Raw genomic sequence first — 461373 nt, forward strand, 5'->3', positions numbered from 1 at the left:
TAAGGGATTGGAAGTGTTGTTGATTAAACGTTCAAATCCAAATCGGCCATACCATGGAGTCTGGGCACTACCGGGCGGATTTGTCTTTGATAAAGACTTAACCAGTGAAGGCGGACGCCCGGCCGATGAAAACTTTGAGGCGGCGCGTCGCCGAATTTGCCGCGAGAAAATCCATACTTACCCTCGTCACTTTAGTGAAGCTTTTATCGACGGCGATCCCAAGCGTGATCCAGAAGACTGGAGCTTAAACATTACGCACTACGCCTTGGTCGATCGTAACAATGTAGAGCAAATCAACAATGCTGGTGTACCAGAGTGCCAACTAAAATGGTTTTCGCTACAAGCTATACTCAATGGAGAAGAGACCCTCGCGTTTGATCATCAAAAAACCATTGAAAAAGCGTGGCAGAAGCTTCGTGCATCCATTGAATACACATCGGTTCTTTTGTTTGCATTAGACAAGGAGTTTTTGGTTGCCGACATCATTTCTGCTTATCAAGAGTTTGGTATTGATATTAGCCGAATGACGATTAAGCGCCGCTTGATAGATTCAGGCGTACTAAAACCCACCAATAAAGTCGCTTCTACCAACAAAGGCAAAGGTGGAAAACCCGCAATGGTATATACGCTGACTAGCGACGAAGTAACCTTTTTTCAAAACTGTTTGCGTGGATAAACGCAGGCAATCAGACAGACAAGGAGTCTGCCATGACTGTTCGAGTAAACTATCAAACCACGGCGGTGATCGACGTTGATCCAGAGAAAGGCTTTAGCGAGTTATGTCCAAATGAACTGCCCGTTGCAGGTGCGTTGGAAATCGTACCGGAGCTTCTGAGTAATCATGCCAAAGGCCGATTAAAACTGGTCAGTCGTGACTTACACCCACCAAAAGCAAAATGGGATGCAGAAACACCAGCTAACATGCTTGAACCCGTCGATCTACCCAATGTGGATATAAAATGGAACCGCCATTGTGTGCTTGGCACAACAGGTTCTGAACTGCTAGACGGTTTACCACCCGTGTTGGACTACGATTTTCAAGTTAATAAAGGTATGGATCCTGACGCGCACCCTTACGGTATTTTTTTCCATGATATTGCCGATACTAAAACGACAGGCGCACATGAATTTCTAAAATTCAACGGGATTGATACTCTAGTGATCGGTGGTCTCGCGCTAGATTTTTGTGTGAAGAAATCCGTCATGCAAGCACTGGATCTTGGCTACAATGTGGTTGTCAACCTTGCTTCAACTCGCGCAGTGCTGCCTGATAATATTGAAAATGTGCTGACAGAGCTCAAGGATCAAGGCGCATTATTTGTCGAAAAAGCGGATGACATCATCGTAGAAAAATTCGCCTAGAGGCATGAAACAAATGGATAGGGATTTCACCATGCATCAACATGAAAAATTGAATTACGTTGAATTTGGTTCCACCAATATTAACGCTACAAAACAATTTTTTGAGCGTACCTTTGACTGGACCTTTATCGATTATGGTCCTGAATACTCTGCATTTTCAGGACAAGGGTTAGATGGCGGATTCTTCAAATCTGAGTTTGTAAACCAAACCACAAATGGTGGCGCACTTTTAGTGTTTTATAGCTCAGATATTCAGGCCACGCAGGCAAAAGTAGAACAATGTGGTGGAAAAATTATCCGCCCTATTTTCGAATTTCCCGGCGGCTGCCGATTCCACTTCACCGAACCAAGTGGAAATGAATTCGCAGTATGGTCGGAGAGCCATTAGTACTTATCCCAACACCACTTCCACACCTAGCTTTTTGATTTGCTCAAGGTCGCTTTTCGGAGCGGCTTTGTCGGTTAACAACACCGATATTTCGTTGGTATTGCCAATTGAAGAAGGATAAATCTGTCCAAATTTACTGGAGTCCGTCAGTACGATGTTACGTCTATTCTTTGCCAGAATGGCCTCTGCGATGTCGGCACGCATCATGTCTCGGCTAGTAAAACCAGTGTCTTGGTGAAATCCGTCGATACCCAAGAAAGCCGTGCTGAAGTGAATGTTCTCAATACACAACTTGGTTAATGGTCCAACTAAGCTCTCGCCTTGATGCTGATACACACCACCAAGCAAGATGATGTTAGCTGAGGTGTTACGGATGAGATGGGCGATGTACGCCGATGGGGTAATGATGGTCACATCGCCGCGTTCAGCTAAAGTGCGAGCCAGTAATGCGTTTGCACTCCCACCTTCAATCAGCACTGTCTCACTTGGCGCGACCAAGTCTGCCGCTTTATTTGCAAGTGATTGTTTAATATCGAAACGGACTTCTAATCGGGTATCAATATCATCACTTTGCAATGCGGTAGCTGCGCCGTGTACGCGCTTTAGATAGCCCTGTTGCTCCAGAAAATTCAAATCCTGCCTGATGGTCACGCCCGACACGCCGATAATGTCAGAAAGCTCCGTGACTTGAACGCGTTTACGATCATTCACTAATTGCAGGATTTCATTTTGTCTTGGGTTCACAGGCTCACTCCTTATTAATGAGCTTGCAGTATACGCCCGAATACTTTCATATGAAAGCAGCCTGTGAACGATAGAAATAAGCGAAGCTGCGTTACACCGTAAGCTCTAGACGGTTGCCATCCGGATCTAATACGCAGCTTTCGTAGTAACCATCACCCGTTTGTCTCGGACCGTCGATCCATTGGTAACCATCATCTACTAAGGTTTTGGTTAATTGATCCACCGCCTGCTCTGATCCTAAAGCGAAGGCAAAGTGTGCTAATCCTGTTATCTGCATCGCATGAGATTTTTCACAAGCGGTCACACCTTCCATCGACATCAACTCCAATCGTGCACCACTTTCAAACGAAAGAAAGTAAGATGAAAACTGCTTAGTTGGGTTGTGGTATTTATCGTTAGACACCGCGTTAAAATATTTCTCATAGAAGGCTTTTAACTCTTCCAAACGTTCTGTCCAAATCGCGATATGTTCAATTTTCATTGGGATTCCCCTTAGCTCTTAACTGCGCTCAATCTAACGAGGAAAAGCAGCACAAAAAAGAGAGCAAATCACCACCGAGTTGTTCCTGTTTTATGTCCGAACTGCTCATCGATGAGTCATTAAATCTATGGTTGGAGTTGTGTTTGAGCGAAAGTGATGTCCATAATGGCGCAAAGTTTTACAGGATAAAATGATGGAAGAGATTTACTTCGCAGGCGGCTGCCTTTGGGGCGTGCAAGAATTTATGCGCCACCTTCCGGGCGTAATTGGCACCGAAGCAGGACGAGCAAATGGCACGACGGATAACACTCAATCCGAATACGATGGTTACGCAGAATGCGTGAAAACCCAATTCGACCCTGAACAAGTTTCGGTTGAAACTTTAATGGGGTATCTGTTTGAGATCATCGACCCGCACAGTGTTAACAAGCAAGGTGAAGACGTAGGTGCAAAGTACCGTACCGGTGTTTATAGCCAAAACGAGCAACACCTAACGATTGCTAAAGCGTTTATCGCAGCAAGACCGGATGCCGATAAAATCGCCGTAGAAGTGCTGCCACTCACAAACTACGTGCCAAGTGATGATGAGCACCAAGACCGACTCACGCGCTTTCCAAACGACTACTGCCATATCCCGTTAGATTTGCTGCATAAATATAAAAATTAATGGCCAGCTTTTATCACTGTTTCTATTATCTCAAAACTAAGAGGCGCAACGCCTCTTTTTGCATCCTAACCAGGACTATTGATCCTCCTCCAGTTCATTTTCATGTCCAGTTTATTTATTTCAAAATAACTGGAATATAAATCACATAATAAATTTTATAATATTCCGCATTATTAATGACGGCTATCACACTTAAGATTGAGTGATACAAAAGTATAGTTATTGGTTTTTTTTTACTATTTCCGAAAACCACTTCATTAATTAAATTTGACTCATTACTTCAGTACCAATGAGTCACAAAATGATTACAGAACTAACAAACGTCAATTTAATTAACGGCAACCTTCAAGCAAATAATAAAAAAGAAGTCTTTGAAGAGCTAGCACAGATGCTATTCGAAAATAATCGAATCAGTAGCAAAGAGGCTTTTTTAACCGACATCGAAGCACGTGAAGCATTAAGCGTGACTTCAATGGACGGCATCGCCTACCCACACGCAAAAAGCAAAGCGGTTACAGAGCCTGCAATCGCCGTTGGCGTAAAGCACGAAGGCATCGAGTATGGCGACGAAGAGGGAGTCAAACCAACCGTATTCTTCATGATTGCTTCACCTGATAACGGTGCCGACCACCATATTTATGTTCTTCAAGAATTATTCGGAAAATTTAGCGAAGAGTTTATTGAAGATATTCATAACGCAAAAGACGAAAACCAAATACTAAATATTTTAATTAATTCATAAGGCGTGAAATTATGAGTACAATCACAGCTCAAGCTAGCAATAATAGCGATTTCAAAAAACTCCTAAGTACCATGAAAGGTCACCTTTTATTCGGTACTTCTCACATGCTTCCATTTATCGTTGCGGGTGGTGTACTACTGGCTCTGGCGGTAATGGCATCCGGTAAAGGTGCGGTTCCTGCAGACGGGTTATTGGCTGATATTTCTAATATCGGTATTAAAGGTCTGGTGTTGTTCCCAATTATTCTTGGTGGCTTCATCGGTTACTCAATTGCAGACAAACCAGCACTAGCGCCAGCGATGATCTCTTCTGGCATCATGGCTGACATGGGCGGCGGCTTCCTAGGTTGTATCGTCGCTGGTTTTATCGCTGGTGGTGTAGTTCTACAACTTAAGAAGATCCCTCTTTCTGCTAACATGACTGCGTTGGGCGCTTACTTCATCTACCCACTTGTTGGTACGCTTATCTCTGCAGGTATCGTTCTATGGGGTATCGGTGAGCCAATCAAGATCTTCATGGCTTCTATGAACGAATTCCTAGCTTCTATGGCTGGCGCTTCTAAAGTGGTTCTAGGTACGATTCTTGGTGGTATGACTGCATTCGATATGGGCGGTCCAATCAACAAAGTAGCAACGCTATTCGCTCAAACTCAAGTTGATACTCAACCATGGCTAATGGGTGGTGTTGGTATCGCAATCTGTACGCCTCCTCTAGGTATGGCACTAGCAACATTCCTATTCAAGAAGAAGTTCACTAAGCAAGAGCAAGAAGCAGGTAAAGCAGCAGCAATCATGGGTTCTATCGGTATCTCTGAAGGTGCTATCCCATTCGCAGCAAACGACCCTGTACGCGTTCTTCCTTCAATCGTTGCTGGTGGTATCGTTGGCTGTGTGTTCGGCTTCCTAACAGACGTACTACTACACGCACCATGGGGCGGTCTAATCACAGCACCTGTATCAAGCAACATCCCAATGTACGTTGTGGGTATCGCACTAGGCTCACTAACAACAGCAGTTATCGTTGGCTTCTGGAAACCAGTCGCTGAAGAAGAAGCAGAAGACGAAATCGCAGAAGCAGCACCAGCACAAGCTCAAGCGGCTCCAGCAGCAGGCGAAGGCGAGTACGACATCGTAGCAGTAACATGTTGCCCATCTGGCGTAGCACACACATTCATGGCAGCGAAAGCACTAGAGAAAGCAGGTGCGGCAGCGGGTCTGAAAATCAAAGTAGAAACTCAAGGTCAAAACGGTATCCAGAACCGCATCACTGACCTAGATGTAGCAAACGCGAAGCTGGTTATTCTAGCTCACGATATCCAAGTAAAAGACGCTCACCGCTTTGCAAAAGCAAACGTTGTTGAGTGTTCAACGAAAGAAGCGATGCGTAACGCAGCGACTCTTGTGAAAGCTTAAACCTTAAGCTCCTCCCCTAAGAGCCCTTTCCCCCAAAGGGCTCTATTTCAAGTTTTTAAGTTTTAGTAATACCCCTGATTTTTTTAATTATATAACCCCACAATTTACAAGGCTTTAAAAATGAAATTCAAACCTTCCCTACTCGCTTGCGCAGTTCTCAGTGGTCTAGTCGGTCTGACTGGCTGTAACGACGACACAACCAACATTTATGAAGGCGGTGACACCAACCCTGCACTGCCGGATATTCCTGACGGCGGCAAGCCAGTATGTCCTCCAGTTGGCGATGGCGACTGTGATGACAAGCCAAACCCAGAAACACCTGAAATCGACATGGGCGTTCACATCCCGGTAGACTTCGCCGATATGGACGTAACACGCTACGTCAACCCATTCATCGGCACAGGTAACCTAGGCAACACCTACCCTGGTGCAACCACACCACACGGCATGGTGCAGCTTTCTCCAAACAACGGTTCTAACGGCTGGGAATACATTTCAGGCTACTACTACCACGACGCACGTACTTCCGGTTTCTCTCATACCCACCTTTCCGGAGCAGGTGCTGGCGACTTGAACGACATTCTCGTCATGCCAATCAACTCGCGTTCGGATTACATGATTGATGAAGGTTCGGCAACGCTAAACCTAGAAGCGTCTCGCTTCCAACATCGTGACGAGCAAGCGACAGCAGGTTACTACAAAGTCGATCTATTGGATTACGACATCAAAGCTGAGTTGACGGCGTCTGATCGCGTTGGTGTACACCGCTACACCTTCCCTCGTGATGAGAAATCAGAAATCATCGTGAACACCGGCTTCAAAATTAACTGGGACTACACCTCAGATTCTTACTTGAAATGGGACAAAGACAATAACCGCCTTGAAGGTCACCGTTTCTCAGATGGTTGGGCACCAAGCCAAAAAGAATTCTTCGTGATGGAATTCGACCAACCAATCAAAAACGTTCGTTTTGCTTACTACGATAAAGAGCAAGGTCGTTACATGGACGTGCCAGAAGGCATTACAGAAATCGGTAACGAAACACGTGGCAAGTATCAATACGCACGCGCTTACGTAGAGTTCGACACATCCAAAGACGGCTTAACGGTTGAAGCGAAATTAGCGCTATCAAACGTTGAGATCGGCGAGAACGGCAAGTCTGGTGCTTCTCTTAACATGACTGAAGTTGCGGGCATGAACTTCGACCAAGTACGCGAAGCGGCAACGAAGAAATGGGAAGACGAACTCGGCAAGATCCAAGTCTCTGGCGACGAAGATTACAAACAAACCTTCTACACCGCGATGTACCACTCGTACCTAGGTCAAACCATTCACTCTGACTTAGATGGTCGCTACCGCCAAGTTCACCAAGGTCGTAACGCTTACCCAGATGGCAACACACCTTGGGGCGATAAGATTGATACGCTGAAAGAGTCAATCCGCACTGCCGATGCCAACAAAGATGGCAAAGCAGACTTCACGCGCTACGACACTTTCTCGTTGTGGGATACCTACCGCGCAGTTCAACCGCTGTCTTCGATTCTTGAGCCAGACCGCCTAGCCGACGTGGTGCTGTCTATGTTGTCTTACGCTGAAGAAGAATGGGTGGATGACAAAGGCAACGTGCGCAAAGGTCGTCTGCCTGAGTGGACATTCAAAGGCAACGAAACCGGCATGATGATGGGCATGCACTCAACGCCTGTGATTCATGATGTATTGTCGAAAGGCTCACTAGAAAAACGCATGATCGATCTTGGCTTCACAGAAGCAGAACGCAAAGACGTGAAAGAGCGCTTAGTTGAAGCAATGATCACTGACGCGCGCGCCGCAACGAGCCAAGGCGTAGCATGGATCAAAGAATACGAAGAACAAGGTTACGTGCCAGCGCAACTGCACGACACTCCACCAGATTCTTACGGCGGTCACTCACCATTTAAAGATTCTTGGACAGCATCTTACTCGCTTGAATACTCAATGAACGACTGGGCAATCGCGCAATCGATCAAAGAAGTCTTCGGTGAAGAAGATCCACGCTACACCGAGTTCGCTAACCGTTCTAAAAACTGGCAAGCGCAATTCGACTTCGGCGGTAAGCAATACCAAGGTTGGTTCAAAGCCCGTGACTACGATGGCGAGTTTATCGATGCAGGTTGGGTAGACCCAATCACTGGTCGCGCGGTGGGTAAAGACTGGCGTCCAGACATGTTTAACTGGGCATTCTCTGAATCGAACGGCTGGCAATACTCGTTCAGTGTTCAGCACGACATTCATGGCTTGATTGACCTGATGACACGCTTCGACAAGACACAAAACCCTGAAGCAGAACGCGGTGACTTGTTCGCAGCTCGCTTGGATGAGTACTGGTCAACCTACCCAGACCGCAACGCAGGCGACAACCAATTCCCAGTGTTCAACACAGGTAACGTTGGTCAGCACGTTCAAGGTAACGAACCAGATATCCACGTGCCTTACTTGTACAACTACATAGGTCAACCTTGGAAAGGTCAGGCAGCCATCGCCGCAGCAACCAACATTTGCTACAAGAACACCGCTGACGGCATTTGTGGTAACGACGACTTCGGTACGCTCTCCGCGTGGTTCGTGTTCCGTGCACTTGGCTTCTACCCAGTGAACGCTTCTTCTGGCATCTACGAAATCGGTACTCCGCTGTTCGAAAGCGCGTCTATCGATGTCGGCAACAACCAGAAGTTCACGGTTACCGCGAAGAACGTTAGCCGCGAAAACATCTTCATTCAATCGGCTCGCTACAACGGCAAAGACTTCAACCGCACTTACCTGACTCATGACGAAATCATGTACGGCGGTGAGTTGGAGTTCGTGATGGGCGACAAACCAAATCAACGTTGGGGCTCTCTAGAGCAAGATCTTCCACCAGCACAAGGCATCGGTGAGTTCTTGCATGAAGACGAGATGCCAGCAGGTTCTCGTTAATCCCAATAGTGACAACTCAGCCGGGAGCGCATCTCCCGGCTATCCCTACAAGCAAATTTTATAAGCAGTCCTTTAGAAACAGTCTCTTATAAACTCTTTTATATACGAATAACGACAAAACGGTATGCACATGTTTAAACGTAATCTTATCTCTTTGGCTATCCTGGTTGGTCTGACGGGTGGCTTGGCTGGCTGTAACAGCGACAACGATTCTTCCTCTTCACTGCCGGGCGATCCAATTGTTGATCTCGCGGTGTTGAAATACGTCGATCCTATGATCGGCACAGCAGCTTCTGGTCATACATTCCCGGGCGCGACGGTACCGGCAGGTATGGTTCAACTGTCTCCAGATACTTTCATCGGTTCTAACACTGATCACGAATCAGGACTTAACCCATGGCACTCAGCTTCTGGCTACTGGGATTCATCCAACTACGAAACTGGCGAAGTGGTTAACACTGACGTTCCGCTGTACGGCTTCTCCCATACTCACCTTTCAGGTACAGGCGCAACGGACTTAGGCGACATCTTGGTTCTGCCATACACAGACATGGCGAACACACAACTGAACTCTTTCGACAAAGCCAATGAAGAAGCAAGCGCAGGCTACTACAAAACCAAACTAAACCAAGGTCAAATCGAAGTGGAACTGAGCGCAACCAAACGTGTTGGTTTGCACAAATACACCTTTGCTGATGGTGCTGACCGTAACGTGAAGTTCGATTTGGGTCATACCCTAATGAACAACAACGGCAAGTCTTTGAAGAACAAAGTGGAAGTGGTGGACGAATACACCATTCGCGGTCGTAAAACCTCAACTGGCTGGTTCCAAGGGCAAGATCACCAAGGTCAAGACATCTTCTTCTACGCGAAATTCAGCCAGCCAATCGCCAAAGCACTGCTGGGTGAACAAGACCAAGAACCAACGCGCGAAATGCGCAATGGCGCGGTTTACTCAGGCGATGATCTGACCGCTTACCTAAACTTCGGCACAGGCGAAGAGCCAATTGAGATCCGCGTCGGTATCTCTCCTGTTAACTGGCAAGGCGCACAGAAAAACTTAGAAGCGGAAGCACCAAGTTTCGACCTAGCACAAGTAAAAGAAGACGCGGAATACGCGTGGGCTGAGAAGCTAGCAAAAATCAAAGTAGAAGGCGGCACAGACGCAGAGAAAACCAACTTCTACACTGGCATGTACCACATGATGATCGCACCAATCGAGTTCTACGATGTGGATGGTCAATACGTGGATATGCTTGGCACAGTGCGCACACTGAAAGATGGCGACACACCAAACTACTCGATTTACTCAACGTGGGATACGTTCCGCGCGGTTCACCCAATGTGGACCATCATCGACCCAGACCAAGCAACGCTATACGTGAAAGACTTGATTCGTAAATCCAACGACGAGTTTGGTCTATTGCCGAAATGGGAAGGTCACGGCTCAGAAACTGGCACCATGATCGGCTACCCATCGGCAGCAATTCTAGGCGATGCGGTAACCAAAGGCTTGATTGATGCAGAGCAGGCTTACACCGCGTCAGTAAAATCAGCACGTTACACGCCGCATGAATACCCACAGATTCATGACGACATCCTAAGCTCACTTATGGCAGGTCAGTTGAACTACCACGAGAAAGAACAGTGTGTTCGTTACCCGAACTGGAACTCAGTGTCGTACTCGTTGGAATTCTCCTTCTACGATTGGACGATCGCAGAAATGGCAAAAGCTGCTGGCGATATGGACGCGTATGAAGAGTTCAAAGCTCGTTCTTACAACTCTTTGAAACACTGGGATGCAAAAGCAGGTAACGCAGACGGCACGGGCTTCTTTGTACCGACAGAACTGAAAGAAGGTGACCCATGTGCACTGAAATACGCTTCAACTGACTTCGACCCTTACAAATCTGACGCGTTCTACTACACAGAAGGTAACGCGTGGCAATGGCAATGGGCGTTCATGCAAGACTTAGACAAGCTGACTGAAATCATGGGTGGCACGCAAGGTCTGAACGACAAGCTGAACAATCTATTTACTGCCGATCCAAATGGCGGCGAAGCGCACCAAGACATGACAGGCTACATCGGTCAGTACATTCACGGTAATGAGCCTTCGCATCACGTTATCTACTTGTACAACCGTACTGAAGAATCTTACAAGGCGCAGGAATACCTAGACCAAGTTTATGACCAGTTCTACAAACCAACGCCAGACGGCATCATCGGCAACGAAGACGTAGGTCAAATGTCAGCGTGGTACTTGATGTCAGCACTAGGCTTCTACCAAATCTCGCCAACCGATCCAACCTACAGCATCGGTCGTCCAATCTTCGACAAAGCGACAGTAGACATTGGCTCTGGCACCTTCACGGTAACGGCTGAAAACAACGGTCCAGACAACATGTACATCAAAGAAGTGACCATCAACGGTAAGCCTCTGGATGTGTACAACACCTTCCAGCACAGCGAATTCAAAGCAGGCGGCGAACTGCACTTCGTGATGACGGCTGACAAGTCTGAAGCAATGCAAGCCAACCTAGGCGAATAATGATTTTGAGGGGGCCTTGTGTCCCCTTTTTTCGTGGAATAAAAACAATGAAACTAAAAAGAACCCTACTCTCTACTGCAGTGTTAACCGCCATGCTTAGTCTTGCTGGTTGTGGCAGCGACTCTGATCCAGAAACTCCGGTTATCTCTACCCCTACTTTGGAATTCGTTGATACCTTGATCGGCACTAAAGGTCTTGGCAACGTCAACCCATCTCCAGTCATGCCAGAAGGTATGATTCAACCGTCCCCAGATAACTTCGATCCAAACGGTTGGAATGGCAAAGGCTCACCTGTTGAATACGATCCTGTGCACAGCCTGCTTTCTGGCTTCTCAATGACCCACATTTCTGGCGCAGGTAAAGGTGACCTAAACGACTTCGCCTTCTTGCCATACACAGGTTTCAATACTGATGCCGTGACCATGGATAAAAGCTCGGAAGTGGCAGAGGTTGGTTACTACTCGGTTGACCTTGTAGAAACCGGTGTAAAAGCTGAGCTGTCGGCAACCGACCGCGTGGCGTTCCAACGTTACACTTTCAAACCGGGCCAAGACCGCAAAGTACGTATCGACCTCCAACACGAACTGTTGGAGCAATACGGCAACCACTCTCGCAGCATCTACTACAAACGCGTTAACGACACTACCGTCGTAGGCGCGCGTACCTCAAACGAATGGGGTCAATGGCAAACCGTGTTCTTCGCGGCAGAATTCTCTGATCCAATCATTGAAGAGAATCTGTACACCAAGCTGGCTTCTGAAAGCAAATTGACTCCAACTGACGCTACTGAAGTCGGCTTGGAAGATTACCGTGGTTACGCAGAACACAAACCAATGCCGGGCGAGCCAGAACCTGACCCAGAACGTTTGGCAAAACGCGCAAACGATGTCCTGACGCATTTGAACTTTGGTAAGAGCGATGAGCCATTGGTGGTCAAGGTAGCGATTTCTGGCACTGGCGTTGACGGCGCACTGAAAAACCTAGAAGCAGACACCAACGGTTGGGACTTCGACAACGTCGTACAACAAAACCGCGTGGCTTGGGAAAATATCCTTGGCGAGTTTGAACTGGAAGGTGGCAACAAAGCCGACAAAACCATGTTCTACACCTCGCTCTACCGTACGTTTGTTGCTCCATTCCTATACCAAGACGTGGATGGCAAATACCGTGGCATGGACGGCAAAGTCCACCAAGCAGAAGATGGCTTAGTCAACTACTCAGTGTACTCAATGTGGGATACCTTCCGCGCCGCACACCCACTGAAAACCATCATCGATAAAGACCGCGCAATTGAACACGCACGCGATCTATTGAACAAATACCAAACGGGCGGCGTGCTGCCAAAATGGGAACTGCACTCGGATTACACCGGTGAAATGGTCGGTCATCCTGCGGTCTCGGTTATTGCCGATATCATGGTCAAACACCCTGAAGCCTTTACCGCAGCTGAGTTTGATTTGGCGTTGAAAGCCGCTGACGAAACGGTCAACTTCAACCTTGATAAAACTGAAAGCTGGGTGCCTTACCAAGACGCTTGGAACGGTGACAAACGCTTCACGGTCATGACACGTCATAACGACTACCAAGAAGACGTCGGCTTTATTCCAGCTAACACCAAATGGGCGCCGGACTCTGGCGACAAACCGGGTTACGTGGAAGGTTTGAAAGTCGATAAATACGACGAGCTCGTGAACGAGTCGGTGTCTTACGGTCTTGAGAACGCATACTACGACTGGTGTATCGCTCAGATCGCTAAACTTGCAGGCAACGACCAGCAGTACGACCGCTACATGGCGCGCTCTGAATCGTTCAAGAACTACTTCGATTACAACCCAGAGCAATACGGCAAACTGCAAGACACCAAAGGCAACGCATTGGGTGCAACGGGCTTTATGCGTCCGGCTTACATGAACAGCGGCAGCAAGGTTTGGGCAAACAACCTGAAAGCCGAATGTTTAGACGAGAACATGGCGCTGTCTATCCCAGACGGTATGGACTACAACGCCTGTAAAGACCGCAAAGCACTAAACGAAAATGACGTGTTCTGGCCTTACCGCGCCGAACACCGAGGCGAAGACTTCACCGAAGGCAATACATGGCAATGGACATGGTTTGCACCGCACAACTTGAACGGTCTGGCTAACGTGATGGGAGGCGAGCACATCGACCGTACTGACTTCTCTCTTCCTGAAGACGTAACCGAACAAGGCAAAGCGGCATTCTTAGCCAACTTGAATGCGCTGTTTAATGCGGACTCCAACGCTGATACGAGCCAATCACACGACATGTCTGGCTACATCGGTCAGTTCGTGATGGGTAACGAGCCTGATCACCACGTGCCTTACCTATACAACTGGACGGCAGAACCTTGGAAGACACAAGAAATCGTCGACCAAGCGATGAACGAGTTCTACCACCCAACGCATGAAGGTCTGATTGGTAACGAAGATGTCGGTCAGATGTCGGCGTGGTATGTGATGTCTGCATTGGGCTTCTACCAAGTCACACCGGGCGAAGCAAGCTACACCATCGGTCGTCCTCTGTTCGACAAAGCCGTGATTCCAGTCGCGGACGGTAAATTCACCATCACCTCAGAAAATAACAGCCAAGAGAGCATCTACGTGAAGTCGGTGACCATCAACGGCAAACAATTGAGTGACAACTTCAGCTTCGCGCACAGCGATTTGAAAGACGGTGGTGAACTGCATTTCGTTATGACTTCAGACAAATCTGAAGCGATGAAAGCGCAGTAACCGATAACCATCCAAATAACGAAAGGGAGCATCTAGCCCCCTAAAAAACTTCACTTCAGTGGAACCATAAAAATGAAACTAAAAAGAACCCTTATCTCTACCGCTATACTCGCTGCCATGTTTGGTCTTGCTGGTTGTAACAGTGATGACGACAACAGCAAATCTGGAACACCATCCCTCGACACCACACTAACTCAATACGTCAATCCATTGATTGGTACAGGTGCAGATGGTCACACCTTCCCGGGGGCGATTGTGCCTTACGGTTTGGTACAACTTTCTCCTGATACTGAAATGGAAGGCTGGGGCTCTGCCGCAGGTTACTTCGACCACGGCAAACTGACTGAAATCCCAGTGTATGGTTTCTCCCACACTCACCTTTCTGGCACAGGCATTACCGACCTTGGTGATATCTTAGTTCTGCCTTTTACCAAAAAAGAAAACGCCGTTTTCAACACGTTCGATAAAGACAACGAAACCGCCGAAGCGGGTTACTACGCGGTTGAACTGAACAAAGGCGAAATCAAAGCTGAGCTAACTACCACGCAACGTGTTGGCTTCCACCGCTACACCTTCAGAGAAGGCACCACGCCACACATCAAGTTCGATTTAGACCACACTCTCAACAAAGGTCACTTCAACAACCGCCCCATGAAGGGTGATTTAGAGTTCATCGACGCTTACACCATTCGCGGTTTACGTAGCTCGAACGGTTGGGCGAACAACCAACACGTCTACTTCTACGCCACCTTCAACCAACCTATCGTCAAAGCCATTGCTCTAGTTGACGGCGCAGAAACGGAAATCGATGTAAACAACGACAACATCGACGCAGTGAAAACCATCGCTTACCTAGAATTCGCACCATCATCAACACCGCTAGAAATCCAAGTAGGCTTGTCACCAACAGGCACAGAAGGTGCAGAGAAGAACCTAGAAGCAGAAGCGAAAGACGTGTCATTTGATACTGCGCGCGCTCAAGCCAACGACGCATGGCACCAAGAGCTTAGCCGCATGATGGTATCTGGCGGCACAGAAGATCAAAAAGAAATCTTCTACACCGCGCTCTACCACGCTTCTATCGCGCCAATGATTTTCCAAGATGTCGACGGTCAATACCCTGCGATGCGTACTCGCATTCAAAAAGACGCGGGCGACACACCAAACTACTCCGTGTACTCCATGTGGGATACCTTCCGCGCTGCGCATCCACTGAAAACCATCATCGACCCAGAACGTGCCGAAGAGTTTGCCAACGACCTGATTCGTAAATACGAAGACGGTGGCATCTTGCCGAAATGGGAACTGCACAGCCACTACACGGGCACGATGATCGGCTTCCCTGCGGTTTCTATCATTGCTGACGCGATGGCAAAAGGCTTAGACATCGACCCACAACTTGCCAAAGAAGCGGCTGAATTTACGGTGCGCTACCACGAGGCATCTGAATTCCCAGATTGGACGGAAGACAACAACATCGGCGCAGCAAACGTTGTGCAAGTGAAGGTGTACGAAGAAAACGGCTTTGTTCATCACGGCTATTGGAACAGTGCGTCTTACACGCTTGAGTTTGCTTATGGCGACTGGGCAATGGCAGAAATCGCGCGCATGGCTGGCGATGTAAAACTGCAAGAAGAGTTTATGACTCGTGCCGACAACTGGCTTAACCATTGGGATGCAGAAACTGGCTTCTTACGTCCAAAGAACCATCCGATGAGTTCATCACCAAACAAACCGCCTTTGGAGTTCAACCAACCGATTGATGAAGAGCGTTTGGATGAGTGTGAAATGGTTGAGTGGCCAGAAGGCTCAGGCGTGATGAAAGAGAAATGCCCACTGCTACCATTTGACCCTTACTACGTGGACGAGTTTGCCTACACCGAAGGGAACGCGTGGCAATGGAAGTTCCAACCAATGCACGATTTCAACCGTCTGAAACAAGAAATCTACCAAGCAGACTTGGCGCAAGGCAAAGACACCACGCCAGAGAAAGCTTTCCGTGAAGATTTGGACGAGCTATTTAATGCACGTTCTTCAAACACAGGCGAAGAGCTACCAGACCTAACGGGTTACATCGGTCAGTACATGCACGGTAACGAGCCATCGCACCACATTCCTTACCTATACGCGCTAACGGATGAGCCATGGAAAGCGCAAGAGTACCTAGACCGCATCATGTCAGAGATGTACACCAGCGAGCCAACCGGCTTGATTGGTAACGAAGACGTGGGTCAGATGAGCTCTTGGTACTTGATGTCGGCAATGGGCTTCTACCAAGTGACGCCTGCGGATCCGGTCTACACCATCGGTCGTCCTATGTTTGATGAAATCACCATTCCAGTGGAAGGCGGCGAGTTCACAGTCATCGCAGACAACAACAGCCCACACAACAAGTACGTGAAGTCTGTAACCATCAACGGCAAACCGCTGGATGCCAACTTCACCTTCAAACACAGCGAAATCAAAGCGGGCGGCGAGCTTCACTTCGTCATGACGGGTGACAAGCAAGAAGCGCTTCAAGCTCAGTAACGTTTTATGTAATTCGTGTTTAAAGAATAAGCAGATAGATTAACTCAGTGGCAGGAAGTGACGCGCTTCCTGCCTAAGGAATCAAGATTATGAACTTTACGAAAACCGCTATCGCCACCGCAGTGATTGCAAGTGTTATTGGTTTGGCTGGCTGCAACGATGACGACGATAACACCTCACCAAGCGTCGATACTTCCAACTTAAAATACGTCGACCCATTCATTGGGACAGGCTTTAACGGACACACCTTCCCAGGTCCTGTTGTGCCAGAAGGCATGGTGCAACTGTCTCCAGATACCGAGCTGATCGGCTGGCACTCTTCATCAGGTTACCACTTCGATAAAAAGACCCTGTTTGGCTTCTCCCACACTCACCTATCCGGCACGGGTATGGGCGGCTTAGGTGACATTCTGTTCCTACCGTTTACCGAAGATAAAGCTAAATACATCGAAGACAGCGACGACTACCGCGAAGCGATTTCAGTCAAGATGGACAAAACCTCAGAAGTGGCAGAAGCGGGTTACTACTCGGTGAAAATTGCAGAGAACGGTATCAAAGCCGAGCTTACGGCGTCTGAACGTGTCGGCTTCCACCGCTACACCTACCCACAAGGTCAACCACAACGTCTGAAGATAGACCTCAACTCCATCCTTAACAGTGATTGGGGTTCGACCTCTCTGCGCAACAAACTGACGGTGAGCGAAGACGGTCATACCATCACGGGCGAGCGCGACGCAGCGCACTTCTCTGGTTGGGCGAAAAACCAAAAAATCTTCTTCTATGCGACTTTTGATAAGAAGATCAAAGACGTCTACATCCTTGCCAATGGCGAACCTGTTGACGGCCTAACGGCAGAACACGTTTCTGAATTGATATACGATGACCAAGGTAATCCAGTTAAGCGTGTCAAAGCGGACGTCACTGCCTACATCGAATTTGAAGATGAAGGCTCACAAGAGTTGAATGCGCAAGTGGCGTTATCTGCGGTTGACCCACAAGGCGCAGAAAACAACTACGATGCCGAAGCGAATGTCTCTTTCGATACTGCGCGCAACAACGCACGTGAGAAATGGGCAAAAGCACTCAACTTCTCTATCGAAGGGGGCACGGAAGATCAGAAAGAGATCTTCTACACTGCGCTTTACCACACCAAGTTTGCGCCTATGGTGCATCAAGACGTGGATGGTCGATTCCGTGGCATGGGCAAAGGCTCGATTCGTGAAGGCGAAGGGGAATACTCCATCGCTTACGGTCAAGCAACGGAAGAGCAGCCAAACTTCTCGGTTTACTCTCTATGGGATACCCAACGTGCGTTGCACCCACTAAAAACCATCACTGAGCCAACCCGCGCGGTACAATACGCGAAGAACCTAGTTCAGAAGTACACTGAAAGCGGCTTACTACCGAAATGGGAGCACTTAGGTGACGAGACAGGTACCATGGTTGGCTACCCAGCGGTAGCAGTGATTGCGGATGCGATCACTAAGTTCCCAGAAGAGTTTACTCAGCAAGAGAAAGAGCTGGCGCTGAAAGCCGCGATCGACTCTTCGACTTACGAGAACTACCCTGCATTGCAAGCCGATTGGGATCAAGGCGTATTGGATCGCACTTTAACCAAGCACATCGACTACATTGAGAAAAACGGCTTCACGCCTGCTATTCAGCGTGTCGATGGTGAACCTGTATTTGAAGACTACACGGTTGAGTCTGTTTCTTACGGTCTGGAAAATGCGTTCTACGATTGGGCTATCGCACAAATTGCCAAAGCAGCCGGTGATACTCAAGCGGAAGAGCAATACCTTGAACGCTCAAAAGACTACAAGAAGTACTTCGATTACAACCCAACGGAATACGCAGAACATGGCGTGACGGGCTTCATGCGCCCAGTGATGATTGATGAAACCTTCATGACGCCATTCGACCCATACGGCACAGAACACGAGACAGGCAACTACACCGAAGGTAACGCGTGGCAGTGGACTTGGTTTGTACCGCATGACATCGCGGGCTTAAAAACCATCATGGGTGGCGATGCTGAGTTCCAGAAAAACCTAGAAGCAACCTTCACCGCAGAAAGCCAAGGCACAGAAACACCGGATATGTCTGGTTTGATTGGTCAAGTTGCGTTTGGTAACGAACCTTCGCACCACATTCCTTACCTATTCAACTGGACCGCAGAGCCATGGAAGACGCAACAAGTCGTCGACCACATTCTGGATGACATGTATTTCGCTGCCCCAGAAGGCGTAGTTGGTAACGAAGACGTGGGCGCCATGTCCGCTTGGTATGTGATGTCTGCATTAGGCTTCTACCAAGTGAACGCAGCAGAACCTATTTACACTGTGGGTCGTCCACTATTCGACAAAGCAGTGATTCCGGTGAAAGGCGGCACGTTCACCATCACCACAGAGAACAACGCCGATGACAACATGTACATCAAGTCTGTCACCATCAATGGCAAAGCTTTAGATAACGGCTTTTTTTTCGACCATTCCGAGTTCAAACCAGGTGGTGAGTTGCACTTCGTGATGACGGGCGACCAATCTGAAGCGATGAAAGCGCCTCAATAACCTTCACTTGAAATGTGTTCCTCAGGCCAAATTAGTCTGAGGAACATAAGCTCAAATCAATCCCTTCCACTAATGACAGTGTCATTTCTGCTGCCGAAACTTCTTTGCAACCCGACGAATTTTGTCCGCACCACAACGGCGTAAATTCATCTCGGTTTTGCTTCTCCATAAGCGCTCTTAACTGAGTCATTTCAATGGACGCATATGGGAATTTCGGCGCAGACTCACAGATGTAGCCTAGCTCCGACATCGCGCGATTCACAATGCCTCGTGCTGGCCTGCCCGAGAAAACATTAGTCACCGCCGTATGCTGCGCGCGCTCACTGGCAATCGCATATCGATGTAAAGACGAGGTTTTTGCCTCATCACACAACAAATAGGCGCTGCCAACCTGCACGGCACTTGCTCCTAACTTCAGCGCGGCTTGTACACCGTTTCTATCGGCAATTCCTCCTGCTGCAATAACAGGCAAATTCACGCGCTTGACGATTTGCGGTAACAACGCCATCAAGCCTAATTGAGTAGATAAATCATCCGATAAAAACATGCCTCGGTGTCCACCAGCCTCCAAGCCTTGGGCGATAATGCCGTCAACGCCTTTTGCTTCCAGCCATAGTGCTTCATCCACCGTGGTCGCTGTCGAAAGGATCTTCCCTCCCCAACCTCTAATTCGCGCTAACAAGTCATCGGCAGGCAAACCAAAGTGGAAACTGATTACTGGCGGTGCAAATGGTTCAATCGCGTCAGCAATATCATGATTGAAAGGCATCCTTGTCGGAGCGTTTGGCTGAGCCTGTACGGTTGCACCAACTTCAGAAAAATACGGTTGCAGCGTTTTTTGCCACTCTTCGTGCTTGTTGGCGTCGTATTCCGGCATTTCATGGCAAAAGAAGTTGAGGTTGAACGGTCGATTGGTCGCCTGTTGAATAAGTTGAAGTTCTTTAACGATGGCGTCTTTATTCAGCATTCCACAAGGTAACGAGCCAAGCCCGCCAACATTACTGACAGCTATGGTCATTTGGCTGTCTTGCACGCCGGCCATTGGCGCTTGAATAATCGGTAACTCTGTTCCCAAAAGTGTATTAAATACCTTGTTTATCATGATCTTTCCTTGAAAACTTAACCTTTACCTGTGATGGCTCTGCGCCATAGTTATCCAGACTAGACTTTCACATGATTAACCACTTATAAAGTTAAAGTGATGCATTTGTGCGCTATGCACTTTTGATAGAAATGACAAAGGGAGCACATGGCTCCCTTGATGTAGTGGCGAACAATAATTGAAATGGCTATCGTGCTACATCTGATTCAAGCTCTAATTCTGCAACCGACAGCATGGCAAACTCTTCTTCGGCAGTTGCTGCCACCAATTTGTTGCGGCTGTATAAACCATAATAAACACCACCGATAAGAAACAATCCCATTGTCATGAAAAAGGCAGAGGGATCAAAAGCATAAACACCTGTCATTGCGATCAAAGAAAGCACCAGAGAAATACTCGAAGTGATTACCCCGCCAGGCGTTTTATATGGGCGAGCTAACTCCGGCTGTTTAATTCGCAATAAAATATGGCTCAAGGACATTAATGCGTACGATACCGTCGCACCGACAACTGCCATCGCCAAGATTAAGTCCCCCTCTCCCGTAAGGGAAACCAAGAACCCAAAAACGCCCGGAACCAAAAGCGCACGAGAAGGCACTTTTTTGTCACTGGTTAGTGACAAAGTTTGCGGCAAATAACCCGCGCGGGAAAGCGCAAACACCAAGCGACTGTAACCATAAATGATAGAGAAGAAAGAAGCGATAAGACCAGCCAATCCAAGTAAGTTCACGGCCATTGCTATCGTTGAATTGCCTGTAAGCTTCAGCGCGTCAACTAATGGCACCGCGCTATCGCCTATGACCTTTGAACCAACCGCACCAGCCAAAAGAACGACTACCAGAGTTGCGGTTAGTAATAAAAACAACATCGCACCAATGATGCCTTTTGGAACATCTTTTGCCGGATTTTTTGCCTCCTCTGCCGCTAAAGGTACACCTTCAACCGCAAGAAACAACCACATTGCAAATGGCAACGCCGCCCATACGCCATACCACCCAAACGGCAAGATTTCTGTTGCCTGAGCCGTCGCCGGAGCAATATCGAATAAGTTATTAACATCAAAGTGACCAATAAGCACAGCAGCAGTGATTAGAATAGCTAGCACAGCCAAACCGCTGATGACCATCATTACTTTGAGAGCTTCGCCAACACCTGCCATGTGAATAGCGATAAAGACGGCGTAGAAAAGTGCGTAAACAACAGGACCATCGATACCAACCAATTCATTCACTGCTGAGCCAATAAAAATTACTATCGCAGCAGGTGCGAGCGCATATTCAATCAAAACTGATAAGCCAGTGAAAAAGCCACCTGTCGGCCCCATCGCCTGTCTTGCGAAGCTGTAACCACCACCCGCAGCAGGAATAGCCGCAGACATTTCAGCTAAAGACAATACTAGCGTGAAATACATTACTGCCATCGCGATAGCAGCAATAAGAAAGCCTCCCCATCCTGCTTGAGCGATGCCAAAGTTCCAACCGGCGAAGTCACCAGATATAACATACGAGACACCTAAGCCAGCAAGTAAAATCCAACCTGCGGTGCCTCTTTTTAGCTGCCTTTTGGCCAAGTACTCCTGATGTTTAGACATAGTAAATCCTTCTACTTTGATGAAATTAAAAAGTTGTCACTGTGTTTATCTTCAACGCTTGCGCCACCTGGCTCATTGATGTCGGAGCGATCTTTCAGGTTCACTCCTGACAGTTGTAATTTTCGAGCCTCCTTGAGCAAGTAAAATGCGCGTTCACAGGCATCGTCATAATTGAGCCCCTGAGGGCGCACATTGGAAATGCAGTTTCTTTGGGAATCTTTAGAGCCTCGTTTAGCCCCCCAAGTGAGATACATACCCATGCTATCCGGAGAAGTTAGACCTGGCCTCTCTCCAATTAAAACCAGCACGGCCTTAGCGTTAAAACATTCACCAACATCATCCCCTACCGCTACTCTTCCTTGCTTTACGATTGTGATAGGTGCGAATTTCCATTGATGTTCATCATCAGCGCTTAAAAGAGAAATCAATCGAGTAACAACAGGCACGGCATGGTTTTGAATTGCGACGGAAGAAAGTCCATCAGCAATAACAATCGCAAGATCAATGTCAGTGTTATGTTCCTTTGCTATCGAGTTGAGCGTTTGCCAAGAAGATTCATCGAGCTGCCGTCCTAAATCGGGCCTTTGCAAGTACATAAGCCGATCACTCACTTGGCTGCTCACTACCACTGGAGGCTCTAAGGTATTTTCAAGAATCGAGTAAGAGTCCGACAAACCAGCAACGAGAGACTCAATATTCAAACTGCAATGCACTGCATCCATAGCTTGGGCATGATCCAGCTGAAATGAGAGTAACTCGTTGGTTGGTACACTGTTTCCGCTGCGACCCAGAGCGATCCGAGCAGAGGTGAAGTTGCGTAACTTGCCCCAAGGGTTGTGTGTGACAACTTCAGACTCGTCTTGTGTGGACTGAGAAATGGTGATCACTTTACCCATGAGAATACCCCTTATTCAGTTGATTAATTGCTCCCGAAAACGAGCGAGAGATTTGCTCACTTAACCGAACGTCTTGCACGCTCTCGAAAATCTGCATCTCCATTAACCATTGTTCAAACTCTGGAGCTGGCTTCAGACCGAGTACTTTTCTTGCGTAAAGGGCATCGTGAAATGAGGTAGTTTGATAGTTGAGCATGATGTCATCAGACCCTGGAATACCCATGATGAAAGAGCACTCGGCCACGCCTAACAGTGTCAGCAAATTATCCATGTCATTCTGATCGGCATAGGCATGATTGGTGTAACAGATGTCGCAACCCATGGGTAAACCAAGCAGCTTCCCACAAAAATGATCTTCAAGCCCAGCACGAATGATCTGTTTGCCATCAAACAGATACTCAGGGCCAATGAACCCAACGACTGTATTAACCAACAAAGGATCGAACTGTTTCGCGACAGCATAAGCACGGGCTTCACAAGTCTGTTGATCGACCCCATGAAATGCATTCGCAGACAGCGCGGTACCTTGTCCGGTTTCAAAATACATCACATTGTTTCCTACGCTACCTCGATTCAAAGACAACGCGGCTTCATGGGCCTCTTTCAAAATCGACAAGTCGATTCCGAAGGTATCATTCGTCCCTTGCGTGCCACCTATCGACTGAAAAACGAGATCGACTGGTGCACCCATTTCAATGGCTTCGATCGTGTTCGTGACATGAGTTAACACACAAGACTGAGTCGGTATTTGATAGTGTTGAATCACCTCATCCATTAAGTTCATTAACTTAATAGCTTGAGGCACATTATCTGTTGCCGGATTGATACCGATAACCGCATCGCCATTTCCGTACATCAGACCATCAAAAATGGTCGCTGCGATACCGTTGAGAGAATCAGTGGGGTGATTCGGCTGTAAGCGAGTAGACAGGCGACTAGGCAAACCAATCGTATTCCGAAAAGCCGTGACAACTTGGCATTTTTTAGCAACGAGAATCAAATCCTGGTTGCGCATAATCTTACTGACTGCGGCCACCATTTCTGGTGTTAAACCTTGACGAATTTTAGCCAACGTTTCACCATCGGCTTCTTCACTCAGCAGCCAATTTCGAAAATCTCCGACCGTCAAGTGCTCAATCGGTTTAAAGGCTTCAAGGTCATGCGTATCGATAATTAGGCGAGTGATATCGTCGCTTTCGTATGGAATAACCGCCTCGTTAAGAAACGTTTTAAGTGGTAACTCAGACAGCGCCATTTGTGCGACTACACGTTCTGCCGCTGACTGAGCACAAACCCCAGCTAACGCATCGCCTGATCGCTCCGGTGTCGCTTTCGCCATCAAGTCAGCTAATGACTTAAAGGTATAGACTTTACTTCCTTGTTGCCGACGATAAGTTGCCGTCATTGCTCTTCCTCTTCACTATTTGGTTCGCTTTTTGCTGAACTATCAATAAGCTTTAAGAAAGTATTGCCAAATGTGTTCCGTAGCGTTATCAAAAACTGGCAACATTTATAAAACACTAATAAACAATGAGTTACATAAAAACTGCTCCAACATGACTCACAAAAAAGGAATGAGCATCACAAGGATGAGTGACCAAACACCCCAAACCGCACCAATGCTGTGCATCCATCACACAAAGGATGCAAACCAACAAGCTGCAAGCCTAATAAACTGGCAACAGGAATACGATCAACTCAGCGATGGCCGATTTTTAGGTCAAATTCGAGAACGACGATTTCCCAATTTCCATGTATTTCGTGAAGACAGTAACCGCTCACTAAGACAGCAATGCAGGGTTGAAGAGGGAGGAATTTGGTTGGGCTTGAGTGCGGAAAATAAGCCGCTACACCTAAATCACAGTCAGTTTAATGCAAGCCAGCTTTTGCTTAGACAAGGCGGTGCAGATTTTGAGTTAATGACACCGGAGCAGTTTTCTATCTATGGGATAGTACTCGACAGAAAACTGGTTCAAATCATAGAAAAACAGCTCGAGTTAGACGGTATCGGCTGCAACACACCGCACTTAGCGGGACCAACAGAAAAGCACATTCAACAACTTAAATTCTACTTGGGTACTTTGCTCGGTCCCACTGAGTCGCGATGGTCTGACAGCACACATCAGGTGGTTTTAAAAGACATCGTACTCGAACTGTTCTCAATCAGTTCACCAAGCGCAAGCCACCCGATATCAATCTCTCATCGTCAGCATGTGATGCGCCGCATAAAGCAACAGCTACACGACTTAGATTACAGAACTCCGATCACCGTCAGTGAACTGTGTGACGCTGTGCACGTCAGTCGCCGAACACTGCAGTACACTTTTGAACATTGCTGTAATACTTCGCCAAAGCAATTCATACACCGAATGCGGCTGAATCAAGTACGTAGAGTGCTACAAAGCCCTGAAGATAATCGAACAATTGCAGAAATCGCTTTTGACTTTGGTTTTTTTCATCTCGGGCAGTTCAGTCAAAGCTACAAGCGGCTATTTGGTGAGACGCCAACTGAAACGAGAAAATGGGAGTCCAGCAAATAAAATGACAGGCAGTATATTCTTTCAAATTCTGCGTTGGGGCCATTTTATGTAGTCGCAATGATTTGCTGAAACTTAGCATGAAGATCTGTAAGCGCGGCTTCAACATCTGGTTCTGCTCGGCTTAAATGTGCTATTAGCGTCATGAAGTAGCAGTCAAAAATCAACGGCATTTTGTCTTCAAGAACAGAACTTACGCTCGCAGATTGAAACAACTCTTGGTTAAACGACTGGTAATAATCCAAATCCCAAATCACCTCTTTCAACAAGGCTCGGCTCAGCTCGACGTTCGCAAAATAGTAGCGATAGTATTTCTCCGTCAACGCCAAACCAATGTCGATAGCTGTCTTACCTTCCACACTGACTAGCGTCTCTTGGCTGATCTGTTGCAGTTGTGTCAGCATCCCTTCGCGCAAAATCGACAGTTTGGTCGGGAAGTGGCTGAACACCGTACCATCGGCGACTCCTGCTTCTCTCGCAATCTGCCTTGTGGTCGTCATGTCATAGCCATTCTGAGCAAAAGATGCCCACGCGGCTTTTAGGATTTTGTCTCTGGTTTGTTGTCGCTTCGTCATTGATGTATCTGCTTAATGAGCCTGAAAGGATCATACCTTGAGCGGCTGACATTGACAAATTGAGCGCGCTCAATTATAAAAATGAGCACGCTCAATTTTATATAAAAACAAAAGGAATCGCTCATGTACGTATTAAACAAACTAGGCCAAGGATTGATTTTCTTGCCGACCATATTCTGCTTTTCTTATATTTTAAGACCAATATTGATGGTGATTCTCATCCCAGGTGGGATCGCACTTTTGGCGTTAATCGGTGGGGCAGAAGTCAGAGCCATGCTGCTTGAGGAACTTTTTGGGGTCAGTCCATCGCACACCACCTCGAAAAAGGCGTGAGTGCGCGAGAAACGTTGGCAAGGTTAAGCAAAAAACAAAACGCGCAGGTATCGAGATATCAATACCTGCGCGATATAGATGTTCTGAAAAGAGGACTGGCGTTAGTCAGTATTCATGTTCTGACCGATTCGCCATAAAACGCCACTAGGGTCAAACAAACAACATTCGCGCATGCCCCAAGGTTGCTCGACCAGCTCAGTCAAACGCGAGCCAAATTCCTCATGGCCCACTTTGGATAAGTGCTGATGCCAGCTTTCTGCGTCTTCTACGAGCAAGTGCATCATGAAGTTGTTGCCGTGTTCTGGCTCATAAAAATTCTGTAAAAGGAACGCGCAGCTGCCTTGAGAGAAGTACGCCACATCACCGAAGTCTGACGCCATATCAAAGCCTATCGCCTCATAAAAACGTTTTGAGAGCGCGTAATCTTTCGCTGGAACAAATGATTTGATTTCAACAATATTGAGGTTTTCCATTTCCAATTTCCTAAGCCCTTTTCCATCAAACTGACTGACGTAATCACGCTCTACGCCTTCTATTCGCCTTGCGTATTTTGCTGCGATGGTAGTGGTACACACTCTACCATTTGCGTTTGTAACCACGTGATGAATTTATGTTCGAGTTCTGTACGCTTTTTATCTTGGCTCAATAAAACATAATTGCAACCTAATAGCACAAAACCAAATGGCGCGACCAAATTACCGCGCTTAATATCGTCCATAACAAAAGGATACGATCCCATCGCCGCGCCTAAGCCATCCACCGCGGCTTGTATGCAAAAATAAAAATGCGCAAATGATTGCTAAGTGCTGCCGTTGAAGGTTTCACAACGTGTTGATTGCTGCCAATCCGCCCAAGCATGTGGTGCGGGATTGGTCATTTTCGGCGCGATGCTGGGCTTAAAGACTTAATGCGCTTGCGATCAGATTTCGACCATAAAAAATGCGGCTACTAGAGCCGCATTACAATCCACAAACCTTCGGTCTGATAAGTGAAACGTTTATTGAGTGATAACGGTTAGCGTATCCCAATCAATCGTGAAGCGAATTTGTGCCTCAGTGTAGTGGCTCGTTGTGCCTTGATCGTACCAGTTGCACGCATTGCGAGAGAAACCTTCTTCAACTTCTTTCATGCCAGCTCGTGCGATCATCTCCGTTTTTGGCTCTTCTCCGCGCTCAAATTCTGGTGTGAACACGTACTGAAATTTCGGTTTGAAACCGTAGATCAAACGCGGCAAGTTCTCTTCTGGTAATAGGTTTTCGTTTGAACAACCAGTGTAGTGGTAAACGCCCGCCCATTTACCGTAGTACTGGTAGTCGTTGGTGTAAATTTGGCTAAGAGAGGTGGTCCACTTAACGCCCATACCGCGTTCCATGGAAGCCTTTGGTTTGGCTGCGGTGACGTAATCCTTACTTGAGTAGCGAGACGTATAAGCCACACCGAGATCGGTCGTCAACGAGCCAGAAAAACTTGGTGCTGAGCCCGGTGTTGCAGTCGCGGTTAAGCCGATAGACGGAGCAACCGTGGTTGTCGATACGGAAACATCATTGGCTTCGTTTTGCGGTGAGTAATCCTCACTAAATACCGGCGTGCCACCAGCTTGATAGATACTGTAGTCGAACGCGACTGGATAGTTTTGAGTAAAACGGTCCACAATCGCAGCATCGTAAGTGTGTTTTACACCCGGATTACCTGGTACATAACCATTCCCTAGAGTGATCACGCGAGCCGCTTTTTTGTCGTTCTTTGAATTATGGAATAACTCAACCAGTAACTTCATTTGCACACGGCTACCACGAAACGCGTACGGGAAAAGCTCAGGCTCGCTTTGCATCACGACCTCATAGCTTTTCTTCACGTAACCTTCTAGCGCGATGTCATCAATCAAGACACTTTCTACAACCTTGTTATCAGAAGCAGCGGCAGTAGCGGAAATCCCTAACATTAAGGGAAGCAGTATTTTCTTATTCATTATTTTATTACCTTACTTGGGAACAGTCCCAATTTAAGCTAACACATTGAACAAGTAGCGACAATCAAACGAAAACGATTCACATTATCAATAATTTGACCTACACCCAGAAATGAAAAAAAACAGCCAACTTACGCTGGCTGTTTCGATGCAGTTAATGAATGACCCGTGCGTCCCCTTTAAATAACTGAGACAAATCGATAGTGAATATTGTCACTGTCGGACGTTTAGGCAGAGCATTTTCGATCGAAAACTCTGGCCCAGCTGGAACGAGGGGGAAGTGAATAGCCGTCGGCCACGTTGACGAAGCTTCATTACCGCTCGGCTCAGATATTGAGAAAGAAAACGCGGGTAAACGGGTCATAACACTTACCTCAAATGACTGATTCGCGGGCTCAAGCGAGCCCGCTTAGGTTTTGCAATGTTATTGTTGTTTTAACGCCTACTTAATCACTAACGATTGATAACGTTAGATATCAAGTTCTTTGTCTTCAACGTGGTTGGTGATCATCGCTTCAGTCGTGATCATCAAGCCAGCAACAGACGCCGCGAATTGAAGCGCTGAACGTGTTACTTTCGCAGGGTCCAAGATACCCATTTCGATCATGCTGCCGTATTCACCTGTTGCAGCGTTGTAACCGTAATCGGCATCACCCGCTTTGACAGCATTCGCTACGACTGAAGCTTCGTCACCTGCGTTAGTTGCGATTTGACGAAGAGGCTCTTCCATCGCACGTAGCGCAACTCGGATACCCACGTTTTGGTCATCGTTGTCACCTTTTAGATCCGCCAATTCTTTCGCGATCTTAGTTAGGGCAACACCACCACCAGCAACAATACCTTCTTCAACCGCTGCGCGAGTAGCGTGTAGCGCATCGTCCACGCGGTCTTTCTTCTCTTTCATCTCAACTTCAGTTGCAGCGCCGATCTTGATCACCGCTACGCCGCCAGAAAGCTTCGCAACACGTTGTTGAAGCTTGTCTTTGTCGTATTGAGAAGTGGTTGTTTCGATTTGTTTTTCAATCGAAGCCACACGATCAGCAATCGCGCTTGCTTCTGCTGCGCCACCCACAATAGTTGTTGTGTCTTTGGTGATGGTCACTTTCTTCGCGCTACCTAGTTGCTCTAGCGTTGCTTTTTCGAGTTCTAGGCCGATTTCTTCAGAGATGACCGTACCTGCGGTTAGTACCGCAATGTCTTCCATCATCGCTTTACGGTTGTCACCAAAACCAGGTGCTTTCACCGCCGTCGCACGCACGATGCCGCGCATGTTGTTCACAACCAATGTCGCTAGCGCTTCACCTTCGATGTCTTCAGCAATAATCAATAGCGAGCGAGAAGATTTCGCCACTTCTTCTAACACTGGCAATAGCTCGCGGATGCTGCTGACTTTTTTGTCCACCAATAGGATGTAAGGGTTGTCTAGCTCTACGCTGCCATTTTCTTGGTTAGTGATGAAGTATGGCGACAAGTAACCGCGGTCGAATTGCATACCTTCAACCACAGACAATTCGTTGTCTAGACCTTGGCCTTCTTCTACCGTAATCACGCCATTGCGACCCACTTTTTCCATCGCTTCTGCAATGATTTCACCGATCGCGCGATCGCTGTTTGCAGAAATGCTACCCACTTGGGTGATGGATTCTTTGTCGCTGCATGGCTTAGACATTTCACGTAGTTTCTCAACCGCCGCTTCAGTAGCTTTGTCGATACCACGTTTTAGGTCCATTGGGTTCATGCCAGAAGCTACCGCTTTAAGACCTTCATTGATGAAAGATTGCGCCAGTACAGTAGCGGTCGTTGTACCGTCACCCGCTTCATCATTCGCTTTGGACGCCACTTGTTTCACCATTTGTGCGCCCATGTTTTCGAACTTGTCTTTCAGTTCGATTTCTTTCGCTACAGACACGCCATCTTTAGTGATCGTTGGCGCGCCGTAAGATTTATCAAGCACAACGTTGCGGCCTTTAGGGCCTAGTGTCACTTTTACTGCGTCCGCCAGTAAGTTCACACCTTTCAGCATTTTTTGACGTGCGTCATTAGCAAATAATACGTCTTTTGCAGCCATAATTATCTCCTCAAAAAACTACTACAAAAATAATTACTCAACGATTGCTAACACATCAGATTCGGACAGAATCAAGTATTCTGCGCCGTCAATTTTCTCGGTTTTCACGCCGTAACCGTCATTGAAAATGATTTGGTCGCCCACTTTGACTTCCATCGCAGCGCGTTCGCCATTTTCAAGGCGTTTACCTAAACCAACAGCAATGACTTTCCCGCGGTTTGATTTTTTCACCGACTGAGAAGTTAAAACGATTCCCCCTTCAGATTTATTTTCCACCTCTTGTCTTTCAACAATTAGCTTGTCATTTAAAGGACGAATTTTCATTTTTAAGTGCCTCCTACTTGGAACCAAAAATAAAAGACAGAATAAACATCAAGATGGATTTGCGAGTCGACCGCTCGCTTTCGATGAGAATAATAAGGTCGAAAAATTGGAGTTCAAGAGGTGGATTTCATAAAAATTTTTTATTGAATTGAATAAAATCTTCTATCGAAACTTTTGACATTTACGACCACTTAAAACCATCTTTATTATGGAAAATGTGTTCAATCAAATCTAGAGTGGTTACATACTCTTAAAAAGGATAATCAAACAATGAAAAAGGTCGTATCTCTGTTTCTTGCAACATTGTGCGTTGGCTTGCTTTCTCCCAACGTGGCGGCTTCTGAGCGTGCTGAACAAGGGTGGCAACTGATTGAGAAAGGCGCAATGATTGTCGATGTACGCACGCCGCAAGAGTTCTCTGAGGGGCATTTAGACAATGCGGTCAATTTCCCTTTATCTGAGCTTGATAAACATTTCCAAGACGTCGATAAAGATCAAGCGATCGTATTGTACTGCCGCAGTGGTAACCGCTCTGGTAAAGCGTATCAACATTTGCAATCACAAGGGTTCACGAATCTGCACAATGCAGGTGGCTTAGAAGAGCTGCAAGACGCCAAATAATCATCTCTGTTCTAATTTCAAAAATAAAAGCGCAGAGGGCGTTGCAGACTTATTGCAACGCCCTCTGTTACTAAATAATTCTCTTCCGCTACTACTCTATTTGGGCCCGGCCTCAAACTGAGTCAGGTTATCCGATATCTCAAGCCACGGCGCTTTGGACGCGACAAAAATATGGAAATTTGGCTTGTGGGATGGAGCATCATCCAAGACACCTAGGCGAATATTGACAATCCCATTGTTCTTTTTCGAATACAGGCTCGACCCGCAATGGCGACAAAAACATAACATGGTATTTTCGCTTTTCTGATAAGTTTGAATATCCTCTTTTCCTTGGATAATAAGCAACTTATCTAGAGCAATACCGCCCGCAGATGAATAGTCAGAGCCAGTAAATTTTCGACATTCCGAGCAATGGCAATTTCCCATGTACTTGAATTCATCTGCCACTTCCAATTTCACCTTACCACACAGACATGAGCCTTTGAGTACTTCCATTTGAGTCCCTTTTTGTTATGAATCTAATTGAATTAGACGAATACACCGACACCATGCCACTGCAATGCGAAAAATTAAAGGCAGGTAATACAGGTTTTCAAAAATGAAACGAAAATGTAAAACACTCTACTCAGAGGAAAGATAGGTGTGTTCAGCACGTGAGAGCCCAAGCTATTGTCGATACAAAAACACCAAGCAAGACGCTTGGTGTTTTCTTAATATTTTGCCTAACACAGTCATCGCTCATAATGAGAGACGCCGTGTTGAGAAAGTGTAGTGCTTAGAAAATGCAGTGCTTAGTAAAGCTGGTAGCTTCGTTTGCACTCCAGTCACCTTTTGGCTTATCTTTCAAGTTCTCACACCATTGCTCGCTGCCCACACCATCTTGAAGAACACAGTGCTTCGCAAAGTCTACTGCGTTGTCTGCTGTCCATTCTGTTTTTGGCTTATCGCGCATGTCGTTACACCAGCCTTCAGTGCCCACTTCATCACTACAAGCGGTTAAAGCAGAAGCCGCCAACATCAGCATGACTAGTTTTTTCATAAATTTAAGGTTCCAGTTGCAAACAATATTAAAATAAAACTCAATCGCTTCAACAAATGCCCATTCAACTGTCTGAACTAAGCAGTCACTTGTTGAAGTGACTTTTGTATCAACTATAACGAAATTATCAGTCTACGTGTTAAGACACCGAAAAATTATTGAGCCAAGCTGCGTAAATGACACCATAAACACCTATAGGCAGCGCGCTTGCGTTAATGCGCTGATCTTAGAAGACCCCGTACCAAAACATGATAAACGTAACTCTAACGCCATTTGCTCAAAGTGCTCGACCACCGCTTGAGTGCTTATGGTAGCCGCTTTCAAGACTGCGCCCGCTTGCCCAACGAGATTGGCGCCCAAATGTATGGCTTTCGCCGCTTCAAGTCCGTTATGCACACCACCTGAGGCGATCAAAGGTAATGTAGGATGCTGTGCTCGTATTTGAGTCAAACATTTTGCCGTTGGGATGCCCCAATCGCGGAAAAGTTCGGCTGCACGCTGCATTTTCGGGTTATCTTGGCAATAGCCTTCAACCGCGCTCCAACTTGTGCCACCCGCGCCCGCTACGTCAATGGCATCCACACCGGCGTCAACCAATCGCTGCGCAACGTGACCACTAATACCAAAACCGACTTCTTTAATAATGATCGGAACATTCACGCGAGATTTAAGCTGCTCGATAGCGTGTAAGACCCCAATCCAATTATGGTCGCCATTTTTCTGAAACGCTTCCTGCATTGGGTTTACGTGTACAAACAACGCATCCGCTTGAATGGATTCAACCGCACGCTGCGCATTATCAAGTTTACCTTTGTCGCGCAATTGAGCGGCTCCAAGGTTGGAATAAAGCGGCACATCTTTGGCTAAATCACGAATGGTTTTGCCTAGACCTGCGTGTTGGCGCTCTTCTAAGCTAATACGCTGCGAACCCACGCCCATCGCAATGCCTAATTCACTGGCAGCTTCAGCCAAACGACAATTGATCACTTCTGCGTCTTTTGCTCCACCTGTCATTGAGCTAATCAAAAACGGCAGCGCCAATCGGTGGCCAAGAAACTCTGTCGACAGGTCGATCGCCTGAAAGTCACATTCTGGCAGCGCGCAGTGTTCAAACTCGACAGACTCAAAGCCCGCCGTTTTATGCTTCATGCTCATGTCATGATGTAAAACAGCGTCTAGATGTAAATCTTTTCGGTTAGTTTGCGGAGCCATAATGTCACCCTAAAGTAAAACAGTCGCGCAGTATTGCGATCCTTATCAGTAACGTCAATGCGAATTTTCTGAATTCACGAGATTACTTTTCCGAAACCAGTAATGAATCACGACTTACTCTGACATTATAGAAAGAGAAACTCGCCTTCTGTTTTAAACAAGCAGGCGAGTGTTTCTCCAAGTTGAAGTAATCAGCGTGCGAGACACCACGATAAAAATGGGCCGCATACTTCTCTAATTTACTTTGCGCTTTCTGACAGAATCAGAGACACAACGGTGCTTGTGGTGGTTGGAGCAAACTGCTCAGGATCATCACAGAATTGAATTTTCCCTTTTTCTTCAACGTGGAACAACGGCACTACCGAGTTCCCTTTGTGATGCGCTAAATAGTCTTGATACGTAAAGTTGTCGCTCAATTTCGTGTGTTTTATCTCTGCACCGCGGCTCAACAAACTGGCCAGCTGGGTATAGCTTACGTTACCGCCCATCAGCAATTTACCGTGGTACTCCTGAGCCACGGAGTGCTTCTCGCTACCATTGCCGTTGGTTTTCACTTTTTGCAAGCAGTGAACTCTATCTTCACCAAACTCGTCGACAAATTGCATGCAAGCCATAATGTTGAAATGCTGGTCAGGTGTTAATGCAACGACTTGTCCCACCCCTATCAGGTTCAAATTGTCATCTGCGTGACTAGAAATCGGATTTCCGTAGTAGTAATCCAGCCCCAACATACGAACTTGACTGATGTACTCCCAGTTAGAATCGGTCATCAATATGCGGCGGTCATAACGTGCCAACGCTTGACCAATTTCTCTGGCTACTCGGTTAGCACCAATCAACAAGAAGCCGCGTGGCGCTGGCTCCGCGACGCCCAACATCAATGCGACAGGACGTGCCGTTGCACTTTGTAAAACAACCGTTCCGATGATCACCATGAAGGTCATAGGAACCAGTAAAATCGCTTCATCAATACCGTATTCGGTCAATTTGATCGCAAAAAGAGACGAAATAGAAGCAGCGACAATACCGCGCGGTGCAACCCAAGACAGAAACAGTTTATCTTTAAGTCTCAAGTTACTGCGGATGGTTGAGAGGAAAATCGACAACGGGCGCGACACCAACTGCATAAATACAAACAGCAATAACGCGCCACTACCCAGCGCAGCAAAATCATCCAAGCTGATGCGTGCAGCAAGGAAAATAAATAGGCCGGTGATCAGCAATATGGTCAAGTGCTCTTTAAAGTGCAGAATTTGTTGAATATTGATTCCCTTTGCGTTGGCAAGCCACATACCCATTACAGTAACCGTGAGTAATCCGGCTTCAGACTCAATATGGTTGGAGACGGAAAATACGCCGAGCACGATCATCAAAACTGCAAATGGCTGCAAGTATTCCGGTAGCCACGCACGGCGCATAATCGTTGCGACTGCTGCGCCAGAGGCCGCACCAAGAATGACGCCCACGGCAATGAGCGTCCCGAACACTTCGACGCTATTTATCGCGCTGTGCGATACGATGAACTCATAAACCATCACAACAAAAAGCGCACCGAGTGGATCAATCAAGATCCCCTCCCAACGCAAAATATTAGCAAGCGTACTGTTAGGCCTTACCGTCCGAAGAAGTGGCACGATCACCGTCGGACCTGTTACCACGGTTAAGCTGCCGAACAACATGGCGAGCTCCCAAGTAAAACCGAGGAAATAGTGCGTCGCAATACTGGTTGCTGCCCACGAAATGATGGCCCCGATGGAAACGATACTCCAGACTGAGCCACTCACCCCGCGAATTTCTTTAAAGTTTAGGGTCAAGCTGCCTTCGAAAAGAATCACCGCAACCGCCAATGAAACCAACGGAAAGAGCAAATTCCCTAAAATCTCATCTGGATTTAACCACTGCATAAATGGCCCGACAATCAACCCAGCTAGCAGCAAAAATAAAATCGCTGGTAAGCGCAATCGCCATGCCAACCACTGACAACCTAAACCAATGACCCCAACCGCTGATAGAACCAGCGCTTCATTACCCACTTGCATTAATAATTTACCTGTTTTGTCTTTTTTCGCGTGAATGCGCTATACCCAAATAACCTCGGGCGTGCGGTTCAATAAGCATGACTTAGCATGCAGACTAAACGGCTTACCTTCGACTCTTCGACAGCATGCCTCTGAAATGCACATTTTTGAGGTCACTTGGGTATCGCATCAGAATTATGAATATAGTTGACCCCCAATGACTTAACGACTCATTTCTGTTCATCAGGTCTTAAAGTGACATACAAGTATGTCGCTTCGTCGAATTCATCATTACGCATTGAGTTTCATTATGTAGAATGATTCTTAAAGAAAGCGCGGAACCTAGCACTATATGAAGCTAAGGCAAAGCGCTTGGACTAAGCTTTAGCGTACGTGCTCAAAGTTAAGAATCGTGTGTCACGCGACGTACGCAAGGAGAAATGGATTGTACGTAATACTAGCACTATTCATGGCATTGCTCGCCATCCTCATCGGAGTGAAAGCCGCCAACCGAGCAGCACTTTTAGAAAAAGAGCTAACCAAACTTCGTGAAGAGGTAACATCACTGCGAGTCAGTCTAAATAAGGACTCGAACCAACCAACGTGCCAACAATCCAGTGTTGAAGAGGTAACAAAAGAGGCAAACTCCTCATCCTCTAAGGAGCATGACCCGATTACCGACCGAGCATCTTATCCAAACGCAACACATCAAGCTCAATACCAGACAAGCGAAGTTCAACTGGACGTTTTTAGTCAAGAACAAGAGTCTATATTGCCAAGTAGAGTGCAGAGTCTGTTTAGCAACATTCAAGAAAACTGGTTGGTTTGGGTGGGCGCGCTGGCAATGCTAATTGGTGGGGGGTATCTCGTACAGGTTATTGGTAGTCACATTGAGTTTTCGCCACTTATGCGTGTGTCCTTTGCGTTTGTACTCTCGTTACTTATGGTGCTTGTTGGCGAATGGTTCCACCGCAAAGAACAACAAAATCCTCAACGAGCAACACGAGCCCAAGGCTTTACTTATGTGCCTGCCGCCGTTACCGGAACCGGGCTAACTGGCATTTACTGCACGGTTATCTTTGCGTTTGTTGTTTATCAAATGCTGACACCTAGTGTCTCGCTTATCATCTTAGCCGCTGCCGCATTTTGCAGCTTGGCTCTATCTTTACAGCAAGGGCCGTTGATGGCGGTGCTTGGTCTGATTGGTGGATACACCGCACCGTTATGGATTGGTGGAAGCGAGCCTAATTACTTCTTACTGGCTGGGTATATCAGCGCGATCTCGGTCGCGGCAACATTGCTAATGCAAAAAGTACGTAGTGCATGGATTTCTCCAAGCATCGCGCTTCCACATGTTGTTTGGATGCTGTTGCTCATTGAAAGCATGCCGCTTGAGACACTTTTTTCTTGGCTGGCTATTTATCTCTCCATTACTCTTTATCTTATTTTCGCAGTTCCAAGACTGGGTTGGACACTCAATCCTCGTTATCATCACTGCCAGAATAAGTGGACAAATCCGCCGACCGCTACCTCTCTCGCGATTGCGTTATTGACCTTTTCGGCTGTCACCAGAATGCCAGAATTGGACACACTGCAAATGGTGTACTGTTATGCGCTGCTCGTTGCGACAGTATGGCTCCCAGCGGTTCGCACAGGTTGGTCATTGCGCGTATTTTTGCCTTCCATATTGGTCTCTGCGACCGCACTTGTTGTCCTCACTGTCGCGTTTGACGCTTTGTATATGCCAGAACATGGTGCCAGTATCTTACTCGCATTGGCCACCAGTATTGCACTGATCTGCTGTCGAACTTATTGCCAGTCACTCAGTGACCGATCGCAACTTAGCGGCGTACTTCTGTTAGTACTGGCTCCTGCAATGAGTTTGATTACGCTGTTTTATGTCGACGAATTTATGCAAGGCTACCTGTGGCACTGGACTGCATTCTGCGCATTGGTGACCGTTTATTACGTTGTACTTGGTCAGCGCTTACATTCGCTAGCATTGGAATGTTCTGCCGTCATGCACGCTTTAATCGTAGGCGTCGCCTTTGTTTGGTTAAGCGATACCTGGTTGACGACAGCAATCTCGATACAAGTTGCGGTAATGGCGCTACAGACGCAATCAGGGTTATTTCGCCCCGCAAGTTGGGCGATTAAAGTGGCGATGGGGATACTGGTCATCCGCCTCACACTTTTACCCTTCATCCCTGAATGGCAACCCGTAGAAGCAGGACATTGGGCTTGGGTTATTGTGAGTTACCTACCGTCTCTCATCATCCTGCTCTATGCTCGAGCCACGCTAAAGCAAGCGGACCTCGAACTGACCAACTGGTTTGAAGGCGCATTTTTGCATGTATTCTTAATGGCGCTATTCACCCAAACCAACTACTGGTTAACTGGGCAGTACGGCTATTTGGGACACCTTGATTTCACAAGCGCCATCGTTTTTGCTAACCAAGCGTTGGTTATGGGTTTGGTGTACAGCTACCGTAGCCAATTTGCACAACGCTTAAGCCGCATCTATGAAGCCTACAGCTACCTGCTTTGGTGTGCCTTCGCATTGCTGATAATTTTGCTTAATACGGCAGAGTCGCCATTGGTGACTGACAACGTCTCAGCCCAAGCTCTTCCCGTCATTAATATGCTAAGCGTCGGCTGGTTGCTGCCAGCTTGCATCCTACTTATCGCAACCTTTAGAGGCTGGAATACGTTACAGGTTCATCGATTTGCGGTTGCTAGCCTAGGCTTTGCACATGCTGCTATTTGGTTAGGTATGTCTATCCGTCAATTCTGGCAAACCACATCCATGATGTTGTACCAACCGACCAGCATGGCAGAACTGTTCAGTTATTCAGTAGCAGGTTTGCTCGTGGGTGGATTGCTTACTTGGCGCGGTGTGACACACAGAGGGTTGATGATGCAGCGCGTGGGTCTAGTGGTTTTAGCTTTTGTCGCACTCAAAGTATTCTTATGGGATGTTAGTTCTCTGGATGGGTTCTGGAGAGCAATCAGCTTCTTAGGTTTAGGAGCATCTTTAATCGCGCTTGGGTGGTTATTCCAGAAATTGAATCGCTCGGTGGCAAAAGCACTCGAACCATAAACGAATTAAAGAGAGATTCCCGACAATGCACCGTTCTCGTTATTGGGGGGCGATAGCGATGCAAAGCCAGGAATCATTGGAGTGTTCGTTATTTTAGCAACGCAACAACCGTATGACGACGCACGTTTGCTTGTGCATTCAACGCTTGAAAAGTCGAGGTAAACTCACCAGACTTCTGCACAAAACCATCCAGTTTTGCATTCACATCATCCACAGAAAGCTGCGCGGTTTTATTTTGAATTGAGCGCATTTGAGTATTCAACTCTCCATGAAATGCTTTCGCTTCCTGCAAGCTCGTTTGCACTTGTCTTAGGTGCTGGTTCACTTTGGCAATCGTCTGTTTCATACCATCGCGTGACGCCAAATCAAACCCAAGTTCTGCAATACCATCTGGCTCTGACTTTAGATTTAGAACGTTCGGCTGGCCCGCAGGAAAACGGTGCCCTTCGCCCGTGACCATCACTTTCTGCTGCATTTGCTGATAAGCGTTGTCTCTGGCTTCAAATAAAATGCTGCCATCGTCAGCTAATGAGGCACGCATCCCTAAAGCAATCAAGCTTCGGTCAAGCATTTTGACAGTTCGAGCACCATCGGCTTGTCCATCGAACTGAATCATTACCGCTTGACCCTGAGGGAAATCCAAACGAATTTGCTCAGCCTTGTCACTTAAGCGATGCACGTTCAAGCCAGGAATAGAAAAGCGACGAATGTCTGCTTTATCTAGCTTTAAATGCAGTTCGTTGTTGAGCACTTTCTGGCCGTCGAAACGAGCATGCTCCACAACGTTCTGAATGGTGGCTTTAGAACGAACCAATGTATCCTGCAAGCCAGGCACATTTTGCACGCCTTGATTCACCGCTTGCGTCAAACCACGTTTAATTTGAGTCAGCTCTTTGCCAATCACCTGCAACGATTTCGATGCGATCTGCACTGCCGTCGCTTGCTGCTGACCCTGGGTCAGTTGAATCCCAGAGACAGAGTAGGCTGACGCAGTGTCAGCCTGAACTTGCGCCGGGCGCGGTTTAATTGCAGTACTTGAGTCTGCAGAACGGGTCGGCATGATAGAGGCTTGTTCTTGCCCACCCAAGCGTATGCTATGGGGTCTGACCTCTACTGTACTCATTACCATAAAAGAACTTCCTAACCTTATAGACGGTCAAACAACGATAGATCATTGATCTTTACATAGCTCGCTTGCGTTGCTTGCAAAGCCGCCATGTAATTGCTCAAGCGTACCGATGCTTCACCGTAATCCAGAGCTGAGAGGTCACCTGATACTTTATCGACGAACAGTTTATTCTCACCATGGGCACCGCCAACCAAATCTAGGTTATTGTGTCGGCCACCAATCTCCGTCATCGTGCCAAGTACGCTTGCCAACGTATCATCAATGGCACTCAGGCTTGCGTCCACTTCAGCTTGGAAATTCGGACTCGGGTTCTCAAATTCTGTAATTAGATTATTAATTTGATCCAGTACGTTTTTGCCGCCACCAAGGTCCAAAATGTCCTTTGCCGTCATGTTGGAATCCATCGTTACGCCTTTCGCAATCGTCACGACACGTTTATCGCTGTTGCCCTCGATGACATAACTACCGCTTGCACTGTTTATAGCAGGGGTGTCAGTTTTGGTGCCTGAAAATAGGTAATGTCCTTCTTCATCCTGAGCATTGAAAGACGACTCAATTGAATCACGATAGCTCTTTAGCTCCGTGATCATACCGGTACGGTCTTGATCAGTCAGTGAGCCATTCGCGCCCCATAATGCAATATCACGCATGCTCATTAGGCTCTCTTTCACTGAGTCTAAATGTGTTTCTTGACTCGAAAGCGTGGTTTTGACGTTTGCGATATTGTTTTGATATTGGGCGATGGCGCTGTTTTCACGATCCAAATTAAGCAGCTTAATCGATGCCATTGGATCGTCAGATAGTTTAGTTAGACGCTCACCTGTCGTCATTTGTTGTAGCACGTGCCCCAGACCTGCATTGTTACCTTGCAGGCTTTGCAGCATCATTTGGCTAAATTGATTGTCACTGATTCGCATCTGGGTTTCCTTTAGAATAACTGCAATACAGAATCGAACAGCTGATTCGCTGTGCTGATCACTTTCATGTTGGCATTGTGTGCATTAGCAAACGTCATTAAGTTAGCCGCTTCTTCATCACTGTTAACGGCACTCACATTGTCACGAGCCGCATGTGCTTGCTTGTTCATGGCTAACTTAGCTTGGTAATCAGCGTCTGCTTGGCGTGCTTTAATCGCGGTTTGACCCACCATAGAACTGAATGCGTCATTCAAGCTCACAAAGCCATAGCCAGTCACAGAAACAGGCTTGTTGCTTAAATTAATCAACGACTGCAATACATCCGCATTACCTGGCGTACCATCACTTGAAAAAGCAAGCTCACCTGGAGTTAACTCAGTGATATCCAAACTTGCCGCTGGGTTGGCAGGGTCGTAACTGAACAATGGTTTACCTGGGTTACCATTTAAATCTTGTCCAGTAGCGAGCACAGCGTTGTATTCATCCGCTAACGCTTTCGCCATGTCATTCAAAGCCAATTGGTTTGGTTTTAATACATCGGTTTGATAATCGTTAATCGCACCTAATTTGCCACCAAGAGAGTCACCAATCGCAAAACTTTGGCTTGAGAATGTTACGTGTAAGTCTGCTACGTAAGGGTCACTAGGGTCTGGAACGGCTGCGAGTTTGCCATGGTCCGTGCCCATCACAAGTGGCTGACCAGAGGTCAACGTTACCTGAACACTGCCGTCAGGCTGTTCTGTTGTTCTGATTTCGATGGTTTGAGATAACTCGCCGATCAATTTATCTCGTTCATCCATAAGTTGCGATGGGTTGCCGCCTGTTCCTTGCATTTCAACCAGCTGCTTGTTTACCTTCGCGATGTTTTCCATGAGGCTATTCGCGTGGTTGAGTGCCGCATTACGCTGATCGCTCATATCTTTATGTTGGTTGTGCAAAGACTCGGTCAACGTATTAAAGCGGCGCGCCAACGCTTCAGATTCGTTGATGATTTGTTGACGGTAAGGGATCGACTCAGGCTTAACCGTAGCATCGTTAAGCGCAGCGTTTAGAGAGTCCAAACCAGCAGAAATACTGAAGCCATCGGCCCCTAGCGTATTTTCCAATTGGCTCATGTTGCTGGTGTAGCCAGAAGCGTACGCCGCCATACTGTTAGTGGACCACGTTTGCTTAATCAGAAATTGGTCTGTAACGCGGCGAATGCTGGTGACCTCTACCCCTAAACCAGGGCTTAAGCGGTTGGCTTTTCCGTCATCAACTGATGCCATCAACGCTTGTTGACGGCTGTAGCCCACAGTATTCACGTTCGCCACGTTTTGTGCCGTTACGTCTAAGGCCACGCGGTTCGCGCCTAAACCTGAAAGGGCAATATTAACTAGGTTCATTTACAGCTCCATTTTCCTGATCAACGGCTGAGAAAACGCGGTAGTCATACCGGCCTCACCGAGCACCTGTTTTACAGAGGCGACGGCTTGAGAGGCGGTATTAAATAAGCTTGAGTTCCCCTCAATCTCGTTAGCATCAAGCTGTGAGATAGATTCAGAATTCGCACCTTTACCATCGTTTGCAGATGAGATGTTACGCGCAGCGTCAAAGGCGACTTCGCGCATAGAGGGGCTAAGTTGCTGGATGAGCATATTGGCAATGCCTGAGCTCTGCTTTTTTGCCAGTTCCATTGCCAGTTGCCCATCGTACATATCGCGGAAAACACCTTGCTGCTGGCTTGCAAACGGGCTGTCTTTATCCGCTAGAACATCGCTGCTGCTGCGCATTTGACGCAGCACCATTTGTAAAAACATCGCCTCAAATTGACCCGCCACGACTTCAAGCGCGCCTTCCTGATCTCGACTCTGCTTGATGTTGGCAAGTGCGCTGTTGTCGTGATACAGCATCGAATTCAGTTGAGTTTGTTCATTGGTACTGTCTAGTTTCATCCTTAACTCCTTAAATCACGACCAATTCAGCGTTCAATGCACCCGCTTCGCTCAGTGCTTGTAGGATAGACATTAAGTCAGTAGGTGTGGCACCTAAGCTGTTTACCGCAGTCACAATAGTGTTGAGCTCCGTGCCTGGAGGCCAAATCACCATTTGAGCTAAATCTTCGTTCACATCAAGATCCGTTTGGTTAACGACTTTCGTATCGCCATTTGCAAACGCATTTGGCTGACTGACTTGTTGTGATTCAGAAATTCGCACGGTTAAGTTGCCGTGGCTCACTGCCGCCTCACTCACTTTGACACTCTTACCGATCACGACCGTTCCCGTACGAGAGTTAAAGACAATTCGAGCCGGCTTGCGGCCTTCCACGACGCTCATTTCTTCAAGCATCGACATCATCACTACGCGCTGTTGGGTATCTTTTGGTGCACGCATATCAATGCGCGCTTTATTGATCGCAACAGCAACGTTAGGCCCAAAAGTATTGTTAATTTCACGCGCGATATTTTTTGCCGTCGTGAAGCTTGGTTTACGCAGGTTTAAGGTGACTTCATCACGCTGGTTGAAATCAGTTTTGATTTCTCTCTCTAACGTCGCACCATTCGGGACGCGACCTGCCGTTGGCGTATTAACTTCGACTTTGGAGCCACTTCGCCCTTCTGCTGATAAACCGCCCACCACGACGTTTCCTTGTGCAATGGCATACACTTCACCATCAATACCGCGTAAAGGCGTCAACAATAGCGTACCGCCACGGAGGCTTTTCGCGTCACCAATTGAAGACACGACCACGTCCAAAGTTTGTCCAGGGCCCGCCATTGGATCAACGGTTGCTGTCACGCTCACAGAAGCCACATTTCGTAGCTTAGGGTTCATACTGTCATCAATTTGAACCCCAAACTGACGTAACATGTTGGTGATAGATTGAGAAGTAAATTTCACTTGGTTTCGGTCACCCTGGCCAGCTAAGCCAACCACCAAACCATAACCGACCAATTGGTTTTCTCGAATGCCGCGCACATCGACCAAGTCCATGATCGGAATTTCCACTTCAGCATGTGAAGTGGTTGGTAATCCCAAGGTCAACACCAATAGGAAAGACGTTAAGAAAGATTGCATTGTCTTCATTAGAAAGGTACCCATGGGCTGTTGAAGAATTGAGTTAGCCATCCGGCTGCGTTGCTGTCAGCCAGAGCTCCGCGACCTGCGTAGGTAATTCGTGCATCAGCAATTCGTTGAGAAGAAACTTGGTTGCTGCGATTAATATCATCCACACGAACAATGCCAGTGAGACGAATAAACTCATCTCCCTGGTTAAGGCGCAGCCATTTTTCGCCACTGATACGCAACACACCATTAGGTAACACCTCGTGTACCGTTACGGTGATAGCACCTTGCAGCTTGTTGCCCTGTGAGCTTGAAGCGCTGCCATCAAAGTTCCGGCTGCCATCGACACTAACCCCTAGCTCATCGAACGTTTTCGTTCCTATGGTCGGCGCCGCGAAATTAACCGCTGAGCTTTTGCCAAACTTAGTACCCGCTTTTTTGCTCGATGAGGTTTCTTCTGATAGTTGAACCGTTAACACATCGCCAACTCGGTAAGCACGACGATCCTGAAACAGGGTCATCGTGTATTGGTGACGATAAAGGCTACCAGACTGAGTTTCCGGCAACGTGTAATCGAGCGTTGGTGGTGCGTATTCCTCGGCATTTGGCTCAGGCGGAATAAATTCCTGACGGCCGGCACATCCCACCAGCAACACGGCGGCTACTGCCCAACTCTTAGAAAGCCATTTCATTGCTTTTTCCTTCATCATCACCAATTTCATACTTACATTGATTGCGAAACAAACTTCAGCATGTCATCTGCAGCAGAGACCACTTTCGCATTCATCTCATACGCACGTTGAGTCGTGATCATGTCGACCATCTCTTCCACTACTTGTACGTTTGAACCTTCCAATGCACCTTGCTTGATGAGGCCTGCGCCATCTTCACCAGCAATCAGTTCATCTGCCGGGCCGCTGGCTTCCGTTTCACGGAACAAGTTACCACCCACGGCCTCTAAGCCTGCTGGGTTAATGAATTTTGCAAGTGTGATTTGACCAAGCTGCTGTGGCGTTGGATCGTCCGCCGTCGTTGTTGTTACCGTGCCATCAACACCAACAGAGAATGAAGAGGCATTATCTGGGATCTGAATTTGTGGCTCTAACGGCAAGCCTTGGCTATTAACCATCAAGCCTTCAGAGTTGACATGGAACTGACCATTACGTGTGTACATGATCTGTCCATCCGAGTTTTCGATTTGAAAGAAACCCTGTCCCATAACGGCAAGGTCCAACTCTTGTGTTGTATTTTGAGTGTTACCTTGCGTAAACACTTTTTGCGTGCCGACTACGCGAACACCGCTACCTAGCTGAATACCACTTGGCACTTCGTTAACTTGATCTACTTGAGCACCAGGTTGACGCTGAATGCTGTAGAAAAGGTCTTCGAATACAACTCGGTCACGCTTAAAGCCAACTGTATTTACGTTCGCTAGGTTGTTAGAAATGGCAGTCATCTTCGTGTCCTGCGCTGCCATGCCTGTTTTACTTACCCATAATGCTGAATGCATTTTTTATTACTCCTTGCGGGGCGAGACTTATCTCGCCGCCATTAATTTATTACCAGCTTGTGCCAACGTCTCGGCCGTTTTCATCATGCGAACTTGCATCTCGAAGTTACGCGTTAACGACATCACGCTAATCAACTCATCAATGGCAGATACGTTACTGCCCTCAATGTGCTCAGGAGAAAGTTGCACCGTTTCATCGGCAGCGAATGGCACGCCATCTACACTGTGCAGTAGGCTGTCACTCTCTTTTTGAAGTTGGTTCATTTCTGGTTTAACCAACTTCAACGTTCCCGCGACGATTTCTGCGCCACCACCTGGCGGAATCACGGATACTTGACCACGCTCGCTGATTTCAATCTTTTGATAATCAGGCACAACCAAAGGCCCATTTTCACCAAGAACAGGAAAACCGTTGATGGTCATGGCACCAAAAGTGTCGACTTGGATATTGCCCGCTCGCGTGTACGCTTCGTTACCCGCAGGAGTTTCAACAGCAAGATAACCCTCACCCATGATGGCGACATCCAACGGGCGTCCCGTTTTCATAATGTCGCCAGAATCAAAACGCGTTGAGGCAGAGTTGGTCACAACCATAGTGCGACCATCAAAACCTGGGCCTTGCATTTCTACACTGCGCACGCGCTCCATATCCGCTCGAAAGCCAGCAGTATCAGCGTTTGATAAGTTGTTTGAACGCACGTGCTGAGCCTTAAGAACTCGACTCGCACCTGACGTTGCAGTAAATAACAAGCTATCCATGCAAAACTCCCATTACACCGCGTTAAACAAAGCTTGAGTTAGCTTGTCGCTGGTAGAGATGGTTTTCGCGTTTGCTTGGTAGTTACGCTGTGCGGTCATTAGCGCCACAAGCTCACTGGTTAGGTCAACGTTAGAACCTTCTAACGCACCTGGGGTTAAATCACCCAACGTACCTGAACCAGGGACACCCGTGATTGGCGCACCAGAGCTAAAGCTTTGAGTCCATGCCGTACCACTCACTTTTGCTAAACCTTGTGTGTTGGCGAAGTCTGCAAGTACAACTTGACCTTGCAGCTGTGATTGGCCGTTAGTGTAGGTCGCGTAAACCATGCCATTACCTTCAACGCGTACACCTGCAAGCTCACCGGATGTGTAACCGTTCGGGCTGTTAGTACTTACGCCGAATTTAGCACCAAACTGCGTGCTGCCTTTCAAGTTAATGTCGACACTCATCGCGTTTGCGCCTGCCGCAGGGAATGAAACATTAAACGGAGCCGTCGGTGAAGAAAGCGAACCGTCTTTGTCAAACGTTACTGGTACCGTTGTCACTGGTGTTGCGCCACCATCCACTTGAACATTCACTTCCCAAGAGTTAGAAGCGGTCTTAGTGAAGTACTGGGTTACCGTGTGCGAGTTACCCAGCGAGTCATAGACTTTTGTGGTGTAAGACGAATTGAATGAGTTTGGATCGTCCGGATTAAACGGCGTTACCGTTTTATCAATGGCAGACGCACTTGCATCAAAGTTTGCAACAAAATCAAGACCGTCTGTCGCTTTTGCATTCAGTGATGACGTAGATACTTGGATATTGCCCACAGAGCCTGTCATCAGGTTGTTGTTGCTATCCACACTGTAACCTTGCAGTTTTGCGCCACTGTTAGCGGTAACAAAGTTATCTTTATCTGTCGCGAATACACCTGAACGCGTGTATAGCGTTTGACCCATATTGTCTTTAGTGACAAAGAATCCGCCACCGTTGATCGCCAAGTCCATCGCACGGCCAGTTCCTGAGATACTGCCGTCTTTGTCGAAGTTCTGTGAAATTGACGCGACTTCTACACCACCAGGTTGCATGCCGTTATATACTGCGGAGAATTCTGTGCGGCCACCTTTAAAACCATACGTTGATGCGTTGGCAATGTTGTGACTGATTGTGTTTAGCTCTGTGTTGGTCGCGTCCAGACCACTTAGTGCGATGTTAAAACTCATAAATAGACCTCTGATTTCCGTATTTGGTTAAGCACCAAACTGAGTGATTTGATAGAAAGGAACGTTGCCAACGCCATGGACATTGACTAATGCTGCGCCACCGGTATTAGGAATGCGCACTTGCTCAACAGTGCCTGCCATCAGCACATTTGGACTTGCTTGCCCTTCTTGCACTTCTACTGCCACTGAGTATTTGCCTGGTTTAAGACCAAGTTCTTCAGGATTAATTGAAAAGTCGACGTCACCTTTGCCGTGAGCACCTAATGGCACTTTAGTGGATTGACCAAACTCATCTTTCACAACTAACGTCACTTGGTTTGAGCTATGAGCGAGTTCGATTTTTCCGTTCTGTACGCCTTCACCAAGCTCAAATTCTTTGGAGTTGACGTAAACGGTTTGTCCGACGAGCCCCGCTGTCGATAGCACTTGCATGTTGTCGAGGAGAATCATGCTCTGTTGCATTGTCCTGGACATATTCTCGGTACTTTGAACTTGAGAGAATTGAGCCAACTGACCAACGTATTCCGTGCCATCAAGTGGGTTAAGTGGATCTTGGTTTTGGATCTGCGCCACCATCAAAGAAATGAATTCGTTCTCTAATGAAGAAGCACTGTTCATATCTTTAGGATTTGGTGCAATGCCATTGTTCTCTTTTGCTTTAGTGCTCACAGGAGCATCAGACGATAAAGGTGTATATTGTGCGAGACTCATTAACTGCCCTGCCCTAATCTAAGCAGACCTTGCTGCATACTTTTCACATTTGATAACACTTCAACATTGGTTTCGAAGCTACGTGTCGCTGACATCATGTCTGCCATTTCAGCCACGACATCGATATCTGGGTAATACACATAACCTTCACCATTGGCCAACGGGTTGTTTGGCTCAAAGCGTTTCTCGGCTTCTCCCGCATTTTTCACAACGTCAACAATGCGAACTTCAGCATTGGGATAAACCCCGTTTTCCGTTGTCAGCTGCGCTTTTTGGTACACAGTCGCGAATACGGGCTTCAGCGCTTTATAAGCGTCATCTGGATTTGCAGACACCGCGTCCGCGTTAGCTAAGTTACTGGCGACCGTGTTAAGACGCACAGTTTGTGCCGTCATCGCGGATCCAGTGATCGAGTAAATATCAGTGAATGACATAATTAACGTCCCTCAATCGCTTTCGTTAAGCCATTAAATTTCATGTTGAGAAACGTCAGGCTAGTTTGAAAGTCCATGTTGTTTTGCGTGAATTTCGCTTGTTCAACACCCAGTTCTACAGTGTTGCCATCTTTGCTGTTCTGGTAAGGCACCGAGTATTGGGCCTGAACCTGAAACTTAGGCACTGGTTTGTTCACACCGCCTGCAGCCACCTGGTTCATTACGGTGGTGAAACTTAGGTCTTTCGCCAAATACCCAGGGGTGTCAACATTTGCTAGGTTACTGGCAAGGACTTTGGTACGCTGAACGCGAAAATTAAGTGCCTCTGGATGTACACCTAAAGCATTTTCAAATGTGATCGCCATGCATCTTCCTTACAGTTGGCTCGAATACGCCAACATACAAACAAGATGCGTGCCATAAAAAATAGCTATATATATCAATGATTTACAAACAAGGATGGAAGCCAAACTTCCGGCTCACGGAAAGCATTAAAAGCAAGGGGAAAGTGCTTACTTCCTCAACATTAATGCTAACTCTGCTTGCTCTAATACCAGGACAAACTTTCGCCAACACCTCTGGCAGAACCCTAAGCGTTGAGGAGATAAAATCTGTTGTAGCAGAGCATTTCAAACAAGAAGTGGCCCAAAATGCTCACTCTAACCAGTGGGGAGAATACCAACTGGATTTCGACATGTGGGTACCAGGCTCGGCGAATCACCTACCTGAGTGTGAATCGCCTCTGGTCATCACTGGTCGCGACAATCAAGCGTTGCCAGTTGGAAACCTTAAGCGCTCAGTAAGTTGCGATGACATCGCTTCACCCTGGCGAATTAATGTCACGATAAAATCTTCTCTGACACTGCCTGTCTTGGTTGCCACAACCACGGTCGGTCGAAATGAAGTTGTGACTGCCAAGCACGTTAAACTGGAAACGCGCACCATCTCGCGACAAGACGATTTTTATACTCGCCCAGGACAAGCAATAGGCTTAGAAACCTCTCGCCGTTTACGTGCAGGGCAAGTGGTCAACCCATCCAATTTATCTGCTCCACCTTTAATCGAAAAAGGCAATGAAGTCATAGTGATTGCGAGCAAAAATGGATTTAGCGCCAGCACGAAAGGAGTCGCCTTAGAAGATGGTGCGAAAGGGCAACAAATTGAAGTAGAAAACCTAAGTTCTGGCAAGGTCATTAGAGCTGTCGTAACCGGGTTAAACCAGGTTCATACTCAATTTTGATTTTGGACTCAGAGTAACATTTTTTAATTTTGGCTCTCGTCAGTAACGCTGAGTTTCGAGTACAAAAAAAATATTTAATGTTTATCACATCCTAACCGCCTACTTAATTTAGAACATGATGATGAGGACCACAGCATGAAAATCGACAAAGTCGCGGGCGGTCATGTCCCACAAACAAAATTACAGCAAGCAAGCAAACAGCCTGTCGACGTCGTCGAACAGAGCAAAGTACACGAGCCTGCATTTCAAGCGAATACCGTAGCGATAGATCGCGCTCAAGCTGAAATGGCATCACTACCTGATGTTGATATGGAAAAAGTAGAACAAGTACGTAACGCATTAGCGCGTGGCGAACTTAGCCTAGATACAAAAGCACTATCAAAGGCGATCATGCAATTCCATACAGGTCACGAGTAATAACACACTAGGAAGAGATCATGGCAAGCGCAGTATCGCAGCGAATTCAACAATTTATTCGCTCAATACCTGAGGATATCAAGCTCTATCAACAACTTATCCCTTTGCTTCAACAGCAAAAAACGTTGTACTTAAAGTTTGATGGTGAGGCACTGAGCAATAATGTTCAGAAACAAATGCCAATACTCAATAAACTTAGCCGCTCAGCCAGTGATAGAAGCCAGTGTATGCGAGAGCTGGGGTTAGCGTGTAATGACGCCAGCGTAAAACGAATTTTCAATGCTTTGCCTGCCCAAATAGGTATGCAAGCTAGAAAACAATGGGCGCTATTGGAAACGTTGGTAAGTCAGTGCCAACAATACAATCAGAGCAATGGCCACAGCTCTGCGGCGTTCCATGAGTTGGTCAGTCAACTCAAACAACCTGTGCAACACACTTATGAAGATAAATCGTTCTAAACGATGTTCGTCTTGCCTACAGATTCAGTCGCCATCTCGGCTGAGTACTGTAGGCCTTTTTATTTTTATCGCCTTACTATCCTGCCTTTCAATCACCTGCCAGGCGAAACCAAGCTCAGCTGATATTCAAACGCAATATCAAGTTTTAGCGCCATACAAGCCACAAATTGCCAAGCGTCTCGATTCATCCAGCCCGGTGATTCATCACATTTTCAAACAACTGCAAAGCCACTCTTTACCAAAGACTCTAGCCTTAGTGCCAATGTTGGAATCCTCTTACAACCCCAAAGCCGTTTCTCATGCCAACGCCGCCGGACTTTGGCAACTGATACCAGCAACAGCTCAACGATTCGGGTTGACTGTAGATACAAAACAAGACGATCGCTTTGATACAGAAGCAAGCACAGTTGCAGCACTCAAGTATCTGACGTTTTTATACAACAAATTCGATCAAAACATGGCGCTGACATTAGCGGCCTACAATGCAGGCGAAGGGCGTGTCGCACGCGCTATTCAGCGAGCAGGCAGTAACGACTTCCAGAAGCTCACACTACCTAAAGAGACTCGCCAATACGTTAGTCGATTCTTCGCGCTGGAAAAGTTGATAGATATCGGTCAGTTACAATCCTCATCATTTCAACCTTTACTCTTATTTGCTTCAGATGCTCCGATGGTTTCGCAACCGCTGATCGACTTTAGTCCACTACCTCCGTTGGTCAATTTGTGATAAAAATCACGACAAAATCCAATGTCAGAAAAACGTAAAATTACAAGATCGTGTTCGGCCAATTTGAAAACTCGTGATCTCTATGCAAACGTGTGCAAAAAAGTTGAGGTAAGGTATCTCAAAGATAAGAAAGAGTAGTGGTTTATTAAAAGGTACCCAAATTGCGCTTGCCAATTGGGTAGATATGCGTCACATTGCGTTTGCAAAAAACATGAAAACCAATGGTTGGACCTAATAATTATTTACACACTAAATGTAAAACAGCTATTGTTTTCATAGTTCGAAACAAATTTAAAATATCAAGATGACGCTTCGCTTGCGCGTCTGGAATAAGTCCGGGTTCCGGGGGGGAGTCCGGACTTTTTTTATCGATTTAAAAGCTGACCTATCAACAGAACAATGAGTGGGTAAGTCACTATGAGGCAAGCTAAGTTATTTATAGTAATTCTTTAGAAATCAACTGAAGCAAAAACGTTTCGCGCTCGATGCTCATGCCTTTTTTCGGGCTTTCTGCCATGGTCTTTTCATTGTGCGCTATCGCTTCGTGAATGTTCATCCATACTGGACGCATTCCATTTTTAACTTCATAGTCTTCATAAGCCGTTTCGCCTAACTCACGATCGATTTTACATGTATAGCAATACGACACCATGTGCATTACGTCAGCGTCGTCTTTGTACCAAGGACGAAATTCCTCAAAGATCCCGAAAGGCTTAATACCATGGATATTCTGCGCGCCGGTTTCTTCTTCTAGTTCACGAACTAGTCCAGCAATCACATCTTCACCATCATCAATACCACCACCTGGCAAAGTGTAGTCATGGTAACGCTCTGTATAGAGCAACAACACATCTTCACCATCTAGTACGATGGCGCGTGCCGCATTGCGCTGGAAAATAATTTTGTCGTCCAAGTGCTCAATGTCCGGATGAACGGTCGATTTTAAGTGTCTCATCGAAAATACCACTGTCATGTTTTGCGCGCATATTACCGAACTTCACGCTTTAAATCATCGTTGTCGGTCCAAATGCGTTCAATACATTGGTTTGAACGCAACGGTTCTAACCTTCGTAACAATCCGCAACAAATAGAAGTGTGACGTGATAACCAGTAAAAGATGAGAATATCTAAATTCTTATACGTCCCTCTTACTTTTAACATCGATAAGACAATAATCTCTGAAAGTTGCCTATAATCAATACAATACTCGCCCACCCCATGCGGAGATAAAGAATGAAAAAGACAAATTTAATGATGGCTATGGCTGCAACGTTGGTACTGGCTGGTTGTTCAACTTACGAAGGTGCCACTCGCTCGACTGAGTATACCTCCGTCGCAAATCCTGCAGCCGTTTACTGTGTTCAGCAAGGTGGTGAGTTGGATACCGTTTCGGAAAATGGCGAACGTGTGACTTACTGCGTGCTGTCTGACGATAATCGTGTCGAGCAATGGGAATACTATCGCGACAATCATAAAGAAAGTGAGAGTGGCGACTACTAAATTTTTTTGTCGACACGTCAGATTCCCTCTATCACTTAGGAGCCTTTAGGCTCCTTTTTTATTTGATTTATCAAAACTTTCTCACTTCATTTTTACATACCTCTGACTTTACCGCACATCGATACTATATCGAACAGTGTTCTATTCTTGACATTCCTCTGACATAACTTTCCACTTGGACAATAAAATCCCAAACACAGATCACACTAATTCACATTTCTTCCACATTTTCTGGAACAGGTGAGCAAGATGAAAACACAAATAGTAAAAGAAGCCGAGTCAGCCCCAAGCAACGTTGTTACTGAAGAGTCAAAGCGCATCATTTATAAATCGAGTTTAAGCGCATTGATGATTGTCGCTATCAGTATTCTCGTTAACCTCAGTCTTCGCCTTGATTATGTCGTGTTGGGTTCAAGCCTTGGTGAGCTTTCCATAACAGAAACACTCCAGCTTGTGATGCTCGCGATTGCGTCATGGTCATTTTTTAGCCTATCTAAACAACAGCCTCAGCTAAAGCATGCGGCCATTTTGATTGCCGGCTTTTTCGCGGTGCTCATTATTCGTGAAACAGACTATTGGACAGACATGATTCGTCATGGTTCTTGGGTTTTTCCTGCGCTAGCTGTAACCGCACTGGCTTGCGCCAAAGCTTACCACGGTGGTAAAGGTACCATGAACGAAATGGCGACTATCTTAACGGTGCCCCACATGAAACTGTTAATTGGTGCCGTGATGCTATTGTTGGTCTTCTCTCGCTTGTATGGCATGGGCAGTTTTTGGCAACAAGTGATGGACGAGAACTACATCCGTGATGTTAAAAATATTTCGGAAGAAGGCATGGAACTCCTGTGCTACTGTTTGATCGCATTGAGCGCAGTCCGCACAAAACGCGAACTTAATGAATAGACTCAGGATCCAAGCGGCGGTTCAATGCAGTTAATATCGGATGAACGATCCTTAACGCTTGTTCCGCAGCTCCTACAGATTCATCCAAGGCCGTCATTTCGATGGCCTTTTTCATGTCTTCAATCTGTTGCAAACTATCTTTATCGAGTGGTAAAGCGAGCAATTGCTGAATGGCATGTCTCGCGATCATAAGCGGCTTCTTTCGGACAACCGATAAGTCTCGTAAAAATGCTCCCTGCTTGACCCCTTCTAAATAAACTCGGTAAGTCGTGAGTTTATCCAGTAATAAAAATGCCGCCGCCACAGGCCCTTTATGTGGGTATGGTACGCTGATATGTTTGTTGATATCCAGGGGTAAGTTGAGAGTAACGCCCATGGAGGCGCACTCAGATTTTAGTACTCGTAATAATCCCTGCTCATCCATCAAGGTTTGGATTTCTATGATTCGCTCAAGGTGGTAGTCATTCGACAACAAGGTGACCTCAACCGGGCGCGCTGACCATAACTGGAACAAACCACTATCACACAAAATGCGAGAAGCGTAACGCATGTTCTGAAACGTATTCAAAGAACGATTTTCTAAAAGTACTTGATGTTCAGGAAACGGATGCACAGCGGCCGCATTTAGAGATTTAAAATAACTGTACATTGCATCTGCTTCAGAAATGCGTTGACCTTGCGTTAATCCACCACAAAAAATAATCGCCGTTCGCTCTGTCGGCAATGACGCAATCACATTAGATAACGCTTCGACTCTTGTTACCCCCTCAACGGTCAATCTGCTATTGACGAGGCGTTTACCTAAAACAATGACCACATTGTCTAACTTCATTTCAAAATCTCGCGCTTAGTTGGCAGTGTTACAAAAATCTTCTTTCACTCCCGGCCTACAGGCTTTAACATCTAGTTAACAACACTGTTCTAGAGACCTTTATAAAGGTTCACTGCTAAAGGAAGTCAATTATGCTGTCGATTTTCGATATATTTAAGATTGGTGTCGGGCCTTCTAGCTCCCACACTAATGGTCCTATGCTTGCCGGATTCCATTTCAATCAACTAGTTAGCGACTCTATGGCGAAAGTGCATCGGGTGCAAGTGGACCTTTATGGCTCATTATCGCTCACTGGTAGAGGGCACCACACAGACCGAGCCACTGTCCTTGGTTTGATGGGAAATAAACCCGATACCATCAAAATGAGTAGCGCTAAAAGTGCGCTACAAAATACTATAGACAACAACACGCTGCTGCTCGCTGGTACGCACCAGATTGAGTTTAGCTACGACCATGACATCGTCTTTCATAGTGACAACCTTCCCCTGCATGAAAACGGAATGACGATTACCGCACTAGACGCTGCAGGAGACCAAGTGGCGTTTGAAATTTATTATTCCATCGGAGGTGGGTTCATCGCCACCGCTGACGAACTAGAAAACGGCACACAACAAGATGAAGTCGCGGTACCATTTCCTTTCATATCAGCGGATGAGATGCTGGAAAAAGCCGAGACTAACGGTTTTAGTTTGGGAGGTATGATTCTACAAAACGAACTGGCATTCCGCTCAGATGAAGAAATTAGCCAAAGAGCAGAACAAATTTGGAAAGTGATGTCGCTCTGCATGCAACGTGGTTTCGATACGGAAGGGATTTTAGAAGGTGGTCTCAATGTCACTCGTCGTGCACCAAACCTTTTGAAAAAGCTCGAAGCCAACGCTGCAGTTGAGAATGATCCAATGGAGATCATGGATTGGATTAACCTCTTTGCCTTTGCGGTTAGCGAAGAAAATGCAGCTGGCGGACAAGTCGTTACTTCTCCAACTAATGGCGCTGCAGGGGTGATTCCGGCGGTATTGATGTACTACCATCGCTTCATCAAAGAGCTTGATATTAAACAGCTGAAAGATTTTCTCGCAGTCGCTGGCGCTATCGGCATCTTATATAAAACTAACGCGTCAATTTCCGGCGCCGAAGTGGGTTGTCAGGGAGAGGTCGGGGTTTCTTCATCCATGGCAGCCGCTGGTTTAACGGCGCTCAGAGGCGGCAGTAACGAGCAGATTTGTATAGCCGCGGAAATTGCGATGGAGCATTCATTAGGAATGACTTGTGACCCGATCGGCGGCTTGGTTCAAGTGCCTTGCATTGAAAGAAATGCCATGGGCGCAATGAAAGCCATTAATGCCTCACGTATGGCATTAAAGCGCACGAGCAAATGCCTTATTTCATTAGATAAAGTTATCGAAACCATGTATCAAACTGGTAAAGATATGAACAAAAAATACCGTGAAACTTCCTTAGGTGGCTTGGCCGTCATTCATATGGCACCGCCATGCGAATAGTCAAATAAGCCCGCTATATCATTGCTGGCGATGCACTTCGTCAGCAATTTCCTTTCTCGCAAGACCTCTTTTTATTTGCCGTAATCCTATAAAACCCCATTAGCTCCAATCAGTAACAAATACAACAAAATTAAACAAAAATAGAATTAAGCACTGCTTTATTCAAATTGATCTAGAACAACACATTAGCATTTAGCCATATAAGCATTAGAAAATATAGTGCAGCATTTCCACGTTATGCGACAATTATTTCAATACTCAATCTTTCGTTTCATTACTATTTAATAGAAATAACAATACCTACCTTTCTCCGCTAATGTGAGTACAAAATTATGTGGAATAAACTCAATAAATCCATGATGTTCTGCCAAATGATGTTTGGCTTATCATTTTACGGTGTATTAGTAAGTCTAACTCGATTTTTTCTAGAGGATCTAAATTACAACGAAGCCGATACGATGATGATCGTTGGTGCTTTTTCGGCGATCGGGCCACTTTTCGCGATTGCGGGCGGCTTTATTGCAGATAAGTTTTTAGGCGCTTATCGCTCACTTTCTATCGCATATTTCGCTTTTGCATCCGGTTACGTATTACTCGTGTTGGGGGCTTCTGCTTCTAACGTTCCACTTTCAATGTGTGGTATTGCGCTCGCCAGTTATGGCCGCGGCCTGATGTCACCCTCTTACCCTAGCCTCTATAAACGAACGTTCAAATCACAAGAAGATTTTGAAAAAGGATACCCAATCAATTATTCAGTGAATAATGTTGGCGCCTTTTTAGGTCAATATTTGTTCCCAATGATTGTCCTTGTGATCGGCTTTAATGGCGGTTTTACCATCTCTGCTGTTATGGCAGCAGCGGCATTGATCATGCTATTGGTCTTCCGCAAAGATCTTGTTGGCGTAGCCTCTGAGCTTGATCAAAAAACCGTAAGTTTAAAAAACTGGGTACTTTTTGCATTGATTTCATTGGCAATGATCGCGTTGGTATTTTTCATGTTTTCAAACATGGATATTGGCCAAAATATCGTATACGCCATCGGAGGGGCGGCGATCGCATACTTCATATCTCTGATGCTTAAAGCAAGCAAAGCTGAGTCTTTGAAGATGGGGACCATCTTAATTGTGACCTTGCTGACAACCTGTTTCTTTGTTTACTACGGACAAATGATGACCTCGATGAACATGGTTGCTATCAACACATTAAAAGGCTCTCTATTTGGTTTTATTCCGCTCGAACCAGAAGCAGCAATGGCAATGAACCCGCTTTGGTGTATGGTTGGTGGTCCTATCGTAGCTGGCTTTTTTGGGTTGCTGGAAAAGCGCGATATCTACCTCTCTACCGCGACAAAAATCGCCTTGGCATTTGTACTGACCGCGATAGCGTTTGGTATCTTGACGTTTGCCGTGACTACCGTGGGTGAAGATGTCGTGATCATGCCAGAAATCTTTCTCGCTATTCACTTCTTCCAGGCGATTGCAGAAGTCATCGTGGGTTCGATGGTCGTAGCGTTTATTCTTTCCGTCGCGCCGAAGCACATCGAAAACTTCTCTGTGAGCCTATTTTCTGTGGCAATCGCATTAAGCGGTATTATTGGTGCTGCATTCTCAACCTCTATCGCGTTAGAGAAAGGACAGACCATCACACAAGACATTGTACAAAACGTATATGGTGATTATTTCCAATTACTCACTGTCCTTGCTGTCGTGATGGTCGCTATCGCAATGGCAGCGTCACTCATTATTCGCAAGATGCTTGATGCGGCGAAAGAAAGCGATACTCAAGCGCAACCAGTCGAGATCGAAGCTGGGGTTGAAGTTCAAAGCTGAGTTTGATGATTTACCTATCTCAAAATATAAAAAATGCCGCGATATTCGCGGCATTTTCTTAACAACAACATGTTCGATTAATCACGTCGACCACGAAGTTCAATTTTTTGTGTAGCAGCATCCGTTTGGATGATTACCCCGCCATAGGCAGTTTCATTTCGACCTTTCAGCGTCAGTTGAGAATCTGCGCGCTCGACGTCGACCTGATTTTTCGTAGCCATCGTCATATCAATCGTGCCCGTGTATGACCCATCGCCAGCTAATGCTATGTTTGTTGAGCAAACCATCAAACCAAGTGCGATTAATTTTTTCATACGTCACCTCTGTTTTTGTTCTTACTTTCTTTCGATGAAAAAACTGTAACAACAGAAACATGTTCATACGAGGAAAGTCATCATTTACCAAATGGAAATCCAAACCACTAAATTGATATGGCCAAGCATATTTGCTGTCCACCGTCGCCTTCAATAAACCATAAGATACGACAGCATGCCTAAATTGACCGAACGTTGTCTTTTATTCAGAAATTCAGAGATATGATTTCTCGGCAGAAGATAAATGAGACGATGTATGAGCATTAATCTGGACATTCAAAACATATTGGTACTAAAACGGATGTATGAGTTACATAGCGTCCGATTGGTGGCAGATTCACTCGGAAAGACATCAGGATCAATCAGCAAAAACCTGACAAAAATGAAAGCGCAGCTCGATGACCCTTTGTTCATTCAGACTAAAAATGGCTTTGAACCGACCGCTTTTGTCGAGGCGAACATGCCACATTTTGAACAAATCCTCACCAGTATTGATTCCATCAAACCACAGAGTTTTTCACCCGCTAATTTTGACGGCTCGATCACTATTTATGCGAACACATTGTTTTGGGATTACTTTGGTGACAAGTTTTACTTAGAATTACTAAAACACGCCCCAAAAGCAAAGTTCGCTTGTTTACGTTGGGGGAGCGACGCGAAAAAGCGATTAACTGAGGGTGAAAACGCTATTGCGATTCATTATTTTGATGAGGATCTTCCGCAGTCAATTATTCAAAACGAACTAGGTCGAGGAAAAGCAGTATTTTTTGTTCGAGATGAGCATCCCGCTCAACATTTCCAAGAGCTAGAAAACTACCCCTTTTTACTTTTCAAAACGCCGGGATGGAACGACTACCGATACCCGTTGTTGGAAAGGCTCAATCATATGGGGTTCAGAACCACACCTAAGGTAGAAATTGAACATCCTGCGATGATTCAAAAAGTGCTCCTACAAACGGATCATTTTGGTATAACCATGAGTGGACATGTGCCTAAGGGCTGCCGAAGTATCGCGCTTCCTGGCGGGTTAGAGCTTGATGTTCGCTACGTGATGAGCTGTCGTCGATCACAACAGCAAGCCCCGATAAACCAGTGGTTATTCAATGTCATTAAAGATATCACCCAGCCCTAACCTAAAAGTCCTAGGGTGATGACTTGTCTATGTTTTCTTAGGTACTCGATATCGTTGAGGTAAGCGGTATGATGGCAATCTTCTAGGTTCGCTTGAAACCTATCATCACCTTGAGCTGCGACCCCTCTCATATAATCAACTAATGCGGAGAGTCGATGTGTCATCACCTCCACCAGCTCTTCCCGTTCCAATCTCGAACACCCATAAGTGTCACAGAAGAGTTTTGCACGCTGAATTTGTTGCTCCAAACAGCCCATTTTATCGTGCTCATCGGTTTTAAATGGTGCCCAACCATAGACCGAAAAAGCGACATCCCAAACTCTTGGTGCCGGATGCGCCGTATCAAAATCAAACACACCAACGACAAACTCTCCATGGAGTGCCACGTTATATGGCATGAAATCACCATGACAAATCACCTCTTGTGGTGTTCGTGGTGGCAGCATCCAGTGCAGCGTTTCATTTTGATATTGCTTAAGGAAACCCTCAGATGCATCGTGCATATCGCGTAACATTTTTGCCGCAGATTGGAGCGCGGAAACAGAAGCAATGTTGCCAATCAATGGATAGTTGTCAGTCTCTCCTTCGACATAGCTAACCCACTCTTTTCCTTTCTCAATACCAACCGCTTTAGGGCATGCCGTAAAGCCTCGTGAATGAAGATAGGTAAGTAGCTGATGGATAGTCATCGTCCAATAACTGGCAGGACGAGATATCAAATTCCCTTTTCGATAGATGGCATTTTCTCTACCGCCTTGCATTGTTTCCATAACAGTATCCTGTGTGGATTAAGTGCGCATCAGATAACGTAAAGCTAGATCATCATACACTCAAAGCTTTTAGAGAAGGTTGACTGACCCTATAAGAAACCACGCATTTTGTTAGGTAAATCGCAAGAATAAGTACCGTTGTAAAAATAGACCGTAAACATCAAAGGCTTTGTATTAACCATTGGGCAAAGGTGTTTACGTGTGACTTTTCTGATGCTCTAACCATCATATAGTGTGCGCCGGAGCTGGGCATACCCCAATCTCCGATTTGCACTAATATCCCTTGTTGCAACTCATCCTCAACAAGAAAGTCTCTCACCAGCAAGACACCAAGTTGATTGGTTGCAGCTTGAATAGCAAGCAATGAATGTTCAAATTCTGCTATCACTTTGCTCACCTTGCCTTGATAACCTTGGTACGCAAACCATACCTGCCAAGATTCATGATAACCGCCGGTGCAGATTTTAGGTGTTTGAGACAGCTTCGTGAGGTCATCAATCGGATTTAACTGAATAAAGCCGGGGCTTGCTACAACGATCCAGTTTTCTTGGGTAAGCTGAATAGCTTGTTGTTCTTGCCAATCGCCATCTCCGTTAATAATTTCTATATCTGCAATCGCACTGGCGTTTGGAACCGTATTCGCGGTTGTCGAGATCTTAAAGGAAACATCTGGAAATTGACGCTGAAAATCGGCCAGCCTTGGCATTAGCCATTGCGAGCAAAAACTGTGGGCGACATGTAAGGTAATTTGCTTGTTCTGTGGGCGAGTAAATAAATGATGGGTCGAGGTTGATAAGGTTTGAAGCACATGATTAACCACCGGCCAGTATTCTTTTGCTGAGCTGGTCAGCGTAAGGTGCGTACCCTTGCGCTCGAATAATGTTGCATTTAACTGCAGTTCTAGCGATTTCACCTGCTGACTGACGGCCGCACGGGTCACATTTAGCTCCTCTGCGGCTTTAGTGAAGCTCTGTAATCGCGCCGTGGCTTCAAACGCTCGGAGCAAATTAAGCGGCGGTAAACTTTGCATAACACTCTCCCAAATACTCAGTAGCCATGGTATGAACTGGTGATGACAAATTGATGAAAGTGCTGAGTTTGTTAAGCGGGATCAAAAAAGCCAGCGTGATACACGCTGGCTTTTGGAACTGTCTCTTAAGCAGGAATTATTCTGCTTTCTCAGTGGTTTGGTATTCAAACGCAGGGACAACTACTTCAACACGACGGTTCATTTGACGACCTTGACGTGTTTCGTTGCTTGCTACTGGGTTAGCTTCACCCATGCCTTTCACTGTCATACGCTCAGCCGCAATACCTTTTGCTTGGAACTCGTCAGCAACGGCTTTCGCGCGTTTTTCTGTAAGTTGCTGGTTGTACGCAGCAGAACCCGTCGTATCACTGTAACCCGTGATCTCAACTTGAGCTTGTGGGTAAGTGTTCATCAGATCAACGGTACCAGAAAGGGTCGATGCATCTTTCACTTCTGCACTTTCTAGGTCGAATTGTACTGTCGCTGTTGTTTGAGCAGGGTAAACATGCTCAACAATACGTGTTGCAGGGCGTGTTTCTACTACTTCCTCAACCACTTCTTCTTGAACTACTGGCTCAGAGCCGAACTTGTAGTTAAAACCAATACCGAAGAAATCTGAATCCATATCTTCAATCACGTCATCAGACATATCTTGGTAACGTTGGTATTCAGCACGTAGGCTCCAGTTGTAGTTGATTTTGTACTCAGCACCTAGAGAGCCTGTTGGTACGAAATCTTTTTCGTCACCCGCCATCATGTATGCAGCACCAACTTTCGCGAATAGATTCCAAGAATCCGTTAGCGGTAGGTTGAATTTAGGAGCAAGAGTCAACGCCCAAAGATCACCGTCAACGGTGTTTAGGCCCGGCTTTTTGAAGTTTGCAGTGAAGTCACCAAGGTAATCAACACCGTACTCTGCTGCAACGTACTCGTTGAAGCTGTAGCCCAGGTGCATAGATGCTGCAAAACTGTCGTCGTCACAAGGTTCGTTTAGGTAACACGCATCATTTAGAGAGTTGTAACCTACTTTACCGCCCATGTAAGTGTCAGCAAGTGCAACGTTTGAGATCACACCACCAGCAAGTACAGTAGCCACTGCTATAGCGATTTTTTTCATTATTCTTTTCCTTTTTCTTGTACACAAAGCAACACATCGAGGCAGCATACTGCCGTAAAATATGAAGCCGTAACTTTCTCTTTTCTTCGAACAGAAATAGCTAAATAGCGTAGGAAAGAATCAAAAAATGATATTCAAACGCCAATGACGTAAAACGGAGAAAGATAACCTCAAGACCATCTATTCATGAGCTTCATCCGCATACCCAACCGAGAAATAAAGTCTCGTTGCGTTGGTTTAGCCATAGTCAATTCGTTGCGGAGAATATCACAAAATAGCCAGTTTTCTGTGACGCAAATCACCATAAAAACCCATTTTCTCAAATTTAAGAATCGACATTTAAGCCTGTGAATGGCAACAAATTTTTACAGGAGAGAATGGATATCGAAGGCATAAAAAAACAGCTCATTTAAAATGAGCTGTTTTCGAAATAATGAACAGACGTGAACTTATCGAACTAGATTTTATCCGCCACGGTAAGCGTTGCAGCTAAGACATCTTGCCCAAATAATACACTGCGTTCTGGTGACCAACCATAAAGCGGATCTGGGTGATTGTTGTTGTCTTTAAATGGCATCTCGATCGTGTACGACAGGCATTTGAACTGCTCCGCGACCCAGTTTGAGCCTACCGTCAAATTCGCTTTACCCGGCTCATCTTTATCATAACCAATCTCATCTTGGAACTCAGGTGTAATAGTCAGTAACGCTTGCTTAAATGATGCCTCTAAAGTGGCAAGATTTTCATCGTAAGAAGGAATACCTTCTGAGCCAGCGACGAAGTTGTAAGGAATTGCTTCATCACCATGGATATCTAAAAACATGTCAACACCCGTTTCCAGCATACGTTGACGCACAAGGTAGACTTCTGGACTTTTCTCCATAGACGGAGTTTGCCATTCACGGTTCAAGTTCACGCCTACCGCGTTCGTACGCAAGTGACCGCGAATACCACCGTCTGGGTTCATGTTTGGTACCACGTAAAGCACTGCTTTTTCCAGTAATGCACGCGCAACCGTGTCATTTTCGTCCAGTAGACGTTGGATCATGCCTTCCATGAACCATTCAGCCATGGTTTCACCCGGATGTTGGCGTGCAATCATCCAGATTTTCTTTTTGCCTTCTTCTGGCTCACCAAACGTTAGCAAGCTCATGTCATTGCCGTCTAATGTGTGGCCTAATGTTTCTAGTTGGCAGTGGTGCACGCTTTGTGCCATGTGTAACAAGTCTAAATGACGATCGTATGTGTAAGGCGCAAAGTACGCGAAGTAAATTGAGCTACGCTCAGGGATAACAGTGAAAGTCAGCGTGTCGCCATCGAACTCTGCTGGTACACGGAACCATTCTTCACGGTCGTAAGACGCCACGACATCGTAACCTTGCCAACCTTCTGGATAAGCCGACTTAGCCAAATCAAGCAGTTTGATCGTGTGCGACTGCTCGGCTTCGGTTTCTAGACGGAAATGGAACCACTGGTAGAATTCCGACATATTGTCATTAGGGATTTTAAGTTGGATGTCATTTTTGTCGTCCGCTTTCACTACGTGAATGCTGCCGCTATCGAAGTTGCTGAATACTTTCATTATATTACTCACCTTTTAAATCTGAGCTTGAAAAACAGAGGCTAACACAAGGGTACATTGCCCCCCAATGACTTTCACTGCAAACTGTCTCGTTTGTGGCTAAAGTCTTCAGTTTAGTCGAGCTTATCCGCTTTGCCTGCTGGTCCTGCGAGTTTCGCTAGCCATTTATCCCAAACAAACGGATGTTTCTCATTGTCTTCCGCTTCCTCTTTTCGGCGAACAGCATTTCGTACCATCATTGCTCCCAGCCAACGTATTGGTTCTGGTGGAAAATACCCAAGCGGTCCTTGCGCTAAACCACTTCGCGTCCATTCGTTATCTAGCCCTAACACCAACGACGATAAAATTTTTCCACCCATTCGAGTTTGGGCAACGCCATTACCTGAATAACCAAACCCGTAAAAGACATTACTTTGCTCATCCAATTGGCCAAAAAAAGGAAAACCAGTTGCGGAACGATCCGAACCGCCAGTCCAAGAGTACTCAAATTCAGCCCCTTTTAAGCGAGGAAAAAGGTTGTCGAATGATTTTTTTAGTAGCGTTTGATAACGCGTCGGCTTGTTAAACATCGCGTCAACTTGGTTGTTGAAAGAGAACTGATTACCGCCTTTACCTAGCATCAAACGGCCATCTGGCGTATCTCGGTAATAATGTACGAAGATGCGTGAGTCCAACACACTCGAACCTGCTTGCCAACCAGATTGAGGCAACGTATCACCAAGCGGTTTGGTAATAACCATATCCGAAGACACCACAACAATACTGTTTTTGAACTGCTTAAATTGCTCCACCATCCATGCGTTCAATGCCAACACCACCTGCTGCGCTTGAATGTTTCCTTTAGGTGTACAGACGGTGGCAGGTTTTCCATAATCTAGACGCGTCATTGGCGTGTTCTCATAGATTTCCACACCCAACTCAATAGCGATACGGCGTAACCCTCGCGCGAGTAAGGCGGGTTGTACGTTAGCAGCAACCGGAGAGTGATAGCCTTCAATATGGCGAGGTGAACCCGCATTGGCACGCAGTTCCTCCAACGAGCAACGACGCCAACTGTTCACCTCTAATCGTTGTAACTCATCAACAACTGGCTGCATTCCTCCAGCTTGCGCTCGGTTTGTCGCCGTATAATAAACACCGTTGAGTGATAGCTGTGCATCAATCCCATGTTGCTTGCAAAATGCGTCGATTTCTAACACCGCTTGTTCCGACTCTTTTACCAACCAAACAGCATGTTCTTCACCGAATAACCGTTTCAACGTCGGGAACTTGGTAGACCATGTCAGCATACAGCCGCCATTCGCGCCAGATGCCCCACTGCCACACAAGCCCTTTTCGATAACAACCACCTGTTTTTCAGGAGATTGCTGCTTAATCATAATCGCTGTCCAAAGTCCGGTGTAGCCACCACCGACAATAGCAATATCGGTATCAATATTTTGATGTAATGGTTGCGGCGTTTCTGGCTGTTCAGCTTCAATGGCCTGTTTGAACCAGTATGAACTGTGTGTCATCGGATATCCTTGTTAGTGCGTTGCATCGTTTCTGTAAACACTTTACAAACGATGAGCACAATCAACGAGCAAGAATATCTAACGCTGAGCGATAGCAAATATTGCGCTGAGAGAGTGGAAGTTTCCGCTATCAATGAATACAAAAAAGGGGAGCAGCGCTCCCCAAAACAAACAGCAAGGATATAAATTATCGGAAAATCGAGACCGTCTTACTGGTTAGTATTTACCGGTTTCACGCATGCGGTACTCGTATTGAACATTGAGAATAGGCTGGTATACAACTTGCCCGTCACTTTGCAAGAACTCATTCACCATGACTTTTGAGTCGGTGATAGAAAACGACTGGCGATCAACATACTCTGTAAGGCTTGTAAACTCGTCACGAAGCTGACCTGGTGATTTGCTTTGATAGTTCTGAATCATGTCACGACCCATTTCATAAGCCGCTTGTTTGCTATCCATAACATCACCATGGATCGTTTCGGTATCGTTTGTCCACTGATAGCCACCAGCAAAAACAACAGAAGGTGCAGCAGTCAGAGCAATCATACTTGCTAAAGTCATTAAGCGTTTCATAAACCTCTCCTTACTTACCTTTATATCGGGCCTAAATTGGCTCGATATTTATAAGGTACGTATAAAGACCAGAAACACGTCAAAATAATTTCAAATAACGTTCAATTCTTGTTCAACTCATTTCACTTTAACTTAGCAACACGGCATCATACTCTGCCAACACGAGCATTTTTCTGCCTCCTAATCACAACGTTCAAAGTGGCTTCCAAACTGACATTTCCTTACCAACCCATACAATACCTAAGGTCAATTTTCTCTTAGAATCCCAACAAAAGAACAGTGTTCAAAACCTTATATAAACGTCGGGCACAGCAAAACCTCCCCTTTTAGTAGTGCTTTGCATTTCCCCCTTTTTCGGGTTCTTCGCTGCTCGTCCGTCGGTTCTTAATTGTGGCTGCTGAGCACACGTTAATCTGGAGTGAAAATGACCGCGAACAAATCCATTTTTTACCATAGCAAATCAATTTACTCAGATGATTATGCTGATGTCTATAAGCCAATTTGGACCTATAGAGCTAAGTTCATCTTGCGCGCACTTTACTACAAACGAGCGTTTAAGCACCTGTCAGATAATATTGAATCGTCATTGCTAAAGATGCTTTGTGCACGTACGCACCGATTTTTAGAAAAACCGTTTCGTCCCTACATCATCAAAAATAACTCAGCGTTCGATCGTTCAAACCTAGTGGTTGATCACTACAAAACCATTTCAGAGCTGTTTTCTAAACAGACCATTGAAGAGATCTATACCGATTCGACAGGCTTAACATTAACATCATTTGAAATCGACGAGACATTGTACTCTGTGCGATTGGTGTACGAAGCGCGTTACCAAAAAGAAGGCGACATGAGCCTAGTGCTACACAGCGCGGAGGATGGCAACTTCTATACGCTCTCATTTACTCTCGGCCACATAGAATCTGGACGCAGCATTATGATTGGCGGCTTGCAAGGGCCACGCAGCAGTGAAGAGAACAACGCGAAAATTAAAAAGTTAACTCGTAAGCTTTACGGGCAAAGACCAAAAAGCTTGATGGTGAGTTTGCTCACTTTACTCGCGCAAATTTGGGAAGTGAATACGATTCTAGCGGTAAAAACACAATCCCATACTTATGCTGCACGACGCTACAGTAAAGGACGAATCAAAACGGATTACGATGCACTCTGGCAAGAGTTGGGCGGCACCGAATACAACCGTCATTTCTACTCACTCGATGTGAATGCCCCGCGTCGTGATATCGAAGGCATGTCGCGTTCTAAGCGTTCTATGTATCGACGTCGTTACGAATGGTTAGACAATACCAAAACGGAGTTCATGACAAGGCTACGTTAACCCAACGCACCACATGACGTTTTGTTTTTTCATTTTATGATTCGGAGTTTTTATGTCTTACAAGTACGCCGTTGCATGCTTACTGTACGCACTTTCCTTAACGGCTCATGCACAACCAACCCAACATGTTGTTGGAGCAAATTTAGGCTACGGTAATGTTAGTTACGATGTGAACAATAGCCATGATGAAGGTGACATGTTCCTTGGTGATGTATATTACCGTTACATGTTCGATCACAACTTTGGTATTGAAGCCGGCTATAAGGGCGCATTTAACGGCATTGGCTCCGTACTTATCAGTCCCTTAACAGAAATCACCGATGTCAGTTATGGCGGGCCTCGACTCAGCGGTTACGCAAGTTACCCTCTGGGAGCTGGCTTTGAGCTTTACGGGAAAGGCGGTATCACTTACTACACGTTAAGTTACACGCTTAAAAACAATGGTCAGAATAAAGAATATGACGAGTCTAGTCTTGGCGGAGAAGCCGCTGCTGGTGTCGCTTGGGCCTATAAACACTTTGGTTTGAACTTAGAGTACAACTACGCCAAGAATAGCGATTTTGATTCTGGCGGTGTGATGTTTGGTGCACAATTGCGATTTTAAAAATTTAGCTGTGCCAAGGCACCGAATCGACATCGGTGCCTTATACCTCAAGCAGAGCTCAATGACATAATGATTCCGCTCAGGATCAACAGCACCCCGACGCCTCGCGTGAAATACCATTTTTCAGCCAACAACCACACGCCCATTAATAAACCAAATACAATGCTGATTTGTCGCAAAGCCACAACAAGGCTGACGTTATCAGTCATAGTCATCGCAAACAGCACCAAGCCGTAGGTGGATGCCATCATGATGCCAGCCATGCTCGCACTTTTGCGAATCATCCAAGCTGTTTGTAGTTCTTGCTGACTCCCCGAAACAATACACCACAATAAAACCGGTACTCCCATAACCCAAAACTGCACGCCTAGATAAAAAATCGCGCTATAGTGGTCGTTAAGAATGGTCGATGTTTGTTGAGTTAGCAGTTTCAGTGCTTGCTTGTCCACAACGGAGTAACCCGTCGTGCCAAACGCTGCAATCAAGGCCCAAAACACACCAACATTCAGGTACTCCCCAAGAGTAATTTGACGAAAGCTGGTCACTGGAACTAGGACACAACCTAAAGTAATAAGCAAGAAACCCAACCACTGCTGAGCATTCAACTCATAACCTAAGGCGACGGTGAGTGCGCCCACCATCATTACAGGAAGTGCTCTCGCAATCGGATAAATAACTCCCACATCGGCGTGCTTGTAGGCCACGATCAAACCAACCAAATAGACGATTTGAGATAAACCACTGATAAACAGCATTCCCCAAAACACGCTGGGCAACGTCGCCCAGCCAATGTTAAAGAGATACCAAATAAGATAAGGCGTGAGCAGAAGACAAGCAGATAAACTTGCCGCCATCGTAAACGCGAGCCCTGAACCAGCGTTGCTTTTACCAAGGATATTCCAGCCCGCATGCATAACCGCAGACAATACAACGAGTGCGATTGCCAAGAGATCCATTCCGCTTTCCTGTTTATGATATTTAGATACCCTCAAAGTGCTTGGGTACAACAAAGGCCCCAATATGGAGCCTTTGAATTTGAGATATAAATTGCTCGCCGCCAACTAGACAGATGACCAGCAAACAGAGATTAATTCAGCTCTGCGACAGACTCGATGCTGATAGCATCATGACGCCAGTATTCGATGTCACAGTCAATCAACTCACCATGTTGGTTGTAGTTGATACGTTCAACCACCATTGCTGGCGTGCCTGCTGTCGCGCGCAATGCCTGAGCCATTTCACCCAACAAAGTGCTGGTTGAAATGCGGTAGCGAATCTTTTGATACGTCACGCCATAATGATCGCGGTAAATATCTGTCAGTGAATTTGATAAATCATAGTCCAGCAGGTTCGGAAACAGCTCTGGGCGAATGTAATTTGTTACGAATACCACCGGACGCTCTTCTAGGTATCGCACACGGTCGACTCGATACACGTCCGAGAAAGGTTGCAAGTCCAGCAAGCGCGCGGCTTGTTTGTTTGCCAACGTCCCTTTTGCTGCGACCAACTCCGTTTTTGGCACGCGATTTTGCGCTTTCGCCATGTTCGGGAAGTTTAGCGTTTGGGTAGGGTCGTAACGCAATGGCTCAGGTGAGATAAACCAACCTCGGCGATCTTCGCGATAGATTCGACCTTCCGCTTCTAGTAGTGATAAAGCTTCACGCAGAGTGACGCGTGTAGTATCGAACGACTCCGCCAACTTACGCTCTGCTGGCAGTTTTTGACGCGGCGATAGCATGCCCGCTTCAATCTGTTCAACAATCGAATCTTTAATTTTTACGTATTGCACGAAGTGTCCTTATCTTTTGCGCCAAGCTTGTGTGCGATTCTCTAACAATTTACCCAAAGTCATCTGAACAATCTTCGCAATTGCGGCAGCAATCATGATCATCACAGCCATTGCCGATGCAGCGCCAGTTTGACCTGCATCGTCCATATTCAGAATCGAGACCGAAGCCGGAATCGTATCGGTTGAGTAAAGGAATACTACCGCAGAAGTGGTGGTCAATGCATTAACAAACAAGTAAGTCGCAATGTCCAAAATCGCAGGTAAACACACAGGTAATGTCACTTTAAAGAACAACTTGTATTGAGGAAGCTTCACCGATGCCGCCGTGGCTTCAATTTCCGATGGCAACTGCTTTAGCGCTGTCAGGGCAGTCATGTGACCCACCGTGTAGTAATGCACTACCGTGTTAATTACCAAGAATGCCATGGTGCCATAAAGCACATTCAGAGGATTGTTCGCATCATTGAAGTAAAAGATGTAACCCAAGCCAAGCACCATACCAGGAACTGCCATTGGCACCACACTAAGCATTTGCATCACTTGGCGAATTGGACCAAACGCACGCCCTTTCTCAATGCAGTAAGCACCGACAAAGATGATGGCTGTACCAATAACCGCTGTCCAACCTGCCAGCGTTAGCGAGTTGAAGAATGGGCTCCAACCGTAGGTGCTCATTTCGGCAAAGTTGTAGTTGTTTAGCGTCAGCGCTTTGTTCCAAGGCCAGAATGTGACAAACGAGCCATACACCGCCATGCCAAGCACTGCCAACACTGCAATAGAAATGATACTGCAGTAAACCAAACAAATACTGTCGCGCGCTTTGTTAGGTTCTGGCTGATAAGGCACCGAGCGTGTATCGAATAAGCTCTTTTGCTTTTTCTGTACCCAGCGGTCTGCGCCGAACGCCATTACCGCAGGAAATAGCAACATAATGCTGGTCACCGCCCCCATGGCAAAGTTTTGTTGTCCCACAACTTGCTTAAATATGTCAGTCGCCAGAACGTTGTAGCTGCCACCAATCACTTTCGGCACACCAAAGTCCGTGATAACCAGCGTAAAGACGACAATAAGCGTACTGATCAAACCGTATTTCGCCGCAGGTAACGTCACCATAAAGAAGGTTTTGATGGGTGAGGTTTTCAGTGCGCGGGCAGCTTCATACAAACGGGCATCAGAAGTGCGCAGTGAAGTGGTCAAAATCATCAATGCATGAGGGAAGGTCCAGAAAATCAAACCCATCGAGATACCAATCACGCCGTAAACCGAGTTTCCTAACAACATCTCTTTGGCAATGCCTTGATTACCGAAAAGGAAGATCAAACTGATCGCTGGCAACAACGAAGGCGCAAGGATTGGCGCGGTACCTAGGATTTGAAACAAACCTTTAAATGGCATGCATGAACGCGTCAGCGCGTAGGCATAGCCAAACGCAAGCACACCCACTACTGAGGTCACTATCACGCCCAAAGTGAAGGTGTTGCCCACCGAGACCCATAAGCTTGAAGAGGAAAAGTACGTCGCAAAGTTTGCCAACCCGACAAATTCGCCATTGGCATTTTGCACACTCTTGGTCAACATAGCCCAAAGCGGCATTAAGATGAACAGCACCATCATGGTCGACAAACCAGCGAGCAAACCGAACAACACAAGGTTGTCGCGGCTAACACGTCCGAGTAAGGATTTTGCTTTGTCTTGTGTGGTCAGGCTATTCATCGTCATTGTCTTCGCATCCATGTTTACACCTACGCCGCTAGCGCTTTATCAACCGAGGGCACGGCGTAACCATGCAGCCCTTCTTCAGCAAACTGGATGTAACGTACATCGCCCGCCTTGATATTGAGTTTTTGAACCGTTTCCACAGGCACATCCACGACGATGGTTTTCGTTGAGCTGTCGTTTTGCAATACGCAATCAATGCGGAAAAACGCCCCTAGAAACTCGGTTGCGGTAACTCGCACAGGTAAAGAGTTGGTGTAGTTTTCAACGAACTTGATGCTTTCAGGACGCACCGCAAGGTCGAAGCGGTCACCACGTTGGATCTTACGATTGGTCAAGCTTGGCGCTGGCATCAGGGTTTCTGCAATGCGTACTTGGGAGTCCGTCGCGACGGAGGTTTCAATAAAGTTCATGCTGCCGACAAACTCAGCGACAAAGCGCGTTGCTGGTTGTTGGTAGATTTCTTGAGGTGTGCCAACTTGCTCAATCACGCCATGGTTCATTACCACGATACGATCCGCCATCGACAGCGCTTCGTCCTGATCGTGCGTAACCATGATGGTGGTGATGCCAAGCTTGCGTTGCAGCTTACAAATCTCGTCACGTAAGTGAACACGCACTTTTGCATCCAGCGCCGATAATGGCTCATCCAATAACAGTAGACCCGGAGACAACGCCAATGCACGAGCCAAAGCAACACGCTGCTGTTGACCACCAGAAAGCTGGTTAGGGAATTTCTCGCCAGAGGTTGGAAGACCAATGGTTTCTAGCCAGTAATCCACCTTCTCTAATGCTTCTTTGGTCGACATGCCTTGGTTCTTCAAACCCACCGCAATGTTCTCTTGCACAGTTAGGTTCGGAAACAAAGCATAAGATTGGAATACGATGCCGAAATCGCGCTTCTCTGGTGGTAGGAATGTGGTCTCTTGACCGTTTTGAAAAATCGCACCAGATGTTGGTAGGTCTAAACCTGCAATAGCACGTAGCAGAGTGGTTTTACCGCAGCCAGAAGGACCAAGAAAACAAACGAACTCGCCCTTTTCAATCGCTAGCGAGATTTTCTTTAATGCAGTGAACTGTCCGAATTGCTTCACTACATTTTCGATATTTAGGTAATGTTGGTTAGTTGACATAATACACGCTCCAAATGGTATATACCAACTTTAGTTTTGGAGTGTTACGTTCCAATGACAAATTTATAGCCAGAAGATGACAAATAGATGAAGGGAGATAAGGTTTGTTCAAGTGGTAATTAGAGATTCCCGACTCACTCCTTCGTCGCTCTCGAGAATGACGTTGTGAGTGCGGATAGAAGCTCCCAACTTTCTTAAGTCCGTCATTCCAGCGAACCTAGGTGAGACTAGGAATCTACTTTCAACAAACTCTGAAATCGAAAGAGAAAACAAAAAATCCACCTCAACCGAGGTGGATTTCAGCATTCAACTCAAAGCAAATTCAATTAAGACTTTGGCTCTGATTTCGCGTCAAATTTCTCAGACCATGCCGCTAGAATCTCTGCACGCTTGCTGCCCATTTGCGCGAAGTCCATCTTCGCCATGTTCTCTTGAACGTTCGGGAAGTTAGAAACGGTCGCTTTCACTTCTTTATGTGCAACCACTGGGTACATTTCTACGTAAAGCTCGTTTGCTGCTTTAGAGATTGACCAGTCGACAACACGCTTCGATGCATCAGACTCTTTTACTAGACCAACGGCTTCTGATTCCCAGCCGATGCCTTTTGGCGTGATAACCGCTAGTGGTGCACCTTGTGTTTTCAGCTTCGCGCCGCGGCTCGCCATCGAAATACCGATAGCCACTTCGCCCATACCCGCTTGAACACATGGCTTAGAGCCCGAGTGCGTGTAGTGTGCAATGTTCTTGTCTAAGTCACGCATGTAGTTCCATGCCTGATCTTCACCCATGTTTTGTAGCCAAGCAGAAACCTGCATGTAGCCAGTGCCTGAAGAAGCTGGGTTAGGCATTGCAATGTGACCTTTGTAAACCGGCTTCGTTAGGTCTTCCCAAGACGTTGGTTTCGGTAGGTTAAGTTGTTTCGCTACCGCTTCGTTGAAACAAACTGCGTTAAAGAACGCATCGTTACCAAACCAAGCTTGGTTTGATTGAGGGTCGTTTAGGTTCGCGTGCAGCTCTTCCAAACCTTTTGGTGTGTAAGGCTTCAGAAGACCTTCATCTTTAAGCAGTGCCATTGACGAGCCAGCAAGACCCCAAACCACTTCCGCTTGAGGGTTGTTCTTTTCTGCCAGCAATTTCGCCGTCATGATACCGGTGGAATCGCGAACCCACTTAATCTTGATATCTGGGTTATCTTTCTCAAACGCAGACTTGTATTTCGCAAGAATGTCAGTTTCGAAAGCGGTGTAAACCGTGACTTCCTGTGCTGCCATTGCATTCGTAGCTAGCAGAGAGACAAGTGCAGCCAGCGATCCTTTCATCAAACGGTTTTTCATCATTTTCTCCAGTTAATTTGGCTAAGTTTTAATTTGGTCTGTACCAGTTGACGATAACCACCCTACTGAGCCTTTGTGACGAAATCATGACCATTAAATGGCAGTTTTACGAAAATTTGCGATGAATAATCGTTCAATTGATCCGCCATTTTCTGGATATTAAAGTTTTATGAAATTGGAGATTCACCTATTTACTGCCCTTTTCTTCCTCGCTAGAGTGAACTCGAAATTTGGTGTAGACCAACTAGCCTATTCTGATGGAAATCGAGATGAAAAACGAATACCTACTACTGACTCCAGGTCCTCTATCTACTTCTGAAACGGTACGTGAAGCCATGCTAAAAGACTGGTGTACTTGGGATGATGAATACAACAAAGACATTGTAGAAGTGATCCGCACTAAGCTTGTAAAACTGGCGACGGATCAAGACGGCTACACCAGCGTACTAATGCAAGGTAGCGGCACCGCATCAGTAGAAGCGACGATTGGCAGCGCCATTGGCAAAGATGGAAAATTGTTGGTTGTCGACAACGGTGCTTACGGTGCGCGTATCGCTCAGATCGCTGATTATCTAAATATTCCATGCCATGTAGTTTCCCCAGGAGAAACATCACAGCCACACTTGAACGAGGTGGAAACTGCATTGGCATCGGATCCTACAATCACACACGTGGCGATTGTTCACTGTGAGACAACCACTGGCATGCTTAACCCAATTGAGGCATTTGCTTCTGCGGCCAAAGCGCACGGCAAAGTGGTGATTCTCGATGCCATGTCGAGCTTTGGTGGCATTCCTATCGATATCGCAGAATTAGGTATCGATTTTATGATCAGCTCTGCAAACAAATGTATTCAAGGCGTACCGGGTTTTGGCTTTGTGATTGCGAAACAAACTGAGCTAGAAAAGTGCCAAGGTCAGGCACGTTCTTTGAGCCTTGATCTGTACGACCAATGGCAGTGCATGGAAGTGAACCACGGCAAATGGCGTTTCACGTCTCCAACGCACACGGTTCGCGCTTTCTACCAAGCCTTGTTAGAACTGGAACAAGAGGGCGGCATTGAAGCGCGTCATCACCGTTACCAAACTAACCAGAAAACACTGGTTGCAGGAATGCGTTCTCTGGGTTTCGAACCACTACTGAGTGATGACCTTCATTCGCCAATCATCACTTCTTTCTACTCTCCGACGCACAGTGATTACCAGTTCAAAGCGTTCTACACACGTTTGAAAGAGCAGGGCTTCGTGATCTATCCGGGTAAGGTATCGAACGCAGATTGCTTCCGTATCGGCAACATTGGTGAAGTTTACCCAGCAGATATCGAGCGCTTAATCGGTGCGATTGAAAAAGCAATGTATTGGCAAGTTGCGTAAAGCAACCTTCTGATTGAGAGAGCGTTATGACTCAGAATATCAAACCGACCCATTTCCGCAGCGAAGGCGATGTCAACACGACACCGGCGCGCCAAGCTTGGAATGCATCGATGGATGACGAACGCACGCAAGCATTACTGAAGCGTGATTCGGAGGTCTTTCTTCATCAAGCCATGTCAACGCCTTGCTTAGATACCTTGGAAGCAGCAGAAGGCATCTACATCCAAGATGCTACCGGCAAAAAGTACATGGATTTCCATGGCAATAACGTCCATCAACTGGGCTACGGTCATCCGCATGTGATTAAACGCGTGCAAGAGCAAATTGCCAAACTTCCGTTTTCACCACGCCGTTTTACCAACGAGACCGCGATTGAATGTGCCGAAAAACTCACCCAAATCTGTGGCGGCGAGTTGAATCGCGTGTTGTTTGCTCCGGGTGGCACATCTGCGGTTGGCATGGCGCTTAAACTAGCCCGCCACATCACGAGCAACTACAAGGTGGTGTCGTTGTGGGACTCCTTCCACGGTGCATCGTTGGATGCCATCTCAGTTGGCGGCGAAGCGTGTTTCCGCCAAGGCATGGGACCATTAATGGCAGGTGTTGAACGCATCCCACCAGCGGTGTCTTACCGAGGTGCTTTCCCTGTCGCGGACGGCAGCGACGTGCATTACGCCGACTACCTTGAATACGTGATTGAGAAAGAAGGCGGCGTGGGCGCGTTTATCGCAGAAGCAGTTCGTAATACCGACGTTCAAGTGCCAAGTAAAGCCTATTGGAAACGCATCCGTGAAATCTGTGACAAACACAATGTCATGCTGATCATCGACGACATCCCTAACGGCATGGGTCGCAGCGGTGAATGGTTTACCTACCAAGCCTACGATATCGAGCCAGATATGCTCTGCATCGGTAAAGGTTTGGGTGGTGGCTTAGTGCCTATCGCAGCCATGGTAACCAAAGACAAATACAACACCGCCGAGCAAATCTCCATGGGTCATTACACTCATGAGAAAAGCCCTGTCGGTTGTGCTGCGGCACTGGCAACCATGGAAGCTATTGAGCAAGACGGCTTGCTAGATAAAGCCAAAGCCGACAGCCAGTTCATGCGTGAAAAGCTGCTAGAGATGAAAGCCAAATACCCAGTGATTGGCGATGTGCGCGGCATCGGCATGTTATGGGGCATTGAACTGGTCACTGACCACGAAAGCAAAACACGCGCGTATGACGAAGCGGAAGCTGTGCTGTACCAATGCCTAAATAACGGTATGAGCTTCAAGGTATCGCAAGGCAATGTGATTCAACTCAGCCCACCGCTGATCATCACCCGCGAACAACTAACAGAAGCGTTGGCGATCTTCGAAGAAGCCATCGCCAAAATGTGTAAAGACTTTAACTACATTTAGGTTTTGTTGACCTTTTGAGCTGATTTTTGCAGCAGTTTGTGGGTTCTTTATGCAAGGCAGAGGCTTTGAGTTGTAGCTGTTCTACCTGATAAGCCGATAACGCAGAAGAAAGGAACCACAAACGCTGCCCGAAGGGTTCGGCTAAAAGCGTTTTACTCTTTGTTGTGAGGTGTTGTGCTTAGAATGACTAGGCTACAAACCTCTCGCCGCGATTAAAACGCTTTTATCTCGAACAAAATTTAACCGCAAAAGGTCAACAAAACCTAGAGTCAATAGACCTCAACAAAAACCAATTTATCCTGAGCGCGGTTCCAACGAGTGGGCAAGCGCTCTGGCAAGCAAGAAAAAGGATTGAACATGAGCAACTCACCAATTCAAGCAGTGATCTTTGACTGGGCTGGCACTATCGTCGATTTCGGCTCTTTCGCGCCAACCAGCATCTTTGTGGAAGCGTTCAAGCAAGGCTTTGATTTCGATATCGACCTTGAAGAGGCGCGTGAACCAATGGGGCTTGGTAAGTGGGACCACATTCAAGCTGTGGGTCGCATTCCTGCGGTTGATAAGCGTTGGAACGAGAAGTTTGGGCGCTCAATGACCAGCGAAGACATCGACGCTATCTATGCGGCATTTATGCCTCTGCAAAAAGCAAAAGTGGCTGACCACGCAGAACCAATCCTCAATGCGATTGAAGTTGTGAACGGTCTGAAAGACAAAGGCATCAAGATCGGTTCTTGTTCTGGTTACCCGCGTGAGGTGATGGACGTATTGATTCCAGTTGCAGCGGACTACGGCTACCAACCAGATTACGTTGTCGCGACAGACGATCTGCCCCAAGGTGGTCGCCCAGCACCATTTATGGCACTGAAAAACGTGATTGAGCTTGGTGTAACCGACGTTAAAGCATGCGTCAAAGTGGACGATTCAGCACCAGGCATCTTTGAAGGTCACAATGCGGGCATGTGGACGGTGGGTCTGCTGCTTTCTGGTAACGAAGCGGGTCTGACATTTGAAGAATACCAAGCCGCAGACGAAGCAACCTTAGAGAAAGCTCGTGAAAAAGCACGCGCGAAGTTTATCAAGAGTGCACCTCACTACTTAATCGATACCATCTCCGATCTGCCAGAGGTGATCGTAGATATCGAACAACGCCTAGCCGCGGGCGAACGTCCGTAGTTTTCGCTCATGAATTCAGAATGTAAAAAGCCTCTCCATCTTGAGAGGCTTTTTGTGTTTATGGAAAGCGGAGGTGTCAATTAATCGCGGTACTTGCTCGACGCTTTAGCTTAAAGCCCATACTGGTTGGCCTTTCTTCTGGCTCACCTTTGATGGCATGCAACAGTTTTTCTGCCGCCTTGGTGCCCATGCGCTCATAATCAAATTCTGCAGATGTCAAACTTGGGTAAGCGTGCTCCCCCATAGAAGAGCCTTCAAGGCAAATAATGGCAATGTCGGTCGGGACTTTGAGCACGCGGCGATGGCACTCAAAGAGCGCACCAATTGCTATCTCCTCATGGCTACACACCAAAGCATTCAAGCTTGAATCGCGCAGCAATAACTTCGCCAATCCTTCCGCACCCAATTGTGAAGATGGCGCTTCATGAGTCGTCAGAAAATGATCTGGGGTGAGATAGTTTTCAATCATCGCACTTTGCCAACCGTGTAACTGGCGTTGCAACGTTGAGTGATTCCCGCGCGCCCCAATAAAACCAACGTTCTTAAAACCTTGTTCAATCAGGTGTCTGGTACAGGCCTTACCCACTTCGAAGTGATCCACGCCAATGTTGAGATAACTGGCCTTTGAGCTCAGTTCGGCAATCTCTAACACTGGCGTATTTGACGCCTCTAACAGTTGATGCGTTCGCTGACTATGCTCACTTCCAAACAGTACAACGCCCGCAGGACGGCTCTCTAAAAAAGTCGAAAGCAACTTTTCTTCTTGCTCAATCGAGTAGTCGCTGTAACCCAGTAATAATTGATAACCCGCTTTGTTTAACGCCTGTTGGAAGCTTGGTAAGAAATGCGCGCATGCTTTTTCAAACAGTGACGGAATGATAAGAGCGATGGAATAACTTTCTGCAGATGCGAGTGCCCCTGCGGCTTTGTTCGGGATATAGCCGAGCTCATCAACCACTTGTTGAATTTTCTCTCTCAGCTTATCGGATACCAGCTCTGGCGTTCGTAATGCTCGCGACACCGTCATCGTGCCTACGCCTGCTTGTTTGGCGACATCAGCCAAAGTGACGTTGCCGGTACTTCTTCGTTTGCGAGGTTCGCTCATTGTTTTTATTTAATGTTCTCTAATTTCAGCTGCAACATCTTATCACAGCGCTTTAATGGTTTTGATATTAGCGCATTAGAACTCGAACACCAGCACATGAAACTTCGATGCCTGATAAAAATGATAGCGCTATCACAATTAATGGTAGCGCTATCAGATAGCGCTACCATTTGTGATCACTCTCAGGTTTTTCTGGCAAATTGATCGATAAAGTACGCAGCAACAAAACAACAAATCGGAAACATTCCAATGCTACGTGAACTGATTACCTCTGATGTCATTCGCATCCATTCTGACGCAACCGACTGGAAAGATGCGATCAGCAAATCTTGTGAAGCTTTGATTGAAAATGGCGCGATAGAACCAAGTTACGCTGAAGCAATTTACCGCTCGCACGAAGAGCTTGGCCCTTACTACGTGGTAGGTCCGGGCATGGCGATGCCACACGCTCGCCCTGAAGATGGCGTTAACCGTTTGTCACTGGCGATCACGGTGATCCAAAACGGCGTCAATTTTAACTCTGAAGAAAATGACCCAGTAAAAATGCTGGTCACGCTAGCGGCAACGGACAGTAATAGCCACGTTGATGCGATTTCGAAACTGGCGGAATTGTTTATGAATGAAGAGCACGTAGAGGCCATCTGCAACGCTCAAAGCAAAGAAGATGTTCTTGCGATCATCGACAAATATTAAGTTTTACTCCTGACATACCCCATTCACAAATGGGTATACCCCCTATAAAAAAGAAAAGGTCTGAATTATGAAAATTATGGTTGTTTGCGGTCACGGTCTTGGTACTAGCCTAATGATGGAAATGAGCATCAAAGGCATCGTGAAAGAATTGAATGTAAACGCAGAAGTGGATCATATCGATCTAGGTTCTGCAAAAGGTACGGATTGTGACATCTTCATCGGTACTAACGACATCGTTGAACAGTTGAACGCACTTGGCGTTGAACCTCGCATCGTTGCGCTTGATAACATGGTCGACAAAGTGGCAATGAAAGAGCGTCTATCTGTGGCACTTCAAGAGCTTGGCGCTCTATAAGGTGGCGTTATGGAATTCTTCAGTTTCTTAATGAACGATGTCCTATCAGAGCCAGCGGTTCTGGTCGGTCTCATCGCTCTAATCGGCTTAATTGCCCAGAAAAAACCGGTCACCGAGTGCATTAAAGGTACAGTAAAAACCATTCTTGGTTTCATCGTGCTTGGCGCGGGTGCGGGTCTGGTTGTGACTTCTCTGGGTGACTTTGCGACGATTTTCCAACACGCGTTCGGCATCACAGGCGTGGTTCCAAACAACGAAGCTATCGTCTCTATCGCGCAAGAAGCGTTTGGTAAAGAGATGGCGATGATCATGTTCTTCGGTATGTTAGTGAACATCTTGATCGCTCGCTTCACGCCATGGAAATTCATCTTCCTAACAGGTCACCACACGCTATTTATGTCGATGATGGTAGCGGCGATCCTTGCTTCTAGCGGCATGAAAGGCGTTCCACTGATCGCACTTGGCTCTCTGGTTGTGGGCTCTGTGATGGTGTTCTTCCCTGCGATTGCTCACAAGTACATGAAGCAAGTTACAGGTTCTGATGACGTTGCGATTGGTCACTTCTCTACCCTTTCTTACGTGCTAGCTGGCTTTATTGGCAGCAAGTTCGGTAACAAAGAACACTCTACTGAAGAGATGAATGTCCCTAAAAGCTTGTTGTTCCTACGTGATACACCAGTGGCGATCTCGTTCACCATGGGCATCATCTTTGTGGTGACGTGTTTGTTCGCTGGCGGTGATTTTGTCCGTGAAGTCAGTGGCGGTAAACATTGGTCTATGTTTGCGCTAATGCAATCCATCACATTTGCAGGTGGTGTGTACGTTATCCTGCAAGGTGTACGTATGGTTATCGCAGAAATCGTTCCTGCATTTAAAGGCATCTCAGACAAACTAGTACCAAACGCAAAACCTGCGCTTGATTGTCCGGTTGTATTCCCATACGCACCAAACGCAGTATTAGTGGGCTTCCTATCAAGCTTCGCGGCGGGTCTTGTGGGTATGTTCCTACTTTACGTGATGGGTCTTACTGTGATTATCCCTGGTGTCGTTCCACACTTCTTCGTGGGTGCTGCTGCAGGTGTATTTGGTAACGCTACAGGTGGTCGTCGCGGCGCAATCTTGGGTGCTTTTGCACAAGGTCTACTGATTACTTTCCTACCTGTCTTCCTAATGCCAGTACTGGGTGATCTTGGCTTTGCAAACACAACATTCAGTGACGCTGACTTCGGCATTGTAGGTATCCTACTTGGCCTGATTGTGCGCTAAGCTTTTATTCTTATGAATGCAGAATTAGGCTCGTCGGCATTCATCTCTCAAAGGCTCTAGCAGGAAAAGCACTCAAACAAAACGCCCCTCACGTGAGGGGCGTTTTTCATATTGAGGCTATCTTATTGAGACAACAACTTTCTCGTTGGTTCTTGCTCGGTGTATTCAACGGATTCGTTACCAGATAGCTTATCGACGTCAGCTTGTTCGCCGCTCACCACCAGTACCTGTTGCTTCACCAACGCATCAACCACTTTAAGGTTATGTTGACGAAGAAGCGCTCTCACTTCGCTCTCTTTCCCTTTGTGATACTTAACAAAGTAACGCGTAGGTTGTTGCTCAGCTTGTTCAGAACGTTCATCCACGAGCGGAAATCCTTGATTGTTCGCCAAGCTGGCCGAGCTTAGTCCGATTGCCAATAGTGCGGTAGCACTCACCGCAGACAAAGAAAGTAAGGTCAACTTCTTCATAGCCACTCCTTATTGAAAAGTCAGAGTCCAACTGTTGATTGTGCCTGTGTCTCTTCTGGCACTGTCTACCGCTTTTAGTTCCCAAGAACCTTGTGATTCAAAACCAGAGAAATCCGCTTGGAAAGTGGCTTTGATATCGTTAGCGCTGCCGCCAGTATTATCGTGAAGCACGACTTCTCCACCAGTAGGTGAAGTTAGCGTCACTCGTAGGTCACCGATGTAAGTGTGGCTAATATCAACGTCAATACTTACTGTACCTGAATCACCAGAGCGATCGACATCTACTGCGCTGATTGCGCCAGAAGATTTGTTGTCAGGAATCGCAACAGGGCTGGTGTTTGAGAAGCTAGAGTCCGAAGAGCTACCGCCACCGTCAGGACCGTTACAGCCCGCATCCAAGAATAGTTTCGCCGCTTCCGCATTCACTAGGCCGTGACCTGTGCGGTTGTCTCGTCCAGCGACATCAATGTCTGTTGCCGTTTGAACTAGGGCATTACGTACTTGCGCTGCTGTACACGTTGGGTGGTAACTCCACACCAAGCCTGCTACGCCAGTTACATGAGGTGTTGCCATCGATGTACCATTGTAGTACTCGTAATCTTCACCAGAGGTGGTTGAAACCGTAATTTCTTGACCAACATACCCCAACAGCTCTTGACCAAATGCACGGTCAACCGTCACCGAAACCATACGATAAGCGTTGTTTGTGTCTACCAAGAATGGGTTTTGTAAACCAGGTAGTTCAGAGTTGCTGTATACGATTGCCGCTCGTGCACCTGCATTGTAACAAGCTTGAACCGCATCCACTTCTGGGTAGTTACCTGAAGACTGGTTGCCAATACGTTCAGTCAAACAAATTTTGCCCGACATATCACCACAGTTAAAGTTACCGCCAGATACATCACAGCTATCTAGCATTGCTGTTACTGAACCAGCGATTGGATCTGGCACATACGAAGAACCGTTATTGATCAAACGATTGTGAGGGACAATACCGCGATCAAATTGGCTTACGCCATTCAAGGTAATATCAGAAAGTTTACCTTCGCCTACCGTAACCGTTGATAAGATCGCCACACCTGGGCCAGAGATCTCAACTTGATCAGTAGATTGCGAGAACGCCGCATGATCATTTTGGTTATCGACAGCAGCAACAGACATAACTGAATCGTAAGAAGCTGGGTAGCTGTGTGCGGTGTTACCGTCATTACCAGCTGCGGCGATTAGCAGAACGCCTTGATCGTAAATGTTTTGCAGTGCATTTTGCTCAGTTCGGCTTGATTGACTACCACCAAGACTCATGTTCACAACGTTGGCACCATTATCTGCACACGTTTGGATCGCTTTAACAAGCCCAGATGAGTAACCCCAACCTGATTCGTTAAATACTTTCACGATGTGCAAATTCACATTCTGGTTTGGCATCACTCCCTTTACACCTTCGGTGTTGGCAATCGCTGCGATAGTACCTGCTACGTGAGTACCGTGGGCGTTATTGTTACCCGGATCGCTCCATGATCCTGTACCACTATCGTTGGTACCTGCAACACGGTTACCGCTTAGGTCGTTGTGCGAGATGTCGTACCCTGAATCGATAATACATACAGTGCGATTACCAGCATTGAAGTCGTCTAACTGTTGAGCATTAACCGCTTCATAACCCCACGGGGTGGTTTCGCTGAGCAAATAGCGAGGCGGATCGACTTCGACATATTCCACATCACTGCGATTACGAAGTGGTTCTAAGTCATCACCATCCAACTCAACGCTGTAAATGGCGCGATTACCTAGTTTTTCCACCTTACGTGCCTTCACCTGTTCTAAAACAGACTCCTGCGCGATTCGTGGTCCCCAAAAAGAGTTACCACCCATTGAAGATCGGCTGACTGCATCTTCTTTGAATTTGACGATGTACTTCGTCGGTAACTTAGATTCATCAAATCCCATTGGTGGAGCCGCAAACGCTGACATAGAAGTGGTCAGTGCTATCGCTACGGCAGACAACGAAAATAAGCCTTGTTTTTTGCTTGTTGTGTAGTGCATTTGCCCTATTCCTTATTTGAGCTAATTTTTATTCACTATATTCTCATGAAAAGTCATCACCATGATGTTCGCATGAGAGCTTCAGCTATAGTTTATAGGCCCAAAATGCCAAACAATTTGTTTCATGAATATACAACTTTGTACAAAAGATCATTCAATAAACATTTTTAGTTAACATCAAAAAGCATAAACAAAACCTTATAAAGCAATCACTTAATTAACAAAAAGTGCATGTTAAATTAATGTTAGTGAGTAATTATTCTAAATAATACACATTTAATCGATTGCTATGCTGAATGGATTTTTTGACCGTGGTGCCAAAACTGAAATATTGAATATTTAGTTGTTGACTGTCTTGAGTATTTACTCAGAATTAGAAGGTTTAGTGAGAAAAATTCTCATCTAAATACTGTTATAGCCGAGCGTATTCACGTATTCGGAACCATAACCATTACAAGAAGAGTGAATGATGAAAAAAACAATCACACTATTAACTGCATTACTTCCGCTTGCCTCTGCCGTTGCAGAGGAGCCAACATTATCACCAGAAATGGTTTCTGCGTCTGAAGTGGTCAGCACGCAAGAAAATCAAACCTATACTTACGTTCGCTGCTGGTATCGTACGAGCCACTCTAAGGATGATGCGGCTACCGACTGGAAATGGGCGAAAAACCAAGATGGTAGTGACTTCACTATCGACGGTTATTGGTGGAGCTCTGTTTCATTTAAAAACATGTTCTACACCAACACTTCACAAAACGTGATTCGCCAGCGCTGTGAAGAAACACTAGATCTGGCGAACGAGAACGCAGACATTACGTTTTTTGCTGCTGACAATCGCTATTCTTATAACCACACGATCTGGAGCAATGATGCTGCAATGCAACCAGATCAAATCAACAAAGTAGTGGCTTTGGGCGACAGCTTATCTGATACAGGCAACATCTTTAACGCTTCCCAATGGCGCTTCCCTAACCCAAACAGCTGGTTCTTAGGTCACTTCTCGAACGGTTTTGTTTGGACGGAATACGTTGCTAAAGCCAAAAACTTACCGCTTTATAACTGGGCAGTTGGCGGCGCAGCAGGTGAGAACCAATACATTGCGCTAACAGGTGTCGGCGAACAAGTTTCTTCTTACTTGACCTACACAAAACTGGCGAAAAACTACAACCCAGCAAACACATTGTTTACGTTGGAGTTTGGTTTAAATGATTTCATGAACTACAACCGTAGCGTGCCGGAAGTAAAAGCGGATTACGCTGAAGCTCTGATTCGTCTAACAGACGCGGGCGCGAAGAACTTCATGTTGATGACACTGCCAGACGCAACCAAAGCACCACAGTTCAAATACTCAACGCAGGAAGAAATTGAAACGATTCGCGCGAAAGTATTGAAAATGAACGAGTTCATCAAAGCACAAGCGATGTACTATAAAGCTCAAGGTTACAACATTTCATTGTTTGATACGCACGCGCTGTTTGAGACGTTAACCTCGGCACCAGAAGAACACGGGTTCGTGAATGCAAGTGATCCTTGTCTGGACATCAACCGCTCATCTTCTGTGGATTACATGTACACCCATTCATTACGCTCAGAGTGCGCGGCATCTGGCGCAGATAAGTTTGTGTTCTGGGATGTGACTCACCCAACCACAGCCACGCATCGTTATGTTGCTGAAAAAATGTTGGAAAGCAGCAATAACTTAGAAGAGTTTCGCTTTTAATAAGACTTTCTTATAGGTTAAACTCTTAATCATCATAAATACGTTGATGATTAAAAATGGCCACGAAATATCGTGGCCATTTTGTTTTCATATACATGAGTCTACTTTTATATTTAAATATAGATGAACAATAATTAAAATACAAAATTTCAAGTTATAAGTATTATAAACAAAACTTTTAAATACCAGTAAAATCTAAACTTATTCAACATGCAATCCATTTAAATTTCATCATGGTCATTTTTGATTATTGAATTTAAAGAAGAGTTAAGTGACAAGTTAAATAAAAAATACCCACATAACACGGGTAAGACCGAGATGAGTGTGTCATGTGGGTTTAAACGATAGTTCTCTTGCTGATTCGAACTACCAACGTTGGGATGCAATGGAAATACAAATGACTCAGAGTTTCCATCACGGACACTTTATCGCTGGATTTCCCTCTATTTGTTAGGGAACAGTCAGCACAATAAAAATAGAGAAGTAATACCGAAAAAATAAAAATAGAGGTTCAGGATTTAATTTACACGTAAAATAACTACTATATTCACGCCATGAAGCATTAATAAATTCACCAATAAATATTTATTAAGTTAAATTTGCTTATTGTCAGAACACTGTTAGTTTTACTCCTAAATACACTGGTCAGATTTGTTTATTTTACTGATTTTCGTTGCAATACAACCTCTAATTAATTCATGATAAAAAACATGCAGCGACAATTAACTCTTTCACCGATTTATTTATTAATCGGGATGGCCTCCTCGACGGCGTATGCCGGTGGTTTTCAAATTAACGAACATTCGGCGACGGGTCTTGGTCGTGCTTTTGCTGGTGATGCCGTCATTGGTGATAATGCGTCTGTAGTCAGCCGCAACGCCGCAGCGATGACGCTGTTTAAACAAAATGCCTTTTCGTTCGGTGTCACTTACGTCAAACCTGACGTGACCGTTAAAAATGCGCAATATCATCGAGCTAATATTAATGCAGATGTCAATGTTGGTATGGGCAGTTTTCCTCCGTCCCCTCAAGTTGACATTACCCCCTCCTTCTCTCAAACCGTGACCGACATTGATGACGTCGATGGCGTTGGTCAACCAGCCGTTGTACCCAACTTTTACTTTATTCACCCTATCAACGACGACTGGTATCTAGGCTTATCGGCATACTCCAACTTCGGAACCGACATGGAGTTTAAACCAAACTATGGCGCACCTGTTTTTGGCGGTGTCACCAGCGTAGCGAGTGTCAACCTTGGCGGAAGCTTGGCATACAAGGTGAACGATCGTTTTAGTATCGGTGGTGGTATTGATGTGATTTACGGCTCTGGTGAGCTGTACCGCGATATGGACGTGGGTGTTTGCGTTGGTGGGAACATACTTGGAAACGAACTAGAACAACGCTGTGGATCCGTAAAGGGCAACGCACTTGATGTGGAAGCTGGCGGCATTGGGCTTGGTGCGAATATTGGCATGATGTACGAGTTTAACGAACGTCATCGCTTAGGTTTAAGCTACAAACACAGCCCTAACATTAATGCCAAGGGTGACATCCACTTTGCTGGCGAATCGTACGACTCGCTTGCCATGCCGCTACCGGATATTGCGGAGTTTTCCGGTTATCACCGCGTCTTACCTAAATTTGCCCTGCACTATTCTGTGCAGTGGATTGGTTGGTCAGCATTTGACAGCTTGAAAGCTGATGATCAGTTGCTAAAAGATTTTCAGTGGCAAGACTCCGCGCACTACTCCATCGGTGCGACTTGGTACGCCAATGAACGTTGGACACTTCGCACGGGTTACATGTTCGACAAAACACCTGTCGATGAGCTGACTTCACTTTCTATCCCAGATTCGAACCGTCACTGGTTATCCGCGGGGGCCTCTTACCAATGGTCATCAGATACCACGGTTGACATCGGCATGACGTACTTGATTGGTGAAGATGTCAACGTAGAAGAGTACGCGTATGAAGGTGTTCCTGCACCGATGGTGACGGGCGTGACCCATTCAAATGCGTTCCTAATTGGTGCCCAACTCAGCCACCGTTTCTAATTTGTCAGGCAGTGATCAAACCTCTAGGTCATTGCCTTGTAACAACGCTTATCAAAGCGACCGAACAGAGACATTATTATGAACAAAACACTACTTGCTTTTTCACTCTCACTTCTCACTCTAAGCGCTGCTCAGGCTTCGGAATGGGGCTATGGCAATGACAAACACGGGCCAGAGCACTGGGGAGAAATCGCCAAAGACTGTGCTACCACAAAAAACCAAAGCCCAATCAACATCGACAACCCTGCCGATGCAAAACTGGAAGCATTGAACCTTTCGTACACCGGTCAGGTCATTGGTTTAACCAACAATGGTCATACGCTGCAAGCGCAAGTGAACGGACGTAACAGCTTCACCATCGATAGCGAGACGTTCGAGCTGCAACAGTTCCATTTCCACACACCTTCAGAAAACCAAATCAAAGGCCGCCAATATCCACTTGAAGCGCACTTTGTACACGCCAACGCAGACGGCGAGTTGGCGGTAATTTCGGTGATGTTTGATGCAGGCGATCAAAACGCAGCGCTGTCTAAACTGATCAACGCAATCCCACAAGAGAATCAAACCACGTTCTTTAAAGATACGTTTGAGATTAACGACTTACTGCCAAAAACTGCAAACTACTATCGATTTAACGGCTCTTTAACCACACCACCATGTTCAGAAGGTGTGCGCTGGTTTGTGCTTAAAGACACTCAAACCTTATCCAAAGATCAAGCCGCGAAACTGATGGAAGTCATGGGACAAAACAATCGTCCGCTGCAACCGCTAAATGCGCGCGTTGTACTTTCTAACTAATCGCCAAATCCGATAAGGGGCATCGTATTTGCCCCTTATTTTGATTCGCTCTAACCTCACTTCGTTACAGGAATCCCAATGAAAACTCCATCTGTTCTGTCACTCTTACTCGCACTCGCCCCGACACTCGCCTTCTCTCATAACCTTTCTGTCGGTCAAACCACCCCTTCCGTCAGCATTGATACCTATGGCGAAATGACGCTGCAAGGAAACGATGTGGCTTATCAACCTTGGGCAACTCAGCAGATGTTAGGCAAAGTCCGTGTGATACAAGCCATTGCAGGTCGTAGTAAAGCCAAAGAGATGAACGCGCCGCTGATGTCAGCAATCACTGCCGCTCACTTTCCTGAAGATCAGTATCAGACCACAACCGTAATCAACCAAGAAGACGCCATATGGGGAACCGGTACATTTGTTAAATCGTCGGCAGAGGACAGCAAAAAGACATTCTCTTGGTCTTCCATGGTGTTAGACAAAAATGGCGTATTAGCAACAACTTGGGATCTACAGCAAGAAAGTTCTGCGATTATCGTACAAAATAAACAAGGCGAAGTTTTATTCGTGAAAGAAGGGGCTTTAACTCAAGACGAAGTCACACACGTCATCGAACTGATTAAACAGAATATCTAAACCTAAGGTAAGGAAAAGCTATGAAACTGTTCAACACCATCGCACTCTGTCTTTTAGCGGCTGTAGCCTCTTTCCAATCGGTTGCTGGAGACAACGATTGGGACAAGATTGCAGATAAAACCGTCAGTTTTAAATCGGAAACCGACACAGTCAATCCACTGTCCCCATTTGCTAACGCTCGTTTCAGCCACATCAAAATCAAATGTACGCAAGGTACGGTCGATCTGAAAAGCGTTAAAGTAATCATGAAAGATGGTCAGGAAAAGACGTTCGACAGTTTAGGTGTTCTGACTAAAGGCATGTCATCAAGAAGCTTAAGCCTACCAACGAAAGATAACGCGAAATTAGACAAGATCGAGTTGAACTATGAATCGGTTGGCAGCACAGCGCTGCAAGTCGCGGGGGTGACCAAGAAAGCGAAAGTAGAAATTTTAGGTAAGAAAATCGACGAGTAAGCGATGGCTCAACGAGCTCTCCCAAACTAAAAACAGCGGCACTAGGCCGCTGTTTTCATTAAAAATTATCATTAAATGAATTTCTTCAGCTTCGCCAAACCATAAGCCGCGATAGTGACACAATCTTTGATCGTGCCGTCGATCATCATTTGTTCGAACTCCTCAACAGAAAAAGCGCGCGTGATCAAATCCTCTTCTTCACTGTCGAGTTGATTGCCCACGTCCGTTAAATCACTGGCGAAGTAGACGTGACATGTCTGATTCAAAAAGCCGTATGCGATAAACTGCGCGCCGACATACGCCATGGCGCTCGCCTGCATGCCCGTTTCTTCACGTAGCTCACCTTTGGCAAGCTCAAGATGATCCGCATCTGGGTTTGATTCCCACGCCCCTTGTGGGATCTCCCAGCAACGTTGACCTACGGTGTAACGGTACTGCTGAACCAAGTGAATCATCCCATTATCGATAGCCAGAATCGCAGCACAATCAGGTTTGTCGACCACACCATAGATGCCCTCTGCGCCGCTCGGACGTAAAATTTTGTCCTCACGCACCGTCATCCACTTATTCTGGTAAACGACTTTGCTGTCTAGCTGTTTGATGTCTGGCATGGTTATTCCTTGATTTTTCTGAGGGTTACTGCGGAATAATACCCGATTCGGTTACGCCACCAAAATGTTCTTTAGTTCACTCAAAGACTCAACAGTGTAATTTGGTGCGATACGCTCAGCGACGCTTGCGCCTGTGGTATTTAACCAGCAAGTTTCAATACCAAAATTATTACCACCCAGAATATCGGAATGCAGGTTGTCACCCACCATCAGTACGCGCGTTTTGCATGGGTTGCCCATTTGCTGCATCGCGTATTCAAAAATGCCTAAGTCCGGTTTTGCGACGCCCACTTGTTCAGAGATCACCACTTTATCGAAGTACTCAGTCATCCCTGTGCGCTCAAGGCGAATTGCTTGCAACTCTGTAAAACCGTTGGTGATAATGCCCATTTTAGCTTTGCCTTGCAGCGCTTCCATCAGCTCTTTTGCACCTGGCAACAAACTGCAAATATCGGCCATTGCTTCTAAAAATGCGCTATTGAGATCTGCTGTTGTGGTATTCAACTTCTCAGCCCACTCGGTAAAGCGGTTATGTTTTAGCTCATCTGCCGTTACTTTGCCGTCTTGGTAATCCACCCAAAGCGGTTTGTTTACGGTTTGGTAATGAGCAAAATCTTGTTCAGTAAAATCTACGCCTTTGCGAGAAAACATAAGCTGCAAACCTTTGAAAGCATCAAAGTGGAATAAGGTTTCGTCAGCGTCAAACAGGATCCAATCGTACTTCATTTTCTTCTTCCCAAAATCAAGGTCGTAATACTGATGCATAGTCTAGATTGTTTTCTTCTTGAAGATAATCTCTATAATTGGAAATTAATTGTATCCTTGTGCTCAACAATAAATGCTTCACGATGATAGGAGATTGATGTGAACGCGATTGCCTCCCTGCCCGTTTTTGTTGCTGTTGTCGAATGCGGCAGCTTTTCCCTTGCGGCCAAACAGCTGAATCTGACGAAATCGGCGATCAGCAAACGCATCAACCAACTAGAAGACGATTTGGGCATTCGTCTCCTTAACCGAACCACGCGTAAGCTGAGCCTGACCGAAGCGGGAGAACGTTATTTTGAGTACGCCTCTCAAGCGCTCAACCTAGCCCAGCAAGGCGTGGACGCGGTATCGGAGCTGCAAGGCTCTCCACAAGGTCGGCTCAAAATTACCGTGCCGATGTCTTTCGGTGTGCTGCATATCGCGCCTTTGATCAGCGAGTTTCTCGCTCGTTACCCGAAAATTGAAGTGGATTTAAACCTCGAAGACAAAATGGTCGATTTAGTTAAAGACGGTTTTGATTTGGGGATCCGTATTGGTGAACTCACCTCTTCCAATCTAATCGCAAAACGTCTCGCCCCTTGTAAAAGTGTGCTTTGTGCCTCACCAGATTACTTAGCGGAGTTTGGAACACCACAAAAACCAAGTGATTTAGTCAGTCACAACTGCCTGCGCTATTCCTATTTCCGTGGCGGCGTCGAATGGATGTTCATCAACAACGGCAGCGAATACAAGGTGCTTCCAAAAGGAAACTTTATCGTCAATAACAGTGAAGCCATTCGCCAGTTGCTGTTAAGAGGTTCGGGAATTGCGCAACTGCCAACGTTTATTGCAGGAAGAGACTTTGCCGCAGGAAATCTAAAACCGGTGATGGAAGAGTATTCTCTACCAGAACACGCCATTTATGCGGTGTTCCCTGAACGCAAGCACATGCCGTTGAAAGTAAGAGCCTTTATCGATTTTATCAGCGAAAAACTCGGCACAGATTTACCTTACTGGGATCGTTACAACCGCCCAGAAAAATAACCATATTGATGATAAGTGAGTGAGATTTCACTACTGACATGTTCTGACATTCCATCCGCGTAACCTTATTTGGAACTCAACAGGCAATCCGCCAAAACCAATAAGGAATCACAATATGGAAACCGTTATCGAAACTGTGCAATTTCGTCTAACCGCAGGCACAACAGAGCAAGACGTGATCGCCGCCGCCAAGCAGTCACAAACGTTTGTGAAGAATCTGCCGGGCTTTTTGTATCGCTCACTCAGTCACGAAGCGAAGGACGATGTGTGGACAGACATCATTTACTGGCGTTCAATGGACGATGCAAAACAGGCGGGAAAACAGATTAAGCAAGCCGCTGAATTTCAGCCTCTGTTATCGATGATTGACTGCGAAAGCTTCGAGCTTAAACATCACAACTTAAAAATGTGCAGTGAGCTAGAGAAGTAATCAGCCGCACTACCACTAACAACCAGTAGGTCTAGATAAGGAACATCATGAGCAAATCAGAACGACTGTTTGAGCTACTGACGCTTTTGCGCGCAAAGCGTTACGCCGTGACAGCGAAAGAGCTCGCAGAAAGAATGGAAGTCAGCGAACGTACGATTTATCGCGATATTCAGTCGTTGCTTAGTTCTGGTGTTCCTATTCAAGGTGAAGCAGGTGTCGGCTACCTGTTGCAAGCGGGCTCTCATCTGCCGCCTTTGATGTTCTCAGAAAAAGAGATGATGGCGCTTGAACTGGGTATGCGGATGGTTCGAGCCTGGTCGGATGCCGAACTCGCCGAAGCGTCTCATTCTGCGTCCGCCAAAATACTTTCGGTATTGCCCGATAAGCTCAAACAACAAGTGGAAGATTGTCCGCTGATTGTGCCCGATTATCACACCCAATCCGAAACGGCCAAACGAGGGCAGCTTCTGCGCCACGCGATTGATCATCAGTTTAAGGTCAGTTTGGATTACCAAGATGAAAGCGGACAGGTGACCGAGAGAAAAATCCAACCGTTAGGCCAGTTCTTTTGGGGCAAAGTCTGGACGCTGGTCGCCTGGTGCGAATTGCGCGATGACTACCGCCAGTTCCGCCTCGACCGTATCCAAGCACTGCGTATGCACGATGAAGAGTTTCAGAGTGCGGAAACCAAATCTCTCAAACATTATATTGCGCAGTATGAATCGAAAGATTGAGTGTTTTTCATCCTTCCATCACAAGGATTCTAAATTGCTCTGCTCAATGCGCGATATTTGGAAAGGCACATTTGGTTAAACTAATGTTTCATTTTTAACAGATGCGCAACCAACCTAAGATCGTTAACTTAAGTAGCACGTCAACCACACCGGAGCGTGAAGCTATGAAAGTACTGATTCAATACACCCAAGCAGGGAAATATCGAGATCAAGCGTGGGAGTCTTTAACTCTTCGATCTAAAGGTGATATGCAGGCCGTTACCCCTTCTTATGCTGCCCAACTTATCGAACAAAGCAAAGCGACACTTGTGATGACAGAAGACGGACAGATCATCTTTCACTCCTAAATTCCATCAGTCCTATGACGAAAAAGGCCTGCATTGCTGCAGGCCTTTGTATGAGTGAATTAAGAGTTATTTACTGGAAACTCACTGCAGTTGGTAGGCGATCAAGCATCTTGTAGTAATCACCAGCCACAGCGCCGATATCACCACGCAAATACGCTTGAATCATATTGAGATCTTTCAGCCAAAGTTCTTTGTCAGCATCTGAAGACGCCATGTACCCTGCGTACACATTGTCGACCGCGAACATCATGTCTTCAGCGTGATCGTTGTAAATCAAAAGCATCGCATCAGTGTAAGCTTCGAACGCTTTCAGCTCATCGTGCGCTTTACCACCTTTGTAGCTCAATGTGCCCGAAGTTGCATCGATGACCAAATCACCCGAAGTCACATTCACTGTCGTAAAGTTGATGAAAGACTGGCTAAACGACAGCACACCTGCCGCGATATCCGCATCAATGGTTCGCTTCATTGCGTTGACCATTGGCGCATCCAGCAGCAATACAGGATCGTGGAACGCTGGGACAATCGCTGTTCGGAATGGCCCCCAAGCACTATCGATGCTCTCTGCAACCTTGTTTAGTGTTGCAGGCTCATAGCTATCTAGGTACGTTTTTAGATCGTAACCTTTGGACGTCACCAGTTGATTTGCGTAGTCGTAAGCCAGCTTGTTTGCTTTTGTTGCCACAAACTTCTCGCCGTCGATAACAAACTCAACCTTGTCACCCGCGATGATACCGTAACGGTCTTGCTGCTTCGTAAACGTATCAAACTGAGATTGACCACGAGTCTTCACTGTATAATCGTAAGACTTCATTTGGTTCACACCCATTCTCAAGATGACATCGCCAACACGTCCGCGACCTTCTGCACCAATATCAAGGAATCTTGCAATACCACGAGGCATTGGTGGTAGGGACTCCATTTGCTCAGTGATGTGTAGGTTCACGGTAACACCTTTTAGATTGGTGTATTCCTTACCGTCTTTACCCACCAATTTAACTGGCGTATTTAACGCGTCATTTGCCACGATGTTGCCCATGATGTCTTCGTATTCAGCTTGCACCCCAGGGATATCAAGCAGCGATGCAAAGCTCACCTCATCGGTAAAACGGTTCGAGAATCGACGTGCTAAGAAGTGGCTCGCCAACGCTTTATCGGGCCAGTTACCCAACACAGACACCGCATTTGACCAAGGGTAATCCGGGTCAAAGCTACCAATTGAGTTTAGGAAGCGTCCATTCGCAGTTTCCGCAACAGCTATATAGCCCTCATCTGAATCTTCGATAAAGCGTGCTACCAAATCATCAAAACAGCTGGCTGTTGAAAGATCGTAATCTGCCGGAATCTGGTGTGAGTTGTTGTCTAACAGTTGACCAAAAGAAATCACTTTTTGGTTGCCTGCCGCATTTTCTATCACACATTGATGCTCTGGTGTGCGCAAGATATCAAGGAAGAACGCCGCGGATTTTTTCGCCCCATTCGCGTAATCACAGAACCATGAGTTATCGGCTTTACCTTCGCTACAGTATTGAGGGTTTGAAGCAAGGCGCAATAAGAAGTCACCCGGCTTATCCGTTGACGAAGTGTAACCCAAATTGGTGTACAGGTTATCGATGCGCTCAAGATCTTCCATCTTGTCACGGATAGCGCTCATTTCCATGTAACGGCGCACTAAGTAACCAGGATAATCAGACGAGAACAATCCCGTCGTCCCATATAGCTCCAAGTTGCGTCGATCATAGCTATCGAGATAGTTCTGCCACTCGTAAGAAACAATTTCTTCTAGGTTTGTACCTTCGTCAAAACGGTTACAGTCGCTGTTTAGAGAAACGTTCCCATCGGTACAGAAATCGTAAGACTTACGCTCAATTTCATTCACTTTATCTAGGTAGTAAAGTGCGCCATAACGAGTTTTCGCATTCAGTTCTGGATCATCAGACAACGCGGCGGTATCGAATCGGCTGAAGTCACAGTTGTAGAGTGATTTGCCTTTCTCGTTCCCCGTTAATGCCTTCACTTCAGAACACACCATCAGCGATGTGTTGTCTGGATTGTTGCCAAACTTGTATGCAAAGCTTTGTTGGTAGGCTTGCTGATCAGCGAGGTACCGGGCGTATGCCGCTTTGTCTTCATCGCTTGCACTGTCTGCCGGCTTCGCAACAGGTGCAGGAGCCGAGCCTGAAGAATCTTGAATCGTCTCGACTTTACGACCATAACCAAACTTAAAGGCCGCAATGTCGTACAGACCCCAAGTTGGCGTTTCATCCAACATGCTTGGCGCGTAGTCCATCGTCGAACTGTAAGCAGGAATGTTGTTCAAACCAAGTTGATGCGCTTGCTCTAGCGTGTAGTAGTTCGCTTTGTCATTTGAGCCTTTAAAGTTATGGCGCAGACCCATGTTGTGGCCAAGCTCGTGAACGAGCGTATTGCTGTAAGTCGCAACCGTAATCGCATCTGCGGCTTTCACTTGCAACTCTTTTGGCAGGTATTTCCAGCGCTTAAGCTGACGTGATACTTCGTTACCTGCGTCATCGAGTTTGATCTCAAAGTAACGCTCGTCGTCCAACTTCAAGTTGTCCAACATGGCCTTGTTAGTTGAAGAAACCCACGACGCTTCAATTGGATAAACGTTGTTCTCTGCCCAGAAAGACAAACGGTTCTCTTCAGCTTCAACCACCTTTTCAAACTCCATATCATCATTGAAGTTTTTCATTAGCTGAGTTGGGCTCTTTGTCGCCGCCTTGCCAGAAACGATGTCTTCTTTTGATACGAAAGGCGCATAAATGTTTTCATCCGATTTCAGGCTCGCCATTGCTGCCATTGTCGAGAGGGCTTCAACTCTATCCTCGACCTCTGTTTTCACCGTTTCACTATTAGTCGGCAGTGGATCCAATCCATCTAAGTCCAGCTGATTACGATTGTAGAATCGCGCCAAGTTATCCCAATAGAAAGGTACACCCGTTCTTGCAACGCCTGCGTATTGGTTCACGTGGCCTTTGATGATTTCCCCCGTCATCGGGTTAGAAACCGACGGGCCGTAGCCAAGCAGACCGTTCGCTAGAGGCTCGTCAATCAGATTAATCACGTTGTAACGCAGATCTCCTGGGTGAATACCAGCCGCTTTGGTTTTGTTCACAATCTCGATTTCAGGCTTGCCTGCATCCGCCCCAAATACATTCAGCGCTTGGTTCATCTTGTCGATCGATTGCAGCGTTGCATCCAAGAACAACTTGTTCTTCTCTTCAAAAAAGTTATCGCTCAAGTAGTATTTGATAGAACCTTGATTCGGGTTGAAACGATTGAGGTAAACCACATCACGGTCGTATTTATTCGTGACTGGGTTAAGCTTTTTCGTCGACGTGGTGAAGAAACCAATGTCGTTCTCATCACCCACAGGGTACAAGATCGGTTGGTAACCTTCGGTTGCCACTTCACTTTCGTGCACTAACGAGTAGTAGAACCGAGATTTAAACGCGCCATCTACAAGCGCTTCATCCAAACTCGCTTTCGTTGCAAAGTTGATGTAGTCAGAAATATTATCTAAATCGATACGGAACGTGCGCTCTAGTTCGAAATTGAGAAGACCGTTTTTAGGGTCAAAATCCCACGAGATCAATCGTGGTGCGCCAATTTCATCAATGCCCTCGGTAATGCCATACAGATCTTCCATATTGAATTCTGCAATTTCGAGATCTTCAGGACGAGGAGTGAAGTGGGTTTTCTTCTTGTAGTTTAGGCTTGCGTCTTCATTGGTTTCTTCTTTGTTGGTGCAATCACCATGCGCGTCTTCTTGACAGCGATACGCCGCAAAGTCACCCGGAATCGTCAGCACTTGCGCGAAGTTAACGCCGTCGTCGTCTGCGACAAATTTCTCTTCACCGCAGTAATTATTGGCATCTTTGCTTAGATGCGCGTCTGGGTAGTTTTTATCGTAACTGCGAACTTCCAGACCTTCTTTGGTAAAACAAAGCTCAACGTAACGAGGTGAACCTTGCAAGAATGGGAATTGGTTCAGAGCAAAGCGTGGCGCGGCACCAGTCGTCGGAACGTAAAACCAACGACCGTCTTTAAGATCTTTTACTGCGACTTCTTTTGCATCTCTTTCGACATAGTCATACGCCTGATCATCTGCGCCACAGCCTGCAAGTGCGGCCGTTATTGCTGACACCAGAGTCAATTTTTTAAACATTATTTGGATATCCTTAATTGTTGTTATTTTCCTAGAAGGAGTAAGTCACTGTCGCGATGTAAGACGCTTTCTCTTGGTCCAACAAATCGATGTTGCCCAAGGTGCCTCGCTCTGCATCTTGATAGAAACCCGTTGATGACGCCGCGAGTAGCAATGACCAACTTTCATCAAACTCGTATGTGCCGTACAACGCCCCCTCATACTGCCAACTGCTTCTGCGCGTACCTTGATAACTGATGCTGTTACCACCTAACGCCGTGATCCCCACTGCGAACGATTCCCACGACTTTTCCGCAACAGTAAACAACGAATAAGTCCACTCAGTCAGCGAGCGTCCCCCCATGGTTTTGTATTCGTGGAAATTTTTTCTCAGTCTTGGCGAAACCGAAAAATCGACGCTCCAAGCTGAAAAAGAGATCGGCACATCTAATCGAACCGCGGTGTGCAGTTCATCTTTACGAGATGTTTCTGAAGTTGGAATGGTGAGCTGACCCGCAACGCCGATTTTCCCTGTATCTCCAAAGCGATATAGGTTCGTGTATTGCAAGCCCAACACCGAATCTGTCGCGTAGGTGCCGACTTCATCTTCTAGGGCACGATAGCCACCCGTAGAAAAATAGGCTTTTGTGTCGCTCGAAAAGGAATAAACGAGATCGCCTCCCCACGAGAAATTGCGGACAGAACGGTAGTCGTCTTTATCGTAAATGTTTGTATCGTAAGATAGGTAAACGGCCCCACTAAACTTACAAACAATACAGGACGCATCTCCTTCATTTTGTGTAGATTCAGGCGTGCTAGTGCTATCAATTACACTTGTTTCCACCGCGAATGATGGCGCTGAAAACAGCGTACCCAACAACATTGCAAGCGGCGTCATCATCCACTTTGTTGTGTGCTGCATGTTTTGAAACTTCCATGAGAATTAAGTTTATTAGAATAAACTTAAAGACAAACAGATTATTGGGATGAGATTCCATAAAAATTCAGATAATCAACCCCAATAAACCTATCAACCATAAAATTACTCTTATGGTTAAATCCTTATTTAATTTTTTAATACTATTTATTTGAGTATTGTCGCGTTCTACTTTGCTTAAAAACGTACTTTAAAATGACTTTTTATAAATAAAACCACTCACCACAACATTAAAGAAGCAGCAAAGCAACGCCATTAAAATAAAAGTTAAAAGACAATTATTATCAACAACTTAAAATCAACAAAAACAGTTAAAATGAATGAGTGAAAATGTAAAAGTTAAAATAAAAAAATATAAGAACATCATTCCGTTTAATTTTAGTCGTTATTGTATTGAGAAAGTTTAATTTTCAATTTCTAAAATTGGTGGGATACACATAAGAGAAATCATCAAAACCATCCGTTGTTAATAATGAATTTCGCATTTAAAACAAAAGATAGAAACAAGATCAAATTCATGTTTTCTAATATATCTATTCAACCCTTCACAAGTTTGAATAGAAAATCAAACTTTCAGTCAATCTAAAACCAACAAAGCATTCACCAAGTGAATATTCAAAGGATAAGTCAAAACTAAATAGCACATACGGTCAGCATATTTGTGAATTACTATTCATTAAATGTTTTTTTATAAATTAAACATTAATGTGACCAATTTCACAAAACTGCACTATATATAACATAAAGCAAACGAAATTTAAGTGTTTACGGACCCAAAACGTGTCGATAGAACAGAGGTTAAACATCGAGCTGAAACACGCATTTCCCACCAAATTTATTATACATAGCAGTGATTTACCTGTATCCAAGCGGTTAAAATGCGTACTGATGTGACTCATTTTTGAGAAAGGAACATAAGAAGAGCAAAAGCACTAAAAGAGGATAATGCGATTTGAATAACCAGTGCTTCAAACCGCACTTATGAACTTATGCAGAGAAAGAAAGACTATCAGTTACTGTTGAATGGTTTTATGACCACAGTTTTCGCAGATCAAGTGACGTTCAAATTCATCCATAGAAGCAAGGAAGGCGCCGAACACTACACTTTTGAGAAATCCAGCGATGAACTCTTTCTTGTTGCGATTTTTATCGCCTTCAAAGCCACTTTTCTTTCTGACTAACACCACTACATGATGCGTTTCTACCCCACATGTCGGGCACATGAGGACTTCTGTCTTGTTCGACATCTTAGACTCCTTGGCGAATTATCCCTTTCTGATGGCATGATTCTCTTATGCCTGTAAAGCGAGTCATCATACCATCACTATCGATTCTTACTCTTCTTCGTTGAGACGACGAATCAACTTAGCAGGTGTGCCTCCGTATAGACAATCTGGCGGCACATCATGGTTGACGACCGAGTTCGCCGCAATCACCGAGCGAGCACCAATCGTTACACCTTGGTTAATGACGGAGTTACCACCAATCCACACATCATCTTCAATCGTGATAGGTTTACAAAACGTCTCCCAACGTCGGCGACTTCGGTAATCAACAGAATGAGAAGCCGTATACAATTGCACGCTTGGACCGATTAGCACGTGGTTCCCGATGGTAATTTTAGCGCCATCAAGCATGACCACATTCATGTTGATAAAGGTTTCTTCGCCGATTTCGATGGTTTTACCGAACTCGCAATGGAAAGGTGCTTGAACAATGCAAAGACCCGCTTTGCCAAACAGCTGTTTTTGTAATTCGTCGCGCTGACTTTCGTCGGTATTGTTATTGAGCGCTCTAAGTGCTTGAAGAGCATGACTTCTAATTGCGTCAATTTCTTTGTCCATGCCATCAAAGATTTGACCAGACATCATTTTTTCGAGTTCTGTCACTGGGAGACTCCTAAAACCTGCAATTACTACTTTCAGATTAATCACACGGTACGTGAATTGCGGAATAAAAAAAGAGAAAAGCCTGCACTTTTCTCTTTCCTGTTTTTATATTTTGTGGAGTCTGTCGACTTACACGATTTCCCAGCTGTGGGTCATCTCAACACCTTCACCTAGCATTAAGCAAACCGAGCAGTATTTTTCTAGCGAGTCAGCCGCCACTTTTGCTACGACTTCTGGGTCAAGCTCGTCACCTGAAACTTCAAAGTGGATATTCACTTGCGTAAAGATACGTGGTGCGGTTTCACGACGCTCTGTAGTTAGCTTGGCATTAACAGACAAGACCTTTTGTCCTGCCGTTTTCAAACCGTCGACAACATCGACAGAGCTACAGCCCCCAGCGGCCATTAGTACCATTTCCATTGGGCTTGGTGCCGTTGCACCGCCATTGCCATCCATCACTACGGAGTGACCCGACTGAGATTGCCCAAGGAATTTAAAATCTTCTACCCATTTAACTTCTGCTTGCATGATTTACCTCATTTAGCATCGCTCGTTGAAGACATCGTTGCCCTATCAAGCGGTGTATTTCGTGTCGATACTTTAGCTTTCTCGCATAAAAGGGCAACGGAATTTTCAACATTGCTGTAATTTTTTCGCTCGGTTGCCTTTCTCTATACGTAACACTTTTTATTTCAGTCACACTTTCTACGGAAAACAACGTTGAGGTAGCTATGAAGAATATATCTAAGTTATTGGTCGGATTCTCTTTCGCACTTCCTGTCTTGTTTCTACTTTTGAGTAAAGCAGGCACCGCCGATACGATGGATAAGATGAAGACTTCAGAGAATGCAGAAATCGCCATACTGGCTGGCGGCTGTTTCTGGTGTACAGAATCTGATTTGGAACAGTTAACTGGCGTAGTCGATGTCGTATCAGGCTATTCTGGTGGTCATGTTGAAAACCCAACTTATCGCCAAGTTTCATCAGGTAAATCAGGTCACATAGAAGTGATCGAAGTTAAGTACGATCCTAAAGTGGTTAGTTACGAGCAAGTGTTGGACTACTTTTTCCGTCATATCGATCCTACTGACGATAAAGGCTCTTTTGTCGACCGTGGCCCACAGTATCGCCCTGCTATTTTCTATCATAACGCTGAACAAAAGCAGATCGCAGAACAGTTTATAATGGAAATCGACAAGGCGATGATCTATCCAAAACCGTTGAAAACAGAATTGATCGAGTTTGAAAAGTTTTATCCCGCAGAAGAGTATCACCAAGACTATTACAAAAAGAGCAGCTTAAAGTATAAGTATTATCGCTATGCGTCTGGTCGAGATAAATACTTGGATGAAGTATTTGGTGATGATCGTAAAGAGCCCCCAAAAACGCTTCGTCAGTTGATCGAAGAAAAAAAGTTGCTATCAAAAGTGAAAGAGTACAGTAAGCCTGCTAAGTCCGAGATCAAATCAAACTTAACGGAGTTGCAATACTACGTAACACAAGAAGAAGGCACCGAGCGTCCGTTCGACAACGAATATTGGGACAACAAAGAAGCGGGGATTTACGTTGATATCGTAACTGGTGAGCCGTTGTTTTCTTCTACCGATAAATACAAATCGGGGACGGGTTGGCCAAGTTTCACTAAGCCAATCAACCCAGGTTACATCGTTGAAAAAACCGATTACAAACTGATTTATCCAAGAACGGAAGTTCGCAGTAAGTTTGGCGATTCTCACCTTGGTCATGTTTTTAAAGACGGTCCGAAGCCAACAGGATTACGCTACTGCATGAACTCTGCGGCAATGAAATTTGTACCTGTAAGTGAAATGAAAACGCAGGGGTATGAAGAGTATCTGTATCTCTTTGATAAATAGTTCGTATTCATTCAACTTCAAGGGCATACGATGGCGAATGGGGAGGACCAGATGAAAGGTTTTAAAACACAATTACCAACCAAAATCTGCTCTGTTTGCCATCGCCCATTTTCTTGGAGAAAGAAATGGGCAAGAAATTGGGACGAAGTCGTTTACTGTTCTGAGCGCTGCCGAAGAAACAAATCAGTCAAAAGTTAGAACCACAAAAACTTTATGCCGCACTGCTAGCCTTATTTTCCAAGGTTACTTTGCCCAGACCAAGCTGCGCTTCACCAAGGTAACAAGGCACCATCATAAGCCCAAAATGCCCCACTATCCTGCGGGGTTGCTTTGTCAATCAATCCCCATAAGTCTCGCGCGACACGCTCTGGCCTAAACAGCTTTCCTTCAGGTACATTCGCTTGAAAAGGTGCCGACAAAGCCGTATCTGTTGTGCCTGGGTGAAGAGCGAGTACAGTCCCGTGTTTGACCATTCTCCGCCATTCAATCGACATGGTTTTGAGGAACATATTTAACGCGGCTTTCGATGCACGATAGCTGTACCAACCGCCTAAGTGATTATCACTAATACTGCCAACTTTGGCCGAAATGGTCGCAAACTTGGGGTTGGTACTGCGTTTTAACTTGGGCGTGAAGTATTTCGCCAACAGTAAACTCGGCAAAGTATTAACCATGATGGTTTGCTGAAAAAAGTCTGCGTCGAGCGAGCTAAGATTCTTCTCAGGACCTTTATCTTGGGTATGCAACATACCAACGCAGTTCACCAACCAATCAACATGTTCAATTTGCTCACTGAGTGCTTTCACCTGCTCGTCCTGCGATACATCCACTTGATGCCAAAATACATTTGGGTGTTGCCAATCTGGTTGGTGATTACGATAAGTGGCATGCACGCGAGCTTGGGGAAAGCGAACTAGCGCTTGTTGAACGATCGCCAATCCAATGCCGCCATTTCCACCAACGATCAGTATGTCCATTACAAGCTCTCCAAGTTTTCCATATAGTGCTCAGCGGTATCTAATATCGCTTGGCGTTGCTGCTCTTCCATGTTGTCCCAAGAACGGAAAATCATCCCGATTCGTGGGTTGGTTGCGAGGCGCTTGTCGTGCTTGTTCATAAAGCGCCAATACAAGCTGTTAAACGGACACGATCCTTCCCCGCTCCTCGCCTTATTGTCGTAGTGGCAACCCTTACAGTAGTCACTCATTTTGTTGATGTAAGAGCCACTCGCCGCATACGGTTTGGTGCCAACAATCCCACCATCTGCAAACAGTGCCATACCGCGCGTATTGGGCATTTCTACCCATTCAATCGCATCAACGTAGATACCGAGATACCATTCATCCACTTGGTCTGGGTCGATCTCGGTTAATAAACAAAAGTTACCGGTTACCATCAAGCGCTGAATGTGGTGCGCGTAAGCGTAATCAAGAGACTGGCCAATCGCGTTGCGCATACAGGCCATTTTGGTTTCGCCGTTCCAGAAGAAGTCTGGCAGCTTTCTACTCGCTTCCAGTTCATTCTTATTCGGGTAATGAGGCATGTTCGCCCAATAAACGCCTCGGATGTACTCTCGCCACCCCAAGATCTGACGAATAAAACCTTCTACCTGAGAAATATCGATGTCGGCATTGGCATGAAATGCCTTAAGTGAAGCGTCAATCACCTCTCGTGGATTCAGCAACTTGCTGTTCAGCGAGAACGAAATCCGGCTGTGGTACAAGCTCCATTTAGCCTCGTGCTGACCTGTCATGGCGTCTTGAAAACGACCAAACAGTGGCAAACAGACCTGACAAAAATGCGCGAGTAAAGACAAGCTTTGAGAGCGATTTACTGGCCAAAGTAAATCACCATTTAATTTACCTATGGTTTGAATGTTGTGCCGACCTAAGCGCTCGACAATATCACTGACGTCATGACTAAACATTAATGGCTTTGGCAGCTGTTCAATGTCTTTTGCTTTAAGTTTATTTCGGTTATTGGCGTCGTAGTTCCACTTTCCACCAATAGGCTTACCGTCTTGCATCAAAATGTTGAAACGCTTACGCATACGGCGATAAAAGTGCTCCATCATGATGTGTTTACCTTGAGGAAACTGCGATTCTATTTCCTCAAACGGTAACAAAAAGTGTTCCGAATCGACGCTGCGCATCACGACCCCATCAAGCTTTAGTTTGGCTAACTGCTCTAGTAAACGGTATTCGTCGGGGCGTTGATATTCAAACTTACTTGCACCAACTTCACTCACGTAGTGTTGTAAGACTTGCGCAAGATCCTCGAAAGATTGTGTGTCATCCAACGTAAGGTGCAAAACTTGATGCCCTTCTTCCTGCAGCTCGTTGGCAAAATTCGCCATCGCAGAGAAAAAAGCACACACCTTTTGAATGTGATGCGTAACGTAAGTATTTTCTTGTTTCAACTCAGCGACAAGGTAAAGCACCGAGTCGTCTACACGTTGAAACCACGAATGCTCGCTATTAAGTTGGTCACCAAGAATGAGCCGAACCGTCTCGTAATGCATTGGTTATCTCCCGCTCTCTTTTTTTGACGCAATCGGCCAATCCACCATATCGACACTATCAAGATGTACGCCTACGCATCTCCCCTGCCATTTGTCGATAAATGAAAAATCTGGATCATAAGTTTGTGTCTGCTTTTCTAGATTAAACTGACGTGAGCCACGTGGGTCAGCGCCAACACCAGCTAAATACTGCCAGTTTCCCCAATTAGAGCCGACATCGTAATCAATCAACTGAGTTTCAAAATAAGCAGCACCGTAGCGCCAGTCGAGTCCGAGTTCATGAACCAGACAACTCGCGACCAGTTGGCGCCCTCGGTTAGACATATAACCCGTTTTATTAAGCTGATGCATACATGCGTTAACGATTGGAAAAGGTGTCTCGCCTTTCTTCCACTGCTTAAAGCGTTGCGCATAAAAGCTGGTCAGTGGTGGCTGGTTGGCGATACCGCCAAATCGAAACAACTTCTGTTGATACTTTCTCGCGTACCAATAAAAGTATTCCCGCCACAACAACTCGAAATAGATCCAATAGGTTGAATCATTTGCTCCGTTCTTCTGCTCATATTGTTTGAGCATGGCATAAATGATTGTAGGAGAGACGCAACCATGAGCTAACCAAGGTGAAAATTTGGTTGAATACTCCATCCCATCGAGCTCATTGCGAGTCTGTTTATATTCGCTCGCTAAACTTGAAGCAAAATAGCGTCGACAATGTTCAAGACCGCTCAGTTCTCCGCCATCAAATACTGGTTTGGTGTCAAAGTAATATGTCGTGGCGGTAGGAAAATTCATACCTGAAGGTACTGGCGGTAAAGCATGAACGCTCTCGTAAGGTTGAGAGAGGTCTAAACCTTCGACCTGCTTTCTAAATTTCGTGAAGGTCGCAGGCAGTTGCCTTAATTCAAATGGCAACTGTTCTTCGCGCAACAAAGTGCGGATCGCTTGCTGTTTGATGTTCACATGGGGAGTGCCTTTAATTGCACGCTCTAGTGCCTGTTGCTCATCCGAACCAGCAAACGCATCAGCATAAATATGAGTGATGCCGAAATGACTGATGGCATATTTGATCGCTTGATAGGGCGTCAGTTCAACCGTCCATAATCGTTGCCCCAATTTAGCTAAAGATTGATTAAGTTCATTAAGCGATGCCTCGAGAAACTGCAATTTCGCACGCCCTAAAGAGGTCTCCTGCGCAAAGTGCTGCAAGTAAGGTGTCACCGAGGGGCGACAATACAAACAAATTAACTCATCCATTTCTGCACAAGCGTCTATCAACAGCGGGTTGTCATGCAAACGCAGGTCATTAGTGAACCAATACAGTCCTATTTTCTTATCCAAGTCGCACCCTCTTTTTGTAAACTCGTTTTTTGTAAACTCGTTTTTTGTAAACTCGGAGTCCCGCGTTCTTGTTGCAAATAGCCTAAGCGCTAAGTCTTTTATTCCACTCGTTGTTGTACGGGCAATAGAGCTTTACGATCATTAGGTTACTGACAATCTCACTAAACCAATTGGCTGGTCATCTTAGAGCCCTTAACACCAAAACATCGTTTGCACATGTTTCATACTAAGATTTTATAAAATTAAAATTTGGCGATATTGATAACGGTCTTAATCACTCATTTTTTATATAAACCATGCAAAAATGATAAAAATTAAAGCGATATTGGTTAATATCCGTTAATCTAAGTCCAATTCCATTTTGCTAGTACCATCGCAGAAATGACCGACGAGTTTAAAAAATCGACCGCTAATTTGAAAAAAGCGGTCCCACTAATGATCAAAAATCATGTTGCTGCCACGCCAGCCAACTATGCGCTTTGGTATACCTACGTTGACAAGACCATTCCTGAACTCAACTTTGAGTTGGATACGGTGTTAGAAAACTACGGTATCTGCCCGCCTGCAACCAATAAACAGCTTTATAACAACTATGTTGCCAGTAAAGCAGAAACTAGCCTTGAAGATCTTAGAACCAATGTAGAAGTTCTGCTGCATGAAGTGTCCAGCTCGATGAGCGATACACTTTCAGATACTTCTTCCTTTTCTGAAATGGTAGACAAAAGTTTTAATAAGCTAGAAAAAGTTGAAGACAACAGCTTAAGTATTGAAGAAGTGATGGTGGTGATTCGTCAACTTGTCGCAGAGTCACACGAAATTCGTCACTCGACAAAGTTTTTGAATAGCCAATTAACTAATGCGAGTGAAGAAATTTCTCGCCTCAAAAATCAGCTGGCTGAAGTACAGCAAGACGCATTGTTTGATGGTCTATCCAACCTTTACAACCGTCGAGCTTTTGATAAAGATCTGTCTTCGCTTATCGCATCAAATCAAGCAATGACCTTGATCATGCTTGATATCGACCATTTCAAGTCATTTAACGACAATTATGGCCACCTTTTCGGCGATACGGTACTAAAAGCCATTGCCCGTCGACTACAACAAAGCTGTCGAGATGGAATATGCGCGTATCGTTTTGGTGGTGAAGAGTTCGCTTTAATTGTGCCCAATAAATCTCTGCGAATTGCTCGCCAATATGCAGACACACTACGCCGCATGATAGAAAAACTGCGCATCAGAGATAAGCGTTCTGGTACACAAGTTCACAGCATTACTGCTTCTTTTGGGGTAGCAGAATATGAGGTGGGTGATACACCTGAAGCTCTGGTCAATAAAGCCGATAAGCAACTTTATGAGGCAAAACAACTCGGTCGTAACCGCGTGATGCCCATTTAAATCAATTTGTTATGTAAGCTTGGTTAATAGGACCGACTTTTTCGAAATAGAATAAAAAACCCGCACTATTGAGTGCGGGGTCTATTTATCTGGCGCTTCACATCTTAATCGACACTGTAGCAGTAGCTTAGAATATAGTCGTCACCGTTTTTCGCAGTGTATTCTTTATCTTCACTGCATGCCATCGGCTTACCTTTTTTGTCGCCTTTGATTAAGCTGATCCAGTGGCGCATCGCCGTCGGCGCATTACCCGTTAGTTCAGGATTAAACGTAGTGCGTGTTTCCAGTTGAATGTCATCAATATCCATCAACTCCACACAACCGGTGCCTTTATGACAGCCAAATAGCACTTCTACGTGGTTACCTGAATCGTCTTTAAACAAGATCGATTTTGGATCTTCTTTCTCACCCGTATACGCCACAAAGTGTTTTGGGCTTTTCAGGCCGCTGTGTGTGCCGTCTTTGAAGTAAGCCAATACATGGCGGTAATCAATTACGTAACTTGATACATCTTGGTGCGACCCGTTCTCCAATGGGAACATGCGGTCTAGTAGTTGCTTCGCTTTTACTTGCTTCTCGCTCTGCTGCTCAGCACTTACCGCTTCGACGGCAAATACAGCTTCAGCGATAAATGGGCGTTGTTGTTGTTGCATCTCTTTTTTATCGAAGTTCAGCATATTCATCGTCATATCCTCGCACTTAAAAAAACTCGTCCTAGAGTAAAAACTTAATTCCTTCGTTTAAGTTTCAGGCAATTCTGTGAAGTTGATGGTTAATTTCCTTGCCTGCTTATTATGTAGACTAGCGAAATATTGACTACAATTTCACAACAAAAATTTTACAATGTGAATTTTACAAAATGTCTGTGTCAAAAAGCCTTATTCGTCAGTCCCATTTTCTAGGTACGAAAATTCGCAACCTAAGGAAAAACAATCATTTAACTATGGAGGATTTATCTGCACGCTGTGTAAGGATCAATCCTGAGTACGCACCGTCGGTATCTTACCTTTCGATGATAGAGCGCGGAAAACGCGTTCCGAGTATTGATATGCTCGAAGTAATCGCGGAAGTTTTTCAAAAAGATCCTGCGTGGTTTTTAGATGATGAACCGGAATTAGAGGCCATTACCCCCAACAAAGGGAATCGTGGCGGTATCAACGGTATGGCATTGGAGCCGAGCTTTTTGTTCTCCAATGATATTCTCCAAATCGCAATTCCAGAGATGTTGTCTCAAACGGGTATTACTGGACGTCAATTCGCCCACTTGCTGATCCGTGCGCACCAAGAGAACCATCAAAACCATTTTCCTGATTTAGAACGCGCAGCCGAAGAGGTCGGCTTGAAACGCCTGAATCTATCGGTAGAAGATCTGATAGATATTGCGAAAAGCATGGGATTGGATATTCGCTGGGTAGACCGAGCACCACAGGATGTGATTGATGAACTGGGCGTCAGCGCCAAACAGTTGATTACGTCTTTCATGGAGCCACCTGGGACTATTTATCTCAATAAACGAATGCGAGACTACCCAACCCGATTGAAATATGACTTGGCGGTATACATCGGCCATCGCGTGCTCCATAGCAGTGATGCAATGAATAACGTTTTGTCTATTGGGCATCAAAACAACTGGGAGCAAATGGACAGCCCAGTTTCCAACTCTGAGCTCAACTCGCAAGATATCCTACAAGCTTGGCGCGATTTTGAGTCCAGCTTTTTTGCTGGTGCCTTGCTTTGCCCCAAAGTACCATTTCGTCAGTTGCTTGACCGTTCCGGTTACGAAATTGATGTTCACAAAAAGGCCGGCGTTTCTCCTTCCGTTGCGATGCGTCGTATGACCGTGGTTTCTCCGTACCCTCATTGGCACTACTTTGATGCCTATGGTCCGGGCAAGTTGAAAGCGGTATATCGTGGAAATGGCATCCCGCTTCCTTGGGGCAATATGCGCAAAGTGAACGATCCTTGCCAACACTGGGCCGTATTTAGACGTCTAGCCCAACCTTTGGATACCAGTTCAGCGCAAATTTCGATTTTGAATGTGGGCGACGAGCCACGTATTTACTGTTGTGAATCAGTCAACGTATTTGACCCTGCGGGGAACAACCGAGTGTTGTGCGCGGGGATAGATTTAAACCCTGCGATTTCTGCACAAGGTGGTGATGCGGTTTCTATTGCGGAAGAGCTGAAGTCACTTTGTGTCGCTTCCGGCGGAAGTAGTGTCATTCCTCCCCACATCAAAAAAGACTTAACAACCATCGCTAAGATATTAAACATCAATTGGATAGAACGAGGTATTCAAACCCAAGCTAGGCTAATCTGCTCAAGAGGGGCCGTTTGTCCAAGGCAGCCTAGTTGTTACAGTAAGTGCGGAGAAGCCGATGATACAGGTGACAACGTGAATATTATTGGTCTCTAGAAAGAAAAAACGCCAATCACAATAATCGTGATTGGCGGTATATACTTGTGAACAATGTGTATTCACTAACAACGTCAGTTGGCTAGGTGACCCTCGGCTTAATAAGGGTCACTCTAGATAAAGCACGATGCGTGCCAACTTTAAAAAGGCCGTTTTTTAATAGATCCAGATGCATATCGTTGCTTTATTAACCATAAATTTCGCAAACTGCATTTGCAAAATGCAACAACATGCAAATATGCCACTTCATGCACTGCTAATAATGACTCTCTCAGCAAAGAGTCTATTAACATGTAAAGTCATATATTCTTATACCCAAATGATGGTGAGATTTCGGATTCTTAACCTTACCACTGCTCCAAAGCCCTGATTGAAACTGGGCTCAGGTTCATCCGCCATGTTTTTGTTGATACATTCTCTCATCGGCTATTTTCATCATTTGCTCTGGAGATGACATGTCCGGATCAAATATCGCGTACCCAATGCTGGTTCTCAGGTAGATGAGCGCTTCATCGTAAATCACGGGCGTCGAACATAAAGCTAACCTGAGCTTTTGTAGCAGAGACTGAACATTTTCTTCCGTCCCAGGGTTATGAACGACAACTAAAAACTCATCCCCTCCCATTCGGGCCACAATATCTGATTTACGCAGAGAGCTTTTCACTCTTTCAGCCGTAGCGACTAAGACCTTGTCGCCTGCGTCATGACCATAGGTATCGTTAATATGTTTAAACCTATCCAGATCTATATTGATTAAGGCGAAGCTGTAACGCTTTTTGTAACGTTTCGCTATTTCAAACTGCTGCTTGTAAAACTTCATAAAATAGCGACGGTTTGGTAAGTGCGTCAGTTCATCATGCAGTGCTCTATCATCCGCAATGGTGTACAAGCGATAAATCGCAATAAGCGCGAGGCTCAGTGCAAAAACAATGGGATAACCGATAAGCCTTGCTAAATAAAGCTGATGCCAAGGAATTTGACGGTCGAGTTTGTCTCCGGAGAAAACCACCATACTCCATCCACCATAAGGAAAATGAACCATTTCTTTCGCGTATGGCTTTTTGGTTTCACTCAGTGCGCCAAAGAAAACGTCACCAAAAGCACCGCCACTGTCGTAACCACGAATCATCAAAGGATAGCGATAAGAGAAATCGATCACGCCAGTTTCTCGCATCAGAGCATCAAAATTAATCACCGCACTGATCACACCCCAATAATCTTGGTTCAACGGTGGATCAAGAAAAACCGGAACCCGCACGATCAAGCCTTTGCCGCCTTGAATCAAGTTGACAGGCCCTGCTATAAATATTTCTTGTATATCCTTAGCTTTTTGTACCTGCACCCACTGCTGTGGCACCGTTCGGTAATCGAGGCCGATTAAACGCTCATTACCTTGGCGGGGAAATATATGACTGATAACATCATTCTTCGCAATGCCAATGATCGTAATATGTTTGCTTTTGCTCAGAATGCGGTGAGCCGCAATGTTCAATTCGTCTTCTTGGTTTTTAGGCAGTAAAGTAATAAGTGTCGCCAAGGTACTGGCTTTATAGATATCCGCCATAAGTACCGCTTCCAAATTGGAACGGAGGGTGGAAAGTTGCTCTTTGGCCTCAACTTGAACTCGCTCTTGGTGAAGCTCTTGCTGATTTCGATGCAACAGCTCAATAACCCCAACGCATAAAGCGAAAAAACAGAGGAAGAACAATGCAAAATAGCATCGCTTTCTGGGTAAATAACGCATTTTCTCCCCACAACTCGTATATCGTTACGAGATTTTTATTTATTGTTAAAATTCTTATTATCACAAGAATAACCAATCCCAATCGGAAAGGTAACAGTGATTAAAATTTTTTATGTTTTAGGTATGAGATGATGCATCAACAAGGCGATTTATTTGGCGGTACTCAGTGGCAAGAAGTAGAAAGAGGTAAACTCTATTACGATCCTTACTTTCTTAGCAATCTAGAAGCGGATCACTACTTTGACCAACTTCTGGAAACACTGCCATGGCATCAAGAGCGCATTACCATGTTCGGCAAGTCAGTACTTCAACCTCGTTTACAAGCGTGGCACGGTGATGCAGCATATACTTACTCAGGCTTAACCATGCAGCCTCACCCTTGGACTCCTGAGTTAACTCAGCTCAAAGTGCGCTGCGAGTCGATTGCGGATGTAGCCTTCAACTCTGTACTTGCCAACCTATACCGACACGGCCAAGATTCGATGGGCTGGCACCAAGACAATGAACCAGAGCTAGGTAGAAATCCGGTTATCGCCTCTTTGAATTTAGGTGAAACACGTCGATTTTTGCTCAGAAATTTACATTGTAAAACTGAGATTGAATATGAGCTTTCTCACGGCTCCTTACTGGTTATGGCTGGCGAGCTCCAACATCACTGGAAACACTGTGTACCAAAAACCGCGAAAACCAAAGGTGAACGTATCAATCTGACTTTTCGACAGATTTTTAACTATTGACTCAGCTTTTACATTCTTAATTAATATTGATGGTAGGTTTAGATTCAGGACTTCATAGGGAATGGATTTATGCGCATCAAACCTCTTAGCTTAGCGGTCTTACTCTCTTGCTCACTTACCTTTGCTGTTCAGGCATCACAGGAAGAGATACCGCTCCTAGATAATGCTCAATCAGCACAGTTGATTCGTAATACCTACGAGCAGGAACTGTTCACTTTACCTGCGTTTAAAGAGGGGCACTTTGGCTTACGCATGTACCGCCAGACATTAGATGAGAAATATCACGCTGCCGTTTGGACCGACATGGCACAAGTAGCTAGCCGATTAAACCGATTTGCTAATGAAGTCGTTGAACCTGAAGATATTATTCTTTATTCATCACAAAGATTGACCGCGTATCAAGAGAAAGAAAGTGAGCGAGGGCAACGACGCTATACCGTCACTAAACACCATCCTGAATATCTTTATCTTGGCGTGGATTTGCTTGGCGCAATGGCAAGAGCAAACGAATATGGTCTGAAACATAAGCAAGACAAGACGCTAAGAAAGATCCTGAGGCGCTACGATTTCTCGCGTTACGTTACGGACAAAGAAATGATAGAGGCGTGGGCAGCTCAGCTCGCAAACCAAGTCTACTGGCTTCGCCAGCTAGGCGAGCAAGATGTGGTCGACGAATTCACTCAAACCTTCCGTAACACCTACCCTGACGATAAAGATAAGATGCTTTCAGCTCAGCAGTATTGGAACAAACTCTATGGTATGACGCACATCATCTTTGCCGACTCACAGTACTATCAAGAACGAGTAAGCGAAAAGAAACACCAATGGATTTATGATTACTTTCGCAACAACATCGACACTATCCTACTGCGCGCCAAAGAAGACGTAATTGCAGAAGTCGGCATTTCGTTTTTGTTAGCAGGCTTGGATCACGATCCGGTCGTCGAGAAAACCCGCCAAGCCATTCGTCACGCAATCAACGCTGAAAAAGGGATGATTCCATCGGTCGATGGGAGTTTTGATCTCAAGTACGGCGAGCACCGTAACGTGCTAGCCATCATGCTGCTCGATTGGAAAGGGGTACATAAAGCGCCAACTTATCAAGAGCACCCTGACGCTTTTAAATCAATACCCTACGGCTTAATACCTAAGCCTTAGAAATAATAAAACCCGCCATTTAGGCGGGTTTTTAGTGTGCATCTTCAATCTAAATTAGAGCGAGATGAAAATACCCGCTAAACACGCACTCATCAGGTTAGCGAGTGTGCCAGCAGCAACCGCTTTTAGGCCTAGACTTGCTACATCTTTGCGGCGCTCAGGTGCCATCACGCCGATAGAACCCAGCTGAATCGCAATTGAACCAATGTTTGCAAAGCCACACAACGCAAAAGTGATGATGACTTGAGTATGCTCAGACAGCGTCGCTTTGTGCTGTACAAAATCGATGAACGCAACAAACTCGTTCATCACAACTTTCTGACCAATGTATGAACCCGCAGCAAGGATTTCGTGGCTTGGCACACCGATCAACCACGCTAGAGGTGCAAACAAGTAACCAAAAATCGCTTGGAGCGTCACACCAGAGAAACCAAGTATGTCACCTAAGTTTTCTAGTCCCGTGTTCACCATCGCGATAACACTAACAAAAGCGATAAGCATGGTACCAACAGCAACGGCCACTTTCATACCGCCCATGGCACCGCTTGCTAGCGCATCAATAACGTTGCTTTCTTCTGATTTATCTAGCTCAATATCGTTGTAATCGCTTGGCGTTTGGCGTTCAGGAACGATAATTTTTGCCATCATCAAACTACCTGGAGCTGCCATAAAGCTTGCCGCAATCAAGTATTTTAGGTCGACACCTAAACCGGCATAACCACCAAGCACACTACCCGCCACAGAAGCCATACCACCAGCCATCACAGCAAACAGTTCCGAGCGAGTCATGTTCGAAAGAAATGGACGAATAAGAAGTGGGGACTCGCCTTGAGATAAGAAAATGTTACCTGTTGCAACCAGAGACTCTGCTTTACTCGTACCCAAGAACTTCTGGATAGCGCCGCCAATAAATTGAATCACTTTTTGCATGATGCCCAAGTAGTAAAGGGCGGAGATAAGAGCACTGAAGAAGATGATGATAGGAAGGACACGAATAGCGAAGATAAAGCCAGAAGAAGCGAGGTCACCAAAGAGGAATTTAATCCCCTCATCAGCAAAGCTGAGTAGCCCCGCGACACCATTACTTAAACTCGCCAGCGCCGCCTGACCTAACGGGAAATAAAGCACTAAGGCAGCAAATCCCATTTGTAGCATCAAGGCGCGAGATACGGTTTTCCAATTAATGGAAGAACGGCCCTCAGAAAGTAGGAAAGCACAACCTAGCAGTGCAACAATACCAAATAGACTAAATAGAACACTCATGAGCTGGACCTACTGAACGTTGAAAAAGAAAAAAGAGCCAAAGGAATTGGCAGAAGAAAGGGACAACGCAGCGAGTGATAACTCGCCTTCAGATCCAGAATGTAGACAGAACGAATAGTTCGACATCTTATTTTTACCTTATACAAGCAATTGAACGTAGCTGGTCCGGTCCGTGGGGTCATTCACTGCTGGCGAGCGTATTGCTTGGCCTGCTCCATGTGACGGCTTGTATGGGTAAGGGTCCTGAACAACTAAACCCTAATTCCCGCTTAAACGGGACGCAAGTATAGCCAACAAAAAGAGATATTCATCACATTTATTTACGCAAACGTTCAAGCGTTCAAAATTTAGGCAAAAACGTTCTTTTGTCGCCATACTGTTAATAAAAGTAAGGGTATAAGGACAGACTTTGATGGTAAAAAACGCAAAAGTGACCAATAAATACGCAATCAAACTCGAAAGATCCAAAATTCGTCATTTTGCTCTCGCCAACAGATGGATTTTGGTTATACAATTCGCGGTGCTTCTTTTCGAGGCCTCTGAGTATTCAGAGCATCATGATGCCGAGATGGTGAAATTGGTAGACACGCTAGCATGAGGTGCTAGTGCCTTTGGTGTGAGGGTTCGAGTCCCTCTCTCGGCACCATTATCCTTCTTCCCTAATTTTGTTCGAGTGTAATGCAAAGTTCTAAGCAGGCAAGACAGTCTACAGATGCTAACCAACTTCTGAGTGAGCTTGCGGTTCACGCTTTATTGCACCTGCACTTTAAAATTCACGCGTCCTCACATGGTCTCTCCCTTAAAGAGCGTAATGACTTACTTCAGAAATGGCTGAAGCCAAAACTGAAGAGTAATCGCTATAAGCTGATTAAAAAGCCGTTAAAGTCTTTGACTCAACAGGCAAAAGGCGAGAACGGAAATCTGGAAGCGTTACTCGAACGTTGCGTAGGTGCAGATAAACCAAGTAACCCTCAACCTGATCTAGATAGCTACTTGCTGTTGATTAACGAGATTGAGAAGAAGTTGGGGACTACCGTATTATTATCTCGACCGGAAGACGTCGACTTATCTCACGACCAACACGGCTGTTTGCTGTGTGTGCTTTCTGAGAACTTAAATCAGCACTTCGATGATAATAACGCCCTAATCGCTCCTATTTCGATGCTGTTCCGTGGACCCATGAGTCAACGCTCACTTTTCCTTGGCAGCATTTACGCCAGTGGTACATTCAATTATGAAGTGCAGTACCAGGACGATCAGTTCGTTCGCATTACATTAGAGTTGGCGTAACTGTAACGCTAAGAAACAAATCGAAAAAGGCCGCGAAACTCGCGGCCTTTTGCTTTTCTATATTCAAACCTTAATTAATCGATTTCTTTAAACCGAGCAGTAAAGTGGCGCAGCACTGGTGGTTCATACTCAAAAGTGAGCCCTTTTAACTCATGTGCACGATTTTTCAGTTCGATAATCGCATCCGCAATGTAATCCATATGGTCGTTTGTGTAGACACGGCGTGGAATGGTCAAACGCATTAATTCTAACTCTGACGCTTTTTGTTTACCTGTTTCAGGGTCACGACCAAGCAGCAGCGATCCTATCTCTACTGCTCGAATGCCCGCTTCCAAGTACAAGGCATTACACAATACCTGCGCAGGGAACTGATCCGTTGGAATATGTGGCAAAATCTTAGCTGCATCCACAAACACCGCGTGACCACCCGTTGGGTATTGAATTGGAATACCGCCCTCACGTAAGCGCTCACCTAAGTATTGAACTTGGCTAATTCGATAGTGAAGAAAATCTTCATCCGCTGCTTCATACAAACCGCGAGCGAGCGCTTCCATATCACGCCCAGCCATACCACCGTATGTCACAAATCCTTCCATGGGTACACAACGCGTCTGCACCGCCTGGAACAACTCCTTATGATCACGAATACAACACATGCCACCAATGTTTACCATCGGGTCTTTCTTAGCTGACATGGTGAGCATATCACCGTACTGGTACATCTCACGGATGATTTCCAGAATCGATTTATTCTCGTAACCCGCTTCACGCTGCTTGATAAAGTAGGCGTTCTCACAGTAACGAGCCGAGTCAATCACCACTGGAATATCGTACTTGGTTGCAATCTCGTACACACTGCGCATGTTTTCCATCGACACAGGCTGACCACCGGAGCTATTACAAGTAATCGTGGTGATAATTGCACAAATATTATGCGAACCGTGCGCTTCAATTGTTGCCACCAGCTTATCGATATCAAAATTGCCCTTCCAATCATAAGGCGTAGTGGTGTCGAATGCTTCTTCCGTTACCACGTTAATCGCTTTACCGCCATTGAGTTCAATGTGACCCGCTGTGGTATCAAAATGGTAGTTCGAGATAAATACTGGCGTTTCGCCACCACGCACCTGACGCATACGCTCAATCAAAGCTGGGAACAAAATTTGCTCGGCACCACGCCCTTGGTGTGCAGGCACGGTGAGCTTATAACCGAAGAAGTGCTCCACTGCATCACACAGGTTGTAGTAATTTCGACTCCCCGCATAGGATTCATCCCCCATCATGATGCCAGCCCACTGATTATCACTCATGGCACCAGTGCCAGAGTCAGTCAGCAAATCGATATAAACATCATCACTACGAAGAAGAAATGGATTATAGCCCGCTTCTTTTAACGCGACTTCACGGTCTGCCAAAGTCGTCATTTTGATTGGCTCAACCATTTTGATACGGAAAGGTTCTGGAATACGTTTCATTGTTAATTTCCTTATACGCATTGCCCTACGCAGTTTCACGTAAGACTAAAAAACAAATAGATAGAATGCTTTTCAATGCGATTGCATTGAGGAAATCAACGAGAAGAGATTTTACTAAGAAGAGACAAGCAGTAGTCTAGGTTATACCAGAACGACAGCACCAAACGGCTATCGAGAATATCCTTTATTCTCATCGTCTTCGTCCTCCTGATAAAAATAAAAAGTCAGAAACCCCATGTCTCTGACCTTTTCAATATAGTGCAGTTTTCAATCAATTTTCAGTGAGGTCACCCTCATTTTAAGAAGGTCTCGCCCTTTTCATTCTGCGTTTGATATTACTTTCTTTGACTAGATAATCGAAAAGTGGCGCGAATAAGTTGGCAAATAGAATCGCTAACATGATGCCTTCTGGATAAGCCGGGTTCAGTACTCGGATAAAAATCGTCATCACGCCGATTAATAGTCCGTATGCCCATTTCCCGTTATTGGTAAAAGCTGCCGAGACAGGGTCTGTCGCCATAAAGAAGGTACCAAACGCAACCCCACCAATCACGAAGTGCCAGTAGAACGGCATGGAGAACATAGGGTTAGAGTCTGAACCGATCGCATTCAATAGTAATGAAGCTCCGATTAAACCGACCAACACGCCCGCAACAATTCTCCACGATGCAATCTTCATAAAGATGAGAACCAAGCCTGTTAGTGCGATCAACAACGTGGAGACTTCACCCATCGAGCCTGGCAAGTTACCAACAAAAGCATCTCCCCATGAAATTGGCTGCCCCGTCATATTATTTATCAAGGCACTTTGCCCACCTTCATACCATTGGCTCAGCGGTGTAGCGCCAGAGTAACCATCTGCCGCAACCCACACGGCACCACCGGACATGTTAGCGGGATAAGCGAAGTACAAGAAGGCTCGCCCTGCTAGTGCCGGGTTTAAGAAGTTTCGCCCCGTACCACCGAAAATCTCCTTCGCCACAACAATACCGAAAGTGATACCTAAAGCCGCTTGCCACAGTGGAATTGTCGGTGGAAGGATCAGCGCAAAGAGTATAGAGCTGACAAAAAAGCCTTCATTTACCTCATGCTTTCGCACAATAGCAAACAGAACTTCCCAGAAACCACCAACGATAAACACCGTCGCATAAACGGGTAGAAAATAAGTAGCACCAAGCCACATTTTACTTGCCCACCCCGCTTGTGAAACCGCATCTAACGAGCCCCATACCCAACTCAGTTGCCACGAAGAAGCCAGCGCTTGCTGAGCTGAGGCTTGCTCCATTCCATACAACAAAGCATCGCTGGACTGCTGACCTATGTTGTACATACCCCAGAACATGGCAGGGAAGACCGCCAGCCACACCATGATCATAATACGTTTTAAATCGATGCTATCTCGAACGTGAGTCATGCCCTGATTAACCTTACCAGGCGTGTAAAAAATGGTTTCGACAGCTTCGAACAATGGATAGAACTTGTGATACTTCCCACCTGGGCCAAACTTAGGTGTCGCTTTCTCAAAGTAGTGTTTAAGGCTCATAACAACTCCTCCTTTACCTAAAAGATGGTACGCACTGCCGTAAAAAGCGATCGTTTTTTAATCTCTTAGCCTTCCTTCTTCGTATTCCATTTTGTTCGTCGCTCTTCCCTCATCTCTTCTAATTCGGCGAACTGTTAATTCGAAACTAAAAAGGGAATGCCCATGGACACACTCGCCATCGATTTAGCCAGATTCCAATTTGCCTTTACTGTCTCTTTCCACATCATTTTTCCAGCGTTTACGATTGGTTTGGCAAGTTACCTCGCCGTGTTAGAGGGCTTGTACTTAAAAACGGGCAACAAACAGTACATGCAGATCTATAAATACTGGCTCAAAATCTTTGCCATCAGTTTTGGTATGGGTGTGGTAAGTGGCATCGTGTTGAGCTATCAATTCGGGACCAACTGGAGCGTGTTTGCCGACAAAACAGGCCCAATCCTAGGCCCGCTAATGGGTTATGAAGTTTTCACTGCATTTTTCCTCGAAGCGGGGTTTTTAGGCGTGATGCTTTTCGGTATGGATAAGGTAGGTAAGAAGCTTCACTTCGCCGCGACTTGTATTGTTGCATTCGGGACGTTTTTGTCTGCGTTTTGGATACTTTCGGTTAATAGCTGGATGCAAACACCAGCGGGCTATAGTATCAACGAAGCCGGACAGTTTATCCCTGAAGATTGGTGGGCGATTGTCTTCAACCCTTCCTTCCCTTATCGGCTCGTCCATATGTTGCTCGCCGCTTACCTTACTACTGCTTTTGTTGTAGCCGGCGTTGCCGCTTATCACTTGCTAAAAGCAAACCATAACCCTCTAGCCAGAATTATGTTCTCGATGGCAATGTGGATGGCTGCCATCGTGACACCAATTCAAATCGTTGCTGGAGACATGCATGGATTAAACACCCTTGAACATCAACCCGCCAAAGTCGCCGCGATGGAAGGGCACTATGAGTCTCACCAAGGCGCGCCATTGATCCTCTTCGGTATCCCTAACGATGAAGAAAAACGTATGGAATACGCACTGGAAATCCCCAAACTCGGTAGTTTGATTTTAACTCATGACCTCAACGGTGAAGTGAAGGGATTAGATGCTTTTCCAGAGGAGGAACACCCTCCTGTGTCCATCGTTTTCTGGTCTTTCCGAATAATGGTCGCGCTTGGTTTTGGCATGCTTGTTATTGGTTTGTGGAGCCTATGGCTCAGAAAGCGTCGCAAACTTTTTGATTCTAGGGCACTTCAACGTATCTGCGTACTGTTTGCCCCAGCGGGATTCATTGCGGTTCTAGCAGGTTGGACAACCACTGAAGTCGGTCGCCAGCCTTACACCGTGTACGGTCTTTTAACCACAACCAATTCGGCATCGCCTATTGATGCCGCCGCGGTGAGCGTCTCCCTGACGGCGTTCATCGTGGTTTACTTTGTGGTTTTTGGAGCAGGCTTCTTCTATCTCCTACGTTTGATGCGCAAATCTCCAACTCGTTATGAAGAAGGCTTAGACAGCCGACTTCCTGATGGCACGAAAACCGATGCTATCACACACTCTAACCATCTAACCTAGGAGGCTAGCTCATGGATTACGCATTAATTTGGTACGCTTTGATCGGGCTCGCCGTTCTGATTTATGTCGTGTTAGATGGCTTTGATCTCGGTATTGGTATCCTCTTCCTCAGCGCGAATGACGATGAAGAGCGCGACATGATGATGAACAGTATCGCTCCTGTTTGGGATGGGAATGAAACTTGGCTAGTTCTTGGCGGTGGTGGGCTTTTTGCCGTGTTCCCCCTCGCCTACGCGGTCATTATGCCAGCACTCTATGCTCCCCTGATTTTAATGCTGCTCGGGCTAATTCTGCGCGGGGTTTCTTTTGAGTATCGCTTCCGAATACAACGCGGAAAGTTTTTATGGGATAGCGCTTTTTTCATTGGTTCACTCACCGCGGCATTGATGCAAGGCATTATGCTTGGAACCCTGCTCCAGGGTATAGAAGTTAGTGAACGAGCATACGCAGGTGGATGGTTTGATTGGCTTTCGCCATTTAGCGTATTTTGTGGCTTGGCGCTTGTTTGTGCTTATATTCTGCTTGGTTCATGCTGGTTATTAATCAAGCTTCCAGAAGAGCTGATGGGGCGCTATTACGTGGTCGCGCGACGATGGGGACTAGCGATGGTAGCCTGTATATTCATCGCTAGTTTGTGGTTGCCATTGAGCCAAAATATCGTCTTTGAACGTTGGTTCTCATTACCAAACTCGCTGCTGTTTTTCATCTTACCAATTATTGCAGCGACACTCATTTGGCAGCTATTCAAAGCCTTACTCGACCACAAAGCTGTTCGTGCCTATGTACTTGCCATCGGCCTGTTTCTTGTTTCCGCGATGGGTTTCGGTATAAGTACATTTCCTTACTTGGTTCCATTCGCACTCACTTATCAAGACGTCGCCGCGCCAGATAAAAGTTTGGCATTTTTACTTGCCGGTGCGGTGGTATTACTTCCTCTGATCATAGCCTACACGGCTTATTCGTATTGGGTTTTCCGCGGTAAGATGAAACGTGGAGAGGGATATCACTAATGAAACTAAAACCCATTTTGTGGTTCATTGGTATTTGGCTGGCAAGCGTGGTCGCCTTGTTTATCATCAGTTCGTTGATACGAGCTGCGATATTGTAGGCCAAGAGTCTACTGCACCACATCTGAAGTCATTGAGGTCTATACTCAAGCAAGAGTAAAACAACGGAGTGTTTTTATGACCTTAAAGCAGATTCTGGCAACTTTGATTCCTTTGACGGTTCCACTGTTTTCACCAAATGCATTGGCCGTAGACAAGCAGATGTCATCCGCCATGAAAAGTAAAATGCGGTCTATTTGCTCCGCAACAAACGAGCAGGGTCATTGGCAACTTGCTGAGGCAACTCCTGACGCCAGACGCTCACTCAACATGGTGCTTTATCAAATGAATGCCGATGATAAATTGAAAGCAATTCATGAGGTGAGAACGAAAATGGTCGGCGGCACCCATTATGCGTTTGAGTTCGAGTTGCAAGATGGCCAAGTCTGGAATGCGATTGTGTTGCACAGTGCCCGAGGCGATTACATGATCGAAAGACACGCTAAGAAAGGCGAACTCTGCCCTAAAGAAGGCGAGTCATAAAACCTCGCTTCAAATATAGCAAAGGCGACAGTTACGTCGCCTTTGTTTTATACCGTTTTAGCCTCTATCTTCTCATTCACTTTATCGCAAATGTATTCCCCAATCGGCATTGCAGATGTCGCTGCGGGAGAGGGGGCGTTGCAAACATGCAAGCTTCTTGCGCTCTCGGCAAACAAGAAGTCATGAACCAAAGTGCCGTCGGATAACACCGCTTGTGCGCGAATACCCGCAGGATATGGTTTGAGATCTTCCACCTTGATGCTTGGGCAGTATTTGTTGACCAACTTGAGATAGCCCGGCTTCCACCACGAGTTCTTAAACTCATCCAATCCGGTTTTTAGATGCTTTTGTGTCACCTTCCAGAAACCGGAGAAGCTGAGCATCTGCATGGTATCTTGCAGGCTAAAGTTGACCTTATCGTACCCTTCCCGTTTCCAGCCTTGCACCGCATTTGGACCAACGGTCACACTGCCATCAATCATGCGAGTTAGGTGGACACCTAAGAATGGCAAATCAGGGTCGGGAATTGGGTAAATAAGATGATTCACCACTTGGTCGTGTTTGCTATCTAAGCGGTAGTATTCACCACGATAAGGGATGATTTGGAAGTCGGTCGGAATACCCATCATCTTAGTCATGCGATCCGCCATCAAGCCGCTGCAAGTAACCAAGAACTTGGTATTAAGCTGCATCGTTTGACCGTCTGAAATGCAGGTCAGTTGGACTTCTTCGTCCTTCTCTTCGGCAGCCACCACTTTAGTCCTCAGGCTGATTTGACCGCCGAGCTTTTGGAACTCTTCCGCCATCTGCTCAGTGACCAAACGATAATCGACAATACTGGTGGTTTTGACATAAATCGCGCCTAAGCCAGTGATGTTTGGCTCAGCCAGCTTGAGTTGAACTTCATCGAGCAGCTTTACGTCGATGCCGTTGACATGACAGCGCTCATAGAGGGCATTCATGCGTTCGACTTCTTGCTCATTGGTCGCAACCAGTAACTTGCCACAGTTCTCCACCGGAATATCGTGCTGAGCACAGAACGAAATGGTTCGCTCTACCCCACGCTTACAAAAATCGGCTTTTAAGCTGCCCGGTGCGTAGTACACCCCAGCATGAATCACGCCGCTATTGTGTCCGGTTTGGTGCTTGGCAAAACCGGACTCTTTCTCAACCAATAAAATGGATTTGTCTGGGTGACGTTGCTGCAGTTGCCATGCTGTCGACACACCAACGATACCGCCACCAACAATGATGTAGTCATAGACTGATTTCATACGACCTCTTATAAAACCGATAGTTGAGATTGTTGCAAATTGAACTTGCGACCACTGTAAATGAACACCGCGACAAATACCGCGCAGCTTGCCACACGAACCAACATTGGGATGTCGTGCCAAACCAGTAATGTACCTACTACTACCAACAAGAGACGCGTCAGAATGTTTAGAGGACCTTCCAAGTAGCCTTCAATCGCACCAATCAATGCATAGGTACCGATGATGGCAAAGAAGCCTACGGTAATCACTGACGTCACATCCCAACTGACTAAGCCTGTGTAGGCAATAAGTAGCGGCACAAGATACAAACCTTTGGCGATTTTCCACGCCATCAGACCAGTACGCATTGGCGGTGTTTTCGCGATGGTTGCCGCAGCAAATGCGGTCAAACACACTGGAGGCGTTACGTTGCTGTCTTGCGATAGCCAGAAGATGATGAGGTGAGCAGCCAGCAATGCCAAGCCTACCGCTTCCATACCCAAACTTTGTTCTAGTAGGGTTTCCATAAAGTCCGCAGGTACTAGCGCCACCATTTCTTTCGCCGTTTCCAACGCCATTGGTGCATTAAGCAGTTCCAGCTTTTCTGGCGCTGCCAACATAAAGATCGCTTTTGCTTGCTCTGGCAATTGACCTGACACCATCAATTCAAGCAATTGGTTTTCCGCAATCAACTTGTAAAGCGCAGGGGCAGACAATGTGCCCAATACAATATACGCCGCTGTCACGGGTAAGCCCATACCCAAAACAAGAGAAGCGAGTGCAATCAGAACGATCATGATGAACAAGTCACCATTCGCCCAACCATCGATCATCAATGAGAACGTGTTGCCGATGCCCGTTGTACTGATCACGTTGATCACCAAACCAATACCCACCAGCAATACAGCGGTTGTCGCCATGTTTTTCGCGCCTTGCGAAAGTGCTTCGATGATCGCTTTTGGTCCCATCTTATGATCTTTCGAAAACCAAGAAGCCACCACCACTGAAATGATCGACAAGCCCGCAGCGTAAGTTGGCGTAAAACCTTGAACCAACAAAGTGACCAATACCGCCAGTGGGATAAGGTTGTGCCAACCGCTGATCAACACTTTCAGTAGAGATTCATCGCTGGTCGTGATTTTTTGAACGCCGCTGCGTTTGGCTTCGATACGCACAAAGAACGCCACAGACAAGAAATAGATAAGAGCAGGAATGAAAGAAACGGCAATAATATCAACATAAGGAATTTGCGTGTAAGACGCCATGATGAAAGCGCCCGCTCCCATCACTGGTGGCATCAACTGACCACCTGTCGACGCCGCAGCTTCAACGCCCGCCGCGAAGCGCGAAGGAAAACCTGCTTTTTGCATCAAAGGAATACTGATAACACCGGTTGAAACCGTATTTGCCACGCTTGAGCCAGACACTGAGCCCATCAAACCGGAGCCAATAACTGCGATAAAACCCGGACCACCAATGATTTTGCCAGCCGCAGCACGTGCCACATTGATAATGTAATCACCGACACCAGAGCGAACAAGAAACGCCCCAAACAGAATGAACATGAATACGAAAGTCCAACTGATGCGCGAAATAGAGCCAAACATGCCCTCAGAAGAATAGAAGCTACGGTAGAGCAAGGTTTCCATGCTCAAACCCGGGAAGTGGAAAATGCCTGTTGCCCACTTACCCCAAAGCACAACGTAACTCAAACACACCACAATCAGCACTGGAATAAACCAGCCCATGGTGCGTCTAATCAATTCAATAACAATCAAAATTGCCATGATGGCAAAGACCCAATCGCTGGTCACGAACTTCACGCCACGTTCATACAGCGCATCTTCGGCATACGGAATGTAGAGCAAACACGCGACCGCACCCATAGCAATTAACACATCGATGCCGAGCGCAACCTTACTCTGCTTGAGAGAGATATGAGCCGGATACCAAAGCGCACAAATCACCGCAAAACCAGCAAAGTGGGTCGCGGAAATCCATAACTCCGGTAACGTCGATAAGGTATTAAACCAAATGTGCAAAGCAGACAACACCACGCCAAACACTGTGATTGTGGTGGTTACCCACGGAAAATCTGTGCGCGTGGGCAGCTCAAATTTCTGCAATTCCTTTTCTATTGAGTCGCTCATCTCATACTCCAAGCTCTGGCGGCTTTTTCCATCTTAGGTATCGGTAGGGATAAAATGCCCCGAGCCGAAACTCAGGGCGAAGTTGGCGTTATTTCGCCATTAGGTCTGATGGGATTTCGATGCCCATTTCTTTGTAGTAACGCGCCGCACCTGGGTGAAGAGGCACTGGCAAGCCAGCAATCGCTTTCTCAATCGCCATTGCTTTTGTTGCTTTGTGGATGCCTTGTAGGAAAGGCAGGTTCTCGTAGATCGCTTTGGTTAGTTGGTAAACGTCTTCTTCCGAGATATCTTCACGAACAGCCAAGAAGTTTGGCTGTGCAATAGTAGTGATCGGCTTATCTAGGCCTGGGTACGTGTTCGCTGGGATCTCGTACTTCGTCCATAGGTTGTAGTTGCCGTTCGCCTCTTTGATTTGCTCGTCAGTAAACGAAAGAATCGAAATGTTTTTACCCAGCGCAGCAAAAGCTTGAGTAACCGCACCAACAGGTACACCCGCAGGCGTGTTCATGCCGTCAATGGTGCCGTTTTGAAGTGCGCTCGCACTGCCGCCGTAGCCCATGTAAGCAAGATTGAATTTATCAGGATCTACTTTCAGACCTTTCATGATTTGGCGACCAGAGTTTTCAGTACCAGAGTTCTTCTTACCGATAGAGAACTTCTTGCCATCTAGGTTGTTCAGGTCAGTAACAGTGCCCGTTTTTGCTAGATCAGAGCGAACAATAAAGTGCTCAACGTTTTGCCACAGCATAGAGACTGAACGAAGTTGTTCTTGGCGACCGCTCTTCTCATAAGGACCTTCACCAGACCAAGCCCATGCACCGTAAAGACCTTGCAGAATCGCGAACTGTGCTTCGTTTTCGTTCAGCAGTTTAACGTTTTCACCAGAGCCCGCAGAGCTGATTGCAGAAAGGGAGAAGTGGTGCTTTGGTGCCAATTTCACTTTGCTTAACGTCGCCAACGCTACGCCCACAGGGTAGTAAGTACCACCTGTCGATGCCGTTGCAAGAATGTAGCTACGATCTTCTGCTGCAGCGTTAGCAGCAATACCAAAAGAAGTCACAGCGACAGCCAAAGCTTTTACCAGCTTATTCATTTTCATTATTACTCTCCGTGTAGTCGTTTCACGATTGGGGATTTACATCATGTTAAATCTTTATTAACAACACATTCCCTAGAGCAATTGAAATGCCAACTTTTAAGCCTTTGTATTTATTGAACTAAGCGCTGGAAGACATCAAAAATGAGCAAAATCATGCTGATTTGATAGCAAAGTAATGAGCAAGATCTTGCTCATTGAAGAGAAGAAGGTTGCACGCCTAGATCGCAAAAGGTTAATAAAATGTGATCAAGACAAAATAAATGCACGATTCACTAATAAGCAATATTTTGCCGATGCAATTTTGGATTGAACTGCAACTAATGAGCGTCTTAACAATAAGAAGAAAAAGCGCATCATTCTAAACTGCTCACTTTATCAGCGGAGGTTTATAGCCTAAACGACTACAAATAGCACAAAAATACAGCAAAACAAGCCATGTTACAGAAATGAAAAGTCATTTATTCTGATTTTGAATTTAAAAAGCAGTTCGATCCACCAGTTCAGAAACAAACATTGACCGTATCAACTTATTTTCTACTTCGGGGTTGTGCCAATAGCCCTATGTTCGTTAGGGTAACAACACGCCAAGGCAAACGTATTACTTGGTATTTTTTCGTCATTAAGGATCACCCATGTCAGCAACTGCGCAATTACAATTCGCTTTAAAACGCCCATCTGGCGTTGCTGCTGCGATCCTCCTGCTCTCTCTGAAACTGATTCAGAGCTGACAGGCTATATCTAAACTTTCTGTCAGCTTGAGAAGAAGCTGACGGGAACACCACATACTCCTCCCATTCCTTTCAGTTTCTTCCAAGCGAAACATAAGAGGAATAACAATGTTAAGCGCACGCAATATCGCCGCTTTGGGCTTCATGACTTTCGCCATGTACTTAGGCGCAGGTAACCTGATCTTCCCTCCATTTTTGGGTTACCAAGCAGGTGAAAACTTTCTGAGCGGGATGTCTGGCTTCCTCTTGACGGGTGTAGGTCTGCCTGCGATGGCACTGGTGATGGTGGCTATCGTAAACGGTTCAGACAAATTAACCGCTGCCCTACCTAAACCTTTGGCGACCAGTTTTTGGGTGATGGTGTTTATCGTGATTGGCCCTGCGTTCGTGATTCCGCGCGCAATTACCGTGGCTTACCAGTTCAGCTTTGCGCCAATGTTTGGTGATGCCGCTTTGGTGCCTTTCACTATTGCCTTCTGTGCTATCACCATTCTATTTGCCCTATATCCGGGTAAGTTGGTCGACAACCTAGGTAAGATCTTAACGCCTGCATTGATGGCGATCTTGATCATCATGTCTGTGACTGCTTTGGTTTCTCCTGCAGGCGAGCTAACTGCCGCAACGGGACCATACGTATCTGGTGCATTTGCTGAAGGCTTAACGCAAGGCTACATGACCATGGATGCGCTAGGTTCTATCGGTTTTGGTTGGATTATCTTCCGTGCGATTCGCAGCATGGGTGTGGATTGTCCGAAAGCCACTGCAAAATACACACTAATTGCTGCTTTGATGTACGCGGTTGCCATGGCATTTGTTTACATCTCATTGGCTTACATTGGCTCGACGAGCTCATACTTGGGTTCTGAATTCAGTAACGGTGGCGACATTTTAACGGCATTCACCTTCAGCCACTTCGGCGCATTTGGTTCACTATTACTTGGTGCCGTGATGGTATTGGCGTGTTTGACTACTGCTATCGGCGTAACCACCGCAGGCAGTGAGTTCTACGACAACACTTTCAGCAAAGTGAACTACAAAGGCTGCGTTGTCACGACTATGGTATTGGCAGGTTTAATCGCTAACGTAGGTCTAGAGCAACTATTGGCTATCACATTGCCAGCGGTTGTGGCGCTTCACCCAGTAGCGATTGCATTGATGATCATGGCACCAGTGCGTAACAAAATGTCGCAAATCATGGTGGTCGCGACGGCGTTCACTGCTCTAACGTTTGGTTGTGTTGATGCGCTGCACATCCTAGGCTACATGCCAGATTCCACCGATGAGTGGATGGGTAATTACATGCCTCTGTACAATGACTTTGCTAGCTGGATTATGCCTAGCGTATTGATGATGATTGTTGGTCTGCTGTTTACGACGAAAACCAACCAAACCGAACAATTCGAGCTGGTAAATGAATAGCCGTTTAACATAAGACATCACTCAATAAGTAAGTTAATATGTAGTTCGCTTATTGATATCAGGCAAAGGAGTTGCCTGAACTATGGATTGATGTGGAGCGCTTATGGACAATCAGTATTTAGACATCAGAACGCTCAACTTTATCGTTATTCTGTTCTCTTGCATTTACTCAATCAGTCTACTTTGTTACCAATACACACAAAAAAAGATCAAAGGTTTAAAGACTTTCTCTCTCTCGCTGTTATTTATTGGCTTTGGGCCTTTTTTACTAGGATTTAGAGGCTCTGCACCAGATTGGCTTACCATCGTCATAGCGAATACGCTCATATTAATCGGCTTCTTGCTTACGCTTTACAGTGTGAGCATTTTTCGTCAATTCCCTCTAAAACTGGCCCACTCACTCGCTTTTTTAACGCCCATTTTCAGCGGTTCGTTCTATTATTTCACCTTCCATGACCATTCAATTAAAAGCCGTATCATTTACTTAAGTGTTTATATCTGCATCGTTACGTTTTTTAGTGGGATCGCCATGCTGAAAGGCACCAAGCAAGACCAAAAACTCCCAACCATAGTGATGGCGTGCTCCTTCTTTTGCTTCAGTATTTTTATGGGCTTCAGAGCACTTTGGAGCGCTTTCGCCAATGAAGTGCCAAATTTTATGACCGCAGGTTTTATCCACCAGATGACGTTTTTACTTAGCATCTGTCTGATTGTCGCTATGAGCTTTAGCATGTTGTGGCTAATTAATGGCCGCTTGATACAGTCAATCAATGATCTCTCACATTTAGACGCCCTCACAGGGCTTCATAATCGTCGCGCGATGGAAGAAATTGTTCCAAACCTTGTTAATCAAGCGCACAAACGGAAGCAATCAATAAGCATCATCATGACCGACATGGACGAGTTCAAAGCGATTAATGATCATTATGGCCATACGGTAGGCGATTCCGTCATGGCTACGATTGCCGCTATCTTTAAGAAACACCTCCCGGAGTCAGCTTGCACAGTACGATTTGGTGGTGATGAGTTCATGATTGTTTTACTTGAAAAAGCACAACGCGCCAAAATTGTTGCCGAGCAAATTCGCCTGGCGGTGGAAACTGAAGCCTCATTGCAGTCATTCGAAAATGAGATCACCATGAGTTTTGGAATCAGTGAGTTATCAGAGGGACAATCGCTTCACGAGGTCGTTGCTGAAGCAGACGAAGCGCTGTATAGCTCTAAACATACGGGCAGAAACCAAGTCACCTTGTTTGGAGAAGGGAAAGGCCTAACTTATAAGTTTGTCCCAACTCCCTCAAAGAGCGCTTAATCATATTTGTGACGCCCATAGCGGTAAATCAGCTTAAAAATGGCGTTAAGTATAATCAGAGCGATTTAAACCAAACTTTTGCATCTTTTGATTCAAAGTTCGACGAGGTAAATCCAACTCCTGCATCACCTCGTTAATGCGTCCGTGATGCCTGACCAATGAATCATGCAGCACCTTGCGCTCAAAATTGTGTAATTGAATAACCAGTGGAACACCCACTTGCGTCTCCTCCGTGGTTGACGAAGGACGGCTAGAGAGAATTTCCATCACAGATACCGTTTCATCCAAAGCAAAACGCATAGCCACGTTTCGCAGCTCTCGAACATTTCCAGGCCAAGCGTAGGAAAGCACAGCGTTTCTGTCGGCATCACTCAATGGTCGGGTTTCAGGGTTAGTTTGCAAGGTGAAGTGCTCAAACAAAATCAGTGAATCTTCTTCTCTCTCCCTGAGTGGCGGCAAATAAATTTGCGCCACATTGAGTCGATAATACAAATCTTGACGAAACTCTTCATGATCATTGAGATCTTCTTTCGCCGCCGCGATCACTCGTAAATCAACGCCGATCTGCTGATTCCCCCCCACTCTTTCAACGGTATGCTCTTGAAGCGCCCGCAGCACTTTCACCTGCATCGACAACGGCATGCTTTCTATCTCGTCAAAAAACAACGTGCCTTTATCGGCGTATTCCAACTTGCCGATGCGTCGTTTGTTTGCACCAGTGAACGCTCCAGCTTCGTGACCAAACAACTCACTCTCGAAAAGGTGTTCTGGAATCGCACCACAGTTTATCGGCACAAAGTGATGAGGTTTTCTTTGGCTTTCATTATGTAAACTGGTCGCCACCAGCTCTTTACCACAACCTGTTTCGCCGTAAATGATCACGTTAGTATCGATTTTCGCCAGTTTCGCAACTTGCTCGCGTAATTGCTGCATCACTCGACTTTGACCAATGAGCACCTCTTCTAAACCACTCACGCTAGCTAGATACTCTTGGCGGTGAAGCGTCGATGTTTGCGCGCGATGGCTCTCGACCGCATCTGTGACGCGTTGAGACAAACGCTCCGGCTGGAAAGGTTTTTCAATAAAATCAAACGCGCCGTTTTGTAGCGCATTCACCGCCATATCCACATCACCATGACCAGTAATTAGTATCATTGGTGTTGGAATGTGATTCGCAATAAGGCTCTCTAAAATCGAAATTCCATCAGTATCTGGCAAACGAACATCACTAACTATCGCATCAAACTCTTGGTTCAGAATGGCGGTTTTGCCTTCCTCCCCCGAGCTAAAAGCTATGACGTCAAACCCCGCCAATTGCAGCCATTGGCTTGTTGCTTGACGAACGATGTCATCATCTTCAATTAGGGCGATACGCGGAATGTCGTCAAAAGTCATGAGTTACTGCCTGATCGGTGATAGAAGTCTTTGCTAAAGTTAGCAAAAACCATGCTATAGAAAAGGAGCTAGATCCCACTTCTTAATCACAATTCTTTAACATCCAATCAGTTAAGCGCACTCTTTCACTACCAACTACGATAACTATGTTCAGCCAAACGGAGCTCGTATGCAGCGCACTAAGAATGGGAAAATGTGGCTAACCGCCGTATTGATCAGTGCGCTGGTGATCTTTTTCTACGGTGCTAGCCGAGAGGTGGCCCATCAATGGCTGAGCGTCCAAACTCAACAAGAAGCACAACAGAAACTCCTCGACTACATTGGTGAAGTCCGCCGAGCATTAAAACGTTTCTATCACCTTCCCTATCTCGTCACGAATAACCCAGAAACAATTGCGTTTGTGAAAGGCAATTTAAACTACTATGAGCCACTTCAAGCACAACTGACACAGCTCGATAAAGCCGCGAATACAGAGGGTTGGTTGATTCTTTCAACCTCGGGAGAAGTGTTGGTATCGAGTCTGATCGATGAACGGTTCAGCCGCTCTGACCGCCGTGCGATTGTCGAACAAATACAACGTCAGGGAGAAGGCGTCTCACTGGTGAATAAAACAAAAGGTTCTAGTCCGCTTTACTACCTCTCGGCACCAATTTTTGATGGTTTGGAGATAGCGGGCATCGTTGTTGTTCAAATCAACCTGAGTTTGCTAACGGAGCAGACCATCACCAGCCAAGACATCATCACGCTACAAAATCGCCATCAACGCTTCTTCCTCTCCAGCAGTACAAACTATAACGCCGACTGGTTTAATGAACCGAATAACCAAGTCAAAGTCGAAACTCAAACGCTGTATGACAATACGGTGATTCATTTCTGGACTCTCAATCAGCAGCGCTACTTTGCACACACAGTAAAGCTGGACGACTTAAACTGGTTTGTCAGTTACCTTATTCCGACCAAACCTGTTCAGCAAACGATTAGTGTCATTGGATGGAGCATCGCAGCGCTCCTCCTGCTCCTTATCCTGTTGGTCATCATTGGTTTACAGCGTCGACAAAAACATCTCAATCAGCAGCGTATTCAAGCCTTACTAGAAGAATCGCAACGCCGACTTAAACAGATGATCAATAAAACACATGTTGGTTTGTTGTTGATTGATGAACAAGGTCTATTGTTCGACCTCAACCCAATGGCAAAACGCCTTTTTTGTCTTCCTGAAAGTGTGAATCGTCATACCTTCGCCTGGGAGTTATTTGATGCGGGTAATTCAAATTCGACCACACTCACTTTGCTTAGAGATCTGCCAAAGCATAAGGAACTAGCAGAGATTAGCGCTGTAGAAACCATGGCGCGACGCAGTGATGGCAGCGTATTTCCTGTACTCTTTTCACTCACTAGCTTCCCATGGCACGGTGAGCAGTATTTCCTTGCTACCATAATCGACATTAGCAAACGTAAAAAAGCGGAACAATCGCTGCAGCTAATTAACCAAGAGCTCGCTCAAAGGGTGGAAGAGCGAACTCAAGCTTTAAAACAAGCCCAAGAGCAATTGATTGAATCAAGCAAAATGGCAGCATTGGGCAGAATGTCGAGCGCGATTACCCACGAGTTAAACCAACCATTGACTGGCCTGCGTACCCTTTTAACCACCAACGAGTTGCTAGCAGAACGTGGACAAACAGACATGATGAAAGCCAATAACAAGTTGATTCAAAAGTTGATTGACCGCATGGCGAGCATGACCAGTCAGCTAAAAACGTTTGCCTACAATAAACCAGAAACACTGCACGAGATATCGCTGACAAACGCTTTAGAAGAGACGCTACGCGTCTATCAATCTCAACTCGCAAAGGTAGACGTTCGGGTACGCATTCCCAACGACTTACCCAATATCATTGGCGAAGAGCAACGCCTACAACAAGTGCTCGGCAACCTAATTTCTAACGCATTAGATGCGATGAAAGAGACCCAAGCTCCACAGTTAATGATTGCCGTTACACCCACTACCGATAATGTTGAGGTCGTGGTAAGTGATAATGGGTGTGGGGTACCTTCAGACCAACTCGATACCATGTTCGAACCTTTCCAAACCAGTAAAAAAATTGGTGAAGGACTGGGGTTAGGACTTTCCATCACCGCCAACAATATGCGAGATATGCAAGGGAAAGTCAGTGCGCAGCTCAACGCTGATAAAGGCATGTCCTTCACCTTAATGTTTAAGCTCGCTCCTCATCGTAGCTAACCCAATACCATCCACCTCTTCAGCTTTTCTCCACACAATTAAAGAGCAATAAATCTTGATCAACTTTATAAAGCGAGTTGCCTAACCTACGCTTAACTTGATGAATCGCCACATGCTATTCATCAGCACAATTTTTGGTGGTTGACACCAAGTTTTAGCTCCCACCATCTAATTTATTGATAAGTAATTATTTAAAGTAAGAATGGATGCGTTATGAGAAAACTAACTTTAGCAGCAACAGGGGCGCTTTTTATTTTATCACCTCACGCTTTTGCAGCACCTTACGCAGCAGACGCTCGAAGTCACGGAATGGGAAATACAGGCGTCGTTTCCGCTGACTATTTAACCGCTCCTCTACACAACCCAGCCCTAGGTGCTCTCTATCGAGAAAATGACGATATCGGCCTACTCATTCCTGCTCTCGGCGTCAATATTCACGATGAGGATGAAGCTTTATCAGCCGTTGATGATGTTCAAGACCTTTACGATAGTATTCAGGGCATTCCCACACCTGCGAACGAAGCCGAACTTAATCGACTACTCGATCAATTAGATAAGAGTGCTCCAGTCGTCATTAACGGAGGTCTGAGCCTCGCGATTGCGATTCCGACACGCTACATGTCGGTAAACCTTTTTAGCGCTGGTTATGTGGAGATACTTGCGGCACCCGATATCTCAGATTCAACAAACACCGCAGATCGATACCTCAATTCTGCCGTCGACCTAGCGGCTTTCGGTAGTGCGGAATATGGCGTTGCCTTGGCTCGCGCTTACACGATAGGTGGGCAGCAATTCGCATTTGGTATTACGCCCAAATACCAACAGCTTAAAACCTATACGCAGCGTACAACACTAGATGACTTTGATATCGAGGATTACGACAAAAGTGAAGTATCAAAGAACACGTTCAATATGGATCTTGGGGTCGCTTGGTATCACAACGCATTTAGAGCTGGTCTCTCGTTAAAAGACGTCTTCGAACAAGATATAGAAACAAAACTAGGCAACTATACCTACGAACTCACGCCACAAGCGACCCTTGGTATCGGCTATGTCGGGGACTATGTCGCTCTTAGCCTAGACGCCGATCTCACCAAACAAAAGCGCTTTAAAGAGCTCGACGATGACACCCAGTTTATTCGCGTTGGTATCGAGGGGAATGCTTGGGGATGGGCGCAACTCCGTGCTGGTTATGAAGTTGACCTAGAAAATAACCTCGATAACTCGGTGACAGGTGGCATTGGCATCAGTCCTTTTGATGTGATCAGTGTAGACCTAGCAGGGTCTTACGCTGGCGATAACCAGTTTGGCGCAGCGGCGAATTTAGCATTTACGTTTTGAATACGAATGCCAACCTAAATTCACTTAGGTTGGCATTGTTAACAACCATCCTATATCTCAATGTTTATCATTACTGACGTTTGGTGATGAACTGATAAAAACACGATCTCGCTACAAGTATCGAGATGTCTCCTACACTATTCTCAAGCAATAAATCCACAAACATTTCCTAAATATAAAGAGTGAGAAACATGATTAAGTTTCCAGATAATTTCCTTTGGGGTGGTGCCATTGCGGCAAACCAGGTAGAGGGGGCATACAACTTTGGGGGGAAAGGTTTATCAACATCAGATATGTTGCCAAACGGCATTCTAAGCCCGCATCAAACGCGTGAAGAACGAACGCCTGGTATCAAAGATCTTGCGATCGATTTCTACAATCGCTATCCAGAAGATATTGCCCTGTTTAAAGAGATGGGATTCACCTGCCTGCGCTTGTCCATCGCTTGGAGTCGTATTTTTCCTAATGGTGATGAACTGGAGCCAAACGAAGAAGGACTGGCGTTTTACGACAAAATTTTTGATGAGCTAGCCAAACACAATATGCAACCATTTGTGACGCTTTCTCATTACGAGATGCCTTACGCCTTGGTTGAGAATTATGGTGGTTGGGGCGATCGTCGAGTGATCGAGTTTTTCGAGCGTTACGCTAAAACCGTGTTAGAACGCTACAAAGACAAAGTGAAGCTGTGGCTTACCTTTAACGAAATCAACATGTCACTTCATGCGCCATTTACGGGAGTGGGCTTGCAAGAAGACGCCAGTGAACAAGACATTTATCAAGCGATTCACCACCAGCTTGTAGCAAACGCGAAAGCGGTAAAACTGTGTCAGCAAATCGTACCAAACGGCAAGATTGGTAACATGCTGCTTGGCGCAATCAACTACCCATACACCTGCAACCCTGATGATGTGCTTGCTGCTATGCATGAAAACAATAAGTGGTTGTTCTTCGGTGATGTGCAGACTCGTGGTCAGTACCCAGGCTACATGAAACGTTACTTCCGTGAAAACGGCATTGAAATACAAATGGAAGCTGGCGACTTAGAAGAAATTGCATCGGCCAGTGTCGATTTTATTTCCTTCAGCTACTACGCAAGTGGCTGTGCGAGTGCCGATCCGAAACAGAAAGAAGTGGGTAACATCGTCGATAGCGTACCAAACCCATACCTTGAAAAGAGCCAATGGGGCTGGTTGATCGATCCAAAAGGCCTGCGCGTTTTGCTTAACTTCCTTCACGATCGTTACCAAAAGCCGCTATTTATCGTCGAGAATGGCTTAGGCGCTCGCGATGAATTCGATGAAAACGGGGAAATCCAAGACGATTATCGAATCTCATACCTTAATGATCATTTGGTTCAAGCACACGAAGCGATTCTTGATGGCGTTGAGTTGATGGGCTTCACCAGCTGGGGGCCAATCGACTTGGTGGCTAACTCAACAGCCGAAATGAGCAAGCGTTACGGTTATATTTATGTCGATCGTCATGATGATGGGCAAGGAACGCTAGAACGTAAACGCAAGAAGAGCTTCTACTGGTATCAAGACGTGATTCGTACTTCAGGCGGTTCATTGAAAAGCTAAGCCTGTTGTCTGGATATAAAGTGCGACTGGGCATTCGCCTAAACCATCAAGCCCTGCATTTGCAGGGCTTGAATTTTAAGGTGTTAATGCATTTAGAGATTAAACTGCAATCTCTCCACCGTCTTCACGTCGAATGACAACCGTCGCCGCTCGTGGGCGCACAGAAACACCAGCAGGCGTTTCTTCGGCGGCATCTTCACTGTATGGCCAGTTGCCTGGGTGCTGAATATTCACAAACAATGATTTGTAATCAGGGCTGATAGTAAAGCCTGTCACTTCACAACCATTTGGTCCAACAAAGAAGCGTTTAAGCTCCGCTTGGTTATCCGCACCAATCACTGCTTGGTCACCATTCTCATCTGTCAGCTTAGATGGCACAACAGCCAACATCTGATCATTAGTGTAAGACGTAACTTCATCTGCACCGTTATCGGTCTGAATCCACAAAATACCACGGCCATCAAACGCTAATCCGTCAGGGCTAGCAAACTGGTTTAGCTCATTCAGGCCAGAACGGTTGGTATCTGCATCACCATTTGCTGGCGAACCAAAGACAAAAATATCCCAAGTAAAGTCTGTAGCTGAAGCCCCTTCATCCCAACGAATAACGTGACCAAACTTATTGTTCAAACGTGGGTTCGCAGGATTGGTTTCATCAGTACGGCGCGTATTATTCGTCAATGTTAAGTAAACCGAGCCTGTAAATGGATCAACCGTACACCACTCTGGGCGATCCATTGGGGTTGCCCCAACGAGGTCAGCCGCGCCTGCCGTATTAATGATAATTTCAGCCAATGAGTTGAAGTGATCCGCTAACGTACCACCAGATTTTGTTACGCTATCAAGCGTCAACGGCAACCAAGTACCTGTGCTGTCTTCATTGAAGCGCGCAACATACAGTGTGCCTTTGTCCATGTACTTGTCACCCATCGCCAAACGGTTATCAGGGTTAGCATCTGCTGGATCCCACGCTGCCGCAGATTCAAATTTGTATAGGTACTCAAAGCGAGAGTCGTGACCAGAGTAGAATACCACTGGTTTGCCTTCTTCAAGCTTACCAAAAGTACAGCCTTCGTGACGGAAACGACCTAGTGCAGTACGCTTCTTCGCACGCGAGTTTTGCGTGTAAGGGTCAATTTCGACGATGTAACCGTGACCATTGGCTTCATTACGGTAATCATCCATTGCACTTGCTCCTGTTGGAGCCACGTTAAAGCGAGAAAACTCATCGAGACGCTCTTCTGCATTTCCTGCAAGTGTTTCCCACAAGTAGCGTGTGCTTTGGTCATCAACACCAATGCGATCTTGTTCTTCTGTACGAGTCCCGGCGTTAACAAAGTAACCTGGCCAGTTCTCTTCACAAGTTAAGTAAGTGCCCCATGGCGTGTAGCCGTTGCCACAGTTGTTTAACGTACCACGTGCTTGGCTGCCATCTGGCGAGAAACGAGTGACGGTTAGTGACGTGTGCGCCACTGGGCCAGATAAGTCCATTGCTGTCGCACCAGTGTAACGGCGGTTTAGTGGATCAGTATCGACTAGCTTCCACATGTTATTTTCAAGCTGAATACGAACCACTGACACACCGTGCGCGTTAATCTCTTTACGCACTTCATCTACAATGGTACGTACGCCATTTTCAACCGTCGGACCGTTTGGATGCAGTGCTGATGTATCAATGTACTCGTGGTTAATACATAGCAAGCCATCTGTGGTGCTATCGTTCAATGGGAAAAAATGCATGCCGTCATGGTGCATGCCTAGCGCATTTAACTGATCGGTACTGGTGTTGGTACCATCATTTTGCCATGCGCTGCCTTGTGCATTAAGTGGTGTTCCCCAAGGTACCAATACTTGTGCGGTGTAGCCTTGTGGAATTGAAACGGCGTCAGTGAGTGAGCCAGGGATAGATTCAAAGTTAAGAACGGCTTTAGATACGCCCGAGCCACTGCTTACTGTACTTCCTGAGTCCGATGAATTACAACCAGCCAATCCGAAAGCACCAAATGCGGTCATCGCACTGATACCTAAACCACCTTTCAGAATGCTGCGTCGAGATAGGCTCGCTTCTAATACTTCTTCAAATGGTTTGTTTTCACTTTGGTTATAACGCGTCGCGTCAAAGGTTTCCTTGCTCATTTTTACTTTCCCGATCTTATAGTTTAATTAATAAATAAGTGATTAGTTGAACGGCAAGAAGTTTGGAGAAGAAAAATGACAAAAGTGCTTAAAACATATGAAACTTGTGTTTAATTAGTGCAGCAAACTCAGCAGCGTTACCAATTGAGCAATTAAGTTTTGGTCACATAATCACCAACTGTATCGCTTCATTCTGATTTTACTTGGGCTAAAGTGTGATAGAAGGTATAAGGTGTACGAATTCAAATCATCTACGAGAGATAATCATGAAATTAGACAAGATCGATAACAAGAGCCGTCGTATCCGTAAAAAGCTGTTCTTAGGTGAGTTCGCAATCCTAGGTTTCGAGATCAGCTGTGAAACAGACATCAACGACTTCGACCGTTACGATGCATTCGTTGATGACTTTATCGACTACATTGATGGGCTTGGCCTTTGCTTCGGCGGCGGTGGTTTAGAACTGTTTGAAGGCTTCCTATGCTCTACTGACCGTTACGGCAGTGCTACTGAAGAGCAAAAAGCACAAGTTATTGCATGGTTAGAAGCACGTCCAGAAGTGAAAAGCGCAAAAGCTGGCGACTTGGTTGACGCAAACTACCTGTAAGTAACAGAGTCATACTGACAATAATAAAAAGCTGGTCTCCGGACTGGCTTTTTTACTTTTGGAAGTGTGTGATAGTAAAAGTAGAGTGCTGGGAGGTTGTGCGGAGTGAATGTGATTGTGGCGTTTTTGAGCTGGCAATCAGCGGGAAACGGCGTTCCACTGCCAGCTCGTGCCTTTAGGTATCATTAACTATGATTTTTTAGCTGGTGCGTCTTTCGCGTCTTTCCAGTATTGAATGCGCACACGATGTAGCTGAGCTCTTCTAGTCTTTTTCATAGTAAAATCCCTCATCTTATATAAGTAACGCTCCTTATGGAGCTTATTGTCTAAGGTCGAATCCCCTTCAATCTATAAGGGAACCAATTATTTAACCGTGACCAATTTCACAACATAATGATAATTACCGATTTCTTGCAGTCATCTTTGGCTAGTAAACGGCGTATTATCTCTCTGACACGGTTAACTTACTCACCAGATATGACAGAAAAATGGCAATCAAGTTCCCTATATTATCTGTCACTGAATCTTAATAATGATTCCTGAAAAATTTTGCAAGTAAGATATCAATTGCCCATCACTTTCAGCCGAGTAACTCTTTTCGCGTTCGTGATCGCAGTTGTGTGCGACCCAATTAAGGCTGGATTCGCTGCTGATATTGCTGACGGTACTCGCGTGGCGTAAGCCCTTTATACGTTTTGAAGTGACGATTAAACAGGGCTTGGTTTCGATACCCTACTCTCTCAAACACAATTCCAATCGGCAAAGGCGTTGATTGCAGCAAATCTGCGGCATGATTGATCCGCAATTTCATTAGGCGTTGGCTAAACGGCTCTTTAAAGTGCTTTTGAAACAATCTTGTGACCGCACTGTCACTCAGTGATAAATGGTTCGCCAAGTTCGCGAGCGTCACTTTGCTAGCAAAGTGCTGTTCGAGATACGCGTTGACACTTGCCACTCGTTCTCTTTCCTGTAATTCGTGTTCACTCATCGATAAGTAAGAGTGAGTCATCAGTGTTTTCGCCCCTTCATCGTGAGCAATCAGAGACAAAACATGGAGAAATCTAGAGAGTTGCTCCATTGCAGGAAACGTCATGAGCTCATGTAGAAGATCCACAACGTGCTGAGCTGTCCGCTCAGAAAACACCACACCTTTGTTGGCCGCCTTTAAAAGCGGATCAAGCTTTCGAAGCTCTGCGCAATAGAACATCAAATTGGCAATCCACTCACGCTTAAACCAGATCACATGAGTCTCGCACTTGCTCTCGACCAATGTGGAATGAATAGAGTGAGGCACACCTGGCGCGATCAATAGCATTTGGTTGTGAGTAACTTCTAATTCGTGATGACCAATATGCAAACTGCCAGTGAAGTGGCGATGGATGACTAATTCAAACACATCATCGTGAAAATGGAGATCGTACTCTTTTTCTGGCTCATCAATGCGACGATAGCGCCAAGAAAAACCTGGTCTTTGCGGTACTTTTTCGATGTGTGCCATTGGCTACTCCACAAAATAGTATTGTTTCACGCTCAAATAATATCAGTATTGCCAGCTTAATCTTCATCACGCCGAAATAGTATTGATATTAAGCGGCATACTATCAACTTTGTGTCGTCACGCTCCTTATTGTTGCCTTGAAAGACAAGATAACTAAGGAGGCTTTCATGAGTCACTTCACTGTCAAGCTACGCCAAGCCCTGCACAAAACACGTGATGAATGGGCAACATTCGCCATCAAAGAAATGGAAATTCCACCTGACACTATCGCCAAATTTTATGGCTACAAATCGAGTTGTGATCTTGAGCAAATTCTTAAACAGGATGAAAACGACGCCAATTCGGACATTTGCTCGACACCTTGTGCGAGATCTCTTACAAGCAATGTAAGCAAAACGACCATCATTGACTAAGACAAAATCGAAAAACCAACATAAGCCATTGAAAATTATCAGTTATATCATTTCAAGCAATATTCGCTGCCAAAGTTTTTTTACCTAGCTAATTGAGAGTAATCAGCAAAACATCAATACTGATTGTGTCGACAGGATGTTGGCGGGAACAGGAAAAAAACCTAATGGACTAGGTATCTTCAGGATGAAGATTTGGTAGCTTAGGATGAGTTATCAGCAAGGATGTAGTTAAGCTCTAGGATAGAGTTCGCCCGTCAGGATGATAGGCAAGAATGGACACCGCTAGGAAGGCGATGAACAAGGAACTCGGTTAAAGGACTTAACCACAATCAAGGATAGATGCAGGGAGCACCTATAGTAGCCGGATTGCTGCGAAAAAGAATAAGCCCCGTCTGGGAAACCAGGCGGGGTTTTATTTTGTCTGGTATTTATTATTCACAAGGCACCCGATTCTCTTGCGTCGATTTATTTCGTGCCGTGCTATCATTTTCTCTACGTCTTTCAGCAAGCTCACAGCAAATCTCACATTATGCTTAATCCTGTTTGGTTACATACATTTAAGACATTGATTGAAGTCGGTCATTTCACACAAACGGCAGAGAAACTTTTTATGACCCAACCTGGTGTCAGCCAACATATCAAAAAGTTAGAGCAAAGTTGTCAGCATGCGCTGATCAAACGTGAAAACAAAAGCTTCGAATTAACAGAGCAAGGTCGGATTGTTTACGCCTACGCGCTGGAGTTAGAAGAAAGAGAGAAAGCGTTGCTCGAAGAACTCAGTTTTGATGATGCATTTTCAGGTCACTGTAAACTGGCCTGTTCTGGCGCAATGGCATTGATGCTGTATGGCCCTCTTTTAGAAAAGCAAAAACAGCACCCAGGCTTATCGCTGCATTTAGAAGCCGCACCCAATCACTCGATTCTCAATGCAATAACGGAAGGAAGCATTGATATTGGAATCGTAACTGATGTTCCTCACAAAGGTTTATTTCACAGTGAAAGAATTGGTAAGGAGCAGTTGTGCTTAGTCCTACCTAATCAATACCGCGAAAAGCAGATAACACCACAACTCTTGCACGACTGTGGTGTCATTGCCCATCCTGATGCCAAGCACTACATGACGCTGTTTTTTGACCAATGCGCGGAACAAGAGCTCCAAGAAATTAAGATGAGCGATTTACCATTGTCCGGCTACGTGAATCAATTAAGCCAAATTTTACTACCTGTGAGTAAAGGACTCGGCTTCACCGTGCTGCCTCAAAGTGCTGTCGACAACTTCCCACAAAAAGATACCTTGCACATCGCACAACTGAAAAACACCGTGTGTGAAGAGTTATTTTTAGTTCGCAAACGCAGTCGTGTTCTGTCACTGCGCTATCAAACAATTAAAGATGTGTTATTGGACGTCATCACAAACTCAAAACAAACTACAGAATAGCCTAGCGTTTTAAACTCGTCGTAATCCGTTTGCTTAAAAAAGTCCACAGACAACTTCCGGCTTACAACGCTGAGAATGTCCGATGATTCAACAAATTATTTTTGTCGTAACGACGAGTTTTTTTCGTTTTCTTCTCGCGAGAAAAAAACCTAAGGTGCGCACCTCTAACGAAGTGGTTGTCCAACCACACATCTAAATCGTTGAAGTCAGTAGGTAATATCACCTAAATATCACATACCTGCTGCATTCTATACTCTATACTTATATTTTTAATTTGGTACTGACTTACTAAGGAATTGCCATGCGTATTGCTATTCTCTCTCGTAATGAGAATTTATATTCAACCATGCGCCTAAAACAGGCAGGTGAAGAGCGTGGACATCAAGTAGACGTCATCGATACTCTGCACTGTTATATGGACATTACGAGCAACAACCCTAAGATCCGCTATAAGGGTGAAGAATTGCCACAATACGACGCTGTGATTCCTCGCATCGGTGCATCCATCACATTCTACGGTACCGCGGTTGTACGTCAGTTTGAAATGATGGGCACATTTTGTGTCAACGAATCGGTCGCGATCAGCCGCTCTCGTGACAAATTACGCTCGTTGCAACTGTTATCGCGTAAAGGCATCGGCTTGCCGCGCACTGGCTTTGCTCACCACCCTGATAACATTCAGGACGTGATCAAAAATGTTGGTGGCGCACCTCTAGTGATTAAATTACTAGAAGGCACTCAAGGCATCGGTGTTGTGCTTGCTGAAACCAACAAAGCAGCAGAAAGCGTGATCGAAGCATTCATGGGGTTGAAAGCAAACATCATGGTGCAAGAGTTCATCGAAGAAGCTAAAGGCGCAGACATACGTTGCTTTGTTGTCGGTAATAAAGTGATTGCAGCGATGAAGCGCCAAGCGAAAGAAGGCGAGTTCCGCTCTAACTTACATCGCGGCGGCTCTGCACAGTTAGTGCGACTAAGCAAAGAAGAACGCGCTACTGCGATTAACGCGGCAAAAGTCATGGGGTTAAACCTATGCGGTGTAGATATCCTTCAATCTAAAAACGGCCCAGTGGTAATGGAAGTGAATTCTTCACCAGGTCTTGAAGGTATCGAGCTCGCTACAGAAAAAGACGTTGCTGGTATGATTTTCGACTTTATCGAGAAAAACGCAAAACCACACGCAAACCGTACTCGTGGTAAAGGTTGATAATTGTTTGAGTGAGAGCCTGCTTAGTAGGCTCTCGTATTACTCATCGCTAGGATGACACTATGAATCAGAAAATGATCATTGGGAACGCCGAAGCTATTTGCTTACCTGAGTTAGGGATTACTCACCTTGAAGCGCGCATTGATACGGGCGCACAAACCTCTTCATTGCATGTAGATAACATTGATTGCTTTGAAAAAGATGGTCAGTCTTACGTTGCATTCGATCTACACCCGGATGTTTATCATTTAGAACAAGTGGTTCGCTGCACAGCGAAGCTAAAGGCAAACCGTAAAGTTAAATCTTCAAACGGTACCTTTGAGCATCGCTGCGTTATCACCACCATGCTGCGCATGGGTGACAAACAATGGCCAATCGACATTACATTGACCAACCGTGAAAAAATGACTTACATGATGCTGTTAGGTCGTCAGGGCATGGCAGACAAAGTGCTGGTAGACCCTAGCCAATCTCATTTATTGGCATCTTAACCCCGTAGCTTCAGATGAGTGATCGAGCATCTTTGTTGAGCATCACTCGTCTGGCTTTATCTTCGTCTACTTCCTGCTAAATAGCGCAAACAACAAGCCCTTCGCTTTGACCTTTGTAACACGCCAATGGGTCATCGGCTTAGTCGGCGCAGTATGCAGAATGTGCTGATACGCTTTCTCATCAAAAGTCACCTCTCCCCCATGCGCCAAAAGCAAACATTGCGGATTCATCTCAAACACACGCTTTAATGATTGGCGATATTGGTTTGGATGAAATATGGGAAACGGCGCAATCAGGTGTTTCTTAACCTGCACCATCAAATCCGCCACATACAATACATCTTGTTCAGAATGATAAACCGACAAATCTCTATCGGTATGTCCCTGCGTTTCTAGTACCTGCCAATCATCAAACCCCGGAATACACTCACCATCGATGAGTTCGATATCGGGCTTTAACTTGCGCGAATACCACAGGTTTTGCTTTGGTTTACGCATCCGGTTCGCCATCCAGCGCGCTAACATCAAATCGGTCAAATACATTAGCCAACCATCTACACCGCTATACCATTGGCTCTCTCGCTTTGCGGCTAATAGCTTACATCCAGTTAAATCACGCAGTTTGTGCGCGCCACCAGCGTGGTCTGGATGCATGTGAGTTACAACGACCAACTTTAGGTCAGAAAAAGGACGATGGAGTTGATGTTCAATAAAATCTTTAAGGTGAGGAATATCTGCTCGACTTGCACCATCAAGCAACATTAATTTATCGGGATATTCGGCGAGATACATGGTCTGAATGTATCCCTGAATTCTGTGCAGCTGCAAAATATGTCCTTATTTGAGTGAGATTTTTCATGACCGCTTCCATGCTGGTCAGACCAACTATAACAGCTGAATGGACGCACTGGTAAACAAATGTTCACATCAGCGCACGACAAGAAATCATAATCGAGATGATAGATTTTAATCATTAGACTCAGCGGCACTTTTATCCGTTAATGCGCGCACACGGAGTTCGTGTCAGGGTATGAGGTTAATGCCTCATGATTTGCTTTTTTGTACTTTTCCTTCTAATTAATTAAGGACTTAAGTACATTTTTGTGAGAATCGAGTTGGAAAAAGCAACTAAATTAGACCGCATCCGCGCGGACTACAACGTTCACTACTGGAGCCAAGGTTTCTACGGTATTGATGACCAAGGCGAGGTTTACGTATCACCTCGTAGTGATCGTGCACATCAAATCCCTTTCAGTGCCATTGTAAACGAGCTAGAAGCGAAGCAGTTAAATCTGCCTGTATTAGTGCGCTTCCCGCAAATCGTGCACCAACGTGTGCATGGAATTTGCCACGCTTTCAACCAAGCAATTGAAGAATACCAATATCCAAACAAATACCTGTTGGTGTACCCAATTAAAGTAAACCAACAACGTGAAGTGGTGGATGAAATTCTAGCGAGCCAAGCTCAACTAGAAACCAAACAGCTTGGTCTTGAAGCGGGTAGCAAGCCAGAATTGTTGGCAGTACTTGCATTGGCTCAACAAGGCAGCTCCGTGATCGTGTGTAACGGCTACAAAGACCGTGAGTATGTGCGTCTTGCACTGATCGGTGAAAAGCTGGGCCACAAAGTATTCATCGTACTAGAGAAGCTTTCTGAGCTGGATCTGGTGCTAGAAGAAGCGAAAAGCTTGGGCGTAAAACCGCGCCTTGGTTTGCGCATTCGCCTCGCCTCTCAAGGTGCAGGGAAATGGCAAGCAAGTGGCGGTGAAAAATCGAAGTTCGGTTTGTCTGCATCGCAAGTGCTTAGCGTTATTGAACGTCTGAAACGCGAAGGCAGCCTAGATGCGATGCAACTGGTTCACTTCCACCTGGGTTCACAGATGGCAAACATCCGTGACGTACGTAATGGTGTGAATGAGTCTGCACGTTTCTACTGCGAACTGCGCGCACTGGGTGCAAACATCGAATACTTCGATGTGGGCGGCGGTTTGGCAGTCGACTACGACGGCACACGCAGCCAATCATCGAATTCGATGAACTACGGCCTTGCAGAGTACGCACGTAATATCGTCAACACAGTGGGCGACGTGTGTCAGCAATACGAACAACCGATGCCAGTGATCATTTCAGAATCCGGTCGTTCACTGACAGCGCACCACGCTGTATTGATTTCTAACGTAATTGGTACAGAAACGTACCAACCGGAAGAAGTGTATGAACTTGGCGCAGATGCTCCACTTTTGCTACAAAACATGTGGCGAAACTGGGAAAACTTACAAGATGGTACAGACGCTCGTGCGTTAATTGAGATCTACAATGATACCCAAAGTGATTTGGCAGAGGTACACTCTCAATTCGCAACTGGTGTGCTTAACTTGGAGCAACGTGCGTGGGCAGAGCAACTGTCACTGCGCATTTACTTCGAACTAAGCCGCAAGATGAGCACTAAAAATCGCTTCCACCGTCCGATTCTGGACGAGTTGAGTGAACGTCTTGCAGATAAGTTCTTCGTGAACTTTTCTCTCTTCCAATCTCTACCAGATGCTTGGGGTATTGATCAGGTGTTCCCTGTTCTGCCACTTTCTGGTCTTGGCGATGCGGAAGAGCGTCGTGCTGTGATGTTGGACATCACCTGTGACTCTGATGGCGCGATCGATCACTACGTTGATGGTCAAGGCATCGAGAGCACGCTACCTGTACCAGCTTGGAGCAAAGACAAACCGTACCTAATGGGCTTTTTCCTAGTAGGCGCATACCAAGAAATCCTTGGTGACATGCACAACCTATTTGGTGACACCCACAGTGCAGTAGTCAATGTTGATGAACACGGTCAATTTGAGATCAGTTATATCAATGAAGGTGATAGTGTAGAAGACATGATGCGCTACGTTCATATCGACGTGGATGCGATTCGTGACAATTACAAACAATTGGTTTCCCAACGAGTTGAAGCCAATGAACAAGCACAAATCCTAGCAGAACTAGAACAAGGTCTAGCGGGATACACCTATTTAGAGGACTTCTGATATGAATGATTTGTTTACTAAAAACGATTATTCGCTTTACTCCAACTCTATGTCGTTTTTACGTCTACCGTACATTCGTAATCCGGTATCGGCAGACGCAGACGTTGTGGTGCTAGGGGTTCCTCTGGACATGGCTACATCTGGTCGTCCAGGCGCGCGCATGGGTCCAGATGCGATTCGCCGTGCCTCAGTCAACTTGGCATGGGAAGGTAAGAAGTTCCCTTGGGACTTCAACGTATTGGATAAGCTGAAAGTGATCGACGCGGGCGATCTCGTGTTTGACTGTGGTGATGCGGAAGATTTCACTTACCGTCTAGAGGCGGCAACCAGTGAAATTCTAAAAAGCGGTAAAACCATGTTGGGATTGGGCGGTGACCACTTCATCACACTGCCTATCCTGCGTGCCTACGCGAAGCATCATGGTCAAATGGCTCTGATTCACTTTGACGCTCATACGGATACCTACGCAAATGGCAGTTCATACGACCACGGTACAATGTTCTACCATGCGCCGAAAGAAGGTTTGATCTCTGCGAAGAACTCAGTACAAATCGGTATTCGTACTGAATACAAACAGCAAGATCACGGCTTCAATGTGATTAATGCGATGCAAGCGAATGACATGTCGGTGAACGAGATCTTAGAAGAGATTCGTCGCACCGTCGCAGACAAGCCAGTGTATGTTACTTTTGACATCGACTGCTTGGATCCAGCCTTCGCACCAGGAACAGGTACACCCGTTTGTGGTGGCTTGAACTCAGACAAAGCACTGAAGATCATTCGTGGCTTAGCCGGTATGAATATTGTGGGTATGGATGTTGTAGAAGTATCGCCTCCGTACGACCACAGTGATGTTACCGCATTAGCGGGAGCAACCATCGCGCTAGAAATGCTTTACGCATACGCATCTGGCCGCGAATAAACATAATCATTTCTAAGGGAGCTTCGGCTCCCTTTTTGTTCATGGTGCCTTCTACAGTCTTTTCTTCGTTCGAACCATGTCTTGCTCTGGCTAACCAAAACAATTCTTCTCCCCTCGATTTTAACCATAAAAACCAATGACCTATAAGTAGGTTTACATTCACAACAAATAAGAGATTTAACGTAATTCAACAAAGAAAAGCAGCCTATTTCCGAATGCAAATTAAGATTAGTTTTTCTAATGCATATTATAGATTTTTATCTTGCTCAACTTCACACTTTTCGATTGCTAATTGTACACGCAAAGACTAATATCTCGCGCAAATAGCCCCGTAACACCAAAAGTCTGTTGGCACTCTGCATTAGAGCGCTAAGGGTTTTTACGTCTTAAATTTTTTGGAGAGATACGCAAATGTCTGCTTCGTTTCCATTAGCGAAACTTACCTTTTTAATCGCAATATTGACTGCCGTGGGTCAAATGACCCAAACAATGTACGTGCCTTCAATCGGTCATATGGCGGGTGAGTTTTTGGTGTCTGCGTCATCACTTCAAGCTGTGATGGCTTGTTACCTGATTCCATATGGCTTATCGCAATTCGTGTACGGTACGTTATCGGACCGCTTAGGTCGCAAGCCAATCATCATAGCAGGCCTACTTATCTACATCGTAGGTACATTGGTGGCGCTCTTTGCACACCAATTTGAATGGTTCTTGATTGGTAGTTTCATCCAAGGTTTAGGTATTGGCTGCGGTGGTGCGATGTCACGTACTCTGACTCGCGACTGCTTTGAAGGTTCTGAGCTACACAGAGCAAATAGCTTAATCAGCATGTGTGTGATTTTCTCACCATTGTTGGCTCCCGTGCTTGGCGGCTACTTAACCGAAGCGTTTGGCTGGCGCTCTAGCTACCTATTCTTAGCGCTGTTTGGCATTGCAGTGGTGATTACCATGATGACCAGCATGATGGAGACGCTACCAAAAGAGAAACGCAAGTTCGAACCAGTAGCCAAAAGCTACAAACACGTTTTATCAGATCGCCGCTTCCAAGGCTTTTTGATTTGCCTGGTTGCAACATTCGCTGGTGTGGGTGTATTCGAAGCAGCGGCTGGGGTGTTGTTAGGTGGGGTATTAGAATTACCTGCAACAACGGTAAGTTTGTTGTTTATATTGCCGATCCCAGGTTACTTGGTGGGCGCAGGCTTATCTAGCTACATCGCAAGACGTCGCTCTGAGCGTCGTGCTTTAAATGTGGGCTTGGTATCGATTTTTGTTGGCTCTGCTATTGTGCTCATCCCTGGCTTGTTTGGTTTAACCACGGCGTTAACGCTGGTTGGTGGCGCAACCGTGTACTTTTTGGGTGCGGGTATCCTATTCCCAGCCGCAACAACCGGAGCAATTGCTCCGTTCCCTTACCACGCGGGGACAGCTGGTGCGACTCTGGGTGGCATGCAGAACTTGGGCGCCGGTATTGCAACCTTGCTTGCATCGCTATTCCCAGCGCATAACCAAATGCCGCTTGGTGTTTTGATGATGGCAATGTCGGTAATTGCAATGCTTGGGCTCATGTGGGTAAATCGAGCGCACAACCACTCAAACGAAGTGCCGCAAGTCATCTGATCATTATCGACTAACGTTCAAAATCCAAAAGGGACACACTCAACAAGTGTGTCCCTTTTTTCATATCACACTATATCGATTTCCCGATGAGAATGATTTAACTTTCGAATTGATATTTGTTAAAAATAACAGCTGCTTACACAATGTGTTTTCAGCTCCCTTCAAATTGAGTAGCCAACTCGGAAATATTGAGGATTCTCACTTTTTGGCATACCTCATAACAAAGAATGGACAACTGAAAACCACTAACGAAATGAAAGCCCAGCCCTCAGGATGAGGCCACTTGGGTGTATAATAAGGACAAAAACAGATGCGTTTCACTTTAACTACGTTGGCCGTCTCGGTCGCGCTTGTCGCCGGATGCAGCAATCAAGGAACTCCCAGCATGACTCAATACTCCCAATCACAGATCGTTGCTCAACAAACTCAAGCTCCGGTTGCGAAAAAAGTCCCTCACGCGATGACTATTCATGGTGATACTCGCGTTGATAACTACTACTGGATGCGTGACGACGAACGTAAAGATCCGGAAATTTTGCAGCACCTAGAGCAAGAAAATCAGTATGCGGAAACCGTTCTCAAGCACACTGAAGCTCTTCAAAATGAGCTATTTGAAGAAATTAAAGGTCGCATAGCAAAAGACGACAACTCCGTTCCTGTGCGTAAAGGCAACTACTTCTACTCAAGTGAAGTGACCGGAGATAACGAATACGAAGTTCACCTTCGAGCTAAAGACTTTGCAGGCAAAGACAAGCAAGTCATTTTAGATGTCAATGAACTTGCAAAAGAACATGAGTTCTTCAGTATTGGCGGCTTGTACGTTAGTCCGAATGAAAACTTACTAGCGTATGGCGAAGATACATTAAGCCGCCGCGTTTACACTCTTAAGATCAAAGACCTGAAAACAGGCAATTACCTACAAGATGAAATCGAAGGCGCCTCAAGCGCGATTGCATGGCAGAACGATAACAACGCCTTTTACTACATCAAAAAAGATCCACAGACCTTGCTGGGCTACCAAGTGTATCGTCATGTTTTAGGCACGCCACAAAGCAGTGATGAGTTGATTTTTGAAGAAACCGACAGCGCCTATTACACCTCACTAAGCAAAAGCAAAGATGGCGAAGATATTTATATCTGGCATTCCAGTACAGAAACCAGCGGCGTCTCCATCATCGATGCGAACAACCCTAAAGCAAAGGCGAAGCCTTTTTATCCTCGTGAAAATGGCATTGAATACAGCATTTCTAAGCTAGGCGATTGGTATTACATTTATACCAACTATCAAGCCGTGAACTTCCGTTTGATGAAAGTTAAGCAAGAAGAGATGCACGATCGCTCTAAGTGGCAAGACGTGATTGCCGCAGACGACAACACTCAACTTGTCGACTTCGAGCTATTCGATGATCACCTCGTCTATGAGCAGCGCTCTAACGGCCTAGCAAGCGTCACTGTACGTCAGCTCTCTACAGGAAAAGAATTCCCCCTCACATTTAATGACGATGCGTTTGCAGCCTATTTGACAGGTAACCTAGAGCTGGATAACGAGAAAGTTCGTATTTATTACAGCAGTTTAACCACTCCAGGAACCTACTACGATTTCGATCTAAAAACGGGCGAGTCAGAAATCATGAAGCAAACACCTGTACTTGGTGATTTTAATCCTGACAATTACCAATCAGAACGCATTATGATTACAGCCCGTGACGGTAAAGAAGTACCCGTTTCTTTGGTGTATCGTAAAGACTTATTTAAGAAGGATGGTACGAATCCACTCTACCAATATGGTTATGGATCTTATGGTGCAACCATTGAGCCAACTTTCCGCTCGACACGTTTGAGTCTATTAGACCGCGGCTTTGTTTACGCCATCGCTCACATTCGCGGTTCTGAAATGCTTGGCCGTCCTTGGTATGAGGATGGTAAAAAACTCACCAAGCAAAACACATTCAACGACTTTATTGATGTAACTAAAGGTTTGGTTGAACAAGGCTACGGCGCGAAAGATAAAGTCTTCGCTGTTGGTGGCTCTGCAGGTGGTCTCTTAATGGGGGCTGTCATCAACCAAGCACCAGAACTGTACCGCGGTATCGGTTCACACGTTCCGTTTGTGGACGTGGTAACCACCATGCTCGATGAATCGATTCCACTAACCACCAATGAGTATGATGAATGGGGTAACCCAAATAACAAAACATACTATGACTATATGTTGAGTTACTCGCCTTACGACAACATCAAGGCGCAAAACTACCCAAACATGTTGGTAACGACTGGCTTGCACGACTCTCAAGTACAGTACTTTGAACCAATGAAGTGGGTCGCCAAACTTCGTGAAATGAAGACAGACGATAACGTCTTGTTGTTCAAAACCGATATGGAAGCCGGACACGGCGGCGCATCTGGTCGATTTAAACGCTTAAAAGAAGATGCGCTAGAGTATGCGTTCTTCCTCGATTTACTCGATAAAAAATAATCGTTTCAATTAAACTGCATCTCTAACAACAAAAATGCCCGCAACTTGCGGGCATTTTTTTATAGACGCGCTCTCTAAACAGAGAGTTGGGGTACCTAAGCACATCATTACCAGTGTCTCTTATAGCCAACGGAAAGCAGAAAGAAAAACGCCTACTCACAACGAGTAGGCGTTAACACAATAAATGTGTTTAGGCAGTAGAAACTGGCCTATTTATTAGAAGTAGTAACGAGCACCTAGAGTCCAGTAGTCGTTCTCTTCGCTAGTGTAATCGTTACCTAGGTCAAACTGGTAAGCAGCAAACGTTACGAAAGCAGGAGTTACAGCGTACTCTGCTTGTAGCGCAGTTTCGCTTGAAACTGTCTTGTTGTCTTCTTCGTCTTCTACGCCTTCGTAGTTAACGCTGAATGTCCAATCGTTCACGCCGTATGCCAAAAGAGCTTCAATTTGAGAAGTCTCTTTACGCATCTCGTAGAAGTAATCGTTCATACCGTATACTACTGCTGCGTATAGACCTGAACCGTACTGACCGTAGTTTACAGAGAATAGGTGTGATTCAGCGTTCTTAGTACCTAGAGTCGCATTTTTAACATCACCGCCGCTGTATACGTAGCCTAGGCCAAAGCCAGCTACAGAACCGCTCAGTGCAACTTGACCACGTTGCTCGTATGTTGTTGCATCTGAAGTTTGCTCACCTTGCCAACCTAGACCTAGGTTGAAAGCAAAGCCTTCACCAAATTCAAAACCTTTACGGTAGCTAAGCATTTTATCAGCACGAGCTGAGCCTAGGTTGCCGTGGTTGTCGTACAAAAAGTCGTTCGCAAACGCGATTGGTAGATCCGCAACACCAGCGACATCGTAGTAAGGTGACCATTGAGTACCTGCAACAAGGCGACCGTACTGCTCGTGAGTTGCACCGATGTAACCTAGACGAGTTTTGAATGACTGTTCACCACCATTTAAGTAGTTAAGCGCCCATTCGCCTTTAGCGTCGATAGTGATACCGTTGCCAATGTCTTTCTTACCCGCGACGTTAATACGTGGAGACACTTGATGAACTTTCACATCTTCCTCGTAGTACTCACCCACGCCAACTGAAACGTGACCGCCGATCGATAAAGATGTACCATCGCTGTTATAAACTTCTGCTGCGAAGGCCTGTGAACCACATGCTAGTGCCGCCACTGCAACGGCTAGAGTTTTCATTTTCATTGTTAACATCCGTATAGTTGTTTGTACCGGTTCGCTTAGAGACAGATTAAATCCGAATCAATCGCAACGAACACATAACAAAGTAGTAATGAAATAGAAATGAAACAAACACTTTCTTATGCAACCAGTGGTATTAATGCTCACGTTTTGAACTAAGTCACAAAAAAATAGGGAACTTTTCATTCCCCATCATAAAATCTGTGGCTTTTTACGTGTCACATCTCCCAACGTGCGAGTGGCTTCTCAGTTTTGATACCCTTACTGCCCCAGCGGTCAATAACATCAATTTGCAGTATACGACTCGGTTTAATAAGCGATGTCAAGGTTTTCGACGGTCGTTTATCCGTAACTAACCATAGCGTTTTATCTTGTTCAAACTGAGCTTTTAAAGATAATTTGTCTTCTTCTGTCCACTCGAGTTCTGGCTTAAATTCGCGCCCAACCACAAACAATTGGTTGCCAGAGACAAAGTCCTCTAGTGACTCACTCATCAGTACCACTGAATCGATGCCTTTATCGAAGATCTCTGCCTGTTGTTGGTTGAGCAGTTCACGCACATTGAGCATAAAAGCCTGTTGATTCGTTTGAATCGCCTTTTGGTGCTCAGGATATACACGTTGTAGATCCTCTCCAACAATGCCCGCCATTCGGATTAAGTTTGTAGGGTTCAGCCACGCGTACTTCGATGTTGACCCGTTTTCCAATGTCAGTACTGCAACTCCTTGAGCTCTAGGAGAAATGGCCTGCGATGCATCGATTTCAATCAAGTGAATGTTGCCCTGTCGAGCGTAAACATAAGTCGGGTCTTGTTTCCAAATCGCACCAAGAGTAATAGCAACCGTCGCGGCTTGACCCGCTTGCTTAACTTGCTCTGTACCTTTATTTGCGAACCAGTTCTCAAGACGCTCAACGCCGTAACGCTTTGGAGGCAGATACTGAGTCTCTATCCCTGTACCTTTCATGAGTTGCTCAGACAACATGTACGTGACGGGAGTGCTGGTTAAAATATCTTTGGCCATCGCCAATGATGACAATGTACTCATCGCCATCAATCCTAAACCTAAAGTAAGAGTTTTCATTTTCATGTCGAGATACTTAAGTTGGGTAGGTAAAAGCGTTATCACGCCTTACGAATAATTCGATAAACCGTTGCAGTTAAGAAGAAAGCAACGGAAACAATGATGATCGACGCGCCCGATGGCACCGGTAAGTCGAGCTCCATTGGCAATATGGTGCCAACCAAGCAAGCAACCGTCGCAAGCAGAGAAGAAAGCAATACAAAGCTTCCCATTCGCTTGGTGAGCAACCTAGCTGTCGCACCAGGGATCAATAGCAGGGCACCTACTAACACGGCACCAATGATCTTCACTGCGGCGATCGTCACTAAAGTGATCATCATGACGAATAGGTAATCGTAAAAGCTGGTATTGAAGCCACGCACGCGAGCAATATCTGGGCTGATACACGTGAGCAAAATGCGATTAAATGTTGGAATCAGCAGCAGCAGGATGATCAAGCAGCTCACTGCAAGCAACGTGATGTCTCTATCGGTCACCGTCAAAATCGAACCGAACAGTACGTTTTCTAGCATGTGTATGTTGATCTTACGTGCGACGTACATCAGCAACGCCGCCCCGACCGCCAGAGCTAACGCCAGAAATACACCGACCAACGTGTCATAAGGTACATTGGTGCGATTTCTCACGAAGTGCAGCAGCAACGCAAAGATCATGCAGAAGCTAAACAACCCTATGATTGGGTTTTCTGGCGGTTCACCAAGTAAAACACCAATAGCGATACCCGTCAGTGCTGCGTGGCCAACTGCTTCGGAGAAAAACGCCAGTCGCTTGGCGATGACTAATGTACCAAGACCACCAAGTAATGGTCCTAATATCAACGCAGCCACAATTGCGTTCACCATGAAGGCATAAGAAAAGCTATCGCTTAACCATCCAGCTTCAACGCCGCTAACCGCTAACTCTCGTAACCAATCCATTATGCAGCCTCCACTTTTGCTGTGTAGTGCTTGAATAATGTTTCTATACGATCAGGACTTAACACATCTGAGTGGTGCCCTGACGCCACAATTTGACGATTTACGACATGGACCTGCGCGTCTAAACGGCGCACTGCGGTCACGTCATGGTGTACTGCCAGTACCGTTTTGCCTTCTCCAACGACTTCATGAATCAAACCTTCAAGGTACCGAACACCTTGCTCGTCCATCCCAGTTGTAGGTTCGTCTAAAACCAATAAATTGGGCTCATCCAGTAAAGCTTGCGCAAACAAAACACGCTGTTGTTCACCGCCAGAGAGTTGCCCCATACGACGGTCGCTACGCGTTGCCATACCCACGCGATCCAGCTGGGCCAGGGCATGTTGAGTTTGTTTCGTTTTACGTCGCCAAAATAGAGGGATACGAGTTTGGTTAAGCAGTACAAAATCCATCACGGTTAACGGGAGGCTTGCTTCAAACATCGCTTTTTGTGGCACATACCCTATCTTCCCCGATGCTGCTGATGGTTCTGGCCAATTGAGTGCAATGTTTCCCGAAAATGGTGTTAGCCCAAGTATCGAACGAAGCAAAGAGGTTTTCCCACCACCATTCGGCCCCATGATAACGTGGCATTTCGCGCTCTCGAATTCAGCGCTGATGTTCTGCAAAATAATATTGTCGGCGTATTTCAGGCCCACGTTATTTAAGGAAACGAAAGGACCTGTCATTACGCCTTTTCCCCTGCTCGCTTGCTCGCAACAAACTTCATTGCTTCAATGAGCGTTTCCACGTTATCTCGCATCTCAACCTCGACTTTATCAGCCTCATACTCACCGTGAGTCATGTGAGAAAAGCGATAAAGCTGCACCCCTGTCGCCTCTTCGATGGTATCAACAAAACGGTTCGGCATATTGAGCTCATAAAACAGCACATCAATGCCCGATTCACGAATTTTCTCAATCGTTTCCTGCAACTGACTGGCACTTGGTTCAACACCATGAGCAGGCTCAATGACAGCTGCGACGTCAACACCAAATTCCTGAAGGATATAACCGTAAGCATTATGGGTTGTCGCCACCTTCATACCAGCCGTGTCCAACTCTCCAAGAGACAACATTGCATCACGCTTCATCAGGCGGAAAGTTTTCGCGTATTTACGAGCATTTTGGCGATAAAAAGTAGCGTTGTCTGGGTCCAGTTTACTTAGCTCACTCGCGATGGTGTAAACCTTTTGAATAGTGGTCGATAGACCAACAAAGGTGTGAGGGTTCACTGCACCTTGACCAACTGACTGCCCCATCGCCGGTAACAGAGGCACTTCTTTGTTTGCTTCGATAACCACGAGATCATCACGCTGAGAGGCTTTGATCACTTTCAGTGCAAAATCGTCATGACCAATACCATTGATCACTATCGCATCCATTTCATTCAAACGCTTAAGATCATTGGGTTGCGGTAAATAGTTATGAGGGTTAAAACCAGCATCGACCAGAGGAATGATGTTCGCCTTGTCATCAACAACAGCTTTGACATAGCTGTAATAAGGTTGAAGCGTAATACCAATACTGAGTTTATCGGCAGCAAAGCCAGTAGAAGACACCGTCAATAACACGGTGGCTGTAAGAATACGACGTAAAAGAGAGCGTTTGATCATAGTAGTTATCAATTATGTTGTCTTAATGGGCGTGAGAATGGGAAGAAGAGGAATCTGACAGAACGATTTGTTGCCAGCCATGCTGGCGGCGTTTTGCTAGATCGCTTAGTACCTCCGCATTTAACGATCGGCTAGAATCACTAAACCAAATATCAGCTTGAGAGCCACGGCTATCCAGAAGCATAGAGGCAGAACCTTGGGCATTTTTCTTCATGCCAATGTAGACTCCGTCATCGATTCGTTTCCACTGATGAGACCCTTTGCGCTTCCAATTTTGGTCTTTTACGAATGGAGCAATCCAAAGCGCCTCCATGTCAGAGACCTCAGGCCAAGTTCCAGTTTCTAGCTGCAAATCACGAATCTCTTCATGAGCAAGCTTAAGTTCAGCGATCAAACCCAACTCGTTTTGATGTAAGTCCGTGATTAAAACTTGATGAGCCTGTATGTCTGACTTTTCAGTCGCGACCTGATGGTAGGGCATAAGTATGGCTGCAAAACCGAGAATCGCTGCGATAGTCAGTGCGACCCACTTTCCTTCTCGGTTACCATCATCAGGGCGAACTTTCTGTACACTCATTTCTCTTTCAGCTCAACGATATCCACTTCCACCGGGCTTTCATGTCCGGCATCAAATACCAAATAGAAATCTGTTTCAGGGTGAGTAAATTCTGCGATGGAACGCTTATCTGTTTTTTCTTTGGCGATCAGATTGTCGTCGTAATCGTACATTTCGACATCGTAGTCGACCGCTGTCGATCCATCCGAGTAGCCCGCTTCACAAATCACTTTATCTTGCGCCAAGTGACAACTCATCAGAGGGAAATGTGCAGCAGCGTGAAAAGAAGTAAATCCAGAAAAAATCAAAGCAGCTTTGAGAAGAAAAGTGTTATTCATGATGATTCCAAAATGGCCCAGCGATTGCTGAGCCTAATTCGATTAGTTAAGTTGAGTTTCAAACGTAAGGTGAACATTGGCACTCGCTTTATCCGCCAATGGATTATCTTTTAATTCACCTTTGTAGTTCGCTTTCATTAAGTAGCGCCCTGCGACCTCTGGCGTGAAGATCACTTTGCCATCTTTATCACTCACCACATCGATTTGTTCTTGATGGTTTCGGTACATGGTGCCTTCACGTGTGATCTCCGCTGTGACGCCCTCTTGTGGCTCACCATTGAAGAAAAACTGGAAAGTGACTGGTTCACCTTCAATGATGTCCGATGGATGCGTGACTGGCTTCATCTCCAGCATTTTGCCTTCAATCTCCAACGCTTTGTCCGTTGGCATACCAACCGTAATGTAGCTTTCTGCTCGGGTGTAGCTTAGTTGAGTAACCACATCACGTGCTTGCTCGGGAAGCACATCACCACGCTCAGCTTTGTTTGCTCGAGCCCACTTCACCGTATCACGACGACCCGCTTTGTATTGGGTGTAGTAGCTCGGCTGATTATTGATCGCGACTTTGTGCGTGCCTTCTTCCGTAAAAAAGAAATCAAACATAGAACGACGTTTGCCACGAACAACAAAGTTAGGACGCTCAGAACGGCCATCCGGCATCACCACGAACGCTTGGTCACTACCCGCAGGCTTATCAAAAACAAACGTCCCGTGAGAAGCAGTAACATCAAATGTCAGCCAGTCACCGCCTTCTTTTGAAACCGTAAAGTGAGAAGGCAGAACCCAACGTGGATGCGCTTGTGCGGTGGTTGTTGCAGCCAATCCCATTGCCATTACACTCGCCAATGCCACTGCTTTGATTTTGGTTTTCATTGTTGTGTCCTTTAATCACTTAACTTGATAATTGACGGTGATGACACCCGTCTCTTGAGTTGGTTTAAGCTCATAGCGCACTTCACTGTCCGCTAGCGTTATTTTTTGACGTAAGTAGTTACGCCCACCGTGTTCACGAACGACTTCGACGTACAATGTGTAATTTCCCTGCTCCAAACGCTTTCCTGCATCATTGGTTCCGTCCCAAACAAAACGGTACTGTCCAGCAGGGCGCGTTGCAGACGTCACCGCATCAACAAGTTCACGATCATAACGACCCGCTTTTCTCCACCAGCTGCGCAGGTCTTTTAGCCATTCGTCTTTTCCTACCCATAGCTGAATGGTTTTAACCGGTTTACGCTGGTCGTTTTCAACCCAAACCGCCACATAAGGGCGTGCGTACATTGAAGTGTCTATCTTTGGAAGTTCGAATTCGAAATCGATCTTCGCGTTATCTGGTAGAGGAGCCGCAGAAAGAGAGAAAGGAGCAAAAGCCGCGATCAAAGCGGCTTTACAAAAGTGATTACGGCGGAAAAATCTTCCTGTGTTCAACATAAGTGTTCTCTAAAAAAGCTGTTATGGAACAGCAAAAAAATAAATCACGAGCGACAGTAACGTACCAAAGCTCATCCATTGCATTGACGTTCTAAGCGTCTTCTTCTTAGGCAGTAATAAGCACACACCTGTTAGAACAAAAAACACCATCAAAAGCGCAGTGACGTCGATAAACCACTTCCAAATACCACCACTGTTGCGTCCTTTATGTAGATCGTTCAGCAGCGCAACAATACCGTAGTGCGTCGTTTCAACCTCTGCCGCACCGGTGGTCATATCAATAAAGACCGTAGCGTTATAACCTGGGCCTTTAAAATCCATAGACAGCTCTCCGAGTAACAACTCACCTTGCTCAACTTCGGTATACACATCTAATGCGGAGGGAGTACCGCGAAGCTCGGTTTCCTTAGTCAAAAAAGCCACCAGTTCTTCACGATTAGGTTGAAAGGTATCTGAATGTGAGAATAGAACTGAGTGCGGAACCGTCAGAGTATGTTGTTGAATGATAGGTTCACTGCGTTCAAACAATTCGGGGCGATTGAGGGTAATACCAGTTACTGCAAAAAACAGCGTAACTAAGAGAAGAGCCATCGAAATATAGATATGTAGGCGGCGAGCCCAAGTTTGAACACCTTTGCTTTTAAGCAGCATAGAAACAATCATCACCAATAAATGTGGGGCATAATTTAGGTGATAATCATTCGTATTGGCATTTAATTTACATTGTTTACTTTTTCAATTCAGCTTGGCTGGCGCATGTTGTAACTATTTGCGCCAATATGAGTGACCAATTGCCTACCCTCTAGATAATAACCCTATTGATTTTAATGACTCAAAATTTAATGATATTTCCAATACTAAAAAGTGGGATAGACTCCACCAAAATGCGCCTTTATGTATATTTAATGAAAAGCTTAAAAGCTATCGATAAGCTAGATTAAAAAGGTAAGCTAAGAAGTTAGTGTAGGGTTAGATAGAGAAGATTTTCTGATGCTAGCCAAACGCTATGGTGCAGTTCAGAAGGAAAAATATGAACAAGAATGTTGTAATAATTCTCTTATCACTTTTCTCAAGTGTCACTTTCGCAAGTGAAAAGTTTGAAGCCAGTTTGTTTAACAACGTAAGCCAATCTATCGATAATTATGGTGCGAAAATAAAGCAGTGCGAATCTATGGCAGACCAGAATACACCTGACAAACAAACTCTAGAGTATTCAAAGAAGCACATAGAAGCATTTACTCCTGTTCTGCCGTTTTTAAGCGAGAAAGCTTTTGAGGCTTGTGTATTAAAAGAGAAGCAAGAACTAGCGTATTATCTATTAATAGCAAAAAATAACGCTTCAAGAACTTCAACATTAAAGCTTGTAGAATCGACTGAAAGCCTTACTTTTCATATCGAACCTACATCGAGAGAAAAGTTTGAAACACTGAGCAAAGTGCATCAAGAATATATAGAGAAAAGCCCTTTTTTCTCCCGACCATTTGATGCGTTAGCCTTTTATGAAAAGCTCATACAGTAAATAGCCTTTATGACTTTAGACAAAAAAATACCCGAGACTGAGCTCGGGTATTTAATAAAAGTGTTCGCTATGAGTTCTGCGTCGATTCTACTTTGCGTAGCTGTGATAGATACTTAACCCAACTTTTTGCCTGATTCGACGGTTTAATCTCATTCGCTCTTTTGGCATTAGCGAGCGCATCGTCAAACCGCTTAAGTTTGTAGTAAGCGCGAGTTTTGATAAGTGCGACATCCGCCTTACGACCACTGACCTTATCGAGCGCGGCAAGGGCATCTTTATAGTGGCCTTCTTGCACCAATAATTGAGAATAGTTCCAGTAATACTGTCGGTCTAACTGAGCAGCAACACGCCAACTATCGATAGACTCTTCCCACTCTTTTGCCATTTGCCAATACGTCGCTTGCTGAGCTTTCAGTTTACTATTCGAGTTTACATCCTCTAGCTCGTTCATCACCAACGCAGCTCTCTCAGGAATACCTCGTTTCGCGTACAATTGTGCCAGCAGCTTTAAGTCATCTTGGCTAAGTTGTAATCCTTTCAGTTTTGCCAACGCCAAAGAGTCCAGAGCACGTTTGTTGTCATCAACACGCAGGTAAAGAGCAACAAGCTGACGCCACCATTCAATTCGCTCAGGTTCAATCGCGATCAATCGTTTGATGGTCGAGATTGCGGGCTTCCACTTTTTCAGTTCTAGCTCAGCAGAAAGCTTTATCGACAATGCGCTAAGCTTGTCTGGCTGACCAAACTTCTCATAACGAGCCATTGCTGAAAGCACTTTCTGCCACTGACTCAGTTGATAATGAGATTGGGAAATACGCAGCCATAGCTCATGCGCTTTTTGACCTTTAGGAATGTTTTTGCTCAAGGCATAGTAATGAGGTAACGCCTTAGAAAAGCGTTGCTCGTTCAGCAGTATATCTGCCAACATCTTTCGGGTTTGCCATGCTTGCTCATCTTGTAGCAAACCACTATTGACTGCCAACTCAAGTTGCTTAATTGCTGCTTGAGTTTGTTCATTCTGCCAGTAAAAAATACCCAACATTCGAGCGACATAAGCTTGGTCATATCCACGAGAAAGCTCCATAGCTTCAAGAGATGAAATCGCTTCTTTTAGTTTCTCCTCTTGAGCCAAGTTGTGTGCTCGTTGAACTCTCGCGGCAGTGTATTGGCTTAACTCACTGGCAATGGTTGAAAGTGCACTCAGGCTTAATACCGTACCGATTAAGAATTTTTTCATCATTTGGCTAACTTGAACTCCACTTTAGCGGTTTGTCCATACTGCTCAATTGACACACCATCCTCAACTTTTGGCTGATACTTCCATTTTTTAAGCGCACGGATTGCTTCCCTTTCGAACATACGCTGTGGCTCAGCCTCGATCACTTCAATATCTTTTGGTCGTCCTGTTGCATCGATCGTGAAACGCATAATGACATAGCCTTCAACTCTACGTTTCAGCGCCTTACTTGGATAACGAGGATCAACACGATACAACGGCAGTGCTTGTTGGTTGCCCATTGTTCCCTTCAAGTTTGGCGCGCTGATCGCGATACCTTCAAGAGCAGTGTTCAAACCTAAAGCACTGACTGGCGTCATCTGGCTCATTGGCTCCATTTGAGTGTCAGCTTGAGACAGATCCATTGGCTCCGGCGCTTGGGGTGGTTCTGGTTGCTCCGGCACTGAACGTTGACGACGCTGCACGTCTGCTTCATTCTCTACCATCACCATATCAAAACGAACCGCTTCCGAAGCTTCTGGCGCTCGCTGGTTGCCTTTATCAACCATCCACGCCATAAAGCTAAACAGGCTCACAGAAATTAACAATGATGCTGGTAGTGCAAGTAACAGCCTGCCCATTAAGGTTTCTCCGCCGCCAATGCGATGTTTTTCACGCCCGCCGCTTTTGCAGCGTCCATCACTTTCACGACAGTGCCATTGTAAGCATGCTCGTCAGCTTGGATAACTAACGAGGCATCAGGCTGATCAAGTAACAGGTGCTCAATAGAGGCCTCAACACGCTCAATATCAACCACTCGTTTGTCGATGTACACGTCATTTGCTGCCGTTACCGCGATAAAAATGCCCGCATCTTTTTGGCTTACCACATTAGAAGCCTGAGGGCGATTCACTTCTACACCGGACTCACGTACAAACGAACTGGTCACAATGAAGAAGATCAACATGATGAAGACGATATCAAGCATCGACGTTAAATCGACTTGAGCTTCATCTTGTTGGTTAGGTCTGCGTCCGAGTCTCACTTTTGACTCCTTAAAGATTGTTCTAACTGGATAGCTTTTCGTTCACACACTTTGCTAAGGCGAGCATGAATAAACATGCCCGCCAGCGCTGCTACCATACCCGCCATGGTTGGCAGCGTAGCAAGTGAGATACCTGAAGCCATCAATTTCGGATTGCTGCTGCCTTGCGATGCCATTACGTCAAACACCGTAATCATGCCCGTCACCGTCCCTAACAACCCTAGCATTGGGCAAACCGCCACAAGCAGCTTAATAGTCGATAGGTTTTGGCGCAGTTCGATTTGCGCTTTTGCAATCCATCCTTCACGGATTTGATGCGCGTACCAAGAGTGGTGCTCTGATCTTGCTTGCCACTGCTCACAAAGCTGTTTCTTTACCCCAGGGAAAACCGTTGTGAGATAAATAACTCGCTCCATAACCAACAGCCAGCACACCGCCACGACGGCAGCCAGCCACCATAGGATTTGACCACCTTGCTGCATAAAGCTCATCAAGGTTGTGGCCCAATCCTCACTGATCAAACCCAATGTGTTGAGTAGGATCTGCTCCATTACGCTGCGTTCTCCGCTAAGGTGTTAGAGTGATTTTTGTGACTCGGCATATCACGCTCAGCTTGTTCTGCAACTAAACCGATGCCTTGTTTTTCTAAGATACTGCGAATATTTTCCGCTTGAGAGCTCAATACGTTGTGCGCTAATAGCAAAGGCATGGCTGAGACAAGGCCAAGTACGGTAGTCACAAGTGCCATCGAAATACCACCCGCCATTACTTTCGGATCACCATTACCAAATTGAGTGATGACTTGGAAGGTTTCGATCATACCCGTTACCGTTCCAAGTAGGCCAAGCATAGGAGCTAGAGCAGCAAGAAGCTTAAGCATCGACAACCCTTTTTCTAGGTGGGTTTGCTCATCAACAACGGCTTCCAAAAGACGTAGCTCTAACGCTTCTACGCTGCGATGCTTATCTTTCTGATACACCGCAAGCACACGACCCAAAGGGTTGTCTCCTGGCTGTGCTGGAGTTTTCAGTTGCTTCATGATTTTCTGGCGCGAAATCATCAGAGATGCACCACGTACGAGAGCAATCAATAGGCCGATAGCTAATAAACCAAGGATGATTTTACCGACAACGCCGCCTGCATTTAGGCGATCAGCCAAAGTCGGTGAGTTTGCGAGCTGCTCAAGAAGAATGCCGCGTGACGGGTCAATGACAAGCGCATCAATGTCACCAGAGGAAATAGTATTCGCTGTTGGACCGCTTTCAGGCTGACGAAGATAGTTTACCGCATCTCCGCGTTGACCATTCCACTTAACGTAGCCAGTGTCATCCAGCAGCGCCATAGAACCAAGACGAACACCATTAACCGTTTGTTCACGACCTTCGCCATTTAGCAGTGTGAAAGAGACGTTTGCCATCTCACCACTTGCTTTGATTTGTTCTTCCATGCTGCGCCACATCGCCTGAAGTTGGGTCAACGTTGGCAGTGATTTAGCTGCAACAATAGCATCGATATCTTTCTGATATAAGTTTGCATCAACACCCGTTACTGAGCTCTTGAGCTCTGACTCTAGCTCTTTTGCGTTCTGGCGAACGACGCCAAATAGCTCACCTAAGCTCCCGGTTTCTAGACGTAGCTTTTCTTCTAGCTGCGCCAGTTCCGCTTCGTTTTCACCGAAAGTAACACTTAATGAGTCCGCTTCTGCTTGAAGAGCCGCTCGCTCTGCGGCCAATTTATTCTTTATAGCCTGTAGCTCTTGCTCTGTTTTCTTAAAACCTGATTCACGCGCGACATTGTGCGATTGCTGTTGACGATTTTCTTGCTGCGCCTTTTGTAACAACGCATCACTAGCAAAAGTTGTATGAGGCATTAATGCGGCTGTCGAGATTAATGCAAGCGATAACCATTTTTTCATCATTTATTTGCCCTCCGCAGCGGTTAACGACACTGGCAGAGTTAACATACTCGGCGCGATCTGTTTATTCGCCATAGCGAACGCTTTATCTAGCTCTGATTTTTGCTCAGAACCCACTTGTTGCCATGCTTGTTGTTGCTGTGACCAGCTCCAGAATATGTCACCAGATAAGCTACGTGCTACCAAAGACAAACGCCCTAAATAGAGAATGTCCGCCTCCAAAGCTTCATTGTCACCCAGGTTAATCTTGCCTTGGTAAACGCCAAGCTTGGTGCCGTAATCCATTTCAATTTGGTACGCTTCTAAAATACGACGAAACTTCTCTGCATCCGCAACGTCTGCACGCGTCATCATGGAATCCAGCTTTGCTATTCGCTCCTCACGTTGCGCTTTGCGTATAGGCTTGTCGTTAGCGACGAGCACTTTTAAGCCCTCAAGCATGTGATACATCAAAGGCACGACACCTTGACGAGTTTGAGCAATCTGCTCAATTTGCTCGTTCAAGCTATCAACTTCTTGATTTTGGCTCTCAACAAGGCTTGCAAGATGATCGCGATAAATCTTCAAGTTACCGACTTCCTCTTGCAGCTGCTCAATTTCAGCTTCTAGAGTAAGTGATTTTTCTGCGCTTGCATCAATACGTTTTTGGCTTACCGCCGACGACTGGTTTGTTTTACTCTGCACAGCTTGTGCATCGTTTAAGTTCGCCGCGTGAGCGGGAATCAAAACCGATGATATCAACAGAGCGATACTTGATTTCATTAGATTCATACGAGTTATATTTCTGTGTTCCAAAAACGACCAAAGGGGAAGACTACCCTTCCCCTTTAATAATCAAATTGTTATCAGTACTTGAACTGGATTGTTGCCATGTAGTTGCGGTCTTCTCCAACCACAACCCCACTCGCACCTTTTTGCTCGCTATTCGTGCTACCGCCACCTGCGAAGTAGTCGGTATCGAATAAGTTCTCGACATTGAATCGAGCAATGATATCCAAGTTTTCATCGTACTTATGTTTGTATGACACGCCCATATCAACGCGAGCGTAGCCATCTTTCTTGAAGGTGTTCTTTGCATCACCGTAGCGATCACCTTCATAAATCAAACCGAGGTTTAAGTTAGTGTTGTCTTGAACCTTGTAGCTAGACCATAGACTTGCCGAGAACTCTGGCACGTCTACAGGGCGGTTACCCTCGAATTTTTTATCCGCTTTCGTCAACTCTGCATCCAAATACATTGCAGAAGCCGTTAGCGACAACTCTGGGGTCACAAAACCTTGAGCCATTAACTCAGCACCTTTGTGAACTTGCTCACCACCTTGCGTTTTCTTGTGTAGGAGGTTACCGCCCGCGTCTTTGCCGCTTTCAACATCCAGCGAGATGTTCTCTAATGTGATATCAAACACTGCACCGGATACAAATAAGCGCTGATCAAACAGTTCCCACTTAGTTCCGATCTCGTAAGAGATACCACGCTCTGCGTCTAGCTTCTCGCCATCGTTCACGTAAGTTTTGCCACGACCACTGCTGACTTCACCTTGCGGCATAAAGCTTTCAGAGTACTGAACGTAAACCGAGCCATTTGTCGCTGGGTGGAAAATTACACCAAATTTTGGAGAAACTTGATTCTCTGTCAGGTCATCATCACGCTTTTCATCATAACGAACCCCTGCAAGTACTTGCCAAGACTCGTTAATAGTCATCATGTTTTGCGCGTAGATACCCCAAGTATCGTACTCAGTTGTTGGTGATTTCTTCGAACTACGATAGCCAGGCTTAGGCACCGTTTCTCCTGGCGCAATACTCGCCTCATTATGAAATGCCATAAAGCGATCATAACTGTAATCTAAGTAGTTAGCGCCCACTAACAACGTGTTTTCCGTACCGAACAAAGTAAAGTCCGTCGTCACATCTATATATGCAGTATCAAATACCCAATTATCGGAGCGATCATTCCCTTTGTGTCGAATCACACCGTCTTTGTCATAATTGTCAAACTTAGGGTAAGACTCCACATCAAAACGCTTAAAGTCTTGGCGGTTGTAACCCGCTTTTACGTTTACATTGTCAGTCACTTGAGCATTAATATCGATACCGTAGTTTTCTACTTCGTTGTCAATCTTTGACCACTGGGCATCCCAGATGTGCTTGTCACCGCGAACCGCTTTACCATCCACAATGTAAGCACCAGAATCCACGCTACCATCGTCTTTCGTGCGATCGTAATGCGCTGACACCATAAAGTTGTCGGTGATGTCGTACTCAACCACTAGGCCCGCAACCGTACGATCCGTTTCTGGCTCGGTACCATCGCCGTAGCTGCGCCAAGAGCCGTAGCTTTCTTTGGCAAAAATTGCGCGCGCGCGCAGTGTCTCTGCATCATTTAGCGCGCCACTCACATCAAGCACAGTACGTGAGTGATCATTCGAACCTAGATCTTGACTCAAACTAGCTTGTGTTTGAGTTGTTGGTTTTTTCGAAACCATGTTTACTAAGCCACCCGGCTCAGATTTACCGTATAGCAGGCCTGATGGACCTTTAAGCACTTCAACACGCTCTAAAAGCTCAATTGGCTGACGGTAGTGTGACCAGTGTTGACGGCCATCACGAAGAAAACCGTCTGAACTGCTAAGCTCAAAACCACGTAGAGAGAAACGTTCGCGGTTACGGCTTGTACCACCCGCGCTAACACTTGCATCGTTACGTAGCACTTCACCAAGTGTACTTGCACGCTGCTCATCAATTACCGTTTCATCGATAACCGCTACTTGTCCTGGCGTTTCCAGCTGCGTCATTTCCATGCGCATTGCTGTACTGTTTGTATCCGCCTTGTAGCCGAACTCTCGACCTTCTACAACTACATGTTCGTCTGTTTGAACGTCCGCCACTGCAGGTGTTGCTAACACCGCACCGATCACTAGCGCCAAATGGCTCTTAGTAAACATATCCTTTCACTCCGATTATTATTTTTCGGGTCACATGCTTGTTGAATGCGATTCCCTCTTAATTATTTCGCGGGTGAATATAAGTGATAAGTATTACCATTTGCATTAAATTTACATTCTTTGCATTTGCAAACTTTTGTAAAGTACTCTCTGATGACGAGCCACAATAACGTGATCAACATCACGGTTAATAAGACTTAACCATACTTACTGCTTGAACACCAAAGTAACACTCAGACCTCCTTGTTCACGATTTTTCGCCGTAACGGATCCACCCATAATGCGCATGGATTCTTTGACAATCGCGAGACCTAAGCCGTAGCCGCCAAGCTTCTTATCTCTTGATGCATCTAAGCGAGTAAATGGGTCAAAAATATCGACCAACTTGTTCTCTGGAATACCAGGCCCATCGTCGGATACAGACATGGAAATCAATTGCTGCCCATCTTTGACATGATTAGCCAGAGAAACTTCTATCTGAGATGCTTGCCCTGAATATTTGATGGCATTTCCAACAAGGTTATTCAAACAACGAATGATGAGCGTTTCTTCGCAAAAAGCTTTGGCGCATGTTGCTTCTGAACGGAATGACAATGTTTGTTCTGGTTTTAAATCGATTTTGCACCGCTCTACTTGCGGTGCGAGCAATACCTCTAAATCACGGCGCTTCGCACCTTTGTCGAAACGCGCATTTTCCAAGCGACTGAACTCCAAGATATCGCTTATCAAATGGTTTAGCTCTTTAGCTTCGTCTTCTAGCCTGGTCACCAAGCTTTGCTCGTTCTCCCCAACTCGCTTCCGCAAAAGGTGTAGAACTAAATTCTGTCTTGCTAACGGCGTTCGGAGCTCGTGGGAGACATCTCTTATAAGCAATCGCTGCTTTTCGGCAAGAGAATGAATTTGCTGTGTCATGTGGTCGAAGTCTTGCGCCAGCTCGTTAAACTCGCGCGTATTCGATTTTAACTCTTTCACCACACTGACATTAAAGTCTCCGTTAGATAGCTTTTTGCTTGCTTCTCTTAAGCGATCAAGCGGCTGTTGTAAGTTGCGTGCCATTAGCAATGAGAACAACGCCAAAATAACTACCGCAATCACCACTTTGAGAATAGAGAAATATAAAATGAAGTCATGTGCGGGATGCAGTCGATGTGGCAGTTGAATCACCAAGCTATTATCTCTAACCAAAGGGATATTGATAATCGGGCGATTTACCTTTCCCTCAAGTTGATCATCAATACTTCTTTTAAATTGAAGTTTGAACTCGAAGTGTGGATGCATTAAACGGTGAGTGACGGGTTGCTGGTGCTCATTCAGCACAAACAGATAAAAGTTTTGCGCGTTCGCCCAATCCGCAAGTTCATCCATGTCTCCGTGCTCAATCAGCACATTGGCTTGATGTGCAAGATCGAGCATTTCTTCTCGCACACTGTCCGGCACTTTTAGCATGGCTTTCACGAGAGCTTGCTCCGCCATTGCTTGTACGACCAAAATACTTATCACAATTGCAGTCATATAACTAAACAACTTAAACGCTAAGCTATCTTTACGTTTCGCGATAAAAGGTGGGCACGTGAGCTTCATTAATTGTTTACAGCCTCTAGGTAGCTGTAACCTTTGCCACGGAAGGTTTTGATATGTTGCTTAGAGAGCCCTGCTTCTACTAGCTTGCGACGTATATTACTGATGTGCATATCAAGGTTGCGGTCAAAAGGGCTTAGCTCTTTCTTTAATACTTCGGTTTGGAGTTCCGCTTTTGAAATCACCACACCTTGGTTTTTGACTAAATAGCTCAGTAATTCGGCTTCCGTGCTTGTGAGTGGTAAGCTATTGAGCTGATCACTGATCGTTTGAACGGTACTGCACATCGTCTGACGTTGGCGCTCTAAACCAACACGACGAAGAATCGCTTTGATGCGCATCAGAAGCTCAGCAACATTAAAAGGCTTTCCTATGTACTGATCGGCTCCCGCTTGGTAGCCATCAAGCATCGAGTTTTCATCATTAAGAGCAGTAAGCATTAGAATAGGTGTCGCGAAGCGTTGACAGATTCTACGGGCAACTTGCATGCCGTTAAGGTTTGGTAACATGACATCAAGCAGTACAAGATCTACCGGCGTTTTTTCCATATATTGCAAAGCACTTTCACCGCAATGTACAGAAGAGACAATATAACCCTCCTCTTGCAAAACTGCCTCTAATAGCTCACACAAAGGAACGTCATCATCCACTATCAAAACTCGAGACATTACCACTCACCATTCAAATAAAAATGGTTCGCATTCTATTACTCATTTACAAATTAAACAACTACACATCCTAGGGCTTTAGTACAAATAGCTCTATGGCAGTAGACCGGAGTGCTAAGCTAACTAGCACCTGATAATGAGGGTAGATCAGGGCGTTAGATTCGTCTGCTTAGCGACATTTTCCACGATGTGTTTTAAATGGGTGCTGATCGTTTTTAATGTGACAAGCTCCTCTTCAGTGAAGGGATGCATCAGAACTGAATTTGCTCCGTTTTTTCCAATAACCGTAGGTAGGCTGAGAACAACATCATGCAAACCATATTGCCCCGACATCATCGTACCGACGGGCAACACCGATCGTTCGTTAATCGTCACAGCTTGAATGATTCGAAAGACACTGGCGGCAATGCCATGAACGGTGTTCTGCTTACGCCGAAAGATTTCGTATCCCGCCTGTTTCACCGCCTCAAGAAGTGCGTGCGGATCAATTCTCTCAATGTTATGGGTATCGCAGTAATAGTCGGCCGGTTGCCCAGCGATAGAAATTAAGCTCTTAGGAGTAAAGCAATGGCTACCATGCTCTCCTAATACATAACCAAACACGTTCTTCGGGTCTAGGTCTACACGGCCAGCAACAATACTCATTAAACGAGCGGTATCAACTACACAGCCACTGCTAATAACTTTACTCGGCTCAAAACCGGTGTTGGTGACAATAAAGTGCGCCACGATATCGCATGGGTTTGACACAACAATCAACACCGCATTTGGCGCTACACGTTCTATTTGACGCGCAATATCAACTCCAATTTGAGCATTAACCTCAGCAATATCCAAACGAGTTTGTCCTTGTTTAATCTGCGTACCAGCGGTGATAACAACAAGAGAGGCTTCGAGTAAATCTAAGTAATCATCCGACGGCATAATGCGTGTGTTTTTTGAAAAAGTCAGTGCCATCGTGTGACGAAAATCAAACACTTCACCCTCGGCACGTTCTAAATTTTTATCAAGTAGAACAAGCTCGCTAAAACCACCCAGAGTGAGTAAGTAATTACATACTCCCACACCAACAGCACCTGCACCAATAACACCGATCTTCATATTTCTCTCTCCCGATAACCATGATGCACTCGCAACTACCTTGCTCTTTAAAAATGAGCGGCAGGAGAATAAAAGTCCAACTTTGGTTCATGATTCGACAGGAGTGCTTCCAACGACCTACCTTGACGAATGGGCGATTTGGCTTTTATTAAGACGATCTGACAACATGCACCTTGAGGTATATCTTCAAAGCAAAAAACGAGTACAATCTGCTCAACACAAAGCAGAAGATGAAGAACATGGAAACATTAGTAATTGGTCATCGTGGTGTTGCTGGCTCATACCCAGAAAATACAAAAGTGAGCGTTCAGGCCGCCATTGACCTCGGATTAAATTGGGTTGAAGTTGATGTACAACCGACCAAAGATAATGTTTTAGTGGTTTGCCATGATCACACCATAAATCGATGCAGTAATGGACAAGGGCGTGTCGATGAACTGACTCTGGAAGAGTTAAAGGCGTTGGATTTTGGTAGCTGGTTCAGCGCAGATTTTTCAGGTGAGAAAATCATGACATTAGATGAGCTGCTCACTTTAGCTACTGAGCATAAGCTTAACTTGAATATTGAAGTTAAGGTAGATCGCCACCCAGCAGAAGAAGTGGCACAAGCTCTCGCCAACGTACTAGCAAAAAGTCCCATGCAGCAAGAGAAGGTACTACTCTCCAGTTTTAGTCATGATGTCATTAGAGCGCTGCATAAATACTGCAATGAGTATCGATTAGGTGTATTGAGTGAATTCTTAACGAGAAAAGATAAACGCCTTTTGGAAGAAGTTAACGCCTATAGCTGCAACCTAAACATTAACTGGGTTCGCTCGCGCCAAATAAACAAACTCCAGCAGGCGGGTTACAAAGTGATGTGTTATACAGTGAACAATCCAAACAAACTGAAGTACCTACCTCAGTTAGACGGTATATTCAGTGATCATCCACAACGCTTTATGCCATAGCACATACCACCTTGAGCTTCAGAGGCACCATTTCGTTACCACTCAATCTGAATTGGTGTCCCCATCTCTACAAGCTGGATAAATTCATCCATCTCTTCATTGGTAATCGCAATACATCCATTGGTCCAATCAAAGCTTTGGATATAAATCGGCAACTGACTCTCACCGTTTTTTAAACCATGAATTTTGATGTTCCCTCCTGGGGACACACCTCGGCGCTTCGCTTCCAACGTATCAATCGCATCAGGGTAGCTAATATGCACAGAACGATAAAAAGCAGAGTCTTCTATAACGTAATCTAAGGTGTATTCGCCCTCAGGTGTACGATTGTCTCCCTCTTCTTGTTTATGCCCTTTAGGGCTCGCCCCTAAAGCAATGCGGTATTCTTTTAGTATTGTGCCTTGTTCCATTAAATACATTCGACGCTTTGACTTGTCGACTTTAACAAGATCTACAGCTGCATGGACGCCAGAAGCCAACACGCAACACAAGAACATAGAGCACCATTTCACTGACATTGCCGGAACGCCTAACCTAACTAAAGTGAACAAGAAAAGAGCGATTATGCTAGTCAGTTAGCGCCCGTAAAGCAAACAGTATCTAGGGTAGAACCTGTATTATCCCAGGAGCTAATGTGATGAACGCACAAGTGCAGAGTCGTAAGATAATACTCATTGAAAGACGTGATCGTTATCGTTGTTTGATATGGCAAAAGTTAAAGAGAAGATTTCTCTATTCATTCCGCCTAAGTTGCATTACTTTATAAGTATATTTATTTATAAAGTCCGCACTTTTTGAGAGGGAACCATGATTAATATTGCTTTTTTTAGTGCAAAATCCTACGACGAGGCCTCTTTTAATAAAATTAAAAATAACCGAGATTTTGAATTCCACTATCACGACTTCCGGCTAACCGAAAAAACCGCCAAAATGGCACATGGTTGCGATGTCGTGTGTGCTTTCGTCAATGATGACCTTTCAGCTCCCGTTCTTAAACAGCTTTCTCTAGGCGGAACTAAGCTTATTGCCATGCGCTGCGCGGGTTTTGATAAAGTTGATCAACAAGCTGCCAAAGAACTTGGCTTACAAGTAGTTCGAGTTCCAGCTTACTCACCAGAGGCGGTGGCAGAGCACACAGTCGGTTTGATGATGTGCCTAAATCGTCGCCTTCACAAAGCCTACCAACGCACACGTGACGCCAACTTCTCGCTAGAGGGCCTAGTTGGCTTTAACTTTTACGGGAAAACCGTTGGTGTCATTGGTACAGGTAAGATTGGTATCGCGACGATGCGTATCTTCAAAGGGCTTGGCATGGAGCTGCTTTGCTATGACCCTTACGAAAATCCATTAGCACTAGAAATGGGAGCGCGTTACTGTTCGCTTGAAGAAATCTACGCTAATGCGGATATTATCTCTCTCCATTGTCCAATGAGTGAAGAAAACTATCACCTATTGAACGAAAAAGCCTTCGCGCAAATGAAAGATGGTGTGATGATCATTAACACCAGTCGAGGCGAGTTGCTGGATTCACTAGCAGCGATAGAGGCATTGAAACAAGGTAAGATTGGCGCGCTTGGTCTAGACGTGTATGACAATGAAAAAGACTTGTTCTTCCAAGATAAATCTAACGATGTCATTGTAGACGATGTTTTCCGTCGCTTATCGGCTTGTCATAACGTGCTCTTTACTGGCCACCAAGCATTCTTGACTCACGAAGCACTTAATAACATTGCCTCTGTGACGCTTGATAACGTCGAAGCCTTCTTCTCTGGCAACGTATCGGGCAATGAGCTGATTAACTAAAGCCAGACAATTGAGAAGTATAGTAGAGCGTGTGATCTCAGCTATGCTATACTTCTCGACTATTTAAAATTTGAGCCAAATTACCATGAGCATAAAAACTGATATTCAAAAGCTGCACAACCGTTTAGATACATGCCAACGTAAACTTGATGCGGCACGTTCTCGTGGTGATCACGAAATGATTACAAAGTTCACGGATGAAGTAGAACAGCTAACCAAAAAGCTTAACCAGTTAAAGCATAAGCAAAACTATGAGCTGAACAAAGAACGTAAAAGCTTACTGGATATGCCATTCTCTCGTGAAATCACCAAAGCAGAACAAGCGGACATCGGCAAACTGAAAAAACGCGTACGCGGCTTAGTAATCGTTCACCCACTAACAAAAGTTGGTAAAGAGCTTCGCCTCGATGTCATGACAGGCTTTGCGCCAAAAGAGTTTTAAACTCATATTAATACTCGTTGAGCCTAAGCATTTGCTTGGGCTTTTTATTTTGTACTGCTTCATTAAATTTCATCGAAATATCAACCCATAAGCTCCTAAAAAGGCCAGCGACAAAAGCCACGGACCTATTTTCAACCAATACCGTCTGCATTACATCTCAACGCTACGACAGTTGCTGCAACTTGTGCTCCACAACGGGGTCATTCGGAACTAACTGCTGAGCCACTTCCAAAAGTTGTACTGCATCTTGCGGATTGTCATGCTCATGCTTCATCGCAATATCAACAAGTGGCTGAATATCGATTTGCGCTTGATGCTCCTTCACATGTTCTTTCTTTTCTTCAATTAGCACATTATGAGCGGTACTCAGTAGGCTCAAACGATGTTGTGAACTCGCATTCGCCTTGTTAAGACACTGATAGTAATCTTCTTTTAATCGCAGCGTTTTAGTCTGATGACGAAACTGCGCTATATCTATCTTCTGATAACGTATAAAGTCTACAGCCACTTGCTTATAAAAACCGAATTTATTCAAATACGTCGCGTGTGTACCATGTCCCATACCGAAGACTCTCAAGTGAGTGAGCTCTGGGTAGCGTTTGGCGTGAAGACGGTCGATTTCATTGGTTGGATCATAAATGATGTAACCTTTTGCATCTCCAAGGTCGAGGTCGTGGTACTTTCCTTCCCAATCAAAGTGTTGGGCAAGTTCAGTACTTGGCCTGTCATCCCATGGCACTAGCACTTTGTTTTTTGTACTGACCGGGTGAAACATCAATACTTGATCCAACTTTAATAGATTGGAAAAAGCGCCAATAGCAAAACCACCGCGGCTAAGGCCATAACCTAAACGGCATTCAAAAGGCTCAAGTAATGTCGATAACTGCTCTAGAAAGAAAATCAAATTACGGCTGCGAAACCAGTTACTTTTCCCAAGGTGCTGAAAAGAAATAATATTTACTTTTTGTTTCTGGGCTAATCGATAGCCCCAAGGCGCAAAGTCTGAGTGTAAGTCCTGTACTTGTAGATTCGTACCAGCAGGGGAAAAGGTGAACAACAGCGGTTTATTTCGGTCGACAAACTCATACTTAACAAACACATCATCAAGTAAGTCCTCCCCGGACATCGGTAGCCTGGTTTGCTGTTCTTCACGAGAAAGAGCCAGCCATTCATCCAACCAGTACAGTAACTTCATTAATCCTCCATCTAAATTGCGCCTAGCAATTGTGTTAAAAATCTAGTTTTTAGTGTGTGATCATCTCCCCCTGGTTACAGGGGACTCTGATATCAGTCCTCTTTTAAAACAAAGCGTGAATTTGCTTATTAAATTGGTCAATATCTATGGTTTGATGACGAACAAACTCCTTCGCCACCAGATTAAAAAATTCTAATTTATCTAATTGTGTGGATTGAGTGCCGTGCCCCATACCGACGACTTTTAAATGAGTTAGCTCTGGGTAACGTTCAGCATGAAGACGATCAATACGATTGGATGGGTCATAAATAATATAACCTTTGGCATTGCCCAAATCTCGATCATGGTAGCCGCTTTCCCAAGCAAACTGCTGAGCAAGCTCAGTGCTGGGCCGATCATCCCAAGGCACTAACGCTTTATTTTTTGTGCTCACAGGATAAAACAACAAAAGATGTTCTAATTTCAGCAAGTTAGCGAACGCGCCAATTGCAAAGCCACCTCGACTTTGCCCATAACCCAAACGACATTGGAAGGGATGAAGCAACTCAGACAGCTGCTCCAGAAAGAAAATCAAATTCCGACTACGGAACCAATTACTTTGTCCTAAATGTTGAAAGGCAATAATGTTTACTTTTTGTTGTATTCCGAGCTCGTAGCCCCAAGGAGAAAAATTCGGAGTTAAATCTTGTACCTGCACATCAGTGCCGGAAGGAGAAAATGTGAACAACAATGGCTTGTTAAGATCGACGAGTTCATACTTCACAAATACATCATCAAGTAAATCGTAGCCAGAGATAGGTAAAGCCATCTCTTGTTCTTGTTGAGTAAGCGCTTGCCATTCATCTAACCAGTAAAGTAGCTTCATTTTTTCTCCAAGTGCATCCGCAGTATTTAGACTGAAACTCTATCAAAATGCTTTTAAGCATCCCACGTTGAGACTTAACAAAGCTCTACTTAAAGCCTAAATGACCTATGAAAATGTCTTCGATTGCAGATATTACTGCGTAAACTAAACCCAAAGTGAGTACGCTAAAGAACTTAGAGAAAGGGCCGGAGAAAAGCCAATTAGAAGTTTTCGATAACAGCTGTTAAAAAACAGCAGATACAAAAAAACCGCTGTAAGAACAGCGGTTTTTTAAAGGTGGCGGAGAGATAGGGATTTGAACCCTAGATACGCTATTAACGTATGCCGGTTTTCAAGACCGGTGCTTTCAACCACTCAGCCATCTCTCCACAAATTGTTACTAAAACTTAGTCTTATACTAATGATGCTAATTTTTAGTTTTGGCTTTCTTCTTTCTAAAAGATGAAGGCCTAAATTAAAGCCTGGCGATGTCCTACTCTCACATGGGGAAGCCCCACACTACCATCGGCGCTATTTCGTTTCACTTCTGAGTTCGGCATGGAAGTCAGGTGGGTCCAAAACGCTATGGTCGCCAAGCAAATTCTTTAATTCGGAAAGCTGTTTCTTAATTCTCGTTCTTACACATTCAACGTTCTTTCATTGAGTCCATCAAAACCCCTTGGGTGTTGTATGGTTAAGCCTCACGGGCAATTAGTACAGGTTAGCTCAACGCCTCACAACGCTTACACACCCTGCCTATCAACGTCGTAGTCTACGACAACCCTTTAGGATACTTAAAGTATCAGGGAGAACTCATCTCAAGGCTCGCTTCCCGCTTAGATGCTTTCAGCGGTTATCGATCCCGAACTTAGCTACCGGGCAATGCGTCTGGCGACACAACCCGAACACCAGAGGTTCGTCCACTCCGGTCCTCTCGTACTAGGAGCAGCCCCTTTCAATTCTCCAACGCCCACGGCAGATAGGGACCGAACTGTCTCACGACGTTCTAAACCCAGCTCGCGTACCACTTTAAATGGCGAACAGCCATACCCTTGGGACCGACTTCAGCCCCAGGATGTGATGAGCCGACATCGAGGTGCCAAACACCGCCGTCGATATGAACTCTTGGGCGGTATCAGCCTGTTATCCCCGGAGTACCTTTTATCCGTTGAGCGATGGCCCTTCCATTCAGAACCACCGGATCACTATGACCTGCTTTCGCACCTGCTCGAATTGTCATTCTCGCAGTCAAGCGGGCTTATGCCATTGCACTAACCTCACGATGTCCAACCGTGATTAGCCCACCTTCGTGCTCCTCCGTTACGCTTTGGGAGGAGACCGCCCCAGTCAAACTACCCACCAGGCACTGTCCGCAACCCCGATAAGGGGTCGACGTTAGAACATCAACACTACAAGGGTGGTATTTCAAGGACGGCTCCACGCAATCTAGCGACTGCGCTTCAAAGCCTCCCACCTATCCTACACATGTAGGGTCAATGTTCAGTGCCAAGCTGTAGTAAAGGTTCACGGGGTCTTTCCGTCTAGCCGCGGGTACACTGCATCTTCACAGCGATTTCAATTTCACTGAGTCTCGGGTGGAGACAGCGTGGCCATCATTACGCCATTCGTGCAGGTCGGAACTTACCCGACAAGGAATTTCGCTACCTTAGGACCGTTATAGTTACGGCCGCCGTTTACCGGGGCTTCGATCAAGAGCTTCGACCGAAGTCTAACCCCATCAATTAACCTTCCGGCACCGGGCAGGCGTCACACCGTATACGTCATCTTGCGATTTTGCACAGTGCTGTGTTTTTAATAAACAGTTGCAGCCACCTGGTATCTGCGACTCTCAATAGCTCCATCCGCAAGGGACTTCACCGTCGAGAGCGTACCTTCTCCCGAAGTTACGGTACCATTTTGCCTAGTTCCTTCACCCGAGTTCTCTCAAGCGCCTTGGTATTCTCTACCCGACCACCTGTGTCGGTTTGGGGTACGATTCCTTACAATCTGAAGCTTAGAGGCTTTTCCTGGAAGCATGGCATCAATGACTTCACATCCGTAGATGCTCGACGTCGTGTCTCAGCCTTAAAGAGAGCCGGATTTACCTAACTCTCAAGCCTACGCACTTGAACCTGGACAACCGTCGCCAGGCCCACCTAGCCTTCTCCGTCCCCCCATCGCAATTGTAAGAAGTACGGGAATATTAACCCGTTTCCCATCGACTACGCCTTTCGGCCTCGCCTTAGGGGTCGACTTACCCTGCCCCGATTAACGTTGGACAGGAACCCTTGGTCTTCCGGCGAGGAGGTTTTTCACCCCCTTTATCGTTACTCATGTCAGCATTCGCACTTCTGATACGTCCAGCATGCGTTACCACACACCTTCAACCGCTTACAGAACGCTCCCCTACCCAATACTCAAAGAGTATTGCCGCAGCTTCGGTTTACTACTTAGCCCCGTTACATCTTCCGCGCAGGCCGACTCGACCAGTGAGCTATTACGCTTTCTTTAAATGATGGCTGCTTCTAAGCCAACATCCTGGCTGTCTGAGCCTTCCCACATCGTTTCCCACTTAGTAGTAATTTGGGACCTTAGCTGGCGGTCTGGGTTGTTTCCCTCTCCACGACGGACGTTAGCACCCGCCGTGTGTCTCCCGGATAGTACTTACTGGTATTCGGAGTTTGCAAAGGGTTGGTAAGTCGGGATGACCCCCTAGCCTTAACAGTGCTCTACCCCCAGTAGTATTCGTCCGAGGCGCTACCTAAATAGCTTTCGGGGAGAACCAGCTATCTCCAGGTTTGATTGGCCTTTCACCCCTAGCCACAAGTCATCCGCTAATTTTTCAACATTAGTCGGTTCGGTCCTCCAGTTGATGTTACTCAACCTTCAACCTGCCCATGGCTAGATCACCTGGTTTCGGGTCTATATCCAGAGACTGAACGCCCAGTTAAGACTCGGTTTCCCTACGGCTCCCCTAGATGGTTAACCTTGCCACTGAATATAAGTCGCTGACCCATTATACAAAAGGTACGCAGTCACAGGACAAAGCCTGCTCCTACTGCTTGTACGTACACGGTTTCAGGTTCTATTTCACTCCCCTCACAGGGGTTCTTTTCGCCTTTCCCTCACGGTACTGGTTCACTATCGGTCAGTCAGTAGTATTTAGCCTTGGAGGATGGTCCCCCCATATTCAGACAGGATATCACGTGTCCCGCCCTACTCGATTTCACTGAATATGCGTCGTCAGTTACGGGGCTATCACCCTGTATCGCCAAGCTTTCCAGCTTGTTCACCTAACGCGTATAAAGCTTAAGGGCTAGTCCAATTTCGCTCGCCGCTACTTTCGGAATCTCGGTTGATTTCTTTTCCTCGGGGTACTTAGATGTTTCAGTTCCCCCGGTTCGCCTCGTTATGCTATGTATTCACATAACGATACTTACTTATGTAAGTGGGTTTCCCCATTCGGAAATCCCAGACTCAAGTGGTTTTTACTACCTAATCTGGGCTTATCGCAAGTTAATACGTCCTTCATCGCCTCTGACTGCCAAGGCATCCACCGTGTACGCTTAGTCACTTAACCATACAACCCGAAGGAGTTTCGAGTTGATGTTCAAATCACCAAAGTTGTCTCTCATTATTTGAATGAGCGAGAGACATTCGATTTTGCCGGACTCAAATTCCAAGAACACTTGAATGTGTTATTAGTTGTATTCATTAAGAATACTTTGAGAACTTTACAATCAAACTTAAAGTTTGATTTGTCAGCTTTCCAAATTGTTAAAGAGCTAGATTTCACTTTCTATTTAAAGAAAGAAACCATTTTTAAAAGCACTATTGCTAATGCGCTTAAAGATGGTGGGCGATACCGGGCTCGAACCAGTGACCCCCTGCTTGTAAGGCAGGTGCTCTCCCAACTGAGCTAATCGCCCACATAAGTTTTGATTCTTCGTGGAGAAGAATGGTGGGTCGTGCAGGATTCGAACCTGCGACCAATTGATTAAAAGTCAACTGCTCTACCAACTGAGCTAACGACCCAATGGTATCCCGTAGGGGAGTCGAACCCCTGTTACCGCCGTGAAAGGGCGGTGTCCTAGGCCTCTAGACGAACGGGACACTAAGTTGAACATCTTGGGGGATGTTCTCTCTCTTAAACTTCATAAACCGTATCAATCTGTGTGGACACTCATCGTGAGTAATCATCGTATAAGGAGGTGATCCAGCGCCAGGTTCCCCTAGCGCTACCTTGTTACGACTTCACCCCAGTCATGAACCACAAAGTGGTAAGCGTCCCCCCGAAGGTTAAACTACCTACTTCTTTTGCAGCCCACTCCCATGGTGTGACGGGCGGTGTGTACAAGGCCCGGGAACGTATTCACCGTGGCATTCTGATCCACGATTACTAGCGATTCCGACTTCATGGAGTCGAGTTGCAGACTCCAATCCGGACTACGACGCACTTTTTGGGATTCGCTCACTTTCGCAAGTTGGCTGCCCTCTGTATGCGCCATTGTAGCACGTGTGTAGCCCTACTCGTAAGGGCCATGATGACTTGACGTCGTCCCCACCTTCCTCCGGTTTATCACCGGCAGTCTCCCTGGAGTTCCCGACATTACTCGCTGGCAAACAAGGATAAGGGTTGCGCTCGTTGCGGGACTTAACCCAACATTTCACAACACGAGCTGACGACAGCCATGCAGCACCTGTCTCAGAGTTCCCGAAGGCACCAATCCATCTCTGGAAAGTTCTCTGGATGTCAAGAGTAGGTAAGGTTCTTCGCGTTGCATCGAATTAAACCACATGCTCCACCGCTTGTGCGGGCCCCCGTCAATTCATTTGAGTTTTAATCTTGCGACCGTACTCCCCAGGCGGTCTACTTAACGCGTTAGCTCCGAAAGCCACGGCTCAAGGCCACAACCTCCAAGTAGACATCGTTTACGGCGTGGACTACCAGGGTATCTAATCCTGTTTGCTCCCCACGCTTTCGCATCTGAGTGTCAGTATCTGTCCAGGGGGCCGCCTTCGCCACCGGTATTCCTTCAGATCTCTACGCATTTCACCGCTACACCTGAAATTCTACCCCCCTCTACAGTACTCTAGTCTGCCAGTTTCAAATGCAATTCCGAGGTTGAGCCCCGGGCTTTCACATCTGACTTAACAAACCACCTGCATGCGCTTTACGCCCAGTAATTCCGATTAACGCTCGCACCCTCCGTATTACCGCGGCTGCTGGCACGGAGTTAGCCGGTGCTTCTTCTGCAGCTAACGTCAAACGAGCACGCTATTAACGTACCCGCCTTCCTCACTGCTGAAAGTACTTTACAACCCGAAGGCCTTCTTCATACACGCGGCATGGCTGCATCAGGCTTGCGCCCATTGTGCAATATTCCCCACTGCTGCCTCCCGTAGGAGTCTGGACCGTGTCTCAGTTCCAGTGTGGCTGATCATCCTCTCAGACCAGCTAGGGATCGTCGCCTTGGTGAGCCCTTACCTCACCAACTAGCTAATCCCACCTAGGCATATCCTGACGCGAGAGGCCCGAAGGTCCCCCTCTTTGGCCCGTAGGCATCATGCGGTATTAGCCATCGTTTCCAATGGTTATCCCCCACATCAGGGCAATTTCCTAGGCATTACTCACCCGTCCGCCGCTCGACGCCGCTATCGTTCCCCGAAGGTTCAGATAACTCGTTTCCGCTCGACTTGCATGTGTTAGGCCTGCCGCCAGCGTTCAATCTGAGCCATGATCAAACTCTTCAATTTAAGATTTTGTTCGGCTCAATGAATACTGAACATTACATAAAGTAATGTTTGAATTGACTGTGCTGAATCCGAAGATTCAATGGTCACTTCGTTTCATTGAAACCTAATTTGAAGCCGAAGCTTCTAATTGGATTATCATCAACGAGTGCCCACACAGATTGATAGGTCTATATTGTTAAAGAGCTTGCTTCGTAAGCTTTGCTATCGAAGCGGAGGCGTATTCTAAGGAATTAACTTTCAGTGTCAAACACTTTTTTAAATTAATTTTTAGAAGCTTTTCTTTCGCCTTGTTGCCAACCGCTTTTGCGTTTCCGCTTTGCCCTGACAACGGAGGCGCATTATAGGGAGATGATTTTTCTTGGCAACCCCTTTTTAGAAAAAAAACTAAAAAAAAGCGTCGAGTGATTAAATCTCACTCAAACGCTTATTTTTAGCACTCAGTTGTTAACTTCAAGTAGCAAATAGGCAATCAGTATGTGTCTACCCAGCTCTCTTTAAAGCTGGTGATATCAAGATCCAGTGATTGCTCCGCTTCGATTTGCTCAATTGCCTCTAATTCTTTATTTACACTACTCATCGTCAATGTGTTGTTGTCTAACTCAAACACTTGTTGTTGCGTTGTGTAATAGAACTTAAGCGTAGTGAGCGCTTTTACATCGTCATTGCTCGCGGCTGCTTTAATGCTTTTTAGTTTACGAAATATTTTGTTGTGCAGTTGCTTGAGCTTCCAAACGTACAACACCTCTTCCATGTATGGCCGAGTTTTAATTTGATTCAATAAAGAGAGGGAAGTTGCGACTGCGAGAAGGACACCAATCAAATTCCAATGAAAGTTTCCCGTTGATTGTTCAGGTGCGACTTCAGTGTTGCCAAACAAAACAATAAGCAAGGTACTAAAGGCAAGAGATGAGATAGCGAGCAACGCAACAAAACCGCCAATCACCAGGTTTACTTTCTTTTTATAAATGTCTTTATTTATCTTTTTGATTTCCATATACCGCTCCTAACAGGGTTGCCTCCTATTCTAACCAGCACACTCCGCACGACAATCGAAGCTTTGTAAGTAAGTTCACATTTACTATTAAACTCGCATCCCTTCCCTGCTTGGGTATATACTTCCGCGCATTCACTCTTCCTATATAGAGGCTAAATTCATGCGCTCTTTTGTTTTACGAGCTCGCGCGGCGCCAACGACCAGCAAAGCACTATTAGAAGGTGTTGGTAACGAGGCGCATACCGAGATCCTTGCTCATACCATGATGAACACCATGTTCGTGGCACAATCTCACCGTGAAGATGTGGTTGTCCACTTGGTATTAGAGAGCACGAAGGATTACTCGCGCACGATTACCATTCGTTCAAACGACATTACCAATATTGGTGGTTTTCACGAGTCAACGTTGATCGCTGCCGTTGCCCGTGCGTTGGACGCATCTGTTGGTATGGGTAAAGAGCAGCTTCGTGAAGTTGAGCCGGGTATTACGGTTCGTACAGTGAGCTTCGAACGCTTGGTTCAAGAACTGGCAGAAGACCACCAACTTTATATGTTGGACAAGAAAGGCGAATTTGTTCGTGATGCAGAAATTGGTGAAAACCCATGTTTCTTGCTAACCGACCACATTCCGATGCCGAAGAAGTCGTTCAACAGCTTGAAGCGCCTAGGTACTGAGAAAATCAGCCTTGGACCTAAGATGCTGTTTGCTTCTCAGTGTGTGGTATTGATCCACAACGAACTGGATATCCGCGAATTCTAGTTATTCGCGTATACGTTGCTAGATGATGAAAGAGGACTCGATTGAGTCCTCTTTTTTGTTTCTGACTTTCTATGCCGCGCTTATTTACCGCCAATACTCAATCGAGCAAAACGCACATCTGGCGCGAAGAAAGTGCGGCTATCATTAATAAGCTGCGTATCACCCACAGCTTCTACTTCTTGCAGCATCTTATAGAAGTTACCTGCAACTGTAATTCCGCGCACAGGTTGAACACGTTGACCATCACGGCACAAGAAACCACTCGCACCAAATGAGAAATCACCACTGACAGCATCTGCACCAGAGTGAACCCCTTGCAGTTCCACTAATTCTAGGTATTCACCTGCTTTGACTTCTGGCGCACTGCTGTTGCCTGTCGCAATCACTTTGTGATTCGCTGACACGTCTAAGCTCGATTTTGCACCGCGAGCAGCACTTGCCGTCGACACTGCACCCAAATAACTCGCTGTTTGGCTATTGTGCAATAGCGTATTCAGTTGGCCATTAGCGATCAACACATTGTCTTGGGTGGCAAAACCTTCACTATCAAACCCTGCGATAGCCATACCATTCGGCATGTATGCCGCATCGGTAAAGGTAATCAAGTCACTCGCAACACGTTGACCAAGCTTATCACCCAGTGGCGTAATGCCTTTCATCGCGCTTACACCAGAGAAAGCACTGCCGAAAGCACCGAATAAACTTGCCAGCGCATTGATGTGGAAAATAGCGGGGTAGTTACCCGTCGCAACCGGTACACCTTCAAGAAGATCACGAGCAAGGTTATAACCGCCTTCTATACAATAAGCTGGATCCAACTCATCAAAACGGCGACCTAGTGACATTCTTCCCGCCATCGACTGTTTGCCGTCTTTTTCAAACAGGGTATACGCGTAACAAGTGAACGATCGCTCGAAATGTTGACATAACGTACCTTGAGTATTCGCGATGATGAGCTGAGTTTCACCGTCACTGTAACCATTGTATGGTGAGCTTGAAGCGTGAGGCAGAGCCACAACACCTTGCTCAAGCGCAAGGGACAGTTCAATTTTCTCATCGACCGATGTGGTATCGTCTTGCGCAATTTCTGCAATATCAGTGGTGATTTGGCTGTTCACGCAACTAATGCTCTGATGTTCATCTTGCTTGGAAAAGCGAGCACTTTGCAGCGCGTTTGTGAGCATCAAATCTAAACTTGGTTGCTCGAGTGATTCAGAATAACTTGTCGCGACACGAGCATCTTTAATAACTCGAACACCCAGCACTTGACTTGAGCTTACTTTGTACTCATCCAGCTTGCCTTGGTTTGCTTTCAGCGAAAAGCTGCTGTTGCAGTTTACAATGACGTCCGCTTCTGCGCCTTGACGCTTTGCTTCTGATAGTACGTAATCAACCGCATTAAGAAGTTGTTTTTCTTGGCTCATTAGTTACCGCCTCCTACCAGAATATTATCTACTTTCAGTGTTGGCTGACCGACTGTTGTTGGTACTGAACCACTTACTGAACCACACATGCCCGGCGCAAGCGCCATGTCTTTACCGACCATGCTGATTTCTTTCAACACTTTTGGACCCGTACTGATCAGCGTTGCTGTTTTCAGAGGTTTGGTGATTTTGCCATTTTCAATGAGGTAAGCTTCACGAACAGCAAAGTTAAACTCGCCCGTTCCCGGTTGAACCGAGCCGCCGCCCATCTTCTTCGCATAGATACCACGTTCGATACCTGCCAGCATGTCGTCAAGTGAATGCTCACCTTCTTCGATAAAGGTGTTACGCATCCGCGAGGTTGGTGCGAACTTGTAGTTCTGACGACGACCAGAACCCGTAGGCTCATAACCTGTCTTCATGCCACCCATTTTATCGACCATAAAGCTGGTTAGCTTACCGTCTTTGATCAATTGAGTTCGCTGAGTCTTCATGCCTTCGTCATCAACATGAATCGAACCCCATTCGTTGGTCATGGTGCCATCATCGACAGCATTCACTGCAGTGTGAGCAACCATTTCGCCCATTTTGTCGTGGAATACGGACGCTTTCTTCGCAACCGAAGTGGTTTCTAGTAAGTGACCACACGCTTCATGGAAGATAACGCCGCCAAAGCCGTTACCAATTACCACTGGCATTTCACCTGATGGACAAGCATCAGCGCCAAGTTTCACTAACGCTTGCTGCGCGATAGTTTGACCCAGATATTTCGCATCAAGCTGTTCGCTGAACTCCCAACCAGCAAGAGCGCCAGGACCTTCCATACCAGAAGACTGCTCATTACCTTTTTGAGCAACGGTGTTACCCGCCACACGAATGTAGTGACGCGTATCGTCTACATGCAAACCTTCTGAGTTGAAGATAGACACTTGCTGCTCGCGCTGAAGCACACTACCAATGAACTGGCTGATGTACTCACTTTCTGCACGCGCAGCTTGGTCAACTTTCAATAGAAACGCGATTTTTGAATCTAAGTTGGCATCCTGACTTAACGGCATGCGGCAACCGTGTTGGATTGGGTAGCGGTTCAAATTTAAAGAACCTGCTGACACGATTTGCTCACGCTTGTCTTTTGCCGCAAGCAATGAGGTTACGCGTTTTAGCTCGGCTTCGTCCGTGCTATTGGTGTATCCATAAAGCACTTTGTGACCGAAGAAGAGGCGAATACCGATACCAAAATCAATCCCCGAATTGATCTTGTCCACCTCACCAGATGCGATCTGGACGGTGTTAGTTTGATGATGTTCAACGAATAGTTCAGCGAAATCAGCCCCTAAAAAGAGAGCATGATCGATCACTGACTTCGCTGTTGCAGAATTAAGCATGAAGTCTCCTTGCTCGATGATCGTCTTAGCCTTCCTAATTAACTGTCGAAAAGTTCAACAAAGTTAAATTGGCAACGCGTTAAATTTTAACAGTTTTTTAACCTTGTTTTGTGCTAATCCTTGCTTAGCGAGACCACGATTATTTATTAAATATTCCAGGTTCAGCTCTTTCACCAGAGCGTTGCACTAGTAAATTCCACACGACGAACCATTTAGATGCTTACTCTATCACTCACCTCGCATAATTGAATACTCAATAATAATTACTCTCAAAAAACGTATCCCTTCTACAAGGGTCCTGCTATCATCCGAGCGAAATAGTCGGGGGGCCACGCGATAAGCGTTGGCTGAGATCGAGATTCGAGACCCGTTGAACCTGATTCAGTTAGCACTGACGTAGGGAACTATGCGCACTTTGCCTTTCGCCGCTCCTCTTTGGCGAGCGAAACGATCGAACAATCGATCTATCCACAACGGTCAAAGTCAGTTCCTATACGTCTTGTAGTAGGAGCGACCATGACGCAGCAATCACAGCCATCTTTACACCAGGCACAATCACCTATAACCACCCCTGTTGTCTTAACCATCGCAGGCTCCGACAGCGGCGGCGGCGCAGGCATCCAAGCCGATATCAAAGCGATGTCCGCCACTGGCAGCTTCGCCTGCTCAGTGATTACCGCCATCACCTCACAAAACACGCAAGGCGTTTCTGCGATTTTCCCGATCCCACTTGATCACGTTGAAAGCCAACTCGATGCGGTGTTTACCGATCTCAATATTGTGGCGGTAAAAATCGGCATGCTGGCGGATTCGAACATCATCAAAGCGGTGGCAAGCAAAATAAGACAGTACCAACCCAAGCATCTTGTGATTGATCCCGTCATGGTCGCCACCAGCGGTGATTTGCTACTTGAGCAATCAGCAATCAGCACATTAAGAGAAGAGTTAATTCCACTGGCAGACATCATCACCCCTAACCTGCCAGAGGGTGCAGCACTGACGGGTAAGCCAGTGCCTCAATCAGAATCTGAAATGAACGATATGATTACCGACCTTCGTGCACTTGGTGCCAAAGCTATTCTGCTCAAAGGCGGTCATCTTGAAGAAAATGAAAACAGCAACGATCTGCTGATCATGCAAAACAGTGCGGAGTTAATCAGCGCCAAGCGTTTTCCGACCAAAAACACCCACGGTACGGGCTGTACACTGTCTTCCGCCATTGCGTCTTACCTTAGTCAAGGCAACAACCTTCACAAAGCGGTGCACCTTGGTAAGCAGTACATCAGCCAAGCTATCGCACACGCTGATGAATTGGAAGTGGGGAAAGGTCACGGCCCTGTGAATCACTTTTTTTCGGGTCATACTTATGTTCGCTAACGCGATTGGCATTCAGCTTTCCGACGCCAGTTTGCAATACAAAGACAGCCAAACACCGACTTTAGCGGGAGTGAACATGACCATTCCTGTCGGTCAATGGACGGTATTACTCGGACGAAGTGGCTGCGGGAAAACCACAATATTGCGTTACTTAGCTGGCCTACTGGATGACCAAGTTGACTGGCATGGCGAACTCATCACAACCGATGGCGCTGCACTGCATGACCGTATCGCTTACATGGCTCAGCAGGATTTATTGCTACCGTGGCTTAACGTGCTGGATAACGTCTGCCTCAGCTCGCGCTTTTCTCACGCCAATTCAAATCCAGCGGATGAGAAACAACGCGCTCTCAACTTGTTAGAGCACGTTGGGTTGGCAGATTACGCTTACGCCAAACCCGCTCAACTCTCCGGAGGTATGCGACAGCGCATAGCCCTTGCTCGCACTCTGATGCAAGACAAACCTTTGGTTTTGATGGATGAACCTTTCTCGGCATTGGACGCCGTGACTCGCCACAAATTGCAAACTCTCTCTGCCGAGCTACTAAAAGACAAAACCGTTGTCTTGATTACACACGATCCGCAAGAAGCGGTGCGATTGGCACACCAACTCTATGTGTTACAAGGCACGCCTGCTCAAGCGCAGCACTTGGTTGTTCCGGACGCCAAGCCACCAAGATCTCTCGATGGAGAATGCGCAACTCTACAACAAGCGATTTTGAATCAATTGGAGAAAGACTATGAGTGATATGACTCAGTACAACTCCGTTTCGGCGCGTATCAGTAAAAAGGAACGCGTGACTCATCCGGCATTGCGTCTGCTAATCAGCGCAGCCGTGATCTTAGGTTTGTGGCAACTCATTGTAGTGGTGTTTGACATGCCAAGCTTCATCTTGCCTTCGCCGATTGAAGTATTGGATAGATTAGTCACTCGATACGACGTGCTACTCAAACACACTTGGGTAACGGCACAAGAGATCCTACTTGGCCTCGCACTCGGCTTATCAATGGGTTTGCTATTCGCTCTGCAAATGCTGATGTTCGAGCCGCTCAAACGCTGGCTATTGCCGATTCTTATCGCTAGCCAAGCAATTCCAGTATTTGCTATCGCGCCAGTGCTCATGCTTTGGCTGGGTTACGGCATTGCATCGAAAGTAGTAATGGCGGCGATCATCATCTTTTTCCCCGTCACGACATGCTGCTACGACGGTTTACGCAATACACCAACTGGTTACCTCGATCTTGCCAAAACCATGGGCGCATCGAAATGGCAATTACTGCGCCATATTCAACTACCTGCCGCCCTGCCAACGTTAGCGTCTGGTATTCGTGTTGCCGTGGTTATTGCGCCGATTGGTGCCGTGGTAGGTGAATGGGTTGGTTCAAGTGAGGGCCTTGGCTATCTGATGCTGCAAGCCAACGCACGCATGATCATCGATGAGATGTTCGCGGCGCTGTTTATTCTCGCCGCGCTGTCTATCGCACTCTATTTCACCACTGACAAATTACTGAAAAAAGCCATTCCCTGGGAAAACAAATAGGGAAAGAAAAAGGAAGAACCCCGTGAATAAAAACAAACTCATGAGCGCTGCTGCTCTGCTCGCTTCAATCGTTTCAACTAACGTACTTGCTGCCGAAAAGGAGCTTACTTTAATGCTGGATTGGTTCGTTAACCCGAACCATGGCCCTATCGTGATCGCACAAGAGCGCGGCTACTTTAAACAGCAAGGTTTGAAGGTCAATATCCAAGAACCCGCCGACCCAAGCACACCACCCAAACTAGTTGCGGCTGGCAAAGTCGATATGGCGATTTCATACCAGCCGAGCTTAACCATCGACGTAGCGGCTGGCTTGCCATTAATTCGCTCTGCGACCTTGATTGCTACTCCCCTCAACACATTGATGGTGTTGGATAACGGCAAGAACGACAACCTTGGCGACCTTAAAGGCAAGAAGATCGGTATTGCTATCGCAGGTAACGAAGAGGCGACAATCGGCACCATGCTTGCGCAGGAGAACGTGAAGTTTTCTGACGTGCAAATCATCAACGTCGGTTGGGCACTCTCTTCCTCTCTCGCATCCGGTAAAGTAGACGCTATTTGGGGCGGCTTGCGCAACTTCGAAACCAACCAACTTGCGCTAGAAGGCTACAAAGCCAAAGCCTTCTTCCCAGAAGAACACGGCGTACCAGCGTATGACGAACTGGTGTTTGTGGCGAATGCAAAAACCTACGACAAAGCGGCTATTAAAGCGTTCAACAAAGCGCTGGAGCAAGCGACCACTTACATCGTCAACCACCCTAAAGAGTCTTGGAAAGAGTTTGTCGCTTACTCACCAGACACGCTAAACAACGAGCTCAACCAACGCGCTTGGAATGACACGTTAACTCGTTTCGCGCTTCGCCCATCGGCAGTTGACCTAAAACGCTACGACGATTACGCCGAGTTCATGTATTCACAAAAAATCATCGAAACGCTACCAAAAGCGAAAGATTACGTACCGAGCTTTGACTAATTACGAGGCTGCCCCATTATGAAATACCAAGATTTGATCGACGCTTGCCGCCAAGATTGGCAAGAATACACTGAGCATGCCTTCGTGCAGCAATTGGCCAAAGGCACGCTGGCTCAACCTTGTTTTCTGCATTACTTGAAACAAGATTTCTTATTCCTAAAACAGTACGCGCGAGCTTATGCGCTGGCAATCTACAAAGCACGTACGTTAGACGACATGCGCCGCGCACTACCAAGTGTACATGCGCTTTTAGATTCAGAGATTGCCCACCATGTTACCTACTGCGGTCAATGGGGATTAACGGAATCTGATCTCGAAAACGAGCCGGAAGATTTTGGCACGGTGGCTTACACGCGCTACGTATTGGATGCGGGAATGACGGGCGACTTAGTTGACTTGTATGCCGCGCTCGCCCCTTGCTCCATCGGCTACGCCGTCATCGGTAAAATGCTGATTGAAGATGAAAACACGGTATTCGAAGGCAATCCTTACGCAAGTTGGATTAACTTGTACGGCGGTGAAGAGTTCCAATCAGGCGTGGCAAGTGGGGCCGAACACTTTAACCAGTTGCTGGCTGAAATCGACATCCACAGCCAGCGCGGTCAAAACCTGATTCAGGTCTTCAAAACCGCAACGCGCATGGAAGTGGCGTTTTGGCAACAAGGTCTAAACGCACAATAAGGTTAATTGGAGAATCTCATGTTAATAGAACAAATCACTCAAACATTAACCGCAGTGCGTCAGCAAAAGCCTTTAGTCGTGAACATTACCAACTACGTGGTGATGAACAACACGGCGAACGCTTTGTTGGCTATCGGTGCTTCGCCAATCATGGCGCATTCAAAGCAAGAAATGGCAGAAATGATGTCGTTTGCTGGCGCTTTGGTGATCAACATCGGCACCCTAGACAGCGTTTGGACACCGCGCATGAGCTATGCCGTCGAGCAAGCCAACTCGAACGGTAAAATCGTTGTGCTCGACCCTGTCGGTTGCGGCGCAAGTTCACTGCGCACCGAAACCTCGCGCGAAATCGCCCGCCTTGCAAACAAGTTAATCATTCGTGGTAATGCGTCCGAAATCATTGCTCTCGCTGGTGAGCAAGCGCAAAGCAAAGGTGTAGATGCACTCGACCGTAGTGATGCAGCCCTTGGGGCGGCTCACTTCTTAATTGAAGAATATGGAGCGAGCGTGGTGATCTCCGGCGAAACTGACTACATAGTGACAAAAGAGCAAACCGTCCAGTTGAATAATGGTCACGAGATGATGCCATACGTAACGGGCATGGGCTGCACACTGACGGCACTGACTGGCGCTTTCGCAGCAATCGGCGACGAAACAGGCCTTGCTGCGGCAGCGGTGCTTGGCGTTGTGGGTGAAATTGCGGCTGAGCAAGCGCGAGGGCCAGGTAGCTTGCAAATGCATCTTTTAGATGAGCTTTACCAACTGGATGAAGAAACACTGGCAACACGTCTTAAATTACAAGTGAGATAAATCGCTTCTCAATGCTTTAAACGCCTCTCACTCCAACGAAAGTGGGAGGCGAAAGGAAACACAATGAACGCCTATCGTTTGTATTTGGTCACCGACGACCAACAAGATTTACCCACTCTCAAACACGTTGTAAGAAAGGCGGTAGAAGGTGGGGTTACCATGGTACAGGTGCGCGAAAAACATGGTGACGTTCGTGCATTTATTGAACGAGCTCAAGCCGTGAAGACGATCCTTGAAGGCACTGGCGTCCCGTTAATCATCAATGATCGTGTTGATGTTGCCCTTGCCGTCGATGCCGATGGTGTTCACCTCGGGCAGTCAGACATGCCAGCAGAGATCGCTCGTCAATTGATTGGCCCAAACAAGATCCTCGGCTTATCGATTGAGACTGAAGATCAACTGGCAGAGGCGGATTCTCTTCCGATTGATTACATCGGTTTGAGTGCCATCTTCGCTACACCAACCAAAACCAACACCAAAAAACACTGGGGTATTGAAGGTTTGAAGATGGCGCTGAACACCACGTCCTTACCAATCGTCGCTATTGGTGGCATCAACGAAACCAACATTCCTGCCCTGAGTGCGACAGGTGTACATGGTTTGGCTTTGGTTTCTGCCATTTGTCATGCAGAAAACCCAACCAAAGCAGCAGAGTACTTACTTTCTCTGATGGATTAAGACCCCAACGCTTAAGGATGAGCGCCTTTACCCTCCGGATAAATGCCATCAATTCATCACTCAACCTTCATTCTCTCGTCAAATTGACAAAGCGTTGATAAGTTTTTCACGCCAGGTAACGTAAGATAAGCCCCTTATTTTCACGTGGTTGAATAACCCTCAATAAAAACAAAACGCTCTCAATGAAAACCAAAAAATATGGATTGATGATGCTCGCCTTGTTTGTTCTTGGCATCATCCCAATGTCGCTGTTTGGCTCTTATCACGATCTCACCTCACAGGTGCCAGAAAGTCTGGGTATTACTTTTACTTTGCTCACAGATTCTGCTGGTAGCAAAGGCTTTTTAATTACGTTAACACTGCTACTGCTTTCTTTATTTCGCTTTAAACCAAGTCGCATTGAGTGGATGCAAAAACTCTCAATGTTAGGGCTGTTACTTGTGATTGGCTTTGCCAGCAAAACGGGACTAAAACTGATGACAGAAAGCCCGCGCCCGTACACGGAATTGCTCGCAGCAGAACAATTAATTGAAACACCAGAAGCGTTTTATCAGTTGGATACAAAGCAACAAGCCAACGTAATTAACCAGATTTCTGAACACGTCAGTGATTGGCGGACGCGGCATTGGCAAGGCGAGAAAGACTATTCTTTCCCATCCGGTCATACGATTTTCGTTTCGATTTGTCTGGCTTTCTTTGGTGGGTTGTTCTTGCAGAACAAGTACTATATCTCTGCACTGTCATTATGGATGTGGGGAATGAGTGTCGCATATAGCCGCTTATGGCTGGGCATGCATCGCCCTGAAGATTTAATAGGCTCGGTCTTGTTTGTCGCGATTGTATTTACTTTACTCCCGACATTTCAGATTAAGAAACAGATGCCGTTTGTTTCTCTCGCTTCGCGCTAATGTGAACGATGACTAGATAAAAAGAAGCCAGCGATTCGCTGGCTTCTTGCTTTCAAGCGCTACTTTTTTCTAGCCATTTTTTGGTGGTTCAAACGCCGTTAGTTCTAATTCTGGGCCAGTGTATTTTTCAATACGAACCAGTGCCGAGTTCGCCGCACAGCCGTTTGCAAGTCGAGAGGTCGGAATATCCAACGTTAACACGTTACAACCGCCGTTCTTACAAATGCCGGTTTTCGGATCCAAGTCCGGCCAACCACCTTCATGAATACATACTGAACCTTGCTTGATTCGGTCAGTCACTTCTGCACCAACCAATACTTGGCCACGGTTGTTAAACGCACGAACTAGATCGCCCGTTTTAATACCACGCGCTTTCGCATCTTCAGGGTGAATCCAAATAGGTTCACGGTTTGCAATTGCGTACTCTTCGCGAATCTTCGCGTAGTTAAACTGGCTGTGTAGACGATGTGCTGCGTGCGCGGTCATTAGCTGCAACTCGCCATCTTTTGCATTGCCGGTGTACTCGGTTGGTGCCATCCACGTAGGGTGTGGAGGACAGTCTTCCAACTGGTAACCTTCAATCGTTTTCGAGAAGATTTCAATCTTACCACTTGGCGTACCTAGCGGGTTCATGACCGGGTCTTCACGGAAATCCGCGTAACGAACAAACTGGGCGTTCTTCTCGTTCCACTTCATCTCGATCAGTTGGTTATCTTCCCAGAACTTGCTGAAGTTCGGCATTGCTACGCGAGAGCCACGGCCACCTTGTTGCGCCGCCTTGTAGAAGCCGTACAGCCATTCCATTTCGGTTTTGCCTTCGGTGTACACATCACGGCCACCCGGTGCTAGCATCTCCGCCATGTCCGCGAATACGTCGAAGTCATTACGCGCTTCACCTTGCGGCTCAACTACTTGTTTCATTGGCACCAAGTGTTGGTTACTGTAGTCGCCTGTCATCGTTAAGTCATTACGCTCGAACGATGTGGTGATTGGCAGAACGACATCCGCATGCTTCGCCGCTGCTGTCCAATAAGGTTCTGAAATCACGATCAGCTCAGGCTTTTGCCACGCTTTAATCAAGCGGTTGGTGTCTTGGTGGTGAGTAAAGTTCGCACCACCTGCCCACCAAATCATCTTGATATCTGGGAACGTCAGTTCATGACCGTTGTGATGGTAGGATTGACCTGGGTTTTCCAACGCCTCGACAATACGCGCCACAGGGAAGCTTTGCACCGCGCCAGATACCGCCCAGTCGTTACCCGCAGAAGAGCCGCCACCCAGTGATGCTGAAATCGCAGGAAGCACGCCAGCGTCACGAGCAGGGTTACCACCGTTTGAGTAGTGGTAAGAGAAACCAAAACCACCGCCCGGTAAGCCGATTTGACCCAACATCGTTGCCAGTGTAACCAGCATCCAGTGACGCTGTTCACCGTATTGTTGGCGCTGCATGCCCCAACCCGCCATCAGCATGGTGCGGTTTTTACTGAAGATGTCAGCCAATAGCTCAAGTTGCTTCGCAGGTACGCCACAGATTTGTGATGCCCATTCTGCTGACTTTTCTACGCCATCTTCTTCTCCCATCAGGTACGCTTCAAACTTGTCGTAACCTGCGGTGTATTTATCGAGGAAGGCTTTATCGTGCTTACCTTGTTTCACCAAGGTATGTGCGATACCCATCATCATCGCTACGTCGGTCATTGGGTGAGGAGCAATCCACTCCGCATTCTCGCCAAAGAACTCGATGGTTTCAGAACGAATAGGGTCAATCGCAATAACCGTCTTGCCTGATTTTTTTAATTGATGGAAGAACTCAAGACCAGCACAGTCTGTTGAGCTCCACGCGATTTTTAGGGTGTTGATCGGGTTTAAGCCCCAAAGTACAACCACGTCGCTGTGCTCTAGTACCACTGGGTACGTGGTTTGTTGCTCGTACACTTCGATAGAGCCCACAACGTGCGGCATGATGATCTGCGCAGCACCCGTTGAGTAGTCACCCAAGTGGCCTGAATAGCCACCCGCCATGCTCATGTAACGTTGCAGCAAGGTTTGTGCTTTGTGCAGCACGCCACTTGAACGCCAGCCGTAAGAACCAGCAAACACAGAAGCTGGGCCATATTCTTTGCGAATTCGCATGTGCTGCTCGTGGATCAGCTTGTAAGCCTCATCCCAAGACACACGCACAAACTCATCACTACCGCGCACACCTTCTGGCGACGATGGGTTTGCCAAGTAGCCTTTACGTACCATTGGGTACTTCACTCGCGCCTTGGTATGCACTTGGTCAGGCCCAGTAGTTTGTAGACTATTTGGTACAGTTTGTGGCAGAGCATTAGTGGTCGATACTAGCTTGCCATCTTTCACTTCACATAACATTGGGCCCATGCGGCCCGCTGTCAAAATGCCCTTACCACGCTGGTTTGAAGACGCAACAGACATAGGCGCAAAAGAAGTAAATGCCATGGCGCCAGCCGCCAGACCTGTGCCTTTTAGAAATCCACGACGGGTTAAATTAGTCATAATCTTATCCTTCTATTTATCGTTAGTGACCAACCACATCTTTCGCGTGGTGCTGGAAGAACTTAGTAAGAATTTCTAGGTTTTCGGCAGTGATGTCTGTTCGATCACCCATACTCTTCGCCACTGGTCCCCATGCGTTCACTGTGAAGTGATTTGAAGGAATTTTCGCGTGACAAGTTGCACAATAAACGTTGTCTAGCTCTTCTGCGTATGACCAAACTGGGTCAAGTGTATCCACAACAGGAGAATCGATCGTGCCTGTTAGTGACACTGCGCGCCATTCGTTGCCGTAAACGTCGGCCTTAAACTCACCGCCCTCAAGAGCTTGCTGACCTTGCTCGGTTAGCGTTGCTACGATGGCACGTTGACCTTCACCCATGTACAGCACTTGCTCTGCGCCTTTCATTTGGAATGCGTCCAACTTAACAGTACGCTCATCACCTTCAGAGCTGATTACTTCTAATTTCGTCGTTGGGTTAATTTTACCCATCTCACCCATTGCGATTTCAGTCACAGGGTAAACGACTTTGGCACCAGGTGATGTTTTTGTGGTGAAGCTCATCAACGTTTCAAATGCCTTGCTGTCTAGCTCTGCTTCTGGTGCAAAGTGAGCAACGCCTTTGTGACAATCGATACACGTTTGATCGTTCGCTTTTGCGTACTCGTGCATTTTCGCTGCATCGCGAGATTGCTCAAATTCTTCCATCGCGTCAAAGTCGTGGCAAGAACGGCACGTTGCAGAGTCGTTTTCACGGAACTGCTCCCACACCATCTCCGCAAGCTCTTTGCGGTGCGCTTCGTATTTTTCTGGCGTGTCGATCTTGCCAGTCACGAACTCATGGTAGATGTCTTTCGATGCACGAATCTTCGTGATCAGGTAGTCCATCGGTTCTTGTGGGATGTGGCAATCAGAACACTCGGCACGAATGCCTTTCGCATTACTGAAGTGCACTGAGCCTTGATACTCTTTGTAAGGGATTTCCATAGAGTGGCACGAGAGACAAAACTCAGTATCAGAGGTGTAATGCATTACCGCTGCAGTACCACCTAATGTTAACCAGCCCACACCAATGCCGGCAGCAACCAGCAGTGCAACATATCGTTTTTTTATTGACATAATTAGCAACACTTCCAAATAAAATGTAATTATAGATCGCAAAATACTACTTTATGGGTAGCTCTCTCTTGATCCACATCATTTCCGTGTTGCTCTATGTGTCTCAAGTATGAAATTTCGTTATTTTCATCCCACAAATGAATATTCAGTAAGAATTCATTACCCAACCAGGCATTCACCACACAAATCACTTTTGTAAGTGCAACCGTTTGATTAAAGAGATAAGAGGATGAGAAACTGGCTCTCTACATAAATGCTGTAAGGACACGCATGTCAGTTTATATTGAGGCTCACCGAAGCCGATTAAGACCTATCGAAGCCAGCGATTGGGAACTATTTCAGCGATTACATTCCGAACCAGAGATCATTGAGCTCTGTTTTGATCGCCCGAGCGAAAAACAAATAAAAGAAAAATTTGCTTCGCGATTATTACCATGGACACCAGACAGTCCGCACTGGCTTTGCCTCGTCATACTCGATAAGCAATCTGAACAACCGATTGGCGTCACTGGCCTTGCCATTGAAGCAGGTAACGCAGAGGTGGGTTACTTACTTTTGCCTGAATTTCATGGCCGACAGTTTGGAACAGAAACCCTTCAAGCGCTTCTAAATTGGGCGAGAGCAACACATGACATCGACCGCTTTTCCGCTACGGTCACTGAAGGGAATATTGCTTCAGAGCGTGTTCTCATGAAGTGCGGATTCGAGCTATCTGAAGTCATTCTTGACGCATACCAAATTGGCGACAAGCGTTACGCCGACAAAATCTACTCGCTACAAAAATAAGGATGTATTTTGAATAAAGTAGTCATCGTTACAGGCGCAAGCCGAGGCATTGGAGCCGCAACGGCGAAAAAACTGGCCGAGCAAGGCTATGCCGTGTGTGTTAATTACCGTGCGCAAAGTGAAGCAGCTCACCAAGTGGTCAGAGACATACAAGCAAATGGCGGAAAAGCGATCGCCGTTCAAGCAGATGTATCTGACGAGCAACAAGTGCTCAACCTTTTCGATGCAACAGAAAACGCACTAGGCTCAGTCACCCATTTGGTCAACAACGTTGGCATTCTATTTACTCAGTCACCGTTGGCGGAAATCAGCTTAGAACGCTTTCAGAAAGTAATGAACACTAATGTGAATAGCTGCTTTCTCTGTTGTAGAGAAGCGGCGAAGCGATTCAGTACTGGTGGCGCAATTGTGAACGTTTCTTCCGGGGCATCACGCTCAGGCGCGCCATTTGAATATGTCGATTACGCCACATCAAAAGGCGCAATGGATACCTTAACCAAAGGGCTATCGCTTGAATTGGCAGACCGAAATATTCGCGTCAATGGCGTTCGACCTGGTTTCATTTACACCGATATGCACGCCGATGGTGGAGAACCAAACCGAGTGGATAGGCTCAGCCCTCAAATTCCACTAAAACGGGGCGGTACGGTAGAAGAAGTGGCGAATGCGATCGCTTGGCTACTCAGTGATGAAGCTTCTTATGTTACAGGCTCTTTTATCGATCTTTCGGGCGGTAAGTAAAATGGAAGTCAACATTCGACAAGCAACTCCTGACGATTTGGATGCAATTTTTGAATTAAACCTACAAATTAACGCACTGCATTTTGCCAACGCGCCTGAAGCTTTTGTAGCGCCTTCGGAAGACGACCGAGCGTTCCTCATTCAGGCTCTCGAGAATGATGAACGCTTGTTTTTAGTCGCAGAACATGAAAAGGAGGTAGTCGGCTTTTTAACCGCGATGATCACTCAGAATGAAACCGTCAGCTTTCTGATCAAAGATCCAATTTGTCGAGTAGGAACGATTGTCGTCAATGAAGAACAAAAGCAGCAGGGCATCGGTCGCCAACTGCTTGAGGCTTGTGAGCAATGGGCTCGCGATGCCAATGCTACACAAGTTCGATTAGAAGTGATGGAATTCAATCAATCAGCACAGCGGTTTTACGACAAGCAAGGTTTTAAAACTAACTCACGCATTATGCTGAAACATTTGTAACGATAACGACAATTAAGCGCTTTTCACGACTAAAGCCACCTAAATCGCATTTATCGATGCAATTTATCCCCTGATTTTAGAAAAGACGATATGATGTGCGGATAAAGGAGATTCGAACATGATTTATCTTTTCGATTGGGGGAACACCTTAATGGTGGATTTCCCTCACGCACAAGGAAAAATGTGCGATTGGGAACACGTAGAAACGATTCCTCTGGCCAAAGAAACACTGGCAACACTTTCCCAAAATCATGCTATTTACATTGCGACCAGTGCGTCTGATTCCAACATGGAAGAGATTCAGCGTGCATTCGTCCGCGTCGACTTAGACCAGTACTTAAATGGCTACTTTTGTTTTGCCAATCTCGGCATCGCTAAAAACCAACCTGAGTTTTATCTTACTATCGCAAAACAGCTAGGGGTTAACGTGAGTGAGTTAACCATGGTTGGCGACTTGCCTCATAAAGACATTTACCCTGCAATGCAAGCTGGCGTAAATACGATTTGGTTTAATCCAACAGGAGCCAATGCGCCGGCCGATCCCATTCCGAACCAAATTCGCTGTTTATCTGAACTCGTACCTTAACCATCACTAACCTGCACTAATCAAGGAAGATGAATGCAAATCAGACCCATCCAGGTAAGCGATATCGAGCGCTTTACCGAACTGTGGAACCGAGTCTATGCCGAAGGTAAATACCTGCGCAGTCCGGCTCCAGATAAAGACACCCTGACCAATATTTTACGTCGCGTAGAACTTGAATCGATTCCTCAATTTGTTGCTTTGGACAATCACGCTCTGATTGGTAGTGTAGAGGTTTTTCCTGCCGAACTGTGCGGTTATGAAGGCGGTCAACTCACTAGCACAGGCATTTTAGGTATTCATATCGATAGAGCGTTCAGAGGAAAAGGGCTAGGTAAGCAGCTATTGTCTGTCGCACTTAAAAGTGCCTGGGAATATGGTTACGACACCATTGTACTTAATGTTTATAAGGAAAACCTTGCCGCGATAGCGTTGTACGAACGATTTGGATTTGAGCACCATGGTGAACTAGGAGAAGTCTCTCTCCCCAATGGCGAAGTGTTGATGAGTCAGAAGATGATGTTAAGCGCGCCTAACAACCCTCAGTAACGTGCCCTCGGACGATAGACTCTGTGGATGCTTGATTTACATAATAGAAATAGCATGCCTCTTCTGCCAAGGTATACCCTTGCGGCCAAATGTACACCACCCGATCCAGACCTGACTGGTCGACAAATTGATAATCGGGAATAGACACAAAGTGGGTACTGTTTGGGTGTTGCTGACCAATAATACAAAAGTCACTGCCTTTGCAGGGAACATCAATTTTGGACACGCCACTCTGCGGCAAATCGATTTCTAATAACGCGCCAATGCTATTGGCGCTCGCTTCTGGCATACCACTTAAGGTTTTTACGTTCCTATCAATATAGTGGACTTGGTTTTGCTCGGCAGCATTGTCTATCACCACTCGGGCGTTAAAAAATTTAAGCGCGGTACCCAATGACGAATTGGAACTGTGTAACATCGACGCATAGGCTTGGCGATGAATGTGGAGTAGTGTTGGCAACGCAGCCAAAGCGATGAAAGCCAAAGTGGCGAGCACTATGGTGATTTCCATCAGAGTAAATCCCTTTAATCTCACTTTTTTATCTCAGCAGAATGAATGGTCGTTTGCCTCACATCCATGTGAGACCTTACCAATATATCTCTGATTTAAAACGTTTAAAGCCCTAGTAGATGACAAACAAGAGTCATGGGCCAAAGTTGAGACCGCTCGCCAAGTTACTATGCAAACGCACACATTTATGTGTCAATTTTAGGACTTTATTTATCAATCACTTATTTACTGAAGTAGATTACCCGAGTAGTGGAACGTTATTACGAACAAGTCCGCGACGTACGTTAGTGCACATCTTCCCGAAACGACGGATCTCATCAAACTGCGGAATCACACCCCGCTCCATGGCTGACTCCCAATAAGTAACCTCTGAATCCACCATTTCCAGTAACTTCTTCGGACAACCGATGCACTGCCCCTCCGGCCCACACACAAAGGTTTCCGGTTCGTAAATCGGTAGTTCAGCTTTTACTTGGTCGATGATATTACGCATCGCGGTCATTCGGTCTGGCTTTGCCGTCATCACTCTGCTCCACGGATTAAGATGAAGCAGAATTGTACTCACTGGCACGTGAATGTCCCTACCTAATTTAGGTATATTCCGTTTTGATAGCCTTTTTTATCGTCAGCTCTGACTTTTTAACCACTAGATAGACCGCAGTGGCCGCCAATGCAAAGCCAGAAATGCCCATCCAATCAAACGACTCACCAAACGCGAGCCAAGCTTGAATCGCGGTTGTTGGCGGCACTAGGTAAAACACAGACGCCACACTCGAAGACGCGCCATTTCTCACCATGTACAGCAGCAGCAGGATGGCCACACAAGAGAGCACGACGACCAACCACAGCACGGTCAAAATAAACTCCAGTTCCCACTGAACTTGCATGGTTTCAAACTGCATCGCAACAGGCAGAAACATGATGAGTGCGGCCAAATATTGCACCGTCGCACCACCAACCATATCAACCTGTTGGCAATGTTTTTTCTGATACAGCGTCCCTAACGTGATACCAACCAAAGACAGTAAACAGACTCCAATGGCTAAGAACTTATGTTGCTCAGACTGCCACTCCATGTTTCCCATCAGCACCATAGCGATGCCGACAAAGCCAAGAGCCAAACCCAGCCATTGCGAGGGTTTAAATTCCTCACGAACAAACACCACCAGCAAAGCCGCGGTTAAAATCGGCTGAATGCCCACCAACAACGAACTCAGCCCTGCAGGCATACCCAAATCAATAGCGAAATAAGTGCCGCCTAAATAGAAGCCATGGATCAACACACCCACCACACAGCTGTGCCAGAAATCGCTTCCTGTCGGCAACCTTCTACGCAATACCGCCACAAGAACCAAAAACAGTAAGACATTGAATGCCATACGGATAGAAAGTAGTGTCGCTGGCTCGGCATACTGCAAACCAAAACGCGCACCAACAAATCCAGAAGCCCAAAGGATGACAAATACAAAAGGGATGGCTCGGATTAACATGATCGCCTCACTCACGCTTGTTTTATGTTTTGAGATACTGTTAATGTAATTAGGTACAGTGTTTTCAAAAAGTGACAGATGGAAGTGTTTTTATGGGTACAGATTTGTTGGAAAACGGTGAAGGGAATAAGTACCTCGTGGTGGAAAAGCACCTTAAACAAGCCATCAATGGTGGCGTTTACCAAGTGGATGATCGACTGCCTTCCATTCGCTCATTGAGCCAAGAATTAAGCGTCAGCAAAAACACCGTGATTCGTGCGTATCAAGAGCTGGAAGCGCAAAACTTGGTGTACTCGGTTCCCAAGTCGGGTTATCGAGTGAAAATCACCTTGCCGACTTCTCGCCCAATTCCGGATCCGACTCGCGTGGATTTGCTCTCGATCTGCAAAGAAATCCTCACGTACCCTGAATACCAAGAGCGTTTGCCCGCAGGCTCTGCCCACCCAAACATTGACTCCCCCGCGATCAAAAGCTTGTACGCCGAGATTGGCCGCCACAGCCGCCAGCAAACGCATGTACCGAGCCATTACCAATTACCACCCGGTGATCACCTCTTAATCAAACAACTGGCGAAAATCACGCAAGATTTGGGCACGCCAGCCAAGTTGGATGAGATCATGGTGACGCACGGCGCGCAACAAGCAATTAGCCTAGCGCTGCGCGCAACGACACAAAAAGGCGATATTGTCGCGGTGGAGTCCCCTTGCTATTTTGGCAACTTATTGATGCTCGAATCACTCGGCCTCAAAGCGGTGGAAATTCCGAGTTGCCCACGAGACGGTATGTGCCCCGAAGCCTTAGCAAAAGCAATGGCGACATGGGACATAAAAGCGATCATCGTAACGCCAAACTTCACCAACCCAACTGGTGCCATGATGCCGCTAGAAAAGCGCCGGCAATTGCTATTGGCGTCTGGCAATATTCCTATTATCGAAGACGATGTGTTTGGCGGGTTAAGTTATAACAAGCCTTTGCCAAGCTTGAGGTTGCTCGATGACAAGCAACGCGTAATTTACGTGAATTCGTTATCCAAAACGCTCGATTCGCGTTTGAGAATTGGTTGGATGTTAGCGGGGCGATATCGAGATCAAATTGAGCAATATCTACTGTGTGAAAACATGGGCAGTTTGAACCTGATGCAATCAGCCGTGGCAACGTTTCTAACGTCCGGTAAGTATCGAACGCATACTTCGCGAATGGGTCGGGTTTATCAAAACAACATGCGCCGATTTATCCAGATGCTTCATCAATACTTGGATGAATACGAATCTCTAAAACATCGATACCAGATCAACGCCGTACAAGGCTCGTTCTTGCTTTGGTTGCGCCTGCCCGAAGACACGGACAGCTATGCGTTGTATCAAGCGTGTAATCAACACAGAATCAGCCTACTTCCCGGTACCGTATTTGGCACTCAAGGGCAATATCGACATTGCGTGCGCCTCAGCGTGGCAAACTTTGGTAGTGAAACCGATTGGAGTAACGCGATGCAAACATTGGCAAAATTGATAGCAAAGCATGTCTGTTAACTCACTCTAAATAAATGAACTTATGCCCACACACGCAAACAGGTAACAACAAAAAACTCCACGCAAAGGTGGAGTTTTCTCGTATCGTTATCGCCCTCAGTGCGACTGAATTTGCCACATTCTCGCGACGTTTTCGGCTAAATTGGCAACGTTGACGTCGGCTTCTTTCATGGCCTCAGGTAAGCTCATCGCCCTTGGTACACAAGCAAACACCGCATCAATGCCGCACTCATAAACCGCCTGATAGTTGTCGCCCACACAGCCTGCTAATGCAATGACTGGTAAATTACACTGCTTAGCCACCTGAGCAACGCCCATCGGCGTTTTGCCATGTGCGGTTTGATGATCGATTCGACCCTCGCCTGTAAATACGATATCCGCATCCGCAACATGCTGAGCAAGTTTGACCGTTTCAAGCACAATCTCAATTCCCGGTTGCAAACGTGCTGGCGTGTACCCAAGCAAGGCCGCTCCCATACCACCAGCAGCACCCGCCCCTTCACGAGTCAGTACGTGCTTACCCGTCGCTTGTTCCGTCAACTCGCCAAACTTGCGCAATGCGTTATCGAGCAGAGTGACGTCTGACGCCGTCGCTCCCTTTTGTGGGCCAAAGATAGCCGACGCGCCTTTGTCACCACAGAGTGGGTTATCAACATCGCACGCTACCAACACTTCGCAAGTTGCTAAACGAGGGTCAAGACCAGAAATATCGATGGACGCAAGCGCCGCTAACCCGTCTCCATTTGGGGTAATTGCATGACCAGATTCATCAAGAAACGCCACCCCCAACGCGGTCAACATGCCCACGCCACCATCATTGGTAGCGCTGCCACCCAAACCAATGATTAAGCGTTGAATACCTCTGTCTAGCGCGTGTTTGATCAGCTGTCCGGTACCAATGCTGCTGGTCAGTTTTGGGTCGCGAGCATCACTCTGCACAAGGTGCAGCCCACTGGCCTCCGCCATTTCAATAACCGCGGTTTCGCCGTCGCCGAGGATGCCATAAAACGCTTCAACATCATTCCCTAATGGCGCGGTCACCGTTGTGAAGACTTGTTCGCCTTGAGTTGCATCAATCAAAGATTGAACCGTGCCTTCGCCACCGTCTGCGACCGGAACTGTAACAAACTCGGCATCATGCCATACACGAGCAAGACCCGTTTTGATCGCCTCGCTCACTTGTTTGGCGGTTAAGCTTTCTTTAAATGAATCAGGTGCAATTACCACTTTCATACGTATTTCCAGAGACTTATAAGAGAACGAGACTCAAAATGTACACCAATGCCATTGCCGTGACACCTTGAACGAGCGTAGCCATGGTTTGCGCGCGGTACGCTAAGCCCACCGACATGCGGCTAAACTGCGAAACTACCCAGAAGAAGCTGTCGTTTGCATGAGAAACCGTCATCGCACCTGCACCGATCGCCATCACCGTTAATACGCGGCCCATTTCTGAATCTAGCCCCAATTGGGTAAGCATAGGCGCAACCAAAGCCGATGTGGTCACCAGTGCAACCGTTGACGACCCTTGCGCCGATTTTAGCGCAGCCGCAACGATAAATGGCATGAAAATACCCACGCCCAGCGCCGATAACGTCGTACCCAAGTATTCACCTAGCGGCGTTGCTTTTAATACCGCGCCAAATGCACCACCCGCACCGGTAATCAAAAGAATAGGCGCAGCAGCCGTAATACCTTGGCTGATTCGCTCGCCAAATTCTTCAATCTTGTTGTCTGATTTGAGTAGGCGAACAGAAAGGAACAGGCCAATCACCAACGCCGTTAGTGGCTGTCCTAAGAAAGTCAGAACATCAAACACAAAACCTTCGCCCAGCGGTAAGCTTGGGAATTTCGCGATAGAGCCAAAACAGATCAATAAGATTGGAACAAAAATAGGAGCAAATGCTTGGCTTGCCGTTGGTAATTTGCCGTAAGACGCTTTGAGTGCTTGCCAGTCATGCTGAATTTCCTCTGCTGCTTCAATGCCATCTGGTTCTACATGCTGGAATCGGTTCGACCACAACATACCCGCTAACGCCGCAACCGCTGCAACAAACACACCCACACCAATCACTAAACCAAGGTTAGATTCCAGGCCTAAGTTACCCGCAGCGGCAATCGGGCCAGGAGTTGGCGGCACAAACGTGTGCGTCGCGTATAGGCCAGTAGCCAACGCCACACTCATCGCAACGCTTGAGGTTTTTAAACGCTTCGCGAGTGATTCTTTGAGCGAGTTCAGAATGACAAAGCCTGAATCACAAAATACCGGAACAGAAACGATGTAACCGATGATGCTCATAGTCAATGTTGGGAAACGCTCACCCAACACTTTAATAACCGTATCGGCCATGGTGATCGCCGCACCACTTTTCTCCAAAATAACACCGATAATGGTACCTAAAACGATAACCAAGCCAATGTAACCAAGGATGCCGCCAAAGCCAGAAGCAATGGTTTTGGCAATGCTATCTGCCGGTAAGCCGTAAGCAAATGCCGCAAGGAACGCCGCGATGATCAGCGCTAAAAAGGGATGTAATTTGAATTTGGTGGTCGTGAGCACAATAAATGCGATCACCCCGAGCAGGATTAATATAAGGTTCATGATAACTCCATTTATTCTTATTTTGCTGAGCGAGTCCGTGTTGACTCACTCAACATGTAGGGACGCATGAATTATTAATCGTTTGCTTTCGAATTCCTTTAGGCGGAGTGACAAATGATGTGGTCAAAAAATGACGCGTATTGTGCGGATGCACAATATTACGACATTTTTGAGAGCCGAGTCGCAATATAAAGCTCCGCTAACCCCACAAAATTGGTGGTTGGTAGCCCCGTTATCTCGGTGATTTTCTCTAACCGATAGCGCAGAGTGTTCCGGTGAATAAACAGCATTTTAGAGCATTCTGTTACATTGCCATTGCATTCAAACAATGCATCTAGGGTTTTCAGCAATTGCCCGGATTTGTCTTTCTCTTTCAACCGTTTCACGCCATCAATAATTTGTTCACCTTGCCAAATATCCGCCAACGGCGCCAACAGCACAGGCAAACGAAGTTCATCGAACAGGTACTTACGTTTCTCTGGGTAGAACTGCTTGCCAATGGCTAATACCTGCTTTGCGCTTTGGTATGACAAAGCAACATCTTTAGGCTCATTAAACAACTGCCCTAGCGCAATGTGAAACGTATGCGAATCGTGATCGCTTAAACGCGACATCAACTTATCAATGCGTTCACTTTCGATTTGGCTATCCCACTGCTTGGCGGAATGACACGGTTTCAACACCACAATTTCATTCACCGAGACAATCGCAACCAGGTTGTTACGCTCTGGGTATTCAAGCAACTCAACAATATTGCGCACGCTCTTCATGCTTTTTGAAGCGGACGGCGTCGAGACTTCAATCACCGTTGCCACCCGTGGTTGAGTCACATCGATAGAAAGACGCATCGCCCAATCTTTCAGCTCTTCATCGGTCAATTTGCCATTGATCCAAGCCAGAATAAACTCTTCGCGATGACGTCTATCCCACTGAAATTTTTCCACCAGCGCGGCTTGTTCGATTGTCAATTCAGCGGTCATTTTGACCAGTTTGGCGAAATCTCGGATTTTCTCCGGCTCGCCTGTCACACCAACAATACCGACCACGTCGCCATGCAATTTCAACAGCATATTGATTCCGGGTTTGACACCCTGCAACGTCAAGCATTGCTGCTCATTCAGCTCTAGTGAATCGCCGTGATTCAACGCCAATACCGCGCCATCATGCACTTGCCCAACGCGTTTGGGATCGCCACTGCCAATGATGATGCCTGCTGAGTTCATCACATTTACGTTGTGACCAATGATGGACATGGTTCGATCGACAATTTGCTGTGCTAGGGAGTGGTCGAGAATAACCATTTCGATTTTCCAGATTGACAATTTAATCGTTCAATAAATCACAAATAGCCAACTGTCGCGATGATGCAGTTAAAAATAACTGAAGCAGCTCAAAGCATTACTCAATTAACCACACGATAAAAATGGATTAAACCCTCATTTTGAGCTGAGAGTTATATACTTAGAACAAAGGTCACCGATGCATTCGTCACTGTGCATCGATACCGCTCGTCTACCTACAGAGGAGGAAACAACATGGAATTACGTAATAAATCGGGTGAAGTCGCAAAAATTGCAGATAATCTCACATTAAAGGAAATCACAGAAATGGGCTACACCGTAGATTTATGCGATGAAGCATTTGACCCCGGTGAGCATTGGAAAGCGGAAGGTAAAACGCAAGGTATGGGCGAGTACCCAGAGGAGTAAGCGTCCTGACGGGCCAGCGCACAAAGCGCTCCATAAACAGAAAAACCGAGCGACTTAACGCTCGGTTTTTTACTTTTGAACTTCTTGAATAAACAAGCCCATCTCTTCAAGATAATTGCCGTTTGAGCATCCCCAATCGGTGACTTCAATCAGCTCGGTAACTAACTGTCCAGATTCATCATTTTGTACTCGCTGCACAAACGCTTCAAAGCGTTCGAACTGCGCCTGAGTTTTAATGCCATGCACAGCATATTCTACAAGCAAGCCGTTGTATGTCTGCCAGCGCTGTTCACCTGAAACATCACTGCTTAAAATTACAGAGCACTTTTGTTGAATGTTCTCAACCGCATCATTTCTTGGCGGCGTGACAGAAGAGCATCCAACCAAAATCGTACCTAGCGCCAATAGAGTAACTTTTGTCTTATTTATCATATCGTTTCCATATGTACTGCCGCGATATAGAAATACTATTACACATGACAAAGATCATCGAGAGCGCCTCGCAGATTAATTAACTGATGAACTGTAAAACCCGTGCTAGCCTTAACACTGCGCACTCCGAACGCGTAACAACTCTTGCTAACTCATTAAAATGTAAACAAATAGTAAAATCACGTTTACGCAGTACACTACCAGCAAATTAATTTGTCCCTCCTTTATTATCAACAAGCGTGCAATAATTAGGGGTCTACTCCCAACCATTTGAAGGATCAAAATGACCGCAACGGATTATCTCAACGACCTCAATCAACGTTACCTCGCGATTCACCGCACCAAAGAAGATTTCTTTTGGGAAACTTACATGGGGATCAGCGATGACCATGATGGCTCGACGCAAGCACAAACCGCATGGACAAGCTTTTTAAGCAACGCCGAGCAAATTACTGCCATCAAACAACAGCTTGAAGCCGCGGACTCAATTACCGACCCACAAGAGAAACAGCAAACCATTACGGGTCTTTCTGGTTGGCTGGCGATGTTTGAATCTCACGCAATCGAGGGCGAAAAGGCACAAGCGTTGAAAAATCAGCTCATTGCCTTTGAAGCTGAGCTATTCGAGAAAAAACAGAACCACGTACAAACGTTTACCGATGAAAACGGCGAGCAAGTGGAAGGTTCACTGCCAGTATTGAGCTCAACCATTCGCACCAACAATCATGAAGAAGTTCGCCAATCGGCTCATCAAGCGTTGCTGAACCTTGAACAATGGCTACTGCAAAACGGCTTTATAGAACTGATCAAACTGCGCAACCAGTTCGCACGCTCACTTGGTTATACGACCTTCTTTGATTACTCCGTGCAAAAAACGGAAAAGATGAGCTCTGAGCAACTATTCGAGATTTTGGAAGATTTCGAACAACGCACGCGAGATGCGCACCTAAACAGCTTAGAAAACTTGGCGAAAGAGAAAGGTGCAAGCGCACTCACTGGCTTCAACTTTGTTTACTCGTTCGCGGGTGACGTCATGCGTGACCTTGACCCATACGTGCCGTTCTCTAAATCTCTGAGACGCTGGGTAGAATCGTTTGGTCGTCTGAATATTGATTACTCTGGCGCGACGCTAACGCTGGATTTGTTAGACCGCAAAGGTAAGTACCCGAACGGGTTCTGCCACGGCCCTATCCCTTCATTCTACAATCAAGGCGAATGGGTCGCAGCACAGGTGAACTTCACCAGCAATGCCAAACCAGACCAAGTGGGCAGCGGCTACGATGGCATTAACACGCTGTTCCACGAAGGTGGCCACGCAGCACACTTTGCGAACGTAAAAATGAACGCGCCTTGTTTCTCGCAGGAGTTTGCGCCGACTTCAATGGCTTATGCAGAAACTCAGTCGATGTTCTGTGACAGCCTGTTAACCGATGCCGATTGGCTAAAACAATACGCACTGGATGATGAAGGGAATCCGGTTCCTGATGAGATCATTCAAGCGATGATCAACAGTCGTCAGCCATTCAAAGCTTATGAAGAACGTAGCATCTTGGTTGTGCCGTACTTTGAACGCGCGTTATATCAACTTAGCGATGACGAGTTAACGCCAGAGCGCATCACTAAGCTGGCTCGCGATTGTGAAAAACAGATCCTTGGTTTGGAATGCAGCCCTCGCCCACTGATGGCGATTCCACATTTGCTATCCGACGAAGCGGCTTGTGCGTATCAAGGTTATCTACTCGCGCACATGGCGGTGTATCAGACCCGCGCATACTTCCTTGAGAAGTTTGGCTATCTGACGGATAACCCAGAAATTGGCCCACTGCTGGCAAAACACTACTGGCATGCAGGCAATCATTTGTCGCACAACGAAACCATTTTCAGCCTGACTGGCGAGGGGTTCAATGCTAAGTACTTGGCAGATGTATGTAATCTATCGCCAGAGCAAGCGTGGGAAGTACAGCAGAAGAAAATCGACTCACTTGCAACACGAGAACGAGCACCAGTTGCTTCACTGAACGCGACAATTAAAGTCGTCGACGGCAGTAAAGAACTGGCAAGCAACGTCATCTCTGACGAACAAATGTGTGACGATTTTGAACGTTACATCGTAGAGACTTACGGTCGATAACACGCCAAAAGCCAGAAGCCACGCTTCTGGCTTTTTGCTATTAAGGCACAACAAAAGGAAGCGCCATGCATCAACAAATCATCAAGTTCTGGTTCGAAGAGCTAACGCCTCAAAACTGGTTTGAAAACAACCCAGAACTGGACAAACATATTGCATCACGATTTGCCTCGGTACTAGAACAAGCCGCTCGTTGTGAACTGTTTAATTGGCGTGACAGCGCACAAGGACGATTGGCCGAAATCATCGTCCTCGATCAGTTTTCACGGAATGTGTATCGCAACACCCCAAAAGCGTTTGCGCAAGACCCGCTCGCATTAGCATTGGCTCAAGAAGCAATTCGGTTAGGACACGATCAAGAATTAGTGCCTGAGCAGCTAAGCTTTTTGTACATGCCTTTTATGCACAGCGAATCTCGCCTCATTCATGTCGAAGCAGAGAAATTGTTTCGCGCATCAGGGCTTGAAAGTAACTACGATTTTGAGCTAAAACACAAAGCCATCATCGACCAATTTGGACGTTACCCACATCGCAACGCCATCTTGGGAAGAGAAAGCACACCTGAAGAGTTAGCATTTTTGCAGCAACCCGGTTCCAGCTTTTAACCATCAATAACAACGAGAACGTTGAATGAAATTAGACGCCATATTGTGGGATTACGATGGGACACTCGTAAACTCTGTACCGAAAAACATCGACATCACCAAAGCGATCTTAGCCATCGTTGCCCCGCATTTAACTGGCGATAATTTACCGAAATATCTCCATTCAGAAGCCAACTATCACTACGCAAACCACGCGGCGAAAAACTGGCAAGAGCTCTACGTGGATTACTACGGCATGTCCCATGATGAAATGCTAAAAGCTGGTGGTTTATGGGCAGAGCATCAAGAGAAAAACCAAACACCAGTAACCCTGTTTGAAGGCATTAATGGCGTTATTAAAGAGTTTGCGCAGCTGCCTCACGGCATTTGCTCTCAAAACTCACAAAGCAATATTCGTCGAGTGCTGTCCGACAACGGCATCAGTGCGCCGTTTAAATCCATCATCGGGTATGATGACGTCTCGAACGGACACCAAAAGCCCGATGCGTACAGTGGTATCAAATGCGTTGAGTCGATTTTTGGTCACGCAGAAAATCGACAGCTGATGTACATCGGTGACCATGAAGCCGACACGCAATTCGCACGCAACATCGAACAGCAGTTGGGTGACCAAAGTAAAGTGATTGCCGTTGCAGCAGCGTACAGCGGCGCGATGCCAGAGCATTGGAGCGTGCAACCAGATTACGTGGCAAGAACGGTTGACGAGCTGTTTTCGATTATTGCTCAACACACGTAATTTTTGACTGCGGTTTAAGGCCAACACCTTGAATGCCAGCGCTCACCTTGCCCTTTCAGACATTGGAACAATTTTAGCCACTACACCGGAGGCCCCATGGTTACATGGCCATGTTTATTGAAACTCGATGGCGACGATGAACTTATCTATTTGCGTTCTCATGCCGATCTTGATTCCGAATGCGAAGCGCTCATTTGGGGGCCAGATGATTACGTAATTGACTCAAATGGCAACACGTTCGGGTTGCAATACAACGATTCGAACACCACCGTTTTACAACCGGAAGAACGCACTCTGTCCGTCGAGGAAGTTACGTCACTCATCCAGTCGCATGAGTTTAGTCTCGCACAAAGATGCATCATCAAAATTCACTTCACCTCGGTACAGCAAGCTGTTGAGGCATTAGCCAATTAGCTCGAACCCCGCTCATGATGATTACACAAAATTATTATTTTTATAATTTATGATAATTTCATGTAATTAAAACCGCGCCATATACTCTCCCACATCGAAACAAAACAACGTTTAAGCACACATGTTGGGAGCAAACAAATGAAAATGAATCATGTCGGTATTATGGTCGGAGATATGGATAAAGCGGTTGAGTTTTACACACAAGCGCTTGGTCTAAAAGTCGTTATGGGTAACACGAAAGTGATTGAAGAACGCGAAACCGCAATTGGCAGAATGTGTATTGCGGTCTTTGGTGAGGGCTTTAAAGGCTTCAACATTGCGCATCTAGTGACAAGCGATGGCATCGGACTTGAGTTATTTGAAATGAAAGAGCGTCAAGAGCGCCATGAAGTGGATTTTTCTCGCATCGGTATCTTCCATTTCTGTTTGCAGACGGACGACTTTGAAGGTGCAATCAAGCGCACTGAAGCGTTTGGTGGCAAAGTTCGTATGGACATCATGCGTTACCACCCAGAAGACGATAACAAGCCTGCGAAAATGGTTTATCTAGAAGACCCATTCGGCAACCTGTTCGAGCTTTACTCGCACACTTATGAAGAAACTTACGCTTCTGAATACGAGTAATTACATCATGCAACACAACCGGGATCAGTGCGTTACTGAACCCGGTTGTTCAAACCGTTTCACCAACCATTGTTACGACTCAATGCCTAACGACTTCATCAACGATTCAACGGTATTGTTAACCCACAATATCAACGGATCATTACGGCGCTTTACGCTGTAAACGTAACCGAAGTTACCCTCTAATTTCGGCAGCGCGTCATCAAATTCGATAAAAGAAAAACGCTTATCTAACTGATTGATCAAGTGACGCGAACAAGGAAACAGCACATCGCTATCCGCAACCAAATTCAAAATGGTGTTGATGTGCGTGGTACGCAGTTGAATTCTTGGGACAACTGAAAAAGGCTGTAATAAGCGCGAGATGTGATCTTCTTTTTCATTCCAATGTTGGATGATGTGAACCGCGTACGCGTACTCTGAAATGTCATCCAAATACATGCGTTTGCCACCATGCGGATGCGTCGCGCGACAGGCCAGAGCAAAGTCGTCCCGCCCGCCTTTTTTCTGAACCAGATGCTTCGGCAATTCCATAGGGAAATAGTTGATGCCAAAAGCGATTTCACCCGCATCGATTTTGTCTGGCGTGGTTTCCGTCCAGTCTTCGATCACCAAGTTCATAAACGGCGCTTCTTTGGCTAGCAGCTGAGTAAACGCGGCAGAAAACCATTGCGCAATGGACGAGTTGATCGCAACACGCAGAACACTGCTTTCGGTCGCGGGATCAAAACTATGAGAAACATTCACCAGCTTGTCGATGTCGTTGATGATCCCAGAAAGCTGCGCTTTGATCTCTTCGGCTTTCGGCGTGAGCTCCATATTGGTGCCCTTGCGCACTAAAATGTCGTCGTTAAACAAATCCCGAATTTTACGCAAGCTTCGGCTCACAGCAGGCTGGCTGGTGCACAAACGCTCCGCAGCCGTTGTGGTGTTGCGTGTTTCAAGAATCACTGCAAGCACCTTGAGCAAATTGTAATCAAAGTTCATCAACGTTATCTCTTTAGCTTTTCTCAAACCATATCACTTTTGATATAGACTAAATACCCACAGTTCATTTCTGTAATAAACGGGTTAACGACTAAGCTTAGCTGGAAATATATCCTCACAACCAAATGGATGAAACCAGCCATGAAACAAAAATTACTCGTTACTCTATTGGGATTATCAGCGCTAGGAGCCAGCCCTGTATTTGCGGCTAACACCAATGTTGATCTTGCAGAAGATGCTTATATCTACGGCTACTCTATTGATGAAGCGTACAAGTTTTTCTATCACACGGCGGTAGAAAACAACTATCCACTGAACCGCTTTCAGAATATTCGTGCTCTAGCTGATGACTCTTACACCGCTCACCCAACCATTAATAACGATACGCTTCACCTTATGGGCTGGTTAGATGTTGCTGCAGAACCTGTCATTGTGAGCGTACCTGATATGGATGAAGGCCGTTACTGGATCTTGCACACAATGGACATGGGCCACTACACCAACGCAGCGTTCAGTTCTCGTACTCGCGGCACAAAAGGCGGCCAGTTCATGTTTGCAGCACAAGATTGGCAAGGTGAAGTGCCAGCTTCTGTCGACGAAGTGGTTCGCGTAGACAGCAACCTTGTGAAGCTGATGGGTCGCATCATGGCAGTGAATGACGAAGATGCGAAAGTCGCGCTTAACTACATGGACCAATGGAACATTCGTACCCTATCGGAATATTTAGGTAAGAACGGTCCCAAACCAGTACAAAGAACGTATCCAGATCCAAAAAATTCAACATGGCTTGAACGCGTGAACTTCGTGCTATGTGATGGCTCGATGGGCAATGCAGACAAACAGTGGTTGGACAAATACCAATCTATCGGCGTTGAACCATGCAAAACTGACTTCACACCTGAGCAGCTAAAACTGGCAAAAGTTGGTGAGAAGAAAGGTATGGAACACCTCGTCGAACTTGCACCTAAAATGACAGATGCTCGTACGTTGCTTGGTACACGCGATACCTTGGGTGATGCGCCACGCGATATTTTTGCAGAAGGTACTTACCTTGGTCAGTGGGGCTTACCACCTATCGAAGCGTCTTACCGTAAATCAGATTTCGACAGCACTGGTCAAAAACTGGATGGTTCGAAGCATGATTACGTGATGCGCTTTAAAGCGCCGAACGTCAGCGAATTCTGGTCTGTTACTATTTACGGCAACGACAACCGTTTGATGGCGAAAAACGACCTAAACCGTCACAGCCGTGGCGACCGAACCATGAAAGCGGACAAAGACGGTTACTACACCATTTACATGAGTGCGAACGAGAAAGGCCGTGCAGACGATCCAAACTTCTTGCCAGTACCTGAAAAACCGTTCTACGCCATCATGCGTTTCTACGGCGCAGACGATGTAATCCAAAGTGGTGAGTATCAAATGCCTGAAATCAAAGTAGTTAAATAATTCGTTTTAACGAACCACTGCTCTGTCGCCTCCTTAGCTCGTAAGTGCGTTAAGGGGGCTTATTTCAAGGTGGGTGTCTAGGGCGAACATCAAGCCCAAAAATCAAAGAGCCACCCGCTCAATCTAGTGATTATTTTTATTTAGGTATCGTATGGATTTTAATCTAATCCAAACCTTTTTAATTGTTGCTGAATATCAATCTTACTCTCGCGCCGCAGAGCACCTAGGGCTAACTCAGCCAGCGATTAGCGCATCCATGAAGCGTTTGGAAAAAGAAACCAACAAATCGTTATTTGTGAAGGATGGGCGACAAATCAAACTCACTTCTGTAGCGCATCAGTTGCTACCTAAATTTCATCAGGCGTTTGCGATGATCAATGATGCCATTTCCGATCAAAGCACTTTCCGCCTGAGCTGTAATGAAGCGCTGATCCACCGCATCACACCAACCAACACGATCAGCATTTGCGCCGATACGGATTTACCTTCGTTATTGAACGATCTACGACTTAAACAGATCGATTTGATTATTAGCCCAACGACCATTCATAACCCATCGTTTATCAGTGAATCAGTTTTTGAAGAGCCAATGGTGGTGATTTGTCGTCAAGATCACCCACGTATCGCAGGAAAAATCGAACAAGAACAGTTTTATTCTGAAAAGCACTGTCGGTTTGTCGGAGACGAAGACTTCCCAGTTAGCAACACCGAAATTCACCAGCCAGGGCTGCAAGAACGTGATGTGGAAATGATGACAACATCACTCTCTGGCATGATGCTTTATGTGGCGAAACACGATTGCTTAGGCGTGCTTCCCCTGTCTTTGGCGCAGAAATGGCAATCGGCTTTGAATCTGCAAGTCATTCAAACTCCAATGTTTTCCGAGCCGGTCAGCTATAAACTGATTTTCCATAAACGAGATGAATCCAGCACTTCCCATCAACGTTTGCGAGCTTGGGCGCGTGACCAATTTGCTACAGGCCTAAACGCCTGACGCGGTCGCACATCAAGGCGTTTCGCCAAAAACTCTTTCTCTCTTCTTAAACGCACTCTTTATGACTAAATGCGCATATGTTAAAAATGGCTTAACGATCAATATGGACGTTCAGGTCGTATACTTTTCCATAACCGCACAAAAGGAGTGAAGCATGCCCACCAACAACCCAATCGCAATCCAAGCACTTGATCATGTTGTGCTAAGAACGTGCAACCTCGACGCCATGTTGCATTTCTATCGAGATATTTTGGGCTGCCCTGTCGAGCGCGAAGTAATGGAGCTTGGTTTAACCCAGCTTAGGGCTGGTAACGCATTGATTGATGTGGTGACGGTAGACAGCGAGTTAGGACAACTTGGCGGAAAGCCACCAGTTCAAAATGGTCGTAATATTGACCATTTTTGCCTGCAACTAGCGCCTTTTTCAGAAAATGAAATGCTGGAATATCTGCGTTCACGCGGCATTGAAACCGAAGAGTTTGCGAAGCGGTATGGCGCACAAGGGTTCGGTAGATCACTCTATATACATGATCCGGAAGGAAATGTCGTCGAGTTAAAACCTCAAGTGATTGATGAGTAAGCTACACTTAACTGTGTTACTGACCATTTGTTTCTCATCATTGTAGAAGGCACAAAAAAATGAACGCGATCTCGTTAGTCCAAGGCGACATCACCACCGCACATGTCGATGCCATCGTGAATGCAGCAAACCCGAGAATGCTCGGCGGAGGTGGCGTCGATGGTGCCATTCATCGCGCAGCAGGGCCTGCGCTTATCAATGCGTGTTATGCCATTGATGATGTCGACGGTATTCGATGCCCGTTTGGTGACGCACGCATTACTGAGGCTGGCAATTTAAACGCGCGTTACGTCATTCATGCCGTTGGCCCGATTTACGATAAATTTGCCGATCCAAAAGCGGTGTTGGAATCTGCATATCAACGTTCGCTGGAGCTCGCGCTCGCCAACCACTGCCAAAGTGTGGCGCTGCCTGCGATTTCTTGCGGAGTGTATGGTTACCCGCCCCAAGAAGCAGCAGAAGTCGCGATGGCCGTTTGTCAAAGACCGGAATACGCGGCACTCGATATGCGCTTTTACTTGTTTAGTGAAGAGATGCTTTCGATTTGGCAACACGCCCTGACCCAGCACTGAAATCTGTATGACAAGAGACATAAAAAAACCGGACTGTTAATACAGTCCGGTTTGTCTTATTTATCACTGAATTATCGTTCGTTAAGCGCTACGAATGCTAGGGGGGTCATCCAAAGCGCTTAATGTGTGCGATCTAGTTTTTGAAGAATCCGTTGTACATCATGTACAAATGCGCCGCAGACCAAGAGAAGTTCGACGCACCTTGTACCGCGCCCGTCTCTGGGTTGTAGTTTTCACGGATTGGCATGTCACCCGTCATACCTTCTGCGTTGTTAAACAACTCATTCGCCATTGCAATCGCTTCTTCTTTGTAGCCGTAGTTTTCCATCGCACGGAAGCCAAAGTACACTTGGTCTAGCCATACACGACCACGCCAGTACACATCTTTACCGTAAGCAGGGTTGGTCTGCGATGCGGTCGGCAAAGGCACACCCGTTCCTTGGAATTTATCTGGCGTGTTGAACTCGTCTTGATCACGCATCACCGCGATCACTTTATCGGCATGCTCTTGCGTTGCTGCACCATTAAACAGCGGCGACCAACCTTCAGGGCCACGTCCACGCTCTACAATCGGCAAACCCGCACAACCATTTGCAAGAGGCGCAGGAGTAGTGCCATCTTTAGCCACATTTAAGTGAATGTCGTAGAAGAATCCTGTGCTTTCATCAAACATACATTGGTTAATGTACGTCTTGATTTTTTCTGCGCCGTTAAGGAATTCTTGCGCACGATCTTTACCTTCTACGCCATCGGACACCAACTTCGCCATTTCCGCTAAGTATTTGTTGTCTGAGTACATGTAAGAGGCTTGATCCACCGATTCTTGCAGCATAGAGAAGCCAAGCAGCTCGCCGTCCGCAGCGTTATTGTTGGTGCGGTTTTCTGCAAAACGAACTTCCCAATCTTTCTTCGCTAGATCGAGTTTCGCTAAGTTTTCCGCTGACGTATTGCTGTACACCCACTCTTCGCCTTCCAGCTTGATGCTGTTATCAAAGCCGTACGCACTTGCCGCGTAGCGACCAAGTTGATCCACATTTCTGTCTGGGTTGCTGATGTCTTCAGCTTGCGAATTCATATTGTGAATATTGTAGATAAAACCAAAACGAGCCGCGTTATCCATGCCCGATTCCCAGCCCGCCGCTTCTTGTGCGCCGACGTGAATCGTCATGTAATCCACTTCATCGAGAATCTTATTGTAAGACGCCATGCCTTTTACTTTATAAGAATTGCCGTTTTGCTCGATGATGTCTTCTGCCGGAATAATGGTCGTGAAGTTAGGATCGCGCGTTTCTACCCAAACGTACATTACGCCTTCTTCCGTGTTGTGTGCTGGGTCCACTGCCGCGCCGTATTCAGGCACACCATTTTGGTTGTGGTCGCGGTTTGATAGCCACCAATCGTGGTATGCCACCAACTTCGGATACATTTCATCAATGAATTTTTGCGCGTCTTCTGGGCGATCAAACTGGTTCACGAGAGCGTGATACACCTCCATCACAGACCATGCCGCCAACGATGGTTTCGTATTGCGTTCGTTCCAGTTTTCAGAGCCAGCACCACCACGACTAATAGGTTTGGTGTACGTCAACACATCCAGCAAGTAGCCTTTGTCTTGCGGACGAATCTTGTCATCAGCTTGAACTTGTTCTTGGAATACCGTGCGAATGTTGTCCATCGCAACATCTGGGTTGAAATGCGCCATCGCGTACGCTTGTTTCCACGAATCCCACGGCCACGTTAAGTTACCAGAGAACCAACGCGCAGTGACCGATGGCGTGACTGTCGCTTGTTCAATATCGCCCGCCGCAGAGCGCCAGTTACCGTTTAGGGTCTCCATCGCTTTTACGGCCACACGAGCTTGGTCTGCTGTCGCTTCTTTGTTGATAAGACCATTCGCTAAATAGCCGTCCCAACGCGCTTTCGACGCTTCCATGTATTGAGTTGGATTCGCCAATACGTCTTGCAATCTCAACGATTCTGACTGCACTTCTTTCGCATTGTGCAGGTTAGAATAGGCCGTATAAACCGCCGATGTTTGCTCTGCTGGTAGGCTCATCTCCGCGGTAGAACTGAATGAGGTTTCGTTGGTGAACGTCTTCGTCGGTAGAGAACGAGTAATGCGGAACTCGGCATCGCGGTCATTACGGATCGCCCAGTTGTCTTTCATCTCGCTAAAGTTAATTTTAATGCTGTTCTCGATGGTCGAAATCTGGCGCTTGTAATCTGGGTAGTACTGCGCCACGGTTTGGTCTTTTCGCGTCGACAGCGCGTATTTCACCAACTCGCCGTCCCACTCCAACGCCAAGTTCATATCACGATCAGTTTTGTTAGTGATGAGCGTTTCTACCAACGAAGAACGGTCAGTTACGAAGCGCAGCACCATTTGCACGTGAATATCGTCCAAGTCCAACACCTGCACTAACGCACCTGGAATGGAATAGACTTTCGCTTCTGCGTTCGATAAGTCGTAAGTTTGGCCACTCACTTTGTCGGTCAACGTGAGCTTGTCGAACGTTTGGCCAGACATAAAATGCGCGTACTCTTGCGTCACTTGCATAATACCGCCGAAAGCGCCATAACCCGCCGCATCTTCAGGTAGCAAATGGCCATGCCACGCGCCGTTATCCGTCAACGCGTTGTACTTCAGGTTCGAATAACTGTCGTAATCACGCAGGTAAGTTGGATTACCAGTACGATCAATCACGTTAGTAAATTCCGAAGTTGGCGCCTGTGGTAAACGGATTTCAGTTTTATCATTGGAACCACATCCAACAAGCGAAATAGTAGCCCCGATCAGAATGGCAAGTGTGCTCTTTTTAAACATACTTTTTCCCTATTATTTACGTTATTTTTATATTCTCATTTATATAAATGAGTGTTTTTAGTGTGCAGAAGCCCGGCTCGCACTAAATAAGCACAAGCTTCCGATAATTATTCTTTTATTTTTCTTTAGCGATAGTGATGGCTTTTAATAAATCGCCATTAATATTCGGAATTGTGTCAGCCAAAAATATCTGATTACCAGGTGTGAAAGTGAGTAAAACGTTTTTTAGTCGTTGACTGTTTTCACTGGTTTTATTTTGAACATCAAACTCAATTAGTTTGTTGTACACTTCATTTGCCAGTTTTTCTTCTTGTTCTTCGGTAATCGCAATACGTCCAACACAAATTGGAGGTCGAATATCGTGGCTAAACACTTCTTCACGAAAGCGCTGTGCAAATAGCGTGTCTAAATTTGAACCTTCTTCAAAAATAAAGCGGCCTGTATCTTTAAATTGATAGTGTTTATCCCCTTTCAGTTCAATGTAATCCATCATTTCTAGTGCACGTAAATAGAGCGCAACGGAAGTATCACTCAGCTGGTATCTCCGAGCGATCTCTTCTAAAGGCCACTCAGGTCGACGCAAAAGATAAAGAAAATCAAATAAGTGAGGATATTGATGAAAAATCTCACTGTTGGTGTCGGTGATAAACTGTTCACTCTCTTGCTGCAGTTGCTTACCTCGCATGGATAACTCAACCAAATCCGTATCAAGGTGCGTGGCGTACAACAAGATTTTATCTAAACCAAGAGACGTATTGTGAAGCTGCCTTTTTATAGTAGAAAGCGGGATTCCAAGTCCAATAGAAAGCTCGGAATATCCAATGCCTTTTTCTTTTATTTTTTCTCGTAAAGCAGCAAGTAAATACGTTGCAGAATTATTCATCTAACAATGCCTGTATTTTATTTATTCAGCATCCATGATGATAAATTCAAGAGAGTCCTACTCTTGTGATTTTGGTCTCAATATTCTATCTTGTTGGCGTAAAACATATCTTATCCATTAAATTTTTTTACTTTTCTTTAACTGGATGTATTTTACCCACCCTGAACAAGTTATGGCCATTGCTCTATGGGCTTATCAAGATAATAGTCAGTATAATTGTTTTGAAGAGTAAAATTAAGATGGCAAAGATTTTTACTAAAACTTTTCTGATAAGAGCGCAAATTTTCAGATGAAAAGTATCAAAAAATGACACCAATCGATTTATAAAAGCGTGAGATCACAATTGGAAAGTGAACCTATGGAAATTTTGAATTTCAATGACCAGTAAAAACCTTGTTATATTCTGAAAATAACAAGGTTAATTTATAAAATAATTATTGAAGTAAGATCATATTATTAAGTCAAAATTATATCTGGCTCACATATTTCTTTTTCTCGCCACCATTGTTTATTTATATGTTCTTGATGAACGTAAAAACTCTCCCCCGGCATTGGCGTCAGCAGCGTTATATGTTCTTTTTGACAATGGGTAAGCAAATCTAAAATCGGTTCGTCCCAGCGGTGAGTAAACAGTTCGTATGTAGCCCAATGTACTGGCAACAGTTTTTTCGCATTTAAATCGCGAAACGCTTGCACGGTATGATGAGCCTGCATGTGCCCCCAGTTTTCGACCGGATAACCTTGGTCTTTCACATCGGCAGCCACTTCCAAACAGGCAATGTCGATTGGCCCACATCGCTGTGCGATCTCAGAAAAGTGCGAATCGTAAGCTGAATCGCCACTAAAATAGAGCGTCTCTTCTTTGCCTTTGATGACCCAAGAAGCCCACAAGGTCGAGTTTTTATCGAAATAAGTACGACCCGAATTATGGTTAGCGGGCGTACAAATCAGTTCGATTCCAGCATAGTGCACGCTATCCCACCAATCGAATTCCACGATGTTGTCTGCGCAAACGCCCCATTTTATCAGATGCTTGCCAACCCCTAAGGGCACATAAAACATCACGGATTTATCGGCGTAGAAACGTATGGTCGACGCTTCTAAATGGTCGTAATGATCGTGCGAAATCACGATAATTTCAGGAATCGGCAAACAATCTCTGGCGTGAGTATTGGGAATATTGCGTTCAAACCACGCTTTTGCGATGAACGGAGAAGCGTAATCAAATACCGGATCGGTCAGAATTCGAATTCCATCGACCTCCACCAGCATAGTGGAATGGCCCAGCCAAGTAAGGCGCATCGATTCACTTCGCTGCGCAAACTGCGTGGGTTGAATTGGGGAATGTGGCAGATGTTCGTTAGGACTCAACGGTGTTCTACCACCAAGATAACTCCAACAAACCTGCCAGAACGATTGCGGACTAGGGACATTTGGCATCTCGTTTTTAACGCGGCCGTTTTCAAATTGAGGCGAGTGGTGAACACGGTGCGCCAACTGCGCATGGTAGGTTTGAGGCGGAATCAGTGAACTTGGCTTTTGTGTCTTTTGTTCACTCGTTAGGTATGTGCGCTTAAGTATCGTCTCAGACATATCGTAGTTTTGTCTCGCTTGCGAACGCTCAACAGTAGGTTTATTAAAACGTGCGTGTATGTCTATTTCGTGACCAAAATGAGGTGTAAGATGAAGATTCAGTTTCAATCAAACGTCTTCTATTTAAGGATACGGTTCTCAAACCTTCTGAATACTGCGTCGGTTTGAAAGGAGAAAACTATGGTGACTTGCAGCCAATACGATTTTATTGAAATCGCCTGTATGTTTAAGCTCCCTATCGAGATCACACTAAAAAATGGTGAAACTCATCAGGGCAACGCGTTCGACACAGGCTACGACATGCAGCGACAAGAGTGCTTGTTTTTAGATATGGATGGTGAGCACACCGCTTTCCCGACTGAACAATTAGTCGCAATGCGCGCGCTCAAAGCCAATCCGCATTTTGACGAAGTGACGTTTGAGTAAACGTTCTTCTTTCACTGACGCCGTCCAATAAAAAACGCCTCTCAAGCTGACACAACTTGAGAGGCGTTCTCTTACACGGTTCACCTGAACTTGTTGTTATTCACGCGACCGGATGAAAACTAGCATCGGCATCATGATCACGAACATCACTCCCACAAGCTGGAAGGTGTGCACAAACGCGACCATTTGCGATTGCTGCTGCAACATCTGTTGGTATTGGTCTAACGCAACCGGGTCAGTAATGGAAAGCCCCTGATTGGCCGCCCAGTCATGCAAGTTGGGGTTATAAGGATTAATACCCTCTCCCAGCGCATGCCATTGCTGCTGACTATCTCGATATTGGAACGTGGTGGCGATAGAAATACCAAACGAACTACCAATGGTACGGAACAGATTGTAAATGCTCGCCGCCGCGACAGATTGCTCTTTCGGAATCGTTAAATACGCCAAGGTGGACAGCGTCGAGAAGGTTAAACCAAGCCCCATCCCCTGAATCATACTCGGCATCACAATCCAAAATGTATCGATCTGCAGTGAGTATTGCGTCATCAAATAACTACCAATCCCGATGCAGCTTAAGCCAAAGACTATTTTGATTCTGGGATCGAATTGCGGATTGAGTTTAATCACCAAAATTAACATCGCCGCTGACGCCAACCCACGCGGTGCCATTAATAAGCCAGTGGTTGAGACCGGATAATCCAGCAAGCTTTCCAACAGCATCGGCTGTTGAGTCGTCAGACCAAACATCGCCATCGACACCACGGCAATCATCAATGACGAGACCATAAGGTTTCGGTCTTTCAGTAGCCACAATGGCGCTATTGGACTTTTGGTTTTCCAACTGCGATAAATCCACATCACCAATCCCATGACTGCGAGCAATATCGCCGTCTGAATCATGCGTGAGTTGAGCCAGTCTTCTTCGTTACCTTTATCCAACACAAACTGCAACGCGCCCACACCTAACGCCATGTAACCGATGATCCACCAGTCAAAGTTAGGTTTGGATTTGTTGTCGATGTGGATATAGCGATAAATTAAAGAGGTACAAATCAAACCGAATGGCAAGTTGATGTAAAAAATCCAGCGCCAGTTGATGTTGTCAGTGATCACGCCACCCACGACTGGGCCCAAAATAGGACCAAGCAAAATGCCGATGGAGAAAATCGCCATCGCTTTGCCTTTTTGCTCATACGGATAAATCTGAACTAACGTCGACTGCGCCAATGGAATCACCGACGCGCCGAAAGCGCCTTGGATAATGCGAAACAGCACCATCTCTTCAAGAGACTGTGCTTGCCCACAAAGCGCACTGGCAATCACAAAACCGACCACGGCAACCAGCATGACTTTGCGTTCACCAAAGCGAGACACCCAGAAACTGGTCATCGGAATGAAGATCGCTTCCGCCATGCTGTAACCCGTCAGCACCCAAGTAATTTGGTCTGCCGTTGCGCCCAACGCGCCCATCATGTGCGATAGCGACACGTTCGCAACGGTCATATCGATTAACACCATGATGGCAGAAAGCATCACGGCGACGGTGGCAATCCCCCGTTTGTCTGCCGTAATTTGATGGCTCATTGCACGCTACTTTGCAAATCAATGGTGACTTCTGAGCTCGCACCAACGCGAAGTTGCGGCGCATCGGCCGGTACTTCTAATGCCAAACGTACAGGGAAACGCTGTTTGATTTTAACCCAGTTACCCGTTGCGTTTTCTGGTGGCATCAAGGAGAACGATGTACCACTCGCAGGCGACAGCTGTTCTACCGTTGCTTTCCACACCACGTCTGGGTACATATCAATCACCACATCCGCATGCATGCCAGCTTTAATATGAGTAAGATCGGTTTCTTTAAAGTTCGCGCGTACCCAATAGCTGTCTTTTAAAATCACAGGGAACAGCGTTTGACCCACGCTAACGACCGAGCCCACGTGCGTATTGATTTCTCCGGCAATGCCATCCACTGGTGACGTAATGTCGGTGTAACTCAAGTTCAGCTCCGCTTGCGCTAACTGTGCGGCCGCTTGTTGAACAACCGCAGCCTCTGCGCCTTCTTCACCACGGTTCGCAATGGCTTTTTCTACCGTCGCACGCGCTTGCTCTAGGCTCGCTTGGGCATTGGCTAGTTTGTTTTTCGCCGTATCTAAATCTTGGTCCGACGCCAGTTTGCGTTTCACGAGGGAATCCGTACGTTTGTACTCCACTTGCGCTTCTGTCAGGTTAGAGCGCGCCGCATCTAAGCCCGCAACGGCTTCAGTTACCTGCTTATCGGCAACGTCATGTTGCTGGACCGCCAATTGGTATGCCGCTTTTGCTTGCTTCACTGCCAACAGATATGGGCGCGAATCAATCTTCAGCAGTAGATCACCTTTGTTAACAGATTGGAAGTCTTTGACATCCACAGAAACCACTTGGCCTTTTACCTGAGGCGCTACCGACAAAATTTTTGCCCTAACGTAGGCATCTTCCGTGCTTGGATGACTGTCAGAATACTGCCAAGACCAATACATCGCACCAAATGCGATAACACAGAGAGTAAAGAAAAGAGTTTTTACCAGCTTAGATCTGGAGGAAGAATGCTTCGCGATGTCGCCGCTCATTTATATTGTCCACTTGTTCAATTATGTGATCAGTGTAGGACTTTTCGATCTTCGGACAATAAAATGATCTGCAAGGTAAAGATCCAATTTTGCGTGTTGCTAAGTTGAGTAAATGATGTGCAATCAAAACGAGGATAAAAAAGAGGGGCAGTCCCCGTAACCGCCCCCAAAGTCATGCCAATAATAGTAATGTGCGTGTAACTACTGGTTTTTCTTAGAACTTGTAACCGCCGCTGATCATAAATACCCAAGGGTTAATTTTGACGTCGGTTTTTTGCTTCGCTCCACCTGCTTTGTAAGTTGCTTCTGTTTCAATGTTTGCGTACCACGCAGCAGCGTTGAGGAACCATTGATCGTTGATCATGTAATCCACACCAATATTCGCTGCTAGACCGAATGAGTCATCCAACTTAAGATCTGAAAGACCAGCGCCTTTACCCGTGCTATTGAAGCCCTCATCAAAGAACATGGTGTAGTTGAGACCTGCACCAACGTATGGACGGAACTTACTTTGTGGCTCGCCAAAGTAGTACTGAACCATAAGCGTTGGTGGAAGGTGTTTGGTGTCCGCGATATCACCAAGACCTAACAAATCTGTTGAGATATCGTGGCTGAATGGCGTTGCTGCTAGAAGCTCTAGGCTGATGTTATCTGTGAACATGTAGCCAAACGTCAAACCAAGCTGCGTATTTGAATCCACTTTCAATTCTTCTTGAGAACCAAGAATCTTATCGCTGCTGTCATTTGGAACGACAGACGCCGCACCAACACGAAGAACGAAGTCACCTTGTTTATGAGCGAAAACACTTGGTGACACGAGTGCAGCAACCACTGCTAGACTGCAGATTGTTTTTTTCATTTTTTATTTCCTTTTATAGGGCTTCGTTATGTCGTACCCAAAGGTGTGCCTGCTGACTGGCCTTAGATTTCAAGTAAACTCATTGCCTTGAAGCACACGGGCATCTATATTTTTTTGAGCTGCGCGCAATCTAGCACATAGAAACCCTACTATTTTGATGGAAATCAATTTGTGAAAAATATAGGTTTTTTGTATAGAGAAACGCCATACCGATCAACAAATTATGCAAATCGGATACAATTCTGTAATGCAAACTGTGCGTGTGAGAAGCTATGCATGCTCAAAAACACGAATCCTCTCGCTAAGGTCCGTAGCCAGCAAAAACTTTTTTCTTCCTCTACGTCTTTTATTTTCAAAAAATAACCCACTTAAAACGCTCGTTTGACCCCTTAAAATCGCGATTTGAGGGGTTTGTAAAACACTGAAATACAAGAAGTTATTTTTCTGGAAAATCAGTCACTTGGAGTGCTAGTCTGCTCGCAGATAAGGAGAAGACATGTTAAAAACCGATCTCATTTTTGAACGAGAAAACTTTTCTCATCACGATTTTCAGAATGCCACCTTTAAAAACTGCCACTTTTATATGTGCAGTTTCGACCATGCCGATCTGCGCGATGCTAAGTTCATCGACTGTCGCTTTATCGAATCCAAAGCACTAGAAGGATGTAGTTTTCGTTTCGCGAACTTAAAAGATGCTAGCTTTACGAACTGTATGCTGGCAATGAGCCTGTTTAACGGCGCAAATTGTATGGGCTTAGAACTGCGTAAGTGCGATCTCAAAGGGGCAAACTTCCAAGGCGCGAACTTTGCTAATCGCGTCAGTAACACCATGTTTTTCTGTTCTGCTTTTATTACTGGCTGCAACCTCACCTACTGTAACTTCGAGCGAGTGTTACTAGAAAAATGTGACCTCTTTGAAAACCGTTGGAACGGAGCGAACCTCGCGGGGGCAACTCTTAAAGGCTCGGATTTATCTCGCTGCGAATTCTCGCCAGAACAATGGGGAACCTTTAACGTTGAGCAATGTGATCTGACTCATGTCGAACTAGACGGGCTGGATGTTCGCCGCGTTTCTCTGTTTGGTGTTAAAATTTGTGATTGGCAACAAGAGCAATTGCTTGCGCCTTTTGGACTGATCATTATCTAAGGAAAGGCCATGAACCTGTTTAAAGACTTACCGAATAACCTCGACGAGGAAGTGTTCGAAGACCTGCTGACCCGCAAAAACCTGCGTATAGAACGCATTGTCTCAACAGGGCAAACCTCGCCCAAAAGTGGCTGGTACGATCAAGAAGAACATGAATGGGTATTGGTTCTTAAAGGAACTGGAGAGCTGACTTTTGAATCAGGTGTAGTGAAACGACTTGAGGCAGGCGATCACGTTACGATTCCAGCTCATACCAAACACAAAGTGAGCTGGACTGACCCAACGCAAGAAACCATTTGGTTGGCAGTGTTTTATCAATAAACACAAAACGATCTTAAATCGAAAAATAGGCGCTGAATTTGCTCGATACTACCAAGCCGTCACTGGCACTGTTTGATTTTGATGGCACCATTACCCGAGAGGATATGTTTAGCCTTTTCTTACACTATTCTGCTTATGGCCTGCGCAAGCGAGTAGGAAAGGTCGCCATCATGCCGTTTTATGCGCTGTACAAACTCGGAGTGTTACCCGCTCGTTTTATGCGTCCGCTCAGCAGTTTTATTGCATTTTCAGGGAAAGAAACGCAGCAAATTGAAGCGATTGGCGCTCAGTTTGCCCATGAAGTGATCCCGCTGTACTTACGGCCAGAAGCGATGGAAAGGTTGGCGTGGCATCAACACAGAGGCGATACCATTGTGGTGGTGTCGGCATCACTCAATGCGTATCTCAAGCCTTGGTGTGAAGCGAACGGTTACCACTTGCTGTGCAGTGAACTGATCTCAGAGCAGCCAAAACTGAGTGGCTTTTACCAGCAAGGTGATTGCAGTTTAGAAAGAAAAGTCTCGCGCGTTAAGGCGGCGTTTTCGCTCGACGAGTTTGAGTCTATTTATGCCTACGGTGATACACACGAAGACATTCCGATGCTCAAACTGGCAGACTACGCGATGCTCAACTGGATCGAGTGGAGAGCAAGCGAATAACGATATGTGCTCTGATTTTCAAGACAACCACTCCGCCAAAGTGGTCGTTTTAGACTGAAAAAACAAACCCTTCTCACATGAGAAGGGTTTTATTGATCAGGGCCCGAATAAATGGCTTAACGCCATACACCCCATTGACCCGTTGTGCCTGGTTCCTCACCAGACGTCCACCACTGGGCAGTCCATTCTTTACCGTTGTGCGTCACCACATCACCTTGGTCGTAAACGGCCGTCTTGTCCCATAAGTTGGTTGGTTCAACTGGTGGCGGTACATCCGCTTTGATCAGTGACAACGCATAACTGAAGTCTGCGCTTGGCGCTAATACTTGGTTCGCATTTACGTTCTTACTATCGAACATGTAGTGGTTCATCTCTTGATGCCAAATGCCCACATACCAATCGCCCGTTTGCTGCGCGTTAAATTGATCCGCAATTTCTGCCGCCCAAGTCGTCGTATTGTTTGCGCTGATTGGCAGTGAAATATCAACAATTTCATTGCCTGTCGCATTAAACGTACGGAAACGGATGGTGTCACCCGCTTCTACTGGTCCAAAACCTTGCTGAACAAAGTAGCCCAGAGATGTCAGATTATTACCCGGTTCGGTTGGATCAACGGGGTCAGTCGGCGGCGTCGTACCTGTTCCGTTTAACGTAATGTCACTACAGTTGTAGAAACCTTCACCAGCCACATCAATGCGCTGCCAACGAGTATAAAGCACTGCATCGCCCGAGCGCTCAGCTGGGAAAGTCACCTGAATACGGTAGCGTTTTTCCGCATCAACATACACATCACCTGCGGTGTCAATCAGCTCTAAATCACTCCAAGTAAGCGGTTTTGAATCATCATAGGTCGGCTTGGTGAGATAGAATTCCCAGTATGATGGGTTGTGCGGCGCCTTGCCGTAAAACACCAATTCAATCTGGTTATTTGCATCTGGCGTAACATTGGTGCGCTGCCAGTTTGGAGAAGGAATGTTCAAGCCTTTCTTAGCCGCATCTCCAGCAGAACACAGTTCGCCGTCACGGACTACGGCTTTAACATGCTCCATATCTCGGTAATTTGGTACGTTTGCTGCAATTTCACTGCGTTGCACAAACGGGTAAGCACCAGATTCTTCAAAAGCCGCTTTACACGCTTGGTTGGGGATCTCATTGGTCCAAAAACCACCGTCTAAATAACACGTATTCTGACGAGCACTTGGAAATTCTACCCAGCCGTGGGCGTTGACGTTAAATGAGCTCAATGCGGCAACAGCGCTTAAGCTCAAAAGAGGAAGTGTTACATGTGATTTCATCGTTCATCCTTAAATTTGCTGACTCGCCGCTCATGAACACAAGCGGTTTAAGCAAAACTAGCAGGATGAGATTATTTCGAAGGTTAGAATAAAGGTGGAAATTGTAAGAGTGCCATCTGCTTTCCAGCATTTGTTGTGTACTTATCTCATACTCGACTGACTCTTTCGAGTCACTTCAAATTCATGTGCCACAAAACCATGACACTCTTGACCGACTAACGTTCGTCTTTCGGTGTGTCCATTACCACCATGGTTGTGATCGACTTAACGTGTTCGCACTCACCCAACACATCAGCGTGAAACGCTTTATAAGCGGCGAGATCTTGCGTTTCCACACGCAGCAAATACTCGTTCGCGCCAGTGATGTTGTGACATTCCACCACTTCATCCACAAAGCGCACGTGTTCTTCAAAACCAAGCTGTGCTTGCTTAGAGTGCGAGGCCAAACCAATCGACACATAAGCGACAAAACCCACGCCAAGTTGCTGATTATCCAGTACTGCTCGGTAGCCTTTGATCACGCCTTTACGCTCTAAATCTTGCACTCGGCGTAAGGTTGCAGACGGAGATAAACCAACGCGTTCCGACAGCTCCACATTGGAGATTCTTCCGTATCGCTTGAGCATTTGCAATATTCTTTCGTCAAATCTATCCATGATGATGTTTCATTGCTTATTTAGTTTCTAATCATCAAATAAAAGCACAATATTGACCTCAGTTCTACTTATAGTTGTTCTCAACTTATCGAGAACTGATTCAAGGAACAATCTATGGAATATCATCAACTGGGCGCTTTGGCGTTGTTCGCTTTTGTCTCCACTTTTACGCCGGGTCCCAATAACATTATGTTGATGACCTCAGGGGCAAATGTTGGCTTTAAACGAACCATTCCACACATGTTGGGCATTACCTTCGGTTTTGGTGCCATGCTAATTTTGGTGGGTATTGGCTTGATGAGCCTCTTCAACGCTTACCCGATTACTCACTCCATTTTGAAAGTATTGAGCTTGAGTTATTTGCTGTACTTGACGTACAAAATCGCCACGAGCGGCAAAACCGAAGCAAAACACGATTTTCGCCCAATGTCTTTTTTAGGGGCTGTCGCATTCCAGTGGGTAAACCCAAAAGGTTGGTCGATGGCGTTGACGGCGATTACGGTATACACCAGCGGCGGTTCTTGGCTTGAACTGACTTTTATCGCCGGTATCTTCTGTTTAGCCAACTTGCCATCGGTAACATTTTGGACCGCGGCAGGCATGCAACTTCAACGCTGGTTGACCACATCTAGGCGTGTAAAAGGGTTTAACTATGGGATGGCAGCGCTTTTACTGCTGTCGACTATCCCAATGATATAGAAGACAAAATAGCCGTAAAACCGTGATCTAATACAAAGTTCAGGTAGATACTGAATCAATAATCACAATCTAACGCCACTTTTGGACAATGCCAGGGTCATAGTAGCGAAGCAATGCGCTATTTATTAAAAGCACACTAATCATAAGCCACAGCTATTTTAATGTTCGTTGCTTGCTCGCAGTAACTGCGATGAATCTATCACCCTGGCCAAAAGCTCATGAGCTTAAGGTCCTTTACACAAGGAGCGTTACACAATGCACACTCGCAAGCTTTTTCTTGCTGCCACTTTTGGATTATTATTGGCGGGTTGCAGTCAAACATCCACCACAACCAATGCTGAAGTCATTCCACCCGAGTATCCAGTGGATTATTTCTTTAAAAACAGCGAAGTTTCTAGCTATCAAATCTCTCCTGCTGGTGACTACATCTCAATGATGAAGCCATGGCAAGACCGTAAGAACGTCTTTGTTTATCCCACAGATAACCCCGATCAGATAAAACGCGTCACATCCGTAACAGGGCGCGACATTGCATACTACTACTGGGTTGGCGAAGACACCGTAATTTACTCTCGTGATACGGGAGGAGATGAGAACTTTTATCTCGTGACGGTTAATGTCAAAACAGGCGAAGAGAAAACCATCACACCGACATCCGGTGTTGTGGCATACGTTATCGACACACTAGACAATCAACCCGATGACATTTTGATTTCGAGTAACGAGCGTAACCCGCAAGTCTTTGATGTTTATCGACATAATCTAAAAACAGGCGAAAATACTCTCGTTGCGCAAAACCCGGGCAATGTGCGCTCATGGGGTACCGATCACGATGGCAACATTCGTGTCATCACCACATCAGATGGTGTTAATACCTCCGTTTTATATCGCGATACGGTTGAAGATGAATTTAAGCCGCTAAAGAATCTCACTTTCAAAGAGAGCTTTAGCCCCATTTCATTCACGCCGGACAACAAAAACTTATATGTGGCATCACGAATTACGCGTGATAAATCAGCCATCGTTGAATACGATGTAAAAGCCAATAAAGAAATACGAGAAATCTTCTCTCACCCGGAAGTTGACGTGAATAGCGCTCACTACTCTGAAGCGCTTAATAAGCTGGTTTCAGTCTCTTACGTGACAGATAAAAACCACTATCACTTCTTAGATGATTCCTACCAACAAACCTTCGAACGCCTCTCAGAGAAACTGCCAAATGTAGAAATTTCTGTAACCAGTGCGACGCGAGATGAAAGTAAAATGATTGTCGTCACCTACAGCGATGTCGATCGACCAAATTACTACTTCTACGATCGTAAAGCAGATAAATTGGAGAAATTGGCAGAAAACGCTCCATGGCATAAGCCAGAACATATGGCGAAGATGACGCCTATCCAATACACCGCTCGCGATGGAGAAACCATTCATGGGTACCTAACGCTGCCGAAGGGTCGAGAAGCCAAAGATCTGCCTTTGCTTGTGCTCCCACACGGTGGTCCATGGGCTCGTGATCACTGGGGATTTCAGCCTGAGGTGCAATTATTCGCTAACCGCGGTATCGCGGTGCTGCAAATGAACTTCAGGGGCTCAACTGGTTATGGTCGCGAGTTTTGGGAGAAGTCGTTCAAGCAATGGGGACAATCCATGCAGGATGACATTACCGACGGTGTCAAATGGGCTACCGAACAAGGTTACGCACAAGATGGCAACGTATGTATTTATGGTGCCTCTTATGGCGGCTACGCAACTCTGGCGGGGGTGACATTCACTCCTGATTTGTATAAGTGCGGAATCGACTACGTTGGCGTATCTAACTTATTTACCTTTATGGACTCCATTCCACCTTATTGGGCACCATTCCTTGCAATGTTACACGAGCAAGTAGGCAATCCGAATGATCCTGAAGACGCGAAAATGATGAAAGCCTACTCACCAGTGTTCCATGTCGACCAAATTAAGGCACCCTTATTGGTTCTACAGGGAGCACAAGATCCACGCGTGGTGAAGAGCGAGTCAGACCAAATCGTTGATGCACTGCGCGAACGAGGCGTCGAGGTCGAATACATCGTGAAGGAAAATGAGGGGCACGGATTCCGCTCTTTGGAGAACCGTCTTGATGGTTACCAAGCGATGGATAGATTCCTAAAAACACATTTACTTGAGCAGACTCAGTAAGCCTTTACATCGTTAAGTTCGAAAGGGCATGTTGGCGTGCCCTTTCTTATTTTTTCTACGTATTTTGCTCGCCCCAGTCCCCAGTACCACTGCAATACTCCAATAATCCAATAATCCAGCTCAATTCACAGTGTAAATTTATATAAAGACACTACCCTCTTATGAGAGATCTTGATAACCTTAAATGAGAAAGAGAATAATTATCGAGTAGAGTCAAAGATGAAGAATAAGCCTCAACCTAAAACGATTGTTGTCACAGACACAGAGACAATTACTCCAAACATGCAGCGCATTACCTTGCAAGGTGAGGCGCTGAGCCACTTTCCTCGTGACTGCGAAGGCAGTTACATCAAATTACTGTTTAACGATATGGGTGGCTCGGATCTGAGCATCCTGTCAGAAGACGACCGACCAATCATGCGCACTTACACAATTCGACGCTTTCATCCAGAAACCAGCTCAATCGAAGTGGATTTCGTCCGACACGTAACGCAAGATCTGCAATGCGGATTTGCAGCACGTTGGGCAATGGCCGCGCAAAAAGGCGACACGATCAGCATCGTGGGGCCGGGTAGCATCTCCAACTTAAATACGGAGGCGGATTGGTTCTTCATGGCTGCCGATATGACGGCACTTCCAGCGCTTTCTGCGAAAGTTCGTACGTTGCCAGAAGAGGCCAAAGGCTATGCAGTGATCAGCGTGATGTCTCCAGCCGACATCCAACCCCTACATGCGCCAGCAGGCATGGAGTTGATTTGGTTAACCGAAGGGCAAGCCTTGGCTGATAGCGTTCGCGAACTCGAGTGGTTAGATGGTAACGCTTCGATATGGTGTGCGTGTGAGTTCGATTCAATGCGTGCGCTGCGCCAATATTTCCGCAATGAGAAAGAAGTCGATCGCGAGAATATCTACATCAGCAGCTATTGGAAGCAAGGCGTGTCGGAAGACGGGCACAAAGTGATTAAACGTGAAGACGCGGAATCCAATCAATAGTGGTTCATGTCTTTTCGATTCCAGCTCTCATCCCAATAAAAACGCCCAGCATCACCGGGCGTTTTTCATCATCATGTTTGACGTAATCAGTGTTTCTAAGACTCCGGCACGTCCGCAATGTAAATCGCAGGAACGCCTTCAAAGTCACTGGTAAACAACACACCATCATCGTTCGGTGTGAATGACGGATGCGGGTGAGTAATTTGGCGATCGCCATCCAACACATCCCAAGATGTGCTGTGCTTACACAGTTTTTGCGCCGATTTCGCTTTTGTGTTCAATACATACAAGAACGGGTCATTTTCGATGTTGTAGCTGTCCGCGTCTGCAACATCAACTGGCGCATCGCAACCATCACCAACCATCAAAGAACCATCGAAGTTACTCATAAGGTGAGAACAAGGTGGCATCACCATCACTTCTTCATTCTCTAATGTCTCTGGGTTGGCTTTGTAAATCACGCGATCAGTTTGACCTTTGAAGTAAGAAACGTACGCCATTGCGCTGCCATCTGGAATCCAGAACTCGTGCGTGCACGATTCACCTTCTGCGTGCTCTTTGATTTTACGAACGTTGCTGCCATCTTCATTGACCAGCCACATGCGCGCATCCACCAAATCATGCGGACCTTCATGACAGAAACCAACCATTGAGTCATCAAACGGACGGTAAATTGGGTGACCTAGCCACGCAGTGTCTTGATGGATCACCTCCAGCTCACCGGTTTCGATATCCACTTTAATTAGGCGACAAGTTGGATTGGTGTGGTAGAACTCGGCAAACTTTTCCCACGATGTCAGCGGTTGCCAATCACGTTTTAGAATCTCGATGCCGACTAACTTGGTACAGTCAGAATTTGCCACCCAAGTACCGTAGCCTTTCCACTCTTCATCGACCGTATAAATGACTTGTTCTTCCAGCGTCTCTAAATCGACTTTCATCAAATTCAGTTCGTTTTTCACGTAGAAAAATGCACGCTCATCCGTCGAAATGAAACCGCCAAAGGTGTTGTCACCTTTACCTTCCGTCAGTTGGACTGCTTGTTGCGTTTCAAGGTTAAGCAGGTAATAGTTGCGATTTCCGTCGAAATCACCTGCAAACAGCAGCTTTTTTCCATCCTGAGTAAAGCACTTCTGGTAAAAGTAGTTACGGTGACAAATCACGTCCGTTGGCGTTAATCGCGTCACTTTCACTTGGGTATCACTATCAACAAACGTTTCGAAGTTGAGAGTAATCACATCACCTTTAGCCATAATATATCTCCACAAAAGGGCTGCCCAAGCGAGGGCAGCCAAAACAAAAATTCAGATTATTGGGTCGTTGTCGCGGCTACTTTAGAGGGCTGTGTGTCTAGCTTGGCACTCTTCTTCAAGCCGTAGCCCACAGCAAAGACTGACGCTGCACAGGCAAGGAACAATAAGCGGCCCCATAGTGGGTTTGGAATCAACACCATCAGTGTTAAACCTGCGGCCATGTAGATAACCAGCGTACCCAATTTCGCGCGTTGCATGCGGTCAACAATGTCTTGGCCTTCTTCTGCAACACACTCGGTGTCCACATCTTTAAAGAATTCCGCCGTTGTCTCTTTGTGCGTGTCTGTTTCTTCTTTGTAGAACAGAGTCGATAGGCAGAAGAAACCAGCAGTAAAGACAAGGTGAGCAGCAATGGTGATCATTGTGCGCATTTCACCTGCTTCGCGGCGTGTTAGCTCATCCATACCGAACCAGCTACCAACAAATTCTGGAGTGAAGATTTTCACCACTGACCAAGAGACAAACATACCAACCACAACTGTTGCCCATGGTGCCCATTTCGGCGTTCTGCGAATGATGATGCCAAGGAACAATGGAACTAGGATTGGTGATTGAAGTAGCGTCGCCACTTGCATCATTAGATCAAACAAGCTTAGGTGCTTCAGTGAGTTGAAGAACTGAGCCATCATGATAACGAGGATGCCGTTCACCAAACATGCGATTTGACCAGCACGCAGTAGCTCTTTATCCGAAGCTTGGCCTTTACGCACAATGTTTGAGTAGAAGCTACGAACGAAAATACCTGAGTTACGGTTTAGTGCAGAGTCCATCGAAGACATGGTCGCCGCAAACAGACCTGCCATTAACAGACCAACGGTGCCTAGAGGCATTGTTTCACGAGCGAAGACAAGGTAAACCGCATCGCTTGCTTTCGCACCCAATGATGAGTATTGCGTTGCTGCATCTGGGTACAGGATTGCTGAAGCCCAAGGTGGGATGAACCAAATTACCGCGCCAAATAGCATCATCACAAGCGCCATCAGCGCAGCTTTACTTGCGTTTTTCGAATCTTTCGCGTTAAGGAAACGGTAAGACTCCTGCATGTTGTTGATACTTTGCAGCTGTTTCACTACGAAGAAGATGAACGTACAAACTAACAGTAGTGGGTAGTTCATATCTGGGCCCATGATGAAGCCACCAGGGAAGTTCTCAACGATCTCGCCAGGGCCGCCAACGACGTACAATGCAACTGCCGCACAAGCAATGGAGATAACCGCAACAACCAGCGTTTGAATAAAGTCCGACGCCACTACGCCCCACGCACCACTCAACAATGAGATAGCCAATACCGCAAGGCCAGTCACCCAAATGGTAGTCACGATGTCGGCATTAAATACCGCAGAAGCAAACACACCCAAACCGTTTAGCCAAACGCCCGCGTTAATCACACTTAACGGAATGATTACCCACGTGAAAAACTGCTCGTTAGTGTTACCAAAGCGGCGTTTTACCCCTTCAGTTGGTGTATCAACTCGCATTTGGCGGAAGCGGCGAGCAAAGTAGAAGTAAGCGAAAACGTACGCCACCATGTTGCCAACAAACACGGCCAATACCGCGAAGCCATCGTTAAACGCTTTACCCGCTGCACCGGTAAACGTCCATGCAGAGAACTGAGTCATAAATGCTGTGGCACCAACCATCCACCAAAGCATCTTACCGCCCCCGCGGAAATAGTCGCTGGTACTATTGCTTGCCATTTTTTTGAACAGCAAGCTGATTGCCACCATCAGGGCAAAGTAGCCTGCTATTACTAAGTAATCGTATTCCATAATAGAAACCTCGAAACGCTGTTTTAATTTAGATAAATTATATTTTCAAAAAACAAAACTAACTGAGACAAAAATCAAAACAACGGTTCATTTTTTATTTTTTGCGCTCAAACGTGATGAAGATCAATAGTGAGCGTCTTGTAAATAACTGCGGATCCATACTCGTCACTGCTGCATTCCCTTAGTTAATCTTAGAACCAAAAAGAGATTGTCACTGACAAGTCGAAAAGCGTAAAAATGCGACCGTTGTAAGGTGAGTTTTGACGAAAAAAAGGGCTCCTGAGAGCCCGTGGTTACTCGTTAGTGAATAAGTTGCTTAAGCTGCATCACCTCTTGCTTACCCGGAATGGCTTGTTGGGTATCAATCACCGACGCTTGCTTTAATGGCGCGAGCGTTTTGCTGTCGACCGCTTTGCCATCACTGGTGTAAGTCGTGCCATTTTCGACCAACGCATTGCCAGTCGATTTCGCACTGTTGATCACGTCGTCATATTTGCTGCTGACGTGGAATCGGTAAGAACGGTTATTGGTGAACGTGCCTTGCTCAATCTCGCCGGAATATGGGCTCTTACGGAACAAGTAGTTGAAGCGCTTGTTATCAATCGACACGTTGTCGCTCAATACCAGTGCACCAGGGTTAAAGTTGTCCGTAAATCCGTCCATGTTGTTATTGAAAGACAGGCTGTTTTTCACCACATGTGGAACCGGAATCCCCTCGCCGCCTAGCTTGAAGCCGTTACCAATCGTGCCACCCTTGTTGGCAACATCGAGTGTGCGCCCGTTGCTGAACGAGATGGAATCCAAAATGGTCACCGCACCGTTTGCGCCATCTTCCACTTTGTTGAACAAGTCCCAACCGTCATCAATGTTGTGGTGAGACAAACAACGGATGAAGGTGTTGCCATCGCCGATACGCATCTTGGCCGCAAAACCGTCTGCGTTGATCTGCGAAGGATCCATGTTGTTGTAGCTTTCGCTTTCAATCACTTGGTTGTAACTTGCCCACAGTGCGCGGCCAATGTTTTCAGGAGAGGTGATCACGAAACCAGTATCTGGCGCGCCGTGTGTCACCATTTTTTCGAAGGTGTTGTGGCTACCATGAACAATGAACTGCGCACCCGCAACTTCAATACCTTGGTAATGCCAGTAATTTGCCTCGTGACGAAGTTCCGAAACAAAGCGAACATTGTCTCCTTCCGCACGTAGGTGCTTGAGCTTGTCGACACTGCCACTCGCCGTCAGCGGGATTTCCATCCCTTGGTAGTCGCCATCTTTCAAAATGATGGTGCCGCCAGCAGGAAGCAGTTCTACTGAGGTAGCTAAATCAAGCGGTTGTGCTTGAGATCCGTTGCCTTTGTCGCTGCCGTTTGGTGCAACATACAGCGTCATTGGGTCTGGCAGAGAAACAACGTCAACGCTGTAAAGGTGCGCTTGTGTCTCTTTGTTTGGGCCGTCAATGGCGGTGAATCTCACTTCCATTTGATTCGCGCCGCTATCAAGTGTCAGCCACTGGCTGAACAGCTCACCCGCCGTCACGGTTTGCTTCGCTACCACTTTGCCATTGTGCAGAACTTCAAATTCGCCCGAGTAGTTGGCACGAGCTTGAACCGGATACTCCTTGGTTGCAGAGCGAGGTGAAGAAGCGATTTGGAATACCAATTCGCCCTGCTTGGCCGCGTATTTTGGAGCGTCCACGGTATCCGCCGCAGCAAGCTGCAAATCGACATTGCTCACCGTCATTTTTGCATTGCGTGACGCAAAGAATCCGACGTATTGCGAGTCTGAGTTTTGCATTTCGACGATATTGGCATTCGCGCCTTTTACCGCTTGCTCAATGAATTTTTCGCCATTACGGTAGCTGACTTTGAAACCATCATTGGTGCGTGTCAGCGTCATGCGGTAGGTTTCAGCCGTGCCGTAAGGCACCCCTTCCACATAATCGACACGGCTTAAACGGTTACCCGGCGTTCCCCAAGGTTGATAAACGCCTTCACGAAACGATGCGTTGATGTTGGTCATGCCATCGTTCGTGCGGGTGTGAGAACGCATTAGGTTCATCACCATGTTCGATGCAGACGGAAACTCTTCATGGCCCTCAGGTTGTGGCACTAAACGCTCGGCACCTAGAATGTCGCGCACCATCAAACCTGCGCCTTCTTGGCGGTTGGGTGTCGCGCCCGTTTCTGGGCCAAGCTGTTCAAGCACCACATCGGCACTGAGGGTAAAGTTCACATCGGTTGGTAGCTCGGTGTAGTAAAAGGTGAGTCCTTCATGCGAGTTAGCTAACTTGCCGCCGCGGCTTTCAATGGTAAATGTGGACGCTAACTTGCCAGCAGCGACAGCATCACCATTGACCGTCACTTGGTTCACGCCGACTTTTTCCGGCAAAATGGTTGAGCCAAAGTTCATGTCGGTCGATTGACCAAAAGTGATCGCTTTCCAAGTCAGGTCTTCGACCTTAATCTCAGCAGCGTGTGCGGCTGGGGCCAATATGGCCGCCAGACACAAGGCTAAAGTGTGTTTTTTCATGGTCACTTTTCCTTGTTAGAAGTTGTATTTCAAACCGACACGGAAACGAGGAACATATTCATCTTTAAACTCTGAGCCGTCACCCTTGTGCGTGATCGCCGCGATAGCGAAGAATGGAATCACACCACTTTCTAACTTGGTGTATTCGCCTTTAAAGTCGATCAGCTGATCATGACCTTTGTCTTTCCAGCCACCTTCACCGCCATGAATATCTTTGTACTCCGCTTCTACGCCAAGCTTGCCCCATTCAAACTTACGGTTTGCGTAAAGGTTGAGCTGGTTGTAGCGCGAGTCGTCCGTGTTTTTGTACCCATGACGAATACGCGCAGCGACATCCCACTCGTCATTGATTTTGTACGCGCCCGTCAAGTTGTACTTGAACACTGACGCACCCGATGGGCTGGCATCAATGTTAATGCCCGGCGTTAGAGAGAAATTGTCGGTCGCTTTCCAACGGTAGCTCACGCCAGTTTCATGGCCTGCATTGCCCATGTGACCATCTTTGTAGTTCCATTTTGCTTCCACGCTAAAACCGATTTGGTTGTCGAAACGGTGAGAAACGTAAATACGATCTCGATGTTCGTCACCATCACGATCAGGCACATATTCATGACGAATATCCACCGATGCGGCAGCCGCTAAACCAGAAGTCATTGCAAGTAAGAGTGCAGAAGTAAGGTATCTAACTTTCATTTTGAAACACCATTTTATTTTATAGTAAATCTTGTTTTAATATATTCATTGTTACGTACTGATAAAGTTCTTATCGGTATTTTTGTGATCTTTAAAACGGCATTTTAATTTTTTCGTGAGCTATGACACATGACTTTATTGGATTCGATGATCGTAATGATCTATCTGCTCTTTATTGGGATCGCTGCGTCGCTATTTCGCCGCTTTTCCACCTCGTCGAACGACTTCCTTCAAGGTGGAGGAACCATGATGTGGTGGATGGCTGGCGCGACCGCATTCATGACGCAATTTTCAGCGTGGACGTTTACGGGTGCCGCAGCCAAAGCGTATGAAGATGGCATCAGCGTGATGTTCATCTTTTGGGGAAATGCGTTGGGATTTTTCGTCGCGGCAGCATTTTTTGCGCGTCGCTATCGAAGGTTACGCGTAGAAACCGCCATGGAAGTGATTCGAGTGCGGTTTGGCCACACATCAGAACAGCTATTCACATGGTTAAGCTTTCCGCTGACTTTGATCGCCTGTGCTATTTGGATGAATGGATTGGCGTCTTTTTTCTCTGCTGTTTTTGCCATTGAGATGTCGACCACCATTCTCGCTATGGGGGGGTCGTCACTTTGATCGCCGTGAGCGGAGGCGCGTGGACGGTGTCTGTGACGAATGTAATTCAATTAATTTTGCTGATCGCCATTACTCTAGTGATCGGCTATACCGCACTGCAACGCTTTGACTCACCAAGCGAAGTATTTGCGCACGCCACGCCAATTTATGGTGAACAGATCAGGATGCCGTCTCTGTTTGTGATGTGGGCGATCGCCATGCTGCTGCAACAAACCATGAGTAATAACCACACCTTGAGCTGCTATCGCTTTCTGACCACCGCCAACGATAAAGACGCCACCAAGGCCGCATTCGTTGCTGGTGTGCTGTTTGTTTTTGCCCCTGTACTGTGGTTTATGCCAGCGTGGTTCGTGGCAGCACAAAACATCGATTTACTGGCGATCTATCCTGCACTAGAGCAGAGTGCGAACAACGCCGCTTATCTTTACTACATCCAGCATTACATGCCTCAAGGTTTACTCGGATTGGTGATGGTGGCATTGGTGGCCGCGACCATTGCGCCGCTTTCATCAGCACACAACCGCAACGCTGGCATTGTGGTCAAAAGCCTCTACCAAGTGTGGTTCAACCCAAATGCGACCAGTCGCCAGCAGTTGATGGTTGGAAAAATTGCGACGATAGTATCTGGCGTATTAGCCACGGTCACAGCTTTGCTGCTGGCGTCTGTTGAGTCGTACAGCTTGTTCGACATGATGATTGTGTTCGCGGCGTTCATTCAGATGCCAATCAACATCCCATCTCTGCTTGCACTCGTCAGTTTGAAAACACCAAACTGGTCGGGGTGGGCCACCGTTATGGTCGGATGCGCAGTATCGCTCTTTATGATGTTTATCTTTGATGTACAGTGGCTCTCTTCCTTGCCATTAACGCCAAGAGAAAGCAAAGACCTGTCCGTGGTCGCAACGCTTGCCGTTCATTTACTGGTGACTGGAGGCTTCTTCCTGTTTACGCGGGTCTTTTATGCCAAAGAGTCACCATCAATCCAGCAAAGTCGCACTGCACTTGCGATTCAACTAGCCACACCGATCAGCGACGAGGAGCTGTCCCCTATCAATCATAAGCAAGGACTTTATGTCGGCTCCATCACAGCGTTGGCGGGCATGTTACTGATTCTTGCCGGCGTCGTGTTAACGGGCTCTTCTCAATCCATCTTTGTCGCAATTGGCTGCATTGTGTTGCTGTTTAGCTTGTTCCTACTACAACCTACCCAGCACTCTAAACGTGCTTGGCAGAAACAAAAAACTAAGTAAGTAAATGGGTAAGTAAACCGTATTGGGCGCGTTGTTTTGTGTCGCGCCTAGTGGAAAGCTGGTTTTTAACTCGCCAAAACTGCACATAAAAAAACGCCTACGGTGGAGCCGCAGGCGTTGGCAAATTGCTCAAAAGATCGTTCGACTATCTACGATAGTTCTCGGCGCTAACCGGGGTGAGGAATTATTCGATAATTCCCGCAACTTCACGAACCAGCTTCGCCAGTTCATCCCATTGCTCGTTGTCAATCAAATCGCCGGGTACCATCCAAGTACCACCACACGCTAAGACTGAAGAAATAGACAAGTAATCTTTAACATTGCTTGGGCTCACGCCACCGGTTGGCATGAATTTTACAGGATAAACCGCAGATAATGCTTTTAGCATCGCGACGCCGCCTGACGGTTCTGCTGGGAAAAACTTCAGCGTACGCAGACCCATTTCCATTGCTTGTTCAACCAAGCTTGGGTTGTTGACACCAGGGACGATGGTCACGTTACGCTGTTGGCAGTATTTCACTGTAGTTGGGTTGAAACCTGGGCTCACAATAAAGTCCACGCCCGCATCAATCGCTTCATCCACTTGCGCGCTTGTCAGCACAGTTCCCGCGCCAATCAACATCTCTGGGTACGCTTCGCGCATGTTTTTGATCGCTAAAGCGGCATCCTCAGTACGGAACGTCACTTCAGCACATGGCAGGCCATTTTCAATCAGCACCTGTGCCAATTTCACTGCCTTGCCTGCGTCTTTGATCGCGATAACAGGGACTACTTTAATTTCTGAAAGTTGTTGGTTCAGATCTTTCATTTCATCGTTCCTTAAATAGTTGGCATCGCTTGGCTTGGAATGATCGCGCCGCGATGTTGAATAACCGTGCCAGCCACTTTGTGCCCAGCAAGCGCAGACTCAGCAACGTCTCCGCCTAAAATTCGTTTTGCAAGATAACCCGCACTAAAAGAATCACCCGCCGCCGTAGTATCCACCACAGCATCGACCTTCAAGGCCGCAACGGTGTGTTGTTGATCTTGTGTTACAACAAAACAGTCGTCCGCGCCACGTTTCACGATGATCTCTTTCACGCCAAAGTTTTTCGTACGACTGATCGCTTCATCTTCGTGCTTATCTCCCCACAGCATGACCTCGTCATCGAAGGTCAAAAATGCCATGTCGGTGACGCTGAGGATCTTTGAGTAAAAATCACGAGCTTGCTCGATGTTAGGCCAGAGCTTAGGGCGGAAGTTGTTATCGAATGCGATTTTCACACCTTCTTTACGGCACATTGTTAGCAGCTCAATCAACATCTGACGACAATCGTCCGAGATGATCGCCAAGCTAATACCACTCAGGTAGATCATTTGATGCTGACAAAGATCTTTCACCAACGACAACAATGCTCGTTCACGCAACCAGTATTTTGCTGCCGCATCATTACGCCAGTAAAAGAAGCTACGCTCGCCATCTTCGGCGGTTTCAATCGCGTAGATGCCTGGCAATTTACCTTCAGAAAGGTAGACCATGTCCGTATTGATCCCCTCTTCACGCCATGCCGTTAGCATTTCACGACTAAACGGATCATGCCCTAATCCCGTCACATACGAAGTTTCGACCCCGTGTTGTTTGGTTAGACGAGAAAGGTACACCGCGGTATTGAGCGTATCACCGCCAAAACCTTGCTGTAGCACGCCGTCATGTTTTTTAAGCTCCACCATACATTCACCGATGATGGCGACACGACTGATTGGGTTCATGGGAAGTCTCCTCAGTATTTGATGTCGCCATTATTGCAATTACAAAACCAGTTAACAATAAAAATAAAACAACGGTTCATTTATTTCGTGAACTTGATCTATCTGCGTGCTTTCTCGGCCAGATTTTGTAGCCATGCAGAGAGCAATTGCGGCCACGCCGCGACAGGCAAACCTTGCGCATCGCGAATACCAAAACCGTGTTTACCTTGCTCAAACAAGTGCATTTCGGTCGCGATTTCGTGCTGGCGAAGTGCTTGCCAAAACACGATGCTGTTTTCCACGCTCACGGCAGTATCGTCACTGGCATGTAAAAGAAAACAAGGCGGCATGTCTGACGTCACCTGTTTTTCTAGCGAGAATCGGAGAAGGTCAGATTCACGTTCCAAATTCGCCAGTAACTCGGCACGCGAGCCCATGTGCGCAATGTCGGTGTTCATACTGATCACCGGGTACATCAAAGCGCAAAAATCGGGCTTGGCAGATACACGGTCCGCCTCATCTTGAAGAGGATAAATATCCAATGCGTGACTCGTCGCTAAGCTCGCTGCAACGTGTCCGCCAGCCGAGAAACCTAAAACACCAATCGATGATAAATGAGACGCCAAAGGCAACTGACGCACCAAACGCATTGCTCGCTGCGCGTCCGCCAGTGGCGTCCAAGCTCCAAATTCATGCCCTTCATTTGGCATGCGATAGGTCATCACAAACACGGTAAAACCTGCTTGGTTCAACACGCGTGCGCTGTCCACCCCTTCTTTATCCACCGAGACTCGCTGATAACCGCCACCAGGCATCAATAAAATACCAATCCCGTTGGATTGCTCTGGTTCAAACACGACCATTTCTGGATGCGTGATCTCAAACACTGCGCGATCTGGTAACAACTCGTTCGGATTTCTTTCTTGATAACTTTGCACCAGATGGGAGGGGATTTGAGGCTCAGACCACAAAGGCAAAACGAGATGCTCAGGAAACCAAGTCTGTAGTGAAGTAATCGGCGCAACGTGCATGGCATTCTCTCCGGCTTAAAAACAAAAAAAGCCAGCACAATGGCTGGCCTTAACCTATTTCCCGATAAAATGAGTGCTTAGTCTAGTAGCGACTTCACATATTCTGTAATTTCAGGTACTTGGCAGTGCGCAAAGAAACACTCTTGGAATTGCGTGCTGCCTACTGCAGTTTTCACTAGCTCTTGGTCGATAGCACGTAGACCTTCAACCACGTCTTTTGCTACCGCTGATTTCACGTTGTTTAGGATAGCCGCGTTCGCTTGCTGAGGTGCTGCACGCTCAATTGGGTAACCTTCGCCGCGTTTGCCTGTGAACGCTTTTTCGAAGATGTAACGAACGTTCAATTCACCCGCCCAACCAAAACCTTTAGCAAATGCTAGAGAAATCGCGTTGCCGTTATTGATTTGATTGAACAGGAACGCGTCTGATGGCTCTAGGCAGTAACCACAAACAACGCCAGGGTGTAGGTTGCAAGACATCAATGCACCTTGGCCAGTACCACAACCAGTTACCACGAAGTCCACAGCTTTTGAGTTCAGCAGAATGCTCGCCATGATACCTAGGTGAATGTAAGTTAGGTGATGGTCGTTTTCATCCGTCATACCAACATTGAAAACATCGTGACCAAGGCCACCTGCTACAGAGTTAAGCTCGCCAGCCACCATTGCGTTTTTCGCTGCTTGGCTGTTTTCCATCATTAGTGCAATTTTCATGTGTTACTCCTGCGGAAACTCCGCATTCAAATTTCAATTCTTAAACAAAATCAACAAAATCTTTGCGCATTGGGGTGAAAGTATCGATAAGTACACCCGCTTTCAGACAAACGCAGCCATGCTCAATGTTTGGTTCTTTGTACATAGTATCGCCCGTTTTGACGATTTTTTTCTCATCACCGATGGTGAATTCAAACTCACCAGAAAGCACGTAAGTCAGCTGCTCGTGCGGGTGTGAGTGCATCGCACCAATTGCACCTTCTTCAAAGTGCACTTCTACCGACATCATGTTGTCGCTGTGTGCCAGTACTTTGCGTGAAATCCCCTCGCCGAGATCTTCCATCGGAATGTCTTGGTTAAATACGAACATGGTTCACCTAATAACTTGATTGATTAATCATGGATTCTGATTGCTGACGATGTAAGCGATAAATCGTCAATAAATTCATCACGATCACGGTCATTTCTAACAGCGTTCCACCAATGGAACCCACCAGAATATTATTGGTTAGCCAGCAAGACGCGCCGAGCAAAAAGCCAATGCGCATCCTGATCCCTGACAAGCAGAACACCGAGTATGTACCAATCACCGTCCCGATAATCGGCCATAAATCACGCCATTGCTCTGCTACCCAAAAGCCACTGACTAAACTGATCACAATAAAGACAGCAGCGACTCGTTTCGACGAGACAAAAATCGCCGTGGTCGTTCTGAGCGCCGACAGCAATGCGCTCAGCGCAGAGACCATCGAGCCCAGCAATAAAAAGTGGAGAAGATGATTGAGGTTAAAAATCAGCATCAAGATTTTTAGGTGCCTGTCATTCTTCTGGTAGAAGACGGAGAATCCCAAACCAAAACTAATAAACCCTAAAGCTTGCGCTAATATCGAGGTATCCACCATCACCTTCTCGCAACTCGATTAGCGCGCTAGCCAGCCACCATCTACTGCGATGGTGTAGCCGTTGATGTAATCCGCAGCTTTAGATGCTAGGAATACACAAGGGCCAGCTAGATCTTCTGGCGTACCCCAACGAGCAGCAGGAATACGGTCTACGATTTCTTTGTTGCGCTGTTCATCGGCACGCAATGCCGCCGTGTTGTTGGTTGCCATGTAACCCGGAGCAATCGCGTTTACGTTGATGCCGTGGCTTGCCCATTCGTTCGCCATTAGGCGAGTCACACCCATTACGCCACTTTTAGACGCAGTGTAAGAAGGCACGCGAATACCGCCTTGGAAAGAAAGCATTGATGCGATGTTGATGATCTTGCCGCCTTCACCTTGCGCGATGAACTGTTTTGCAACCGCTTGAGACATAAAGAACACAGACTTCACGTTGATGTTCATTACGTCATCCCAATCTTGCTCAGAAAACTCGATGGCATCGTTACGACGAATGATGCCCGCGTTGTTCACTAAGATATCAATGCGACCAAGTTCGGTTACTGCGCGGTCAACGATAGTTGGGATGTCGTCTAGTTTCATTAAGTTAGCGCGGATATCGACGAACTTACGGCCTTCAGCCTCTACTTTCTCAATCGTTTCTGTTGGTTCGCTGATGTTTACGCCAACAATGTCACAGCCCGCTTTTGCTAGACCAAGCGCCATACCTTGACCAAGACCAGTGTCACAACCAGTAACAATGGCCACTTTTCCCTCAAGGTTAAATGAATCAAGAATCATGTCGTTTTCCTCAATAGTAGGTAATGTCGTGATTTGGCGTCTTGGCCATGTCACTTTGTATGCATTCATCCTGACCCAAAAAGAAACTGTTTGCAATTTTTTTTGAAAAGGCGTTTTAAAAATATTGATTGCGATCTTGTTTTTCTGGATTCTTTAATTGCGTGGTTTCAAATTTTTGAAAAGGCATTTTAAAAATACTGGTTCTTAAATTTTTCAGCGATATAATGCAGAAAACTAAGAATGAAAGGGGCAACAATGGAAAAGTCGACTCAGCCTGAAGCGGTTTCGTCAGTACTTAAGGTTTTTCATATTCTTCAAGCACTTGGTGAACAGAAAGCCATCGGCGTTTCAGAGCTTTCACAACGTCTAATGATGTCGAAAGCGACTACTTACCGTTTTCTGCAAACCATGAAATCGCTCGGTTACGTGTCTCAAGAAGGCGAAGCGGATAAGTACTCTCTAACACTTAAGCTGTTCGAGTTGGGCGCAAAATCGCTTGAGTACGTCGATCTGATCGAACTGGCCGACAAAGAAATGCGCCACATTTCAGAACAAACCAACGAAGCCTTGCACCTTGGTGCGCTGGATGAAAATGCCATCATTTACATCCACAAAATCGACTCTGGCTACAACCTACGCATGCAATCGCGCATCGGTCGTCGCAATCCGCTCTACAGTACTGCGATTGGTAAAGTGCTGCTTTCTGAGCGCGATGAAAGCTTCGTTCGTGACGTACTGAGCGATGTCGAGTTCATTAAGCACACAGAAAAAACATTGGAAAACACCGATCAAGTGCTAGAAGAATTGGCGAAAGTGCGCGATTTCCACTATGCAGAAGATAACGAAGAGCAAGAACCAGGTCTTCGTTGTATCGCTGCGCCGATTTATGACCGCTTTGGTCAAATCATTGCTGGCTTGTCTATCTCATTCCCAACCATCCGTTTCGATGAAGAGAGAATGGAATATTACGTCGGCTTACTGCATCAAGCAGGTAAAAACATTTCTGAGCAATTGGGTTACCACGATTACCCGGCATAATCAGAAACAAGAGGCAGCCGCGAGGCTGCTTTTTTTGCCACTTAGAACAATGTTGAAACACCGGTTCATTTTAGAGGTAGACCATGGGCACATCCGTCACTCCAAACATCTTCGACTTTTTAATCAAAATTGACCCCTTTGATAAACTGCCAGAACCTGTGGTTGAAAGCATCGCGAATTCCGTCAAGGTCAAGTATCTCGTGAGGGGCGAAACCATCGGTTTTAGCGCCTTGTGCGATCAACGTTACCTCTACATCATCCGAACCGGTGCCATTGAACAGCGCACGCCTAACGGCGAACTGCGTGCGCGCCTTGGGCAAGATGACCAATTTGGTTTTACTTTCCTCGACCCACTCGAAAATGCCGAAGATGGTTACCAAGCGGAAGCGATTGAAGATTCATTGCTCTATTTGATCCCCCATTCTGAGCTAAAACTGGTCAGCGAAGAACACCCAGAATTTGCCGACTATTTTGCCGCCCAGGCCAATGTGCGCTTGAGTTCTGCGGTGAAGTACGTTTGTCGGAAAGAAGAAAAAGGGCTGTTCTTTCGTACTGTTGGCGAGATCGCCAGCGAAAACATTGCGATTGTCGATGTGAACGACTCTATCCGCAGTGTGGCGCAAACCATGTGCGGCAAACAACGCAGCTCCTGTGCCGTTGTGATGAAAGAAGGCGAAATTATTGGCTTAGTCACCGACCGAGATATGACGAAATCGGTCGTCGCGCAAGACATGGATACCAATCAGCCCATTGCCGACGTGATGACGCCAAACCCTGTGTTGATCGAAGACGATGCTAAAGTGATTCAAGCCATTTCCTTGATGCTGCAGTACAACATTCGCTGTTTGCCCGTGGTACATGGCAAGCAAGTGAAAGGACTTCTAACGACAACACATTTAGTGCATAACCACCGCACGCAGTCTTTGTTCTTAATTGAGAAAATCAAATACGCGAGTTCACTCAACGCGCTGGCGGCTTTGAAAGAAGAACGTCAAACCATTTTCCAAGCGTTGGTGGAAAGCGGTGTGAGTGCGGAAATTCAGGGTCGGGTGATGTCGATGATCATGGACGCTTTCACGCGCCGCATCATCCAGCTCAATGAAGAACTGTTGGGCCCACCGCCATGTGATTACGCGTGGTTGGTTGCAGGCTCTCACGCCCGTAACGAAGTGCACATGCTGTCGGACCAAGACAGTGCGATTGTGCTTTCCGATGACGCCACCGAAGAACATAAACTGTACTTCACTCACCTTGCCATGCGGGTGTGTAATGGTTTAGCGGCGTGCGGTTATCCGCTTTGTGACGGCAAGTACATGGCAGCGTCACCAAAGTGGTGTCAGCCAATTCGTCGTTGGAAAGAGTACTATCAGAAATGGGTGGCCAGCCCAGAATACAACAAATTATTGAGCATTAGCGTATTCCTTGAAGTGCGTGCCATTCACGGCAACCGCGAGTTTGTCGACCAAATCCAACAACACTTGCATGATTGTATTCAAAAGAGCCCGAGCTTTATTCCGGCTTTGGTGCGAGACGCGATTGACACTCAGCCGCCACTTGGCATTTTCAACAATTTGGTGTTGGAAAAAGGTGGGGAAAACAGCAACACGTTAAACATCAAAAAGTACGCCTTGAATCTGATCATCGATCTGGCGCGTATTTTCAGTCTTGCTGCTGGCGGCTCGTTAACTGGCACAGAAGAGCGTTTTCGCTACGCAGCCCAGCACGGCACATTGTCGAAAGACAGTGTTGAAAACATCATTGGCGCGTATCGCTTTATTACTCAGGTACGTTTCCGTCATCAACTCAATGCGATTCTGGCAGGCACCACACCTGACAACCACATCGCACCCGATGATTTCAGTAGCTTTGAGCGCAAGCACTTAAAAGATGCATTTAAGATCATCAGTGAGCTGCAAGATGTCGCGAAACTGAAGTTTGTGAAAGGGGCGTAACCATGATTAAACGTTGGTTTAAGCGGTGGGAAACGCCGCTCTCTCCTGAGCAAAAACGCCAAGCCATTCACGTTGTTGACGATTGGCCAATCGTGCTGAAAGACTATCTTCAACAGCCTTTGGTGGATGACTCAACGACCTTGAAGGATTTGAGTTTTGTTGCGTTGGACTTTGAAACCACGGGCGTGGACGCGCAAGGCGATAAAATCTTATCGATTGGCGTGGTTGACCTAACGCTGGACGGCATTGATATCGCCAGCTCCAAAGAGTGGTACATTTGTCACGGACAATTCATCAAACCAGAAACAGCGAAAATTAATGGCTTAACTCCGCAAGATCTCGCCAAAGGACTGCCACTGGATGAAGGCATGAATCGGTTGTTGGAACGCATCACAGGAAAAGTGGTGCTCGCCCACGGATGCTGCATTGAAAAAGCCTTCATTCACGCTTACTTTTCCTCTCGCTACCAAGTAGAGGATTTCCCCGCGTATTTTATCGACACTCTGCAAATCGAAAAGCAGTTTAGCTATGCAGGGAAAAGCGGCGCGCACAGCAGTTATCAGTTGGACGATTTGCGCCGCTACTATCACCTGCCGGGGTACTTATCGCACTCAGCCGCCAGTGATGCCTTGGCGTGCGCGGAATTGTTCTTGGTGCAAAGTAAAAAACTGACCGCGCTTCCGGATGTCACGTTGCGTCAGTTGATGCGCTGATCATGCCAACTCTTGCGCCAAAAAGTCGATCAATAACCGCACTTTTGGCGACAAATTGCGACTTTGCGGATACAACGCCCAAATGCCTTCGCGATCGTCGCGGTAATCGGTTAGCACCTCGACTAACTCACCACTGTCTAATGCTTCTTGAACGTAATAATCCGGCAGCTGCACCAAACCCAGACCGCGTTTCGCTGCGTCCACCAAAGCAAAACCGCTGTTGCATTTAATCCGTCCCGACACGCGTAAAGATTTATCGCGTTTATTTTCCTTAAAGTGCCAATAGTCGACAGAGCCAACTAAGCACTGATGCCATCCCAATTCCGACAACGTATGTGGCTCACCAAAACGCTCCAAATACATCGGACTGGCACACACATAGTTTTGGCGCGACGAAAGACGTTTAGCGATCATGCTGGAATCTTGCAAGCGGCCAAGACGAATCGCTACGTCTACACCTTGCTCAATCAAATCCAGCTTTTGGTTGGTCAGCACTAAATCAAGGTCCACACGCGGGTACTTTTCCAAAAACTGATGCAAAAGCGGCGCGAGGTTCATTTCCCCATACGTCACAGGAGCCGTCACGCGCAGCAAACCGCGCGGTTCGGTCTGCATTTGCGTTACGGCAAGCTCGGCCAGTTCTAACCCTTCCACCAAATGTTTACACTGCTGGTAATAGAGTTGTCCGGCTTCAGACAGGGAGACTTTTCGCGTCGTGCGATGCAGCAATTTCACCGCAAGTCGTTCTTCAAGAGCTGATACCCGACGACTGATTTGTGCCACCGATGTTTTCAGCTTAGCTGCTGCTCCGGTAAAACTGTTGGTTTCCGCCACAGCAACAAATTCGCTGACCCCTTCCCAATTCGCCATGCTGTATTCCTGTCGACCTCTTTTAGACAAATAGTGATGAAAATGTTCTCGTCGCGCTACGCTTTGAAAACGGGAGAATTTTACGCGTCAGGCAACGGACGAAGATCGCCGTACTGCGCATCAAGCTCAATGCCGAAGTATTCTTTCAATGCATCCAGATAGGCTTGGCCCGGCTCTAACTCCAATTCTGTCTGCTCACCTTGGCTGGTGTATTTCAGTGTGTAGTTAAGCAATGTCACCAACCCACTTTCTGTTGCTTTCGCCGCGACTCTTGCGCTGGTAAAACGCGAGTGAGGAGAAGTGGAGGTAAAAAAGTTGCCACACGCGATGTCACCCGCAAACACAAACTCTAAATCGAAGCTATAAAGGTTGTTCCATGTGTCCGTTCCGTCCGTTGACAACACTTGAAGGAAGTAACCAAACTGAGCATCTTCGACAAAGCGGAAGGTTTGTAAATCCGTCTGAATCACTTGGTTGAGGATAAACGGCAATGGCGCGCGCGGCGTATTGGAGCCAAAGCCTACATCGACAATCCATGCTTGTTCATCCAGCGTCACCAACGTGATTTGATGGCTGCGACCTGTCGGCGTCCCCATCACGTGAACACGCCCAAGTAAGCTGCGCGCTTCAAACCCGAGGGTCTTGAGCACATCGAGCATTAAGCCATTCAGTTCAAAGCAGTAGCCACCACGGGAGTGATACACGGTTTTTTGAATGATGTCTTCAATCTCAACAGAGATGCCACGCTGCAACGAAATATCAAAGTTCTCAAACGGCAGGCAACGGTGCTGCGCTACGTGAATCTTGTGCAATGACTCCAAATCGGCGGGTAACTCACTCGGCAAACCGAGCTTGGTTAAATAGGCATTCAGATCCGTCTTGTTCATAATCACTCTTACTTCGCTGATGGGTTGATTGCGTTCTACTCTAGCCCCTCTACCTAACTTCAGGTCAACTGCCTTTTCCGCTTTCCCTTCCGCGTTGAGGAGGCATCACACTCTTATAATCTGCTTACCTTACCATTATTACGTATATGTAAAAATCATTTTCAAAATGGACGGATTATCATTTTTATTGAAACACCTAGAATGGACACCAACAAAACGACGCAGCGCAGTAAGCAAACCTTAACTACGCTTATTACGTCACTCCATATACTGAGAATATAAAGGAAAATCCAATGACTGTTGAAATCAAACCTGGTCAAACTCACATCAAATCCAAGGCAATGGTTGCATGGGCCGCTGGCGAACCACTGAAAATGGAAGAAGTGGATGTACAGCTTCCTAAAGCGGGTGAAGTGCTAGTGCGCATCGTCGCAACAGGTGTTTGTCATACTGATGCGTTCACTCTGTCAGGCGACGATCCAGAAGGCATCTTCCCTTCGATTCTTGGTCACGAAGGTGGCGGTATTGTTGAAATGGTGGGCGAAGGCGTTACCAGCGTTGAGGTTGGCGACCACGTGATTCCTCTTTACACCGCAGAATGTGGCGAGTGTAAGTTCTGTAAATCGGGCAAAACCAACCTTTGTCAGGCCGTGCGTGAAACACAAGGTAAAGGTCTGATGCCCGATGGTACAAGCCGTTTTTCTATCAACGGTGAAACCATCTTCCACTACATGGGTTGTTCTACTTTCTCTGAGTACACAGTACTCCCTGAAATCTCGCTAGCGAAAGTAAACAAAGATGCACCACTTGAAGAAGTGTGTCTGTTAGGTTGTGGCGTAACAACCGGTATGGGCGCAGTTATGAATACGGCAAAAGTTGAAAAAGGCGACACGGTTGCGATATTCGGTCTGGGTGGTATCGGTCTTTCAGCGATCATCGGTGCACGCATGGTGGGTGCAAGCCGCATCATCGGTATCGATATCAACGAAAGCAAATTCGATCTTGCAAAACAGCTAGGCGCAACCGATGTGATTAACCCACAGAAATTCGATAAGCCTATCCAAGAAGTGATTGTTGAAATGACTGACGGTGGTGTTGACTACTCATTCGAGTGTATCGGTAACGTAAACGTGATGCGTCAAGCACTTGAATGTTGTCACAAAGGTTGGGGGGAATCGGTGATCATCGGTGTTGCGGGTGCAGGTCAAGAGATCTCAACTCGTCCGTTCCAACTAGTAACTGGTCGTGTATGGCGTGGCAGCGCTTTCGGTGGTGTTAAAGGCCGCTCTGAGCTTCCAGAAATCGTAAACCGTTACATGGCTGGTGAGTTTGGATTGCAAGAGTTCATTACTCATACAATGGGATTGGCTGACGTAAACAAAGCGTTTGATCTGATGCACGAAGGTAAGAGCATCCGTACTGTTATTCATATGGATCAATAATGCTGCCTCAGGCTCTCCTTTTGGGGAGCCTGAATTCATTCTGTTGTTAGAGAGTTTATTCATGACCATTGAAAATGTAAGCCAGGCCAAAGTGTTTGGCGGTTGGCACAAACAATATACACACGAATCCAAAGCCCTAAACTGCACGATGCGCTTTGCGATTTTCTTACCACCGAATGCAACTAAATCGAACCCCGTACCCGCTTTGTACTGGCTATCTGGTTTAACCTGCACCGATGAAAACTTTATGCAGAAAGCGGGCGCATTTCGTATGGCGGCCGAGCTTGGCATTGCGATCATTGCTCCGGACACGAGTCCAAGAGGCGAAGGTATCGCTGACGATGAAAACTATGACCTGGGTAAAGGAGCTGGCTTTTACCTTAATGCGACTCAAGCACCTTGGTCACTGCATTACTTCATGTACGATTACGTGACTAAAGAGTTACCAGAGATCATTGAAAGCAATTTCCCTGTCTCAGAAGTAAAATCGATTTCTGGGCACAGCATGGGAGGTCACGGAGCATTAACCATTGGTCTGAAAAACGCAGAACAATATCGCTCAATCTCGGCGTTTAGCCCTATCTGTAACCCAGTCCAATGCCCTTGGGGACAAAAAGCCTTTACTGCTTACTTAGGCAAAGATATTGAAAGCTGGAAGCGATACGATGCAAGTGAGCTTCTCAAGCAAAAACCATCACCACTTCCTATTTTGGTTGATCAAGGTGATGCTGATGGCTTCCTCAACGAGCAACTTAGGCCAGAAGCGCTGGTTGCTGCAGCAAAAGTTCATGATTCAAACCTGAACTTAAGAATGCAATCTGGTTATGACCATAGCTATTATTTCATCTCAAGCTTTATTGACGATCATCTCAACTTCCATGCGAAGTATTTGTTTGCCTAATTCATAGAAGTAACTTGATGAATTAAAAAATAAAGTCACCTACCTAGGTGGCTTTATTTTTGGTGCGTATTAACATACCAATCTTAAATAACATTGGAATAAAGATAGAGAACAATGTGAGGATGAAATCGGGTTTGCTTATACCTCAATCATTAACCCTTCTAATTCTCATTCACAATACAATTCATCGGTTGAAAATAGGATTAATTTCCATTAAAAATCTGCGAACTGACACGAATTCGTTATAGAGAGAAATAATAACGCATATTTCTGACCTTTTAATTAAGAAGTCACTTAATAACCTTGACGTACAGTAAACCGACAGTTACTTTTCAAACATAACATATTATAAAATCTCATCCGGTTGGCTCTATTATTACAATTACAAATAAAGTACCGCTAGCACCTTTGTCCTAGCTCAGCAAAAAGAATAAAACTCAAAGGGCATATGATGAAAAAGATAGTCGCGCTAGGTCTGTTTTTTGTTGCGCCATTCTTATCTGCAAGTACGATCGTATTTAGCAGTAGCCAACAACCTAGTGTCACATTAAAACTGGAAGAGATTCAATCTTTACCAACCACCAGCTACACAACCACGCTGCCTTGGATCCCTGCTTCTTCTGAATTTCTTGGGGTCAAACTTAGCACGCTCCTCACCCACGTCTATGGCAAAGTGCCAGAACAAGTTGATGTCAGTAGCTTGAATGACTATCACTCGACACTGTCTCGACAAGACATTCTTAGATACCAACCAATACTGGCTTACCAACAAGATCAACACTATATAAAAGTCAGGAATAAGGGGCCATTTTGGGTAATATACTCTCTTAGTCTCTATCCTGAGCTCAACTACAATAAATATCACGCGCAAATGGTCTGGCAAGTAAATGAGATGAAAGCAAAATAATAAGAATGAAGTTATCAGAACCCACCTATCAAAAGCAGAGAGCACCACAATACTCTACAACCAGTAAAATGTTGCTTGTGGTGTTTGCCACTTCTTTGCTTCTCGCAAATGTATTGCTTCTGCAGCAGACACGCGCACTGTCACAAAACTTTAATAATGAGCAAAAACAAGCAACCTGGTTTTTATTCCAACTCTCTAAAGAGCTTTCGGAGCTTGTCGGAGAAGCGAGACGAGTCGATGAAAATGTATTAAATATCGAAGGTGCAGAGCTGCAATATGAATTGGCCTGGAGTAGATTCGATTTATTAATTAGTAGTAATGAAGCCTACACTTTTTTCTCTCGAAATAATATGCATCAGTATTTCATTGATCTTTTTGAGGAATTTCAGGGGCTGGAAGCGCAATTAGTTGAAGCAAGAACTGGCGATAGCCAAGCTGCGGCTCAATTTTATCGATCCACTCAAACACTGTACTTAAGCTTGGTCGATTTCGTTAATCAGAACTTTCGCCTAAGCAGCAAAGTCTATGAGGCACAGAAAGGAGAAACGCAACGGTTAATGCAAGCGCAGTATATGCTGTTTGCTACATTCGTTTTGTCGATCCTGTCTCTGACTTATTTCTTTTATCGTGAATCCCATTTCCATAGAAAACTGGCGCTCAGCGACCCACTGACTCATCTTGGAAATCGCAATGCACTATTTATCAACCTAAATGAGCTCACTCAAGAGAAAAGGCCTTTTTCTCTGTGGATTTTAGATTTAAATGGTTTTAAAAGTGTCAACGATACACACGGTCACCAAGTGGGAGACACCGTACTGCGTGAAATTGCTAGACGGCTTAAATCTATGGCGTTGAATGATTTTACCGTCTATCGCATGGGAGGCGATGAGTTCGCCGTCATCCTCGAAGGGGAGCATGTTGATGAAGAAGGCGTTCGTGAGCATATCAATGCGGTATTTGATGCGCCAATACTAAATTCCGACAACGTCGCAACACTATCAACCAGCATGGGCTTAGCGCAATACCCAAAAGACAGTAACAATGTTGACTTTCTTATCAGCATAGCGGATAAGCGCATGTACAAAATGAAATTTCAACGTTAAACGGTATTTATGATGAGAAAGTTCATGCAAATACTGCTTCTACTGGCAGTCATTGCGGCAGGTGTGTTGGCTTGGGTATTTATTCCATCGCACGAAACCATCGGGCAAAAAACGCTTGAGCAGGCACTCAACGACGACTACAGCCTCGTTGGGCATCGAATCTACTCAACCGATCCGGATGCTGGCAACCGATTCGGCTACTTCGTATTGGCAACTGGCCAGAGCATTGAAGAGCAAGAGCCGTTTTTGGTCACTTCGGATCAGTTTATTCGCATGGAACAAACGGGTGATAACACCTTGTCTGTGACCGTCAATGGCCGTATCTACCAATACCACAACGACTTGTGGGTACCAAAATCGAATGGAAAGTTGCAGCACTTTTTGGTCAGCGCAACCGCTAAGTACGTGCGCTAAAAAACGGGAACATTACTACCCCCTCCCACCACACACACAAAAAAAACAAAGCCCCGCATGCACTGCGGGGCTTTTTACGTTAACAAGAAAAGAACATCGAAAGGATGAGCGTTACTTCGCTAACACTTTCTCTTTAATCACTTTTAGTACCCCAGCCTCTTGGTTGCTTGGCGCAGAATAACGAGCGATTTTCTTAATCTCTTCATGCGCGTTAGCAACCGCGTACGAATGCTCACTGACTTGCAGCATTTCGAGGTCGTTGAGGTAATCACCAAACGTCATGGTTTCTGCCGGAGTAAAATTCATCGTCTCTTGAAGGTGCTGAATGGCCGCGCCTTTAGACGCCTCGGCATTCATCACATCCAGCCAAATTTTTGCGCTCACCACAACTTTATGCGTTGCGCCAAACTTCGCGTTCATGGTCGGGAACAGGAGCTCTTCCGAACCGTCAAAGTGACAAATTGCTACCTTGATTAACTCGTCTTCGACCTCAAGCAAATCCGGCACATATTCACAGCGGTGGTAGTACTTTTGAAACTCTTCCAGTGATTGCTGATCATGCGTTTCGATGTACGCCGAGCGCTTGCCACACAATACGATGTTCGCTCCGTCAATTTCACGAGCCGCTTTCACAATCTCCGCCACTTCCGCTTTAGGCATGGTGCAACTGTAGAGCTCTTTATCTTGGTACATCACCAAGGTGCCGTTTTCGGCCACATACAACACTCGATCTTTGATTGGCGCGAACGTGTCACGCAGGCTGTAATACTGACGACCAGACGCAGCGGAGAACAAAATACCTTGCTCTTCCAATTGCAAAAACAGGTCGAAAAACTCTGGATCCAAACGACCATATTGGTCAAGCAAAGTGCCATCCATATCGGAAGCAATAAATTTGATGCGAACTTGTGACATTAACTAAAACTCTAAATGACGCTGCGAAAAATATATCCATGTAAGGTACAGGATCTTGTATGAATCTCAAGTCGGGATGACGAGGCCTTTCGCGATTACCAATGGTGCTGTTTAAAGTAATCTTCACTGTGATCGATGAAGGCTCTCACCGCCGGAGACAAGTGTTTACGCGATGAATATAGCGCGTAAATGTTGAGATCATTTGGCTTCCAATCCGGCAACACCGACTCAAGCTGACCCGATTGCAGATAGATATTGCTCAAATAGGTTGGCAGCATCGAAATACCCATGCCTTGCAAAGCACCATGCAATAACGCCGTGGCCTCATTGCTGGTTAGGCGACACTCAATTCCCACCGACTCGAACTGCTCGCCCTGAGACAAATGCCACACGTGACGCTCAAAGTTTTTGTAACCCAAACAGTCGTGTGAAGATAAATCTCGCGGATGCGCGATCGCGCGATGAGTTTGCAAGTATTGCGGCGATGCCACCAACACCGATTCACACACCGCAATCGGCTTACCAATCAAAGAAGGATCGGGATCTGACGCAATTCGGATTGCCAGATCGATGCGTTGCTCGGTTAGATCACTCACTGAATCTTGCAGATCTATGTCGATATGCACTTTGGGGTGCTTTTGCATAAAACTGTTTACTGCTGGGATCAACTGTGAGACCCCAAATGAAGTGCTAGACGCGAGACGGATTTTTCCGGACAGCTCACCATCAACGGCAATGTTCGACGTCAACGTATCGGCCTGTTTTAACCAACGCTCAATCTGAGGCAAGCTGCGTTCCCCTGCGGTGGTGAGCGACACCTTGCGCGTGGTGCGGTGCAACAAACGAGTTTGCAACCAGTTCTCCATCGCCTCTACATAACGAGTCACCATTGGCCGAGACATGTCTAACCGCTCGGCGGTCGCGGTAAAACTGCCAGAATACACCACATCCACAAACACTTTTGCTGCCGTTACTCTGTCCATACATTTGCTCGAAATAAGAAATAGTGATGCACATTATTGTGTATTTTTCCGAGCGTATCAATTTCCTAATATAGCTCCCGTTCCCAAGCCATCGTCGCTTGGCCCCAAATTCTTTAGGAGCTTATTATGAAAAAATTCACTTTGATTGCTGCATCCATTTTAATGGCAAGCCCTGTCCTAGCGGCAAACCACTCTCCCCTTACTCTTGAGGTTTACAACGCCGACGGTAACAGCTTCCACGTTAACTCAACCTTGGTATACGGTGAGACTGACGCCATGGTCATCGACACTGGCTTCACCAAAGCTGATGCGATGCGCATTGCCGCTAAAGTGTTGGACTCAGGCAAAACACTTAAAACCATTTTTATCAGCCAAGCGGACCCAGATTACTACTTTGGAGCAGAGGCCTTACACCAACAGTTCCCTGATGCGCAGATCATCACAACGCCTGCGGTTCAAAAAATTATTAAAGAGAAATTGGCTGGAAAGCTGGCGTACTGGGGGCCAAAGCTTGGCGCAAACGCACCGGTAAAACCAGTGATCCCTGTCGCGTACGATAAAGCATCATTAGAGCTAGAAGGTCATAAGATTGAAATCCGTGGTAACCATGGCACATCAGCACACCGCCCTTACCTATGGATTCCAGATAACAAAGCGATTCTGGGTAACGTAGCCGTGTACTCAAACGTGCATTTATGGATGGCAGATGCCGCTGACCAAACCGCTATCAATGCTTGGGAGCAGCAGCTTAGCGAGATGCTTGCGCTTAAACCTCAAGTGGTCATTCCTGGTCACATGAAAGCAGGCACAAAGCTGAACGCAGACACCATTCGCTACTCGCAACAATACTTGCAGGATTTTCAGCAAGCGAAAAAACACAGCAATAACAGCGCTCAACTCATTGACACCATGTCAGCGAAATACCCAGAAGCTCAATTGCCAATCGCGCTAGAAATCGGTGCAAAAGTGCATACTGGTGAAATGTCATGGTAACCGTGCATTACTTCTTCGATCCCATGTGTGGTTGGTGCTACGGGGCATCACCACTCATCGAAGCCTTGATGGACACCTCTCAATTTAAGGTAGAGCTTCATCCCGGCGGCATGATTGAGAAACGCGCGATTGAATCTGAATTTCGTCAGCACATCATCAACAGTGACGCTCGTATCGCAACCGAAACCGGAGCAACGTTTGGTGAAGCATATCTGCAACGCGTGAAAAGCGAAGATGCGTTTGTTCTTGATTCTTATCTACCCACACAAGCGATCTTGAGTGCGGAGAAAATGGGGCTGAATCCATGGCACATGCTAAAGGCCATCCAATCCGCGCATTATCAGCTCGGGTTAAAAGTGAATGAAGCATCGACGCTCAAAGCCATTGCAGAATCGCTAGGTTTAGCAAACGATGCGTGGGAGCAAAACATGACGTTAAGCGAAGCCGAACTAAACGAGAGAATTCGCTCTAGCCGACAGTTGATGCGCCAGTTACACGTTGGTGGTTATCCAACCCTGATTGCAGAAGTAAATGGCGAGTACTTGACCTTGCCGCACTCGACCTACTACGACAAACCGGCACAGTGGAAGCTTGCATTACGAAAACTGCAATAAGCTCTTCCCCACTCGCTCTTGTTCTTAAGCCAAGAGCGAGTGCCAACACCGACATGGCAATCCTGACTCAAACAGGTACAATCCTCGCTCGAATTTTTACTCGCGCGGATACCCACCATGCACTCGCCTGAACATTGTTTTACACGTTTTACTGCTGATACTTCTGACTATGAATTACCAACGCAGTTTACGTTTCCGTTCTACTACACGCCGCATCCTCTTTGCGTTATGGCCGCAAAGCAATTGCAACAGCACTTATTAGCGCAAACCGACTTCGAACACGATTTTGGTTTGGTTAATGAAGAAACGGGGCGAGGCAAAATGTTTGGCGTATTGCTGGTAAAAAGCCCTCAAGGCGAGCTCGGCTTTTTAAGTGCGTTTTCTGGCAAAATTGCCGACCAAAACTTGATTCCAAGATTTGTCCCTCCTGTGTACGACATGCTGACCGATGAAGGCTTCTTCCGCGCAGAAACGGATGCCATCAACGCCGCCAATGCGGAGTACAAAACCTGTGCTGCGAATCCGGAATTGGCAGATCTTAAAGCGCAAATCCAAGCCGACCGAGCCGCTTATCAGCAAGAAGAGCAAACACAGCGCCAAGTGATGATAGACGGCCGCGCCGCACGCAAACGACAGCGCCAACAGGGCGAGCAAACACTCAATGCCGATGACCTCAAAATCTTGTTGGATGAGTTGGGTAAACAAAGTGTCGCCGAGAAAAACGCTCTCAAATACTTAAAGCAAGCGTGGGATGAAAAGCTTGCAATCAAAGAAGCACGATTGGCCGAGTTAGAGCAGCAACTTGCTCACCTTAAAGAGCAGCGCAAGACGCTCTCCAACGCTTTACAGCACAAACTGCATAAACAATACCGCTTCCTAAACAGCCATGGCGAAGCACGCGACTTGGTGGACATTTTTGCGGACACCACAAACCCAATACCACCAGCAGGTGCAGGGGAATGTGCTGCGCCAAAACTGCTCCAATACGCGTTTAAATACGGATTCAAACCGCTGGCGCTGGCAGAGTTTTGGTGGGGTGTTTCGCCAAAATCTGAAGTTCGCCAACACAAAAAATTCTACCCATCGTGCAACAGCAAATGTCAGCCGATTTTGGGCCATATGATGCAAGGGCTGGATGTCGAACCTAACCCATTGGCGGAGAATTGGGCAGAAGACAAAGAACTAGAGATAATCTACCAAGACGACGCTATGGTCGTCGTCAACAAGCCAACGGGCTTACTTTCAGTGCCGGGTAAAACTATCAAGGACTCTGCTTATACGCGCTTACAAGCGATGTTCCCTGATGTGGAAGGGCCGTTTGTGATTCATCGCCTCGACATGGCGACCTCTGGCATTTTGGTGTTTGCCTTAACTAAGCGCGCGAACAAAAGCCTGCAAAAACAGTTTATGGCTCGCGGCGTACAAAAACGTTATATGGCACTGCTCGAAGGCGTATTGAACGAGCCGGAAGGGGAAATTTCACTGCCAATGCGTGGTGACCCAGATGACCGCCCACGTCAACTGGTGTGTTTTGAACACGGGAAACATGCAGAAACCTACTGGCAGCTGATTGAAGTCAAAGATGGACGCAGCAAGGTATACATGTATCCGAAAACCGGGCGAACTCACCAACTACGTGTACACAGTGCTCATCATATGGGATTAAACATGCCAATGGTTGGTGATGGTTTATACGGCGAAAAAGCGAATCGCTTACACCTGCATGCTGAGATGCTAGAGCTGGATCATCCATACAGTAAAGAGCGCATGGTGTTCAAAGCTGGGTGCGAATTCTAACGTCTTCCAGATTTTAAATAACAAAAGGCACTGACTAACAGTGCCTTTTTTGGTTTCTAACAACAGAATAAGCGTGATGCGCGATACCGAAAACCGTTAGCTCACCTTAAACTTGGTCCACACCTGAGAGCGCCAACGCCTTGCCATGATGATACCACGTACCCATTCATCGAGTGCGATTGCCATCCAAGCCCCTAAAACGCCATAACCCAAGTGGATGCCAAAGATGTAAGAGAAAAGCACGCCTAGTCCCCACATACTCAAAATCCCCATTTGCACTGGGAACTTGATGTCACCCGCGCCTTTGAGCCCCGCGATAAAAATCAGGTTAAACACACGTCCGGCTTCGAGCAAAATTGAGCCCATGACTAACGAGCCTGCCAATGCGAGTATTTCTGGTTGATCGGTAAATACGCGCAGAATCTCTTCTCTAAACAGGTAAATCAGTGTGGTTGCCGCCGTTGATGCCACAAATCCCACTAAGAAGTAGATTTGTACACGTTTTAAAATGCTGCTCACCCAACCTTTACCGATGTAGTAACCAGTCTGAATTTGCGCTGCCTGACCAATTGCCAACGCGAAAGCAAACGAGAAACGGGCAATGTTTTGCGCATAAGTGAAAGCCGCCAACGATGCCGTCCCCATTTGCACCACAAAGTACACAATGCAGATTTGCGCCACGTTGTAAGACAGCACTTCACCCGCGTTCATACCGCCGATTTTTAAGATCTTTTTGTAAATTTCTGCGGGCACTTGTTTCATGGTCGACATTGGTAGTTCAATGCTGCTGCGAGCGAGAATAAACCATAACATTAACGTACCGATGACTTGGCTGACGACGGTTGCTATTGCTACACCTTGCACACCATACACAGGTAAACCGAATGGCTGGTAAAGCGCAATATAGTTACCAATGATGTTGAACACACCCGAGATCAAGTTCACCACCATTGGAGAGCGTGAATAGCCATGGCTACGCAGAATGGTCGTAAAGACTATGCCTATGGTGACGTTGAACGTCATCGCTCCGCTGATCAGCAAATATTCACGTGCGTATTGCTCGACTTGTGCCTCCAAACCGTAATACGGGAGCAGGAATATCGCGCCAAGCACGGCAATCACACTCAAGAACGCACCGACAATCACGGACAGCGCAATACTTGCAACGCCGACGTTCACAGACTCTTGCTCGCGCCCAGCGCCGTTGTATTGGGCAATCAAAATCCCCGTTCCGCTGCTGACAAACGTCGAAACGATGATTAAGAAAAAGGTAATCTGCGTGATCACACCAACAGCGGATACCGCTTTGTCTGAGTAGCCACTCAGCATGAACACGTCACTGGTTCCTAAAGCCGTCCGTAGCAAAATTTCGACAAGAATCGGCCAAGCCAATGCCACGATGGACATTCGTTGGTTGATGTTTTGGCTTTTAGGCATGTTTTTAACCTTTCCTACAACTAAAAACTGCCTCACAAAATGTGTGAAGCAGTTTGGAAAAAGAGTAACTCGAATGAAGCTCGATATGAGGCCGTGATTTAGCGCGGATTCTAGTCGCATATTGGGCACAACGACAACAATATTTCGCTCTGTTTCGGAAAAATATTTCTAATGCTTTTTCACAACGAAAAACTCATTGCCGGAATTTAGAGATCGTCGATTGACGAACAATGAGCTCAATAGGTAGAAGGTGCCATTCATGCGACTCCCAACAGAGTTGAGTCAGGATAGATCCTGCAAATACGGCGGTGGAAATGCATTACTTTGAATTATTAATCGAACCATCTGAAGCCATAAAGATCCGCCATGGAAAACTTTATAAGCCTTTGTTGCGCTTTGAGCACTCTCACCAAACCACACTTCTAGGCCCATACTAAAAATGACTGACATCACATTTGGAAACTTTGTTGTTCTATTCATCGCTAAAATACCGCCTAGAATAAGCGTACACGTTAATTAAGCAAGGATACGTAATGTCGACATTGGCTGGAGCACGCTTAGAGGAAATGGCGGATATCCGCTCAACAAGAAAAAAGAAAATTGTCTTTTTATGCTCCAGTATCGCCGCGGCATGTTTAACTTATGGCTCCATTGCTCAATTGTTTGAGGATAATTGGGGATTAAGCTTTTTCCATGCTCTGTGTGCCTTAGCCTGTTTAGGTATCAGTTATGTGATAAAGGTTCAACGACATCATCAATATGCCGACCTATGGCTGAGTGCAGTCTTGATGTTCGAAGGGTTATTGCTACTTCTGTATAACGATGCCCCCTCAGGCAAACTGCTATGGCTATACCCTATTGTCGCCACTCTGGTGCTGATCAATGAGTTTAAAGTCGGTCTGCTGTTTAGTGGCACCTATATCTTACTGATCTTTTTTGGCGTCGTTTTTTTAGATCGGCTACCAACAGCCAGTGACATCATAGAACGACGATTTATGCTGACCTTGATAGCAACTGCATTTGTGTGTCACACATTCTCGTATTACTACACAAAAGTCCTCAACTACATTCAAACACTTTATCGTGAAGGGATTGAAGAGTTGGCGTATTTTGACCAACTCACAGGGCTTGCCAACCGCTGGAGCTTTGAAACTTGGGCGCGAGCAAAGCTCGATGAGATCAACCATTCATCTGATGACAGTATCACTGCTCTGGTCTTCCTTGATATTGATAACTTCAAACATATTAACGACACCTACGGACACGATATTGGTGACCAAGTGCTTCAAGCCTTTGCAACTCGATTAAAAAACAATGTTCGCCATAAAGACAGAAAAACCGACAAACACGACTACTCCATCGCTCGATTTGCGGGCGACGAGTTTGTGCTCATGCTGTACGACATAAACAGTAAAGGTGACCTAGACAGCATTTTGAAGCGTATTGTGAATCTATTCCCAAAAGGCTACCGAAGCTACGATATGATTAACGAGTTAACGATGAGTGTGGGCGCTGCTATCTACAAACAAGATGCGAAGGATTTATCTGAATTGACTCGGTGCGCAGATAAAGCAATGTATGCGGCTAAACACACAGGGAAAAACCAATACGCGTATTACGAGCACTGCAATACCGAAGAGAAGTCAGCCTCTGAAACGCCGGCTGTGTCAGAAGCTTGCTAACGGTTAAGCGAATACATGCATCACCCATAGCCCCAGCACCAGAAATACGATTAGCCACACAGCTTGCAGCACTCTGCTCGGCTTATCTTGCTGGCGACCGAATTGGCCTTTAAACGCACGGTCCTTCACTTTGCCCATTAAGCCTTTTCCTAGAGCACGTCGATAGAATTCACGTCTCTTATGGGCAGCATTGGCGACCTCGGTAAAACGATGTCTTTGCTCATTGGTGAGATCTTTGTCCTCGTAACGAGGAGGGAGATCAGAATGCTTGCGTTGTACTGCCATCACTTCCTCCCTGGTCGATGGGTACATTTTTATTAAGTATATACCCAAATAACCAAAAGATGCGTTATAAGTGAAGCACATAGACGAAAAAACCACCCGAAGGTGGCTTTATTACAGGCAAAAAGGACGCTTTAGAAGTACTCACATAAATACGCAGTCGCGTCTTTCACTTGAAGCTCAAATGAAGAGTTCCCTTCCACTTCAAAAAACTCACCACTTTGGTAAGTCGTCCAATCACTTTCGCCGACACGCTTGACCACAAGTGCACCTTTTACAACCGTCATACGCTCAGGCGCTTGAGTGCCGAACGTGTATTCACCAGGAAGCATTACACCAACGCTAACGTCCTGATCATTCTGGTTAAAGCCTAGTGATTTTACACTACCTGCAAAATAGCTGTTTTCCTTAATACTCATTATTGGTTTCCTTATCAAAAGTCCGCTCTTTTTTACCTTGTTTCTTCCTGTTACTCAAGCTCTGAAAGTCATTAAGCTCAACGTTATAAAGCACATCCTTTGCTACTGAGCGAGGCCACCTTTTTCTAGGCTTAACCAGACGACGTAATTAGTGAGATAAAGTCGGTGAATTAGTTAACGCTAGCAATCAATAAAATCATCAATAAGAGTGTATCTGAATGTAAAAGTGGACATTAGATCATAATTTCTTAGTCTTAATGGCGGGATTGTTTGTTTTTGAGAAGGAAGGTTTCCACCATATTAAAAAAGGGAAGAAAAGTAGACCAATGACGGACTCAGCTCGCCGAAGGCGGAAAACAAGACAGGAACCAAAACTTTCATTTTGGGCTCGCCACCAATCCAAAGCCCTCAAAAGCGCATTTGCCGTTTTCGGGGTGGGTCTTTTGGCGTTTTTCAGCTATCAAATCCACCTATCCTATCAAGACCATATTGACCCGGAAAAAGTCTACGGCGAGTGGATTGAGATCGGCGCGCCACCCTACCAAACAGAACGTCTGACTTTCACAGAGGATGGGGTATATCGAAACCATCGACTCATCACGACAGAATTTGAATTCGATGGAAAGGTCATCACGTTGAACACTGGATTAGGAAAAACCGCGTACCAGATCTCGGGCTCTCACCTTTCACCTCAGATTCGCCGTATTGAGCCTCTTATTCCAGACCAACGATTCATCCGTAAGGGATTTGAGCATACCGTTCAAGGCTCAGAAACCGGAGCGGCTTCAAAACGTCGCGCTGCATTAAGTGAACATTTCAGCCGTGACTAGCACGTCTTCACGGCTATTTCTCCTTTCAATTATCTTTCTACTTCGATGAAACAAAACCTTAATAAACAATGAAATAAGGTATTCATCGCATTTATCACACTCGCTACTGAGTAAACAATAATTTTAGTTTCTGCTGAGATTTTATAAATTATTGACTCAGTCTGACACTTTCTGTGTAACAGAGTGCGAGTTTTAGTTAAGTTCTCTCAAGTGCCTCGAAAACCGTCTTAATTTTTTTTGACGAAAAAAAACTCTCTGAAATGCTGAGTGTGATGCTTTTGCACATGGAGTAAATCCAATCATCTTATCTGGTGCAAGAGCAGCCTATGTTCTAGGTAGAACATGAATCCAAGGATTGAGAGAGAAGTTATGATTCGATTTAACCTATGTGCAGCTGGCGTTGCTTTAGCACTATCAGGTGCTGCAGTTGCGGCTCCAACCGCACCAAGTATCGATATGTACGGTTCCAACAACCTTCAGTTTTCTAAAATTGAACTCGCGATGGAAACCACGTCAGGCTACTACGACATGGTGAAATACCATGAGCAAGCGAAGATCACTGTTAAGTTTAACCAGTGGAGTGGCACGCCAGGTGATACTTACAACGTCTATTTTGATGGTGCAAAAGTAGCAACCGGCCCAATCACTGGTAGCCAAACAACAGCGACATTTGAATATGGTCAGGGCGGCCTATACCAAATGGAAATCGAGGCGTGTGATGCGACAGGTTGTGCGAAAAGCGCACCAGCTGAAATCACGATTGCAGATACCGATGGTTCTCACTTGAAGCCACTGACGATGAATGTTGATCCAAACAACAAAACGTACAATACCGATCCAAGCGTCGTGATGGGTACGTATTTTGTTGAGTGGGGCATCTATGGTCGTGACTACACGGTCGATAACATGCCAGTCGACAACTTGACTCACATCCTTTACGGTTTTATCCCAATTTGTGGCCCAAATGAGTCTGTGAAGTCTGTTGGCGGCAACAGTTTCAATGCACTACAAACCGCTTGTACAGGCGTGCCTGACTACGAAGTCGTGATCCACGACCCTTGGGCCGCTTATCAGAAGAGCTTCCCACAAGCTGGTCATGAATACAGCACACCTATCAAGGGTAACTACGCAATGCTAATGGCATTGAAACAACGTAACCCTGATCTAAAAATCATCCCATCTATCGGTGGCTGGACGCTGTCTGACCCATTCTTCGATTTCGTAGACAAGAAAAACCGAGACACATTCGTCGCATCGGTTAAGAAGTTCCTGAAAACTTGGAAATTCTACGACGGTGTTGATATCGACTGGGAATTCCCAGGTGGCGGCGGTGCAGCCGCGGATAAGGGCGACCCTGTAAACGATGGCCCTGCTTACATCGCACTGATGCGTGAATTGCGCGTAATGCTTGATGAATTAGAAGCTGAGACAGGCCGTACTTACGAGCTAACGTCAGCTATCGGTGTCGGTTACGACAAGATTGAAGACGTAGACTATGCAGATGCGGTTCAATACATGGACTACATCTTCGCGATGACTTACGACTTCTATGGCGGTTGGAACAACGTTCCTGGTCACCAAACTGCGCTTTACTGTGGTTCATTCATGCGCCCTGGTCAGTGTGACGGTAGTGGCCTTGATGAGAACGGCGAACCGTACAAAGGTCCTGCTTACACAGCAGATAACGGCATCCAGCTTCTTCTTGCTCAAGGCGTTCCTGCGAACAAGCTAGTACTTGGTACAGCAATGTACGGTCGTGGCTGGGAAGGCGTAACTCCAGATACGCTAACCGATCCAAATGACCCAATGACAGGTACTGCAACAGGTAAACTGAAGGGCAGCACAGCGCAAGGTGTTTGGGAAGATGGCGTAATCGACTACAAAGGCATTAAGTCATTTATGCTAGGTGCCAACAACACTGGCATCAACGGCTTCGAGTACGGCTATGATGCACAAGCAGAAGCACCATGGGTGTGGAACCGCACAACGGGTGAGTTGATCACATTTGATGACCATCGCTCAGTGCTAGCAAAAGGTAGCTACGCTAAGTCTCTAGGTCTAGCGGGTCTATTCTCTTGGGAAATCGACGCGGATAACGGCGACATTCTCAACGCAATGCACGAAGGTATGGCTGGCGGTGTAGTTCCTCAACCAAACCGTAAACCAACCGCAGCTGCTGGCGCAGATCAATCTGTAACTGGCCCAGCAAGTGTGGTTCTAGATGGTAGCCTATCGAAAGACTCTGACGGTACTATCGCGAGTTACGCGTGGGAACAAGTATCTGGTACAGCAGTGGTACTAGCAGGCGCAGACACAGAGAAAGCAAGCTTTGATGCAGCAGAGGTTACTGTTGAGGAGCAATTAACTTTCAAGCTGACAGTGACTGACAACGAAGGTGCAACGGCATCTGACCTTGTTGTAGTAACTGTGAAGCCAGCAGGTGTGGTTGACCCAGCGAACAATGCGCCAGTAGCGCAAGTTGTTGCTCCAGCAACAGCAAACGCTGGTGACGTTGTGGTTGTAGATGCGTCAGCCTCTAGCGATGCAGACAACGATACTCTTACTTTCAACTGGACGCTTCCTCAAGGTTTGAACGCAACGGTTGAAGGTTCTAAAGTAACTTTCACTGCTGCTGAATACCCGCAAGACACTAGCCTAAGCTTTACCGTAAGTGTGAGCGACGGCAAAGCGTCTTCAACGGCAAGCGCAACTGTTGTTGTTGCACAGCATACAACCGATCCAAACCCTGGTACCTGTGACAACGCATGGGATGCAAGCGCAGTGTACACTGGCGGCAACCAAGTCACTCATGCAGGTAAAACTTGGGAAGCGAAATGGTGGACTCAGGGTGACGATCCTAGCCAATCTGGCGAATGGGGCGTTTGGAAAGAAGTTGGCGTAGCTAACTGTAACTAAGCCCAACCTTGCAGACTTTCTGTAAAGTTAACGATCAAAGGACAGCTTCGGCTGTCCTTTTTTGTTTTTATCTCATAACGAGAAAAGCGATACCATAGACGAAAAACAATCCGAGGTATTACTTTCAAATCGAATTAGCCCAAAACGGACCGAGCCAATTAGCAAGCATGAAGATTACCAAGCACGATCGAGTAAACGGTCAAAACTACTGAAGACTTGTCCACACTTCATCACTCGGCCATGGCCTTGACCTTGCGTTGTCACTAACTCAACATTTTCAATCTCTTCAGCGGCTTGTGCAGAAATACTGTACTTAGTGAACTTATCCTGCTCATCATGAACAATGATGGCTGGAGACGAGCGCTCAGCCAAACGCTTCAGCGGATCAATTGACTGTAATGGGTAACCAAATTGATCTTCAACTTCTGAAACCACAGCATTAAAAAGCTTCATCGAATAACCTGAACGCGCAATGCTACCGAATAGGTTCTCTACGTAATTCAATACCGGTGCAATAAGCAGTAAAGGCTTGTTTTCTAATTTGCTATGTCTGCACTCAAGAGCAGAAGCGGTGCCCATGCTGTGCCCAACTAGACCAACAATATCGTCTACCGTATCTAACACATCTTCTAACCCTTTGACAAAACCCGGAATGTGCCCATACTGCCCTTCACTCTCACCATGTGCTGGATGATCGTATGCCAAAGCGGTGAACCCTTTCGACGCAATATGTTCCATCAACGGATAAAACTGACTTGCGGTGCCAGACCAACCATGAGTTAGCACCCAAATAGGTCCAGAGCCCAAAGTGTAGGTTTTGATAATGCCTGCATGCCCTTTAATTTCACCCTTGGCAAGTCCTTGAGGTTCGGTGTTTTTAGGTGCTGTGCGAGCAGGTGTCAGGAGCAACTTACGCGCGGTATTCTTTGCATGTGACGGGGCAAGTGTGTGGTGTAACCGAGTACTAATGTTCACCAAACTGCGCTTAATACTGAAACGTTGCGATGTATTAAAGTAAATTTTTTCACTCATGATTATGTCCTTAACTATCAGCCACGCACAAAAAATAGAACGGTCGTGCTTTTTATGCTGATAAGAAAGAGCGAACTCAGCCGCTCTTTATGATTTTATGTCTACAAATCTGGAAAGCGAATAACTGGTATCAGCCTTTCCAGCGAGAAAATAAGTTGTCGATCCCTTGCCAAAACAGGCGCAAGCTTTCTTCCTCACCTTTAATTGAGTAAAAAACATGCGCACTCAAATAAAGACCGTATAAATCAAACGTTGCTTGGCGTGTATCTAAGTCTGCTGCAAATTCTTGCTTCTCTTTGCCTTTCGTTATTTGGATCTCCAAGTAGCTCAGCCAAGTGTCTATGGATTTACGCAGTCCGGCCTGAAGTGGGCAATCTTTATCTGCCGTGTCATTCCAAGCGTCTAGAAACATACAACTTCCTTGAAATGCGTGGTTCCAAGTCATCCAAGAATCGAGCAACCCTCGAATTTTACGTTCGATATTGCCATCCCCTGCTTCACGAACAGGCTCAATAACCCGAGCAGCGAACACTTTATTGGCGTGCTCCAATACCGATAGTTGTAAATTCAACTTCGAATTGAAGTGGGCAAACAGACCACTTTTCGACATACCGCATTGCTTGGCTAACTCACCAATCGTAAGACTTTCTAATCCGTCTTCGCTGGCAATCTCAAAAGCCCGTTGCAGAATAAACTCTTTTGTCACTTTTCCTTTTTGCATAATCTTATTTTTAGCACGATCGTTCTTTTTTGCAATCTAGAGTTAACTGGTCTAACCATACATTAGTGTCATTTTCGACTCGCTAATCACGTATTGAGTTGGTTAATGGGTTAATAATTAAGAAGTTTGAAGTAAGTCTTAAATTTAAACACAGCTTCAGTGTAAGCGCGAGTCTGTTGACTTTTTCACGCATTAATTCAGCCACAACCTGCTACTTTCACCTAAGTTTTTTTATTTAGGTAAGTAATGTAATGGCAAAGAAACAAAAAATAGCCAGCTTAGAGTTTGCGCGTATTATTGCGATGTTTGCAATTATAGGATTGCACTGCCAGATGGCCCTGACATACTGGCAATGGGATGGAATACCGTGGGTTGGCTATATGCTCAACCAATTGGCTCGTTTTGCTGTGCCACTGTTTTTTCTCATTTCTGGTTATCTTATCCAGCCCAAGCTAAGCCGCGCACCTATCGAAACACTAAAAAACTACGCCAAACCACTGATGAAGGTTTGGCTCATTTGGAGCGTGCTCAGTTTATTGATGCCATTCCAGTGGCAAACTGTCGCTGAGGCGGGGTATCTCGCCGAAAGGCAGGGCTACTGGGGCTACTTAATGTCGACCCCGCTCAATTCACTCGTCGAAGGCGGGCTCGTTCACCTGTGGTTTATTCCAGCTCTGGTCATTGCCGTTGCCTTAATTGCCTTCCTCGTGCATATCAATATGGCTCAATTGGTACTGCCAACCGCTGTATTGCTATACATATACGGCGTGTTTGCTGGCAGTTATTTGACCATTACCGATCTGCCAGCGCCTTTCTTTACTCGTAATGGGCCGTTTTTCAGTACGTTGCTGGTAACACTGGGTTATCTAGCACGAGAAGAGCAGTGGCGATGGTCGCGAAACAATACGATTCGATGCATTCTTCTTGGTACGGCGCTGCATTTTGGTGAGGCTTATTGGCTAATGCAACACGAGGTCGCTTTTAATTCTCACGACTTCCTGTTTGGTACTGTTATCTGGGCCGTGGGTGTCTTCATGTGGCTCTTAGTCCACCCACATTTTGGCGATATGCCTTGGGTATTCAAACTATCTCCTAGCGTGTTAGGCATTTATGTTAGCCATCTGCTTGTGATAATTATAATGATGAATGTCGCTGGATTTATCGGGTTGCAACACCTCGCGAAAGACGCATTTATTTATCCTGCAACGATTGTCGCAACCATAATACTTGTGAAAGCAATTGAGGCTTCGCCGTTGAGAAAATGGCTGCTGCGCTAAATCCATTCAGCGCTCGATATAGCTAGCTCTAGCTCAAAAGGGTTAGAGCTAGCCAGTTAAAAATGAGATTTCTCTCTCACTGACCAATTTTTGACTTTCTAATCCTTCAGAATTTGCCGTCACTCACAAAAAACATTGTTCATTTCCTTTAAATTGGCTCGACTATTACAACATTGCTCATTAAACGGAGGCTGTATGTGGGCAGGTCAAGGACTCGTTCCTTTTTTAGAGATTAGCCATTGGTTAACTTACGGTTTGTATGCCGCTGTGGTTTTATTTGGCGCAGCAAGCATTGCGTCACTCAGAAAATAGTGGCGCACACTATCATTTCCTAACTCCTACTGTTAATTCGAGCTCTCTCACAACTAACTCATTAATTTGTGGCTAATATTTCTCCAACCAGACAAAGGAGAAATGTCTATGCCAATCTATCCAATTGTAGCTTTCTGCTGTTTGTTGTTCTCTAGCGCCACCTTTGCTGCCCCCACCAATGAACTGAACCTTGTTAATTCTGGTGTCGGTTACGCGGCTCTCATTATCTTTTCGATTGCTTACATACTGGTTATGTTGGAAGAGTATCTGAAAATGAGAAAATCCAAGCCTGTGCTGCTCGCTGCAGGGTTAATTTGGATTCTGATTGGCTACACCTTTGCTCAACACAACCAGCCAGAAATCGCCAAATCCGCACTAGAACACAACTTGTTGGAATACGCGGAACTGCTGCTGTTTTTATTAGTAGCGATGACTTACATCAATGCTATGGAAGAGCGCAAACTCTTCGATGCCTTACAGGCGTGGATGGTCGGCAAAGGCTTTGGCTTCAAAAAGCTGTTTTGGCTGACAGGGTTTCTCGCCTTTATTATTTCACCGATTGCCGATAACTTAACCACAGCCCTCTTGATGTGCGCTGTGGTGATGAAAGTCTCTGGTGATAATCCTAGATTCGTGAATCTTGCCTGTATCAACATTGTTATCGCTGCCAACGCTGGCGGTGCATTCAGCCCATTTGGTGACATTACGACCCTGATGGTGTGGCAAGCCGGGCATGTCAGCTTTGCTGAATTCATCCCGTTATTCGTCCCGTCACTGGTGAACTACTTGGTTCCTGCATTTTTGATGTCACTCTTTGTTCCAAACACCAAACCGAATACGATTCACCAACACGTAGAACTGAAACGCGGCGCGAGACGTATTGTCGCACTATTCATTCTGACGATTGCCACCGCAGTCTCTTTCCACGCTTTGCTGCACTTCCCACCCGTTATGGGCATGATGATGGGCTTGGCCTACTTACAATTTTTCGGCTACTTCTTACGCCAAACACTCAAACATTCCTTGGCAAAAAAAGCGGCCATGGCAATTGCCAATGGCGACGATCACGCATTAAAACGCTTAGGTTCAGTCGTTCCGTTTGACGTGTTCCACCGTGTATCTCGCGCAGAATGGGATACCTTGCTGTTCTTCTACGGCGTAGTGATGTGTGTCGGCGGTTTGAGCTTACTTGGCTATCTCGAACTGGTTTCAAACGTCATGTACAACCAATGGAACCCTGTCTGGGCCAACGTGATGGTTGGTGTTCTGTCTGCCATCGTCGATAACATTCCGGTTATGTTTGCTGTACTGACCATGGAACCAAGCATGTCGATGGGGAACTGGTTACTTGTCACATTGACTGCGGGTGTGGGGGGCAGCTTGCTTTCAATTGGCTCTGCTGCTGGTGTCGCATTAATGGGAGCCGCGCGTGGTCAATATACCTTCTTTGGCCACCTAAAATGGGCTCCCGTCATCGCCTTGGGTTATGCTGCCAGTATTGCGGTACACTTGTGGATGAATAGCGGTTTATTTACTTAAAAGCACCTAGAATTAGTCACTTAACTTGCAATGCAACCTAACGGTCGGATGGATGGTTAACGCCATCCATCACTTCGATAGTTCCCAATTCATATGGGTTGACGCCCTCTAAACAGCCGACATTATAGCCGTACTCACTCGGGTCAGAGCGACGCTGATGGTGCGTATAAATACCACATTCGCCACAGAAAAAGTGCTTCGCTGTGCGAGTGTTAAATTGATACAGCTTCAAAACGTCTTCGCCTTGCACGATACGAATACCATTCAGAGGCACAGATGCCACAATCGCGCCGCGACGTCGACACATGGAGCAATCACATCGTCTCGGCTTCTCAATACCATTAGGTAATGCAAGTTCCAGCTCAACTTTTCCGCAGTGACAACTCAGTCGATGTAATGCGTTGATTTGGGTAGTGCCGACTTTCTTAATCATAACTTTTCCTTGTTGTGTTTCTACCTGTGTACATTATGTTAAACAGGCTAGCATCAGCACAATCTTGTCCAAAAACTCGACATTCATCACTTTTCGCGACATTTTATTGGCCGATTTGTTAGTTGCTATTTTGGCAACTGTTTATCTCGTTGGATGGACGTGTTGTCTCCGGCGAGGTTTTTAAACCAAGGAAAAAAATTTTATGGATAAAGATCATAGCCTAAGAGAGAACCTCTTGGCTCTGACGCTCGGCAGTGCGTTAGTGTCGCTTGGGGTAATATTTTTCAGCAAAGTAGGATTGCTCACCGGCGGTACGGCTGGTTTGGCGATCTTCCTTACCAAAGTGAGTGACTTCAGCTTTGGTCAGATATTTTTCGCTCTCAACCTCCCTTTTTATATTTTGTCTGTAATGCGCATGGGATGGCGCTTCACCATTAATACCTTCATTGCGGTCTCGATTGTTTCTTTTGCGGTCGATCATCTGCACCATGTGATTGAAATTTCACGAATCGAACCTTTCTATGCAGCACTTCTAGGTGGTGGGTTAATTGGAATAGGTATGTTGGTGATTTTCCGCCACAAGATGAGTTTAGGCGGTTTTAACATTTTAGCGTTGTACCTTCAGGAACGTTTTGGGATTCGAGCAGGTAAAGTTCAGATGGCACTCGATTGTGCCATCGTAGTGATGTCGCTGTTCATTGTGGATGTGCACCTTATCGCTCTATCCGTCCTAGGTGCCGTGGCGACAAACTTGATTTTGGCGATGAACCATAAACCAGGACGATACCAGGCAAAAGCGCAAATAGCTTAATCAACATCGTGTAATGAGTGAACTTACAAAATATGAGCCCCGAGCCATTCGCTCGGGGCTTTTTTATTCAACGTTGAGATCATGTCAACGAACTCGTTGTGCAGTATTGCTGCATCCCCACATCCACTTGAGCTTTATATTTCTGGCTAAGATGGAAGTGCACTTGCATCAGCAAATCATGCGCATGGAACAGCTCAAACGCGTCACCACCATTTTGCTGACAAATGGCTTCGCAGCGCTCGGCATGCTGCTTGGCTTGTCCGGCTTCACCCGCTTTGAGTAAACTCATCGCTAAGCGATACTCAGCACGTTCTTCTTGCATCCAACCACCCGCCACTTTCCAGTAATCCAACGCGAGCTTCGCCGCTTCTAGCATCCTCGATTTTTCCACATCCGTGCGCTCAGCCAGCGCTTCATACTGGCACGCCAAGTTGTTTGCTGTGATTGCGATAGAGCGCGCTAGCGGCCCTTCAGCATCTTGTGGTGTCATACCTAGCGCGGCTTTCGCCAGCCATTGGCTCGCCAGTTCAAGCTGAGCAAGCGCAGAAAGTTCATTCGAAATCAGAGCGTAAACTCGTCGTTGGTCTTGCTCTTCCAATAATTCCATATTGACAGTGCCATCTACGAAGTAGCGCGCAACGGCAATATTGCGTTGCAATGCCGAACTCTCGGCAACCTTGCGTTCATCAAAGCGCTCTAAACAAACAAGAAACGGTTCTGGACGCTGGAGGTGCCCAATCGCGGTGTGCAGCATCAATGCGAATATTCGCTCGATGTGGTTAACGTTTTCCACCTCACTCAGAGCCGTTTCCAATTGAGCATAAGTTTGTTCGGGCTGTGTTTCGTGATGCTGCCAACACTCACTCATGAATGCATCAAAATCCGTTTTGAAAGGCATGTCCTTATTATCCTTTTTCTATTCGTATAACGAATATGAAACTCTACACTATCGTTTCCCCTGTGTAGCACGCTTAAATCGCCTCACTTAAAGCGGTGTACCTTGCTCCAACGCAAGTAAACGTTGCTTGCGCTCTACTCCACCAGCATACCCTGTCAATTTACCGCTTTTGCCAATAACGCGATGACAAGGCACCACGATAGAAATAGGATTTTTTCCGTTTGCCAACCCAACAGCGCGCACAGCTTTAGGGTTGCCAATCGCGTTGGCGAGATCTTGATAGCTCCACGTCTCGCCGTATGGAATGGTCGTTAGTGCCTGCCAAACTTGATTTTGAAAATCCGTGCCTGTAGCCGCCAAAGGCAGCTCAAATTCATTGCGTAGGCCAGAAAAGTATTCATTCAACTGGGTAACAGCTTGGCGCAAAATCGGGTGTTGATCGTCTCGCGCTCCCAGTTCACTCGGCTTAGTGGTGCATGTTTCAAACCAAATGCCAAGCAAGCCCTCTGCGTTAGATTGGATGGTCACCGTTCCTAATGGGCTCGGCATTTCGGTATAAAATGTTTTCATGATTGATTCCATAAGTGAAACGTCGCGTAGCTTCCCCAAGGGGCCGCAGTGTGCATATTCAGTGATGGGTAACGCTGCATCGCCTTTTTCACCACCAAGTCTTTATCTAAAAAGCAATCGGGTTGAGATTGCCCTCGCAGTTGAGCATAACTGACTGTCCAAGGTCCAATGCCTTTCAAAGCTAGCCACTGCTGGGGGTCGGTTTCTGAGTTGTCCTGCATGAACTGGGCGAAGCGCACTAGCGTCTCTTTACGGCTTTGCGGCATGCGCAAAAAGCTCACGTCGGTATTAGCTATCGCATCTGGTGTCGGGAAAAAGCGTTTTTCTGACTCTCCACTAAGTGTGGTCACCAATAAGTTAAGTTGACCAATCGCCGCTTTAACCGACACTTGTTGGCCTAAAATCGCTCGAACTCCAGCCTCCCATGCATTCCATACACCAGGAATCCGAATACCTTTACTCGACACGAGCCCGGGAGCAACATAATCCAAATGCTGCTCAACAGTACAAATATCGGCGTCAAGATCGAACATACGACGAATGTCAGACACCAAGTTTTGCAGCTTCGTTACGTCTTCAATTTCAAACGCTAGCTCTAGGTACCCTTCACCTTTGGTTGCTTTAAACCACGCTTTACTGGTATCCAGACAAACGTTGCGCTGATAACTCTCATCACTCACCAGCTCAACCCCCTCAATCGCTCGTAAACGGTAGAAGTCCAACATGTGCTGCCAATTCAATTCACCTCGATAAGGCAAGGCAATTCGATTGCTACCCATACCGTCAAACTCTTTGCGACGGACTTGAGAAGGCGTCAGTTTGAGAAACTTTTGGAAAGCATCGTTAAAGCGGCGTGTACTATTAAAACCGGCGGCAAAGCCTACTTCCGTGACCGACATAGAACTGGAATGAAGTAACTGTTTGGCGAACATTAATTGTTGATATTGCGCATACTGCTTGGGTGACATGCCTAGATACTGCTCAAACAACATACGTAAGTAGCGATCCGAAATCCCAACACGCTCTGCTAGCTCAGACACCGAGTGGTGATGCAACTCCCCTCGATCAATTAACGAAATTGCTCGTTGAAAGGTCGTTTCTACGCCTTTCCATGCCCAAGAACCCGGCGCGCTATCAGGTCGACAACGCAAACAAGGACGGTACCCCGCTTGGAGAGCTTGCGCTTTATCGGTGAAGTACTCTACATTTTCTTCTTTAGGTAAATTAGCCGGACAAATTGGGCGACAAAAGATCCCCGTTGTTTTCACAGCCACATAAAATCGCCCATCAAAGCGGCTGTCTCGCGCGACTCGCGCCTTATGACACTGCTCGAAAGTCAGTGAGGTATGGGGGTGAATAAACATAGTGCTTTCCTTGCTCATGCCTTTTGTCATTTATTGTTCATAGGCATCGTTCAATATAATGTTATTGTAGCTTGCTTAAGCGTCTACAATTAGCCATTTTCGGAACTCAATATTGAGATTTATTGGCATTAGCGCTTTTGTACACTAAAGTTAGATTCAGAACATCACAACAACGTCGGCTAAAGGGAATTGGCATGGACTTACACACTTGCGTAATTGTACTAAGAAACCAAAAGGTTATTACCAGTAAATCCGTAGATCATTCAATTGGAATTATCGAACGAGACTCAGATAACGAGATCTCAGAAATTCAAATTAATGCCACGGATGGGCGTAATATTCGAACCTATCACTACAACAATGTAGAGGAGTCACTAGAGAGCTTAATGAACCTCTGACGGTTTTCTTTAACACACCTTTCTCCCTTGTTAATAGCGAAAGCAATAGAGCACAGCAACCTGTGCTCTTTTTTTTGTTTAACAGCAAAAATGTTTATCGAAAATAATGATGGAACCTGATTTAAAACACGACAAAACTGGCATAAAAAAACTCATAAAAAACACTCAAGCAACTGATTAAAAATAACAAAAATCCATTATTCAATTTTTTAGAACGAGTTTATCAAAATACTCCCGTTATTTTTATTCTCACCGCCACCTAAACTGTTCTCAACAGCACGGGAGCACACGCTTCCCACTCATTGAAAAGAGTCAGAGGACAGAATCATGAAAGCACTATTACAGAAAATCACCACTTCAAACGCAGGTTACAGCGCACTATCACTTCGCATTCCAATCGGCATTATCTTTATGGCGCACGGCGCACAAAAACTGTTTGGTTGGTTTGGTGGCTATGGGTTAGAAGGTACAGGTCAGTGGATGGCATCCATCGGTTTAGGTCCTGGCGTGCTAATGGCATTCCTTGCTGGCAGCGCAGAGTTCTTTGGCGGCTTGTTCATCTTGCTTGGCCTGCTAACTCGCCCAGCAGCCGTTGCTTTAGCGTTCACGATGGTGGTAGCGATATTCTCCGTCCACTTTGAAAACGGTTTGTTCATGGCAAACAACGGTTACGAGTTTGGCTTAGCTTTACTGGCAGCAAGTGTTTCACTGGCGTTTTCTGGCGCAGGTAAAGCAGCATTAGATAACTTCTTAAACAAAAAGCTCTCTTAAGGAGGCTCTATGATTACGGTAAGACATGCAGCAGACCGAGGTCGAGCAAACTTTGGCTGGCTTGATAGCAAACATACGTTTTCTTTCGGTAGCTATTACGATCCACAACATATGGGCTTTTCTGAGCTGAGAGTCATCAATGACGATGTAGTCCAACCTGGCGCAGGTTTTGATACACATGGCCATCGTGATATGGAGATCATCAGCTATGTGCTGGAAGGTGTTATCGCGCACAAAGACAGCGAAGGTAACGTGAAAACATTACCCGCCGGGGAATTCCAACTCATGTCGGCAGGGAAAGGGATTTACCACAGTGAGTACAATGCGTCGAACCAAGATACGCTGCGCTTTCTACAGATTTGGATTCAGCCAAATACATTTGGAACCAAACCAGGTTATCAGCAAAAAGACTTTGGTCGCACGCCTGGATTAACAACCATCGCGACTCCAACAGGAGAAAACGGTACGCTACTTATTAAGCAAGATGCCACATTACATCAGTTAATTCTTGAACCAAATAGCGAACTTAACTTTGAGATAGAATCGGGTAGAAACTTATTCGTTCACCAAGTAACGGGAAGCCTTAGCATCGACAATACCACCTTGACGGCGGGCGACGGCGCGAAGGTCGAACAGCAAAGTAAGGTTGTTTTACGCAATACATCAAACGAGAGCACAACCGCCCTGCTATTTGACTTGCCATAACTATCGATTCATCGAGATAAAAAGAAAGCCGCCTGGATTTTCCAAGGCGGCTTTTTAATTTCTCTGACTTTTCACTCAACGCTATTCGTCGGAAGTGCCGGAACCAATTTGCTGAAAACTGTAAGCCGTCAGTGGATCAATCTCTTTGACAATTTCTTCCACTTGCTTAATCGCGTCTACCGACGAGCTAGCTTTACGATAGCTCAAATAGATAGGGCGATACCAATCTTCTACGCCAGACACCTTGTGAAGCTGCCCATTGGCGATAAAGGGCTCTACCAGAGAGATGGGTAAGTAAGCGGCACCGCCCTTCTCTAAAATAAAGTCCAATGCAATGCGCGCCGTTGACGTGCGCAGATACGGAGCCGGGATCTTAGGGTGACGTTCAGAATGTTCTGATGAGAAGCGCGTTCCCCAATCCACATACACGTATTTGTTTTCAAAAACGGTGTCTAAAGAGTCTTTCTCAGTCGATACCAGAACGAGAACAACATCGGCCACTTTTTTGCAGTTAAGCTCATCAGCTTTGATTTGGTCGAACGCAAATGCCATATCTAACGTGCGCTCTAGCAAGCTGCGACTGAGCATTTCCCGCCCCATCACTTCTGCCATGAAGCCATAGCCTCCAAATGAATCAGTGACGACACTTAAACAGTTCTGCAAGTAAGCGTCCCAAATATTTGGCGTACCGCCTAACGTTAATTGCAGCGCTTTGCCATCTTCAAGCGATAACTCTAGCTTCGCTTGTTGCAATGTGGTGACCATCACCTCTGCATAACTGATTAAGCGCTCACCTGCAGAGGTCAACTTTATGTTATTTCGATCACGAATAAACAATTGCGTATCGAAGTAACTTTCCAATTGTTTGATACGTGCGCTCACTGCAGCTTGGGTAATATAAAGATTCTCAGCGGCGCGTCCGAAGTGACGAACCCTTGCCAGCTCTAAAAATGTTCGAAAGACTTTTACATCCATAAACCATCTCCTGGTTAATATAAAACCAGATTAACAACTAATTAAAATCATGACGACAAAAAAGTTTTGTTTTTCTTTTGTTAGCTTTACGCCTAATTTTCGCCGTAGTTCACTACATTCATCAATAACGGTTACAGAGGCTGTTGACATGTCTGACACTGAATTCCGTCATGGCAAAAAACGTTTTTACGACAACGTAAAATTCCCACGCGGCTTTGCAAAGTCTGGCGATTTTACTCTCTCGGAAGAGGAAATCCTAACAATTTATGGGGATACTATGCTTGGCTTAGAGTCAGGCGAATTAACACCTGAAAATAGCGAAGAGAAACACTTCATCAAGGTGCTAGAAAACCCAGGCAAAGCAAAAACAAAACTTGAGCGTACGTGGCTAAAGTACACCCAACTTGCTCGTGGTCGCAAGCGCTTCCACACGCTAAATGGTCGTAATAAGCCTGACGCGACAGAAGATTACATTGAAGAGAGTTTGGTCGAAGACGATTAATAACCAAATAAACTAATTCTCGCCTTTTTCTAGCAGTAGGTAATAGGCGAAAGCTCGTTTGGTTTGACTGAGCGAGCAAAACAAGCTCATTTCTTCTCCTAAAGCCCAAGGGCGCGTTCTCCCAAGGGCTTTTTTAGTATTTAGTGCTAGTCTACTTGGCAAGCATCGCGATCTTTTTCAAAAAGCTCTCTTTCAAGTGCTCTTGGTCGTACTCCAATTGATAGGTATTGTGGAAGCCAACCTTTAGCTCAACACCATTCCCTCGTAAGAAAACGTTGTACCCGTCGTAATCGGAAAACGCTTCTACACCTTCATACATTTTGCCAAATTCGGTTGGTGTACCGTTGTTCATCACACATTCGTAAGCCTGTAGTACTTTGCTCGGATCTAACTCATTTTTCATACCGAATTCCTCACTGGTTTACACATTTCAATTATGGTTAAGGAATGAGCGTCGTGCCATGTCCATCCCATAATATTTGAAGTTCGTGTGCGGTTTCACACTCTGTAGGTTGTTAAAAAACAAGGTTAAGTGCGAAGACAGAACTTAATTTAGATCATAAATTTTATCTATCAATTCGTCAGTTTCATAATGCAATTTCTTTGTAAAAAATCGGCTTATAAAAGCATTTAGATATAAAAACAGTCGATAAAATCAACACTGGTTAAAGAAAAAGCAAAATTTTGACCTAAAACAATAGCAGTTCGTCATTACTTATTTTATAATGCGAATTAATGTTTCGGTACATCGTAAATTCCAATAACTAGGGGCACAAAATGAGACTTATCCCGTTAACTCGAGCAGCACAAGTAGGTAAGTGGGCAGCTGCGCATATCGCTAAGCGTATCAACGACTTTAAACCTACTGCTGAGCGTCCATTCGTTCTGGGTCTACCAACTGGTGGCACTCCTCTAGCAACCTACAAAGCCCTAATCGAGCTTTACCAAGCCGGCGAAGTGAGCTTCAAAAACGTCGTGACTTTCAACATGGATGAGTACATTGGCATCCCTGCAGATCACCCAGAGTCTTACCGCTCGTTCATGTACAACAACTTCTTTAATCACATTGATATCCAAGAAGAAAACATCAACCTACTGAACGGTAACACTGACGATCACGACGCAGAATGTAAGCGTTACGAAGACAAAATTAAGTCTTACGGCAAGATCAACCTGTTCATGGGCGGCGTGGGTAACGACGGTCACATCGCGTTCAACGAGCCAGCGTCATCTCTATCTTCTCGTACTCGCATCAAAACACTGACTGAAGACACTCGCATTGCGAACTCTCGCTTCTTTGACGGCGATATCAACCAAGTGCCTAAATACGCACTGACTATCGGTGTGGGTACACTGCTAGACGCAGAAGAAGTGATGATTCTGGTAACAGGTCATAACAAAGCTCAAGCACTTGAAGCAGCAGTAGAAGGTTGTGTAAACCACCTATGGACGGTTTCTGCACTTCAACTTCACCCTAAAGCAGTGATCGTATGTGACGAGCCAGCTCAACAAGAACTGAAAGTGAAGACTGTGAAGTACTTCTCGGAGCTAGAAGCGGAAAACATCAAAGGTTTTTAATCCATAGGATGACAGCCTAGATGCACGCTAAAAATACGAAACCCGTGATTGATCACGGGTTTTTTCTTATCTGAACAGCGGGCTTAAGTCGTTAATAAGCTTTAATACCAAACTGACGAAGACGCTTAGGCAGCACTTCATCTAACTTGTCTAGTTCACTCGGTTCGACTTCGATAAGGTTAAAATGATGCTGCTCATAAACAGTACGAATGGTCTCACGGTCAGCCTCAGCCATCTCCCCAGTATCACTTCCCCAAAACTGTAAATAGACTTTACCGCCTGGCAAATAAAAATCACTGGTGACATCTTGGTCAATCGGCAGCTGACGTTCATAAGCGTGCACCACACCAGCCAAGTACAGCCAGTTGTCGATGAGCAACTCCCCCTTAGAGCGCACGTAATGCCCATCTAATGTTCGGTGTTTGGCTTCAAACTTTTGGCGAAAGCTTGAGTAAGATTTATCCGTGGAGTGTGACTCCGCATCTTGCCCTAAAAATTCAATGACAGACCGCTTAAGACGCTTATTACGCAGCACCACATCGTGCCATACGACAAAGGTATTTTGTGTCTCTTTATCGGTTCTTTGCTGGCCACCAGCGCGTATACCAGCTTCAGTGACACTCCAACCTTCTTCAGATTTGGCGATCCACCCCAACTCACTCAACAGTTGGTTCATGCGCTTCGCATTCAGTTTCAGCTTTTCACCCAGCTGCGTGGCGCTTAATGTTTTCCCTGAGCTGGAAGTCAGCTCAATATGTAAATTGGTCGGCCAGACGATGAACTGGCCAAATTTAGGGTGATCCACATACTCGCCGCCAAACTTGGCGCCTTCTTCCGTCAGAATCCATTTTTCGTCTTGGCGAACAATGTAGCCAGCACGTTTGAGATCGGCAAACAACAGCTTGGCTTCAACCTTACGCATTTTCGCTAATGCCGACGTCGATATTTTTTCAGACATGTGGGTACCTCATGCTGCTGTAAAACTGAACACTATGTCATCATAGTAACGTATTGATTTCACGGCTTGAAGTCAGAGAAACAAGATTTCGTTTTACAAATAACAAAGCCAATCTCAAGGGACTGGCTTTGTTATGTTAAGTTGAAAGAAGCGGGGCTATTTAATAAAAGCAATACAGCCTTGCAAAATCACTAAGTTCACAATGTCGATGAAGAATGCACCGACAATTGGTACTACCATAAATGCTTGTGGTGATGGACCATAACGACTCACGATAGAGCCCATATTCATGACCGCAGTCGGTGTGGCACCTAAACCGAAACCACAGTGTCCACTGGCGATCACCGCGGCATCGTAATTACTGCCCATCATGCGGAATGTTACGTAATAAGTGAACACCGCGAGTACGGCAGACTGAATAGCAAGAATAATAAGGAATGGGATCGCAAGATCAAAGATATTCCACAATTTCAAGCTCATCAGAGCCATGGCAAGGAACAGCGATAGCGAAACCGTACCAAGAATATCAACGGTTTCTAAATCAACCTTGCGCACCTTGGTCACTTCCATGATGTTGGTGATGACAACACCAATAAACAGCGCATAAACAAAATCTGGGATCATCAACCACTTGATGCCAAAACTGCTCACCCAACTCTCCAGATAGCTCGCGCCTGTCACGCAAAGCAAAATAATGGATAAGCTTTCTACAACTCTTTTCGCCGTGACACGATCTTCTTCATGTTCGTTATAGGTCACCAATTCAGGGAAACTCTGATGGCTTTGGTTGGTGCGTCCGTATTCCGATTCTAAGTTGTGCTTGTTGAGTAACTTTTGCGCGACAGGGCTGCCAATAATCCCGCCCATGACCAAGCCAAACGTAGCAGAAGCCATCGCCACTTCTAGGACATTGTGCAAACCATACATTTCTTGAAAAGTTTGCGACCACGCCGCACCAGTTCCATGTCCGCCAGAAAGCGTAATAGAGCCGGCGATCAACCCCATGAGTGGATCTAACCCCAATGCGGTAGCTAAGGATACGCCGACCGCATTTTGGATAAGAATGTAGACCGATGCCACAACAAGGAAGATGAAAACCTTCGCACCGCCTTTAATAAGTTGGGTGTAATTTGCCGCTAAGCCAACCGTCGCAAAAAACATCAGCATAAAGGTATTTTGCAGTGGTAAATCAAATGATACATCCACACCATTTAAGTGCATCGTCGTGATCACGCAAGCCACCACTAGACCACCAACAATTGGCTCTGGGATATTGAATTTCTTTAAGGTTGGTAATTTGGTGTTAATGAACTGCCCTAAAAATAACACGCAAATTGCGACGAGAAACGACTCTTGTGGGCCGATAGATATTACCTGATTCATGAGACCTCTTTACTCTCCTCTTTCTCATTCATTGAGCAAGCGCTCAACGTGAGATAGGTGCCTAAGTCAATCAGATTGCCTCTCGAACCTTTTGTTTTCTAGGGTGTATTTACCACAAATTCTCATCAAGTAAGAAATGGATGCCCCCAAAATCCCACTGATTATCATTATATGAGAATACCAATACCAAGCTGGTGGTAAATACCTTGATTGGATTAGAAAAATAACACTTCTCAACTTATGAGAAGTGTTTAATTTATGCTCAGAACAAAGTATTCAAAATAGCTATCACATAGGTAGATATTTAGGAAAAGCGAAGGCTAGTACATACGCTTTATTTTAAATTATTACTTTCTCTCCGGCACACTAGGTGTTATACCTATATATAACACCATTTCAGCCAAGAGATTCACTCATGACCAATTGGCATGATCGCCAACCGATTTTTCGACAGTTGGCTGACCAGATCACTCAACAAATACTGCAAGGTATCTGGCAAGAAGGCGATGCTCTGCCCTCCGTTCGTAGCATCTCTGCGGATATGAAAATTAACCACCTCACCGTCATGAAAGGCTATCAATTGCTTGTTGATGAGGGATTAGTGGAGAAAAAACGCGGTCAAGGTATGTTTGTCGCTTCAGGGGCAAAGCTCAAATTGCTCGCAGACGAGAAGGCACGTTTTCTTCAACAACAAATTCCGCAGATAGCCGACACAATACAGCGTCTGGATATGTCACTCGACGAATTCATTCAACAACTAAAACCACACTTGAAAGGTGACCAATGAGCGCATTAGTCAGTGTAAACAACGTCTCCAAGCAATATCAGCAACAAGGAGAAGCACTGCATGAAGTGAGTTTCGACCTACATGCAGGACAAGTACTTGGCTTACTCGGCCATAATGGCGCAGGTAAATCAACGCTTATTAATGCCCTACTCGGCGCACATGAATATCAAGGCACTGTTCGTATCAACGGATTTGAACCCATTATGCAACGCGACAAAATAATGCAGAGCTTGTCCTACATCTCGGATGTGAACGTTCTGCCAGATTGGATGACTGTCGCTCAACTGCTTAACTATACCGAAGGCGTGCATCCAGGGTTCAATCGCGCTCAAGCAGATACGCTGCTTCGTCAAACGGACATCAAACCTCGTGCGCGCATCAAATCTTTATCCAAAGGGATGAAGGTGCAATTGCACCTCGCGATTGTAATCGCGACTAACACCCAAATCCTCATATTGGATGAACCGACACTCGGGTTAGATCTCGTGTATCGTGATACGTTTTATCGTCACTTATTGGAATGGTTTCACGACGGCGAGCGCGTGTTGATCATCGCCAGTCATGAAGTATCAGAGATTGAGCACTTACTGACTGATGTGCTGATTCTCAAGCATGGCCGCCCTGTACTACAAACCTCGATGGACAGTATCAGTGAAGACTATTTCATTCTTGAAGCCAGCGACGAATACCGCAAACAAATTGAAGCGATGAACCCACTGTCGTCACAAAAAGGGCTCGGTTCAACGAAATGGTTACTCACTGCCCAGTATGCCCAACAAGCAGAAACAATGGGGGCCATCCATGGGGTGAAGTTAGCGGATCTATTTTTAGCATTGCAGAAGGAGGCAGCGTAATGCGTTCAGTTGTCGCGATGTTGCAAAAAGAGTGGTTAGAAAACCCTCTTGTTTTACGTATTCCACTGTTTGTGTTGGCGTGTGGACTTATTCTCTTTGTCAGTTTAATGAGTAACGACACTCTACAACACAATATGTTTTTCCAAATGAGCTTTGGTGGCGATGTCAGTGACATTCATAAAGAGCTTGGTGATGACGTCAATATGTTGATTACCGGAGGAGCAGGACTGCTGTCTATCTTGTTAGCCGTTCAATACTTCCCGAGAACACTGCGCAAAGAGCGCGCAGAGGGCAGTATTATGTTTTGGCGTAGTATGCCGGTCAGCGATATAAAAACTCACTTAGTGAAGCTAGGGTTTGGTTTATTGGTGATTCCGCTCGTTTGCTCGGCGCTTGTGCTCGCAGCAGATTTGATGTTGTGGTTGCTGAACATCTCTACTGATCACCAATTGGCTTTGTTGTACCGCCAAGCCTCGTTAGGTTACGTGCTGCTGCATTGGGGAGAGTTTTTAATCAGAATGTTATTCGCCGGTATTCTACTATTACCGCTGGCATTAACCGCAATGGCTATTTCTCAGAAAGTGAATTCACCACTGGTCATTTTGTTTATCGCCATTTATGCGCTGCGCTGGATGCCAATCGCACTATTTGGCTATTACGGCCTAGATCAGTTCTTCTCCGAAGTGCTTTACCTTCCACTGCACGCCATTGTTGCACCAAGCCCATTTAATGCAATTCCTCAGGCGAGCTGGTTAAACGTTGGCATTTACGCTTTCATCGGCGTTCTTGGTTGGACAGCTAGTCTCAAATTCAGCCGAACCATTCAATAATCCGTCGTTCGATAAACGGCCAAAATCGAGCCATAAAAAAACGGTCACAACCTGTGTTGTGACCGTTTTTATTTCGACCTTAGGAGATCATGAACTTAAATTTAACCAAGGAATGAAATGTAACCTTGTAAAATGATTAAGTTAACGATGTCTATAAAGAAAGCCCCCACAATTGGCACCACCATAAATGCCTGCGGCGACGGGCCAAATCGGTTAACGATAGAGCCCATGTTCATCACGGCTGTTGGGGTTGCTCCCAAGCCAAAACCACAGTGACCACCCGCAATAACCGCAGCGTCATAGTTGCGTCCCATCACTTTGAACGTAACGTAGTAAGTGAAGATAGCTAAGACCACAGACTGCACAGCCAAAATGACCAAGAATGGAATCGCTAAGTCAAAGATATTCCATAACTTCAAGCTCATTAATGCCATCGCCAAGAACAATGACAAAGAAACGGTACCGAGCATATCGACGGTTTCTGCGTCTAACTTACGAAGCTTGGTCACCTCTAAGAAGTTCGTGATGATCACACCAATGAACAGCGCATAAACAAAGTCTGGAATCATCAACCATGAGATTTCATACGTGCTAACCCATTGCTCAACATACTTCGCCCCCGTAACACAGATCAGTAGGAAGAAGAGTTTCTCCACCACTTTTTTCGCCGTTACTTTATCTTCTTCGTATTCGTTGTAGGTCACCAACTCAGGGAATTTTTCGTGAGTTTTGGCATCCCGACCACCACGACCATACTCCGATTCAATGCTATTTTTTTCTACGAGGCGCTGTGCCACTGGGCTACCAATGATACCGCCGATGATCAAACCAAAAGTGGCTGATGCCATCGCAATTTCCAAAACGTTATCCAATCCATACACGTCTTGGAAGGTTTGTGACCACGCAGCACCTGTACCATGGCCACCAGACAGAGTAATCGAGCCAGCAATTAACCCCATCAAAGGATCTAAACCGAGCGCCGCCGCGAGTGAAACGCCAACGCCGTTTTGTATGATGATGTAAAACGATGCGACAGCTAAGAAGATAAAAACCTTCGCACCTCCTTTCATCAACTGAGTGTAATTTGCGGCCAAACCAACCGTCGCAAAAAACATTAACATAAACGTATTTTGTAACGGCAAATCGAACTCCAAGTCGATGCCGTTGAAATGAAGAGCAGTAATCATGCAGGCCACAATAAGGCCACCTACAATCGGCTCAGGTATGTTGAACTTCTTTAAAATCGGTAGCTTAGCATTAATAAAATGCCCCAGGAAAAGCACACTGATTGCGACCAAGAAGGACTCCAGTGCACCTACAGATATTAAATGATTCATATCGCCTCTTATTATTGTTCTCTTCATCCTCCGTAATGATCGAGTGTTAATTTAACCTTCATTCAATAGCAAATGTTCTCGCTTTACTGTTTCGAAAATACTCAAAAGTTGGTGTAGATGCGCCTTAGGCTAGTTTAAGGAACGCTCCTTTAGCGATGTGTCAGTTTTCCGCTGTTAGCCAGCCCTTAAATGTGAAAGGAGCCGATATAGCTCCTTCAAATGCCCCCTCGCAATACCTGTGCGTTACTGCTTGGGGTATAGTGTTGTGAGTAAATTCTGGGTGACACTTTCTGAACCACATTGGGCTCCCTTACTTAAACAGAATGTGTCAATTACTATCAAACAAAGTTCCTTCCCGTTGTAACCTCTAAACGCCGAGATCGCGTTCAAAACAATTGGGTTTGCTTGTTCCTGTCGTAGTTTTTTAACTCTGGCTCATGGTGTGTAAACGAGCCGAATCCAAGGAAACTCTCAAGCTGCAACAAACGTTTTCGTCACAACGGAGCCGGATTATAACATATTGCTGATAATTTTCTTCAATTCAGTGACATTCACCAACCCTATGGTTTCTTTCCATAATGATTAACTGCTGAATAGCATTTTTACAGACAAAAGAGCGAAGCGAATTCAGCTTAGCCTCACCAAGAAATAAACCTTAAAAGCCAATCACTTATCTATCGTCTCCTGAGTAAAACGTGTTTTGATAGGCTTTCTTGAGGGCCCAGCAACCAAAATGTACGGTGTTGTCATGGTAGTCTTTCGAGGCTAACTACCCGATTCAGGGTGATAAAAACAATCCCAATTATGCATCACACAAAAACATGTATAATTTTTATGTAAGTTATTCAAATAACAAGAGCCCTACATGAAAATTCATTCGCTTTTCCCTGTGCTATTACTCTGTGCCATCTCATCTGCCACTGCAGCGGAAAATATCCGTATTGAATATTCTCCCGTGGAAACAACCCATGAAAACATCGCCCTGCAATCTATCCAAAACAGCGATGTAAACCCAATTTTTCTTGAGCTATCTCAGATCCACTTTCCATTTCGCAAACCACTCACACTGATTTACGGCGGAGAAGATGGCCCAATGTACGATCCCGATACGCACACAATACACATTCCTTACACTTTTTATTTGGAATCACTCAATTACTTCTCCAATAACCAGTATGAAGGACGCCTTGGAAAATCCCCAAAAACAGGGGCGTTAGATACGTTATTACACACCTTGCTGCATGAAGCCGGGCATGCTTACATCGAAGATCAAAACATCCCTGTTCTCGGAAAAGAAGAAGATGCCGTCGATAATTTTGCCACGATCTTAATGATTGACTTCCTAGAAGATGGCGCAGAGATGGCCATTAGCGCCGCCGACATGTTCGCATTTGAGTCCGATGACAGACCGGACTACTACGACTTCGGTGAGTACATTGATGAGCACAGTTTTGATTTGCAACGCTACTTCTCTACCTTATGTTTGGTGTACGGCAGTGATCCGGAACAGTACAAGTCGCTTCTCGATGAAGTTGAAAAAGACTACCTACGAGATCGCAAAGACTTTTGCCAATATAACTACGAGAACATACGCGCGAATTGGAACCACTACCTGCAACATAATGAACCAAAAGAAAAATCGCCACGTAGAACTCAGTAAGCCAAATCAAATAATAAGACGATCGCAATGACAAAACTCACCATATTTTATGACGGAACTTGCCCACTGTGCGCCAAAGAAATGCACGCACTTAAGCGACGAGATGTAAAACAAGCGATAAAAATCGTCGATATCTACAGCGATGACTTTTCTGATTACCCACAGATAGACGCGCAAAAAGCCAATACGATTTTGCATGCGCTGAATGACAACAATGAACTGATACTTGGTCTTGATGTGACTCACCGAGCATGGCAGTTGGTAGGACGAGGTTGGCTATATGCTCCACTACGTTGGCCATTACTCAAGCCAATTGCAGACTGGCTTTACCTGCGCTTTGCCAACAATAGGTATCGTGTCTCATACTGGCTTACTGGTAGCTCCCGCTGCAACTCGGGCCAATGCTCTCGCTAATTGTGATCCTGCTTAAAAATGTGAGTCTCTCTCGTCCACGATCACCAACTTCCTGTACTTCTCACCCGCCAACTCGGTTAATCTGCAATCAGTACAAAAATAATTATTAACTCTTTTATTTGGTAAAGCTATTGAAGTTTACCAGTTTGTAACGCTGCGCCGAGACGTAAGGAAGTACCTATGAATCTAACGATAAGAAAGCGACTTTATATTCTTTCCATCATTCCCGTGTTAACGATTGCTTTGGGTATGATGTGGTTTACCTACCTCCAAACCAGTACCTACAACCAACAACAAATCAATCATACGCACACGACGATGATGGCGATGAAGAAAGCGGAACTGAAAAACTATGTGCAGATGGCTCATTCCGCACTCAAACCGTTATTGGATCGTAATGCCTCATTGCAAGAAGCTATTCCAGTGCTCAAAGAGCTAGAGTTCGGCCAATCAGGTTATATTTTTGCGTACGACTCAAAAGGCGTGCGTGTTGTTGTCGGAAAAAACAACAAAGGGGTTGGAGAAAACTTCTATAACCTTCAAGACAAAAAAGGCAACTACCTGATCCAAGACCTGTTGAAAAACGCCAAAACGGGTGACTTCACAACCTACTACTTCCCTAAGTTAGGGCAAACCGAAGCATTACCAAAACTCAGCTACTCCATGTTCATTCCCAAGTGGGATATTATGATTGGCACAGGTTTTTATACTGATGATATCGATGCGATCATTACAGAGATGGAAAACACAGCAAACGATGAGCTAAACAATACCTTAGCCGCTATTGCTATGTTTTGTGTCTCTATTGCCGTTGTCGTGGCCATTTTTGCCGTACTCGTCAACCGTAGCATTATGCGCCCTATCGAACAGTTTGACAGCTCAATCCAATCTTTCGCGCAAGGTGACGCCGACTTAACCGCGCGTATGGAAGAATCTAGCGTGCCAGAATTTAAGCAGCTCGCGCATAACTTCAATATCTTCGTTGAGAGCTTGCAAGGAATTATTAAGAGCGTCAGCCATGTCGGACAAGAGGTAGTATCAGAAACGAACAACATGTCTCAACGCGCCTCACAAGTGGATGAATTGGCTTCTGGTCAACGTGAGGAAACGGAACAAGTCGCGACAGCAATGACAGAAATGACGGCCACCGCTCACGAGATCTCTGGCAATGCAAACCAAGCCGCCGATTCCGCTAAAAACGCCGATGACAACGCACAACAAGCGAAGCACATCGTAGACTCCGCCGCTAATTCCGTTGAAGCGCTAGCGAATGAGGTCTCTGAAGCAAGCACTGTAATTTCACGTCTAGAGAGTGACGTGCAGAACATCTCATCCTCACTTGAAGTCATCCAAGATATTGCTGAACAAACCAACTTGCTTGCGCTAAATGCCGCCATTGAAGCGGCACGAGCGGGCGACCAAGGACGCGGATTCGCAGTTGTCGCGGATGAAGTGCGTAAGCTTGCAAGCCGCACTCAGGACAGCACAGGTGACATTCACAAGATGATCGATCAACTTAAAGCAGGATCGGATGCCGCAGTAAAAGCGATGGAATCTAGCCAAGCACGTGGCGAAGCGACAGTAGAGGAAGCACGTGCTGCATCGGTTGCGCTGCAAGATATTCAAGCAGCTATTGCGAATATCATGGACATGAACACGCTGATCGCTACCGCGACCGAAGAGCAAAGCCAAGTTGGACAAGAGATTTCACAACGCATCGAAGTCATTTCTCAGCAAAGTAGTCAATCGGCGCACCTTGCCAATCAAAATCGCTCGGGCAGCCAAAACCTCAATCACAAAGCCAACGAACTTTACGACTTGGTGGGACGCTTCACAGTTTAACTTCCTTAACCATACTTAATAGTAGAAACAGCGACGCCTTAACGTCGCTGTTTTTATTTCTGCTATCCTCAAACGACTTAGTTATAATGCCGCCAACTTCGCACCCACAGGGGCAAAACAAAATGATAATTATGACCACCAATTTCGGTGATATCGAGATTGAACTGAACCTAGAACGAGCGCCAGTTAGCTCAAAGAACTTCAAAAAATACTGTGAAGATGGCTTCTACAACGGCACCATTTTCCACCGCGTTATCGATGGTTTTATGATCCAAGGTGGCGGTCACACCGAAGACATGGCAGAAAAGCCAACGCGCACCCCGATTGCGAACGAAGCAAACCGTGGTCTAAAGAACCTTGTTGGCACTATCGCAATGGCGCGTACTGATGCTCCGCACTCTGCAACAGCACAGTTCTTCATTAACTTGGAAGACAATGATTTCCTAGACCACACCGCAACCACCAACCTAGGCTGGGGTTACGCGGTATTTGGTAAAGTGACCGCGGGTATGGATGTCGTAAACCGCATCGCGAAAGTAAAAACGACCTCTAAACTTGGTCACGATGATGTGCCATGCGATCCAATCATTATTGAGAAAGTGACAGTCAGCGAATAAGCCCATTCGCCTCTTGGTAGAAATCGTCGCTACAAAACGAAAAAAGCGCCTAATGTCTTATGACTTAGGCGCTTTTTGTTTTTATGACTCAATCGATGAGTTTGGCTTGTGCCGGAGTTATTGATAGAAAAGCTCGGCTTTTGCTCCGACTAAATCAAGCTCAGAGCCTTGAAAGTCCACCAGATATTCAGCGACAAGGTTATACCCAACCCAATACCCCATGTATTTCGGCCAGCGGCTTTCATCGCTACCAAGAAAGTAAGCGTCGAAGTTGTAATCTAAGCTGGTCAACTTGTCTTTCATCTCAGCATAGAAAGGGCGCCAATCTTGATCTTTGATTTTCTCAAACAAGCTCGGTGTGATGCCTCCATTCACTTTACGTTCGAAATGACAAGCTAACCCTTCCATAATCAGTACATCACCAAGCGCAACGCCATTCTCTCCCGCTCGCATACGGAACAGGTGATGCAACTCATGCGCTAACACCGCAGCCAGTTCTTTCTCAATAACATTTTTAATATCAGCACGTTGGGTATCAAGCAAAATCTCTACACGATTGGCACTTAAGCAATAGCCACCAATCCCCGTCTGCGGTACGTCATTGCGATCAAACGGGCTAACAGTCAGGTCGACGTTACTTAAATCGTTGCTACTTAAATCGCTGTTACTTAAATCAAAGTAACTAGAAAGTAGTGAGCTCAGATCATCAAGTTTCTGATGCAAATACTCAGAGATTGGAGACAACTCTCCCGTCGCATTTAACAGGGTTACGCGATAACTCATTTATCTTCCTTGATAATGTAGGTTAAGAGCAGCGAGTTTACAGTGTAAAGAGTGAGCAGTTCTAGCAATTACATCCCTTTGAACAAACTTTGAGATGCACGGCTCACAGCGAGCTTGTTTTCTCCGACGTGAACAAACATTCTGCCTGCAAAGTCTTTGTTTACTTTGCTAATTTTGCACACTTGCACCACGCTTGAACGGTGCACTTGCCAGAACTGTTCTGGGTTAAGCTGCCCTATCAACTCTTTCAACGAGGTGCGAATCAAATACTCCTGCACTTTGCCTTGTCCTTGTTGGGCATATACAGAAACGTATTTTTCTTCCGCTTTGAAATACAACACATCAGACGTAGCAATCAGATGAATATCTTCCCCTTGCGTCGCTTTGATCCACTGAAGATATTGCGGCGTTTGTGGCGCGGATAATTGTTGTAACTGTTCTAACAGGCTGCTCATCTGCACATTACTGCTTTCTTGCTCTCGCTTAGCAAGGCGTGCTTTCACTCTTTCACACGTCGTCAGCAGGCGCTCATCCGAGATAGGTTTGAGCAAATAATCGGCGGCATTTTGTTCAAAGGCTTTGATGGCGTAATCATCGTACGCAGTGACAAACACAATCAAAGGTGGATTGGCGAGTTGATTGAGTTTTTGCGCTAGTGTCATGCCATCCAAAACTGGCATACGAATATCAAGAAACGCAATGTCAGGTTGGTTTTGCTCAATGGCTTGCAACGCTTGTTCACCATCCGCGACTTTGGCTATCACCTCTAGCTCTGGCCACACTTCAGCTAGGCTTTTATCAAGATGACGCCTCAATAGCGGTTCATCATCAGCAATAATGGCTGTAAACCCTGTATTCATTCCACTATTCCTTGCTTGTCATTGGCCAACTCAAACGGACACTCACGCCACCTTCAACTGGTTCACTGATCGACACTTGTCCTTCGCCTGCAAACAACGCATCGACGCGTTGTTTCAGGTTACTCAGCCCTACCCCTGAACCACAATGCTTGCTGACATGATTCAAGCCAACACCTGTGTCTCTAACTTCAATCTGCAAGTTCTGTTGTTCGCGCTTTATGAGTAAACTGACTTCGCCGCCTTCTCGCTTTGGCTCAATACCGTGAACAATGGCATTCTCCACCAAAGGTTGCAACATCATTGGTGGCAGTTCTGTTGTTCCTAAACCGTCTTCTACTTCAATTTTGTAGCTTAGACGTCCATCCAGACGTATCTTCTGAATACTCAAGTAGGCTTCAATTAAGGCAATTTCATTCTCAACCGTGGTGTGCTCTTCACGTGAGCTTTTTAGCGTCGCACGTAATAGTGCGGTAAGTTGATCCAACATCTGCTTGGCCTTATCAACGTCCTGGGACATCAACGCGCTGATATTTGCCAAGGTATTAAATAGGAAATGCGGTTCAATCTGGCTTTGCATCTGTTTAAGCTGACTTAGCAACAGTGCACGTTCCTGCTCTGCCTTTTCACGCTTGATACTCTCTAATTCACGCTGAGCAATCGCTTCTTTCTCTCGTGAGTGGAAATAAAAGTAACACATGCCGCTGAATAACAAGCCCATCAGCAACACTGGCAGCATGCCCGAAATGCCGAAGTATTCACCGAGCCAAAACTGCGCATTAATGACGCCAAACAACAAACAGGCGGTCAGTGACAAAGCAATTTCTAGTCTACGAGGGATGCTAGGAAACAACTTGTCGACTAACCAAGAGAAGAACAAGGCGGAGTAACCAAAACCAAAGCTCACCAATACATGTACATAGTAAGGACCACCCCAAACAGACAATGTCATTACCGAGATAAACAAACAGAATAAAGTCGTGACAACCACACTGCGTAGCCATCCACTTTCTACCATTAACTTAGCTGAATACATTTAGAAGTTCCCTTTGATGTTAAATACAATCATATGCTTATCATTGGTTTGTGCGTAAGCAGATTGGTCGTCTCCGGTTAAAAAGCGTGCGGCAACTTCCACTTCTACACTTTGATCGCCGGTATCAATCCATTGGTAATTAAGCCACTGCGTGACAATCACACCGCCATCTTGTGGCGACAGCATCACATCCAACGTAGGGGTTACATCACTTAACCAGCCCATATCCGCTTTGCCGCTCCATGCAGCCCACGCTTCCAAATCCCAACTCCAGTGCAGCATTACGTTATGCTGAACGATATTGGCATGCTGAAACCCTTGGGCGTAGCTTGTTGCAAGTAGAGACGTTTGGGGATTAAGGGGTTGAGAGAGAAATTCGCCACGTTCGATTGCTTGTTTCCACTCGCTTTTCGACCATGCCCGGCTGTCGTACCAATACTCAGCAATCACGTTGTGTCCGGCTTGGTTTGCCCAATTCAACCCAATTAAGGCTTGGAATGCGCTGCCCAGGTCCTCAACCGAAACGGGTTGGTAAAGATCATCCTGCTGAAACTGATAGCCGACACTTTGCTTTTGCCACAGCATGGAACCGTGCATGGCGATGGATTCATCCCACACAGCAATGGCACTGGCTCCGAGTAAACCTCGGCGCACATCATCGCAATAACCAATAAGTTGATACTCGGTGTCACCCACCAGCGCATAACGACGAATACCAACACCTTGTTGCTCTGCGGCTTGATCAAGTGCACTTTGGTCTTGTTGCCCCCAGCTTGAATCCGTTGCAATCACCGTCCACTCGCCTGCCATATCGTAGTGTGAAAGTGAAAACACACCCGCGCCCTCTTCTGCGACTAAGCCAACAGGATTTTGTCGATAAGGCTTAAACAGATCCAAAGGTCGGTAGCCATAACCCACTCCCCAATCCACGCGCAACTTACCCAAACTCACATCAAGAGTGGTGTCACCGACTTGCCACTCTCCTAGCCAAGCAAGCTCTCGAATCAACAGTTGGTTATCAGCTTCACTCCACCAGTCACTCTCTCCTTGTTGGTTGAGGTACAACCCTTGGCTGTACAGAGCAAACAAGCCACTGAAGTTCTGATAATTCACCTGCACATCCAAGAGTGCATTAAGTGAATCACGAGAACTGCCCTGCGCCTGCATAAACGCGCTATCACGCTGCTTGGCCCTTTCGTAACTGACAGCCCAATCCCACTCAAAACTCAGCTCATCATTGGCAAAAGCAGGGACTGCTGCGCCCACACACAATGAGGCTGCAATCAACAAACTGGTGCTTTTGTTAAGGTTAGGCTGGTGCGGTTTCATGTGACTTCCTTGCTCGTTTTCATACTTCTATTTGCAAAGCTCAGACTAAAGCTGAGTCATGTTGGCTTTCGGCAAATAACTTGGGTTGTAGAACTTGTTATCCAGTTGCCAAGGCACGATTTCTTGATACTCGATAACGGTCTTTTTGCTCGGCTGAATGCTATCAAGCAAGGTCATCTCACTGACGTAGTCTTCACCGTTGTCAGTTGCACGTCCGTATTGCGCTTGCTTGGCGAGTTTGCCAGAGCGCAAGTAAAGATCGGCTTTGATTGGAAACGCATCTTGCTCAGACAACCACAAGTCGATCTTCTGATAGCTCGCCCCTTTGGTTTTCGCGGTTAAGGCAAGGTGATAAGCTGCAACACTTTCTCCATTCACCGAAACAGTTTCTGTCGCTTTCCATTCACCTTGATAATCTTGGCTCCACGTCAGGGTTGAGATGTCGCCGATAGACGCTTCACCAAGCAGCTTCTGCATTGGGGTAATGCGAATCGGACGGCGGCTCTTTGGCATTTGCAGCCAGTAGTTGTCGCCCATCATCAGCATCTTTTGCCCAGCCTCGACTGCCGATTTAAACACCACCAACGATTCACGATTTGGACGTGTGTACACGTGGTAGAGACGGGTTTTATCTAACTCTTGGTCTTGATATAAGCGCACCAGTGACACCACTTTGGAGGAATCATCTTGCAAGCGGTAGCTGTCTGCTTTTTCAATCAATTGCGCGACTTGCTGTGCATCTAGCGCTGTTTCATTCGCACTGGCATTCATGCTTGCAATGCCGCTTAACATCAACAGTGAAATTGGTAATAGTGATTTGAAATTAAACATAAATCAGTGCCTCCGTAATTGGCTTATTCACCCCCTTGCGCGCCGAGAAAAACGCCGCAACCAAACAAATCATCAATACTGCAAATCCTGCGACAGCCACCAACTCCCAAGAGAAGTAAATCGTCAATGGGTAACCTTCTGTGCGTCCTGGTGGTGGCGGCATTTGCACATCCACGACCATCAGTAAGACGGTAACTAACGCAGTAAACAAAGCGCCGATTAAGCTGCCAATCACGGCAAGTAAGCCTGCTTCGCGTAAGAACCCAGCAATGATTTCGCGAGGGTAGCTACCAAGTGCTGACAAGGTGCCGATTTCACGTGTACGCTCGGTGACCGACATGGTCATGGTGTTGAACAGCGCGACAAAGACCACCAACGCCATTACTGCGCCCATGATGCCGAAGATACGGTCGTACAAATCTTTCACTTTGAGATAGAAGAACGCGCGTTCTTGCCAAGGCGTAATCTCAATATCTTGAGCACCAAGGTTCTGTTTTTGCTTACTCAGAACCGAAGCCACTTGTTGCTCGACTTTGCTCGTTAAACTGGTATCGAACAGGAAGACTGATAACGCACTGACTTTATCGGAGCCCAACAACGATTGCGCACTGTTGATGTGCACGTACAGCTGGCGTTTATCAAGCTCAGGCACGCCGGTTGAATAGATGCCACGAACTTTGAAGTCATACGCGTTCAATGCACCGTCGGTTGTGGTCGCCAGCAAGGTAATCCAGTCGCCAACATGCACGCTTAGGTTGTTCGCTAAATCAACGCCAAGCATCACTTCTGGCTCTGCAGGGTCATAACGCGATGCATGAATGTTGGACAGCGTTTGCCCTTCGCGCACATCCAAAAATGGTCCTTTCATATCGAATTCGCGTTCGTTGACGCCAATGCCGATAAAGATCGAGGACTTGTTGCCGTTGGAAATCAAACCGCTGAACTCAACTCGTGGCTGCACGCCTCGCACTTCATTCAATCCAATCAATTGCTTGGTAATGTCGTCGGCGTGAGTTAAACCGTTACTCAGCGGCATCTCTTCTTCTTTGGCGAAGTAACCCGGCGTGGTTAACGTCAGATGCCCCGTGTCACGCGCTGTCGATTCTTTCAAACTGTCATAGGTGTACAGACCAAAACCACCCGCACTGGTTAACGCAAACACCGCAATGGCAATGATCAGCATCGACAATAAACTGCGACGGCGATTGCGTTGCAGGTTCAACCAAGCAAGGCGAACGGAAACAGGAATTAGCTTGCCCATGAAACCTCCTCCACACTTGCGTGCGTTTGGGTAATTTTGCCGTCCACCAACTCAATGGTGCGGTCACAGCGGGATGCCATACGAGGGTCGTGTGTGGCGACAATAAAAGTGGTGCCTAGCTCGTGTCCGAGCCCTTTCATAATGTCGATGACCTTGTTGGCAGTTTGGCTATCAAGACTTGCGGTTGGCTCATCAGCAATCACCAACGCTGGTTTGTGCACTAAGGCGCGCGCAATTGCCACGCGTTGTTGCTGACCGCCTGATAGGTTATCGGGCATGTGATGAATAAACTCGCCCAAGCCAACGTGTTCTAGCATTTGTGTAGCGAGCTCAGTTTGTTCTGCTTTTGAAAAGCCGTTGAGGTGCAGCGGATACGCCACGTTCTCTAACGCCGTCATCACGGGCACAAGATTGAATTTTTGAAATACAAAGCCAAGCTTTTCTCGGCGCATTTTCGCAGCTTGCATTTGTCCGGTTGGGTATGGGCTGCCTGAAAATGTCACCTGACCTTGGTATTGAGTATCCAGCATGCCAAGCACGTTAAGTAAGGTGCTTTTGCCTGAGCCAGACGGTCCACACAGTGCCACCATTTCTCCCGCAAACACTTCACCAGACACGTCTCGCAATGCACGTACGGTTTGGCTACCAAGGGCGTATTCGCGGCTAAGTTGATTAAAAACGATCATGACGCCTCCCTAATACTTGGCTAGCAGCGCTTTCGCGGTTTGCGTTTCTAGGTTGCTGTCGCCCAATTGCTCCATTTGCACTAACCATGTTTTGGCTTGTTGAACGTCTTCAGCGCGCAGTGCCGCTTCAATGGCGTAGCGATAAATCCAAGACGTTGCCGCAAAAGGTTGCTGACTAAAACTCGGTTCATCGAGCAGAGAAAGGTACAGCTCGTAGCCACGCTCAAAGTGATTGAACATGTCAGGTAGAGAAGTAAAGGTGGTGGCTGCCATGGCGGTGGCTAGTTGGTATTCCGGCAAGCCTTGTAAACGTTGTTGCTCTTGCAGTGGTACTGGCTGATTCGCCATTAAATCCAAACCCTTTTGGATTGTGGCAAGACCGCGCTCGGTGAACTTCATCTTGTTCCAAGGCATAAACGCCTCACGACCTTGCAACGTCTCAGCACTGCCTAAATACACCAAGGTCACCGGCGTTGCTCCCTGCTCTTCGAGTTGTTTGGATAGTTCGCCGTAAACGGTATCAACCAAACCAGAGTCACCTTGCGCCGCTTGGTTGAATTGACTGAGTGTGCGCTCGCTTGGGTTAGCCAGAGCCAGATTGCTGCTAAGTGCAAATGCGGCGATAAACGTACTTGCCAGTTTAAGAGCTTTGATTGAGCGAGATTGAGAAACCATCATGTACTGTCCTTAGTTGAACGTGATTTGATGGTTTCAGATTAAGGGAGAAGATCGCACGCTGCTTTTGCATGCGACCAATGGCAGTTATTTAGAATGAACTGTTGTTTGCTGCGATGAATGACATTCCCTTCTTAAAGAGAGCATATATCCCTGCTTGTTTGTAAGCATCTGTCTTTCACCACAATAGGAATAAAAATACTGGCTTAAAACCTGCGTCTAGTGTATTTATCCATTCCACAGCTTTCCAAGCAGCTTACCCATAACAGACGACATCGACGCTCCTCTCATACACACCTTTGCATGGTGTCTGTTATTTCCAAATAGGATTCTTAGCATCGGAATAGTTCGAACTCTCGAGTTCTGGTTGTTTTCGCGCTCGAACTGGGTGCGTTATTAGGTCGTAGAAAATGAATAAGCGTTTTTTCCCCAGGGTCGATTTGCCACTGCTGATGGCGATCATTCCGATCATGCTATTGAGTACACTAACACTTTGGAGTGCCAGTGGCTTTAATGAGGCCATGCTCTTCAAGCATTTAGCACGCTGCGGACTGACCTTGGTTTGTATATTGGTCATGTCATCGATTCCCGCCGCTAGCTATCAACGCTCAGCTCCATATCTCTACATTATTGCGGTTGCGCTGCTACTTGCTGTCGCTTTGTTTGGCGATAGCACTAATGGCTCTCAACGTTGGCTCGATATTGGCTTTTTTCGCTTTCAACCCTCGGAGCTAATCAAACTCTCGATTCCAATCATGATCGCGTGGATGCTACATATTGAAGGTGGCAGACCAGATAGTAGGAAAATTGCATTTTGCTTACTCATCACTATGATTCCTGCCGGATTAATCGCGCTACAACCGGATTTAGACGGTGCGGTTTTTACCGTCATTTACGCCTTATTCGTTTTATTTTTAGCTGGCATGAGCTGGAAAATAATCGGTGGCTTTGTCGCGAGTATATTAACGTTGGCGCCAATTTTGTGGTTCTTCGTCATGGAGACGTATCAAAAAAGCCGCGTTACTCAGTTCTTGCACCCGGAGTCGGATCCGTTAGGTTCGGGCTACCAAATCATCCAATCTTTAATTGCGATAGGCTCCGGCGGAATGAAAGGCAAAGGTTGGATGAATGCTACGCAAGGAACACTTGGCTTTATTCCAGAAAGTCATACGGACTTTATTTTTTCGACTTATGCCGAGGAGTGGGGTTTTGTTGGTAGTTTAGTCTTGCTCGCACTGTACTTGTTTATTACCGCGCGCGTCATGTTGCTTGCATGTCAGTCTGATCACTTTTTTAGTCGGCTTGTGAGTGGTGCATTAGCGATGAGCTTTTTCCTGTATGCTTTTATCAATACAGGCATGGTGAGCGGCTTGTTGCCAGTAATGGGAAGCCCTTTGCCGTTCTTTAGTTACGGCGGCACGGCCATGCTGACGCAAGGCATCTGCTTTGGTGTGATCATGTCACTGTGTTATTCCAAATATCGCAACGTATAATGCTGCTAGCAAAGAGTGCGATCAAAAAAGGCTTCCCGAGGGAAGCCTTTTTACAACGGTGGAAGCTAAAAAATTATAGCTCTGCGTTGTGGTAAACCTGCTGAACGTCGTCACAGTCATCTAGAAGATCTAGGAATTTCTGGAACTTCTCAGCATCTTCACCCGCTACTGGAGTGTGAGTTTGAGGAACGAAAGTGATTTCTTCCACATCGATCGTTAGATCTGGGAACGCACCATTTAGTGCTGTCTTCGTCTTGAAGAACTCTGTATGAGGAGCGAATACAGTGATCACACCGTCTTCTAGCTCAACGTCAGTTACGTCTACATCTTCCATCATTAGCGTTTCTAGGATGATTTCATCATCGTCGCCTTTGAACTGGAATACCGCTTGGTGATCGAACATGTGAGAAACTGAGCCCTCAACACCAATTTTCGCACCCACTTTAACAAAGCATTGGCGTACATCTTGGAAAGTACGGTTGCCGTTATCGGTCAGACAGTCAACGATAACACTAGTACCGCCAGGGCCGAAGCCTTCGTAGCGCGCTGGTTGGTAATCTTCACCACCGCCGCCACTCGCTTTGTCTAGTGCTTTGTCGATAACGTGCGCTGGTACCTGATCTTTTTTCGCTTTCGCGATCAGGTGGCGAAGAGACAAGTTCATGTCTGGGTCACTACCGCCGTTTTTCGCGCACATGTAAATTTCTTTACCGTATTTGGAATAAACTTTAATTTTCGCGCCTGCAGTTTTCGCCATAGAGGCTTTGCGCACTTCAAAACTTCTTCCCATCGGGATGTCTCTCTAAATTCAAATTTAATGCGAAGGATTTTAGCAAAAAGCGAAACCTTTTCAATTTCGCTTAGCAAAGGAATAGGGAGGTTACCTCATTCGCCACATAGTTTTATACCGTTGTCACGATTCGCGTTAAGCGACACCCATTACTCGTTTGTACTTTTCGACCGATTGCTGAAAAAACGCTTTTTCATCAGCATCGTTAATCTTGGACAACTGTTCTTCTATTGCTTCAGGACCAGATTTGGCCTCTCTGAGCTTCCAAACCAAAAACGACGCTTGTTTATCCAGTTCGATTTTGTTTTTTTCATCAGGCGGCAATAGGGATAGATTGAACGACATTTACAGCCTCAAGGTACTTTAAATACTAGCCGCGCACTATAGCATACAGAGTTACAATTGCAGAATAGAAACGCACTTAACTTGATCAATTTCAAGTTAACTATTTGGGACCCGCACTGATTTTCAGCGCTTTTGGTAAAAACTGCTCGAATATTTGATGCAACCGATCTTTGGTCACAGGTTTGGCGACAAACTCATTCATACCGACGTCAAAGCAATGTTGTTGATCTTCTTTAATAACATTGGCACTCAACGCAATAATGGGAACGTGTTTCCCCCACTCTCCCATTTGTCGAATACGCTCAGTAGTAATGAAGCCATCCATCACTGGCATTTGGCAATCCATAAACACCAAGTCAAAAGCTTGCTTCTCACATAGCTGAAGCGCTTCTTCACCATGATTTGCGACGCTCACTCGAACGCCGAGCTTTTCCAACATAATACGCACGACTTTCTGGTTTACGATGGTATCTTCAACAATCAATACCCAAGGTTGATTGTCATGCTGGAGGCTGGTTTCATTATCTTCAACTTTTGGAAACGTCAAAACATTAGGTAGTTCCGAGTAGGTAGACCGTGCTTTTACTACAACTGGAATCGAAAACTCAAAACAACTACCGAGCCCCAACTCACTTGTCAGCTGGATTTCTCCTCCCATTAAGTTCACCAACTGAGCACCAATCGCCAAACCAAGGCCGGTACCACCGTACTTTCTGGTTGTACTGCCATCGGCTTGTTGGAAACGTTCGAAGATAGCTTGTTGGTTTTCTTTCGCAATACCAATGCCAGAATCAACGACGCGAAATCGAATCATGGCGACATCATGCTCTTGACGTGTTAACTCAACAAGAAGCTTCACATGACCACGATCAGTAAATTTGATCGCGTTGCTCAACAAATTGTTCAATACCTGTTTTAAGCGTGCAGCATCACCTTGCACTTCCGCTGGCAAGTGAGGATCAATATCGCTAAGCAATTGCAGATTCTTCTGCTTGGCTTTGACGGTATGTAAGCTGATCACATCATCCAAAATACGGCGCAGATCATAGCTTACATTTTCTAATTCGACTTTACCTGCTTCGACTTTAGAAAAGTCGAGAATATCGTCGATGATCGTCATTAAAGAGTGAGAAGAACTATCGATGATCTCTACAAACTCTTTTTGCTGAGGATCGAGTTTGGTGTCACCCAGTAATGAAGCGACACCAATAATGCCATTCATCGGTGTTCGAATTTCATGGCTCATGGTGGCAAGAAATTCACTTTTTTTGCGGTTGGCGACTTCCGCTCTATCTCTTTCTTCTTCAAGCTCAGTCTGATGTTCACGGACTTTCTCAACGCTTCGGTTGTATTTCTCCGCCAACACGCTCACTTCATCAAAACACCAACGCTTTGGGAGCGTAACTTTGCTTGGGACCTTCCCGCCACTAAAATCGCTCACGGCGCCGGAAAGCAGTTGGAGAGGATTGACCAAGAGGCGGAAGGCGACCCAAAGCACGCCAATTATGAGCAATAGGATCTTGATCGCTTCTGTCGTGAGCAAGAAAAAAAATTGTTGCCAAAGATCTTCATAAATCGAGCTCAGATCCGCCTGAACAGTCAATGTCGCCAGATCATAGGTTTTATCACCAACACGATATTGCATCGGCCAACTTCTTTCTACGACATCCCCAGAAAGTGCGGTGCCTAGTTCGACGATAACTTCATCTTCATTAGCGATACGTAAATAATCCACAGAGGGCATGCGCATTGCGCCCTCTGCTTGAGTGAGTAACAGCTCCCTATCCTCCACCCATAAGCTGGCAGAAAAGCTCGATAAGTAACTGGATTCGACCTGCTTTAGCTCGACGTGCAAATGGGCTAAATCTTCGTTAAAAACTCGATATAAACTCACAGCGGAAATGATGACAGTAAAGATTAAACTCAACGTTAACACCGCCAACATAAGTTGGTTGCCGATACTAAATCGACGTTGAGATCGCTCTTTTTCATCCATATGAAATCGCTCCGATAAACTTGCGCTACTCTAAATATAGCCACGCGCAAATAATAATCGAGGATACGATGAAAAGACTTCTACTTAGATTGGCTTTTAGTTTTATTGCGATAGGAACTTATGCTACTGCCGCTGAAGTGAACTATTACGTTATCGCCGACCAAGCAAGGCCATTTCAAATAGAACAACAGGGGCAAATGCATTCCGGGATTGTGACTGACATCGTCAGTGCCATTTTCGCTGAATCGGATTATCAGGTGAATTATCATACTTATCCGTTTAAACGAATGATCTCCATATTAGAAGAAGGTGGCGAACCAAACTGGCTAACTTACGGCAGCCCAAATTGGGGCAAGGTGCAATCAGAAAACTTGTCTGAAGAGCCCATTTACACTGTAAAACATGTATTGGTCTCTAGTAGTGAGAAACCGTTAGAGTTCAAGAATATGGACACCATGCATGGCCGATCTATCGTATTACTACTCGGTTTTGATTATCCTAATTTAATCCCATTCTTTGAGGATGGTAGTGTGAATGAAATACGCGTTAAAGATTATGATGCCGCATATAGAGTGATAACCCGAACACCAGGAGATACAGCCTTCGTCGAAATGGAATCACGTGTTATGTACAACTTAAAACGCCTCAATTTGTCGCTAGAAGATTTTCAGATCCAATCTTTCGACTCAGTTATCCCTGACTACTCGATCTATTTGGCCTTTTCGCCCCAAATGCAGCCAGAAACTCAGGACTACATCAATACACGTTTGGCTGAGTTAAAAACATCGGGTGAAATTGATGAGATCATTCAAAGGTATCAATAAATGACCTAACGAATGAAAACGCCAACGATTCTATCGTTGGCGTTTTCATCTATTGAGACATAGATGATGCTTTACTTGGTGTGATTGACAAACTTAGGATCAAACATGTGCCCTAATTTACTCGCCTTAGTTTGCAAGTAGTGTTGATTGCTTGGATTATTACCTTCCTGCAAGGGCACACGCTCAATGACGTTGATATCAACCGCTTTTAACGCAGCCAGCTTACGTGGGTTGTTCGTCATTAGTCGCACCGCATCAATGCCCAAATGCTCTAACATCCCTTTACAGAACGCGTAATCACGCATATCGGCAGCAAAGCCCAAACGTTCATTGGCTTCTACAGTATCGGCGCCATCGTCCTGGAGGTGATAAGCTCGAATTTTATTAATCAAGCCAATACCACGTCCTTCTTGACGCAAATAAAGCAGTACACCACATCCCTCTTCGACAATATTTTGTAGCGCCCTGTTGAGCTGAAAACCACAGTCGCAACGCGTACTAAACAAGGCATCGCCAGTAAGACACTCCGAATGCAACCGAATAAGCGGTGCTGCGCTGTTTGCAGGCTCTCCATACACGAGGGCAAGATGCTCTTTGTTCGTGGCAGTTTCAACGAAGCCATACATCATAAATGTGCCCCATTGGGTAGGCAATTTGGCTTTATCGATGAACTTCACGAGATTGTAGGGCTCGACATGTCTCAGCTCAGCCCGAACGTTCATCAGAATTTCTCCTAAATGATTTTCTCCTTTACCGTCTCCCCCATCCCCCCAAAAGGCATCTTTGTGAGAATGCTCTGTGAGACAAGCGTTACCCGTTCTCATTAACTGCTGCGCTAAAGGTGGATTTTGCAGAAACTTTTCTCTAACGATGAAAGCCATAACGGCCAACTTCATATCCTCCCAGTCACTTCTGACGAAATGTTCGTATTTTCGGCTTAAGGCGAATGCTTCATCGGGAGTGCTCGCGTGTTGAATTTTGCTTTGTAACTGCGCATCGAGGAACTTTTGGGCTTGATAATAATGTTCGCTGGTGGGCCAAGTTTGGGAGGATATATTGACTGGGGCATGGCAAAAATTGGAAAGAAAACCGTGGGGCTCATCGGGCTCATAAAAAAGGATTTGGTCAACCATACTCGCGCTCCTTGCTTTGTGGTCGCGATAATCAACAAAAAGCATATCGCTATTGATATATCTTTTAGTAACGCTAGGTAAGATTGTCAAACTTCTACACAGATGAAAATGAGTTTGGATCTAGAACTTTTTAGGTGAAAGAGAGGTGAATTAGAACGTTTGGATAAGAAAAATAAAGAGATGTGAGATGTTGTAGTGAGACGCTATGGCTAAAATGGAGCGAAAAATAAAAAGGGCAGCCCGACGACTACCCTATGGATTGCTATACCAAACTAGAGCAATCAGTGTATCAAGCCAAGCTCCCTTGCTTCTTCAATGGTCAATCCACTTTCACGGATTTCACGTAGCGCTTCAATGCGTCTTCTGGCTTCTGCTGATTTCACTGTTTTCTCAGGCTTCACAACGGCTTCTTCATCAGGTAATTCCCATTTGTGAGCGATGTTGGTCATCTCGTCATGGTCGATAGAATTAATGGACATATTTCCTCCGAACACACCATGTTTTCGATGCGTAATCTATAGCAAAACAGGAACGAGGTGGTAAGAAAAACTGTAGGGAAATGTGACCCCTCCCGCCCTTTCGTTAACTCCTTAATAGATCCATCATTTAAGTTTTGCCAAGGGGCAAATTTACGATTAGATTTGAGTAATTCCCCCTAAGAAAAGTGAGCTGATCCAGCTCTCAATTCTCGTCTTCCTTGACCTCATTAACAACGCCGGATACCACTTTTTATTTCGCCTAACTTTCGAGTCACTTCACTGATTCGCCGCTTGCCACTTTCTAAAAACCATTACACCTGATAATGATAATAATTATCTTTTACATTGGTAAGGTGTTTATATGGATGGTATTAACTTAAATCATGCATACCACAATAATCCGGTCATCCAGATCCGAGATTTATGCGTCGATTACATCACCGATAATGGTGATTTCAATGCGGTAAAATCCGTCAGCTTCGATATCGGCAAAGGGGAAGTATTTGGGCTTGCTGGTGAATCGGGATGTGGCAAAAGCACGATCGCATTCTCGATCAATCGTCTCCATAAGCCGCCAGCGTTCATTTCTGGCGGTAAAATATTGTTTGATGGCAAAGACATTCTTAGCCTCTCAGATTCTGAGCTAACCGCTCTGAGGTGGAGTGAAATCGCCATGGTGTTTCAAAGCGCGATGAACTCACTCAACCCTGTCTTAACGATCCAAGAGCAATTCGCAGATGTATTGCGTCATCACCAAGGACTCACCAACGCTCAAGCGAAAGATCGAGCAGAAAAACTATTGGACTTGGTCAATATTCCACGAGAACGGTTAACGGAATACCCTCACCAATTTTCAGGTGGAATGCGTCAGCGCTTGGTGATTGCTATTGCTTTGTCTTTGAACCCTAAGCTGATCATTATGGATGAGCCCACAACCGCTTTAGATGTGGTGGTACAAAGAGAGATTTTACAACAAATCTATCAGCTTAGAGATGAATTTGGCTTCTCAGTACTCTTTATTACGCACGACTTGGCGCTGATGAGCCAATTGTGTGATCGCATTGCCATCATGCGGCATGGAGAAATCGTCGAAGTCAATCAGGCATACGAAATTCGCAATAATCCTCAACATCCCTACACACAAAAGCTATGGGCTTCTTTCCCAAACATCCACGATGTCCACAAACAACCAGAGCAACCAGAGCAACCAGAGCAACCAGGAGCGTAATCATGAATCAGCCTATCATCCAAATGAAAAACGTGATTAAAGAGTTCAGAGTAGGCGGTGGTTTAGCGAAAGAGGAAACCTTCCGTGCGCTCCAAGGCGTGAGCTTTGATCTGTATGCAGGAAAAACGCTGGCTTTGGTTGGAGAATCAGGCTGCGGTAAAAGTACGTGTGCTCGCTTGATCACTAAAGTCTATCCGGCAACAGAAGGCGAGATCCTTTTCAATGGCACTAATATCAATGAGATTACGTCACGCTCAGCGCTCCAAGAGTATCGCAGTAAAGTACAAATGGTGTTTCAAGATCCGTTTGGCTCACTCAATCCAACTCATACCATTCGCCATCATCTCACACGCCCTTTAAAGATTCATAAGCAAATCAAAAGCGAACGTGACATTCCTGCCCGTTTGGAAGCGCTTTTAAATTTGGTGGAACTACCTGAAGAGACATTAAATAAGTTTCCTCACGAGCTTAGTGGTGGACAACGTCAGCGAGTAAACTTAGCACGTGCTCTCGCCGTCGGTTCGCAAATCATTCTTGCGGATGAGCCAACATCGATGCTGGATGTCTCCATTCGCCTCGGGGTACTGAATCTAATGCAGCGCATGAAGCAAGAGCTAGGAATCGGCTTTTTGTACATTACTCATGATTTGGCGACCGCACACTACATCGCGGAAGAAACAGCTGTGATGTACAAAGGGCAAATCGTTGAATGGGGTGATACACACTCAATACTGAAGAATCCGCAGCACCCGTACACCAAACTATTGATTTCAGCCGTTCCCGATCCAGATCTTCCTTTTGGTAACTTAGTGAAAAGTGAACCAAACTATTCGATAGATGCCGATGAAATTCGTAGTCGTAGCAGTATCATTGTCGACGAATTTGATCAAATAGGACCCAATCACTATGTAAAACAATGGACTGAGGCTGCGTAATGGAATTGAGGACTTGGCAAGATCAGATCGCCATGTGGTATGAACATCGGAAGCATGATCAAGTTGAAAACCTGGAAGCGATCTTATATCAAGCGCCCGATGGCGTGTTTGGCCCAGAACTGAACGAAGTTCAAAGCAAAGCGATTGCTTGCTGGCTAGACGGTTGTTTACGTGTGTTTCAACATGCTAGGTACCAAGATCCTCAAAAAGCGTATCAAACCTTGCTTTACACGAGCGCAAAGCTCGAGCAAGCGGCATGTCAGGTATCGACCGATATTCTGATCAAAGATTGGTGTTTAAAGCGACTTCAGCACCTTACCGTTTTAGCGTTAGAGTTTTGTAATCAGCAATGTGATCAAAATGAGTGGCAACAACAAGCACATAACTTGATCGAGTCGCATGTTGCTTTGATGCGTTCTTTACACTGGAATGAAGTCAAGAAGCATGATCAAGGTTTATCTCATTAATCTGGAAAAATGATCAAGGCTTACTTTGAGGAATTTGAGGTAAAAAAAAGCGAGTTTCCTGAGGAGAAACTCGCGAAGTCTATTCAGAATGAATGTAACAATATGAGCCAATCTATTAATCATCAGAAAGGACAAAAGGTTGTCTATTCGTGATAAATAGTAGTCTCAGGCTTGGCTCCTAATGTCAGTGATTTGTTAGAGTTAAGTCTGTTTTTTATCATCGAAAGACATTGTTACATTTCAAATCAATACGCCACGCCTATTGCTTGATGTGTATCAAGCAACGCTTTTAAATCGCCATTTCATCCAGAGCGCGGAATACCATTTCATCCATGTGGCCATCGAAGATTTGACGGCACACCTTCCGACGTACCGCTAATCCAGCAATCAAGCGCTCAATGGTAAGATGCTTGATATCATTTTGAGTGTTAAACAGCTCGACGGTTTTGCTTAATGTCTCATAAGGAATTGGCTCATCCCCTACCCTTAGCCAATCAAGCTTCTCTATGTAATCAGAGCACTCTTCTTTGATTGAGGCATACGAGTGCCCTGTCATCGCAGATAAAGCCGTTATACTGCGTTCTAGGGCCTCTGGTGAGGTATATTTAGATAAAGTAATGGTGATCTCGTCTGCATTGATCTCTACCAGGTGTTTTCTTTGCTTCACGCGGCGGCCTAAATTCCCTCTTGGAGATGGCGCTTTGCGTTGGATAGGCTCAAATTCGCCGTCTATGATGCCTGAGAGCTCTTCAAGCTGTTGTCGGGTAACCATCTCATTACGAAGTGGGTTTGGCAGCGTAGGCGCCATGTTACGCTTTCCTGCGTTGGTTGTTCGCGCACGTGAATAACGTAAGACTTCTTCTACATCGCATTTTATATCGATCTGGTAGTCCATCACTTTGTCATTCTCGATCATAGTTTCGATCGTCAGGTGATAACCCCACAAATTCACGACAAACAGCTCATCCGTTCCCTTACCATCCGATAAACGCTTCAGCTCTCGGATCAAATCCATCGAGAATCGTCGCCATTCGATGTTACGTGCCAGCTTCTGGTTTAATTCACTCAGCAGCATGCAGTCAGTATGACGACGCACCATGCGGCTACGGAAGAAAGAATACAGTTGGAATACCAAAGTATGTTGCTTCAAGATCTCTGGTGGGAACAAGAAGAAATAATCACGCGTTAATAGTTCTTCATAAAACGAAGGCTCCCAAACCAAAATGTACAAGTTTGGCTTGATACGAATTTCACCATCGCTTCCCTCTACAGGCGCTTCTTCAGACGCAGTGATGGTTCGAGCAAGAAAACGAAAACGATCACTTTTGAATCCTTCTGGCATGTTTTCACTTAGCCAACGACCAGTAAGTTCATGCAGCTGGAAATCGGTAAACTCAATACGATCAATGCTGTCGCGAATAGAGTCACGTGCTGGACCACTGTCTTTTTTGCCTCGAAGCGACAAAATATCAGTAATGTATAACGGCGTCTTGTTCGGCACGTGTGCTGCGTCGAGTTGATACTGATCTTTGTGATGATCATGGTATTGCACGGTCAACGTGAACAGAGCAAACAAGGTCATCAGATCATCCACAGTCATGATATTTTTGGATGATCGCGTTTCAATAACCGCTTTGGTACCAGAGATCGACACCATGGATTTCTGATAACTTTTTCGAGTTCTTGGTGGTGCAAGTGCTTGGTCAATGATCCCAGCCCAATTCGTTGGAGATACGACAAATTGATCGGCTTCATCTTTCATCGTTGGAGGGGTATTCAACCCATGTTCATTCAACAAACGCTTGTTCACTTGGGTTTGAGCCAATGCTTTTGAACGTTTTTGCTTTTCGTTTTGGCGTACTTTGTCTGTAACAAGACTTGTTGCACCCAACACTGAAATAAGCTGATTAGGATTAACAAACTTATGTAACATCGTCTTACCAGCAAGTCCTTCTTCAAACCGCACTGGAGTTTGAGTAAACAAACCAATGTTTACTGCTGCACGTAAGCGTTGTTGCAGAGCTGCACGAGTGAGTTGTCCGTCCGTTGCTTCCACAATCTCTGTGGTTGAAACCAATCCATCTTTGCTGCTGAAACCTCGCAATGAGATCAGATTAAGCAACTCTAAGATGCTTTTGGTCACCCCTTTGAAATGTTGGTACTGCTCTACCCAATCTGCAGAGGATTCATGTACCTCAAAAAGATGGCCATCCTTATGGCTTCTAGGTGCTTTAATCAGAATTTTTTCATCAGCCGTCATTTTAGATCCAGATCACACTAGCCGTAGTTGTGCTATGGTTCCGAAGAATAAAGAAAAACAGATCATAAATAAAGAAAAAAGATTGTTTTTTAAATAACTGATCTTTTTGATTAATCTGATCTTAATTGATTATATGATCTAATGATCTGGCTATCGTTTTGCCGCTAAGTGCATGTTCTATAAAGTGATTATTTTCATGCATGTCGGAACTATGATCATGTTAATTCTGAAACTATGATCAACAATAGCCTGAAAGCATGATCACATTTGCTCGTAAGCATGATCATTAAGTTTATGAAAAGATGATCAAAAGAGTCATGAAACGATGATCATGATGTTTTTACAGGTTATCCACAGATGCTGTGTTTAATAATGATCTTAATGAGGATTTTATTGAGCATTGTCGATGTTATTGATACTCGGATCGATGATCAAGAGCTGAGATAGCTATCGTTCTGGAGATAATATTGATGATAAATTACGCATGTGATGAAAATACATCCAAGTAGCTCTTATTCCGCAGTAAAACCTAGTTTCGGGCTATTCTTGGGAAGCATGATCATGAGAGTAAGATTTATCATAGTCACTTGAACAATTTCATTGTTCCGGCTTCTCTATCCACTAATTTCTTCTCCATCCCCCATTCTGACTGCATTCAACCGTAAATTAGAGACAAAAACTCATGCTTCCGAGAGATTCTATAGCTTGATCATATTTCCGATTGATGGATCTTATTTAATTCGCGTGTTTACACCCTCGTCTACTCTATTTTTCCATGATCATGCTTTCGTATTTGTGTTTTATCATGGAAGCATGATCATAAGCATGCCTTGATCATACTTCCATAGGAACATCACTTGAACAGCCCTTTTTGGCTCGGATACATGATCAAGGTTGTTATTAGCGTTCATGTTGAAAGATTACTTTCTATTTTTTGTATAAATTAGGTTGGTCTAACATAATCCGTAATTTAGCTTAAGAATATAATCGTTCCGGTAGAAAATTGATTTACATTGTAAATGAGTGACGCTGTAACACTTTTATTTTTAAGTTTAAGGTGTCCATTTATTCGAAGATTATTTAATTAAAAATAGTTATGTTTTTTACTATAAATCATAAAAGCGTCGATTTGAGTGTTTTTTTATGTGATGGTTATTCAAAATGTTCGTGCACCTTTTTGTTGTTTTTGGTCTTTACTGCTGTACAATTGCAAGCATAAATCCTTCCAACGGAATTTGGCATGAAAAGAGAAAAAACGATTGAAAACCTTCTTGAGTTGGCGGAGCTGACTCAGCAGGTTCAAGCTGACCGTATTGAAATTGTTTTAGAAGAGCGAAGCGATAACTACTTCCCACCAATGTCTAAGGCGATGATGGAAACCCGTTCAGGTTTAACTCGCCGTAAGCTCGATGACGCGATTGGTAAGATGGAAGCGGCTGGCCATCAATTTACTAAAAATAACGCGAATCACTATTCAATTACGTTAGAAGAAGCACATATGCTTATGGATGCGGCTGAAGTGCCTAAATTTCATGAGCGTAAGAAGAATTCAGGTAACAAACCTTGGATTATTAACGTGCAGAACCAGAAGGGTGGTACAGGTAAATCAATGACAGCGGTCCATTTAGCGGCATGTTTAGCGCTAAATTTGGATAAACGCTACCGTATTTGTTTAATCGACTTAGACCCACAAGGCTCGCTACGTTTATTCCTCAACCCACAAATCAGCATGGCAGAGCATGACAATATCTATTCTGCTGTAGACATTATGTTGGGTAACGTGCCTGATGGTGTAGAAATTGACAGTGAATTTTTGCGTAAAAACGTATTGCTGCCAACGCAATACCCGAACTTAAAGTCGATTTCAGCGTTTCCAGAAGACGCAATGTTTAATGCTGAAGCATGGCAAACGCTATCTGAAGATCCATCACTCGATATCGTTCGTCTGCTAAAAGAGCAACTGATTGATAAAATTGCTGATGACTTCGATATCATCATGATTGATACCGGCCCACATGTTGACCCACTAGTATGGAATGCGATGTATGCATCAAATGCGTTGTTAATCCCTTGTGCGGCTAAGCGTCTGGACTGGGCTTCAACAGTAAACTTCTTCCAGCATTTGCCTACGGTATATGAAATGTTTCCGGAAGACTGGAATGGTCTTGAGTTTGTTCGCTTGATGCCAACCATGTTTGAGGACGACAATAAGAAGCAAGTTTCTGTTTTAACTGAAATGAACTATCTTCTAGGTGACCAAGTTATGATGGCTACTATCCCTCGTAGCCGTGCGTTTGAAACCTGTGCCGATACCTACAGCACAGTATTTGATCTGACAGTAAGCGATTTTGAAGGCGGTAAGAAGACGCTAGCCACCGCACAAGATGCTGTTCATAAAAGCGCACTGGAATTAGAGCGTGTGCTGCATTCTAATTGGCCGTCATTGAATCAGGGGTAATAAGTAAATGGCTTTGAAAACGTCTGAATTAAACGCGAAATTATTTGGCAAAACGAATAAACGTCGTGTTGTGACTCCACAAGAGGCGCAAACCGCGGCAAAAGAAAAAGCTCAAACGATTGAGCTAGCTGTCGCAGGTGAAAACATTGTTCAGTTTGAACTTGTTCGTATTCCTGCAGAGAAAGTCGCGACAGAAACAACGGTGTTTGTTGATAACGCTCGTGAGCAATCGTTCTTAAACGAACATGCTTTATCTGATGTTTTAGTCACACTCAAAGAGCGTGGCCAACAATATCCAGCTGTGGGTCGTAGAACTAAAGATGGCAAGATTGAAGTTTTAGATGGTAGCCGTCGTCGCATGTCTTGTATCCTCGCTGAACAAGATTTTTTGGTTTATGTTGCTGACAACATCAATACTGACCATGCTAAGTTTTTATCTGATGTGGCAAATGCTCATAAGCCGCTCTCTTTGTACGAAAAAGGTAAAGAGATGCAGGCTAAACTAGATAGTGGTGAAGCTGAAGATCAGAAAGCATTGGCGAAAATGTTCCAGTGCAGTGAAGCGTTAGTAAGTGGCGCTTTAAAAGCGGCGGCATTACCGTTAGAACTGCTTCAAGCGTATCCCAATGTCGGCGATCTTGGTCGTCCAACTATCGTGAAACTGCACAAACAGTTTTCAACGTTGACGCCAGAGCAGCAGCAAGAGCTGTTAGATAAGTGTCGCTCTAGCGAAGGCTTTTTATGGCAGCGAAGCACAGCTCAAGGCGTTGCTCGTCTGACAAAAGAAGTCACGGAAAGCATCGAAAACTGGATTGCTGAGCTTGCACCAGCAAAACCTGGCAAGAAGACCGAAAAAGTCGACTTAGTAAAAGGTCGAGCAAGCTACAGCCGAAAAGGTAGCAGTCTGGCGTTGAACTTGAAGAAAGTTGACGACAGCTTGATGGAAGAGATTCTTGCCTTTGTGCAAAACAAGCTGCAATAACAAAAGATGATTGAATCAACCGCCTCCGGGCGGTTTTTTTATATCTGAGAAGCGTCAAATTAAAGATGTGATACCATTGCGTCAGTTCAACGTTGGATAGACAAAATGCAGACACAATCTGATTTCCTTTCATCACTTCAACAACAAGCTCACCAATCTTTCCAAAGATTCGGCATCGTCATTCAAGGCGAGTCTTCTTGGCAAGATGAATTGGTGTCAGAGTTCCATAAAACACAGATGTATCAACGTTGGTTTTGTGTCGGCGATTTTGGTTTGGAAAACGCATACAGTGTTTCGCCTAAACAAGGGCACATGTTGTTAGGCAGAGAGTGTGACGTTCTATTGTTTGATGCTCGAAATGGTTTTGACGCAAATAGCTTTACCGCCGCGCTTGGCTCATTGGTTGGCGGTGGTCTTCTTATTATCATTACTGAGTCGCGACAACCTACGAATTTTGCTCAGCAATGGATGCACAAACAATGGGAGAAGCTCGTTGTTATTGAGCAAGACAAACCATTGCCAACGGCTCCAGACATCAAGCAAGCAGAAAAAGAAAGCCACTACACGGAACAAGAACATGCCATTTCTCTAATTGAAAAGGTGGTGACAGGACATCGAAAGCGACCATTAATTTTGACCGCTGATCGTGGGCGTGGAAAAACAAGCGCACTTGGTATTGCGTGTGCGAACTTACTACAGCAGAAGCCATTTAGAATCTTAATTACGGCACCATCTATAAAAGCTGTTGAGCCTGTTTACCAACATGCTTTGCGGTTACTTCCTAATGCGCAGCGTATTAGGAAGGACAGATTAGAATCAGGGCAGGGAGCCATTCAATTCATTGCTCCTGACGAACTTCTATCGAGCCGACCTGAATGTGATTTGTTACTTGTCGATGAAGCGGCTGCAATTCCAGTTCCTATGCTTAAAAGCATTACCGAACATTATCATCGACTCGTTTTTTCTACGACTATTCACGGTTATGAAGGTTGTGGCCGGGGCTTTACGATTAAATTTGTTGATTGGCTTCAGAAACAGCGTTCGGGAATGAAAACATGGCACATGACACAGCCCATCCGCTGGAGCATGAATGATGCGCTCGAATCATGGCTCTATGACGCGTTTTTGTTGGATGCGGAGTTAACGCACCATCAACTTAACCAGGTCGACTCAATTTCCCTTTCTAAAGCCGATAAGGACGATTTGATATCGCAGCCTAGTTTGCTGCGCGAGTGCTTTGCTCTTTTGGTTAATGCTCATTATCAGACCTCGCCGAATGATTTAATTCACCTTTTGCAGGATGACAATAGTCATCTCTATTTTGCTAAACAAGACAATATGGTTGTGGGGGTAATATTAGCGGTCGAAGAGGGTGGGCTTGACGATGAATTGGTTGAAGGAATCCAGCTTGGTAAGCGTCGTCCTAAAGGACACTTAGCCCCAATTACGATTGCAAACCACCTAGGATTTCCGAATGTCGCGAAGTTATCGACGCAGCGAGTCATGAGAATTGCTGTTCATCCAGCATTGCAAGGAAAAGGCATTGGTCAAAAAATGCTGCAGAAACTTGAGCAAATGGCTGCTAAACACATTGCTTACTTATCCACGAGTTTCGGTGCGACTGAAGAATTGGTCCATTTTTGGCGACAATCGAACTTCCGTACAATTCGCTTAGGATCAATGCGCGATGCTGCTAGCGGTTGTTATTCAGTCTTGATGGTCAAAGCTTGTGATTCCAAACAGACGGCTTGGGTCGATGAATCTCAGGCGCTATTTGAAGAAATGTTGTCTAACAATGTGGCTGACGTCTATCCAAAATTAGAAGCCTCAATTTTTCGAGCTCTATTACCGCAACCTTTGGGAATGAGTCCACTTCATCCCGCTAAGTTATTACTAATTGAATGCTATGCTGATGGTGGTAACAGTTATGAGTCCGTGTCTGCTTGGCTTCAGCAGTGGTTACTTAACTTAGGTTTGAACTCCGCTTCCGACTTGATGATCAGTAAGCTTTTTCTTAACCGTAGTTGGACTGAATGTGCTCAGCAATTTGGGCTACCTGGAAGAAAGCAAGTTGAGCAGCAGCTAAGGGACGAAGTAAAGCACATTTGGAACGATTTACACTGTAAACAATAAGGTGAGATTTACACTGTAAATGAAATTATTAGGAGCTGATTTTACACTGTAAATCCAGCTCCTTTTTATTTCAGTGTGTATTTTGATTGAGCTTTAGGTTAAATCGAAATGCTCTCTTAATATCTGTTTAACCGTTATTGATGGATTACTTTCTTTAGTGACGTGAGCCTTATAATAAGAAATGCGAGGTTTGTTCAGAAAATGGATTTGGGTAGACTGAAAGTGTTGATGGGAAGCAAAGTGGTAAGGGTATGTGGAAGCTGTGTCTTGAGTTATCTGAAGATAAGACCAAGGTGATAGCCCGTCTTCCGGGAGAAGTGGACCTCGGTGGTGAGCTAAATCAAAATGAATTAAACGAGCAGCTCGTCGCAATGAACGCTGAAAAGATGTTTGTTGTTGAGGGGGAAGTCGTGAGATTCATTAACTGCGCCAAAGAACGTAAAGCCGAGGCCTACGAAGGCATCGTCATTGCGGAAAAACGCAACGCGCAAGTTGAGGTTGAATTATCGAATAATGACATGCTCGCCAGTATGAACGTTGTCGGCGCGTACGGAGGCCGAGGTTTACGTGGCCCCGAGATTGTTCAAGCCCTTGCTCAAGCGCGAGTTTCGAAAGGCATCAACAAACTGGCTTTGAAGAAAGTGTTGGTTGTCAGCACTCAGCTCAAACCAGGCGAAACTTTTTCTCAACCTGTAGCGGTTGGTAAGCAACCTATCAAAGGCAAAGACGCTCTTTTTACTCCTCTCGTTAAAGACATCACCAAACGCATCCTCAAACCCAAAGACGGCCAATCTGCTAGCGACAAAATTGATTTACGTAACCTCGGTGAAACTATCGCGGTTGACGTAGGCGATGAGGTGATGCGCCGCACGCCTGCGACCAAAGGTACGCCAGGTTTTACTGTTCAAGGGCGAGTGATTCCTCCACAAGCTGGAAAAGGCAGCCCAATAAAGCCAGGCAAGGGCACCGAGATAAGCAAGCACGACCCAAACCTATTGATTGCATCGGTATCCGGTACGCCTCTAATTAAAGACAAAACCATTGAAGTTGATAACGCACTCTGTCTCAATAGCGTTGGCGTGAATACAGGTCACGTGAAATTCAAAGGGAATGTGATTATCGGTGGCAACATTGAATCCGGAATGATTGTTAAAGCGACGGGCTCTATTACTGTAGGCGGCTTCATTGAATCGGCTGACGTACAAGCACAAGACGACATCCAAGTCGGTAAAGGGATCATTGGCCACACCGTGAGTGATGGTCAGCCAAAGAGTTGTCACGTCAAAGCCAAAGGTTCGATTCGTGCCAGCTACGCCCAATATTGTGATTTGCAAGCCGGCGAAGATATTGAGTTGGCGGTGCACAGCATGAATAACGATATTGTTTGTGGGCGCAATCTGACGGTGCTGGATGCGAACGGTAGGAACGGTACGCTCAGCGGCGGGGATGCAAAAGTCGGTGACAAAGTGGTGTGTTTACAATTGGGCGTAGAAGGCGACACCGCCACTAAGGTAGAAGCGTTCGCGCGATATTCTGCATTTAAGGAGCGATTAGCAGAGCTCAAAGATCGATACAAACGTGCTCAAGAAGGAACGATGGATGTGATTCGTAAAGAGCTCGAATTTAAGAAACGTCCTAAAGCCGAACGTACCGACGAAGAACAAGCTCAGATTGATGTGATGAAAACACAAAACAACGAGCAGCTTGAAGCGATAAAGCAAAAGTTAGAACAAACGGAACATGACTTTGAAGTCGCGTTAGAAGAAAATATTGTCGAAGCCAAAGAGCATGTCTTCACTCGTGTGACGGTGCAGTTTGGCGACGAGCAAGTAACGACAAAGCGTACTCATGGCGGTTGTTCGTTCCGTTTCAATCAATACGAAATTCAAGTCTCGGCGAACTTGGAAGAAGAGGACGTCGCTGCGGTTTAAGCTTTCTTACTTACTGAGCCCACATGTCGAAACAAGATGTGTGGGCTTTTGTTTAACTAAAAATCGACAATGTGCTCTTGATAGTAGTCCGCAAGCGCACCGACTTGGCTGCTACACATTACTTTCATTGCTTGTTTAATGTGTTCTATTGGCCAGTTCCACCATTGGATATTGAGTAGAGTTTCAATCTCTTTATCGCTGAATCGTTGACGTACGACTTGGTTGTTTCCAACCACCACCGAATAAGGTTGGATGTCTTTCGTCAGTAGGGCGCGTGCTCCGATGACTGCTCCATCGCCGATGTTTACTCCGGGCATGATCATCGCCTCACTGCCAATCCAAACATCGTTCCCCACCACCGTGTCTCCGGCACGCTCGAAACCGTCTTGTACGCCTTCTCCAAATTCTTCAGGAGAGAAGGGGAAGGTCGAAATCCAGTCAATGCGATGACCTTGATTTCCTGCCATCATGAAGGTGGCTCCAGAAGCGATGGAACAAAACTTGCCAATGATTAATTTGTCGATGCTATCGGGTTCCCTACTTTGCCATTCTTGAAGTGTGACGGGGTCACCCAACAAGTAGCGTACCGCTTGCTCTTCGAAGCTTTTTTGATGATAGAAGCCCGAGTAATAGCTGTAATCGCCAACGATGATATTGGGATTAGTGATGTGATCTTTAATGATTTGACCTTTTAACCACGTGTCGAAAACACTCATAACTCATCCTTTCAAATTTAGGTTGTACAGAGTTTAGATGCTTTCTATTATTTCCAGTAGTTTGATTTTAGAGATTCAGAATTACTGTATGGAAATAAAATGGCTCAGCTACGTACCACTTTACGTCGCTTTGTGCGAGGAGCGAAGTATTGCTGGCGCGGCAAAGCGCCTGAATTGTTCGAATGCGCATGTAAGTCGGCAACTTAAACAGCTTGAAGAGATATTGTCGGTGCAGCTTATTCAGCGAACTACGCGCCAGTTTAATTTGACCTACGATGGTTTGCGGTTTTATCAGCAGGTAAAGCAACTGCTCGAAGGCGCTGAGCAGATCAATGAGCAAGTCATGGCAAACGAGATCGTATCGGGAAAATTGAGAATAGCGGCGTCTGCTTCTTTTGGAGCCGCGTTACTCAGCCAAACATTGATCGAGTTTCGATTGCAACATCCACAAGTGAGCGTCGAAGTGATCTTCACAGAGACACCTCTCGACTTGATTGAGGCTGGGTTTGATATCGCATTCTACTTTACCGATACTCCTCCAGAGGGATACGTCGGCCATCAGCTACGCACTTTACACTGTAAACCGATCGCTCATCGCTCGTATTTAGCTGATAAACCAAATGTAAGTACGCCAGAGGATCTTGGTGACTTAGAGCACATCCTTTATAAAAGTCGCGACTTGGGGTTAGACAAGTGGACGTTTACGCATAAGCAAACTCAACAGCAGTGCAGCATTGAGTTAGAAAGTACGCTGAGTTTTAATCTTGTCCAGTCCATGTTGGATGCTACTTTGGCTGGCTGTGGTGTAGCCATGTTAGATGAATTTGCACTGGCCGAACTTGAACCTGCACAAAAAGAACAACTCGTGAGTTTGCTGCCAGATTGGCAAACGGATGCGATTTTGCCGCTTTATCTGCTTTACCCAAAACGTGAGCACTTACCAAGAAGAACGCGAGCATTCATTGATCACTTTAGGAACATATATTCTGTCGGCGAATATCGATAACAAACTTAGCAACAATTGAGGAAGCAAAGGAATGCGAAAACACTGTCACCAGCTTTCCTGATGTAGGCGTGTTGGTCAAAACAGGTAACGAAGAAAACATATTACGAGGGTGAGCTTCTTCAAATCAGCATTAAAGGCAATAACTACTGACCGGACACAGAAGAAGCTCATGGATTCAGCTAACTTACATTAAGTATCGTGCTTACAGCTCGTAACGCAGACCTAAGTGGTAGTAGCTTTCGTCTGCGTGCGCACCGCCAAACGAGACTTCTTGTCCATTGCTGTAGCCACGCGAGCCGTTACGATCAACGTAGTTTGTGTAGATAGAAGAACGAGGCGTCAGTTTGTATTGCACTTCTAGCGTTGTATCTTTCAGCTCTAGCTCGTCACCATCACTGTTTTCTAAAGAACGATAACCAGCACGCAGTGCCCATTTGTCATTTACACTGTAAACCGCCGTCAGTTCCATCACTTTGTCGGTACTAGTTTGTGAGTAATAACCCTCTAGTTCATCTTCCGAGTACAACGCACCCAACATCAAATCTCCTAGGTAGTAACGTGTACCTGCGCCCCAGAATGTGTAATCGGTGTCGTTGCTTTCACGTGCATCACCTTTATTTTTCTGCATCGCCACCACTGGTGCCAAGGTACCCAAATTCCCCATGTCTAGCGTATAACGCAGTGCAGCGTTGTAACCGTAGTCAAGCTCAGAAGTGTTGTTTCCTAAAATGTACGCGACAGAAAAGTCGAAATTACCTAGGCTGTTTTGGTATTGCAGCGTGCCATCTTGACGGAAAACTTGCGTCGCGGTTTTGTCGACTTTATTCGCTTGGCGCGCCATAGAAACATCGGAAGAGGCGAACACATCACCAATGTCGGTAAACATAATCAACCCAGAAGCCACGCGACCACCAGTAATGCGACCATAATCTTTCGCATCAATACCCGCCCATACATAACGTGCGGTCAGAGACGGTTTGTCGTTTACTTGGTTTGCGTATTCAGCGGCACCCACTTGGTATTGCGCTTGGCCGATGATCGACGCGTACTCGTTGATAGTTTGTGAACCGTTTAAACCAATACGGCCATCAAACTCGCCATTTGCATCGCCGTGCTCATCATTTTTACTGGTGACATTGAAACCAAGACGAGAGTAAATATTTAAAACTGACCCATCTTCCGCTTGATACAGCTGCGCTGCCATTGCGTTTGATGCCATCAATGTTGGGAGAAGTAGAGTCAAAATGTGCTTTTTCATGATTAACGACCTTTCATTTCTATTGTTTTAGGTACGACAAAGCCCCTTCCGAGTAACGGAATAAGAAAAATTGTCGTGAAGTAGAGAGGATGCGCCCTTGTTTGCCAAGGGCGCGAGCTAGTCCATTCCTATAGGGGAAGAATGATTTAGCTTAAATCGACGTCTTTGCAGCCAAAGAAGTAAGTCGCGAGGAAGCCGACGATGTAAGAGATAAGCAGGCCGGCAACAAACACCATCATGCCCGGGAAGATGCCATTTTCAGATGTCATGAGAGGAATCGCCACGATACCGGACGGGCCAAACACCGTATTAAGACCAACTGGCAAGCCAAGGTAAGAAACTAAGCCGATAAAGAAGCCGCCCGCAGCGCCACCAATACAAGCGGTAACGAATGGTTTTACGCGTGGTAATGTCACGCCGTAAATCAATGGTTCGCCAATGCCTAGAAGGCCCGGAATAATAGCGCCTTTAACTTGAGTGCGCAGTAGAGCGTCTTTTTGGGCTTTGAAATACAGCGCCATTGACGCGCCAACCTGACCGCCACCAGCCATCGCCAGGATAGGGAATAGCGAGTTAAAGCCCTGTGCTTCCATCAATGCGAAGTACACTGGAACGAAACCTTGGTGGATGCCAAATACCACAGAAATTAAGAACAAACCTGCCAAGATTGCAGCGCCTAATGGGTTATCGTTCAAGTTGAGGAACAACCAAGACATCCCTTTAAACAGCTCGCCGCCGATCGGCATGATGATCAAGAAGGTTACCGCACCCATGATCAATAGAGTGATAACGGACGTTAAGATCATGTCCAGATCATCTGGCATGTATTGACGAACCTTACGCTCGACTTGCGCACCGATGATCGCCGCCAAAAGTACGCCGATAATGTTGCCGCGCGGATCAATCGCAAAGCCGAAAAACTCGTTCATGCCAGAGTAAATGCCGGATGTCGCCTCTGGGTTGTAACCCAGCACAAACAAAGAGGCGAGAATGGCACCATTAACACCAGAGCCGCCAAACGCTTGCTGCGCGTTGTAACCAATCAGAATACTTAGGAAAGCAAACAGACCCTTACCAAAGACTTTCATGTAGGCGATCAAATCCAACATAAACTGGCTTGGTGTCTGGTCGAGAACAAACATCTGTTCCAATAACGTCGCAAAACCTAGCAACAAACCAGCGGCAATAAAGCCAGGGATCAACGGCGTAAAGATGGTGGCAAACTTGCTTAAAAAACGCTGAACTGCACTGGTTTGTTTGCTCTTCATCTGTTTTTTCTGCTCGGCCGCGACGGCAGAAAGATCTTGTTGCGGCATATCTGGTTCTTCACTGTCACCAGAGGTTAAGCTGTCGATCAATTGATTCATCATCTCAGCCGCTTGTTGAGCTTTTCCGGGACCGAGAATGATCTGAAACTGCTCATCGCTTTCCACCACACCCATTACGCCGGGAATTTGCTTGATAACAGACTGGTCAGCCAAGCCATTGTTGGCGAGCGATAAACGCAAACGCGTCATACAGTTACCACATTTGCTTACGTTGCTGCTGCCACCCACTGCGGACAGCAACTGCGATACTGTGTTTGAAGTTATTTTTGCCATAGGGTCTATCCTTCAGAACTCGGATTATTTAGTTATTATTTAGTGCTGCGCGAATAAAGCCGTTGTGCGCGGCGAGGCGTGATTTGGCTTGTTCGGCATCCAAATTGGCCAAAATCATTAAGATGGCGGTTTTACAGTGGCGATCGCAGGCATTTAATGCTCGCTCTGCTTCTTCTTTTGAGGCGTCGGTTGCTTCCACAACAATGTTGGTTTGGCGTTGAATGAGCTTGGCGTTGGTGGCCTCTACATCCACCATTAAGTTACCAAACACCTTGCCGCTACGAATCATTGCGCCTGTTGTAAGCATGTTTAACACCAGTTTTTGTGCGGTGCCGGCTTTCATACGAGAAGATCCAGTGACAACCTCTGCGCCAACTATCGGCAGAATCGCGATGTCGGCCGCTTTTGCCATGGCACATTCTGGATTACAAGCGATAGATGCGGTCGTAGCTCCGATGGATTTAGCGTACTCCAAACCACCTATCACATAAGGTGTGCGGCCACTTGCTGCAATGCCTACAACCACGTCATGCTTGGTGAGGTGAAGCGCCTTTAAGTCGTCTTGACCCATTTTCGCATTGTCTTCTGCGTTTTCTACCGCTTTCAAAATCGCCTGATGTCCACCAGCAATTAAGCCAATTACCATATCTGGATGCGTGCCGTAGGTAGGAGGACACTCGCTCGCATCAAGAATGCCTAAGCGACCTGACGTACCAGCTCCCATGTAAATTAAACGGCCACCATTTGCAAAAGCTTGGGTAATTGCATCAACTGTCTCTGCAATTTGTGGTAGCACCGCTTTTACCGCGAGCGGGACTTTTTTATCCTCTTCATTAATGACTTGCAGCATCTCGATGGTCGAAAGCGTATCGATCTCGGCACTGGCTGGGTTACGGCTTTCTGTCACCAATCGGCTTAAATCAATTTTCATGTTTTACACTCTTCGTAATGTTCAATCTGAGGGCGATTCTATGGAATAAAATATTCTGTTTTGGTGATAAAAATCACACTTGAGGTTATTCTTTGTGCAGGGGAAATTTGGAATAATGAGAGAAAATATACGTCCATTACATCCGGTATAAACTGGCTTGGTTAGAATAATCATGGGGTTAAATCAAACTCCAATTATTTTTGTTTTGGAATAATTTATTTAAATTTTTTGAGGTTTTTGTTGTGTCAGTTATCAATAAGATAGTCGCGAGGCGTACTCAGCTTTCGCAAAGTGGTCGTTTGGTCGGCGATTGGATTGTTGAAAACGCAGAAAAGGCCGCGCTGCTCACTAGCCAAGAACTTGCGGCGCAAGTAAAAGTGAGTCAATCGAGCATTGTGAAATTTACTCAGCGTATCGGCTTTAAAGGTTACAGCGAGTTTAAATTAGCTCTGAATGAAGAGATTGGCCGTAAGCATGCGATGCAGTCGACACCGCTGCACAGTGATATTTTGGCTGACGACCCCATTGCGGTTATTTCACAGAAACTGGTGAAAGCGAAAACCGATGCTATGTTTCAAACCACCAATACGCTGTCTTACGAAGCGTGTCACCAAGCGGTGAAATGGTTGAGTGAAGCGCGTCGAGTGGAAGTGGTCGGGATTGGGGGCTCTGCACTGACCGCGAAGGATTTAAGCTTTAAACTGCTTAAACTTGGTATTACGGCGCTTTCTGAACAAGACAGCCACGTGCAGATTGCTGTTGCCCGCACGCTCTCTCCAGAAGATGTTCAGATTGCAATTTCGTTTTCGGGTGAACGCAAAGAAATTCTCGTGGCAGCAGAAGCGGCAAAAGAGCAGGGCGCGAAGGTGATTGCGTTATCAGCGCCCGGAAGAAGTCGCTTGCGCGGCATTGCCGATATTACGTTTGATACCATCGCCAATGAAATGGAGCATCGCAGCTCATCCATTGCTTCGCGCACCGCGCAAAACGTGATCACCGATTTGCTGTTTATCATCTTGGTTCAGCAAAGAGACGACAGTGCCCGTCAGTTGATCAGCGATATCAGTACCGACATCAAGCAGATCCTCACATGATCGCTTGTTCAACAGCGGACTAAAGATCCGGATCGTGCCTCAGCAAAGCAATAAAGGCGGACAGATGCTTTTCAATGGTGAGATCGGCAGAAATCGCGGGCAATTCCAACGTGATGCAAGGTAAATCACGTTCACTACACCAAGTGCCGAATGAGCCGGGTGTTTCGTAGTCGACATCGTCTACGATTGGCAGTTGGAACTGCTCGCTGAGCCATTTGGCAAGGTCGGAATGTTTGGGATCATCCACAAACGCAAGCGGTTCATGAAACGACACCACAAACTTTGGCTTGCGCAGTTCAATCAAGTTAATTAATGCGCTAACTTCAGGCTCTAGTTGGTTTTTAGTGCCAGTTTTCACCTTTACGTCTCGAACGGGTGTGTGAGAGCTCCATCGATACACGGTGCCATGCTCAGTCCAATTTTGGGTTGGAAACGCGCGATTGAGATCCACTTGGTTTGCATTTGCACGTGTGCCTAGCTGGTTGCCGTCAGGATTCATTGACAGAATCACATCATGTCGTAAGTTTTCAGCAGGCAAGCTTCTTAGCGCGCAGGACAAACCTGTAATCGAGGCCGTCTCATCCCCGTGAGTGCCTGCCAAAATCAAACCTCGCGAAGCACTTTCGACTTGAGCCGGAAAATACAGTAATGGCGCACCAAGCACGGATTGACCGTATGATGTTGGTCGAATTAAAAATGCCGCTCTTTCCGTTCTTGGAATTAGACTCACCGTAATCTCCTGATTGATGAAGTAGTATCAATATCTAAGCTAATTACACCTAGCTAAACTGAACCGTTTAAACTCGTCAACGGTTGAAATGTTAATTGTGGCACTTGCTTCACAAGACGCGTTAGGAGAACGAAAAACGATATGGATTTTAAAAAACATTCAACGGCGTTGCTGATTTCCTCTTTATTCACCCCTTTTCTTGCTACATCAGTTGCTGCGGAGACCTTACCTAAAGGCATTCAACTTGCCGCAGAACAGCATTTAGTACGTGCGAATGACGCAGAGGCGGCGACGCTTGACCCTGCGAAAGCCGAAGGTCTGCCAGAAATGCATGTGATTCGTGACTTATTTGAAGGGCTTGTGATTCAAGATCGTGACGGAAACATCATTCCCGGTGTGGCAGAATCATGGGAAACCAACGACAACCAAACCTTTACTTTTCACTTGCGCAAAGAAGCGAAATGGTCGAATGGCGAGCCTGTGACGGCGGAGGATTTTGTCTATTCACTGCGCCGAGCGGTAGATCCGAAAACCGCTTCTCCAAATGTTTGGTATCTCAAACTCACCAAGATCAAAAACATCGCCGATGTAGCAGAGGGCAAAAAGCCTTTGGACGAGCTCGGTATCAAGGCGGTGGATAAATACACCCTACGTTTTGAGTTGGACAGTCAAGTTCCGTACTTTGTCGCCATGACTGGGTACACTTCCATGATGCCAGTGCATCAAGCGACAGTGGAAAAACGCGACAAGCCGTGGAGCGATCCAGACCAATTTGTTGGCAATGGTGCATTCACACTGGATAAGTGGGTCGTGAATGAGCGCATTGAACTGGTTAAGAGTCCAAGTTACTGGGACAGCGCAGATACGCATCTAAACAGAGTGACTTACATTCCGTTTGAAAACCAAAACGCGTCGATCAATCGTTATGCGGCAGGAGAGTTGGATATCACGTCAGATGTGCCGACTCATATGGCGCAGAAGCTTAAACAAGATTACAAGCAGGCTTACACGGTGGTGCCATTGTTGTGCACGTATTACTACGCGTTCAATACCACTCGTCCGCCATTTGATGATGTGCGAGTGCGTCAAGCGGTGTCGTACTCCATCATGCGTGATGTGATTACGAATGGTGTCACGCAAGTGGGTAACCTTCCTGCTTATACCTTTGCGCATCAGTACACCGCCGGGTTTGATGCGACGCCGCCTGAATACAGTAAGTGGAGTCAGCAACAACGTGACGAGAAAGCGCGTCAGTTGTTAAAAGAAGCGGGTTACAGCAAAGACAAGCCGCTCGATTTTAAATTGCTGTACAACACCAGTGAGGCAAACAAATCGATCGCGGTTGCGATAGCGTCGATGCTACAAAAAAATCTCGGTGCAAACGTGGAGTTAGAAAACCAAGAGTGGAAGTCGTACTTAGTGGCGCGTAAACAAGGCAATTTCGATGTGATGCGTGCTTCCTGGTGCGGTGATTACAATGAAGCGTCTACTTTCCTGAGCTTACTTCGCTCAGGTTCTTCGGGTAACTTTGCACGTTACAGCAGTGAAGCGTATGACAACGCGATGAACAGTGCATTGGCTGCAACTAATGAGAAAGCGCGCCAAGGATTTTACGATCAAGCTGAACAGTTGCTGGCGACAGATATGCCTATCGCGCCAATCTATTACTACATGCAAGCACGTTTGGTTCGTCCAACCGTGGGTGGCTTTGCAAAGAATAACGTAGAAGGGCGCATCTACTCGAAAGATCTCTACATCAAGAAGTAGCGCTCAAAACAAGCGATAAATACGAAGCCCCGAAGATGTGTCTTACGGGGCTTCTTTTTATTGTTAGCGAGCGGAGAGCTTGTCCACTAGCATTGCGATTCGTTTGCCAAGATACTCCGCCGTTGCAACATCAGAGGCATGCAACTGACCACCTTCACCACCTTGTGCAACAATACCACCTTGTACACCATAACGATTCAGGTTTTGCTCCCCAGAATTGCTGATCTTATCCAACCCGACCCACATCATGCCGTGTTGGTTAGCGAGCGTTTGTAGATATTGTAATGTGCAAGATTGGTCGCCATTCATTGCTCCACCACTGGTAAAGCCAGCCGCGATTTTGCCCGCCCATTTTTGGTAATACCAAGATTCACTGCTTGCATCTGCAAATGCTTTAAACTGCGCTGCTACACCGCCCATGTAGGTCGGTGAGCCAAAGATAATCGCATCACACTCAGCAAGCTCATCCATTAAGTGAGGGTTCACAAAACGTCCCTCAATAATCTCACTGCCTTCAATTCGGTGAGAGAGGATTTCACATTCACCTTGCTGCTTAATGCCTTGTTGTTCAACGCCTGCAGCAATCGTGCGAGCAAGTTGGCCAGTAACGTCGGTTTTAGAGAAATAAATAATCGCAATTTTGGACACTATGGTTCCTTTTGTATTGTTGATTTTGAATCGTGCGAATAAGGCTAAAACCTCAAGATAAGTTGAGGTCAAGAAGAGATTTGAGATAGATAAAGTACGAATTGGTATCTAAAGAGCTTTCTTATAGGATAAGTCGACGGCATAACTACAGTGAATGCAATGATGGCGAATGTCGTGTATAAAAGCGTTAAAGGAAGACCTTAAAGATGTAGAAAACTCTCTTGGAAACAATGATAAAGGTACCGATACTAGTGATGATTAATAGGCGGAAAAATAGATTAAAATATGTAAACTCAGACCTGATCCAAGGCGGGAAAAGTACATTTCATCGTTTCTTAAGGCGAGGGATTATTATCATTATGGTAGGAGGCCTTTCTACAGCCTTTTCCACGGCATTTGCACACTTTATAGGGGGGGTGTTTGATGTGGATATGAATGTTCATCCAGAGAGCTTAGAAGAAAAAGTGCATGCACTACTTTTTGTTTCGGTCAGTCTTGTTTTTTACCTCTTTTCTGCCCTTATCTCGCTAAATATTAGTGGGTGGCTCATAATGAAGCTAAAAATATAAGCTTAACTAAAACCATGTCCTTGTATTTTAAGGAAGATGGAACTAGTGACGATTTTTTCTTTGCTTGCACCATCTCTATTTTTTGTATTTATTTAAGGTTCGTAAAGAAGAAGCTTACTTTGGTTAAAGTGGCGCTTTTGGTTTCGGCGATGTGTCATGTGTTTATCATGAAAGAATACAGCGGTGACCTTTCAGTTTATACGTTTTGTCTCTTCACTGTTGTTCTCCATTAACTTTGGGTTATTTGTGACTACCAAGTGATATTAAAAAGCCGATGTATCTACATCGGCTTTTTAGTGGGTTATTTCTTTCTGCGAGTATAAATCCGAGATTTTGCTTTACTTGGCTCTGGCTTGTTTTTCGCCAGCTTTAGTACCGCTTTTTGCAAAATCTGGTTGTTTGGGTAAGTGATCAAGTTACCGTTATCGTGCTTAATTAACACGTGAAACATACTGATTTCTTGAATCTCGCCGCTGATGTCTTCGTCTTTGTCTACGACTTTAATGCGATCGCCCACTCGGTATGGGAAGACAAAAAAGATCAAAAAGCTGGCAGTGATGTTGCTCAGAATTGACCACTGCGCAATAAACGCCACACCCAATACGGCGAAAATGGACGATAGGAACAATGACACATCGCCATAGCCAATCCCGGTGATAATGGCAAAAACAGACGCGGTTAAAAATAAAAGCACGACGTTAAAACAACGCTGAATAAAACTCAGGCGGGCCTTTTTTACACCTTTTGAGGTCGCTAAGTTTAAAATGGCTCGATTGACGATTCTCTTCAGAATGCGATAAGCAATCAGGACAATAATGCCCATTAAGACTTTGTACCCGAGAGAGCCAGCGGTGAAATACTGGCTCACTTGATCTAGATGGATCCAATCATTCATTTCTTCAACTCGACGATATTAAGAAAACCGCTGTTATAGCTGATTTTCTGATGTAAGTAATCACAAATTTTTCTCTCCATTTTCGTCTCTCTACCTAGGAATTTCGCCCTAGAGCCTACGGAGAGTTGTAGAGTTTTATCAATAGTGTGCAGAGCTTTACTTCTGTTTGCGCTCACCGCATATATTCAACCAAAGTTGATGCGGTTTTAAAGTGTTTAATGTTTGAGCTGTATCTCATATCCGGTATTGTATGAGGCTAGGATCGTATAAACGTGCTGAATATGATTTTTGTCCTGATAACCTAAGACGTGTTGAGTGAAATGGCTTGCTAGGATATCTATCAAATGGAAGAAGATGAAAAGGCGATTATGATTTTATTCGTGATTGTTGGCCTTGTACTCGTTTGGATAGTGCTTGAAGAGCTTAACTATCTTGGATTCTCAATAAAATAAGCCCCGTTAAACATGAGTCAAACGGGGCCTTTCTCTTTTCTAAATGCTAATTTCGGTTAGCTAACCGCACGTACTTTGCCTTGCTTCAGGTCATTCAGCACTTGCGCTTTAGGACCATCAGCAATGATGCTGCCTTTCTCCATCACAATTACTCGATCAACGATGTCGAGCATCGACGTTTTATGCGTAATCAGTATCAATGTTTCGCTCGGTTTGAGCTGAGATAGCTGGTGCTTAATATGCATTTCAGAGCGGTTATCCATCGCGCTGGTTGGTTCATCCATAAGTAGGACGGGAGGACGGCCCAAAAATGCACGAGCGATCGTGACGGCTTGACGTTGACCACCAGAAAGCATCGCACCACCTTCACCTACTTGACGTTCTAAACCTGCTGGATCCGATTGTGTAAATGCGGTCACGCCTGCACGGTTTGCTGCATCAAGCACGTCTCGGTCATCGGTTAGTGGACGACCCAAGGTAATATTGTCGCGAATCGAACCGAAGAATAGATTCGAATCTTGAGGCACACAGCCGATGTTACGTCGAACATCAACGTGGTGAAGCTGTGCAATATCAGTATCATCGATACGTACGTGCCCCTCTGTTGGCTTATACAAGCCCATAATCAAGCGCTCTAACGTTGTCTTACCCGAACCAATCCGACCGATTATCGCGACTTTTTCACCAGGATTTATCGTGAGAGAAATGTTACGTATAGACGCGACAGGAGAGTCTGGGTAATGAAACGTTACGCGATCAATTTCAATCTTACCTTGGATGATTGGGCGATGGATATAGCGTTTCCCTTCTTCTTGCTCGTCCGGCATTTCCATGACTTGATTGATAATCGTCATAGAAGACTTCGCCTGGTTGTAGCGCGTTGAGAGCAAAGACAACTGAACCAAAGGCCCTATGGCGCGACCACTCAACATGGTTGCGGCAATTAAGCCACCCATGGTGAGTTCGCCTTCTGCAATCAGATAAACACCGAGAATGATCATCCCAACGTTACTACTTTGCTGCACGAAGCCAGCCGCGTTCTGGATGCTGTCGGTAATGCGGCGGCTTTTGATATTCCAGTTCGCCATGTGCGCCACCGCTTCTTCCCAACGGTATTGGAATTGGCTTTGCGCGCTGAGCATTTTTACGGTTTCTAGCCCCGCTAGACTCTCAATTAAGTTGGCGTATTTTTGCGATGCTAAGCGTGACCCTTCCTCTATAGAGCGACGCAGCGGTCCTTGAATCAGTAGTGAATGAACAATCAAAATGACCACGCCGACCATTGGAACATACACAAGATCGCCAGCCATTAGCCATATAATCACCAAGAACAGAATGGCAAAAGGCAGGTCAATTAGGGCACTGACGGTTGCAGACGTGAAGAATTCTCGAATAGATTCAAACTCTTGAAGATGGCGAGCGAATGCGCCGACTGAAGGCGGCTTGGACTCCATTCGGATGCCCATCACTTTGCTGAACAGCTTGGAGGAAATCAGAATGTCAGACTTCTTTCCTGCGACATCAATAAAGTAGTTTCTCAACGATTTGAGTATGAAATCGAATAGAAAGACAACAAAGATGCCGCTTGCCAATACCCATAAGGTTTCAAACGCGAGATTCGGTACCACTTTGTCGTACACCAAGCGAGTGAACAGCGGGGCGGCAACGGCAAAGAGGTTGATGAGAAGTGAGGCGATTAAAACATCGCGGTAGATACGTTTTGACTGCCACAAGGTTGACCAAAACCAGTGACCTTCGTTGGTTTTGAGCACCTCGGGAGAGCGCTCATCGAAACGGAATTGCTTTTTAACTAAAAAGTAGCGACCAGTGTACTGCTCAAGTAGGTCTTCTAATGGAATGGAGATTGGCACCATTCCACTTTCTAAGGTGGTGACTTCGGCTTCGCGTGTCTCCGCGTTAATGCTGTTGAGAACGCATGAGTCACCGCCTTTAAGAACTAAGATTGCCGGCAGAATCAGGCTGGAGATGTTCTCCAGCTCTGCACGGTTTTCCTTGGCAACCAATCCGGCCCTTTCCGCTGCTCTTGGTAGCAAAAATGGAGTTAGCTTGCCGTCTGAAAGCGGAAGGCCATTGACCAGCGCTTCTGGCGAGTTAGCTAACCCATAGTAACGGCTAACATAGATGAGCGAATTCAGTAAAGGGTCTTTCATCTGTGGTAAACCTTTTTATTCCTTGTCGACGATGAATCCTTGGAATACCTCAACAAAATGCTCGGTGAGGAAGTCCAACTGGATTTGAGTTTCAATACGCGACGCGATAGTCGTAATGCCTAGGTTATGGGCCGTACGAGAAATCGACGTTAGCGTGAATTTCTGTTTTTCGTCGTGTAAGTTGTGTGTGAATAGGTAATCGAGCTTCACATAGTTAGGGCGGAACTCTTGGATGTACTCCAATGACTGGAAGTTACGTCCATAGTTATCTACGCCAAACTCAGCCCCGGATTGGCGAATGGCATTACATAACAGCGCCGTGTGGTGAGGCTGATCAATAAAACACTCTTCTGGAATTTCAAAGTGTAGCTTAGAGGCCACTTTTGCGTGTTTTTCCAACATGCTGGTGGTCCAGCGAATGAACGATGGCTGAGACAAGCTACTTTGCGCAATATTGATCGCGACAGGATCAGTTAGCTCGCCACTTTCTAGCATCTTAATCATCGACTCAATAACGTATTGGTCGAAAATATTGGTGGCGTCTAGCTGCTCTAGTGCGAATAAATATTGGTTGGCACGGAACGTTTCGCCCTCTTTTTCGATGCTTGAGAACACTTCGTTATGGAACACTTTACCCCAAGTGTTCTTCGCTGCTTGGAAGCGGAATTTAACCCAATCGCTATGAATCGCTTCTTCAACCAGCGCTTTCCACTGCTGTTTACCCATTAAGTTAGAAGGTGTGTCACTGCCGATAAAGCCGTAAGCTTTGTCTGGTTGAGCTTTGGCTTTCGAGAGCGCATTATCCACCATAGATAAGATTTCAGAGCGCGTTTTTTGGTCTTTACTATGCGCAACACCTAAGGCTGCTTTTGGTTTGGCTAGACCTGTTGGATCAGTGTTCAACCCGTTAACGCAGTTCACGATGCTGTCCGCCAAAATGCGTAGTTCGCTTTCATCCATGTGTGGGAAAAGCAGACCAAATTCATCACTAGACAGGCGTGCAATGGTAGCTCCCGGCACATCAATGGTGTTTTTCAGACGTTGAGACAGCTCTTTTACGTGGGCATCGGCGCGTTGGTAGTCTTTTGTCTCGTAAATGTCACCAATGTATTCTGCATGGAGTAGCGCGATACCCCCTTGCGTTTGCTCTGCCAACCATTGGTCGATTTGGTTGATGTAGAACGAGCGATTACCCAGTTTGGAGATAGGATCGAGGTAAGCTTGAGCACGCAGTCGTTGTGCCTCTTTCGCTTGCTCTTTGAATGACAGCTCAATTTGAGCAGACATCATGTTAATGCCATCTACGACCGCGATCAGATCTTTGGTTCTTGGACGAGCAAGTGGTTCACCAAATTGGTTATTAGCGATTTCATGCATTTTTTTCACGATGGCCGCTAATGGTTTTAGTGAGCGACGGAGGATGTACGAAATCGCAATTAAACCAGCCAGGAAAATGACACTGAATGCAGATAACAAACCAATAAAGCCTTGCCAGAGCTGCTCGTAAGCTGCTCCTGGGTGGCTAATGATTTCCACTTCAGCAAGTTGCATCCAACCACTGGTTACTACGCGCTTATCGTGAATGGCTTTGAATAGATTCATGTCGATAAACCATTGTGGCACCGTACTTGGTTTAACCGGGTAAGTGCGCACGATTTGGTAGTCAGAATCTAAAGCGGTAAGGCGAACAACCGAGTAGGTGCTGCCGTCAAACAGAGCATTAATCACGGATTCTACCGCGACTTTATCTTTGTCTTTAAGGTAAGGAGCCAATGCCAAACCTACGGTGTTAATGGTGTTGTTGACCTCTGAACGTTGCTGTTGTTCCAAGCTGTCTCGAGTCGTGTTGAATTGGATTACGAATACTGATGCCAACAAGAGTATAAAGACCGTAACCATTCCCACTACAAGCTTCTTATATAGGGTCATGTTTCTCACTCGTCATAGTTAATTTTAGGTTTATTTAACTGCAACTTACGTTCGCGCGAGCGTAAGTCATTCCAAAGGCTCAACCGTGATGCTTTCCCTGCCAGCTCTCCAGTGCTAGCAGAAGACTTCATCAACCACAGGTTTGTACCATTAAAACTGTATATCGGTAGCAAGTCGCTACGTTTAGAGGCTCGGACAATATCAGGGTTGATATTGTCGAGAATGAGCGGCTCAGAGCTTGGGGTTGGGTAGTAAGCTAATACCATGTGAAACTGATTCAGTTCGATGGCTTTTACGTAGATCAAACGCATCTTAGAATCTGGTATTCCTAGCTCGAGTAACGAGAAGTACTTGGCGATGGTGAAATCCTCACAATCCCCTGCATTACTCCCTAAAAATTCGAGTGGCGTAGCCCAATAATCTGTCTTTCCCCACAGTTTTATGTCGTCAACAAAATACAGCTGGTTAAAAAAGTCGTTGACGCCAGCGAGCTGTTCATGTGTCTCTAATTGTTTAAATAAGTCGAGGTTTTTTCGCCATGTATTTACGCGCAATCCCGCACGTTCGCCGTACACCGCTGTGACCGTATTGACCCATTGTTGTTCTTTACTGCTTAACGCACCAATTTGGAACGAAAAACAACTTAAACTGATTAATAATGTAACTTTACGCTTCAAATTGGATCGCATATTCGACTCATATCACAAGTATACTCTTCTAAAGGGTTCGTCAGTGAGAAACAAGTGCTTTTTATTTAATCACTTATCGCTCAATACTCGCCGTTGTGAGTACCTTGGTGTGATTTACTCCTTCAAGGCGTTCGTTTTGGCACTTAAAATCGGTTTAAGTAGATATTCCAAAACGGTTCGCTTCCCTGTGATGATATCGACCGATGCCGTCATTCCTGGAATGATTGGTAAATCTGCATCTTGACCAAAATTCGTTTTATCGGTGCGGACACGAACGATGTAAAAGCTATTTCCTTCTTCATCTTGGGTTGTATCTGCGCTGATGTGTTCCAATTCACCCTCTAAGCCGCCGTACTTAGTGAAGTCGTAAGCCGTAAATTTCACGATGGCGTGTAGGTCTGGGCGCAAAAATGCAATGTCTTTGGGCGCAATTTTCGCTTCTACTAATAACGTATCTTCAGTTGGTACAATTTCGACGATATCCATGCCTGGCTGGATAACACCCCCAACGGTGTTGATGTTCAGCGTTTTGATTTTGCCTGTGACTGGCGAGTTCACAACGGTTCGATTAACTCTATCTTCTAAACCCACTGCTGATTCAACCAAAGCAGATAACTGGTCTTGGGCGCTGTTGAGTTTCTCTTGCTGTTCTGAACGGAATTTGAGCGCAACATCAATGCGATTAAGCATGGATTCTCGAATCGCTGACTTTAATACCGGGATTTTGAGCTCACTGGAAGTCATTTCGCGGCGGGTGTCGTTGACTTGGCGTTGTAACTTGAGTAATTCAATACGAGGCACAACACCTTCATCAGCCAACGGTTTGGTGATGTCTAATTCTTTCTTCGCATATTGATAGCTTTGACGTAAGTTCCTTACTCGCGCTTCAATCTCTACCAAGTCCTGCTGCTTTTGCTGAACTTGTTGGTCAATCACCGAAAGTTGGTTGCGTAAATTGTCTAAATCTTCGCGGTATTCAGCTTTCTGGCGCTGAGTGAGTTTCGGTTGAGTTTCTTCTAAAGTTGGTGGAAAGGTCAGTTTTCCATAATCGAGTACTACGCTTTGGCGCCAGTTTTCCGTTTTAAAATCACGATTCACGGCAACACTGTTGATTGAAGCTGAGAGTTGCAGCACAGACGCAGTTAGGTTGGCAACTTGTTGTTCACGCTCACGAAAATCAGAGCGAAAGCGAGTGTCATCGATAAGAAGTAACTGCTGACCTTTTTCAACCAATTGACCTTCTTTGACTAAAATTTCTTTGACTAAGCCACCTTCTAAGTTTTGGACAACTTGAATCTGTGAAGAGGGAATGACTTTTCCCTGACCAACAGTGACCTGGTCGATTTCAGCCCAAGATGCCCAGCCTATTGCAGCAATAAAAAACAACACCATCACCCAGAGCATCAAACGTGCGCTGTTGGGGGTGTTGAGGAGCAATGCTGCAGTTTTGTCGTCAACAAAATCCAACTCTTCATTGTTGAGTTTGTTGTAGTTATCTCGGCTCATCACAGTCCCTGCTTATATAAATGCTGATTATCTTTTTGATCTTATTATTATTAACCGATCATGTCAGTATGCTCGGCGAATAAAAATATGAGACGAAGACCATTCTCTCTCCGAATGAGCGTTTTCAATGCTTCTCTAGCAAAAGAAAAGTGGAGATACCGTCAGAGTATGGCTATTGCGCCTTGAACTTGGTTTTATCCAACTGATGTTTTTTTAGTTTGTCGTACAAGGTTTTGCGTGATACCTGTAATTCTAGTTGAACCTCTTTGAGTCTGCCTCGGTGTCTTTGTAGTGCATCGAATAATAAGCAATATTCAAAGTATTCTGTGCGCTGAGTCATACTCTGAATTTCGATACTTTTTTCACTGTTCCAATCTTCCATTCGGAAGGTATCGGGCTTGAGTGCGCGAAGTTCTGCAAATTGGCGCAGCTGCTTAATATTTTCTGGCCATTCTAAATCGGTCAGATGTTTGACTTCTTCTAAGCTAATGTGTGGCGGTTGAAGCTGATAACGGCTCGCTGCGTGGCGTACAAAGTGCTTATATAAAGGTCCAATGTCTTCTTTTCTTTCATCGAGTGTCGGCAAGTGAATTAGACTAGCCAGGGCTTTGATAGACGGATCAACTTGGGTTGTTGCACCAAAAACACGCTCAAGTTTCGGGTGGTTAAATAAGCATTGCCATTGTTCATATGAGACATGCTCAGCACTATGTAAGTACAAGCTGCAATGGCTTTTTCCTTCAATCAAGCGATGTATGGCTTTATCGAGGGCTTCTAATGAAAGCTCATAGAGATCCTCACCAGAAGCGGCGATTAACTCGCTGTCTGGCGTTGCATGTATGTCGTGGGCAAATTGCGCGGCGAGCCGGCGACCTGTGCCATCTTGACCAACAAAAATGAGCGGCTGGTTCGTTGGTGCGCTGATCAAAGCGCGACGAATGCTCACCATGGCTTTACTGTGACCAATCATTTTCGGACCAACGTGAGTTTGCATGTCGAGCTCTTTTTTAAGCCAGATGTTTTCCTGCAATAGATTCAACTTATCACCAGCGTTATTGAGCGACTTCATAAGTTGTTCCGTTGAAAAAGGCTTTTCGAGAAAGTCGTACGCGCCGCTTTTCATCGCATCTACCGCGGTTTTCACATCTCCATGTCCGGTAAGTACGATAAATTGAAAGTGATCGTTTTTACTTCGCAACGTTCGCATGAACTCCAATCCATCCATCACGGGCATATGGATATCGGTGATGATGATCGCTGGCGTATTTGGGTCGATAACGCGTAAGGCTTCCACGGCGTTTGGTAAGCAGGTGACGTCTATCCCTTCAATAAGCAGTGCTTGAGCGACGGCATCACGAATATGTGGTTCATCATCAACAAAGAAAACGGGATTATTCATGGTTGTTTTCCACTTCTGGGTTGCGTTGGTTTTGGATAGCGATTGGCAGTGTCACGATAAAGGTCATGCCTCCTGCTTGTTGTTCCGTGTTCTGATGTTTATAAGCACTGAGTGAACCGTGATAGCTTTCTAAAATGCGTTTGGAGATGGTCAAACCTAATCCTAAGCCCTCTGGCTTAGTCGTAAAAAATGGGTCAAAGACTTTTGCTAGGGCTTCGTCCGACATGCCGGGCCCGTTGTCGGAAACAAGAATGTCACAGCTGTCATCATGACACTGAACGGCAATAGATATTTGCGGATCAATGCAGTAGTTTTCCATCGCTTGTGCAGCGTTGTGGAAGAGATTGATCAGAACTTGCTCTAACTCAACGCTGTGAATTGCTAGCTTCACATTATAATCGATGGCTGGGACTTTTAATGTCACCCCTTGTTTAATGAGTTTGTTGCTCAAAATGCTGGTGGCAGTATGTACTGCGTCGTGCAGTACCGCGATTTCATTGTGTGAATCGTGCGTGGCTTTCCGAGTAAAGACTTTTAAGCGAGCGATCACTTCCGAAATGGTGTCATTGAGTGTCAGCATTTTGCCCAAGTTGTCGGCGACCATTGGGTATTTTTCCATTGCCAACAAACGCTGCGAGTTTTCGGTATAGGTTCTTAGTGCGGAAAGTGGCTGATTTATCTCATGATTAATACTGGCAGAAAGTTCTCCCAACAATGCCAATTTCGTGGCTTGAGTCAGTTCTTGTTGTGTTTGTTTAAGCTCTTGTTGGCTTTGCTCATATTGGCGGATGGTCTGTTGTAGCTTTTGGTTGGCCTCACTCAACACTAAGGTTCGTTGCACCACTTTTTCTTCTAGGCTCACATTAAGGTCGGCTAGGCGTGCCTTGTTCACGAGTGTTTGGAACCACGCCAATGCAATCAGCGCAATGAGCGCATATAGAATCAGGAAGACGATATCAGCCTGTAAAACGGCGGCAAGGACGGTGTTGTGGTTTATCAAGGCAACGACGCGAAATCCTTTATCCAATAAATGTGTCGCGTATGCGAGGTAATTGGGTGAGAGGAGCAATTGATTATCAGCAAACTCGCTGACGCCACTTTGCGCGGTAAGCTCACCAAAATACTCTGGTAAGGTATCGCCATACTGACGCGTTTCGGTAAGCTCGTTTATCGCACTCGGTGACAGCGGGAAAAGTGCACGATAGCGCCAGTTAGGCAAATTGCTCATAAACACGACATTGTGTTTATCCGTGATGAGTACGTCCGTCGTGGTTTGCGAAAGACGCTGTTCCAACTGCTCCAAATTCACTTTTACCGTGATCACGCCAACGACCTCATCATTTACCCAAAGCGGAGATGAGAAGAAGTACCCACGTTTATTTGAACGAACGCCTAACCCGACATATTGAGCAGGTTCACCGCGTCGCGCATTTTTAAAATAGGGACGATAGCTAAAGCTGGAACCAACAAACGTATCTTCTTGCTGAAAGTTACTTGAGGCAATGACCAACCCTGTGCGGTCATGAACGTAAATCGTATCGGCCAAACTTTGTTTCAACCAATCTGCTAACAATAGGTTGAGCTCGTGAGAGGGCGCTCCGCGTTCTACTGCTTTGAGTAATCTCGGATCGTGACTTAATAGGTTTGGTATCTGTTCAAACTTTGCCAGTTCGTAGTCGACTTCTTGCGACACTTGCGCTGCTTGTCTCTCTAGCTTTTGTTGCCACTGATCATGTTGGTATTGAGTTGCGTAATGATGAGTAAGCGCAAGCCCTGAAATGCCAACGGCACACAGTAGCAATAGAAAATGGCGTAGGGCTTTAGGGTTGAGTAAGTTCACGATCAGCTCACTGGTTTTTTGTGTCATGGTATCAAATGACACACTGTGATGCTGTGAGCGGCAACGATAACAAGCACAATGATGTCCTTGTATTTCCTCAGTATCGGGAGCACAATCGACAAAAACGAGTGAAGGAGTAAAGATGGAACTTGCTGATATTCGTCGTGAGTACACCAAAGGTGGGCTACGTCGTAAAGATTTGAAAGCTGATCCTATTGATCAATTTAATCTGTGGCTAGAGCAAGCAGTTGAAGCGGGTTTAACGGATCCGACTGCGATGACAGTTGCAACGGTTGATGAAAATGGCATGCCGTTTCAACGCATTGTTCTATTGAAAAACGTCGACAAAAATGGCTTTGTATTTTACACCAACCTAGGCAGTCGCAAGGCCCAGCAGCTTGAGCATAACAGCAATATTAGTTTGCACTTCCCTTGGCATCCGTTAGAGCGCCAGGTTCATATTACAGGTGTGGCGGAAAAGCTCACCGCCGTAGAAAATATGAAATACTTTACTTCTCGTCCAAAAGAGAGCCAATTAGCCGCAATCGCGAGCAAGCAAAGTAGCCGTATTTCTGCTCGAGGCGTATTAGAAGGTAAGTTTTTAGAGCTAAAACAGAAATTTGCGAAGGGTGAAATACCGGTTCCAACCTTCTGGGGTGGCTTTCGCGTAAAACCACAGAGCATCGAGTTTTGGCAGGGTGGTGAACATCGTCTTCATGACCGCTTTCTTTTCTCCCAACATGACGGAAGTTGGGACATTGACCGTCTAGCGCCATAAACTCTCGTGCCTCATGAATAAACAAACACCGCCCACTTGGGCGGTGTTTTTGTAGGTGGAAAGTGGCGCGAATTATCGCTCTCCATTCAACACTACCGATAATTGATGCTTAAGCAGCGTTTTGGGTACAACAGAGCCGTAGCCAGCTTCCATTGCTTTATCTATTAGTTCGTTCTTGCTGTTCGCTGCAAACTTATTACGTAAGCGTGCGACGTGACCTTCAACGGTTTTTGTTGATATGCCCATGACCTGAGAGATGAATTGTGGCTTCTTGCCGTAGAGCAGGAGGAAAAGCGTTTCTTGCTCGCGACATGTGAGCTTCTCTGGTTTTGGCTGTAAGTCAGAGAAACGAAAGATGGATTGCTGATTAGGGTTGGTGCTGATTGCACGACAAACCCAATACCCGACTTCAATCACGGCGGTGTCGGTGAGTTCTCTTCCGTAGAAAATGGTCCCTACGATGCTACCATTGTCATCTCGCCACGGTGTTTTAGTAAAGATATGGGCTCGCCAGCGGTCATCTGGATAAGGGTGGATATCAAGAATTTTGAGTGACTCACCAGTTTCGATAACGTGTTTATCTTGGCGTTGAAATTCTTGTGCACATTCAGTGGTTGGGCTTGCCATCTCAAAATCAGTTTTACCGACGCACTCCTCGGGCGACGTGTGTCCCAACAGTTCTGCGTATTCCTGATTTACGTAGCGGAATACCGAATCTTTATCTTTGCATCCCCAACAACCTGGTAGCTGTTTAAGGAGGGATTGTTCTATGGTATCGACTGAAATATTCACAAAAGGACTCACTACATACTGCTTTTACCAATACAGAGACGTTTGTGTTGCGTTGTTAATATTGACATTGCCAAGTAGGCAGTCACATTGCTAGAACACGTTCGTTGATTGGCGCTCAATCCAATTAAGTTCATGGTGTTCGATATTTTCGTCACACAGTGATAAACAACAACGAAATTGAACGAAGAATTTAATTGGGAAAATGGTCTGTTTCATTACAGATATGTGCGCTCACGGATGTCCGCCTGATGTTCGGCTTACAACTCGTATCGTCCTTGATCATGCTTCCTACAACTCAGTTGTAATTTAGTTAGCGTTCATATCACTCATCGAGAGGGAGAACGGCGCCTAAGTCATATGAGAGGGACAGTGAGACGAAAGCTATAATATCAGCTTATGCTATTGTTTTCATTGTTGAGAAGCGAAAAAAAAGCCAGCCTGAAGACGGGCTGGCAACACAAGATATAATCTTGTCGACGTGTAGAAGAGGTTCTAAATTACCTAGCGAGGGTCTGCTAAGTAAGTTAGAGGTATCAATGAGATACCGAGAGCTTTAGATCGTATGCATCTTAAAGCTCGAGGACTAATGTATTGAATCAGAGGCATATTAGTAAGGGGGGAAATCCCTCTATGTTAACTTTAGGAGGTGGCTTTGATCTGTTTATGAAGCGATTTATCTATTTTGAACCGCAGTGTTCTACCAAATAACGGATTGTTCGGTAACAAGGATCTTTATATCTATTGGTTATGTATACGTAAGGTGCTTCTATCTATCCGTTTTTGTTAATAAAATTGGTTGCTCATTGACCGTAAGTTAACCTCGCATGATCATCGTTCCGGAACTATGATCATGTAAACCAACTTGATCATGCTGTTTTGATCTTGTGCGATTGAGTTGGGGAAAAGTTGCAACCCAACAAGGAAGGTATATGATGCCAAGACGTAAGCTGACCGTGTAAAGACGACTGTTTAAAATGAGTGATTCAGATAACCCCAAAGCCCCGCCATATCAAGAGATTATGCTGCCTAAGCCAGCAGAACTGATCACACTTCCGTCTTATATGGACTGCCATGATCATTCTTACACACAGATCGTGATTGGTTTAAAAGGACAAGCCGAATTTGAAGTGCGTGGACGAGGTAATCTTGTCGGTCCTGGCCAAGGTTGTGTGGTAACCGCATGCTCTGATCATGCTTTCGGTGGCGTCATTAATCAATCGGATATTTTGGTGCTGAATATGCCAAAACCGACAAATGATGATCCTGAAATGCTGCAGAAAATCAATAATCTAGAAAGAGACCATGTCTACTTTCAGTTAGACGGTCAAATTCAGAAGCTGATACAGATGTTGGTTCAGGAAATGCGAAACCATCCGGATGATCTGCTGTTAAGTCGTGCGTGCAACGACACTGTGATTGCACTGATGCAGCGCCATATCTCGGCATTTGAGACTAGCCGAAAAGAGTCACGCTTTGATTTGGAGGCGATTGATCGCTACATCGAGCAGCACCTTAGCCATAAGATCAGTGTGGCTCAGTTAGCGGGACGAGTGTTTCTTGGGGAAAGTCAGTTCCATTGCTTGTTTAAGGAGCAGATGGGGATTACACCTCATCAATATGTTCTCGGAAAGCGTATCGACATGGCTCGTGAATTAATCGAGCAAGGCCACCTTTCTTTAGGGCAAATTGCCGAATTCACTGGTTTCTCAAGCCAGAGTACGTTTACTCATACTTTTACTCGCTTACAGGGAATATCGCCATCCCGTTATAAAAAACAAGTTGGATAACAACGCGTATTTTTAGGTCAAATTAGCAGCAATCAGAACAAAGCCATGCAATATGCATGGTTTTTTTGTGTTTTATTCACGTGACCTATCTCTCGTTTTGTTAAATTCTCTGTCCTTTGGTGTGACTGATATGCCACTTGATCCTACATTTTCTCTTAGAACGAACGCTTCACAAAAATCTTATTGATATTCTTGACATTTTGTTGTGATTGCAATGAAAAAATTAAAATTTACAACACAAAATATTACCTATTTGAATGTGACTATGTGGATGTTTTGTTATAAAAGCGAGTTTTTGGCAAAAATGTCGTAGTTTTTGACAAGTATTCTTATCGGCCTCAAAATACACTGCCAGCCATTGATAATCCTCGAAGCGGTTTTCGAGGAGTGAGATTGAGGAACACACATGTTTACAGCTACGAACGTGTTGACACCGGAATTTATCGGGCAGCCGCTTGATAAGTTGTGGTCACTGATCTCGCCATTGTATATGGTGGACGAGTCTCAATGGCTAGAGCAACTATTGCCACTAGCGACGCCGACAGAGGATGAAAAATCGGCGATCACTACCCAAACGACCCAACTTATCGAAGCCATTCGTGCCGATAAGAAGTCAATCCAGATGATTGATGCTCTATTGTTGGAATACAGCTTAGATACTCAAGAAGGTATCTTGCTGATGTGTCTTGCAGAAGCATTAATGCGCATCCCAGATGCCGCGACAGCAGATTCTTTGATTAAAGATAAGTTGAGCGTCGCAGACTGGAAATCTCACCTGAAAAACTCTGACTCTGTGTTTGTTAACGCATCAACATGGGGCCTCATGCTAACAGGTAAAGTGGTTGGTCTTGGTGAGCAAGGCACCCAGAGCCCAGGTCAGGCTGTAAACCGTCTGGTAAATAAATTCTCTGAGCCTGTGATTCGTAAAGCCATGTATCAGGCAATGAAGATTATGGGTCACCAGTTTGTTCGTGGTCGTACGATAGAAGAAGCGCAAAAGAACGGTCGCCCAATGCGCGACAAAGGTTTCACCTACTCATTTGATATGTTAGGTGAGGCGGCGTTAACTACAGCGGACGCGAACAAGTACTTCAAAGATTACCTAATGGCGATCGAAGCGGTAGGTCGAGAGACTTACGGCAATGACACCAGTCCTGCGCCTTCGATTTCCATCAAGCTTTCTGCATTACATCCGCGCTACGAAGTCGCAAATGAAGAACGTGTAATGACAGAGTTGTATGACTCACTAATGCAACTACTAAAACGTGCTATTGAAGTCGACGTTGCAATCACAATCGATGCAGAAGAAGCGGATCGCCTTGAGCTTTCTCTGAAGCTATTTGAGAAAGTGTACCGTAGCGATCTTGTGAAAGGTTGGGGCAAGTTTGGTTTGGTTATTCAAGCCTACTCAAAACGTGCTCTACCAGTCTTGGTGTGGCTAAACGCACTCGCAAAAGAGCAGGGTGACCTTATTCCGCTGCGTTTGGTTAAAGGCGCGTACTGGGACAGCGAAATCAAGTGGTCTCAACAAGCGGGTTACGCTAATTACCCGGTATACACTCGCAAAGAAGCGACGGACGTTGCGTACCTAGCTTGTGCTCGTTTCCTACTTAGCGAAGGTGTTCGCGGTAATATCTACCCGCAATTTGCAAGCCACAATGCCCACACGGTGACGGCAATCGCCGTTATGGCTGAGCACAAAGAGTACGAGTTCCAGCGTCTGCATGGTATGGGTGATTCACTGTATAACCATGTTATGGAAATGTATGGTCAGCCAGTACGTATTTACGCTCCTGTCGGTAGCCATGCTGATCTTCTTCCGTACTTGGTTCGTCGTCTGCTGGAAAATGGCGCAAACAGCTCGTTTGTACACCGTCTGGTTGATGCGCGTTGTCCGATTTACGAGTTGACTCATCACCCTGTTGATGTGTTGACGGGTTTTGACACGCTACACAACGACAAGATCCCATTACCTGCCGACATCTTCCCTGAGCGTAAGAACTCATACGGCGTCAACATTGATATCGACAGTGAGGCGAAGCCATTTGAAGCGCAGGTAGAAAGCTTCATGGACAATCAGTGGGTTGCAGGCCCGATGATCAATGGTGAGCGTTTCGCCGAAAGCATGATCAAGGAAAATGCGGCTGAGATCATCACCGCACCGTACGATCGCCGAATTGAAGTCGGCAAGGTGGCATTTGCAACACTTGATCATGTTTCCGCTGCAATTGATGCGGCGCAAACTGCTTTCTCTGATTGGAAAGGTGTTCCTGTTGAGCAAAAAGCGGCTTGTTTAGAAAAGCTTGCTGACTTAATGGAAGAAAATCTGGCTGAGCTGGTGGCGATTTGTCACAAAGAAGCGGGCAAGACGATTCACGATAGTATTGATGAAGTTCGTGAAGCAGTGGATTTCTGTCGTTATTACGCGAAACAAGCGCAAAACCTACAGCCATTTGAGCTAGAGGGTTTCGATGGTGTGAAACGCATTTCTAGCCGTGAAGGTCTTGGTGTGTTTGTGTGTATCAGCCCTTGGAACTTCCCTCTGGCTATCTTCCTTGGTCAGGTAACGGCAGCACTGATTGCGGGTAACACTGTGGTTGCAAAACCTGCAGAGCAAACAAGCTTAATCGCCGCTCGCGCTATTGAATTAATGCTTGATGCTGGCTTCCCTGCTGGTGTGATTCAGTTACTTACTGGTCGCGGCGCTGAGATTGGTCATGCACTGACTTCTCATGATGCTATTGCTGGTGTGGCATTCACTGGTTCAACGGCAACTGCGCAACGCATTAACGTCACGCTTGCGGAGCGCAGCGCGAAACCGGTTCCGTTTATTGCGGAAACAGGTGGTCAAAACGCAATGATCGTGGACAGTACTGCATTGCCAGAGCAGGTGGTGCGTGATGTGATTCGTTCGGCGTTTGCATCTGCCGGTCAGCGTTGTTCTGCCCTTCGTGTTCTATTTGTACAAGAAGATGTAGCAGACCGTATGATCAACCTGATTCAAGGTGCGATGAATGAGCTGCATGTTGGTTTACCTTACCTACACAAAACGGATGTTGGTCCGGTTATCGACAGCAATGCAAAACAAAAACTCCTTGCTCACCTTGAGCAAATGAGCAAAACACAGACTAAAGTCGCTCAGCTACAGCTGGATGAATCGTGCCAGCATGGTGACTTTGTCTCACCAAGTGCGTTTGAAATCTCGGGCATCGATGTGCTGAAAGAAGAACAATTTGGTCCAATCTTGCACATTGTTCGCTTTAAAGCCTCTGAATTACCGAACGTGGTTGCGCAGATCAACAAGACGGGTTTTGGCTTGACGATGGGTATCCATAGCCGTAACGAAACCACGTACCGTTGGATTGAGAAACACGCTCGAGTGGGTAACTGCTACATCAACCGAGACCAAGTTGGTGCTGTGGTTGGCGTACAGCCGTTTGGTGGTCAAGGCTTGTCGGGTACTGGCCCGAAAGCTGGTGGTCCACACTACCTATTCCGCTTTACTCAACATCTTCTTGCTCAAGCAGAAAACGCATAAGGAGTCGCATTATGGTTCATCAGATCACCTATTTTAAAGATGCATTCTCTGCGTGGGAGCAGTGGAATCTGACTGATTTTGATTACAAATGCGAGCATGTTCTGGCATTTAAATCTGCATTAGAAGGGCAGCAGTCTACCGTTGCCAAAGTGGTTTCTTACCACTTGCAACAAGCATCAACTCTTCTTGCAGAAACTCACCAGTTAGTTGGCCCTACAGGGGAAACTAACGAACTGTATGCCGCAGGACGCGGTGTGGCTTTGGTGATTTGTGAAAACAACATCGAGCCTGCTGATAATGCGTTATACAGTGCTTTTGCGATGATCACCTGTGCCTTAATTGCAGGCAACAGTGTGGTCGTTTGCAGTGACAATGCAGAGCTAAACCAACTGGTTAAGCAAGCTGTAGCGTTGGCAAACTTCCCATCTAACTTAGTCCAGGTTGTTGCGTACGATGCGTCTGCCCCGTTGCTTGAGAGCGATGTACGTAGTGTGGGTTATGTTGGGCGTTCACAGGTTGAGCATGCGCTCAATCTTCAACTAGCTAAGCGTGACGGTGCAATCGTCGGCTTAGTTTCTGAAACGGATTTAGAGTCACCGAAATTGGCTCATGATCCTCATCTCTCGTTGCGCTTCATTACCGAGCGCACTCGAACGATAAATATTACCGCGGTGGGTGGTAACGCGACTCTACTCGAGTTGGGGAACGAAACTCACTAACCTGACTTGTGATACCAATCTGGAGTAACTGGACTGAGAGCCGGTCCAGATTGGTTTCTTATACTCTGATGTATTGCTGAGACGGTAAAATATCAGGGCAGGCAAGGAAGGAAATAATTATAACGAGGACTATCTAATGATAGAAAATAGCTTTGCTATCACGTCCACTTTTGTGGCGTATTTACTGATTATGGTTGCTATTGGCGTTTACGCGTATAAGAGGACTTCCAATTCATCTGATTACTTCCTAGGTGGCCGTAGCCTAGGTCCGTGGCCTGCTGCATTATCTGCAGGTGCTTCAGACATGAGTGGTTGGTTGCTGCTAGGCTTGCCTGGCTATGCGTACGCTGCGGGTATCGAGGCCTTCTGGTTAGCCGGCGGTCTACTTCTTGGTACATGGGCAAACTGGCTCATCAGTGCAAAACGCCTACGTACCTACAGTATCCAAACTGACGCGTTAACGTTGCCAGAGTTCCTGTCACGTCGCTTCAACGATAAGTCGAAACTGATCCAGACAATCTCTGCGTTTTTCATTCTTCTATTTTTCCTTTTCTACACCAGCTCAGGTTTGGTCGCAGGGGGCAAACTGTTTGAGACGGTATTCGGTCTAGATTACACCTACGCTGTTATCATCGGTACGGTGTGTGTGGTTTCTTACACACTATTCGGTGGTTTCCTTGCGGTATCTTGGACTGACTTAGTGCAAGGCTTGCTAATGGCGGCTGCGCTAATGATTGTTCCTGTTGCAGTAATGGACGGTGGTCTAGGTCAGCTAACTTCTGATCTGCATGACATCAACCCAGAACTTGCAACGCTATGGAATGACGCCAAAGGCGAACCACTGTCTGCGATTGCGATCATCTCTTTAGCGGCATGGGGTCTTGGTTACTTTGGCCAGCCACACATCCTAGCGCGTTTTAAAGCGTCTCGTTCAAACAAAGATCTAACGACTGCACGTCGTATCGCTGTGATTTGGACTGCACTATCTATGGTTGGTGCAATGCTTGTTGGTCTTGTTGGTCTGGTTTGGGTTACGGGTCATCCGGGTACTCAACTAGAAGACGGCGAGAAGATCTTCATGCTATTGGTTAACGCAGTATTCCACCCTGTCGTTGCGGGTATGTTGTTAGCAGCAATCCTAGCGGCGGTAATGAGTACAGCAGACTCACAGCTTCTTGTTTCATCTTCAGCGCTTGCAGAAGATTTCTACAAGCAAGTATTCAAGCCAGAAGCGTCTTCAGAAGAAATCGTAATGATTGGCCGTATCGGCGTTATCGTTATTTCGCTTGTTGCGCTATTCCTAGCAATGACACCAGATAGTTCAGTACTTGGTCTTGTTTCTTACGCTTGGGCTGGCTTCGGTGCTGCATTTGGTCCTGCGGTTGTACTTAGCCTTTACTGGAGCGGTATGAACCGTAACGGCGCACTAGCAGGTATCCTTGTTGGTGGTATCACTATCGTAGTTTGGAAGCAGCTAACTGGCGGTTGGTTTGATGTGTACGAAATCGTACCGGGCATCATCTTCTCTACGCTTGCTATCGTTGTTATCAGCAAAGCGACAGGCGGTGCAGCGCAAGACGTATTAGACCAACATCAATCGTACGAGAAGAAACTAGTTGAACTAGACTAATTATTTCCTTTTACGAACACAAAGCCCGCTTATACAGCGGGCTTTGTTTTATCTGAACTTAATAAACGTTAATGGTGATTGCTTGAGGCCAGACTGTCACGTTGCTTTATTCGTTGGGAAGTGTGTTAGTCACGACGAACTTTGGCGTAAATGACGGTGTTACTCAGCTCGCCAGAAGGCGCACGCCGAGCATTGCGTAGCTCACCTTCAAACTCATACCCACAGCGCTCAGCAACCGCACGACTTTTGCGGTTATTCGCATCGGCTAAAATCGCGATTCTTTTCGCGTCCAACGCTTCGAATGCATAGTTTTCAATCGCCGCTACCGCCTCAGAGATATAACCGTAGCCTACCGCGCGATCATCAAGCCAATAGCCAATCTCAAATGCCGGTATCTCTTGATCATGGATCATTAACCCAATGGCGCCGAGTAAACGATCGCTTTCCTTGTCGATTAGGTAGTAGCGTAACTCTTCTTCGAAGTTTTCAAAGTTTGCGATGGCTTTCTCTGTCCCTGCAATCATAGCTTCTAAAGTGAGCACGTGAGGTACCCATGGCAGGTAAACTTCAAGCGTTTTTTGGCTACGAACAACGGCCTGATGTGCTTCTTCTGCACGTTCCAAGCAAGCTGGGATGAGCTTTAAACGTTTGGTTTCCATGTCGAATCTCCTAGGCTTTTATACTCCAATCGTTTCGTAATGCATGATTCAGAGCGTTATCACTAAAAATCATTTAAACAGAAACACTTAGAGACATCTAGCCTTCGCAAGAACATTATTCACTTGGTTTGTAAGGGAGAAGCTGAGAGAATTGAGGCGTTATAAACATAAAATGGTTTAATATGAAACTTCTAGTAAGAAACTTAGCTCGTGAGACGACAGAGCAAGACATCCGTACTCTGTTCTCAAACTACGGCAAAGTTGAGCTTTGCACCGTCGTGCTTGATCAAGAGACGGGTTTATCAAAAGGGTTTGGTTTTGTGATCATGCCGGATGAAGCCGAAGCCGTTGCGGCGTTGGAGGCACTAAACCTGTCTTCAGTACACAAGAGCAAGATTCGTGTGAAAGTCGCACAAGACTAGTATTTTTGCCTTTCAAGGTGAAAGATAAAACCAGCTGAGAGGCTGGTTTTTTAGTGCCTTAATTTTGAGAGGTTGCTACGGTTACTTGAGGCGAAAATATTTGCTGGTATACGCAGACTTCTCGTTCTTTTCCCTGCATTTTGATGATGTGATTGTCGATATACGTCATGCCCAACTTTTGAATGACTGATTGGGATTGTCTGTTTTCGACCAAGTGCATCGCTTTTAGGCCCGATAACTCAAAATGTGTTCTGGCAAATTGAATTAAAGCCATTGACGCTTCTTGAGCAAACCCATTACCCCAATAATCGACGCCAAGCCAATACCCTAATGTGCCGACTCCCTCCGAGATGTTTAGCAGACTAACAGCACCAATTAACACTTCGTCTTGACGCAGGGTAATAGCATATATGACCCCGCTACGCTTTTGATATACGCCAACATGGCTCTTAATCCAAACTTGTGCCATCGGCTCTTCATAGGGATGAGGAATATTTGCCGTCATATCTGCAATGCTCTTGTCTCCTGCGAGTCGTGCGACTGTTGCGCTGTCTGTCGGATGAAATGGGCGAAGAATAAGCCTTTGTGTCGTGAGCGTTGGTTGAAGCGTCATCGTGCGTCCTTGAGATGAGTCAGTATCGTGGAAATTGCAGATTCACACTGTAAATCAGGCATGTTTAAACAACCAAGTAATGCCTGAATCGAAAATGTGAGTGAAAGCCATATTTAAAACGCCATAAAAATGATCATTGCAGATTGAAATAGCGAGTAGCAACAATTGCTTATGTGTTATGTATCGTATTATTACACATAAGCGCGTTCGTTCATAATAATGGTACAAAAGTTGAGGTCTGACCAATGTCTCAATTTTTTGATACTTTCGTCCAATTTTTTGAAGATAGGACACAAAAAATTAAAGGGGCTTTTTTATTGTGGAATTATTTTGAACAAAATATGTCAATTGTCAGTAGTACTGAAAAACAGGGAGAAGAGAAATGCCGGATATATATTGCGCAGCTTGTAGAAAATCAACGCAACATAAAGTGATCATGAAGCGTTGCGAGCCACAGCCCGTTGATTCGTTGACAGGTAAAGTGGTGAGTTTTACACAGCTGATGGCGAAATTTGTATCAGGTGAACACTACTACGAGATGGAACCACAATACTACTGCCGATGCTGTAATCATCGTGCAATTGGAGAAGTGATTCCTCATCCTACCAGGCATACGTCGGCAGCTCTCTAATTCAGAGCGATAGCTATGATTAATAGCTAAACAGGGCGGCTTGCTTGCCCCGCACGCCAGATCTATAAAGGCGTATCACACGCTTTCAAATTTGCGACTCTACGGGAGCCGCTAGATTACTTTTGTTCTTCATACTCGGTTATGGAGAGAGCGGCAGTAATCGCAGCCCTTTCCTTCCTTAGTTATTTTCTAATTATTCTCTGCTGAATTTCACATGCTGTGCATTTGATGGTTTGCAATTGTTTAAGCAACGATTAATGTGATGCTTCCTGAGTGGTTACAAGGATGTGGTTAATGAGTTACCAATTGGACCGGATTGATTTACACATTTTGAGAGTGCTTCATTCAAGAGGCAGAATTCCAGTTGTTGAACTCGCAAAGCAGATCAACTTAACGACCTCGCCGTGTTCTGACCGCGTGAAGCGGCTAGAAAAAGAGGGGTATATCAATGGCTACCATGCTGAGCTGAATGCGGAAAAATTAGGGTTGGATGTGCAAGTATTCATCCATATTCGCTTAGACCAAACCAGTTTTTCCATTTTTGAAAAGTTTGCGAAAGCCGTCGAATTGATGCCGGAAATTGAAGAGTGTTATTCGCTCTCTGGGGACTTCGATACCATGATAAAGGTTCGTGTTAAGAGCATGAAAGCGTATCAGGAGTTTATGTCGAGTAAGCTAGGCACGCTTCCGGGCGTGATCCAGACTCGTAGTGAAGTGGTAATTGAAGAACATAAAACAGGATTTGGCGTGAACCCGGAGCTCCTTGGTTAGGCGAGGCTGATGTCTATGACTGCAGCGCTTATGCGTTGAGCATATTATTTAGCGTGGCTTGGCGTATTACTTTTTCAAGATCAAAAAAGGAGCCGAAGCTCCTTTTTGATAAATCGGTGAGCGACTATGCGCCGATAAAGGTGCTGATAACGCCAATTAAACCGCCAAAAACACCGCCCCAAACGACTAGCCAGCCAAGGTGTTCTTTAATCATTTTTTGCACCATTTCTTTGACCAGTGCGGGTGTTAATTCGCTCAAGCGCTGATCAATGATGCCTTCAATGTTCTGCTTTATCTCATCCATCATAGCAGGAGATTCGAACTGCTCTTTCAGTGCTTCTTTGATGTTATCGCTCTTGCTCAACTCAATAATGGATTCTTGCATCTTTTCGACGAAAGGCTGCCGCATAGGTTGTAATGCCTCCGCGCCGCCAAACATCGCTAGCATGCCGCCAAATTGAGAGCCTTCGATCACTTCTACCAAAGAGTCAAACGCTGGGTTTAAATCCACTTTCTCAATCACAGGTTGAAGATCGATGTTTACACCGCCCGCCATTTCTTTGTTCAAGAATCGATCGATGTTCGCTTCGGTAAAGAACTGCTCCATCATCAAGTTTTTGATAGCCAGTTTAAACTCTTCAAATCGCGCGGGGATCACGCCAGAACCGTATAATCCAGGCACTTTTTCAAACAGCATGTGGATGGCAAGCCAGTTAGTGATGGCGCCTGAGAACGCAAACAGCCCCGCATACCAAAGGTAGTCGTTTTGTAATTGATGACCTCCAGCCATCAAAGCGATAGCGAGGACATTCGTTAGCAAACTTTTGTTCATAGTGACCAGTTATATGTGAATATCGGAATAAATAAGTGGGCCTGATTCTATACCTAAGTCACATTGAGATGCTAGGTTTTGCCGTGATGAGTGACCGTGTTGCGAAGGGATAAAAATGGATGTACAGAAAAACAAAACCCGACAATTACTGTCGGGCCACTGCTTTTTCTTAGAAAAACTAAGATTCTATTTTTAATTTTAGATGCGGTAGATCTTACAACAAAGTTGGCATTTCCATCTTTCTGAGTAGCCGAATAGCTTGTCAGCCCAACTTGGTTTGAGTTGTACGATCTGCATTGAACCACATTTACACATAAGCTAATTACCTTATTGTTAATCTAATAACTAAGCCATCTATTGAGTATAGCTGTTTCTCAAAAAGTGAAATGACAAATGAAGACGGCTCAACACTCTGTATTGTGTTCATTGCAATGGATACGCAACGAGGCGGTATATTAGCAGAAAAAATGTGAGCTTTATCATGGAGGATGTTTCATATATGAGAAACTGTAATGGCTATATGAGTATAGGATTATCAATAAAAATGAAAAACGGCGCTTCATGCGCCGTTTTTATTGGGTTTCTCGCTAATTAAGAAACGTGTTGATTTTCTAACTCTTCAGCGATAAATCCGCCAGTTTGATGGGCCCAAAGCTGGGCATAAATACCGTTGTTCGCGATGAGCTCTTGGTGAGAACCTTGTTCAACAATACTGCCTTTATCTAGCACGATGAGGCGATCCATTTGTGCTATGGTCGACAATCGGTGCGCAATCGCAATAACGGTTTTTCCTTGCATTAACTCATTCAAGCTTTCCTGGATGGCTGCTTCGACTTCTGAATCCAGAGCCGATGTTGCTTCATCCAGTACCAACAATGGTGCATCTTTGAGTAGCACACGAGATATTGCGATACGCTGACGTTGGCCGCCAGACAGTTTCACACCACGTTCACCAACTTGCGCATCGTATCCGACATTACCAAATGGGTCGGTCAGAGTTTCAATAAACTCATGGGCATGCGCTTGCTTAGTGGCTTTCAGCAAATCTTCTTCTGTCGCATCTGGGTTGCCATACAAAATATTGTCGCGAATCGAGCGGTGTAGCAGAGAAGTATCTTGGGTCACCATACCGATCTTTGAACGCAAAGAGTCTTGTGTGACTTCTGAGATGTTCTGTCCATCGATCTTAATGCTGCCGTCTTCGACATCGTGGAAACGAAGTAACAAGTTCACCAAAGTTGATTTTCCGGCGCCGGAGCGCCCAACCAAGCCGACTTTCTCTCCTGGTTTGATGTTGAGATCGAGGTGGCTAATCACGCCTTTGTTCTCACCGTAATGGAAGCTGACGTTATCAAAGTGAATGCCACCTTCAGTGACTACTAAGTCTTTTGCGCCTGGTTTATCTTTAATATCAATAGGCTTAGAGAGCGTTTTCATTCCATCGACTACGGTTCCCATATTTTCAAAGAGGGCGCCAACTTCCCACATGATCCACATCGACATACCATTTACGCGTAATGCAAGGCTAACAGCAATCGCAATCGCGCCAACGCTGATGGCACTATCCAACCACAGGTAAATCGATAAAGCAGCAACGGAAAACACCAAAATATAGTTTGAGATCTCTACAGCAACGTCAAAGCCGGTCACTAGGCGCATTTGACGATAGACCGTATTCAAAAATCCCTTCATGCCTTGCTCAGCATATTGGGTTTCGCGCTGGCTATGAGAAAACAGTTTGACCGTTTGAATATTGGTATAGCTGTCGACGATGCGTCCTGTCATTGTCGAACGAGCATCGGCCTGCGCTGAAGCGACGTCTTTGAGCTTAGGAACGAAATAGATTTGGATAGCGATGTAAGCGAGCAGCCAGACGATCATTGGGATCATCAAACGCCAGTCTGCCGTCGCTAACATAATGATCATACTGGTGAAGTAAACCGTAACATAAACAAATACATCCATAGCTTTCATGACGGTTTCGCGCACAGCTAATGAGGTTTGCATGACTTTAGTTGCAACTCGGCCTGCAAAATCATCTTGATAGAAGTTTAAGCTTTGATTGAGCAAATACCGGTGTGCAAGCCAGCGGATAGACATTGGATAGTTGCCCAATAATGTTTGGTGAACGAGCAACGAATACACGATCACCAAAATGGGCATGACAACCAACAATAAGGTTCCGTAAAAAATCAAATCTGCTTTATTGTCTTGCAAGAACGTTTCTGGATTGCTGGTGGACAACCAATCAACCAATTGTCCCATCGCGCCAAACAACATAACTTCAACGACAGCAACAATCGTGGCCATCAAAGACATGATGATCAAAGGCTTTTCGTAGCCGCGGGTGTAATAACGTAAAAAAGCGAGCATCCCTGAAGGAGGCTGATCTGGTGTGGATTTGGGGAACGGCTCTGTAAAGCCTTCAAATCGTTTAAACATAACTCATCCTAAAGTTAAAACAGTGCCATTTGGGGTGGCTAAATCCATCGATTCACGCAGCTTTGGACGAAGCCGCGTGTATAAGAGTTTTTGGCTGCTCTCGAGAAAGCAGACGGATTGACGAGAGGGGCGAAAAAATAGTCTAACCGATTGTGTTTTAAATGTAACTAGTTGGTTATGGGTGTGGTTGTCTATGGTTCTGATTCTTATGATGAATTCTTCGCATGTTCATCGCGATGCCATAAAACCTTAAACCTGCATAGTGACAATAAAATTTCGGGATAAATAAGCTAAGTACAGTGAAAATTACTTCTAGATAATTAAATTAATTGTGAAAACAGCAAAACTGAAGTTAACAATAAATTTACAATCTCCTCATTCTAGTGATAAGGAATGTATTGGATGCTATTACACGAATCAGTGACCCAATTTGCTAATGGGAAAGAAGAAAGCACGCAAAGTGCTCAGCGCCAAACCGCAAACTGCGTAGTGATGGTGCCACCGAAAGAGTTTCGTTTTAATGAAGAAACCGCACAAGATAATGAGTTCCAACATAAAGTGGCACTCAGCCAAGAAGAAGTCTCGCGTAGAGTGATGGCCGAGTTCGCGAGTATGGTAGCTACGCTGCGTCAAGAGGGCGTTCAAGTTGTTGAGTTTGATTATCCAGCTTCAGATGTTTCGACGCCAGACGCGGTATTTCCAAACAACTGGTTTAGCACTACGCCAGATGGCACGTTGTACACCTTTCCAATGGCCTGTGAAAACCGTCAAAAAGAAGTGCGTCCCGATGCGCTTGTGGCGGCACTAGCGCAAGCTGGACGAGAAGTTCATCGACGTAGCAGCCTAACTGAATATCTTGATGAGCAAGCGTATTTAGAAAGCACGGGTGTGATGGTCTTTGACCACTTAAATAAAACGGTCTATGCCGCACTCTCACAACGTTGTGATCGTCTGGTTTTAGAAGATTACGCCGATCGTATTGGCTATGAACGAGTGATCTCATTCCAAACTCGTTTGCCATCTGGTGCGCCTATTTACCATACCAACGTGATGATGGCTGTGGGTGAGCAGTTCTGCGTGATTTGTGACGAAGTGATCCCAGAATTTGAGCGTCGTTTTGTGATGAAATCACTCGCCAAAGATAAGCAAGTGATCTCTATTTCGATTGAGCAAATGAACCACTTCTGCGGCAACATTCTTCAGTTGGAAACCATCAATGGAGACAAAGTCATTGCGATGTCGCAATCGGCATTCGATGCTTTCTCTCCTGCACAAAGAAATCAACTTGCGACGCACGGTAAATTGCTGCCATTCGATGTTTCTACCATAGAATCTATTGGTGGTGGCTCGGTTCGCTGTATGTTGGGTGAGGTATTTTTGCCTAGTCGACAAGCGGTGTTATAAACATATTGTGCAGTTTTGCTTGCAAATGCAGGTGACGTTCATTCTATCCCAAATAATAAAACCGTTAGCCTCGAGGCAGTACGAGGCTGACGGTTTCACTTTCTAGCTTCTTCCTAGGATATTCCGAGCTTAACCCATACTCTCGCGCAAAGACTTGATGTCTTTGGATGGTGGCGCACCAAATAAACGGCTGTATTCACGGCTAAATTGAGAAGGGCTTTCGTAACCCACTTTAAACGTAGTCGCCATGGCATCGAGGTTTTCTGTAAGCATTAAACGCCGAGCTTCGCTGAGTCTTAATTTCTTTTGAAATTGCAGTGGCGTCATAGATGTCATAGAACGAAAGTGGGTATAAAACGCCGATTTACTCATGCCACTGTAGGCGGCTAACTCACTGACACTTAACGGCTTTACGAAATTATTCTTCAACCAATCAATGGCCTTCGCGATTTGATGGCTGTGACTTCCTGCAGTTACGATTTGATTAAGACGAGCGCCCTGTTCGGTGATTAACAGTCGATAAAAAATCTCTCGTTTAATAATCGGCGCTAAAATTTTGATGCTTTGTCCTTCATCCAGCAGCTCTATTAAACGCAGAAAGGCGTCAAGTAATGGCTCCGACAACTCTCCAACCGCTATGCCTTTTTGTGCTTCTTTGCTTTGATTAAACGTCAGCTCACTATCGACAATAAGTTGAGATATTTCAGTCAGATCCAGCTCCATAATCACCCCTAAATAAGGTTTATCTTCACTGGCTTCAATGATATTGGCGATAATCGGCAAGTCGACAGAGGAGATTAAAAAGTGGTTCGCATCGTAAACAAAGCTATCTTCACCCAACAACACGCGCTTTCTCCCTTGAGCAATTAAGCAAATACTTGGGTTGTGGGTGTAGCTTGTCGGTGGTGTTGGGGTTGCCCAACGACTGAACCTTAATCCTGGAATTTCTGTGTCATATTGGTTCGCGCCATTTGCCCATTTCTCAATGTGCTTGGCAAGCTTTTCTATTGCACTGGCCAGGGTTGACGAAGTGTTTGACGGTACCTCTTGCATAAGTCAGTGCTCTCCTCTGGTTGGCCTCAGGTTCGGGGTTAACGGCATGCGATTTCTGCCTTTGTAGTTAACGCCTCTTCGGAATCAATTAAGCGACTTGATTAAGCATAGTTATAACAGTTCATTTCTTTAAGTAAAGAATATTGGGCAAGTGTCTATTTCGAGGTTAAGCGATCGAAGATTGATCTTTCTGCTTGATTGTTGAGCGGGCTAATTGTCTTCCATGAGTTTATTCTTTAAAAATCAGATTATTATGTATTTCTGAGTTTTTATTCCGTTTTTTCTAACCGGTCTCAAGTATGGTTGTCTTTTGTATTGGTTTGGAATATTGGGCAAGTATTAGCAAAGAATAGGCTAACGGTCATCTATCAAAGCGCAATACAGTGAACCCATGGTTTGGTGAGTTGTAAGCACTCAAGAACACTATTTGGAGTCATGATGAATAACAAAAGCAATACTCAAATCCCTGACGTACTGCAAGCCGGTGTATTTCAAGGTCGAGGCATTTTCGAGTTTGGTGAAAAGAATGAAGCGTATGCGGATTACTTTACCGGTACGAGTTATCTGGCGTTGCTCAATCAGCCTGGTCTTATCGTGGCGAACGTAACGTTTGAACCAGGTTGTCGCAATTTTTGGCATATTCATCATGAAGGTGGGCAGATTCTGTTAGCGACAGGAGGGCGAGGTTGGTATCAAGAATTTGGCCAACCAGCAAAAGAGTTGAATGTTGGCGATGTCGTGCATATCGCGCCAGGTACTAAGCATTGGCATGGCGCAGCTAAAGACAGTTGGTTCTCACATGTAGCAATAGAAATACCGGCTGAAGGCGCAAGTAATGAATGGTGCGAACCAGTCTCTGATCAAGAGTACATGCAACTAAAGTAGCCCGAGCAAGTTTTCAGTGATAAAAGGGAATCTCGATGAGACAAGCATACCGTTTCAATCAGTGGGTGAGATGCGTTTTGGTGAGTAGTGCCTGGATGTTCCCCTGCATTGTGAACGCAGAAGTTAATAGCGCTGGATTGGAGGAAAATATAGTGAAAATTCGTTTTATTTTCGATGATTGCAGTGTTTTAGGCACATTGAAGAGCAGTGCGAGTACAGACGATTTTGTTCGTCAATTGCCTCTAACATTAGATCTACAAGACTACGCAAATACAGAGAAAGTTGCTTACTTACCGAATAAGTTAACTCGCGAAGGCGCACCTTCTGGAACTCAATCAAAAGCGGGTGACATCTCTTATTACGCCCCTTGGGGAAATTTAGTTATCTTTTATAAAGACTTTGGTTACGCGTCTGGGTTAATTAAATTAGGTCAAATCGATGATGGGATTCATTGCTTTATTTCGAAAGAAACAAACCGTGTCACGATCGAAAAAGTAAATTAATGACCCAGTTAACAATGTGAATTATTAATGTAGAAATCAGAACGCTAATAAATATATTTCTAGAACTTCTATGGATTAGAACACCGTTACATAATGGAATTTTGATATGAAAGCATTAAACAAATCTGTTAAATCAATATTAATATTGGTGCTCACTATGACAACGCTATGCACAACGAATATCGCTTCAGCATCAGAAATATTCAGTGATAAAGAGCGAGCTATTATTCCTATTTCTGCTTTTACTGCGAGTGGTGAAATAGAAAAACTAACACAAAGCCTTAATGATGGGTTAGACGCAGGCCTAACGGTCAACGAGATAAAAGAACTGCTGGCTCAGTTGTACGCGTATGCTGGATTTCCGCGCAGTTTGAATGGACTAGCAACATTTATGACGGTGTTGGATGAACGTAAAAGCCGAGGTATTACCGATATCTTAGGGCGAGAATCAAGCGCGTTACCTAACGATAAAACCAGCTTAGAATTTGGCGCTGAAAACCAAACACAACTTGTTGGTGCAGAAGTAAAAGGCGCGCTATTCGATTTTTCTCCGCAAATTGATGAATACCTAAAAGCACATTTGTTTGGTGATATTTTTGAACGCGATGTGCTCACTTGGAAAGAGCGTGAAATTGCTACGATTGCAGCATTAGCAAATATGAACGGTGTTAATAGCCAATTAGCAGCTCACTATAATATCAGTCTGAATAACAATGTTTCTATTAAAGAGTTAGAGGAATTTATTGTTGTATTAAGTGAGTGCTGTGGTGAAAGTGTGTCTAACAATGCTCAATCGGTCCTAAAAACAGTTTTGGAAAAATAAATATTATTTGGCCAATCATATCAATTAGAAAGGAATTCGTTTTATGAAAAATAAATCATCATTGCTTATTTGGTCTGTGCTGTTGTCGACGGGATTTATGCTTCCAATCGCTCAAGCAGCCGATGGTAACTCATCTTCGCAGCAAGTTTATCGCTCTGCTGATCAGAAATCGTTTCAAGGACCTGAAAACCTATTTACCGGGAAAGTTAACGTCGAGATGTTGTTTCCTGAAAACGAAGTTGCAAACTACAGCGCCGCCTATGTCACTTTTGATGCAGGAGCTCGAACCGCTTGGCATACTCACCCAGCAGGACAACACATGATCGTCACTTCTGGTACCGCACTTACAGGAACGCGTGATGGGCATGTAATTCGATTTGCTGCTGGTGATAGTGTTTGGTGTCCTCCTGGTATCGACCATTGGCACGGTGCAACACCAAATGTGCCAATGACTCATCTAGTGGTTACGGCGTCAAAAGACGGTGAAAACGTTATCTGGAAAGAGCAAGTTACCGATGGTCAGTATGCAGCAGGACAGCAATAACAAAGGCCACGTTTTTATAGCGAGCGCAGAGCTTTTACTCTGCGTTTTTTATTGTCTTGTTGGGCCAACCAAGCGCATTTCCCAATCCTCGACTTCGCCAGTTTCTAGGCGGCGCTCGACCAACTTGCCCCAAGACTCGACTAACGGCAGTTCAGACAGCTTAGTGAGTTCTTCTCTATCTAAACAGCCAGTGAAAACCGCGCCCATGATGCGAGCCAGTGGCCATTCTGGATAAGGTCTTTCACACAGAATAATCTCGTCACCTGCACCGATATCGCCTTCTTCCAATACTCGGAAATACCAGCCTGTTCGAAGCGTATCTTGCAGTCTTCTCGCCATGTCGTGTTGGTCAAATCGTACGTTAAGTTTCCAACAAGGCATGCGACCTTGCGACACTTCAAGTAGTGTTGAGCCGATACGGATTTTATCTTTCAAGCAAATCGTGGATTCGGTGACGCCCTCGGAGCTGATGTTTTCGCCAAAGCCGCCAGCGGATTGGAAAATAGTTCTTTCGCCTAATTGTTGTTGCCAGATTGGGTAGTGCTCGTTTGGGTAAATATGAAGCGCTTTTTGAATGCCACCATGAAAGCGCGGATCACCTTGCTCATCATTGGTAAAACCAAGTTCTGTTGCGCGCTGGCGCTCAGGCAGCACTTGTTTGTTGATTGCGCTTTGCGCACCATGAGCATAAGGGACGGTTTTCCCTGCTAGCACAGCTTTTACGACGCCGATTTTCTTCATGTAACCTCCTTATTATTTGAATGAGAGATAAAGTGTTAACCTTCATTCGCGATGCGGAGCATGATAGCCTAGTGAACTTGTGTCGGAATAGGGATGAAAAGACAACTAACAATGCTAACTCGCCAAATTGATTCGAAGTCAGGCGTCGTCACCTCCAATGAGATGATGGCTGCGAATCCCCATTCCCCTGTTTTGGTGAAAACCATCGACATGCCAAAAGGTTACATTGATGCGCTGCATCAACACACTTGGCATCAAATCATCTTTCCTATCAAAGGGTTATTGCAAACGCAAACGGAGCATTATCAGCATTTGGTTCCGCACACTTCTGCATTATTTGTTCCTGCGGGTGTTCAACACGAGTCGATTGCTCTAAGCAACACGATATTTGTTGGCATTTACCTCAACCCTGAGTTTGGCGCAACGTACGAGCCACAAGTGAGAACCATTGCTTTAACGTCGTTTTTAAATGAGCTTTTACAAGAGATCCGTAGACAGTGTGAAAATGAGACAAGCCACGAAGAAGTGCTGCATTTGCTAGCGGTGTTGCATGATCAAATTTTGAAAAGCAACGTGCAGACATTTCAGTTGTTGCTGCCACAAGACAGACGACTAAAACTGATTTTCGAGCAGTTGACCGACGAGCCCGCGTTGAGCTGTTCGCTAAAAGAGTGGGGGGAGAAAATTGGGGCGTCTGAGCGCACTTTATCACGGTTGTTCGCCAAGGAATTCAACACTTCATTTCTGCTTTGGCGGCAACAAATTCGGCTAATTTACTCGCTTTCTTTGTTAGATGAATCGTTGCCAATCCAAGCCATTGCAGACCTAGTGGGTTATCAAAACGACTCATCCTACATCAAAGCATTTAAAGCCTATTTTGATATGACGCCACAACAGTTTAGAGTGAACGGCGCATCGCGCAGGTAGAAATACAGAGCTTCGACTTCACTTAATGCTTTTGAGTAGAAGTTGTGAAACTTCCTTTTTGAATTTCAATTACATGGTATGAATAACAATGGCACCAACGATAAATACTCGAGTGAACCAATTCTGCTTTGGTCAGCCCAAAACGTCGCTGTCGTTGGAAAAAGAGCCCCTAAAACCGCTTGATCAGGGCAAGGTTCGGGTGAGACTCGAAGCTACAAACATTAACCCAAGTGACTTGCTTTCCATTCATGGTGTTGGGCAATACCGCCGCGTTCACGTACCACCTCGCGTGCCGGGATTTGAAGCGGTTGGGCGTGTGGTGGAAGTCAGTGCAGTTGGTCAAACTGACCTTCAAGTTGGGCAAAAAGTGTTGGTGGCGATGAGTGGTACTTGGCAATACTACATAGATGCTTCGCCTGAGAATCTGTTTCCGCTACCTGAGAGTTTGGATAACGGCTATGCCTGCCAATTGTACATCAACGCGTTAACCGCGTGGGTGATCACCACTAAAGTGGCTAAGTTGAACAAAGAGGATGTGGTGATCATCAATGCGGCAGGGTCAGCGATCGGTAAGATATTTGCCCAGCTCGCTCATTCACTGGGTTTTACACTGATTGCTGTGACTTCAAAGACAGAAGAGTATCCGTACGATACGATTCCAGCGTTGGACGCAAAACAAGACTTACACGCGCAACTGCAAACGCGCAAACTGCCACAACCAACGGTCGCTTTGGATGCGATAGGCGGTGAGGCTGGCACGGATCTCATTCGTACCTTGAAAGAAAATGGCCAATACATCAACTACGGAACATTGTCGTTAGCGCCTTATACGCCCGCGTTTTTTGAATCGATGAAGACCAACAACATCGACTTTAGCTCCTTCTTTTTGCGGTATTGGGAAGAATCGGTAGGCAAAGGCGGGAGAAAGACGGTATTCGCTGAAATGTTAGACCACTTTATTGCCAACGATATAAAGTTAAGTGTAGAGTCTGAGCTGCCGCTAGAGGATTTTCAAACTGCGATTGAAATGGTTGAGCAACGCTCATCGGCGGTGTCAGGAAAAATCATTTTGACGCTATGAATTACAGTGAGTCTGTTGAGAAAAGGGAGGATAAAATCCTCCCTTTTTTGATGGGTTATTTGCAATGATGGGACTATTTTAGATGGAAAATTTGTTCTGTTTCGAGCGATGTCATCGTACGTACTTGACGCCAAATGTAATAAAAAATACCGAACATCATTAACATGCTTGGAATTGCAATCATCGGGTAGCTGTAAAGCGTCATCTTACCCAACTCTTCATTAAAGGCAGCCGTGCCCGAAGGACTGGTCACGATCCAAGTCGCAAGGAAGTAGTTCATCGCGGATGAGAACGCAAAAGTACTCGCAAACAGATAGTTTGATGACATTAGACAACGTTCAAATGCCTCTGATTGACCGTTCTCTTTCAAGCGTTCGTTAATCAGCGATAAATTCAATACCGTTTCATTCAATACTAACTTCTGCATCAGTGGGTAGCGGGTAAACGTTGAGCCCAAAACCGCTAAACCGATCAGGCCAGGGATCAGGGCTTCTTTCAAGGCTAACCAACGTGTATCAAGCTCTAACAAGCCAATGCCGCCAGTTAATAAAACACTGATAAAGCCAAGTGCAGAAATAAAGTTAAATTTCTTGTTCCGGACAAGGTCCATACCGCCGTAAATGATAGGAAATAGCAAAGCGACAACCAGCGCCATTGCTGTTCCTAGGTGTTCAGCGCCGCTAAACTTCATCAAGATAAAGGAAGGGATGAATACGTTAAAAAGAATCTCGAATAGGGGATTCGGCTTTTTCGCCGTTGTGTTACTCATAATGTTTTACTGACTCTACTCTATGTCGGCTGTTATTGTACTTTGACGAGAAGTGTTCATCTAGTCGCGCTTGATGTAAAGCGTTAAAGCGCCGAGTTGTGTAACGACTTATGAAATAGACCGGAGCATAGCCAGTTAGTTGACATGATTGACTACTTTTTTGTGTCTTAATCGCGCTCCCTCTGCGCAATGATCTGATTGCGTGCTCTGAATAATCGAGTCGCCACGGTGTTGTGATTAAGCTCTAATACTTGAGCAATTTCATTATGATTAAACCCGACTACGAGTTTTAAGACCAATGGCTCTCGATATTTGGGTTCGAGAATCATCATTTGTTTTTGAAGCCAATCTTGTGCCATGTCGTGGTCACTGCCAGGGTAGGTTTTTGCCTGTATTACACACTCATCAATATCGACAAAATCGTACTGCTTTTTATCAAAGCGCCGAGCATTCTCACGACGCAAAATGGTGATGAGCCAAGGCTTCGCGGCATTGGGATCATTTAAGTTATCAAAGAATCGCCACGCTTTCAGGAAGGTGTCTTGCGCCAAATCTTCAGCAAGGTGATGATCTTTGCATAGCCAATATGCGAGACGATAGATATCTTGGTATCGCTCCTTCGTCAGTGCTTCGTATCGTTTGTGTTTTTCCATAGGATTAAGATCAGAAGTGTAGAGCTGAGTAGCAAGGTAACCTCTGAAGCTCAAAGGTTACCTGCGGTTTCGTTCTTGCCCGCTTAAAATGGCTGGGTAGAAAAACGTGAGTATTGAAGGGCGTCTGCGACTTCTTGAGCTTTAGATTCTGAAGTCATGAGATGCAGCAATTTAAGGGCGGCTTGATAGCTAACTAGGCTGCCGTTTGAGGTGATGACGCCCTCATCAACAACAAAATTCTGGTCGACCTGTACATCAACTGCTGGATAGTCTTTTTGTAATCCGTTTTCACCTCCTGCCCATGTCGTCGCTTTCTTACCGTTTAAAAGGCCAGCCTCGGCCAATAGATACGCACCAGAGCAATTACTTGCCATCCAATCTGCCGCCTTTGATGTGGTTTGAATAAAGTGAATGAGATCCTTGTTTTCGATTAGCGCATCCATGTCGTAGCTGGATGTTAAAACCAGCACGTCGAGCTCCGGCTGATCGCCAATCCAAGCATCCACACCAATTTTTAATCCCTCTTCAGTGGTAATGGTTTTCTGATCAGAGACGGAAATAGTGACTACTTCATAATCGCTAAACCAAGTCAGACGACTTGCAACGCCAAAGACCTCTAAAGGCGCAGTGACATCAGAGGTCAGTACGCCGTCGTAAACCAGAATGCCAATGCGTTTATCCGCCGCATGTGCCGTTTGAAGCATCCCAAAGAATAGGACTAAGGTCGCTATCAATAGTTGTAGTGCATTCTTTAATCCATTTTTACCCATTGTTTTTTCCTCGCTAACAGAGCATCAAGTTATTGAGATTCATTATATTTGGGCTGATTGGTGATTGAAGAGCCACTTTGTCTTTACTAAAGTGAATAAAGTTCACGAATGGAGTGCACGAGTTTTATGGATAAGATACGGTCCCTACGATTTTTTATTGCCACTTTAGAAGGTGGCAGTTTTGCTGCGGCCGCCAAAGCGTATGGCACAGACCCTTCTACGGTGAGTAAGGCCATCCATCGTCTTGAAAGCGACTTGGGAATACAGCTGTTCCAGCGTTCTACGCGACAGATCCGTCTGACAGAAGCCGGTCGTCGATACGCAAATACCGCTAGGTTTGTACTGGACGAACTGGCTGCGTGTGAGGATTCCTTAAAAAGCCACAATGATGCGCTTTCAGGGCTGCTTAAGATTAATGTGCCGGTCTCCTACGGTCGCCTTTACATTCGCCCTTTATTAAAAGAGTTTTGTCGCCGCTACCCCAGCATCACTATCGATATTCATTACGATGACGCCTACGTTGATATTATTGAACAAGGGATTGATGTGTCGATTCGTTCTGGTGTCGTTCAGGACAGCCAGTTGATCGTGCGCCAGCTGAGTCCTATCGATTTTATCATTTGTGCCAGTCAGGATTACTTAGCGCGCCATGGTGTTCCGAGTGGCCCGGATGTATTCAATGACCATTCTTGGGTTCGTTTTCGTTTTAAACAAACGGGGAAACTGTTGCCGATTCGGATGCCAGAACCAGACGGTGCAAGTGAGTATAACCCCGAGAGAAATTTTATTGTAAATGACGGCGAATCCATGGCAGAGCTTTGCGCAGAAGGCTTAGGGTTAACTCAGATTCCTCACTTTATCGCGAGAGATTGGCTCAAATCTGGGCGTTTAGTGCCGATATTTCCGAGTATGCGCCAAGCAGGAAATGGCGTGTATCTTCTCTATGCTAACCGGGAATATGTGCCTGCCCGAGTGAGGGTGTTCATCGATTTTATCACTCAAGCAATACAATATATGGATGAAACGCCATTCCATACGTGGGCTGAAACGTTGCCGATTTACCAACCGAACCAAGGAGATTGAAAACTTCATGTGAGTCTTTGGTTAAAACACTCCAAGCCATATGGTGCTTTTATGGGTTTTTGTTAGGTTATTGGGCGTTATTATCGACAAGCGCAGTTTGCTCTTCGTCACTCATAAAGGAAAGACAATGCCAACTAAGATCTTAGTGCCAGTTTTGGCTCTACTTCTCAGCGCATGTGGCGGCGACGGGGAGTCGTCAGCACCTGTAGACAGCGGCTCTCAAAACACAGGTTCCACATCGTCACAAGGCACATTTGCCGAGCAAATGCTCGCAGCGGTCAACAGTGCTCGCTCTACTACACAGCAGTGTGGGGCAACCACCATGCCACCTGTTGGGGCCCTGACTTGGAGCTACGATTTGGAAAGCGCCGCTTATCGACACTCAAGCGACATGGCGAACAGCGATTTCATGAGTCATACAGGCTCTGACGGCAGCAATATGTCAGATCGAGTCAACGCAACGGGCTATGCTTGGAGCGCCATTGGTGAGAATGTCGCCGTAGGGCAAAGTTCCATCAACGCCGTCGTTAATGCTTGGTTATCGAGCGAAGGTCACTGCCTCAATATCATGAGTGCGGATTTTGATCAGATGGGCGCGTCGCTTGTCGAAAATCACTCGGCAAGCTACGGGTATTACTGGACTCAGGTTTTTGCCAAACAGCGCTAATGCGATAAAGAAACCTGATAGATAAACTAAAACGCCAGCAGTAACCATCTGCTGGCGTTTTATTATTTACGTCTCTTTTAGCTTGTCAGGTTACGAAGTTTTGGATCATCCGTCAGGTATTCAACGAATTCGATCTCAAAACCTGCCGGGTCAACAAAATACACATTCTTGCGATATGGCTCATCAGCCCCAGGTTGGGCAATCGGATAACCTGCATCGGTCAGTCTTTGTATGATGGCTTCGACGTTATTGGTCACATAAGCAAAATGCGCTAGCCCTACTTGGTGGCCACCCAACTCGCGGTTCTCTCCTTCACCGTGGTCACTCATCGCAATATATTGATACTCGTCGCCAAAATGTAGCCAGTTTCTTGGCTTGCCACTCCATTCGCCTTTCCCCTCATCACGCACGTACCAATGTGGAAATGCAGTTTGATAAAACTTCAGCATTTCAGGGATGTTTTTCACGACTAAATTAATATGTTCTAGTTGGATCATGATGTGCTCCTTTTTGTCATTTCCTAGCCAACGATGAACATGCTAAAACCTCAAGTTAAGTTGAGGTAAAGAGCTTTTTTAAAATTTTTTAGGGTTGATATCTTTGGATCTTGATACATGGAGAGATTCGGTGGGGTGGTACTTGAATCTGCGAGTTGGGTTAGGTGCTTGCAACCCTCTTTCATCTTTTGTTCGTGCTAATCATTTTCGAGCGAGTTTGTGGTGAGTAGATTCCCAGTCTCACCTAGGTTCGCGGGAATGACGCGAAGAGAGCGCTACACGAACAGCGTCATTCTGAAGGAGCCTAAGCGAGTATTCAGAATCTATTTGCAGCGCGTTTTGATGCTGGTGGTGTGAATTGAATTATCCGTGACTGTAGAACTTGCCACCTTAAGCACGGAGTGCTGGGGGATGTACTTACACCCCTCCCCAAAAACCAAAAAAGCCAGCAGTTAATAGTTAATATCTGCTGGCAAAGTCTTTGGGCTTTTAGGTTTTTTGATTTTATTTCTTGTTACTCATCGCTGTCACGGTGCCCCGATTGGTTTTCCGGGGAAGAAAACACCGCACCGTGCGCTTTGTGCTCAAGAAATTGGAGATTAACCTTGCTTACGGATTAGGTAGTCAAACGCGCCTAAGCTTGCTTTTGCACCTTCACCCATCGCAATGATGATCTGTTTGTAAGGAACCGTCGTTGCGTCACCCGCTGCGAAGACACCTTCTAGGCTGGTTTCACCACGGCTACCAACTTCAATTTCGCCGCGCTCAGAAAGCGCTACTTCTGAATCTTTTAGCCATTCTGTGTTTGGTACTAGACCGATTTGAACAAAGATACCTGACAGTTCAATCTCTTTGATTTCATCTGTGTTGCGGTCTTTGTACTTCAAGCTTGTTACGCGAGTACCGTCACCCACAACTTCAGTAGTTTGCGCCATCGTGATGATGTCTACGTTTGGTAGTGAGCTCGCTTTGTCGATAAGCACTTGGTCTGCGCGAAGTACGTCTGCGAATTCAAGAACCGTTACGTGTTCTACGATACCAGCAAGGTCGATAGCTGCTTCGATGCCTGAGTTACCACCACCGATAACGGCGGTTTTCTTGCCTTTGAACAACGGGCCGTCACAGTGTGGGCAGTACGCGACGCCTTTGTTGCGGTACTCTTGCTCGCCCGGAACGTTCATTTCACGCCAGCGTGCACCAGGGCTTAGGATGACACTCTTACTTTTCAGCGTTGCGCCGCTTTCAAGTTGGATATGAATCAAGCCATCTTCTGTGTGCGCTGCGCCCATCAGTTTTTGCGCTTGTTGCTCAGTCACGACGTCTACGTCATATTCTTTTAGGTGCTCGGCTAGGTCAGTCGCCAATTTTGGACCTTCAGTACGTTTTACCGAGATAAAGTTCTCGATTGCCATGGTGTCCATCACCTGACCACCGAAGCGTTTAGCGACAACGCCAGTGCGAATACCTTTACGCGCTGCGTATAGTGCTGCTGCACTACCACCAGGGCCACCGCCGACAACTAGCACGTCGTATGGGTCTTTTTCGCTCAGTGCTTTGGCTGCTTTCTCGCTCGCGCCGTCATCCACTTTGTTTAGGATTTCAGTCAGAGACATACGACCTTGGCCGAATAGCTCACCGTTCACGAATACGCTTGGTACTGCCATGATGTCACGTTGTTTTACTTCATCTTGGAAGAGTGCACCGTCGATCATGGTTGCTTTCACTTTCGGGTTGATCGCCGCCATCATGTTGAACGCTTGAACAACGTCTGGACAGTTTTGGCACGACAGTGAAATGAACACTTCAACATCCAATTCTTTATCTAGCGCTGCGATTTGTTCAATCACTTCCGGCTCTAGTTTGATTGGGTGACCACCAGAGTGCAGCAATGCCAATACCAGAGAGGTAAATTCGTGACCCATTGGTAGGCCAGCAAAGCGAAGTGCTGTGCCTTTTACTGGGTTGGTCACCGTCATCACTGGTTTACGTGCGCTTGCGTTGTCGTCACGTTCAACGGTGATAAAGTCGCTCATCTCTGCGATTTGGTTCGCCAGAGACAGAATGTCATTCGATGCTTTGCTTTCATCTAGACTAACCACTAGACGAACGTCTTCTTTTACATTAGCCAGATATTGTTTGAGTTGTTGTTGGATCGCTTGGTCTAACATAGTTGTTGTTACCTTAAATAAACAAAAGAGTGGTTACTCTGGATAAAATCAGTATGGAGAGAGCAAACCAGGCAGAAGGTCGTCAAGGTATCTAACCTGGAATGCTCTCTAAGTTAAGCGTCAATTAGCATGTCAAATTGAGCTTAAATTCAGTGGCTTAGATTTTGCCTACTAGGTTTAGAGAAGGAGCTAGCGTCTCTTCGCCTTCTTTCCATTTTGCTGGGCAAACTTCGCCTGGGTGCGCTGCTACGTACTGAGCTGCTTTCACTTTGCGTAGTAGGTCTTCTGCGTCACGACCGATACCTTCAGCAGTGATTTCCATTGCTTGGATAGTACCTTCTGGGTCGATTAGGAACGTTGCACGGTCTGCAAGACCTTGACCTTCACGCATCACACCGAAGTTGTTTGTGATGTTGCCTGTTTGGTCGCCAAGCATGTAGTACTGGATCTTGCCGATGGTTTCTGAGCTATCGTGCCAAGCCTTGTGAGTGAAGTGTGTGTCTGTTGATACTGAGTACACTTCAACGCCGCGTTTTTGTAGCTCTTCGTAGTGGTCTGCTAGGTCACCTAGTTCTGTCGGACATACGAATGTGAAGTCTGCTGGGTAGAAGAAGAATACAGCCCATTTGCCTAGAACATCTTGTTCTGTTACTTCAACGAATTCGCCGTTTTTGTATGCTGTAGCTGCAAATGGTTTGATCTTTGTATTAATCATTTTTACTTTCCTCAGAATGTTTTAGGGTGAGCAGTTCTTGCTTTCGGAAAGTATATTCGCATTGGATTGTATTTAAGGAAAATTGCTTGTAACTATCCTATTGATAGTCATTTCCTATCTTTCTTAATAGAGAAACCCGATGTAAGTGAGTTTGCTTTGATAGGTTTTATTGAAGAGGAAGGCCAAGTGGTAATAGAGAATACTGATGATGACCTTTAAGATATCGTCTGGCTAAGATCGAAAGAACCTGCATCTCGGCAGGCTCTTTCTAATAGGAAGTGGGGAAGCTGATGCTTTTATTTTTTAGTTCAGATTGTCGAGCACCTTGCCGCACAACTTCTTCAGCATGATCATTTCATCCAGCTCTAACGTGATTTTACACATCATGGCGTTTGGCACTGACTTGGCTTGCTCTTTGAGGTCAAGACCTTGCTCTGTAAGGTTGAGTACGCGAACGCGCTCATCGGATTCACTACGACCACGCTCTACATAGCCTTTTGCTTCTAGGCGTTTAAGCAGCGGCGTGAGCGTGCCTGAATCCAAATGCAGTTGCGAGCCCAGTTCTTTAACGCTGGCACCGTCTTTCTCCCACAACACCATCATCACTAAGTATTGCGAATAAGTCAGATCAAGTTCGTCCAGCAAAGGGCGGTAAGCTCGGATCACCGCATTTGCTGCACTATAGAGCGGAAAGCAAACTTGGTTTTCGAGTAAAAGTTTATCGTCGTCGGTCATGGTGTTGTCGGTGTAACACTGGCTCATTGGCGTTGCCTACCTGCTCACAGAGAAAGAGAGTAACAAAATAAATTGTGCACAATATAGTTGCAAACGATCTTTACTTCGATATAAGATTGCAAGCAATTAAATTGCGCGCAACTTAAATTAAGAAGGACAATCGCATGACTACTCTATACAAAACTCAAGCTACTGCTTTGGCTGGTCGTAATGGTCAAGTAAAAACAGATGACGGTCTTCTCGATCTAGAGCTGTCATACCCGAAGGAAATGGGCGGCACAGGTGCAGCAACTAACCCTGAGCAGCTTTTCGCAGCGGGCTATTCAGCATGTTTTTCTAACGCGATTCTGCACGTAGCACGTGAAGGTAAAGTAAACCTGAAAAGTGCACCTGTGACAGCTGAAGTAGGCATTGGCCCGAATGAAAACGGTGGCTTTGCGTTGACCGTTAGCCTTGCGGCAGAGTTAGATCTACCACAAGAACAAGCATTAGAGCTAACGCGCATTGCACACCAAGTTTGCCCATACTCAAACGCCGTTCGTGGCAATATTGATGTTGCTGTTACAGTAAACGGCGAAGCGATCTAATCGATTTAGACATTATTTCTAATAGAAGGAAAGCCTGCGAACGTGCAGGCTTTTTTCGATTATTTGATGGCAGTGCAGAAGCTGACGTCTGCATGGTGCGTTTGTGGATCGTAGCTATGATAAAGTTCGAAGCAAGGTCGACAGTCGTTTTCAATACCAGATTCAACCACTTTGCTCATCAAATCATCCCATGCTTTAGGGTATTGGCTGAATTCGGTAATTTGCTGGCGCATCACCGCATATTGACCGCCGGGGAAGTCTTGCAGCTCAATGCCTTTTGGTACTTCGGTATCTTCTGGCACCATTAGACAGATATCAGTACGACACTTCTCGTCTGGCGTGATTTCTGGGTTATCGTGATAAATGAAGATACAGGTATTGCCCGCCAAACCTTTCATTCCTGCCCATTGATACAAGCGACCTGATGGTTCTTCATAGCCTTTGCCGTAAGGGCCGTTAACGCGAATGTAAGCCAATTTTGCTTTATCAAAGTTTTGCGTTTCCATATTGTTGCTCCATGTTGTGAGTTCAGAGTCAGTATATGAATCGCTTAGGGCTCGTTCGTTTCCATTCTTGCGCAGTGCGTGTCCAATCTTGCTGTTTCGCGCGAGCTCAGAAAATTGCTGGTAGTTTTTACAGTCGCGAAAGGCGGTTGGTGTTACGCCATAATGCTGCTTAAACGCCTTAGCTAGGCTTTGCGAACTAGAAAAACCGTACTCTAACGCGATGTTCAGCACTGGTTGCTTTGATTTGAAAAGGTCGTCTGCTGCCGCCTCTAGCCGTAAACGTCGGATGAAGTCGGCTAATGTTTCGCCTTGTACCGCCTTGAAGGTACGGTGAAAATGATAGGGAGAGAGGTTGGCTAGCGCTGCCACTTCGAGCAAATTGAGAGGAGCGTTAAAGTGCTGTTCCAGATAGCGAATGACAGGAACGAGTCGTTGGTGATAATCGACACGCATGAGAGGGGCCACCCTTGTTTGATTTGCTCAAAGCGTACCGCAACGAAGCAAGGATTCAAGGCTAGTATCGAATAAATGCGTCGTAGTCATTTATTTCTGATTGTGATGCATTCTGTTGCGGGTAGGAGATGGTTCTTAAGATGGCTTCTCAACGGTAATTGAAATCCGTTCAGAGCGCTTAATATCCCGTCAGCTCCATATAACCAGTCCCAGAATGAGAGCCCTCAATACGCACAGGGCCTTCCCAATAAGGCACAGAAAGGGGCATTTTCGCGTTCGGGTTGAGTGCAGAAACGGTAAGATCAACTTGCTGGTTAGGAATCGACACTTGCCACTGGGTTGGATACTTTCGCCCTTGGATTTCTGTTTGCTTGGTCGCCTCTAACTGAATGTCTTTTTGTGGGATAGCGATGCCAGAACCATCTTGCTGCATCAGCCTTGCGCTGGCGTAACTGGCTGCTCCGGTTTTGGAATCCCGCAATTGGAACACCACCAAACAGGTGTCGTCACTCAACCTTAGGGCAAACCAGTCCCAGCCTTGTTGTGAGTTGAGTAAGAATTGCGAGCTCCACTCTCGGTCTATCCAACCTTTGCCCGACACTTGATGGGTTTTGCCGTCGATCGTGACTTCACCGGAGACATCAATAAACGGTTGGCTGTAGTAATACGAAGCCACCTGACCATCGGCGCTTTTGGTGCTGTAACCTTGCTCACCTTGCTTTTGATAAGGCGCGTTGCTGGTAAGCGTCAGCGAATAGCCAAATTGTTCGGAGTTTGCATTCAATGTGGCAGGGAAGAGATCGTTGGTTGAAGAGAGCCACTGCCAATCATCGAGATAAACCCGAAATGGTGAAGTGTCGACGCCAGCTAGAGAGGCTTGGTCACGTGACCATTTTTCATCAGCATAATGTTTGTCTTGCGTTGTAACCGCGCTGTGCGCCATGTAGATTTGCTGAGTTTGCCATTCGGTTTTCTTCACTTCATCTTCGCCTGTTGGCGGCGCAGCAGCAAAGCGAAATTGTGTCCATTGAACGCCAAGTGGATTGCCGTCTTCATCAATTAAGTTAGCGGTTAAGTACCACCATTCATGACGAAAGTTTGGGTGTGCTTGATGATCGGTAGGAAAGGTGAGTTCAATCCCTTTTTCTACGGGTGTGAATCGGTTGCTCTCGCTTTGCATATCTCCACTGCCCAGCAACGTGCCCATATTTTGTGTGCTCATATTTTTTTGTTGGGCATCTTCACATCCAAATAGGATCAAGCTGCTTATGAGCAGAGTAAGTTTGCTTGCTAATCGAACCATCACAACACCTCGCTTTGCAAACTGGACACGACAGGCTTACTGACCAATCGCCACAGCGGAATCAAGGTTGCAATCACCGCCACCAAGATGGTGATCGCCGCAATACTGAGGGCATCGCTCCAATTCCATAGATAATTTAAGCTCCAACCAAAAGCGCGCAAGGTGACTATGTCTGTCAGCACATAGCCCACCATAGCACCGAGGGGCAGGGCAATCACCAGAGTAAAACTGACCAAAGCGACGATCTGTCCAACCACCATGGTCATTAATTTACGACGGTTGACGCCAAGTGCATACAGCCTTGCAATGGCGGCTTTGCGCGCATCGAGCAACATGAAGCAAGCACTGAACAAACCAATCACCGCGACCATCAAGGTCACGCCGTTGAGTGCCCGCGTAATGGCGAAGGTCTGTGAGAAAATATCCAACGCGATGGATTTGATTTGCGCCTGATCGTAGAGCTGACTTGGATGCAGATTCAATTGCTCGCGCAGTTGGTCGTATACGATTTGTGGGTCACCAGATACTTTAATGCCAAGGCTTGTTGGCAGGTCGGTAAAGCCACTCTCTTGCCATAATTTGGGTGCCAATAACACTTCACCATTGGGTGAACCGTAATCGTGAAATATCGCCCCCACAAGCAGGTTCTTATTTGGAACAGCATCAAGTGTGAGCTCGCTACCCAGTGATAAACCCAGTTTGACCGCGGTTGGTTCACTGATGGCGACTAATTCACCTTGGTAAAAACGTGACCAGAAGTTCTCCAAATGCGATTTGAACACCATGGTTTGCTCTAAGGTGTCTTTGTCTTTGGTGCCAAGTAAAATCGGTAAGCCTTGCAGGTTATCGTCGACGTAGTATTGCTTGTAGACGGTCTCAACATTGTCGAACTGTCCTAATGCGCGCTCTACATCTGCGATTTCCCCTTGGGCAGGGCTGACGTAAATATCGGCGTGCAACCTTTGTTCTAACCACTGTTTTAGGGTGGATTCAAAGCTGCCCACTAAGGTGTTCATCCCCATATTGGCTGTAACAGCGAGTAGCAGTGCCATCATGGCGAGAGAAAGCGGAGAAATCAGCTCGCGCAGCTCAGCAAACAGATACTGCATCAAACCGGAAGTGGTGCGCTTTTCACACCAATTGGCTAAGACGCTGAGTGTTTTAGGTAGATACAAAGGAATCGACACCACAAGCACGCCGAGCCACGCCATGGTAAAGCGATGATGCTCACTCCGCCATAACCCTGCAAGTGCGAGAGCCGTCAACGCAGCACCTATCAAGAACAATTGGTTTTCGTTAGAGGCTTCAGGTGCTTGATAAAATCCGCCATGAGAGGAAAGCGGCTGGCGCACTCGCTGTTTAAAATGCTGCCAACATGCCAATATGGTTGCGGCTAATGTGAGCAGCAGGGCTTGCGCCCACCATTGCCATTGCCAAGTGCCGGGCAGCAGTGTCGCACCATAAAGTTGTTCTAGAGTCAGTGCTACGGTCGGATGCAACCAATGGCTGAGCTGCATGCCCAATACAAAACCGAGGGAAGCACCGATGGTAACGAGAAGAGAGAGTTCAACTAACAGCGCAGAGAACACAATGCTCGGCGCAACACCTGCCTGTTGGATTTGTACTAACAGACGATTGCGTTTCAGCAAACTGTATTTTACGCCGTTGTAGGCAATGAACAGCCCGACTAAAAAGGCAAGTAAGCTCATTGCTGTGAGATTGAGGTGAAAGCTGTCGGTCAGCGAACCAAGGTCTGTACTTTGATTATTGGAAATCCATTGTCCTTGCTCACCAATGATGCTTTGCCATTTTGTTTGCTTGTCTTTATTCCCTTTATCACCCGAATGGAAAACTGCAATGTAACTGAGCTGTCCTTGTTTATTGAGCAGTTGCTGGGCAAAGCCAATGTCCAGCAACATTCGGCTACCTAACTGCCATTCGTCAGGTAGCACCACCACTTGGGTTGGGATATCGTCCAGAGTTAGGGTGTCCACCTCTCCTAGATTTTGATGTTGAGATTGGCTCATCATCACGATTGGCTTGCCAGCTAAAAGCTCTGGCAAAGGTAAAGCACTGTCGAACAAAGACACGTTCTGCTCATTATCTGATAAGTAGCGCGAACGTGAGGAAATTGCGGCAATCAACTCGCTACCTTGCACCGACCAACGTCGCCCTTGTTCATCTCTCACTCGCCCCTCGATCACAGGTAGTGTTGCACTGAGCCCATTTTGTCTAAGGGTGAAGTAGAGCGATTCGGGCAGATAGTTTTGCCCTGCTGGTGGAATAATTAAGTTCTGAGCTTGTGCGCTAAGCTGCTCGGTAGACTCTGCATAACTGCGCTTGGCATTGAGGTTGATGGCTTGCACCGCAACAAACAAGGTCACTGCCAGCACGATACCGATCAGAATTGCGGCGGCTTGCAGTGGCGCCTGCCGATAGTGCGCTGCAAACAGATTCAGTGCGAGTCGAGTATGTGTGAATCTGGTGTTTGAGAGCCTAGCTTGCTTCATGATGTTGCTCATTTACATCGCGCTGATTTTGCGTCAGTCCGTTTTGCAAACGACCATCCTTCAAACGCCCATCTTTTAAACGTAATTGGGTTTGCATGAACTCGGCACACTCAGGGCTGTGGGTCACCAAGAGCACGGCGGTATTGCCTTGGGTGGTGATTTCATTCAACAGTTTCATCACTTCCAAGCCAGCTTTTTGGTCTAGGTTGCCTGTGGGTTCATCGGCAAGCAGAAGTTTGGGTTTGTGTGCCAATGCGCGTGCGATAGCGACTCGTTGCTGTTGACCACCGGAAAGGGCAGAAACATGTCTGTCGAGAAGTTGGCAGATCCCTAAAGTCTCGACCAAGTAATCGCACCAGTCGTTCCATTTCTGCTGATTCAAATGCAGAGGGAAGGCGATGTTTTGCTGCACGTTGAGCGGCGTTAACAGGTTGAATTGCTGGAAGATAACACCGAGTTTTTGATGGCGAAATCGGCTCCATTGTGGGTCTTTCCAAGCCGCTGCGTTGTCGCCGTCTAGCCACAACTCACCACCGGAAAGTGGCTCAAAGCCAGCGATGATATTGAGTAAAGTACTTTTGCCGCTACCACTTGCGCCCGTCAGTGCAACACTCGCTCCTGTGTTCAACGTGAAGTCGACCCCTTCCAGCACACGATGGCTCTCTTTGCCATCGACAAAGCTTTTGCTGGCGTGTTTCAGTGTGACAAGTGGGCTTTCCATTTCCTCTCCCTGTATTCAAAAGGTGTCGTTTCTTTTGGCAATGGCTGTTTAAGTAAGTTCTATAAAAACTTTAGCCAACAATCAGATAAAAACAGCGATTTACATCGATTTCTTAATAACTTGTACTGAAAATAAGAGGGAATAGATTAAACGAGGAGGGTATATGACAAGCATTAAAAAAGCCCGAGTCAGACTCGAGCTTTCAAAGAAATTCAGCGTGGTTAGCTTACACGTAGTACGCTTCAACTTCGCCTTTAAGTTTGATTAGCATTGGGTTACCGAAACGGTCTTTTGCTTTAGGAGAAGCAATTTTTACCCAACCTTCGCTGATGCAGTATTCTTCTACGTCAGTACGCTCTTGGCCGTTGATACGAATACCGATTTGGTGCTCGAAGCATTCTTTGATGAAGAATGGGCTACGTGGGTTACCTGCTAGGCGATCTGGTAGAGCTGGTTTAGCTGTATCTGTCATGTTTGTGACCTAAATTCCGTAAAAAGTGCGCCATTGTAGTCAGTGCACAGTGAGTGTTCAAGATATGTTGAGAGACTTAATACTAAAGCCTTTTGAAATAATGCAAAGTTTCCCGCTTTCAAAGTGTGGAATAAAAACACGGTCTCGTTGCTCAACGGTGTTTTGCTCTCGAAACTTCTCCTGCCACCCCTTATTTGGTTTTGAATCATGACTATACTCATTACTGGCAGTTCTAACCTTATTCATACAACTTAATGTCTCAGAGCATGCCACTAGTCGAGAAACGATTAACAAGGAAGGGTGAATGGAGACTGTTGAACAGGTTAATAAACGTCATTTATCGGATAGAGATACTACCTCTAGCACTTCTATTTTTCTTTGTATTCTAATCGTAGTGGCTGTAATCGCTCGGTTTTTTGTTGCGTTTAATTACGAAGTAAATTGGGACGAGTTTTATTACCTATCTTTTGTGCATCGGTTTATTAACGGCGAGGTGATTAATAGTTTCCAAACCTTTCACATTCACTTCTTTACTTGGCTGAGTGGTGTATCAGATAACGATGTTGACCAGATCATTGTGGCGAGAGTCGTTATGGTCTTCTTTCAATTACTCACGGGATTTTATCTATACAAGTTATGTCGATTGTACTGCAGCAAATCGGCGGCACTTTTTGCGGTGCTTGCCTATTTTTCTTTTGTTTATAATGTTCGTATGGGGGCCAGTTTTCGTACTGATCCTATCGCGACATGTATGATCATGGCGGCGCTGTATTATGTGTTTAGTACAACATTTTCTTGGCGTGTATCCATTCTTGCTGGTGTCCTTACGGCTGTCGCCTTGCTCGTCACTTTAAAGACCGCTCTGTATATCCCGACTTTTATAGGCATAGTTTTAACCTCGCTTTATTGGTCGCGAAATCGTAAGCGTTATTTTAGGCAAGTTCTCATGTATGGAGTCGCAATACTGGTTGCCTTTGCGATGCTATACAGTTGGCATTACTTCTCTATACATGGAGCGAGTTCGGTTGGTGATGCAGGAACGATGTTCGGTGCTGCGGATAAGACACTAAACCAGCGCGAGCTTTTTCCTCGATTGTTTTACTTTGTTCATTCAGTTTCGACGAACTCATGGTATTGGTTAGCTCTTTTCATTGGTATTGGTACTGCTGTTTATGCGTGTTTTTCGCAAAAGCTATTAAGCCGTGAGTCATCGATTAAGTTTTTGTGCCTAAGTTTATTACTCTTCACTTTGCTCTTTTATCGCAACGCTTTCCCATACTATTACGCTTTTATGCTTGCTCCAGTGAGTGCTTTGTTTGCTGTGGCTTGGGTTGGTATCCAGAATTTCACTAACGCAAGAGTTGCACAATTTTTTAATTTTATTGTTCCTTGCTTGTTTGCGGTATCCATTGTGGTGAATGGTTTTGTTTTACCGATAAAAAGCAACTTGGCCTACCAGCGTCAGTTTCTTGATGAAGTACATAAAATCTTTCCTCAGCCTGTTGCTTATATTGATCGATGCTCCATGGTTCCGACTTTTTCAAAACAAGGTTTTTTCATGAGTACGTGGGGTTACGAAGATTATATTGCGAGAAACATCCCCGTTATTCGCAATGCTATAGAGCAAGACAATCCGGCTTTTGTACTGGTTAATTCGCACTATTTAGATGTGTTTGGCCCTGACAAAACCGATAAAGGGCTATTAAGGCAAGATATTCAAGCGTTAAGGCAGAACTACATTCATCATTGGTCGCATCTGTATGTTGCAGGAAAGACGTTTGAACTGACGCCCAACTCTCTTAATCGGGAAGTTAAGGTCAACATCGAGGGCCTATATACGCTTGAAGCTAGCAATAGTCTTCTGATTAATGGCAAGGTTTGGTTGGCAGGTCAAGCTCGGTACTTGGCGCGGGGTGTCTATGAATTGGCGTCGAAAGAGCCAGGTAAAGTCGTTCTGCGTTGGGGAGATAACCTGTACCGACCTCGCAACCTTGAAGAGAAGCAGAGGTTATTTACCGGCTTCTAATACGCACAGTAATGTTGATTCAGAACATGAGGAGCAAGCATGAAGTTAATTGTTCAAATTCCGTGCTTTAACGAAGCGGACAATATTGCTGATGTTATTCGCTCAATACCAAAGCGCGTTGATGGTATCGCTAAGATAGAGATTCTAATCATCGATGATGGTTCTACGGATGGTACTTCAGAAGTCGCACGCAAGTGTGGTGTTGAGCACATTATTACTAACCAGGGCAATAAGGGGCTTGCTTACTCATTTCGAAGAGGGATTGAGGAGTGCCTTCGTCTTCATGCTGATATCATTGTGAACACCGATGGCGATAATCAATATAATGGGGCCGATATTCCGCACTTGGTTAAGCCTATTATCGAGCACAAAGCAGAAATTGTTGTTGGTGACCGAGGAGGGTATAGCAATACACATTTCTCTGTATTTAAACGATGTTTACAAGTGTCGGGGAGCTTTATTATTGCCAAAGCGACGGGATTGGATGTTAAAGATGCTGTGAGTGGTTTTCGCGCAATATCGAGAAGTGCGGCACAACAACTTAATATCGTATCGGATTTTAGCTACACAATAGAAATGTTGATTCAAGCAAGTGCAAAAAGGATTGGTGTGGTTTCGGTGCCAATCCGAACTAATGAAAAAACGCGAGAGTCCCGTCTGTTTAAGAGCATTCCGCAGTTTCTAAAAATGTCGCTCTCTACCTTGGTCAGGGTTTATACCATGTACCGACCTCTGCAAGTGTTTTTGTTTATTGGCTCTGTGGCGATGATTTGCGGTGTGATTCCCATTATGCGATTCCTGTATTTCTTTTTAAATGGAGCGGGAGATGGCCATATTCAGTCATTGGTCTTGGGGTCAACGCTACTTATCTTGGGTTTCATCACTTTATTGATGGGGTTGGTGGCCGATCTAATAGGGTTCAATCGAAAGCTGACCGAAAAAGTATTGCACCGAATTGAGGTATTGGAAGAAAAGCTGGAGCATCAGGAAAAGTTGCCCACTTATCAGTTTGAAACCAAGCGAAAACGATCTGGAGAGTAATAGCGAGTTACCTCGATACTTTAAAGAAGTGAGTTATTTGATACGGCTTGCTTAGGCCTAAATAAACTCGAGATAGCGAAGAACAACATATCCCCTAGAACCGTGACGATTCTGGAAACAAGGACGGCAACTAAGAGTGTATCTTCAATACTCGGCGAATCTAGAAGTGTGATTAAAACAGCCTCTCGGACACCCAACCCTGCAGGAGAACCTGGGGTGGCAAACCCTATTAACCATGCGATGATGAAGTAACAAGATGTTTGTAAAAATGTCTCTAAAGTTGGAGTTAGATTGTCGTTTAGCGTAAAAAATATGAGTGAGAAAATGCCGCCCGATACCAAAAAAAAGCAGAGATAAAGCCCACAAGCTTTTAGGTAATTGCGACTGGCTATCAAGCTTAATATTGATCCGGTGATCACGATAAGTCCAGCGAATAAAGTCATCTCGTACCCCATTAAACTAGGGAAGTACTCATTCAGCAGAAAGACGCCAAACGAACCAGCCGCAATACCCATCAACCCTATTTCCCATAAGGTCGATTTCAGTAATACATTATTCTTAATTCCGTGTTGTACGCCAATTACTTGTCGGCTAGCGAATTGGAAAATGTTTCCAGGTAGATACTTAGCAATTTGAGATCCGCCAAACACCCAAATGGCAGTTGATGCAGACAAAGTATATTCACTGTTCGCGACTAAAAGTCGCCACGCCATAGAAAGAACATAATTGCCAAAGGCGTAGAGGCCTATGCAAAAAATAAATACCAGATAGGAGTAAGAGGGAATATCCTGAATATTCAGTTGCTGCGAGTATGTAGAGAGCTTGATTAATACAAAGGCGATGGAAAATATAGTAATGATTCGCCCAACCCAACTTAATATGAATTTACTCTTATTATGTTTCATGATTCACACGCTGGCATAAAACCATGGTCCAAGGAATGGGAGAGCGTACTTCGAGAATCTCAAAGTGTTGATTGAGCAAAGTCAGAAAGGCATTCTTGGACCAGTGTTGGATATGTCCGGGAGTATTGCCCCAACTGTTTAAATATTTACCTCTTGCCATGTTTAACGCACACCACAACGGCTCTCTTGGCACACTAAAAATGTAATAGTCAGTATCGAGATCTTGCAATGTTGCTAGTGCTTGCTCGGGATGCTCTAGGTGTTCCAAGACCTCACAACAAACAACAAGGTCAGCAGAATCAGTCTCTCTAGCAACGTCATACACACTTTTTTGTTCAAACAAAATGTCTTCCAAGTTGTGTGCTTGGGCATTGTCTCTTGCTAGTTGAATCACTTGTTGGGAGAAGTCACTCCCTTTCACACGGATCCCTTGTTGATGCCATTTAAGTGCCCAGACTCCTTCTCCGCAGCCGATTTCGTGTATCGACTTTGGTGTGACCATATCAACCAGTTGCGATAAATGATGATCGAAATTGCTCATCATTTTTCTGGCGATGGGGTTCTGAGTATTGTATTTGTCGTAATAGTTTCCGACAGGGATCCCCTGCTCTTCGATACCTTTAGATATTTTCATGGCGTACTCAAATAAATTATCTCAAATGGCCAGGAAGTTCTTCTATTGATGAACTATGTTCTTCAGCCAACCATCTGACTTACAAAGCGTTACGCTTCCCTCTAGTAGAGTGTAGGATAATTTATTGTTTTGTTTGCCTCGTTAGAAAAATTCTACAACCCCTTTAAATACTGCGCGTTGGCTGTTGGTTGAATCATGGCATTCAGCGTTTGGACGGTTTGTTCGCTGTGTTCTTCAAGTAGAGCTAAGAACGCGTCAATCAACTCAGGTTTGCTTGCTGAGACTGTCGTTTCGGTCTGGATATCACGCAGATCGATCAACACATCGGTAAACAATTGCGGCAGATCGTGCAGTACTTGCAGGTTTAAGACGTTGTGCTCGCTGTAGATTGAATTGTGGCTGCCTTTTTGTTTTTGCACCACGTAAGGATTGTCTTTTAAGTTGATGATAGACGTGCGTTTATCACAGCGTTTCAAACAACCTTTGTTGATCTTCACCTTACGGCATCCTTCGGTTTGTTGGAACAAACATTGGCGGCTCGTGAGTAGGGTATTTGGATGATAAATGCTGTAGAAGCTGCGCATGTTTTTCGGACGCTTGATATGGCGCATCTGCTTCATATTCAGCTCGTTAGAAACAAATGCGCCACTTGCCGCGAACTCGTCTTGAAGGCATTTAAACGCATATGAGTTCACCGTGTTCATTTGTGGGCCTGCCACCCAGCCTAAGCCGAGCTCTTTTGCGATCATGCCGACGCCTGAGTTGTTGGTGATCAACAACTCAGGTTGGATGGTTTCCAAAAATACGCGCGCGGCGTGGTAGTCTTCGCCAATCAAAATGGCTGGGAACCAAGGTTTGAGCATTGGGTTGGCTTGGAACAACTCAATCATCGCGCTCAGTTCGCCAGACAATCCCATTGGCAATTGATAGTAAACATCAATGTCGTGGTATTCGCACAGCATGGCTTCTTGTGCTGACGAGATCAGAACCGATAATTTTGGCGCACCTTGGCGAGGTTCTGGTTGAGGTAACGCTGGCAGAGTTGGCACATCAATCGACCCTTTCAAGCTGCTGCCGGATACTTGTGTCGAAGCGACATCGAACGACTTAGTTTGCTCAGCCACTTTCTCAATGATCGCGGTTTTGTCGTCGTAGAGTTTCTTTTTCACCGCTTGCACATCATCAGCAGACTGGCATTGATAAACCTTCGAAAAATGCTTTACAGCGTGGTCGCGCGGGTTGTCGATGTACATCGCCTTGCCGAAATCACCTTGCAAAAATGCGTTGGAGAAATCACGGTTGAACACCGTGTACAACTCTGTGGTATCTTCAGAGAGTTCCAAACCTTCGCACAAGCGATCGATTTGCTGACGCCAATTGTCGACCACGGTATAGACATAGTGCGACTTCTTGATTCGTCCTTCCACTTTTAATGAATACACGCCAGCATCGGCAAGCGCTTTCAAGTCCCCAAAGGCGGAATTGTCTTTCATATTGAGTGGGTAGTTGTTGCCCGTTTTGGTCGTTTCGTACTGTTCGCGACAAGGTTGACTGCAGCGTCCACGGTTTCCTGATGCGCCATTGCGAGCGGAACTGATGTAGCAAATTCCGGAGAATCCGATGCAGTATGAGCCGTGGACAAACACTTCCATCATTACGTTGTGCTCGCGACCAAATTGCGCCAGATGTTTTATTTCATCGATGTTAAGTTCGCGAGATAAGTTTACTCGGCTTGCGGTGAGCTGGTTGAGAAAGAGGATCTGGCCTTCGTTATGCGTGTTCAGTTGCGTTGAAGCGTGCACATCCAAATCGGGGAAGTGATGTTTGAGAATGTAGGCCAGACCGAGATCTTGCACGATCACGCCATCGATTTTGGTGGTGTTCAGTTGGCTGAGTAAGCGAACAATCGCTGGAATTTCACTTTCTAAAATCAGCACATTCAACGTTAGGAAAATCTTACAGCTGTGCTGATGGGCCAACGTTAACACGCCATTTAAGTTATCTAAGGTGAGGTTGGTCGCTCGGTTACGAGCATTGAAGCGGTCGAGCCCACAGTAAATTGCATCGGCGCCAGCGGCAATGGCGGCTTTGATGGAATCTAAATCACCGCCGGGTGCTAATAACTCAAATTGATCGCGTGTCACTACTTTTCTCTTTCTTACTAAAATAGGCTGCAAATGTTACGTATTTCACGCTTTTGATGCTCAGCTAGTTAATGCTTTATTAATCTGAATCAATTAATCCGTGTTACACGGTCGACTCTTGAGTGGGTAGAGTGCAATTCGCGATAGCGGAATCTGACTTCTATAGTTTTCCTACACTTGGTTTTTCTATATTTAGTTTTCGACTCAGAAAGAGGAAGGGACGACAAATGAAAAAAGTAATCATCGGGTTGGTCGTGGCGTTGACGTCATTGAGTGCGTTGGCTGGTGAGGGTGTGGTAACCGTTGCGAGCACGCATTCAGCAAAAAATACGGCGGATAAATTTGTCGCTATCGCGCAAGAAAAAGGGTTGAACGTCTTTGCGCGCATTAACCATCAAGAGAATGCCACGAAAGTCGATATGACGTTGCGACCAACCGAAGTTATCGTGTTTGGAAACCCTAAAGTGGGCACACCGCTGATGATCTGTGCGCAGCAAGTGGCGCTCGATTTACCCCAAAAAGTGTTGGTGTATGAAGATGCTGAAGGCAAAACGTGGTTAGCTTACAACGATCCGATGTATTTAAAACAGCGCCATCATATTGAAGGCTGCGACGAGGTATTGAACAAAATCAGCGGCGTGCTGGGCAATTTAACCAACGCGGCGGCGAAGTAGGGCTGGTTGTTGGCTTCGCTTTTTTTACCCCAAAAACGAAAAAGCCAACCTCACAAGGAGGTTGGCAAATCTTACCTAGATTGGGGGAGGTAAGATCAGGAGGCGGCGAGTACGCTGTGCACTTCTGACTTAATTGAGTCAGACTGCGTGCCGAAAATCGCTTGTAAACTGTCGCCAATCACTAACACATCTCGCGCGCCAAGTGCTTTTAGCTTAGCAACATCAACGTTGGCAATGTCTTTCACCGAGACACGCAGACGAGTGATACACGCATCGACTGACTTGATATTGGCTTTGCCGCCCAATGCAGCGACTACATCCACAGCAATTTCATCAGGTTGTCCGGCAATCTTCACTTCTGCAATGTCGGTTTCACGGCCCGGCGTTTTCAGATCCAACTTCACAATTAGGAAGCGGAACAAGCCATAGTACAACGTCGCCCAGATTGGACCGATGATGATGAACATCCACGCGTTGGTCGACATTGGGTAGTAAAGGAAGAACTGGATCGCGCCGTGCGCAAAGTCCGTACTGTGTTTGATTTCCAAAAATGCGGTGATCGCAAACGCAATACCGGTGAGGAAAATATGGATCACGTACAGCACTGGTGCGACGAATAAGAAGGTAAATTCGATTGGCTCAGTGATCCCAGTCAACCAAGAGGTCAACGCCGCAGACATCATCAAACCGCCGACGATTTTCTTACGCTCTGGAGACGCGCAGTGGTAAATCGCCAGTGCCGCTGCTGGTAGTGCCCACATGGAGTACATAAAGCCACCAGACAGATAACCTGCGGTTTTATCGCCCGCGAAGAAGCGAGTGAGCTCACCAGTAAACTCTTTGCCGGTTTCTGGGTCTACATAGCTGCCGACTTCAAAGAAGAACGGCGCATTCCAGATGTGGTGCAAACCAACCGGGAGTAATGAACGTTCACCCGCGCCGTAAACCGCCCACGCGAGTACAGGGTTTTGGTACGCTGCCCAATGAGAAAATGCATCAAGAAGTTGTCCGACAGGTGGCCATGCAAACGCGAGAATCGCACCAACGACGATCGCCGATAAACCGGTAACAATGGGCACAAATCGTTTACCTGCGAAGAAGCCCAAATACTCCGGCAGTTTGATGTTGTAGAAGCGGTTGTACATAATTGCCGCGACCGCACCGATAAAGATGCCGCCAAACACCCCGGTTTGCAGCGTCTCAACGCCCATGATGGTGGCGTCAGTTTCTAAACCGCGCAGGCCTGTCACGATACCGAGCGATGCGTTCATAATAATTAGGCCAACTAAGCCAGCGAGCGCAGCGGCACCGTCATTGCCTTTTGATAACCCGAGCGCCACACCGACCGCAAACATCAACTGCATGTTGCCGAACACGCCTTCACCGGCGGCGAGCATCACTTTGTTGACCGCGTCTGGAATAAACGCAAAGCCCGCGTTACCAATACCCAGCATCAAGCCAGCCACTGGTAACACCGCCACAGGCAGCATCAACGACCGCCCTATTTTTTGTAGTTGTCCAAATATACTTGCAAACATGGTTTCCTCCTGACGAATGCCAGTGTTGTAGGACCTGATTCCTTCAGGTCATGTTGTTTCACGTAAGGTCAGGATGATCATAGCGAGCAAGGTGGCGCCTAAGGTTACAAAAGGCAATCAGTTTGTAAGTGGCCGCTTACAAATCTCTTACACCGAGAAGTGAAAATTGCAATCGGCTCGATTGTGCATGGGCGTTTAAGAATGCATCATATTGGCCAGCGCCAAACTCAGGGGCAGGCACAGGGACGGACACAGGGAAAGTAGGGTGGAAAACAAGCAGATACTGGTCGTCGATGACAACCTCGACCTTCGCGAAGCATTGTCAGATTACCTTGGTCGCGCAGGGTTTGAAGTGCTTTGCGCAGAAAACGGCGGCGTGATGTGGCAACTGCTCAACGATCACCATCCTGATTTGATCATCCTCGATATTATGATGCCCGGTGAAGACGGTTTTACCCTGTGCCAGAAACTGCGCAAAAACTCCGATGTTCCGATCATCATGCTGACCGCCGTCACCGAAGAAGCCGACCGAGTCGCAGGGCTAGAAATGGGCGCTGACGACTACATCACCAAATCATTCAGCCCGCGTGAACTGCTCGCGCGCATCAAAACGATTCTGAGACGCAGCCAAACGACCGCCAATAGCAAACTGACGCGTAAAGTGCGTTTTGACGACTGGTTGTTAGATACGGTAACCCGGCAACTGACCCACGTTGCTAGCCGCGAGGTCAAACAACTGAGTGGCGCGGATTTGTCGCTACTTGGTTTATTCGTCAACCACGCACAATCGATTTTGTCGCGCGATGATATTGCGCGCGAGATCTGGGGACGCGATGCCGACCCGTTTGAACGCGGCATTGACGTGCAGATCAGCCGCTTGCGTCATCACCTTGAAGATAAAGACCGCTCGCTGATCCTAACGGTGCGCAACAAAGGCTACATGCTAACCACGGACGTGCATTATGAGAATTAAACGCTGGACGGGATCACTGGTCGTTCGTACCAGTGTATTCCTGTTGCTGGTGATCATTCTGGCGCAGGTATTATCCGGAATTATCTGGTATCAACACGCCAGCGAACGCGATAAAGAAGGCCTGACCACCACAGTCAAAAGCTTAGCACTGAGTGCTTCTTCTACCATCGCTTTCTTTCAAACCCTCCCTTCGGAATACCGCCACTTGGTGCTCAATCAACTACGCAATATGGGCGGCACGCGCTTTTTCGTCTCACTCAACAATCACCAGATTGACGTCGACCCACTGCCAGAGAGCGAGCGCAAAACGTTGGTCATCAACCAAGTTCGCGAGGTATTAGAAAGAGAGTTGAGCGGCATTCCTAATATCGAGGTGGAGTTTACCCAGCGCGACAAACTCAAAGTGTTCAACAACGAGCTACCTATCGACGAACTGCCACTATTGTGGGCGCATTATTCGCTTTCGTTTGGTGACCTCAATCCGCCTATTCTGGTGATGCAGGTCGAAGTCGCGCAGAACGAATGGTTTTATCTCGCGGCGGTGCTGCCCGCGCCTTACATCAACCTAGAGACTAACTATTTTGAGCTGCGCCAATGGCTGACGCTATTGGTGTCCGCGCTAATGCTGTTGCTGTGTACCTGGTTTATCGTTCGCAAAGAAATTCAACCCATTCGAGAGCTGGCAAAAGCCGCAACCCTGATGTCGAGCCGACTAGACGTGCCCGAAGTCTCTGAGCGCGGCAGTAACGAACTGAAAGCGGCGGTACGTGCGTTTAACAAAATGAACCGACGCATCGACAGCCACATTAAAGACCGCGAGATGCTGTTCAGTGCCATTTCACACGATCTGAAAACGCCGATAGCCTGCCTAAAACTGCGGGCGGAAATGCTGGATGACGACGCCGACCGAGAACGCTTTATCCGCCTGAGTAACGACCTAGATTTGATGGTCAAAGGCGCATTGCAATGCATTAAAGAGACCGATATCCACGAGGAAATCGAGCCGATCAATTTCACCCAACTGATTCAGCACATTTCCGCCAATATCGCCGATGCGCCGGACACAATTCGCATCCACGGTGAAATCCACACCCACTTTGCTGGTAAACCGTTAGCGATTAAGCGCTGCATTCAGAATCTGGTCGATAACGCGCTCAAATACGGCCATCAAGCGGACATTACGCTGAGTGAAAGCCCAGAGTCGATCCAGATTGAAATTGAAGATCACGGTGACGGTGTTGACGATTTATTACTTGAAAAGCTCTGCCAGCCATACTTCCGCGCTAGCAACGATAAAGAAGGCAGTGGGCTGGGGTTAACCATTTCACAGAGTATTGCAAAGGCTCATGGCGGCGACTTGTTGCTGAGCCATTCTCAGTTTGGCGGCCTCTGCGCCACACTGACTTTCCCGAGAGACTGACTATGAACAAACTGGCATTCTTGTTCCCACTGTTGCTCGCCCCTTGCGTCGCTCACGCTGAGTCGCCACAAGGGGTAGAGTTTTTACATTGGTGGACTTCTGACGGCGAACAGCAAGCGCTGCAAACACTCAAAGCTCAGCTAAAACGGCACGATATAGAGCTGCTGCAAAGCCCGGTGTTAGGCGGTGGTGGCGACAGCGCGATGACGGTACTGCAAGCTCGCGCGCTGGCGGGCAACCCACCGAGCTTCGCGCAAATCGAAGGGCCAAGTATTAAGGCGTGGGATGCCATCGGTATTTTGCACAACGTCAACGCGGTAGCGGATGAGCAGCGCTGGGACGAGGTGCTCTACCCGCTGTCTATCGAAATCAATAAAACACAAAACGGCTATATCGCCCTGCCACTTACGCTGCACCGCTTGAACTGGTTGTGGGTCAACCACAAGCTGCTTAAACAACTGAATCTTTCCGCGCCGAAAAATTGGCAAGAAATGTTCGCCGCCATGGAGCTTGCGAAGCAAAATGGCATCGTGCCAATCGCGGTCGGTGAGCAGCCGTGGCAAGTCGCCCAACTTTTCGAGAACTTAGTGATCTCCACTGGCGGCGTTGAGTTCTACACCAATGCAATGGTTAAACTTGAGCGAGACAGCATCGACAGTGATACCTTGCGCCAGGCGTTGACGCAATTTCGCCGCCTGAGTTTGTTGATCGACAACCAATTACCCGACAGTAAGTGGGATACGGCGACCCAAGCGCTAGCCGACGGTCAAGCGCTGTTTCAAATCGGTGGAGATTGGATTTTAGGTGAGCTGCTCGCCAATCAAGTCCCGGTTCCGCAAGAGATCGGCTGTTACCCAACGCCGGACAGCGATGGCGTATTCCTCTACAACATGGACAGTTTGGTGTTTATGTCGAGCAAGTCGTTTTCTGCCGAGGCGGCTCAGCAAACCGCCAGCGCGCTGGCAGACGTCGAGTTTCAAGCTAAGTTCAATAAGGTAAAAGGCTCGATTCCGGTACGCACCGATATCGACATCAGCGATTTTAATCCGTGTCAGGTCCAGTCATATCAAGACTTTCACTACGGCGTTAAACACAACCTCGCTGTGCCGAGTATGATTGATTCGATGGCGGTCAATCCGGTTGCTCAGCAAGCGATAAACTCGGAAATCTTCCGTTTTTACCGCAATCCCAAGATGGAACCCGACGAGCTGATAAAACGCATTATTGCTATTTCGCAAAGCGGTTAATGGCAATGAATTTGTGCCGAGTGGAATAAAAAAGCCCCAATGATTGGGGCTTGAATGAAGCGAAGTATGCCGTTTAAAAATAGTGGAAGATCGGCGGTTCATGCATCAAGAAGTTTTGATGGGAGATGTTCCACGCATACGCGCCCGCTAAGGTAAACACAACGTAATCACCAATATCGACGTGGGCGACGTGTTGATTACGTGCCAGCACATCTTTGGGCGTACAAAGCTGGCCGGCAAAGGTCGCTTGTGCATGCTGAATTGGATGAGAAATCTCATGGTGTTGCTCGCTTTTCAGGATGACGAATGGATGATCATGGCTCTGCGCTGCTGGTGTGCGGAAGTGGTGAGTTCCTCCGCGCGCGATGACAAAGTTTTCGCCAAGATTTTGCTTAATATCCAGCACTTCCATTACGTAGTAACCGCATGCCGCCGTGATGAAACGTCCGCATTCAAAACGCAGTGTCCAGTCTTGCACTTGCTCTTTGGCGATGAGGAATTCCAACTTGTCGCAAAACTCCATCCACGGAAAGTGTTGCTCAGGGTTTTGGTAGTTAATCCCCATGCCTCCACCCAAGTTGATCATCAGCTCACCGAGTTCAAACTCTTGTTGCCACGCCTTCACGACTTGGAAATAGCGCTGCATTAACGCTAAGTGACGTTCAACATCGAGCTGATGCGACATCAAGTGAAAATGGAAGCCTTTGAGTGACACTTGCGGGAAATCGCGCAGCAACATCAAAGCATTACTCAGTTCGGACTCGTCCAAACCAAAAGGAGTTGGCTTGCCGCCCATCGCCAACTTGCTGAGCGTGATGTCGCCAATATCGATGTTCATACGCAAAAAGATCGAAGCAGGGCGGTTGAGGCGCTCGGTTAGTGCACCAATGCGTTGCAGCTCGGTGAGGCTTTCGACATGAATTGCATCAACATCAAGCTCAATCGCTTGTTGCAATTCACTTGGCATTTTTCCTGGGCCACCGAAGATCAATGGCTTATCGAGTTGTTGCTGGTGGAGGTGTGCCAGCTCCCCGCCAGACGCCGCTTCAAAACCATCGACATACGGCGCGAGCGTTTTGAGAATCGGGCCCGATGGATTGGCTTTGGCTGCGTAAAATAGCTCGACATTTCTCGGCAAAACGTGACGCAGTTGTTTGATGTGTTCTTCTAAGGCGTTTAGGTCATACACGTACGCGCACAAGGGTTGATTTTGCTGCTGTGCGAGCGTGTGAACTTGCTGGCTAACGCGTGTCGGTAGGGAGAGTGAATTAGACATGTTGCGCTCCTTTTTCGTGTTGCTGCCAAGGCGCGGCGACTTGGGTATAGCCCGACTCTTTATCGGCTTTTTGCATCAAACGTGTGGTGAAATTATTTTTGCTTGGGAAGTGACCGCCATTCAGCAACGCTTCTAGTTCTGGCTGTTTTCCATTCACTGACTGCCAACGCACAATGGCACTTTGCACCGCATTCCATAGCGTTTGCTCTAGTGGCTCATCACCTTCTGCGATGAAGAAAATCGCTTCGCTGATGTTGTTGATAAAGGTGCAGTATCCGATGCGATTCCAGCCTTGTTCGCGACTGTAGTAAACCGATTGTCGCGCGCGTTCAGACAAGTCAGTTAATGTTTCTGCTGGCCAGAACTCCGGCAGTAATTTAGTGCCTTCCAAATCACGAATCCAAACACAACACGGCATCTCTTGCTCAAAGCCAATCAAGGTGTTTTGCAAATGCGGCTCAAACGCCACCCCGTGTTTGAAGTAGTAGTTAAACACACCCGGAATTAGGCAATGCAAATAGCGTTCAAACCACAGTGTCGCGATGTCGGAATAGCGATTTTGCGTAGTACGCGCTTTGTTTTTAAGGCGTTGAGCAATGCAACTGTTGCCGTTTTTGTCGTAAGCAAACAGAGCGCCAGCGAGGGTTGGTTTTAAGATATCGACTTCGCTCAGCGAGAAATTTTCGCGATACAAAATCCCAAACGATTCGCGCGCTTTGGTGTTGTCGTCCCAATTACGCTCAGCGACGCTTTCTAGATTCAACGTGGTGGCGTAAGGCTCTGTCATCACTTTAAATACGGGGTTGTGCAGCTGTTCGTTTTCTCTAATTGGTTTAAGAATCGACGTGAGCTGCACGGCGCTGTCGAGTTCGTACCACGCGTTTTTGCGCACGCAATTGGTTAATCGTACGTTGATGGAGAATTTCGCAAACCAGTCCATGTCTGGGTGGTAGAGGGTACGAACCGAAGAGGTCGGCTGCATCTTTTCACCACCTAAACCCAGTGGCGTGATCTTGCCTTGTTCAATGGCACGCTTCACGCTTGGGTTGCTCAAAATGGTGTAGCTTTCCCAAGGATGACAAGGGTAGAGGGTCTTCCCATCGCTGGTGGCGTGTTGTGGCGCGAGCTGTTGTAGCATGCGTTGCGCAGGGTTAGCTTCTCCGTCGGAACTCAGCACATCAAGTAAGGACGTATCCACTTCAAACCAGTACAGCGGGACTTGCGCGCCGACTTCTGGAGAAAACGCCAAGAGATCATCCATGGTGACGCCCGAACGACTTTTTGGGGTCGGATGGAAAGTGTGCCCCCAAATCAGAGACTGTTCCGAAGCGATAAATTCGTTGTGATGCGATTTGGGCGCGACGTTGAGAAACTGCTCGGTAACCAGCACGCTATTTTCCAGTTGTTCGATCAGCTCATGGTTAAACGGGATCGCCAACACCTGCTTGAGATAGTTAAGCAAAAGCGTAAGAGTTTGCGTGGCATCCAATTTCGCCCAGCCAGATCCCGGCATTTTCGCCCACGGCAGTTCTGCCAATTTGATTTTGCCCAGTTTGCTCGCGTAGTGAATCGGCAAAACCAGCACGCCATTTTGTTGAGACAGATGAACGGCTACCCGTTGCTTGGCGGAATAGTTGCGTTTTAACGTTTGGGGTAGCGATGTCGATTGGTAGCGCCATTCCACTTGTTGATTCGGTAGCGCAAATTCACGTAAGTAACAATTAAGAACACCCATTATCGTGTTGAGTTGGGCCTTCTCCCGATTGAGCTGCACATCATGCGCGCGCAACTCGCTAGTCTGAGAGGATTGAGTTTGTAACATGTTGATTTCCAAATTTTGAATGGAGAACCAGCGCGATCAAGGTGATTACGCTGACTATCGTAGAAAGTAGGAAAGGAACCTCAAGTAGCCCCAAGCTAGAAATGAAAGAAGCGCAAAATCCCGCCGCCACGCCACCCCATTTGGACATGGCATCAAAGCGAGAAAATACTTTGCCACTGAGTTTGCGATCCAGATTGCTCGCAAGATGCTGATGCAATCCGTGATAGCAACACACCATCGCGATGCCGAAGATAATTCTCGCAGCAATGAGTGCGGTTTCGGACGCAATCAAATGCAAGGCAGAGCTCACGGCAAGCAATGCAAACCCGAGCCACAACGTGCGCAGCGGTTGATGGCGATTCAGCCCATCTGACAACACGTGGATTTTGCCTGCCAGCAACAGATAGAAGCCATGCGGCAGTGCGTACAAAAAACCGATCCATGCGTGGTTAGTGATGCCATATTGCTGCACAAACGGCGAGAAATAAGGAAAGGTCACCACCATGGAAAATGCAAACCCGAACTGAGCAAAGAAGATCCAACGAATGGCATGCATTGCGTTTTTCTGTGCAACCGGTTTTTCTTGCTGAGATTCTGAGTTTGGCTTTTCGAGGTTTCGTTCGGCGGGTTTATCCGCAGGCAGTGTTAGCGTGATGCCCATAGCAATTAAAGGCAAAACGCATAACCACAGGTATGCGTTGAGCGGGTTGGTCTCTGACAAGCTCCAGCCGAGCCCAATGGGCGCAACGATCAGCGCCAAGCGAGCAGATAGTTGGGTTTTATTGAGTGACTTGCTGAGTGTTTTGGCTTCTTTAATTTGACTAGATAAGTAGCTGTTCGAGGCGGCCATGGTGCCGCCAAAGGTTCCTTGAACAATAAGACCAAACACAAACATGGCGAGGTTGTCTGCCAAGCCGCACAGCGCAAACCCTGCTGCAAGGCCAAGTTGCGCACGCAAGAGTGAGCGGCGGCGACCGTAGCGATCGGCAAAGCTGCCCCAAAATCGCGCCGCCAACGCAGTACAAAACGTGGGTAGGATAAACAATACCCCTGCCCAGTCCGCATCAATGCTTGCGCCTAACGTTGGCAACACGACGGGTAGAAATAGCGGCATACCTAACGCGGCAAACGCAGCGATAAAGTGGCACAACAACACACTGTAGATGAGTTTGGTCATAATCGTTTAACGTACGCTTTTTTTGATGGCTTCTAAGTAGGCGCGTTGCGCTTCTTCGCTAGAAAGCAGCAAGAAATTCGGAGCCGACAAACCATAGAACTTATTGATGTCACTCGCGCCGGAGGCCTCTTTCGAGAGCAAACTGCCAGAGCTCAACAAGTACTTGGCGTACAAATCAGGCGCATCTTGCAGTAACTCGCGTGCCAGTTTTGTTTCTAACCCTTCGCCTTCCAATCGGTTGAGTTGCTCTGCAATGCTTTTGGCCACGATGGCGTAAAGCGATGCTGAAGAGCCAATGCCCTTCGTAGCCATGGCTTCTACAATCGCTGCAATATCCAGTTGTAATGTGATGGTGGTAAACATCTGACCGAGCGCTAATTCACTGTCGACTTTGATGCGTTGATCGAGCAGTTCATCGCAATCCACTGGAAGTGTTTCTGCGCCGTGGTTTTGAGCAGCATGCTCTGTTGCAAAGTGGAAGCGCTCTGGCCAAATTCGCGCCGCGTCGTTGTCTTTCATCGCGAGCGTCATTTTGCCCTGCTGATCAAATGCAACGATGGCGTTTTGTTGGTTGGACTCCAATGCGATGCCATAACGAAGCCACAAGGTGAGGTGCACTTGGCAAAGAAGGTCGACGTAATCTTGGAACCACGCCAGCGTATCTTGTTGATAGTACTGCTCTGCCAAATGTTCTAAGAACAAGCGGTCGTCAGGCATTGGGCTTGCCAGTGCTGCAACCGGAACTAACGCTTTGTCTTCGCAATGAGTAAGTGGGTACTCACGTACGATGTACGCGAAGGTTTTACCCTCGCCGACGTGTCCACCGTGTTTTTCGTTGCAATGGAACAAGCGAGTGTTTAAATCGGCGTCCGTTTGTTCAAGGTGGCTGAGTAGACGTTCAAACCAGTGGCCGTCATACAGTGTTGAAGGCTTGATTAAGCGAATGTTTTTCGTACCTAGCGATCGCATGATCAGCGGAACTTTGATGTGAATATGCGGCGCGTCGTTGACTACCACAGTACGAACGGAAAGCGTTGGCGTCACGTCTAGGTACGTAAACGGCGCTTCTATCATGCCTTCGGGTAAGGCTTCTAAAGAGCGAAGGGTGAGCGGATGCGCAGGGAACAGTACGTGGCTCAGTGCAAAATCAGCAGGAAGCCCCACTTGCTCCATCGTCGGCCAGCAATCAGGTTGTTCGCTGGTTAATGTCACCAGTGATTTTTCAATCGCAATCCAATGCAGAGCAAAGCTTTGTGCAAACTCGGGCGCGTACTTAGCAAGGTCTTCATCGCTCAGACCAAACTTCGCACGCGCAGTTGGATAGTACGGGTGGTCAAGGTAAGAAGCGATCTGGTCGGCAAGCAGCAGTTTTTGATGCCAAGAACCAAGCTCGGATATTGGTTGAGAAATGTGGTCGGCGTGGTGACGAAACGCTTGGTCACACAGCGCTTTGTGTTTCTCTGCACATTCCAGTTCTTGAAGATACCCCGCCAACAATTCGTGAGAGCTCTCATGCGCCAGTGTCGTTAGGAGTGCAATCCACTCTTTGTAATGTTGTTGATGCTCGACTTGGCCATTTTTCTCCACCCACCAACCTTGTGGTGTTTCGTCATAGGCGTGGCCGTAGCGCCAGTGCTGCATGTAATACGTTGGCGCAACGGGTAAATACAACGTGAAATCAGAGTTGGCAAATATCAGCCAGACTTGCTCGCCTTGAGGAACAATTACCCCTTTTGGCGCGTCGCTACTGAACTTGGCTTTCGACAAAATGCCAAACATGTCTTCGCGTAAGCAAGTGTCGATCAATCGTTGCGTTAGATACAAAGCGTTGTCATTCATGCTGCCACCTCACGAGTCGGAGCTAGATCGAAATTGCTAAGCGCGTTCTGCAGCGCTTGGTCGAGGTTTCGCCCTGATGGTGAGACAATCGAAATTCGGGCGAGATAATCCTTATTGGAATAACTCTGTTGGAAGTGTTCTCCAGCGGTTTTTAGTACCTGTTGCTGGGTGATGATATCGTCATCGTGTTGGATGAACGACGTCGAATCTCCATCAATCACACCACTGTGTTCGGCAACCACGTAGTGCACGTGCGCTGAACCATGAATTTGGTAATCGCCGTCCAATCTTCGGCCTAAATGCAGACCTAAAATCGTGCTAAACCAACCGAAGTGAGCGAGATTGTTGAGCAAGAATTCGCGACCATCTCCAATGCTGCGGTAGTTAATTTCCACTAGGACTGGGCCGTTTTCAGTGATAATAAATTCGCTGTGGCAAACACCAAAACCAACGCCAAACGCTTTCAGTTGAGCCACGCAAGCTTCTCGGTGAGCAATGCCGTTTGGTCCGTTCCAGTCTGCGGCCGTTTCGATAAAGTAAGGCGGCTCTGAGAGCGACACATCAAAGCCGCCCACGGCGATAAGGCGCTCACCATCTCCCAGAGTTTCGAGCGTAACCAACGGTCCTTGAAGGAAATGCTCCACCAGAATGGCGGCGTTTGGGTGTTTTTGCCAAAACGCATCGCAGTATGCGTCGAGCTCGCTTTGGGAGTCACAGCGCTGCACATCTAAACTTGCCACGCCTTCTTTGGGTTTTGCTACGACAGGAAAGGCCATGCCTAATGCCATATTCGAATGGCGGTGCAGCAAACAGCTTTGTGTGTTGGGTAGGGCTTTTTCATTTAACACTTGTCGAGTTAAGTGTTTGTTTTTGGCTTTTAACGTGACAGACCAATCTTTGGATGGGAGGCCAAAAAATTGCGCGCAGATGGCGGTGGAAGTTTGTAAGTGATCACTATTGCTGAAAATAGCGTCTGGCTTTAATTCATGCTCCGTGATGGTTTCGATGAGTTCTAATGGGTTGAAGACATCACATTCTAGAATGGTATCCGGATTAAAGTGACTATCACGACTCGCCAGCTCTAAATGGCTGATCTTGTGGTCGGTGATAAGAACGACGTGAAGGTCCATCGCTTTAGCTGCAGGCACGAAGCCGTGAGTGACTGCATCGTTAACGACATGACTTACGATAATCATCGTAGATTTCATGAGCTTTCCTAATTTTCTAACATTTTCTTCTAACGTTGATAAAGTCGCTCACGGTCGTCTTCCAATGTGCCTCTCGCGAGACGGAAGGCAGAAGTTTTAGTGTTTATTGTTATTATGTTTGGTTTTTTTTGTTGTTAGTTGTGTTTTTAGGGTAAATAAATATAGAGCATAAAATTAATATTGCAAATAGAAATAATATTTGTTCTTATTTCCATCCGTTGGCTTTATAACAACTAAACGGAATTATGGAATGAATAAATTATTGACCCTGACCCCCTTGGCGGTCGCGATTGGTTCTTCACTAGTAGCACCAAGCGCAGTGGCTTCAGAAGAGACGAACTCAACCTCATCAGCAACTGAAACGATTCAAGTCTTCGGGCATAAGTACGAAGGTTATGCTGAGCACATGCCTCAATCAGGCACCAAAACCGATGTGGAATGGCTTGATGTGCCACAAGCAGTATCCGTAGTAACGAAAACAGAAATGCAAGACCGAGGCGCGGTGCGTTTAGTGGATGCGCTAGATGGGGTAGCCGGGGTCAATAACACCTTGGGCGAAGGCAGCCGCGATCAGTTCATGATCCGTGGTTTTGATTCACTCAACGATATGTACCGTGATGGCTTGCGAGATGACGGTACGTTGCAGTCTTACCGCAGCTTAGCGAACGTTGAACGCGTTGAAATTGTGAAAGGTCCTGCGGGTGCTTTGTATGGCCGTGGTTCGGCTGGGGGCATCATCAACTTGGTGACGAAACGCGCTAACGGTGAGAATTTTACTCACGTAAACGGCAGTGTAGGTAGCAACAACCAGTATGTCGGTCAGGTCGACAGCTCAATGGCGTTTTCAGATAAGGTCAACGGGCGTATTAACTTGGAATACCGTCAAGCCGACTCGTACGTTGATCATGTTGATTCAAACGATTTCTTCATTGCACCGACCATTCGTGTGTTACCAGCGGATGGTCACACCATTGATATTGACGTGGAATACGCCCATCAAGAACTAGTGCCATATCGTGGTGTGCCATCAAAAAATGGCAAGCCAGTTGATTTGCCAGTAAGCACTTACTTTGGCGGCACAAACGACTATCAGGAGTCAGACAGTCTCCGTATTGCGGTGGATTACGAATGGCGTCTGAATGATCAATGGGTATGGAACAACCGAGCGGCGTTCAACCATATTGAACTTGAGCAAAAAGGCACGCGTCAGGGCAAAGTGACGGGCAATGAAGTGTCTCAAACCGTTAACAACTTTGGTTACGATCCACGTACTACGACCACTTTGCAATCTGAGTTGGTTTGGGAAACCAGGGACAATCAATTGATGGTGGGTGCAGATTTCAACCAGATCGATATCGACCTAACGTTGGCAAGTGATAAAACGCTTCCTCCGCAAAATATCTACGACCCAGTCGTTGGTCCAACGACTGATCCGGGCTTTAAGCCATTTCGTGACAATACCACCACCACGACAGGTTTGTATGTGCAAGACGTCTATACGTGGGGCGACCTTTCTTTGATCGGTAACGTGCGTTACGACTCGATGGAGCTCGAACAACAAAAAGCGGGCTCAGATAAGGAAAAGTTGGATGATGACAAAGTCAGCTACCGTGCTGGTTTGGTATACCGTATCAATTCCGACACATCCGTATACGCCAGTTTAGCGCGCTCTTGGCAGTTACCGTACGCTGGTATCTACATCAATCCAAAATTGGCGGAATTCTTCCACACCGACTTAAAAGAGGTGGGTGCAAAAGCGTACCTTTTGGATAACGCATTAATGTTGAATGCGGCACTGTTCCAGATTGATCAAGAGCAACCACAAACCAACGTGGACGGCGATGTCATCGACAAAATTGAAGTACGTCACCAAGGCATTGAGCTAGAAGCTCGTGGCCAAATCACCAAACAGTGGGATATCTCTGTTGGTTACAGCTACTTGGACGCAGAAGACAAAGCCACAGGTAAAAAGCCGAACGATGTGTCAGACCACTTGTTCTCCCTTTGGAGCACTTACCAATTGGATGACAAGTGGCGTTTAGGCGGTGGTGTGAAATACGTGGGCGACCGTTATGCAGGTAACGACGAAGCCGTCGCACTTGGCGATTACACCACGGTGGATTTGATGGCGGCGTACACCACTGGTCGTCACAAGATCCAAGCGAACGCTTACAACATTTTGGATGAGAAATACATTCTTGGCGCAACAAACGGCACGTCTGGCCTAAACCAGATTGGCTACGGCGCACCAGCCGAGTTCATGCTCAGCTATGGATATCAGTTCTAGGCTTGTTGTGCGTAGTTGATGCACGTTAGCCGATTTTTACCTCTTATTGAGGATGTTTTAGCCCCGAGAGCCTACGGGAAATGTTCTGCCCGAGGCTCAATTTCTCGCAAAGGAGACCTTAATGTCTTACCAGAATTTGGATGGTAAAGTGCGTGTACGTGCTGGTTTGTCTACCACTTACAGTGTGCTCGCGATTGCTATCGCTTCTGCCACCTCCATGAGCGCAGTTGCCGCTCCTGCCGCAAAAAACGAAACCACCGTGATGGAAACGGTTGTTGTCACTGGCAGCGTGATTGGCAACTCTGACATTGAAGACGTCAAAGAGTACCCTGGTGCTCGTACCGTCATTACCCGTGATCAAATTGAGAAAACTGCAGCTGGTTCGATCGATAATGCGCTACAGCGTGTTCCGGGTATTAAAGTTCAGGATGAAAGCGGAACGGGCGTATTGCCTAACATTTCCGTACGTGGTTTGAAAGCAAGCCGCAGTGGTCATGCGCAGTTCTTGATGGATGGTGTGCCGCTAACGCTCGCGCCATACGGCCATACTGGTCAGTCTATCTTCCCAGCAACGCTGTCGATGCTTGATCGTATTGACATTGTACGCGGCGGTGCCGCAGTGCAGTACGGTCCAAACAACGTCGGTGGTGTGATCAACCTAGTGACCAAACCGATTCCACACACTTGGCAAACTGAAATCAGTAACCGCCTTACCGTGTTTGACGGTGGTGATGCGCCGCTGAATGATTTTTACCTGCGCACGGGCGGCTGGTTAAGCGACACGTTTGCACTGCAGTTGGAAGGTAACTTCCTAAAAGGTGAAAGCTTCCGTGAACATTCCGATACGGACGTGAAGAACTTTCAAGCTAAAGCACAGTGGCTATTGAGTGACACTCAAGAGATTCAAGCATTCCTGCAACGTTACGATGCTGAAACGCAAATGCCGGGCGCACTTTCGCCACAAGATTACGAGCAAGATCGTCACCAATCGAAACGTCCTTACGATGATTATGAAGGTAAGTCGACGCGCTGGAGCGTTAAGTACATCCACGATTTGCCATTTGCCGACAGTGCTGAGCTAGAAGTGCTAACGTTTGGCCATAAGTCAGAGCGTCTTTTCAAGTGGGGCTTTAACAGCGCGGGTGGCCATTGGGCGGATCCGGCTCTGCCAGCGACGGACGTTCGTACCTCTCCACGTGAATTTACCGTGTATGGTATAGAGCCAAAAATGGCGATGTACTTTGGCGAAGGTAAATCCGTTACTCAAAACTGGATCGTGGGTACCCGTTATGTTAACGAAGACATTGACTACAAACTCACTCAGACTCCAATCGCCGGTGGTGCAACCAGCGTTCCGCGTGATTGGCATCTAGATACGGACGCGTTTGCTGGATACGTTAGCAACGAAATTGGTTTGTTCAATGATACATTGAAGGTAACGCCTGGGTTGCGTGTTGAGTCGGTTCGCATGACGTTTACCGATCGCGGTAAAGAGCAAACGGCAGACAACAAGGTGACCGAATGGCTACCGGGTTTGACGGTGGCATACAACGTGACTGACCAATGGGTAACGTATGCGAACGCGCAAAAATCACTTCGTGCGCCACAAATTGCCTACATCCGAGGCTTGGGTGAAGAAGGGAGCGAACTGGCTTGGAACTACGAAGTCGGCGCGCGTTACACCCAAGATGCGACCAGCTTTAACGCTGCACTTTATCGCATCGACTTTGAAGATCAATTGCAATGGCAAAGCTCAACGCAGACCTTCGATAACATCGGAAAAACACTTCACCAAGGTTTAGAGCTTTCTGCTCGTTACGTGCCTGAAGCACTGCCTGCACTGAGTTTAGGCGCAAGCTACAACTATCTAGACGCTACGCTTGAAGAAGAAGGCGCGAATAAAGGTAATCAACTGCCTTACACCTCTAAGCATCAGCTTGGTTGGGATGCAACCTACGCATTTTACGGCATGGACACCACGCTATCGGGCTTCTACTTCAGTGATTCGTATACCGATAACGTCAACACCAGTGACGAAGACGCAACAGGTGCAACGGGCAAAGTGCCGTCTTACATGGTGTGGAACTTCAACTTAGGCACGGATTTATACAAAGACGACAAAGGCAAGTTACGCATGAATGTTGCGGTGAACAACTTGTTTGACGAGGAGTATTACTTCCGCGGGATTGATACAAGCCCAGTTGGTCGGTACCCAGCTCCAGGACGCTCTTACACACTGGATCTGAACTATCAGTTTTAAGCGTTTCGTTCACCGAGTTTGAAAAGAAAAGTCGCCAATTTACCTTGGCGACTTTGCCGATCTGAGGTACTGGAAAACTCTTAGCACTGGAAAAAAGCAAGATGAAAAATAAAAAACAATTTACGATCAAACACTTTTCAACCGTTTTGTTGATGCTACTGAGCTCAGCTTTGATGTCATTTAGCGCATTTTCTCAGGCGCGCAGCGTGCAAGATGAGCAAGGCACGTTTGAGCTAGAAGCGATACCTCAACGTATTGTGGTTTTAGAGTTTTCGTTTGTCGATGCATTAGCGGCAGTCGATGTCTCACCGGTAGGCGTTGCCGATGATAACGATGCAACACGAGTTATCCCTGCTGTTCGTGCCAAGATTGAACCTTGGCAATCGGTCGGCATGCGCTCACAACCGAGTTTAGAGGCGATTGCGGTGCTCAAGCCTGATTTGATCATTGCCGATACCGAACGTCATCGCGCGATTTATCAAGATTTGCAGCGAATTGCGCCAACTTTGCTGCTAAAAAGCCGTGGTGAGACATATCAAGAAAATCTCGAATCCGCACACAAAATCGGCGTGGCGATTGGCAAACAAGCGAAAATGACACAACGAATTGAGCAGCACAAAAAGACAATGGCGGAGTTCAAACAGCATTTTGCGACACAAGAAACCATTCAGTTTGGTGTGGTTTCTGACAAAGGGATGTGGCTGCATAGCCCGGTTTCTTACGCTGGGGGCGTTTTGAGTACGCTGGGCATCCAAAGCCCGTTGGCTCCATCTGAGCAAAAAGCGTATATCCCAACCAGTTTCGAACTTTTACTAAAAACCAACCCTGATTGGTTGTTAGTTGGACTTTACTCTCAACCAAATATTGTGGATGAGTGGCGCAAAAATCCATTGTTTAAGTTGCTAACTGCTGCGAAAAAACAGCAACTTGTTGAGGTTTCTCCTGAACTGTGGTCGTTAAATCGCGGTATGTTGGCGGCGGAAGAAATTGCCCGCAACCTTGAAACGTTATTGGGGCGCGCATGAGTGCGTCGATAATCTCAGAAAGCCCGACTTCGGTTAGCAAATCGCATTGGAAAGCGAGCTTGTTTGTCTGTGCTATGACGTTGTGTACGCTCTCAGGCTATGCAGCCTCAATGATTGGCTGGTCCAACTTTTCTTTGAGCGTTAATGATCTGACAAGCTATTGGTTTGCGTTTGATGAGGGCAATATGCTGCATCAAATCCTCGCGACGCTGCGTGCGCCTCGTACCTATGCTGGGTTATTAATTGGCGCTTCGCTTGCGGTATCCGGAGTGCTGATGCAAGGATTGACTCGTAACCCTTTGGCGTCGCCATCCATTCTCGGCATTAATGCTGGTGCGGCTTGTTTTATGGCCTTGGCGTCCATTGGAGTACCATTCTTTAGTCAATTGAACCCAATCATCAACGCAGTACTCGGCGCGCTACTAAGTGGTGGTGCGGTCATGTTGTTGGGCGGTTTTTTCTCCGCGCGTTCTCACCCATTGCGTTTAGTGCTAGCGGGCATTGCCATCAGTGCACTGCTGATAGGGTTAACTCGTGCGTCGGTAATTTTGGCGGATGACATGGCTTACAGCGTGTTGCATTGGTTAACGGGTTCACTCTCTGCGGTAGATTCTGAGCAGTGGCAGCAACTGTGGCCTTTTGCGACTTTAGGTTTGGTGCTCGCCATGGGCTTAGCGCGAAACTTAAATTTACTCGCGTTGGGGGACGAAGTTGCTGTCGGGTTGGGTGGTAACATTCGTCTTACGCGATTAATCAGTGGTTTAGCGGTTGTGCTGTTGGCAGGAACTAGCGTGGCGATTGCTGGACCAATTGGCTTTGTCGGGTTGTTAGTGCCGCACTTGGTACGCCCGATTGTTGGTCACAACTATCACATTTTCATTCCGGTTTCCGCTTTGTGTGGCGCGGCATTGGTGACGTGGTCAGATGCTTTGTCACGCGCGATTGCCTTTCCGGCCGAAACGCCGGTGGGCGTGATTACCGCACTGTTGGGCACACCTTGCTTTATCGCGATTGCAATGAGGAAATCATCATGATGAATCAAACCAAACTGTTTGCATTACTTGGATTGTTGCTGATTGCGTCTTCTCTGACGCTGTTTGTTGGCGCGGCGAATCTGTCGGCTCAACAGGTTTTTGCATTGCTGTTTTCTTTTTCTGATTCGGACTTTGTGATTCACCAATATCGATTGCCGAGAATGTTGCTCGCCATTGGCGTGGGCGCTGGGTTGGGGCTGTCTGGCATCTTAGTTCAAGGCGTCATCCGTAATCCACTTGCCTCCCCAGATTTGATGGGGATAAGCGCAGGGGCAGGGCTGGCGGCTACCGCTTGCTTGGTGTTGTACCCGAATGCGCCAGTGGCAATGTTGCCGATGGTCGCCATGGCGGGAGGCTTGCTTGCCGCAGGCTTTATTGCTGTGCTGGCTTATTGGTCGAAGCCAACACCTGCGCGTTTGGCGCTGATTGGTGTTGCTGTCAGCGCATTTTTAGCCAGCGGTATCGACTTTCTTCTGATTGTGCACCCTATCGAAATCAACACGGCGATGGTGTGGTTAACGGGCAGTTTGTGGGGACGAAACTGGCAACAAGTGCCGTTTATTTGGAGTGCTCTAATGCTGCTACTGCCATTGGCGTTTTGGCTGGCATGGCGGTTAGATGTGATGGGACTGGGAGAAGAAAGTGCCACTACACTTGGCACGAAACCAAGACAGATCCAAATTCTTGCGTTGATTGCTGCCGTGTTATTGGCGAGCATCAGTGTGTCTGTGGCCGGCACGATCAGCTTTGTTGGCCTGCTTGCGCCGCATCTTGCGCGTTTGTTGTTTGGTCACAACCACAAGTTATTGATTCCTGCTTCTGCAACCCTTGGCGCGCTGTTGGTGATTTGCGCCGATGGCTTGGCGAGAGGCTTACAGCCGCCAATTGAGCTGCCAGCGGGTGTGCTGACTTCTGTTATTGGCGCACCATATTTCATTTTTCTTTTGTATCGTTATCGAGGTTGGTAAGCATGTTACGAACGCAGAATTTATCCGTCGCGTACGGCAAACAGACCATTATTCCGGATCTCTCTTTGTCGATTCCTCAAGGTAAAATTACCGCGCTTGTTGGCCCAAATGGTTGCGGTAAGTCGACACTATTAAAAACCTTGGTACGCATCAATAAACCAGCGTCCGGCCAAGTGTTGTATGACGACAAACCACTAAGCAGCTACGGTGATAAACGCTTGGCACGCTCGTTGTCTTTGCTGCCGCAGATTCTTGTCAGTCCTGAAGGTATTACAGTCAGAAAACTGGTCGAATATGGCCGCTCGCCTTATCTCTCTCATTGGGGTCGGTTAAGTCAACAAGACAAAGCCTTGGTCGAGCAAGCAATGCAAGATACTGGCGTGATTGAGTTTGCTGACCAGCCAGTTGAATCGTTGTCTGGCGGTCAAAGGCAAAGGGCGTGGATTGCGATGGTAATGGCGCAAGATACCGACGTAGTGATGCTCGACGAGCCCACCACTTATCTGGATCTCTCCCATCAAGTTGAGCTGATGAAGCTAATGAGGCAGATGAACGACAAAGGCAAAACCGTGGTCGTAGTGCTGCACGATCTAAACCAAGCGTGCCGTTACTGCGATCATTTGGTGGTGTTGGAAAAAGGTCAGCTAGTTACGCAGGGAACGCCGCAAGAGGTACTGACAGAAGGCATGTTGGCATCGGTGTTTGATTTACAAGCCAGAGTATTTAACGACCCAATCTCGGGCACGCCGATGTGCGTGGCGGTGTAAATCGTCCCAACACTTTCCGCGATAAAAACGCAGCGTCATAAAAATAAACCCCGCTAGTAATAAATTTGCTAGCGGGGTTTGTTGTTTTAGAGAGTGTTGTAGATTTGACCGTTTAAGCCAGTTTAAACGTCGCCACTTTCGAGTTGAGATCTTCTGCCTGCGATTTCAACTCAGCAGATTGATTCATCGATTCTGCTGCGCCAACCACCAACTGATCGGTCACATCTTTAATTGACGTGACGTTTTGCGTGATTTCATTGGTTACGTGAGTTTGTTCTTCAGCTGCGGTTGCAATTTGCGTTGCCATATCGCTGATCAACGCAACGGCCGCGTTGATTTCATCCAGAGCCAGTGCTGCGCGATCGGCATCTTCCACCGAACCTTGCGCGAGCTGAGAGCTTGTATCCATGATGGTCACAGCGCGTTGTGTGGTCTGTTGCAAAGTCTCGATCGTCGAGCGAATCTCTTCGGTTGAGGTGTGTGTGCGTTGTGATAGCACGCGAACCTCGTCTGCAACAACGGCAAAACCGCGGCCTTGTTCACCTGCACGCGCCGCTTCAATCGCCGCATTCAGAGCCAGTAAGTTGGTTTGCTCCGCGATGTCTCGAATCGTTGATAGCACGGTTGAGATGTCTTGCGCGTGCTGATTGAGCTCACCGATGACAACGCTCGCTTGGTTGACTTCGGAAGACAAATTATTGATGGACGATTTGGAGTTGATCACCAATTCATGACCATTTTGTGTGCTCGCTGAAGAGTCTTGTGCGGCTTTGGCCGTCTGCTCTGCATGCGCTGCAATCTCTTGCGTTGCCGATGCCATTTCGGTCACAGCGGTTGCCACCATAGTGATTTCTTGTTGCTGATGGTTCAGATCAGAAACCGATTGATTTGCGCGAGTCGTGCTCAGCTCCGATTGTTGGCTCAGTTCTTCCGCTTGTTGACGAATGTGGCCAATAAGTTGCTGCAAACTTTCAACGAACTGGTTGAAGTTTTCAGCCAGTTCACCAACTTCGTCACGGTTTTCTACTTTGATGCGTTGAGTTAGGTCACCGCTACCGTTGGCGATTTGCGCGAGCGCATTCGAAACATTGTAGAGCGGACGGAACAAGATGTTACATAGCAGGTTAAACAAAGCCACACAGATGACGACGACGATAGTGGTTGCGATGATTTGATCCCAAACGGCTTCGTAGAGAGGGGCAACTAACGAGTTTTGATCTAACACTGTAACCGTTGTGAGTTTGGTGCCCTCAATATGGCGCGCGTAAACCACATATTCGGTGTTGTTAATCGAGACACGACGCTCTGTGCCGGAACGTGCGGCAGAGGTAATATCGCTGTTGTTTAGGCCTAGCTTGCTAACAGGTTGGTTCAGCAGCTTACCGTCGTTATGGGTGAAAATATTGCCCTGTTCATTGGCAATAAACATATAGCCTTCACCCGGTAGGATCACTTGGTTGAGGCTGTTTAAAATATCTCCAATTTCGACATCTGCACCCAGAACGACGGTTTGACCATGTAGTTGCAGTGCTTTACCAAGCGACACGACGTTGGCCCCCGTGGCCGCTGCGACGGTTGGGTTATCCATAAAGACTTTCGATGGATTGGCAATGGCGTTGGTGTACCAACCCCACTTGCGTGGGTCGTTATTACCTGGTGGCAAAACCACCCCATTAGCGTTGTCTTGTGAGCCGTCTGGGTAAGCGAGAAAGACGTTATCAAACGCGCCAGAGTCTCGGACTTGTTTCAAGTGCGTAACTAGAGAACGCTTTTCTGAATCGGAAGAGAGTGACGTCAGTGCTCGCTCTTTTGAGAGTAACCAGTCCTTTACGTATTGATTGTAAGATGCGCTGGTGCTTTCTAGTCGTTGCGCGACTTCGACATCCAGTCTGTTTAATGAATCTCGAAAAGACAGCCCTTCTACCAGCACTCCCCCGAGAATGATGGCAGCACTGGCAGAGATCGCCAGTTTGTTTTTTAATGATAGATTTTTGAACATAAAGCGAATAATAGATCTTTGAATAATAGTTGTTGTGTTTTTATTCTCATCAGGACTCACCGAGCCGTTGAATATGCAGCAGAAAGTCAGATTCGAATCTGTTCAATAATTATATTTTATTGCTCAAAATAAATACTGACTCCATGTCGCGATTTTGAGTTTTACATCAAATAAGAAAAAGGCTTTTAAGCTGTGTTATTTATCTATTTGTAAAGTAAGGATTTGTCTATTTTTGTAAATGATAATTGATTTCATTAAAAGGTGATTTGCGTCACGTTTGAGTGGTAAATAATCCATTAAAAATGTGAAGGTCATCGAACGAGGATTATATTGATCGGCTTAATCATTGTTATGGGCAATAGTTATGCGCAGTATATTGTTAGTCCCCGCGTTATTACTGTCAGGGTGTGCTCTGACACAACAATCGACGCCGATTCAGCCTGACGCCAATTGGCATGTCGACCAGTTATCGAACGGTATGAAATACCATCTTTACCCAACAAAAGACCAAGAAGTATCGGTCCGCTTGGTTCTGAATGTCGGCTCATTCCAAGAAGAAGCCAATCAAAAAGGTTACGCTCACTTTGTTGAGCACATGGCGTTTAATGGCAGCACGCATTTTACCGGCAACGACGTTGTTAAACTTTTCGAGCAATCTGGTGGTAGCTTTGGTGCCGATATCAACGCCTTTACCACTTATCAGCAAACTTCTTACCAACTTGATCTTGCCAATAATACAAAGCTGGAAGATGCCCTGAAGTGGATGAGAGATATCGGAAACGGACTTCAGTTTGCTCCCGAACAAGTAGAGAAAGAAAAAGGGGTGATTCTTGGTGAATGGCGACGTGCTAACCCGGATGATAAGTCCTTTTCTATGCATGCTTATCAAGCGTCGATTGAAGGCACTATGTATGGTGAACACGACCCAATTGGTACTCGCGAAGCGATTCAAAATGCCTCATCAAGCAAGCTAAAAGCGTTTTACGACAAGTGGTACCAACCACAAAATGCCGAGTTGGTTGTGACCGGTAATATCGACGTGGATTCACTGTCCAATATTATCAAAAACAAATTCTCGAACTGGGAAAGCACCTCGGATACCGTAATAGAGAAGCGCCGCGATATTCGAGTGAACAACGAAAACAGAATCTTGCCAAGTAGCACGATGGAATCACCAAGCCTTCATTTAGTGATTGAGCGTGGTCTAAGTGGCAGCACTACGATTGAACAACAGCATCAAGTGTGGCGTGATGAAGTCGCAACACAGCTAATTCAACAACGTCTGATCCGTGTACTTAATGACGCCGCTGAACCTTTTCAGTATGCTTATGCCCAGCCTTACTACTCCAACTACCAGCGCATGATGTCGGCAGGTATTTCGTTTGCGCCTGAGCGTCGTGAACAAATGCATCAAACTTTCATCAGCACGTTGGCGTCACTGAGAGATTATGGTGCGACTCAATCTGAGTTAGAGAGCATCATGTCAAATTGGCAAGGTGAGCTCGCAAATATTGATTCAGACTGGGACCAACGTAAGCCAAACAGTTATGCAGAAGCGCGCGTTTTTCAAATTGACCAAGGCAGTGTGAGTCAATCAAAAGAGAGTTACGCCCAGAGTTTGTCTGAATTCATCAACAACGAGAATCTAGAGAGCATTAACACGCAATTGAATGCCTTGTTGTCTGAGCAACCAATCTTTGTGATTGGGTTAGGGAAAAGTGAAACGTCAGCTCAGTTCAATGATGTATTTACCGATCTATACAGTGCCTACCTCCAAACTGGCGAAAAACCGTTAGAGATGTATGACAAAGTGGATGGATTCTTACAGCCTACTCAAGAAGGTACCATCACCAGCATGCGTCAGGAAGCGGGTGGCTTTCAAGTTTATACGCTATCAAACGGTGTCGAAGTGTGGTTCCAAAAAGATGCCAAAGCGGGTGGTCGAGCTTATATTTACTATGCGAGCCAAGGTGGTAAAGCCGCCGTTGAACCAGCGTTATATGCTGCGTATGAAATCGCTGCAACGACGGCGATACGCAGTGGGTTAGGGGCATTTTCTGGTTCAGAGTTAGACAGTTACTTACGCAAAAATAACATTGCGCTTAGCGCGATTCTTGATGCGACCAGTCACGGTTCACAAATTACCGCGCCAACAACGCATTTAACTTACGCGTTGAATGGACTATACAATCTAGCGACGGAGATTAAAGTCGACGAGCGCCAGATGGCGGCAGCGAAGCAAGAGTTTAAGCAGCAGAGCGGTGCTTTTTTTGAATCACCGATGGGAAAACTGATTCAAAAAGCAAACGGCAATTCTTATTTGCCAGGTAGTCGTCATCGTATAGTGTCCAGTGATGATGTTGAACAAGTGACTTCCGAGCAGATACTAGCGGTGCATGAGCAACTTTTCAAAACCAACGATGGTTTTAAGATGGTCATTGTGGCCAATGTCGAGCCGGAAGAAATTACGCCACTCTTGCGTAAGTATGTGGCCTCCATCGAGATGCAACCGAGTCGTTCGATTGATTACCATGTTGCGTTCAACACCGACGTGCCGGCGCGAACAGTCGTTGCGGATGGTCATGAACCTTCATCGTTGTATGTAATGCGTTTGACTAACACGAACGATTACCAACGTACGGCAAGGGATACGGTTATCGAAGATATTTTGCAACGTATCAGTAACGCGCGTGTCTTGGATATTGTGCGAGAAGAGTCTAGCCTTGATTACAGCCCAAATATTTACACCGTGACGCAAGATCGCGAACCAATCTCTGATTGGCTCTTGGAATCTCAAGTTGAGCCCGAAGACGTGGCAGTTTTAGATAGCAAGTTAGGCAAAATGTTTGATGACTTGGCTTCGAACATCACGCAAAAAGAGGTGGATACGGCAGCGAAGCAATTGGCGGTAGCGATGCAAGGATTAGATGATAACCCTGCTCAGCGCGCATGGTCGTATACTCGATACTTAGTGCATGATTACGGCGTCGATGTGTTACTTGACGTTGAGAAAGCGGCTAAGAGTGTGACATTAGAAGAAGTGAAAGCGCATGCGAAAGCGGCTTTTGGTCCACAAGCAAAGCGCTCGGTGATGATTTTAAACCCGGCCGAATAATCACTGTAGCTTCTGACGAAGCTCGTGTCTCTAGTAATAAAAAAGACGGCGTGAAAGCCGTCTTTTTTATGCACTTTAACCAAAGAGTTTACGCTGATTTACGCGCAGGTCGCTTTTCATTGTTGGTATTGTTTTCTTTCGTGCTGGCGTTTTCTTGAGCCTTTCCTTTCAGTGTCACCACTTCTTTTTCAGGTAATTCGGCCGCTTCACCAAAGAATTTACCACCAGGTTCGATGCTGAGGTTATTACTCCAGATCCTCCCACTTACACGTCCCTTGGCAAGTACTTGAATGTGTTCTGCGTGACAGTTACCATCCATCATGCCATTGATGATCAGTTGTTTAGCGTAGATCTCACCGTTTACTCGGCCGCTTTCTGCAACGACGAGAGTGCCTTCTACATTAATTTGACCATCGACGATGCCATCAATCTGGACATCGTTTTCTACTTTGAGTTCTCCGCTAACAGCACAGCCTTTGGCGATGAGAGTTGAAGCTGCTGAGCTACTCGTTGTTCCACGGTTTTGATTAAAGATTCCCATCGTATTCTTCGCTCCTTAGTAAAAATGTCTTCGAAATCATTGAGGCTCCAATCGACAAATGGCTTCGGATTCAGTGCTCGCCCAACAAAACGCACCTCGTAGTGAAGGTGAGGGCCAGAAGAGAGCCCACTGTTGCCGGAAATTGCAATCAGTTGCCCTTTTTTGACGAACTGACCGCTTTTTACTTTGAACTTTTTCAAGTGCGAATAAGAACTCGAAAAACCGAAAGAATGTTGCAGCCTGAGGAAGTTACCAGAGCCTTTATTGCTGCGGCGGGTGACTTCCACAACCCCATCTGCTGGGGCATAAACCTTAGTACCGGTATTCACGGCAAAATCGAGCCCGCGATGCATCTTAGCGACTTTTGTCACCGGATGAATGCGCTTACCGAAGCGAGAAGAGAGCCGCGCTTTACCGACCGGAGACCCGCTTGGTATTTGGTTTAACAACACCATGCGAACGTTCGACGTAATCGCCGCCGCATCAAGTCGGGCATCCAAATTATCCGTGGTAGTATGTTCTCCAACTCCAAGGACTTTCTCTAACTCTCCCAAACGCTCCGAAACAAGTTGTACTCGTTCTTCTCGCTCTGAGAGATCACTTTCCAGCTCGGATTTTAATGCTTTCAGTGTGCTGAGCTCTTCACCCATAGTGCGCGAATGTTCTGTCAATTCAGCTTGTTTTAACGCGGCATTATCGACGCGAGTGTACAAGTGATGAATTAAGATCGCGGTTGCGGCCAGAGCAATGACAAAAAAGCATAAAAACGTTTTTAGATTGCGTTGCATCCTTTTACTGAAGTACCAATGTCTGGAGCCATTGATGGTTGATATAGAGATCGTCAACTGGTCTTTCATCGTCTTCTACTGCTCGTATCTGGTATACGTCTCGTCACTGAGTTAACGGGAATGTAAGGAAAACGAACGGGGACCGCTAGAGGCAAATTGGAAAGAAGTGTCAGGCCGTGAGGCGTTTTCAGATATTAGATAAAAGACTCAATAAAGATTTAATATCCTAGCGCTTTTGGTCGTAGTTACTCCAAATCGCTTTATTGAACTGAAGATTTTGATTTGTAAGGTGGTTATCCGAGAAATTAGATTGTGAATATTGCCAATAGCATCCTCACGCAATTCAACTTACTTCACGGTTTACCTTATAAATGTTGGATAATTTATCAAACCGACATTCATTATATCGATAACTTGTTTATGATAGCGGTCGATATAAAAGTGCTATTCAAAGGCTTTAAACCTAAGCGTGATATTTCGCTTAGGAACACATAACTATGACAACGGAGTTGGTCGTGAAAAAACTACTATTGGCTACAGCAGTGGTCGCAGCTGCAGGGGGCGCTGGCTACCTGTACCAAAACAATACTACCTCGAGTGATTCAGTATCACTACTTTCGCAAGTTCCTGCGGATTCGCTCATGGTGACGTATCAGACGGAACCTTTTAATCATTATAAATACATGAATGCATTTGGCACGGCTAACCAAGGCTCGATTGCTGAACTTTTTGCCGATGAATCACTTTCTCCACAGCAACAGTTTGCCGTTAACTTGTTTGATGGATATCTGGAGAGCGCTGCATCGCCAGAAACGTTAAAAGCCTATTTAGGTACCGGAGAAAACATTAATCCTGTGTTGTACACAATCGGTATGGTACCGGTGTACAAATTGAAGATTGAAGACCCTGCCGCGTTATGGAAAACATTGGATCACGAAGAGCAGATGAGCGGTGCTAAGCACGAGCTGGTTAAACTCGGTGAAGTTGAGTTTCGTCGTTACGAGATGACAGATTCGGTTGACCCGCAAGATGGCATTGGCTTGGTTGTTGCCGTGGTTGACAACGTACTTACGTTAACGGTTGATATTCCGCAACTGGGTGTTCAAAACCCGCTTAAAATGGCATTGGGACTTGAGTCACCAAGTCAAAACATTGCGGAGAGTGGACGCCTAGCGGCGTTGCAGGCTAAATACGGCGAAAACAATAACTCTTTCGGTTACTTTGATCACCGTGAATTGGTTAAAGGTTTGACGACGAAAGATGGCAATATCTTTGCGCGTCAAGTCAGCATGCTGGATGCCATTGATCCTGAGCCAACTATTCAGGAGATGCGCTCACCAGCTTGTCATACTGAACTTACTCAAGTTGCAGAAAACTGGCCTCAATCCGTCGCATTTGCGGAATACAAGTTGAAAGGCGAGCAGGCATTCATTAAAGGTGCTTTTGTTGTTGAATCGAAAAATAAAGTGATTCTAGATGCGCTTAAGTCGATTCGTGGCGTTTTGGCAGAATCGAACAATGATAAGAGCTTCTTTAGCATGGCGCTTGGTTTAGACATTAATACGCTAGCGCCATCGATTGGTCAGATTTGGAGCGACTTGACTCAGCCTCAGTACCAATGTTCTTTATTGACACAAATGCAGCAAGAGATGGGTGGCCAAAACCCAGCCGCAGCTGTGAGCATGGGCTCCGGCATGGTTAACGGCCTGAAAGGATTAAGCCTGCAAATGTTTGATATCCACGTTGACACTAATGCTCAGCACGGTGAAGTATTTAGCCAGCTAGATGGTATGTTGTCTCTATCTGCCAATGATCCAATGATGCTGATTCAAACCGCGCAAATGTTCGTCCCTGAGCTTGCTCAATTACAAATTCAGCCGGATAACCAGCCAGTTAATGTCAGTGACCTGCTCGAAATGCACACAGGCTTGAAGATGGATGTGTTTGCTCGCTTAAACGAAAACCATTTTACGCTCTACAGTGGTGAGAATGCCGAAGACGCGAGCAAAGAAGTGATGGCACAACCACTTTCTCCAAATGGCTTGTTCAGTTTTGACTTCGATTCAGAACGCATTTTGGAAGTGTTGGAAAGTGCGTCAGCCGTGACTGGTGAGCCGTTACCTGATGATGTTATGAAAAGCTTACAAGGCGAGCTTGTTGGTGGTATGACGATGGATGTAACAGATCAAGGTATTGGTTTTGAGTTTGATTACCGTGGTGCGACCAAACCCGTGACGGTTGCACAGCAGTAAAACATCGAGTAGAAAAAGGCGGCACTGTGCCGCCTTTATTTCATCGTCGAACTCAGGTTTGTTTACCATCGAGTCGGACATTCATCAAGACTATGACTGCAACCAAACAGGGTTACTCCAGGCCGTGCTGCCGTCTTTATCTTCGACTTCTAAACTTATCCATCCCTCTGCGTCGCTAGGTATAGGTAGCGACAGCTCTATGCGTTGAGTATCAACTTTCGGGTTAATCGTCAGGGTATTCAGCACGTTGCCGCCTTTACCGATCAATCGAATTTCTTTTAGACCATCGGCTGCAACGACGTGGATGTCCCACGTATCGCCAGCTGTTGCTGTTTCACCAAACATAATGTTTTGCGGATAAAGAATAGGGCCTTGTGTTGCGTAGCCATGGCCGGCTTTAAGTGCTTGCGCAAACTTCGACGGCGTTAGCTCGCCATCGACTCTTGCCATCATTCGAATCTGCCCCGTGAGTTGGTTCCACGCATCGTGGGTGTCGGTTCCCGCTGTAAAGTACATTGCTTCACCCAGGTCCCAGAGTTTATGCGCTTTCTTCAACGTTGGTTCATTGTCTACGCGCGCATTAAGCTCCATAAGGTCGAAGCGATCCGTTTTACCACCAGGGACTGCATTTTTAGCGATATTCGTAAAGTAGCCATAATCGTTGTATGGATGGTTCATCGGTACGACTTCAGCCCCCATCTCATGTACGGCGTTAAGTAACGTGTGAACGTCAGCAGTGCCAGGATCGACCTTTAGCTCGGCGCCATTATCGATAGGAAATGGGTTCATATGTCCCCATGATGGCGAAACTTCGATTGACGGGATGAAAGGCACGCCACGTTTCGCAGATAGTTCTGCAAACTTCTGGTGGTTAATGGTTGAGTCATGATCGCTAATGAAAGTCAGGTCAAGATCCGTTGCCAACTGAGCGCGCACAACAATTTCTGGCGGAGTAACGCCTTCCAACACGTTGCCATGATGGTGTAAATCTGCGCCATACCAATGCTGACGGTTAGGAAACGTCACTTGAGGCACTTCTACTCGTTGCTTCGTCGTTTTACCGGATGTTAGGGTTACGTCTAATGTTTGGGTTTTAGCTGTAAAGCCTCCACCAGAGTTGATACCTAATTTGTATTGACCGGGTGCCAGTTTTAGCTCCGCATGACCTGCAGGCAGCAGATCGGTAAAGAAGGTGCGTTTACCCAAAAATTCAACCGGTGGCGCTTGACCTTCAAGGATGGCGATTCTCGCATCTTTGGCCAGACCTGATGTTGCCTCTTCAACTTGAAGTGAGAGAGTTGCTGGGCGTTTTAGAGACGTAAAATCGAGTGTTTGCTCGCTATTTCTCGCCACTTGAATCGATTGCAGCTTGCTGTTTGCGTGACCAGTCGCTGTGCCGTAGATTTGGTACTCACCCTCAGGCAGCGCCATGCTGTACTGGCCATCTTTGGCCAATGTCCAGGCATAGGGTTGTCCTTCTTTTTCGATCATCACGATGGCATCTTCAGGAACACGACCATTATCTGCGCGTAATTGGCCGTTGATGGTGCCTGTCGCTTGTCCTAGTCGGTCAGCTTCTGCCTTGACAATGGGGGCCATGTCTCCATTTGGAACCACTTGTAATCGGGATTGGAAAGTGCGGCTTTCACCTGCTTTCAAGGTATGCCCTAGGTACATGTCACGACCATTGTATTTGACGCGATCAAAATAAGGAGCATGAAGTGCAAAGGCCCAGTCTCGATCATAAGCGACCATGCGATCGGTGAGGGCATTGTCGGCCATGGATTCTTCTTTCCCTTCCAATCCCGGCACGGCAAATTGGTAGCCAGTGTCTGGCCAAATGGTGTGCCCTGATTCTAACGCGAGATCTTTTTTACCTTGGTTGGTCATGACCGTTTTAAGCGCAATTGAGTCAGATCCAGAAGCGAGTGTATACCATGTTGTGATATCAACGTTATCGAAGTTGCGGCTCACTTTAATGACCGCTTTATTGTCGCTGTCTTCGATAATTTCAATGGATTTGCGATCATTCGGCCATGCGGACCAGCTGTTAGGAATGAAGTCAGCAAAGGCAACACGGTCAAGGTCTACTTTGCCATTCTTTACTGCTGCCAAATCGACCAATGTTCCTCGCGGTACGCCCCATGGTGGTGCGGATTCAACAGCGAGAGCGAAGGCGACATGTTTGTTTTGAACGGTAATGTCTTGAGCGTGTGTAGCTTCGCCATCGGGGATCGTGGTCTTTCCTTGTGTGATACTCACTCCCGCATTTGCTGAAGTTCCAAGCAAAAGGCCAGAGATTAAAGTTGCCACTGCACTTTTTGAAAAATTATGCATGAAGACACTTCCTTTTTTTCATGATTTATTATGTGAGTTGTCGATGGCATTGTGCGTTAACTTGATTAGACGTTCAATTAAAAAAGTGAAAGAAATGAAGAGGTCAACTCGTTTATATTATTGTTTTACAATTGATTTCTGAATATTAAGTTTTGATTTTAAAGGTCTTTTGTTGTTTGATTCGTTTTTGTATAGAGTGATAAAAATATTTAGAACACTAATTATTTTGGGAGAGATGTGAACGATTTTTGGCAGCATTGAGCAAACAAAATGATAACAATTACACTGTATATGTGAGAAAAAAGGTCAAGATAGTTCTGAGAACGCATATAATATTTTGAGTTTAATTTGACTTTTTATTCTTTATGTTTGGGTTTTTATCTTTATCTTGTCTCTGACTAAAAGGCCTTTAATAAAGATTAGAGCAAACATAGAGACACTATGTTTTTTGAGTGAACTATATACGGTGGCAATATGTCGAAAACATATCAATTGATTGCTTGAGGTTTAGATGGGGTTTATTCGTAAATATAAACTGAGCATAGTTTTGTTTTTGAGTGGTGTGGCATGTTTAATTGCGTACCACGCTCAGGGCTCTTACGTAGATGAAAATGGCTTATTAGTAGAGTCATTTGGGTTTATCCCTTTGTTTTGGCTCTTTTTAGGGTTAGCCTTCGCCTCTTTTGTGGGCACTTTTTTCAAACACCGTAATCGTAATTAAAGAGCAAACGTGAAGTTTACTCCTTTATCTGAGGATGGGAGTGTTGCTGATATTTTGGTAACTCTTTCCTTAGATTACTAAATGTTGCTCGTGCACTTTGTTTTGATAGTTTGTTGATTAGCCAGATTGGCAAAAGGCCTCCGGGGTCAGCAAACGCTTTGTAGTCAATGAGTGTCGTGCCATTAGTGAGCTTTTGTAATTCCCAAGTTGCAGCAACCGAACGAATGCGAACATAGCCCTTTTGTTCAGCAAGATATGAGTCTGGTGCGCTTTTGATTTTTATCGTGAACCCAAGTTCATCGACCCAATATTTAGAGTAGGTGAGCATATCACGATTTTTTGCAGGCCATGGCGCCGTAAATTGGGTATAAACGATGTTTTCGGTGGCTGATATTTGATTTAAAACCCGGCTATGACTGGCATTGTCAATCCAGTTCGGGATATTGTCACTATCTTCCAGTAGCGTTAAAAATGCGCCATAGCTGGTGGGTGTGAACATCCGAGCACGAATCTCCACCAAACCGTCGGTATGCTCTCGAGAGTAGATAGTGATTCCGTTATCGTCACTATCAAATTGCCAGTACTCGTTGGCTTTCGCGGTGGTGCCAGCGGATATAAAAGTGGCGAGTAGTAGTGCGCCAATTCGTAAATGCAACATCATGTTAGTACCTGCCAACTTATCCTTAGCTAAAGCTTATACGATGTGTTCTTAATTGTAAGAACAATAGTAAGTCTTTTCGTTACTGTTCTGAAGGTTGCTCTGCTCCAAAACCTCGTTGAATATTGGTGAGCGTTATTGCTGCAAACACCACAATAACGATTGATAGATGCCAGGCTTGGCTTAAACCAAGCTGTACCAATGTTAAGCTGACCAATGAGGATACGATCATTTGTCCACCTCCAGACATGGCTGCTGCAGCACCAGCCTGCTTTTTGTAGGGTTGCATTACCATGGCTTGCGCGCAAGGTAGGGCAATGCCGTTACCTAAGATCATTAATAGTTGCCCCAACATTAAATACAGTGGTTCTACCGGGCAGAAGAACAACCATATTGCAGCACTGAGATGCAAGAATGGACTACAAAGTAGCATTCTTTTGTTGCCGATAATTGGCCTTACTCGGTTACAAATCGTGGTGCCGCCTAACATACCTAAAGCGGGAATGAGTGCCCACATTGCGTATTGATCGGATGTCATGCCAATTTGGTCTTGCATGATAAATGGCATCACGGACACGGTCGTTATCATCAGGCTGAAGTTTAACCAACTGATGCTGGCAAAACTCATAAAGTAACGTGACGTCACCAAGTCTCGATACTGGAAAAGCATGTTGCGTGGTGACGGAATAACAGATCGTTTTGCTATGGTTTCTGTAAACTTAAAGGCGATGATTACCCAAGCGAGTGAGACATAACCTAGCAGTGAAATGAACACCATACTCCAACCAAAGTGGAAGTTGATAAAGCCGCCAATCACAGGCGCAATGAGTGGCGTGATCGAAGCTGCCATAGCGATATAAGACATGGCGACAGGGAGCTCATCACCGCTAAATCTATCTCGAGTCGATGCTCTCGCGAGTACCGCGCAGCACCCAGTTCCTAAGCCTTGTAGAAAACGCCCCATCACCATGCCTGTGAAGGTGTCACTGAGGAAAATGATCATTAATAGACCAGACATCGCGATGAGCAAGCCCGTCAGCAGCACTTTTTTTCGACCCAAAGCATCCGATACCGGACCGTAAATGAACTGAGAGGGACCAAAACCGAGTAAGTAAATACTCACGAGCAGTTGGGTTTGATCAAGGGAGATAGAAAAGTCTTTTGCGATCCATGGCAAAGAGGGCATAACAAGCCCCATGCTCAATTGGCCAACACTGATAATAAGACAGGCGAGTAAGATAGTGCGAAAGTTGATTGGGCGACTCATGATGGATCACCATCAGAATAACCTCTTTGCTTTCGTGTTCTGAGGCAGCCTTCATCATCCACTTCATTTAACTTAGATTTGACGCGTTTTACGGTAGATAGGCTGACATCACACTGCTCCGAAACACTCTTCAACGTATAGCCTTCTAACAGCAGCGTTGCGATCTGTTGGTGTTTAGTTTTGTCTGCTGGGCGCCCGCGAAATTTCTGTTTCCACAAATCTGGTTGATCTTTAATGGCTTGCCGTCCTTGCTCTGCGGCAAACAGGCGGTGCTCAGTCTGCACTTTTCCATATCCAGACAACACGGTGAGTAGCGTTTGAGTTTGAACAGAATCCGGTTCAAATGTGAGTGGTTCACAAACGGTTTTCAGTGTGACCCCTTTTGCTAGTAACACTTTGATTGTATTTAACGCCTGACTAAAATCTCGACCAAATGCCGTTAGCCACCAGAGCACCATCGTATCACCTGCTTTGACGATATTGAGTAGCTGTTGGAAAGCTTCTCGTTCTGCTGGAGGCATGCAACCGCGAACCTTATCCTCAAAATGTTGGGCATCAGGCACGAACGCTTTTAGGACACCGAGGTGCTCTTGATAAGCTCGATTCTTTGGCGAGTAACGTGTGTAAAGATAAGTAGCCATATGGACTATACGCCTTTTTAATTTGGTTCATATACTGTAATGGCTCATAAATATACAGAGGTTCATTAATGCTTACAACACTAAATGGACCCGAAGTCGTTAACGGACTTCGGGTCTTTTACTATTAAAGTCGTGTATATAAGCTTTCCGGGTTATTGTTCTATGATTGATCTGATTTCGGGTGGTAATGCAAAATCACCATCGAAGTAGGTGATAGCAAAACCTCGCCTTCAGCATGCCCTGGGTTGAGGTTACGTACGTTTGTGTCGCAGATCGTTACCCATTCTTGCTTTCGCTCATTAGGGAGCTTAAAGCGCGCTGTGGCGTTAGTTTGGTTGATGAGATAGACCAGCTCTTGTCCTTCTTTACCGATACCAAGGTGAAGTGCGACAGAGCTTAAACGGTTCCAATCATCGTGCTCCATTAAGCGACCGTCTGTACGGCGCCAGAAAATACGGTTGTTATTGCGGTTTTCGCCACTGAAAGCTCGGATAAATGGCACCATGTATTGATTTCGGTTGGCGACCATTTGTGACATCCACGTTTTGAAATGTTGCTTACGCTCCGTTTCTCCCCAGTGAAGCCAACTGGTTTCATTATCTTGGCAATAGGCATTATTGTTACCGCCTTGGGTGTGAGACAGCACGTCAGCAGTGAGGATGTGTGGGATTCCAAAAGCAAACAGCAAGCTGGCAATAAGGTTGCGTTTTTGCTTCTCACGCGTGGCGATGATCATCAGATTTTCTGTCTCGCCTTCGACACCGTAGTTTTCTGAGCGATTGTCACCGTGGCCGTCGCGATTTTCTTCGCCATTAGCTTCATTGTGTTTGTGCTTGTAAGACACTAAATCTTGCAGTGTGAAGCCATCGTGATACGTGATGTAATTCACCGTGAGTTTGTATGGCCAGTTCGCTGCACTATAAATATCACGAGAGCCCATTAATCGAGTGGCAAACTCTTTTAAATAGCCTTGATCACCGCGCCAAAAACTGCGGGAAATATCACGCAGTTTGTCATTACATTCGTTCCAACCAAATGGAAAGTTACCCACTTGGTAGCCATTTGGACCAATATCCCAAGGTTCGGCAATCAATTTGGTTTCACGCAAAATAGGGTCTTGCGCAACGGCTTTAAAGAAAGCTGCTTCTGGGTTGTAATCATCGCCTTGACGCCCTAACGTTGCGGCTAAGTCGAAACGAAAACCATCGACTTTAAATTCGCTAACCCAGTAGCGCAATGTATCCATCACAAGGTTTAAAGCGGGTTGATAGGTGAGATCGACCGTGTTGCCACAACCAGTGTAATTTGCGAAGTGGTTGCCATGTTTGATGTAAAAACGGGAATCGAGCGCTTTCAGGTTGAAAATTGTAGGCCCTTCCCCCCCCTCTGCGGTGTGGTTGTAAACTACGTCGAGAATCACTTCGATGCCGTTTTTGTGCAGTTCTCGAATCGTTGTTTTGAGCTCTGTGACGGCGTCTTTTTCTGCATAGCGCGGATCAGGCACCATAAAGAGATAAGGGTTGTATCCCCAATAGTTGACCTTTTCCATCTCTAGTAGGTGAGGCTCATGCATGCACGCAGCGACAGGTAGCAATTGCAGCGTGTTGATATTTTGCTGTTCATAAAAGGCCAGCATTTTAGGTGATGCAAGACCTAAATAGCGCCCCTTCAGCTTGTCCTCAACTTCTGGGTGAAGTTGGGTAAGCCCTTTGACGTGTGTCTCAAACAACACCATCTCTTCTCTTGGTATACGCGGATGATCCGTATCTTGCCAGTCAAAATTATCTTCGATAACGATGCACTTCGGCATATCGAAACTTTTGGCTGGAGAGTAGGGAGGGTGGTAGTGGAGGGCTTTATCAATTGACTTTGCGTAAGGGTCAGAAATTAATAGTGGCTCTTCCTTGTGGGAGACAAGGTAACCGTATTTTTGCCCCGGCTTAATATCCGGAATAAAAGTATGACGTATGTCAGCGTATTCATTCGGTAAATCATGAAGCGCGTAACTGCCATCGTCTGCAAACAGGGCGAGTTTTATGTCTTTATTCCCTGGTGCGTGAATAGAGAAGTTACAACCTTCTTTATTTACAGTTGCACCCAAGGGGTAAGGGCGAGAGAGAAGTCGTGTCATCGGAGATACTTTATTTAATATTTATTGCTACCTTTAGGAAACTATAAGTTAAAAACTTTGTCTTACTAAGGTCAACCACCCTAAATATAAAAATATTCATGTAATTTAATTACTTTATGTGACGGCTTAGAGTCAAAAATATGAAATGGCTATCACTTTGTAGCGGCTCAAAACCGAATAAACTTACTAATTCCTCCCTAGATTGGTGATCTGACTCGAAAAAACACCATTCGGTAAATTTTCTACTCCCTTCTCATCCCCCCTAAATTAGTTTGGGGCGGAGGAAGTCATCCTTGTACGCCTCGGGTAATCTCATAACTGTTGAAACAAACGGGGATTCGTTCCCATCTTACCTCTCTTTCTTTAGGTGTGTTTTTACTGCCTATATTCACCTAAAAGAGTGAGCAGGGAAGACAGAATTATAAATACCCTTAATGGAGTTAAGAATGAAAAAAGTAAGTGCAATTGCTGCTGCTGTGGCTGCAACTTTAGCTGCTGGTTCTGCGTTCGCAGTGGATTTCCACGGTTACATGCGTGCTGGCGTTGGCGTGAACGCTGACGGTGGTCAACAATTAACATTCGAAAAGAACAAGATCGGTCGTCTAGGTAATGAAAGCGATATCTACGGCGAGATTCAACTAGGTAAAGAAGTTTACAACAACAACGGCAAAACGTTCTACGTAGACTCTATGGTTGCAATGACTTCTAATGGTTCAAACGACTGGGAAAGCACTTCTGCTAACTGTGGTTTGGATAACGGCGAAGTGAAATGTGTTGACGATGCACAATTCGCACTACGTCAATTCAACGTTCAAGCTAAAGGCCTACTAAACTTTGCTCCAGAAGCAACACTTTGGGCTGGTAAGCGCTACTACCAACGTCACGACATTCATATCTCTGACTTCTACTACTGGAACATCTCTGGCGCGGGCGCTGGTGTTGAAGGTATCGAAGCTGGTCCAGGTAAAGTTTCTTTCGCTTGGGTTCGTAACGACCGTGGCGATATCGCAGATCCAGGTAACGATGGCGGCGATACAAACGTTAACACTCTAGACGTACGTTATGCAGGTCTTCCTCTGTGGGACAACGGTTCTCTAGAAATGGGCTTGAACTACGCAATCCTTAACGAAACTGACGCTGCGCCAAACGGCACTAAAGATGCGAAAAACGGCGTAATGTTCACAGCAGAATTGACTCAAGGTCTAGACGCTGGTTTCAACAAAACAGTGCTTCAGTACGGTACTGAAGGCTACTCAAAAACAATGGCATTCTACGGCGACGGTAGCTGGTACGGCGCAGAAGCTGATAACGGTGCATCTGGTTACCGCCTAATCAACTGGGGTGTAATCGGCATGGGTGACAGCTGGGAAATGGGTCACCAGTTAGTTTACGGTGTTGGTGAAGACATGTGGGCTGGCCAAGACAAGTGGGAAACAATGTCTGTTGTAGTTCGTCCAATGTACAAATGGGATGACAACCACAAAACTATCTTCGAAGCTGGTTACGCTATCGATGATAACGACGGCGACGAAAACAAATACGGTAAGCTAACTGTTGCTCAAGCATGGTCTGCTGGTTCTAGCTTCTGGGCTCGTCCTGAAATCCGTGTTTACGCTTCTTACCTAACGGCTGACAAAGAAGACAACTCTAACACATTTGACAACGGTCGTTCAGACGATACGTTCCAATTCGGTGTACAAGCTGAAGCTTGGTGGTAATCATCTAACCACTAAGTCCTAAATTGTCCTAGAATGATACAGCCAGAACTTATCTGGCTGTATTTATTTAAAAAACAATAAAGAGTCGAGGTAGACAGTAATGAAAAAATGGCTTGCTCCCGTACTGCTGGGCATGTTGGCTACTGGTTGTGCGTCTGTAGAACAAGTAGAGATGAGTCCAAAAGGTCAGCAACAAGTGATCACTCAATCGGGTGATATTCAATGGGTAACGGTTGATGTACCTGTGGTTACTGAATTCGCTTTGACTGATAAAAGCCAAATGCTGTTGGATGGTAACAGTGCTGGCGCTATTGCAGCGTTTGCTCTTCCGGGCAACCGTGGCAGTCTCGATATCAAATTAGAGACATTCGTAAGTAAAGAACTTCAATTTTATGCTCCTAATGTCGCAGTGATGAACTCGGCAGGAGAAACCATTTACCAAGCAGATTTCTCAAAGTTTAAGTACGAACCAGCAAAACTGTTGGACAACGATAAATTCGTACTTGATCTCAATGTGATTCCAGACATGACAGGTAACGATCTGCATGTATTGGTGTACACGACTTCCGCTGATCTAAAAGGCAGTACGCAAGTTCTGCATCCTGCAAAAGCCTTCGCCATGGCGCGCCACACTCAGCCGCCAGATATTGCAGACCCTTTAGCGAATCACAGCCCACTGGGTCAGTTCCGTTTGTCGGTATCCGCAAATGATATCGTGAATACCAAGATTGTTGCGAAAAACGACAACATTCCTCAAGGTACGGATCTCACTAGCTACTACCACAGCTCAATTGAAGCGGCAGTGGCAGCGAACGATATTCCGAAAGCACTCACCTTGCTCGATGAAGCAAAAGAACTGGGTATTGAAGGTGCACAACAAGTGTTTGTGAAAGCCGTAAATAAAAAATAACTGAATATAAAAGGCCAGCAAAATGCTGGCCTTTTTTCATAGAATATAAACCAATAAAAAATACCCCTACATAGAGTTATCTTATTCACATAATTATTTTTATTGTTTTGTTTTTTATATTGGTTAGATCAATAATTATTGACAGTTCCTAACTTATTTTTTGTACTTAGGAAATAAATAAACTTCTCGAAGTAATTTAAATTCGCAATCCGACGATATTTATTTAGCGTTTGATATTTCCATTTTAATAACGATTAATATTTCTTTTAAACGTTGAGTTTATTTTGCTTTGGATATACTAAAAAGGAATTACGTGAAATGAACATGATGAAGACCTCTCTTGCTGCTGCCCTACTTGTTGCCTTAGTGGGTTGTCAATCGACTGCAGAACCAGAAGCGGCCGCAGAGCCCGTTGTGAATATGTCTCAAGACGAAGTGGTTGCTTTCATGAAAGCGTGTGACAACCCAGATAGCACGGCGAAAGGACCAATTTCTAAACCACTGTTTGTGGTGGGTACGTTTGCGGATTCCGACTGGAAACACGTGCCTCAACGTCAATACACCTACAAAGGGAATAACTTCTACCAAGCTGTAGTTCAAGAAAAAGTAGGTTCCTACAAAATGCAGTATGCGACCGAGTTGTGGTTCCCACAATTTACCGCTAAAGGGAATCGAATGAACGTTGGTGAATTAACACCACTAACATTTGGTGGTTACGGTACAGATACTTCAGTTGATATTAAAGAAGATGGTAAATATGTCTGGAGCCTTCAATTTGAAGGAAAAGGCAAACCGCTTCATGTTATGGTAAATAAGTGTCAATAATATTCCATTCAGTTATTTAAAATCTGTTTTTATTTATTAACCCCTACATGGGAAGCATGTTGGGGTTAATTTTATTACTCAACTTTTTTTACTTAATTTGAGTAAGTTAGGGAGAATAAAATGCGTAACGTTCGACGTAACCATCGCCTGTATCGATCGCTGCTTGCATTAAGTATGATTGGTGCTTTATCTGCGTGTAATTCTTCTGGTGGTGGCGATACTAATAGCAGCACTCCGCAACCGGATACCAGTTATGCTTGCCAAGCCAATGTCATGGCGCAAAGTAACCAACTTCGTACTTATCAAATCATGGTCGAGAGTTTTGTGGATGGCGATGCGAGCATTGGTCACGGTACGGGCTATGGCACCAGTCATCATAATGGCGATTTGCAAGGGGTGATTGATTCACTCGATTACATCCAAGATTTAGGGATGAACGCGATTTGGTTGACGCCAGTTTTTGAGTCTGAAGCGATAGCAGGACAAGATCACTGGGCCGATCGTTTGGATGCCACGGGCTATTTTGCTACAGATTACTTTAAGATCGACCCAAAATTTGGTGATTTAGCGACCGCGAAAACCCTAGTTGAAGAAGCACACAAACGTGGTTTGTACGTATTTTTTGATGGCGTATTTGGTCATTACAAAGATGGCTTGATCAAACCCTCACCTTCCGGTTTGCTGCCATCTGGATCAAGCAACCCGGTTGATTATCCGGCCAGTCTCGATTTCTACAAAGAGGTGGCGACGTATTGGATCAAAGAACTCAAAATTGACGGCTGGCGTTTAGATCAAGCCTATCAAGTTCCGACAGACGCTTGGACACAACTTCGTAAAGCTGTCGATGAAGCCTCGCAAGGTGTCACGTACACCAATAGCAAAGGCGAACAAGTGAATCCGTTGGGTTACATGGTGGCAGAGATTTGGAAAGGGGAGTCTGAGATCGCGAATGAGGCGTATGGATCGAACAGCGATCCAGCATTGTGCTCTGCATTTGACTTCCCGATGCGCTATCGCATCGTAGAAACTTTGGCCGTGAATGAGAGCGGCGTGGGTGGTCGCGGTGTGGATTGGCTAGACAACGGCTACAGCACACACAACCAATATCCAACGCATGCGCAACCGAATTTGATGATCGGCAACCATGATTTAGTGCGCTTTGGTGACTTGTTGCAACGCGGAAACTTGGCGGATGTGAATGATGCAGAATATTGGTTACGCCATAAAGCTGCGTTTGCCTTCCAAGCTGCCTACACTGGGCCAATCACGCTGTACTACGGCGATGAAATCGGGGATCAAGTGGATGGTTTTGCCGCAAAAGAAGACAACAACACCTGCGCCATTCAAGGTTTGTGCGATGATCACGTTGCGCGCAGCAGTGCAAAAATTGAAGGTGTGACGGCGACACTTGACGCAAACCAAGCCGATCTCAAAGCTTACGTGAAATCGCTGATGACGATGCGCAGTGCGCACCCAGCATTGTATCAGGGGTCACGCACGAATTTAGTTGCGAGTAACGGCAGTTATTTGGACTTGAAACAATCTGGTACAGACAAAGTCTTGTTTGCGCTAAATACCTTAGAGAGCGCGAGAACCGTCACTCTTACTCAGGAGAGTGTTGGTACTGGTGAGTTGGTGGATTTGCTCACGAATGAAAAAATTACTCCGAGCAATGGTCAATATCAGATTCTGATGTCGCCACTACAAGGACGATTCTTTGCGGTAAAACCTTAAGGAATTATCCAGAATTGATGCTCACCAGTTGAGCTGACCACAAGCTTTCTTATAAACAAGCCAAGTGTTGTTGCTGACCCCCATGGGCGCACACTTGGCTTTTTTCTGTCTGTTTTACTTTTCCCTTAATGGTTTTACGACGATGTAGCCAACAAGTTGCTTCGCTTTTTGTATTGGCATTTGTTTTCAGCAGATGGATATTTGTGAGATAAGCTGCACATTAAAAAGTAAATTAACACTTGTGCAACGTAAAAATGTGACTGAAGGATTACTTATGCCTTACTAATATGTTTATCGTGTTTGGGATTTACATAACTAATGGAAAAGTATAATGAAATCCATAACGAAACCCCTCTGTCTTCTTGCTGTTATTAGCTCTCCGCTTGCATATAGCCAAATTCTCAATGGTGACTTTGAACAGTGGAATGGCAGTGCGCCTACGCAGTGGTCAGTGATTGACGCTGGCATCGCGGTGTCGCCAAGCAGCGAACAAATCAAATCGGGCGGCCTGGCTGCTCAAGTCGTCGTGAATACAGGTACCCAAAGCAACACTGACCTTTTGCAAACCATTAATGTGGAGCAAGGGAAAACCTATCCGTTTTCTGTCTCGGTTTATCACACCGAAGGAAATGTAAAAGCACGTCTGGTGGTTGATGGTTATCACAATTACTCAGATCCGCAGCAGGTAAACCAGTGGCAAGAGCTGGCGCATAACTATACTGCGAGTTCGAACAAGACCATCAATGTCGGGTTGCGTTTTTATGATGAGGCCGGGTTTGATGGCTCAGAAGTTGTCTACGTCGATAATTTTCAACCGACCGAGACAAGTACACAACCTCCTGTAGAAAGCTGTAGTGATCATGAAGTGGTTCTTACACTCACGACGGACAACTATGGCTCAGAAACTAGCTGGGAGTTGAAAAATAGCCAAGCGCAAGTGCTTTTCTCTGGTCAGGGGTATGAGTCGTCAACCACTGTTGAAAAGACCATGTGTTTAGCCGATGGTAACTACCAATTTACGATTCAAGACAGCTATGGCGACGGCATTTGCTGTGGCAATGGTTCGGGGTCTTACGCGTTGAAGGTGGGAGATAAGACTCTTGCTTCTGGCGCTGAATTCTCGAAAAGCGAAACCACCGACTTTACGTTAGGTGACTCAACCTCAACCCCACCAGTGGTTGATGGTTACTACCAAGCGGCGTCTGGCAAGACGGGCTACGCTCTAAAAACGGCGCTGTTTAACATCATCAACAACCACACTAGCCGAGGTTATTCTGCGGTGTGGACCTTGGTAAAAGATGCCGATATTGATCGTTATTACGAAAATGATGGCTCTATTCTCGATATGTATTCAGAGAAACCTGCGGGCACTGATGCTATCAGCTTCACGAAAGTGACAGACCAATGTGGTCAATACAGCCAAGAAGGGGATTGCTACAACCGTGAACACTCGTTCCCGAAAAGCTGGTTTGGCGGCAAAGTTGAGCCGATGAACTCAGATGGTCACCATTTGTTTGCGACCGATGGCTATGTGAATGCGAAGCGCAGTAACTGGCCATTTGGTGAAGTGGGCACCGCGACGTACGTGTCTAGTAATGGTTCTAAACTTGGTCAAGCAAGCACTGGCCTAGGTTATTCCGGTACGGTGTTTGAGCCGATCGATGAGTTTAAAGGCGATTTTGCTCGTGCCTATTTCTACATGGCAACCCGCTATGAAAATGTAGTAGGTAACTGGGAAGGCAATTCAAGCAATGCGGATGCTGTCCTTGATGGTTCAAGTTCAACGGTTTTTGAACCTTGGGTGTTAAACATGCTGAAACGTTGGCACAAAAATGATCCTGTTAGTGAAAAAGAACAAAACCGCAATCAACAAGTGTTTGAGTTTCAGGGCAATCGCAATCCATTCATTGATCACCCTGAGTTTGTTGAACAGATTTGGGGAAACTAACACCTTCTTGATTTTGGTATCCACCATTTAGTGACGCCAAAAAAACAAAGGGGAAGCGTGATGCTTCCCCTTTTTCATTACGGATGTTTTTAAATGAAACTAGTTTTTCGTTACCGTCACGATTGGCGCCGACTTGTCAGCCGCGTTGAAGTGGAAGTTGTAATTTCCTGCTTCTGCAATCGCAATTTTCAGGTTTGCACTACCGCCACCGACTTCCATCGTTAGCGCTTTACCAAGCTCAACACTGCCTTCGCCACCGAAGTTGGTGTCTGCTGCCCAGTCTGCGCTCGCCACTTTCATCTCGTAGTTGCCCGCCGCTAGGTCAATGTCTAGCGAGTAAACGTCATTTGCTACATAGCTGAACTTCGCAGTTGAGTCTTGCGCTGGCGTATCCCATGTGGTGATAGTGCCACGTAGGTAAAGTGCTCTTTCACCGAACGTTGGTGCATCTGCTGACTTGGTCACTGAAACGACAGGTTTTTCTACGCTTTCATCTTGCACATGTAACGCGTTCAGAGTGAAGTTGTACTTACCAGTTTCAGCGACAGACAACGTACAGTTCCCCGCAGAGCCTAAGTCTAGTGAGCCAGAAGCCAAATCCGCAGCATCACAACCGATGTTTGGATTTGCCCATCCTGAGTCCGCAAATTTGAACTCGTGTTCACCTGCTTCAAGAACGCCAGTTACAGAGTACATGCCGTTGCCAATAAAGGTCATCGCCCAGTCACTGCTATCTGACCACTCGTTCATGGTGCCTTTGACGTAAACCACAGTTTCGCCGTAAGGAGGAATGCTCGATACGTCTTTGTTATCCGTGTTTACTGGTAGGCCTGCACCTTGCGCGCCGTCTTGTGGCTGTACGAATACCGCTGTTGTCAGTGCTGGTACTGTGAATGTTTCATTGGCGAAGCTTGCACCTTTCACGATGTCATCCGCAGAGTTTTGTTGAACTTCATGCAGCTCGAAACCAGTAGCGCCAGCAACTTTGAAAGATTTCTCAGTTGATGTTGAGTTCACAACGGCCACGATCGCATCGTAGTTCGAATCCAAATCGGCACCTGCTGATGTGCCATCGTCGATAGACATCACAATCAAGCCTTCCACTTGGTCTTTCCCTACGTTGCGGAAGTCAACACGGTTCATCACTTCTTGCGCGGTGTCTAAGCGGAACAGTTCGCTTGTACTGCGGATTTTTAGTAGCTCTAGGAATTGTTGCTTAGTCAGCTCGATGTCCGTTGAGTCTGGTTTCGCCGTGCTGTCACCGACGATGGTTTTGATCAACTCCCAGTTTGCACCGTCTTTGTCTTCACGTGGTAGACCAACGTTCCAGTTATTGTCGCTTCCATCGAAGAATACACGGTTGAACCAGTCACCAGAATCGTACGAGTCACGCTGCATTGACTTAGAGCGCAATAGCTCAGAACCCATGTGAATGAACGGAATACCTTGACCTAGCATCACCGTTGATAGTGATACAGACTGCATTCGTGCGCGTTCAGCAGATGAAGTACCTGTCGCAATCTTGTAAGCGTTGTTGTCCCACAGCGTTTGGTTATCGTGCTTAGACACGTAGGAAATGTTCTCTGATGGCACTTTTGTGTAGCCTGCTGGAGCACCATTGTAATCAACATTCTTACCAAGTTTGGTTTCGCCTTTGTAATCCAGAAGGACGTAGTCAGCTAAGTTACCAGCCATACCTAGACGAACCAGATCTTGGTTGTGTAGGCGGCCATTCACAGATTCTGCATCAGTTTTAGTTTCTTCGTTCGGGTAAGCGGCGTTACCAAAGCCTTGGTTGAAGCGAAGTGGGTGCTTACCTTCAGAATCTACACCACCATCAAACGGGCTTCCGCCACGAACTGCGTCACGCAGACGATCAGAGAAAGTACCGATTTCTGTCCCCGCCATGTTGACTTGTGTCGCTTGATCGAAGCGAGCGTTTTGCGCAACTTCACCGAAGTCCCAGCCTTCGCCGTAGAACAAAGTATTCGGATCAATTTCACGGACTTTTTCAAGTGCGTAGACCATGACATCTTTCGGCTGGTGGCCCATAAGGTCAAAACGGAAACCATCGACTTTATAGTCATCCGCCCACACCATCAATGAGTCAACCATCAGTTTACCCATCATTAGGTTTTCGGTGGCGGTGTTATCACAACAGGTTGAGTTTTCTACGCCGCCAGTGTTGACGTTTAGGCGGTGGTAGTACCCAGGGACAATTTTATCCAGTACTGATTTTTCGTTCACACCGGATGCATTCGTGTGGTTGTACACCACGTCCATGACCAGTTTCAGATCCATTTTATGCGTCGCTTGCACCATTTCGCGGAACTCAAGGATACGTTTAGAACCGTTAGGATCGGTCGCATAACTGCCTTCTGGTACAGTGTAGTGGTATGGGTCGTAACCCCAGTTGAAGCTGTCTAGCATGCGAAGATCGTTCATCAACGCTTGTGCTTTGCCCGTTGTTGGGTCGTAGCTATTTAATACCTCTTCAATCACTTTGCCGTCATCTTCGGTCTCACAAATGGAGGCTTCTGGCTTGATGCCACAAAGTTTACCCACGGTGTCGGTGATATCGACTCGCTGGTCAGCGTCTTCATCCACGGTTGCAATATCAAATGCTGGCAGGATATGCAGCGTTGTTAGGCCTGCATCTTTTAAGGCTTGTAAGTGAGAAACAGACTCACGCTCAGATTCTGTAAGGGCAAGATATTTGCCATCAAGACTTGGCGTGCCTTTGCTGTCGTTAAAGCTGAAATCACGAATGTGTGACTCGTAAAGGACGTGGTCTTCGTCTTTTTTAACCATTGGGCGTGCGTAGTTTTTCCAATCTTGAGGCATTAAGCTTGGATCATCTAAATCAACCACTTGCGAGTATCGCGAGTTTTTAGACAAGCTCATTGAATATGGGTCTGTTACCAAACGCGTTTCAACGACGCCAGTTGTTGGGTGGTATACCTTAACTTGGTAGCGATAGTATTTGTTGACAACGTTGCTTTGTGCCTCAGAAACCCAGATACCTGTTGCTGGGTCTTCCGTCATGGCAACGGTCGCTTCTTCTGCTAAGTTTTCATCGTAGATTATCAGATCAACATCTTGGGCAGTTGGTGCCCATAGTTTGAAGGTTGCGGCACCGCCTTCCACAATTGCGCCGAGTTCTTGACCAATCGCGTTACCTGCCTTGGAATCGGCAAATACTGCATCGAGAACGCCCGGCTTTTGCACTTCAGTTGCAGAAATGACGTCACCATTTGCGTTGTAAGCTACCATAACGATTTGTGATTTCAGGATCGTGCGTAGAGTCGCGTCATCGACATCAATGCCTGCAGCTTGGAGGCTAGCAAGGTGACGGAAGCGTGATTTCAGACCATCAGATAAATCACCTGCTTTCGTCAACTCAACCGCCGTGCCACCGGAGATTTGCTTGTCTTCATCCATTTTAATGTCGTTGCTGAGGCTGTAGAACAGCTTCATGGAATCCGCATTGGCCACCGCTTCCCACGCGATGGTGTTGGCATCTAGCCAATGCGCTTTTTGACCATCAATATCAACAGGGCGTTCTTCGATTGGCTCGTAGTAAAGCTCACTGCTGCCGTGGAAGCCAAACAACCCTTTAGATTCGCCGATTTTCGTCAGCTCCACTTTTGAGTTTGCACTGCCGAATGCTTTCTCATCACCTTTGTGCAGAATGAAGTTCATGCATTCGTGTGGGTCAGAGGCATCTGGGTTCACTTTCAGTACGTAGTAAGCACCGTAGGTGTCGTTGATGCCATCGAATGGATGCGGTGCCGACCAATCCGTTCCTGTGCCAGGAATGCCCATTGCGTCTAAATCTGTGCTGGTACAGCCTTCACCGTTCCACAGGTGCAAGCCCCAACCTTCGTAGTCGCTGGCCGTTGAAGCGGACGCCACATCGCGTTTGTAATAAATGACGACCTCGTTCTCTCCCGCAGGGTACAAGCCTGAGCCTGGGTTCGTCGTATCTTCGTTCGTGCTATCACTACCACAACCGCTGATGACTGCGACGGAAATCAAAGGCAGTACGGTTTTGGCAATTGTTGATAATTTAAATGTCTTATTGTCCACGTTTACAAATCCATTGTTATTGAATTGATATTGAGCTGCGCGCTGCCTTCGCTGACTCAGTCATCAAGAAGGTTTCGCACACGCTAGAAAGGCAGATGCCGAAAAAGGAAATGTTCAACTAGATGCTAATACACTGAATCATCAGCAAAATGTGAGAGCAGGCAGTTAAGTTTTTTACAAGTGAAAATTTTCTGTCACAGTCGATTTTGTTCACAAATTAAATAATAAAACAGACGCATAGTGAGAGCTTCTGCACATCATTAAAATGTAAATTTTTATAGGAGGAGCAAGGGGGGATGATAGGGGAGGAGAATATCTCAGCCCCAAAACCGTGATTAAGTTCTATAAAATTCGCAGTGATATTTTTTAATTAAAAATAAGTTGCAGTGATATTGAATAAAATAGCGCCATTAAGTCTTGGCAAGCTTCAGATTTTCGCTAAGTGGTCGTTATATAATGAAGGTAGTCGGCGTTATGTCGACGCGTAATCTTAAGATTTCCCTGAGAGGGAGATGAATTGGGCCCTGAAACCAAAAGAGGCTATTTATGAGTAGTATGGGCATTGCCATTGCGGCAACTGGCCTTTCACTCGTCCTGATATTTGTGTGGATGATCTCGTTGTCGATGCGGAAACAGAGACTCGAGGCAGAGAGGAAAGCTCGCGAAGCCTCTTATCGAAAGGCGATGCAAAAAGCGCGAGAGCAAGAGCGTAAAGAGCGTGAGTTCAAAGCAGAAACCGGACATATCCCCACCATTTTATTTCTAGCGAAAGAAGCCGAGAAGGACAACATTCGTCAAGCGCTGTATTGGTATGATAAAGCCGCTAAGTTGGACAATGTGACGGGAATGTACGGTATTGTTCGCTTGAGTGAGCGCATGCGTGAAGATGTGATTTTAAAAGAGCAGGCAAACTTTTGGCGTACCGCCATTGCCGGAATGGAAGGGGATACCGAAGCGAAATTTGCGACAGGCAAAGCGTTGGTTTTTGGCCGCGGAACGGAAAAAAATATTCCCAAAGGTAACCAACTGATTGAAACTGCAGCCGAAGAAGGCTGCATTGATGCCATGCTTTACATGGGTGAATGGCAACTTTCACCAGACAATAGTGCAGGACGCAGTGCAGATGCGCTTTATTGGTTTATGAAAGCGGCTGAAAAAGACAGTGCGGACGGAAAAATCCAAGTTGGCTTATGTTACCTAAATGGTGTTGGTACAGAAAAAAGCATGGTCAAAGGCTGCTATTGGCTTGAAAGAGCCGCAGAAGGTGGCAGCGCCGAGGCGATGTATCATGCTGGCGAAGCGTGGAAGGACAAAGGTAAAACAGGCAATGCGATTGCTTATGTTTGGTTGTTTCTTGCTGCCAATATGGGGTATCAGCCAGCGCGTACGTTGCGTGACGAAGTGGCAACCAATATTGGTGTTGATGTCGTCGTTGGATTGCAATCCATAGCGAAACCGTTGCAAAGAAAGCTTGCGTCAGGGATGGTGAGAAAGCATTCCATTATTCGTGCGCTGAACAAGGTGTACAAACGCGAAGCGTATTTTCCTGCAGAGGAGGAGCTTAACGCGGTGCTGAGTGACGAAAATAAAGACGATGCTAACGCATGGGATGAAGCATCGGCGCCGAACTTCCAGCCAGACATGACCACAGCAACGACGGAAGGGCAGACAACCACATCGTCTACCGAAAAAAAGCTCTCTAAAGAGGCGCTCGATTTCACGCAGAATTTCCTTCAACCATAATTTATCTTATCCATAAGCCTCATAATTGAGGCTTTTCTTTTGCCTTTCTGTCTCAGTATCTCTGTCGATCACAATTACAGACTGTAAACTTATCTAAGCGATTCATTTACTGGGCTGCATACTATTTATTCGATTTTTCAACACATTTTTAGTGCTTCGCTAAGATGGGATATGTTTATCTTCAAATAGAGGGATTTCCCTCTTTATCTACTTCTCCTGTTGGGCTCAAATCAAGTCTCTTCAATTGATAGTAATAATGATTGAAGAGCAATACTTGATGCCCAGAGTAATAGGTGAATAGTATTCATTACTTTATCTAATAATGTAAATTAAAAATTGTATTATAAATCTTAAATTGTGTTTTTATATTTAGGCATGGATTATTGATTTTATAATTAATTAGGCGCAAGATGACGTACAAAATAAAATAGCATAGATAATATGCAGAATTACACTAGGAAGTAACTTTTTCATTACATGTTTCAGCAGAAATGGAGCGAATTAGTTTGCTCTGTTTTTATTTCTATTAGAGATTTGTGTATGTTGAGAATCATTAGTGCAGATAAATTCATCTCTTCAAGATTTATCTTAGAGTACAGTAAGGCTGAGTTCGCTTCTTTATTAGGCGTTTCCGTTGCTAAGATAAGTAATATTGAAAGTGGAAAATCTTCAATCCCCCCGGTGTACGATTACGCCATTAATTATTTACTTAGTGAGCATCCTTTTAAAGATAGTGCTGTTGACGCTTTATGCTCTCACGAAACGTTAAACTTTGCTCGGCGTATTGACGTCAACACCAAAGTAAAGCGCCTGTCCTGCAAGCGCTGCGATAGCCGAAGGCTGCACGTTATGGCAGGAATGAGTGGGTTGTATTTTGTTGAGTGTATGGATTGTAAACATACCATGTACTCGTCAGGCATGTCTGTAAAGCGTTATCAGCAATGGTCGAATGGTGGAGTCAAGCTAGATAGTCATTTATTCAATTAAGTTGTTTTTTCTTTATATCCAAAGTAAAGAGCCATCAATACATGTGTTGATGGCTCTTTTATTATGTGTTTAAATTTGGTTAAAAGCGGGGTGTTTTAAACTGCAATAATATAATTTAACTTATTATATAGTGATGTAAATCTCAAAACTTTATTTTATTATAATAACCTTCTTTTTAATAATGGGCGTTGTCACATAATTATTGAAGGATCTTTCCTTTTAGGTGCGTTTCAATATCATTGAGATAGAAATTGGAAAGTGATGAAAGTCTCTAAATTTTAATTCGATAAAATAAGTCTTTTAAATATGAAAATTTAATCACGAAATTTGTAATTTGAATTTTAAATAAATATTTCGTTTGTAATATCTGTCCTTGTCATTTTTAAAGAACAAAAAAAGAGATATTTCAAATGAAACGTTTAATTATAGGTGTTAGTAATTACATGCCTGAAGACTTTAGCTTATTAGCTGAATCTTTAGATGAACAATTTAATCGTCACTTACTGCCTTTAGAACAAGTTGAATTAACCGACGTTGGTGCAGCTATTATTACGTCAACAGACATTAAAGCGGGTCTGCACAGAATGATTTCGGAAACAGGGTACGGAATCCCTGTTTTCTTAGTGACCGATGAAACTCCAGTTTCGGCAGAAGATTACGTTTGGTTAACGGGGGTTATTGATTTAGAAAGACAATCTATCGATTACTACTGCCGTCAAATTAATGAAGCCGTGACTAAATATGAGTGTCGTCTGCTCCCTCCTTTCTTCAAGCAATTAACGCACTACGTTGAGATGGGTAACTCGGCGTTTGACTGTCCAGGGCACCAAGGTGGTCAGTTCTTCAAAAAACACCCTGCTGGTAAACAATTCTACGATTTCTTTGGCGAAAACCTATTCCGTAGCGACTTGTGTAACGCGGACGTGGACTTAGGTGACTTACTGATCCACGAAGGTTCTGCACACCAAGCGCAAGCACACGCTGCAAAAGTATTTAACGCTGACAAAACTTACTTCGTACTCAACGGTACTTCTGCTTCAAACAAAGTTGTGTGTAACGCGCTAGTAACTGAAGGCGATTTGGTATTGTTCGACCGCAATAACCACAAGTCGAATCACCACGGCGCGTTAATCCAAGCGGGTGGTATGCCAGTTTATCTAGAAACGGCGCGTAACCCTTGGGGCTTCATTGGTGGTATGGATGAGCACTGTTTCGATGAAGAGTATATTCGTGCTCAAATCGCGAAAGTATCTCCAGAGCGTGCACGAGATGAACGTCCGTTCCGTCTGGCCATCATCCAGTTGGGTACTTACGACGGTACAATTTATAACGCTCGTTACGTCATGGATAAGATTGGCCACCTTTGTGACTACATCTTGTTTGACTCGGCATGGGTAGGCTATGAGCAGTTCATCCCTATGATGAAAGACTGTTCGCCACTGCTACTGGATCTGAAACCAGAAGATGCGGGTGTGATCGTGACTCAGTCTGTTCACAAGCAACAAGCTGGCTTCTCTCAAACGTCGCAAATCCACAAAAAAGACCGCCATATCAAAGGCCAAGCTCGTTACTGCAATCACAAACGCTTTAACAACGCGTTTATGATGCACGCATCGACATCTCCTTTCTATGCGTTGTTTGCTGCATTGGATGTGAACGCGAAGATCCACGATGGTGAAGCAGGCTTACGTTTATGGAGCGACGCGGTTAAGACCGGTATCGAAGCGCGTAAAGAAATTCTCAAAAGTTGTGAGTTAATTCGTCCGTTCATTCCAAATGAAATTGAAGGTCAACCTTGGGGCAGTTACGACACTGATGTGATCGCGACCAACAAGAAGTTCTTCATGTTCGAGCCAGATGCAAACTGGCACAAGTTTGAAGGTTATGGCGAAGGTCAATACTTTGTTGACCCATGTAAATTGTTGCTAACCACGGCAGGTATTGCAGAAGACGGCAGCTACGCAGATTTCGGTATTCCGGCAACGCTATTGGCGAACTTCCTTCGAGAAAACGGCATCATCCCTGAGAAGTGTGACTTGAACTCCATCTTGTTCCTACTCACTCCTGCTGAAGATATGGGTAAGATCCGTCACCTTGTCGCGCAAATCAACCGATTTGAAAAATTCATTCGTGATGATGCACCTCTCAGTATCGTGCTACCAGGCGTCTACGAAGCGAACAAAGAGCGCTACCGTGGTTACACCATCCGTCAGCTATGTCAGGAAATGCATGACATGTACAAAGAGCTGAACGTGAAACAGCTACAAAAAGCGATGTTCCGCAGTGAATACTTCCCACAAATGGTTCACAAACCAGACGTGGCAACACGCAAATACTTCCGCGGTGAATGCGATTACCTACCACTTAAAGAGGCCGTCGGCCGCGTAGCCGCCGAAGGTGCGCTGCCTTACCCTCCAGGCATTATCTGTGTGATCACTGGTGAAATCTGGACCCAACAGGTGGTGGATTACTTCTTATCTCTAGAAGAAGGCATCAACCGATTCCCAGGCTTCGCGCCAGAAATTCAAGGTGTGTACCTTGAAGATGTCGACGGTCGCACTACCGCACATTGCTATGTCCTAAAAGATTAATCTACCCGTTCGCACCACGCTCCGGCGTCGGTGCGAACCGCTTATTCGTGGAGAATAATTTATGAGTACTGAAACTAAAAAAATGTCGGTGGTGCAGTTAACCATTCTGACGTTCATCAACATGGCTGGCTCCGGTATTATCATGCTGCCAAGTAAACTGGCGCAAGTGGGCACCATTTCTGTGTTATCTTGGCTGATCACGGCAGCGGGCTCTTTGGCGTTGGCTTATGTGTTTGCAAAATGTGGTCGCTTTAGTAAACGTGACGGCGGTATGAACGGTTACGCGTCTTACGCATTCGGTAAATCGGGTGCGTTTATGGCGGGCTGGACTTACGGTTTGTCGCTCCTTATTGCGAATATTGCGATCGCGATTACCTGTGTGGGTTACGGCTCCGCATTTTTTGAAGTGACCCTATCTCCGGTCGAAACCTGTTTGTACACCATCGCCATTCTTTGGATTTGTACTTTCGCTAACTTCGGTGGTGCGAAAATCACAGGTCAAATCGGTACCTTCACGGTATGGGGTGTGATCCTACCGGTATGTTCGCTAGGTATTGTTGGTTGGTTCTGGTTTAACCCAACCATGTACATAGAAGCTTGGAACCCACACCACCTACCATTTGGTGAAGCTGTGAGTGCTTCTATTGCCATGACACTATGGGCGTTTCTTGGTCTTGAATCGGCTTGTGCGAACTCTGAAGCAGTAGAAAACCCAGAGAAGAACGTACCAATCGCAGTATTGGGCGGTACGTTGATTGCTGCGGTGGTTTACATTGTATCGACAAACATCTGTTCTGGTATCGTTGCAAACTCTGAGCTTGCCGCTTCTACCGCACCATTCTCAACCGTATGGTCTGTGATGCTTGGCTCAGCAGCAGGTAAAGCGGTTGCTGGTATGGCGGTATTGGCTTGTGCGGGTTCTCTATTAGGTTGGCAGTTCACTATCGCGTCAGTGTTCAAATCATCTTCTGATGCGGGCTTCTTCCCTAAATTGTTCTCTCAAGTGGACAAACGTGGTACGCCAATCAAAGGTATGGTGGCCATTACGGTTATCCAATCGGTGCTGTCTTTAATGACTATTTCTCCAACGCTGAACGAGCAGTTCGAAGCGCTGGTTAACCTAGCGGTAGTAACGAACGTTATTCCTTACATCCTATGTATGGGCGCAATTTTCATCATGCAGCAAGTGGCGCACGTGCCAGAGCGCGAGATGAAAACCACCAACATTATCGCTCTGATTGGTTCTCTATACAGCTTCTACGCGCTATATGGTTCTGGCTACGAAGCGATGATGTGGGGCTCAATCGTCACCTTCCTAGGCTGGAGTGCTTACGGTCTGATTGCTGCCAAGCATGAGCCTTTAGCAAATTAAAAAATAATAATGAAAGAGCCTTCCCAAACGCGGTGTGGAAGGCTCTTTGTTTTTAGGCGCTTATGCCAAGCCCAAGTCAGAACAAGGCTCTGGGGAATAAATATCCAATGATGTGAAAACTCATTTTCGACATTTGGAGGACGAAAGATGATAAGTCAACCTGTTAAAATCGGTGACGATACTGCCGTAGTCATTCCAAGCGTAATCCTGACTCAACTCGGGATAAGGGAAGGAGATACCCTAGAAATCGCACTGAATAAAGACAAAATGGAAATCAAGAAGATGGTGTTGAAAACCAGCGCTCCAACTTACTCTGAAGAAGTTAACGAGAATTGAGTTAGAGAATCTTGGTTTGTCGGATACACTACTGGTTTCGCAAAACTGGCGCTTGCCGCTGTCTTTGAACTATCGATAACAACAATAAGAGGTAAGGTACTATGCAAGGTATCCTCTCTATACAATCTCATGTTTCTTTTGGTCATGCTGGTAACAGCAGTGCCGTTTTCCCAATGCAACGCATGGGCTTCGAAGTATGGCCGATTCATACCGTTCAATTTTCTAACCACACGCAGTATCAAGAAGGTTGGACTGGGCGAGCGTTTGCGGCTGAAGACATCAGCGAGTTAGTGCGTGGTCTTAGTAACATCGGTGCATTGGAAAAGTGCCAAGCGGTGTTGACGGGCTACCAAGGCAGCGCAGAGCAGTGCCTTGCTGTCGAAGAAACCGTGACGAAGGTGAAGCAAGCGAACCCGAAGGCACTGTATGTTTGCGACCCTGTGATGGGCGCGCCAGACAAAGGCTGTATTGTGGCGCCGGGTATTGCAGAAAACTTGTTAAACCGTCTGATGCCAATGGCAGATGTGATCGTGCCTAACCAGTTCGAGCTAAGCCAATTTGCAGAGATGGAAATCCACTCGTTAGACGATGCGATCACGGCATGCCAACGTGCACTAGCGAAAGGTCCAAAAATAGTGCTAGTGAAGCACCTTTACTGCCTAGAGAATGGCAGCTTCAACATGTTACTGGCAACGCAAGAAGGCATTTACTTAGCGAAGCGCCCTCAGTTTGAGTTTGTCAAACAACCTGTGGGTGTAGGCGACCTTATTTCGGCTATCTTCACCGCTGGATTATTGAAGGGTTGGTCTCCTAAACAAGCTTTCCAACACTGCCATGACGCGTGTTATGGGGTATTAAGCGCCACTTACCATGCAGGGGAGTGGGAGCTGCAAACTATCGCGGCACAGCAAGAGTTTGTTGAGCCAAGTAAGCATTTCTCAATTGAAGAGGTGGCTCTGGCCACCGCGTAATTGAGCGCAAATAATTAGTATATAAAAAAGGGGAGCCATCATCGGCTCCCCTTTCTATTTATTCTGTCAGTCTTACTGAGCTTTTTGCTGTTCTGATTTACAAACTGCTGCTGTGAAGACAACGTCTGTTGAACTGTTTAGTGCAGTTTCAGCAGAGTCTTGAATCACGCCGATGATGAAGCCAACCGCTACAACCTGCATTGCTACGTCGTTTGAGATACCAAACAGACCACACGCAAGTGGGATAAGTAGTAGCGAGCCACCTGCAACACCTGATGCGCCACATGCAGAAACCGCAGCCACAATACTTAGCAGTAGCGCAGTCAGTAGATCAACTTCAATACCCATAGTGTGCACAGCTGCAAGCGTTAGCGTTGTGATAGTGATTGCAGCACCAGCCATGTTAATGGTCGCACCTAGTGGGATAGATACTGAGTATGTATCTTCGTCCAGTTTTAGCTTCTCACATAGTGCCATGTTTACTGGGATATTCGCCGCACTTGAACGAGTGAAGAACGCGGTTACACCACTTTCACGTAGGCAACGGAATACAAGTGGGTAAGGGTTTTGCTTAGTTTTAACGAACACGATCGCCGGGTTTACAACGAGTGCGATGATCATCATAGCGCCAAGAAGAACCGCCAGAAGGTGTGCGTAGCTTGCTAGTGCGCTAAAGCCTGTTGTTGCGAACGTTGAAGCAACCAGACCAAAGATACCAAATGGTGCAAGACGAATGATAAAGCGAACAATGTGAGACACGCTGTGGCTGAGATCTTCAAACACGGCTTTCGTTGTTGCAGATGCGTGGTGTAGCGCAAGACCCAGACCCACACCCCAAGCAAGAATGCCAATGTAGTTTGCTTCTACTAGTGCATTTACTGGGTTGTCGACCAGTTTAAACAACAGTGTGCGTAGAATTTCAGCAATACCTTGAGGCGGCGTTGCACCTTCAGCGCCGGTGACAAGCGTTAAATTGGTCGGGAAAAGGAAGCTTAGAACCACTGCTGATAGCGCCGCGAAGAACGTACCCATCAGGTACAGTACAACGATTGGACGCATGTACGTGTGCTGGTTTTTCTTTTGGTTCGCAATTGAAGCGGCAACCAAAATAAACACAAGGATTGGCGCGATCGCTTTAAGAGCACCAACAAAAAGGCTACCAATTAATCCTGCACTTTCGGCATGGCTTGGGGAAATTGTGGCGAGCAAAATACCAAAGACAATACCGACAAGGATCTGGACGACGAGGTTACCACGAGCAAATCGGGCAACGAGGCTGTTGTGTTGCATACATCATTCCTGCAATTTTATGCCAGAGCGAGCAGGGCAATAGTCCATCATTACACGGCGATAATGCCCTTGTATTGCAAGGGGTGAGCATTGCTTCTGGTCACTAAGACACATGATTATCAATTATCCTGTTTTTATAAATTCAGCCATTTTCTTGCTGAATATCACATATCTTAGCTTGGTAATATTTTGTGTCTAGTTTTAGTTTGTTTTTGGATTAAATGTTTGCTCAATGTTATTTAAATAGGATTTTTATGTTGAAAATTATCATTATTTATGAGTAATGGTTTTTAATAAAGTTGTTAAAAAGGAGACTTTCGTCTCCTTTGATTTTATTGACAACTCAAACGTAACAAATCAGTAACTTTGTTGGCGCCTGCGCTTATCACTCATGGCATTTCGAGTGAGTTTCCCGAACTGTCGACTTTGAGCTCGTTGCTCTGCCAAAGTCGCGCCGTTAAAGGCTTGTTCTCGCAATAGTTTTTGATAGTTATTGAAACGACGAACCTCCAGTGTGCCATTTTCAATCGCAGCTTGAACTGCACAACCCGGCTCAGTTTGATGCTGGCAATCACCAAAGCGACAACGTTGAGCGAGACCCTCAATGTCAGAAAATGCCTCACTGACGCCCAGTTCGCAGTCTGCTAGTTGAAGCTCGCGCATTCCCGGAGTATCAATCAAGATGCCGCCATCAGGTAATAGATGGATAGAGCGCGATGTGGTTGTATGTCGCCCTTTGCTATCGTCTTCACGAATATGCCCAGTCGCCTGTTCTTGCTGCCCGAGTAATGCATTCACAAGAGTTGATTTGCCAACGCCTGAAGAACCGATAAAAGCGACGGTTTGTCCTTCTTCGCACCAGCTCATGAGTTTAGAAGCACTCTCTGTTTCTAAGCCGTTGACTGTCTCTATGACTAATAGAGGGTCGAGCTTCTGTACTTGGCTTTTTAGTTCATCAATGTTGTCACACAAATCGGCTTTGGAAAGGACGATGACGGGTTCGACTTCGGCTTCATGAGCCAAGGCGAGATAGCGTTCAATACGACTTAAATTGAAGTCGTCGTTAAGGGAACAGACGATAAAAACGGTATCCACATTTGCGGCGATGAGCTGCTCTGCCACTTTGCTGCCTGCTGCTTTGCGGCTAAAGAGGCTCAAGCGATCCAGTAAGCGAACAAATTGCTGATCGTCATTTAAGATAACCCAGTCTCCGACGGTCATATTGGGTAGAGCGTGGTGGGCATTGAGGTGGACTTGCCCCGTTTCTGTCGCCAATAGGTAACCACTTCGGTGATGCGCAATCACACGTGCAAAGATAGTGTCGTCGTAATCGTCTAGTGTCAGTTGTTGCTGAAAAAATGGTTTCCAACCCAATCGTTTTAGTGGGTTTGAAGTTGAAATTAATGTGTCACAAAAAGTATGTGTTTGATTCATTGTTGAATTATCCCAGACGCAAAAAAGCGCCTTAATACAAATCGCATTAGGGTCTAATTCGGATAGAGTTGACCCCGGTGAAGACCGGGCAGAGAAGGGGAGTTGTGGCTATGCCACGTAATAGGTGCGGTTAGGGTTACCCTTGCGATGCCCAGTTAGTGTTATTCAATACAATCATCATGTGTCCTCTTCGTTGGTTAATAAGTAAGTGAATTAATTAAGCCAAGAGAGTATAGCCGCCCTTTTTCTTAGAGGGTAGCTATACTGCGAAAATATTAGCTTTGTTTGTTGATGCGCTCTTCCATTACCTGCGAATACGTGTTGGCTTTTAAGCCGTATATGATTTGGACATGACGCTCATCCAGTATCACGACGCCATGTGCGCCATGATTTTTGAGTGCATTTTTATCTATGATGGACGTCGTTCTGAGGGTAAGACGTAGCCGAGTCGCGCATGCTCCAGTTTCTAGCAGGTTTTCTATCCCCCCAATGGCGTCAATGATCGTATCGACGTCTTGTTCGACATTGGGGTTGGTTTGAGTTAGGAAACTGAAAAACTGTTTCAGCACTGACTTAACTGTCATTTGAGGAGCCTTCAGTCGTCAGTTTTGAAATGGCTTCAACAATCGGTGCCGGCGAGAGTGTATGCGGTACCTTGGTGATTAACGTGCCATCCGGCTTCAAGAAGTAAAAGTAAGAGCTGTGATCAAGCGTGTATTTGAGCTCCGAGCCTTCCAATTCGGTTTTGCGGAAAATAACACCATAGTTGTGTGCCAAAGGTGTGGTTACATCAAGCGGTGCCGATAGGCCTTCAATCATTGGATGGAAGTAATGGGCATATTTCGCCGAGGCATCGGCCTCATCACGCTCTGGATCTAAAGAAATGAACATTGGGCGCAGTTGCGCTTTTTGCGCTTCATCGATCTGATTTAGGGCTCCTGCCAGCATAGCAAGCGAAGTTGGGCAAACATCTGGGCAGCGAGTAAAACCAAAATAGACGACTCGAATGCGAGGGTCATTCACATCGAAGATATTGACGGCTTGGTTATTTTCCCCAAACAATACCGTTTGTTGAGAGGTGGAACTATCCACTTGCTCTGGCTTCGTTTTCTGATTATCTAAATAGCTTTTTACGCCAAACCCGAGGGCGAAAGCAACTACGAGAAATAGGGACCAATTGCGGCTCATAACGATTCCTTATCTTTGCATTTTTATAGCAGGGTAAACGGTATTCTCTCCATCACTGAGTTCACCAACCCAGGTCATGGCGTCTTGAGTGCAAACCGGCAGGATGATGTCACCTTGATATTGACCGGGAGCGACTTGCTTCAGTAAAAACTTGGGTTCTCCCATCTCCATTTCTCTTCCTGAAAGGCTTAGGACGAGTTGCTCAGCATCGCTTGTGTACCACTCAACATTCAGAGTAGTAGGGACCAAGGGTTGAGCAGTATCTGCGTTGAGCGTCATCGTAACATTCTCTTGAACGCACGAGGCAGTAGAGAGAAAGCAATACTCATCTATCGGTTTGATCGGAGTGGATGAAGAAAAGCTTTTTAGTAAAGTCGGGGCATAAAATCCCGCAACCAGTGCGGCTGAAACAGCGGCGATTTGTAACACTTTCATTAAGGTTCAGCATTTATCACTTAACATTACCTGCATCGTAGCACAGAAGCGTCATTCGCCAACTCGTGGCCTAGATAAATTGTGCGTTGTGCCTCGATGCCAGAGATCAAAATAACCGCGCGGTGTAGGGGTTGTTGAATCAAGCCCTAAAGATTTTCAATTGCGATGATTTTCTCTTAGCCAATAAACAAAAACGGAGCCAATTGGCTCCGTTCTTGTTTGTTGATTCCGTATTGATTTGATACCGCAGTTACTTGTCTGAATCTGCAAATTTTTCGAGACTCAAAACCAGCGCAATGGCAGCAAGCATCATCACAACGGCAAGCACTAACTGAGAAGGTTGTGATGTTACGTGTTCAAATTCAAATGGTGATAGGTTGTGCTGTAGCAAGGGCACTTGCTCACCCTTTGAATTGGTGCGCCAAGTAATGGTTTCTTTCCAAGGCCAAATCTTTGGTAACGTACCAATCATTAAGCCTGTCAAAAACATCAGAGTGAAATCGCGGAACTTGCGTAGTAACCACGACAATAGATGCGAAAAGGACAGCAAACCAATCACACAACCTGACAAAAACAGCGCTAATGTATCGACTTGGAAGCCTTTCACGGCGGCTAATACTGGCGCATACATCCCAATCAATAACAAGATAAAACTGCCAGAGATGCCCGGTAAGATCATCGCGCAAATCGCGATAGCACCAGCAAACAATGTGTTAATGGCCGTTGGTTCCATGTGTAAAGGTTTAAGCACGGTGATGCTGTAAGCAAACCCGACACCAACAAGTAGAGTCACAAAGCGGATAAGATCACGTTGTTCAACCTGACGAATAATGTGATAGACCGATACCAAAATCAGACCAAAGAAAAATGACCAAAGTGGGATGGGGTGTGTGTCAAGAAGCCAAGTGATCAACTTTGCTAGCGTAGCAATGCTGGTGAAAATACCGGCAAACAGAGCGATAAGGAAGAAACCGTTGATGTGATTAAAGGCGGCTTTAACCCCTTTTTTTCGCCAAATAGAGAAAAGTGATGGGTTAATGCGTCGAATGCTCTCAAGCAGCGTATCGTAAATGCCGGTGATAAACGCGATGGTGCCGCCTGATACGCCAGGAACAACATCTGCTGCGCCCATGGCGATTCCTTTGAAGAAAGTAATTAAGTAGTTCATTGCTCTAATGCTAAGTCGTTTCGATGGCACAGAGTATACAAACATTGCGACGAAAAAAGTATGAAATAGTGCTGTAGCTACTGGGTTTTATATCCAAGCAATTGCTTATTTTTGTTACAGGTTATGAGGTGATTCAAATACAACGATATCTTAATATTTGGTTTACATTATTGAGATGATTAACTGTACTATCAATGGCTACGCCTGTTGCATTATGCAAATGCAATTTGATAATTGGATTTGCGTTTTGCTATATTTTATATAGACAAATTCACTTTATATGAGATCCTGTGCCCAAAAATAAGTCTTTGCATTTTGGCATGATTAATGCATAATACGGCTCGACCCTTCTTAAGCCGAGGGTCACCTAGCCAACTGACGTTGTTAGTGAATACAATTTGTTCACACTAAATATAAGCCAATCGCGATTATTGCGGTTGGCTATTTTTTTATATGAACAACGTTACTTACGTGCTTTGCAAATTGCACTTCCCTCGTTCTAGACTCATAAAAAAGGGCTGACGCATCACGCCAACCCCTTGTATTTCACTTTAGGTTTTAATCTGTTTTCTTGAGCTGATCAGTACCCCATCAACTGGAGTAAATTTTCAGCTGTCACAATGGCCTCTTTACGATTGGCGATATTGAGCTTTTGGTACAAGTTGCGAATGTGGGTTTTAATCGTGGTGCCTGCCACATCAAGCTCTTGCGCGATTTGCTCATTACTGAAACCAGAATAAATCAAACCAAGCACCTGCCACTCACGTTGAGTCAGTGGGCTTGTGCGAACTAGTTCCGGTACGTTAGGGTGGTTTACCAGCTTCTCAATGAAGTCTTCATCAAAGTGAATAGAGCGGCTGCGCTGATTGGAGGAAATATCCTTCATCAATTGTTGAGCGCGGTGACGTTCTAGATCGCCTAACTCATGGCGGAGGCTTAACTTCTCCAGTAGCCCGCCAATGGTGGCGCCATCAATGAGGAAATTACCTACCATCCCCGTCTGGTTTGTCATCACTAACGCTTCTTTTAGCAAAGCTTTTGCTTGCTCTTCGTCTTTTTGACGAGCAGCAAACACCGCTTCGACCACTAAGTTGCGATTAGTATCTGTGATCAGGTTGGTTCGACGAGCTTCACTTTGGAGGAAATCCAATGCTGCGCGCGCTTCGGTATATTGACCTAAGTTGATGTGTGCGCGTGCAATGTTACGCCATTGCAATTGTGAAAAGTGGTTGCATGCCGATTCAGGACGAACCGCAGTGTTGAGCCATTCTTGCATTGCATCGGTGTTACCGCGCGCTTGCCAAAACAGGATCAACGATAGTGAAGCGTTTGCTGTCCAATCTACGTGGTAAGTCGACTGCTTCATCAAATGTTGAATGTGCTCAATGAATTTACCGGCTTTGTCTAGCTCGCCACGGCCAACCGCAATACGCGCCAGCATCGAGTAGCTGTGTAAGTGCTTACTTGGCGAATGGTTTTCGAGAATTTGTAGACCTCGGTAGGCACATTCTTCTGCTTCATCAAGTCGGTTCCAGCACCAAAGCACTTGCGCTCGAATACGCAGCAAAAACTCGTGCAGAGGAACATGTTGAAGTTGCTGATCTTCAATCAGGCGGAATGCGGAATCTTGCAGCTCAAAGGCGGCTTGTACGTAACCTTGCGCAATCAAAATCTCGCTTTGTTGTAAAATCGCCCATAACGCTTGGTGGTAAACTTGGTACTGACGAGCCAGCTTCTCGGTTTGTTGCATCATCGGTAACGCGCGGTCGAGTTTACCTAGCACGTGGTTAACTTCGCCAACAACCGAAGTTGCCACAATGCGGCTACGGTAAATTGTGTTATCAAGTTGGCTAAGTGCTAGCTCCGCTAATTCGAGTGCTTTCTCTGGTTGGTTGCTGTTGATAGCTACTTGAGCAAGCAGCGCGTTTGCTTGACCTTGATAATGAATATCTAACTCAATGTTACGCTTTTTATGCTCCTCTTCCGCTTCTTCAAGCAGGTGGCCTACTTGGTTATAACGATGCTGACTTTGAGCCAACCAAGCTCGGAGCATCGTAAGTTTTGGGTGGCTGAACAGAAGCTCAGCATCCAACTTATTAATTGAGCTTTCCAGTGTGCTGAGCTCGCCTTGGTTAAACATCTTCCAGCCGAATTCGTTTAGAATTTCTACCACCAAGTCTTTATCGTTCGACTTTTGTGCATGGTGAATCGCTTGGTGCGGTGCTTTTTGTTGTAACCAGGCAACAGCTGCATTGCGGTGAAGATCTTTTTCTTGCTGAGGAATACGCGCTTGGCGCTCATGAGACAAAAACTCGCCAAATAAGTTATGGAATCGGAACCAGTTTTGCTCCCCTTCGAGTGGGTAGATGAATAAGCCGTAGCGGTTTAATGATTCGATCAAACCAAGCGCATCTTCGCGTTGGGTAAGGGCAAACACTAACTCATCATTGAAGTGGTCAAGCACGGACACTTGCATCAAGAAATGACGAGTTTCGTGATCGAGTAGGTCAAACACTTCTTCGACCAGATAATCCCACAAATGCGCGTGATTGAACTGCGATACCGACTCTACGGTTTGTGCCAATGTACGGTTTTGATGTTGCGCTTGCAACGCGATCAACTGCATCGCTGATGGCCAACCTTCCACATAGGTTCTGAGGCTGTTTGCCATGTCTTCGTCGATGCCATCGGCAATACGCTGATTAAAGAAGCGAGTCGTTTCTTCGGTATCGAACGCCAACATCTCGTTGCCTATTTCGATCATTAAATCACGAACACGTAAGTTTGCAGTACCCAGAGGCGGCGCTGCACGACTTGTTACCACAACGGTGAGGTTGTCTGGCATGTGTTTTAAGAAGAAACGCATGGATTCATGAATTTCATCGTTGGTGATCAAGTGATAGTCATCAAGCACCACATAGCACTCTTGATGAAAATCAGCCATTTCCGCGAACACTTCGCTGAATAAAGAACGTAGAGAAGAGATCTGGCGTTTTTCCGCCAGTTTTTGTGCGTTAGAGCAACTGAAGTTGGTGGCTTTGTTTAATGCTTGAAGCAGGTAATTTACAAAGCGAAAGCCGTCGTTATCGCTGTCATCAATGCTGTACCAACCGACGTTTGGTTTATCGGATAGCCACTGCGCTGCCATGGTGGTTTTTCCGTAACCTGCTGGGGAGCGGAATAAAACCAATTTGTAGTAAGGCGCTTGCTGTAGTAAGTCCAACACTCGTGGGCGCACGATGGCATTGTGCAGGCGTCCTGGTCGAGTAAGCTTAGATGGAATCCACATTAGTAATTATGTCCTTATTTATGTATACCCAAGTGATTGCGACGTGATCATTTCAGTAAGGCACCCTCGAAAGCTTCGTCTTACTGAATGATGTCATCAGCATCAAAAACTGCTTGAATGCCAGTTAATGTCGCCTCTTGTTGGGGCTTGCATCCGTCTGAAAAAGCATTCCATACGGTCACTTAGATATAAAAGCTAGCGAAAACTAGAAATAACCCACACCGCCTAATTCTAGTTTGTATAAAAAGCGTACAATCCTGTGAGCCGTGTGGGATGTTACGACATCAGAAATGTCCGTTACTTTGATCCACTTCCTAATTCTCAAGGGTTGATGGATTTACCATCAACTACGCCCTTTATTTGTGATTCTTGTCACTTAAATATCTTTTGTGTCGAGTGTATTAAGATCTCGTTGCACATCGATTATGAAAAATCTTTCCATGTTAACCAAGTTAATGTGACCAATATTACAATTTTCACATCATCAGATTAGTGGGCTATAAAAAGAGTCATGAACGGGTTTTAACCTTTCTCATATTCCATTGTGATCAAAATCACTAAGAACTGGAGCAAAGCTCACTTTGTTGAGATTTGGATCACTAACCTAGCAATGGTACCCCCTCTACGCCCTCAGCCCTCCTCCTTCAAAGGATGAGAATTAGGAGGATGTTTATTCACAGAGGTAAATGCACGATGTATGGCAGATGAATTACCAAAAGACGTGAGAATTTCGTAATGAAACCTACTCAACAAAAACAATTTGACAAGAAGTCGTTCCAAGAAAGCGTAAAGAAACACCTATCTGTAACTTACGCTCACACGATTGAAAACGCAGACAGCCGCGCTTGGTACCTAGCAATGGGTCATGCACTGGCTGAGTTCACTACTTTAGATTTGCTTGCTACTGAAGAAGATCCACGCATTAAAAGTGCGAAGAGCGTTAACTACCTTTCTCTAGAATTCCTTATCGGTCGTTTGACGGGTAACAACCTAATCAGCATGGGTCTGTACGAACAAGTAACAGAAGCAATGGCTGAACTGGGTTACAACCTAACTGACCTGCTAGAAGAAGAACGTGACCCATCACTGGGTAACGGTGGTCTTGGTCGTCTAGCGGCATGTTTCATGGATTCATGTGCGGCACAAGAATTCCCAACCGTCGGTTACGGCTTGCACTACGAATACGGTTTGTTCAAACAGTCTTTCAAAGATGGTCGCCAGCAAGAAGCACCTGACGCATGGCGTGGTGTAGAAGGCTACCCTTGGGAAATTGCTCGTCCAGAACTTGCACAAGAGATCGGTTTCTACGGTCACGTTGAAGTGGTTAACGAGAACGGTAAAGAAGTTCGCAAATGGGTTCCTGGCATGTCTGTAAGAGCAATGCCTTGGGATCTACCAATCGTAGGTTACGAATCAGACACGGTTTACCCGCTACGTCTTTGGGAATGTCAGGCAATTGCACCATTCTCGCTAGCAAGTTTTAACAACGGTGACTACTTCGAAGCGCAGCACGCACTGATCGACGCGGGCAACATCACTAAAGTGCTTTACCCGAACGACAACCACGAGAAAGGTAAAACACTGCGTCTAATGCAACAGTACTTCCACTCAGCTGCGTCTGTACGTGACATCCTACGTCGCCACGAAGCAGCTGGCTACTCGCTAGCGGATCTACCGAAGCAAGAGACTATCCAGCTTAACGATACGCACCCAACGATTGCGATTCCTGAGCTAATGCGCATCCTGATGGACGAAAAAGGTCTAACTTGGGAAGCGGCTTGGGAAATCAGCTCTCAAACATTCGCGTACACAAACCACACGCTACTTCCAGAAGCACTAGAGACATGGCCAGAGTCGCTAATTCAGCACCTACTACCACGTCACATGGAGATCATTTACGAGATCAACCACCGCTTCCTACAAGACGTACGTGCAATGTGGCCGGGTGATGTCGCGAAACAACAGAAGCTTTCTATCATCGAAGAAGGTTTCCACCGCATGGTTCGCATGGCAAACCTATGTGTAATTGGCTCTTACGCAGTAAACGGTGTAGCGGCACTTCACTCTGAATTGGTTAAGAAAGACCTATTCCCAGAGTTCCACGAAATGTACCCAACACGTCTACACAACGTAACGAACGGTATTACGCCACGTCGTTGGTTGAAGTTCTGTAACCCAGGTCTTTCTAAGCTAATCACAGAGAAAGTCGGTCCAGAATGGCCAGCGAAACTAGAGCAACTAGAAGGCATCGCTAAGTACGCCACTGACGAGAAATTCCAGAAAGAATTCATGGCAGTGAAGAAAGAGAACAAAGAACGCCTAGCTAACTGGGTGAAAGAGAACATGGGTATCGAACTCGATACTAATGCGATCTTCGATGTTCAAATCAAGCGTCTGCACGAGTACAAGCGTCAGCACTTAGACCTTCTACACGTACTGTCTCTGTACCATCGCATTATTAACGAACCAGGCTTCGAATGTGTGCCTCGCGTTGTGTTCTTCGCAGCGAAAGCGGCACCGGGTTACCACCTAGCGAAAGAAATCATTTTCGCTATTAACAAGATTGCTGAGAAAGTGAACAACGACCCTCGCATCGGCAACAAGCTGAAAGTGGTCTTCATTCCTGATTACCGTGTGAGCATGGCTGAAATTATTATTCCTGCGGCGGACGTATCACAACAAATTTCACTTGCGGGTAAAGAAGCATCAGGTACTGGTAACATGAAGATGGCGCTTAACGGTGCCCTAACGATCGGTACGATGGATGGTGCTAACGTTGAGATTCGTGAAGAAGTAGGCGATGAGAACATCTACATCTTCGGTCTAGACGTTGAAGGTGTGAAAGCGCTGAAAGCTCAAGGTTACAACCCATTTGATTACTACAATGCGGATCACCTACTCAAAGCGTCTATGGACCTACTACTGGGTGAAGAATTCACTCCAGGTCAACCAGGCTTACTGCGTGCAACGTACGACAGCCTACTAGACGGCGGTGACCCGTACTTATGTCTTGCGGACTTCGCATCTTACGTGAAAGCGCACGAAGACATGAGCGAACAATACAAAGACCAAGCTGGCTGGGCGAAGAAAGCCATTCTGAATACCGCCCTTGTCGGCAAGTTCACCTCAGATCGCTCAATTCGCGACTATGTGAACAACATCTGGAAACTAAAAGCGGTTCACCGTTAATAGAACAGACTTAAGACCGAGGTAGCCAAGCGCTACCTTTGGTCATTTTCCAAAAGAAGTTATTGATAACAATAAAACCCTACATGGAAGGTGTTGGTATTACCTTCGGAGAAAGCGATGAAAGAACAAACAGCATTAAAGAAAGTCGCGGAAATGGCGAGATTGGCTGATAGCTATGTCAGTGCTTGGGGAGATGAGGCAAAAGTGTCTGAGGAGACGCTACGCCGCTTGCTCGCTTCGCTTGGCTACGATACTAGCAGCGATGAAAAACTATTGGCTTCTGCTGAAAAGAAACATAAAAAAGACGTACTAGCCCCTGTTCTTGTTTTACGCGACGGCGAACCAGTCGAAGTGGAACTAAACCTAGGTACGAGTGCTCGTGAGAGTGAATTCAGCTGGCGTTTAGAAACAGAACAAGGAGAGGTACTTGAAGGCTATCTTCAGTCTCAAATTGTTCGTGATGAGCGTGCTGAGGGTGGCCCTCTAGTGTTTGCATTGCCAAAGAACTTGGCATGGGGTTACCACAAACTGATCATCAGTCGCAAGCGTCGTAAAACGCCTTACGAGATGTCATTGATCATCACGCCAAAAGCGTGTTTCAAACAAGACGATCTAAACCAACATAAAAAGCTATGGGGTCCTAGTATCCAGCTTTACACACTGCGTACTCAGCACAACTGGGGTATCGGTGATTTTGGTGACCTAAAACAGTTGGTGAGCGATATCGCTTCTCGTGGCGGTGACTTCATTGGTTTGAACCCGATTCACTCGCTGTTCCCAGCGAACCCAGAAGGCGCGAGCCCATACAGTCCGTCTTCTCGTCGTTGGTTGAATATCATGTACATCGACGTAAGTTCTGTACCTGAATTCGCACTGAGTGCTGAAGCTCAGCAACGTGTTGGCAGTGCAGAGTTTCAACAGCGTCTACAAAAAGCACGTGACTCTCATTGGGTGAACTACACAGAAGTTTCGCAACTGAAAATGAGCGTTCTTCCGCTGCTGTTTAGTGAGTTTAAAGCTCGCCATTTAGACAAAAACACCGACCGCGCTCGTGCATTCTTGGACTTTGTAGAAAAAGGTAGCGACAGCTTGTTACACCAAGCTGCATTCGATGCGCTTCATGCGGATTTACACGCAGAAGATTCAAACATGTGGGGTTGGCCTGTATTCCCTGAGAAATACCGCACATTCGACGCAGCCGGTACTCAGAAATACATCAAAGACAACCAAGACCGCGTTCACTTGTACATGTACCTACAGTGGATCGCAGACGATCAAATCAAAGAAGCGCAGTCACTGGCAGAAGAAAAAGGCATGGCTGTGGGCTTGTACCGTGACCTTGCTGTCGGTGTTGCCGACTCAGGTAGTGAAACTTGGGCCGACGACGGTAACTTAGTGTTAGACGCAAGTATCGGTGCGCCGCCGGATGTACTTGGTCCTCTGGGTCAAAACTGGGGTCTGCCACCGCTTAACCCTCAAGTTTTAGAAGCGACGGGTTACGACGCGTACATCAAGTTGTTACGTGCCAACATGAAGCACTGTGGTGCACTGCGTATCGACCACGTACTTGGCCTGCTTCGCCTTTGGTGGATTCCAAAAGGCGAGAAGGCGACAGAGGGCGCTTACTTGTACTACCCAGTGGAAGACATGCTCGCAATCCTAGCGCTTGAATCTCACCGTCATCAGTGCTCTGTGATTGGTGAAGACTTAGGTACTGTGCCAGATGAAATCGTCGATATCCTACGCGATGCAGGTGTGCACTCATACAAAGTGTTCTTCTTCGAAACATCGAAAGAAGACGGTGGGTTCATTTCTCCGAAGCACTACGCAGAGCAATCGATGGCGGCACTGTGTACGCATGACATGCCAACCCTGCGTGGTTTCTGGCACTGCGATGATTTGAAAATGGGTCGTGAGATTGGCCTGTACCCAGATGAAAAACAGTTGGAAGGCTTATTTGCTGATCGCTTGAAGTGCAAACAAGGCATCCTAGACAGCGTTCGTTGGCACGGTTACTTGCCAGAAGGCATTGGCCATGATGCGCAGTTCGTACCAATGGATTCATACCTAAGCGAAGCGCTGCAACTGCACGTAGCAGCGGGTGACTCTGCACTGCTTAGCGTTCAGCTTGAAGACTGGCTAGAAATGGATCAACCGGTCAACATTCCTGGCACCGTGGATGAGTATCCAAACTGGCGTCGTAAATTGTCGATGAACCTAGATGAAATCTTCAGCCGTGAAGATGTGAATCGCATTTCCAAACGCCTCACTGAAGTTCGCGCACAGGCGAGCAAATAAGATGCGTAGAGTGACGTAGATGAATGAGCGGATTACCAATTTTGTTAGCTCAGAGGTACGAAAGTTCCGTCTAGGTCACTCATTCCGAAAACACAATCCGTTAGGATGAAGTACCGTTATTATGCCCGCGACAATAGCGGGCATTTTTTGTTTTTGACATCGCTTGATGCATACATGTTTTAAGCGAAGTCTTTTGTGAGTTCACAACGTTGGCTGTGGAGAAACCGATGTTTGATTCAGATTTCTGGTCTTGAAAAGGATATTGGCTCTAGGGAGAAAGATTTGAAAACCACCAAAACCAAGAAAATAAAGAAACAACACGAACGCGCATACGAACTGCTTGCTGAGGCGGCTTACTCAGACCCATTTTCGGCGTTGGGGCCATTCATTGATGATGGCGAAGGATCGCTGCGAGTGTGGATGCCGGGCGCAAACAAGGTTGAACTGCTTGTTAATGGCGAACCTCGCGTGGCGCTTGAGCGTGATGGCGACAGCGGTTTCATCTTAAAAGAGCAACGCGATTTACACCTGACCCACTACCGTTTGGCGGTCGATTGGAATGGTGTTGAACAAATTATTGATGACCCGTACCAG

Annotated in this window: 402 protein-coding genes, 5 tRNA genes, 3 rRNA genes, 2 pseudogenes and 1 riboswitch (2 of these 413 cut by a window edge); of the genes and pseudogenes, 193 read left to right on the plus strand and 219 right to left on the minus strand. The window is 46.0% G+C overall.

All coding sequences use genetic code 11. The annotated features are described in order from the left end of the window. The 3 genes in view from VEA_RS18470 to VEA_RS18480 are tightly spaced (at most 32 nt apart) and all read left to right on the plus strand, a layout consistent with a single transcriptional unit that may run on beyond the window. A protein-coding gene (locus VEA_RS18470; RefSeq protein ID WP_005373953.1) for an NUDIX domain-containing protein crosses the window boundary here: on the plus strand, positions 1-676 show its 3' portion. Its footprint begins 50 nt before the window's first position; only the last 676 of its 726 coding nucleotides appear in the window; the start codon falls outside the window, past its left edge; it ends in the stop codon at positions 674-676. A gap of 32 nt (positions 677-708) precedes the next feature. Then, on the plus strand, positions 709-1362 hold the full coding sequence (locus VEA_RS18475) for an isochorismatase family protein (RefSeq protein WP_006741339.1): 654 nt from the start codon (positions 709-711) through the stop codon (positions 1360-1362). 31 nt (positions 1363-1393) lie between these two features. Further along, entirely contained in the window at positions 1394-1750 is a 357-nt protein-coding gene (locus tag VEA_RS18480; protein WP_006741338.1) for a VOC family protein, read from the plus strand. A gap of 3 nt (positions 1751-1753) precedes the next feature. On the opposite strand, the gene VEA_RS18485 is transcribed toward VEA_RS18480, so the two are convergent. After that, complete coding sequence (locus VEA_RS18485) at positions 1754-2494, minus strand: DeoR/GlpR family DNA-binding transcription regulator (RefSeq protein WP_006741337.1); 741 nt, start codon at positions 2492-2494, stop codon at positions 1754-1756. A 91-nt stretch (positions 2495-2585) separates the two neighbouring features. Then, complete coding sequence (locus VEA_RS18490) at positions 2586-2975, minus strand: VOC family protein (RefSeq protein WP_006741336.1); 390 nt, start codon at positions 2973-2975, stop codon at positions 2586-2588. 193 nt (positions 2976-3168) lie between these two features. Between VEA_RS18490 and VEA_RS18495 the strand changes: the two genes are divergently transcribed. The 8 genes from VEA_RS18495 (at position 3169) to VEA_RS18530 (ending at position 19151) form a co-directional block, all read left to right on the plus strand. Next, positions 3169-3642, plus strand: a complete 474-nt coding sequence (locus VEA_RS18495) for a peptide-methionine (S)-S-oxide reductase (RefSeq protein WP_006741335.1) — start codon at positions 3169-3171, stop codon at positions 3640-3642. A 301-nt stretch (positions 3643-3943) separates the two neighbouring features. Beyond that, positions 3944-4384 carry a PTS sugar transporter subunit IIA gene (locus VEA_RS18500; RefSeq protein WP_006741334.1) on the plus strand — a complete coding sequence of 147 codons (441 nt, stop codon included), beginning with the start codon at positions 3944-3946 and terminating at the stop codon, positions 4382-4384. Between the two features lie 11 nt (positions 4385-4395). Beyond that, positions 4396-5796, plus strand: coding sequence for a PTS fructose transporter subunit IIBC (locus VEA_RS18505; protein ID WP_006741333.1), 1401 nt, complete (start codon positions 4396-4398; stop codon positions 5794-5796). 120 nt (positions 5797-5916) lie between these two features. Continuing rightward, positions 5917-8748, plus strand: coding sequence for a GH92 family glycosyl hydrolase (locus VEA_RS18510; RefSeq protein WP_006741332.1), 2832 nt, complete (start codon positions 5917-5919; stop codon positions 8746-8748). Positions 8749-8878: 130 nt separating this feature from the next. Then, on the plus strand, positions 8879-11299 hold the full coding sequence (locus tag VEA_RS18515; protein ID WP_006741331.1) for a GH92 family glycosyl hydrolase: 2421 nt from the start codon (positions 8879-8881) through the stop codon (positions 11297-11299). A gap of 47 nt (positions 11300-11346) precedes the next feature. Continuing rightward, on the plus strand, positions 11347-14052 hold the full coding sequence (locus tag VEA_RS18520) for a GH92 family glycosyl hydrolase (RefSeq protein WP_006741330.1): 2706 nt from the start codon (positions 11347-11349) through the stop codon (positions 14050-14052). Between the two features lie 72 nt (positions 14053-14124). After that, on the plus strand, positions 14125-16581 hold the full coding sequence (locus tag VEA_RS18525) for a GH92 family glycosyl hydrolase (RefSeq protein WP_006741329.1): 2457 nt from the start codon (positions 14125-14127) through the stop codon (positions 16579-16581). A gap of 89 nt (positions 16582-16670) precedes the next feature. Then, a complete protein-coding gene (locus VEA_RS18530; protein WP_006741328.1) occupies positions 16671-19151 on the plus strand; it encodes a GH92 family glycosyl hydrolase in 2481 nt (826 codons plus the stop codon). Positions 19152-19182: 31 nt separating this feature from the next. On the opposite strand, the gene VEA_RS18535 is transcribed toward VEA_RS18530, so the two are convergent. The 4 genes from VEA_RS18535 to VEA_RS18550 form a co-directional block, all read right to left on the minus strand. After that, complete coding sequence (locus VEA_RS18535) at positions 19183-20253, minus strand: NAD(P)H-dependent flavin oxidoreductase (protein ID WP_006741327.1); 1071 nt, start codon at positions 20251-20253, stop codon at positions 19183-19185. Between the two features lie 187 nt (positions 20254-20440). After that, the gene (gene eat, locus VEA_RS18540) at positions 20441-21844 is read right to left on the minus strand and encodes an ethanolamine permease (protein ID WP_006741326.1); all 1404 of its coding nucleotides are present in this window, start codon (positions 21842-21844) and stop codon (positions 20441-20443) included. Positions 21845-21855: 11 nt separating this feature from the next. Then, positions 21856-22740 (minus strand): ethanolamine ammonia-lyase subunit EutC, encoded by an 885-nt coding sequence (gene eutC, locus VEA_RS18545; RefSeq protein ID WP_006741325.1) that lies wholly within the window; start codon positions 22738-22740, stop codon positions 21856-21858. Then, the gene (locus VEA_RS18550; protein WP_005388715.1) at positions 22733-24145 is read right to left on the minus strand and encodes an ethanolamine ammonia-lyase subunit EutB; all 1413 of its coding nucleotides are present in this window, start codon (positions 24143-24145) and stop codon (positions 22733-22735) included. The genes eutC and VEA_RS18550 overlap by 8 nt, the downstream gene beginning before the upstream one ends. A 184-nt stretch (positions 24146-24329) precedes the next feature. On the opposite strand from VEA_RS18550, the gene VEA_RS18555 reads away from it, so the two are divergent. Further along, entirely contained in the window at positions 24330-25280 is a 951-nt protein-coding gene (locus VEA_RS18555; RefSeq protein WP_041853092.1) for a helix-turn-helix domain-containing protein, read from the plus strand. 44 nt (positions 25281-25324) lie between these two features. Here the strand turns inward: VEA_RS18555 and VEA_RS18560 are convergent, their stop codons facing one another. Then, on the minus strand, positions 25325-25852 hold the full coding sequence (locus tag VEA_RS18560; RefSeq protein WP_006741323.1) for a TetR/AcrR family transcriptional regulator: 528 nt from the start codon (positions 25850-25852) through the stop codon (positions 25325-25327). 123 nt (positions 25853-25975) lie between these two features. Between VEA_RS18560 and VEA_RS18565 the strand changes: the two genes are divergently transcribed. Then, complete coding sequence (locus VEA_RS18565; protein WP_006741322.1) at positions 25976-26185, plus strand: hypothetical protein; 210 nt, start codon at positions 25976-25978, stop codon at positions 26183-26185. Between the two features lie 101 nt (positions 26186-26286). Here the strand turns inward: VEA_RS18565 and VEA_RS18570 are convergent, their stop codons facing one another. The 6 genes and pseudogenes from VEA_RS18570 to VEA_RS18590 all read right to left on the minus strand — a co-directional run bounded on the left by VEA_RS18570 (position 26287) and on the right by VEA_RS18590 (position 30546). Beyond that, positions 26287-26658: a VOC family protein gene (locus VEA_RS18570; protein WP_005395273.1), complete on the minus strand. Its 372-nt coding sequence runs from the start codon at positions 26656-26658 to the stop codon at positions 26287-26289. A gap of 59 nt (positions 26659-26717) precedes the next feature. Further along, a pseudogene (locus tag VEA_RS24370) lies at positions 26718-27047 on the minus strand (type 2 periplasmic-binding domain-containing protein); the annotation flags it as partial. A 135-nt stretch (positions 27048-27182) separates the two neighbouring features. Continuing rightward, positions 27183-28154: a leukocidin family pore-forming toxin gene (locus VEA_RS18580; RefSeq protein ID WP_006741319.1), complete on the minus strand. Its 972-nt coding sequence runs from the start codon at positions 28152-28154 to the stop codon at positions 27183-27185. A gap of 154 nt (positions 28155-28308) precedes the next feature. Next, entirely contained in the window at positions 28309-28518 is a 210-nt protein-coding gene (locus tag VEA_RS23605; protein WP_005395278.1) for a hypothetical protein, read from the minus strand. Positions 28519-28623: 105 nt separating this feature from the next. Further along, complete coding sequence (groL, locus tag VEA_RS18585; RefSeq protein ID WP_005395280.1) at positions 28624-30222, minus strand: chaperonin GroEL; 1599 nt, start codon at positions 30220-30222, stop codon at positions 28624-28626. A 33-nt stretch (positions 30223-30255) separates the two neighbouring features. Next, positions 30256-30546 carry a co-chaperone GroES gene (locus VEA_RS18590; RefSeq protein ID WP_005373989.1) on the minus strand — a complete coding sequence of 97 codons (291 nt, stop codon included), beginning with the start codon at positions 30544-30546 and terminating at the stop codon, positions 30256-30258. Positions 30547-30816: 270 nt separating this feature from the next. Here VEA_RS18590 and VEA_RS18595 point away from each other — a divergent pair, with 270 nt between their 5' ends. Next, positions 30817-31167 carry a rhodanese-like domain-containing protein gene (locus tag VEA_RS18595; protein WP_006741318.1) on the plus strand — a complete coding sequence of 117 codons (351 nt, stop codon included), beginning with the start codon at positions 30817-30819 and terminating at the stop codon, positions 31165-31167. 96 nt (positions 31168-31263) lie between these two features. Here VEA_RS18595 and VEA_RS18600 read toward each other — a convergent pair whose 3' ends face one another. The 4 genes from VEA_RS18600 to VEA_RS18615 form a co-directional block, all read right to left on the minus strand. Then, on the minus strand, positions 31264-31662 hold the full coding sequence (locus VEA_RS18600) for a GFA family protein (RefSeq protein WP_005395284.1): 399 nt from the start codon (positions 31660-31662) through the stop codon (positions 31264-31266). A gap of 280 nt (positions 31663-31942) precedes the next feature. After that, on the minus strand, positions 31943-32206 hold the full coding sequence (locus tag VEA_RS18605; RefSeq protein ID WP_005395285.1) for a DUF3012 domain-containing protein: 264 nt from the start codon (positions 32204-32206) through the stop codon (positions 31943-31945). Between the two features lie 192 nt (positions 32207-32398). Beyond that, positions 32399-33418, minus strand: a complete 1020-nt coding sequence (gene fni / locus VEA_RS18610) for a type 2 isopentenyl-diphosphate Delta-isomerase (RefSeq protein ID WP_006741316.1) — start codon at positions 33416-33418, stop codon at positions 32399-32401. A gap of 239 nt (positions 33419-33657) precedes the next feature. Continuing rightward, entirely contained in the window at positions 33658-35457 is a 1800-nt protein-coding gene (locus VEA_RS18615) for a cation:proton antiporter (RefSeq protein ID WP_006741315.1), read from the minus strand. Between the two features lie 448 nt (positions 35458-35905). Here VEA_RS18615 and VEA_RS18620 point away from each other — a divergent pair, with 448 nt between their 5' ends. Next, positions 35906-38536, plus strand: coding sequence for a DUF2339 domain-containing protein (locus VEA_RS18620; protein ID WP_043884544.1), 2631 nt, complete (start codon positions 35906-35908; stop codon positions 38534-38536). A gap of 88 nt (positions 38537-38624) precedes the next feature. On the opposite strand, the gene VEA_RS18625 is transcribed toward VEA_RS18620, so the two are convergent. From VEA_RS18625 to flgB, 12 genes are read right to left on the minus strand one after another with little or no spacing between them, the layout of a single operon-like run. After that, positions 38625-39665, minus strand: coding sequence for a hypothetical protein (locus tag VEA_RS18625; RefSeq protein ID WP_012842382.1), 1041 nt, complete (start codon positions 39663-39665; stop codon positions 38625-38627). 17 nt (positions 39666-39682) lie between these two features. Beyond that, entirely contained in the window at positions 39683-40582 is a 900-nt protein-coding gene (gene flgL / locus VEA_RS18630) for a flagellar hook-associated protein FlgL (RefSeq protein WP_005395290.1), read from the minus strand. A gap of 11 nt (positions 40583-40593) precedes the next feature. Further along, entirely contained in the window at positions 40594-41967 is a 1374-nt protein-coding gene (gene flgK, locus VEA_RS18635; protein ID WP_012842383.1) for a flagellar hook-associated protein FlgK, read from the minus strand. Next, positions 41968-42516, minus strand: coding sequence for a rod-binding protein (locus tag VEA_RS18640; protein WP_005395292.1), 549 nt, complete (start codon positions 42514-42516; stop codon positions 41968-41970). Between the two features lie 10 nt (positions 42517-42526). Continuing rightward, entirely contained in the window at positions 42527-43663 is a 1137-nt protein-coding gene (locus tag VEA_RS18645) for a flagellar basal body P-ring protein FlgI (RefSeq protein ID WP_081442408.1), read from the minus strand. Continuing rightward, entirely contained in the window at positions 43648-44319 is a 672-nt protein-coding gene (gene flgH, locus VEA_RS18650) for a flagellar basal body L-ring protein FlgH (RefSeq protein WP_005395295.1), read from the minus strand. Before flgH ends, VEA_RS18645 begins: the two co-directional genes overlap by 16 nt. A gap of 32 nt (positions 44320-44351) precedes the next feature. Beyond that, a complete protein-coding gene (gene flgG / locus VEA_RS18655; RefSeq protein ID WP_006741309.1) occupies positions 44352-45137 on the minus strand; it encodes a flagellar basal-body rod protein FlgG in 786 nt (261 codons plus the stop codon). A 27-nt stretch (positions 45138-45164) separates the two neighbouring features. Continuing rightward, on the minus strand, positions 45165-45896 hold the full coding sequence (gene flgF / locus VEA_RS18660; RefSeq protein ID WP_006741308.1) for a flagellar basal-body rod protein FlgF: 732 nt from the start codon (positions 45894-45896) through the stop codon (positions 45165-45167). Between the two features lie 12 nt (positions 45897-45908). Then, positions 45909-47105: a flagellar hook protein FlgE gene (gene flgE, locus VEA_RS18665; protein ID WP_005395301.1), complete on the minus strand. Its 1197-nt coding sequence runs from the start codon at positions 47103-47105 to the stop codon at positions 45909-45911. Positions 47106-47132: 27 nt separating this feature from the next. Continuing rightward, positions 47133-47816: a flagellar hook assembly protein FlgD gene (flgD, locus tag VEA_RS18670; protein ID WP_006741307.1), complete on the minus strand. Its 684-nt coding sequence runs from the start codon at positions 47814-47816 to the stop codon at positions 47133-47135. Further along, a complete protein-coding gene (gene flgC, locus VEA_RS18675) occupies positions 47816-48250 on the minus strand; it encodes a flagellar basal body rod protein FlgC (RefSeq protein ID WP_005395305.1) in 435 nt (144 codons plus the stop codon). Before flgC ends, flgD begins: the two co-directional genes overlap by 1 nt. 2 nt (positions 48251-48252) lie before the next feature. Continuing rightward, positions 48253-48615, minus strand: coding sequence for a flagellar basal body rod protein FlgB (gene flgB / locus VEA_RS18680; protein ID WP_005395306.1), 363 nt, complete (start codon positions 48613-48615; stop codon positions 48253-48255). 77 nt (positions 48616-48692) lie between these two features. Between flgB and flgA the strand changes: the two genes are divergently transcribed. The 4 genes from flgA (at position 48693) to VEA_RS18700 (ending at position 51092) form a co-directional block, all read left to right on the plus strand. Next, positions 48693-49490 carry a flagellar basal body P-ring formation chaperone FlgA gene (flgA, locus tag VEA_RS18685; RefSeq protein ID WP_006741306.1) on the plus strand — a complete coding sequence of 266 codons (798 nt, stop codon included), beginning with the start codon at positions 48693-48695 and terminating at the stop codon, positions 49488-49490. Between the two features lie 135 nt (positions 49491-49625). Then, a complete protein-coding gene (gene flgM, locus VEA_RS18690) occupies positions 49626-49907 on the plus strand; it encodes a flagellar biosynthesis anti-sigma factor FlgM (RefSeq protein ID WP_006741305.1) in 282 nt (93 codons plus the stop codon). 20 nt (positions 49908-49927) lie between these two features. Then, positions 49928-50365, plus strand: coding sequence for a flagellar export chaperone FlgN (flgN, locus tag VEA_RS18695; RefSeq protein WP_006741304.1), 438 nt, complete (start codon positions 49928-49930; stop codon positions 50363-50365). Then, complete coding sequence (locus tag VEA_RS18700; protein ID WP_006741303.1) at positions 50346-51092, plus strand: lytic transglycosylase domain-containing protein; 747 nt, start codon at positions 50346-50348, stop codon at positions 51090-51092. Before flgN ends, VEA_RS18700 begins: the two co-directional genes overlap by 20 nt. Before the next feature lie 436 nt (positions 51093-51528). Here the strand turns inward: VEA_RS18700 and VEA_RS18705 are convergent, their stop codons facing one another. After that, complete coding sequence (locus VEA_RS18705) at positions 51529-52047, minus strand: NUDIX hydrolase (protein WP_005395311.1); 519 nt, start codon at positions 52045-52047, stop codon at positions 51529-51531. A gap of 278 nt (positions 52048-52325) precedes the next feature. Here VEA_RS18705 and VEA_RS18710 point away from each other — a divergent pair, with 278 nt between their 5' ends. Both VEA_RS18710 and VEA_RS18715 read left to right on the plus strand, forming a co-directional pair. Then, positions 52326-52592, plus strand: a complete 267-nt coding sequence (locus tag VEA_RS18710) for a putative hemolysin (protein WP_005395313.1) — start codon at positions 52326-52328, stop codon at positions 52590-52592. A gap of 249 nt (positions 52593-52841) precedes the next feature. Beyond that, complete coding sequence (locus VEA_RS18715) at positions 52842-53498, plus strand: hypothetical protein (protein ID WP_006741302.1); 657 nt, start codon at positions 52842-52844, stop codon at positions 53496-53498. On the opposite strand, the gene VEA_RS18720 is transcribed toward VEA_RS18715, so the two are convergent. Further along, positions 53488-54330 carry a YdcF family protein gene (locus VEA_RS18720; protein ID WP_006741301.1) on the minus strand — a complete coding sequence of 281 codons (843 nt, stop codon included), beginning with the start codon at positions 54328-54330 and terminating at the stop codon, positions 53488-53490. The genes VEA_RS18715 and VEA_RS18720 overlap by 11 nt on opposite strands. A 131-nt stretch (positions 54331-54461) precedes the next feature. Between VEA_RS18720 and VEA_RS18725 the strand changes: the two genes are divergently transcribed. Beyond that, on the plus strand, positions 54462-55832 hold the full coding sequence (locus tag VEA_RS18725) for an L-serine ammonia-lyase (protein ID WP_006741300.1): 1371 nt from the start codon (positions 54462-54464) through the stop codon (positions 55830-55832). A gap of 332 nt (positions 55833-56164) precedes the next feature. Beyond that, complete coding sequence (locus tag VEA_RS18730; protein ID WP_005395321.1) at positions 56165-57661, plus strand: peptide MFS transporter; 1497 nt, start codon at positions 56165-56167, stop codon at positions 57659-57661. Positions 57662-57738: 77 nt separating this feature from the next. Here VEA_RS18730 and VEA_RS18735 read toward each other — a convergent pair whose 3' ends face one another. After that, positions 57739-57975 (minus strand): VPA0252 family protein, encoded by a 237-nt coding sequence (locus VEA_RS18735; protein ID WP_005395322.1) that lies wholly within the window; start codon positions 57973-57975, stop codon positions 57739-57741. Positions 57976-58231: 256 nt separating this feature from the next. Between VEA_RS18735 and VEA_RS18740 the strand changes: the two genes are divergently transcribed. Further along, complete coding sequence (locus tag VEA_RS18740) at positions 58232-59107, plus strand: LysR family transcriptional regulator (protein ID WP_006741298.1); 876 nt, start codon at positions 58232-58234, stop codon at positions 59105-59107. Here the strand turns inward: VEA_RS18740 and VEA_RS18745 are convergent. The 6 genes from VEA_RS18745 to VEA_RS18770 form a co-directional block, all read right to left on the minus strand. After that, positions 59104-59877: a phosphotransferase enzyme family protein gene (locus VEA_RS18745; RefSeq protein WP_012842388.1), complete on the minus strand. Its 774-nt coding sequence runs from the start codon at positions 59875-59877 to the stop codon at positions 59104-59106. The genes VEA_RS18740 and VEA_RS18745 overlap by 4 nt on opposite strands. A gap of 160 nt (positions 59878-60037) precedes the next feature. Then, positions 60038-60907 (minus strand): LysR substrate-binding domain-containing protein, encoded by an 870-nt coding sequence (locus VEA_RS18750; protein WP_012842389.1) that lies wholly within the window; start codon positions 60905-60907, stop codon positions 60038-60040. Between the two features lie 136 nt (positions 60908-61043). Continuing rightward, positions 61044-62024 (minus strand): OmpA family protein, encoded by a 981-nt coding sequence (locus tag VEA_RS18755; protein WP_005395330.1) that lies wholly within the window; start codon positions 62022-62024, stop codon positions 61044-61046. Positions 62025-62481: 457 nt separating this feature from the next. Then, the gene (locus VEA_RS18760; RefSeq protein ID WP_006741295.1) at positions 62482-63606 is read right to left on the minus strand and encodes a M14 family metallopeptidase; all 1125 of its coding nucleotides are present in this window, start codon (positions 63604-63606) and stop codon (positions 62482-62484) included. Between the two features lie 113 nt (positions 63607-63719). Continuing rightward, a complete protein-coding gene (locus VEA_RS18765; protein ID WP_006741294.1) occupies positions 63720-65120 on the minus strand; it encodes an FAD-dependent oxidoreductase in 1401 nt (466 codons plus the stop codon). 216 nt (positions 65121-65336) lie between these two features. Continuing rightward, entirely contained in the window at positions 65337-65696 is a 360-nt protein-coding gene (locus VEA_RS18770) for a DUF3316 domain-containing protein (RefSeq protein WP_005395335.1), read from the minus strand. Positions 65697-66120: 424 nt separating this feature from the next. Here VEA_RS18770 and VEA_RS18775 point away from each other — a divergent pair, with 424 nt between their 5' ends. Both VEA_RS18775 and VEA_RS18780 read left to right on the plus strand, forming a co-directional pair. Beyond that, complete coding sequence (locus VEA_RS18775) at positions 66121-67029, plus strand: VirK/YbjX family protein (protein ID WP_006741292.1); 909 nt, start codon at positions 66121-66123, stop codon at positions 67027-67029. 52 nt (positions 67030-67081) lie between these two features. Beyond that, the gene (locus VEA_RS18780; protein ID WP_006741291.1) at positions 67082-67633 is read left to right on the plus strand and encodes an outer membrane beta-barrel protein; all 552 of its coding nucleotides are present in this window, start codon (positions 67082-67084) and stop codon (positions 67631-67633) included. A 47-nt stretch (positions 67634-67680) separates the two neighbouring features. Here the strand turns inward: VEA_RS18780 and VEA_RS18785 are convergent, their stop codons facing one another. The 5 genes from VEA_RS18785 to VEA_RS18805 form a co-directional block, all read right to left on the minus strand. Then, positions 67681-68589, minus strand: a complete 909-nt coding sequence (locus tag VEA_RS18785) for an EamA family transporter (protein ID WP_006741290.1) — start codon at positions 68587-68589, stop codon at positions 67681-67683. A gap of 131 nt (positions 68590-68720) precedes the next feature. Next, positions 68721-69422 carry a phosphonate utilization transcriptional regulator PhnR gene (gene phnR / locus VEA_RS18790; RefSeq protein WP_006741289.1) on the minus strand — a complete coding sequence of 234 codons (702 nt, stop codon included), beginning with the start codon at positions 69420-69422 and terminating at the stop codon, positions 68721-68723. Between the two features lie 9 nt (positions 69423-69431). Then, entirely contained in the window at positions 69432-71156 is a 1725-nt protein-coding gene (locus tag VEA_RS18795; protein ID WP_006741288.1) for a putative 2-aminoethylphosphonate ABC transporter permease subunit, read from the minus strand. Positions 71157-71164: 8 nt separating this feature from the next. Next, on the minus strand, positions 71165-72271 hold the full coding sequence (locus VEA_RS18800; protein WP_005432488.1) for a putative 2-aminoethylphosphonate ABC transporter ATP-binding protein: 1107 nt from the start codon (positions 72269-72271) through the stop codon (positions 71165-71167). Positions 72272-72597: 326 nt separating this feature from the next. After that, on the minus strand, positions 72598-73608 hold the full coding sequence (locus VEA_RS18805; RefSeq protein WP_006741287.1) for a putative 2-aminoethylphosphonate ABC transporter substrate-binding protein: 1011 nt from the start codon (positions 73606-73608) through the stop codon (positions 72598-72600). Between the two features lie 266 nt (positions 73609-73874). On the opposite strand from VEA_RS18805, the gene phnW reads away from it, so the two are divergent. From phnW to phnX, 3 genes are all read left to right on the plus strand, one after another. Further along, on the plus strand, positions 73875-74978 hold the full coding sequence (phnW, locus tag VEA_RS18810; protein ID WP_006741286.1) for a 2-aminoethylphosphonate--pyruvate transaminase: 1104 nt from the start codon (positions 73875-73877) through the stop codon (positions 74976-74978). Positions 74979-75004: 26 nt separating this feature from the next. Next, positions 75005-76384 carry an aspartate aminotransferase family protein gene (locus tag VEA_RS18815; RefSeq protein WP_006741285.1) on the plus strand — a complete coding sequence of 460 codons (1380 nt, stop codon included), beginning with the start codon at positions 75005-75007 and terminating at the stop codon, positions 76382-76384. A gap of 357 nt (positions 76385-76741) precedes the next feature. Continuing rightward, on the plus strand, positions 76742-77557 hold the full coding sequence (gene phnX / locus VEA_RS18820; protein ID WP_006741284.1) for a phosphonoacetaldehyde hydrolase: 816 nt from the start codon (positions 76742-76744) through the stop codon (positions 77555-77557). Between the two features lie 76 nt (positions 77558-77633). Here the strand turns inward: phnX and VEA_RS18825 are convergent, their stop codons facing one another. Further along, on the minus strand, positions 77634-78662 hold the full coding sequence (locus tag VEA_RS18825; protein WP_005463961.1) for a LacI family DNA-binding transcriptional regulator: 1029 nt from the start codon (positions 78660-78662) through the stop codon (positions 77634-77636). 249 nt (positions 78663-78911) lie between these two features. On the opposite strand from VEA_RS18825, the gene VEA_RS18830 reads away from it, so the two are divergent. The 3 genes from VEA_RS18830 (at position 78912) to VEA_RS18840 (ending at position 80976) form a co-directional block, all read left to right on the plus strand. Next, on the plus strand, positions 78912-79355 hold the full coding sequence (locus VEA_RS18830; RefSeq protein ID WP_006741283.1) for a PTS sugar transporter subunit IIA: 444 nt from the start codon (positions 78912-78914) through the stop codon (positions 79353-79355). A 67-nt stretch (positions 79356-79422) separates the two neighbouring features. Continuing rightward, a complete protein-coding gene (locus tag VEA_RS18835) occupies positions 79423-79710 on the plus strand; it encodes a PTS sugar transporter subunit IIB (RefSeq protein WP_005374080.1) in 288 nt (95 codons plus the stop codon). Between the two features lie 9 nt (positions 79711-79719). Next, positions 79720-80976: a PTS ascorbate transporter subunit IIC gene (locus tag VEA_RS18840; RefSeq protein ID WP_006741282.1), complete on the plus strand. Its 1257-nt coding sequence runs from the start codon at positions 79720-79722 to the stop codon at positions 80974-80976. A gap of 122 nt (positions 80977-81098) precedes the next feature. Here VEA_RS18840 and VEA_RS18845 read toward each other — a convergent pair whose 3' ends face one another. Together VEA_RS18845 and VEA_RS18850 are read right to left on the minus strand one after the other, a co-directional pair. Beyond that, on the minus strand, positions 81099-81446 hold the full coding sequence (locus tag VEA_RS18845) for a hypothetical protein (protein WP_005395359.1): 348 nt from the start codon (positions 81444-81446) through the stop codon (positions 81099-81101). Positions 81447-81455: 9 nt separating this feature from the next. Next, positions 81456-83489, minus strand: a complete 2034-nt coding sequence (locus VEA_RS18850; protein WP_006741281.1) for a S8 family serine peptidase — start codon at positions 83487-83489, stop codon at positions 81456-81458. A 466-nt stretch (positions 83490-83955) separates the two neighbouring features. Between VEA_RS18850 and VEA_RS18855 the strand changes: the two genes are divergently transcribed. The 5 genes from VEA_RS18855 to VEA_RS18875 all read left to right on the plus strand — a co-directional run bounded on the left by VEA_RS18855 (position 83956) and on the right by VEA_RS18875 (position 89149). Next, the gene (locus VEA_RS18855) at positions 83956-85212 is read left to right on the plus strand and encodes a type 2 secretion system lipase (protein WP_005395362.1); all 1257 of its coding nucleotides are present in this window, start codon (positions 83956-83958) and stop codon (positions 85210-85212) included. 710 nt (positions 85213-85922) lie between these two features. After that, positions 85923-87266, plus strand: a complete 1344-nt coding sequence (locus tag VEA_RS18860; RefSeq protein WP_081441250.1) for an OmpP1/FadL family transporter — start codon at positions 85923-85925, stop codon at positions 87264-87266. A 78-nt stretch (positions 87267-87344) separates the two neighbouring features. Beyond that, positions 87345-88064 carry a carbonic anhydrase gene (locus tag VEA_RS18865; protein ID WP_006741278.1) on the plus strand — a complete coding sequence of 240 codons (720 nt, stop codon included), beginning with the start codon at positions 87345-87347 and terminating at the stop codon, positions 88062-88064. 78 nt (positions 88065-88142) lie between these two features. After that, positions 88143-88694 carry a YtfJ family protein gene (locus VEA_RS18870; RefSeq protein WP_006741277.1) on the plus strand — a complete coding sequence of 184 codons (552 nt, stop codon included), beginning with the start codon at positions 88143-88145 and terminating at the stop codon, positions 88692-88694. Positions 88695-88714: 20 nt separating this feature from the next. Next, positions 88715-89149, plus strand: coding sequence for a hypothetical protein (locus tag VEA_RS18875; RefSeq protein ID WP_005393700.1), 435 nt, complete (start codon positions 88715-88717; stop codon positions 89147-89149). Positions 89150-89220: 71 nt separating this feature from the next. Here VEA_RS18875 and VEA_RS18880 read toward each other — a convergent pair whose 3' ends face one another. Next, positions 89221-89760 (minus strand): NUDIX domain-containing protein, encoded by a 540-nt coding sequence (locus VEA_RS18880; protein ID WP_005393699.1) that lies wholly within the window; start codon positions 89758-89760, stop codon positions 89221-89223. A gap of 51 nt (positions 89761-89811) precedes the next feature. Next, a complete protein-coding gene (yjjG, locus tag VEA_RS18885) occupies positions 89812-90486 on the minus strand; it encodes a pyrimidine 5'-nucleotidase (RefSeq protein ID WP_006741276.1) in 675 nt (224 codons plus the stop codon). A 138-nt stretch (positions 90487-90624) separates the two neighbouring features. On the opposite strand from yjjG, the gene VEA_RS18890 reads away from it, so the two are divergent. The 4 genes from VEA_RS18890 to VEA_RS18905 all read left to right on the plus strand — a co-directional run bounded on the left by VEA_RS18890 (position 90625) and on the right by VEA_RS18905 (position 93059). Then, positions 90625-91548: a LysR family transcriptional regulator gene (locus VEA_RS18890; RefSeq protein ID WP_006741275.1), complete on the plus strand. Its 924-nt coding sequence runs from the start codon at positions 90625-90627 to the stop codon at positions 91546-91548. Positions 91549-91663: 115 nt separating this feature from the next. Then, entirely contained in the window at positions 91664-91978 is a 315-nt protein-coding gene (locus VEA_RS18895) for a hypothetical protein (protein WP_006741274.1), read from the plus strand. 47 nt (positions 91979-92025) lie between these two features. Continuing rightward, the gene (locus VEA_RS18900) at positions 92026-92712 is read left to right on the plus strand and encodes a helix-turn-helix transcriptional regulator (protein WP_006741273.1); all 687 of its coding nucleotides are present in this window, start codon (positions 92026-92028) and stop codon (positions 92710-92712) included. Positions 92713-92876: 164 nt separating this feature from the next. Further along, positions 92877-93059, plus strand: coding sequence for a hypothetical protein (locus VEA_RS18905; protein WP_005393690.1), 183 nt, complete (start codon positions 92877-92879; stop codon positions 93057-93059). Positions 93060-93129: 70 nt separating this feature from the next. Here the strand turns inward: VEA_RS18905 and VEA_RS18910 are convergent, their stop codons facing one another. The 5 genes from VEA_RS18910 to VEA_RS18930 form a co-directional block, all read right to left on the minus strand. Beyond that, positions 93130-97248, minus strand: coding sequence for a M66 family metalloprotease (locus VEA_RS18910; RefSeq protein ID WP_006741272.1), 4119 nt, complete (start codon positions 97246-97248; stop codon positions 93130-93132). Positions 97249-97279: 31 nt separating this feature from the next. Then, positions 97280-98149: a hypothetical protein gene (locus VEA_RS18915; protein WP_006741271.1), complete on the minus strand. Its 870-nt coding sequence runs from the start codon at positions 98147-98149 to the stop codon at positions 97280-97282. Positions 98150-99177: 1028 nt separating this feature from the next. Continuing rightward, positions 99178-99411 carry a hypothetical protein gene (locus tag VEA_RS18920; RefSeq protein WP_005393681.1) on the minus strand — a complete coding sequence of 78 codons (234 nt, stop codon included), beginning with the start codon at positions 99409-99411 and terminating at the stop codon, positions 99178-99180. Positions 99412-99498: 87 nt separating this feature from the next. Continuing rightward, positions 99499-100053: a sugar O-acetyltransferase gene (locus VEA_RS18925; RefSeq protein WP_005393677.1), complete on the minus strand. Its 555-nt coding sequence runs from the start codon at positions 100051-100053 to the stop codon at positions 99499-99501. Positions 100054-100182: 129 nt separating this feature from the next. Beyond that, positions 100183-100581: an OsmC family protein gene (locus VEA_RS18930; RefSeq protein WP_005393675.1), complete on the minus strand. Its 399-nt coding sequence runs from the start codon at positions 100579-100581 to the stop codon at positions 100183-100185. A 203-nt stretch (positions 100582-100784) separates the two neighbouring features. On the opposite strand from VEA_RS18930, the gene msrB reads away from it, so the two are divergent. Both msrB and VEA_RS23610 read left to right on the plus strand, forming a co-directional pair. Then, positions 100785-101927, plus strand: a complete 1143-nt coding sequence (gene msrB / locus VEA_RS18935; protein ID WP_006741270.1) for a peptide-methionine (R)-S-oxide reductase MsrB — start codon at positions 100785-100787, stop codon at positions 101925-101927. Positions 101928-101978: 51 nt separating this feature from the next. Beyond that, positions 101979-102125: a DUF2256 domain-containing protein gene (locus tag VEA_RS23610; RefSeq protein WP_074189751.1), complete on the plus strand. Its 147-nt coding sequence runs from the start codon at positions 101979-101981 to the stop codon at positions 102123-102125. Between the two features lie 71 nt (positions 102126-102196). On the opposite strand, the gene VEA_RS18940 is transcribed toward VEA_RS23610, so the two are convergent. Genes VEA_RS18940 through VEA_RS18950 form a run of 3 tightly spaced genes read right to left on the minus strand, consistent with a single transcriptional unit; the run spans position 102197 to position 105786 of the window. Continuing rightward, on the minus strand, positions 102197-102904 hold the full coding sequence (locus tag VEA_RS18940) for an SDR family oxidoreductase (RefSeq protein WP_005393660.1): 708 nt from the start codon (positions 102902-102904) through the stop codon (positions 102197-102199). Continuing rightward, a complete protein-coding gene (locus VEA_RS18945) occupies positions 102904-104448 on the minus strand; it encodes a cryptochrome/photolyase family protein (RefSeq protein WP_006741269.1) in 1545 nt (514 codons plus the stop codon). The genes VEA_RS18940 and VEA_RS18945 overlap by 1 nt, the downstream gene beginning before the upstream one ends. Positions 104449-104451: 3 nt before the next feature. Continuing rightward, a complete protein-coding gene (locus VEA_RS18950) occupies positions 104452-105786 on the minus strand; it encodes a DASH family cryptochrome (protein WP_006741268.1) in 1335 nt (444 codons plus the stop codon). A 381-nt stretch (positions 105787-106167) separates the two neighbouring features. On the opposite strand from VEA_RS18950, the gene gefA reads away from it, so the two are divergent. Beyond that, entirely contained in the window at positions 106168-107181 is a 1014-nt protein-coding gene (gene gefA, locus VEA_RS18955) for a diguanylate cyclase GefA (RefSeq protein ID WP_005393654.1), read from the plus strand. 104 nt (positions 107182-107285) lie between these two features. Here the strand turns inward: gefA and VEA_RS18960 are convergent, their stop codons facing one another. Next, positions 107286-107864 carry an aldolase/citrate lyase/malate synthase family protein gene (locus tag VEA_RS18960; protein WP_005393653.1) on the minus strand — a complete coding sequence of 193 codons (579 nt, stop codon included), beginning with the start codon at positions 107862-107864 and terminating at the stop codon, positions 107286-107288. 176 nt (positions 107865-108040) lie between these two features. Here VEA_RS18960 and VEA_RS18965 point away from each other — a divergent pair, with 176 nt between their 5' ends. Further along, entirely contained in the window at positions 108041-109597 is a 1557-nt protein-coding gene (locus tag VEA_RS18965; RefSeq protein WP_081441251.1) for a DUF3612 domain-containing protein, read from the plus strand. A gap of 388 nt (positions 109598-109985) precedes the next feature. Here the strand turns inward: VEA_RS18965 and VEA_RS18970 are convergent, their stop codons facing one another. After that, positions 109986-111341: a diguanylate cyclase gene (locus VEA_RS18970; RefSeq protein WP_006741266.1), complete on the minus strand. Its 1356-nt coding sequence runs from the start codon at positions 111339-111341 to the stop codon at positions 109986-109988. 131 nt (positions 111342-111472) lie between these two features. Here VEA_RS18970 and VEA_RS18975 point away from each other — a divergent pair, with 131 nt between their 5' ends. Together VEA_RS18975 and VEA_RS18980 are read left to right on the plus strand one after the other, a co-directional pair. Beyond that, a complete protein-coding gene (locus tag VEA_RS18975; protein WP_041853098.1) occupies positions 111473-112078 on the plus strand; it encodes an alpha-ketoglutarate-dependent dioxygenase AlkB family protein in 606 nt (201 codons plus the stop codon). A 69-nt stretch (positions 112079-112147) separates the two neighbouring features. Then, positions 112148-113236 (plus strand): DUF3541 domain-containing protein, encoded by a 1089-nt coding sequence (locus VEA_RS18980; RefSeq protein WP_006741264.1) that lies wholly within the window; start codon positions 112148-112150, stop codon positions 113234-113236. Between the two features lie 54 nt (positions 113237-113290). Here the strand turns inward: VEA_RS18980 and VEA_RS18985 are convergent, their stop codons facing one another. Further along, entirely contained in the window at positions 113291-114499 is a 1209-nt protein-coding gene (locus tag VEA_RS18985; protein WP_005393641.1) for a NupC/NupG family nucleoside CNT transporter, read from the minus strand. 562 nt (positions 114500-115061) lie between these two features. Here VEA_RS18985 and VEA_RS18990 point away from each other — a divergent pair. Together VEA_RS18990 and VEA_RS18995 are read left to right on the plus strand one after the other, a co-directional pair. Further along, a tRNA-Leu gene (locus tag VEA_RS18990) sits at positions 115062-115145 on the plus strand. Positions 115146-115177: 32 nt separating this feature from the next. Then, positions 115178-115789: a DUF2913 family protein gene (locus tag VEA_RS18995; RefSeq protein ID WP_005374167.1), complete on the plus strand. Its 612-nt coding sequence runs from the start codon at positions 115178-115180 to the stop codon at positions 115787-115789. 74 nt (positions 115790-115863) lie between these two features. Here VEA_RS18995 and VEA_RS19000 read toward each other — a convergent pair whose 3' ends face one another. Both VEA_RS19000 and VEA_RS19005 read right to left on the minus strand, forming a co-directional pair. Further along, positions 115864-117264, minus strand: coding sequence for a tryptophanase (locus tag VEA_RS19000; protein WP_006741260.1), 1401 nt, complete (start codon positions 117262-117264; stop codon positions 115864-115866). Positions 117265-117562: 298 nt separating this feature from the next. Beyond that, on the minus strand, positions 117563-118807 hold the full coding sequence (locus VEA_RS19005) for an NADH:ubiquinone reductase (Na(+)-transporting) subunit B (RefSeq protein ID WP_006741259.1): 1245 nt from the start codon (positions 118805-118807) through the stop codon (positions 117563-117565). Positions 118808-118969: 162 nt separating this feature from the next. Here VEA_RS19005 and VEA_RS19010 point away from each other — a divergent pair, with 162 nt between their 5' ends. The 4 genes from VEA_RS19010 to VEA_RS19020 all read left to right on the plus strand — a co-directional run bounded on the left by VEA_RS19010 (position 118970) and on the right by VEA_RS19020 (position 121947). Beyond that, a complete protein-coding gene (locus VEA_RS19010; protein WP_006741258.1) occupies positions 118970-120358 on the plus strand; it encodes a cytochrome ubiquinol oxidase subunit I in 1389 nt (462 codons plus the stop codon). 11 nt (positions 120359-120369) lie between these two features. Beyond that, complete coding sequence (cydB, locus tag VEA_RS19015) at positions 120370-121368, plus strand: cytochrome d ubiquinol oxidase subunit II (RefSeq protein ID WP_006741257.1); 999 nt, start codon at positions 120370-120372, stop codon at positions 121366-121368. Further along, a complete protein-coding gene (locus tag VEA_RS24685; RefSeq protein ID WP_074189740.1) occupies positions 121368-121466 on the plus strand; it encodes a DUF2474 family protein in 99 nt (32 codons plus the stop codon). Before cydB ends, VEA_RS24685 begins: the two co-directional genes overlap by 1 nt. Before the next feature lie 76 nt (positions 121467-121542). Then, the gene (locus VEA_RS19020) at positions 121543-121947 is read left to right on the plus strand and encodes a hypothetical protein (RefSeq protein ID WP_006741256.1); all 405 of its coding nucleotides are present in this window, start codon (positions 121543-121545) and stop codon (positions 121945-121947) included. A gap of 47 nt (positions 121948-121994) precedes the next feature. Here the strand turns inward: VEA_RS19020 and lhgO are convergent, their stop codons facing one another. From lhgO to VEA_RS19035, 3 genes are all read right to left on the minus strand, one after another. Next, positions 121995-123221 (minus strand): L-2-hydroxyglutarate oxidase, encoded by a 1227-nt coding sequence (gene lhgO, locus VEA_RS19025; RefSeq protein ID WP_006741255.1) that lies wholly within the window; start codon positions 123219-123221, stop codon positions 121995-121997. 8 nt (positions 123222-123229) lie between these two features. Further along, on the minus strand, positions 123230-125353 hold the full coding sequence (locus VEA_RS19030) for a TRAP transporter permease (protein WP_006741254.1): 2124 nt from the start codon (positions 125351-125353) through the stop codon (positions 123230-123232). Positions 125354-125441: 88 nt separating this feature from the next. Next, positions 125442-126452 carry a TAXI family TRAP transporter solute-binding subunit gene (locus VEA_RS19035; protein WP_006741253.1) on the minus strand — a complete coding sequence of 337 codons (1011 nt, stop codon included), beginning with the start codon at positions 126450-126452 and terminating at the stop codon, positions 125442-125444. Positions 126453-127288: 836 nt separating this feature from the next. Here VEA_RS19035 and brnQ point away from each other — a divergent pair. Both brnQ and VEA_RS19045 read left to right on the plus strand, forming a co-directional pair. Continuing rightward, a complete protein-coding gene (brnQ, locus tag VEA_RS19040) occupies positions 127289-128599 on the plus strand; it encodes a branched-chain amino acid transport system II carrier protein (protein WP_006741250.1) in 1311 nt (436 codons plus the stop codon). 103 nt (positions 128600-128702) lie between these two features. Continuing rightward, entirely contained in the window at positions 128703-129911 is a 1209-nt protein-coding gene (locus VEA_RS19045; protein ID WP_006741249.1) for a GGDEF domain-containing protein, read from the plus strand. Positions 129912-129956: 45 nt separating this feature from the next. Here the strand turns inward: VEA_RS19045 and VEA_RS19050 are convergent, their stop codons facing one another. Then, positions 129957-131306, minus strand: a complete 1350-nt coding sequence (locus VEA_RS19050) for a sigma-54-dependent transcriptional regulator (RefSeq protein WP_006741248.1) — start codon at positions 131304-131306, stop codon at positions 129957-129959. A gap of 169 nt (positions 131307-131475) precedes the next feature. On the opposite strand from VEA_RS19050, the gene VEA_RS19055 reads away from it, so the two are divergent. From VEA_RS19055 to VEA_RS19065, 3 genes are all read left to right on the plus strand, one after another. Continuing rightward, complete coding sequence (locus VEA_RS19055) at positions 131476-133548, plus strand: sensor histidine kinase (RefSeq protein ID WP_006741247.1); 2073 nt, start codon at positions 131476-131478, stop codon at positions 133546-133548. Between the two features lie 213 nt (positions 133549-133761). Then, positions 133762-134889, plus strand: coding sequence for a conjugal transfer protein TraF (locus tag VEA_RS19060; protein WP_006741246.1), 1128 nt, complete (start codon positions 133762-133764; stop codon positions 134887-134889). A 191-nt stretch (positions 134890-135080) separates the two neighbouring features. Then, a complete protein-coding gene (locus VEA_RS19065; RefSeq protein WP_006741245.1) occupies positions 135081-136472 on the plus strand; it encodes a glycoside hydrolase family 1 protein in 1392 nt (463 codons plus the stop codon). 99 nt (positions 136473-136571) lie between these two features. Here the strand turns inward: VEA_RS19065 and VEA_RS19070 are convergent, their stop codons facing one another. Then, entirely contained in the window at positions 136572-138608 is a 2037-nt protein-coding gene (locus VEA_RS19070) for a PhoX family protein (RefSeq protein WP_005393601.1), read from the minus strand. A 266-nt stretch (positions 138609-138874) separates the two neighbouring features. Between VEA_RS19070 and VEA_RS19075 the strand changes: the two genes are divergently transcribed. Then, entirely contained in the window at positions 138875-139213 is a 339-nt protein-coding gene (locus VEA_RS19075; RefSeq protein WP_005393599.1) for a YggL 50S ribosome-binding family protein, read from the plus strand. Positions 139214-139844: 631 nt separating this feature from the next. On the opposite strand, the gene VEA_RS19080 is transcribed toward VEA_RS19075, so the two are convergent. Continuing rightward, entirely contained in the window at positions 139845-140711 is an 867-nt protein-coding gene (locus VEA_RS19080; RefSeq protein ID WP_006741243.1) for a helix-turn-helix transcriptional regulator, read from the minus strand. 167 nt (positions 140712-140878) lie between these two features. On the opposite strand from VEA_RS19080, the gene VEA_RS19085 reads away from it, so the two are divergent. The 4 genes from VEA_RS19085 to VEA_RS19100 all read left to right on the plus strand — a co-directional run bounded on the left by VEA_RS19085 (position 140879) and on the right by VEA_RS19100 (position 144260). Beyond that, the gene (locus tag VEA_RS19085) at positions 140879-141124 is read left to right on the plus strand and encodes a hypothetical protein (RefSeq protein ID WP_006741242.1); all 246 of its coding nucleotides are present in this window, start codon (positions 140879-140881) and stop codon (positions 141122-141124) included. Between the two features lie 529 nt (positions 141125-141653). Further along, the gene (locus tag VEA_RS19090) at positions 141654-142562 is read left to right on the plus strand and encodes a LysR family transcriptional regulator (RefSeq protein ID WP_006741241.1); all 909 of its coding nucleotides are present in this window, start codon (positions 141654-141656) and stop codon (positions 142560-142562) included. A 301-nt stretch (positions 142563-142863) separates the two neighbouring features. After that, positions 142864-143769 carry a 30S ribosomal protein S6--L-glutamate ligase gene (gene rimK, locus VEA_RS19095; RefSeq protein WP_005393586.1) on the plus strand — a complete coding sequence of 302 codons (906 nt, stop codon included), beginning with the start codon at positions 142864-142866 and terminating at the stop codon, positions 143767-143769. 62 nt (positions 143770-143831) lie between these two features. Beyond that, entirely contained in the window at positions 143832-144260 is a 429-nt protein-coding gene (locus tag VEA_RS19100) for an ATP-dependent zinc protease family protein (protein WP_005393584.1), read from the plus strand. 66 nt (positions 144261-144326) lie between these two features. Here VEA_RS19100 and VEA_RS19105 read toward each other — a convergent pair whose 3' ends face one another. Next, positions 144327-145052 (minus strand): MBL fold metallo-hydrolase, encoded by a 726-nt coding sequence (locus tag VEA_RS19105; RefSeq protein WP_012842393.1) that lies wholly within the window; start codon positions 145050-145052, stop codon positions 144327-144329. 323 nt (positions 145053-145375) lie between these two features. Here VEA_RS19105 and speA point away from each other — a divergent pair, with 323 nt between their 5' ends. From speA to VEA_RS19125, 4 genes are all read left to right on the plus strand, one after another. Then, the gene (gene speA, locus VEA_RS19110) at positions 145376-147286 is read left to right on the plus strand and encodes an arginine decarboxylase (RefSeq protein WP_041853149.1); all 1911 of its coding nucleotides are present in this window, start codon (positions 145376-145378) and stop codon (positions 147284-147286) included. A gap of 1 nt (position 147287) precedes the next feature. Then, entirely contained in the window at positions 147288-148208 is a 921-nt protein-coding gene (speB, locus tag VEA_RS19115; protein ID WP_006741236.1) for an agmatinase, read from the plus strand. A gap of 411 nt (positions 148209-148619) precedes the next feature. Next, complete coding sequence (emrD, locus tag VEA_RS19120) at positions 148620-149825, plus strand: multidrug efflux MFS transporter EmrD (protein ID WP_012842394.1); 1206 nt, start codon at positions 148620-148622, stop codon at positions 149823-149825. A gap of 310 nt (positions 149826-150135) precedes the next feature. Further along, the gene (locus tag VEA_RS19125; RefSeq protein ID WP_081441252.1) at positions 150136-152301 is read left to right on the plus strand and encodes a S9 family peptidase; all 2166 of its coding nucleotides are present in this window, start codon (positions 150136-150138) and stop codon (positions 152299-152301) included. A 216-nt stretch (positions 152302-152517) separates the two neighbouring features. On the opposite strand, the gene VEA_RS19130 is transcribed toward VEA_RS19125, so the two are convergent. The 10 genes from VEA_RS19130 to VEA_RS19175 form a co-directional block, all read right to left on the minus strand. Further along, entirely contained in the window at positions 152518-153513 is a 996-nt protein-coding gene (locus tag VEA_RS19130) for a porin (protein ID WP_006741232.1), read from the minus strand. 215 nt (positions 153514-153728) lie between these two features. After that, positions 153729-154598 (minus strand): metal ABC transporter substrate-binding protein, encoded by an 870-nt coding sequence (locus VEA_RS19135; protein WP_006741231.1) that lies wholly within the window; start codon positions 154596-154598, stop codon positions 153729-153731. 35 nt (positions 154599-154633) lie between these two features. Beyond that, entirely contained in the window at positions 154634-155509 is an 876-nt protein-coding gene (locus VEA_RS19140; protein WP_006741230.1) for a metal ABC transporter permease, read from the minus strand. Continuing rightward, positions 155509-156237: a metal ABC transporter ATP-binding protein gene (locus VEA_RS19145; RefSeq protein ID WP_006741229.1), complete on the minus strand. Its 729-nt coding sequence runs from the start codon at positions 156235-156237 to the stop codon at positions 155509-155511. The genes VEA_RS19140 and VEA_RS19145 overlap by 1 nt, the downstream gene beginning before the upstream one ends. Continuing rightward, a complete protein-coding gene (locus tag VEA_RS19150) occupies positions 156237-157163 on the minus strand; it encodes a metal ABC transporter solute-binding protein, Zn/Mn family (RefSeq protein WP_006741228.1) in 927 nt (308 codons plus the stop codon). Before VEA_RS19150 ends, VEA_RS19145 begins: the two co-directional genes overlap by 1 nt. A 22-nt stretch (positions 157164-157185) precedes the next feature. Next, positions 157186-157740 (minus strand): DUF6162 family protein, encoded by a 555-nt coding sequence (locus VEA_RS19155; RefSeq protein WP_006741227.1) that lies wholly within the window; start codon positions 157738-157740, stop codon positions 157186-157188. After that, complete coding sequence (locus VEA_RS19160; RefSeq protein ID WP_006741226.1) at positions 157737-158057, minus strand: hypothetical protein; 321 nt, start codon at positions 158055-158057, stop codon at positions 157737-157739. The genes VEA_RS19155 and VEA_RS19160 overlap by 4 nt, the downstream gene beginning before the upstream one ends. Before the next feature lie 42 nt (positions 158058-158099). Next, the gene (locus tag VEA_RS19165; protein WP_006741225.1) at positions 158100-158930 is read right to left on the minus strand and encodes a DUF4198 domain-containing protein; all 831 of its coding nucleotides are present in this window, start codon (positions 158928-158930) and stop codon (positions 158100-158102) included. A gap of 15 nt (positions 158931-158945) precedes the next feature. Continuing rightward, complete coding sequence (locus tag VEA_RS19170) at positions 158946-159485, minus strand: DUF2271 domain-containing protein (protein ID WP_006741224.1); 540 nt, start codon at positions 159483-159485, stop codon at positions 158946-158948. Between the two features lie 21 nt (positions 159486-159506). Continuing rightward, positions 159507-160136, minus strand: coding sequence for a PepSY-associated TM helix domain-containing protein (locus VEA_RS19175; protein ID WP_006741223.1), 630 nt, complete (start codon positions 160134-160136; stop codon positions 159507-159509). A gap of 379 nt (positions 160137-160515) precedes the next feature. Between VEA_RS19175 and VEA_RS19180 the strand changes: the two genes are divergently transcribed. After that, the gene (locus VEA_RS19180; RefSeq protein ID WP_006741222.1) at positions 160516-161004 is read left to right on the plus strand and encodes a hypothetical protein; all 489 of its coding nucleotides are present in this window, start codon (positions 160516-160518) and stop codon (positions 161002-161004) included. Between the two features lie 67 nt (positions 161005-161071). Here the strand turns inward: VEA_RS19180 and VEA_RS19185 are convergent, their stop codons facing one another. The 10 genes from VEA_RS19185 to VEA_RS19230 form a co-directional block, all read right to left on the minus strand. Further along, positions 161072-162244: a tetratricopeptide repeat protein gene (locus tag VEA_RS19185; RefSeq protein ID WP_006741221.1), complete on the minus strand. Its 1173-nt coding sequence runs from the start codon at positions 162242-162244 to the stop codon at positions 161072-161074. Continuing rightward, complete coding sequence (locus VEA_RS19190) at positions 162241-162861, minus strand: energy transducer TonB (protein ID WP_006741220.1); 621 nt, start codon at positions 162859-162861, stop codon at positions 162241-162243. Before VEA_RS19190 ends, VEA_RS19185 begins: the two co-directional genes overlap by 4 nt. Beyond that, positions 162861-163265, minus strand: coding sequence for an ExbD/TolR family protein (locus VEA_RS19195; RefSeq protein WP_005374257.1), 405 nt, complete (start codon positions 163263-163265; stop codon positions 162861-162863). The genes VEA_RS19190 and VEA_RS19195 overlap by 1 nt, the downstream gene beginning before the upstream one ends. Next, positions 163262-163816, minus strand: coding sequence for a MotA/TolQ/ExbB proton channel family protein (locus VEA_RS19200; RefSeq protein ID WP_006741219.1), 555 nt, complete (start codon positions 163814-163816; stop codon positions 163262-163264). The genes VEA_RS19195 and VEA_RS19200 overlap by 4 nt, the downstream gene beginning before the upstream one ends. Next, positions 163816-165183 carry a MotA/TolQ/ExbB proton channel family protein gene (locus VEA_RS19205; protein ID WP_006741218.1) on the minus strand — a complete coding sequence of 456 codons (1368 nt, stop codon included), beginning with the start codon at positions 165181-165183 and terminating at the stop codon, positions 163816-163818. The genes VEA_RS19200 and VEA_RS19205 overlap by 1 nt, the downstream gene beginning before the upstream one ends. Further along, the gene (locus tag VEA_RS19210; protein WP_041853099.1) at positions 165184-165951 is read right to left on the minus strand and encodes a DUF3450 domain-containing protein; all 768 of its coding nucleotides are present in this window, start codon (positions 165949-165951) and stop codon (positions 165184-165186) included. 74 nt (positions 165952-166025) lie between these two features. Further along, complete coding sequence (locus VEA_RS19215; RefSeq protein WP_006741216.1) at positions 166026-168125, minus strand: TonB-dependent siderophore receptor; 2100 nt, start codon at positions 168123-168125, stop codon at positions 166026-166028. 207 nt (positions 168126-168332) lie between these two features. Further along, positions 168333-169706, minus strand: a complete 1374-nt coding sequence (locus VEA_RS19220; protein WP_006741215.1) for a sensor histidine kinase — start codon at positions 169704-169706, stop codon at positions 168333-168335. Beyond that, complete coding sequence (locus tag VEA_RS19225; protein ID WP_006741214.1) at positions 169706-170371, minus strand: response regulator transcription factor; 666 nt, start codon at positions 170369-170371, stop codon at positions 169706-169708. Before VEA_RS19225 ends, VEA_RS19220 begins: the two co-directional genes overlap by 1 nt. A 147-nt stretch (positions 170372-170518) precedes the next feature. After that, the gene (locus VEA_RS19230; protein ID WP_006741213.1) at positions 170519-171472 is read right to left on the minus strand and encodes a lactate/malate family dehydrogenase; all 954 of its coding nucleotides are present in this window, start codon (positions 171470-171472) and stop codon (positions 170519-170521) included. 239 nt (positions 171473-171711) lie between these two features. Between VEA_RS19230 and VEA_RS19235 the strand changes: the two genes are divergently transcribed. Beyond that, positions 171712-172422 carry a glycerophosphodiester phosphodiesterase family protein gene (locus VEA_RS19235; protein WP_041853150.1) on the plus strand — a complete coding sequence of 237 codons (711 nt, stop codon included), beginning with the start codon at positions 171712-171714 and terminating at the stop codon, positions 172420-172422. A gap of 35 nt (positions 172423-172457) precedes the next feature. On the opposite strand, the gene VEA_RS19240 is transcribed toward VEA_RS19235, so the two are convergent. Continuing rightward, entirely contained in the window at positions 172458-172940 is a 483-nt protein-coding gene (locus VEA_RS19240) for a L,D-transpeptidase family protein (RefSeq protein ID WP_041853100.1), read from the minus strand. A gap of 289 nt (positions 172941-173229) precedes the next feature. Here VEA_RS19240 and VEA_RS19245 point away from each other — a divergent pair, with 289 nt between their 5' ends. Together VEA_RS19245 and VEA_RS19250 are read left to right on the plus strand one after the other, a co-directional pair. Further along, positions 173230-174225 (plus strand): 2-hydroxyacid dehydrogenase, encoded by a 996-nt coding sequence (locus tag VEA_RS19245; RefSeq protein ID WP_006741210.1) that lies wholly within the window; start codon positions 173230-173232, stop codon positions 174223-174225. A gap of 85 nt (positions 174226-174310) precedes the next feature. Next, positions 174311-174667, plus strand: coding sequence for a YibL family ribosome-associated protein (locus tag VEA_RS19250; protein WP_005374274.1), 357 nt, complete (start codon positions 174311-174313; stop codon positions 174665-174667). Positions 174668-174830: 163 nt separating this feature from the next. Here the strand turns inward: VEA_RS19250 and VEA_RS19255 are convergent, their stop codons facing one another. From VEA_RS19255 to VEA_RS19300, 10 genes are all read right to left on the minus strand, one after another. Then, complete coding sequence (locus tag VEA_RS19255) at positions 174831-175862, minus strand: hypothetical protein (RefSeq protein ID WP_006741209.1); 1032 nt, start codon at positions 175860-175862, stop codon at positions 174831-174833. A 103-nt stretch (positions 175863-175965) separates the two neighbouring features. Continuing rightward, complete coding sequence (locus VEA_RS19260; protein ID WP_006741208.1) at positions 175966-176727, minus strand: hypothetical protein; 762 nt, start codon at positions 176725-176727, stop codon at positions 175966-175968. Positions 176728-177004: 277 nt separating this feature from the next. Beyond that, a tRNA-Ser gene (locus VEA_RS19265) sits at positions 177005-177095 on the minus strand. Between the two features lie 91 nt (positions 177096-177186). Further along, positions 177187-177303: ribosomal RNA gene (rrf, locus tag VEA_RS19270) — 5S ribosomal RNA — on the minus strand. A gap of 93 nt (positions 177304-177396) precedes the next feature. Further along, positions 177397-180286 (minus strand): 23S ribosomal RNA (locus tag VEA_RS19275). 273 nt (positions 180287-180559) lie between these two features. Then, positions 180560-180635, minus strand: a tRNA-Val gene (locus VEA_RS19280). A gap of 30 nt (positions 180636-180665) precedes the next feature. Beyond that, positions 180666-180741 (minus strand) — tRNA-Lys (locus VEA_RS19285). A gap of 2 nt (positions 180742-180743) precedes the next feature. After that, positions 180744-180819: transfer RNA gene (locus tag VEA_RS19290), tRNA-Glu, on the minus strand. Positions 180820-180910: 91 nt separating this feature from the next. Next, a 16S ribosomal RNA gene (locus VEA_RS19295) occupies positions 180911-182463 on the minus strand. The 16S, 23S and 5S rRNA genes sit together here with 4 tRNA genes alongside, the layout of an rRNA operon. Positions 182464-182932: 469 nt before the next feature. Next, positions 182933-183457 carry a DUF3087 domain-containing protein gene (locus tag VEA_RS19300; protein WP_006741004.1) on the minus strand — a complete coding sequence of 175 codons (525 nt, stop codon included), beginning with the start codon at positions 183455-183457 and terminating at the stop codon, positions 182933-182935. Positions 183458-183617: 160 nt separating this feature from the next. On the opposite strand from VEA_RS19300, the gene trmY reads away from it, so the two are divergent. Continuing rightward, a complete protein-coding gene (gene trmY, locus VEA_RS19305; protein ID WP_005459965.1) occupies positions 183618-184217 on the plus strand; it encodes a tRNA (pseudouridine(54)-N(1))-methyltransferase TrmY in 600 nt (199 codons plus the stop codon). A gap of 80 nt (positions 184218-184297) precedes the next feature. Here the strand turns inward: trmY and VEA_RS19310 are convergent, their stop codons facing one another. Together VEA_RS19310 and VEA_RS19315 are read right to left on the minus strand one after the other, a co-directional pair. After that, positions 184298-185641: a TldD/PmbA family protein gene (locus tag VEA_RS19310; RefSeq protein WP_005391846.1), complete on the minus strand. Its 1344-nt coding sequence runs from the start codon at positions 185639-185641 to the stop codon at positions 184298-184300. Next, positions 185641-187026 (minus strand): TldD/PmbA family protein, encoded by a 1386-nt coding sequence (locus tag VEA_RS19315; RefSeq protein WP_006741003.1) that lies wholly within the window; start codon positions 187024-187026, stop codon positions 185641-185643. The genes VEA_RS19310 and VEA_RS19315 overlap by 1 nt, the downstream gene beginning before the upstream one ends. Before the next feature lie 312 nt (positions 187027-187338). After that, positions 187339-187446, plus strand: a riboswitch (TPP riboswitch). Positions 187447-187542: 96 nt separating this feature from the next. Here VEA_RS19315 and thiD point away from each other — a divergent pair. From thiD to VEA_RS19355, 8 genes are all read left to right on the plus strand, one after another. Continuing rightward, positions 187543-188403, plus strand: coding sequence for a bifunctional hydroxymethylpyrimidine kinase/phosphomethylpyrimidine kinase (gene thiD / locus VEA_RS19320; protein ID WP_006741002.1), 861 nt, complete (start codon positions 187543-187545; stop codon positions 188401-188403). Next, positions 188393-189151, plus strand: a complete 759-nt coding sequence (locus VEA_RS19325) for an ABC transporter ATP-binding protein (RefSeq protein ID WP_006741001.1) — start codon at positions 188393-188395, stop codon at positions 189149-189151. The genes thiD and VEA_RS19325 overlap by 11 nt, the downstream gene beginning before the upstream one ends. Continuing rightward, complete coding sequence (locus VEA_RS19330; RefSeq protein WP_005391855.1) at positions 189144-189944, plus strand: ABC transporter permease; 801 nt, start codon at positions 189144-189146, stop codon at positions 189942-189944. Before VEA_RS19325 ends, VEA_RS19330 begins: the two co-directional genes overlap by 8 nt. Positions 189945-189966: 22 nt before the next feature. Then, positions 189967-190917: an ABC transporter substrate-binding protein gene (locus tag VEA_RS19335; RefSeq protein WP_006741000.1), complete on the plus strand. Its 951-nt coding sequence runs from the start codon at positions 189967-189969 to the stop codon at positions 190915-190917. An 18-nt stretch (positions 190918-190935) separates the two neighbouring features. Beyond that, entirely contained in the window at positions 190936-191598 is a 663-nt protein-coding gene (gene tenA, locus VEA_RS19340; RefSeq protein ID WP_006740999.1) for a thiaminase II, read from the plus strand. Positions 191599-191616: 18 nt separating this feature from the next. Next, positions 191617-192408 (plus strand): hydroxyethylthiazole kinase, encoded by a 792-nt coding sequence (gene thiM, locus VEA_RS19345; protein WP_006740998.1) that lies wholly within the window; start codon positions 191617-191619, stop codon positions 192406-192408. Positions 192409-192471: 63 nt separating this feature from the next. After that, the gene (thiE, locus tag VEA_RS19350; RefSeq protein WP_006740997.1) at positions 192472-193086 is read left to right on the plus strand and encodes a thiamine phosphate synthase; all 615 of its coding nucleotides are present in this window, start codon (positions 192472-192474) and stop codon (positions 193084-193086) included. A 182-nt stretch (positions 193087-193268) separates the two neighbouring features. Further along, positions 193269-193994, plus strand: a complete 726-nt coding sequence (locus VEA_RS19355) for a phosphatase PAP2 family protein (protein ID WP_031814553.1) — start codon at positions 193269-193271, stop codon at positions 193992-193994. 69 nt (positions 193995-194063) lie between these two features. On the opposite strand, the gene VEA_RS19360 is transcribed toward VEA_RS19355, so the two are convergent. Next, positions 194064-196511, minus strand: a complete 2448-nt coding sequence (locus VEA_RS19360) for a trimethylamine-N-oxide reductase 2 (RefSeq protein WP_006740995.1) — start codon at positions 196509-196511, stop codon at positions 194064-194066. A gap of 22 nt (positions 196512-196533) precedes the next feature. Continuing rightward, a complete protein-coding gene (locus VEA_RS19365) occupies positions 196534-197628 on the minus strand; it encodes a NapC/NirT family cytochrome c (RefSeq protein WP_005391870.1) in 1095 nt (364 codons plus the stop codon). 270 nt (positions 197629-197898) lie between these two features. Between VEA_RS19365 and VEA_RS19370 the strand changes: the two genes are divergently transcribed. The 5 genes from VEA_RS19370 (at position 197899) to VEA_RS19390 (ending at position 200759) form a co-directional block, all read left to right on the plus strand. Further along, positions 197899-198414: a GNAT family N-acetyltransferase gene (locus tag VEA_RS19370; RefSeq protein WP_006740994.1), complete on the plus strand. Its 516-nt coding sequence runs from the start codon at positions 197899-197901 to the stop codon at positions 198412-198414. A 9-nt stretch (positions 198415-198423) separates the two neighbouring features. Next, positions 198424-199155: a glucose 1-dehydrogenase gene (locus VEA_RS19375; protein ID WP_006740993.1), complete on the plus strand. Its 732-nt coding sequence runs from the start codon at positions 198424-198426 to the stop codon at positions 199153-199155. Between the two features lies 1 nt (position 199156). Beyond that, positions 199157-199627 carry a GNAT family N-acetyltransferase gene (locus VEA_RS19380; RefSeq protein WP_006740992.1) on the plus strand — a complete coding sequence of 157 codons (471 nt, stop codon included), beginning with the start codon at positions 199157-199159 and terminating at the stop codon, positions 199625-199627. Between the two features lie 118 nt (positions 199628-199745). After that, positions 199746-200213 (plus strand): HAD family hydrolase, encoded by a 468-nt coding sequence (locus VEA_RS19385; protein ID WP_006740991.1) that lies wholly within the window; start codon positions 199746-199748, stop codon positions 200211-200213. Between the two features lie 33 nt (positions 200214-200246). Further along, positions 200247-200759: a GNAT family N-acetyltransferase gene (locus tag VEA_RS19390; RefSeq protein WP_006740990.1), complete on the plus strand. Its 513-nt coding sequence runs from the start codon at positions 200247-200249 to the stop codon at positions 200757-200759. Here the strand turns inward: VEA_RS19390 and VEA_RS19395 are convergent. From VEA_RS19395 to VEA_RS19405, 3 genes are all read right to left on the minus strand, one after another. Beyond that, positions 200743-201270, minus strand: coding sequence for a hypothetical protein (locus tag VEA_RS19395; RefSeq protein ID WP_005391876.1), 528 nt, complete (start codon positions 201268-201270; stop codon positions 200743-200745). The two genes, VEA_RS19390 and VEA_RS19395, sit on opposite strands and share 17 nt — an antisense overlap. Before the next feature lie 238 nt (positions 201271-201508). After that, positions 201509-201793, minus strand: a complete 285-nt coding sequence (locus VEA_RS19400) for a hypothetical protein (RefSeq protein ID WP_006740989.1) — start codon at positions 201791-201793, stop codon at positions 201509-201511. Positions 201794-201860: 67 nt separating this feature from the next. Beyond that, positions 201861-202760, minus strand: coding sequence for a DMT family transporter (locus tag VEA_RS19405; protein ID WP_006740988.1), 900 nt, complete (start codon positions 202758-202760; stop codon positions 201861-201863). A gap of 92 nt (positions 202761-202852) precedes the next feature. On the opposite strand from VEA_RS19405, the gene VEA_RS19410 reads away from it, so the two are divergent. Beyond that, positions 202853-204289: an aminotransferase-like domain-containing protein gene (locus tag VEA_RS19410; protein ID WP_006740987.1), complete on the plus strand. Its 1437-nt coding sequence runs from the start codon at positions 202853-202855 to the stop codon at positions 204287-204289. Between the two features lie 96 nt (positions 204290-204385). Here VEA_RS19410 and VEA_RS19415 read toward each other — a convergent pair whose 3' ends face one another. The 3 genes from VEA_RS19415 to VEA_RS19425 form a co-directional block, all read right to left on the minus strand. Further along, positions 204386-205522 carry a glycerate kinase gene (locus VEA_RS19415; protein ID WP_006740986.1) on the minus strand — a complete coding sequence of 379 codons (1137 nt, stop codon included), beginning with the start codon at positions 205520-205522 and terminating at the stop codon, positions 204386-204388. A gap of 16 nt (positions 205523-205538) precedes the next feature. Beyond that, complete coding sequence (locus VEA_RS19420) at positions 205539-206891, minus strand: GntP family permease (RefSeq protein WP_006740985.1); 1353 nt, start codon at positions 206889-206891, stop codon at positions 205539-205541. Between the two features lie 158 nt (positions 206892-207049). Beyond that, complete coding sequence (locus VEA_RS19425; RefSeq protein WP_006740984.1) at positions 207050-208192, minus strand: sugar diacid recognition domain-containing protein; 1143 nt, start codon at positions 208190-208192, stop codon at positions 207050-207052. 234 nt (positions 208193-208426) lie between these two features. Here VEA_RS19425 and VEA_RS24085 point away from each other — a divergent pair, with 234 nt between their 5' ends. Continuing rightward, positions 208427-208600 (plus strand): hypothetical protein, encoded by a 174-nt coding sequence (locus VEA_RS24085; protein ID WP_005391896.1) that lies wholly within the window; start codon positions 208427-208429, stop codon positions 208598-208600. A 69-nt stretch (positions 208601-208669) separates the two neighbouring features. Here VEA_RS24085 and VEA_RS19430 read toward each other — a convergent pair whose 3' ends face one another. Then, the gene (locus tag VEA_RS19430) at positions 208670-209032 is read right to left on the minus strand and encodes a hypothetical protein (protein ID WP_006740983.1); all 363 of its coding nucleotides are present in this window, start codon (positions 209030-209032) and stop codon (positions 208670-208672) included. A 283-nt stretch (positions 209033-209315) separates the two neighbouring features. On the opposite strand from VEA_RS19430, the gene VEA_RS19435 reads away from it, so the two are divergent. The 5 genes from VEA_RS19435 (at position 209316) to VEA_RS19455 (ending at position 213539) form a co-directional block, all read left to right on the plus strand. Next, on the plus strand, positions 209316-211163 hold the full coding sequence (locus tag VEA_RS19435) for a M3 family metallopeptidase (protein ID WP_006740982.1): 1848 nt from the start codon (positions 209316-209318) through the stop codon (positions 211161-211163). Positions 211164-211228: 65 nt separating this feature from the next. Continuing rightward, entirely contained in the window at positions 211229-211765 is a 537-nt protein-coding gene (locus tag VEA_RS19440) for a DUF924 family protein (RefSeq protein WP_006740981.1), read from the plus strand. 25 nt (positions 211766-211790) lie between these two features. Next, positions 211791-212501: an HAD family hydrolase gene (locus VEA_RS19445; RefSeq protein WP_006740980.1), complete on the plus strand. Its 711-nt coding sequence runs from the start codon at positions 211791-211793 to the stop codon at positions 212499-212501. A 96-nt stretch (positions 212502-212597) separates the two neighbouring features. Continuing rightward, positions 212598-212915, plus strand: coding sequence for a DUF4144 domain-containing protein (locus VEA_RS19450; RefSeq protein WP_005460842.1), 318 nt, complete (start codon positions 212598-212600; stop codon positions 212913-212915). A gap of 138 nt (positions 212916-213053) precedes the next feature. Next, complete coding sequence (locus VEA_RS19455) at positions 213054-213539, plus strand: VOC family protein (protein ID WP_006740979.1); 486 nt, start codon at positions 213054-213056, stop codon at positions 213537-213539. Positions 213540-213611: 72 nt separating this feature from the next. Here the strand turns inward: VEA_RS19455 and VEA_RS19460 are convergent, their stop codons facing one another. After that, positions 213612-214526 carry a LysR family transcriptional regulator gene (locus VEA_RS19460; protein ID WP_006740978.1) on the minus strand — a complete coding sequence of 305 codons (915 nt, stop codon included), beginning with the start codon at positions 214524-214526 and terminating at the stop codon, positions 213612-213614. 141 nt (positions 214527-214667) lie between these two features. On the opposite strand from VEA_RS19460, the gene VEA_RS19465 reads away from it, so the two are divergent. The 4 genes from VEA_RS19465 (at position 214668) to VEA_RS19480 (ending at position 218121) form a co-directional block, all read left to right on the plus strand. Beyond that, on the plus strand, positions 214668-215975 hold the full coding sequence (locus VEA_RS19465; RefSeq protein WP_006740977.1) for a DUF1254 domain-containing protein: 1308 nt from the start codon (positions 214668-214670) through the stop codon (positions 215973-215975). Between the two features lie 151 nt (positions 215976-216126). Beyond that, positions 216127-216969: a LysR family transcriptional regulator gene (locus VEA_RS19470; RefSeq protein ID WP_006740976.1), complete on the plus strand. Its 843-nt coding sequence runs from the start codon at positions 216127-216129 to the stop codon at positions 216967-216969. Positions 216970-217123: 154 nt separating this feature from the next. Further along, complete coding sequence (locus VEA_RS19475) at positions 217124-217549, plus strand: VOC family protein (RefSeq protein WP_006740975.1); 426 nt, start codon at positions 217124-217126, stop codon at positions 217547-217549. Between the two features lie 59 nt (positions 217550-217608). Next, positions 217609-218121, plus strand: coding sequence for an O-acetyl-ADP-ribose deacetylase (locus tag VEA_RS19480; RefSeq protein WP_006740974.1), 513 nt, complete (start codon positions 217609-217611; stop codon positions 218119-218121). Between the two features lie 133 nt (positions 218122-218254). On the opposite strand, the gene ygjK is transcribed toward VEA_RS19480, so the two are convergent. The 3 genes from ygjK to VEA_RS19495 form a co-directional block, all read right to left on the minus strand. Continuing rightward, complete coding sequence (gene ygjK / locus VEA_RS19485; RefSeq protein ID WP_006740973.1) at positions 218255-220945, minus strand: alpha-glucosidase; 2691 nt, start codon at positions 220943-220945, stop codon at positions 218255-218257. A gap of 115 nt (positions 220946-221060) precedes the next feature. Next, positions 221061-221828, minus strand: coding sequence for a hypothetical protein (locus tag VEA_RS19490; protein WP_006740972.1), 768 nt, complete (start codon positions 221826-221828; stop codon positions 221061-221063). Positions 221829-222284: 456 nt separating this feature from the next. After that, the gene (locus VEA_RS19495; protein WP_041853151.1) at positions 222285-223421 is read right to left on the minus strand and encodes an MBL fold metallo-hydrolase; all 1137 of its coding nucleotides are present in this window, start codon (positions 223419-223421) and stop codon (positions 222285-222287) included. Between the two features lie 180 nt (positions 223422-223601). On the opposite strand from VEA_RS19495, the gene VEA_RS19500 reads away from it, so the two are divergent. After that, entirely contained in the window at positions 223602-223847 is a 246-nt protein-coding gene (locus tag VEA_RS19500; RefSeq protein WP_005460845.1) for a Rho-binding antiterminator, read from the plus strand. A 96-nt stretch (positions 223848-223943) separates the two neighbouring features. On the opposite strand, the gene VEA_RS19505 is transcribed toward VEA_RS19500, so the two are convergent. The 3 genes from VEA_RS19505 to ompW form a co-directional block, all read right to left on the minus strand. Beyond that, positions 223944-225434: an MDR family MFS transporter gene (locus tag VEA_RS19505; protein WP_006740970.1), complete on the minus strand. Its 1491-nt coding sequence runs from the start codon at positions 225432-225434 to the stop codon at positions 223944-223946. Then, on the minus strand, positions 225431-226456 hold the full coding sequence (locus VEA_RS19510; protein ID WP_006740969.1) for an HlyD family secretion protein: 1026 nt from the start codon (positions 226454-226456) through the stop codon (positions 225431-225433). The genes VEA_RS19505 and VEA_RS19510 overlap by 4 nt, the downstream gene beginning before the upstream one ends. Before the next feature lie 214 nt (positions 226457-226670). Beyond that, entirely contained in the window at positions 226671-227315 is a 645-nt protein-coding gene (gene ompW, locus VEA_RS19515) for an outer membrane protein OmpW (RefSeq protein WP_005391962.1), read from the minus strand. A 496-nt stretch (positions 227316-227811) separates the two neighbouring features. Here ompW and VEA_RS19520 point away from each other — a divergent pair, with 496 nt between their 5' ends. Genes VEA_RS19520 through VEA_RS19530 form a run of 3 tightly spaced genes read left to right on the plus strand, consistent with a single transcriptional unit; the run spans position 227812 to position 229442 of the window. Continuing rightward, positions 227812-228462, plus strand: coding sequence for a Qnr family pentapeptide repeat protein (locus tag VEA_RS19520; protein ID WP_005391967.1), 651 nt, complete (start codon positions 227812-227814; stop codon positions 228460-228462). Positions 228463-228471: 9 nt separating this feature from the next. Then, entirely contained in the window at positions 228472-228783 is a 312-nt protein-coding gene (locus VEA_RS19525; RefSeq protein ID WP_006740968.1) for a cupin domain-containing protein, read from the plus strand. A 38-nt stretch (positions 228784-228821) separates the two neighbouring features. Next, complete coding sequence (locus VEA_RS19530; RefSeq protein WP_006740967.1) at positions 228822-229442, plus strand: HAD-IB family hydrolase; 621 nt, start codon at positions 228822-228824, stop codon at positions 229440-229442. A 116-nt stretch (positions 229443-229558) separates the two neighbouring features. On the opposite strand, the gene VEA_RS19535 is transcribed toward VEA_RS19530, so the two are convergent. Together VEA_RS19535 and VEA_RS19540 are read right to left on the minus strand one after the other, a co-directional pair. Beyond that, complete coding sequence (locus tag VEA_RS19535; protein ID WP_006740966.1) at positions 229559-230737, minus strand: lytic polysaccharide monooxygenase; 1179 nt, start codon at positions 230735-230737, stop codon at positions 229559-229561. A gap of 215 nt (positions 230738-230952) precedes the next feature. Then, the gene (locus tag VEA_RS19540) at positions 230953-231393 is read right to left on the minus strand and encodes an Lrp/AsnC family transcriptional regulator (RefSeq protein WP_041853101.1); all 441 of its coding nucleotides are present in this window, start codon (positions 231391-231393) and stop codon (positions 230953-230955) included. Positions 231394-231507: 114 nt separating this feature from the next. On the opposite strand from VEA_RS19540, the gene VEA_RS19545 reads away from it, so the two are divergent. From VEA_RS19545 to VEA_RS19555, 3 genes are all read left to right on the plus strand, one after another. Then, complete coding sequence (locus VEA_RS19545) at positions 231508-232092, plus strand: LysE family translocator (RefSeq protein ID WP_006740964.1); 585 nt, start codon at positions 231508-231510, stop codon at positions 232090-232092. Between the two features lie 255 nt (positions 232093-232347). Continuing rightward, positions 232348-234270, plus strand: coding sequence for a S9 family peptidase (locus VEA_RS19550; protein WP_006740963.1), 1923 nt, complete (start codon positions 232348-232350; stop codon positions 234268-234270). Between the two features lie 219 nt (positions 234271-234489). Then, positions 234490-235263, plus strand: coding sequence for a siderophore-interacting protein (locus VEA_RS19555; protein ID WP_006740962.1), 774 nt, complete (start codon positions 234490-234492; stop codon positions 235261-235263). A 95-nt stretch (positions 235264-235358) separates the two neighbouring features. Here VEA_RS19555 and VEA_RS19560 read toward each other — a convergent pair whose 3' ends face one another. From VEA_RS19560 to VEA_RS19575, 4 genes are all read right to left on the minus strand, one after another. Next, a complete protein-coding gene (locus VEA_RS19560; RefSeq protein WP_006740961.1) occupies positions 235359-236516 on the minus strand; it encodes an oligogalacturonate lyase family protein in 1158 nt (385 codons plus the stop codon). 56 nt (positions 236517-236572) lie between these two features. After that, positions 236573-238345, minus strand: a complete 1773-nt coding sequence (locus tag VEA_RS19565; RefSeq protein WP_005487072.1) for a sodium:solute symporter family protein — start codon at positions 238343-238345, stop codon at positions 236573-236575. A 300-nt stretch (positions 238346-238645) separates the two neighbouring features. Beyond that, on the minus strand, positions 238646-240874 hold the full coding sequence (locus VEA_RS19570) for a right-handed parallel beta-helix repeat-containing protein (RefSeq protein WP_006740960.1): 2229 nt from the start codon (positions 240872-240874) through the stop codon (positions 238646-238648). Positions 240875-240889: 15 nt separating this feature from the next. Continuing rightward, on the minus strand, positions 240890-241567 hold the full coding sequence (locus tag VEA_RS19575) for an oligogalacturonate-specific porin KdgM family protein (RefSeq protein ID WP_005482845.1): 678 nt from the start codon (positions 241565-241567) through the stop codon (positions 240890-240892). 129 nt (positions 241568-241696) lie between these two features. Between VEA_RS19575 and VEA_RS19580 the strand changes: the two are divergent. Then, positions 241697-243435, plus strand: a pseudogene (locus tag VEA_RS19580) (sodium:solute symporter family transporter). Positions 243436-243619: 184 nt separating this feature from the next. On the opposite strand, the gene VEA_RS19585 reads toward VEA_RS19580, so the two are convergent. From VEA_RS19585 to kduD, 7 genes are all read right to left on the minus strand, one after another. Continuing rightward, a complete protein-coding gene (locus VEA_RS19585) occupies positions 243620-244243 on the minus strand; it encodes a bifunctional 4-hydroxy-2-oxoglutarate aldolase/2-dehydro-3-deoxy-phosphogluconate aldolase (protein ID WP_005460834.1) in 624 nt (207 codons plus the stop codon). A gap of 11 nt (positions 244244-244254) precedes the next feature. Further along, positions 244255-245184, minus strand: a complete 930-nt coding sequence (gene kdgK / locus VEA_RS19590; RefSeq protein ID WP_006740957.1) for a 2-dehydro-3-deoxygluconokinase — start codon at positions 245182-245184, stop codon at positions 244255-244257. 98 nt (positions 245185-245282) lie between these two features. Continuing rightward, on the minus strand, positions 245283-246194 hold the full coding sequence (locus tag VEA_RS19595; protein ID WP_012842396.1) for an alpha/beta hydrolase: 912 nt from the start codon (positions 246192-246194) through the stop codon (positions 245283-245285). A 77-nt stretch (positions 246195-246271) separates the two neighbouring features. After that, on the minus strand, positions 246272-246907 hold the full coding sequence (locus VEA_RS19600) for an RpiB/LacA/LacB family sugar-phosphate isomerase (protein WP_006740954.1): 636 nt from the start codon (positions 246905-246907) through the stop codon (positions 246272-246274). 40 nt (positions 246908-246947) lie between these two features. Beyond that, positions 246948-247277 (minus strand): cupin domain-containing protein, encoded by a 330-nt coding sequence (locus VEA_RS19605; RefSeq protein ID WP_006740953.1) that lies wholly within the window; start codon positions 247275-247277, stop codon positions 246948-246950. A 7-nt stretch (positions 247278-247284) separates the two neighbouring features. Then, positions 247285-247809, minus strand: a complete 525-nt coding sequence (locus VEA_RS19610; RefSeq protein ID WP_025501296.1) for a YgjV family protein — start codon at positions 247807-247809, stop codon at positions 247285-247287. A gap of 18 nt (positions 247810-247827) precedes the next feature. Next, entirely contained in the window at positions 247828-248589 is a 762-nt protein-coding gene (kduD, locus tag VEA_RS19615; protein ID WP_005482916.1) for a 2-dehydro-3-deoxy-D-gluconate 5-dehydrogenase KduD, read from the minus strand. Positions 248590-248844: 255 nt separating this feature from the next. On the opposite strand from kduD, the gene kdgR reads away from it, so the two are divergent. The 3 genes from kdgR to VEA_RS19630 all read left to right on the plus strand — a co-directional run bounded on the left by kdgR (position 248845) and on the right by VEA_RS19630 (position 252292). Continuing rightward, the gene (gene kdgR / locus VEA_RS19620; RefSeq protein ID WP_005460804.1) at positions 248845-249627 is read left to right on the plus strand and encodes a DNA-binding transcriptional regulator KdgR; all 783 of its coding nucleotides are present in this window, start codon (positions 248845-248847) and stop codon (positions 249625-249627) included. 83 nt (positions 249628-249710) lie between these two features. Continuing rightward, positions 249711-251579 (plus strand): DUF294 nucleotidyltransferase-like domain-containing protein, encoded by a 1869-nt coding sequence (locus tag VEA_RS19625; RefSeq protein ID WP_005482867.1) that lies wholly within the window; start codon positions 249711-249713, stop codon positions 251577-251579. Between the two features lie 2 nt (positions 251580-251581). After that, on the plus strand, positions 251582-252292 hold the full coding sequence (locus VEA_RS19630) for a 3'-5' exonuclease (RefSeq protein WP_006740951.1): 711 nt from the start codon (positions 251582-251584) through the stop codon (positions 252290-252292). On the opposite strand, the gene VEA_RS19635 is transcribed toward VEA_RS19630, so the two are convergent. Then, entirely contained in the window at positions 252293-253162 is an 870-nt protein-coding gene (locus VEA_RS19635) for a LysR family transcriptional regulator (RefSeq protein WP_006740950.1), read from the minus strand. 80 nt (positions 253163-253242) lie between these two features. Continuing rightward, positions 253243-254049 (minus strand): arylamine N-acetyltransferase family protein, encoded by an 807-nt coding sequence (locus VEA_RS19640; protein ID WP_006740949.1) that lies wholly within the window; start codon positions 254047-254049, stop codon positions 253243-253245. Between the two features lie 293 nt (positions 254050-254342). Between VEA_RS19640 and VEA_RS19645 the strand changes: the two genes are divergently transcribed. From VEA_RS19645 to VEA_RS19665, 5 genes are all read left to right on the plus strand, one after another. Beyond that, entirely contained in the window at positions 254343-255491 is a 1149-nt protein-coding gene (locus tag VEA_RS19645) for an S-(hydroxymethyl)glutathione dehydrogenase/class III alcohol dehydrogenase (protein ID WP_005391984.1), read from the plus strand. A gap of 61 nt (positions 255492-255552) precedes the next feature. Continuing rightward, a complete protein-coding gene (gene fghA / locus VEA_RS19650) occupies positions 255553-256392 on the plus strand; it encodes an S-formylglutathione hydrolase (RefSeq protein WP_006740948.1) in 840 nt (279 codons plus the stop codon). 451 nt (positions 256393-256843) lie between these two features. Beyond that, complete coding sequence (locus VEA_RS19655) at positions 256844-257299, plus strand: putative pterin-binding protein (protein ID WP_005391987.1); 456 nt, start codon at positions 256844-256846, stop codon at positions 257297-257299. Positions 257300-257304: 5 nt separating this feature from the next. After that, a complete protein-coding gene (locus VEA_RS19660) occupies positions 257305-258402 on the plus strand; it encodes a GGDEF domain-containing protein (protein WP_005391988.1) in 1098 nt (365 codons plus the stop codon). 24 nt (positions 258403-258426) lie between these two features. Next, positions 258427-258816: a hypothetical protein gene (locus VEA_RS19665; protein WP_006740947.1), complete on the plus strand. Its 390-nt coding sequence runs from the start codon at positions 258427-258429 to the stop codon at positions 258814-258816. Positions 258817-258927: 111 nt separating this feature from the next. Here the strand turns inward: VEA_RS19665 and VEA_RS19670 are convergent, their stop codons facing one another. Both VEA_RS19670 and VEA_RS19675 read right to left on the minus strand, forming a co-directional pair. After that, positions 258928-259731: a Cof-type HAD-IIB family hydrolase gene (locus VEA_RS19670; protein ID WP_006740946.1), complete on the minus strand. Its 804-nt coding sequence runs from the start codon at positions 259729-259731 to the stop codon at positions 258928-258930. Positions 259732-259826: 95 nt separating this feature from the next. Continuing rightward, positions 259827-260714 carry a LysR family transcriptional regulator gene (locus tag VEA_RS19675; protein ID WP_006740945.1) on the minus strand — a complete coding sequence of 296 codons (888 nt, stop codon included), beginning with the start codon at positions 260712-260714 and terminating at the stop codon, positions 259827-259829. A gap of 126 nt (positions 260715-260840) precedes the next feature. On the opposite strand from VEA_RS19675, the gene VEA_RS19680 reads away from it, so the two are divergent. The 3 genes from VEA_RS19680 (at position 260841) to VEA_RS19690 (ending at position 264118) form a co-directional block, all read left to right on the plus strand. Beyond that, the gene (locus tag VEA_RS19680) at positions 260841-261707 is read left to right on the plus strand and encodes an MBL fold metallo-hydrolase (protein WP_006740944.1); all 867 of its coding nucleotides are present in this window, start codon (positions 260841-260843) and stop codon (positions 261705-261707) included. Next, the gene (locus tag VEA_RS19685; RefSeq protein WP_006740943.1) at positions 261701-262321 is read left to right on the plus strand and encodes a DsbA family protein; all 621 of its coding nucleotides are present in this window, start codon (positions 261701-261703) and stop codon (positions 262319-262321) included. The genes VEA_RS19680 and VEA_RS19685 overlap by 7 nt, the downstream gene beginning before the upstream one ends. A 117-nt stretch (positions 262322-262438) precedes the next feature. Continuing rightward, complete coding sequence (locus VEA_RS19690; protein WP_006740942.1) at positions 262439-264118, plus strand: RluA family pseudouridine synthase; 1680 nt, start codon at positions 262439-262441, stop codon at positions 264116-264118. A 96-nt stretch (positions 264119-264214) separates the two neighbouring features. On the opposite strand, the gene VEA_RS19695 is transcribed toward VEA_RS19690, so the two are convergent. Further along, the gene (locus tag VEA_RS19695; protein ID WP_006740941.1) at positions 264215-265555 is read right to left on the minus strand and encodes an MATE family efflux transporter; all 1341 of its coding nucleotides are present in this window, start codon (positions 265553-265555) and stop codon (positions 264215-264217) included. A gap of 533 nt (positions 265556-266088) precedes the next feature. On the opposite strand from VEA_RS19695, the gene VEA_RS19700 reads away from it, so the two are divergent. Beyond that, positions 266089-267237, plus strand: coding sequence for a GGDEF domain-containing protein (locus tag VEA_RS19700; RefSeq protein WP_006740940.1), 1149 nt, complete (start codon positions 266089-266091; stop codon positions 267235-267237). Between the two features lie 3 nt (positions 267238-267240). Here the strand turns inward: VEA_RS19700 and VEA_RS19705 are convergent, their stop codons facing one another. Both VEA_RS19705 and ppnP read right to left on the minus strand, forming a co-directional pair. After that, complete coding sequence (locus VEA_RS19705) at positions 267241-267522, minus strand: hypothetical protein (protein WP_041853103.1); 282 nt, start codon at positions 267520-267522, stop codon at positions 267241-267243. A 131-nt stretch (positions 267523-267653) separates the two neighbouring features. Then, positions 267654-267938, minus strand: coding sequence for a pyrimidine/purine nucleoside phosphorylase (ppnP, locus tag VEA_RS19710; RefSeq protein WP_005392006.1), 285 nt, complete (start codon positions 267936-267938; stop codon positions 267654-267656). 326 nt (positions 267939-268264) lie between these two features. On the opposite strand from ppnP, the gene VEA_RS19715 reads away from it, so the two are divergent. Continuing rightward, positions 268265-268768 carry a DUF2850 domain-containing protein gene (locus VEA_RS19715; RefSeq protein WP_041853152.1) on the plus strand — a complete coding sequence of 168 codons (504 nt, stop codon included), beginning with the start codon at positions 268265-268267 and terminating at the stop codon, positions 268766-268768. A 369-nt stretch (positions 268769-269137) separates the two neighbouring features. Then, positions 269138-271684, plus strand: coding sequence for a glycosyl hydrolase family 18 protein (locus tag VEA_RS19720; RefSeq protein ID WP_006740937.1), 2547 nt, complete (start codon positions 269138-269140; stop codon positions 271682-271684). 174 nt (positions 271685-271858) lie between these two features. Here the strand turns inward: VEA_RS19720 and VEA_RS19725 are convergent, their stop codons facing one another. Together VEA_RS19725 and VEA_RS19730 are read right to left on the minus strand one after the other, a co-directional pair. Further along, positions 271859-272716: an alpha/beta fold hydrolase gene (locus VEA_RS19725; RefSeq protein ID WP_006740936.1), complete on the minus strand. Its 858-nt coding sequence runs from the start codon at positions 272714-272716 to the stop codon at positions 271859-271861. A 130-nt stretch (positions 272717-272846) separates the two neighbouring features. Beyond that, positions 272847-273437, minus strand: coding sequence for a TetR/AcrR family transcriptional regulator (locus VEA_RS19730; RefSeq protein WP_005392013.1), 591 nt, complete (start codon positions 273435-273437; stop codon positions 272847-272849). A 251-nt stretch (positions 273438-273688) separates the two neighbouring features. On the opposite strand from VEA_RS19730, the gene VEA_RS19735 reads away from it, so the two are divergent. Then, on the plus strand, positions 273689-274714 hold the full coding sequence (locus VEA_RS19735; protein WP_006740935.1) for an acyltransferase: 1026 nt from the start codon (positions 273689-273691) through the stop codon (positions 274712-274714). A gap of 420 nt (positions 274715-275134) precedes the next feature. Further along, complete coding sequence (gene nhaD, locus VEA_RS19745; RefSeq protein ID WP_005392020.1) at positions 275135-276565, plus strand: sodium:proton antiporter NhaD; 1431 nt, start codon at positions 275135-275137, stop codon at positions 276563-276565. Between the two features lie 37 nt (positions 276566-276602). Here nhaD and VEA_RS19750 read toward each other — a convergent pair whose 3' ends face one another. After that, the gene (locus VEA_RS19750; protein ID WP_006740934.1) at positions 276603-276998 is read right to left on the minus strand and encodes a GFA family protein; all 396 of its coding nucleotides are present in this window, start codon (positions 276996-276998) and stop codon (positions 276603-276605) included. 202 nt (positions 276999-277200) lie between these two features. Here VEA_RS19750 and VEA_RS19755 point away from each other — a divergent pair, with 202 nt between their 5' ends. Beyond that, positions 277201-277809: a DUF6198 family protein gene (locus VEA_RS19755; RefSeq protein WP_006740933.1), complete on the plus strand. Its 609-nt coding sequence runs from the start codon at positions 277201-277203 to the stop codon at positions 277807-277809. Between the two features lie 79 nt (positions 277810-277888). On the opposite strand, the gene VEA_RS19760 is transcribed toward VEA_RS19755, so the two are convergent. The 3 genes from VEA_RS19760 to VEA_RS19770 form a co-directional block, all read right to left on the minus strand. After that, the gene (locus tag VEA_RS19760; protein WP_006740932.1) at positions 277889-278707 is read right to left on the minus strand and encodes a hypothetical protein; all 819 of its coding nucleotides are present in this window, start codon (positions 278705-278707) and stop codon (positions 277889-277891) included. 87 nt (positions 278708-278794) lie between these two features. Continuing rightward, positions 278795-279277, minus strand: a complete 483-nt coding sequence (locus VEA_RS19765) for a methylated-DNA--[protein]-cysteine S-methyltransferase (RefSeq protein WP_006740931.1) — start codon at positions 279275-279277, stop codon at positions 278795-278797. Then, a complete protein-coding gene (locus tag VEA_RS19770; RefSeq protein WP_006740930.1) occupies positions 279274-280641 on the minus strand; it encodes an AlkA N-terminal domain-containing protein in 1368 nt (455 codons plus the stop codon). The genes VEA_RS19765 and VEA_RS19770 overlap by 4 nt, the downstream gene beginning before the upstream one ends. A gap of 194 nt (positions 280642-280835) precedes the next feature. Here VEA_RS19770 and VEA_RS19775 point away from each other — a divergent pair, with 194 nt between their 5' ends. From VEA_RS19775 to VEA_RS19785, 3 genes are all read left to right on the plus strand, one after another. Further along, the gene (locus tag VEA_RS19775; RefSeq protein WP_017633816.1) at positions 280836-281039 is read left to right on the plus strand and encodes a hypothetical protein; all 204 of its coding nucleotides are present in this window, start codon (positions 280836-280838) and stop codon (positions 281037-281039) included. 327 nt (positions 281040-281366) lie between these two features. Then, positions 281367-281810: a DoxX family protein gene (locus VEA_RS19780; RefSeq protein WP_006740929.1), complete on the plus strand. Its 444-nt coding sequence runs from the start codon at positions 281367-281369 to the stop codon at positions 281808-281810. Positions 281811-281819: 9 nt separating this feature from the next. Then, complete coding sequence (locus VEA_RS19785; RefSeq protein ID WP_006740928.1) at positions 281820-282515, plus strand: pirin family protein; 696 nt, start codon at positions 281820-281822, stop codon at positions 282513-282515. An 81-nt stretch (positions 282516-282596) separates the two neighbouring features. Here the strand turns inward: VEA_RS19785 and VEA_RS19790 are convergent, their stop codons facing one another. Then, positions 282597-283490: a LysR family transcriptional regulator gene (locus VEA_RS19790; protein ID WP_006740927.1), complete on the minus strand. Its 894-nt coding sequence runs from the start codon at positions 283488-283490 to the stop codon at positions 282597-282599. A gap of 148 nt (positions 283491-283638) precedes the next feature. Here VEA_RS19790 and VEA_RS19795 point away from each other — a divergent pair, with 148 nt between their 5' ends. After that, complete coding sequence (locus VEA_RS19795; RefSeq protein ID WP_005392041.1) at positions 283639-283992, plus strand: MaoP family protein; 354 nt, start codon at positions 283639-283641, stop codon at positions 283990-283992. A 151-nt stretch (positions 283993-284143) separates the two neighbouring features. Here the strand turns inward: VEA_RS19795 and VEA_RS19800 are convergent, their stop codons facing one another. Continuing rightward, on the minus strand, positions 284144-284395 hold the full coding sequence (locus VEA_RS19800) for a DUF3081 domain-containing protein (protein WP_005392042.1): 252 nt from the start codon (positions 284393-284395) through the stop codon (positions 284144-284146). Between the two features lie 374 nt (positions 284396-284769). Between VEA_RS19800 and nagB the strand changes: the two genes are divergently transcribed. Beyond that, positions 284770-285570 carry a glucosamine-6-phosphate deaminase gene (gene nagB / locus VEA_RS19805; protein WP_006740926.1) on the plus strand — a complete coding sequence of 267 codons (801 nt, stop codon included), beginning with the start codon at positions 284770-284772 and terminating at the stop codon, positions 285568-285570. 91 nt (positions 285571-285661) lie between these two features. On the opposite strand, the gene VEA_RS19810 is transcribed toward nagB, so the two are convergent. Both VEA_RS19810 and gltS (VEA_RS19815) read right to left on the minus strand, forming a co-directional pair. After that, the gene (locus VEA_RS19810; protein ID WP_006740925.1) at positions 285662-286528 is read right to left on the minus strand and encodes a hypothetical protein; all 867 of its coding nucleotides are present in this window, start codon (positions 286526-286528) and stop codon (positions 285662-285664) included. 156 nt (positions 286529-286684) lie between these two features. Continuing rightward, positions 286685-287911 (minus strand): sodium/glutamate symporter, encoded by a 1227-nt coding sequence (gene gltS / locus VEA_RS19815; protein ID WP_006740924.1) that lies wholly within the window; start codon positions 287909-287911, stop codon positions 286685-286687. A 415-nt stretch (positions 287912-288326) separates the two neighbouring features. Between gltS (VEA_RS19815) and VEA_RS19820 the strand changes: the two genes are divergently transcribed. From VEA_RS19820 to VEA_RS19830, 3 genes are read left to right on the plus strand one after another with little or no spacing between them, the layout of a single operon-like run. Continuing rightward, entirely contained in the window at positions 288327-288698 is a 372-nt protein-coding gene (locus VEA_RS19820; RefSeq protein ID WP_005392046.1) for a GntR family transcriptional regulator, read from the plus strand. Beyond that, positions 288695-289552, plus strand: a complete 858-nt coding sequence (locus tag VEA_RS19825; protein ID WP_006740923.1) for an ABC transporter ATP-binding protein — start codon at positions 288695-288697, stop codon at positions 289550-289552. Before VEA_RS19820 ends, VEA_RS19825 begins: the two co-directional genes overlap by 4 nt. Next, on the plus strand, positions 289552-290382 hold the full coding sequence (locus VEA_RS19830; protein WP_006740922.1) for a hypothetical protein: 831 nt from the start codon (positions 289552-289554) through the stop codon (positions 290380-290382). The genes VEA_RS19825 and VEA_RS19830 overlap by 1 nt, the downstream gene beginning before the upstream one ends. A gap of 101 nt (positions 290383-290483) precedes the next feature. On the opposite strand, the gene gltS (VEA_RS19835) is transcribed toward VEA_RS19830, so the two are convergent. After that, entirely contained in the window at positions 290484-291719 is a 1236-nt protein-coding gene (gene gltS / locus VEA_RS19835; RefSeq protein WP_006740921.1) for a sodium/glutamate symporter, read from the minus strand. An 865-nt stretch (positions 291720-292584) separates the two neighbouring features. Here gltS (VEA_RS19835) and VEA_RS19840 point away from each other — a divergent pair. From VEA_RS19840 to VEA_RS19855, 4 genes are all read left to right on the plus strand, one after another. Then, positions 292585-293379, plus strand: coding sequence for a DUF4344 domain-containing metallopeptidase (locus VEA_RS19840; protein ID WP_006740920.1), 795 nt, complete (start codon positions 292585-292587; stop codon positions 293377-293379). Between the two features lie 27 nt (positions 293380-293406). Next, entirely contained in the window at positions 293407-293793 is a 387-nt protein-coding gene (locus VEA_RS19845) for a thiol-disulfide oxidoreductase DCC family protein (protein WP_006740919.1), read from the plus strand. A 180-nt stretch (positions 293794-293973) separates the two neighbouring features. Continuing rightward, positions 293974-295635, plus strand: a complete 1662-nt coding sequence (locus VEA_RS19850) for a methyl-accepting chemotaxis protein (protein WP_005392065.1) — start codon at positions 293974-293976, stop codon at positions 295633-295635. A gap of 122 nt (positions 295636-295757) precedes the next feature. Then, the gene (locus tag VEA_RS19855) at positions 295758-296252 is read left to right on the plus strand and encodes a peptidylprolyl isomerase (protein WP_041853104.1); all 495 of its coding nucleotides are present in this window, start codon (positions 295758-295760) and stop codon (positions 296250-296252) included. A gap of 117 nt (positions 296253-296369) precedes the next feature. Here the strand turns inward: VEA_RS19855 and VEA_RS19860 are convergent, their stop codons facing one another. The 8 genes from VEA_RS19860 to VEA_RS19895 form a co-directional block, all read right to left on the minus strand. Beyond that, the gene (locus VEA_RS19860; protein ID WP_006740917.1) at positions 296370-297035 is read right to left on the minus strand and encodes a DUF2268 domain-containing putative Zn-dependent protease; all 666 of its coding nucleotides are present in this window, start codon (positions 297033-297035) and stop codon (positions 296370-296372) included. A gap of 68 nt (positions 297036-297103) precedes the next feature. After that, complete coding sequence (locus VEA_RS19865) at positions 297104-297895, minus strand: LytR/AlgR family response regulator transcription factor (protein WP_006740916.1); 792 nt, start codon at positions 297893-297895, stop codon at positions 297104-297106. 4 nt (positions 297896-297899) lie between these two features. Continuing rightward, the gene (locus VEA_RS19870) at positions 297900-298928 is read right to left on the minus strand and encodes a sensor histidine kinase (RefSeq protein WP_006740915.1); all 1029 of its coding nucleotides are present in this window, start codon (positions 298926-298928) and stop codon (positions 297900-297902) included. Next, entirely contained in the window at positions 298929-300257 is a 1329-nt protein-coding gene (locus tag VEA_RS19875; protein WP_006740914.1) for a DUF1302 domain-containing protein, read from the minus strand. A 45-nt stretch (positions 300258-300302) separates the two neighbouring features. Continuing rightward, positions 300303-301088 carry an outer membrane lipoprotein-sorting protein gene (locus tag VEA_RS19880; RefSeq protein WP_006740913.1) on the minus strand — a complete coding sequence of 262 codons (786 nt, stop codon included), beginning with the start codon at positions 301086-301088 and terminating at the stop codon, positions 300303-300305. After that, positions 301081-302349: an ABC transporter permease gene (locus tag VEA_RS19885; protein WP_006740912.1), complete on the minus strand. Its 1269-nt coding sequence runs from the start codon at positions 302347-302349 to the stop codon at positions 301081-301083. Before VEA_RS19885 ends, VEA_RS19880 begins: the two co-directional genes overlap by 8 nt. Next, positions 302337-303035: an ABC transporter ATP-binding protein gene (locus VEA_RS19890; RefSeq protein ID WP_006740911.1), complete on the minus strand. Its 699-nt coding sequence runs from the start codon at positions 303033-303035 to the stop codon at positions 302337-302339. Before VEA_RS19890 ends, VEA_RS19885 begins: the two co-directional genes overlap by 13 nt. Positions 303036-303044: 9 nt before the next feature. After that, positions 303045-303713, minus strand: a complete 669-nt coding sequence (locus VEA_RS19895) for a hypothetical protein (protein ID WP_006740910.1) — start codon at positions 303711-303713, stop codon at positions 303045-303047. Between the two features lie 407 nt (positions 303714-304120). Between VEA_RS19895 and rodA the strand changes: the two genes are divergently transcribed. Continuing rightward, positions 304121-305203, plus strand: a complete 1083-nt coding sequence (gene rodA, locus VEA_RS19905) for a rod shape-determining protein RodA (RefSeq protein ID WP_005392081.1) — start codon at positions 304121-304123, stop codon at positions 305201-305203. 73 nt (positions 305204-305276) lie between these two features. Here rodA and VEA_RS19910 read toward each other — a convergent pair whose 3' ends face one another. The 3 genes from VEA_RS19910 to VEA_RS19920 form a co-directional block, all read right to left on the minus strand. After that, complete coding sequence (locus tag VEA_RS19910; protein WP_005392082.1) at positions 305277-305993, minus strand: YebC/PmpR family DNA-binding transcriptional regulator; 717 nt, start codon at positions 305991-305993, stop codon at positions 305277-305279. A 135-nt stretch (positions 305994-306128) separates the two neighbouring features. Continuing rightward, a complete protein-coding gene (locus VEA_RS19915) occupies positions 306129-306338 on the minus strand; it encodes a DUF3283 family protein (RefSeq protein ID WP_005374484.1) in 210 nt (69 codons plus the stop codon). 100 nt (positions 306339-306438) lie between these two features. After that, on the minus strand, positions 306439-308334 hold the full coding sequence (locus VEA_RS19920; protein WP_006740909.1) for an ATP-binding protein: 1896 nt from the start codon (positions 308332-308334) through the stop codon (positions 306439-306441). 68 nt (positions 308335-308402) lie between these two features. On the opposite strand from VEA_RS19920, the gene VEA_RS19925 reads away from it, so the two are divergent. After that, on the plus strand, positions 308403-309158 hold the full coding sequence (locus tag VEA_RS19925) for a substrate-binding periplasmic protein (RefSeq protein WP_006740908.1): 756 nt from the start codon (positions 308403-308405) through the stop codon (positions 309156-309158). Positions 309159-309229: 71 nt separating this feature from the next. On the opposite strand, the gene ribA is transcribed toward VEA_RS19925, so the two are convergent. Beyond that, a complete protein-coding gene (gene ribA, locus VEA_RS23625; protein WP_006740907.1) occupies positions 309230-310291 on the minus strand; it encodes a GTP cyclohydrolase II in 1062 nt (353 codons plus the stop codon). Positions 310292-310572: 281 nt separating this feature from the next. Continuing rightward, on the minus strand, positions 310573-310770 hold the full coding sequence (locus VEA_RS19940) for a PA3496 family putative envelope integrity protein (protein WP_005392088.1): 198 nt from the start codon (positions 310768-310770) through the stop codon (positions 310573-310575). A gap of 361 nt (positions 310771-311131) precedes the next feature. Between VEA_RS19940 and VEA_RS19945 the strand changes: the two genes are divergently transcribed. The 3 genes from VEA_RS19945 to VEA_RS19955 are packed head-to-tail and all read left to right on the plus strand — an operon-like array spanning position 311132 to position 313400. Further along, on the plus strand, positions 311132-311998 hold the full coding sequence (locus VEA_RS19945) for an ABC transporter ATP-binding protein (RefSeq protein ID WP_006740906.1): 867 nt from the start codon (positions 311132-311134) through the stop codon (positions 311996-311998). 2 nt (positions 311999-312000) lie between these two features. Next, positions 312001-312933 (plus strand): ATP-binding cassette domain-containing protein, encoded by a 933-nt coding sequence (locus VEA_RS19950; protein ID WP_006740905.1) that lies wholly within the window; start codon positions 312001-312003, stop codon positions 312931-312933. Then, a complete protein-coding gene (locus VEA_RS19955; protein WP_006740904.1) occupies positions 312933-313400 on the plus strand; it encodes a hypothetical protein in 468 nt (155 codons plus the stop codon). The genes VEA_RS19950 and VEA_RS19955 overlap by 1 nt, the downstream gene beginning before the upstream one ends. Positions 313401-313689: 289 nt before the next feature. Here the strand turns inward: VEA_RS19955 and VEA_RS19960 are convergent, their stop codons facing one another. Then, positions 313690-315660: a replication initiator protein RctB domain-containing protein gene (locus VEA_RS19960; RefSeq protein ID WP_005392102.1), complete on the minus strand. Its 1971-nt coding sequence runs from the start codon at positions 315658-315660 to the stop codon at positions 313690-313692. 1240 nt (positions 315661-316900) lie between these two features. Between VEA_RS19960 and VEA_RS19965 the strand changes: the two genes are divergently transcribed. The 4 genes from VEA_RS19965 to VEA_RS19980 all read left to right on the plus strand — a co-directional run bounded on the left by VEA_RS19965 (position 316901) and on the right by VEA_RS19980 (position 323164). Further along, the gene (locus VEA_RS19965; RefSeq protein WP_005374503.1) at positions 316901-318118 is read left to right on the plus strand and encodes an AAA family ATPase; all 1218 of its coding nucleotides are present in this window, start codon (positions 316901-316903) and stop codon (positions 318116-318118) included. A gap of 7 nt (positions 318119-318125) precedes the next feature. Beyond that, on the plus strand, positions 318126-319100 hold the full coding sequence (locus VEA_RS19970) for a ParB/RepB/Spo0J family partition protein (RefSeq protein ID WP_006740903.1): 975 nt from the start codon (positions 318126-318128) through the stop codon (positions 319098-319100). A gap of 105 nt (positions 319101-319205) precedes the next feature. Then, on the plus strand, positions 319206-321233 hold the full coding sequence (locus VEA_RS19975; protein WP_006740902.1) for a tRNA(Met) cytidine acetyltransferase TmcA: 2028 nt from the start codon (positions 319206-319208) through the stop codon (positions 321231-321233). A gap of 251 nt (positions 321234-321484) precedes the next feature. Then, on the plus strand, positions 321485-323164 hold the full coding sequence (locus VEA_RS19980) for a DUF342 domain-containing protein (RefSeq protein WP_012842401.1): 1680 nt from the start codon (positions 321485-321487) through the stop codon (positions 323162-323164). Positions 323165-323220: 56 nt separating this feature from the next. Here the strand turns inward: VEA_RS19980 and catC are convergent, their stop codons facing one another. Further along, positions 323221-323880 (minus strand): type C chloramphenicol O-acetyltransferase, encoded by a 660-nt coding sequence (gene catC / locus VEA_RS19985; protein WP_006740899.1) that lies wholly within the window; start codon positions 323878-323880, stop codon positions 323221-323223. 88 nt (positions 323881-323968) lie between these two features. Here catC and VEA_RS19990 point away from each other — a divergent pair, with 88 nt between their 5' ends. Continuing rightward, positions 323969-324886, plus strand: coding sequence for a LysR family transcriptional regulator (locus VEA_RS19990; RefSeq protein ID WP_012842402.1), 918 nt, complete (start codon positions 323969-323971; stop codon positions 324884-324886). A 202-nt stretch (positions 324887-325088) separates the two neighbouring features. Here VEA_RS19990 and VEA_RS19995 read toward each other — a convergent pair whose 3' ends face one another. The 3 genes from VEA_RS19995 to murQ form a co-directional block, all read right to left on the minus strand. Next, positions 325089-326144, minus strand: a complete 1056-nt coding sequence (locus tag VEA_RS19995; RefSeq protein WP_006740897.1) for a porin — start codon at positions 326142-326144, stop codon at positions 325089-325091. Between the two features lie 146 nt (positions 326145-326290). After that, positions 326291-327745, minus strand: a complete 1455-nt coding sequence (gene murP / locus VEA_RS20000; RefSeq protein ID WP_006740896.1) for a PTS N-acetylmuramic acid transporter subunit IIBC — start codon at positions 327743-327745, stop codon at positions 326291-326293. A 28-nt stretch (positions 327746-327773) separates the two neighbouring features. Beyond that, positions 327774-328676, minus strand: coding sequence for an N-acetylmuramic acid 6-phosphate etherase (gene murQ, locus VEA_RS20005; RefSeq protein WP_006740895.1), 903 nt, complete (start codon positions 328674-328676; stop codon positions 327774-327776). A 242-nt stretch (positions 328677-328918) separates the two neighbouring features. On the opposite strand from murQ, the gene VEA_RS20010 reads away from it, so the two are divergent. Beyond that, on the plus strand, positions 328919-329770 hold the full coding sequence (locus VEA_RS20010; RefSeq protein WP_006740894.1) for an SIS domain-containing protein: 852 nt from the start codon (positions 328919-328921) through the stop codon (positions 329768-329770). Positions 329771-329789: 19 nt separating this feature from the next. Here VEA_RS20010 and mpaA read toward each other — a convergent pair whose 3' ends face one another. Next, the gene (gene mpaA / locus VEA_RS20015; RefSeq protein WP_006740893.1) at positions 329790-330500 is read right to left on the minus strand and encodes a murein tripeptide amidase MpaA; all 711 of its coding nucleotides are present in this window, start codon (positions 330498-330500) and stop codon (positions 329790-329792) included. A 141-nt stretch (positions 330501-330641) separates the two neighbouring features. On the opposite strand from mpaA, the gene VEA_RS20020 reads away from it, so the two are divergent. Beyond that, positions 330642-332267 (plus strand): ABC transporter substrate-binding protein, encoded by a 1626-nt coding sequence (locus tag VEA_RS20020; RefSeq protein WP_006740892.1) that lies wholly within the window; start codon positions 330642-330644, stop codon positions 332265-332267. 63 nt (positions 332268-332330) lie between these two features. Here VEA_RS20020 and VEA_RS20025 read toward each other — a convergent pair whose 3' ends face one another. After that, a complete protein-coding gene (locus VEA_RS20025) occupies positions 332331-332915 on the minus strand; it encodes a flavodoxin family protein (protein ID WP_006740891.1) in 585 nt (194 codons plus the stop codon). Positions 332916-333145: 230 nt separating this feature from the next. Here VEA_RS20025 and VEA_RS20030 point away from each other — a divergent pair, with 230 nt between their 5' ends. Beyond that, the gene (locus VEA_RS20030; protein ID WP_025627651.1) at positions 333146-333484 is read left to right on the plus strand and encodes a hypothetical protein; all 339 of its coding nucleotides are present in this window, start codon (positions 333146-333148) and stop codon (positions 333482-333484) included. 301 nt (positions 333485-333785) lie between these two features. Here the strand turns inward: VEA_RS20030 and VEA_RS20035 are convergent, their stop codons facing one another. The 7 genes from VEA_RS20035 to VEA_RS20070 all read right to left on the minus strand — a co-directional run bounded on the left by VEA_RS20035 (position 333786) and on the right by VEA_RS20070 (position 344392). Beyond that, positions 333786-334379, minus strand: a complete 594-nt coding sequence (locus tag VEA_RS20035; protein ID WP_012842403.1) for a mechanosensitive ion channel family protein — start codon at positions 334377-334379, stop codon at positions 333786-333788. A gap of 508 nt (positions 334380-334887) precedes the next feature. Beyond that, positions 334888-337002, minus strand: coding sequence for a type I secretion system permease/ATPase (locus tag VEA_RS20045; protein ID WP_006740888.1), 2115 nt, complete (start codon positions 337000-337002; stop codon positions 334888-334890). A gap of 15 nt (positions 337003-337017) precedes the next feature. Next, on the minus strand, positions 337018-338931 hold the full coding sequence (locus tag VEA_RS20050) for a bifunctional diguanylate cyclase/phosphodiesterase (protein WP_031780239.1): 1914 nt from the start codon (positions 338929-338931) through the stop codon (positions 337018-337020). A 5-nt stretch (positions 338932-338936) separates the two neighbouring features. Then, entirely contained in the window at positions 338937-339620 is a 684-nt protein-coding gene (locus tag VEA_RS20055; RefSeq protein ID WP_005392134.1) for a transglutaminase-like cysteine peptidase, read from the minus strand. Between the two features lie 114 nt (positions 339621-339734). Beyond that, entirely contained in the window at positions 339735-341126 is a 1392-nt protein-coding gene (locus VEA_RS20060) for an HlyD family type I secretion periplasmic adaptor subunit (protein ID WP_006740886.1), read from the minus strand. Between the two features lie 172 nt (positions 341127-341298). Further along, positions 341299-342525, minus strand: a complete 1227-nt coding sequence (locus VEA_RS20065) for a sigma-54-dependent transcriptional regulator (RefSeq protein ID WP_006740885.1) — start codon at positions 342523-342525, stop codon at positions 341299-341301. After that, a complete protein-coding gene (locus VEA_RS20070) occupies positions 342518-344392 on the minus strand; it encodes a sensor histidine kinase (protein WP_006740884.1) in 1875 nt (624 codons plus the stop codon). The genes VEA_RS20065 and VEA_RS20070 overlap by 8 nt, the downstream gene beginning before the upstream one ends. A 115-nt stretch (positions 344393-344507) precedes the next feature. Between VEA_RS20070 and pdxH the strand changes: the two genes are divergently transcribed. Then, entirely contained in the window at positions 344508-345143 is a 636-nt protein-coding gene (gene pdxH / locus VEA_RS20075) for a pyridoxamine 5'-phosphate oxidase (RefSeq protein ID WP_005392142.1), read from the plus strand. 72 nt (positions 345144-345215) lie between these two features. On the opposite strand, the gene VEA_RS20080 is transcribed toward pdxH, so the two are convergent. Continuing rightward, on the minus strand, positions 345216-345935 hold the full coding sequence (locus VEA_RS20080) for a helix-turn-helix transcriptional regulator (RefSeq protein ID WP_006740883.1): 720 nt from the start codon (positions 345933-345935) through the stop codon (positions 345216-345218). Between the two features lie 974 nt (positions 345936-346909). Between VEA_RS20080 and VEA_RS20085 the strand changes: the two genes are divergently transcribed. From VEA_RS20085 to putP, 4 genes are all read left to right on the plus strand, one after another. Continuing rightward, positions 346910-347722, plus strand: coding sequence for an AraC family transcriptional regulator (locus tag VEA_RS20085; RefSeq protein ID WP_006740882.1), 813 nt, complete (start codon positions 346910-346912; stop codon positions 347720-347722). 406 nt (positions 347723-348128) lie between these two features. Next, a complete protein-coding gene (gene putA, locus VEA_RS20090) occupies positions 348129-351260 on the plus strand; it encodes a bifunctional proline dehydrogenase/L-glutamate gamma-semialdehyde dehydrogenase PutA (RefSeq protein WP_006740881.1) in 3132 nt (1043 codons plus the stop codon). A gap of 11 nt (positions 351261-351271) precedes the next feature. Further along, positions 351272-351979 (plus strand): 1-pyrroline-5-carboxylate dehydrogenase, encoded by a 708-nt coding sequence (locus tag VEA_RS20095; protein ID WP_006740880.1) that lies wholly within the window; start codon positions 351272-351274, stop codon positions 351977-351979. A gap of 136 nt (positions 351980-352115) precedes the next feature. Beyond that, positions 352116-353609: a sodium/proline symporter PutP gene (putP, locus tag VEA_RS20100; RefSeq protein WP_005392162.1), complete on the plus strand. Its 1494-nt coding sequence runs from the start codon at positions 352116-352118 to the stop codon at positions 353607-353609. Positions 353610-353734: 125 nt separating this feature from the next. On the opposite strand, the gene VEA_RS20105 is transcribed toward putP, so the two are convergent. Further along, positions 353735-354268, minus strand: a complete 534-nt coding sequence (locus tag VEA_RS20105; RefSeq protein ID WP_006740879.1) for a GNAT family N-acetyltransferase — start codon at positions 354266-354268, stop codon at positions 353735-353737. A 182-nt stretch (positions 354269-354450) separates the two neighbouring features. Between VEA_RS20105 and VEA_RS20110 the strand changes: the two genes are divergently transcribed. Continuing rightward, the gene (locus VEA_RS20110) at positions 354451-354690 is read left to right on the plus strand and encodes an RNA recognition motif domain-containing protein (RefSeq protein WP_005392166.1); all 240 of its coding nucleotides are present in this window, start codon (positions 354451-354453) and stop codon (positions 354688-354690) included. 58 nt (positions 354691-354748) lie between these two features. On the opposite strand, the gene VEA_RS20115 is transcribed toward VEA_RS20110, so the two are convergent. Beyond that, positions 354749-355303, minus strand: a complete 555-nt coding sequence (locus VEA_RS20115) for a GNAT family N-acetyltransferase (RefSeq protein ID WP_006740878.1) — start codon at positions 355301-355303, stop codon at positions 354749-354751. A 382-nt stretch (positions 355304-355685) separates the two neighbouring features. Between VEA_RS20115 and VEA_RS23630 the strand changes: the two genes are divergently transcribed. After that, on the plus strand, positions 355686-355934 hold the full coding sequence (locus VEA_RS23630; RefSeq protein ID WP_012842405.1) for a hypothetical protein: 249 nt from the start codon (positions 355686-355688) through the stop codon (positions 355932-355934). Between the two features lie 294 nt (positions 355935-356228). Further along, complete coding sequence (locus VEA_RS20125; protein ID WP_006740877.1) at positions 356229-356705, plus strand: Lrp/AsnC family transcriptional regulator; 477 nt, start codon at positions 356229-356231, stop codon at positions 356703-356705. A gap of 124 nt (positions 356706-356829) precedes the next feature. On the opposite strand, the gene VEA_RS20130 is transcribed toward VEA_RS20125, so the two are convergent. Then, positions 356830-357537 (minus strand): DUF445 domain-containing protein, encoded by a 708-nt coding sequence (locus tag VEA_RS20130; protein ID WP_005392172.1) that lies wholly within the window; start codon positions 357535-357537, stop codon positions 356830-356832. A 591-nt stretch (positions 357538-358128) separates the two neighbouring features. Further along, the gene (locus VEA_RS20135; RefSeq protein ID WP_005392176.1) at positions 358129-359979 is read right to left on the minus strand and encodes an ABC transporter ATP-binding protein; all 1851 of its coding nucleotides are present in this window, start codon (positions 359977-359979) and stop codon (positions 358129-358131) included. 402 nt (positions 359980-360381) lie between these two features. Between VEA_RS20135 and VEA_RS20140 the strand changes: the two genes are divergently transcribed. After that, complete coding sequence (locus VEA_RS20140) at positions 360382-361383, plus strand: arginine deiminase-related protein (RefSeq protein WP_006740876.1); 1002 nt, start codon at positions 360382-360384, stop codon at positions 361381-361383. A 129-nt stretch (positions 361384-361512) separates the two neighbouring features. Here VEA_RS20140 and VEA_RS20145 read toward each other — a convergent pair whose 3' ends face one another. Continuing rightward, complete coding sequence (locus VEA_RS20145) at positions 361513-362436, minus strand: AraC family transcriptional regulator (RefSeq protein ID WP_005392187.1); 924 nt, start codon at positions 362434-362436, stop codon at positions 361513-361515. A gap of 435 nt (positions 362437-362871) precedes the next feature. Between VEA_RS20145 and VEA_RS20150 the strand changes: the two genes are divergently transcribed. The 4 genes from VEA_RS20150 (at position 362872) to VEA_RS20165 (ending at position 365191) form a co-directional block, all read left to right on the plus strand. Beyond that, the gene (locus VEA_RS20150) at positions 362872-363321 is read left to right on the plus strand and encodes a cupin domain-containing protein (RefSeq protein WP_081442386.1); all 450 of its coding nucleotides are present in this window, start codon (positions 362872-362874) and stop codon (positions 363319-363321) included. Between the two features lie 152 nt (positions 363322-363473). Then, positions 363474-363824 (plus strand): cyclophilin-like fold protein, encoded by a 351-nt coding sequence (locus VEA_RS20155; RefSeq protein WP_006740874.1) that lies wholly within the window; start codon positions 363474-363476, stop codon positions 363822-363824. Positions 363825-363981: 157 nt separating this feature from the next. After that, complete coding sequence (locus tag VEA_RS20160; RefSeq protein ID WP_230198159.1) at positions 363982-364647, plus strand: carboxymuconolactone decarboxylase family protein; 666 nt, start codon at positions 363982-363984, stop codon at positions 364645-364647. Between the two features lie 43 nt (positions 364648-364690). Beyond that, the gene (locus VEA_RS20165; protein WP_006740872.1) at positions 364691-365191 is read left to right on the plus strand and encodes a (R)-mandelonitrile lyase; all 501 of its coding nucleotides are present in this window, start codon (positions 364691-364693) and stop codon (positions 365189-365191) included. A 48-nt stretch (positions 365192-365239) separates the two neighbouring features. Here the strand turns inward: VEA_RS20165 and VEA_RS20170 are convergent, their stop codons facing one another. After that, positions 365240-365932, minus strand: a complete 693-nt coding sequence (locus VEA_RS20170; RefSeq protein WP_006740871.1) for an MOSC domain-containing protein — start codon at positions 365930-365932, stop codon at positions 365240-365242. Positions 365933-366043: 111 nt separating this feature from the next. On the opposite strand from VEA_RS20170, the gene VEA_RS20175 reads away from it, so the two are divergent. Then, entirely contained in the window at positions 366044-366859 is an 816-nt protein-coding gene (locus VEA_RS20175; protein ID WP_012842406.1) for an AraC family transcriptional regulator, read from the plus strand. 88 nt (positions 366860-366947) lie between these two features. Next, on the plus strand, positions 366948-367940 hold the full coding sequence (locus VEA_RS20180) for a zinc-dependent alcohol dehydrogenase family protein (RefSeq protein ID WP_006740869.1): 993 nt from the start codon (positions 366948-366950) through the stop codon (positions 367938-367940). Positions 367941-368013: 73 nt separating this feature from the next. On the opposite strand, the gene VEA_RS20185 is transcribed toward VEA_RS20180, so the two are convergent. The 3 genes from VEA_RS20185 to VEA_RS20195 all read right to left on the minus strand — a co-directional run bounded on the left by VEA_RS20185 (position 368014) and on the right by VEA_RS20195 (position 370132). Continuing rightward, positions 368014-368709 (minus strand): VC0807 family protein, encoded by a 696-nt coding sequence (locus VEA_RS20185; RefSeq protein WP_006740868.1) that lies wholly within the window; start codon positions 368707-368709, stop codon positions 368014-368016. Positions 368710-368876: 167 nt separating this feature from the next. Then, complete coding sequence (locus tag VEA_RS20190; protein ID WP_012842407.1) at positions 368877-369362, minus strand: sigma-70 family RNA polymerase sigma factor; 486 nt, start codon at positions 369360-369362, stop codon at positions 368877-368879. Between the two features lie 83 nt (positions 369363-369445). Further along, complete coding sequence (locus tag VEA_RS20195; RefSeq protein WP_006740866.1) at positions 369446-370132, minus strand: DJ-1/PfpI family protein; 687 nt, start codon at positions 370130-370132, stop codon at positions 369446-369448. Positions 370133-370258: 126 nt separating this feature from the next. On the opposite strand from VEA_RS20195, the gene VEA_RS20200 reads away from it, so the two are divergent. Then, positions 370259-371215 carry a LysR family transcriptional regulator gene (locus tag VEA_RS20200; RefSeq protein ID WP_006740865.1) on the plus strand — a complete coding sequence of 319 codons (957 nt, stop codon included), beginning with the start codon at positions 370259-370261 and terminating at the stop codon, positions 371213-371215. 127 nt (positions 371216-371342) lie between these two features. Next, on the plus strand, positions 371343-371882 hold the full coding sequence (locus VEA_RS20205; RefSeq protein WP_006740864.1) for a CAP domain-containing protein: 540 nt from the start codon (positions 371343-371345) through the stop codon (positions 371880-371882). 77 nt (positions 371883-371959) lie between these two features. On the opposite strand, the gene VEA_RS20210 is transcribed toward VEA_RS20205, so the two are convergent. The 4 genes from VEA_RS20210 to ohrR all read right to left on the minus strand — a co-directional run bounded on the left by VEA_RS20210 (position 371960) and on the right by ohrR (position 376024). Beyond that, positions 371960-372379 (minus strand): VOC family protein, encoded by a 420-nt coding sequence (locus VEA_RS20210; protein WP_006740863.1) that lies wholly within the window; start codon positions 372377-372379, stop codon positions 371960-371962. A 599-nt stretch (positions 372380-372978) separates the two neighbouring features. Continuing rightward, a complete protein-coding gene (gene ahpF / locus VEA_RS20215) occupies positions 372979-374547 on the minus strand; it encodes an alkyl hydroperoxide reductase subunit F (RefSeq protein WP_006740862.1) in 1569 nt (522 codons plus the stop codon). A 157-nt stretch (positions 374548-374704) separates the two neighbouring features. Further along, the gene (gene ahpC / locus VEA_RS20220) at positions 374705-375262 is read right to left on the minus strand and encodes an alkyl hydroperoxide reductase subunit C (RefSeq protein WP_006740861.1); all 558 of its coding nucleotides are present in this window, start codon (positions 375260-375262) and stop codon (positions 374705-374707) included. Positions 375263-375565: 303 nt separating this feature from the next. Then, positions 375566-376024 carry a transcriptional regulator OhrR gene (ohrR, locus tag VEA_RS20225; RefSeq protein WP_006740860.1) on the minus strand — a complete coding sequence of 153 codons (459 nt, stop codon included), beginning with the start codon at positions 376022-376024 and terminating at the stop codon, positions 375566-375568. A gap of 137 nt (positions 376025-376161) precedes the next feature. Between ohrR and ohr the strand changes: the two genes are divergently transcribed. Beyond that, positions 376162-376584, plus strand: a complete 423-nt coding sequence (gene ohr, locus VEA_RS20230; RefSeq protein WP_006740859.1) for an organic hydroperoxide reductase Ohr — start codon at positions 376162-376164, stop codon at positions 376582-376584. A 59-nt stretch (positions 376585-376643) separates the two neighbouring features. Here the strand turns inward: ohr and VEA_RS20235 are convergent, their stop codons facing one another. The 5 genes from VEA_RS20235 to VEA_RS20255 form a co-directional block, all read right to left on the minus strand. After that, the gene (locus tag VEA_RS20235; RefSeq protein WP_006740858.1) at positions 376644-377543 is read right to left on the minus strand and encodes an AraC family transcriptional regulator; all 900 of its coding nucleotides are present in this window, start codon (positions 377541-377543) and stop codon (positions 376644-376646) included. 178 nt (positions 377544-377721) lie between these two features. Continuing rightward, on the minus strand, positions 377722-378846 hold the full coding sequence (locus VEA_RS20240; RefSeq protein WP_006740857.1) for a lipocalin-like domain-containing protein: 1125 nt from the start codon (positions 378844-378846) through the stop codon (positions 377722-377724). After that, a complete protein-coding gene (locus tag VEA_RS20245) occupies positions 378846-381356 on the minus strand; it encodes an ABC transporter permease (protein ID WP_006740856.1) in 2511 nt (836 codons plus the stop codon). The genes VEA_RS20240 and VEA_RS20245 overlap by 1 nt, the downstream gene beginning before the upstream one ends. Next, complete coding sequence (locus VEA_RS20250) at positions 381343-382077, minus strand: ABC transporter ATP-binding protein (RefSeq protein ID WP_006740855.1); 735 nt, start codon at positions 382075-382077, stop codon at positions 381343-381345. Before VEA_RS20250 ends, VEA_RS20245 begins: the two co-directional genes overlap by 14 nt. 226 nt (positions 382078-382303) lie before the next feature. After that, positions 382304-382549 (minus strand): DUF3297 family protein, encoded by a 246-nt coding sequence (locus tag VEA_RS20255; protein WP_005374689.1) that lies wholly within the window; start codon positions 382547-382549, stop codon positions 382304-382306. Positions 382550-382853: 304 nt separating this feature from the next. Here VEA_RS20255 and VEA_RS20265 point away from each other — a divergent pair, with 304 nt between their 5' ends. Together VEA_RS20265 and VEA_RS20270 are read left to right on the plus strand one after the other, a co-directional pair. Beyond that, positions 382854-384575: an ArnT family glycosyltransferase gene (locus VEA_RS20265; RefSeq protein ID WP_006740854.1), complete on the plus strand. Its 1722-nt coding sequence runs from the start codon at positions 382854-382856 to the stop codon at positions 384573-384575. 39 nt (positions 384576-384614) lie between these two features. Further along, positions 384615-385616: a glycosyltransferase family 2 protein gene (locus VEA_RS20270; protein ID WP_005395558.1), complete on the plus strand. Its 1002-nt coding sequence runs from the start codon at positions 384615-384617 to the stop codon at positions 385614-385616. Positions 385617-385636: 20 nt separating this feature from the next. On the opposite strand, the gene VEA_RS20275 is transcribed toward VEA_RS20270, so the two are convergent. The 3 genes from VEA_RS20275 to VEA_RS20285 all read right to left on the minus strand — a co-directional run bounded on the left by VEA_RS20275 (position 385637) and on the right by VEA_RS20285 (position 389299). Next, positions 385637-386521 carry a hypothetical protein gene (locus VEA_RS20275; protein ID WP_006740853.1) on the minus strand — a complete coding sequence of 295 codons (885 nt, stop codon included), beginning with the start codon at positions 386519-386521 and terminating at the stop codon, positions 385637-385639. After that, a complete protein-coding gene (locus VEA_RS20280; protein WP_006740852.1) occupies positions 386511-387155 on the minus strand; it encodes a class I SAM-dependent methyltransferase in 645 nt (214 codons plus the stop codon). Before VEA_RS20280 ends, VEA_RS20275 begins: the two co-directional genes overlap by 11 nt. A gap of 152 nt (positions 387156-387307) precedes the next feature. Continuing rightward, a complete protein-coding gene (locus VEA_RS20285) occupies positions 387308-389299 on the minus strand; it encodes a U32 family peptidase (protein WP_006740851.1) in 1992 nt (663 codons plus the stop codon). 227 nt (positions 389300-389526) lie between these two features. Here VEA_RS20285 and VEA_RS20290 point away from each other — a divergent pair, with 227 nt between their 5' ends. Continuing rightward, a complete protein-coding gene (locus tag VEA_RS20290; RefSeq protein WP_006740850.1) occupies positions 389527-389973 on the plus strand; it encodes a DUF302 domain-containing protein in 447 nt (148 codons plus the stop codon). A 95-nt stretch (positions 389974-390068) separates the two neighbouring features. Here the strand turns inward: VEA_RS20290 and ptsG are convergent, their stop codons facing one another. Beyond that, positions 390069-391511, minus strand: coding sequence for a glucose-specific PTS transporter subunit IIBC (ptsG, locus tag VEA_RS20295; protein WP_012842409.1), 1443 nt, complete (start codon positions 391509-391511; stop codon positions 390069-390071). Between the two features lie 265 nt (positions 391512-391776). Between ptsG and VEA_RS20300 the strand changes: the two genes are divergently transcribed. Genes VEA_RS20300 through VEA_RS20310 form a run of 3 tightly spaced genes read left to right on the plus strand, consistent with a single transcriptional unit; the run spans position 391777 to position 395151 of the window. Beyond that, positions 391777-392484: a response regulator gene (locus tag VEA_RS20300; RefSeq protein ID WP_006740848.1), complete on the plus strand. Its 708-nt coding sequence runs from the start codon at positions 391777-391779 to the stop codon at positions 392482-392484. Then, on the plus strand, positions 392474-393904 hold the full coding sequence (locus tag VEA_RS20305; protein ID WP_006740847.1) for an ATP-binding protein: 1431 nt from the start codon (positions 392474-392476) through the stop codon (positions 393902-393904). Before VEA_RS20300 ends, VEA_RS20305 begins: the two co-directional genes overlap by 11 nt. Before the next feature lie 2 nt (positions 393905-393906). Continuing rightward, positions 393907-395151 (plus strand): ABC transporter substrate-binding protein, encoded by a 1245-nt coding sequence (locus VEA_RS20310; RefSeq protein WP_006740846.1) that lies wholly within the window; start codon positions 393907-393909, stop codon positions 395149-395151. A gap of 73 nt (positions 395152-395224) precedes the next feature. On the opposite strand, the gene VEA_RS20315 is transcribed toward VEA_RS20310, so the two are convergent. The 5 genes from VEA_RS20315 to VEA_RS20335 are packed head-to-tail and all read right to left on the minus strand — an operon-like array spanning position 395225 to position 402473. After that, entirely contained in the window at positions 395225-396427 is a 1203-nt protein-coding gene (locus VEA_RS20315; protein ID WP_006740845.1) for a type III PLP-dependent enzyme, read from the minus strand. Beyond that, complete coding sequence (locus VEA_RS20320) at positions 396420-398249, minus strand: siderophore biosynthesis protein PvsD (protein ID WP_006740844.1); 1830 nt, start codon at positions 398247-398249, stop codon at positions 396420-396422. Before VEA_RS20320 ends, VEA_RS20315 begins: the two co-directional genes overlap by 8 nt. Then, positions 398221-399426: an MFS transporter gene (locus VEA_RS20325; RefSeq protein WP_006740843.1), complete on the minus strand. Its 1206-nt coding sequence runs from the start codon at positions 399424-399426 to the stop codon at positions 398221-398223. The genes VEA_RS20320 and VEA_RS20325 overlap by 29 nt, the downstream gene beginning before the upstream one ends. 6 nt (positions 399427-399432) lie before the next feature. Further along, complete coding sequence (locus VEA_RS20330; protein WP_006740842.1) at positions 399433-401265, minus strand: siderophore biosynthesis protein PsvB; 1833 nt, start codon at positions 401263-401265, stop codon at positions 399433-399435. Continuing rightward, positions 401262-402473 carry an ATP-grasp domain-containing protein gene (locus VEA_RS20335; protein WP_006740841.1) on the minus strand — a complete coding sequence of 404 codons (1212 nt, stop codon included), beginning with the start codon at positions 402471-402473 and terminating at the stop codon, positions 401262-401264. Before VEA_RS20335 ends, VEA_RS20330 begins: the two co-directional genes overlap by 4 nt. 250 nt (positions 402474-402723) lie before the next feature. On the opposite strand from VEA_RS20335, the gene VEA_RS20340 reads away from it, so the two are divergent. From VEA_RS20340 to fecE, 6 genes are all read left to right on the plus strand, one after another. Further along, the gene (locus VEA_RS20340; protein WP_006740840.1) at positions 402724-404760 is read left to right on the plus strand and encodes a TonB-dependent receptor; all 2037 of its coding nucleotides are present in this window, start codon (positions 402724-402726) and stop codon (positions 404758-404760) included. A 121-nt stretch (positions 404761-404881) separates the two neighbouring features. Further along, positions 404882-407020 (plus strand): TonB-dependent siderophore vibrioferrin receptor PvuA, encoded by a 2139-nt coding sequence (pvuA, locus tag VEA_RS20345; RefSeq protein WP_006740839.1) that lies wholly within the window; start codon positions 404882-404884, stop codon positions 407018-407020. Between the two features lie 101 nt (positions 407021-407121). Beyond that, on the plus strand, positions 407122-408045 hold the full coding sequence (locus tag VEA_RS20350; RefSeq protein ID WP_006740838.1) for a Fe(3+) dicitrate ABC transporter substrate-binding protein FecB: 924 nt from the start codon (positions 407122-407124) through the stop codon (positions 408043-408045). Between the two features lie 74 nt (positions 408046-408119). Beyond that, on the plus strand, positions 408120-409079 hold the full coding sequence (locus VEA_RS20355) for a FecCD family ABC transporter permease (protein ID WP_412034509.1): 960 nt from the start codon (positions 408120-408122) through the stop codon (positions 409077-409079). Further along, entirely contained in the window at positions 409076-410047 is a 972-nt protein-coding gene (locus VEA_RS20360; protein WP_006740836.1) for a FecCD family ABC transporter permease, read from the plus strand. Before VEA_RS20355 ends, VEA_RS20360 begins: the two co-directional genes overlap by 4 nt. Positions 410048-410049: 2 nt before the next feature. Further along, the gene (gene fecE, locus VEA_RS20365) at positions 410050-410814 is read left to right on the plus strand and encodes a Fe(3+) dicitrate ABC transporter ATP-binding protein FecE (protein WP_006740835.1); all 765 of its coding nucleotides are present in this window, start codon (positions 410050-410052) and stop codon (positions 410812-410814) included. A 112-nt stretch (positions 410815-410926) separates the two neighbouring features. Here fecE and VEA_RS20370 read toward each other — a convergent pair whose 3' ends face one another. Then, a complete protein-coding gene (locus VEA_RS20370) occupies positions 410927-412813 on the minus strand; it encodes a methyl-accepting chemotaxis protein (protein WP_006740834.1) in 1887 nt (628 codons plus the stop codon). Between the two features lie 364 nt (positions 412814-413177). Between VEA_RS20370 and VEA_RS20375 the strand changes: the two genes are divergently transcribed. After that, entirely contained in the window at positions 413178-415928 is a 2751-nt protein-coding gene (locus tag VEA_RS20375) for a M16 family metallopeptidase (protein WP_012842411.1), read from the plus strand. Positions 415929-416016: 88 nt separating this feature from the next. On the opposite strand, the gene VEA_RS23635 is transcribed toward VEA_RS20375, so the two are convergent. After that, positions 416017-416469 carry a bactofilin family protein gene (locus VEA_RS23635; protein WP_080619267.1) on the minus strand — a complete coding sequence of 151 codons (453 nt, stop codon included), beginning with the start codon at positions 416467-416469 and terminating at the stop codon, positions 416017-416019. After that, complete coding sequence (locus VEA_RS20385; RefSeq protein WP_005395595.1) at positions 416373-417326, minus strand: M23 family metallopeptidase; 954 nt, start codon at positions 417324-417326, stop codon at positions 416373-416375. Before VEA_RS20385 ends, VEA_RS23635 begins: the two co-directional genes overlap by 97 nt. Positions 417327-417754: 428 nt before the next feature. Between VEA_RS20385 and VEA_RS20390 the strand changes: the two genes are divergently transcribed. Beyond that, on the plus strand, positions 417755-419509 hold the full coding sequence (locus VEA_RS20390) for a hypothetical protein (RefSeq protein WP_006740830.1): 1755 nt from the start codon (positions 417755-417757) through the stop codon (positions 419507-419509). A 90-nt stretch (positions 419510-419599) separates the two neighbouring features. Here VEA_RS20390 and VEA_RS20395 read toward each other — a convergent pair whose 3' ends face one another. Next, positions 419600-421846 carry a CehA/McbA family metallohydrolase gene (locus tag VEA_RS20395; RefSeq protein WP_006740829.1) on the minus strand — a complete coding sequence of 749 codons (2247 nt, stop codon included), beginning with the start codon at positions 421844-421846 and terminating at the stop codon, positions 419600-419602. A 511-nt stretch (positions 421847-422357) separates the two neighbouring features. Between VEA_RS20395 and VEA_RS20400 the strand changes: the two genes are divergently transcribed. Further along, on the plus strand, positions 422358-422567 hold the full coding sequence (locus VEA_RS20400) for a DUF3955 domain-containing protein (protein ID WP_006740828.1): 210 nt from the start codon (positions 422358-422360) through the stop codon (positions 422565-422567). Positions 422568-422583: 16 nt separating this feature from the next. Here the strand turns inward: VEA_RS20400 and VEA_RS20405 are convergent, their stop codons facing one another. The 4 genes from VEA_RS20405 to glgX form a co-directional block, all read right to left on the minus strand. Then, positions 422584-423228, minus strand: coding sequence for an START domain-containing protein (locus VEA_RS20405; RefSeq protein ID WP_006740827.1), 645 nt, complete (start codon positions 423226-423228; stop codon positions 422584-422586). A gap of 79 nt (positions 423229-423307) precedes the next feature. Continuing rightward, complete coding sequence (locus tag VEA_RS20410) at positions 423308-424492, minus strand: multidrug effflux MFS transporter (protein ID WP_006740826.1); 1185 nt, start codon at positions 424490-424492, stop codon at positions 423308-423310. Next, entirely contained in the window at positions 424489-425133 is a 645-nt protein-coding gene (locus VEA_RS20415) for a recombinase family protein (protein WP_006740825.1), read from the minus strand. Before VEA_RS20415 ends, VEA_RS20410 begins: the two co-directional genes overlap by 4 nt. 160 nt (positions 425134-425293) lie before the next feature. Then, complete coding sequence (gene glgX / locus VEA_RS20420) at positions 425294-427264, minus strand: glycogen debranching protein GlgX (RefSeq protein WP_006740824.1); 1971 nt, start codon at positions 427262-427264, stop codon at positions 425294-425296. 446 nt (positions 427265-427710) lie between these two features. On the opposite strand from glgX, the gene VEA_RS20425 reads away from it, so the two are divergent. The 5 genes from VEA_RS20425 (at position 427711) to VEA_RS20445 (ending at position 434399) form a co-directional block, all read left to right on the plus strand. Beyond that, entirely contained in the window at positions 427711-428982 is a 1272-nt protein-coding gene (locus tag VEA_RS20425; RefSeq protein WP_006740823.1) for a maltoporin, read from the plus strand. 100 nt (positions 428983-429082) lie between these two features. Beyond that, positions 429083-429892: a MalM family protein gene (locus VEA_RS20430; protein WP_006740822.1), complete on the plus strand. Its 810-nt coding sequence runs from the start codon at positions 429083-429085 to the stop codon at positions 429890-429892. Between the two features lie 318 nt (positions 429893-430210). Continuing rightward, a complete protein-coding gene (locus VEA_RS20435; protein ID WP_006740821.1) occupies positions 430211-430717 on the plus strand; it encodes a hypothetical protein in 507 nt (168 codons plus the stop codon). Between the two features lie 120 nt (positions 430718-430837). After that, entirely contained in the window at positions 430838-432451 is a 1614-nt protein-coding gene (locus VEA_RS20440; protein ID WP_006740820.1) for an alpha-amylase family glycosyl hydrolase, read from the plus strand. Positions 432452-432782: 331 nt separating this feature from the next. Then, positions 432783-434399 carry an endonuclease gene (locus tag VEA_RS20445; RefSeq protein ID WP_006740819.1) on the plus strand — a complete coding sequence of 539 codons (1617 nt, stop codon included), beginning with the start codon at positions 432783-432785 and terminating at the stop codon, positions 434397-434399. 99 nt (positions 434400-434498) lie between these two features. Here VEA_RS20445 and pulA read toward each other — a convergent pair whose 3' ends face one another. After that, positions 434499-438488 carry a pullulanase-type alpha-1,6-glucosidase gene (pulA, locus tag VEA_RS20450; protein WP_006740818.1) on the minus strand — a complete coding sequence of 1330 codons (3990 nt, stop codon included), beginning with the start codon at positions 438486-438488 and terminating at the stop codon, positions 434499-434501. A gap of 546 nt (positions 438489-439034) precedes the next feature. On the opposite strand from pulA, the gene VEA_RS20455 reads away from it, so the two are divergent. The 6 genes from VEA_RS20455 (at position 439035) to pdxY (ending at position 446488) form a co-directional block, all read left to right on the plus strand. Then, entirely contained in the window at positions 439035-440231 is a 1197-nt protein-coding gene (locus VEA_RS20455; RefSeq protein ID WP_012842412.1) for a tetratricopeptide repeat protein, read from the plus strand. Positions 440232-440771: 540 nt separating this feature from the next. Beyond that, positions 440772-441218 carry a helix-turn-helix domain-containing protein gene (locus VEA_RS20460; RefSeq protein ID WP_031780583.1) on the plus strand — a complete coding sequence of 149 codons (447 nt, stop codon included), beginning with the start codon at positions 440772-440774 and terminating at the stop codon, positions 441216-441218. A gap of 443 nt (positions 441219-441661) precedes the next feature. After that, on the plus strand, positions 441662-443809 hold the full coding sequence (speF, locus tag VEA_RS20465) for an ornithine decarboxylase SpeF (protein ID WP_006740816.1): 2148 nt from the start codon (positions 441662-441664) through the stop codon (positions 443807-443809). A gap of 61 nt (positions 443810-443870) precedes the next feature. Then, positions 443871-445181: a putrescine-ornithine antiporter gene (gene potE, locus VEA_RS20470; RefSeq protein WP_005396773.1), complete on the plus strand. Its 1311-nt coding sequence runs from the start codon at positions 443871-443873 to the stop codon at positions 445179-445181. Positions 445182-445328: 147 nt separating this feature from the next. Next, positions 445329-445517 (plus strand): AbrB/MazE/SpoVT family DNA-binding domain-containing protein, encoded by a 189-nt coding sequence (locus VEA_RS20475; protein ID WP_005396772.1) that lies wholly within the window; start codon positions 445329-445331, stop codon positions 445515-445517. Between the two features lie 101 nt (positions 445518-445618). Beyond that, positions 445619-446488: a pyridoxal kinase PdxY gene (gene pdxY / locus VEA_RS20480; RefSeq protein WP_006740815.1), complete on the plus strand. Its 870-nt coding sequence runs from the start codon at positions 445619-445621 to the stop codon at positions 446486-446488. Positions 446489-446560: 72 nt separating this feature from the next. Here pdxY and sstT read toward each other — a convergent pair whose 3' ends face one another. From sstT to malT, 7 genes are all read right to left on the minus strand, one after another. Then, a complete protein-coding gene (gene sstT / locus VEA_RS20485; RefSeq protein WP_005396770.1) occupies positions 446561-447778 on the minus strand; it encodes a serine/threonine transporter SstT in 1218 nt (405 codons plus the stop codon). 357 nt (positions 447779-448135) lie between these two features. After that, a complete protein-coding gene (gene rsgA, locus VEA_RS20490) occupies positions 448136-449212 on the minus strand; it encodes a ribosome small subunit-dependent GTPase A (RefSeq protein WP_006740814.1) in 1077 nt (358 codons plus the stop codon). Positions 449213-449487: 275 nt separating this feature from the next. Continuing rightward, the gene (locus tag VEA_RS20495) at positions 449488-449796 is read right to left on the minus strand and encodes a PTS sugar transporter subunit IIB (RefSeq protein WP_006740813.1); all 309 of its coding nucleotides are present in this window, start codon (positions 449794-449796) and stop codon (positions 449488-449490) included. Further along, positions 449786-450400, minus strand: coding sequence for an SCO family protein (locus VEA_RS20500; RefSeq protein ID WP_006740812.1), 615 nt, complete (start codon positions 450398-450400; stop codon positions 449786-449788). The genes VEA_RS20495 and VEA_RS20500 overlap by 11 nt, the downstream gene beginning before the upstream one ends. 9 nt (positions 450401-450409) lie before the next feature. Beyond that, positions 450410-450835, minus strand: a complete 426-nt coding sequence (locus VEA_RS20505; protein ID WP_041853109.1) for a hypothetical protein — start codon at positions 450833-450835, stop codon at positions 450410-450412. A 250-nt stretch (positions 450836-451085) separates the two neighbouring features. Then, complete coding sequence (locus tag VEA_RS20510; protein WP_041853110.1) at positions 451086-452003, minus strand: polyprenyl-phosphate transporter; 918 nt, start codon at positions 452001-452003, stop codon at positions 451086-451088. 580 nt (positions 452004-452583) lie between these two features. Beyond that, positions 452584-455292, minus strand: coding sequence for an HTH-type transcriptional regulator MalT (gene malT, locus VEA_RS20515; RefSeq protein WP_005396763.1), 2709 nt, complete (start codon positions 455290-455292; stop codon positions 452584-452586). Positions 455293-456027: 735 nt separating this feature from the next. Here malT and VEA_RS20520 point away from each other — a divergent pair. The 3 genes from VEA_RS20520 to glgB form a co-directional block, all read left to right on the plus strand. Then, positions 456028-458481: a glycogen/starch/alpha-glucan phosphorylase gene (locus VEA_RS20520; RefSeq protein WP_005396762.1), complete on the plus strand. Its 2454-nt coding sequence runs from the start codon at positions 456028-456030 to the stop codon at positions 458479-458481. A 117-nt stretch (positions 458482-458598) separates the two neighbouring features. Continuing rightward, positions 458599-460779, plus strand: a complete 2181-nt coding sequence (malQ, locus tag VEA_RS20525) for a 4-alpha-glucanotransferase (protein ID WP_006740809.1) — start codon at positions 458599-458601, stop codon at positions 460777-460779. 282 nt (positions 460780-461061) lie between these two features. After that, positions 461062-461373 carry the 5' portion of a 1,4-alpha-glucan branching protein GlgB gene (glgB, locus tag VEA_RS20530; RefSeq protein ID WP_230198158.1) on the plus strand. It continues 1884 nt past the right edge of the window, so only the first 312 of its 2196 coding nucleotides appear in the window; it begins with the start codon at positions 461062-461064; the stop codon falls past the right edge of the window.

The organism is Vibrio antiquarius (genome assembly GCF_000024825.1).
Lineage (GTDB): Bacteria > Pseudomonadota > Gammaproteobacteria > Enterobacterales > Vibrionaceae > Vibrio > Vibrio diabolicus.

Excerpts from the sequence above, each read along its gene's own strand:
- VEA_RS19695 (WP_006740941.1), bottom strand. The coding sequence starts at position 265,555 with ATGCCTAAAAGCCAAAACATCAACCAACGAATGTCCATCGTGGCATTG.
- VEA_RS19205 (WP_006741218.1), bottom strand. The coding sequence starts at position 165,183 with ATGATGAAAAAATGGTTATCGCTTGCATTAATCTCGACAGCCGCATTA.
- VEA_RS18555 (WP_041853092.1), top strand. The coding sequence starts at position 24,330 with ATGAGTGACCAAACACCCCAAACCGCACCAATGCTGTGCATCCATCAC.
- VEA_RS19405 (WP_006740988.1), bottom strand. The coding sequence starts at position 202,760 with ATGTTAATCCGAGCCATCCCTTTTGTATTTGTCATCCTTTGGGCTTCT.
- flgB (WP_005395306.1), bottom strand. The coding sequence starts at position 48,615 with ATGGCGATCACATTTGAAAATGCTTTAGGTGTACATCCAGAGGCACTT.
- VEA_RS19155 (WP_006741227.1), bottom strand. The coding sequence starts at position 157,740 with ATGAGTGTACAGAAAGTTCGCCCTGATGATGGTAACCGAGAAGGAAAG.
- VEA_RS20280 (WP_006740852.1), bottom strand. The coding sequence starts at position 387,155 with ATGAAAATATCTAAAGGTATCGAAGAGCAGGGGATCCCTGTCGGAAAC.
- VEA_RS20105 (WP_006740879.1), bottom strand. The coding sequence starts at position 354,268 with ATGGAAACCAAACGTTTAAAGCTCATCCCAGCTTGCTTGGAACGTGCA.
- VEA_RS20375 (WP_012842411.1), top strand. The coding sequence starts at position 413,178 with ATGCGCAGTATATTGTTAGTCCCCGCGTTATTACTGTCAGGGTGTGCT.
- VEA_RS18905 (WP_005393690.1), top strand. The coding sequence starts at position 92,877 with ATGAAAGTACTGATTCAATACACCCAAGCAGGGAAATATCGAGATCAA.
- VEA_RS19725 (WP_006740936.1), bottom strand. The coding sequence starts at position 272,716 with ATGAGTGAAAAAATTTACTTTAATACATCGCAACGTTTCAGTATTAAG.
- VEA_RS19020 (WP_006741256.1), top strand. The coding sequence starts at position 121,543 with ATGACCTTAAAGCAGATTCTGGCAACTTTGATTCCTTTGACGGTTCCA.
- VEA_RS18495 (WP_006741335.1), top strand. The coding sequence starts at position 3,169 with ATGGAAGAGATTTACTTCGCAGGCGGCTGCCTTTGGGGCGTGCAAGAA.
- VEA_RS20310 (WP_006740846.1), top strand. The coding sequence starts at position 393,907 with ATGAACAAACTGGCATTCTTGTTCCCACTGTTGCTCGCCCCTTGCGTC.
- VEA_RS20415 (WP_006740825.1), bottom strand. The coding sequence starts at position 425,133 with ATGGCTACTTATCTTTACACACGTTACTCGCCAAAGAATCGAGCTTAT.
- VEA_RS18735 (WP_005395322.1), bottom strand. The coding sequence starts at position 57,975 with ATGAAAAAATTAATCGCACTTGGTTTGATGGTTTGCTCAACAAACATA.
- VEA_RS20430 (WP_006740822.1), top strand. The coding sequence starts at position 429,083 with ATGAAAAAATGGCTTGCTCCCGTACTGCTGGGCATGTTGGCTACTGGT.
- VEA_RS19310 (WP_005391846.1), bottom strand. The coding sequence starts at position 185,641 with ATGAGCCAAGAAAAACAACTTCTTAATGCGGTTGATTACGTACTATCA.
- VEA_RS19365 (WP_005391870.1), bottom strand. The coding sequence starts at position 197,628 with ATGTCAATAAAAAAACGATATGTTGCACTGCTGGTTGCTGCCGGCATT.
- flgD (WP_006741307.1), bottom strand. The coding sequence starts at position 47,816 with ATGAGTCTCGCACAATATACACCTTTATCGTCTGATGCTCCTGTGAGC.
- VEA_RS18795 (WP_006741288.1), bottom strand. The coding sequence starts at position 71,156 with ATGGATGCGAAGACAATGACGATGAATAGCCTGACCACACAAGACAAA.
- rimK (WP_005393586.1), top strand. The coding sequence starts at position 142,864 with ATGCGTATTGCTATTCTCTCTCGTAATGAGAATTTATATTCAACCATG.
- VEA_RS19045 (WP_006741249.1), top strand. The coding sequence starts at position 128,703 with ATGGACAATCAGTATTTAGACATCAGAACGCTCAACTTTATCGTTATT.
- VEA_RS19635 (WP_006740950.1), bottom strand. The coding sequence starts at position 253,162 with ATGGCGAATTGGGAAGGGGTCAGCGAATTTGTTGCTGTGGCGGAAACC.
- VEA_RS18750 (WP_012842389.1), bottom strand. The coding sequence starts at position 60,907 with ATGCAAAGTTTACCGCCGCTTAATTTGCTCCGAGCGTTTGAAGCCACG.
- VEA_RS23605 (WP_005395278.1), bottom strand. The coding sequence starts at position 28,518 with ATGACCCGTTTACCCGCGTTTTCTTTCTCAATATCTGAGCCGAGCGGT.
- VEA_RS20455 (WP_012842412.1), top strand. The coding sequence starts at position 439,035 with ATGAGTAGTATGGGCATTGCCATTGCGGCAACTGGCCTTTCACTCGTC.
- gefA (WP_005393654.1), top strand. The coding sequence starts at position 106,168 with ATGACCGACGAGTTTAAAAAATCGACCGCTAATTTGAAAAAAGCGGTC.
- VEA_RS19490 (WP_006740972.1), bottom strand. The coding sequence starts at position 221,828 with ATGAATAATTCTGCAACGTATTTACTTGCTGCTTTACGAGAAAAAATA.
- VEA_RS19075 (WP_005393599.1), top strand. The coding sequence starts at position 138,875 with ATGAAATTAGACAAGATCGATAACAAGAGCCGTCGTATCCGTAAAAAG.
- VEA_RS18860 (WP_081441250.1), top strand. The coding sequence starts at position 85,923 with ATGCAGCGACAATTAACTCTTTCACCGATTTATTTATTAATCGGGATG.
- VEA_RS19690 (WP_006740942.1), top strand. The coding sequence starts at position 262,439 with ATGCACTCGCCTGAACATTGTTTTACACGTTTTACTGCTGATACTTCT.
- VEA_RS19180 (WP_006741222.1), top strand. The coding sequence starts at position 160,516 with ATGAACAAGAATGTTGTAATAATTCTCTTATCACTTTTCTCAAGTGTC.
- VEA_RS19150 (WP_006741228.1), bottom strand. The coding sequence starts at position 157,163 with ATGATCAAACGCTCTCTTTTACGTCGTATTCTTACAGCCACCGTGTTA.
- VEA_RS20400 (WP_006740828.1), top strand. The coding sequence starts at position 422,358 with ATGGGGTTTATTCGTAAATATAAACTGAGCATAGTTTTGTTTTTGAGT.
- VEA_RS19475 (WP_006740975.1), top strand. The coding sequence starts at position 217,124 with ATGCCCACCAACAACCCAATCGCAATCCAAGCACTTGATCATGTTGTG.
- VEA_RS18615 (WP_006741315.1), bottom strand. The coding sequence starts at position 35,457 with ATGCAAGTGGGTAATGAAGCGCTGGTTCTATCAGCGGTTGGGGTCATT.
- VEA_RS20360 (WP_006740836.1), top strand. The coding sequence starts at position 409,076 with ATGATGAATCAAACCAAACTGTTTGCATTACTTGGATTGTTGCTGATT.
- eutC (WP_006741325.1), bottom strand. The coding sequence starts at position 22,740 with ATGGGTAAAGTGATCACCATTTCTCAGTCCACACAAGACGAGTCTGAA.
- VEA_RS20340 (WP_006740840.1), top strand. The coding sequence starts at position 402,724 with ATGAATAAATTATTGACCCTGACCCCCTTGGCGGTCGCGATTGGTTCT.
- flgG (WP_006741309.1), bottom strand. The coding sequence starts at position 45,137 with ATGCATTCAGCATTATGGGTAAGTAAAACAGGCATGGCAGCGCAGGAC.
- VEA_RS19400 (WP_006740989.1), bottom strand. The coding sequence starts at position 201,793 with ATGACGGCAAAGCCAGACCGAATGACCGCGATGCGTAATATCATCGAC.
- VEA_RS19575 (WP_005482845.1), bottom strand. The coding sequence starts at position 241,567 with ATGAAAGTTAGATACCTTACTTCTGCACTCTTACTTGCAATGACTTCT.
- VEA_RS20520 (WP_005396762.1), top strand. The coding sequence starts at position 456,028 with ATGAAACCTACTCAACAAAAACAATTTGACAAGAAGTCGTTCCAAGAA.
- VEA_RS19035 (WP_006741253.1), bottom strand. The coding sequence starts at position 126,452 with ATGAAAATGAATAAGCTGGTAAAAGCTTTGGCTGTCGCTGTGACTTCT.
- VEA_RS20210 (WP_006740863.1), bottom strand. The coding sequence starts at position 372,379 with ATGATCCAACTAGAACATATTAATTTAGTCGTGAAAAACATCCCTGAA.
- VEA_RS19055 (WP_006741247.1), top strand. The coding sequence starts at position 131,476 with ATGCAGCGCACTAAGAATGGGAAAATGTGGCTAACCGCCGTATTGATC.
- VEA_RS20035 (WP_012842403.1), bottom strand. The coding sequence starts at position 334,379 with ATGAATGATTGGATCCATCTAGATCAAGTGAGCCAGTATTTCACCGCT.
- VEA_RS19920 (WP_006740909.1), bottom strand. The coding sequence starts at position 308,334 with ATGGATGAAAAAGAGCGATCTCAACGTCGATTTAGTATCGGCAACCAA.
- VEA_RS19550 (WP_006740963.1), top strand. The coding sequence starts at position 232,348 with ATGCACACTCGCAAGCTTTTTCTTGCTGCCACTTTTGGATTATTATTG.
- VEA_RS19630 (WP_006740951.1), top strand. The coding sequence starts at position 251,582 with ATGATTAAACGTTGGTTTAAGCGGTGGGAAACGCCGCTCTCTCCTGAG.
- VEA_RS18960 (WP_005393653.1), bottom strand. The coding sequence starts at position 107,864 with ATGAATATGCTGAACTTCGATAAAAAAGAGATGCAACAACAACAACGC.
- VEA_RS18845 (WP_005395359.1), bottom strand. The coding sequence starts at position 81,446 with ATGAAGAAGTTGACCTTACTTTCTTTGTCTGCGGTGAGTGCTACCGCA.
- VEA_RS20475 (WP_005396772.1), top strand. The coding sequence starts at position 445,329 with ATGATAAGTCAACCTGTTAAAATCGGTGACGATACTGCCGTAGTCATT.
- VEA_RS19175 (WP_006741223.1), bottom strand. The coding sequence starts at position 160,136 with ATGCTGCTTAAAAGCAAAGGTGTTCAAACTTGGGCTCGCCGCCTACAT.
- VEA_RS18825 (WP_005463961.1), bottom strand. The coding sequence starts at position 78,662 with ATGAGCGAACCTCGCAAACGAAGAAGTACCGGCAACGTCACTTTGGCT.
- glgX (WP_006740824.1), bottom strand. The coding sequence starts at position 427,264 with ATGACACGACTTCTCTCTCGCCCTTACCCCTTGGGTGCAACTGTAAAT.
- VEA_RS18600 (WP_005395284.1), bottom strand. The coding sequence starts at position 31,662 with ATGGAAGTACTCAAAGGCTCATGTCTGTGTGGTAAGGTGAAATTGGAA.
- flgE (WP_005395301.1), bottom strand. The coding sequence starts at position 47,105 with ATGAGTTTTAACATCGCACTAAGTGGTCTGGACGCGACCAACACAGAG.
- VEA_RS19520 (WP_005391967.1), top strand. The coding sequence starts at position 227,812 with ATGTTAAAAACCGATCTCATTTTTGAACGAGAAAACTTTTCTCATCAC.
- VEA_RS19755 (WP_006740933.1), top strand. The coding sequence starts at position 277,201 with ATGGATAAAGATCATAGCCTAAGAGAGAACCTCTTGGCTCTGACGCTC.
- eat (WP_006741326.1), bottom strand. The coding sequence starts at position 21,844 with ATGTCTAAACATCAGGAGTACTTGGCCAAAAGGCAGCTAAAAAGAGGC.
- VEA_RS19395 (WP_005391876.1), bottom strand. The coding sequence starts at position 201,270 with ATGGAAATCACCATAGTGCTCGCCACTTTGGCTTTCATCGCTTTGGCT.
- cydB (WP_006741257.1), top strand. The coding sequence starts at position 120,370 with ATGGATTACGCATTAATTTGGTACGCTTTGATCGGGCTCGCCGTTCTG.
- VEA_RS20395 (WP_006740829.1), bottom strand. The coding sequence starts at position 421,846 with ATGCATAATTTTTCAAAAAGTGCAGTGGCAACTTTAATCTCTGGCCTT.
- ahpC (WP_006740861.1), bottom strand. The coding sequence starts at position 375,262 with ATGATTAATACAAAGATCAAACCATTTGCAGCTACAGCATACAAAAAC.
- VEA_RS20250 (WP_006740855.1), bottom strand. The coding sequence starts at position 382,077 with ATGGAAAGCCCACTTGTCACACTGAAACACGCCAGCAAAAGCTTTGTC.
- VEA_RS18620 (WP_043884544.1), top strand. The coding sequence starts at position 35,906 with ATGGCATTGCTCGCCATCCTCATCGGAGTGAAAGCCGCCAACCGAGCA.
- thiM (WP_006740998.1), top strand. The coding sequence starts at position 191,617 with ATGTTAATAGAACAAATCACTCAAACATTAACCGCAGTGCGTCAGCAA.
- rsgA (WP_006740814.1), bottom strand. The coding sequence starts at position 449,212 with ATGAATCAAACACATACTTTTTGTGACACATTAATTTCAACTTCAAAC.
- VEA_RS19230 (WP_006741213.1), bottom strand. The coding sequence starts at position 171,472 with ATGAAGATCGGTGTTATTGGTGCAGGTGCTGTTGGTGTGGGAGTATGT.
- nhaD (WP_005392020.1), top strand. The coding sequence starts at position 275,135 with ATGCCAATCTATCCAATTGTAGCTTTCTGCTGTTTGTTGTTCTCTAGC.
- VEA_RS20350 (WP_006740838.1), top strand. The coding sequence starts at position 407,122 with ATGAAAAATAAAAAACAATTTACGATCAAACACTTTTCAACCGTTTTG.
- gltS (WP_006740924.1), bottom strand. The coding sequence starts at position 287,911 with ATGAATCAGGTAATATCTATCGGCCCACAAGAGTCGTTTCTCGTCGCA.
- VEA_RS19105 (WP_012842393.1), bottom strand. The coding sequence starts at position 145,052 with ATGTATCTCGCCGAATATCCCGATAAATTAATGTTGCTTGATGGTGCA.
- pvuA (WP_006740839.1), top strand. The coding sequence starts at position 404,882 with ATGTCTTACCAGAATTTGGATGGTAAAGTGCGTGTACGTGCTGGTTTG.
- VEA_RS20270 (WP_005395558.1), top strand. The coding sequence starts at position 384,615 with ATGAAGTTAATTGTTCAAATTCCGTGCTTTAACGAAGCGGACAATATT.
- VEA_RS20050 (WP_031780239.1), bottom strand. The coding sequence starts at position 338,931 with ATGACCCTATATAAGAAGCTTGTAGTGGGAATGGTTACGGTCTTTATA.
- VEA_RS18525 (WP_006741329.1), top strand. The coding sequence starts at position 14,125 with ATGAAACTAAAAAGAACCCTTATCTCTACCGCTATACTCGCTGCCATG.
- VEA_RS18770 (WP_005395335.1), bottom strand. The coding sequence starts at position 65,696 with ATGAAACGCTTAATGACTTTAGCAAGTATGATTGCTCTGACTGCTGCA.
- VEA_RS19720 (WP_006740937.1), top strand. The coding sequence starts at position 269,138 with ATGATTCGATTTAACCTATGTGCAGCTGGCGTTGCTTTAGCACTATCA.
- VEA_RS18760 (WP_006741295.1), bottom strand. The coding sequence starts at position 63,606 with ATGAAAGTATTCAGCAACTTCGATAGCGGCAGCATTCACGTAGTGAAA.
- VEA_RS20290 (WP_006740850.1), top strand. The coding sequence starts at position 389,527 with ATGAAAAAAGTAATCATCGGGTTGGTCGTGGCGTTGACGTCATTGAGT.
- VEA_RS18480 (WP_006741338.1), top strand. The coding sequence starts at position 1,394 with ATGCATCAACATGAAAAATTGAATTACGTTGAATTTGGTTCCACCAAT.
- VEA_RS19300 (WP_006741004.1), bottom strand. The coding sequence starts at position 183,457 with ATGGAAATCAAAAAGATAAATAAAGACATTTATAAAAAGAAAGTAAAC.
- VEA_RS19600 (WP_006740954.1), bottom strand. The coding sequence starts at position 246,907 with ATGAAAATTGCACTAATGATGGAAAACAGCCAAGCAGCGAAAAACGCA.
- yjjG (WP_006741276.1), bottom strand. The coding sequence starts at position 90,486 with ATGAAGTACGATTGGATCCTGTTTGACGCTGACGAAACCTTATTCCAC.
- putA (WP_006740881.1), top strand. The coding sequence starts at position 348,129 with ATGTTTACAGCTACGAACGTGTTGACACCGGAATTTATCGGGCAGCCG.
- VEA_RS18710 (WP_005395313.1), top strand. The coding sequence starts at position 52,326 with ATGAAAAAGACAAATTTAATGATGGCTATGGCTGCAACGTTGGTACTG.
- VEA_RS19870 (WP_006740915.1), bottom strand. The coding sequence starts at position 298,928 with ATGTATTCAGCTAAGTTAATGGTAGAAAGTGGATGGCTACGCAGTGTG.
- VEA_RS19455 (WP_006740979.1), top strand. The coding sequence starts at position 213,054 with ATGAAAATGAATCATGTCGGTATTATGGTCGGAGATATGGATAAAGCG.
- VEA_RS20320 (WP_006740844.1), bottom strand. The coding sequence starts at position 398,249 with ATGTTACAAACTCAATCCTCTCAGACTAGCGAGTTGCGCGCGCATGAT.
- VEA_RS19825 (WP_006740923.1), top strand. The coding sequence starts at position 288,695 with ATGAGCGCATTAGTCAGTGTAAACAACGTCTCCAAGCAATATCAGCAA.
- VEA_RS19645 (WP_005391984.1), top strand. The coding sequence starts at position 254,343 with ATGACTGTTGAAATCAAACCTGGTCAAACTCACATCAAATCCAAGGCA.
- VEA_RS19560 (WP_006740961.1), bottom strand. The coding sequence starts at position 236,516 with ATGGCTAAAGGTGATGTGATTACTCTCAACTTCGAAACGTTTGTTGAT.
- VEA_RS19130 (WP_006741232.1), bottom strand. The coding sequence starts at position 153,513 with ATGAAAATGAAAACTCTAGCCGTTGCAGTGGCGGCACTAGCATGTGGT.
- catC (WP_006740899.1), bottom strand. The coding sequence starts at position 323,880 with ATGAGTGTTTTCGACACGTGGTTAAAAGGTCAAATCATTAAAGATCAC.
- VEA_RS19880 (WP_006740913.1), bottom strand. The coding sequence starts at position 301,088 with ATGTTTAATTTCAAATCACTATTACCAATTTCACTGTTGATGTTAAGC.
- VEA_RS19865 (WP_006740916.1), bottom strand. The coding sequence starts at position 297,895 with ATGAATACAGGGTTTACAGCCATTATTGCTGATGATGAACCGCTATTG.
- VEA_RS19170 (WP_006741224.1), bottom strand. The coding sequence starts at position 159,485 with ATGTTGAACACAGGAAGATTTTTCCGCCGTAATCACTTTTGTAAAGCC.
- VEA_RS19070 (WP_005393601.1), bottom strand. The coding sequence starts at position 138,608 with ATGAGCAAGGAAACCTTTGACGCGACGCGTTATAACCAAAGTGAAAAC.
- VEA_RS19700 (WP_006740940.1), top strand. The coding sequence starts at position 266,089 with ATGTCGACATTGGCTGGAGCACGCTTAGAGGAAATGGCGGATATCCGC.
- VEA_RS19425 (WP_006740984.1), bottom strand. The coding sequence starts at position 208,192 with ATGGTTATTCTCGACCACTCCCTAGCACAGCAAATTGTCGATCGAACC.
- VEA_RS19160 (WP_006741226.1), bottom strand. The coding sequence starts at position 158,057 with ATGAATAACACTTTTCTTCTCAAAGCTGCTTTGATTTTTTCTGGATTT.
- VEA_RS19955 (WP_006740904.1), top strand. The coding sequence starts at position 312,933 with ATGGAATTGAGGACTTGGCAAGATCAGATCGCCATGTGGTATGAACAT.
- VEA_RS18875 (WP_005393700.1), top strand. The coding sequence starts at position 88,715 with ATGAAACTGTTCAACACCATCGCACTCTGTCTTTTAGCGGCTGTAGCC.
- VEA_RS19060 (WP_006741246.1), top strand. The coding sequence starts at position 133,762 with ATGAGAAAACTAACTTTAGCAGCAACAGGGGCGCTTTTTATTTTATCA.
- VEA_RS23610 (WP_074189751.1), top strand. The coding sequence starts at position 101,979 with ATGAAAGGTTTTAAAACACAATTACCAACCAAAATCTGCTCTGTTTGC.
- VEA_RS19500 (WP_005460845.1), top strand. The coding sequence starts at position 223,602 with ATGGTGACTTGCAGCCAATACGATTTTATTGAAATCGCCTGTATGTTT.
- flgC (WP_005395305.1), bottom strand. The coding sequence starts at position 48,250 with ATGTCATTCACTGATATTTACTCGATCACTGGATCCGCGATGACGGCA.
- VEA_RS19605 (WP_006740953.1), bottom strand. The coding sequence starts at position 247,277 with ATGTTCGTATTTAACCAAGACATTCCGATGGAAGATCTCGGCGAGGGG.
- VEA_RS18840 (WP_006741282.1), top strand. The coding sequence starts at position 79,720 with ATGGAATTCTTCAGTTTCTTAATGAACGATGTCCTATCAGAGCCAGCG.
- VEA_RS20200 (WP_006740865.1), top strand. The coding sequence starts at position 370,259 with ATGGATAAGATACGGTCCCTACGATTTTTTATTGCCACTTTAGAAGGT.
- VEA_RS18500 (WP_006741334.1), top strand. The coding sequence starts at position 3,944 with ATGATTACAGAACTAACAAACGTCAATTTAATTAACGGCAACCTTCAA.
- VEA_RS19785 (WP_006740928.1), top strand. The coding sequence starts at position 281,820 with ATGATTACGGTAAGACATGCAGCAGACCGAGGTCGAGCAAACTTTGGC.
- VEA_RS18880 (WP_005393699.1), bottom strand. The coding sequence starts at position 89,760 with ATGCCAGACATCAAACAGCTAGACAGCAAAGTCGTTTACCAGAATAAG.
- VEA_RS19540 (WP_041853101.1), bottom strand. The coding sequence starts at position 231,393 with ATGGATAGATTTGACGAAAGAATATTGCAAATGCTCAAGCGATACGGA.
- phnX (WP_006741284.1), top strand. The coding sequence starts at position 76,742 with ATGAGCAACTCACCAATTCAAGCAGTGATCTTTGACTGGGCTGGCACT.
- VEA_RS19840 (WP_006740920.1), top strand. The coding sequence starts at position 292,585 with ATGAAAATTCATTCGCTTTTCCCTGTGCTATTACTCTGTGCCATCTCA.
- VEA_RS20085 (WP_006740882.1), top strand. The coding sequence starts at position 346,910 with ATGAGTGATTCAGATAACCCCAAAGCCCCGCCATATCAAGAGATTATG.
- VEA_RS19885 (WP_006740912.1), bottom strand. The coding sequence starts at position 302,349 with ATGGGCAAGCTAATTCCTGTTTCCGTTCGCCTTGCTTGGTTGAACCTG.
- VEA_RS20185 (WP_006740868.1), bottom strand. The coding sequence starts at position 368,709 with ATGAGTAACACAACGGCGAAAAAGCCGAATCCCCTATTCGAGATTCTT.
- speF (WP_006740816.1), top strand. The coding sequence starts at position 441,662 with ATGCCTGAAGACTTTAGCTTATTAGCTGAATCTTTAGATGAACAATTT.
- VEA_RS18715 (WP_006741302.1), top strand. The coding sequence starts at position 52,842 with ATGAAAACACAAATAGTAAAAGAAGCCGAGTCAGCCCCAAGCAACGTT.
- VEA_RS19995 (WP_006740897.1), bottom strand. The coding sequence starts at position 326,144 with ATGAAAAAGCACATTTTGACTCTACTTCTCCCAACATTGATGGCATCA.
- VEA_RS18895 (WP_006741274.1), top strand. The coding sequence starts at position 91,664 with ATGGAAACCGTTATCGAAACTGTGCAATTTCGTCTAACCGCAGGCACA.
- putP (WP_005392162.1), top strand. The coding sequence starts at position 352,116 with ATGATAGAAAATAGCTTTGCTATCACGTCCACTTTTGTGGCGTATTTA.
- VEA_RS19890 (WP_006740911.1), bottom strand. The coding sequence starts at position 303,035 with ATGATCGTTTTTAATCAACTTAGCCGCGAATACGCCCTTGGTAGCCAA.
- VEA_RS19665 (WP_006740947.1), top strand. The coding sequence starts at position 258,427 with ATGCAAATACTGCTTCTACTGGCAGTCATTGCGGCAGGTGTGTTGGCT.
- VEA_RS18475 (WP_006741339.1), top strand. The coding sequence starts at position 709 with ATGACTGTTCGAGTAAACTATCAAACCACGGCGGTGATCGACGTTGAT.
- VEA_RS19325 (WP_006741001.1), top strand. The coding sequence starts at position 188,393 with ATGTTCGCTAACGCGATTGGCATTCAGCTTTCCGACGCCAGTTTGCAA.
- VEA_RS19385 (WP_006740991.1), top strand. The coding sequence starts at position 199,746 with ATGATTTATCTTTTCGATTGGGGGAACACCTTAATGGTGGATTTCCCT.
- VEA_RS19415 (WP_006740986.1), bottom strand. The coding sequence starts at position 205,522 with ATGAAAGTGGTAATTGCACCTGATTCATTTAAAGAAAGCTTAACCGCC.
- VEA_RS20265 (WP_006740854.1), top strand. The coding sequence starts at position 382,854 with ATGGAGACTGTTGAACAGGTTAATAAACGTCATTTATCGGATAGAGAT.
- VEA_RS18510 (WP_006741332.1), top strand. The coding sequence starts at position 5,917 with ATGAAATTCAAACCTTCCCTACTCGCTTGCGCAGTTCTCAGTGGTCTA.
- VEA_RS20500 (WP_006740812.1), bottom strand. The coding sequence starts at position 450,400 with ATGAGCCGCAATTGGTCCCTATTTCTCGTAGTTGCTTTCGCCCTCGGG.
- VEA_RS18645 (WP_081442408.1), bottom strand. The coding sequence starts at position 43,663 with ATGGGTACCTTTCTAATGAAGACAATGCAATCTTTCTTAACGTCTTTC.
- VEA_RS18745 (WP_012842388.1), bottom strand. The coding sequence starts at position 59,877 with ATGGAAACAATGCAAGGCGGTAGAGAAAATGCCATCTATCGAAAAGGG.
- VEA_RS23630 (WP_012842405.1), top strand. The coding sequence starts at position 355,686 with ATGCCGGATATATATTGCGCAGCTTGTAGAAAATCAACGCAACATAAA.
- VEA_RS20110 (WP_005392166.1), top strand. The coding sequence starts at position 354,451 with ATGAAACTTCTAGTAAGAAACTTAGCTCGTGAGACGACAGAGCAAGAC.
- VEA_RS20160 (WP_230198159.1), top strand. The coding sequence starts at position 363,982 with ATGACAACGCTATGCACAACGAATATCGCTTCAGCATCAGAAATATTC.
- VEA_RS20055 (WP_005392134.1), bottom strand. The coding sequence starts at position 339,620 with ATGCGATCCAATTTGAAGCGTAAAGTTACATTATTAATCAGTTTAAGT.
- VEA_RS18580 (WP_006741319.1), bottom strand. The coding sequence starts at position 28,154 with ATGAATAAGAAAATACTGCTTCCCTTAATGTTAGGGATTTCCGCTACT.
- VEA_RS19315 (WP_006741003.1), bottom strand. The coding sequence starts at position 187,026 with ATGCTTAATTCTGCAACAGCGAAGTCAGTGATCGATCATGCTCTCTTT.
- VEA_RS20065 (WP_006740885.1), bottom strand. The coding sequence starts at position 342,525 with ATGAATAATCCCGTTTTCTTTGTTGATGATGAACCACATATTCGTGAT.
- VEA_RS20510 (WP_041853110.1), bottom strand. The coding sequence starts at position 452,003 with ATGAACTACTTAATTACTTTCTTCAAAGGAATCGCCATGGGCGCAGCA.
- VEA_RS18870 (WP_006741277.1), top strand. The coding sequence starts at position 88,143 with ATGAAAACTCCATCTGTTCTGTCACTCTTACTCGCACTCGCCCCGACA.
- VEA_RS19845 (WP_006740919.1), top strand. The coding sequence starts at position 293,407 with ATGACAAAACTCACCATATTTTATGACGGAACTTGCCCACTGTGCGCC.
- flgL (WP_005395290.1), bottom strand. The coding sequence starts at position 40,582 with ATGCGAATCAGTGACAATCAATTTAGCCAAATGATGCTGCAAAGCCTG.
- VEA_RS18980 (WP_006741264.1), top strand. The coding sequence starts at position 112,148 with ATGCGCATCAAACCTCTTAGCTTAGCGGTCTTACTCTCTTGCTCACTT.
- VEA_RS19370 (WP_006740994.1), top strand. The coding sequence starts at position 197,899 with ATGTCAGTTTATATTGAGGCTCACCGAAGCCGATTAAGACCTATCGAA.
- VEA_RS19235 (WP_041853150.1), top strand. The coding sequence starts at position 171,712 with ATGGAAACATTAGTAATTGGTCATCGTGGTGTTGCTGGCTCATACCCA.
- VEA_RS19980 (WP_012842401.1), top strand. The coding sequence starts at position 321,485 with ATGTGGAAGCTGTGTCTTGAGTTATCTGAAGATAAGACCAAGGTGATA.
- VEA_RS19330 (WP_005391855.1), top strand. The coding sequence starts at position 189,144 with ATGAGTGATATGACTCAGTACAACTCCGTTTCGGCGCGTATCAGTAAA.
- VEA_RS18865 (WP_006741278.1), top strand. The coding sequence starts at position 87,345 with ATGAACAAAACACTACTTGCTTTTTCACTCTCACTTCTCACTCTAAGC.
- VEA_RS20145 (WP_005392187.1), bottom strand. The coding sequence starts at position 362,436 with ATGCAAGAGGTACCGTCAAACACTTCGTCAACCCTGGCCAGTGCAATA.
- VEA_RS19390 (WP_006740990.1), top strand. The coding sequence starts at position 200,247 with ATGCAAATCAGACCCATCCAGGTAAGCGATATCGAGCGCTTTACCGAA.
- VEA_RS19850 (WP_005392065.1), top strand. The coding sequence starts at position 293,974 with ATGAATCTAACGATAAGAAAGCGACTTTATATTCTTTCCATCATTCCC.
- VEA_RS19685 (WP_006740943.1), top strand. The coding sequence starts at position 261,701 with ATGGTAACCGTGCATTACTTCTTCGATCCCATGTGTGGTTGGTGCTAC.
- malT (WP_005396763.1), bottom strand. The coding sequence starts at position 455,292 with ATGTGGATTCCATCTAAGCTTACTCGACCAGGACGCCTGCACAATGCC.
- VEA_RS20190 (WP_012842407.1), bottom strand. The coding sequence starts at position 369,362 with ATGGAAAAACACAAACGATACGAAGCACTGACGAAGGAGCGATACCAA.
- potE (WP_005396773.1), top strand. The coding sequence starts at position 443,871 with ATGAGTACTGAAACTAAAAAAATGTCGGTGGTGCAGTTAACCATTCTG.
- VEA_RS18725 (WP_006741300.1), top strand. The coding sequence starts at position 54,462 with ATGCTGTCGATTTTCGATATATTTAAGATTGGTGTCGGGCCTTCTAGC.
- VEA_RS19595 (WP_012842396.1), bottom strand. The coding sequence starts at position 246,194 with ATGCACGTTGCGCCGATTACTTCACTACAGACTTGGTTTCCTGAGCAT.
- flgH (WP_005395295.1), bottom strand. The coding sequence starts at position 44,319 with ATGAAATGGCTTTCTAAGAGTTGGGCAGTAGCCGCCGTGTTGCTGGTG.
- VEA_RS20405 (WP_006740827.1), bottom strand. The coding sequence starts at position 423,228 with ATGATGTTGCATTTACGAATTGGCGCACTACTACTCGCCACTTTTATA.
- VEA_RS20460 (WP_031780583.1), top strand. The coding sequence starts at position 440,772 with ATGTTGAGAATCATTAGTGCAGATAAATTCATCTCTTCAAGATTTATC.
- VEA_RS19855 (WP_041853104.1), top strand. The coding sequence starts at position 295,758 with ATGATAATTATGACCACCAATTTCGGTGATATCGAGATTGAACTGAAC.
- VEA_RS19660 (WP_005391988.1), top strand. The coding sequence starts at position 257,305 with ATGAAGTTATCAGAACCCACCTATCAAAAGCAGAGAGCACCACAATAC.
- VEA_RS18965 (WP_081441251.1), top strand. The coding sequence starts at position 108,041 with ATGTCTGTGTCAAAAAGCCTTATTCGTCAGTCCCATTTTCTAGGTACG.
- VEA_RS19945 (WP_006740906.1), top strand. The coding sequence starts at position 311,132 with ATGGATGGTATTAACTTAAATCATGCATACCACAATAATCCGGTCATC.
- VEA_RS20045 (WP_006740888.1), bottom strand. The coding sequence starts at position 337,002 with ATGAAAGACCCTTTACTGAATTCGCTCATCTATGTTAGCCGTTACTAT.
- VEA_RS18855 (WP_005395362.1), top strand. The coding sequence starts at position 83,956 with ATGATGAAAAAAACAATCACACTATTAACTGCATTACTTCCGCTTGCC.
- ptsG (WP_012842409.1), bottom strand. The coding sequence starts at position 391,511 with ATGTTTGCAAGTATATTTGGACAACTACAAAAAATAGGGCGGTCGTTG.
- VEA_RS20355 (WP_412034509.1), top strand. The coding sequence starts at position 408,120 with ATGACGTTGTGTACGCTCTCAGGCTATGCAGCCTCAATGATTGGCTGG.
- VEA_RS19145 (WP_006741229.1), bottom strand. The coding sequence starts at position 156,237 with ATGACAGGTCCTTTCGTTTCCTTAAATAACGTGGGCCTGAAATACGCC.
- VEA_RS20235 (WP_006740858.1), bottom strand. The coding sequence starts at position 377,543 with ATGCGTGTCGATTATCACCAACGACTCGTTCCTGTCATTCGCTATCTG.
- VEA_RS19460 (WP_006740978.1), bottom strand. The coding sequence starts at position 214,526 with ATGAACTTTGATTACAATTTGCTCAAGGTGCTTGCAGTGATTCTTGAA.
- VEA_RS19090 (WP_006741241.1), top strand. The coding sequence starts at position 141,654 with ATGCTTAATCCTGTTTGGTTACATACATTTAAGACATTGATTGAAGTC.
- VEA_RS18535 (WP_006741327.1), bottom strand. The coding sequence starts at position 20,253 with ATGATAAACAAGGTATTTAATACACTTTTGGGAACAGAGTTACCGATT.
- VEA_RS19050 (WP_006741248.1), bottom strand. The coding sequence starts at position 131,306 with ATGACTTTTGACGACATTCCGCGTATCGCCCTAATTGAAGATGATGAC.
- VEA_RS20115 (WP_006740878.1), bottom strand. The coding sequence starts at position 355,303 with ATGACGCTTCAACCAACGCTCACGACACAAAGGCTTATTCTTCGCCCA.
- VEA_RS19100 (WP_005393584.1), top strand. The coding sequence starts at position 143,832 with ATGAATCAGAAAATGATCATTGGGAACGCCGAAGCTATTTGCTTACCT.
- VEA_RS20435 (WP_006740821.1), top strand. The coding sequence starts at position 430,211 with ATGAACATGATGAAGACCTCTCTTGCTGCTGCCCTACTTGTTGCCTTA.
- VEA_RS19970 (WP_006740903.1), top strand. The coding sequence starts at position 318,126 with ATGGCTTTGAAAACGTCTGAATTAAACGCGAAATTATTTGGCAAAACG.
- VEA_RS19080 (WP_006741243.1), bottom strand. The coding sequence starts at position 140,711 with ATGGCACACATCGAAAAAGTACCGCAAAGACCAGGTTTTTCTTGGCGC.
- VEA_RS19225 (WP_006741214.1), bottom strand. The coding sequence starts at position 170,371 with ATGTCTCGAGTTTTGATAGTGGATGATGACGTTCCTTTGTGTGAGCTA.
- VEA_RS19765 (WP_006740931.1), bottom strand. The coding sequence starts at position 279,277 with ATGAAAACATTTTATACCGAAATGCCGAGCCCATTAGGAACGGTGACC.
- VEA_RS20425 (WP_006740823.1), top strand. The coding sequence starts at position 427,711 with ATGAAAAAAGTAAGTGCAATTGCTGCTGCTGTGGCTGCAACTTTAGCT.
- VEA_RS18515 (WP_006741331.1), top strand. The coding sequence starts at position 8,879 with ATGTTTAAACGTAATCTTATCTCTTTGGCTATCCTGGTTGGTCTGACG.
- VEA_RS20255 (WP_005374689.1), bottom strand. The coding sequence starts at position 382,549 with ATGACAGATACAGCTAAACCAGCTCTACCAGATCGCCTAGCAGGTAAC.
- VEA_RS18975 (WP_041853098.1), top strand. The coding sequence starts at position 111,473 with ATGCATCAACAAGGCGATTTATTTGGCGGTACTCAGTGGCAAGAAGTA.
- VEA_RS18995 (WP_005374167.1), top strand. The coding sequence starts at position 115,178 with ATGCAAAGTTCTAAGCAGGCAAGACAGTCTACAGATGCTAACCAACTT.
- thiE (WP_006740997.1), top strand. The coding sequence starts at position 192,472 with ATGAACGCCTATCGTTTGTATTTGGTCACCGACGACCAACAAGATTTA.
- VEA_RS18605 (WP_005395285.1), bottom strand. The coding sequence starts at position 32,206 with ATGAAAAAACTAGTCATGCTGATGTTGGCGGCTTCTGCTTTAACCGCT.
- VEA_RS18920 (WP_005393681.1), bottom strand. The coding sequence starts at position 99,411 with ATGTCGAACAAGACAGAAGTCCTCATGTGCCCGACATGTGGGGTAGAA.
- VEA_RS20315 (WP_006740845.1), bottom strand. The coding sequence starts at position 396,427 with ATGTCTAATTCACTCTCCCTACCGACACGCGTTAGCCAGCAAGTTCAC.
- VEA_RS20140 (WP_006740876.1), top strand. The coding sequence starts at position 360,382 with ATGCTATTACACGAATCAGTGACCCAATTTGCTAATGGGAAAGAAGAA.
- VEA_RS18755 (WP_005395330.1), bottom strand. The coding sequence starts at position 62,024 with ATGAAAAAAATCGCTATAGCAGTGGCTACTGTACTTGCTGGTGGTGTG.
- VEA_RS19730 (WP_005392013.1), bottom strand. The coding sequence starts at position 273,437 with ATGCAAAAAGGAAAAGTGACAAAAGAGTTTATTCTGCAACGGGCTTTT.
- ygjK (WP_006740973.1), bottom strand. The coding sequence starts at position 220,945 with ATGTTTAAAAAGAGCACACTTGCCATTCTGATCGGGGCTACTATTTCG.
- flgK (WP_012842383.1), bottom strand. The coding sequence starts at position 41,967 with ATGAACCTAGTTAATATTGCCCTTTCAGGTTTAGGCGCGAACCGCGTG.
- VEA_RS18940 (WP_005393660.1), bottom strand. The coding sequence starts at position 102,904 with ATGGACATACTGATCGTTGGTGGAAATGGCGGCATTGGATTGGCGATC.
- VEA_RS19185 (WP_006741221.1), bottom strand. The coding sequence starts at position 162,244 with ATGATGAAAAAATTCTTAATCGGTACGGTATTAAGCCTGAGTGCACTT.
- VEA_RS19065 (WP_006741245.1), top strand. The coding sequence starts at position 135,081 with ATGATTAAGTTTCCAGATAATTTCCTTTGGGGTGGTGCCATTGCGGCA.
- VEA_RS20170 (WP_006740871.1), bottom strand. The coding sequence starts at position 365,932 with ATGAAGAAAATCGGCGTCGTAAAAGCTGTGCTAGCAGGGAAAACCGTC.
- VEA_RS19260 (WP_006741208.1), bottom strand. The coding sequence starts at position 176,727 with ATGAAGCTACTTTACTGGTTAGATGAATGGCAAGCGCTTACTCAACAA.
- VEA_RS20125 (WP_006740877.1), top strand. The coding sequence starts at position 356,229 with ATGAGTTACCAATTGGACCGGATTGATTTACACATTTTGAGAGTGCTT.
- thiD (WP_006741002.1), top strand. The coding sequence starts at position 187,543 with ATGACGCAGCAATCACAGCCATCTTTACACCAGGCACAATCACCTATA.
- VEA_RS20245 (WP_006740856.1), bottom strand. The coding sequence starts at position 381,356 with ATGAAGCAAGCTAGGCTCTCAAACACCAGATTCACACATACTCGACTC.
- VEA_RS20135 (WP_005392176.1), bottom strand. The coding sequence starts at position 359,979 with ATGTTTAAACGATTTGAAGGCTTTACAGAGCCGTTCCCCAAATCCACA.
- VEA_RS19680 (WP_006740944.1), top strand. The coding sequence starts at position 260,841 with ATGAAAAAATTCACTTTGATTGCTGCATCCATTTTAATGGCAAGCCCT.
- VEA_RS19005 (WP_006741259.1), bottom strand. The coding sequence starts at position 118,807 with ATGAGCCTTAAACACTACTTTGAGAAAGCGACACCTAAGTTTGGCCCA.
- rodA (WP_005392081.1), top strand. The coding sequence starts at position 304,121 with ATGAATAAGCGTTTTTTCCCCAGGGTCGATTTGCCACTGCTGATGGCG.
- VEA_RS19535 (WP_006740966.1), bottom strand. The coding sequence starts at position 230,737 with ATGAAATCACATGTAACACTTCCTCTTTTGAGCTTAAGCGCTGTTGCC.
- VEA_RS18490 (WP_006741336.1), bottom strand. The coding sequence starts at position 2,975 with ATGAAAATTGAACATATCGCGATTTGGACAGAACGTTTGGAAGAGTTA.
- flgF (WP_006741308.1), bottom strand. The coding sequence starts at position 45,896 with ATGGATAGCTTGTTATTTACTGCAACGTCAGGTGCGAGTCGAGTTCTT.
- VEA_RS18780 (WP_006741291.1), top strand. The coding sequence starts at position 67,082 with ATGTCTTACAAGTACGCCGTTGCATGCTTACTGTACGCACTTTCCTTA.
- VEA_RS19975 (WP_006740902.1), top strand. The coding sequence starts at position 319,206 with ATGCAGACACAATCTGATTTCCTTTCATCACTTCAACAACAAGCTCAC.
- VEA_RS20240 (WP_006740857.1), bottom strand. The coding sequence starts at position 378,846 with ATGGTTCGATTAGCAAGCAAACTTACTCTGCTCATAAGCAGCTTGATC.
- VEA_RS19505 (WP_006740970.1), bottom strand. The coding sequence starts at position 225,434 with ATGAGCCATCAAATTACGGCAGACAAACGGGGGATTGCCACCGTCGCC.
- VEA_RS19875 (WP_006740914.1), bottom strand. The coding sequence starts at position 300,257 with ATGAAACCGCACCAGCCTAACCTTAACAAAAGCACCAGTTTGTTGATT.
- VEA_RS20505 (WP_041853109.1), bottom strand. The coding sequence starts at position 450,835 with ATGAAAGTGTTACAAATCGCCGCTGTTTCAGCCGCACTGGTTGCGGGA.
- VEA_RS19895 (WP_006740910.1), bottom strand. The coding sequence starts at position 303,713 with ATGATGGTTTCTCAATCTCGCTCAATCAAAGCTCTTAAACTGGCAAGT.
- VEA_RS19140 (WP_006741230.1), bottom strand. The coding sequence starts at position 155,509 with ATGGATTGGTTACGAGAGTTAGCGGTTAGCGGCGTTGAAGCTGGATGG.
- VEA_RS20390 (WP_006740830.1), top strand. The coding sequence starts at position 417,755 with ATGACAACGGAGTTGGTCGTGAAAAAACTACTATTGGCTACAGCAGTG.
- VEA_RS18985 (WP_005393641.1), bottom strand. The coding sequence starts at position 114,499 with ATGAGTGTTCTATTTAGTCTATTTGGTATTGTTGCACTGCTAGGTTGT.
- VEA_RS19470 (WP_006740976.1), top strand. The coding sequence starts at position 216,127 with ATGGATTTTAATCTAATCCAAACCTTTTTAATTGTTGCTGAATATCAA.
- VEA_RS19435 (WP_006740982.1), top strand. The coding sequence starts at position 209,316 with ATGACCGCAACGGATTATCTCAACGACCTCAATCAACGTTACCTCGCG.
- VEA_RS19790 (WP_006740927.1), bottom strand. The coding sequence starts at position 283,490 with ATGGATGTAAAAGTCTTTCGAACATTTTTAGAGCTGGCAAGGGTTCGT.
- VEA_RS20175 (WP_012842406.1), top strand. The coding sequence starts at position 366,044 with ATGCTAACTCGCCAAATTGATTCGAAGTCAGGCGTCGTCACCTCCAAT.
- murQ (WP_006740895.1), bottom strand. The coding sequence starts at position 328,676 with ATGAAAATTGATTTAAGCCGATTGGTGACAGAAAGCCGTAACCCAGCC.
- VEA_RS23635 (WP_080619267.1), bottom strand. The coding sequence starts at position 416,469 with ATGGGAATCTTTAATCAAAACCGTGGAACAACGAGTAGCTCAGCAGCT.
- VEA_RS19420 (WP_006740985.1), bottom strand. The coding sequence starts at position 206,891 with ATGAACCTTATATTAATCCTGCTCGGGGTGATCGCATTTATTGTGCTC.
- VEA_RS19675 (WP_006740945.1), bottom strand. The coding sequence starts at position 260,714 with ATGGACAGAGTAACGGCAGCAAAAGTGTTTGTGGATGTGGTGTATTCT.
- VEA_RS18835 (WP_005374080.1), top strand. The coding sequence starts at position 79,423 with ATGAAAATTATGGTTGTTTGCGGTCACGGTCTTGGTACTAGCCTAATG.
- VEA_RS19360 (WP_006740995.1), bottom strand. The coding sequence starts at position 196,511 with ATGACTAATTTAACCCGTCGTGGATTTCTAAAAGGCACAGGTCTGGCG.
- VEA_RS19135 (WP_006741231.1), bottom strand. The coding sequence starts at position 154,598 with ATGAAAATGAAAACTCTTACTTTAGGTTTAGGATTGATGGCGATGAGT.
- VEA_RS18565 (WP_006741322.1), top strand. The coding sequence starts at position 25,976 with ATGTACGTATTAAACAAACTAGGCCAAGGATTGATTTTCTTGCCGACC.
- VEA_RS19525 (WP_006740968.1), top strand. The coding sequence starts at position 228,472 with ATGAACCTGTTTAAAGACTTACCGAATAACCTCGACGAGGAAGTGTTC.
- VEA_RS19125 (WP_081441252.1), top strand. The coding sequence starts at position 150,136 with ATGCGTTTCACTTTAACTACGTTGGCCGTCTCGGTCGCGCTTGTCGCC.
- VEA_RS19410 (WP_006740987.1), top strand. The coding sequence starts at position 202,853 with ATGGGTACAGATTTGTTGGAAAACGGTGAAGGGAATAAGTACCTCGTG.
- VEA_RS19000 (WP_006741260.1), bottom strand. The coding sequence starts at position 117,264 with ATGAAACGTATTCCAGAACCTTTCCGTATCAAAATGGTTGAGCCAATC.
- VEA_RS19800 (WP_005392042.1), bottom strand. The coding sequence starts at position 284,395 with ATGAAAAATGAGTTAGATCCGAGCAAAGTACTACAGGCTTACGAATGT.
- fni (WP_006741316.1), bottom strand. The coding sequence starts at position 33,418 with ATGGCTCCGCAAACTAACCGAAAAGATTTACATCTAGACGCTGTTTTA.
- tenA (WP_006740999.1), top strand. The coding sequence starts at position 190,936 with ATGAAATACCAAGATTTGATCGACGCTTGCCGCCAAGATTGGCAAGAA.
- VEA_RS19625 (WP_005482867.1), top strand. The coding sequence starts at position 249,711 with ATGGGCACATCCGTCACTCCAAACATCTTCGACTTTTTAATCAAAATT.
- brnQ (WP_006741250.1), top strand. The coding sequence starts at position 127,289 with ATGTTAAGCGCACGCAATATCGCCGCTTTGGGCTTCATGACTTTCGCC.
- ahpF (WP_006740862.1), bottom strand. The coding sequence starts at position 374,547 with ATGTTAGACCAAGCGATCCAACAACAACTCAAACAATATCTGGCTAAT.
- VEA_RS20335 (WP_006740841.1), bottom strand. The coding sequence starts at position 402,473 with ATGAAATCTACGATGATTATCGTAAGTCATGTCGTTAACGATGCAGTC.
- ompW (WP_005391962.1), bottom strand. The coding sequence starts at position 227,315 with ATGAAAAAAACAATCTGCAGTCTAGCAGTGGTTGCTGCACTCGTGTCA.
- VEA_RS18765 (WP_006741294.1), bottom strand. The coding sequence starts at position 65,120 with ATGACACACAGTTCATACTGGTTCAAACAGGCCATTGAAGCTGAACAG.
- fecE (WP_006740835.1), top strand. The coding sequence starts at position 410,050 with ATGTTACGAACGCAGAATTTATCCGTCGCGTACGGCAAACAGACCATT.
- gltS (WP_006740921.1), bottom strand. The coding sequence starts at position 291,719 with ATGAATCATTTAATATCTGTAGGTGCACTGGAGTCCTTCTTGGTCGCA.
- VEA_RS19545 (WP_006740964.1), top strand. The coding sequence starts at position 231,508 with ATGGAATATCATCAACTGGGCGCTTTGGCGTTGTTCGCTTTTGTCTCC.
- VEA_RS18640 (WP_005395292.1), bottom strand. The coding sequence starts at position 42,516 with ATGAAACTAGACAGTACCAATGAACAAACTCAACTGAATTCGATGCTG.
- VEA_RS18805 (WP_006741287.1), bottom strand. The coding sequence starts at position 73,608 with ATGATGAAAAACCGTTTGATGAAAGGATCGCTGGCTGCACTTGTCTCT.
- lhgO (WP_006741255.1), bottom strand. The coding sequence starts at position 123,221 with ATGAAATCAGTCTATGACTACATCATTGTTGGTGGCGGTATCGTTGGT.
- VEA_RS20385 (WP_005395595.1), bottom strand. The coding sequence starts at position 417,326 with ATGAAAGACCAGTTGACGATCTCTATATCAACCATCAATGGCTCCAGA.
- VEA_RS19810 (WP_006740925.1), bottom strand. The coding sequence starts at position 286,528 with ATGTCTGAAAAAATATCGACGTCGGCATTAGCGAAAATGCGTAAGGTT.
- VEA_RS18785 (WP_006741290.1), bottom strand. The coding sequence starts at position 68,589 with ATGGATCTCTTGGCAATCGCACTCGTTGTATTGTCTGCGGTTATGCAT.
- VEA_RS18625 (WP_012842382.1), bottom strand. The coding sequence starts at position 39,665 with ATGGTAATGAGTACAGTAGAGGTCAGACCCCATAGCATACGCTTGGGT.
- flgM (WP_006741305.1), top strand. The coding sequence starts at position 49,626 with ATGAAAATCGACAAAGTCGCGGGCGGTCATGTCCCACAAACAAAATTA.
- VEA_RS18800 (WP_005432488.1), bottom strand. The coding sequence starts at position 72,271 with ATGTCAACTAACCAACATTACCTAAATATCGAAAATGTAGTGAAGCAA.
- VEA_RS18590 (WP_005373989.1), bottom strand. The coding sequence starts at position 30,546 with ATGAAAATTCGTCCTTTAAATGACAAGCTAATTGTTGAAAGACAAGAG.
- VEA_RS18560 (WP_006741323.1), bottom strand. The coding sequence starts at position 25,852 with ATGACGAAGCGACAACAAACCAGAGACAAAATCCTAAAAGCCGCGTGG.
- VEA_RS19990 (WP_012842402.1), top strand. The coding sequence starts at position 323,969 with ATGGAAATAAAATGGCTCAGCTACGTACCACTTTACGTCGCTTTGTGC.
- VEA_RS19085 (WP_006741242.1), top strand. The coding sequence starts at position 140,879 with ATGAGTCACTTCACTGTCAAGCTACGCCAAGCCCTGCACAAAACACGT.
- VEA_RS19220 (WP_006741215.1), bottom strand. The coding sequence starts at position 169,706 with ATGAAGCTCACGTGCCCACCTTTTATCGCGAAACGTAAAGATAGCTTA.
- VEA_RS19640 (WP_006740949.1), bottom strand. The coding sequence starts at position 254,049 with ATGAACAAGACGGATCTGAATGCCTATTTAACCAAGCTCGGTTTGCCG.
- VEA_RS19190 (WP_006741220.1), bottom strand. The coding sequence starts at position 162,861 with ATGGGCAGGCTGTTACTTGCACTACCAGCATCATTGTTAATTTCTGTG.
- VEA_RS20070 (WP_006740884.1), bottom strand. The coding sequence starts at position 344,392 with ATGACACAAAAAACCAGTGAGCTGATCGTGAACTTACTCAACCCTAAA.
- groL (WP_005395280.1), bottom strand. The coding sequence starts at position 30,222 with ATGGCTGCAAAAGACGTATTATTTGCTAATGACGCACGTCAAAAAATG.
- VEA_RS19165 (WP_006741225.1), bottom strand. The coding sequence starts at position 158,930 with ATGAAAACCAAAATCAAAGCAGTGGCATTGGCGAGTGTAATGGCAATG.
- VEA_RS20445 (WP_006740819.1), top strand. The coding sequence starts at position 432,783 with ATGAAATCCATAACGAAACCCCTCTGTCTTCTTGCTGTTATTAGCTCT.
- VEA_RS19495 (WP_041853151.1), bottom strand. The coding sequence starts at position 223,421 with ATGTCTGAGACGATACTTAAGCGCACATACCTAACGAGTGAACAAAAG.
- phnW (WP_006741286.1), top strand. The coding sequence starts at position 73,875 with ATGAAAAACGAATACCTACTACTGACTCCAGGTCCTCTATCTACTTCT.
- VEA_RS19255 (WP_006741209.1), bottom strand. The coding sequence starts at position 175,862 with ATGAAGTTACTGTACTGGTTGGATGAATGGCTGGCTCTTTCTCGTGAA.
- VEA_RS20165 (WP_006740872.1), top strand. The coding sequence starts at position 364,691 with ATGAAAAATAAATCATCATTGCTTATTTGGTCTGTGCTGTTGTCGACG.
- VEA_RS20330 (WP_006740842.1), bottom strand. The coding sequence starts at position 401,265 with ATGAATGACAACGCTTTGTATCTAACGCAACGATTGATCGACACTTGC.
- VEA_RS18900 (WP_006741273.1), top strand. The coding sequence starts at position 92,026 with ATGAGCAAATCAGAACGACTGTTTGAGCTACTGACGCTTTTGCGCGCA.
- VEA_RS19795 (WP_005392041.1), top strand. The coding sequence starts at position 283,639 with ATGTCTGACACTGAATTCCGTCATGGCAAAAAACGTTTTTACGACAAC.
- VEA_RS19510 (WP_006740969.1), bottom strand. The coding sequence starts at position 226,456 with ATGAGCGGCGACATCGCGAAGCATTCTTCCTCCAGATCTAAGCTGGTA.
- VEA_RS19210 (WP_041853099.1), bottom strand. The coding sequence starts at position 165,951 with ATGAATCTAATGAAATCAAGTATCGCTCTGTTGATATCATCGGTTTTG.
- ohr (WP_006740859.1), top strand. The coding sequence starts at position 376,162 with ATGACTACTCTATACAAAACTCAAGCTACTGCTTTGGCTGGTCGTAAT.
- VEA_RS19830 (WP_006740922.1), top strand. The coding sequence starts at position 289,552 with ATGCGTTCAGTTGTCGCGATGTTGCAAAAAGAGTGGTTAGAAAACCCT.
- VEA_RS20205 (WP_006740864.1), top strand. The coding sequence starts at position 371,343 with ATGCCAACTAAGATCTTAGTGCCAGTTTTGGCTCTACTTCTCAGCGCA.
- VEA_RS19820 (WP_005392046.1), top strand. The coding sequence starts at position 288,327 with ATGACCAATTGGCATGATCGCCAACCGATTTTTCGACAGTTGGCTGAC.
- VEA_RS20130 (WP_005392172.1), bottom strand. The coding sequence starts at position 357,537 with ATGAACAAAAGTTTGCTAACGAATGTCCTCGCTATCGCTTTGATGGCT.
- VEA_RS19860 (WP_006740917.1), bottom strand. The coding sequence starts at position 297,035 with ATGAGTTATCGCGTAACCCTGTTAAATGCGACGGGAGAGTTGTCTCCA.
- VEA_RS19010 (WP_006741258.1), top strand. The coding sequence starts at position 118,970 with ATGGACACACTCGCCATCGATTTAGCCAGATTCCAATTTGCCTTTACT.
- pdxH (WP_005392142.1), top strand. The coding sequence starts at position 344,508 with ATGGAACTTGCTGATATTCGTCGTGAGTACACCAAAGGTGGGCTACGT.
- VEA_RS20195 (WP_006740866.1), bottom strand. The coding sequence starts at position 370,132 with ATGGGTAAAAATGGATTAAAGAATGCACTACAACTATTGATAGCGACC.
- VEA_RS18505 (WP_006741333.1), top strand. The coding sequence starts at position 4,396 with ATGAGTACAATCACAGCTCAAGCTAGCAATAATAGCGATTTCAAAAAA.
- VEA_RS19705 (WP_041853103.1), bottom strand. The coding sequence starts at position 267,522 with ATGGCAGTACAACGCAAGCATTCTGATCTCCCTCCTCGTTACGAGGAC.
- VEA_RS19380 (WP_006740992.1), top strand. The coding sequence starts at position 199,157 with ATGGAAGTCAACATTCGACAAGCAACTCCTGACGATTTGGATGCAATT.
- VEA_RS19450 (WP_005460842.1), top strand. The coding sequence starts at position 212,598 with ATGGTTACATGGCCATGTTTATTGAAACTCGATGGCGACGATGAACTT.
- VEA_RS18570 (WP_005395273.1), bottom strand. The coding sequence starts at position 26,658 with ATGGAAAACCTCAATATTGTTGAAATCAAATCATTTGTTCCAGCGAAA.
- VEA_RS19775 (WP_017633816.1), top strand. The coding sequence starts at position 280,836 with ATGGACTTACACACTTGCGTAATTGTACTAAGAAACCAAAAGGTTATT.
- VEA_RS20020 (WP_006740892.1), top strand. The coding sequence starts at position 330,642 with ATGGATTTTAAAAAACATTCAACGGCGTTGCTGATTTCCTCTTTATTC.
- VEA_RS19760 (WP_006740932.1), bottom strand. The coding sequence starts at position 278,707 with ATGCCTTTCAAAACGGATTTTGATGCATTCATGAGTGAGTGTTGGCAG.
- VEA_RS19610 (WP_025501296.1), bottom strand. The coding sequence starts at position 247,809 with ATGGTGGATACCTCGATATTAGCGCAAGCTTTAGGGTTTATTAGTTTT.
- VEA_RS20495 (WP_006740813.1), bottom strand. The coding sequence starts at position 449,796 with ATGACAGTTAAGTCAGTGCTGAAACAGTTTTTCAGTTTCCTAACTCAA.
- msrB (WP_006741270.1), top strand. The coding sequence starts at position 100,785 with ATGAAGAATATATCTAAGTTATTGGTCGGATTCTCTTTCGCACTTCCT.
- VEA_RS20150 (WP_081442386.1), top strand. The coding sequence starts at position 362,872 with ATGATGAATAACAAAAGCAATACTCAAATCCCTGACGTACTGCAAGCC.
- VEA_RS19655 (WP_005391987.1), top strand. The coding sequence starts at position 256,844 with ATGAAAAAGATAGTCGCGCTAGGTCTGTTTTTTGTTGCGCCATTCTTA.
- VEA_RS20410 (WP_006740826.1), bottom strand. The coding sequence starts at position 424,492 with ATGAGTCGCCCAATCAACTTTCGCACTATCTTACTCGCCTGTCTTATT.
- VEA_RS19030 (WP_006741254.1), bottom strand. The coding sequence starts at position 125,353 with ATGAGCGACTCAATAGAAAAGGAATTGCAGAAATTTGAGCTGCCCACG.
- VEA_RS19915 (WP_005374484.1), bottom strand. The coding sequence starts at position 306,338 with ATGTCGTTCAATCTATCCCTATTGCCGCCTGATGAAAAAAACAAAATC.
- VEA_RS18915 (WP_006741271.1), bottom strand. The coding sequence starts at position 98,149 with ATGCAGCACACAACAAAGTGGATGATGACGCCGCTTGCAATGTTGTTG.
- VEA_RS20325 (WP_006740843.1), bottom strand. The coding sequence starts at position 399,426 with ATGACCAAACTCATCTACAGTGTGTTGTTGTGCCACTTTATCGCTGCG.
- VEA_RS19960 (WP_005392102.1), bottom strand. The coding sequence starts at position 315,660 with ATGACGGCTGATGAAAAAATTCTGATTAAAGCACCTAGAAGCCATAAG.
- kduD (WP_005482916.1), bottom strand. The coding sequence starts at position 248,589 with ATGATTCTTGATTCATTTAACCTTGAGGGAAAAGTGGCCATTGTTACT.
- VEA_RS19965 (WP_005374503.1), top strand. The coding sequence starts at position 316,901 with ATGAAAAGAGAAAAAACGATTGAAAACCTTCTTGAGTTGGCGGAGCTG.
- VEA_RS18530 (WP_006741328.1), top strand. The coding sequence starts at position 16,671 with ATGAACTTTACGAAAACCGCTATCGCCACCGCAGTGATTGCAAGTGTT.
- kdgR (WP_005460804.1), top strand. The coding sequence starts at position 248,845 with ATGGAAAAGTCGACTCAGCCTGAAGCGGTTTCGTCAGTACTTAAGGTT.
- VEA_RS19555 (WP_006740962.1), top strand. The coding sequence starts at position 234,490 with ATGAAGAATAAGCCTCAACCTAAAACGATTGTTGTCACAGACACAGAG.
- flgN (WP_006741304.1), top strand. The coding sequence starts at position 49,928 with ATGGCAAGCGCAGTATCGCAGCGAATTCAACAATTTATTCGCTCAATA.
- VEA_RS19910 (WP_005392082.1), bottom strand. The coding sequence starts at position 305,993 with ATGGGAAGAAGTTTTGAAGTGCGCAAAGCCTCTATGGCGAAAACTGCA.
- VEA_RS18830 (WP_006741283.1), top strand. The coding sequence starts at position 78,912 with ATGCTACGTGAACTGATTACCTCTGATGTCATTCGCATCCATTCTGAC.
- VEA_RS19735 (WP_006740935.1), top strand. The coding sequence starts at position 273,689 with ATGGCAAAGAAACAAAAAATAGCCAGCTTAGAGTTTGCGCGTATTATT.
- VEA_RS19245 (WP_006741210.1), top strand. The coding sequence starts at position 173,230 with ATGATTAATATTGCTTTTTTTAGTGCAAAATCCTACGACGAGGCCTCT.
- VEA_RS20095 (WP_006740880.1), top strand. The coding sequence starts at position 351,272 with ATGGTTCATCAGATCACCTATTTTAAAGATGCATTCTCTGCGTGGGAG.
- VEA_RS19570 (WP_006740960.1), bottom strand. The coding sequence starts at position 240,874 with ATGAAAAAACACACTTTAGCCTTGTGTCTGGCGGCCATATTGGCCCCA.
- fghA (WP_006740948.1), top strand. The coding sequence starts at position 255,553 with ATGACCATTGAAAATGTAAGCCAGGCCAAAGTGTTTGGCGGTTGGCAC.
- VEA_RS19585 (WP_005460834.1), bottom strand. The coding sequence starts at position 244,243 with ATGAAAGATCTGAACCAACAACTTTCAGAAATTAAAGTAGTCCCTGTT.
- VEA_RS18930 (WP_005393675.1), bottom strand. The coding sequence starts at position 100,581 with ATGCAAGCAGAAGTTAAATGGGTAGAAGATTTTAAATTCCTTGGGCAA.
- VEA_RS20030 (WP_025627651.1), top strand. The coding sequence starts at position 333,146 with ATGATAAAGGTACCGATACTAGTGATGATTAATAGGCGGAAAAATAGA.
- VEA_RS18945 (WP_006741269.1), bottom strand. The coding sequence starts at position 104,448 with ATGCATTACGAGACGGTTCGGCTCATTCTTGGTGACCAACTTAATAGC.
- VEA_RS20180 (WP_006740869.1), top strand. The coding sequence starts at position 366,948 with ATGGCACCAACGATAAATACTCGAGTGAACCAATTCTGCTTTGGTCAG.
- VEA_RS19950 (WP_006740905.1), top strand. The coding sequence starts at position 312,001 with ATGAATCAGCCTATCATCCAAATGAAAAACGTGATTAAAGAGTTCAGA.
- VEA_RS18850 (WP_006741281.1), bottom strand. The coding sequence starts at position 83,489 with ATGCACTACACAACAAGCAAAAAACAAGGCTTATTTTCGTTGTCTGCC.
- VEA_RS19250 (WP_005374274.1), top strand. The coding sequence starts at position 174,311 with ATGAGCATAAAAACTGATATTCAAAAGCTGCACAACCGTTTAGATACA.
- VEA_RS18740 (WP_006741298.1), top strand. The coding sequence starts at position 58,232 with ATGAGCATTAATCTGGACATTCAAAACATATTGGTACTAAAACGGATG.
- malQ (WP_006740809.1), top strand. The coding sequence starts at position 458,599 with ATGAAAGAACAAACAGCATTAAAGAAAGTCGCGGAAATGGCGAGATTG.
- VEA_RS19440 (WP_006740981.1), top strand. The coding sequence starts at position 211,229 with ATGCATCAACAAATCATCAAGTTCTGGTTCGAAGAGCTAACGCCTCAA.
- VEA_RS19240 (WP_041853100.1), bottom strand. The coding sequence starts at position 172,940 with ATGTCAGTGAAATGGTGCTCTATGTTCTTGTGTTGCGTGTTGGCTTCT.
- VEA_RS18720 (WP_006741301.1), bottom strand. The coding sequence starts at position 54,330 with ATGAAGTTAGACAATGTGGTCATTGTTTTAGGTAAACGCCTCGTCAAT.
- VEA_RS20370 (WP_006740834.1), bottom strand. The coding sequence starts at position 412,813 with ATGTTCAAAAATCTATCATTAAAAAACAAACTGGCGATCTCTGCCAGT.
- VEA_RS19780 (WP_006740929.1), top strand. The coding sequence starts at position 281,367 with ATGAAAGCACTATTACAGAAAATCACCACTTCAAACGCAGGTTACAGC.
- VEA_RS20305 (WP_006740847.1), top strand. The coding sequence starts at position 392,474 with ATGAGAATTAAACGCTGGACGGGATCACTGGTCGTTCGTACCAGTGTA.
- emrD (WP_012842394.1), top strand. The coding sequence starts at position 148,620 with ATGTCTGCTTCGTTTCCATTAGCGAAACTTACCTTTTTAATCGCAATA.
- sstT (WP_005396770.1), bottom strand. The coding sequence starts at position 447,778 with ATGCAACACAACAGCCTCGTTGCCCGATTTGCTCGTGGTAACCTCGTC.
- VEA_RS19565 (WP_005487072.1), bottom strand. The coding sequence starts at position 238,345 with ATGGAATACGATTACTTAGTAATAGCAGGCTACTTTGCCCTGATGGTG.
- VEA_RS19770 (WP_006740930.1), bottom strand. The coding sequence starts at position 280,641 with ATGTTTATTCACCCCCATACCTCACTGACTTTCGAGCAGTGTCATAAG.
- VEA_RS18550 (WP_005388715.1), bottom strand. The coding sequence starts at position 24,145 with ATGACGGCAACTTATCGTCGGCAACAAGGAAGTAAAGTCTATACCTTT.
- VEA_RS19750 (WP_006740934.1), bottom strand. The coding sequence starts at position 276,998 with ATGATTAAGAAAGTCGGCACTACCCAAATCAACGCATTACATCGACTG.
- VEA_RS19715 (WP_041853152.1), top strand. The coding sequence starts at position 268,265 with ATGACGGACTCAGCTCGCCGAAGGCGGAAAACAAGACAGGAACCAAAA.
- VEA_RS24685 (WP_074189740.1), top strand. The coding sequence starts at position 121,368 with ATGAAACTAAAACCCATTTTGTGGTTCATTGGTATTTGGCTGGCAAGC.
- VEA_RS24085 (WP_005391896.1), top strand. The coding sequence starts at position 208,427 with ATGGAATTACGTAATAAATCGGGTGAAGTCGCAAAAATTGCAGATAAT.
- VEA_RS19925 (WP_006740908.1), top strand. The coding sequence starts at position 308,403 with ATGAAAAGACTTCTACTTAGATTGGCTTTTAGTTTTATTGCGATAGGA.
- nagB (WP_006740926.1), top strand. The coding sequence starts at position 284,770 with ATGAGACTTATCCCGTTAACTCGAGCAGCACAAGTAGGTAAGTGGGCA.
- VEA_RS19670 (WP_006740946.1), bottom strand. The coding sequence starts at position 259,731 with ATGTCACAAGTTCGCATCAAATTTATTGCTTCCGATATGGATGGCACT.
- pdxY (WP_006740815.1), top strand. The coding sequence starts at position 445,619 with ATGCAAGGTATCCTCTCTATACAATCTCATGTTTCTTTTGGTCATGCT.
- VEA_RS18970 (WP_006741266.1), bottom strand. The coding sequence starts at position 111,341 with ATGCGTTATTTACCCAGAAAGCGATGCTATTTTGCATTGTTCTTCCTC.
- VEA_RS18595 (WP_006741318.1), top strand. The coding sequence starts at position 30,817 with ATGAAAAAGGTCGTATCTCTGTTTCTTGCAACATTGTGCGTTGGCTTG.
- VEA_RS19200 (WP_006741219.1), bottom strand. The coding sequence starts at position 163,816 with ATGGAGCAGATCCTACTCAACACATTGGGTTTGATCAGTGAGGATTGG.
- flgA (WP_006741306.1), top strand. The coding sequence starts at position 48,693 with ATGATTTACAAACAAGGATGGAAGCCAAACTTCCGGCTCACGGAAAGC.
- VEA_RS18815 (WP_006741285.1), top strand. The coding sequence starts at position 75,005 with ATGACTCAGAATATCAAACCGACCCATTTCCGCAGCGAAGGCGATGTC.
- murP (WP_006740896.1), bottom strand. The coding sequence starts at position 327,745 with ATGGCAAAAATAACTTCAAACACAGTATCGCAGTTGCTGTCCGCAGTG.
- VEA_RS19215 (WP_006741216.1), bottom strand. The coding sequence starts at position 168,125 with ATGTTTACTAAGAGCCATTTGGCGCTAGTGATCGGTGCGGTGTTAGCA.
- VEA_RS18700 (WP_006741303.1), top strand. The coding sequence starts at position 50,346 with ATGAAGATAAATCGTTCTAAACGATGTTCGTCTTGCCTACAGATTCAG.
- VEA_RS19465 (WP_006740977.1), top strand. The coding sequence starts at position 214,668 with ATGAAACAAAAATTACTCGTTACTCTATTGGGATTATCAGCGCTAGGA.
- VEA_RS20440 (WP_006740820.1), top strand. The coding sequence starts at position 430,838 with ATGCGTAACGTTCGACGTAACCATCGCCTGTATCGATCGCTGCTTGCA.
- VEA_RS19940 (WP_005392088.1), bottom strand. The coding sequence starts at position 310,770 with ATGTCCATTAATTCTATCGACCATGACGAGATGACCAACATCGCTCAC.
- trmY (WP_005459965.1), top strand. The coding sequence starts at position 183,618 with ATGCGCTCTTTTGTTTTACGAGCTCGCGCGGCGCCAACGACCAGCAAA.
- VEA_RS19480 (WP_006740974.1), top strand. The coding sequence starts at position 217,609 with ATGAACGCGATCTCGTTAGTCCAAGGCGACATCACCACCGCACATGTC.
- speB (WP_006741236.1), top strand. The coding sequence starts at position 147,288 with ATGAATGATTTGTTTACTAAAAACGATTATTCGCTTTACTCCAACTCT.
- ppnP (WP_005392006.1), bottom strand. The coding sequence starts at position 267,938 with ATGAGTATTAAGGAAAACAGCTATTTTGCAGGTAGTGTAAAATCACTA.
- VEA_RS19430 (WP_006740983.1), bottom strand. The coding sequence starts at position 209,032 with ATGATAAATAAGACAAAAGTTACTCTATTGGCGCTAGGTACGATTTTG.
- VEA_RS18705 (WP_005395311.1), bottom strand. The coding sequence starts at position 52,047 with ATGAGACACTTAAAATCGACCGTTCATCCGGACATTGAGCACTTGGAC.
- VEA_RS18730 (WP_005395321.1), top strand. The coding sequence starts at position 56,165 with ATGTGGAATAAACTCAATAAATCCATGATGTTCTGCCAAATGATGTTT.
- VEA_RS20060 (WP_006740886.1), bottom strand. The coding sequence starts at position 341,126 with ATGAGCCGAGATAACTACAACAAACTCAACAATGAAGAGTTGGATTTT.
- VEA_RS18775 (WP_006741292.1), top strand. The coding sequence starts at position 66,121 with ATGACCGCGAACAAATCCATTTTTTACCATAGCAAATCAATTTACTCA.
- VEA_RS20275 (WP_006740853.1), bottom strand. The coding sequence starts at position 386,521 with ATGAAACATAATAAGAGTAAATTCATATTAAGTTGGGTTGGGCGAATC.
- VEA_RS19445 (WP_006740980.1), top strand. The coding sequence starts at position 211,791 with ATGAAATTAGACGCCATATTGTGGGATTACGATGGGACACTCGTAAAC.
- ribA (WP_006740907.1), bottom strand. The coding sequence starts at position 310,291 with ATGGTTGACCAAATCCTTTTTTATGAGCCCGATGAGCCCCACGGTTTT.
- VEA_RS18910 (WP_006741272.1), bottom strand. The coding sequence starts at position 97,248 with ATGTTTAAAAAATTGACTCTGGTGTCAGCAATAACGGCCGCACTTGCA.
- VEA_RS19355 (WP_031814553.1), top strand. The coding sequence starts at position 193,269 with ATGAAAACCAAAAAATATGGATTGATGATGCTCGCCTTGTTTGTTCTT.
- VEA_RS18520 (WP_006741330.1), top strand. The coding sequence starts at position 11,347 with ATGAAACTAAAAAGAACCCTACTCTCTACTGCAGTGTTAACCGCCATG.
- ohrR (WP_006740860.1), bottom strand. The coding sequence starts at position 376,024 with ATGAGCCAGTGTTACACCGACAACACCATGACCGACGACGATAAACTT.
- kdgK (WP_006740957.1), bottom strand. The coding sequence starts at position 245,184 with ATGAACCCAATCAGTCGTGTCGCCATCATCGGTGAATGTATGGTGGAG.